Origin of the sequence: Azospirillum sp. A26, assembly GCF_042604635.1 — a bacterium.
Taxonomy (GTDB): Bacteria; Pseudomonadota; Alphaproteobacteria; order Azospirillales; family Azospirillaceae; genus Azospirillum; species Azospirillum palustre.
The window spans coordinates 2,018,726-2,367,500 of sequence record NZ_CP170472.1 but is presented as its reverse complement, the minus strand read 5'-3'; the positions used below and the strand labels follow the sequence as shown (position 1 = coordinate 2,367,500).

Genomic DNA, 348,775 nt, shown 5'->3' with positions numbered 1-348,775 from the left:
AGCCTCCTTGCGGGGTGACGGCGTACCTTTTGTATAATGGGTCAGCGACTTAGAGTATGCAGCGAGCTTAAGCCGGTAGGTGGAGGCGCAGCGAAAGCGAGTCTGAATAGGGCGACCGAGTTGCATGCTTTAGACCCGAAACCTGATGATCTAGCCATGGGCAGGTTGAAGGTGCGGTAACACGCACTGGAGGACCGAACTCACGCCTGTTGAAAAAGTCGGAGATGACCTGTGGCTAGGGGTGAAAGGCCAATCAAATCAGGAAATAGCTGGTTCTCCGCGAAAGCTATTTAGGTAGCGCGTCGGATATCACCTGCGGGGGTAGAGCACTGGATGGGCTAGGGGGGCGCGAGCCTTACCAAACCTAACCAAACTCCGAATACCGCAGAGTGCAGTCCGGCAGACAGACGGTGGGTGCTAAGGTCCATCGTCGAGAGGGAAACAGCCCAGACCGCCAGCTAAGGTCCCCAAATCACGGCTAAGTGGGAAAGGATGTGGGAAGGCCATGACAACCAGGAGGTTGGCTTAGAAGCAGCCATCCTTTAAAGAAAGCGTAATAGCTCACTGGTCTAGTTAAGCCGGCCTGCGCCGAAAATGTATCGGGGCTCAAGCCGTGTACCGAAGCTGCGGATGTGATCTTTCAGATCACGTGGTAGCGGAGCGTTCCGTAAGCCTGCGAAGGGTGTCCGTGAGGCCGCCTGGAGGTATCGGAAGTGAGAATGCTGACATGAGTAGCGACAAACAGTGTGAGAAACACTGTCGCCGAAAGTCCAAGGGTTCCTGCGCAAGGTTAATCCACGCAGGGTGAGCCGGCCCCTAAGGCGAGGCCGAAAGGCGTAGTCGATGGGAACCACGTTAATATTCGTGGGCCTGGCGGAGGTGACGGATTGGAAAGCGTGTACGATCTTATCGGATTGATCGTGCTGTGGACCGGTTCCAGGAAATAGCCCCGCCTTATAGACCGTACCCCAAACCGACACAGGTGGACTGGTAGAGTATACCCAGGCGCTTGAGAGAATGGTGTTGAAGGAACTCGGCAAATTGCCCTCGTAACTTCGGAAGAAGAGGGCCCCGTTTGGACGCAAGTCCAGGCGGGGGGCACAGACCAGGGGGTAGCGACTGTTTACTAAAAACACAGGGCTCTGCGAAGCCACACAAGGCGACGTATAGGGTCTGACGCCTGCCCGGTGCCGGAAGGTTAAGAGGAGGAGTGCAAGCTCTGAATTGAAGCCCCGGTAAACGGCGGCCGTAACTATAACGGTCCTAAGGTAGCGAAATTCCTTGTCGGGTAAGTTCCGACCTGCACGAATGGCGTAACGACTTCCCCGCTGTCTCCAACACCAACTCAGCGAAATTGAACTCTCCGTGAAGATGCGGAGTTCCCGCGGTCAGACGGAAAGACCCCGTGCACCTTTACTACAGCTTTGCAGTGGTGCTAGGGACTTCATGTGTAGGATAGGTGGGAGGCTTGGAAACATGGGCGCCAGCTCGTGTGGAGCCAACCTTGAAATACCACCCTTGAAGTCTCTGGCATCTAACCGTGGCCCGTTATCCGGGTCCGGGACCCTGCATGGCGGGTAGTTTGACTGGGGCGGTCGCCTCCCAAAGTGTAACGGAGGCGCGCGATGGTGGGCTCAGAGCGGTCGGAAATCGCTCGACGAGTGCAATGGCATAAGCCCGCCTGACTGCAAGACTGACAAGTCGAGCAGAGACGAAAGTCGGCCATAGTGATCCGGTGGCTCCACGTGGACGGGCCATCGCTCAACGGATAAAAGGTACGCCGGGGATAACAGGCTGATGACTCCCAAGAGTCCATATCGACGGAGTCGTTTGGCACCTCGATGTCGGCTCATCACATCCTGGGGCTGGAGCAGGTCCCAAGGGTTCGGCTGTTCGCCGATTAAAGTGGTACGTGAGCTGGGTTTAGAACGTCGTGAGACAGTTCGGTCCCTATCTGCCGTGGGTGTCGGAGTTTTGCGAGGATTTGTCCCTAGTACGAGAGGACCGGGATGGACATACCTCTGGTGCACCGGTTGTCACGCCAGTGGCATGGCCGGGTAGCTAAGTATGGACGGGATAACCGCTGAAAGCATCTAAGCGGGAAACCCACCTCTAAACCAGAGCTCCCTTGAGAGCCGTGACAGACCATCACGTCGATAGGAGGCATGTGGACCGGCAGCAATGCCTGAAGCTAAGCCTTACTAATCGCTCGATCGGCTTGATCTCGACACCACAAACCGCGCCATGCGCAGCAGCAAGCCTGCTCCAAAGCAGTGCTTGACCAGCGCACAGCCGTTCGATACATCCTCCTCACTTGCACTGAACAAGCATACAGCGCTTTCGGTAACAGCGTCGGTCTTGTGCCTCGGTGACCTGGTGGTCATGGCGAGGTGTCAAACACCCGATCCCATCCCGAACTCGGCCGTGAAAAGCCTCCGCGCCAATGGTACTGCGTCTTAAGACGTGGGAGAGTAGGTCGCCGCCAGGTCGCTCAGGCACAAGAGACGCTCCTTACACAAAGCGCGCATGCTTGCATCTTCACCAAATCCATCATCCCACATCGAGACATCCGCGGGGTGGAGCAGCCCGGTAGCTCGTCAGGCTCATAACCTGAAGGCCGCAGGTTCAAATCCTGCCCCCGCAACCAAATCAACAAGAAGCTCGCCGCGCTCACGCACGGCGGGCTTCTTGCTGTTTGGATTGAAGTCCCCGCACCCACTTGTCACGACCCGCGTTCCCTGACCCGTGGTCATTGCGGTTGCGCCGTGGGGGCGGCATGTCGTACCCATTTCGCAAGTTGCATCCACGCGGATCCCCCCCGCTGCGCATGCTTTTCCAGTGTGTGCACAAGCTGCGAGCAGATGGCGAGCCCATGGCCAAGCGCAAGGTTTTCGACGATTTCGATCCGGCTCCGTCCGGTCCCTCCGTCTCCGAGACTCTGCGTGCGACGCGGATGGCGCATGGCTATGACCTGCGCGACGTCGCGACGATGCTGCGCATCCGCTATCCTTACCTACTGGCGATCGAGGAAGGGCGGTATCAGGAGCTGCCGGGCAGCACCTATGCCATCGGTTTCCTGCGCTCCTATGCCGAGTGCCTGGGTCTCGACCCGGACATGGTCGTCACCCGCTACAAGGAGGAGGCGGCCGGCAGCGTCCGCCGCCAGGAACTGTATCTGCCGACTCCGGCCGCCGAAGGGCGGGCATCGGGTGGAACGCTGCTACTCGGCACGCTGGTGCTGGCTGGCATCGTTTATGGCGGCTGGTACTATCTGTCGGCGACCGACCGGTCGGTGGCGGACCTCGTTCCGACTTTGCCGGACCGTCTGGTCTCGCTGCTGGACGGCGTGCCGGCCAAGCCGGCCGAACAGGTGGCCGACCAGTCCGCAACGTCCAGCCAGCCCGGTGCCGAACCCGCCGTCCCGGCACCAGCGATCACGACGCCGGCCCAGACCACAGCTCAATCTCCGGCGAACACTGCCCCAGCCAGCCCAACTCAGGCTGGATCTGTACCCACCACTTCGGCACCGGCCGCAACGCCGTCCACCGCCGGCAAGCCGCCGCAGACTGCCGCGTCCACTGCCACGCCAGCGCCGGCGACTCCGCAGGGTGGTACGGCCAAGCCGCAGGCCGGTACCCCCGCCGCCGGGCTGCCGCCGGCCCAGTCGCCGCTTCCCTCGGCCAACGCGCCCGCTGCCAACCAGACGGGTGGGCAGAGTATCGTCAATGTACCGGCGCCGCCGGCCGAGGACGATGACGAGGCGTCGCCGCAGGATCCGACTCCGCTGAACGCCGCGGCGGCCCCTCCGGCTGCGCCCGCGGTTCCGGCCGCGTCGGTTCCGGCCAACGGCAAGGTTTATGGCACGCTGAACACCAATGCGAAGCTGATCCTGAAGGCGACGCAGGAAAGCTGGCTTCAGGTGCGTGATGGGAGCGAGATCGTCTTCACCCGCGTGTTGAAGCCGGGCGATACCTTCCGCGTTCCTGACAAGCCCAACGTGAAGATCCGCACCGGCAACGCCGGTGGTCTGGTGGTGATGGCCGACGGCGGTGAAAGCCCGCCACTGGGCTCCGTCGGGCAGGTGCTGCGCGACGTCGCCATCGACGGTCACGGGGTCGTGCGGCGCTGAAACCGGCCGGTGAAGGGGCCACAGCCATGCGTCGGCGGCGCCCCACCAACCCTGACCCTTGAATCCCGGGCGCCGGAGCGCACTTCTGGCCTGATGCCGGCTGCGCTAGGATGCGGCACCCGGTTCCGTTTTGCTGTCCAGAGGCTGACCTGAGATGACCGTGCGCGCCTACCGCCAGATCCTTCGCCGCAAATCGCGCCAAATTCGCGTCGGCAACGTGCTTGTCGGCGGTGATGCGCCGATCTCGGTCCAGACCATGACCAACACGCCGACCACCGACGTAAAGGCCACGGTGGAGCAGATCCAGGCGGCCGAACGGGTGGGGGCCGACATCGTCCGCGTCTCCTGCCCCGACCGCGACTCGGCTCTGGCGCTCAAGGACATCGTGCGGCAGGTGAAGGTACCAATCGTCGCCGACATCCATTTCCACTACAAGCGCGCCATCGAGGCGGCGGAGAGCGGTGCCGCCTGCCTGCGGATCAACCCCGGCAACATCGGCTCGGCCGAGCGGGTGCGCGAGGTGGTGAAGGCGGCCAAGGATCATGGCTGTTCGATGCGCATCGGCGTCAATGCCGGCTCGCTGGAACAGGACCTGCTGGAGAAATACGGCGAGCCCTGCCCGGAGGCGATGGTCGAAAGCGCGCTGAACCACGCGAAGATCCTGGAAGACAACGATTTCCGCGAGTTCAAGATCTCGGTGAAGGCCTCGGATGCCTTCCTGGCCGTCGCCGCCTATCAGGGCTTGGCGGAGGCCTGCGACTATCCTCTGCACATCGGCATCACCGAGGCGGGCGGCCTGCGCGCCGGAACGGTGAAATCGTCGATCGGGCTGGGCATGCTGCTGTGGTCGGGCATCGGCGACACGCTGCGCGTTTCGCTGTCGGCCGATCCGGCGGAAGAGGTCCTGGTCGGATACGACATCCTGAAGTCGCTGGGGCTGCGCCGGCGCGGCGTGACCGTCATTTCCTGCCCCAGCTGCGCCCGGCAGAACTTCAACGTCATCAAGACGGTGGAACTGCTGGAGCAGAAGCTGGCCCACATCACCACCCCGCTGACCCTGTCGGTGATCGGTTGCGTCGTGAACGGTCCGGGCGAGGCGCGGGAAACCGACATCGGTCTGACCGGCGGCGGCAACAACACCCATCAGGTTTATCTGTCCGGCGTTACCGACCACCGGCTGAAGGATCAGGACATCGTCCAGCATCTGGTCGGGCTGGTCGAGAAGAAGGCGGCGGAGATCGAGGCGGCGAAGGCCGCCGCAGAGGCTGCCGAAGCCGAAACCACCCGAGAAACCAAGCGAGACGTGGCCCCCGCCGCGGAGTAAGCTGCCCGGAATTCGGGCAGGGACAGCGATCCGCGGCGTGACCACCACCTCCTACCTCGTCATCGGTGCCAGCCACCGGACCTGCTCCGGCGTCGTCCGCGACCGCCTGTCCACCGACGAGGCGGAAGTGGCGGGAATGCTGGAGCGGCTGCGTGCCGTGGGGGTGGGGCAGGCGCTGTGGCTGAGCACCTGCGACCGGGTGGAGGTGCAGGCGGTCCATGAACGCCCGAACGAGGCGGCCCTGGCGATTGCCGAGGTCATGGCCGACCGCGCCGGCCTGTCGACATCCGATCTGGCGCCGCAGCTCTACACCCGCACCGGCATCGACGCTGTGCGCCACCTGTTCGCGGTGGCCTGCTCGCTCGACAGCCAGATCGTCGGCGAACCCCATATCCTGGGCCAATTGAAGGCGGCCCACCGCAGCGCTTCCGGTGCGGGGCTGACCGGACCGGAGCTGGAAGCGGTTCTGCAGGCAGCCTATGCAGCTGCCAAGCGGGTGCGGAGCGAGACGCCGATTGCGGAGGGCGCCACCTCGTTGGCCGCGGCAGCCATCCAGGTGGCGCGCGACCTGCACGGCGACATCAGGCGCTGCGGCGCTCTGCTGGTGGGAATGGGCGACATGGGCGCCCTGGTTCTGGAGGGGCTGCGCGAGGCCGGGCTGCCGCGGCTGACCGTCGCAGCGCCGGTGGATCGGCGGGCGGAAGCGGCGGCCCGGCGGCTCGACGGGCATTTCGCTCCCTGGGCCGATCTGGAGACGGCGATGACCGGCGCCGATATCCTGGTGACCGCGGCCGGGCTTGGGCGCTATATCCTGACCGCTCCGATGATGGAGACGGTGTTGAAACGCCGTCGCCGCCGGCCGGTCTTCGTGGTCGATGCCGCCATTCCGGCCGATGTCGATCCGGCGGTGGCGGGTATGGACGGCGCCTTCGTCTATGATCTGGCCGATCTGGAACGGGCGGCGTTGCAGGGCCGGGTTGGACGCGAGGCGACGACCCAGGCGGCCTGGATGATCGTGGACGAGGCGGTTGCCGCTTTCGCCCGAGACCGTGCGGAACGCGCCGCGGTGCCCGCGGTCGCGGCGCTTCGCAGCCATTTCGAAGCGGAGCGGCGGCGCCTGCTGGCCGGGCATGCCGATCTGGATGCGGCGTCGGCGACGCGGCTGCTGGTCAACCGCCTGCTGCACGCTCCATCGGAGGCGCTGCGGGCGCTCGCTGCCGATGGCAGTGGCGAGGGGCTGGCCGAACGGGCGGCGGCTGAACGGCTGATGTTCCGCCTGTTCGGGCTGGATAGGCTGACCGCTGCCGCATTGGAAGAGAACGAACGGGATAAGGACGAGCGACGTGAGCCTGGACGAGAAGTTCGATAAGGTGATGGCCCGGTACGACGAGCTGCGCGACACGCTTGCGGCCGGCCTTGTCGAGTCTGGCGACTTCGCCCGGCTGTCCAAGGAATATGCCGACCTCACCCCGATTGCCGAGGCCATCGCGGAGTTGAAGAAGGGCCGCGCCGAGGCCGCCGATCTGGCGGAAATGATCGCGGCGATGATGGGCGATCCCGGTGCCGATCCCGAGATGAAGACGATGGCGGAGGAGGAGTTCCACGTCCTGACCAAGCGCATCCCGGATTTGGAGCGCAAGGTGCAGATTTCGCTCCTGCCCAAGGACGAGGCGGACGAAAAGAACGCCATCCTGGAGGTGCGGGCCGGGACCGGCGGCGATGAGGCCGCACTGTTCGCCGCCGAGCTGTTCGAGATGTACCGCCGCTATGCCGGCCTGCATGGCTGGCGCTTCGAGGCGATGGACGTCAGCGAGACCGGCATCGGCGGTTACAAGGAGGCCACCGCCAATATCACCGGCCGCGGCGTGTTCGCCCGGCTGAAATTCGAGTCCGGCGTCCACCGCGTCCAGCGCGTGCCGGCGACCGAGGCGCAGGGCCGCATCCACACCTCGGCCGCCACCGTCGCTGTGCTGCCGGAGGCGGAGGAGGTGGACATCCACATCGACGAGAAGGATCTGCGGATCGACGTCTTCCGCTCCTCCGGTCCCGGCGGCCAGTCGGTCAACACCACCGACAGCGCCGTGCGCATCACCCATCTGCCGACCGGGCTGGTGGTGAGCCAGCAGGACGAGAAGTCGCAGCACAAGAACAAGGCCAAGGCGCTGAAGGTGCTGCGTGCCCGGCTGTACGACAGAGAGCGGGCGGAGAAGGACGCTGTCCGCGCCGCCGACCGCAAGAACCAGGTGGGCAGCGGCGACCGCTCGGAACGCATCCGCACCTACAATTTCCCCCAGGGGCGGGTGACCGACCATCGCATCAACCTGACGCTCTACAAGATCGACAAGGTGATGGCCGGGGAGGCACTGGATGAACTGGTCGACGCCCTGATTGCCGAGGACGAGGCCGCCCGGCTGGCGGAGCTGGGGTGATCGCATGAACCTCCGCACCCTGCGTGCCCAGGCCGAGGCGCGGCTGCGCGAGGCCGGCGTCGATACGCCGGAACTCGACGCCCGCTATCTGCTGGAACATACGCTGACCCTTACCCGCACCGACTTCATTACGAAGGCGGAACGGCTTATCCCCGATGCCGATGCTGCCCATGCCCTGGCGTTGGTGGAGCGGCGTGCGGCGCGGGAGCCGGTGGGGCGCATTCTGGGGCACCGGGAGTTCTGGACCATCGATCTCGCCCTCAACCCCGACACGCTGGAACCGCGGCCGGACACCGAGACGGTGGTGGAGGCGGTTCTGGCCGCCATTCCCGACCGGAAGGCTCCGCTGCGCCTGATCGATTTCGGAACCGGAACGGGTTGTATCCTGCTGGCGCTGCTGTCGGAGCTGCCGAATGCCACCGGTGTCGGTGTCGATCTGAGCCCGCTGGCGGTGGAGGCGGCAGCCGGGAACGCCGACCGCAACGGGCTGGCGAAGCGCGCCCGCTTCCAGACCGGCGACTGGGCCAAGGGGATCGAAGAGCGTTTCGACATCGTGGTGTCGAACCCGCCCTACATCCCCAGCGCCGACATTGCCACGCTGGAGCCGGAGGTGCGGGAGCATGACCCGCTTCGCGCGCTGGACGGCGGGCCGGACGGGCTGGAGCCCTACCGCATCCTCGCCGCCGAATTGCCGCGTCTGCTGGTCCCCGGCGGACTGGTCGCGTTCGAAGTCGGGCAGGGCCAGGCGGAAGACGTGGCGACGCTGGCCGGGGCGCAGGGGTTGGGAGACACCGCGATCCTGTGTGACCTTGGTGGGGTAAAGCGCTGTGTCAGGGCTCGGAAGAGCCTGTGAGGCGGCTGCCCATCCAAAAAAACGGTTGGATCGGCAGGCTTTGGCGGGTAGTGTGCGGTACACGACCGCGAACCTAAGGCCTGCGGAGCAAGAATCTCGGATGGTTTTCTGCCGAGCGCTGACCGCCATGGCCTGCCGCACGCGATGCGGACGCGTCGTTTGAACCCCGTGAGCGACCCATGGAAATCGTCCATGGCGGGCTCGGTGGCCGGGCCGCAAGGCCGGATGGCCGCCGGAGCGTTCCGGGGACTGCGCTTCTCTTGCATGGGGCCTTAAGAGCCGAATGAGACAGGGACCGAACTCCAGGCGTTCGCGTGGTCGTGGCAACAGCGGCGGCGGGGGCAGCGGCGGTGGTGGCGGCGGCGGGGGTGGCAGTGCCGGCCGGCGCCAGAACGTTCCGCTGCGCCACCAGACCTTCGACAGCAACGGCCCCGACGTCCGCATCCGCGGCAATGCGTGGCAGGTGCAGGAGAAGTATCAGGCGCTTGCCCGCGACGCGATGTCGTCCGGTGACCGGGTGCAGGCGGAAAATTACCTGCAGCATGCCGAGCATTACCTCCGCATCATCAACCAGATCCAGGAATCGGAAAACCGCCAGCGCGGTGGGCAGCCCGGCAATGGCCACGGCCACCAGCCGCAGATGTCTTCGCATGGTGGCGACGAGGACGAGCAGCCGGCCGAGGATGAGACCGACGGCGAGGAACGGGCGGCCGTGAACGCCTGATATGTGACGCTTACCTGAGGTGACGTTTATTCGGCCGGCGCGACCGGGTTGCCCACTGCGATCCGGCCGCCGCCGGTCACCCGGGCGCGCAGCAGCATTTGGTTGTGGCCATAGCCGCGTTCCATGATGTTCGTCAGGCTGAGGTCGGCGACGCCGGTATCCGGGTTCACATCGTTCCCGGGCGTGCAGTCGAGCGCCTCCACCACCTCCAGCGTTGCCGCACCGACGGTCAGGGTCCTGCCGACCCAGCCGCGCTCCGCCCAGGGATCGATGCCGTCCACCAGCAGGTTGGCGCGCAGGCGGCGGGGATCGACCGGCTGCTTGGCGATCCGCTCCTCCAGGTCGCGCAGGCTGGCGAGGTTCAGCAGCGTGACCGACGGTTCCTCGCTGTTGCCGAAGCCGCCCTGCTGCGCTTCGATCAGGCGGGGCATGCCGGGGACGATCCCGGCCAGATAGGCGGCGAAAAACTGTTCCAGCAAGTTGCGGCCCATCGGCTGGTCCAGCCGGCCGCGCGACACCTGCCGGCCGCCGCGGCGGATGATCAGCGCCTGCGTCGCCTCGTCGAACTCGCTCTGCAAGACCGCCAGCTTTTCCGTCCGGTCCAGCGTGAAGAAATCCGACGGCAGGCGCCAGCCCTCCGTCTCGGTATCCAGCGCGGCCGGGCCGTGCAGCAGCCCGTAGCGGCGGTCGAGCGGAATCGCCCGACCGGCGGTCAGTTCGATGGCGGGAAGGTCCTGGCCGCTCATCCCCTTGACGGGATAGCGGCGGATGACGGTCAGTGTGGCGTTCATTGCACTGCACAATGAAAGGGCTGGAGCGTCCCTGTCAACCGATGCGGTGCCTATTTCTCACGCTGCGGCTGGGGTATGGCAGGCCGGATCGCCCGAACCGCCCGCTCCACCCCGTAATCTGGTGCCGCTACCAGCGTTCGGCGACGGGCCGGCGGCCAAGAAATTCCTCCAGCCGCCGTCCGGTGGCCGGCGACAGGTCGGTCGGCAGCCGGTCGAGCGGGAAGAATCGGGTTTCGACGATCTCAACACCGTCGGCTTTCGGGCTGCCGCTCCAGCTGCGCACGACATAGACCGCCACATGGTCGCTCGCCCCGTTGCGGAAGCGGGCGTAGATGGCGAAAGGCTGAGCAGGGCGGTCGGCGATCAGCCCCACCTCCTCCCGCACCTCGCGCCGCATGGCGTCGACCAGCGTCTCTCCCCGCCCGACACCGCCGCCCGGCAGATGCCAGCCATCGACATAGCTGTGCCGGATCAGCAGGACGCCGGGCGATGCCGGGTCCGCCTCGTCCAGGATGATCGCCCTCACCCCCATGGTCAGCGGCCGAGTCAGCCGATGCCACACTCCGCGCAGGCTCCAGGCGAGACGAAGCAGCCGGCCCGTCATGCTTCTCGGAATCGGCTGGCCGGCGGATGCCGGTGTCGTGCTGGTCGGGGAACCGGAGGCGGCCAGATCGGTCATGATGAAATCCGGAACGGGGGCCCTTGGAAGGCGGAAAGGCGGGATGACGGCAGTCTAGCCGCGGCCGGGAGGGATGGTGTAGGGGGCAATCGGCGGGTCGCGCGCTACCTCTTTTTCCCGGTCCTAGCCGGTCTGGAGGAGGCAGGTGTGGCCGCGTTTCTCCACCGATAACCTTTCCACGCAGATGGTCTTGCATGGCCTTCGGCCTTGCCTACATCTTCGGCAGCATCCTTGCGGATCGCACAGTTGCGTGGATCACGTTGACCGGGCTGCCTCGCGGACGGTCGACAGGAGAAGGGGAGCATCATGGATTTCGAGCAATACACCGAGCGCAGCCGCGGGTTCATTCAGGCCGCGCAGACCCTGGCCGTGCGCCGTGGGCATCAGCGCCTGACCCCGGAACATCTGCTGAAGACGCTGCTGGACGACAAGGAAGGGCTTGCCGCCAACCTGATCCGCGCGGTGGGCGGCGACCCCAAGGCGGCCCTGTCGGCGGTCGATGCCGAACTGGACAAGCTGCCGAAGGTCGAGGGCAGCGGCGCCGGTCAGCTCTACCTGACGCCCGAACTCTCCCGTGTCTTCGAACAGGCCGAGAAGGTCGCCGAGAAGGCCGGCGACAGCTTTGTCACCGCCGAACGCATCCTGCTGGCGCTGGCGATGGCCGATGGCACCCCGTCGGGCAAGGCGTTGAAGTCCGCCGGCGTGACGCCGCAGGCGCTGAACACCGCCATCAACGACATCCGCAAGGGCCGTACCGCCGACAGCGCCAGCGCCGAGCAGGGCTATGACGCACTGAAGAAGTACGCCCGAGACCTGACCGCCGCGGCGCGCGACGGCAAGCTCGATCCCGTCATCGGCCGTGACGAGGAAATCCGCCGCACCATCCAGGTTCTGGCCCGGCGCACCAAGAACAATCCCGTGCTGATCGGCGAGCCCGGCGTCGGTAAGACCGCCATCGTCGAGGGGCTGGCCCAGCGCATCGTCAAGGGTGATGTGCCGGAAGGCCTGAAGAACAAGCAGCTGCTGTCGCTCGACCTCGGCGCGCTGGTGGCGGGCGCCAAGTACCGCGGCGAGTTCGAGGAGCGGCTGAAGGCCGTGCTGTCGGAAATCCAGGCGGCGGCCGGCGAGATCGTCGTCTTCATCGACGAACTGCACACGCTGGTCGGTGCCGGCAAGTCCGACGGCGCGATGGACGCCTCCAACATGCTGAAGCCGGCGCTGGCGCGTGGCGAGCTGCATTGCGTCGGCGCCACCACGCTGGACGAGTTCCGCAAATACATCGAGAAGGACGCGGCGCTGGCCCGGCGCTTCCAGCCGGTCTTCGTGTCGGAGCCGACGGTGGAGGACACCATCTCCATTCTGCGTGGCCTGAAGGAGCGCTACGAGGTCCACCATGGCGTGCGCATCACCGACAGCGCCATCGTGTCGGCGGCGACCCTGTCCAACCGCTACATCACCGACCGTTTCCTGCCCGACAAGGCCATCGACCTGATCGACGAGGCGGCGAGCCGCCTGCGCATGGCGGTGGACAGCAAGCCCGAGGCCATCGACGAGCTGGACCGCCGCATCATCCAGCTGAAGATCGAGCGCGAAGCGCTGAAGCGCGAACAGGACTCCGCGTCGCGCGACCGTCTGGTCAATCTGGAGCGCGAGCTGTCCGATCTGGAGCGGGACTCCGCCGAACTGACCGCCAAGTGGCAGGCCGAGAAGGACCAGTTGCAGGGCGCGCAGAAGATCAAGGAGGAGCTGGAGAAGGCCCGCACCGAACTGGAGACGGCGCAACGCGACGGCAATTGGGGTCGCGCGGGCGAACTGGCCTATGGCGTCATTCCCGGTCTGGAAAAGGCGTTGAAGGATGCCGAGGAGCATGCCAGCAGCCGCATGCTGAACGAGGAGGTGCGCGATAGCGACATCGCCGCGGTGGTCAGCCGCTGGACCGGCGTGCCGGTCGACAAGATGCTGGCCGGCGAGCGCGAGAAGCTGCTGGCGATGGAGGACAAGCTGCGCGGCCGGGTCATCGGCCAGGATGAGGCCATCGTCGCCGTGTCCAACGCGGTGCGCCGGGCGCGGGCCGGGTTGCAGGACCCGAACCGTCCCATCGGCTCATTCCTGTTCCTCGGTCCGACCGGTGTCGGCAAGACCGAACTGACCAAGGCGCTGGCCGAGTTCCTGTTCGACGACGAGACGGCGATGGTTCGCCTCGACATGTCGGAATATATGGAGAAGCACTCCGTCGCCCGCATGATCGGCGCGCCTCCGGGCTATGTCGGCTATGAGGAGGGCGGGGCGCTGACGGAGGCGGTGCGCCGCCGACCCTATCAGGTCGTGCTGTTCGACGAGGTGGAGAAGGCCCACCCCGACGTCTTCAACGTGCTGCTGCAGGTGCTGGACGACGGCCGGTTGACCGACGGGCAGGGCCGCACGGTCGATTTCCGCAACGTGGTCATCATCATGACCTCCAACCTCGGCTCGCAGGCGCTGGCCGAGCAGGCGGAGGGCGAGGACAGCGCTGCCGTGCGCGACGAGGTGATGGAGGCCGTCCGCGCCCATTTCCGGCCGGAGTTCCTGAACCGCCTGGACGAGATCCTGCTGTTCCACCGGCTCGACCGCCGGCATATGGGTGGCATCGTCAAGATCCAGCTCGGCCGCCTGACGAAGATGCTCGCCGACCGCGAGATCACGCTGACGGTGGACGAGGCCGCAACCGAATGGCTGGCCGAGGCCGGCTATGACCCGGTCTATGGTGCCCGTCCCCTGAAGCGGGTGATCCAGCGCGAGTTGCAGAACCCGCTGGCGACCCTGATCCTCGAGGGTCGCATCAAGGACGGCCAGACGGTGGCAGTCGGTGCCGAAGGCGGCTCCCTGACCATCGACGGCCAGCCGGTGAGCGGGCTGGTTCGCAAGGCGTAAGGATGAAGGCCCTCTCCCAACCGTGGGAGAGGGCTTTTTTCGTCAGTAAAACGGCGCCCCTAACCCTTCCGCCTCCAATGCGACCTTCACAGCCGGACGCTCCAGAACGCGGGCGAGGTAAGGTCCCAGATTGTCCAGCGTACGTGCCGGGCGACCCATGAAGCGGGTCCAGCGGCACAGCATGAACAGGTACGGGTCGACGGCGCTGTACGTGTTGTCCAGCAGCCACGTACGTCCTGCAAGCGCGCGGTCAAGCCCGTCGAAATGACCGTTCAGTCGGGTTTCGGTCGCCGCCTTGAAGGCGGCCTGCGCTTGCGCGCCCTCGACGTATCGCTCGGGGTAGAAGTACAGCAGCATCTCGGCCTGGACGCTGTTGGTCAGATAGACCAGCCATTTGTAGAACTCCGCCCGCTCGGGCGTGCCGACCGCCGGGGCCAGTTTTGCCTCCGGATGGCTGTCGGCCAAATGCAGGCAGATGGCGGCGGCCTCGTACAGCACCAGATCGCCGTCGACCAGCGTCGGCACCCGGCCGTGCGGGTTCAGCGCCAGATAGGCGGCGCTTCTGTGCTCCGCCTTGTCGCGGTCGAGCAGCCGCAATTCGAAAGGTTCGCCGATCTCGCGCAGCAGGATGTGCGGTGCCATCGCGGCCGTGCTGACCATACCGTAAAGCGTGCGCAAAGCGGTTCCTCCCTCTCGTCGTTCCGGTCAAGCTGTCCCATCCGATTTCACGTCCCGCCAGCGTCTTGCGCGCATGGCACGGATGACGGCGAAGCGGGTTTGTCGAGTGGCGAAACTGTGCGTATGATCGGCGATAGTGTTTAACAAATCGAACACCTTGCGGTGAGCCATCGCGGCCATCCAGGGGGAACGAACCCGACAAGACCGAACAGGAAGACCCACTCCATGACCGCTCCGGGCAGCACCGCCGGCAACTCTGCCGCCAGCCGCGACAAGGCCTTCGTCCTCCATCCTTACACCAACCTGCATGCCCATGAGACGCAGGGGCCGATGATCATCGAACGTGGCGAAGGCATCCACGTCTTCGACGACGGCGGCAAGGATTACATCGAGGGCATGGCCAGCCTGTGGTGCGTCTCGCTCGGCTGGGGGGAGGAGCGGCTGGTCCAGGCGGCGACCAAGCAGATGCGTCAGCTGTCCACCTATCACATCTTCGGCCACAAGTCGCACGAGCCCGGCATCGATCTGGCCGAAAAGCTGATCGGTCTGGCGCCGGTGCCGATGTCCAAGGTCTTCTTCGCCAATTCAGGCTCGGAGGCCAACGACACCGCGATCAAGCTGATCTGGTACTACAACAACGCGCTCGGCCGGCCGGAGAAGAAGAAGATCCTGTCGCGCCAGCGTGCCTATCACGGCGTGACGGTGGCGACCGCCAGCCTGACCGGGTTGCCCAACAACCACCGCGACTTCGACCTGCCGATCGCCCGCATCATCCACGGCGATTGCCCGCACCATTATCGCAATGGGCTTGAAGGCGAGAGCGAGGAGGCCTTCGCCACCCGTCTGGCCGAACAGCTGGAGGCGCTGATCCTGGCCGAGGGGCCGGACACCATCGCCGCCATGTTCGCCGAGCCGATCATGGGCGCCGGCGGCGTCGTGGTTCCGCCCGCGACCTACTTCGCCAAGATCCAGGCGGTGTTGAAGAAATACGACATCCTGCTGGTCGCCGACGAGGTGATCTGCGGCTTCGGCCGTACCGGCAATTTCTGGGGCAGCCAGACCGTCGGCATGCAGCCGGACATCCTGACCTGCGCCAAGCAGCTGTCGTCGGGCTATCTGCCGATCTCCGCCGTGATGGTGAGCGACGCCATCTATCGCGCCTGTGTCGACGAAAGCCGGAAGATCGGCACCTTCGGCCATGGCTACACCTACTCCGCCCACCCGGTGGCGGCGGCGGTGGCGCTGGAAACGCTGAACATCTACGAGGAACGCGACATCGTCGGCCATGTCCGCTCGGTCGCCCCGGCCTTCCAGTCGCGGTTGAAGGCGCTGGCGGACCATCCGCTGGTCGGCGAGGCCCGCGGCATCGGCCTGATCGGTGCGCTGGAACTGGTGGCCGACAAGGCGACCAAGACGCCTTTCGATCCGCCCGGCCGTGCCGGTGCCCTGGTCAACGGCTTGACCCAGGACAATGGCCTGATCGTTCGCGCCATGGGCGATTCCATCGCGCTCTGCCCGCCGCTGGTGATCTCCGAGGCGGAAATCCACCAGACCTTCGACCGGCTGACCAAGGCGCTCGACGCCGCGGTGCCGGTTCTGCGGGGTTAGGGATCGGCCGGGGATAGGGCCTCCGTCCTATCCCCGCCGCAGATGCATCTTGCCCAGCCCGCCCAGCGCGTCGAACAGTTGGCGGAACTGGGTGAGAAATTGCTCCCAGGTGACCTTGGCGGTCGGTTCGATGGCGGCGTGCAGGGCGCCCAGGCTGGTCCTGCCATCGATCCGCGACAGGATCGGGCCGGCCAGCCGGGGCAGGGGAAGCGACACCACGCTGCCCATCAGGTCGAATTCCAGGCTGCCGCCGGGGGGCACCGCCTTTGCCACGGTCCTGCCGTCGATGTCGCGCAGGACCGGGAACACGTCCGGCCCGTCCGGCTGGATGCGGGCGGCCTCTAGGTCGGCGGGACGCAGCAGATAGGCGATGTGCTTGGTGAAGGCGCCGGTGATGCGCTCGGTCCAGGCGGCGCGCTCCAGCATGGTCAGCCCCGACAGCTGCTTCAGGACGCGGGCGTCCTTAACCCACAGAGAGGGCTCGTAGCGCAGCGGGTCGATCAGCGTCGCGACGGCGAGCCCGGCGCTGTCCGCCAGCTCCACCAACTGCGGCACGCTGTAGGGGCGGTCGCAGCTGTGCAGCAGCAGATCGTAGAGATTGGCGTCGGCCAGCCGGTGGTCGCCGATGTGCGGGTTGTTCAACAGCCAGTTGGCCGGCGGCAGCGCCTGGATCAGCCGGCGGGCCAGCGCCACCTTCTCGGCCGGCGGCAACCCCTCGGTCATGCCGCGCAGAGCCTCCTGCATCGGATAGACGCCGGTGCGGCCGTAGGGTGCGTAGACCATGATGCCGATGCCGCCGCCGGGCGCCAGCGCACCGGCCAGCGAGCGCAGGCCGGCAGACGGGTCGTCCAGATGGTGCAGCACGCCGCAGCAGTCGATGTAGTCGAACGGCCCCGCTTGCGCCGTGACCTCGTCCAGTTCCAGCAGCGACCCACGTTGGAAGTCGATGTTGGTCAGCCCGCGCGCCCTGGCCCGCGCCTCGGCGACCGCGCGACTGGCGTCCGACAGGTCGATGTAGGTGATGCGGCCGGGGTTCCCGGCATCGGCCATCTGCTGTGCCAGCATGATGGTGCCGTCCCCCGTGCCGCCGCCGGCCACCAGAACCCGCAGCGGCTTGCTATGGTCGATCCGGCCGCCGAAGACATGCTGCACCAGCTCGTCCAAATGGCTGGGCGAGCCGGTGATCAGCCGTCCGGCCTCGTCGGACGGATTGCGCGCCGGATAGGGATAGGCTTCATACTGGGCGCGCAGGTCGTCGATGCTCATGGGAACCGCTCAACGGGAAAAATGGGCGCGGCGACCATAGCACCGCACCCGCCTAATGACAGCCGTTCGGTGGTCAGGGTTCAGTCGGCCAGGGGAACGCAGATTTCCGTCAGCCAATCGGCCGGCGGCAAGGCCCGTGGGTTGTTGAGATACTCCTCGTAGCAGGGGGCGTCTCCCGGCGCGTGGCCGCTGTTGGGCAGCCACTCGCCGTAGAGCCAGCGGTAGACCGCGCCCAATTCGGCATAAGGTCCCTGGTGCCGGACCACGGCATGACGCCCGCCGGGAATGTCCACCACGCGGATCACCTCATCCTCGACGACGCCCAGCTCCAGCATCAGCCCGGCGAAGGAGCGCAACTCCTCCGGCCTCACCGATTCCGGATCGTCGTAATAGATGGCGAAGCTGCGGGTGCCGGGGCCGGTCAGCCCCTGCTTGGACGCCCAGGTAAAGAGCCGGTCGAAGCTGGTGCCTATGGTCATGTAGGGGCCGGTGTGCGGCAGCCCGACGATGCGGTGGGCGGGAAGGTCGCGGATTTCGACGTCGTGCATGCTGTCCTCCATCTGGTGGTTGGCTGGGACTGGAGGATTGAGCCGTCCGCGCTTGCGGTAGGCGGCCGGCGTCACGCCATAGCTCTGCCCGAAGGCGCGGGTGAAGGCCTCGACGCTGCCATACCCCGCCCGCCGGGTGATGGCCGGCATGGCGATGCTGTCGCGCACCAGATCGCCCGCTGCCCGGTGCAGTCGCAGCCGGCGCAGGGTCTCCGCCGCCGTCTCGCCGGTGATCGCCCGGTAGATGCGGTGGAAGTGGTAGGGCGAGAAGCAGGCGACCTCCGCCAGCCGGCCGAGGTCGAGTGGTTCGTCCAGATGCGCGGCGATGAATGTCACCACCCGTTCGATCCGGTCGCCGTAATCGAGCCGTGTACCGGGCTTGGCCGCAACCGCGGAACACGGCACGGGGCACACTGCCGTTGCGTCGGCGGAGATGCTGTCGTTGGTCGTGGCGTTGGTCATGGGCATGACATCCTCCAGTCCCGCCGATGCTAGCCGGCAGCCGCTTGATCGCGCTTGCGGAGTTACGCCGCCGGCCAGCCAGCTGCCGGCCGCACCTCGCCCACCCGCGTGCCGGCGCGGTTCAGCAGCGGGGTGGTCAGCAACTGTGGTACGCGCGCCCATTGCGCCTCGGTCAGCGCCTGGGTCGAGCGGATCAGGGCGGCCAGCGCCACCTCGCGGGCACGGGCGGCGCCATCCTCGATCTTCAGGGCGATGCCGATGCCCTGCTCGGGGATCACGACGCAGCCGACCCCTTCCGCCCCGCCCTTGACCAGCACGGCGCCGCCGGCCGCTTCCATCAGCGCCGTGTCGAAGGTGCCGGTGCCGCCGATCAGGAAGGGGTGCTTGCCCCAGGCGGCGGCGATGCGGGTGACCGCCTCGGCCCGTGCGTCGGGCAGGTCGACCGGATCGGCGATGCGGGCCATGGCATAGGCGATAGCCCCCAGCGGGATGCCGATGGTGGGGATGGAGCAGCCGTCCACGCCCCAGGGCGCGCCGAACAGGTCCTGGCCCGTCATCTGCTCCATCACGCCCAGGATGCGCTGCTGCACGGGGTGTTCGTAGCGGACATAGCCCTTCAGCCGCTCGCCCCTGTGCTTGGCGGTCGTCAGGAAGCCGCTGTGCTTGCCGGAACAGTTGTTGTGGAAGGCGGTCGGCGGCTCGCCGCGGCGGACCAGATCCTCGGCGGTGGCGGGATCGTAGGGGATCTGGGCGCCGCATTCGTAATCGTCGAGCGTCAGCCCGACCCGCCCGGCCCAGGACCGCACCAGTTGGGTGTGGCGCGCCTCGCCATTGTGGGAGGAGCAGGCGAGCGCCAACTCCTCATCCCCCAGCCCGAAGGCGTCGAGCGCGCCGCTTTCCACCAGCGGGATCGCCTGCAGCGACTTGATGGCGGAGCGCGGGTAGACCGGTGAGTCGATGTCGCCCCAGCGTGCCAGCACATGGCCGCCGGCATCGACGATGCAGGCGCGGGCGCGGTGGACCGACTCCACCAGGCTGCCGCGCGTCACCTCGACGATGATCGGGCTTTCCGCCGGGCCGGACAGGTCGGCACGGCCTTCGGCGCTCTCGCCATGCTGGTGGCCGTGATGGTGGGAATGGCCGTGGTGGTGATCGCCGCCGCAGCAGGAGGAATGGTCGTGAGGATTGTCTGGGCTCATGCCGGCAAGCTTGCCTCGGGCGGGCTGCGGCGGCAAGCTCCCGCCCGGTCATATCCTTACCAAGATCAGCGGGCTCTTCATGCGTGGCTATTTCGGAATCGGAGTGGAGCGGATCAGCAAGCCGGGCAATGTCGGCAACCTGATGCGCACCGCCCATGCCTTCGGCGCTTCCTTCTTCTTCGCCATCGATCCAGAGCCGGACCTGCGCGAGACGAAGCTGGTCGATACCTCCGGCGCCACGCTGCACCTGCCGCTCTACATCCACGAGCGGGTGGCCGATTTCACCCTGCCCAGGGACTGCATGCTGGTCGGGGTGGAACTGACTGACGACGCGGTGGAACTGCCCAGCTTCCGTCACCCGTCGCGCGCCGCCTATGTGCTGGGGCCGGAGCGCGACAGCCTGTCGCCCGCCCTGCTGGCGCGCTGCGACCATGTGGTGAAGATCCCGATGTCATTCTGCATCAATGTCGGCGTCGCCGGGGCGCTTGTGATGTACGACCGCATGATCTCGCTCGGACGCTTTGCCGAGCGCCCGGTGCGTCCCGGCGGCCCGCTGGAGGGGCCGGCCCAGCACAAGCATGGCAAGCAGATCATGCGCAAGGAGGACCGCCGCCGACGCATCCGCGGCGAGCAGAAGCCGGTCGCCGACGACAGCGACGAGTAAGGATGCGGGATCAGAGCGGCAGCGGATCCTCCCCGGCGACGGCGCAGATCCGCTGCACCACCGCGGGCTTGGGCACTGACAGCTTGCCCTGTTCGAAGGCCACCACCTGAAGCCTGCCATGCACCGCCTCCAGCAACTCGCCCCGCCGCAGCAGGAAGTCGGGAGAGGACGGGCGGCCGAAGCGGGCATTGCCGTCGGCGAAGGTCTCGTAGATCAGCACGCCGCCCGGCTCCAGCGCCGCCAGGATGGCGGGGAAGAGCGGGCGGTGCAGGTAGTTGGTGACCACGATCCCGGCGAAGGTGCCGTCAACCGACAGGGAGTTGGGGGAAATGCCCGAGTCGCCGCTTTCCAGGTCTGCCTGAACGAGGGCGACGTTCGCGCTGCCTTCCAGATCGGCGACGCCGCCGAGGTCGCGGTCCAGCCCCATCACCGGATGGCCAAGGCGATGGAACAGGCGCAGATGCCGTCCGCCGCCGCAGGCGAGGTCGAGCACCGTCCCGCCCGCCCGCACCAGCGGGGCGAATCGCTCTACCCAGGGGGAGGGCGGCGACAGCGGATGGGGTGTGGGCATGGAGAAATTCCCTTATCCGGACTTTTTTCGATGGTGTCGGGAACGATATCACAGCAGGTACGCACGCATGGCCCGTCCGGCGTTTGACGGCGCGGCCCGGCCGTGCTGAATTAGGGCGATTCCCGAGTCGCGCCGCAACCCGGACCGGCGTGCCCGGGCTTGTCTTTCCTGCTGCGGGTCAGTTGGGGCTTGTGGGGATATGATCCTCTTCGCGTTGAGATGCTCGGCCGACCACCAGTTCGAGGCGTGGTTCCGCAACGGTGCCGCCTATGACGAACAGGCGGCGGGCCATCAGATCGCCTGCCCGATCTGCGGCGACACCGTGGTGGGCAAGGCGCCGATGGCCCCGCGCATCGCCAAGGGCGTCGCCAAGGCCGCCGACCGTGCCCGCGAACAGGCCGAGGCCGTCGCGGCGAATGCTCCGTCGCTGACGCCGCCGGCTGCTCCCGCCATTGCGGTGCCGGTCCCCCTTCCGGCGCCGATCCCCGCACCGGTCCCGCTGCCGAACGCCGCCGATGTGGTTGCCGCCCTGCCGCCGAGCCTGAACGACGCCCAGCGCGAGGCGGTGGCGGAGGTGATGCGGCAGCTGACCGAGGTGCGGCGCAGTGTGGAGAAGAACTGCGACTATGTCGGCGACCGTTTCGCCGAGGAGGCGCGACGCATCCATTACGGCGAGACCGACCCGCGTGGCATCTATGGCGAGGCGTCTGACGAGGAAGTTTCCGAACTCCACGAGGAAGGTGTGACATTTCACCGCATCCCCTGGATTCCACGCACCGACTCCTGAAGGGCAGCCGGTCCCTGCAGGGTGGCGCCACTGCGCGGCCCTGCGACTGATTCCCAACGAAACCGTTTGAAAAGCTGACTGTTTGGAAGGCGCGCCCGGCAACGGGGGCGCCTTTGCCGTATGGCGCTACAGCCTTGCCCAGGCTTGCTTTTTCGAGGCCGTCCGCCCCCTCGGAACCCACCCCATCGACCAAGGTAGGGGGTGCGCCCAACAATGATCTGTATCAAACAATTGGGCAGGTCAAGGGCGTACGAATTACGGGAAGAAACCCGGACGCGACCGCCCGGACGGCAAATGCCCGCTGATCCCGAAGACCCTGTCTTGATGGATCGCCGAAGGCTGCCGGCACTCGATGAGGGGACGCACATGAGTCAAAGCGCACAACGGATTGTGAACAATCCAAAGTTCCAGGAACTGGTGGCGAAGCGGTCCGCCTTCGCCTGGACTTTGTCGATTGCCATGCTGGTCATTTATTTCGGTTTCATCCTGCTGGTGGCGTTCGGGAAAGAGTTCCTGGGCACGCCCATCGGTTCGGGCGTTACCACCTGGGGCATGCCCATCGGCGTCTTCACCATTCTGTCCGCCTTCATCCTGACCGGCATCTATGTGCGACGGGCGAACGGCGAATTCGATGAACTGAACCGCCAGATCCTGGAGGAAACCAAGTGAGGCGCGCCGTCATCACCCGCATCGCCAGCACGGCCGCCGCGACGGCCGCCGCGGCCGGCACTTTGGTTCCCGCCTCCGTCTATGCCGCCGGCGCCGTCGACGGCGCGGTGCAGAAGCAGGCGACGAACGTCTCAGCCATTGTGATGTTCCTGGTCTTCGTGCTGTTCACGCTGGGCATCACCTACTGGGCGGCACGGCGCACCAAATCGGCCAAGGACTTCTACGCCGCCGGCGGCGGCATCACCGGCTTCCAGAACGGCCTTGCCATCGCCGGCGACTACATGTCGGCGGCCTCTTTCCTCGGCATTGCCGGCTTGGTGTACGCCAACGGCTTCGATGGCCTGATCTACTCGGTCGGCTTCCTGGTCGGCTGGCCGCTCGTGCTGTTCCTGATCGCGGAGCGGCTGCGCAACCTCGGCAAGTACACCTTCGCCGACGTCGCCTCCTACCGCTTCAAGCAGACGCCGATCCGCACGCTGTCGGCCTGCGGCTCGCTGGCGACGGTCACCTTCTACCTGATCGCTCAGATGGTCGGCGCCGGCAAGCTGATCCAGCTGCTGTTCGGTCTCGACTACATGTTCGCCGTCATCATCGTCGGCGTGCTGATGATCGGTTACGTGACCTTCGGCGGCATGCTGGCGACCACCTGGGTGCAGATCATCAAGGCGGTGCTGCTGCTGTCCGGCGCGTCCTTCATGGCCTTCATGATCCTCGCCAAGTTCGGCTTCAGCCCCGAGGCGATGTTCAAAGCCGCCGTCGACGTTCATCCGAAGGGTCTGGCCATCATGTCGCCGGGCGCCTTCGTCACCGATCCGGTCGACACCATCTCGCTCGGCCTGACCCTGATGTTCGGCACCGCCGGCCTGCCGCACATCCTGATGCGCTTCTTCACCGTCTCCGACGCCAAGGAGGCCCGCAAGTCGGTCTTCTACGCGACCGGTTTCATCGGCTACTTCTACATCCTGACCTTCATCATCGGCTTTGGCGCCATCGTGCTGATCCTGGGCAAGGACGCCAACGGTGCCTATCCATTCCTGACCGCCGCTCCGGTGGAAGGCGTCAAGGCGGCTGTCGCCTCGGTCATCGGCGGCACCAACATGGCGGCCATCCACACCGCCCATGCGGTCGGCGGCGACCTGTTCTTCGGCTTCATCTCGGCGGTCGCCTTCGCCACCATCCTGGCGGTGGTCGCGGGTCTGACGCTGGCCGGCGCCTCGGCGGTCTCCCATGACCTCTACGCCTCGGTCATCGCTCGTGGCCGCGTTAACGAAGCCGACGAGATCCGCGTGTCGAAGATCACCACGGTCGTGATCGGCATCGTCTCTATCGTTCTGGGCATCGCCTTCGAGAACCAGAACGTCGCCTTCATGGTGGGTCTGGCTTTCGCCATCGCCGCCTCGACCAACTTCCCGGTCCTGCTGATGTCGATGTTCTGGGGCAAGATGACCACCCGCGGCGCCGTCATGGGCGGTGCGATCGGCCTAATCTCCGCCTGCGTCATGATCGCGCTCGGACCGACGGTGTGGAAGGCTGTGTTGGGCCACCCGACCGCCATCATCGGCTATGCCAACCCGGGTGTGTTCTCGATCATCCTTGCCTTCGCCGGTATCTGGTTCTTCTCGATCACCGACAACAGCGCGCAGGCTGAGAAGGAGCGCCGCGACTTCGAGGACCAGTATGTCCGGTCGCAGACTGGCCTGGGTGCCGAGGGTGCGTCGGCCCACTAAGCGGTTGTCGATCAAACGATCAGGCGTTCGAACGAACCGGGCGGAGCAATAAGACCAGGGAAGGGACCGCGTCTCGCACCGCGTCCCTTCCCCCCTTCGGGGAAGGCTCAAGCCCGTGCGGTGACCGAACCACGCCGCCAAATGTCGCACCCGCTTCCGGCCTCGGGCTCGGCGGGTGTATCCTGGAAAGCGCCTCCGGATCCGGTCCGGAGGTGCTTTTTTATGCCCGCTCTTCCCGATGCCCCGCCCTCCTGTGACGGAGCCTGCCCGTGCAGCACGCGATGCCGACCGCCTCCCCGGACTTCGATTTCGGCCAGCCCCCCTTCGACCTGCTGACCGACGATCAGCGGGCGGTGCTGGCGGGGGCGCTGGACATCGCGCTCTACCCGCGCGATGCGGTCCTGCTGTCGCGGGAGGAGCCGACCGATGCGATGTTCGTCGTGCTGCGCGGCACCGTGCAGGAACGCCGCGGCGGCGAGGTGGCGGCGGTCCATGGACCCGGCGACCGTTTCGGCTTGCAGGCTCTCTATGGCGCCGCGGGTGCCGGCGCTGGCGGCAGTTCCGCCCGTCGTTTCGTCGCGGCCGAGGAGTGCGCCTGCCGCCTGATCCCGCGCCCCGCTCTGGAGGCGCTGGCGGCGGAAAATCCCGAGTTCGGTGCTGCCATCCTCGGCGATTTCGCCCAGCGCATGCGCGATCTGGCGGCCTTGCGGTCCAACCGCGAGATGGCGGCGCTGACCATGGCGCGCATCCGGCAGGCCTATCTCCACCCGCCACTGTTCCTCGACGCCGCCGCCAGCCTGCGCGATGCGGCCGAGGCAATGCGGCAGAACCGCGCCAGCAGCGTGCTGGTGCGCGGAGCGGACGGAGCGGTGGGCATCCTGACCGGCACCGACCTGCGCGACCTCGTGGTGCTGGACGGCCGGCCGGTGAGCGAGCCGGTCGGGCCGCTCGCCCGCTACGGACTGCTGACGCTGGATCGCGACGACCTGCTGTTCAATGCGCTGGTGCTGATGACCAAGCATGCGGTGCGCCGGGTGGTGGTGACGGAGAAGGGCGCCATCGTCGGGCTGTTGGGGCAAAGCGACCTGCTGGCGGTGCTGTCCAACCATTCCCAGGTCATCGGGTTGCAGGTCGAGCATGCCACCGACCCCGCCGACCTGCGCCGGGCCAGCCGCTCCATCGTCGAGCTGATCCGCACCCTGCATGCCACCGGGGTCAAGGTCTCCTTCATCGCCGATCTGGTGACCGAGCTGAACCGCCGCATCTTCCGCAAGCTGTTCGAACTGCTGGCCCCGCCGGAGCTGCTGGCCAACAGCTGCCTGATCGTGATGGGAAGCGAGGGGCGCGGCGAACAGCTGCTGAAGACCGACCAGGACAATGGACTGATCCTGCGCGACGGCTTCGACTGTCCCGAGCTGCCGAGGATTGCCGCCGATTTCACCCGCCATCTGGTGGAGTTCGGCTATCCGCCCTGTCCCGGCAACATCATGGTGTCAAACCCGGACTGGACGCGGCCGCTCGCCGGCTACAAGGACGCGCTGTTCAACTGGGTCCACCGCCCGGACGAGGCGGCGCAGATGAACCTCGCCATCTTCTACGACGCCGCTCCGGTGGCCGGCGACACCACGCTGCTGGCCGAGGCGAAGGACTATCTGCTGAGCCGGTTGCAGGACAACCAGATGTTCTTCACCCAGTTCGCCCGCCCGGCCCTGTCCTTCGACACGCCGAGCGGCCTGTTCGCCACTCTGTTCGAGCGGCGCCGGGCGGAAGCGGTGGACATCAAGAAGGCCGGCATCTTCCCCATCGTCCATGGCGTGCGGGCGCTGGCGCTGGAAAAGCACCGGGCGGAAACCAATACGGTGGAGCGCATCCAGGTGCTGGCCGAACTGGGGGCGCTGGACCGCAAGATGGCCGCCGATCTGGTGGAGGCCTTCACCATCCTGTCGACCATCCGCCTGAAGGCGCGCGTCGATCTCCCTGAGGAGGAAGGAGCGGAACAGGCGATCGACAACCTCGTCCACCCGGACCGGCTGGGCAAGCTCGACCGCGACCAGTTCAAAGACTGTCTGGGTTTGGTGAAGAGCTTCAAGGAACTGATCGCCCATCATTTCCGCCTGAACCACTGAGGCGGCGACCATGGCGCACTCCGATCACACCGACGCCGACCGCCGGGAGCATGTGGCGGTCCATTGCGAGGCGACCAGCTTCGATCCCGAGTCTGCGAGGCCGCTGACCTTCGCCGCCATCCGCATCCGCGGTCCCCGCATCCTGACTGGCAGCGCTCTGCTGCTCCATCCCGGCAGCGACATCGGAATGGCCGAGGCCGGCGCCCTGCTGCATGCCTTCATCGGCGGCCGGCCACTGGTCGGCTATTACCTGGATTTCTCCGTCGCCATGGCGGAACGCCTGACCGGCCGCCCGCTGCCGGAGGAGCGGACGGAGGTGTCGAGCCTCTATTACGACCGCAAGATCCGCAGCCTGTCGAAGCAGGCGGTCGATCTGCGGCTGGACAGTCTGGTCTATGACCTCGATCTGCCGGTACGGCCCGACGGCGCCTTCGGCATCGCGCTGACCGCAGCGATGGCGTGGCTGCGACTGACACAGGACGGGCGCTGAGGAGACGCGGACGGGTCAGAACCCGATCCGCTCCACCTCGAAGGCACGGTCGTGGGTCAGCGACGGCACCATGCCGCGGGCTTCCGCGATGCGGTCGAGGTCGAGGTCGGCGGTGATGAAACCGACATCGGTGCCGGCATCGGCCAGCACCTCGCCCCACGGCGCGATCAGCAGGGAATGGCCGTAGGTCTGGCGGCCCTGGTCGTGGCTGCCGGTCTGGGCCGGGGCGACGACGAAGCAGCCGGTCTCGATGGCGCGGGTGCGCAGCAGCGTGTGCCAGTGGGCACGGCCGGTCGGCACGGTGAAGGCGGCCGGCACCGTCAGGATCGACGCCCCCGCCTTGGCCAGCGCCCGGTAGAGATAGGCGAAGCGCACGTCGTAGCAGACGGTCATGCCGATACCGCCCCACGGGCTGGAGGCCACGACTGCCCGCTCGCCCGGCCGGAAGGTGGCCGACTCGCGGTAGGATTCGCCGTCTTTCAGCGTGACGTCGAACATGTGGATCTTGTCGTAGGAGGCGACGACCTGACCCCCGGCATCGAACAGATAGCTGCGGTTGGCGGCGCGTCCGTCCTCCAACAGGACATGCAGGGTGCCGCCCAGGATCCAGGCCCCGGTTTCCCGCGCCAGATCGGCGAAGAAGGGAATGCCGGGATGCTCCGCCTCGCTGCGGACGCGCTGCATGGTCTTGTCGCGGCCCTGGACGATCCAGCCGACATTCTCCGGCAGGGCGATGAGGTCCGCCCCGGCGTCGCGGGCGCGGCGGACGAGATCGCCCGCCGCCCGCAGGTTCGGCTCAAGCTCCGTGCCCGCATTTACCTGGATGCAGGCGGCCTTCAGCACGCCAGTGCCGGTGGCGACCCCGCTCACGCGGCGATGCCGAGCAGCGGGTCGAGCTTGCCGGCACGATCCAGCGCGTGGATGTCGTCGCTGCCGCCGTACGGCTTCCCGTCGATGAAGACCTGCGGGACGGTGGTCCGGCCTTCCGACCGCTCGATCATCTCGCTGCGGCGGCCCGGCTGGGCGTAGAGGTCGATTTCCTCGTATGTCACGCCCTTGCCGTCGAGCAGGCTCTTGGCCCGCATGCAGTAGGGACAGAAGGGCGTGGTGTAGATGACGACGTCGGCCATGCCACTGGGCTCCTTTTGGACGTGGAGAAACTATAAGGTCAACCCACGAGGGGCGCCAGACGTTGCAGCCCGCGTGCGACGCCGGTCAGCGTCGCCGGCCGTAGCCCTTTTCAAGCGTCAGCGCTGCACCACACGCGCCAGGGTCAGCACGTCGACCCGCGCCGCCCCGGCGCGCAGCAGGACCCGCGTGCATTCCGCCAGCGTCGCCCCGGTGGTCATCACGTCGTCGATCAGCACCAGCCGCTGTCCGGTCACCTGGTCCTTTGCCGATTGTCCCGGCCGCAGGCGGAAGGCGCCCTTGACGTTGCGGTGGCGCCCCTTGCGGTCCAGCCCGCCCTGGGTCGGGGTGGACCGCTGGCGTTGCAGCAGGTCGGGCGTGGCGGGGATGCCGCTGTGCCGCGACAGTGCCTGCGCCAGCAGGGCCGCCTGGTTGTAGCGGCGGCGGAACAGGCGGCCGCGGTGCAGCGGCACCGGCAGCAGCCGGTCGGCATCCGCCAGCAACTCCTTGCCGGCCCGCGCCAGCCAGATGCCATAGGATTTTGCGGCATGGATGCGGTCGCCATGCTTGAAGCCGAGAACCAGTGGCCGGCTGCCGTCGTCATAGGCCAGCACGGCACGGGCGCGGGCGAAAGGCGGCGGGGCCGCCAGACAGGCGCCGCACAGCGCGCCCTCCTGCGCCTCATACTCGAAGGGAAGGCCGCAGCAGGCGCACAGCGGCGGGGCGATGAAGGTCAGCTTGACCCAGCAGGCCGCACACAGGCCGCCCTGCCGGTCCACCGCTTCGCCGCAACTGAGACAGCGCGGCGGCAGCAGCGCGTCCAGCAGCAGGGTCGCCGCCCCGCTGGCGATGCGGCCAAGTCCGGAAAGGGGCGCTGGCGCCTGCATCGGCCAGACCCGTCACTGCAGCATGGCGATGCGTTCGAAGATCACCGCCGTATAGTCGCGCAGCGCCAGATAGATCGCCGGGCCGGTGGCGAACAGAATCAGCAGGGTGGCGAAGAACTTCATATCCTGCTGCAACGACGACTCGTTGATGTTGGTGGCGCTCTGGAACAGCATCAGCCCGGCCGACAGCAATGCCGTGATGCCCAGCGTCGGCAGCGAGATTTTCAGGATGACCATCAGCGCTTCATGACTGACGGAAATAGCCTCGTCGATGCCCATTCCGATGCCTGTCCGGTTTTCCTCCCATTCGGGAGCGGTGCTGTGGAGAAGGTTGCTGGGCTGCAAGTGTAGCACGGTTGTCGCGCCGTCGGGCTGGGGTATAGTGCGGCCATGACAAGCCCCGACAGCATGACCGTCTTCGACCGTGCGCTCGTCCGCCGCCGCCGCGACCGCGCCGTCGCCGAATTCACCGACCACGCCTTCCTGTTCGAGGAGATTGCCGACCGCCTCGCCGACCGGCTGGAGGACGTGATCCGTCCCTTTCCGCTGGCGCTGGACGTCGGCTGCCACGATGGGGCGATGGGCCGGATCCTGAAAGGCCGCAAGGGGATCGAACGGCTGGTCGCCTGCGACCTGTCGCCGGATTTCGCCCGTGCTGCCCTTGATCCCAGCAACCCCGCCGTCGCTGCCACCGTCGCCGCCGACGAGGAGTTCCTGCCCTTCGCCCCCGGCAGCTTCGATCTGGCCGTCAGCAATCTCAGCCTGCACTGGGTCAACGACCTGCCGGGCGCCCTGGTGCAGATTAGGCAGGCGCTGAAGCCCGACGGCTTCTTCTGCGCCTCCATGCTGGGCGGCCAGACCCTGGCCGAGCTGCGCCGCTGCCTGTACGAGGCGGAGATGGAGGTGTCGGGCGGCGTCTCCCCCCGCGTGTCGCCCTTCGCCGAGATCAAGGATGCCGGCGGGTTGCTGCAACGTGCCGGTTTCGCCCTGCCGGTGGTCGACAGCGACGTGATCACCGTCACCTATTCCGACGCCTTCGCCCTGATGCGCGAACTGCGCGGCATGGGCGAGACCAATGCCGTTCTGGCGCGCCGCAAGGTTCCGGCAACCCGCTCCATGCTGTTCGACGCGGCCCGGCGCTATGCCGAGCTTTATGCCGAGCCGGACGGGCGGATCCCGGTGACCTTCGAAGTGCTCTATCTCGCTGGCTGGTCGCCGCATGAGAGCCAGCAGCAGCCCCTGAAGCCCGGCAGCGGGCAGGTTCCGCTGGGCGACGCGCTGAAGGGCGGCGGTATCCACTGAAACAGGCTGAGGGGCTGGTTTACGCAACCAGCTTCCAGGCCATCCAACCCAGCACCCCGGCGTTCACCAGCATGATCGCCGGGGCGACGCGGGCGACCGCGGTGCGCCAGGTGCGGCCGGCGATGTGGCCGGCCAGCCCGACCGCCAGCAGGCTCGGCACCGTGCCGAGCGCGAAAGCCGCCATGCCGAGCGCACCGGTCAGCGCACTGCCGCTCGCCGCCGCCACCGCGATGGCGCCATAGAGCATGCCGCAGGGAATGAAGCCCAGCGCTACCCCCAGCCCATAGCCGCGCCAGCCCGTCGGGTTGCCGAACAGCGGCCGGGCAAGGCCGGACACCCGTTCGCTCCACCAGCGCTGCACCCGATTGCCGCCGAGTGACGGCGCCTTGGGGAGCCAGGACAAGACCCCGCGCGCGGCATAGCCGAGGAAGAACAGCGCCGCCAGCGCCAGCAGCGCCACCGACAGCCAGCGCAGTCCCGGCAGCGCCCCGACATGGCCGGCGACCGAGGCCGACAGCGCGCCGACCAGCGCATAGGTCGTCGCCCGGCCGGCATGATAGGGCAGCACCGCCGCCCCGGTCAGTCGCCGGAACTCCGACATTGCCGACAGCGGCACCCGCTCCAGCCGCGCCGACACCTGGGCCAGCACGAAGGGGCCGCACATGCCGGCGCAATGGGTGGTGCCGCCGACCAGTCCAGCGGTCAGCAGGGCCAGCAACAGCCCGCCGTCGCGGTCGATGACCACGGCGCACTGGTTCAGTCCGGCATCCAGCAGCGACAGGGCGTCCAAGGCAAAGCCTCTCCGGTTCGGGAACTGGCGGCGATCTTAGGGGGAGGGGAGGGGGGACCCAATGACGTGGGTCAATGGCGGACGGGCTTGCCGGGGTGTGGGGCAAAGCGACCGCGGGCAATTCTGTGCCGGTCGCTTAACCCCACGCTTCTACGCCAGCAGGCGGGCGATGGGCGGGCGGCTGGGGTGAAGGACGACGCCGTCATCGGCCGGCTCGACCTTCGCATCGGGATAGGCGGCCAGCGCATATTGCAGGGCCTGGACGAAGCGCGGCTTGAAATGCTTCATCTGGTCATAGCCGGCACCGAACTGCGCATAGAGCGACGGCCAGGAGATCGGCTGCGGCCGGCTCAGCGAATGCAGCCGGTAGGCGAGCCAGACATAGAGGTCCAGGCTCAACGAACGGTCCTTCAACTGCCGCACCGCTTCCTCCAGCAGGGGAACCGGATGGTCGCGCAGGGCCTGGAAGAAGGTCTCGTCCAACTGGACTACGTCGTTCCACAGCGTGCCCTGGCGGTCGTCGCCGAGAGCGTCGTGGAAGATCAGACCGCGCTTGACGATGCCGCCCTTCTCGAAAACGTCGGCGTCCTCGCCGTCCCAGAAGAACTTCAAGGAGCAGGCGGAGATGCGCAGCGACTGTTCGCGGAAGCCACGGAAGGTCTCGCCGCCGACGCTGATGCCCATCCGGGTCAGCCAGTCGCGCATGGAGCGGCCGAGTTCGACTTCGCGGCGGCCGGTGCGTACGGCCTGGGTTTGCAGATAGATCAGGATCATCCGCGCCCGCGCGCCATAGGGCACGCCGAACAGCTTCATCTTGCCGTTCACCTTCAGCCGGCCCGGTTCGACCAGCAGCGTCACCTGATGGCCGCGCTTTTCCCAGGGCATGTCGTCGGCCAGCTTCTTGTGCGGCAGGCTGGTCAGGCAGAAACCGCTGTAGGTGATGCCGAGATGCTGGTTCTCGTCCGCCAGGATGTCGGCGGCGATGTCCACCAGCGTCCGCTCTTCGGGCCGGACCAGGGCGCGCGCCTTGTCCCGGCCATGCTCGATCACGAGCTTGTGTATGTCGCCCATCGCGCCCTCACCCAGATGTTGTGGCATCCTGGTGAGCGGCGGCCGATGGAGTCAATGTGGGGTTAGGCGACCGTGCTAGTCGACGGTTAGTTGTTAGACTTATTAGTTGAGTCGCCGCTTGTCCCCATGGGGAAACCCCGAGTCGCGCCGCTTTTCCCCACGAATCCGCCGCTTTTCCCCAAGGGGATCAGGGTGGGCAAAGAGGCACGGTCGCTTTTCCCCACGGGCTGCGAGCGGCGACTCGCGATGGTTGCGGCGGGACTCGGGGGACAGGCGGGCGGTCGCTTAACCCCACGGCCGGGAAAGGGGAGCACCCGAAGGCGACCACCCCCTCAATGGCTCATCAGCACCGGAACCGTCATGTGCTGCAACATGAAGCGGGTCATGCCGCCCAGCACCAGTTCGCGGAAGCGCGAACGGCCGTAGGCGCCCATCACCAGCAGGTCGCAGCTTTCGTCGGCGGCCATGTTCAACAGGGTGTCGCCGGGTTCCACCACGTCGGTGGCGACATGGGTGGCCTCCACGTGGCAGCCGTGGCGGGACAGATGGCGGGCGATGTCGGCGCAGGGTTCGTCGCCCAGGCCGTTCGGGCCGGGCTTCGGATTGGCCGCCATCACCACGACGCGCTTGGCGGCGGTCAGCAGCGGCATGGCGTCGCCGATGGCGCGCGCCGCCTCGCGGCTGCCGTTCCAACCGACCAGAACCCGCTCGCCGATGCTGGAGAAACGGCCGGCATAGGGCACGACCAGAAGCGGCCGGCCGCATTCGAACAACAGGTCCGCCGGCTGGGCGACGAGCTGGTCGCGGTCGCGGTCCGGATCGGGCTGGCCGACCACGACCAGATCGGCATAACGGCCGCGCACCGCGGCGGCGATGGTCGGATCGGTTTCCTGCTCCAGCCATTCGGATCGGTCGGTCATGCCGTGGAGGCGCATGACGTCGTCGAAGGCCGCCTGCATCCGGTCCGTCTGGTCCTTGCGGCTCTGGCGGCGGCTTTCACGCAATTCCTGCGGGATTTCGGCTTCGATGTAGCCGGGGAGCACCGTGTCGGTGAAGGCATAGAGCGCGGTCAGGTGCGCATCGCACCGCGCTGCGAGCCGTGCTGCGAGGTCGAGACGCGCTGCGGACGCGGGCGTATCGTCGACGACGACCAGGAAGTCCTTGAGAGCCATGGCGTGGTTCCTGCCCAGAATGGTGATGGCTGCCCGTCATTGGGGCTTTTCATCATGGGATTTGCGGTAAGGCGGCGCCGGGTCGTGCGTCATCCTCACATCGTTATCCCCACTTGTCTTGGCAGTATAAATCCGCGCCTGTCCGCCGATGTCCTTCCATTACAGGGCACAGCCATGCCTTTGCCGCGTTCCTGCACCGCACAAGACTGATCGTTCGCCGAACATTCGACTTGGAATGCAATCGCAGGCCGCAGATACCCCGATAAAAAAACGAAATCCATTCTTCTATTCGCACAGTGAGGAGCAGAAAATCGGGATTGTGCGTTCGGCGATGGTGCAACCCGCACTTGAATGAATACTATGATATGCCCATGGACATGCAGCCGTGTCTCCGATGGATGGGCTATAGAAACGTTCAAGCTCTGTTGCACTAAGGCAGCTTTGGTTTTGACGGGCGGGTGACACTTCGCGTAAGTGTTGGGTATCGATTTCCTGATGAGTACCCCACTCTATCCTCGCCATGAGTCCTGATCCCCGAATCACCGCGCTGGCCGACGCTTTATCGGGTGCCACATCCGGCGCGCCGGGGCTCGATGCCCTGCGTCAGATTCTCGACGCCATGACGGTGAAGGTGGCGTTGATGGACCCGCAGAGGCGGCACATCTACGCCAACCGCGCCTATTTGGAGATGATGGGGACAACTCTGGAGAAGGCGGTCGGCACCACCATCGGCGACCTGCTGGGGCCGGATCTTCTGCGCAACACCGACGGGGCGGCCAAGCGCGCGCTGGCGGGCGAGACGGTGCAGACGGAAGGCTGGATCACCCAGGCCGACGGCCAGCAGCGTTACGTCACGCGGCTTCATGCGCCGCACCGGGCGGAAGACGGCGCCATCGCCGGCTATTTCGTCATCCTGCAGGACATGACCGAACGCCGGCAGGTGCAGGACGACCTGTTCCGCCTCGCCTATTACGACCCGGTGACCGGGCTGGCCAACCGCCTGATGCTGCTGAAGCATATGGCGGACTACCGCAACATGGGCGAGCCCTTCACCCTCGTCATCCTGGACATCGACCGCTTCGCGGAAATCCGCAGCAGCATGGGCCAGGGCTTCGCCAACGAGGTGCTGGACGGTCTGGCCCAGCGGATGGCGGCGCAGGCCGCCGCCTTCGACCTGATCGCCCGCGTCAGCGACCATGCCTTCGCCATGCTGGCCGGCGGCGCCTGCGACCGGCCGGTGCTGGAGGGTGCCATCGAAGAACTGGCGGCGGTGGTGCGCTCCGCCCGCTCCAGTTCGGGCGGCACGGTGTTCCTGTCCGCCAGCATCGGCGTCGCCATCGCGGCCCCGACCCACGAACGTCCCGACGACGTGCTGCGCGATGCCGAGATCGCCACCGCCCGCGCCCGTGAACAGGGCGGCGGGCGGCAGGCCTGGTTCGACCCGGCGATGCACTCCCACGTGGTCGAGCAGGTGCGGCTGGAGCACGACCTGCGCAGTGCCCTGGACAGCGGCAGCGACCTGTGGGTCGCCTATCAGCCGATCGTGGAGATGGTGACCGGCGGGCTGGCGGGGTTCGAGGCGCTGATGCGCTGGAACCACCCGGAACGCGGCAACATCCCGCCCGGCATCTTCATCCCCATCGCCGAGAGCACCGGTCTGGTCGTGTCGCTCGGCACCTGGGTGCTGCGGCAGGCCTGCTTGCAGATCGCGGAGTGGCAGGACCGCCGCGAACCGGGCTCAGCCCCGCTGTTCATGAGCGTCAACCTGTCCACCCACCAGCTGTCCGACCCCAACTTCGTCCAGGTCGTGCGCGAGGTTCTGCGCGAAACCGGGGTGGAACCGTCCTGGATCAAGCTGGAGCTGACGGAAAGTGCCGTGATGGACAAGGCGGAACAGTCGATCCGCCTGCTGCGCGATCTGCGGACGCTGGGCATCAAACTGTCGATCGACGATTTCGGCACCGGCTATTCGTCGCTGTCCTACCTGCACAAGCTGCCCATCGACAGCCTGAAGGTCGACCGCTCTTTCGTCTCCGCCATGCACCAGTCGGAGGAAAACCGCGCCATCGTCCGCATCATCATGGATCTGGCGCGTCTTCTGGGCTTCGACGTCATCGCCGAGGGCATCGAGACCAGCGCCGACGCCAACCTGCTGCGGGCGCTGGCCTGCGATTATGGCCAGGGCTACCACTTCGCCCGCCCGCTGCCGTCGGCGGACGCCGGAAAGCTGGTCGGCGGGGAGTTGCCGTGGCAGATGCCGCGGTGAGGGTGGCGGTCTGACGCCACCGCCTGCCTTCTACTTCCCCCGAACGAACTTCGGCGTCCCCGCCGTGCCGGGCAGCAAGCGGATCGCGTAGGGGCTGGTGCGCATCTGCGCCACCGCCTGGGCGGGGCCGGGCACCATCTCGTGATAGCCGACGATCAGGTCGGCGCCCTTCTGCTGCACGCTGTCGATGGCGACGCCGTAGCCGGCGCTGTCGCGCGGCCCCAGGAACACCGCCACCGCCATCCGCCCGCCGGGCAGGGAGGACGGGGCCGGCTCGCCGACCCGTGCCCACAGTGCCGACCATTCGCCGCTGTCGCGGGCGACGACATAGGCGCGCTCGGCTGCGCTGCTGTGGTCGCCCTGCCAGACGGTGCCGGCCTCCGCCTGCGCCGGCAGCAGGTTGCCGTCGGCGCGGTCGTTGCCGCCCTGGCAGGAGGCCAGCAGAAGGGCAGGGGCGAACAGCAGCGGGATCAGATGTGGGATTGGATGTGGGGTCAGGCGGGGACGGGACGGCAGCTTCATGGGACGGTCAAGCGCTCCGCGGCAGGATCGTCTCGACCAGCGACGCCCAATAGCTGGCACCGGTGGTCAGGATCGCGTCGTTGAAGTCGTAATGCGGGTTGTGCAGACGGCATGAGGACCCAAGATGCCCGCCATGGCCAAGCCAGATGTAGGCGCCTGGCCGCTCCTTCAGCATATAGCCGAAATCCTCCGCCGCCATGGTCGGGTCCGGCGCCCAGACCACATTCTCCTCGCCAACCACCTTGGCGGCGGCGGCGGCGGCGATGCGCGCCTCCGGCTCGCTGTTGACCGTGGCGGGATAGCCGGGGCGGAAGCGCAACTCCGCCGTGGCACCCAGACCTTCGGCGATGCTGGTGACGAGGCGGCCGAACTGCTCCTGGATGCGGCTGTGGTTCTCTTCGGAGAAGGTGCGCATGGTGCCGCGCATCCGCGCGCTGTCGGGGATGACGTTGGCCGCGGTCCCGGCCTCCACCACCGTGATCGACACGACGGCACTCTCGGCCGGGTTGGTGCCGCGGCTGACCAGGCTCTGCGCCGCGGTGACGATGTGGGCCGACACGAGGACCGGATCGATGCCGCGATGGGGCATGGCGGCGTGGGCGCCGTGGCCGGTCACATGGATTTCGAACTGGTTGGCCGCGGCCATCACCGGGCCGGGATGTACGGCGATCCGGCCGGCCGGAAGCTCCGGCCAATTGTGCAGGCCATAGACCTGCTCGCAGTCGAACTGCTGGAACAGCCCGTCGTCGATCATCCGTTTCGCCCCACCCAGGCCTTCCTCGGCCGGCTGGAAGATGAAGTGGACGGTGCCGTCGAAGTTGCGGGTCTCCGCCAGATAGCGGGCGGCACCCAGCAGCATGGCGGTGTGCCCGTCATGGCCGCAGGCGTGCATCTTGCCGGCATGGCGCGAGGCATGGTCGAAGTCGTTGGCCTCCGGCATCGGCAGCGCATCCATGTCGGCGCGCAGCCCGATGGTCCGGCCGCTGCCGGTGCCCAGCCCCGTCAGCGTGCCGACCACGCCGGTCCCGCCCAGGCCGCGATGCACCGCGATGCCGAACTCCGCCAGCTTCGTGGCGACGATGTCGGAGGTCCGCTTTTCCTCGAACCCCAGTTCCGGGTGGGCATGGATGTCGCGCCGCCACGCGGTCATGTCGTCCTGGAAGGCGGCGATGCGGTTGTTGATCGGCATGTCTCTGACGTCTGGTTGGAACGGCCGGAGGACGTTCGGGGAAGACCGGGTGAGGAAGGCTGAGGGTCGGGGACCGTCCGCTCAGCCGGAAGCGGCCAAATCGGGAACCGACATTCCGCGCTGGACCGCCGGCCTTGCGGCGACGGTGTCGTGCCAGCGCTTCAGGTTGGGGAACCGCTCCAGCAGTCCGCCGCCCGCCACCGCCGCGGCGGCGATGAAGGGGAAGCAGGCGATGTCGGCGATGGAGTAGGAGGCGCCGGCCAGATGCTCCGCCGCGCCCAGGCGCTCCTCCAGCGCCGCATAGCAACGCATCAGCTCGCCCTTGTACAGGTCGATGGCATGGGGGATGCGGTCGGGGGAGCGGGCGGCGAAGCGCTGCATGTCGATGGCGGTGGGGCCGAGGTCGCTGATGCCCAGCATGAACCAGCTCATCGCCTCGGCCCGCTCGTCCTCATCCTCGGGCAGCAGCCGGCCGGTGCGCTCGGCGAAATGCAGCAGGATGGCGCCGGAGCCGAACAGGCGCCGCACCCGGCCGCCCGGAAGCTCTTCCGCCAGCGCCGGGATCTTGGTGATCGGGCTGACCGCCAGGAAGTCCGGCCGCTTGTTCTCGCCGGCGGCCAGATCGACACGGTGGACGGTGTAGGGCAGTCCCAACTCCTCCAGCAGGATGGAGGCCTTGCGTCCGTTGGGCGTGGGAAAGCTGTAGAGCGTGAGCATGCTGTGACGGTCCCTGCGCTCCGTCCGGGGGCGGATCCCTGGGAGCGATGGCGCCAGTCTGGCCGATTTGCGCGGCGAACGCCAGCGACAGCACTGCCGATCCGGGCCTTCCATCCGTCAGGACTAGAGTGTGATCGCTTCAAGCGGAATCGCTTGAAGCGTGAATCGCACGGAAAACCAAAAGCCTAGAGTCTGTCTGGTGCTTCAAGTAAGCATCAGACAGACTCTAGAACAGCGGGGCGCAGCCGTCCGGCTTCACGATGCGCGTGGCCGACGGCGGGTTGGCCGCCAGCTTCGCCGCCGGGCGGATCGGCCGTCGCACCAGCTCGCCCCCGCAATTCGGGCAGCGCTCCCCCGGCAGGCGGGCGCGGCAGTCGGCGCAGAAGGTGCATTCGAAGGAACAGATATAGGCGTCCGTCGCCTCGGGCGGCAGGTCGCGGTCGCAGCATTCGCAGTTGGGGCGCAGGTCCAGCATGGCACGGTCTCCGGCTCGGGGGTGTGCCAGGGAGAATAGCGGGCTTCGTGCGCCGGGGTGAGTGGCGCTAATGCCGGTGGGCGTCAAAATCCCGCCAAAGCGACATGCGCTCCCGTGCCCTCCGGGAGGGGAGGCTACATCGCCTCCGCCCGGCGGCCGAACAGGGCACGCAACTTGCGGCCGATGGCGCCGCCCAGCATGCCGTGGCCGCCCCCCGCCTTCGGGAACCAGCCGGGGTCGTCGGTCTGGAAGCGGCGGACGACATGCACGAAGGCATCGACGACGTCGGGGTCGAAGTCGCGGCCCGACCGTTCGACGATCCAGGCCATCGCATCCTCCACCGCCCAGGCGCTGCGGTACTGGCGGCTGCTGATCAGCGCATCGAACACGTCGGCCACCGCCATGATGCGGGCGCCGATGGGGATGGCGCTGCCGCGTAGCCCCTCCTGATAGCCCGATCCGTCGTAGCGCTCATGGTGGTAGCGTGCGATCTCCGCCGCGATGGACAGCAGCGACCGGCCACGCAGCGGCACCGCCGCCTCGGCCAGGATGCGGTGGCCGATCTCGGTGTGGCGCTGGATCATCTGCATGTCGATGCCGGTCAACTCGCCCGGCATGCCCAGCGTCTCGTCCGACACGCTCAGCATGCCGACATCGTGCAGCAGGGCCGCCAGCCCGACCTTCTCGACGAAGTCGGCGTCAAGCTCGTCCCGGAACTTCTCGCGCTGGTGCAGCTCGCGGGCGATGGAGCCCACCAGCTTCTCGATGCGCTGAAGATGGCCGGTGGCGGCGTTGTCCTTGTATTCGGCCAGCGCCCCCATCGCCAGGACGGTCGCCTTCTGCGAGGTGTTCAACTCCTCGATCAGCAGGGCGTTCTCAAAGGCGATGGAGCATTTGTTGCGGAACAGCTCCATCAGCTGCCATTCGCGGGCGGTGCCGTCGTTGCGGCCCTCGACATAGATCATGCCGGTGATGCCGCCGTTGGCGCGCAGGCGCAGCGCGCAGAAATCCAGCTCGATGATCGTCTCGCTGCTGGGCGACAGCCGCTCCAGCGCCGCCTCCACCCGCGGTTCGCCAAGCTCCGCGACCTCCACGTCCTTCCATTTGGCGAAGCGGCCGGTGGAGGCGCGCACGCGGATCTTGCGGTCGCGCGGCAGCGTGTCGCCCTGGATGCACAGGAGCGCATGGTGGCCGATGCCGAGCAGTCCGACGACGCGCGGCAGGATGTTGGGGAACAGCACGTCGGGCGTGCGCATCTCCAAGAGGCCGGTGGTGGCCACCAGCATGCGGGCCAGCCCCTTGCGTCCCGCCGCCAGCGCCTGGAGGCTGGCGAAGGTGCGCAACTGGCCGGCGACGGCGGTGCGCAAGGCGCGCGGCGTCAGGTCCGCCTTGACCCGCCAGTCGCCGACGTCGTTGGCGGCGATGGCCTCATCCTCGCTTCCAGCATTCCCGCCTTCGGTTTCCGCATCCCGCTCGTCGGTGCAGACCAGGATGCGGGTGCGCTGGTTGCCCAGTTCACGCCGCAGATAGGCCACCAGTTCCAACCCCGCCTTCGGGCCTTCCAGTGCGGTCTCCAGCAGGATCAGGGCGGTGTCGGGATGCCGCTGCAGGGCGTCGCGCGCCTCGGCGGCGGAGGTGGCGCCGGTCAGGTCGACCCCGGCGCCGTCGATCGACAATCCTTCCACCGCCGACCGTGCCTTGGCCAGCAGCGACGGATCGGAATCGACGACCAGAACCTTGAACGGTGGTTTGGCGACCGGATCGGCCATCTCCGGCCGTGCATCGTCGTGGAGCATGGCATTCCCAGCAGTTGCGCGCCTGTGGTACGCGTCCGGCAAAGTAATCCCATTGCGTGATTCATTCAACCGACGACAAGTGCCGCCAAGACCTCCGATGCTAGCAGGCTGGGGTTGACCGGCTTGGAGATCACCCGCGACACACCCAGCTTGGCGAAGGCGGCGGAGGTCAGTTCTGCCGGCACCTTGTCGTCGATGGCCGACAGGATGACCACCGGCATCTCCGGGCGCAGCGTCCGTGCGGCCTTGATGACTTCGAACCCGTCATGGTCGGGCATGATGATGTCGGTGAGGACGAGGTCGAACTGTTGGACGTAAAGGATGCCGATGGCTTCCGGGGCGCTGGCGCACAGGGTCAGGTCATGGCCTTCAGGGGTCAGGATCGCGCGGATCAGGTTGCGCGTGACCGGATCGTCTTCCACCACCAGTAGCTTGGCCATGCCAATCCCCGTCGCGTTCATGCCGGGCGCAGGTATAGGGTGAACCCCTGGTTACGCCAGCGGCAAGTTTATGACCCGCCATTGTGCTTGTGCGTGTCAAAATGTCACGCGGCGAGCAGGGCGGCCTGTGAGAAACGAGCCTGCACCGGCCCGGCGGTCTTGGAATGGTCAGTCCGTTTGGGGTAGTGTCCGCCCGCACCCCACGGACCAACAACGAGCAGACGCAAGACCGATGTTGCTTCCCAACGCCGTCCGCCGATTTGCCGGGGCCGTCTTTGCCGGTTCTGTCGTCTCTTCCATTCTCGCCGCCGGCTTTCTGGCTGCCGGCGTGACCGCCGCGCCGGCCGCCGCGGCCGACCCGCGCCATCTCGGCACCTTCAAGGACTGGAACGCGTTCCTGTTCGAGGAGAAGGGCCAGAAGGTGTGCTACATCTCCAGCCAGCCCAAGAAGTCGGAGCCGAAGGCGAAGCGCGGCGACATCTACACGCTGGTCACCCACCGCCCGGCGGAAAAGGCCTTGGATGTCGTCAGCGTCATCGTCGGCTATCCGTTCAAGAAGGGCAGCGAGGCCGAGGTCAGCATCGACGGCAAGGACTTCAAGCTGTTCACCGACGGCGAGACCGCCTGGGCCCGCGATGCCGACGCCGACCGCGCTGTGACCGCGGCGCTGCGCAACGGCAAGCAGATGGTGGTGAAGGGCGTGTCCGGCCGCGGTACCAAGACGACCGACACCTACAGCCTGGCCGGTGTCGGACAGGCCTATGACGCGATCAACGAGGCCTGCGGCGTGAAGCGCTGATCGCCGCAGCGGATTACTTGGTCTTTTTGCCTTCGAGTCTTTTGACTCCGCGCGCTCATGGCCCTATGTAATGGGGCCATGAGCGCCTCCAATCATGCCTCCGCCTTCGTTCTGCCGGCGACCGATGCCGACGGACGCAAGAACCTTGTCGGCCTGTCCCGCGAAGAGCTGGAAGCCGAGATGCTGTCGATCGGCCTGGAAAAGTTCCGGGCACGCCAGCTCTGGCACTGGCTCTACCATCGCGGCTCCACCGATTTCGCCGAGATGACCACACTGGCCAAGCCGGTGCGGGAAAAGCTGGCCGATGCCTACATCGTGGCACGGCCGACGGTGGTGACGGATCTGAAGTCGGCGGACGGCACCCGCAAGTGGCTGCTGCGCATGCCCGACGGGCAGGAGGTGGAGAGCGTCCACATCCCCGAAGAGGACCGCGGCACGCTCTGCGTCTCCTCCCAGGTCGGCTGCACGCTGACCTGCCGCTTCTGCCACACCGGCACGCAGCGTCTGGTGCGCAACCTGGACGCGGCGGAGATCCTGGCGCAGGTGATGCTGGCGCGCGACATGCTGGGCGAATGGCCGGCACCGCCCGACGGGCGCATGCTGTCCAACATCGTCATGATGGGCATGGGCGAACCGCTGTTCAATTACGACAACGTCGCCAAGGCGTTGAAGATCGTGATGGACGGCGACGGCATCTCGATCTCCAAGCGGCGCATCACGCTGTCGACCTCCGGCGTCGTGCCGATGATGGAGCGTTGCGGCCAGGAGTTGAACGTGAACCTCGCGGTCAGCCTGCATGCGGTGACCGACGAGCTGCGCGACATCATCATGCCCATCAACCGCAAATACCCGCTGCGCGAGCTGATGGACGCCTGCCGGAACTATCCGGGCCTGTCGAACGCCCGCCGCATCACCTTCGAATATGTGATGCTGAAGGGAATCAACGACACGCCGGCCGATGCGCGGGCGCTGGTGAAGCTGCTGGAAGGCGTTCCGGCCAAGATCAACCTGATCCCCTTCAACGAATGGCCGGGCGCGCCCTACGAGCGGTCGACCGCGAAGGCGATCCAGGTGTTCGGCGACATCGTCAACAATGCCGGCTATGCCAGCCCGGTGCGCACCCCGCGCGGCGAGGACATCATGGCCGCCTGCGGCCAGTTGAAGAGCGCCAGCCTGCGCCTGACCGCCGCCGAACGCGCCGCCATCGCCAACGTCATCGCGGAGAAGGACGCGGCGCTGGCGTCCTGACGACCGACGGGCGGAATTCCCGCCCCGCCGGCTGCCGGTTGGCGTCAATCCTTGCGCCGGTAGATGCGCATCCAGCCATGTTCGGAGACGCCGGCAAGCTCATAGCCGGCATCCAGCTGGTCCAGTGTCAGCCTGGCGCCGTCCATGCCGGCGCGCTGCGGAGACAGCCCCCAGACCAGGACATAATCGACCCGGATGGTGCTACGCATACCGGCCATCAGGAACTCGTCGGTCGGCGGGGTCTCCGGATTGGCGCCGTTGCCGCGCAGATGGATGTAGGGATCGGCGTCGGGCCGGTAGCGCACCGGGAAGTTCGGCGTCGACGCCTGATAGATGTTCAGATCGACCAGCGGGCGGCTCGCCACGAAGCGTGACTGCGGATGGCCGACGAAGTTCAGGCGGAAGCTGTCCTGCAACCCGTCCGGGCTGGCCTTCCATCCGGTGAAGTCGAGCAGCAGCATGGTCCGCCCCGGCTCCAACTGCTGTGCCACGCTGTCGAACTCCGCCAGATAGCGGCTGTTCTGGTGGTTGTGGACCATGTTGATGACCAGCAGCCCGGCGGTTGCGGTTCCGGCGACTGCCACCGTCGCCCGGCGCAGCGCGCTCCAGTCGGTGGCCACCGCCAGCCACAGCATCAGCAGCAGGTAAGGGAAGATCTGGATGCGCTGCACCGCCAGCCCGCCGCCGGAGGTGCTGTTGGGAATGGCGTAGCTGAACAGCAGGACCAGCAGCGCTCCGGCCAGCATTCCGTTCAGAGCGCCATGCTGCGCAGCCATCCGTCCCTGCCGGCGGCGGAAGAGGAAGAGTGCCGCCGTGGCGAAGGGCAGCAGAGCCACCGGCAGGGCGAACGCCCCTTCCCAGCGCGTGTGCGACAGGATGACGTTGCCGTAGACCAGCATCTTGGTCCGGTACCAGAGGTCCGGCCCGAACTCCACCTTCTGCCCGGTGTTGCGCAGGATGAACAGCAGCGTCAGCGCAACGATGGGCAGTATTGCCGCCGCGAAGGCGGCGAAGGGCACCCACAGCCGGTTCGCCTCCGGCTTGTCCGATGTCCGCAGCCCCGACGATCCCAGGTGGCGACGCTCGCTCCACAGCACCCACATGCCGAACCCGCCCAGGCTCAGGCACAGCACGATCGCGGCGGTGAGGTGGGAGAAATAGGTTACCAGCCCCAGCAGGGTCATCGCCAGCGTCCGGCGCGGCGTCATCGTCGTCCAGTGGTGCAGCGCATAGCCCAGCGCGACGAACAGCCAGACCAGACTGAAGATGAAGTTGTACAGACCGAGATTGAGCGGCCAGGAGAAGACGAAGGGCAGGGCATACCAGGAGAGCGGCGCGTTGCGCGGATTGACCGCCGTCACCGCGTAGCGGAAGGCATAGGGAAGTCCGATCACATAGCCGGTCAGCAGAATCTTCTCGGCGGTATAGGGATCGAAGACCTGAAGCAGTGCCGCCAGGATCGGATAGATGAACCAGTTGGGCTCGCTGTGGAGGTTGAGCATGAAGTATTGGGACAGGATGGGGTCGGCGGTGTCCGCCGCCAGCACCGTCAGCAGGTGCGCCATCGCGACATGGACGCCACCGTCGCCGAAGCTGAGCCGCGGAATGCTCCACAATGCCAGCACCAGCAACGATACCGCACCCGCGAACAGAATCGCCTCGCGCGATTTGCTGGGTGCCGCTCCCAATGCGCCCGGTCCGAGGGCATCGGGTCTGAGACCGAACGCCGCCTCCCTTGAATGCACCATTCCGGTTCCTTATCCCCGCAGCCAGGAATGCGCCGAAAATCAGTGAATGCGGGGAACACTGAACCCTGCCGGAAAAGACTGTCCATTGATCTTCCGAACAGAGACCGGTCTGCGCTGGCCTTTTGGACAGTTGCTGTCGCTCGATTACTTGAAACGATTGACAACTTTTTCTTCCGCGTCCGCGATTTTGGGAGGGCTGCAACCGTCGGCGGCGTCTGCCGCTGGCAGGGGTGGGCGGTATTGCGGGTGGCAGGCAGCGGGGAATTGCGAAGGCCCTTGTGCTGTGACAGGGTGTCGGCACCTTCGCCAACCAGATCCGGCTCCAGCATCGGCATGCCCGCCCCCATCGAGGACATCATCGCCAAGGCGATCAAGGATGCCGACAAATCCTTCTTCAACGAGGATTATGCCAAGCAGGCGAAGGCGGTGACCGCCGCCCTGAAGAAGGCGGGGTACGAGGTGGCGCCGGTGAAGCCGCCGCCTGGGCTTGTCGAATGGGCGAAGGACAACATTCCGTTCGGTCGTCTTCGTCCCGCGGAATTGATTACACAGATGTACTCGATGATGGTCGAGAACGTGCGCCGCTTCGACAAGTAGCGCCGGCGCAAGCGCGGCGGTCCCGGACTGTCCTCATTGGCTGGTATTACCACAGGACCCGAAGGCCGTTTCTTTTCAGCCACTTCCCGCGCTGCGCCAAAATCGTCACACCAGCACTTTCGGCCACCCCCCGCCGTTGACTCGGATGCTGCGTGAGCGTAATTCATTGCGCCAACCAATAGGACGGGACAGCCGTCCCAAAAGGGCACGCACCACCCAGCCGCCGCGGCAATCGTCATGTTGCGCCGCGTCCGGCCGCGAACAGAGGACGACGCAATGGCAAACGGCAGCGGTCGGCCGCTCTCCCCGCACCTTCAAGTCTACAAACTCCCGTTGACCGCAGTCATGTCCATCACGCACCGCATCACGGGCGTCGGGCTGGCTGTGGGCACGCTTCTGCTGGTCTGGTGGCTGGTCGCCGCCGCTGCCGGTCCGGAAGCGTTTGCGCGCGCGCAGGGCTTCATCGGCTCCTTCTTCGGCCTGCTGCTGATGTTCGGCTGGTCGGCGGCGCTGTACTACCACCTGTGCAACGGCATCCGCCATCTGGTCTGGGACGCCGGCAAGTCGTTCGAGCTGACCGATGCCGACCGCAACAACAAGGTCGTCCTCGGCGCGACGGCAGTGCTGACCGTGCTGACCTGGATCGTCGGCCTGGCCGTGTGGTGAGGAGATAAGACATGGCGTCCAATAGCAAGACCCTCCGCTCGCCGTTGCAGGTCGCACGCGGTCTGGGTTCCGCCAAGCATGGCACCGAACATTGGTGGTCGCAGCGTCTGACCGCGATTGCCCTGGTCCCGCTGACCGTCTGGTTCGTCTTCGGCGTCATCCGTCATCTGGGTGCCGATCACGCCGCCTTCATTGCCTGGATGAAGTCGCCCTTCTCGGCCGTGATGATGATCCTCACCGCCGTGGTCACCTTCCACCACGCCCAGTCCGGGCTCCAGGTGGTCATCGAGGACTACGTGCATGCCGAATGGCAGAAGATGGCGCTGATCATCGGCGTCAAGTTCCTGTCCTTCGCCCTGGCGGCGGCCTGCGTGCTGGCCGTCGTGAAGATCTTCATCGGAGCCTAACGACCATGGCGACCGCCTACAACATCATCGACCACACCTATGACGTCGTCGTCGTCGGCGCCGGCGGCGCTGGTCTGCGCGCGACCTTCGGCATGGCCGAAAAGGGCCTGAAGACCGCCTGCATCACCAAGGTGTTCCCGACCCGCTCGCACACCGTGGCGGCGCAGGGCGGCATCTCGGCCGCTCTCGGCAACATGGGCGAGGACGACTGGCGCTACCACATGTACGACACCGTGAAGGGGTCGGACTGGCTGGGCGACCAGGACGCCATCGAGTACATGTGCCGCGAGGCCATCCCGGCGATCATCGAGCTGGAGCACTATGGCGTGCCCTTCTCGCGCACGCCGGAAGGCAAGATCTACCAGCGCGCCTTCGGCGGCATGACCGCGCAGTACGGCAAGACCCAGGCCTACCGCACCTGCGCCGCCGCCGACCGCACCGGCCACGCCATCCTGCACACCCTCTACCAGCAGTCGCTGAAGCACGAGGCGGAGTTCTTCGTCGAATACTTCGCGCTCGACCTCATCATGGAGGACGGCGTCTGCAAGGGCGTGCTGGCCTGGAACCTGGACGACGGCACGCTGCACCGCTTCCGCGGCCAGCTGGTGGTGCTGGCGACCGGCGGCTACGGCCGCGCCTACTTCTCGGCGACCTCGGCCCACACCTGCACCGGCGACGGCGGCGGCATGGTGCTGCGCGCCGGCCTGCCGCTGCAGGACATGGAGTTCGTGCAGTTCCACCCGACCGGCATCTACGGCTCCGGCTGCCTCATCACCGAGGGCGTGCGCGGCGAGGGCGGCTACCTGACCAACTCCAACGGCGAGCGCTTCATGGAGCGCTATGCCCCGTCGGCCAAGGATCTGGCGTCGCGCGACGTCGTGTCCCGCTCGATGACCATCGAGATCCGCGAAGGTCGCGGCGTGGGTGAGCACAAGGATCACATCCACCTGCACCTCGAGCACCTGCCGCCGGAGATCATCCACCAGCGCCTGCCCGGCATCGCCGAGACGGCCAAGATCTTCGCCGGCGTGGACGTCACGAAGGAGCCGATCCCGGTTCTGCCGACCGTCCACTACAACATGGGCGGCATCCCGACCAACGTTCACTGCGAGGTTCTGTCGCCGACCGCTTCGAACCCGGACCAAGTGGTGCCCGGCCTGATGGCGATCGGCGAGGCCGCCTGCGTGTCGGTGCACGGCGCCAACCGCCTGGGCTCCAACTCGCTGCTCGATCTGGTGGTGTTCGGCCGTGCGGCCGCCATCCGCGCCGCCGAGATCGTCCAGCCGGGCAAGGCTCCGTCGGTCAAGCCGGATGCTTGCGACAAGGCGCTGGAGCGGTTCGACCGCATCCGCAACGCCAAGGGCTCGATCAAGTCGGCCGACCTGCGGCTGGACATGCAGCGGACGATGCAGAACAACTGCGCCGTCTTCCGCACCGGCGAGGTCCTGGACGAGGGCGTCAAGAAGATCGACGCGGTCTATGCCAAGAAGGGCGAGATCGCCATCTCCGACCGTTCGCTGGTCTGGAACTCCGATCTGGTCGAGGCGCTGGAACTGGACAACCTGCTGGGTCAGGCGGTCGCCACCCTGCACTCCGCCCAGAACCGTCCGGAAAGCCGCGGCGCCCATGCCCGCGAGGACTATCCGAACCGCGACGACGAAGGCTGGATGAAGCACACCGTCATCTGGGTCGCGGACAATGGCGAGACGAAGATCGATTACCGCCCGGTCCACATGTACACCCTGACCGACGAGGTCGATGTCTTCCCGCCCAAGGCCCGCGTGTACTAAGGCCCGCCGGATAAAGGAAATCAGCCATGGTTGAATTCAACCTGCCAGCCAACTCCAAGGTCGGCGTCGGCAAGACCGTCAACGTCGCGAGCGGCGCCAAGCGGGCCAAGACCTTCAAGATCTACCGCTGGAACCCGGACGACGGCCAGAACCCGCGTGTCGACAGCTATGTGGTCGACCTCGACAAGTTCGGGCCGATGATCCTCGACGCGATCATCTACATCAAGAATCAGGTCGACAGCACGCTGACCTTCCGGCGCTCCTGCCGCGAGGGCATCTGCGGGTCGTGCGCGATGAACATCGACGGCACGAACACGCTGGCCTGCCTGAAGGCGATCGAGGACGTGCCGGGCGACGTCAAGATCTACCCGCTGCCGCACATGCCGGTGGTGAAGGATCTGGTCCCCGACCTGAATCACGTCTATGCCCAGCTCGCCTCGATCAAGCCGTGGCTGCAGTCGCAGTCCCCGGCCCCGAGCCGTGAGCGGCTGCAGTCGCCGGAGGACCGCGCCAAGCTGGACGGCCTCTACGAGTGCATCCTGTGCTTCTGCTGCTCGACCTCGTGCCCCAGCTACTGGTGGAACGGCGACCGGTATCTCGGCCCGTCGATCCTGCTCCAGGCCTATCGCTGGATCGCCGACAGCCGCGACGAGATGACGGGCGAGCGCCTCGACAACCTCGAGGACCCGTTCCGTCTCTATCGCTGCCACACCATCATGAACTGCACCAAGGCGTGCCCGAAGGGTCTCAACCCCGCCAAGGCCATCGCCGAGATCAAGAAGCTGATGGTTGCGCGCCGCTGATCGCGGGTAAGCGTTTGCGACATGGAAAAGGCGCCCCCTCGGGGGCGCCTTTTTCGTTTGTGCAGCTTCAGACGAAGTCCGGGTCGGTCGGTCGCGACGGCGGAAGGTCGTTGCCGGGAGCCGGGCTGTCGGTGGTGCCGGGGCCACCGGGATTGGGCAGGTCGGGGTTGTCGGTGCCCGGCAGATCGACGCCGGGAATGTCCTCGTGCGGGCCCGGGAAGGGGTTGGGCGGGGCGGCGCTGAGGCCGGGATCGGTGGTCGGCATGGGCTGCTCTCCCTCTGTTGGTCAGTCTCGGTTGCTCGCTCTCCCCTATCAACGGCCGAAGCCGCAATCCGCTCCATCGCACGGGACGATTGCGTGCGCACCGGTTGACCGATGGCGGCGAGGGGGTATGCTCTTCGGGAGATCACCAACGACGACGAACCACGAATGGGCGGTGCCGGCCGGCGGCGCCCAGCGTAGGGACACATTTTCTTTCTAGGGAAGGACCAAAATCATGGGCGGCATGGCAGGCCAGGCGTGGAGCTGGATCCAGGGCGAGTGGGTGGAAGGCAATCCGCCGATCGTCGGACCGCTGTCCCACACGCTGTGGCTCTCTTCGACGGTCTTCGACGGCGCGCGCGCCTTCCAGGGCGTGGCCCCCGACCTGGACCTGCACTGCGCCCGTGCCATCCGGTCCGCCCAGGTGATGGGGCTGGAGCCGATGGTCACCGCCGGTGAGATCGAAGAGCTGTGCTGGGACGGCATCCACCGCTTCCCCAAGGAGGCGGAGCTGTACATCCGTCCGATGTTCTACGCCGACGACGGCTTCGTCGCCCCGGCGCCGGAGAGCACGCGCTTCGTCCTGTCGATCTACGAGGACCCGCTGCCGCAGCCGACGGGTTTCGCTGCCTGCATCTCCACCCGCCGCCGGCCGATCCCGACCATGGCCCCGACCGAGGCCAAGGCCGCCTGCCTCTATCCCAACGCCGGCTTGGCGCTGACCGAGGCGCGCAAGCGCGGCTTCCAGAATGCCATCATGCTGGACGTCATCGGCAATGTGGCCGAGTTCGCCACGTCCAACATCTTCATCGCCAAGGACGGGGTGGTGCGCACGCCGGTGCCGAACGGCTGCTTCCTGAACGGCATCACCCGCCAGCGCATCATCGCCCTGCTGCGCAACCACGGCGTGACGGTGGAGGAATGCACCCTGACGCCGCAGGACGTTCTGGAGGCCGACGAGATCTTCTCCACTGGCAACCACGCCAAATGCGTGCCGGTGATCAAGGTGGAGGACCGCAGCCTCGCGGCAGGACCGCTGTTCCAGCGGGCGCGGGCGCTCTATTGGGAATATGCGTTCCGCTGAGCTATAGCGATCGGATTCACGCTTCAAATCGATGCCGATTTTATGCGATCCGATCGAGCAGCGCCACCGCCGCCCGGCGGTGATGGGCCAGCGTGGCGGCCAGCCGGGCCAGCCACGCGTCGGTCCCGCAGCTTGCGGCGGTCAGGGCGCCGCGGCGCCGGGCGGTGGCGAGGCGCGCTTCCGCCGCGAGCGTACTGTGCAGGCGGAGCGTTGCGGCGCGTTTGATCGCGTTGGCGCGGCTTGGCGTCATGGGTGCGGTGAAGGCTGTCCAAGTGGGCGGCACGGTCCATGGAATGGACGGTACCGCCTGTCGGGATGTGCGGTAAAGGGAAATTTTCCTAGGACTGAGCGGTGACCATGGAGGCGTCTACCCCCACGCTCACTGGCTTGCCCAGATGATCCGTGCCATCCAGGCGACGTCCGACATCGGGATGCTGCGGTCGGGGTGGGCCCGGTTGATCGACAGCAGTTCGATCTTGGTCGCCGTCTCGCGGATCAGCTGTTTGGCCATCACCTCGCCGCCCTTGGTGCGGACGACGACGCGGTCGTTGCGGCGGATCTGCGCGGCAGGCGAGACGATGATGGTGTCACCGTCGCGATAGACCGGCTCCATGCTGTCGCCGGAAATCTCCAGCGCATAGGCATGCGGGTCGCCCAGACTGGGGAACAGCAGCTCGTCCCAGCCGCTGCCGGCGGGGAAGCCGGCATCGTCGAAATAGCCGGCCGACCCGGCCTGGGCATAGCCGATCACCGGAACCCGCTGCAGCGGGGTGGTGCCGGTGCCGTCGCCGACCAGCGACACGAATTCCGACAAGGAAGCGCCGGTGGCGTCCAGCACCTTGGAGATGCTTTCCGTCGACGGCCAGCGCAGCTTGCCGTCGTTGGTGGTGCGCTTGCTCTTGTTGAAGGTGGTCGGGTCCAGTCCGGCGCGCCGCGCCAGCCCGGAGGCGGAGAGCCCGTGCTGTGCCGCGAGGCGGTCGATGGCCCGCCAGATGTCCGTATGTTTCAGCATGGGACGATAATCTCATAAAGCGGCGACAGCGTCCCTAGGAACTTTTTCATAAAACCATTGACCGCAGGCAATGGGCGGAACATAACGCAAACAGAAGACGCGGCTGCGACGTAGGTCCGGCGTCTCTCTTCTCAAAAAATCCGAAGCCGCAAGGAGACCAGCATGCTGCGTCCGGCCGCCCCCGTTTTGCCCGCAACCAGCGTTTCCCGGACCGTTCCGCTGAAGCCGGAGCCCTACAGCGTCGAGGGCCAGCCCTTTGCCGACGCGGAGGAGGCGTGGTTCTGGGCAGTGCAGGCGCATGACGCCAAGGCGGCTGGGGCGCGGATTACCGCCGGCTGTGGGCAGGTCGCGCGGCCCTGCGAGCCGCAGGACCTTCTTCAGGTGGTCGACCGCCTGTACCGGGCGCGCAAGCTGATGCGCGATCACCTGCATGTGCTGGTCCATTACGGCCGCCGCCAGAGCGCGCCGGAACTGGACCGGTTCCGCGAACAGCGGGCCCATTCGCTGTGGCAGGAGGCGTTCACCGTGATCGCCCCGGCGCTGCGCAAAAAAGGCATTGCGCGATGAGCGCGCCCCCCTGGACCGCGGCCTGGATCGTCTATCGCGGCGAAGCGCCCCTGTGGTGGCTGCGGTTGCTGAAGCCGGGCTTCCGCCATTGTCTGGCCCTGCTGACCGACGGGCGGCGCTGGGTGGCGGTCGATCCGCTGGCCGGCTTCACCGACATCGCGGTGCTGGACCTGCCCGCCGACTTCGACCTGCCGGGCTGGTACCGCGCCCAGGGGCTGACGGTCGACGCCGCCCCACTGTGCCGCCCGGCCGGCCCTGCCCCCTGGGGGCCCTTCACCTGCGTCGAGGCGGTCAAGCGCCTGATCGGCCTGCGTGCCCGCCGGGTGCTGACCCCCTGGCAACTGCACCGCCACCTGACTGGAGGAGACCGCACATGCCCGCATCCGCAGCCGTGAAACCGTCCGCTCGGCGGAAGGGTGACCTGTCGGAACCGGAAGCCCTGCTGGAGCGCTACCGCGTCGCCCGCGACCGGCGCAGCGTGTGGGAAAGCCATTGGCAGGAATGCTACGACCATGCGCTGCCCAATGGGAGGCCCTTCCGCGGCGGTGGCACGCCGGGCGAACGCCGGGTCGACCGGCTGTTCGACGGCACCGCCCCCGACGCGGTGGAGCAGCTGGCCGCCAGCCTGCTGTCGGAACTGACGCCGCCCTGGTCGCGCTGGTTCGGCTTCCAGCCCGGTCCCACCCTGACCGGAACGGAGCGCGACCGGGTCGCTCCGCTGCTCGACCGTGCCGCCGGTATCGTCCAGGCCCATTTCGACCGCTCCAACTTCGCAGTGGAGATTCATCAGTCCTTCCTCGACCTCGTCGCCGTCGGCACCGCCAGCCTCCTGATGGAGGAGGCGGCCCCCGGCGCCCCGTCCAGCCTGCGCTTCACCGCCGTGCCGCTGGCCGAAGCGGTTCTAGAGGAGGGGCCGGACGGACGGCTCGACGCCACCTTCCGCCGCAGCGAGGCGACGCTGGCCCAGATCCTTCAGCGCTTCCCCGGTGCCGACCTGCCGGACGAGCTGCGGAAGCAGGCGGCCGGGGATCCCGACAGCCGTTTCCCGCTGGTCGAGGCGGTGCTGCCCGACGGTACGGCCTATCGCTGGGGCGTGGTGCTGGACAGCGGGCTGGCCGAGCCGTCCTGGCTGGCACAGGGGCGCTTCGCCCAGTCGCCCTTCGTCAATTTCCGCTGGTTGAAAGCTCCTGGCGAGACTTATGGCCGCTCTCCGGTGATGAAGGCGCTGCCCGACATCAAGACCGCCAACAAGGTGGTGGAGTTGGTTCTGAAGAACGCCTCCATCGCCGTCACCGGCATCTGGCAGGCCGACGACGATGGGGTGCTGAACCCCACCACCATCCGGCTGGTGCCTGGCACCATCATCCCCAAGGCGGTCGGGTCCGCCGGCCTGACGCCGCTGGCCAACCCCGGCCGGTTCGACGTGTCGCAGCTGGTGCTGGACGATCTGCGTGGCCGCATCCGCCATGCGCTGCTGGTCGACCGGCTGGGGCCGGTGGAGTCGGCGCGGATGACCGCGACCGAAGTGCTGGAACGCTCGGTCGAGATGGCGCGGCTGCTGGGCGCCACCTATGGCCGCTTGCAGGCGGAGCTGATGACGCCGCTGGTGCTGCGTGCGGTGTCGATCCTGCGCCGGCGCGGCGAGATCCCCGACATCACGGTGGATGGCCGGCTGGTGGAGTTGCAGCACCGCTCCCCGCTTGCCCAGGCGCAGGCCCAGCGCGACGTGCAGGCGACCCTGCGCTGGCTGGACAGCGTCAAGGCGCTGGGACCGGAGGCGGAGGCCACGGTGGACGCGGCGGCGACCGCCCATTGGCTGGGCGAGGCCTTCGGCGTGCCGGCCAAGCTGATGCGGGCGCAGGTTGCCGGCGCCGGGCTGGACGCCGGAGCGGGTGCGGGTGGCTCCAATGGCTGACCGCCCGATGATCGAGCAGTCTGGCTGGGACTGGCTGGAGGCGACGCTTCCTGCCGATCCAGATACTACCGATCCACAAACCGCTGTGGCAGCGGACGCCGATCCGGCGCCCAGCTTCGCCCGCTGCTTCGCCGGACGTGACGGAGAGCGGGCGCTGGCGGTGCTGCGGGCGATGACGCTCGACCGCGCGCTGGGTCCCGACGCACCGGAAGCGGCGCTGCGTCACCTCGAAGGGCAGCGCCAGCTGGTCGCCACCATCCTCGCGCTGGTCGCGCGGGGACGGACCGGCTGACCGGCGGTATTGCCGACCTTTTTCCCTTCCTTGCAGGAGTTGATGATGGCCGACACTCTGCTGACCGAAACTGCTGCGCCCGTTCTGACCGATGCGGTCCCGGCGCTGCCGATCCCGGAGAAATTCCGCGATCCCAAGACCGGCGCCCTGCGTGTCGAGGCTCTGCTGAAATCCTATCTGGAACTGGAGCGCCGCCTGTCGTCGCAGGGGCAGTCCCGGCAGGCGCCGCCGGACACCGCATCCGAGTCCCCCTCGCAGACTGCTCCTTTCGATCCGACCACTCTTGATTTGGCCGCGCTCGACCCGGCACAGCGCCGTCGGCTGCTGGGCGCGCCCGAGACACCGGACGGTTACAGCATCGCCTGCGACCATGGCCTGTTCCAGCCCGATCCGGAAATCAACGGCCGCCTGCACGAAGCCGGCTACACCGCGGATCAGGCGCAGCTTCTCTACGATCTCGCCGCCGAGCGGATGGTGCCGCTGATCCAGACCATGGCCGCCGAATTCCAGGCGGAGCGTGAGGTCGAGCGGCTGGTCGCCCGGTTCGGCGGAGAGGAGCGCTGGCGCGAGGTGTCGCGGCAGCTGCTGGCCTGGGCCGGCAAGACCCTGCCTCCCGCCGCGGTGGAAGGGCTGGCGACCACCTACGAAGGTGTCATGGCGCTCTACGCGATGATGACCGGCAGCGAGCCCGCGGCGCTCTCGATGGCCGGCAAACGCGCGGGCGGCGGCGAGGGCGAGGCGGAGTTGCGCACCCTGATGCGCGACCCGCGCTATTGGCGGGAGCGCGATCCGGCGGTGATCGCCCGCGTCACCGAAGGCTTCCAGCGCCTTTATCCCGGCCAGGGGTGAGGTGAAGCGGTGCCGGCGGCCGCTCCCCCCGCTATTTCCCATGTGGCGGAGCGAACGGCCTCCGGACCGAAGGGCGGAGCAGAGACAAAGCGTCGCAGCATGCAACCTTCGTATGGGTTGGACAGACATATCTTGCGCGTGCGAAGAAAAATTGCGTTGCACGACTGAAATGAAGTCGTCACCTTCCCTTTCACATCACTAACCGTCCGTTTATCGAACGGACCAGAGAGCGACGCCAGGCCCGATGACGCTGCGCCGCAAGATCCGCTGGCTGACCTGGATCGGCCTGATCGGCTGCCTGACGGCGGCGATCCCCGCGCTCTACCTGCTGCGGCAGGGCATGATTGCCGAGCGGGGCCAGCTTGCCGCCGCCCTGGTGGAGTCCGCCGGGCTGCTTCTGCGGGATCTGGAACAGTCGGCGGCATCCGGTGCGATCTCCGGCGACGAGGCGCGCGACCGGGCGCGGACGGCCCTGCTGGCCCTGTCGGCCAAACCCTTTCATGTCAAACTTTTCACGGACGGCGTGGTCCCGCCGAACTGGCCGGCCATCGACCGCGCGGTGACGGCGGAGGGGCGGTTCGAAGCCTGGGGCTGGGCCATCGCCGCCGCCGGCGACATCGGCGACCTCGATCGCGATTTCCTGATCGAGGCGTCGGGCTTCCTGCTGTTCCTGGCGGCGTTGCTGGTGCTGAGCTGGCCGGGATCGCTGTTCCTGTCGCAGCATGTGGTTGGACCGCTGGAAGCGCTGTCGGACCGCATGCGGCTGCTGACGGAAGGGCGGACCGACATCGACATTCCCGGCCGCGAGCGCCGCGACGAATTCGGTGCGATGGCCCGCGCCATGGAATTCTTCCGCCGCTCCGCCATCGCCCTGATCGAGCGGGACGAGCGGCTGGCCGGCATCATGAACAATGTCGGCGAGGCGATCCTGCTGGTCGATGGCCGCGGCCGCATCGAGGAACACAACCCTGCCGCCGTCGCCCTGTTCGGCGTGTCTGCCGGGGACCTTTGCGGCCGACCGCTGTCCAGGCTGTTCGCTGCTTCCGACCGGGCGCGGATCGATGCGCTGCTGGCCGGTATGGCTGCCGACACCGGCGTGCCCGAGCCGGTGCGGGAGGAGGCGCTGGGGATCGACCGTGCCGGAAGCGGCGAGCGGATCGACGCTTCGCTCAGCGTGTCGCCGCTGGTGGTGCAGGGGCGGCGCGGCTTCGTCTGCGCGCTGGCCGACGTGACCGAGCGGGTGCGCCATGAACGTGAACTGATGCGGCTGGCCACCCGCGACCGGCTGACCGGCCTGCCCAACCGCGCGATGATCGAATCGCTGCTGGAAGCGGCGGTGGAGCGCAGCCGCCGGTACCGGCGCCCCTTTGCAGTGCTGTGCCTGGATCTGTCGCGCTTCAAGCTGATCACCGACACGCTGGGCCATCAGGCCGGCGACGCGCTGTTGCAGGAGGTTGCGCAACGGATCGTCGCCTCGGTGCGCGCCGCCGATCTGGTCGGCCGCATCGGCACCGACGATTTCGCCGTGTTGCTTGAGGAAATCCGCGACGCCGACGAGGCGGCGGCGATTGCCGGGCGCATCCTGGACGCCTTCGACGCGCCGGTCACCCTGCCGGGCTGCGAGCATTATGTCCGGCCGGCGGTCGGCATCGCGGTCTACCCGACCGATCTCGCCGGGGGCGGCGCCGCCGAGGGACACAAGGATGGCGACGACCCGCAGGCACTTCTGCGCGCGGCCGAGACGGCGCTCTACGCCGCCAAGCGGATGGGGGGACGCCGCCATGCCTTCTTCCGCCCGGAACTGGCCGAACAGGCGCGGCGTCAGCTGGCGCTGGACGGCGATCTGCGGGCGGCGCTGGCGCTGAAGCAGTTCCGCCTGCATTACCAGCCCAAGGTGTCGCTGATCGATTTCTCGCTGGAAGGCTTCGAGGCGCTGCTGCGCTGGGAGAAGCCGGGGGAGGGGCAAGCTCAGGGAACCATGATCCCGCCCGGCGAGTTCATCCCGGTGGCCGAGGAGACCGGCTTCATCGTCCCGCTCGGCGACTGGGTGCTGGACGAGGCCTGCCGCCAGATGCGCGAATGGCTCGATGCCGGGATGGAGCCGGTGCCGGTCGCCGTCAACATCTCGCCCAAGCATCTGCGCAACCGCAGCGCCGAGGATTTCCGCCGCATCATCGACCGTCACGGCCTGCCTCCCGGCCTGATCGAGCTGGAGATCACCGAAGGTGCGGTGATGCAGGATCTCGATCACGCGCTGGCGGTGCTGGCGGCATTGAAGGCGATGGGGATCCGGGTCGCGGTGGACGATTTCGGCACCGGCCATTCGTCCTTGAGCTATCTGAAGCGGCTGCCGATCACCACGCTGAAGATCGACCGCTCCTTCATCAACGGTGTGCCGAACGAGCGCGAGGACGCCGGCATCGTCTCCACCATCATCGCCATGGCCGACATGCTGGGCCTGCATGTGGTCGCCGAAGGGGTGGAGAAGACCGAGCAGGCCAACTTCCTGCGCCACCACAACTGCACCCAGGTCCAGGGCTGGCTGACCGGCCGCCCGGTGCCGGCCGACGCCGCCTGCCGTCTGCTGCTGGAGCGTCTGCGGCAGACGGCTGCGTTAGGGGCTGCCTGAAACCGGAACCGCCTTGCGCCGCGGGCGGGGGACCGTCAGTTCGGCCAGGGTGACCGGGCGGAAATTCCAGACATCGACGCCGACGTCGATCTGCCGGGGTTGCGGCTTCAACTGGCCGTGGCTGTGGCCGTGCAGGTTCAGCGCCTTGCGGTGCATGCCGTTCCAGGTGCGGAAGGCATAATGGCACATCACCAGATCGATGCCGTCCAGCGTCAGTTCGGCGTAATGCCCGACGCTGGCCCAGCCGGGCAGCGTCAGCGTTTCCGGGCCGTCGTTGTTGCCGGCGATCAGATGCTTGGTGCCGTTCAGCCGGCCGAGCAGGGCGGCCATGGCGTCTGGCTTCATGTGCAGGGCGAAATCGCCGAGGTGCCAGACCTCGTCGTCGGGGCCGACGGTGGCGTTCCAGTTCGCCTCCATCGCCGCGTCCATCTCGGCGGTGGATTCGAAGGGACGGCGGAAACGGCCGCGGGCGCCGCCATGGCCGAAATGGGTGTCGCTGGTGAAGTATACGGTCATCGATCGGTCAACGCCGGCGCGCCGCCGGCGGTTCCCGCAGTTGGGATCCTCCGTTGGGCGCGCCGCCGGATCCCAACTCAGTGCTTGTGATCGCCTGCTGCCGGGTCGAGGAAGCGGTGCAGGTGGACGATGTAGTAGCGGGTGTGGGCGTCGTCGATGGTCTGGCCGGTGGCGCCGCGCCATGCCTTGTAGGCGTCCTCATAGCTCGGGAAGATGCCGACGATGTGCAGCTTCGACGGATCGACGAACTGGTCCGAGTCCGGACGCACGAGTTCGCCGCCGAACACGAGGTGGAGGAGCTGTTTGTCGGGCATGGCGGGGTCCTTATAACCGGGGTGATTGGGGAGTTATGGCTGTCTTTGCGCCGGCAGGCCGGCTGATGCGTCGCATTCTCATATCCGTCGTCCGGGCGGCGCTTCAAGCCTGTTGACACATCCATCGACCTTTGCCACCACGGGACCGCGGCGTTTTCAGGATCAGGATAAAGAATCCGTCCATTTGCCGCAGATGACGGGGGCCGAAAACATGGCCGAACACTGCGAGGATCGAGCGATGGCAAGTGGTCATACCGCGACTCGGGAGAAACATCGACGGGAGCTGCGGGTCTGGGACCTGCCGACCCGCCTGTTTCATTGGGCGCTTGTCGCCGCGGTGGCGGCTGCGATTCTGTCTGCCGAGCTTGGTGTGCTTGCCGTTCATATGTTAGCGGGTGAAACAGTTCTGATCCTCGTGCTGTTTCGGCTGGTCTGGGGCGTGGTGGGCAGCCAGACCGCCCGCTTCGCCGAGTTCGTGAAGGGACCGGGGGCGATCCGCGACTATCTGAAGCGCTCCCGCGCGGGTGGGGAAGCCGCCTTCACCCTGGGCCACAACCCGCTGGGCGCGCTGATGGTGGTGGCGCTTCTCTTGGTGCTGCTGGTCCAGGCGGGCAGCGGCCTGTTCACCAGCGACGACATCCTGGTCGACGGTCCGCTGGTGCCGCTGGTATCCGGCGCCACGGTGGCGCTGCTCAGTTCGCTGCACCGGCTGCTCGCCAACGGCATCTTCGTGCTGATCGGGCTGCATGTGGCCGCGGTGTTCTTCTATCTGCTGGTCAGGAAGGACAATCTGATCCGTCCCATGCTCACCGGTCGCAAGCCCCTGCCGGCGCGGCTGGCGGCGACGGAGCCGCGCCGTGCCCCGGCGGCGCTGGCGCTGGCGATCCTGGCGGCGTCCGCCGGACTGGTCTTCCTGGTGCTGCGCACCGCCGGCTGAAGCCGCCGGCCGATCCTGCCGGGCTGGCCTGCCAGAACGCCCTCCGCCGCATATGCCATTGGTTGTGTGCGACAATGCGCCGTCTGGGGTTTGACGCCTTCCAGTCTAGAATGACTCTAGATTGATCCGCACAAAACGCCACGAAACCAATGATGCCGGCCCGATTTCCCGGATCGATCGACCTTTGCCTGGATAAAGCTTCAGGTTGTGGTGGGATGTCGGCCGGCCGGGGGACTGCCAGTCATGCACGCACACACCGGACACCGGCCGACCGCTGGACTCAAAAACCTTCTGGTCGCCGCCACCGCCGCCTTGGGCATCCTTGCCGCCAGCGCCGGCACCGCGCCGGCCGCCGATCCGTCAGTCGCCAATCCGCCGGCTGCGGGTGGCGACGCCCTGATGGGCCGGGCGCGCGAGCTGTTCAAGCCGTTGCCCGCCACCCTGCCCGTGGTCCGCAACAACGCGGTCACCCGCGAGAAGATCGAACTGGGCAAGATGCTGTTCTTCGATCCGCGCCTGTCGGCCAGCGGCATCTTCTCCTGCAACAGCTGCCACAATCTGGGGCTCGGTGGCGTCGACGGGCTGGAAACCTCGGTCGGCCATGGCTGGCAGAAAGGGCCGCGCAACGCGCCGACCGTGCTGAACGCCGTGCTGAACATCGCCCAGTTCTGGGACGGCCGCGCCGAAGACCTGAAGGCCCAGGCGAAGGGGCCGATCCAGGCCGGCGTGGAGATGAACAGCACGCCCGACCGCGTGATGGCGGTGCTGAACAGCATTCCCGCCTATCAGGCCAAATTCGCCGACGCCTTCCCGAACGAGAAGACCCCTGTCAGCTTCGACAATGTCGCCATGGCGATCGAGGCGTTCGAAGCGACGCTGACCACCCCCGCCGCTCCGTTCGACCAGTATCTGGATGGCAAGGCCGACGCGCTGACCGACACGCAGAAGGCCGGTCTGGAGCTGTTCATCGACAAAGGCTGTTCCGGTTGCCACAACGGCGTCAACGTCGGCGGCCACGATTACTTCCCCTTCGGTGTCGTGACCAAGCCGGGGGCGGAGATCCTGCCGCCGGGCGACAAGGGCCGCTTCGCTGTCACCAAGACCGCCGACGACGAGTATGTTTTCCGCGCGCCCACCCTGCGCAACGTCGCGCTGACCGCCCCTTACTTCCATTCCGGCAAGGTGTGGGACCTGCGCCAGGCGGTCGCGGTGATGGGGTCGAGCCAACTCGGCGCCACCCTGTCCGACCAGGAGATCGACAAGATCACCGCTTTCCTTATCGCATTGACCGGCCAGCAGCCGCGTGTCGACTACCCGCTGATGCCGGCCAGCACCCCAGCCACGCCGCAACCCGTCTTCAAGTAAGTCCTGTCCCGAAGAAACCCCGGAAAAAGAAAAAGCCCTTCCCACGGCGGGCGGGGAAGGGCTTTTCCGTCGGAAGCGCCGCTTATTCGGAACGGTAGCGTTGGTGGCAGGCCTTGCAGCTGTCGGCCATCGCGCCGAACGCCTTGGCCGTCGCGGCCTTGTCGCCGGAAGCGGCAGCGACCTTCAGGGCCTGGGCGGAGGCCTGGAGGCCCTGCGCCTTGGCGGTGAAATCGGGGAAGTTGGCCCAGATCACTTCCTTGGCCGCCGTTTTGCCCTTGTCGGAGCCGGGCGGGAACAGGCTGGGGATTTTGGCGGCGAAGGCGTCGATGCGATATCGGTGACCGGACCGATGGCGGCGAGGTCGCCCTTGCCCACCGCGTCCTTGATCTCGCCCATCGCCTTCTTGTAGTCCTCGAACCCGGCCTTGCGGGTCTGGATCACGTCCTGGGCCAGAGCAACGCCGCCGTTCAGCATCAGCGCGGCCGATGCCGCAAGCACGATACGGGAAAACACGGTTCTCATCCCTTCGTTGAATTTTGTCCCCAACGCCAGACCTTACACACCGCAACGCCAAAGCTGTCAAGTGAAGCGGCCATGGCGCTGCCGTGCCGTCATGGCGTTCATTTGTGCTGTAAGAAATAATGCTGCGAAGGGTCGGGAGCGGGATTTGCCGGGGCTGCGGGTTCAATCCGCGGACGGTTGGAAATACCCGCGGGCACGGTCCGGTACAGCACAGCCACAGGGCGGAAAAACCGCCGAACCGCACGGCTTTCACCGGCCGACCGGCCTTGCAACCGGGGTAGAGCGGAAGTAAGGTCCGGCCTCGCGCCTTCCACCCGGAGGGGCAGGCGTCTCGACGACGTCTCCGCCACACCGTCTCCATAGCCCTGAGGGGGCCCATCGCCATGTCGATCATCGCGTCCCGCCTGTCCCGCATCAAGCCGTCGCCGACCATCGCCGTGACCAACAAAGCCCGCGAACTGAAAGCGGCCGGTCGCGACGTCATCGGCCTGGGTGCCGGCGAGCCGGACTTCGATACCCCCGACAACATCAAGGCCGCCGCCATCAAGGCGATCGAGTCCGGTGACACCAAATACACCGCGGTGGACGGCACGCCCGCTCTGAAGAAGGCGATCTGCGCCAAGTTCGAGCGCGAGAACGGCCTGAAGTACACGCCGGAGCAGATCACCGTCGGCGTCGGCGGCAAGCAGGTGCTGTACAACGCCCTGATGGCGACGCTGAACCAGGGCGACGAGGTCATCATCCCGGCGCCCTACTGGGTCAGCTATCCGGACATGGTCGAACTGGCGGAAGGCACGCCGGTTGCCGTTTCCTGCCCGGCCGAGCAGGGCTTCAAGCTGCAGCCCGCCGATCTGGAAAAGGCGATCACGCCGAAGACCAAGTGGCTGATCCTGAACTCGCCGTCGAACCCGTCGGGTGCGGCCTACACCCGCGCCGAGATGAAGGCGCTGACCGACGTGCTGGTCAAGCATCCGCATGTCTGGGTGATGACCGACGACATGTACGAGCACCTGCTCTATGACGACCTGGAGTTCGTCACCCCGGCCCAGGTCGAACCGTCGCTGTACGACCGCACCCTGACCGTCAACGGCGTGTCGAAGTCCTACGCGATGACCGGCTGGCGCATCGGCTATGCCGGCGGCCCGAAGGAACTGATCAAGGCCATCGGCGTCATCCAGAGCCAGTCGACCTCCAACCCGACCTCCATCGCCCAGGCCGCCGCCGTCGAGGCGCTGAACGGTCCGCAGGACTTCATCAAGGAGCGTGGCGAGGCCTTCCGCCAGCGCCGCGATCTGGTGGTGTCGATGCTGAACCAGGCCAAGGGCCTGCATTGCCCGAAGCCGGAAGGCGCCTTCTACGTCTATCCGTCCTGCGCCGGCACCATCGGCAAGACGACCCCGGACGGCAAGGTGATCGAGACCGACGAGGATTTCGTGACCTACCTGCTGGAGTCCGAAGGCGTTGCCGTCGTCCAGGGTTCGGCCTTCGGCCTTGCCCCGCACTTCCGCATCTCCTACGCGACCTCGACGGAAGCGCTGGAAGAGGCGTGCAAGCGCATCCAGCGCGCCTGCGGCAACCTGCGCGACTGATCGCGTCCGCAGGACCTGAACAAGGAAAAGGGCCGGCTCCGCAAGGGGCCGGCCCTTTTCCTTTGGGCGCTACTTCGCGGCGATCATCCTGTCGCGATCATCCTGTCGATGGCGCCGAGCGTGAATTTCAGCACCGCTTCGTCGGCCAGCTTGCCGTCCTTGATCTTCTCGCCGACGCCGCCGATCACCACCTGGGGGCCGCCCAGCAGCTTGGCCGGAAGCGCCAGCAGCGTGTCGTTCACCTGCTGGTGCGCCCGCACGCCGCCGGTGAAGGCGGGGGAGTTGGAGATGACCAGCACCGGCTTGCCGATCAGTGCCGACTTGCCATAGGGGCGCGAGGCCCAGTCCAGCGCGTTCTTCAGCACGCCCGGCATGCCGTAATTGTATTCCGGCGTGACGATGACGACGCCGTCGGCGTCGGCAATGGCCTGACGGAAGGCATGCACCTCCGCTGGGGCGTCGGGCGTATCGATGTCCTGATCGTAGAGCGGCAGGCGCAGGTCGCGGATGTCCATGCTGGCGCCGGCCGGCAGGGCGTCCTGCAATCCGCGCAGGATGGCCAGCGAGTTGGAGTTGCTGCGCAGGCTGCCGGGCAGGCCCAGCAGTTTGGCACGCACCGTTGCATCGGTCATGAAGCGGTTGCCTTTCCTGTAGTCTTCGGTCCGTTTTCTTACGGGCAATTGCCGGTCCCGGTCCAGTCGATGGAGTTGCGGGACGGACACAATGGCGCTGAAATGGTCGGTGCAGGCCCGGCTTTCCAACAGGTCCAGCTTTTTCCAAGAGGACATGGCCGCGTTGCCATCGGGGCAAGCCCGGAAGGGCAGTTCGTCCCGGCTGTGACCATCTTGGGCTGCGACTGTTGATTGGCTGGATGACTACCCACTTAGAGGCCACACAAAGGGTAGGACGCGCCACCGTGCGCGGCCATCGGATTCGGGCTTCGGTTCTGACGGACCGGAAAAAAGGGGAGGCGACATGGCGACGCGGCGACTGGATCGGGACGATCACGTCCGGAAACATCTGGCGCTGATGCTGCAGGAATGGCAGGAGATGACCGGCCGCGACATGGCGACCGCCACTGCCGACCAGCGGCTTCAGCAGTGCACCACCCTGCTGATCGATCTGCTGGGCGAGGCGGAACGCGCCGACGAAGCCGCCATGGCGGAAGTCTGAAGACATCGCCTCATCCGAAGGCACCATATCGACGGTTGCAGGAGCGACCCCGACCCCGGCGGGGGGAGCCGCCCCTGACCGATGCGACGGCCTTACTGGGGCGCCATGCGGATGGCGCCGTCCAGACGGATGACGTCGCCGTTCAGCATCTCGTTCTCCAAGATGTGCGGACTGTAACTTTCAAGCACGGCACATAACACGCACCCGTTGAATTTCCTTGGGTTCTCGACTTTCTTCGGCACAATGCGTAACATTGCGTCATGCTACCAAACGCGACGCTTGTTACCCAATTTGTTACCCGCGCCACGCCCAGGAAGTCCGATCATGCCCAAGGTGAAGTTGACCACGAAGACCGTGGAGCACGCCAAGCCCCCAGCACCGGGGGCACGCCTCGAACTCTTCGACGTCTCAATGCCGGGGTTCGGCCTTCGAGTTGGGGATGCGAACAAGTCGTGGTTCGTGTTCTATCGCCATGAGGGGAAACAGAAGCGTCTCACCCTCGGCCATTATCCGGCCCTTGACCTGGGCAAGGCACGGGAGAAGGCGGCTACCGTTCTGGAAGCCGTCGAAGCTGGCATTGATCCTGCGGCGGAGAAGAAGGCCGCCAAGGTGCAGGCGAAGGCGGCCGAGGCGCAGAAGGAGGCAACAGGTTACTTTCCTGGCTCTTTCGGTGGTTTGGCTGATCTCTACTTCCGGCAGGAATGCCCGTCTCTGCGCAGAGGGAAGGAGGTGGAAGCCATCGTCAGGCGGGAGGTGCTCCCTTCATGGAAGGACAGGGCTCTCGTCGATCTGCGTCGCCGCGATCTGGTGTCGCTGCTGGATCCGATCACCTCCGCTGGCCATATCCAGAAGGCGCACAAAGTCCGGGAGATCACCCTCCGCATCGTGAATTGGGGCGTTGACCGCGGCGACTTGGAGGCGAACGCTCTTGCGAGCCCTAGCCGCGGGCGAAAGCGCGGCGGCTCCCTCCAGCGCCAGAGCCGGGACCGTGTGCTTACCTATGAGGAATTGCGGGACATCTGGCTTGCGTGCGACGAGATCTCGGGAACTTTCCCAGACATGGTGAAGGTGCTCATGCTGACCGGTCAGCGGCGCGACGAAGTGAGCGGGATGCAGCGCGCCGAGCTGGACCTGGATGCGGGCGTCTGGACGATCCCCTCTGACCGGTACAAGACCGGGATCGTCCATGTCGTGCCCCTAGTGCCGGCAGCGTGCCAGATCATCAAGCGGCAGGCCCGCGTCTCCGACAAATTCGTGTTTACCACTGTGCCGGAGGCCGGGTTCACCGGCTATAGCTGGGCAAAGGCGGTGCTGGACAAGAAGATTAACGAGCGCCGTCGGGAATCGGGCGTGGAGGACATCCCCCGGTGGACGCTGCACGACCTGCGTCGCACGCTCCGCACCGGGCTGTCCGAATTGCGCATTGGAAGCGATGTCGCTGAACGCGTCATCGGGCACGTTATCGGCGGCGTGCGTGGGGTTTATGATCGGCATTCATATATGGAAGAAAAGAAGGACGCCTTGGAAAAATGGGCGTCCGTAGTGCTTGACGCAGTCAAGTCTAAGGTTCGTGACGCTCCATGAAATCAACAATTTTATCAAGACTTTCGATTAACGAATATCCATACCCCCCTCTCAGCCCGAGTTCTCCAGAGAGAAGCCTTAACTTGACCAGTGCATCGCCGTAAGTTGCAGGGGTGGCTTTGTGGATTGCGCAAGCCAAATCAGACGCCCGATCTGGATCGGCATTTTCTATGGCGCGCTCGGCATCCGCAAATGTCAGCCCGATCCTGGGGAGTTCGGAAGTTACAGGAATCGGAGGCGGTTTCTCGTTTTCCACCAGAGTGGGCTTGCGCTCTGGCGGATCGGGGATATTCTCGGGTTCGATCTTCATGGGCTTGCTGTAGCCTCCGTGTGGATCGCGTCGCGATCTGGTTTCGTATGGATCCGGATCGGACATGGCGCCCAGCTGCTCCAACAGCTGGGCGCTTGTCGTTTCCGGAGTGACGGGAACGTATGCTGAACAAACTTAAGCCGTACCTCGAGCCCCGTCACCCCCTTTCCAAAAACGCGAGTCGGCCGCATCCATCTCAAGCAGCGCCGCCCGCACCTCGCATTGAGCTGCGTCATTGAGCAGCATGGCGACCGACGCGGCCGACAGCTTGCCGGCCAGCGCCAGGGCATCGGCCCGGTCGTTGGCGGCGCGCTGACGGAGCTGACCCGGCGTCAGATGGTCGACGTAGAGACCGACTTGCGGGGCATAGCAGTCCTTGCCACCGCCGATTACGGCGGTATGCTCTTTCGTGATCATCGTTGCTTCCTACGGCTTCGGGTGATCGTCTGGGCTGGGTGACCAGCTTGGACAGGGCGCCCGCCTGTTGACGCAGGCGGGCGCCCATCAGCTGCGGTTAGGCGGCCTGGAGTTCATCGATCAGAGTCGGAGACACAAGGCATGTCGCGGCCGAGCGGAAGCCGCCGCGATCCGAGCGGTAGTCGGCCGGCAGATCGATGCCGCGCTTCGCGAAGGCGGCGCGCGTGTTTTCCCAGGTGGCATCGAACTCCGGCGTGCCATAGGCGCGCGGATCGTGAACCAGAACGCGACCAGCGCCGAGGATCGCAGCGCTCACCCGCAGCAAGCCGGCGGTGTCGCTCACCAGATCGTGGAGCGCCTTATCGGCACCTTCCGTCATCGCATGCGCACGGCCAGTATCTTCGGTGGCGTGCAGCAGCACCAGCAAATCGGCCCAGCAAGCCTCCATCTCGGCCGGGGCCGTACCCTTATCGAGCATTGCCTGCTTGTACGGGGAAAAGTCGATGTTCGCGACCTTGATGCCCATGCTCATGCTCCTCAGTGTTTGCGCCCTTTGGGGGCGCGGGTGATTGCCGCTATCCCGGTCACGAGACTGGCAATGCCAGCCAAGTCGGGGGTGGCAAAGCTGTGCTTCCGAAGCTTTTTCTTGGCGTCGTCGACGCGGCGATAGATTGTGCTTGGCGCAAATCCGTGCCGGTCCGAAAACTCAACTACAGATTCCCCTGCGCCGATGCCGACCAGCGCTTCTGCCTCGGCTGGCGTGGTGCCCAGCGCTTGACGCACTGCGGCGCCGACCTCGGATAGGTCTTCGCCGAACCGAGCGGTCGCAATGATGGCGGTGCCCGGAGACTGGCCCGTGCTGATCGCCATGATCAGAGGATCCTGTCGAACGCGGCGAATGGGGACGTAGGCCGCGGGGACAACGCCGCTCGCAACGCTCTGGATGGCGTGCCTCAGCACGAGATCGTCGCAAGCGTCCGTCGCGCCGATCCCGTTCCCATCGACACTCAGCAGCCCATTCGCGAGGCCCAGCATTTCGAGGAAGCTGGAATTGGCGTGCAGGATGCTGCCTGTCCGGTCAACCAGCGCTACCGCAAGCCCCAGGCTATCAAGCGCCCACTCAAGCCCTCGGATTTCCTGGCGCAGGCGAAGCATGCGCATAACGCCCGTGCAAGTTTCCAATCCATGGAAATAGTGCTCAAGCCCGGCAACTTTCATGTCGAGGCGCGCCTGTACACTGACGCCATTATCTAGGCGAAAGTGGGATACAAGCATCTTGCCCCATTTGTAATTATTTACCCAATCAAGATTTGGGCTGTTCTCTCGAACCTCAATTGCACGACGAAGCCACTTTTCGGGAGTTTCTTTTGCCACCGGATTTCCGGTCATCCCCCTGTCCAACAACCGCCAAAACAGAGATGAGTAAGTGTCGTCATGATTGTAATCGCAGCAAGGCATCAGCTGCCGCTGCGCGTGGTTGGCAAGCAGAATGCGGTCGTCGCTGCTGAATGCCACCACAGCGCCGCCCGCCGCATCCGTGACGCGAACGATTTCGGCTATCGGGGCCGGCAGGTCGTCGATGCGATCGAGGAAGGACATGGCAGTGCTCTTTGGTCGCTCTCAACCCAAGCTAACATTACGGTAATAGAGGGGACACATAATTTTATGGCAATTGAAAGATGATCCCAACCAAACGAGGCGCATACTCGGGTAATCTTCCCTTTTCAACTTTCTACCACTAAAGAAATAGACGTCAATAATTTTAATGATACAGTGATATTTTCTTGATATGCGGGAAAGAAATGACTCATTTTCTACGATACTATTCTCGGGAGCCATCTTTTCATCGAAAAAATGTTATTTCAGGATCATTCGATCCGGAGCGAGGCGGCCGGCTGTGATCTACCCTACGGGAATCACCTAACTGCAACCTGCCGTACGAATTCTCTAAAATTTCAGTCTGGAAACGAGTGTAACAAATTGTGACGACAATCGCCGTTGCCGGTCGGATCCGACGCTGGTAGGGGTTGTTCACCCCCACACACGATACCGACTCGGAGCGAAATGCTTCCCTCGTCCGTTCAAGCCGCTCTTTGGGCGCTCGCCTCCGCCATCACCTTCAGCGCCTCGTCGGCAGCAGCGAAGTTCCTCGGCACCAAGCTGCCCACCGCCGAGCTGGCCTTCTTCCGGGCTGCCGCCGGGGCTGTGGTGCTGGTGATGGTGTGGCGCCTCGTCGCGGACCTGGGCAAGGCGAAGGACCCGGTCGGCTACCTGCTCCGGTGCGGCCTGGGGGTGCTGGCGCTCTACTGCTTCATGTATGCGCTCGGCAATGCGCCGCTCGCCCTGGTGTTCCTGATCTTCTTCACCCGCGCACTCATGTTGCCCATCGCCGCCCAACTGATGCTGAGCGAGCGGTCCGGCCCGGTCGTGTGGGTGGCGGTGGTGATCGGCTTCATTGGCGCAGCCATCCCCCTGGTGCCGGCCCTACAGGAGCCGGAACAGGTCTGGGGCGTGCTGGCGGCCATGGTTGCGGCTGTTGCCACCGCAGGCAGCCAGACAGCCGTCCGCAGGCTGACGGAGGCCGGCAACGCGCCGGCCCTGATCGTGCTGATCTATTCGGCCGCGTCGGTGCTGGGCACCCTGCCCGCCGCTCTGCCGGGCTGGGTGACGCCGCCTGCTGCGGACTGGCCGGTCCTGGCCGCCCTGGGCCTGTTCGGCGTCGCGGCGCAGTACACCGCGGCCAAGGCGTTCAGCCGGGCCACGGTGGGCTTCCTGGCGCCGCTGGACTTCCTGGCGGTGCCGGCCGCCGCCGGCTTAGGCTGGCTGCTGTTCGGCGAGGTGCCGAGCATGCTGACCGGGATCGGCGCGGTGATCGTCCTGCTGGCCGCCTTCGTGGTGGTTTCCTCCGGCAATGCCGGCCGGTCAAGCCATCCGATGAAGCGCCTCGCGGAAGTATGAGACAGCCGCCACCCTCAATGCACTGGTGAGCGGCGCGGTTCCGCGAGTCCTGTCGATCTCAGATATCAGGGCGATGATGCTTATCCCGCGCCGCCGGGCCATGTCGTCCAGTGCCTTCCAGAAGCCCGACTCCAGCTTCACGCTGGCACGTCGGCCATTGATCTTCATTGCCCGGCTGATCATCGGCATATCCCGTAAGTTTTATACATACGATCACATGTATTTCATCGGGACGCCTCTGAAATGATTCGTGTGTGCCGGCCGAACCGATGCGGGGGCCACCCGCTGGGAGCGGCCCCCGCCGCAGTTCAGCGCGCCACCCCCTTCACCTTCTCGAAGGTGCGCCCGAGCGCCAGCCCCATCCCGCCACGCTGCTGGAGCGCATCGTCCTTGGCCTGCGATCCGGCCGAGCTGCCGAACTCGAAATCGAAGGCGGTCCCGATCTTGCCGGCCAACAGCATCCCCACGCCGATGATGAAGCCGCCCACCGCGGTGTTGCCGTCCACCTTTCCCAGCACCAAGGTGAGGACACAGGCAACCACCCCGACGACGGCAATACCGATCAGCACGTCCGGGCGGCTGTTCCGCCTGCCGGTGGTGAGATAGGCGAGATCGTGCGCCCGCGCCGAGGCTCGGTCGTCATTATCCAGGGACAGTCGCTTCGTCACCTCGGCCATTTCCCCAAGCGCCCGCTCGGTCAGTGCCCGCTGGTAATCCGCCAACTTGGTCGGGTCCGCTTGCAGGGCCTGCGCCGCCTGCTGCATCGAGGCTTCATCGGTGATGGTGATGCCGGTGGCCTTGGCCGCGGTGTCGATGGCTGCCTGCGCAACTGCTGTGGTGACCGCCTTCGCCGCCGGCTGGGCGTCGTCGCTGAACAGCGAGCCGACGGCATCGCCAAGCAGCGGAATAAGGTAGGTGGCTGCGAGGCTGAGAAGTCCGAACATGAGATGCCTCCTTTCAGGCATGAAAAAGCCCGCGGCCGGGATGGCGCGCAGGCGGATGGATTGTCAGGTGGATGGAGTGAGGGCATGCTGGGGAGCCACAGGGAGGTCAGCATGCCGAAGCCGCAGTACAGCAACCGATCCGCCGTGCAGAGGCATCTGACGCAGGATCAAGTCCTGTGTCTGCTGGCGGCCAGTCCGGACACAGGAGAAATCTGTGCGCAGAGAGACCCAATCCTGCCCGGCTGGCTTCTGGTTGAGTGCTATGATCTGGGGCTGGTGATGCCCGGCGAGGAGCCGGGCACATGGAAACTCAGCCCGGACGGGTGGGACGCGCGGATTGCGTTGTTGTCCGACTGAGGCGCTCAGCCGGCGTCGAAGTTGGTCAAGAAATGTCTTTCGCTTCAAAGATCGCTCGCAATGCCATGAGCAAGGCGTTAGCGGGCATGGGTTTGTGCAATAGAACGGTCGTACCGGGGGTGTCGCCTGTCAGGTCCCGCACCCCGCCAGCAGGAGGATCGGCCGTCACCACGACGATTGGCAGGCACGGCCATTCGGCGCGCAGTTCTCGGATCATACGTCGGCCATCGCACACAGGCATTTTGAGGTCGGTTACCACCACATCGAACGGTGCTGCGGCAAATGCCCTTAGTCCGTCTTTCCCGTTGTAGGCGCAGGTCACGGAATAGCCGACGGCTTCACATGTTTCGGCAAGTCCCAACAAGACAAGACCATCATCTTCTACAATTAAGATCCGAAAATGTTGCAAAATCATCATGGTATCCGTGATCCATGGTTGAGAACGAGCGCAAGGCCATTGTCATGACCATAGTTTGCGAAATTCAAAATGCGCTCAACTTGCGGTCAACCCGAATATGGTTCCCAATCGGATATCGACGTGGCTGTATACGTTTTCTCTTTAAGTCGCGTTCGCAGCCAGTGGCGAACAGGCTATTCCCCACCCAACCCCGCGGTTCTCTTCGCCTAGCGTCGGGGCGTTGATGGGCGGGATACTGACGCCCATGATGATTGCCCCTCCTTGTGGGCATAAAAAAGCCGCCGGGCGGGAGGCCGGGCGGCTGGTTGATGTCGGAAGAAGAAAGGCCACCCGGTGAGGGGCGGCCTTGATTTGGGAGAAGCTGGGATCGACTCTTTAGCATCCCTTCACTACCATCAGGTGCGTCACAAGCCTGATGGAGTAATCATGCGCTTTTCCAAGCCTCCCCCGCCACCACCAGTTACTAGAGGAAGCCCAGGTGCTGGCCCACCGCGGCCACCCATGCCCCCACCCCCGCCCCCTCAGCCACCCAAGAAATAAGGGCGGCGGCTGGGGCAAAGACTGCCAACCAGATGGCCGTCATCATATGGCGGCCATCTCGGGCGAGGCATTCCTCGTTGAAGTTGATTGAAGTTTGATATGTCTCTGCATCCCAACCGAACGAGCGTTGCGCAGGGCCTGCCATGTATTCGGTATCGCCATAAAGCAATTGAGGATGTTTGCCAGGGGCATGCAGGGGGATGGGGCGCGCCTGAGTTACACACAAGATGCAGCTGAGCCAAAAAAAGAGTGCGGCGGTAAAGGCAGGCGCGGTCAAGCCTGCGAACAATGGAGATCCTGATGCGGAGGCAATTCCCGCACCAACTGTTGCTGTGGTGGCTGTTGCTGTGATGCTGGCAAACGTCATCGCTCTTTGAACGGTAGCCAATGAGATTGTCATAAGGGCTGCGGTTCTAACCTCTCCTTGTCGAGAGATTTCTTTCGCAATTGCTTCGGGAACGCCCGTCCAATCCGGTCCATTTACATCGTGTTCAGACATAGCTCAACCCTCGCTTCGCAAAATAAGTGTATCGCAGTCAGGGAGCTTCGTCCTCAAGTTCATCTAAGTTGGGCGCCGCCCCGTTAAAGTTTACCCCTCCATGAGCCCGGCCAGCCCGCGTTCCCACATGGCGGCCTCGGCATCGCGGCGGGTCAGAAGCCCACCCACGCCCGGCCAGAGCCGCTTCATCGCCCGGAACTGCGCCGGCACCTCGTCCAACCGGCCGGCGGCGATCAGGTCCCGGATGGCCCGCATCTCGCGCCGGCTGTCCCAGGACGCCTTTCCCTGTTCGCCCATGCCGGCGCCGCGGTTGTAGACGAGACTGACCAGCGGGCCAAAGCACAGGGGCGGAAGGTCGACCGAGTCGGGGAAAGCATCGACAGTCATCCGCTCGTACTTCGGCAGGGTCCGATCCCGGAAGCAGGCGTAGGCCGCATCCCAGGGCACGACGACGCTGGACAGCTTGGCAGCAGCGTCCTTAGCCGGCATGCCGGACACGCCGCAAGCCCGCTCCAGCAGGGCGCGCGAGCCCGGCGGCATGGTGGGCCAGTCCAGCACCAAGTCGTCGGGATCGTGGTGGGCAAGGTCGTAGCCGATGCCGATGGTCACGCCGCTCTCTCCGCCCGGCCATGTCGGGTGGACGTAGCGCGCTTCATAGGTGCGGCGACTGGTCACCTCCGCGAAGACGATCAGGTCGACCGCTTCGGGGTGGGTCAGCGGCGTGACGGTGATGGCGCGCGGGATCGCCGCGCCGGTGGGCATGGTGGTCATGGTCGTCTCCATGGTGGGGAATTATGCGTTACAGGGCGTCCGTAACGCTTCTACCGCCGGTCGGCCGGCGGCAACCGCAACAGCCCGGCGGACAGCCCACCGCGGGCTTTGGTCAGAAGAAGGGCGAGCAGCAGGATAGCGGCGTCTTTGTCGCCGCCGCAGTCGGCCAGCGCCTGCTGCTCGGCCGGGGATGAGCCATCGGGCATGGGGAACCTCCGGGCACGAAAAAGGCCGCTCGCGGCGGCCGGGTTGGTCGGGGGTTGGAGTGTTGTCGCGCTACCAAGTGATGGTCTTGGTTTCGCTGTCGGCCCAGGTCAGGCCGCCGGGGAATGCGATAAGCGTCCAGTTTGTGAGGTTCTGGGAGCCGAAGACTTGAAACGACGTGGGTGCCCCCAGCCCCGCGGCGGCAGTCATGACTACGCCGCTGACCCCAACGGAAGCACCTGCGCCGAGGTACAGTTGGAGCCATGGAAAGCCATCTGGCCCGGCAGATGACCAAAGGTTCGCTGTGCCGTCGAAAGCCTGCCAAGGATAGTTCGCATCGGAGTAATCAGAGGCCGATACAACCAGCGGCGCTGGAGAGTTAGCTCCTGTCATATTTACGGCCGGTATCTGAGCGCTGCCAGATAGAAACCTCAACTCTCGAATTTGATAATTATAGTTTCCTCCCCCTTGCTTCGACTGGCAAGAGATCATGAATGCCGACCATCCACGGCGCGTGGGTAGAGTGGCAGACGGACTGAGTGCATTCAGGAGCATGGTCAGGCGTCCGTCTGCGCCGCGATGGTCAGGTAGAGCCTGACGCCCAGCAGACGCGCCGACGAGGTCAGCGTGTCGCCGCCGGCCGCCGCGTCCCGGTAGACTTGGAAAATGACGCTGTCCATGGCGGCGGGGTTGCCCGCGATGGTCATAGCTGCTGTGGCGCCGGTCAGGTGGGCTTGGCTGGCGGTCAGCAGGGTGTCCGTCACCGTGACCGCCGATCCGAAGGCCGCATCCAGCGCGTCACCATCACCCACCGCAAGGCCCTGGATGCCCCAGATGATGGAGCCGCTACCCGTCAGGGCGGTCCACACAAAATGCGCAGTCACCGTTCCAAGGTTCCAACTCTTCGGCATGGCCACCATGAATTGCCCGTACTGCGCTGTGTTCGGGTCGAAGTCATAGCCGGCCATCAACACCTTGTTGGTGGTTGTTTCGGTGCTGTTGTAGATCGGGCCGCTGGTGACGCGGCCGATCATGCCGATAGCGGGCAGCCAGATCGTATGGAGCCCCTGCTGGATAGAGGTCGTCACCCCAGCCTGCGCCGCGGTGACGGCGGCCTGCACGGTCGTCAGGCTGGTTTGCATGCCGGGCACCGCGTCGACGCGCTGCTTGTCTAGCGGTCCCATCATGCCGGCTACCGTGGGAGAGGCGAGTGGAATAGTCACGGCTGGAACCTCCGGCGCGGGTTAGCGATGTCGGTCAGGGTGAAGGGCTCGGCGGCGACGACAATGGCGGCCCAGGCGTCAGGATCGGCGCCGACACGCGGGCCGCGGATGTTGGCATGCCACCGCTCGTCTATGTCGGCGGGTTCCGTCACCTCTCCGGTATCCGGATCGAGCACAGGGGCGGTCAGGGCGAGCGGGCCGATGGGGTCGAAGTCACACAGCGGGCCGGCGGTAAGCCATCCGTCGCCCTGACGCAGCATCGGCAGGGCGTCGATAAGCGCGGCCTCAGTGTCCGCGCGTAGGCGCAGGGTCTTGGGCATATCAGCCTCACGCGGTTAGGAGTTGCAGAGTCGAAGGCAGTGCGCGAGACCACCCCACAAATCGGCGGATATGGCCTCCGAGCGCAGTCGCACCGCCGCTGCCGAGCTTCAATTGGGTGACGCTCGGCACGGAGCCGCTGGTATCGGTAACGACCGCGCCGCCATTGAGGCAGGCGGCGAAGGCGTTCGCTTTCCACGATATGGCAGCGCGGAATGTTGTGCCGGCAGTCATGTTGCCGAGCACAAGCGTGGCCTGCGCTACCCCCCCGACGTACACCTCCGCCCACAGAGCGGTTGAGTTGGGGATACCGATGATCCGGATGAAGTTGTTGAACGTGCCGTCATCGAGCTGGATCACGGCAGGGTATGTCGTGGTGACCTGCATATCGGCCTCCACATAGATCGTTCCTTCAGATGCATTCCACCCGGGGATGTTGGACACTGCCAGCGAGTTGACATCGGCCGCGCGGTTGACAGTGGATGAGGTGGTGACGATCCTCGAAGTGGGGAACGCACCAGCTTCGAGCTGCGCGCCATCGGTGATGATGTACGTGCCGGCCGACGGCGAGCTGCCAATGGAACCTGCTGCCGCGAGGTAGGTGAAGCCGGCCGGTGCAGTGAAGCCGGATGCCGTGGTATCGCTGATCCAGCAGAGGTAGTAGCCCCCGTACAGCGGAACGATCCCGAACCCGGCCGGCGCAGAGGCGTCAGTATTGGCGACCACCGTCCCGCTGGACAGGTCAAATACCTTGCCCACATAGGACGACGAGCCGACTTGCAGGCGAAGACCAGCCTGCGTCAGGGTGCCGGGTTTCAGCACGTCGTAGTAGACGTATCGTGTGGAGCCGGAGCCAGACACTGCCTGCGTCGTGTTGACAAAAGCCCCGGTTCCATCGGCGACAATCCGGTCAGCCGCTGCCGTGCCGTCAATGCCGGTGTCGCTGTTCTCCGAGATCGTGCACCGCGTTTTAGACCACGCTGCATTGCTGCGCGTGCGGCTGTAAGTCAGCAGGTTGGTCCGCGCCTCCTCCACCAGCAGCCCCCGGAGGGCGGCAGTCACAGGGTCGTAGTCGATTGGCGGCGTGCCGGCGGCAACGCTGGTCAGAAGGCCCGCCTTGTCCGTCACCCACTTGGAGGACGATCCGGTGATGACCCCAGCCGGGACCGCATTCGGGCCGGAGAAAGGGAAATCGAGGATGGGCGGGATGCCGGCGATCTCGTATGGCTGCACATGCTGAACGATGCCGGCCACGGTGTTGGCGGCGGCAACAGCGATGCCCGCTTGCGTGGTGGCGGTTGACGCGCTGCCGGCCGCTGCGGTTGCCGACCCGGCGGAAGCGGTCTGGCTGGCGGAGGCGGCGGAGGCTGAGGCAGCCGCCCCCTGTTGTAGCGTGGTGACCGCCGCTACTCGGTCGGACATCTCGGCGATGCCGTCGACGAACAGGTTCTCCCACTGGTCGCGGGTCACCCCATCGGCGCCGGCCTGGGTTTTCTTCTTGTGGCCGAAATTCGTACCGAGGTCGTCGCCGGTGTAACTTTTGCCCTTGAGCATCACCATGGTCAGAGAACTCCTTCAAAGGCGAACGGCACCTGATCGTGACTGCCGGTCACGACGCTGAAGGTGCCGGGATCGGTATTGCGGACGAGCTGGCACATGCGGGTCCAGTCGACGCCGCGGCCAGGGAACGGCAGGAAGAGGAAGGGGACGTCCAGGTCGTACTCTTCCAGGGCGTCGTACATCCACTGGCGGGCTTCATCATTCGGCAGGTAGGCCAGGGAGCCTTTCCACACCTGGGGTGCCGGCAGCCGGTTGAACTCCTTGTGGCCGCACTCCGCCTCCACGCTGGTGGTGCGGAAGCGCAGGCCGTAGGACAGGTCAAGCGCCGGAGCGATAGACACCTGATGCCCGAGCGCGATCTCGAACATGCGGATCCGAAATGGCCCAATGGACGGATTATCGCGTCGCATGGTCACGCGGATCGCCTGAACCATCACCGGGGTCGGCAGCCACACCGGCCGGACCGGTGCGCGCCTCAGCGCCCGCTTTCTGGCCGGCAGCTTGCCGGTCCAGAACGACTCGTGCTCGAACGGCAGGGCCGACCGGTCGTAGACGATGGGCCAGAACTCTTCGCCCAGGATCGAGCCCACCGGCTCGTGCATGTCGTGATCGGCGAACAACTCGATGTCGAAGGTGTCGTCGCCGTCGCCATTGTGCCCGACGAAGGCAAGCAGACCGACCGGCACCGGCGTCAGCGAGCGGGCGATGAAGACGGTGTCGGACAGGTTTCCGGTCGCGGTTTGCCCCAGCCGGTACAGGGGCATGCTGCCGAGGTTCGACACCGGCCGGTCGGGGTCCCAGGGGGCGCCGCCGGCCTCGAACACGAACTGTCCGGTCCAGCGCTCCAGGCCGATGATCGCGGCGAGGTCGCTCATTCAGGTGCCTCCATCAGGTCGAGTTTCATGCTGCGGCCTTCCATTTCGCGTCCGTTGACGCGCAGCGTCTTTCCGTCGGACAGCCCGTAGCGAGTGGACTGGACGGCGATGTCCAACCCCGGCCGCGCGATGCTGGTCTCCGGCGTCAGGTCGGCGGTCAGGGTGAAGCGGTCGCGGAGCTTGGAATGCACAGCGAACAGCCGCTGGGCGAGCGCGAGGGCGTCGGCCCGGTAACGCAGCGCGGTCTTGATCGGCAGCCGGCGCTCCCCCCACAGGGCGATGACGGCCGGGTCTTTGCCGTCGCCCGTGGTGGGCCATGTCGCGGTGAGAGCCTCGCTGGTGATCTGCGTCCGAACATCGGCGCCGCCCACGGGGTCGGTTGCCGAGGTGCTGTCGCCGGCAAGATCGCCGGCATCGAGCCGCCGGTCGCGCGGCGCGAAGGTCACATCAACACCGCAGACCGGTAGGCCGCGGGTGTCGTCACCGCTGACCACCAGCTCCAGCGAGGTGTAGGGGACATGGCCAAGCGGGGCATCCTCGTCGATGCCGGTCAGCCGCCGGAAGGTCAGCGCCGGCTCGCCCGCGGCGGCCCCGTCGTAGGTGATGCGCCACAGGCCGAGGTCGTCGTCGTGATAGCCGGCGACGCCGCCGCACAGATCGTCCAGGACCTCCCGCTTGGTCTTCTCCGAGGTTCCGGCCCAAACTCCCGCCTCCCAAGGGCAGGCAGTGTCCAGCGCCGCCACGTCGGCAGCCGAGATGTCCAGCGAGCCATACCCACAGTCTTCGATCAGGATCCGCCGCCAGACCTGCGCCAGCGTTCGGTCGGCTGCCGTTGCTCCCTCCCACGCCGCCAGGGTGAAGACGCCACCCTGCGAACCGAAGGTGGTCTTGCACCATGCCCCGTCCCCGCCGGACCCGTCGTACCAGTTGAAGGTGCCGGACGCGGGGCTCGCGGCCTGGAGCGCGGCCAGCGTCGAGCACTTCACGCCGACAGCGATGGGGGCGCCTTTGTTGCGGCCATCGGCGACGCCATGGATGAGGCGGTCGCTGATCTGCCGAAGGTCCCCGGCGTTGTTGGTGGGCACCGGCTCGATCTGCGGCCGGTAGCCGCGGAGGCGGGGACGAGGCTGGTCCTTCAGCCCCTCGCCGCCGACCGTGGACATGCCGCCCGCCCCGGTGCCGGGATATGTGGACGACTGCCACCGGCTGTCCAGATCGGACAGCTTGCCGCGCCACCTGAACAGCACGTCTTCCGCATTCGCCACCGGCTGCTCCACCGTGCCGGTTCTCAGCACGGTGGCCGTCGAATAGGCCGCAGTCGGCCCCTCCACCACCAGCTCGCGCGCCAGTCGGCCGAAATAGGCGTAGCGGCGGAGGTGATCGAGGCGGCCGGTGTTGGCGATCTTGACCCACCCCATTTCCCGGTCGGCCGCGCCGAAGGACCGGCCGTCGCCGTGAAGGGTGACGGACCCCATGGCGTAGCCGTCGGCGGCGATGATCGGCTCGAACGGGCCGGGGCCGCTGGAGTGGTCATATTCCTCGTTGGCGAAGCGCAGGGTGCCGGCGGCGAGCTTCCATCCTGCATGCACCCCGCCTCCCCCCGTCGCCTTGACCGACAGGGTGAAGCCGGCGGCGGATGCATCCACCACCAGCCCGTCCATCCATGCCTCGGAGCCGTCGGCCGCCTCCACCCGCAGCGTCATCCATGTGGTGGCCTGCGGGCCGGCGGTCTGGACGAAGCTTTTCAGCCCCGTCCCGACCGCGTGGCTGCTGCCGGACGTGCCGCCGACATAACAGCCGATTTCTACGAGGTGGATCATGGTCATGCTGCCCTCCGCACGTTCTGCTCGCGCTTCAGCGCCGCCTCGGTGCGGGCGTGGCCTGCGGCGTTGATGGCGATGTCCTGTTCGGTCAGCGCCGCGTGACCGCGGGCGTCGCGGCTCCGCTCGGCCCGGAGCATCTGCACCTCACGGGTGAGGGCGTCGATCCGGTCCAAGAACGGGGTGAGGTCGATCTGCTGTGCCGGCGCCGCCTGCCGGGACGGGGTGAAGGCGGCATAGCTGGCCGGCATGCGGTCATTGGCTGCGGACTGCCAGAGGCTGGCGATCCGCACCGAGTCGGCACTCGACGCGACCGCCGCGCCGCCGCCCTGCCACAGCAGCTCCGGCCCCTTTTCTCCGACCCACACCGCACCGGGAGGGGTTGCCATGGTGCCAGTTGCGAAACCGGGGATATGCCGCGTCCCCGCCAGCACCTCATTGATGCCGGCTCGTATGAACCACTCAGCTAAATCAAAGCCTGGATTGGCAGCACGCGCGGCCTGGATATCCGGGAATTGACCGAAATTCGCCTCGATGTCTGCGGCTGTGAAAGCCAGCAAGCGCCGCCGCTTGTCGGCGGTGGAAACCTCAGACTCGAAGCTGCCTTCTTTCCCGGAGGCGGTCGCCAGCCAGATGTTGAAGGACTCGTCAATGTCCCCCTGCCATCCTATTTGCCGGGCAACACCCAGTTGATCACTGGCCGACAGGCCGTCCCATTGCGCCTGCACCGCGGCGGAGGCGGCATAGCGAGAGGTGTTGACCGTGGTCGGCTGAGAGGTGCCGGGCGTCGTGCCCGTCAACCTCTGGAGCGGGGACAGCGCCGCCTGCCACACGGCATAGGATTGATCCATCACCCCTTTCAGGTCGGAGATGGCGCCGTACTGCCGCTCGCCGATCCGGGCAGCATCGGCCCGCTGCCGCTGAAGCTCTTTCAGCGAGGCCTGGGCTGCCTGTAGCTGTTGATCGGCGGTGTCGCCGGCAGAGCCGGTTGGCGCAGTGCCGAGCTGGTCGAACACCGTGCGCACCCGGTCATAATCCTCCCGGTTGCTGTTGGCGAAGTAGGCTTGCGCCAGCGACACCAACGACGGGCCGAGTTGCTGGAGGAGCGATTGCGCCGCCGTCTTCTCGGTGTCGCTGGCCGTGCTGCTGGTAGCAGTGCTGTAAGCTGCCTCGAACTGCCGGCGGGCCTCCAACAGCTTGTCGTAAGCACCGAGCGGGCTGGTGTCGCCGAGCGCCAGGCTGTCGTATGCCTGCCGGAACTGCCTTGCGACGGCGGCGGCAGCGACGGCTCCTTCCTGGAGGTTCGTGATCAGGTCCTGCTGAGAGGTGATCTGCTGGTCGTAGGCAGCCACCACGTCCGCCTGGGCCAACTCGAACGCCTTCAGGCCGCGTTCGGCCAACTGGACCTGTTGAAGCTGGGTGGTGTCCCTCCCGGCTTCCTGGGCGGTCCTCAGTTCCTGGCGCTGCTGCTCGTCCAGGGTGATCAGCCCCGAACCGCGGGCATTCCCGACCGCCGCCTGCATCCGGGCCGAGACGCCGGAGTTGAATGTCCGGGTCGCCTCCGCCGTGGCGTCGTTCAGGGCTTGGAGCGCCGCCCGAGCCGCGTTCACCACCTCGGGCGTGTTGCTGAACGCGGTGATGATCTGTTGCAGGCTGGTGCTGGTGATGCTGCCCGACTTGACCAGCCCCGCCATGTTGTTGGTGAGGGTTCCGGTGACCTTCGCCATCTGGTCGGCGCGGGCGGCGCCTTCCGGCCAGAGCGAGTTCACATCGTCGACCGCGGTCTTGTAGCTGTCGATCAGCGTGACCGCGCTGTCGTATCCCTCCTCTCCCTTCGACTTGCGGAATGCGGTGTCCAGCGTGTCGCTGTAGCTGCCCTGTTCCTGCCGCAGGGCATTCGAGAAACCTTCGTTCAGTTTCGCGGCGAGTTCGTCGCCGACGATGCCGACGCTGTTGAACGCCTTGACCAAATCCGTGGCCGTGTTCGACCACTTTCCCTTGAGCTGCTCGACCTTCTTCTGTTCTGGGCTGGTCTCGACGGTGACGCCGGACACTTCATCCAGCAGGCGCTGCTTGACCGCGCCGAGCGCCTGCATCTGCTTCATCGCGCCATAGAGACCGTCAGGAACGGTCTGGCCGGCGGCAATATAGGCGTCGGCCGCCTTCGCCATGTCCGAGGCGAGCTTGTCGAAGTCCTTGCCAATCGGGCTGAAGGTGTTGTTGCCGAGGCTGACGACGATGTCGTTCAGCTCTGAAACCCGACTCCGGACCAGACCGACCGCGGTGAACTGTTCGTCCAGCTTCTCAGCCTTCTGCCGCTCCGCCGTCTCCTGCACCTGCCGGGCAGCCGTTGCGGTCGGGATGCCGAGAGCAGCCGCCCGCGCGTTGGCCCCATCCAGCGCCCGTTGCAACACCTCCGGGATCGCACCGGTTGTCTTGAGCAGTTGCTGCGCCGCGGTGTCCAGTTGCTGAAGCGCTATCGCCGGATCACCGACTTGGCTCCACAGGATGGCCGCGGGGTTGTCCGCCAGCTCCTTCACGCTGATCCCGCCGCTGCCCGGATCGCCGACGCGCGCCGATCCGACCATCTCCGACGTCAGCTTGCCGGTGGGGTCCGCCTTGATGGCGGCGGTCAGGGCGGCGAGCGTGCTGTCGATCTCCGCGGCCGAGGCGCCCTGCCACGCCCCGAAAGACCCGCGCCCGCCGTTGGCGGCCACGGCCCGCTCTCCGATGGTACCGGCGGTGCCCGATACGGCGCTGGTCTGGTCGCCATAGTCGTGGCTGACCGCCGCGGCGGTGCCCCTTTCGCCGGTGATCGCCTCCAGCATGCCGGTGAGGCCCGGCCCGATGGTCGAGGCGGCAGCCGACAGGGCGGCAGCAACGGCGGTCGGGCCGAGGCCGATCAGCCCGGCCATCGCCTCTGTCTGCGTGGCGGTGTTCTCGGCATTGTCGCTCTGCCAGCCGGCCAGATCCGACACCCAGCCAGCGATGTCGCTGGTCCAGCCGCTGATGTCGTCGGCAAAGCCCGAGATGGCATCTACCAGCCCGCCGAGCCCCCAGCCACCACTGTCGTCGTCGTTGCTGTCTCCGCCGCTGCCGGCTCCGCCCCTCGACCCGCCGGTATCGCTGACGCCACCGGTCTCCCCCTCAAGAAACATCGGCAGGCCGGTGCTGGGATTGGTCTGCATGCCGCCCAGCGTCTGGCGCATCCACGCCAGCTCATCGGGCCGGACGTGGACCAGTTCCGTGTCGGCGCCGATGCCTTGCGCGGCCAGCATCTGAGCGCTTTCGCGAGCGTTCCAAATCCTCTCGCCACCGGCCAGTTGGACGACTTCCGGCCCCTCTTCGCCTACGATGGCCCATCCCGACGGCGCGGAGACCGTGCCGCGAGCGAACCCCGGCAGCTTGGCGCCTTTGCTGACCGCGAAGACGGTCTGAGCATTGTCGACGAATTGGGTCAGGGTCCGACCAAGCGTGTTACCGGCCTCCACCCCGGTCTGAAACTCGCTGAAAAGGTCGGAAATGGTGGATCGGAGCGCCTGGACTTGGGTGTTGAAGCCGTTCGCGAACTCCAGATGGTTGAGCATGTCCTCCAGCGACACCGCGCTCTCGTGCGCGATGGCGTAGGCGATCTCGGGCACGCCCGATTTCATGCCCTTGAGGATATCGAGCGCCGCCTGCTCGGCAGATTTGTTCTTGCTGTCGATGTAGCTGTCGGCCGTTCCGGGCTTCAGGTCCAGCCGGGCCGCAATGTCATTCAGGCCCTTCGCGACCTTCGAGGCATCAGAGTTGAAACGGGTCGCATCGCCGTCATTGTCCTGAGCAGAGGCACCGAGCGCATACTTGCTGTTGCCCTGGAGAGTGATGTGCGAGATCGAGTATTTCTCGCCGCGATCCTTCGCACCCGTCACGGCTGACAGCAGTGCGCCGGCCGCCATCATCACGCCGCCGACGATCTGGCCGCCGGGGATCATCGCCACCACGCCGCCGGCCATCATCAGGCCGCCGCCGATCTTCTGGCCGGCGGTCGCGCCTTTCTGGGTTGCCGTCATGGCGCCGCTTGCGATCCCGCCGACGCCTTGCAGGGACTGCCCCCACGTCAGCCCACCCGACTGACTGGGGTTGACCCATTGACCGTTCTTCCAACTGCCCCCTTGCCCGGCGTCGAACAACGCCTGCGGGCTGGTGTCCTCGAAGATCGGACGGTCCAGCCACGATCCACCGGCCCCCTTCACCGACGGTGCAAAGGACGTGCTTCCGTCAGCGTTCTTGATCACCTTCTGTTGCTGGCCGGTGCCGCTGAATAGCCCGCTGATCCAGTCGCCGGCTCCGCTCAGCATCTTGGAGAGGCCGCCGAGGAAGGTGTCCGCGCCTTCTGTCGCCGCCGCACCGAAGGCGGTTGCGCTGTCGCCCGCCTTGGTCAGCCCATCGGTGGCAGCGGCGGCACCGTCGCCCATCGCAAGGCTGTGGGCCTTGAGGGAGGAGGATGCGCCGTCGGTGGCGCTGGTCAGCCCGAGAGTGCTGTCCACCCACGACTGCTGACTGGCGGCCATCGTCTGGGTGCTGTCGGTGGCGGTGTGCTGGACCTCCACCGCGTCGACCTGGGCTTGGCGGGCGCGCTCCTGCGCCGCGGTGACGCCGCTGGTTGCCCGGCTGGCCGTCTCCATGGCGGAGGTGCCGCGGTCGTAGGCGCCCTTGGTCGACATCACGGAAGCGACATAGGCGTCGCCGCTGGTCTTGATATGGCCGCTGTATGTGGACAGGGCCTTCGACACGTCGCCGCCGGCTCGGTCAAGGTGCTCGCGCAGGATCCGGGCCGATGCCTCCATGTTCTGCTGGGCATCGAGCGGATTGGTGATGCCGTATGCCTTCCAGTTGGCCGGCATCACCTGACCCAGCCCGGCCGCGCCAGACTTGGGATTTACGGCGTTCGGGTTCCACGACGACTCGCGGGTGATGACCGCCTTGAACAGGCTAGCATCCAGCCCGTATTTGCCGGCGATCTGATCGGCCATAACTTCCAGCCCGGCCGCGCTCTTGACCGCCACCGGCAGGGGTTGGGCGTCGGTCGCACCCATCCCACCCATGCCGGCGGCGTTCGTGACCAGCACCGGCACGGGGGCTGTGGACGCCCGGCGGGCCAGCTCCTGGAAGCGTGCGAGGTTGCCGCCTGGATCGGCCGCCTTCACAGGCTGAACCGCACTGTCGCCGACCGGTGTCGGCGACAGCAGCTTGGTCATCGTGCCCTGGACCCACGTCTCCAGAGGCTTCGTGACGAAGCTGCGGAGGAACACCCGCTCGATGTCCTTCACCAGCGACTTCAGGACATCCGAGAACTTTTCCCCGGACAGCAGCGCGTTCTCGAAACCGGTGGCGATGGCAGAGGCAAAATCGCGGCTGGTTGCTGTGGCATCGGCAACGCGCGCCTGATACTCGGCGACGGCGCCGGCCTGGGCGACCCAGGCGTCACGGGCCTCCTTCGGCGCCTGCTGCCAATCGGCCGAGTCCTGCACCTCCAGCGTCGCCTTCATGATGGCGACGCCGCGCTCCCGCTCGGCATTGCTGGAGCCCAGCAGGTCGTATTCGGCTCGGGCGAGCTGGAGATCGCGGTTCTGCGAGCGGATTGTGTTGTTCACCCGCGCGATAGCGTTCTGGGCTTCCAGCGCGCGGGTGCCCACTTCGATGGCGCGGGCGCGGTCGGACTCCAGGCCGACGCCTTCCTTCAGCGCCTGCGCCCTGGCCTTGTTTTGAATGGTCGTTTCTGCGACCGCGGCGGCGGACACTCCCTCGGCATCGGCCAGCCGGCGGGCCGCCTCGATCTGCTCGGCAAGGTCGCGGTTCCATGCCGCCTGCTGACCTGCCAGGGCCGCCATGGACTTCTGCAGGTCGGCCTGCGCCAGGGTGCGGGCGCGGGTCGGATCGATGCCGCGGGCGATGTTCTCCGCATAGACGTTCTGCGCCTGGGCCATCGCCATGGCGATGTCACCGCCCTGCGCCTGCGCGGCGGCCAGCCGGCGGGCGGCATCTACGGCAAGGGAGGACGTCTTGACCGATGCATCGACCTGCGCCGACCACTCGATCATGCCCTTGGTGTAGGCGTCACGTTCGGCTCGATCCGCCTTCTTCCAGTCGTTGCTCTCCCGCAACACCTTGAAGAACACGGCCTCGGCCTGGGCGGCGATGATGGCCGGCTGGGACAGCGACGCGGTGGCGGCGGCAAGCGCGCGGGCGTCGATGATCGCTTCCTGCGCCGTGCGGTGCCGGTCGGCAGCCTCGGCCGCGTATTTGCGGTCAAGGGTGGTGTTGATCGTCGCAGTTTCGCCCTGCGTCAGGCTGTCGCCCGGCTTGGCGCCGCGCTTCGCCAGGGTGGCCTGCCGCTGCTGTTCGAAGTCGCGCATGCGGCCTGCTGCGGCCTCCATGACGCGGGCCTGTCGCTCGGTCTCTTCGGCGAACGCCTGGGTCGGGCTCAGCGTGTCGAGAAGCTGGCGGCGGTAGAGCTCAAGGAGGCGGATAGCCTCCTGTTTGGACACCGCGCCGAGTTCTTCCGCCCGCGCCACCTGCTTCGTCCGGTTCTCCAGCGCCTCCTGCGCGGCGATCACCGGGTCGACCGAGCGGGCGAACTCGTCCATGGAGTGCGAGACGCGGACGAACTCCGCCCGCACACCGTTGGCCCATCCCTGGATCGAGTCGTCCCGCTCCAACTGCTCCAGGCGGGCAAGCTCGTCTTCGTCGGCGCGGCGGCCGGCGGTGGTCAGGTAGCCGCCCGAGCCATTCAGAGACCATTGCAGACGCTGGATTTGTTCCTGCCGACTCGGACCCTGCTCGGCCCTGGCAATCTCATCGACCCCGTCGGAGACGAACTTCTTGAGGTTCTTCCAGCCCTGTTCGAGGGCGCCCAGCTTCTCTGCCGCTCCTGCCGCGCGGTTCTCCAGCCCCTGAAGGAGGAGCTGCTGGGCGCGCTCCAGCTCACCCTGGGCCTGATAGTTCTTGATGACGCGCGCCTGGGCGGCGTCGAACAGCCCGTAACGGCTGGTCAGCTCGTCCACCGCCTTGGACGGATCGGAGAACAGTTTGGCGAGGTCGGAACTCGCCTCGTCCGTGTCCCGGCCGGTGACCAGCGCCCAATCCTTGGTCGCCTTGGTCAGGTCGGACAGCATGCCCGCGCCGATGCGGCCGGTGCCGGCGAAGGCGGTGACCATCTCGCGCGCCGAGGCCTGGGAGACCCCGGCAGTTGCCGCCACCTGATCGGAGAAGTCGGCGAACTGCCCGGACGCGACACCAACGGCGCCGCCGGTCAGTCGGACGGTCCGGTCGAACTCGCGCACGTCGCTGTTGAAGCGGGCGGCGCCATAGGCGACGGCCCCCAGAGCGGCGCCGATGGCGAGCACGGGCGCGGCCAGGAGGGCGAAGCGGGCGGCGGCGACCACCGCCTCCTTGCCGGCGGCCATCAGGCCGTCGAAAATCTGCGGCCCCTGCTGCACCAGGATGGTGAGGGCGCTGGTGCCGCTGTAGGCCTGGACGGCGATGTCGGAGAGCTGCGGCGAGAGGATTTGCAGGGCGCGCGTGTGGGCGGTGGCGCTGCGGGCGGCGCCAGTGAAGGCGGCCTGCTGATCCTGCAACGATTTGGTCAGCCGCGTGTATTGGGCGTCATCGATCTTCTTCGCGGCGAGCGCTTCGTCCAACTGCTTCTGCTGATCGGCGAAGCGACGCTGTGCGGCGGCGGCCGGGTCCAGCTTGTCCAGGAGGCGCTGAAGCGCCTGGGCCTCCTGATCGGCCCCCTCGAACACCGAGGCGGAGCCGGCGGCGGAGGTGCGGCTCGCGGTGTTGACGCCCAACAGCCGGTTGAAATGCTCCTGAGCGTCGGCGGCGCGCTGGGTCGCGCGCTCGCGCTCGATCATCTGCTGGGTGGCCTGTTCGGCCTGCTCCTGGGCACGACGCTCGGCGTCGGCGCGCTCCTTCTCCGCCCTGACCAGCGGATCGTAGGCGGCGGCCACCTCGCCGAGGATGCGGACGCGCTCCTGTTCGGCGACGTTCGCCTGTTCGAGGATGCGCGTAACCCGGTTCATCTCTTCGATGTACCGCCTCACCTCGGCGCTGCTGCCGTTGTAGCGGCTCCGCACCCGGTCGAGTTCGTCGGCAAGCGCCGCCTGGGCCTGGGCTTCCGTCTCGGCCGCGCGGGCGCTTTCCTCCGCGCGCTGCCGTTCGGCCCGCGTGACCGGGTCCAGCGCGTCGGCGATGGCCTTCAGCGTGGCCGCATACTCGTGGCCGGTCACCCCGGCGGCATCCATGACCTTTGAGACGCGGGCCACCTCGTCCCGGTACTTCGCGGCGGCGGCATAGGCCGGGTCGTACTGCCGGCGGACCTGCTCCAGGCCCTGGGCAGTGGCGGCGGTGGCGCGGGCCATCTCCGCTGCCGCCTGGGCTTGGGCATCGGCCGCCGCCTTGGCGGAGCGGGCCGTCTCGTCGTAGCGGAGCTTGGCCTCGCCGATGACGCGGTTCGCCTGCTCCTGGGTGATACGGCCGGCATCGACGGCCCGCTGCGCCCCCTCCTGAACCCGCTTCACCCGCTCCCATGCGTCGGTGTAGACGCCGAGCGACCGGGCGATGGCCGAGAAGTCGCGGCCATAGCTGGCGAGACGGCGGGAATTGGACTCCACAGAGTCCCCCACCTTGTCCATCCGGGCCTCGATCTGGTCGAGCGTGTTCAGCGCGCCCGAACCGTCGACGGTTAGGGAGGCGATCTTTTCTTCGGTCATGGGAGCCTCGTCGGAGGGGCGGCTATCGCGCCTGGATGGCGATGGCGGGGTATGCGGCGGCCTCTTCCAGCCCCTCCAGCCGCAGCCAGAGGAACCGGGAGGTAACGATGGAGCCGTATCGGCGGGAGACGGTGGAGGCGACCAGCCGGAACACGCCGTCGGGCGCCTGGTCAGACAGACCCCGTTCGAGCTTCGCTGCGTAGGGCTGGGCGTTGGTGACGACGAACTCGGCGCGCGGGTCCAACCGATCGATGAAGGTCAGGTCCGCGCCGTTCTTCAGGGTGCCGACCTCCTTCCCGTCGCAGAACAGGAGGTGGCTTTCCTCGAACACCCTGTCGTCCGGGTCGTAGATGTCCACCGGCGACGACTGGCGGAGCTGTTCCGCCGCGAAGCCGAGGATCGTCCGGATATAGCTGAACTCGAAATACGCGATGCCGGCCGGGCCGATGGAGGCGATGGGCGCCCCCAGCTTCCCGTCGATCCATTGCTGGTAGGTGTCGGGCTGCGCCTGGACGAGGACGCGGCCCAACTCCCGCTTGACCGTCTCGGCAAGCGCCCGCTGGACCACGTCCTCGGCACCCTGCCGGAGGACGCGAACCACGCGGTCGATATAAAGGGAACGCGCCATGGGGGCCTCATGCTGCTTTCTGGCCGCGCGACTTCCTCACGGCGTCCAGCAGCGCGCCCGAGGCCTTTCCGTCCGGGTAGATTTCCAGTGCCCGGTCGATGCTGGCCCGGATGTCCGAAACATCGGCCTTGGTGATGCTGCCGGGCCGTTTGCTGCCCTGAAGCTCATTCTCGAAGGCGCTCATGATCGCGAACGCCTCCATCATCTTGACGCTTTGGTCCATGCTGGCCGGACCTTCCGGCAGATGACCCGCTCCCATGCCGCCCTGGAACAGGCGCCACAGGTGCAGCATGGACCAGCACCAGGGTTCGAGGCGGTCGCGGGGGTTGGTGCGGTAGGTCTCCCCACCAACCCGCCACGGCCCTATCGCCTCGCCGTCGTAGCGTTTCGGATCGGTCGCGACGGCAACGGCGATCTTTAGGAGTTTCCCTCCCGGCCCCGCGCGGTTCCCAGATCGTCGAGCTTTTGCAGGATGGCGTCGATGTCCGAGGGCGGGATCAGGGCGATGCTGTCCTCGGTCGCCATCTGGAAGGCGTCACCTTCCGACCGCTCGACGCTGAAGTCCTCGGCGCCGGGCAGACCCGACAGGCCGGCGACATAGAAGCGCAGGCGCAGCATGGTCAGACCGGCGGTGTGGGCCTTGCGCAGCTTCAGGATCTTGCGGACCTCGGGCGAGTCGCTGGTGCGGGCGAACAGGTCTTCGAACAGACCGACCACTGCCTGGGGAACCTTACCGCCGCCGGTCTCGCGGAACGCCTTGTCCAGGGCCTGGAAATCCGGATGGGCGGTGGTGACGCCGTATTCGTCTCCCGCGCGCTGGACGGCTGCCTGGATGGCATGCCACAGCTTGCGGTCGGTCGGAGCCAGCGGGACGTCGTAATAGCACTGGTCGAACTGGCTGTTGATGCGGAAATTCGGCACCCGCAGCAGGTAGACCGGGCGCACCGTCAGCTTGCATTCGTCCTCGTCCACCTTGGCGATGCTGGTGCGCAGGGTGCCGAGCAGGCCCTTGTCTCCCTCCAGCGCCACGGCCTTAGCCTTGGCATCTTCCTCGCGCTTGGCGGCGGTGTCGGCGGCAGTCTGGGCCGCCTCCTTGGCGGCATTGGTGCGGGCTTCGTCCTCGGGCGCGCCAGCGGCCAGACCGGACAGCAAGGCGTCCAATTCGGCCTTGGCTTTGGCGGCGGTCGCAGCGGCTTCGTCGGCCGCGCGACGGGCGGCGGTCGCCTCGGCCTCGGTCTCGGCCAGCTTCTGCTCGGCGACCACCAACATCTCGCGGCGGTTGCGGGACTGGCTGGCGAGCAGATCGAAACGGAAGAGGCCTGCGGAAAGCGGAAGGGTGCTCATGGTGTCGTCTCCGGGATAGACGGTTCGTCGGGAAAGGAAGGGGCGCAGATCAGGAGGCCGTCAGGCCCTTGGCAGTCCAGAAGACAGCGGTTTCCAGGGCTTTCAGGCCCTCGCCGAAGTAGTCCGTGCCGAGGGATGCGCCGCAGAGCAGTTCGCCGGGTTCGAGCGCGACCACCTCTTGCGGCTCGGTGATGAAGTCGACGGTGGCGTCGAGTTGGACGTCGGCGCCGATGGCGGCGATCAGCGGGTAGCGCAGATCGCGGGCGCGCTCGATCAAGGCTTCCAGTTCGGCAGCCTTGGCGTTGATCTCGGTCAGCAGGGCAGCGGCTTCCGGTGGCGGGGCGACCGGCGCAGCAAAGCGGCTGCGCGGCGGTTCGCCGATGGTGCGGAAGAAACCCTTGCTGCCGATGGAAAGGGCGACGGGGCCATTGGCGATGTCTTCGATCTTGGACATGGATCGTCTCCAGGATAGGCGGGATTGATCGCGACAGGGCGGAGGCGCATCCCGGACGCCTCCGCCCCACGCCTCGCGGGGGCGGTCAGCCTTACGGCCAACGGGTTTTCCTGGTCCGGGTCAGGGGGAGGCGTTACGGCGCCGCCATGTAGACCGGCTGACCGCTGGACTTGATGGAGCAGGAGAACTGCTCGGCGTTGCTGTCTTCGCCGCTGCGCTCATACTGTTCGACCACGAAGGTGCCGACGAAGCTGTCACCGTGACCGCTGATGAGCTGGGCCTCGATGTAGCCGCTGGCGCCCTGGGCCATGGCCGCGTCCCAGACTTTGCGGGCGCCGGGGGTGCGGCTGTCGAACACGCCCTGGAGAGAGATGGACAACTCCTTGGCGCCGCCGCCGGGCAGATACTCTTTCCAGCCGTTCGAGGCGACGTTGGTGATGTCGACGGGCGCCGCATTCAAGGTCATGCGGGTGGACTTGGCGCCGCCGATGGTGAGGAAGGTCGGCGGGGACTGCCCATCGCTGATCTTCAGCGTGAAGAGGCGGCCGGTCTCGGCGTCGATGCTCGTGGTAACAGCCATGTGGTGGGCTCCTTAGGAAACGGCGCGCACGGCGATGACTGCCGCGGTGACGCTGGTGGTGGACGAGTAGGTCAGCGAGACGCGACCGGTGGATGCCTCGTTGAAGGCCTTGGCCGGGAAGGGGCCGATCAGGCGGTCGCCGCCGGCCGGAACCGCGACGGTGCGGGCGGGCTTGGACACCGGCCCGTAGCCCGGCACGTCGGGCGCGGTGTTGCGGGACTTCACCGTGACGGTGATGGACGAGCCGCCGCCGTTCTTGACGTGGGCGACCTCGGTTCCCGTGTTGGTGAAGCTGTCGCCGGACACTCCGGCGGCGGCATAGGTGAGAGCGGCGCCCGTCTCGCTCGTCTTCTGGGCGGTCAACTGAGCCATACGGCTTTCTCCAACGAAAAAAGCCGCCGGGCGGTGGGCCGGGCGGCGGGGGAAGGTGTCTGTGGCTGGAGGGGTCAGCCCTCGATGCGCTCCACGCGGAAATCCACCTGCACCGGGATGGCTATCCACTGTGCGGCACTGGCGGCGGTGTCGGCGCCGCGTCCGTCCAGGCTCACGGTGCCCAGCACGGCGACCTGAACGACGCGGACGCCATAGTCGAGTGCGGCGCCGTCGACATGGGGGCCGTACAGGGCCGCCACCTTGGCGACCTCCACCAGCAGAGCCTCCTCTTCGACGCCGAGCGGCGCCTGGACGAGGATTTGCAGCATGCCGGCCCCTTCCCAGAGGGCCGGGCCGGTCTTGCCCTGCCGCTCCCAGGTGATCGAGACGCGGGCATGCACAGTGTCGCCCTTGGGCGGGGTGAAGGGCTGCCCCCTCAACCCGATCCGGTCGGCGGGGATCGGCCCGCCGGCGAGCGGAGCGCGAAGGGCGCGGGACACGGCGGCAACATCGATCATGTGGCCCGCACCTCCCAGGCGATGACGCTGCTGCCCGAGCGGTGCGCGGTGACGCTGGCGATCTCCAGATCGTCACCGTCCACCATCAGGAGGTTTCCGGCCGCCGGTCGGCTGGGCAGCCCGGCGGCGAGGATCAGGTAGCGGCCGTTCGTGTCCACCACGGACCCGACAAAGCCGACGGAAGCAGACAGCGGGAACGCCCGAACCGGGCTGTCGGTGGCCCATGCCGGCGAAACCGCCGTCCCGGCCGCGACAGGGGCCGCCAGCGCGGGGGAAATCGGCACCGCCGCAAAGGTGCCCGCGACGGCGACAACCGCACCAGCGGCCACATACGAGGCGGCGTGGCCCGGCAGGCTGAAGGCGTCGCCCGGCTGCACCTTGCCGGAGGCCAGCGTTCCCGAAATCGACAGTTCCACCGCCCCTGCCACCACATCCTCCGCCACCACCCACTCCGACCCGCGGGGCGGGCTGGTGTCGGCAGAGAGACGGATGGTCGCCGGCAGGCCCCATCCCGACATCAGGCGCCACCGCAGCCCCTGCGGGTCCGTCTCCAGCGGGAACGGCACCGGCGGGGCGTCGATGGCATAGGCCGTACCGTCAACCTCCAGCGTGCCGCCGACGGCCGGCGTCACCTCGGCGCGCAGCAGGTCGAAGCAATGACCGTCGACAGGCAACTCCAGCGCGCCGAACCGCAGCGGCTTGGTGGCGCGCATGACGCGGCAATCCGCAGCCGGCCCTGCCGGAGGCGTGTGGACCGCCGGCAGGCCGAGCTTGCGGAACTGCACCGCCATGTGACGGGCGAAGTCCATTGAGACCTCCAGAAACGCGAAAGGCCGCCCGAAGGCGGGCCGCCGCGAGGTTGCGGAAGGCGCAGATCGGCGCGCTTACTTGGTCAGTTCGAACAGGGCGCCCGGTCGCAGGCAGACGGTCAGCGGGTTGGACTGCGCCTCCATCGTCGCCTGCCGGCTGGTCTGCTTTTCCAGCGGCATGTGGGCAAAGACCGGGGCGCCGGGCATGTTGGTATGGCCCATGATGTCCGGCGGGCCGAAGATCATCTGGAACAGGCCGGGCGCGCCGTAGGGGAACAGGCGCGCCCTTTCCTTGTCGATGCCGACTTTGCCGTCCTTGGTGCCGCGATAGTTGACCCAGGTGATGCCACCATACTCGAACGACGTGTAAGCCTTCGTCTGGGTGAACACATCGCTGTCGCGGCCGGTGTCGCGGTTCTTGCGGGACGCCTTCACCTCCTTGTTGCTGTAGATCTCGTCATAGTAGTTGTCGCCGCAGAGCGCGACCGGCCGCATGGCGGTCACCGGAAGACCTTCCAAGGCGTCGGTCATCAGCCGAACCCAGGCGGTGCAAGTCTTCTCGAAGGTGCCGCCGTCGGCCGTCAGCGTCCCGAAATTCACGTTCAACGGAACGGGCGGCGCGATACCGAAGAAGTCGTACCAGTTGTAAAGCTCCGACCCGTCCTTATCGACCACGATGCCATGGATGCCGCCCATGCGGTGGTACTCGTGGGTCAGCTCGATGCGCGCTCGCAAGCCGAGCGGCCCCTCCATGCGCTCGTAAACGGCGTCGGTGACCGACTGCAACTGCGACTGGCCCATCATGTTGGCGGAGTTGATCGCGTCCTGGACCTCGTCGGCGGTGACGACATCCTGGATCGCGACGTGGGAGACCTCGGCCGGCTTCATGCGCGCCTTGGCGTGCGTGGTCGTCTCGGGCTCGGAACCGCGCGGGCTGGTGCCCACCACCTCCAGGGCACCGCCGCGTTCGCTGATGCCGATGGTCTTGGTGGACACGCCACGGGCGAAGAACAGGCCCGGCAGGGTGCCGAGGAAGTTGGGCGTGTAGGGCACGTTGTTGATGTGCGCCGACAGCGTCATCAATTGGAAAGGGGTTCCCGCGAAGGTGTTCGCGAGGGTCGTGTTCGGGAACGAAATGCCCATTGCGGGGTCTCCTTAGCGGACGATGGTGCCGAGAGCGGCGAGTTGAGCCGCAGCGGCGGCCTTCTGGTTGTCGGTAGCGCCGGAGAAGAAGGTCAGGAGCTGGCCGTTCACCTCGCAATCCCGCGCGAAGATGACCGCGGGGCGGTGGCCGGCGGTCGCATCGACGTTGTCGTACAGCACGGCGACCGCCGTCTCCGAACCGTCGATGTTGGCCGGGTTCCAGAGCTTAAGGCGGTTGGAACCGGCGGCCACGACGATCTTGAACTGGTCACCCGCCGCGAAGTCCGCCGCGCCATCGGCGATGGTGAAGGTCAGGCCGCCGCCGGTGAAGGCCGCGCCGACCGCGCCGGTGCCGGCGTTCACGCCGTCCGGGTCCTCCATCTGGAAGGCGCCGCCGTTGGTGGCCGGCTCGATGAAGGTCACGACGTAGACGCCGGGCTTGGCCGCACCGACGGTGATGGTGCCGACGGTGCCGTTGCCGGCGTTGCCGACCTTGGCGGCGGCAGCGGCGGCGCCCACCGTCACCTTGCCCAGCACAGAGCCGGCCACGTACTTGGAGCCACCCTCCAGCGTGATCGTTTCGCGGGACCGGTATCCCTGGGCTTCGGAAAGAATGAACTCGCCGGTGCCGATGCCCTCATAAACCCAATCGCTCATGGCTTAGCCCTTCCGCTGGATGCCGTTCATGCGGGCAAAAGCGCCCTTGTAGTCGATCATCGAAGCCTGCGGCTGGCCGCCGGCCGGCTTGGTGGTGTCGATATGCGTGTCGGTCGACGCCTTCAGGTCGGTCAGGATGCCGCGGGCGGCGGTCTCCGAGACGCCTTCGCCGATCAGCCGGCGGGCGGCGGCCTCGGACACCTGAAGGTCGGCCGCGGCCTTGACGATGTTCTTGGCCTCCTCCAGCCGGGCGGTGACCGCGGCGTTGGTGACGGGGGAGGTCAGCAGCTTGGCGGTCAGTTCCGGAAAGCCGGCGGTGTGGCAGGCCGTGGCGATCTCCGCGGGGGTGGCGTTGGTCGCCGGGGCGGGCTGGTTGATGGGGGGCGTCGTCATCGAACGATCCTCGGGCTGTTGATGCGGGGGTGCCGGCGGTGCCGGCGGGGTGGGTGTGGCGCTGAACTTGGCGGCCACGGCCTCGGGAACCTTCAGGATCCGGCCCGGCTGGACCGTGGTGAAGTTGGTGGCGTCGACCGAGTCGGTGACGACGTCGCAGAAGCCGAGTTCCTTGGCCTCGGCTGCGGTCATCCAAGTCCCGCCGTCGGTCAGCAGCTCATCGATCTTCGCATCGTCCAGGCCCGTCTTGGTGCGGTAGGCGGCCACCAGGGACTTGCGCATCTGGTCCATGATGCCGGCCACTTCGCGCAGATCGTCGGCCGTACCCGAGGCGTACCAAGAGACGTTGTGGACCATCATCATGGCGTTGCTGGGCATCTCGACCGTGTCGCCGGCCATGGCGATGACGGAAGCGATGGAGCCGGCGAAGGCGTCGATCTTGACGGTCACCTTGGCCGGGTGGGTGCGCAGCAGGTTGTTGATGGCGAGGCCGGCAAAGAACTCGCCGCCGCCCGAGTTGATGCGGACGGTCAGGTTCGGGACGTTACCCAGAGCCTTCAGGTCGTTGGCAAAGTCGGTTGCGCTGGTGCCCCAATAGCCGATCTCGTCATAGAGGAAGATCGTGGGGGGCTGTTGACCGTCGCCATCGGCGGCGGCCTTGATGTCGTACCATTTTGCCATGGTCACGGTTCCTGTTCAGGGTCGGTGGGGTCGAGGGCGGCGGGCTTCTTCTTCGGTGCGCCACGGCCGGGCAACTTCAGGCGCTGCTCGCGCGCCAGGTCATCGGCCGCCGTCTGGTCGACCACCTCGGCATCGTCGCCGCGCGCCGCGATCTCCATACTGCGGGCGGTGAGACCGCCTTCGATCTCCGACAGCACGGCCTCCACATCCTGTTTCGGGTTCAGGTATTCCCAGCGCTCCGGCACAAACATCACGCGGTAGAGTTCCGCGTCGGAGACGGACTTGGGCACCTTGATTGCCCCGCTGCCCACGGCTACGGCGATCCAGCGTTTGACGATCGGTCGAACGAACTGCTGGGCGAGCAGGTGGAATTGCCACTGCCGGGCGCGGCGCTTGAAGGTCGCGAAGGCCGCGCGATAGGTGCGGTCGTTGGCACCCTTCCAGTCGCCGGACAGCTCCTCATAGACCAGATCGGCCGCAGCGGTGACCGATTGGAACGAGGTTCGCATGAACACCTCGTCCTGGCCGGCGGTCTCCTGCCAGTTCGTGAACTGAACTTCTTCGCCGATGTCCAGATACTGCATGGTGCCCGGCTCCAGCGCCACCGCCGGCATATCGCCCAGCTTCTCGCTGATTTCGCCCCATGCCTGCGCCAGCTCCTCGCCGGTGGCGCCGGCTGCGCTCTTGCGGACGAAGCCCACCAGCATCGCCAGGATTTGCTTGCGGGTGATCGAGGCATCCTGCCACAGCCCGACCTGCCGCAGCGTCGTCATCGCCGCCGCGAGCCACGGCAGGCCACGAAGTTGTCCGATCCGGGCGACGTTGAACATGTGCACAGCGTCGCCAGCCGGTACCCGCACGAGGTCGGTAGGGTTCGGCGCCGAAGCCATCAGCGGCACCGCGTCGCCGGGATGGACGCGGTGCATCCAGTAGGCGACCCGCTGGCCGAGCGGGTTCCGCTCGATGCCCTGGACGACGCTGTTCTGGCCGTTGGGCTGGCTGTAGGAGATCGGCACCTGCTCGGTCGGGATCAGCTGCAACTGGAGTGGCACCGGCAGGCCGTCGGACATGCGACGCGAGCGGAAGCGGCCGAACACGTCGCCGGCTTCGCCCATCTCGTTGACCGCCAGAGCCTGCATGCCGTAGGCGCACAGCACACCGTCGGCATCGGCAACCGCCGTCCAGGCGTCCCAGGCCTCATGCAGGGCCTCGCGAAGGGCCGGGTTCTTGGTCAGCCACCGCGGCTTCATTCCCGTGCCGACGATGTGCGTGCCGAACAGCGACAGCGCCTTGCGGGCCTGGGGGTTGTTCCGCGCCAGATCGCGGGAGCGCTCCACCAGTCGCTGCTGGTCGGCCTGGACGATGCTGTTCGGACCGAGCGCCAGGGGCCGCCATCCGGCCATCCGTCGGGAGGTGGAGGCGGCATGGTGGGCCGGCGTCGGCCCGGCTGGGGCGTCAGCGTTGTTCCTCGGCACCGCGGAAGTAGGCAGGTAATCGCCGCCCTTCACCCTCACGCGGATTTCGGCCGTCCGCATGGTCAATACCCCGTCCGCGGGCCGAACCGGAACGCCCGGTAGACCGGGCCGGAGGCGCTCCGGGCAGCCTCACCGGCCATTTCCCGGCGCATCGACCGCAGTTCGGACAGGTTGGCCTGCCCATAGGTGGTCTCGGTCCCGTCGGCGTAACGGACGGTGACGACGCGCTCGCCGGCCACCAGGGCGCGGATCGCATCGTCCACCGCCGCAACGTCATTCTGTGTCCAGGTCATGGGGCACCTCTCGACCGCATCCAGTTGGACCGCCCAACCTTACGGGTTGGGGGCTTCTTCGCTTCCGGCGCGGCGGCCGGCTGTTCAGGCTCGGGGGCGGCCTGCTGCGCCTGCTTGTGGGTGGCGATCCGCTGCCCCTCCGGGGTGTCGGCGCGGATGACTGGCATATCGGCGACGGCGCCCACCCTCAGGGCCTCGCGGTCCAGGTCCAGGCGGTGCTGCATGACCAGCCCCCACAAGGCGGCGTAGGCGTAGACGCGGCAGTCGAGCGCCTCGTGGGCGATGCCGCGCTTCGGCTCCCACACGCGATAGCGCCGGCCGCCCCGCTTCTTCGTCACCAGCCGCTCGCCGGTGAGCTGCTCGAAATAGCCGGCGTCACGCTCGGCCGGAAAATGCATGTAGCCGGGGCCCGGCACCTCGATCTGAAGGCGGGACGAGATGGTGTCCTTCGCCGCGTTGGTGCCGATGATCACCGGCTTGTAGGCGCTGCTGCTGCGCCTGTTCGCCTTGCTGGTCGGCCACACCGGCTGCCGCTGGCCGCTGGTCTCCGACGCACCCTTGATCGCCCAGACCTTCCGCAGCCGGCGCGGCTTGCAGAACGCATAGACCTCCTGGGTCCGATTGCCGTCGCCGGAGTCGACGCATACGGCGGCGGCCACGAAGGGGCGGCCATCGGCCCGGAACATCGGCCGTTGCAGCACCTCGTCCAGATGCTCCCACACCGCCGGCAGCGCCGTGTCGCCCTCCAGCACCAGATAGCCCAGCGACCACGACTCTTCCCGCCGGCCCCAGCCGACGATCTCCAGCTCGATGCGGTCGCCCTGGATATCGACGCCGATGGTGATGACCACCACGCCGTCCGGAACGTCGCCCGCCCACACCTCCCGGCGCTCCATGAGGTGCGACGGCTTGATGTCCCGACCGACCCGCGGCCGGTAGGGCAACGCGAGCTGGGTGTTCCAGAAGGTCTGGAGGGCTTCGTCGTCCCCCTGGGCGTCGATCCACTTCCTGGCGATGGCGCTGGGCTTGTCCTTGCCCCATGCGCTGTAGAGCTTGGAGGCCTGGAACCCCGCATGCTCGTTCGGCACGGCCAAGCCCCCGCAGCACGGGCATTTGGCGCGGTAGATGGCGAACAGGTCCGACTCCTGCCACTCCCAGACCGCGGCGACGGGGTCGGGCGCCTCCGGATCGGCCTTACGCCGGGTGACTGCCCGCGCATAATCGTCCAGCGGGGAGAACGGTCGGTCGCAGCAGGTGAAGGGCCGCGTCTGGTGCCACCGGATCGTCTCCAGCGCCTCCAACCGCTCGCCCTCGGACCAACCGGCACCGCACTCTTCGCAGTAGATGCGGGCCGTGGCCGTCTGATGCTCCACCACCTCGCCGCGGTCGTTCCGGACCTTCTCCCACTGGACGTGCTTGAAGAAAAGTAACCCGTTATAATTCAGTTGCTTACGGAGATTTGTTGCGCTCTTGCTCCGCTCAGCAGTGACGCGGCGCGGTCAACAGCGTGCCGAGCGGCGTCGTCTTCGGGGAACAGGTGTCCATACGTGTCCATCGTCAAGGAGATGGATGCATGCCCGACGATGCGCTTGATGTGGAGCGGTGGCAGACCTTGTTCGATCAACAAGCTGACGGCGGCATGGCGAAGGGCATGGAAATGGTACTTCGCCCCACCGTCCTCACTAACAAGCCCGGCCGCGATGCAGAGGGGCCGCCAATACCAATAGTACATGTCATCGGGCTTCAAGGGCGTCCCGCGGTTTGTCTTCATAACCAGACCAGTCGCACCCTCGCCAAGCTCCACTTGCAGTTGGAGAAGCGCGGCCCGAACTGGCGCGGCCATGGGAATATCCCGAACACCAGCCCGACTCTTCGGAGCCTTCAAACCATCAATCACCGAATAACTGTGACGCACAAGAATAACATTCTTATCAAAGTCAATGTTTTCCCATGTCAATCCGCATATCTCGCCACGCCGCATTCCAGCAAACAGCCCCAGCATCACCATCACTATCCGGCGATAGTGCGCCATGTGATGTTCATTCGCACGCCGCACTGACAAGTATTCAAGGATACTGCGCAATTCTTCTTTGGTCGGGATTTCGATCCTTTCCGGTGTCGCGCCGGGAACGCGAGGCGGTTGATCCGCCATCGGGTTGCGCTTTAACCAGCCGCGCGAAACAGCGAAGGTGAGGACGTTGCGAAGAACCAAAACAATTCGCGTGACTGTCCGGCGGGCGTATTTCAACCCCTTCTCGTTCACGAAATCTTGTATCTCCAAGGAATTAATTTGATTTATCCTTCTCGCGCCGAAACTATGAACGATATGTTTCTCGGCGATGATCTTGTAGCCATAGAGCGTTCCACCGGCCATGCGATCACCTACTTTCCGTCGCCTATCGCAGTCTCTAAGATATTCATCAACCGTATCCTTCATTGTCAGCGTGCATCTGTCAGGAGTGTGAATGCCATCATTGATTTCACGTTCGATCTTGAAGCGGTATGCGTCCGCTTCTTTCTTTTTCTCGAATGTTTTCATGCGGCGTTTGCCCGATTGATCCACATAGCGAACCACCCACGCCTCTTTTTCTTCTTGGTTGTGTTTCCATTTGCGCTTGGACACAGAAGCCATGATCGACACTCCAGGGGGAAAGGGTGCGGCGCCGGGTGCCCAGCGCCGCGAAGGTGGGTTTCAGAAGCCGCCGCTTACTTGGGTGCGGTCGGCGGTAAGGAAGGCATTCCGGCGACGATGCCGGCCGATTGAAGGCCACGCCGCGCCGGCTCGGCCAGCGCATCGGCGATCATCGACACCACGGAGGCGCGGGCGCCGTAGAGCGGCCAGCAGTCCGGGTTGCAGGCTTCCTCCGTCACCTCGTGCAGCAGGGCAGCCAGCGCCAGGGCATCGTCCATGCTGGTGAGGGGGCCGGCGGCAGCCAGGGCCAGCCGGAACCGCTCCGCGAGGATGGCGAGATCCGCCTCCAGACGGTCGTCGTTGGCGTGTTCGGTCCAGGCCTCTAAGGAGGCTCCCCAGCGGCCGGCATTGAACACCTTGACGGCTCCGCCGATTGTGGCGGGCGCCTCGGTCTCTGGACCGGCCGGGGAAGGCTCACATGGCTCCGCGGCCATTGCCACCCTTGCCGCTTCCTCTGCGGCAGCCTTGGCCTTGGCGAGCGTCGGTTCATCGCCCCGGATGATGAACTCGTTCCCCAGCAGCCGGCAGAGCGACCACAGGAACGGGGCCTCGGGCGTGTCCGGTTCGTCCTGCAGGATCACGTCCAAGAAGAAGGGACCGACGATGGTGCAGTCCATGACGGTGTACCGGGAGGCGAGGGACCGCGCTCCGGGCTGTTCCCGCCAGAGGATGGGCGCCCCGGCGTCGAGCCACCCCCGCAAGTTTCTTTGGGGGGTAAATCCCTTTAGGGGGTAAGGAGGTTGAGGGGGTAACGTCGTTGAGGGGGTGCCCGGAGGGAGCGGAACAGCACCCCCCTTCTCGACCAGCTCCGCCATGAAGTCGCGCAACAGATCGACGGCTGCGAGCGTTTGCTCTCCGGGGATCGCACAGGACAGGCCGGTTTCCTCGCAGGCCAGTCGGTTCAACATCGCCAGCGCATCGGCCAGGGTCCGGGGCGGGGTGGTCAGGATGGCGTCGATCAGCTCGCGTGCCACGGCGCAGTTGAATTCGGCCTCCCGTTCAGCCTCATCCCCCTTGTTCCACTTCCTGTTCGCAGCGGCGAGCAAGGCGACCACCTCGGCGTCAGCATCGGCGAAGGTCATGGCCTCGACAGAGGGAAGGCGGGTCGATTGCATCAGGTGGTTCATTGGGCACCCCCGGCCTTCTTGGCATTCTGGATCATCGCCCACAGCGTCCGGCCGATGCAGTCCCCCTCCAGCTTGGCGGCCAGCGCCTCCGACACGTCCTCATCGTGGACGGCGGAGTTCCAGGCGTCTTTCGTGTCCATGTGGCAGGCGAAGACGTAGCGGAGTTGAACCTCCACGCCCTCCATGGTCCGGGCCTTGATCCTCTCGATGCGGTCGGCCAGCGTGTCCATGATTGTCTCGTAGGGCTTGCCATCCTCATCCGACGCGACTTCGAAGGCGGTCGCGGCGGCGGTGTAGCTGTCCCACGCGAACAGCAGCTCGGAGTCCGGGTGGGGCCGGCTGAGCATGACCGGCTCGGTTGGCGGGCTGGCGGGCTGGCGGGCGAAGCTATAGTCACGCATAGGCCACCTCCCGGATTTCGGCGTTACGACGGGCCGGCATGGGGGCGGGAGCGGCGTCTTCCCGCTCGGCAAGGCCGGCCTCCCACAGCCGGCCAAACTCCACCAGCGAGCCGCATTCGGTCTTGTCCATGATCCGCTCGCGGTGAACCTCGACCGTCTTCTGTGCGATCCCCAGCTTGAAGGCGATCACCTTGGATGCGTCGCCGCAGCAGACCAGCCGGGCCACGTCGAGTTCACGCGGGGACAGGGCGGCAAGGCGGCGGGTGGCGTTCTGGACGCGGGTGTTCGGGTCAAGCATGGGGCACCTCCAGCTTGATGCCCTCAAGGGTGTCGATGGCTTCACGAGCCTTCGCCATGTGCTCCTTCAAGGCGTAGAGCAGATAGCCGAGATGCTCGGTCAGGTCCTCGTGCGGGCCGATGGCGGTAGCCAGCCGGGCCTCGTAAAGCAGGAACATGAGGTTCACTGCGCAATCTCCGGAGCGGATCGCGTCGGAGAGGTGCAGGAGCGGCCCGTAAGTCTCAGGCACAGCCGCCTCGAGCAGCATCTTCTTGGGGGCGGGCTTCTTACCCATGGTTCACCCCCCGGCGGGCGATCTGGCGTTGACGGTAGCTCGGCAGACGGCCGAAGGCGGACACAGCGTCCAAGGCCTCGGCCAGCGCAACGGACGGCGCCGGGGCGCGGTCGAGCACACGGGGGGATTTCGGGAGGGGAGACTTGCAACGGCGAACGGCTCTTGCGTTCGGCGATTGCGTTGCTAAAATCAGGGCGTGAGAAGGCATTTGCCGACAGCTCCCTTAAGCTGGGCGGTGAATTCAAGGGCCGATTGGGTGTTCCCGCACCTAATCGGCCCATCTCGTTTGCGGGAAGCGAGTCCCGCGACTCAGTGGTTAGCGTCCGGTCTGGATCGTCATGGGCAATTCTCCCCTTTGGATAGTTGTTGTGATTTCATCCCAACGGATTGGGATGACGTAACATTAGACGCACATGCACCTTGCTGGCAATGGGCCCCATACACCACTGTCCCAAAGGATCTGGACAATGCTGGGCGTTTCGACGGTGACAGGGACACAACTCCGCATGGCCCGAGCTGGCCTGGAATTAACCGTTCGTCAGGTTGCGGAAATCGCAGGCGTCAATCTGAACACTGTGCATCGGATTGAGCGAGGTCACTCCGCCATGCACGACACCATTTTGAAAATTCAATCCGCGCTTGAGGCGCAAGGCGTTGAATTTATTGCTGATGGTGTGCGCATCCCCCCACGTCAGCCCTAGCAGCCGAGGGGCGAAGGGGTACAAACATGGCGAGGCAAGTCCCTGGCCTATTGCGCCGTACGGGATACGGGGTATGTTCGGTGTTGGTCTTCATGGCTTTCCAAGGGCTCGTGTGGATCGGTCACAGTTTGAGAAATCGGGCTGTTGACAGGACGCCCGGCTGTTAGCGCAGCCGGGCGTTCGTCGTTTCAAGTCGTCCGTCAAGCGATCAGGCGTTCAACTGCACCCCAGCAACCGGTCGCGCCAGGACGAAGCAGGTTGCAGCGGATCGCGCGTGCCCGGTATCGCTCCGGTAGTCGGCGGAAAGTTCGATACCGCTCGCCGCGAACGCCTCGCGCGTAGCCATCCAGGCCACGTCGAATTCCGGCGTTCCATAGACGCCCGGCACATGACACAGTTCGACGCCTTCGCCAAACGGGTACAGATCGCGACCGCCCAACAAATGATGAAGCTCCCGATCCGCATCTTCCGTCATGGCGACCGTCTTTCCGCCTGCAATGGCTCGCAGAATGATGCCGAGGTCGGTGGGCTCGTTCATTTTTCCAAGTAAGATTTCCAAGGAACTACTCCATCAGCGTTGTTGCCCCGGAGGGCGTGAGATTGCCGAAATTTTCGTGACAAGTCGGGCAATGCCGACCAAGTCATCTACGGCAAACTTTGAGCGTCTGAGGCTTTCTCGGACGCGGTGAATTTGGTTATACACGGTCTTTTCTGCGCCATTTCGCTGATTGGCGATCTGAGACACAGATCGCCCCAAGCCAATGCCGACCATCGTTTCTGCTTCTGCCGGCGAAATCCCGAACGCCTGCCTAATTGAATTACAAAGGGAGGCGGCGTCTTCTCCGAACCGAGATATAGCCACAACGGCGGTGCCTGGAATGCTGCCCGCGCTGACGGCGGCAAGTACTGGGGCCGTGCGCGAGCGAAGCGGGAGGATCATTGAGTCCACCGCCCCAACGGCTGCATTCTCAATTACTTGTCGCAAGACCATGTCGTCGTATGGATCCGCGGCATAAATGCATCCGATCTCATCGATCCGGACGTGATCTCCTACATCCAACAGATCGGAAAAACTTGAGTTCTTATAAATGACTTGCGCTGATTTTCCCACAAGGGCCAGTGATATGCTGAGGCTGTTAAGAACAGATTGATATTTTTCACGATCATTAATTATATTCAGTGCAAGAGAGACGCCAAATCCGGCCCCATCATGGCCTATAATGCTATCAATTCCGGATTTTGTTATATCAAGCCTTGCTTGAATGCTAATTCCATTGTCCAGAATAATCTGAGAAATTAGCATTCTTCCCCAACTGTATGTATTAATGAAATCCAGATTGGGACTGTTCTTTCTTGTCTTGATGGCAGCTTCAAGCCACCCGCTCGGATCATTGAAAGCTAATTTGTTTCCAACCATACCCGCATCAAGAACCTTCCAGAACAAGCTTGAATATGTTTCGGAAACGTAGTCCGAGCAGGGCATCAGCTTTCGCTGTCCATCACTCGCCCAAATCACCTCATCATTGCGACCATAAACCAGCACAGCGCCTCCAGCCGCGTCAGCCGCGCTCACAAGGTTTATGGCTGGTATGGTTAGGTCGCTAAGGGATTGAGTTTGCATATTAATCAATGCCTGAGGTTGATATATGATGTTAGCTTAACACGTCATTATGCTTTGTCATGGGTAAATTTCCCCTCAATCGAAGAATAGGCGTGCATAGGCATAAAGAAGAACAACCTGTCCCCTTCGGCCAATCGGAACCCGTCTTGCCCGCCTCGGTCTCGTAGATGCTGGGGCCGATTTCACCGGCAAGGATGCGCCCCGCGGCTAGCACCACCTCATGTCGCCCCTTTCCCTTCCGTCCTGAACCGCCCCATGCCCAGCGCAGACAGGCAACGATCCGACGCGGCCACATCCACCTTGTCGCCGGCCATCGTCAGATGCCCCGCCTCGCTCCATTTCCCCACGGCAGGCCGGGAGACGCCATGCCAGCGGGCATAGTCGGCTTTCGACATGATGCCGGTGCCCAAGGCGGGGGCCGGTGCAGCCGTAGCCTTCGGCTTGGTCGGGGTCTTCGTGCTCGATGCCTTCGGGGACGGCGGAACCCCTCCCCCCTCCAATGCGGCCACCCGCTGGCGCAGTTCGCCCACGGCGGCCTCCAGCGCCACCACCCGATCCTCTGAAGGCTTCGGGGATGGGGCCGGGACGGCGGCGGACAGAAGGTTCTCCAGCGCGCCCGCGAACCCGTCCTCCGCCTTCAGCCGGGCAGCCACGCGCCGCACGAGATCCGCATGATCCGGCCGGAGCCGGACATTCACCTGTTGTGTGTCGGCGGCCATAGCTTTCCTCTCGGTTGATGCAGCTAGCAGGACGCTAGCATGGCTCCTAGCATTTGGACACAGACTGCTAGGATTTGCTAGCGTCTCTGCTACATGATTGAAAATACTACTTGCATTGCAGGTCCCAGGCGAAGGGCGCGGCCCCTTGATAGAGCGCGGTCGCAGCGCCCACAGCGAAGGGTTGCCCCTCGAACGTCACCACATCCCCCAGCTTCGGCGCATCGGTGCAGCCGGCGGCGGTCAAGCGATCCTGCATGACGATGATGCGCCGGGTTCCCGTGGCGATGGCGCCCGCGAACGTGTCGTCATAGCCCGCCATCCCGGCCAACAGGGAATAGTCGCGGGCGAAGGTCAGTGTCACAGGCGCCCCGACAGCAGCAGGCGCAGCCAGCGCTGGGGCGATGCCCACTCCATCGAAGCGCCCGGATGCAGCCTTCGTGGTGGTGGTGATGGTGCAGACCATGCTCCCGATGGTCACGCGGTCGCCCGGCCGAAGCTGGCCGCTCGCCAGGGAGCCGGCAATAGCGATCGACACCGCGCCGGCCCCCGCTGCTGCCGCCAGCTCCCATTCGCTGCCCCTTGGCGGGTTCTGTGTGTCGCCGTCCCCGGCGTAGCTGCGATACCGGATCGGGGCGCCCCACAGCACGCCACAGCTCCACACCAGCCCGTGCGGGTCATCCTCGGGGTGATAGGGCGTGCCGGTGATGGTGTAGGTCATGGCGCCCACCTGGAACACGCCCCCGGTGGTGGGAGCGGGCACGTCCGATGCCCGCACGTCGAAGGTCAAGCTGGAGAGGTAGACCGTCACCGGGCCGAACTTCACCGGCTTGCCGCCCCCCTCCCGGATGATGCGGCAAGGGGTGGGCGATCCGGCCGGCGGGGTGTAGGTCGCGGCCTCCCCGAAGGCGAGGAAGGCCGGCGCAACGGCGAAGCGGTCGAAGTCGATCATGGAGCACCGGAGGGGAAGAGGAAGGGGTGCGGCCTTCCCCGGCCGGGGATCGGGCGGGCCGCACGCCCGTCACATGTGGCGGATCAGGACGCGGCGACGGTGGACACGCCGTCCAGGCGCACCTTGACCGTCCCGGCGGCGTTGCCGGCGGCCTCGATGGCGGCCCCGATGGGATAGCGGCCAGCGCCGGGCGCATCGCACCGATGGTTGGTCGCATCCCAGGACACCAAGCCCCCGGCGGCAATCACCGCCGTGCCGAGCTTGGGCAGCTCGTAGACGCCCACCGTGGCGATGGTCAGGGCCTCGCCCTCGGCTGCCGTGGTCGCAGCCACGCCGAACAGCGCGCCGACGATGACACCGCCCCCGCTGGTGACGCCGCCGGCCGGGGCGGCGACGGTGAGCGAGGCGCCGTTCTGAATGAAGGTCTTCATGGGTCAGATCCCCTTGCTGGATGAAACGCGGATGAGGGAGACGCGCGGCACGGTGCCGGCGGCGTCGATCTGGCGGTTAAGCGCGGCCAGGGCGGCGGCCATCTCAGAGTCGCTCTTGAACTCCGTCTCCTTGCCGCCGTAGACCACGCGCCGGGCGCCGCTGTAGCGGGCCGCCTGGAGAGCGTCCCGCCACGCGATGAGGTCGGCCAGCGCCGCCACGGTCAGGCGTTCCCGGCGTTCTGGTGAGCGCCCCGGAAGTCGATAACGCCATAGCCGAAGTCGAGACCGGCCCGGACCTTGACGGACTGGCTATCGAAGTCGGTTTCCGTCTTGATCTGCGGTCCCTCGGAACCTGCGACGTAGCCATAGACCACGGTCGGGCACAGGGCGGGGTCGGCCATCACATACCAGCCGTTGCCGGTGATGTTGGCGTCCACCACCAGTTCCATCAGCCCGGCCCACGGGTTCGTGTCGCCCGCCTTGGTCGGGGTGATGCTGGCCAGGACTTGCCGGCCCTCCAGCTCCTTGTCCGGCCCGACCACGAGGAAGCGCGGCGCCAGATTGAGCGGGATGCCGTCCAAGGACTTCATCTTGCGCAGCGCCGCCACCGCCGCCCCGACGCTGGCAACGGTGATGGCGGACCCGGCGGCGGCCTTGTTGGCGTGGTCGGCGTGGAACAGGGCCTTGCCGTCCGACAGGACCGGGTTGGCGGTCAGCAGCCCGTAGACGAGACGGTTCTCGTCGGCCGCCGTGCGGATGGCGATCATGCTGGAGAAGTCCGAGAGCGCCGACAGGTCGTCGTTCACCAGGGCGCGGCGGCCCAGAATGATCCCGGTGGCGAACTCGGCGGCGGACACCTGTTCACGGTTCTCCGACATGGTGCCGTAGTTCACCTCCCCCGACTCGGCCAAGTTCTTGAAGGCGGGAAAGTCACCCACCCGGAGGAACTTGTGGGGCTTGAAGTCGGTGAAGCCGCGCCGGGCCGCCCACTGGCGATAGGTCGGGTTGGCGGCGGCGTAGCGCGCCAGCAGGATCTTGTTGCCGGCGTCGGCCAGCAGCAGCGGGAAGTCGCCCGTGGTGTGCGCCCCGATAGCGCGTTCCATCAATGCGTTCTGGTCGAAGCGGTTGAAGCGCTGGCCGCGCGCCACCGCCAGTTCGCCCACCATGTCGAGCGCCCGGTGTCCCATGAACTCGCGCGCCCGGCCCTCGGGCTTGACCAGGCCGGGGCACAGCCGGGCGGCCAGCGCGTCGGACATGCTGCGGCGGACGGCGCTGGGGTCGGTGTGGTCGGTGCCGACCGTGATCGGCGCCGCGGTGGTGATGGTGACGCCGCCGCGCCGGGTCAGCTCGGCAAACGCCGCGGTGCGGGCGGCGTCCACCGTGGCGCCGCCATCAATCTGCCCGTCGATCCAGGCTTGATCCAGCCCAGCCACACGGGCCATGGAGCGGATCTCCGCGTTCACCGCCGCGCGGGTGTTGGGGTCGCCGGCCGGGGCCGGGGTGGTGATGGTAATGGTCTGCGCCGGGGTGTCGGCCGTCGCCGCCGTCGGGGTCGTGGTCATGGTGTCCTCGTGTGAACGAACGATGGCGCCCGCATCGACGGGCACCGGGGTGAAACTCAGCTCGTAGGGTTCCCAGGCGACGGCGCGGAAGACGCGCAGGCCATCGCGGCGCCCGGCCAGTTGCCACTTCGTGACGCGGTAGCCGAGCGAGACGCCGCGCACGATCCCGTCGCCAACGTCGGCCATCAGCTCATCGGCAGCCGGCTTGCGGGAGAAGCGCACGGTGGCGACGATGCGCCCGCCGGCCGCCAGCGCCGCAGCATCGACCACACCAACGGCGTTATCGGTCGTGGCGCGATGATCCTTCAGCGCCGGCCCGCCGATGAAGCGCGCGAGGTCCGCGCCGGCCGCGTCCAGTTCCTCAATCCAGGCTTCCGCCGTGCCATCCGGTGCCGGGGCCTTGCGAACGGCCGGGGCCAGCCCGGACAGGGCCACCACATCGACTGTGCGGGCCTCGCGGTTGAGCGTGGCCGGGGTGGCGCCGCCAAGGGCGCGGGTCAGGGTGTCAGTCATCGGAAGCGCTCTCTGGATCGGTGGGGGCGTTGTCGGTCGGGGATGGGAGCGCGGGTGCCGGTGCGGTGCCGATGCTCAATCCCAGGCGCTTGGCGCGGGCAGCGTCGGCGGCAATCTCCGCATCCACCTGTTCGGGGTCGTAGCCCAACCCCGTCACCACCTGCGCCCGGCTCTTGAAGCCGGCGTTGACCATCAGGATCTCGGCTTCGGCGTCCTTCTTCGGGTCCACCCACACGGGTTTCGGCGGCAGCCACTCGACTCGGTGGAACGCCGCCGGGTTGGCCTCGTAGGCGCGGAAGTCGATCAGCCCGGACAGAACCGCCGTGCGGATGAAGCGGTCCCACACCGGCCGGCAGAGCCGGTAGACGACGACGTTGTGCTGCCAGTGCTCCAGCCGCTTGCGGAACTCCACCAGCCCGGCCCGGATCGAGCTGTAGTTCACCCCGGACAGGTCGCCGGTCAGCAGCTCGTAGGGCACGCCCAAGCCGGCGGCGATGGCTTGCAGGTGGCTCTTGATGAATGCGCCGTAGTGCTCGCTCTCCTTCGGGTCGAAGAACTCCAGCGAGGTTCCGGGCTTCAGCGGAATGATCGTTCCCGGCTCCAGGCCGAAGTCCAGAACCCCGCCGGCCGTGTCGCCCGGCAGCCCGCCCGCGCTGCCGTCCGGGTCCACCAGCGCCGCGCACAGCAGGTTTGCCAGCTTGGCGCGCACCAGGGCGGCGTCCTGAAGCTGGTCAACCTCATGCACCGCCAGCAGTACCGGAGCCAGCCAGGACAGGCCGCGAAGCTGCCCCGGCTCCACCGCGTGGAACAGGTGGGCCATGTCCCGTGCCGGGATCGCCACCGGGTTCCACAGCTCCGCCAGCGGCGCCAGCGGATCGTCCGGCCGGGCCGGCAGCACATGGAAGGCGACGCGCCGGCCGGCGGCGTCGAACTCGATCCCGCCCCGGATGCGGTTGTCCACCAGCGCCGACAGGGTTTCGACCGGAACTTGCGCCGGGTGGATCGCCTGGAGCTGGAACGGCACCTCCAGCCCATCGCCGGGGCCGAAGGTGACGAAGCGGGCGAAGCTCTCCCCCGCCTCCACCATCTGGCGGACCATGAGCGCCTGCATGGCGTAGAAGTCGCCGAAGCCGTCCACGTCACATTGGTCGGTCCAACGTGCCCACAGGGCGTGCAGGAACTCGCGCGTCTGCGGATCGGGATGCTGTGAAGACGGCTTGATGCCAGCGCCGACGATGTTCGTCACCAGGGCGTTCACTGCCGCCGTGATGTGGGCATTGTTCCGGGCGAAATAGGCGGCCCGGCGCTGGATCGTTGCGGTGGTTGCCAGAATGTCGGCATTCAAATTGCGGACGGTGCGGGCGTTGCCCAGGCGCCCACCACCGGCCGCGTCGAGGGAGCGGCGCCCGGTTGTCATGGTGGAGAAAAGGCGGCGGACGGTCCCAAGCATCGGCGGTCCCCGGTGAAGTCGAGACCAGCAGAATACAGGACAGCATGCCGATGTTGAAGAAATTGATCCTAAATAGGATTATCAACCTCTTTGCAGATAGCTTGACCGGATGGGGCCGCGTGGGCGCACCGATGGCGCCGCGGTTGTCTGCGGCGACGCGGTTTGCGACGGCCCGGCCGGCGCCTCTGCCTTCAATGGAGCATCCATCAGCCGCGTCATTTCCCGCCCCAGGTCCAGGCCCATGGCATACAGCCCATGCAGCGCCGCCAGCGCATAGACGAAGCAATCCAGCGCTTCGTTGCGCGCCTTGTCGGGCAGCACCCATTCCCGCACCGGATGCCCCTTGTTGTAGCGCGTCACCACCCGTTCGGCCGTAAGCTGGGTGAACCACGGATCCGACAGCGAGGCGTCGAAGCCGATGTAGCCGGGCGCCCCCGCTTCGCCGTTGCGCAGACGCCCGTAGAGGATGCTCTTGCACTGGTCCACACCCACGGTGAAGACGTTCGCGCCGCCCTTGCCCTTGCCGGCCCGCTTCGGCCAGATCGGCACACCGGGGCCGCCGCGCCCCTTCACCGCCCAATAGCGCTCGCGGGCATGGGCGCGGCAGTAGGCGTAGACGGCGCTGGTGTGGTGCCCGCCGGAGTCGACACAGACGGCGCGCGGCACCAGATCGGGCACGGCGCGGCCATGCGGGATCGGCGTGTGCAGCAGATCGTCCAGATCGGCCCAGACCTGTTTCCCGCTGGGGTCGCCGTACAGGATGACATGGCGGAAGACGGTGGCGCGCTCCTCCGCGTGCCACGCGATGAACTGCGCCTCCAGCCGGTCGTCCTGAACGTCCACGCCCACCGTCACCAGCAACGTGTCCGCCGGCAAAACGCCGCCGTGGTCGATCCGCCGGCCGGGCAAGCCATCGTCCTTCAGGCCCTCGCCATCCTCCACCCGCCATGTTTCGGCCAGGACGGTGTTGACGAACACCCGCAGCCGGGGCGGGTCCTTGCGCGCCTTGGCATGCCAAGCGGCGATGGCGCCGTAGCGCAGCCAGGGCGAATAGAGACCGGAAATCCAGTAGCCGGCCATGGTCGAGTCTCCACCTTCAGCCGTTCCCCGCCACTCGCCGTTGCGAAGCTGTTCGGGCTTGTCGAAATCGTCATGGGGCCGCCCGCAGCTCGGGCAGACCAGCACGGCCTTTTCCGGCTGCCCCTTGGGCCATTGGATGTCCGCGAAGGAGATGACGAAGGCGTGCCCGCACTGAAGGCAGGGAACGAAATACTTCTGTTGGGAGGTCTCCAGATAGGCGCGGGTGATGCGACAGGTGCCCTCATCCAAGGGCGTGCTGGTCAACAGCGTCTTGGCCGTGAACGGGTAGGTGAATTGCCGGGCGGCCACGAGGTCGAGGACGTCGCCCTCGTTGGTCGATCCGGGGAAGGCGGACACCTCGTCCAGCAGGGCGAAGTTGATCGGGCTGGATCTCAGCGGGGCCGGGGCGTTCGCTCCGGTGATGATCAGATCCCCGCCCCCGATCAGGCGCTTATGGAATGTGGTGTTGCCGCGTTCGCGGCTGCGTTCCGGGATCAGGCGGGCTTTCACCTCGGGCACCAGGGCCAAGGCCGGATCGAGGCGGGACATGACGACGCGCTTTGCCACGTCGACCGTGGGCCACACGCACATGATTGGCTTGGGATCGTTGGCGATCCAGTAGCACACCGCCGACAGCAGCAACTCCGTCTTGCCGAGCTGGGCGCCAGCGCAGACCACAACCGTCTTGATGCCGCTGGTGGTGGACAGATCGTCCAGCGGCTTGCGGAAATAGGGCGTGGCATCGAAGGAGAACTTCCCCGGCATCGAGGTTCCGGCATCCAGCTTGCGGCGCGCTTCGGTCCATTCGGATGGCGACAGGTCCGGGGGTGGGGCCAGCCCGGCCGCGATACTCGATAGGGCGCGGGCTTCGATGTCAGCGCTCAACATGGGCGGCCTCCGACAGCTCGCGAAGATGGGCGGTCACGAACTTGCGCAGCACAGCCGTCAGCGTACCGCCGTCCACCTTGAGTTCCGCCGCCATGTTGGGAACCACGCGCTGCGCCCACGCCATCCAGGCATCCCGGTTGCGCCGGCCATGCTCGAACAGGACGCGGTTGATCTCAGCCCAGGGCGCCACATCGCCGCGGGCGAGTTCCAGCGCCAGCCGGGCGCGCTCCACCTTGAGCCATTCGTGTTCGGTGCGGGCGGCGATCAGGTTGCCGTCGTCCTCTCCCTCCGAGTCGTTGTCCCCCTCCACGGGGACGGGCACCGGGGGGACCAGGGCGGGGCGGGCCTTGGCCTTGGATTGGGCGACGCGCTGGGTGGGGTCGAGTTCGCGGCTCATCCACTCCAGCGCCGCGCCCACATCCACCTTGCCGTCAGGCGTGACGGGCAATCCCTTGGCGGCATATTGGGTGACGCGCGCTCGGCTCAGTCCGACGCGACGGGCGAAGGCAGCTTTCGTTTCAATGACGGGGTCGGCCATGAGGCACCTCAGGGGCGTTAAGAGGGGTGCGGCTTAGGGTTGTGCCCGTTAAGCCTTAACAGCGGTGACACGCTAGGAACGTGATGGGGCCGTCAGCCCCGACTGCCCTTGTCCGGCCGGGAAGGACCCATCCGACCCCACCCACCCCCGGCCCTGCGGCGGGCCTGCAAGCCCGCCAGGACGCCGTCCAGTTCGCTGTCACGGGCCGGAGGCTCTCCGATGGCCTTCAATGCTGCGTCGATGTGGGAGCGCCGCACAGGCCGGCTGTCGAAGATCGCGGGCGCGAGCGCTTGCTCGATCAGCTCAAGACGTGACAATGGGGCGCCGGTTGGGCTGCTGCCGGCCGAAGTCGGGGCGCAGCAAGGGGTTCGGGCTTTGCAGTCCGTCATGGGGATGTCTCCAGATTTTCAGGGATGGAACGAAATGGGAGCGCGGATGCGGCGCCCCGGATCAGGGCATGCGCTTGATGCGCCCCCGGTTCGGACCCAGCGCGCCGTCCAGATATCGCGAAACTTCGGCGGCCTCTTCCTCGGTCGGCGGGCGCCACTCGTCAGCCGGCCGGGTGCGCCCGTCAGCCTTGGCGATCAGGACGCAGCGGCGCTCTTCCTCCTGGATGGTCGCAACCCTCTCGTCAAAGAAGGCGCACAGCTCGGCCAGCGCCGGGAAGAACTTGAAGCGGTGGCAGCCCGCCTCCCGTAACGCATCGTCGCTGTAGACGAAGGCGGGATATCGCAGCATGGCCGCATAGGCGCGGGCCTGCGCCTCGATCTCCGACAGGGGCTTACTGCCGGCGGTCAGGGCGGCCAGCTTCACCAGCCACGCGAGCGGCACCCAATCCGCAGGCTGCGCTGCCAACGCGGCAGACAGGGCGCTGGCCCGGCTATTCGCCTCCCGGCGGATCGTCGGGGGCAGGTGTTGCGGACAGGTCCAAGTCCCAGGCAGGACGGTATAACCCTGGTCCGTCGTCCGCCCCACGTTGGGCGTCTCCAAGACCTTCGCCAAGGCGGGCGAGCAGTTGCTCAACTGCGGCAGCGCCGCGGGGTTCTTGTGCAGGGGAGCGGGTGTGTTGGCCATCGTGAAAACCTCCTTCCGTCAGCTCGGGCGGGTTGGTCCATGCTTCGGCGTTTAACCAGGTCGTGGGGTGCTTGGTGAACTTCGGGTCGCGGCCGGTGCGGTGGCAGTCGTCGGCATAGGCACGGGCCGCCATCAGCAGCACGGCAGGCGACGTCTTCCGCAGGGCGGCGCGATACGCCTTGCGGGCCTGCCCCGGATCGCGCTTGCGGGGATAGGCGGCGTACCAGTCCGCGAAGCCCTCGGGTTCGTCGTCGGGCGCGGTGTGGGTCCGCTTCGGTACGGCGGGCGCGGGAGAGTCTGTTTTCTCTCTTGGTGGATCTAATGGTGGGTTGGGTGCGGCTGCCGCACCGGTGGGGTGCGGCTCCTGCACCGGTGCGCTTTCTGCGCCGGTGTGGCTCCCGCACCGGTGCGCGTCCTGCGCCGGTGCGGTTCCTGCACCGGTTCGGCGCCCTGTCCGACGTTCGTCGTGAGGCTCGGCCATCTGCCCAAGCACGGTGACGTCGATCCGATATTCACGCGGACGGCGCCGGGAGAAATCGGCCTCACGGACCATCACCAACAGGCCGTCCGCCTCCAGGCGACGCAACGCCTCCTGAACGGTTCTTTCGCCAAGGTCGCAATCCCGCGCGACCGTGGGCACTGCCGGAAAGACGTTCGCGCCGTTATCGTCGGCGAAGTCACACAGCCTCACGAGAACGGCCTTGGCGGCCGCGTTCTTGAGGCGCACGCGCCATGCCGCCGCCATCAGGAAAATGCTCATTCATCGCCTTCCCCCTGGTCAGCCCGGCCGGCGGTCGGCTCCCATTCGGCATGCAGCCCGCCAAACATCTTGTAGGCCGCTCGCGCCGCCTCCATCAGCTGGTGCCGCATGGCGTTGTCCGTGATGAACACCGCGCGCCGCTGCGCCTCGGGGCCGGGGATCGTCGGCGGGTTCGCCACCAGCCCGCGCCTTCCGGTGCGGACCAGCGTGCAGCCCAGCAACGCCAGCCCGCCCATGGTGCAGTCGAAATAGGCCAGGATGCTCGAACCACGGTCCCCGACTTCACGGGGGCGGTGCAGGACGCGGATGCCCGTTATCTTCACCTCAGTCATTGGAGACGCCCTCCCTGCCAGCGTTGGCGACCGCGGCGAGCCAGCTATTCAGCTTCGACCGCAGGGCGCAGACGGTGCGCCCGTCCTCCATGGTGAAGGTCGGCAGCCGGCCGGACTCATGCAGGTACTTCGCATGGCGCCGGTCCACCCCCAGGTGGGCGGCAATGGCTTTCAGGCCGTAGCAGAGATCTCCCGCCGCGCTCTGTGGCGAGTTCGCCTTGTCCGTCATCTTGTTAGCTCCGTTTTCATGTCGCATCGTTGTCGCGTGGCCGTGCCTCGCGTCTTCCTAACCCATTGATTTTCTTCGGCCGTATCTGCCATGTCGGCTTCGGGACCGAGCAAGAAAAAAGCCCCCAAAATGGGGGCTATGGTACTGATAAGATTTGAATTTTCCTGGCTTTCAGCCTTCTCCCACTGGACGTGCTTGAAGAAATCCAGGAACTGGCGATGCCCGCAGCAAGGGCACGCAACCGTCGCCCGGCGCTGGTCCGACTTGGCGTAGCTGGCCGCGATGCGGCTCTCATCCTCCACCGAAGGGGAGCACACCCGAAGGGACAGGCTGTTCGTTTCGAATTTCGCCTGCCGCTCCTCGGCAAGGGCGATGCTGTCGCCTTCCTTGGTCGCCTCGTACTTGTCGATCTCGTCCGCCAGCACCACCCGGATCGGGCGAGATGCGAGGTTGGTCGGGGAGCCTGCGCCGACGATGGCGAGGAACCCGCCGGGGAAGCTCTTGAAGCCGATGGTCTCGTCCGAACTTCGCGTCTTCCGCGTTCCCACCAGCCGGCGCAGCACCGGGGTGGCGGCGATCATCGGCGTGATGCGCTCCTTCGAGAAGGCGTCGGCCGCGTCGTCCTTCGGCTGCACCAGCAGCATGGGGCACGGGTCCAGGTGGGCGAAGTAGCCGAACACCGACAGGAGCAGCGACGACTTCAGGATCTGCGTCGCGCACATCGCAGTGATCGTCCGAACGCCCGGCTCGGTCACCGCCAGCATCGGGCCGCGCGCCACCTCCTGCTTGGCCGTCTTCCACTTGCCGCCACCTTCCGTCTGGCTGTGCCGACGGAACCGGTCCGACCACTCGGGAACCGAGATCCGCGGCGGCGGGGCGAGACCGCGGCGCCACGCCAGCCGCAGAGCGTCGGCCTTACTCGCTTGGCTTGGCGAACTCGGGGTCCGGTTCGCCGATGTCGGTGAGGAGCGTGTGGACATAGCGCGTCAGTGCCCCCGTCACCTTGTCGGCCGGCTGCCCCAGCTCGGCGGCCAGCCGGGGTCCGATGTCGGTCGGCCAAGTCATGAGGGCCTCGCGGAAGCTGCGCGCCTGCTCGAACAGCACGTCCTTCGCCACCTCCATCTCAACGAGGCGGTCGGCAGTCTTCAGGAACTCCAGCACGCGCACGCCAGCCAGGGCGTTCTCCTTGACCTGACCGGCCACGGCGATGCTGGCGAACTGGCCGTTGAGCAAGCGTTGGAGGAAGTCTTCGGCCGCGCTGTAATCCATCGGCGCGCTGCCGACGGGCGGGTGTGTGTAAACCGGCTCGGCGGGTGGTGGCTGTAAACCCGGCTGTAAACCGTCGTCGCCGGTTAACACCGGCGCATCGGCACCGGCAGCCTTCCCGAACCGGCCGAGACCAGCGTCGCGCATCTTCGCATCGCTGGCCCGCACATCGACCTTATCGCCTTGAAACACAAGGTAACCCTGGGTCTTCCATTTCCCCACGGCGGGGCGCGAAACCCCGTGCCGACGGGCGAAATCGGCCTGGGTTTCGTACGTTTCCTCCTCCGGGGAGGTGTAAACCGGATTTTGACCCCCATGGCTGGGGTTAGGCTGCGGTCGTCTACCCCAGACCCCGGTACTCCCCCCTCCAGGGGCCCCCGGCTTGCCGTCTGCCGTGCCGTCTGTGGCCCCGCCTGTGCGTCCTGTGGCTTTGCCCGCAATCCCCCTACCCGAGCCGCGAGCGCCGCTGCTGCCCGGCTTAGCGGCCCGCGGTGCCGGCTTCTTCGCCACAGCTCAAGTCCCCCTCGTTTCGCTCCGTCCGGGGAGGCTGACGGCCCCATCTGCGGACCTGGATTTCGATGCGGTCGCGTGCCACGTCGACGCCAGCGGTCAGAACGATGTCAGCGGCGGGCGCCCTCACCAGGGCCGTGAAGCCGTCCATGGCGCCCACAGCGATGCGCCCGTCAGGCAGGTCCTGCATCAGGGGGCGGACGAACCGGGAGGCGTCGGCGTAGCCCTCGGCGACAGCCTGCCGCTCCACGGCGTCGGCCAAGTCGGCGATGCTCTGGGACAGCGGCTTGCGATCCATGGTCAGCCCACCCGCTCCACCACGCCGACCGGCAGGCGGGCGATGATGACGGAGTTCTGTTCCACGATCCGCTCGACCTGCTCGGCGAGAGCATTGGTGGCCTTCGCCTGCTCGGTCAACGAGGCGATGACGAGCTGAAAGGTCTCCATCCCCGGCCCCTGTGCCGGGCGACGCGTCCAAATCCAGGCGATGGCGATGCAGGCAATGCCGACGACGGCGGCGACCTGGGCAGCCGGGGACAGGACGGAGATACGGGTCAGCGTTTCCCCGACATCGGGGATCGGTAGGTTTTCCATGTTCGGCGATCCCCAAATGACAAAACCCGCCGCGGAAGACCGGGCGGGTTGAATACGACATCGCGTCAGGGTGGCTTGCCCCACTGCGTCGGGACTATCAAAAAATACACGATGTCGTATCCGCGTCAACCCGAAAGTGTTAACTGCGCTCCTTCAGGCGTTTCTTGGCTACCTCGTACAGGTCCGGCATAGTCTCGCCCGTGGCAACCCATGGCTTCCCGTCGAGCGTGATGGAGCGCCACACACGCCGCAGCTCCTCCTGCCGGTCCTTCCCGTCCAGGTCTTCTGTCACCGTCATGGGCACCGGTATCCCGTCGCGCAGGACGTTCGTGCGAGTGACCGCCGCGGGCAGCCCGTAGGCATCCCCGACCGCATCCAGCCCGATCCGGAGGGCAACCTTGCCCCGCCGCACCACGGACTGCGCTTTGCTGCCAACGGCATCGGTGAGCGCCTGATCCTGGAGAACCACGCGCTCGACAAGCACCCATGGTGAAACCCCCTCGTACCACGCCATGGACTGGCACACCTCGCGAGCGAGGTTGAGGCGGCGGCTCGCTGCGATGGCGAAGTCCTCCCAATCGCGGGTGCCGCCACCATCGCACGCGACGTCGTCTTTCGCCTCCCTCGCCCCGGCGATGATCTTGGCATCTTGGGCCAGCCGGTCGCCGGCCTCCCACTGCCGCGTGGTCAGCAGGTCGCGCTGTCGGATCGTGCCGAGGGCCGTGAGGGCGCGGGAGCGCGTCCGGCCACCGGCCATGGTCTCCTCGTCCACCAGACCGCCATGGGCCTCGCGATGGTGGCGGGGCGTCTTGCTGGCCGAAGCGAGCGCCGCCTCGGCCTGGGCCATCTGGCTGGCGGACGTGGCGGCGCGCTTCCGGCTGAGCAGCACCTCCGTCACCAGCTCGGTCACGTCCTCCATCCCGCCGCCGTCCGCCTGCCGGAAGTGGCGGCGGGCAAGCACACGCCCCCGTTGCTCCACCTCGGCGGTGAAGACATCCGGAAGGTCCGCCCGCCTGTGGGCTGGAACGGTCAACGTGAGCACGACGGGCAAGGTGGCGGGGCCATCGTCGGCGGCAGGCGCGGCGGGTTTCGAAGCGGGTTTCATGGGAGCACCTTGGTCATCTGGGCTGTTGGCGGGGCGGGGCCACCGGCTCAAAGCAGCTCGCGTTGAGGCAGGATTTCGGCGATCAGGTCGGACGGCGCCTCGCATCGCCGTTCGTTGGGCTTGGCGCCCCAGGCGGGCAGCCAGACGGCCTTGTCGCGCCAGTCGGTCAGGCGCATCCGCCAGACGGTGCGGGTTGCCGGCGACGAGCGGCCGAACTTCGGCTCCTGCTGGACGGGCGCCGAAGGATCGGACAGGGAGAAGCCGCTGCGATCTGCGGACACGTCGGGGAAGGGCGCCGTGCGGGCCTGGATTTGCGCAGTCATCCGGTTGTCGAACCACGACAGCGAGCCAATCGGGTCCTGTTCGAGCTTGGCGCGGCGATCTTGGGCGGCGAGGAACACCCGCTCGCACAGGGCCAAGTCAGCCCCCCGGTCGATCCAGGCGGCGGCCACCTCCTCGTCGCCCTCCGCCGGACGACGGCGCGCATGCTGCGGTCCGAATGTCGCCACCAATGCGGCATCGAAAGCCGCGATGATGGCGCTCGGGCTGATGACGGAAGTTTCTAAATCCTCATTCGCGCCCGTGTTAGCAGCAGCAGAAGCAATAGCAGCAGATAGATCTGCCGCAAGATTTTTGCGGGGATGGGGCAAATCCTTTGCGGGGATGGGGCAAGAATTTTGGGGGGATGGGTCAAAATTCTTGGGGGGATGGGGCAAGTTTTTTGAGGGGGAGGGGGGCAAATCCTTTGAGGGGGAGGGGAAAGAATTTTGAGGGGGGAACTCAAGAATTTTGCCCCCTCCCCCCAAGGAATTTGAGGGGGGGTGGGGCAAATCCTTTGAGGGGATGGGGAAAGAATTTTGAGGGGGGGTATCGGCGCCCCGCATGCCGACGAGGCGCTCCAGAACGATGCGGTACTCGCGCGGCCGATGGGTGATTGGGTCCTCTTTCGCCACCAGCGCGAGGACACCGATATCCTGAAGCTCCGCCAGCGCGGCCCGCACGGTCGGGGGGGTAAGGGCCATCGCATCGCATAGGGAGGAGATGGAGGGGAAAATGCTCCCCCCCGCCCCATTCGCATACCGCACCATCCTCAACAGGACGAGCCTGGGCGTGGCTCGGATGCCCACGGCGTCCCACACCATGTCGGTCAGGTCTTTGGTCATCCGGGAAGCTCCAGCACGCTTGTGCAAGACGGGAAGGTCATCAGTCCTTTGCCAGCGCAGTTACGCGACCCTCCCTGCCAGCGCCTTGACGCGCGGATCGTGGATGTCTTCCGGGTACATCAGGCCCGAACTCCGCTCGTTGCGGATCAGGCGGTGCCGCATGCTGGGGTTGTTGATACGGTTGCCGGGCAGGCCTTCGTCCAGCTTCACCCAGGAGCGGGGGATGGCGACTTCGCCGAAATCGGTGCCGTAATAGCCGTTCCCGATGATGACGTTGTCGCCCTCCAGTCTCCGGACCCGGCCCGTGAGCACGTAGACGCCCAAGGCCTTCCAGGCGCCTAGGCGGACGTCGATGGTGTCCCCGACCATGAAGGGAGGCGGGATGATGATCGTCTGCACCGGCATGATGACCGAGGCGCGGACAATGGCCGGCGCGGCGAAGAGGCCGGCCAGGAAAGAGCGGCGGGTCAGCATGCGTCTTCCTCCATGAGCGCGGGATCACCCTTGGCCGCGTCGTGCATGTCCTCCAGCATCTCGCTGATTTCGGCGCGGGTAATCGGAGTGACGCGTGTGATGCGTAGCGCCAACGCCCATTCGGCGTTCGTCATGGTGTCGGGTTTGCCGGACCACCTGACGCAGTCCATCAACTCCTCCAGCGCGGTATGCTCGTTCCACTCGGGCTCTTCTCCAGCCGACATCTGCCCAACCATGGGCGTGCCCTTCAGGGTGGTATTGGGCGGTCGCATGCAGACCCAGCCGTTTCCGTCTCGGGCTGGGCGCTTGACCTCGTGACCCCATATCTCGCCGTGGGCGGACCGACCGCGCATCCAGCACGTCCGATCCCGGATCAGAAGGCCCGTGTAGCCTTCCCACCTTTCGGACAGGAACAGTTCGACGTGGCCAACGCCGAAATGGGCCAGCAGCGGGGCGGCACGCTTGGACAGCTTCTTCAGGATGCGGAGGTTCATGACTGCACACCCCCATGGGCGATGTCTTCCACCGGCCGGACGTACCAGTTGACGATCCCGTCTTCGTCCATCGTTCGACCCACGAGCAGACATCCCGGCGGAACGTCGCTGGACGGCGCGACCTGCGCCAGGATCGTGGCCGGGGACGCATCGGCCAGCTCGTCGGGCACCTCCTGGCGCACCCAGGCGGCACGGTAGCCGTGACTGGCCGCAACCATCTTGAGAGTGATGGCTGTGGCGTTTGCCTCGCTGTCGGTCGCACCGAGGGCAAGGTCCCACATGCGAGGAAGCCACTCTCCATCCGGGGAAACAACTCGCCCCAGCGGGTCTGGAGGGCTCGGCATAGCCGGCATGAGCGGCTGCTGACGCAGGCTGTCCAGCATCATGCGGAATTGGTGCGCGGCCTCCCGGTCATCGAACCGCCACCCCACCCACGGCAGCTCCGTGTCCGGGCTATAGGCGAATGAGAACCTGCCGCCTTCCGGGCGAAGGTGCGAATAGTCGGGGCGGGGGATCGGGGGCTTGATGGTCCCCGTCGACGCCTGCATCGTGGCGGAACCGGCCGCCACACTGATCTCCTCCAGTGCGGAACGGCGAAGTGCCGGCCAGTCCTTGTTGTTGTCAGCGAGCTTCTTGATCGTCACGAGCGTACCGGTCAGCGCCTCCGTGCTGGCCTTCAGCACGGGCAGATCGGTCTCCCGCCGGTTCCAGGCCTCGGCGGCAGCCTCCGGCGTCTTGAAGCCGACGATGCCCGACATTTTGAGACCACAGACGGCGCAACTGACGGAGTGGAAGCTGTCTTGCGACCAGCCGTTTTCCCGCACCGTGGCCGCATCATAGCGGACGATGCCGGGATAGGCCGGGCCAGCGCAGCAGGGGCATTCCCGAAGCGGGGGGGCCGTGTTGACGATGCTTTCCATGGGGTCAGCCCTCCCCGCCAGCGCTGGAGAGCGAGGGAGGCCATGCGATGCCCTCCACGCGCTTGCGCGCATCCCGCGTCGTCCAGAGGGGCGGCTGTTGGGTGTCGGAATGCGGCTTGACGGAGGCCAGCACGCGAGCGAAGACGCCCGACGCGGTCAGGTCCATCGGCTGCTTGGGAGACGACAGCTTCGGGCTGATGACCATGTCCCGCTTGATGCCCTCCATGAGCTGGCGCAGCAGCGCCGGGGATGCGCCAGCCGTGGCGATGCACAGCTCCTTCAGCCCTTCCAGCGCCAGGGTGTACGGCTGGAGGTATCGGACGATGATCGCCGTCCGGCATTCGTCGTCCGGCTCCACGATGTCGAGATGGAGGCCGAAGCGGCGCCAGATGGCCGGATCCACATCGTCGGAGCGGTTGGTCGCCGCCAGCATGGTGCCGGGGAACTGATCGATCTTCTGGAGGAGCGAGACGACGATGGCGTTGCGTTCCTGCCCCCCGCTGCTTTCGGCCGCCCGGCGCTTGGAGCAGAGCGAGTCGAACTCGTCCAGGAACAGCACGCAGCTGTCGGCCTGCTCAATGACGGCATCGAACAGGGCGTTGATGTTCCGCCCCGTCTCACCGAGGTAGCAGCTCGTCAGCGAGGCCATGTTGACCACCACGAGGGGCAGGCCCAGGCGGGCAGCGAGATGGTGCGCCAGCGTGGTCTTGCCGCATCCGGGCGGGCCGAACAGCAGGGCGGAGCGGCGGGGCTTGATGCCGACGGCTTCCAACTCCTTCACGGACCCCAGCTCGACGCGCCACTGGTGGACGGCGGCCCGGATCGGCCGGCTGAGAATGGGCGCCTCGGCGTCCTGCGGCATCAGCACTTCCGCAAACCGGCGGATGGTGGTGTTCGGAACAAAGGACTCGGCCATGGTCAACCCCGCTTCGAGAAATCGTCGTCTAAGTGCTGCCAGTCCTCTTCGGACGGCTCGGTATCGGCCGGCGGCTCCGGCGGCTTGCGCGATCCGCCACCCTTCCGGCCACCCTTGCCCTTACGGCCGGGAGCGGGAGCCGGGGCCGGCGCGGGCGGCGGCTGAAGCTCGGGCGGAATGTCCATCCCGTCGGACCCCGTCGCTTCGCACCACCCCAGCTCCCAATGGCCGCGGTTCGGGTCGGAGGCACCGAAGGGGTTGGCCGTGATCGGCACACCGGCCAAGCCGTCCTCGTGGCCCTTCGCTTTCGCCTCCTCCGGGGTCAACGCCACCGGCTGGCCAGCGCCGTCCCCAGCGCCTTCCGCGCCCGATCCGGCAGCGTCGCCGGCATCGCCCTCATCCGGCTTCTTCTGGTCGAGATGACGCTCCAGGTCCGTCTGGTCATCGTCGTCGTCATCGTCCGGCACCTCCTTCTTCCCCTTGGGTTTCTTGGGGTTCAGGGGGATATCGCGGTTGGTGGCGGGGCCTTCGCCGAGACCGAGGGCGTCCTTGTAAAGCTCGAAGATCGCTTCCTGTTCGTCCTGACCGGCCTTGTCCTTTTCGCGGGCGTCCATCCACGAGATGATCTTCCTGATCACCTTCGTGTCGAAGCCGACCGCCTTGGCCTCGGCGAAGATCGCCCTGATATCCTCTTGAATGGCCTTGATCTCGGCTCGCAGATTTCGAATGCGAGTGACGAAGGCCTTCAGCCGTTCGGCGGCTGTTCCGCCTACACCTGACATGACTTCACCTCGGTAATTCTAAGGTTGGGGTGCAGCGCCTCCAAAAGGCGCTTCTTCAATTTGTAGACGTCCGTCAGGTAGCCTTTGGCATCTTCAAGGACGAACGTGCCTTGACTTGTGCGATAGCTGAAATCGCCGATGTAGGTGCAGACCAGGACATCGTTTACGCGCAGCGGGAACTTCGGCTGCCGCACCAGTTCCCGGATCAGCCCCAGACGCTCCCGCTGGCGCAGGACGGTCCAGCGCTTGGCTTCCAGCGCACTCGCGAAGCTGATCCCGTCGACCACCGTCCGGCGGGCGCGGTACTTGCTCTTCGGTTGATCCGGCTGCGGAACGAGTGCGGGGTTGCGCAGGAGCTTCAGTTCGCGCTGTGCGATCAGGAAGGCCTCGATCTGACGCTGGGCCGATGGACCGAGCGACGGCACATGCACGCCCTGGCGCTTGCTGCTACCGCGACGGGCCATCACCACCTCCAGACGTAGGTCGGGAGGGTTGGCGCATGCAGGGCGACCAGCTTCGCGGCCAGCCGGTAGTCCGGCCGCGCCTTGATCCAGTCGCGCCACCAGGATTGCCGGCAGTCGCGGATCCAATGCAGGGCGGTCATCCGCCATGCGGGATGGTCCGACAGCGCGTAGAAGGCGGCCACCTCGATCCGATCCACGGCAGGATCGTTCAGGTGCTCCAACACCGCGGTCAGCGAGCGCGAGATGCGGGCGCCCATCTCCGACGGCTCCTCGCAATAGCCCGGTCCCGGCCGGCTACCAGCGCGAATAACCCCGTCGATCATGGACAGCAGCGCGGGCGTCCGCTGCCGCCAGCCCGGCAGATCGGCCACGCGTGCGCACCAGCTATCCAGCGCCCGAACGGCCGGCTTCGGCAGCCGGGAGACCAGTGCCGGATACACCGGCGGGAGGGCGGCCGGCAGCGGCTGGGGGGTGTTCGGTATCCAGTGGTAGCGCACCAGCAGCTCGCCGATGGACGGCTCGCCACCGGCCCGCTCCGCGTCTTCAGCGTCCAGGACGAAGGCGGCGCGCTTCTCCGGCCCGTGGATGCCGTGGTGGAGGGCGGTCGCGGCATGGCTCCACACCAGCCGCTCGCCGCCGGCACCATCGGAGACGACACCCACCTCCACGTCCGTTCCCCACGGCGTCTCAATGATGCGGCGGCCGGTCATCGCTCGCCCTCCGCTCCAACCGTCAGCCGGCGGCACAGCAGGGACGAACCGTCCACCTCGTCGATGACGCGGAAGCCGAGCCGAACCCACGAATGCGGACGCCTGCTGGAGACATGGACCAGGGCGGCGGGCAGGCCGGAGGCGATGACAGCCGCTTGGATGGCGTCCAGCCGGGTCTGGATCAGTTCGGACCCGACACCCTTGCCACGGTGGGTGGGCAGCGTCGCAGCCGGTCCCAGGGCCCAGGCGTGCCGGGAATAGCCCGACGGCCCATAGGCAGCGATGGCGACCGCCTCACCGCCCTGTTCAGCCACGAAGAACCGGCGGCGCTCGTACTGCATCATGGCGTAGAGCGCGCCCTGCGGCAGCCAGGGCATGAATGGGGCGAACAGCGGCGCCAGCGCGAGGGCCTCGCCCTCATGTATCGGGCGGATCATTGTGTCGACTCCGGGGTTTCGGTCGGGTGACCGGGGCCGAAAAGGGGGGTTGCACTGATGTCGGCGTTGCGCCGCCAGTCATCGTCCCGGTCGAAGCGCCGCTTGCTGCCCGGCGGAATGCGGACGAGACGAGTTTCGTTGGCGCCGCGGACCCAGACGAACCATGCGTAGGCCGTGGCGCTCGACGCCTTGCGCTCCAGTCTGCCCTCGACCATGGCAAGTCGCTCAATGAACGGGGCGTAGATGCTCAGTGGATGGGTTCTAAACAGAGCGTCTCGCTCAATACCCTCCATCCATGCTGAGCGAAGGAGAAGCGCTACGCCGGCCCGAGCGATGGACAGCGAGCGTCGAGCGAAGGCCTCACCGGCATGGAATGGTGGGTTAGTGATAATCCAGTCGACCGGTTCCGGCGGCTGCCAAAAGGTGCCAAGTCCTTCGTCAAGAAAATCGCCGGACTCACCATAACCGTGCGGGTAGACATCAGAGGCGTGGACTACGCCGAAGAACTCGCCGAGCGGTCGAGCCATGTGCCCCTCGCCGCAGGCCGGTTCCCAGCAGGTTAAACCGGACAGCGCGGAGCGACCGCCCAGCACCACTTCACATAGTGCTCGGGTGCCCCAAGGGGGGGTCGGAAAGTAATCCAAGCTGTCGGCCGCGACTGAGCGGCGCGCCATGACAGCCGTCGAGCGGTTCTGTGTCATGGCCCTACCTCACCAGCAGGGGCTGAACCAGCCCGTCGCGATAGACGAGGTCGAGAGGCACGTCGCCGGTCGGCTCGTCACCGTCCCATCCCTGCGGCCACGTCTCGGCGGCGATCAACTCGCGGATGCGGGCCTCCTCCTCCCGGTCGATCAGGTCGACGAGCGGCCGGTCCAGGCGGGCAGCGGCCTCGTTGCACTGCCCCTGGATGCCGAGCACCCGCTCCAGCCCCATCCGTCGGCCGTCCAGCGTGATCGGCCCCATGCGCTGTTTGTTCTTGCCGGCAGCGACATTGCCCTCGGCATCCACCCCAGGCTTCCGCAGGCGCCACTGCGGGAGGCGCAGTTCGCGGAACAGGGGCTTCAGGCCGGCGAGCGGCGCGAGGTAAGCCCAAGCCGGGTTCTTGAGCACCGTCTCCAGGGCAACGTCCCGGCTCGCCAGCGGACAGCCGGTGCAGCCGGTGCGCGCGTTGATCTCGGCCGCCTCGTCCCCTCCGTAGGCCACGGCAATGTCCGTGGTCGGCCAGCCCAGCGCCGGGGCCTCGAACATCAGCCAGTCCCAGACCTGACAGACCCGCCAGTGCAGGATCGGCGCAAGGGTGGCAATCCGGCCCCGGATGCCGGCGGCTTCGGGCAGCACCTCCTGATACCAGCCCTGGCCGCACTCGGCGCCGTCCTTGCCGCAGGAGAGCGCGATCCGGGCATCACGCACCGCAGACTCTCCGATGCGGACCCCGGTCAGCATCAGGATGGTGCCGGGCGTGCTGAACAGCATCTCGGCCAGCACCGCCTGCATCGGCTCGACCTTGATCTGGCGCGTACACCAGCGGAAGGAGTTCGAGGGCGGCGGAACGCCCCGGCCGAGCATGTAGACCAGCAGGCGCAGGTCCATCGGCGCCACGGCAATGCGGACGTCGATCCCGCGGTCGCGGAGCCGCGCCATCATCTGCTGGGCGGCATGCGCCAGGGGGATCAGCTCCATGCGCGTGTCGGCGTAGCAGACGGTGAGGGACTTCGGGGGCGACACCCGGCCGGTCTCGATCAGGTGCATGATGACGGTCAGCGTCGCCGAGCTGTCCTTGCCCCCGCTGTACGCGATGGCCCAGTGATCATGCTGGGGGCCGTAGGCCTGGAGGCTCTGCGCCGTCATGTCGATGGCGTCGGGCAGCGTGGTCCGCTGATCGTCCCAGAGGGTCGGTTGTGCGCGGCTCATGCCGTGAGTTCCTTCTTCCCCATGGGCCGGCCGCCCTTCCACAGGACGGGCACCAGCGCGGCCGGGAGGTAGAGGGGGTGCCAGGGCTGGCCGGTCTTCTCGCTCTGGCGCAGGGCGTGGGGGCGAACAGCGGCCCGACGCAGCAGCGCCAGCACGGTCTCGACACGCTGGGTGACCAGTTGCCGGGTTGCCAGCGAACCCTGTCCCGAACCGCCCCAGGCGCAGACGAACGTCCCGCCCAGCCGGCGGCAGGTGTTGGCGGCGGTATAGATCACGTCGTCGTTGCCGGGGCCGATGACGTCGCCGCCGGCCGCGTGCCGCTCGAACAGCTCGTCCGGCTCGGTGGCGCGGTAGGCGAACAGGTTGACGACACCGAACCAGGGGGCACGCCAGCGCGTGGCGAAGTCGATGCAGCGCCGAATGGTCGGATCGTCCTCGCTGGCATCGGCCGTGCTGGGGTTCAGCATGCAGAAGATCGCCGGAGCGCCGAGGTCGGCGAACAGGTCCACCTCCAGGTCCCGGCGGAGCCAGTAGCGGAAGCTGGTGCTGGGGGAGAGCACGGCGCGGGCGGCGATGCTCCAGTCCGCCGGCAGGGCATCACCCAACGGGGTGCCACGGGGCGGAATGGCGGTGCGGGTAGCCTCCATCATGACCGCGCCTCCATGGCAGGCAGAGTGGCGGCCAGCCGATCGATGTTGCAGCAGTGGACCGAGAACGTCAGCGCGACGACGAACGGGTTGGCATCCCAGGCAGAAGGGCCGTTGATGCTGTTCCAGAGGCTTTCGTACAGGGTGACGAACGCCTTGTCGGACTCTTCACACTGCTCGCCCAGCCCTTCGTCGCCGGGGAAGAGAGCCGGCTTTCCGTAGCCTCGCGGATGCCCGCCCGGCAGGAAGATGCCCTCCCACACCGCGTCATAGCCGCTGATGTCGTGGAGCCGCTGGACCCGCACATCTTCGACCACCAGCGTCAGGCGGCTTGCCCACCTGGGCATGTGGATGGATGGACGCCAACGGGTCTCAGCAACTTCCTCCGGTAACAGGCCATCATCGTGCGCGGACGCCCGGTACATGGCCTCGCCTTCGCAGCAGTCCTGATCTGACCAGCATTCCCGCACCCACAGCCGGTCACCGACCGCGTAGCGGATCAGGTCGACGTTGCCCGGCTTGAGAAGGAACGACGAACCGAAGACGCCCAAGGCGTCCAGCGCCGCGGGCTTGGTAATGATCCTCCTCGTCTGCGTCTTGCGGCCAGCGAGCAGCGCCTGGATCATCGGCGCGCTGAAGATGATGGGAATGTCTCGGGGCACGGGGTCAACCCTCTTGGGTTTCGGCCTGGACCTGACGGCGCGCGGCATTGACGGCGCGCTGCGTCCTGATCCGGGCAGCGTTGTTCTGGTAGGTGCGCCACAGGCGCGGCATGGTGCGGAGTTCGTCGCCGAACTTCCGCATGAGGCGGGCGTTCTCGGCCTCCAGTTGCTGAATGGAGGCCATCACGCGCGCCCCTTCAGAACCGGCACCCCGTCCCAAAGCTGGCCGTCCAGCAGCCGCCCGGCCGCCTTCTTGCCGAGGCGATCCATCACCCAAGCATCGGAGCCGTAGGCCATAAGGCCAGACGTGATCCCGCCATCCGGTTTCACGATGACTGACCGGCGCGCATCAAGCAGATCATCCCGCTCGGCGTGCCGGCGCGGCGCCCACTCGCCCCACTGCTTGAACATGTACGGGATGCCATGGGCGGCGCTGAAATCGCGGGCGGCCCGGTGCCAATCTGGATGGCTCGGCCGCGTACCGTGGCCGCTCTCACCGCCGGAAATGAGCCACTTCAGGAACTGCCACCCGGTCCAGTCCACCGCGCCCAAGGCGGGTTCGTAGCTGACGAAGGTGTGCCAGCCGGCGGCGGCGATCCGCAGCATGTGGGGGTGGCGCTCGTTCGCGCGTGCCTGGTCCTCGGCGGTGCAGCCGATCAGCACGTTCGGCAACGGCCACGGGAAGGGCGTCTCGTCGTCCTCCCAGCGCGATCCCTCGCGGTATTCGTCGTCAATGTGCTTGCGGACGGCGCCGAACAGCTTCCACACGCGGTCGGGCGTGTTCAGGTACTGCGCCGCCCTCTCCGGCCGCTTGGTCAGAACCTGGAAGGTGTGCCGCCCGGCCAGCGCCATCACCGAAAACAGGCGGTCCAAGAACTCGTCGGGGACAGCCTCGTGGAAGACGTCGCCCATGCTGGTCAGGAACCAGCGCGCCGGGCGCCGCTTGTTGAGCGGAGCCAGGATGTCGGCCTCCGACAGGTTCACCTTGCCGGTCCATTTGCCTCGGGCGCCCGAGCGGGTGGCGAGGCCGGCATACTTCGCCTGTCCCATGGCCTCCAGGCGGGCAGCCATGGGCGCGGCGTAGCAGTTGGCGCACGCGGGGGACAGCGCCGTACACCCGACGATGGGCGTCCAGGTGTGATCGGTCCATTCAATGGCGGAGCGTTCAGCCATGGGCCACCTCCTGGAACTGCTCGGGGATGAACGGGATGACGCCGGGCGCATAGTCGTAGATGTCGCGGTAGCCATGCCGGGGCATGCGGCGGTCGAACATGGCGGCGTGCATTCGGTGTTCGGCCAGCGCTTCGGCGCGAGCCTTGGCGACACGGTGTTCGTCGCCAGCCACCACCAGAGCCGCCCAGCGGTGGAGCGCGGCGATCATGTTGATCGCGTGATGCGACCAGCCATAGCTGCCGTAGAAGTCGCCTCCGCCGAGGTTGACGCAGAGGTCAACGGCCCCATCACGGTCATCCAGGCGACCGCGGAGGGTGTCCAGCAGGGAGCGACGGCCCTTCGCGGTGAAGATCTCGTCCGGCTTGTTCCAGCATTCTCCTACGGCGTTGTAGAGGCGGAGCCAGCCTTCCCAGCCTTCCGGCGCTTCAACTTTCACTGTGTCACGGCCCGGCCAATGGGTTTTGGCTTCCCGATCCTGATCGAGGGCCGACATCCAGCCATATTCAGGGGAGAAGACGCAGCGCAGCGGCTCCGGCCTGTCGATCCAGAACGGCCCACATTCGTCGGGGTCCTCCCAGGCTTCCGGGGTGCGCGGCTCGTTCTCGGCCCGCATGTCTTCCCGCCACTCACGCAGCGCATCCCGACGATCGATCAGCGAGGACTTGGCCTCACGGACAAGATCTTCGACCAGGGCGTCATAGGTCGCATCGGGATCGAACTCAGGTCTCAGGCTCGACTTGCCGAGAAGGTAATCGTAATCGCCCCGATGCACCCAGGAGGCCGCGTTCACCCATGTGTTCATGGCGTTGTAATGGGTGAGGGTGATTTCTCCGATATCACCGCCGACGTTGAGAATGCCCGGATAGCTCCAGGTCACCGTGAACCAGTAATTCCCACCCTTCTTTCCTTCGTGCGAAACGAGCCAGGACTTGGTATCCGCGGGGGCCAATTCATGTTTGCCGTACCGCTCGGTAGCGAGCCGTTTCAGGGCGGCGCTTATCTTCCGGTGATCCATGATCAGCCCTCCACCATTTGGGACGAGGTATCGACGGCCAGCGCCACGGTGACGGGCTGGACCCAGATCGGATCGGAACTGAGCAGGAAGCTCTCGCCGGACCAGGCAAGCAGCAGGGTCCGGGCGATCACGCCCATCATCGCGGCGGCGGCGTCGGGCGGGACCATGTTGCCGATGTGCTCGCGCCACAGGCTGTCCGAGGCGCCGGCCAACTCCAGGCCGGGGCTGTCGAAGTCGACCAGCGACTGAAGCGCCGCAAGTTCCAGGGTGGTGAAGGGGCGATGCCACGTCCCGTCCATGGCGCGGATGACGGCGACCAGCTGCTGGTTGGGAGCGGGGAGCGCCTCCGCCTCGTCTCCCATGGCCGGCCGGGGGTCGGCCACAGACCAGCGTCCGTTGTCGTGCTGGCCGGAGCCGGTGACTGCACCGCTGGTTTCGCCCATGCCCAGCACGCCGAAGTGGCCGCCGGTGACGTAGGCCTCGCGGCCATCCCGGAAGGCGTCGGGGCGCGGGTCGGCGACGGACAAGGCGCCGCTCCCCACGCGGTCGGAACCGGTGATCGTCTTGGCGGGGCCATCCCAGCCGGTGACGGCCATCTTGTTGGTATGGGTACCGTACCCGTTCTGATAGCGCGGGTCCGCCAGGGCGAAGGCCCCTTGGCCGGTGGTGGAGGCGCCGATCACCGTGCCGGCGGCCTCGCCGTACCCGGTGACGCGATACTTGCTCGCGTGGGAGCCAGCCGGCGGACGCGGATCGGCAACGCACCCGGCTCCGGCGGCGGGGTGGGTTGCCCCCGTGATCGTGCCGGCGCTATCGCTGTACCGCACCACGCGATAGACGTTGTGGTGTGTGCCGGGGCCGAAGCCCGGCCGGGGATCGGCAACCGAGAACGCTCCACCGCCAGGACCGCCGTTCGCCGTCACTGCGCCAGAGGTCTCATCCCACGCCTTGACGTCGTACTGCTGGTAGCAGGCGTGCCCTTCCCGCATGCGGGGATCGGCAATGGAGAATGCACCGGAGCCCGGCCGGCCGTTGGCCGTGACGGTCCCGGCGGGGCGCTCCCATTCGTTGACACCGAGGTAGCCGGTGCCTTCCCGCGTGCTGGTCACGCGCGGGTCCGCTACGCTGAACTTGCCGTTGGAGGGTAGAGACTCGCCGGCTACCGTTCCCGTCGCCTCACCCCACCGGCAGACGCCAAGAGCGCCGCCGCGCAAGGGGTATTCCGGCACGATCCCGTAATCGGTCAGCACGCCATTGGCGACGTTCAGCCGATTGAGGCTGCGCCAGTCCGATCCGGCTTCCACGAACGCCAGCCTCACCCAGGTCTTGAACTGGAGGCGCGGGACGCGGTGCATTGGGCCCCCGAGCGGATCACCCGGCAGGGGCAACCGCTCCAGCACCTCACCCACGCTGCGCAGCTTCCGCTTCGGCGGTTCGTAGAGGAAGGGCGGCACCTTTGCCGTGTGCCGGGCGACCATGAGGAAGCGCTTGCGGCTCTGCGCCAGCCCGCCGATCTCGCCGCAGTCGTGGGCGGTCTCGGCAATGGCATAGCCATAGTGCCGAAGCATCCCGGTGATGCGATCCAGCAGCCGGCGGGACCGTTGAGCGATGCGCGGCACGTTCTCGAACAGCAGGATCTCGGTCGGATCGTCTGCCCATGCCTCCATGGTCAAGAAGACGGCCCGCAGAGCCAGTTCGTTGAGCGCCACATACTTGGGCGCCTCGCTGGTCTTCGTGCTGATGAGGCCCGAGTTCCCTTTGCAGGGGGTGCTCATGAAGACGACATGCGGACGCTCGCCGCCGGCAGCCCGGCGGAAGTCCTCGCCGGTCGCTTCGCGCCAGCCGGCCGGCGGCTCATGTCCATGGAAGGCGGTGTACTGCTGACGGTCGAAGAGGTCGAGCAGCGTGCCCTTGGTGCCGGTCACCTTCTCCAGGCTGGCGAGCGCGAGCGGATCGACATCGACGCCGCCGATGCAGCGGGGCGCAGCCACCATGTTGCCCACGCGGGCGCCGCCCCGGTTGAAACCTTTGATGCCGCCGCCGATGCCGCAGCAGACATGGAAGTGTCGGATTTCTCTGACGTCCACGATCAGCCCTCCCGCGAGGCGGCCAGCGCCATGGACAGGGCGGGGGTGGTGACCGCCAGCTCGGCGAGCATCACCGAGGCCGACGCCTCGTCCGCCTCGCGGTCCTGGCAGTCGTCACAGACGCCGATCCGCGGGTCCAGCAGGGCGGCCTCGCCGCAGCAGGAGCAGTTGCCTTCAACGATCATCGGATCAGCCCTCCGCCTTCTCGCCGGCCCGAAGGCGGCGAGAGATTTCGGCGGCGCCCAGCGCGGTGCCGCGGACGGCGTCACGGATGGGGTCCTTCGGCTTCCACCAGCCGATTTCCCAGGGCCACAGGTCGCAAGGGGCGCCGGTGGGGTAGAGGTCGCGCACCTGCTTGGTGGCGCCGGCATTGAGCAGATAGACCCCACCGGCGGCGGCCAGAGAGCCGTCGGTGTGATGGTCGTCATGCTTGGTGCCGAACTGCTCGCGGTTCCGCTGGCCGGCCAACTCGGCGGCAACGAATTTCAGCGCGATGACGTCTTCGGGTGTCAGCCCCTCGGGGAGGGTCAGCATCATGGTCGACATGGAGTCGGTCTCCGGGATCAGCGGCGCCCGTGGGTGGCGGCACGCAGGGGAGCGGCCAGCGCGACGGGCGCGGTGTCTTCGATGGGGGAGGCGGCCTGTTCAGCGGCGGCTACAGCGCGGCGCAGGGCGGCGGCATAGGTGGGAGACTCGGCAGCGAGGGTTGCCACCAGCTCGAACACGTCGGACCAGATCAGGCCCACCGCGCACTTCCGGGGCTTGTGCCCGAGCAGCCGCATCACCTCGGCCGACACGTCACCGACAGTGCGGGGCGTGACGGTCATGAAGCGAGCGGCCAGCGTGCGGGCCTCTGCGGCGTCCAGCGCCGCCATGATCTGGGCCGGCAGGGTCATGCTGTGCCGCCTCCAAGGTTGCGGGAGGCAGCCCGGTTGAGTTCGGCCAGCACCTTGCCCATTCCGTCGGCGATCCGCTGCGTCACCTGGAGCGTCTCCAGGGGATGGGCGCCTTCGAGAGCGGCCATGCCCAGCACGTAGGCCGTCAGCAGCACCACGTTGATGACCCGCTCGGGCTCGATGTCGCCGCAACGCTCGGTCGCGTCCATCAAGGCGACCACCGGGCCGGCAATGTCCGGGGTGACCTTGCCAGCGCCCATAATGCGGGAGGCGGCGGCGTCGATCTCCGTCAGGTCGAACGGGGCAACGTCATTGAGGGGGGAACGTCGTTGAGGGGCCATTTCACCGCCCCTTCCGATCCAGGGCGGCGCGGATCGCACCCACCACCTTGACGGCCAGCCAATGCTTCGTGGAGGCGTAGTCCTTTCCCTCCACCTCCAGCTTCTCGCCCTCCACCTCCACGGTCACACCATAGAAGCGCATGGCGGTGTTGAAGCCGCGCTTGCGGGTCTGCCCGATCTCCATGGAGACCGTGCCGATGGGCTGACCGTCGAGCCGGACCGCGTCGTTCCAGATGTCCAAGTCCAGGCGGCTCTTGACCGACCGCAGGTGCAGCCCGTGTTGCAGGGGCTTCATGCCGTCTATCGGCTTGCCCTCGGCAACCTGCTGGGCTTGGCCCAGCAGCTTCGTCACCTCGTAGCCGGCGCGCTTCGGCACGCACTCCCACATGATGATCGGCTCGCCGGCCGCGCAGGAGATGCAGTGGAGCGCCGCCTGCTGGCCGTAGGCCGCCAGCGGCAGAGCGTCGGCGCCGTGCAGCTCACGCAAGGCCAGCTCGTAGGCGCCGTGGATGCTGACCGGCACCACAGACCCAGGCGCCCACCAGGGCGCGCATCCGGGTTCGTATTCCGTCGTCGATGGCGCGATCCAGCCGCGTTCGGTCAGGATGCGGGCCATCGTGGCGAGCGTGGCCGCGGTGTTGATCCGCGGCGATACGGTCAGGGCGGGCTGGTCGCAGTGCATCTGCGAACCATGGCCGTCGTCCTGATCCGGCGGGTGATGGGTGGTGAGGGCCATGGCGGCAGTCTCTGGTGAAGCGCCGCGCTCCCTCGGGTGGCGGCATCCCGGCGGGCTACCTCGGTTGCGCCGGGTATCCGCAACGGTCTGTGGCCCCACCCGGCGGTCAGGCGCGGGTAAGGGGCTGGAAAGGTGGCCGGCAGCCGCCGGGTTGCCGGCCATAAGTCTGGAGGAAACGCCACGCACCCGGATGGATGGAGGGTGCGGGCCTCGGACGCGGACGAGCCGCGAAACTGGTCAGGCCGGGGTCAGGTCACCTATCCGACCTGCCGCCCATACCCAGGCGGTGACAGGGGTCTTGAAATGCTGGCCAGGAGCTTCGAGGGCGAGCGTGCCGGCGACATCCTCCGTCACGCTGTCGATGCCGTGGCAGTGACCGGCCGAGCATTCGACGGAGATCGTCAGCCGGCCCGGCTGGGTGTCCCGCTCGATCCGGAGCGTTGCGGCGCCCATGGGGCGGAGGATGTGATCGCCCATCTGGTCAGGCATCCGCCGGCACGGCGCTGTCGATGCGCTTCACCAGATCGTCGACGGTGATGATCTCGTCGAATTCGCCGTCGTCGATCTCGACGCCGAACTCCTCCTCGATGGCGAACTGGATCTCGACAGCATCCAGGCTGTCGGCCCCGAGGTCGTCGAGAAAGCGGGCATGACGCTCGATAGGCGTGGGCTCGATCTCGGTGCCGATCACATCGGCCAGGAGCTTTTGCAGGCGTTCGAAGGTGGTCATTCGGGCAGGCCTTTCCTGTTCGCGCCGATAGGCGGCGCGGTGTGATGGATCGAATTGTGCAGTGGGGGAGAGGCTCAGTGCGCCGGCTGATGCGCAGGGCCGGGCGGGCGTCCGCGCTTGCGGGGCACCTTGGGCGGGTCGGGGGTGTCGTCGGGGATTTCGGCGGCGTCGGTCACGTCAGCAATGATGGGGGCGTGTAAGCCTCGAGTGCGAGACGCGACCCAGGCCACGATATCGCTTTCCATCCAGCCAACGGCATTCGCGCCGATCTGGACGCGCTTCGGAAACTTCTCAGCCTTTTCCAGCCGGTCGACATGCATTCGGCTGTAGCCGCCAATGCGGCTCTGCACCTCTTTGAAGCGCAGGATACGGTCGGGGGTGGTGCTCATGTGCCTGCCCGCTGGGTGATTGCGGAGGCGTGACGCTGTGTGCGATCACGTTATGCAGGGCATTATTTCCATCTGATAGATTTTCTGTCAACGAGAAAAATCTATCAGATGGAAATTGATGACGGCTCAAGCGTGAGCCTGAAACGGAATATCGAGAAACAGTGGACCTGTTACTGCTGATCTCTTCTAAGTTTTTCAAGTCTTGCCCGAGCGTCTTCCATATTGCTATTAATTTTCTCTACCAAAATCTGATCCATATGATCGGTAATTCCAAATAAAATAAAGTCGCTTGTTAGTCCTTTTTCAATGAGTTTTCGCAATCTATGTGGAGGTGGAGCATAACCATGCTTTAAATTAGTGGAATAAGTGTTTTGCGCTATTCCGAGTAAAGATGCCATATCTCCGTTTTTCATGCCAAGGTGTAATCTTATTGCCTCAAGTCTTGTAACATACTCGTCGTCAAACTTTTTTTGCTCCTCATCTTTTTTGGATGCCATCTTATTCCCCGTTCATTAATTTGAAAAATGCAAGACGCTTACTGGTCGTTACATCATTTCTGTCAGATAGATATAACATGGCATAACGCCGCCCAACAAGAACGGGATGGTTACACGTCGCGTAATGGTTGTTACCCGTTTGTTACCCAATAAATGTGAGGCGACCCACGCTAAGGGTCGCCCCTGGGTAACTGTCATGCGGTAAGTTATTGAGATGACATGCGAATGGCGCCGTCCAGGCGGATGACGTCGCCGTTCAGCATCTCGTTCTCCAGGATGTGCTGCACGAGGCGGGCATACTCCTCCGGCTTGCCGAAGCGCTTGGGGAAGGGGACGGTGGCGGCGAGGCTGTCCTGGACCTCCTGGGGCATGTTCAGCAGCATCGGCGTGCCGATCAGGCCGGGGGCCACCGTCATCACGCGGATTCCGTGGCGGGCGAGATCGCGGGCGGCGCAGATGGTCAGGGCGACGATGCCTCCCTTCGACGCGGCATAGGCGGCCTGCCCGATCTGCCCCTCATAGGCAGCGACTGAAGCGGTGTTGACGATCACGCCGCGCTCGCCGCTGTCCAGCGGGTCCAGCTTGGCCATGTCGGCTGCAGCCAGCCGCAGGATGTTGAAGCTGCCGATCAGGTTGACCTCGATCACCGACCGGAAATTCTCCAGCGGCATCGGGCCATCGCGGCCGACGATGCGCTGGGCGGGCGCAATGCCGGCGCAGTTCACCGCGATGCGGGCCGGCCCATGGGCCGAGCGCGCCTGATCGAGCGCCCGCTCGGCCGACGCGCCGTCGGTGACGTCGCAAACCAGACCCAGCCCGCCGATCTCATGCGCGGTCTTCAGCACCGCGTCCTCGTTGACGTCCAGCACGGTCACCTTGGCGCCGAGCCCGGCCAGATGGCGCGCCGTCGCCGCCCCCATGCCCGAGGCGCCGCCGGTGACGATTGCGGACAGTCCCTGGATGTTCATGGCATCTCCTCCTTAATTGCGACCGGTCCGCGCATGGCGCCGGCCTTGTGTCCAACAGGATGCGATCGCACTTGTTGTTTACCGGATGGCCACCAAACCATACCACACCGTATGGTGAGAGACATCATGCCGACGACGATGCCCTCTGCCATCTGCGAACGGGCCAATTCCAACAGGGATTCTCGCGTCCATGACCGCATCGTCCGTCTCCCCCTCCCTTGGCCGCTCTCTGGGCACCGGCACCGCGCTGACGGTTTCCGATCCCGACCGGGTCGAGCGGGACGAACGGCTGGTCCGCCGCCGCTTCTGGCAGAAGCTGCGCGCCAATCTGCATCGCGTTCCCTTTCTGGAGGAACTGCTGGCCGCCTATTTCTGCGCGACCGATCCGGCGACCCCATACCGGGCCAAGGCGATCCTGCTGGGGGCGCTGGCCTATTTCGTGCTGCCGGTGGATGCGGTGCCGGATTGGCTGCTGATCGCCGGCTTCACCGATGACGCCGCGGTGCTGGCCGCCGCCGTGCAGACCGTGCGCACCAACCTGACCCCGGGCCATTGGCTGCGGGCGAAAGAGGCCCTGCGCGCCGAAAAGGGCGAAGGGACGGAAAGCGCCGGCTAATTGGGCTTCGACCGAGCCATCTTGCGGCCGTCCGCCGCGTCGCAGTGCATGGTGTAGAGGGCGGAGCCGGCGATCACCAGGGCACCCACCCAGCCCCACAGGTCCATGGTCTGGCCGAAGACGATCCATGCGACGATGGCGGTGAAGGGCAGCCGGGCATAATCGTAGGGCATCATCGCCGAGGATTCGGCCAGCGACAGCGCCTTCGTCATCGCCAACTGCCCCAGTGTCAGAATGCCGCCCAGCAGCGCCAGCCAGCCCAGCGTGCCCAAGCTCGGCCAGGTCCAGCAGACGAACAGCGCCGGCACCAGGGCCATCGGGGTGACCAGCAGGCCGAGGAAGGTGACGATCACCGGAGAGCTGTCCTTCCGGCTGAGCAGCCGCATCTGCAGGACGGTGCCGGCCGCGGCGACGCAATGGATGACCAATGCCAGAAAGGCCAGATTGATCGGCGCCGCTCCCGGTCTCAGCACGATGATCACGCCGATCAGGCCGGCGCAGACCGCGGCCCAGCGCCGCAGCCGCACCCGCTCACCCAGGAGCACTGCCGCTCCTGCCGCCACGAACAGCGGGATGGCGAAGCTGACCGCCGTCGCGGTGGGCAGCGGGATTTGGGAGATGGCGTAGAACCAGGCGCTCATGGCGCAGAGCGAGGTCAGCGCCCGCGTCACATAGGGGCCGAGCCGCCGCTCCGCCAGCACCGCCCGGCAGGCGGGGGCGCCGGCCGTCAACGCCCAGGGCAGCATCCACAGCAGGCTGAACAGGTTGCGGAAGAACACGACCTCCAGCGGATCCATCACCGTCGAGGCCCACCGCACTGCCGTGTTGCCGATTCCGAACAGCAGTGCCGACAGCAGCATGAAGCCGGCGCCAAGCAGAAGCCGGTTGGAAGGCCTCCGCAGGCGGGGGGCGGCGTCCATGGAAGAGGCGGAGACGGTCACGGTCATCGTCCCTGGCAAGCCATTGGCGGATGGTCCGGTCCGGCTCGCAGGAGGCCGTTAGCGCAAACATGGATCCGTCAGGACCATCTGCGGTCGGACCACCTACGGCCAGCGCCGCGACAACGATCCTCCGAAGGAAACCTCGCCAGCGCAAGCAAAATACGAGAATGAGACGTTATTATACTCCCGTATGACGGGTAGCGATTCGGACGTTGTGAAATCCGGACTCTTCCTCGGTAGGACAGCCTATTCCGGGCTGCCGCCAACGGCGAAACGGTGCGGCAGGCTGATCGTGAAGCGCACGCCGGGATCGGTGTTCTCTATCGACAGGATGGCGTCCAGCTGTTTGGACAGGGTGTGGATCAGCCGCATGCCCAGGCTGCGGCTGCGGCGCCAGTCGAAATCGGGCGGCAGGCCGACACCGCGGTCGCCGACGATCATCTGCACGGTCTCACCGTCCCGCCGCAGCCCGACGACGATGACGTTCGTGTCTTCCGGGGTTCGGTCAGGAGCGCCGGCCTGCGATCCGGCTGTTACGCCGACCATGGTAGAGGCAAGCGGCCGGTAGGCGTGCTTGATGGCGTTCATCACCAGTTCGTTGGCAAGCAGGCCCAATTGCACCGCATGGTCGGTCGGCACTTCGACCGGCTCCACCACCAGTTCCAGCCGCCAGTTGCCGCCTTCGGAGCGGGCGGAGCGTTCCAACTCCCGGCACAGCTCGGTCAGATAGTCGTGGAAGGGGATGAAATGGACGTCGTCCACGCGGTAGAGCAGACGGTGGATGTCGGCGATGGCCTGGACACGGCGTCCGGCTTCCAGCAGATGCTCGCTCAACTGCGCATCGCCGACCGCCTGCCCCTGAAGGCTCAGCAGGCTGGAGACCACCTGCAGGCTGTTCTTGATGCGGTGGTTGGCTTCGCGCATCAGCAGATCCTTCTGCGCCAGCACCGCGTCGCGCTCGCCGATGGTCCGCTCCAGCGAGGCGGTGCGGTCTCGCACCCGCCGCTCCAGCTCGCGCTGGACCTGCCGGGCGGCGCCGGCCTGCCGGAAGCCGAAGACCGACAGGGCGGCCAGCGCCATGGCCGCCGCCGCTGCCAATCCGGCATAGGGGGCGATCAACCGCTGCCAGGACGCCAGAATCGGTGCCAGATCCAGCCGGACGACCACATGGACGGGCCAACTGTCGACCCGGCGGTGGGCGACGATGGTGGAAGCGTCGCGGGCGACGCCGCCGTTCGGCTCGATCTCGATGGCCCGGCGGGCGGTGTCGGACAGCGGGGTGGGCTCGGTAGAGCTGTCGGGCTCGCGCACCAGCACGTCAAGGCTGCCGGCCCGCACCAGGATCGTCACCGGCTCGTGCGGGAGGTCCAACTCCTTGTAGAAGCCGGACAGGTAGGACGGATCGATGGTGACCGAGGCGATGCCGCGGAAACCGCCATCCGGTTCGGACAGCCGGCGGCTGAGCAGGAAGGTGGCCTTGTTGGTCACCCGGCCGATGATGCGGGGGCCGACATGGGGCTGGTCGACCAAACGGCCTTGCTGCGCGTTGCGCTGATGAAACAGGAAGATCTCGCGGTCGGATGCATCGGAGTAGGGAGCTGGAAAGGCTGCCGTCGTCAGCCGCAGCAGTCCCGTCGCATCGTTCAGCCAGATGGCGTCCAGAAAGGGCAGCCGGGCGCGCTGGGCGTTCAGCTTGTCCCACAGGGCGCGCGACCCGGCAACCTCGGTCCAGGGTCGGCCGGCGCTTTCCTGGGCGGCGTATTCCACCAGCAGGTCGGCGGCATCGAACAGGCGGGCGGCATGTTCCGCCAGGACGCGGACGGCCGCCCGTGCGCGTTCCTGCGCCCCATCGATTGCCCGTTCGCGCGACTGCACCCCGACGACCACGGTGACCACGGCGAGGAACAGGAAGCCGCAGGCGGCCAGCCAGCCGATGGCGGCCTCCAGCCTTGGCTTGCGGAAAGGCAGCGTGCCGTCCGCAGCAATGCGTTCGGAACCGGCGGACTCGTCGGAAAACGGGGGGAGGGCGGGGCCATTCAATCGGCCGTTCCTTTCCCTTCGGTGCGGATCGCCATACAGGTTGTCGGGCGGGTGGGAGGAATCGTGGAATAGTAGCGCAGGGTTGGCTGCCAGTAACCTTATCTTTCGTAGACTCAAGGTTACGCTTGGCTCCGACAAGGCCGGCTCGGCGGCCGAAGCGGTTCAAAGGCCGAACGGCTTCAGCGGATCGAATCGTTGTGCAGCACCATCTCTGTCGCCAGCCGGGCGGCGCACAGGTCGGCCAAGGCGGTGCCGACCGACTTGAACAGGGTGATCTGGTCGTAGAAACGCCGGCCGGCCCGTTCGCCGCGGCCAAGTTCGAACAGGTCGCCGGCGATGTCGTCGGCGGTCAGCACGCCGGAGGCCAGCGGTTGCGCGATGTCACCGGCCTCAGCCGGCGTGCGGTCGCGGCTATCGACGAAGACGCGCGCGCGGCGGATGCACTCGTCATCGACCTCCCGCATCTCCGGCGTCACGCCGCCCAGCAGGTCCAGATGCTGGCCTGGCTGCAGCCAGTCGCCACGGATCAGCGGGCTGTGCGACGCGGTGGCGCAGACGACGATGTCGGCGCCACGCACCGCCCCTTCGAGGTCGGCGGTCGCCTCGATGCGGAATTTCGGTCGGTGGAAACGGGCGGCAAGCTTGCGGGCCTTCTGGGGATCGCGTCCCCAGACCAGCACATGGCGGAGAGGCCTCACCGCGGTGTGCGCCTCCACCAGCTCAAGGGCCAGCGGACCGGTGCCGACCACCAGCATCCGGTCGGCATCCGGCCGCGCCAGATAGGAGGCGGCGAGTGCAGAGGATGCGGCGCCGCTGCGACGGCCGAGCGTGGCGGAGGAGTCCATCAGAACCTGGGGCACACCGGTCTTGCCGTCGACCAGCAGATAGACGCCCTGGGTCAGGGGCAGGTCACTGCCGGCATTGTCGGGAAAGACGGTGTCGATGCGCAGCCCGATTGCCTGATTGACCTGCCAGGCGGGGGCGAGCAGCAGCGCGCCGTCACTGGCGCCATAGGTCTCGACCCGATGGCGGTGGGCCGGCGGGGCTTCCACGCCGGCGCGGAAGGTCTGCCGCAGGCGTTCGACCAGCATGCGGTGGTGCAGAACGGATCGAAGCTCGGCGCCGCTGACGGTGCGCATGGAACCCCCTCCCGCCGGCCGGCATGGCGTTCCGCCCCGATGAAAAGGGGCGGAACGCCTCAACTGACAAGGTTAATCGATGGCCCTGGCCCCGACGACGCTCAGTGAACGGTCGGCGCGCTGCCCTGGGTGGCCGCGACCGGCAGGGTGGAACCGGGCAGCGTGCCCGAAACCGGGCCGGAAACCGGGCGAGTGCTTTCGGCCAGACGCTTTTCGGCAGCGGCGGCGCGGGCCTGCGCCTCCTTCAGCTCACGCTCCAGATACAGCACGCGATTGCCCTCGCGGCGGGCGCGGCGGCGATGGCGGCGCTGGCTGTTCCAGACGATGAAGCCGCCGGCGACGAAGCCCACCACCAGCGCGATCAGCGTGGCCAGATACACCGGCGTTTCGAGCGTGAAGGGCAGCGGCCACAGCGACAGGGTCACGATACCGCGGTTGGAGATCGCGAACAGGATCGCGACGAGGGCCACGGGAATGGTGACGATCCAGGAAAGATGGCGCAAGGCTAAGGTTCCTTGAGAGTGATACGGCCGGAATACGGCGCGGGGACATGGCCGGACCGGCGCTCACTCCGTGTTCAGACGCTCGCGAAGCTGCTTGCCGGTCTTGAAGAAAGGAATGCATTTCTCGCCGACGTCAACCGATTCCCCGGTCCGGGGGTTGCGACCCGTGCGCGCGTCCCGCTTCTTGATGGAGAAGGCGCCGAAGCCGCGCAACTCCACCCGGTCGCCCCGCGCCAGTGCCTCGGTGATCTCGTCGAAGATGGTGCCGACGATCTTTTCGATGTCGCGCTGGTACAGGTGCGGGTTCCGCTCCGCCAGCCGTTGGATCAGTTCCGACTTGGTCATGACCGTTGACGTTCCCCCATTCGATGCGGGCACATTATGGTCGGATTGCGCCGCGCTTGGGACAGCAGCGTGCCACCGGGCGAATAAGGCGTCAAGCCCCACCCGCGGTGCTAAGCCGTTACGACACAATCGTTTTTCCGAACGGTGGAAGGTGTTTTGCCACCAAAGAGCCTGTCCCGATCAGGGCGCCCGGCGGCAATCTCCGGCATGGATCGTGACGGAAATTTGAAAGCAATCAACGGCTTCGCGAAAGAAAACCCGGCACCGGCTCAGGCTCCGCTCAGCCGCGTCCCTTCCAGGATGGCGCCCTCCAGCACCGCCGACGAGCGGTCGCAACCGGTCAGGTCGGCCAGGGTCAGGTCGCTGCCCTTCAGGTTGGTCTCGGTCAGCGAGGCGCCGGCCAGCCGTGCCCGCACCAGCGATGCGCGCATCACCTTGGCCCCGGCGCTGACCAGCAGCATGCCCAGGTTGGCGCCGTCCAGCCGGCTGTCGATCAGGATGGCGCGGTCCAGCTTCACCCCGCGCAGGTCGGCGCGGCTGAGATCGGCGGACCGCAGGTCGGCACCGTCGAATTGGGCGGCCTGCAACTGGGCGCCGTTCAGCCGGGCGTGGCGCAGCCGGGCGCCGCTGCCCTTGGCCAGCGTCAGGATCTTGCCCGTCAGGTCCGCCCCTTCCAGGTTCAGCCCGGTCAGGTCGAGCTGGCAGCCCTGCTTGCCGCTGGTGCCCAGCCAAATCATGTGCTGGCGCAGCATGCTGTCCAGCTGGTCCACCGGGAGGGCCGGCAGCTCGTCTGCGACGGATTCCTCCGGTTCGGGCTCCGCCGCCGCGGCCTGGAGCGGCGCCTGCCGGGCAGCAACGGCCTGCTCGTCGGTGCGGATCGCCTGCTCCAGACCTTCGGCGTCCAGGCTCGCCCCCTCCAGGATGGCGCCGCGCAGGTCGGAGCCGTTGAGGTCGGCCCCGCGCAGATCGGCACCGGAGAAGTTGGCCCCGCGCAGGTCGGTGCGGTCCAGCCGGGCGCCGGACAGCCGGGTGTTGGTGAAGTCCGCCGCCTGGGCGAAGCTGCCCGACAGCTTGGCCCGCGCCATGTCGGCGTTGGTCAGCCGGGCCGACGCCATGTCGGCGGGACCGGGGTCGAAGCCCACCACCTTCAGTTCGCCGGCGCTGTTGCGGTTGACCATGCTGCCATCGCGCAGGTCGACCTCCACCATGGTGGCGCCGTCGAGCTTGGCGCCGCGCACGTTGGCGCCGCGCATGTCGGTGCGGAACAGCCGCGCCTCCGACAGATCGGCCCCACGCAGGTCGGCGCCATACAGGTCGGCATGGTCCAGCACGGTGCCGCGCAGGTCGGCGTCGCGCAGGATGGCGCCGGCCAGATGGGCGCCCGTCAGGTTACGGCCAGCCAGCGACAGGCCGGACAGGTCGAAGAAGGGCAGATTGGCGCGGGCGCCGTTCGGACGCCCTTCGGCGAATCTAACATGACGCTCGCACACGCGGTCGAGCTGGTCCTGGGTCAGGCGGATGCGGGATTTGCCGTCTTGCGCCATGGCCGGTCACGCGAACAGGGCGTCGATGTCGGCCTGGGAGATCCCGCCGCCACCCGAATCGGCAGCCGGAGGGGGCGGCGGAGCCGGCTTCGCGACAGGAGGCGGAGGCGGGGATGGCGGGGGTGGTGGCGGGGGTGGGGAAGGCTCCACATCGGCCGGCAACGGCTCGGCCCGCTCCGCAACCCCCGGCACGCTGTCGAACAGCGCGTCGATGGCGTCCTGGGTGACTTCCGGCCCGCCCAGCTGCGGTCCGTTCAGCAGATGCGCGTCCGGCCGGGTGTCGCCCAGCTTGCGGTGGGAGGACACCTCGCCCGACGCATGCTGCTGGGGGTCGACGGCCAGCCGCTCGACGCCCCAGATCTCGATCATCGTGTTCACGCGCTCTTCGATGTAGCGCAGCGTGTTGACGACCTTGGTGGTGCGCTGGCCGGTGATGTCCTGGAAGGAGCAGGCGGTCATGATCTCGATGCACCACGCCTCGACCGCGTCGATCCGTTCGGCCAGATCGGCATCGTCGCGCGGGATCGACATGGTGATTTCCTGGATCTTCTCCGTGGCGTTCAGGATGTCGGTGGTGGCGCGTTCGGTGGCGGCGACGATCTCGTCCAACTCGCCGGTCGCCGCCTCGATGCGGTTGGACCCGGTGTCGGTCGCCTTCAGGGCCGCGATGTCGCTGCGCGCCTCGCGCACCACCTGGGTGATGGCGGTCAGTTCCTGCTGGATGCGCGGATCCTCGCCGGGGGCGAAGGCGGTGAAGGCGCTGGGCGAGGCGCCGCTCAGCCGGTCGACCTGGGTGCCCAGCTTGTCCACCAGCCGGTGGAACTCGTCGGAGGCGACGACGCGGCTGCGCCGGTCGCGCATGCGCAGGAAGGCCCGTCCCCGCGCGGTCTGCGACAGGGCCTCTTCCATCTGCAGATACTCTTGCTCGGTCAGTTCGAGCAGTGACCCGCCGCTCATAGCGCTCAACCCGTTCCTCGACAGCCGCGCCTTCCCGGCATCTCCGGGGCCGCGCCGACCGTCGTCCTATACCACCGTATTTCTTTACCGGGAGTTTCCGACGCCACCACGTTATCATCGATGCAGCGGATTTGGCGGGCAGGGGACATCCACGGAGGCCGGCTTGGCTCTGAAGGCCGTCGGACGGCCGACAGGCTTGAACAAACTTCGTTTTTATCCCAAATCAGCCCGGTCGACAGTCTTCTCGCCTTAGAAATTCCCGGTAGGAAAGGAACAGTCCATGAAGACGGCGGTGCGTCCGGTGGTGTTTGCGGCGGCGGTCGGGATTGCGGCGCTGACCGGCGGCGCGCTGGTGGCATCGGCCGACTCGGCGCTGGGCCGGATCGGCTCCACCATCGGCCTCGGCGCCTCGCCGGCCGAAGCGGCGCTGCCCCTGGGTGCGGTCGGCGGCGGCACCATCGCCCCGATGCTGGAGCAGGTGACGCCGGCCGTGGTGAACATCTCGGTGCTGAGCCAAGCGCCCCAGGCGGAAAACCCGCTGCTGCGCGACCCGTTCTTCCGCCGCTTCTTCAACCTGCCCGACCAGATGCCGCAGTCCAAGCCGCAGGTCAGCGCCGGGTCGGGCGTGATCATCGATGCCCGCAACGGTTATGTCGTCACCAACAACCATGTGGTGGAGAACGCGCAGGAGATCGCGGTCACCCTGAAGGACCGCCGCCGTCTGCGCGCCAAGCTGATCGGCCGCGACGCCGCCACCGACATCGCGCTTTTGCAGATCAAGGCCGACGGGCTGGCCGCGCTGTCCATCGGCGACTCGGACCGTACCAAGGTCGGCGATTTCGTCGTCGCCATCGGCAACCCGTTCGGACTCGGGCAGACGGTGACCTCCGGCATCGTCTCGGCAATGGGCCGCAGCGGGCTGAAGATCGAAGGCTACGAGGACTTCATCCAGACCGACGCCTCGATCAACCCCGGCAATTCCGGTGGTGCCCTGGTCAATTTCCAGGGAGAGCTGATCGGCATCAACACCGCCATCATCGGTCCGGCCGGCGGCTCGGTCGGCATCGGCTTCGCGGTGCCGGTCAGCATCGTCCGGTCGGTGGTGGAACAGCTGCGCGAATATGGCGAGGTGCGGCGCGGCCGGCTGGGCGTCGCCATCCAGGACCTGACGCCCGACCTTGCGGAAAGCATGAGCCTGAAGGGCGACGAGGGCGCGCTGATCGCCAAGATCGAGCGTGGATCGCCGGCCGACAACGGCGGCCTGCGCAGCGGCGACGTGGTGATCGCGGTCGATGGCCGGCCGGTGCGCAGCGCCACCGATTTCCGCAACCGCATCGGCCTTCTGCGCGTCGGCACGCCGGTGCAGTTGACGGTGATGCGCGAGGGCGGGCAAAAGTCGGTCACCGTCCGAACCCAGCGTTGACTCCACCCCAGCGTTGCCCCCCAACGTTGGCCAAAGTGAATGGACCGTCGAGGAGCCACCCCGTACCGGCATGATGCGTTCGAACCCTCCCCGCCGCCCGGCCGCTCCGCCGGCGCCCACGCCTGGCCGCAGCGCGGCCCAGCGGCAGCGCGAGATCGCGACGCTGCTGATGCGGCTCGACGCCATGCTGAAGCAGTCGGCCGAACTGGCCCAGACGGCGCGCGAGCGGGTGTCGGTCGGTGGGCTGGCCCGCTATCGCCGCTTCAGCCGGCGGGTGCGCGACTTCTTCGCTCTGGCCGCCCTGACCCAGGAGCGGCTGGACGCGGCGCCGGAGGAGATGGAGGATCTGATCGACCCCATGACCACCGCGCTGGAGCGTCTGCACGCCCGCATGGTGGTCCAGTTCGTGGAGGGCAGCGCCGCTTTCTTCGCCAGCTTCGCGCGGGTGAAGGCCCTGCCCATCGGCACCCATGAGATGTGCGGGGTGGAACTGCGCGGCGTCCTGGAAATCCGCAAGTTCCTGGACGACCCGCTCTACGAGGGGGAGCGTGGGCAGGCCCTGCGCGGCGAGGCCGACCGCATCGCCGCCCTGATCCGGCGGGTGATGGACCGCATCCCGCCGCTGCCCGATTTCGGCGACGAACCCAGCATCGGCCCGCGCGGCACGCTGAACAGTCCGCTGAAGGGCCCCAACGCCCATCTGCCGCCCGGCCGCGCCGCCGCCCGCCCGTCTGCCGACCGCTTGGCCGCCGCCCGTCCGAGCGGCATGCCGCCGGCCGCCCCGCCGGCCCCGAACCCGAGCACCGAGGTCCGCTCGCTCAGCCTCGACCAGTTCGAGGATGACGAGGAGGAGTAGGGAAGAGAGGGGCCGGACCGGCCGTCCCGCCCCCTCGGCGCCCTCTCTGCGTTCCCTGGGCGCTCAGCGTCGGTGCCTGCCCTCGTCCGCCGTCAAGGCGCCGACCGCCGCGCCGGCGGCACCGCCCAGCAATCCGCCATAGACGGCACTGCCACCGGTGACGGCACCGATGGCCGCACCGCCGGCCGCACCGATGGCGCCGCCGGTCAGCGCGCGGTTCTCGCGATGGTTCAGGTTCGAACAGCCGCCGAGCAGGGTCGCGCCGATCAGCAGCGCCATCGCCCCGGTGGTGAATGTCCGCGTGGTGGTCTTCATCGGTCTCTTCCTTCGAACACAGGCACGTCGATAAGTCGACCGCCACCCTGCCGTCAGGGCGGGAACAGGCGGTCAAGCTTATGTTTGGTGAGCGGCGCCGGTCCTTGCTGTGACCATTTCGGGGTATCGGCTCTATCCGGTCGGGGTGACCCACTCCTTTTGAATTGCAAGCGGCACGGAAGGTTGGGCGGATGTGCGGCATGGACCATGCGGTGCAGCGTGTACGTCAATTCCGGTGTCGAGCATCAAAAATAACATTATGATTATTATGGTTACCAAATGGTGTGGTAATACCAAATGAATTGTGTATGGGGTTTTACAAATAGTTCGAAATTTTTTGATGGAAATTTCTTGTGAGTTGGCTGGGAAATCCTTTAGGACCTCGTCCACTATCCCTTGGGGAAGACAGAGATCGGCTCCGGCTGCGGGCGTGCAGACGCGCAATGCTGAAAGGCCGACACGGGGAAGACCAGAGATGACAATCGACGACAGCGACTTAGACAGGAACCGGCCGCTCCGCTCGCCATCCGACTCTCCGATGGGGAGGATCATCGAGATGGCGTTCAGCGGCCTGTGGGTGATCCGGCGGCGGGGCGTCTTGGCGGAGATTGGTGGACGGCTCTACTGGTCCGACCGCGCTTCGCTGGAGCAGGCTGCCGCGCGGGCCGGAATTCCGCTGTCCGCCGATGTCGTGCACACCGGCCGTCTCGACACCGACTGCTTCGACCCCGGTCGCCGCTAGCCGGCCACGGATGGGGACGGTCCATTCACCTTCCGGGGGATGGAACAACGACGAACGGACAGTTGCACGGGCGGCAGGCTGCTCCCAATATCCGGAGGATCGGCAAAGGTCAGAACCGGCCGTCCCGCAATCTCCGTTTCATTGGGGCCTATGGAAGACATCGACCGCCAAAGAGCGCTTGCCTATTTCGAAAGGCTGGGAAAAGAGCGGGTTCGACTCTATACCGCCATCGACTGTGACCGTTATCTCGGTGACTGGCAGGTCCGTGAATTGGCCGATCAGTGGCTTGATGCCAAGAATGCCGAAGACAGGCCGCGCCAGTTGGGGTGGCCGCTGCTGCGGCGGCTGCTGTCCAACCGCCGCTCCTGACCCATTCCCATCTCACCCCCGCTCCGGAAACAAACCCAGCAGCCCTTCGCGCGAGGCGGCGCAGACGCCGCGTTCGGTGATCAGGCCGGTTACCAGCCTTGCCGGCGTGACGTCGAAGGCGTAATTCGCCACCGGGCTGCCGTCGGGGGTGAGGCGAACCGTCTCGATCCGGCCGTCGGCGGTGCGTCCGGTCAGCTCGCTCACCTCGCGGCCGTCGCGCTCCTCGATGGGAATCTCCCGAACGCCGTCGGCGATGGTCCAGTCGATGGTCGGCGAGGGCAGCCCGACATAGAAGGGCACGCTGTTGTCGTGGGCGGCCAGCGCCTTCAGATAGGTGCCGATCTTGTTGCAGACGTCGCCGGTCGCGGTGGTGCGGTCGGTGCCGACGATGCACAGATCGACCTTGCCGTGCTGCATCAGATGGCCGCCGACATTGTCGGCGATCACGGTGTGGGGAACGCCATGCTGCTTCAGTTCCCAGGCGGTCAGGCTGGCGCCCTGGTTGCGCGGCCGCGTCTCGTCCACCCAGACATGCAGCGGGATGCCCTGTTCGAAGGCGGCATAGACCGGGGCGAGCGCCGTTCCCCAATCGACGGTGGCAAGCCAGCCGGCGTTGCAGTGGGTCAGCACGTTGACCGGCTCCCCTGGTGCCTTGCGTGCCGCCGCGGCGCGGATCAATGCCGCGCCGTGCAGGCCGATGGAGCGGTTGATCTCCACATCCTCGTCGGCGATGGCCGCAGCCTCCGCCTCGGCGGCGCCGACGCGTTGCGACTCGGGCAGGGGGGCCAGCCGGCCGCGCATGCGCTCCAGTGCCCAGCGCAGGTTGACGGCGGTCGGGCGGGTCGCCAGCAGGGTGGCGCAGGCCTGTTCCAGACCATGGTCGCTGGCGTCGGTCCGCAGGGCCAGCGCCACGCCATAGGCCGCCGCCGCACCGATCAGCGGGGCGCCGCGCACCAGCATGGCGCGGATGGCGTGGGCGGCCTCCTCCAGGCTGGTCAGGCGGACGACGGCGAAATCGTGCGGCAGCCTGGTCTGGTCGATGATGGCGACGACACCCTCGCCGTCCGGCCAGATGGTGCGATAGGCCGTCCCGTCGATCCGCATAAAACTATCCTCCCCATGCCCGCCGGAGTCCTGCCAGGTCCTTACCAACGCGGGATGACTTTGTCGGCACCCCACAATAGGTGGTGGCCGCTGCCGCTTCAACACGGGTAGCGTTCGGCGGAACCGTCACCTGCCGGGCGGTGTTACCGTTTCCGGCTAAGAATGAAGTGGCCGTATCTCCAGATGGTTTCCGACACAATGCCGTTGCGCGCGCTGCGTTCCCAATCCTCTCCGCTTTACCGGCTGCCCGGTTCGGCGCTGGTCCTGATCGCCTGCACCGCCGCGGTTCTGCTGACCATCGGGCTGTCGGCCGTCTTCGCCTGGCGCGACCGCAACGAGGCGGTTCAGCAGGCGACCGGTGTCGCCGGCAACATCGGACTGCTGGCGGCGGAGCATGCCGCCCGCCTGATCGAGTCGGGCGACCTGCTGCTGACCCAGACGGCGACCTTGGCCGGTCAGGCCGGCACGCCGCTGCCCGACGATGCGGCGACCCGCGACCGCATGGCCCTGCTGGCGGCCAGCGCTCCCCATGTGGTCGGGCTGGAAATCCGCGACGCCACGGGCGCCCTGCGGCTGTCGAGCCTGCCGGACGCAGCGCCCGGCGCCGGCATGCCGGCGCTGAAGCCGAATGGCATGACCATCGGCAGCGGCCGGATGGGCAGGCGCGCGGTGGTTGTCCTGGCGCAGCCTCTGCCGGGCGGCACGGCCGTCGGCGCTGCCGGTGCCACGCCGCGCGGCTGGGCGGTGGCGGGGCTAGACGCGCGGGCCTTCCGCGATGTCTACCGCTCGCTCGACGTCGGCTACGGCCACAGCATCTCCATCATGCTGCCGGATGGAACGCCGCTGCTGCGCGAACCGGAGGGCGGCGGCACCACGGGCGGCAATCCCGGGGATGAAGCCGCCAGCCACGCCGACGACATCACCGTGACCCGTCCGATCGGCGACACCGGCTTGTCGGCCGCGGTGACCATCACCACCGAAAGCGTCCTGCGGCGCTGGAGCGAGCGGCTGTGGATTTACGCCGCCTTCGCCGCCGCGGCCTGCGCGACGGTGGCGGTGATCGGCGCGCTCGCCATCCAGCGCGCCCGGAAGGAGCGCGAGGCCGAGGACGCCCTGCAACACGCCTACGACACGCTGGAGGAAAACGTCCATCAGCGCACCGCCCAGCTGGAGCGGGCCAACGCCCAGCTGGAAGCGGCGGTGACCGACAAGGAGGTGCTGCTGAAGGAGGTTCAGCACCGGGTGAAGAACAACCTTCAGGTCATTTGCAGCCTGCTGCGCCTGCAAGCCGCCCGCATCGACGAGAGGGCGCGGCGCGGCTTCGACGAGAGCCTGCGCCGCATCCAGACCATGAGCCTGCTGCACGAGCTGCTCCACCGTTCGGCCGAGCCGGCGCACATCAACTTTGCCGACGCGCTGCGCCAGATGTGCGACGGGCTGGTCCGTTCCGACAACCCGACGGCCGCCCGGCTGGAGCTGGAGGCGCAGGACTGGATCGTCGATGCCGACCGCGCCACGCCGCTGGCCATCGCCACCAGCGAACTGGTGTCCAACGCCTTGCTGCACGCCTTCCCGCATGGTCATCCTGGAACGGTGCGCGTGCTGCTGGAGCGCGAGGAAAACGGCATGCGGCTGATCGTGCGCGACAACGGCGTCGGGCTGCCCGCCGGCATGCCGAGCCAGCACAAGCGCCCAAGCCGCGGCGGCGCCAGCAGCGGGCTCGGCCTTAATCTGGTGCAGGCGCTGTCGCACCAGGCCGGCGCCACGCTGAAGATCGAGCGCGACGGCGGCACCATCTTCACCCTGACCATTCCCAACCTGCCGGTCCGCCAGCACGCCAAGTCAGCGGCGTAAGGAAAGGGGGCGGACTGAAAACGGAAAGGGCCTCCCCATCCTGCCGGAGGGGGAGGCCCTGACCCTGTGCGGCCGACCGCCTTGCGGCCGGTGCGGTGACTACTCCAGCATGCTGCGCAGCATCCAGGCGGTCTTGTCGTGGATTTGCAGGCGCTGGGTCAGCAGGTCGGCGGTCGGCTCGTCGCTGCCCTGCTCGGCCAGCGGGAAGACGCCGCGGATGGTGCGGGCGGCGGCCTCGTGGCCTTCGACCAGCTGGCGGATCATGTCGTTCGCCTTGGGAACGCCCGCCTCTTCCTTGATCGAGGCCAACTGAGCGAACTGCGAGAAGCTGCCCGGCGCCGGATAGCCCAGGGCGCGGATACGCTCGGCGATCTCGTCCAGCGCGGTCCACAGCTCCGTATACTGGGTCATGAACATGGTGTGGAGCGTGTTGAACATCGGACCGGTGACGTTCCAGTGGAACGAATGGGTCTTGATGTAGAGCGCGAAGGTGTCGGCCAGAACCTTGTTCAGCCCTTCGGCGATGGATTTGCGGTCTGCGTCCGAGATCCCGATGTCGATCTTCATAATTCGATCCTGGTTGTTGGGTTCTGCATCATACCCCGGCTCTAGCGCGGCCGTAACCGGCCTCCGCCCCCGCGGCCCCGGGACAAGAGCTTGGGCGCAGGCGGATCGTTTCAAGTCCGATGCGACCAAACTTCGCGGGCATGCGATGAACCCCAGGACCCATACCGTCCTCTGCGTCCGCTCCCGTCAGCCCGCCCGAAGCCGGCCGATGAAGTTCGTCACCTCGCGGTTCAGCGTCACCGCCTGACCGTCCAGCAGTTCCGCGGCGCGCAGCACCTCGCCGGCGGCGGTGCCGGTTTCCCCGGCGCTGGCGGAGACGGTCGCGATGGTGTGCGAGACCTCGGTGGTGCCGGCGGCGGCCTCCTGCACGTTGCGGGTGATCTCCTGGGTGGCAGCGGCCTGCTGTTCCATGGCCCCGGCGATGGAGCCGACGATCTCGTCGATGCCGACCACCGTTTCGCCCACCCCCTTGATCGCGGTGACGGCGGCTCCGGTCACGCCCTGCATGGTGGCGATCTGGGCGCCGATCTCCTCTGTGGCCTTGGCGGTCTGGGTGGCGAGGTTCTTCACCTCGCTGGCGACAACGGCGAAGCCCTTGCCGGCCTCGCCCGCCCGCGCCGCCTCGATGGTCGCATTCAGCGCCAGCAGGTTGGTCTGGGCAGCGATGGAGTTGATCAGGCCGACGATCTCGCCGATGCGGTGGGCGGCGTCGGACAGCCCGACGACATGGGCGTTCGTCTCCTCAACCGCCCGCACCGCGCCGCGCACCATGTCGAAGGACCGGCGGACCTGATCGCCGATCTCGGCAATGGAGGCCGACATCTCCTCCGTCGCGGCGGCGGCGGTCTGGACACTGGCACCGGCCTGGGCGCTGGCGGCGGCGACGGTGGCGGCCTGCCGGTTGGCGCTGTTGGCGCGCTCCAGCATGCCGGCGGCGTTGCTGCGCACCTGATGGGCGCCGGAACCGACAAGCTGAACCACCTCCGCCACGCGGACTTCGAACAGGTCGGCCAGCTCCTGGATGGCGCGGCGCTTCTCCGCCTCGGCTTCCGCCTTCTGGCGCTGCTGGTCGGCGGTCAGCCGCTCCACCTCGCGGGCGTTGGTCTGGAACACCTCCAGCGCGCGGGCCATGGCGCCGATCTCGTTGCGCATCCAGCCGCCTTCGACCACGGTGTCGAGCTGTCCGGCGGCCAGATCGGCCGTGTTGCTCGACAGCCGCTGCAAGGGCCGGGTGATGGAGCGGGCGAGCAGCAGCCCGGCCGCCATCATCGCCAGCAGCAGCCCGCCCATCACCAGTGCGAAGTCGCGGCGGGCCGATGCGGCGGCATCGCGGGTGGCCTGGGTGGCGGCGGCGGTGGAGCGGCCGATCGCCGCCTGCGTCTCCATCACCTTGGCGGTCAGGGCGGCGAACTGGTCGTCGGTGTGGGCCATCATCGGGATGCCGATCAGGCGGTCGATGGCCGCCATCTGGTTCATCTCGTCCACCGCCTTGGCATAGGCGCCGATCCGCACCGACACCTCGTCCAGCATCGCCCGCTCCGCCTCGATCAGCGGCATGGCCCGCAGCTCGGCAATTGCGGCGCGCGCCTTGCCCAGGTTGGCGGCGATGGCGTCGCGCATGGCCTGGAGCTTCTTCTCTTCGATCCCGGACCCCGACAGGGCCAGATGCCGGGACACGTCGCTGTGGATGACGTAGGCGATGGCGACCAACCGGTCGATGCGGCCCAACTGTTCCGCCGCCTCGCGGTGGATGGCGTCCACGGCGCCCAGGGCCTGTTCCGACTGGCGGTCGGCCAGCGCCAGTGCCGCCACCGTCAGGACGATCCCCATCAGGGGGGCTGCGAACACACGGCCTGCCACCGGCAGGCCGGACAGACGCGCAAAGACACCGCCGCTCATGCTCACCCCCAACAGTTCCGCCCGCAACGGCCCCACCCGCTGCTCACCGCCTTACGCGAGAGCCGTCACTTGTAGATGCCGACATAGGCGACCAGTTCCTGGCCCGGCACGCGCTTCACGTAGGTGATCTTCGGTTCGATCCTGTTGCTGGCGGGGTTCAGCCAGCGATACTCGACCCAGCCCTCGCCCTTGTCCTTGGCGACGGCCAGCACGTCCTGGACGATGAAGCGGCCGTCCGGGTCCTTGACGTTGATGACGCTCTGGCCGACGCCGGCCGGACGCGGCGGGTAGACCTTCCACACACCGGCGAAATCGATGACGTTGACGTAGATCTCACCGTTCTTGTACGGACCTTCGGCGTTGAACGCCTTGGCGGCCTCGTCCAGGCCCTGGGCGGCGATCAGCTCCGCCGCCTTCAGGGTGATGGACTTCGCGTCCTCCTGCGTCGGCTTGGCCTGCTCGGCGACGGCCGGGCTGGATAGCGGAGCGGAAACGGCAGTCCCGACGGCGATCAGGGCGACCGCCAGGAAACGAAACCACAGGCGCATGTGCATTTTCCCCAAGGATTGCGGGGCGGACGGCAGATGCCGCACGCCCCGGACATGTTTTATCCGGCCGTTATCGCCTTCGCGTGCGGCCATTTTCCCGTAAGGCTACTAGCAGAAGGTTTCATGCGTTTGTCCGTTGCATTTCCATGCGATCATATTGCATTGCAGCATAGCAATATTGCGAATAAGTGGTCGGCGGATGCGCTCTCCGGCGGTGTCGCCTTGCATTTGAACGTATTAGCTGTGCAGCGAGAACGGCTGGACGGGGTTGGACAAGCCATCCGCGCACCGATGCGGCTTATCGACGCATCGGTTGCTCCCGCAGTCCGCGCGTGACTGTTTGCCGCCCCTTTTTTCCATCGACAGCCGCGCCGTTCGGGTGGAGCATCGAAAGTCCGATGCGGGCGCCCCGCCGGCTCCGGGCCAGATGCGCTTTCCAGCGCCCGTCCGCCGCCGCCCGATCCGGACGCAATCTTCTGGAAGTGCCAAGTCTTTAAAGTGCCAGTCTGAAGTGCCACACGCGAACGGGCCGCCCTGGCGGCCGGCGCCGGCGGCCCCATTCCCGCCCTGGCCCCGTCCCCCCGGTCACGACAGCCCGAAGCTTCGACGGGAGGTGTGAATGCCGCATACGCAAATCCGGACGGCGCGCTGCGCGGCGCTGGTCGGCCCTTATCTCGCCGGCAAAACGACACTGCTGGAAAGCCTGCTGTTCGCCGCCGGGGCCGTCACCCGCAAGGGCAGCGTGCGCGACGGCAATGCCGTGGGCGACAACTCGCCGGAGGCGAAGGCCCGGTCGATGAGCACCGAGCTGAACGTCGCCTCCTTCGATTACCTGGGGGAACGCTGGTCGATCCTCGACTGCCCCGGTTCGGTGGAACTGGCGGGGGAGGCACAGGCGGCGCTGATGGCCGCCGACATCGCCATCGTGGTGGCGGAGGCCGCACCGGAAAAGGCGGTGCTGCTGGCCCCGCTGCTCAAGGTGCTGGACGATCACCGCATCCCGCATCTGCTGTTCATCAACAAGATCGACACGCTGGGCGATATCAGGGTGCGCGACGTCGTCGCCGCCTATCAGGAGGTCTCGACCCGCAAGCTGGTGCTGCGCGAGGTGCCGTTGCGCGAGAACGGCCAGATCACCGGGCTCGTCGATCTGGTCAGCGAGCGTGCCTGGCGCTTCAACCCGCACAAGCCGTCCGATCTGGTCGCCCTGCCTGACGGCGCCCGCGACTGGGAGACGGAGGCGCGGCAGGCGATGCTGGAATCGGCGGCCGATTTCGACGACGGCCTGCTGGAAAAGCTGCTGGAGGACATGGCTCCCGACAGTGCCGAGCTTTACGAGACGCTGGCGCACGAGTTGGCCGACGACCTGATCGTGCCGGTCTTCTTCGGGTCGGCGGAGAACGACAACGGCATCCGCCGCCTGTTGAAGGCCTTGCGGCACGAGGGGCCGGAGGTTGCCACCACCGCGGCCCGCATCGATATCCCGGCCGACGCGGCGGTGGCGGCGCAGGTGGTGAAGACGATGATGGGGTCCCATGCCGGGAAGCTCAGCCTCGCCCGCATCTGGCGCGGCACCGTCACCGACGGCATGACGCTGGGGGCTGAGCGGGTGTCCGGCATCTTCCAGCAGTTCGGCCGCGACCAGACCAAGGTGCCGCAGGCCGTGGCCGGCGATCTCGTGGCCCTCGGCCGGCTGGAGAAAGCGGCGACCGGCGACCGTCTGACCGAGAAGGCCAATCTTGGCCCGCCCGCCGACTGGCCGGCCGCCGCCCCGCCGGTGCATGGGCTGGCGCTCCGCGCCGAGAACCGCAATGACGAGGTGAAGCTGTCCGCAGCCTTGCAGAAGCTGCGGGAGGAGGATCCGTCCCTGACGCTCGACCAGTCGGCCGAGACCGGCGAACTGGTGCTGTGGGGCCAGGGCGACGTGCATTTGAAGCTGGCGATGGACCGGCTGCGCAGCCGCTTCAACGTCGCGGTGAGAGGCCAGCCGCCGCAGGTGCCCTACAAGGAGACGATCCGCAAAGGCACCGGCCACCATGCCCGCTTCAAGCGCCAGACCGGCGGCCATGGCCAGTTCGCCGACATCCATGTCGAGATCCGGCCGCTGCCGCGCGGGTCGGGCATCCAGTTCGAGGATGCGGTGGTCGGCGGCGCCGTGCCGCGCCAGTACATTCCCGCGGTGGAGGCCGGCGTGCGCGACGCGGCGGTGCGCGGGCCGCTGGGATTTCCGGTCGTGGATTTTGCGGTGGCGTTGACCGGCGGCCAGTTTCACGCCGTCGACAGTTCTGACATGGCCTTCAAGACGGTGGCGCGGCAGGCGATGGCCGATGCCCTGCCGACCTGCGAACCGGTGCTGCTGGAACCGATCCTGACCGTCACCATCGCGGTGCCCAGCGCCTTCACGCCGAAGGTTCAGCGTCTGGTCAGCGGACGGCGCGGCCAGTTGCTGGGCTTCGATGCGCGGCCGGGCTGGCCCGGCTGGGACGAGGTGAAGGCGTGCATGCCCCAGGCCGACATGCAGGATCTGATCGTGGAACTGCGGTCGCTGACCTTCGGCGTCGGCAGTTACAGCGCCGAGTTCGACCGGCTTCAGGAGGTGGTCGGCAAGGCGGCCGACCGGGCCGTGGAAATCCGCCGTGACATGCTGGCGGCACAATAGACAAGGGAACGCTCCACCACCCGGCTGGCGGGCGGTGGAGCGGTTCCAGCCTTACTTACCCGATCTTCTGCTTGGCCATCGCGCCCAGACGCAGGCGGAGCGCGTTCAGCTTGATGAAGCCTTCCGCGTCCTTCTGGTTGTAGACGCTGTCCTGCTCGAAGGTCACATAGTCCATCCGGTACAGCGAGTTGGGCGACTGGCGGCCGACGACCGTGACGTTGCCCTTGAATAGCTTCAGACGGACGGTGCCGTTGACCAGCGACTGGGTCTGGTCGATCAGCGCCTGGATGGCCAGACGCTCCGGGCTCCACCAATAGCCGCAATAGATCAGCTCGGCGTAGCGCGGCATCAGCTCGTCCTTCAGGTGGCCGGCGCCACGGTCGAGCGTGATGCTCTCCATCGCGCGGTGCGCCACCAGCAGGATGCTGCCGCCCGGGGTCTCGTAGACGCCGCGCGACTTCATGCCGACATAGCGGTTCTCGACCAGATCGAGGCGGCCGATGCCGTTCTCGCCGCCCAGGCGGTTCAGCTCGGTCAGCAGGGCCGCCGGCGACAGCGCCTTGCCGTCGATGGCGACCGCGTCACCGTTCTTGAACTCGACCTCGATGTAGGTCGGGGTGTCCGGCGCCTTTTCCGGGGCGACGGAGCGGGTGTACATGTCCTCGTCCGGCTCGACCCACGGATCCTCCAGCGCCTTGCCCTCGTACGAGATGTGCAGGAGGTTGGCGTCGGTGGAATAGGGGGCCTCGCCGCGCTTGTCCTTCGCGATCGGGATCTGGTTCTTCTCGGCGTAGTCCAGCAGCGTGGTGCGGCTGTTCAGGGTCCATTCGCGCCACGGCGCGATGACCGTGATGTCCGGGCGCAGGGCGTAATAGCCCAGCTCGAAGCGGACCTGGTCGTTGCCCTTGCCGGTGGCGCCATGGGCGACGGCATCGGCGCCGACCATGTTGGCGATCTCGATCTGGCGCTTGGCGATCAGCGGCCGGGCGATCGAGGTGCCGAGCAGGTAGGTGCCCTCGTAGAGCGTGTTGGCGCGGAACATCGGGAAGACGAAATCGCGCACGAACTCTTCGCGCAGATCGTCGATGAAGATGTTTTCCGGCTTGATGCCCAGAAGCTCGGCCTTCTTGCGGGCAGGCTCCAACTCCTCGCCCTGGCCGAGGTCGGCGGTGAAGGTCACCACCTCGCAGGAATAGGTTTCCTGCAGCCACTTCAGGATGACCGAGGTGTCGAGGCCGCCCGAATAGGCGAGCACCACTTTCTTGATCTGTTTGCCGGACGCGCCGCTCATGGGACTGCTCTTGCAGTAGAGAAAGGTAAGGCCGCGACCGTACGGCCTTTCCCGCCCGCCTTCAAGCCCTGCCGGCGCCGATCTGCCCCCGCGAATGACCGGAAACGGCTACTCGATCTTTTCGCCGGGGTAGGTGCCCCAGAAATCGGCGCGCTTCATCCAGCCGCGATAGCCCTTCACATCGACCTCGCACCACTCGTCGCGGCACTTCTTCAGCGATCCGATGACACCGGGCTCGGCCCGCGCCACCACGCCGCTGTCCCCGCGCGGTGAATCGTAGATCGCGCGGGTCTGGCCGACGATCAGCACACCACGGCGTCCGGACAGCGCGCTTTGATGCACCCAGCCTTCCGCCCCCTCCCAATCGCGGATGCGGCGCCAAGTGTCGAACTCCTGGATGATCTCCACCGGCATGTCCTTGCGCTTGAACACCCATTCGATGGGGTAGCTGCCGTTGGGGCCGGAGCGCAGGTTCACCTCGCCGACGCGCACGGTGACGAAGCGGGGGATTGGCAGGCCCGACGCATGGGTCGGGTCCTTCCCCTCCGCGGCGAGCGCCGCGCTCCCGCCGCCCGCGAAAAGCCCCGCCCCCAACCCCGCGATCAGGACCAGAGCGGCGAGGACGGAGCGGCGGCGGACAGGCATGACGGCACCGGAACAGGAATAGGGGAGGGCAAACCGGGCCGCACTATAGAGACCACCCGTTCGATAGGGCAAGCGCTGCCACCCCCTGCCGTCACCCCCGATGCCATGCCCCCGGACGGTGCGGCCGGCTTGCCGCAGGGTGGCCTTTCGCGACGGACTTCTGGACAGTCCAACGACCGCTTGGTATGGCAACCATGGACCGGAGCAGCCCGTGCCGAGACCTTCAGATGCGGGCAGCCGGGGCAAGGGAGGACCAGCACCGATGACCGACAAGAAGAAGCCGCTCGTTGTCGTCACCCGCAAGCTGCCGGACGTCATCGAGACGCGCATGATGGAGCTGTTCGACACCCGGCTCAATCCGGACGACGTGCCGCTCACCCCGGCCCAGATGCAGGACGCGATGAACATCGCCGAGGTTCTGGTGCCCACCGTCACCGACCGCATCGACCGCGCGCTGATCGAGGCCGCCGGGCCGCAGCTGCGGCTGATCGCCTCGTTCGGCACCGGCGTCGACCACATCGACCTGAAGGCGGCGCGCGAGCGCGGCATCGTCGTCACCAACACCCCGGGCGTCCTGACCGAGGACACCGCCGACATGACCATGGCGCTGCTGCTGGCCACCGCGCGCCGCGTGGCGGAGGGCGAGCGGCTGGTCCGCTCCGGCCAGTGGACCGGCTGGGGTCCGACCACCATGCTGGGCCACCGCATCAGCGGCAAGCGGCTGGGCATCCTGGGCATGGGCCGCATCGGCTCGGCGCTGGCCAAGCGGGCGCGCGCCTTCGGCATGTCGATCCACTACCACAACCGCCGCCGCGTCCATCCGGAGCTGGAGCAGGAGCTGGAGGCGACCTACTGGTCCAGCCTGGACCAGATGCTGGCGCGCATGGACATCGTGTCGATCAACTGCCCGCACACGCCGGCCACCTACCATCTGCTGTCGGAACGCCGGCTGAAGCTGCTGCGCCCGCACTGCTACATCGTCAACACCTCGCGCGGCGAGGTGATCGACGAGGTGGCGCTGACCCGCATGCTGTCGAAGGGCGAAATCGCCGGCGCCGGTCTGGACGTGTTCGAGCATGAGCCGGCAGTCAACCCGAAGCTGCTGCGGCTGGATAACGTCGTCCTGCTGCCGCACATGGGCTCCGCCACCATCGAGGGCCGCATCGACATGGGCGAGAAGGTGGTGATCAACATCAAGACCTTCACCGACGGCCACGCCCCGCCCGACCGCGTTCTGGAAGCGCTGCTGTAAGACGGGGTTGCCTTCCCCTTCGGACAGGGGAGGGGACCGGTCAGGACGCGGAGGCTTCCAGCGGGGCGGCTTCCCGTGCCGGCACCTCCTGCAGCTCCGCCTCCAGCCTTGCCTTCGCGGCGGCGGCCAGCTGCTCGTCGGCCTGGATGCGGGCCATGTCCTCCGGTGCGACGGCGCCGGCGGCGATCACCAGCTCGGCGAAATCGGACAGATAGACGCTGCCCTTGACGGTACGCTGGACCAGCACGTTGCGCTTATCCTCGGCATCGCGCTTGCGCTTGACGAAGCCCAGGACCGACAGACGGTCGAGCGCACGGGTCACCGCCGGCTTGGAAATGTTCAGCAGGGACGCCAGACCGCGCACGGTGTGCGGCGGGTCGGTCAGATAAACCTGGAGAAGGATCGCCAATTGCCGCGCCGACAGGTCCGGCGCGTCCTTGCGGACGCTGGCGACCAGCGCGGTGCGCCACAACCCGAGCGCCTTGAGGTTCCGTGCCATGCCTCCCCCCGGAAAGCCGCGTGCGGTTCCGCAACCGCAGCACGCGCCGCGAAGTGTCGCTTACCCGAACGATGCAGGCAAGACTTTCGCGTTCCCGGGAGAAGGACGGCGTCGGTGCCTGCCTACTTTCCGTCCCGCTTCAGCACCACCGGCTTGGCCGTGCCGGTGACCAGCAGGTTTCCGCCGGCGAGCGGAACGACGGTCAGGCTGCCACCGGCCGACACCGGGGCGAGGCTGACCGCCTGCTTGGCGGCGTCAGCGGCAAGTTTCACCCCGCCGGGGACCTGCTTGGGGTCGAAGAAGGCGTCCTCTCCCTGGCCGGCGACATCGTAACCCGTGCATTCGCTGCCTACGCAGATGCCGGTCTCGTCGATGCGCGCCTTGCCGGCGGGGGTGTTGAGGGGCGCGTCGTCCGCCCCGCCGCCGCTCCAACTCCAGCTGCCGCGCAGCCAGTCCGGCAGGCGGGTGTCCTTCTGGACCTCCAGATTATCGGTGATCAGGCCGATGCTGCCATTCAGCCCCTGGGCGGCCACCGCCTCGGCAATCCTGCGGGCTTCGGCGGCCGGGATGCCGTAGCGGGTGGCGATCTGCGGCGTCCAGGCCGTCACCGCACCGTCCACAGCCTTGCGCAGGCGGTCGCCCCAGCCGGGCGCGATCCAGCGCGGGTTGGACCAGCCGGAAGCATCCTTGATCAACTGGGCCAGTTGCGGGGCGTCGGCGCCCTGATCGGTGACGAACAGGCGCGGATCGACCGCCGACTTCATGCGGTCGATGCCCATCTGCCGGTAGGTGGCGAAGCGGATGGTGCCGGTGCGGTTGGAAGCCGCCTCCAGCATCGGTGCGAGCAGGTCGTCAACCGCCTTCCAGGCGGGGGTGGCGAGCAGGGCCTTGTCGTCGGGGCAGGCGGGATAGGCGCCGAAATTGTCGCGGTTGCTGCCATAGAGCGGCTCCATCGCCTTCCAGGCCGCCGCTCCCCGCTTTTCCATCACCGAACAGGGCCACGCCATCTCCACCTCGTCGGTGACGACGCGCAGCGCGGTGAGGAAGCCGTCGTCGGTGGCGAGATCGACCCCGGATGCCGTCTCGCGGGCATAGGAATCCTCGATGCCGGCGATGGCCTCGCGCAGCAGAGCCTCCGCCTTCACGCGGTCGAGCGAGGGGCCGAAGCGCAGCAAATAGGCATTCCATCCCTTGCCCAGCCCGCCGCGGATTTCGCCAAGCCGTTTGGCGGCGCCGGCCGGGTCGCCGGCGATGCCGTCGACGATGGCGGACATCGCGGCGACCGCCTTCGGCATCGAGTCGGACAGCGCGGTGCGCCGGGCGTCCAGCACCGGGCCGAGGCAAGAGCCGGGAGCGGCGGCGGTCGCACACTGGTTGCGCTGCGTCAGCCAAGCCCGCTGTTCCGTTCGCAGCCGGTCGCGGTCGGCGGTGGCGGATAGGTCCTGCAGCGTCTTGTAGAGGTCGGCGATCTCCCGGTCGGCATCGGCCAGCTTGGGATCGGCGCAGATCGCCTTTTCCACCTGCGTGGAGGCCGCCTTGCAATCGAAGGACGGCTCCGCCCTTGCGGCCCCGCCGACGACCATGATCGAGAATGCGGCCGCCCCCCCCGCGAGCATTGCGCCGCCGATGGACGGCGTCCCGCTTTTGCGCTTGTCCATAACCGCTCGGTTTTTCTCTGCCCGGCCCATCATGCCTTCCTGGGACTGTGATCCGCGGAAGATACGGAATCCGTTGCGGCTTGTCCTCTGCCTCCCTGGCAATTCCGAGGAGCGGCAATCAAAGAAAAGCACTCAAAGAAAAGCGACTGCGATTGCAGCGAAATGGCAGCTGGCCGCAGCCAGCACGAACAGGTGCCAGACGGCGTTGTTGTAGGGCATGCGATCCATCAGGTGGAAGACGACGCCGACGGTGTAGACCAGCCCGCCGGCGACCAGCAGCCACAGGGCGGGCGCCGACAATGCCGATCCAAGCGGTTCCAGCGCCGTGACCACTGCCCAGCCCAGCCCGAGATAGAGCGCCAGTCCCAGCCGGTTGAAGCGACCCGGAAAGCGCAGCTTGAGCGCGGCGCCGAAGGCGGCCCCGCCCCAGACGGCACCGCCCAGCCCGATCCCTTGGCCCAGCCCCAGCGTGAAGGGCGTGTAGGTGCCGGCGATCATCACGAAGATCATGGCATGGTCGATCCGCCGCAGCACCGCCTTGCCGAAGCCGGGCGGGGCGAGGTTGTAGGCGGCCGAGGCCGTCAGCATCCCCACCAGCCCCAGGCCGTAGACGGTCAGCGCCAGCGCCGTGTTGACCGGCACGGCGCCGGAAAACACACCTTCATTCAGCAGCCAGACGAAGCCGGCGAGGCCGGCGGTGACGCCGATGGCATGAACGACCGCATCGGCCCGCCGCTCACCGACGCTGTAGACGGGAAACTGGTGGGCATCCGGCATTGGCACACCGCTTCGGTCGACGCAAAGAGAGAAGTCGGCCGCCGGAATGGGGCCTGCGTCGAACATGGTGTGCCGGCAGCGGCCACGCCACCGGTCCTGTCCGATGGAAAGAACCCGGCGGGCGCTGCTTCGGCGAACCGCTTATGCCGGACGGAACGGCCGCGTTACGCCGTTATTCCGCTGCGAAGGCGACGGGCGCGGTGTGGCGGTGGCGCGGCATCGGCTCCGACAGGTTGGCGGCCTTGCGGAAGTAGCACAGGGCATAGACACGGACGCAGCCCGTGAGATTGTCGCAGTCCTGACGTTCTGCATCGATCTTCGACACCAGCTCGCTCATTGTCATGAACTCGCGGGCGCAGATTTCCTCAAGCGACTCCCACTCCACCGGCATCAGCTTCATGCTGGTCCGCTTGCCGTTCACTCTGATGTTGCGCATGTGCATGGGAGAGCCCTCCGTTGCTGATGCATAAATGGGTATGCGAAACGGTGGGGTGCATGCTGTGAAGTTTTTCACAGGGAAAACGACCTGGGGGGCCGTCGGCGAGCCAACCGGGCATTGTGGCGTCATCATGGGATCGGAGGTCGGCCATGACACGGAACGAAGCCTTGCGTGCGATCATGAACGAGGCGGCAGCGGCACGCTCCGCCCTGTGCGAGAACGAACTGGTCATCCGCTTGGACAACATCCTCGCCATTGCCCGTGCAGCGTTGGAGGAGCGAGACGGGGACGAAATGCCGCGGCCGCCGCACAACGAAAACGGCGGCCGGCCGGAGGGGCAGGGGTGAAGACACCGTAACGTTGGCAGACTGAGACAATTTGTCACTGTCGGTCGTAAATCCGTACAACTTCGCACACCTACGAATTGCATATGGGAGTAACCTTCCGGGCCTACCGCCGTCGTCCCCGGTCCAGGAAAATCCCGGAAGGCAGGCGGAGGGCTTCTCAAATCGAAATGGGACTTCCCAGGCAATGGCTCCGATCCCGACTCCGACCTGCATCCTGCGCGGCACTTACGTTCGTTCCATGTTCGGCGATGTACCCGTCGAAAGCCTGAAGATCGGCGATATGATCAAGTCGTCGGTGAGCGGCGAGTTCCGTTCGATCCGCTGGATCGGCCGGCGTCTGCTGGCAGGCTCGTCCTTCGATACCGAGCATCTGCGCAACGTCCATCTGCCGGTGCGGATCGCCCGTGACGCCATCGCCCAGAACTTGCCGGCTCGTGACCTCTACATCTCTCCCGGCCACGCGCTGCTGATCGGCGAGTACGGTGTTTCGGCCCGTCTGCTGATCAACGGCTCGTCGATCAGGCAGCTCGATGCGATGGAGGAGATCGAGTATTTCCACATCGAACTCGACAGCCATGACGGCATGTTTGCCGAGGGGCTGCCGGTTGAGACCTATCTCGAAGCCGACAACCGTCAGGCCTACGACAATGCCGCCGAGTATGAGGCACTGTATCCGGGAGACGATCCGCGCATTCAGGAGCCCTGTGTGAAGATCGACATCCCGCTGGCTGCCCTGGAGCGAATCCGCAAGAACGTGAACAAGCGCGCCGAGCAGCTCGAAACGGCCGAACTGGCCTGAAGCCGAGCTTGGCCCGCCTGTGGGCCGGAGTATCGAATGTAAGAGAGGGGCCGTCCTGTGGGGCGGCCCTTTTGCATTGGCGGAGGCCGGGGACGTCTACGAGCTTCACCCGCTTTGTTACGACTGCTGCCGAAAGCAGCCGGGTCTCATCTGCGGGATTATAGTGCCAGGTCTGCTAACAGTTTGCGCTATTGCGCCTACCTCCCCGATCACGCCGAAAGCCATGTCTAGCGCACCTTGAGTGCGGTCGACCCACTACGGCCCTGCGGCGGTTTCGTGGTGGCGGCGCGTGTTTTTCCATCCCTTCGATGCGCGCGACGCGGGCCGACCCGGCACTTTTGCCGCCTGTATGGCAAGAAGACACAACTCAAGAGATTTGAGTAAATTAGTTTTCAGTCCAACAACGATAGAAACATCATCGCGAAACAATCCACGTCCATAAGGGAGCCGCGGCGATCACCCACGGGTACGCGAGACGTCTTCGACCCCCGAAACGGATTTGTGGAAGGAACGACACGGCCATGACCACCATCCCGACGATCCCCAACGTCAACGCCGGCGGCAGCCTCGACATCATCCAGACCACCTTCAAGCTGTCGGCGATCTCCAACGCCGCCACTTGGAACAACGGCAACGCGACGCAGCTCCAGTCCGACCTGCTGACGCTGGTCGAGGACAATCTCGGCGCGAACTCGCCGCTGAAGCCCTACATCGGTTCCTGGGATCTCGTCTGGGGGCCCTGCGTCTTCCAGAACGTCGGCTCGACGGATGCCGACAACGCCATGTACGTCGCCTACAACGCCGACATCGACTATTACGTCGTCGCCATCGCCGCCACCAACATACAGTCGCTGTACGATTGGGAGACCGAGGACTTCAACGTCGGGCTGACCAACCGCGTCGCGTTCCCGAACGGCATCTCGGCGCCGAACTGCGTCAATCCCAGCAGCGTGACCGACGTCGGACTCGTGTCGCTGGGCACCGCCACCGGCGTGACCCATCTGCTGAGCATGAGCCCGCCGAGCGAGAACGTCCCCGGCTACGGCCAGAATCTCCAGCAGTTCCTGAAGAGCAAGGAGTCTACCGGCGCGACGCTGGTCTTCACCGGCCACAGCCTGGGCGGCGCGCTGTCCCCCACCCTGGCCTTCTGGCTCTACCCGCAGGGCAGCAACGACGGGCAGTTTTGGGCCAACGTGTTCGTCCTGCCGACCGCCGGGGCGACGCCGGGCGACCTCGACTTCGCCACCGCCTTCAACACGGCCTTCCCGCAGACCGCCGTCACCGGCACCAACGCGACCACCTACGACTACGCTTATTGGAACACGGTGATCTGGAACCAGTACGACACCGTGCCCCACGCCTGGTGCAACCTGAGCTGGGCCTCGCCGGGCCAGGCGCCGGGGAATGTGATCTGGGATCTGGTGCTCGGGACGACGACCCTGCACACGACCTACGTCAAGAGCTGCACCTGCCTGTACGGCCCGCTGTCCGGGCTGGCGCTCCAGGAAATCCCCTTCCTGATCGGCAAGGCGAACCAAGCCGCCGGCAACGTCGTCACCAACGACGTGGTGAGCAGCTCCTACACCCATCTGCAGAATCAGATGCTCCCGGCCCCCCAGCCCTCCCCGCCTCCCGGCGGAGTGAGCACGATCAAACAGTTCCTCAACTATCTGGGCCAGCAGCACATGACGGAATACGCCACGCTGTTCGACGTGCCGCCGGACCCGTTCAACGCCAACGTCAATTGGGGCGAGGCGCTGTGGAACGTGTTGGGCACGCTGATCGAGGATTTGTTGAAAGACCTGACGGTCACCATCGATACGGTGCCCACCGCCGGGGCTCCGGCCCCGACCGACGCCTGATCGACGGGCGCTCTCCGGTGCGGGCAATCGATCCGGGGCGTTGGCCGGCATCGTCACGGTCAGCGTGGTGGACGAGCACTTGCTCGCGCCGGGCCTGCCGGTGGCGCCAGGGGCGGGTGGCGAACCAGCCAAGTCAGGAAGCTTGGTTCCCCCTGAGTTCCCCCAGACCCTGCCCACATAAAAAAACCGCCGCTAACCCGATGGATTAGCGGCGAGTTGAACAGGGAGGCTTCACGTCTGGGAGACGCTGGGTCCGAGGACCCAACCCCGGAGGGGAGACCTCCGGGACGAAACATCAGATGCTGCGTCGCAACATCCAACGATCAAAATTTGACCATTCTGCTGCCAACTTTCCAGGCATAAATGTATAAATCTACCATGCAAGACACGCATGGCTTCTGAAGTCCCTTAGGAAGCTAATAAAAATGCCAAAAACGACGGCGGCGCTCCGGTAAGTTGGAGCACCGCCGTCGTTTTTGGCAATTCTCTTACGGGATCACTGAAAATGTTCGTGGTCAGAACGGAGTTTCTGCCACTTTTTTAACCAGGAAGTCGCGGAAGACGGCGATGCGCTTGGAATGGCGCAATTCTTCGGCATAAACGAAGTAGGCGTCGACCTTCGGCCCGTCGACATCCGGCAGGATCCGCGTCACGTCCTTGGAGAAGCTGTCGACCAGGAAGTCGGGCAGCGCACCGATGCCAAGCCCGCTCTCCACCGCGCGGTAGATGGCGTAGACGCTGTTGACCTGCAGGATCGGTTTCCGGTTGGGCGACGGATCGCCCATTTCCATGATCCAGTTGACGTTGGGGATCGGCGCCCGCACGTCGGGCGGGTAGGTGATCAGATCGTGGTTGTCCAACTCCGCCAGCGTCTTGGGCGAGCCCTTCTTCTTCAGGTAGCTCTGGCTGGCATAGAGGTGGAAGCGGATCGACATCAGGTGCCGCTGGATCAGGTCCGGCTGGCGCGGCGTGTTCATGCGGATGGCGATGTCCGCCTCGCGCATCGCCAGATCCAGCTCGTCGTCGTCGATCAGCAACGTCAGCTGGATGTCGGGGTAAATCGACATGAACTCGTTGATGCGCGGCGTCAGCCAAGTCGATCCGAAGGCGACGGTTGTCGTCACCCGCAGCGGACCCTTGGGATGCTCCCGGCTTTCGGTCAGCATCGCCTCGGTCATCGACAGTTTGGCGAAGACGTCGCGGGCGGTGCGGTGAAGCAGCTCGCCCTGTTCGGTCAGGATCAACCCACGGGCGTGGCGGTGAAACAGTGGAACGCCCAGGCTTTCCTCAAGCGCGCTGATCTGGCGGCTGACCGCCGACTGGCTGAGGTTCAACGTCTCACCGGCGTGCGTGAAGCTGCCGGCTTCGGCCACCGCGTGGAAGACCCGAAGCTTGTCCCAATCCATCATGCTGTCCCGCCCCGATGCGCAACCGCCCGGAGCCTCCCGTTTATCTTGAGGACGGCGCATGGCCGCCATGCATGTTTATAGCGGGAACGCGCCCGGAACGCACGCGCTAGTAAAAGCGATTCGCACGAAAATTAATCATGATCACAGGAGTTATTCTCATCCGAAGTCACAGCGATCCGGGCATATCCGTATAATGGATAGGGATGTTTGCCATGCTCGGAAACGGGGCAGCGGTCGTTCGCCCCCGTTTTGCTAATCCGCAGCGTCGGTCAGCGCGGCGGCCTTGACCGTCGCGCTGCGGGCATCGCCCGCCGGCTTGTCCGGACCGCGGCGGCCGATATGGCCGCTGATCTCGTCGCCGGCATCGGCGGGCAGGCGCCAGAAGGGCAGGCTGGAGGCGCAGGCCATCAGCCCCACCGTCAGGAAGGCGGGAACGAAAGAGGCCGGGGTCAGCGTGCCGCTCCACTGCACGGTCAGGTGAAGCGTGGTGGCGCCGACGGCGACGCCGAGGCTCATCGACAACTGCTGCATGACGCTGGCCAGCGTGTTGGCGCGGCTTGTCATCGGCTGCGGCACCTCGGCGTAGCTCAGCGTGTTCATGCCGGTGAATTGCAGCGACCGGAAGAAGCCGCCCAGCAGCAGCGCGCCCAGGATCACCAGATGCGGCGTGTCGGGGCGGAAAGCGCCGTAGCTGGCCAGGATCACGCCGCTGACGATGGAGTTCAGCGTCAGCACCGGACGGAAGCCGAAGCGGCGCAGGATCGGGCCGGCCAGCGCCTTCATGGTCAGGGCGCCCGCCGCTCCGGCGAAGGTGAGGGCGCCCGACTCGAAGGCGGTCAGGCCGAAGCCGATCTGCAGCATCACCGGCATCAGGAAGGGCACCGCGCCGATGCCGATGCGGAACAGGGTGCCGCCCAGCACCGATGCCCGGTAGGTTTGCAGCCGGAACAGCGACGGGTCCAGCACCGGCCGTGCCACCCGCCTGGCATGGCGCAGATAGGCCAGCGTCGCCAGCAGCGCCACCGCCAGCAGGATCGCCACCGCAGTGGCCGGCAGCAGGTCGCGTCCGACATTCTCGAAGCCGAACATGAAGGCGGCCAGCGCGACGGAACTCCACAGGAAGCCGCGGGCGTCGAACGGGTCGCGCTGCTCCTCCTTCAGGTTGGGGATCAGTGCCAGCACCAGGGCGATACCCACCAGCCCGATCGGCACGTTGATGAAGAAGATCCAGCGCCAGGAGGCATAGGTGGTGATCGCTCCGCCGACCAGCGGTCCCAGCGCCGGCCCGATCAGCGCCGGCAGGGTCATCCGCGCCATCGCCGTCACCAGCTGGTCCTTGGGCACGGTGCGCAGCAGGATCAGCCGGCCGACCGGCACCATCATCGCCCCGCCCATGCCTTGGAGGATGCGGGCGGCCACCAGCTCCGCCAGCCCGTTGGACAGGCCGCAGGCGATGGAGCCCGCCATGAAGACGCCGATGGCGCTGGCGAAGACGGTGCGGGCGCCGTACCGGTCCGCCGCCCAGCCGCTGACCGGCAGGAACACCGCCAGCGCCAGCATGTAGGAGGTCATCGCCAGACTGAGCCGCAGCGGATCCTCGCCCATCGACTGCGCAATCCCCGGCAGGGCGGTGGCGATCACCGTCGAGTCGAGATTCTCCATGAACAGGGCACAGGCGATGATCAGCGGGGTGACGCGCGACATGACGGACCGTCAGGCAGGGAGCGGAACCCTACGAATGTGAGGCGTCCCGCCGCATTGACCATCGCCCATGCGAAAGCCCTGCCATGCGTAAGCGCGGTCGGAGACGGATCACCCGGCCGCGGAGACGAAGTCCACCGCCGCCTGCGTATGCAGCCGCGTGGTGTCGAACACCGGGAAGCCCGGCAGGTCGGGCTGGTCGATCAGCAGGAAGATCTCGGTGCAGCCCAGGATCACGCCCCCGGCGCCGCGGCGGCGCAGATCCTCGACGATGCGCAGATACTCGGCCTTGGAGTCGGGGCGCAGATCGCGCCGCACCAGCTCGTCGAAGATGATGCGGTCGACAAGGGTCTGGTCGGCCTCGTCGGGCACCAGAAGCTCGATGCCGAAACGGTCGCGGAACCGCTCCGCCAGCAGGTCGGACCGCATGGTCGCCGCGGTGCCGAGCAGGCCGACCCGCTGCAGTCCGGCCTTCGCGATCGCTTCGCCCGTCGGGTCGGCGATGTGGATGAAGGGGATGCTGCGGCCGGCCATGATCGGCTCGACCACCCGGTGCATGGTGTTGGACACGCAGATGACCAGATCGGCGCCGGCCCGCTCCAGCGCATCGACCTTGCCGGAGAGATAGCGTTCGGCGCCGCTCCAGTCGCCGGTGCGGACGAAATGCTCGATGTTGCCGAAATTCACGCTGACGATGACGATCTCGCCGTTGTCCCAGCCGCCCAGCCGGGCATTCAGCCCGTCGTTGAGAAGGCGGTAATATTCACCGGTGGCCTGATTGCTCATGCCGCCGAGCACGCCGATGGTCTTCTGCGGCAGGGGGCGAACGGTTGGTTGGATCGTCATCGCGGTCAAGGCTCCTTATTGGCTCGTCCTGAACAGGCCGCCAGCCTTACCACGTCATCGCCCGGTGAACACCGGCTTCCTCTTTTCCAGGAACGCGCGGTAGCCCTCGCGGAAATCCCCGGTGCCGAAGCAGCGGTAGCATTCGGCGATCTCCGCCTCGGTCAGCGGCGCCGGATCGGACAGGCGGCGGACATAACGCTTGTGCAGGGTCGCGGCCAGCGGCGCGCCGGCGGCGATGCGCTGGATCGTGGCGGCGATCTCCGCCTCGAAGCCTTCATCCGGGACGGTGCGGTGGACGAGGTTCTTGTCCTTGGCCTCCGCCGCACCGAAGACGCGGCCTTCCAGCAGGATTTCCAGGGCCGCCGGACCGCCGGCGACGTCGGCCACCAGCTTCAGCTCCGTCGGTCCCATGGAGATGCCGAGCCGGCTGACCGGCACGCCGAAGCGGCTGCTCTCCGAACAGACCCGCAGGTCGCAGGCCAGCGCCACCGCAAGGCCGATGCCGCAGCAGGGGCCGTCGATGGCGGCCAGCACCGGCTGGCGCAAGGCACGCAGGCCATCCAGCCCCTCGTCCATCAGATCGCCGTAGCTCGCCCCCTGTTCGGGGCTGTTGCGCTCGCTTTCGAACTCCGAGATGTCGGCGCCGGGGGAGAAGGTGCGGGCGCCGTTGACGCCGGGACCGCCGCGCATGACGACGACGCGGGTTCCCTCATCGGCTTCCAGAGCGCTCCGGTGGCCGATCAGGGCGTGCCACATCGGCTTGTCGAAGGCGTTTAGCTTGTCCGGGTTGGACAGGGTCAGGGTCGCGACCGCTCCATCGCGGGTCAGGGTGATGGTGCCGGCCATGCCGCAGTCTCCATCCGTTGCCGTATGGCCGCGTACCATAGCGCCCCGCCGCCGGGACGCAAGCTGTCCGGTGCCGCGGTGCGGAACGGGTGGGCCGCAAGGGTGGAAGGGGAGGTCGCGAAAAAAGTGAGGGGAGGGTGAATTTTCCTCTTGCGGCGGAGGCCGTGTTTCCGTAGAAAGCGGCTCCCGGACGACGGGAGCGCGGGCGTAGCTCAGGGGTAGAGCACAACCTTGCCAAGGTTGGGGTCGAGGGTTCGAATCCCTTCGCCCGCTCCAGTTCTCCGGTAAAAGCGAAGATCAAAGGGCCGGGCGGCAACGCACCGGCCCTTCGCTTTTCCGGCCTCCGCGGCCCGGCAACGGGCTTTTGAAATCGCTGGGTATCCCGTATCGACACTGGCCGTCCGGCGCGCTAGATCCATACACATGACCGACACTTCCCTCGCCGCCCGCGGCGTTGCGCTCGACTTGCTGCGCGACGTGCTGCGCAAGTCCGTCCCCTTCGACGACGCGTTCGACGCGCATCCCGAACTGGCGGCGTTGCAGCCGCGCGACCGCGGCTTCGTCCGCCTGCTGGTCGCCACCGTCCTGCGCCGTCTGGGCCAGATCGACGAGATGATCCAGGCCAGCCTCGCCAAGCCGGGCCTGCCCAAGGCGGCCATCCACGACATGCTGCGGCTGGGCACGGCGCAGCTGGTGTTCCTGAACACCCCCGCCCACGCCGCCGTCGACACCGCGGTGGAACTGGCGGCAGCGCGCAACGCCGCCCCCTACAAGGGGCTGATCAACGCCGTGCTGCGCCGCATCGGGCGCGAGGGGGCGGAGATGGCGGCGCGGCAGGATGCCGGGCGGCTGAACACGCCGGACTGGCTGTGGCTGTCCTGGCGCTCCGCCTACGGCACCGCCCGCACCCGCGGCATCGTCGAGGCGCACCTGCACGAGGCGCCGCTCGACATCACGGTGAAGTCCGATCCGGAGGGCTGGGCGGAGCGGCTGGGCGCCACCCTGCTGCCGACCGGATCGCTGCGCCGTCCGACCGGCGGGTCGGTGACCGAGCTTCCGGGCTTCGAGGATGGGGAATGGTGGATCCAGGATCTCGCCGCCTCGCTGCCGGCCAAGCTGTTCGGCGATCTGGCGGGCAAACGGGTGTTCGACCTGTGCGCCGCCCCCGGCGGCAAGACGGCGCAGCTGGTGGTGCGGGGCGCGCAGGTCACCGCCATCGACCGCTCGGCCCGCCGGCTGGAGCGGGTGACGGAGAATCTGAAGCGCCTGCGCCTTGAGGCCGATGTGCTGGCCGCCGACGCCACCAGCTGGGAGCCGGAGGAGCCGGCCGACGCCGTGCTGCTCGACGCGCCCTGCTCGGCCACGGGTGCGATCCGGCGCCATCCCGACATCCTGCGGGTCAAGACGCCCGACGACATCGCCAAGCTGGCCCGCGCCCAGTCGCGGCTGCTCGCCCGCTCGGTCGAGCTGGTGAAGCCCGGCGGCACGCTGATCTACTGCACCTGCTCGATCCAGCCGGAAGAGGGGGAGGCGCAGGTCGCCCGTCTGCTGGAACAGGACAAGCGGGTGGAGCGTTGGCCTGTGACCGCCGACGAGCTCGGCGGCCTGTCGGAGCTGATCAACGAGGCGGGGGAGGTCCGCAGCCTGCCGGGCATGCTGGCCGATCTCGGCGGGATCGACGGCTTTTTCGTGGCGCGCCTGCGCCGGCGCCCGGACTGAAGCCTTGTGCGGTCCGCACCGCGGGATAAATCCCAGCCCCGTCTTGCGGTGCGGGCGGCGAATTGATACGACACGAGCCATGCTTCCGTCCGCGTTCTCCCGCACCGCATCATCACCCTCCGCCGGCTGCCGACGCCGCTTGCGGTCCTGAAGGAGTCGGCGCAGATGGGCGACGGGAACGGACGGTTTCGCAGCGGCATGGCGCGCCTTGCCTATGGGAACCCCCTCTACGCCCTGATGCTGGGCGGCAAGGCGCCGGGCGCGCTGGCGGTGATCCCGCCCGATCCCTGGCCGGGCGATACCGACAACGGCAATGCCATGCTGGCCGGCCGGATGAGCTTCGCCGGCCAGCCGGTCATGGTCGACCCCAACGGCGTGCCCAACTGGCGGCCCCAGGGCGTCAGCCCCGGCTGGCTGCGCGCCGCCCACGGCTTCGAATGGCTGCGCGACCTGCGCGCGGTCGGCGGCGACACCGCGCGGCGCCGGGCGCGGGTGCTGGTGTGGTCCTGGCTGGACCAGAACGGCGGCTGGCATTCGCAGAGCTGGGCGCCCGACGTGCTGGGCATGCGGCTGTCCAGTTGGATCGGCCTGCATGATTTCTACTGCGCATCCGCCGACGACGAGTTCCGCGCCCGGGTGTTCGAGAGCATGGCCCGCCAGCTGCGCCATCTGCTGCGGGTGGCGCCGGCCAAGCTGGACGGCGAGCGGCTGATCGGTGCGATCAAGGGTCTGCTCTATGGCGGCTATTGCCTGCCCGACCAGGACAAGGCGGCACGGGAGGCGTTGCGCCTGCTCGACAAGGAACTACCGCGCCAGATCCTGCCCGATGGCGGCCATGTCGAGCGCAACCCGTCGATCCAGATGCGGGTGCTGCGCGATCTGATCGACATGCGCGCCGTCCTGCGCGTCGCGAAGGAGGAGGTGCCGGAAACCCTCCAGCATGCCATCGACCGCATGACGCCGGCCCTGCGCTTCTTCCGCCATGTCGATGGCAGTCTCGCCCTGTTCAACGGTGGGCGGGAGGAGGAGCCGGCGCTGATCGACACGGTGCTGGCCCAGGCCGATGCCCGCGGCCGTCCGCTGAAGAGCGCGCCGCACACCGGCTTCGAGCGTCTGCTCGCCGGGCGCACGCTGGTGCTGCTCGACACCGGCGCGCCGCCGCCGGTTGGGCTGGACCGCACCGCCCATGCCGGCACCCTGTCGATGGAGGTTTCCGTCAACAAGGAGCGGCTGATCGTCAATTGCGGCAGCCACCCGTCCCAGCGCGGCCCCTGGCGCGCAGCGCTGGCCGGCACCTCCGCCCACTCGACGATGGCGGTCGCCGACACCAACTCGTCGGAGGTGCTGGAGAAGGGCGGGCTCGGCCGCCGGCCGACGCATGTCAGCTGCGAACGCCAGGAATCGGACGGGGCCATGCTGGTGGTGGCCACCCACAACGGCTACAGCAAGGGCTTCGGCCTGCTGCACCGCCGTCGCGTCTATCTGGCCGACAATGGCGAGGATCTGCGCGGCGAGGACACGCTGGAACCGGTGATCGGCGCTACCCCGCAGCCGCAGCCCTACGCCATCCGCTTCCACCTGCACCCCAACGTCCAGGTCGTTCCCGTCCAGGCGCAGGGCAATGGCGGCAACGATCAGGTGTTGCTGCGCCTTCCCAGCGGCAATGCTTGGCGCATGCGGGTGACCGGCGCCGTGCTGGAGGTGGCGGAGAGCGTCTATCTCGGCAGCGGGGAGGAGCCCCGCCGCACCCGGCAGATCATGATGCAGGGACAATGCGGACCCGAAGGGCTGACGGTGAAATGGGCCTTGCGCCGCGAGCGCAAGGCGGCGTAAATCGCGCCCATCCGCGGTGGCCGGGCCTATTCCCTTCGGGAGGGGTGTGGAAACACGGATGAACACGGGATTTTGGGGCACGGACGACCACGGGACTCTTCACGCCGTGCTTATCCATGTCCGTCCGGGCCAGCATTGGCCGGGTGGGCGGGGATAAGCGCAGCTGAGCGGCATTTCCGTGGTCGTCCGTGCTTTTCTTCTTCCGTGCTTGTCCGGGTCTCCCCGGTTGCCTGCGGCCTTATGCAATTCCCGCAGCGATCAGGATGACGCCATGAGCCCGCCCAAAGCCAACCATGCCCCCGCTCCCGACAAGGTCCGCATCGCCCGCGCCCTGATTTCCGTGTCCGACAAGGCCGGTCTGGTGGAACTGGGCAAGGCACTCGCCGCCCGCGGCGTCGAGATCCTGTCGACCGGCGGTTCGGCCCAGCGTCTGGCCGAGGCCGGCGTGCCGGTCAAGGAGGTCTCCGACCACACCGGCTTCCCGGAGATCATGGACGGCCGCGTCAAGACCCTGCACCCGCGCGTCCATGGCGGCATCCTGGCCCGCCGCGACATCCATGCCGACGCGATGGCGCAGCACGACATCCCCGGCATCGATCTGGTGGTGGTGAACCTCTACCCGTTCGAGGCGACGGTCGCCAAGGGTGCCGCCTACGCCGACTGCGTCGAGAACATCGACATCGGCGGGCCGGCGATGATCCGCGCCGCCGCCAAGAACCACGACTTCGTCGCCATCGTCACCGAGCCGTCCGACTATGAGGCGGTGATGGACGAGCTGGCGACCCATGACGGCTGCGTCACGCTGGCCCTGCGCCGCAAGCTGGCCCAGCGCGCCTATGCCCGCACCGCCGCCTACGATGCCGCCATCTCCACCTGGCTGGCCGGCCAGTTGGGCGAGACCTTCCCGCCGCGCACCACCCTGTCGGGCTCGCTGGCGCAGACCCTGCGCTATGGCGAGAACCCGCACCAGCAGGCGGCCTTCTACGTCACCGGCGAGAAGCGTCCGGGCGTCGCCACCGCCGTGCAGTTGCAGGGCAAGGAGCTGTCCTACAACAACCTGAACGACACCGACGCCGCTTTCGAGCTGGTGGCGGAGTTCGAGCAGCCGGCCGTCGCCATCATCAAGCACGCCAACCCCTGCGGCGTGGCGCAAGGGTCGAACCTGCTGGAGGCCTACAAGTCGGCCCTGCTGTGCGATCCGGTCAGCGCCTTCGGCGGCATCATCGCCGTCAACCGCAGCCTGGACGCCGGGACGGCCGAGGAGATCTCCAAGCTGTTCGCCGAGGTGGTGATCGCCCCCGACGCCGACGAGGCCGCCCGCGCGCTGCTGGCGACCAAGAAGAACCTGCGCGTGCTGCTGACCAAGGACGTGCCGAACCCGGCCGAGCCCGGCATGATGATCAAGCAGCTGTCGGGCGGCTTCCTGCTGCAGAACCGCGACAGCGGCCGCGTTAACCCGGCCGAGTTGAAGGTCGTCACCAAGCGCGCGCCGACCGAACAGGAGCTGGCCGACCTGCTGTTCGCCTTCCGCGTCGCCAAGCACGTCAAGTCCAACGCCATCGTCTATGCCAAGAACGGCGCCACGGTGGGCGTCGGTGCCGGCCAGATGAGCCGGGTCGATAGCGCCCGCATTGCCGCCATCAAGTCGGCCGAAGCTGCCAAGGCCGCCGGCCTGTCGGAGCCGCTGACCAAGGGCTCGGTGGTTGCGTCGGACGCCTTCTTCCCCTTCGCCGACGGCCTGCTGGCCGCGGCGGAAGCGGGGGTGACGGCGGTGATCCAGCCGGGCGGCTCGATCCGCGACAACGACGTGATCGCCGCCGCGGACGAGAAGGGGCTGGCGATGGTGCTGACCGGAATGCGGCATTTCCGGCATTGATGATGTGAAACGGGCCCTCTCCTTTCAGGGGGGAGGGCTCTTTCTCACGCCTCCGCCAGCAGGTCGTCAGAATCCTCGACCCGCTTCAGCATCGACTGCCGCAGTTTCAGCAGCGCCCGGTGCTCCAACTGGCGCACGCGCTCCTTGCTGACGCCCAGCTCCCGGCCGAGTTCCTCCAGCGTGGCGCCTTCCTCGCGCAGGCGGCGTTCGCGGATGATGGTGCGTTCGCGCGGGCTCAGTTCGCCCAGAGCCTCCGCCAGCCATTGCGACCGCGTGCTGGCGTCGCGCATGCCGATCACCACATCCTCGGGCGAGGGGCGCTGGTCGGCCAGGAAATCCTGCCAGTCGTCGTCGGAGCCGTCGGCCACCGGGGTGTTGAGCGACTGGTCGGAACCGGACAGGCGCATCTCCATCGCCTCGACCTCGGACACCTCGACCTTCAGTTCGCCGGCTATCCACTCGCGGCCTTCCCTGGTCAGGGGGGCGCCGCTGCCGTTCTGGGTGGCGCTGTCGATCTTGGCGCGCAGCCGGCGCAGGTTGAAGAACAGGGATTTCTGCGCGGCGGTGGTGCCGGTCCGCACGATCGACCAGTTGCGCAGGATGTAGTCCTGCATGGCCGAACGGATCCACCAGGCGGCGTAGGTGGAGAAACGCACCTCGCGGTCGGGTTCGAAGCGGCTGGCTGCCTGCATCAGGCCGACATTGCCTTCTTGGACGAGATCGCCCATCGGCAGGCCGTAATTGCGGAAACGCGATGCGGTGGCCACCACCAGACGGGTGTATGCCCGGACCAGCTGATGCAGGGCGCGTTCGTCGTTGCCCTCGCGCCATTTTCGGGCAAGGTCGAATTCGTGGTCGCGCGACAGCAACGGCTCGCGCATGGATGCCTTGATGAAGCTCAGATTTGCACGCTGAGTCTCCGGATCGTCGATGTATGCCATCCGTCCCTTCCTTCCCGTCTGGGCGGCATCGTGTTCCTTCGCATATCCCCGTACTATCGGGTCTTCACCGCTTTGCCGCCTGCCGCCGGTAGATGCCGTCGGGTTAAGACAACAAGCATGAGCGCGCCCTGTTGCGGAATCATACGCAGGTGTAGGGGGAGCGGATCACCGGAGAGCCAAAGGAATTCTTCCGGCGACCCGTTCACGGGTGGCCGGCGAGGGGCGGAAAGCGGAAACTCTTCACTGGTATTGCGCGAACTTACAGTCGGGCGGAGCGATTCGGCAGAACCTGAGGTTGGGTCACGCCTGGAAAAGGTCCAGCATCTCACCGAAAGAATCGAAGCAGGCGCAGACGAGGTAGCCACCGCGACCGCAGCCGCCGTCGAGCGTCACCGTCGCCGGTCCGACACCGACGCCGGGGCTTTCCGGCATCCAGTTGGGGTCGTAGCCGCGCACCAGACGGCTGAAACCACCATAGGGCTGCTCCAGCCGGGCGAAACCGGCGCTGCCCCACCAGAAGGCGTCGCCCTGGCCGGTCAGCGGGCGGCGGGGGTCGATGCCGGAATTGACCAGCAGCAGGCTTCCGCCGCCGCGGCTGCTGCCGGTCCAGCCCTCGCCGTCCCCAGCATCCTCCGAAAGCCCGTCAGAGGATCCGTCATCCGCGGCCCCGCCCTGCGATGCCGGGCCACCGGTATAGGCGGCGCGGCGCAGCGCATTGAACAGCTGCTCATGACCGGGCCTCGCGGCCACCGCCTGCCGCAGTTCACGCGTCCAGCGGCCCAGCATCACCGCCCCGCCGCGTGCCGCCGCCCTGCCGGCATCGAGATGACCGCCATAGGCCGCCAGCGTCGGCGCGACGCCCTGGCGCAGCATCCAGTCCAGCACGGTGCGCGGATCGGGAGCGAAATGGAGTTGCAGCAACTTCTGCCACATCTCTTCCTGCTGGCCACGCAGATAGACGATGTCGGACGCGATCATGCCCGGCATTGCCAGCAGGGCGATGCGGAAGGCAAGCAGCCGGTCGATGGTTTCCACCACCTGCTCGCCGAAGCCGATCATGTTGCCGAGATAGACCAGCCGGTCGCCGGGGCGGAAGCGCTGGCCGATGGCCTGATGGATCAGATCCAGCCGGTCCGGCTGTGCGTGGATGGCGCCGATGGCCCAGACCCGGCGCGGCCGGCCGAGCGACGCGAAACGGCTGTCATCCTCCAGGGCACCGACAATGGCGCCGGCGCTGGGGCCGGCAGGTCGGTTGGTCCGGCGGTTGGGAGGACCAAGGCGCGGCGGCAGACCCAAACTCGATTCCCTTCGACGTCGTTCGCGAAGTCGCTCCGACGCTGTCCGCCGGAAGGCGGCCGGAGTTTAGGCGTGTCATGCCGTGGAAACAAAGGCGAAAAACGAGACGGGCGCGCGGCGTGACGTAGCAGCCGCGCGCCCGTTCGTGTCACGGACGTATATGAGGAGCCCGGAAACCGGGACCTGGAATCAGGCGGCCTTGGACAGCACCGATTCCAGACGCTCCGTCGCCTTGGTCTCGTCAATCTTCTCGACGGCCGCCAGCTCGCGGGCCAGACGCTCCAGGGCGGCCTGGTAGATCTGGCGCTCGCTGTAGGACTGGTCGGACTGGTCGGCACCGCGGTACAGGTCGCGCACCACCTCGGCGATGGACACCGGATCGCCGGAGTTGATCTTGGCCTCATACTCCTGGGCGCGGCGGCTCCACATGGTGCGCCGGACGCGCGAACGGCCCTGCAGAGTCTCCAGCGCGACCTTGATCCTGTCCTTGGAGGACAGGCGGCGCAGGCCGGCGTTGCGGGCCTTGGTAACCGGAACCTTGAGCGTCATGCGCTCTTTCTCGAACGTGATCGCGTAGAGTTGAACCTCGAGTCCGGCAATGCTGTGGGTCTCGATCCCTTCGACCCGACCGACGCCATGAGCCGGATAAACGACGAAGTCACCGGCTTCGAAGTCAAGCTTGTTCGACATGTGGATTGGCTCTCACTTCTCGCGATCACGCCATTTTGCCGCCCCGGTGGAAGGGACGAAAAAGGACCCCGGACGATTATGGCGCCGTGGGGATGGGACCCATCCACGACGATCACAAAAGCCACAGGTCCTGGAACGATGGGAAAACCGGCAATGGCGCGGAGGCCGGCTCCGGGCGCGCATTATAGCGATGTTACGCCCGAGTTACAAAGGGAACGCGCAATCAACCGGGCGGAAATCGTCCATCGCCCGGCCATGGCCGCCCCGTCGATTTTGCATAGCAACATCGATGGGTGCAATCGGTTGATGCGGCCCGACTCGAAAAATCCTACTCGGATCGGGGGGCGGGCCGCATCGTCAGTCGGTCTCAGCCCGCCTTCGGGGAGAAATACTTCTCGAACTTGCCGTCCACACCCTTGAACTCGTCGGCGTCGGCCGGCGCGTCCTTCTTGCGGGTGATGTTCGGCCACTGGCCGGAATAGTCGCGGTTCATCTCCAGCCACTTGGTCGCGCGGTCGTCGGTGTCGGGGACGATCGCCTCGGCCGGGCATTCCGGCTCGCACACGCCGCAGTCGATGCACTCGTCCGGATGGATGACCAGCATGTTCTCACCCTCGTAGAAGCAATCCACGGGGCAGACTTCGACGCAGTCGGTGTACTTGCACTTGATGCAGCCGTCGGTGACGACGTAGGGCATGATCTCTTCTCCGCTGTTCCGGCCCGCGGTGCCAGCCGCGCGTCCGTGGTCCCGCTATCGCCCTTCGGGGCCGGTCGGAGCCGTTTCCCAGGAATAGGGCACGCGCATGGCACAGGGCCGGATGGCCAACCCGCGCCTGCCTAGCACGCCGCAGACGAGCCGTTCAACCCTGCGCGTGATGTGGGCGACCCTGTCGCACCCTGCATGGCACCATTCACGGCGATGGCCGGGTCGGGAGCTTGCGAGAACGCCTCCAGGAAGGCGCGCAGGCTGGCGGTTTCGATGGCGTCGGCACGCCGCACGAACTGGGTCGGCATGCGGGCCAGCGCGTCGGGCAGCGGCCGGGCCGCCAGCAGGTCGCGCCAGGGGGTGCGCTCGACGACGGCGCGCGGGATGACCGTCACCCCCATGCCGGCGCCGACGCAGCCCAGGATGGCGTCCAGCGCCCCGAACTCCATGACCCGGAAGGGCACGCGCCCGGCCTCGCGCATCGCCATCTCCGCCCGGCCGCGATAGGCGCAGGCCCGGCCGAAGGCGATCAGGGTGCGGCGCGCGGACTCGGTGGTCAGCCCGGCGGCCGGCTCGGCCAGCACCAGCTCCTCGTCGAAGATGCGCCGGGCGATCAGGTCGGGGTGGGCCACCTCGCCGCCGACGAAGGCGCCGTCCAGCCGTCCGGCCAGCACGTCTGCCAGCAGCGTCTCGGTCGGGCCGGGGGTGATGGTCAGCTCCACGTCGGGATGGTCGCGGTGGAAGCGGGCCAGGACCGGCGGCAGCCGCACCGCGGCAGTCGATTCCATGCTGCCCACCGCCAGCCGGCCGCCGCGCCCGGCCGCTTCCGCCACCGCGTCGCGGGCCTGGGCGACCAGCCGCAGCACCCGGTCGGCATAGCCGCTGAGCACCCGTCCGGCCGGCGTCGGCTCCATCCCGCGGCTGAGGCGGAGGAACAGGTCGACGCCCAAATCTTCCTCGAGCCGCTTGATCCGCGCGGTGACGTTGGACTGCACGCAGTTCAGCGCCTCCGCCGCCCGGCTGACGCTTCCGGTGTCGGCGACCGCCTTCACCACCCGCAAACCGGCCAGATCCATCGCGAGGCCTCCTTCCACTTCCCGTGCATGGCACCCATCACTGAAAGTGGAGCTTATCATCAGAACAATTCATTGGAAATGAGGGCGGGGCCGCGGCCATGATGGAAGCCAAATCAATCGGTCCGCCGGACGGTTCGTTCTGTCGAACAGTTCCCGGTCAAAGGAGCCGGCCGAAAAAACGAGAGGGCGTGGATCATGGTGCGGGTGCTGGTTGGCGGCCTGATCGGGCTTGCTATCGCAATGGGTGTCGCGCGGTTTGCCTTCACCCCGATCCTGCCGGCGATGCAGGAGGCCACCGGGCTGCGGGCCGACGGGGCGGGGCTGCTCGCCTCTCTGAACTATCTGGGCTATTTCGTCGGCGCGCTGGGCGCCGGGCTTGTGCCGCACGGCGCCACGCGGACGGCGGTATACCGGCTGTCGCTGCTGGTCAGCGTCGCCACCACCGCGGCGATGGGGCTGGAGTTGGGCAATGCCGGGCAGGCGATGCCGGTCTGGCTGGTCCTGCGCTTCCTGTCGGGAGTGTCGAGCGCCGGCATCTTCATCCTGGGCATCGCCATGGTGCTGGACACGCTGACGCGGCGGGGCGGCGAACGCTTCGCCGGCTGGCTCTACACCGGGGTGGGGCTCGGCATCGCGTCGTCGGGCCTGTTCGTCGCGCTGTTCGGCGACCGGCTGGGCTGGGCCGGCGACTGGCTGGCCCTGGGGGCGATCTGCGCGGTGCTTGGGCTGATGCCCGGCCTTTGGGTGCGCGACCCGCCGCCGCAGCCGCATACCGCCACGGCCGGGACGGCGGGGGATGCCGGTCCGGCGCGGCGGGGAGGACTGTCGGCGCCGCTCCTGCTGCTGACGCTCGCCTATTTCCTGGAAGGCGGTGGTTACATCGTGTCGGCCACCTTCCTGGTGTCGATCCTGAAGACCGATCCCGGCACCGCCGCGGTCGGCGAGGCCGCCTGGATGGTGGCCGGGCTGGGGGCGATGGGCGCCGGGGTGTTCTGGGCCGCGGTCGCCCGCCGGTCGAACAACTGGTGGTCGCTGATCCTGGCGCACCTGACCCAGGCCGTCGCCATCCTGCTGCCGATGACCGGATCGCCGACGGTGGCGGTCATTTCCGCGCTGCTGTTCGGCGGTACCTTCGTCGGCATCGTCTCCCAGGCTTTCGCGCTGGGGCGGCAGCTGTCGGCCGGCGCATCGGCCCGGGTGGTCGGGGCGCTGACCGCCGCCTATGGGCTGGGGCAGATCATCGGGCCGTTGCCGGCCGGGCTGGCGGTGACCCGCACCGGCAGCTTCAATGCCGTGCTGCTGGGGGCTGCGGCCGTGGTGGTGCTGGGCGCGCTGCTGCTGGCGCTGGGCATGGTGATCGCCGGACGACAGTCGTCGGCTGGGGCGGCATTCGCCTCGCCCAAAGCGTCATGAGGGGCAAAAGTTCGTAAGTATTCGAAAGGTCTGCCTGCGACAATCGGCGCCGGACTTGCTGCGATGCCGTTGTTCTCCCCGATCGTTTGCTTTGGCTACAGTCTGGTCCACAACAACCAGATCCCGGGGGAGTCGATGAAACGCAAGCTGGTTCCGGACGTCGTGAAGTCACAGGAACTGATCCTGGTGCCGGAGGATACCTCCGTCGCCACGGTGTCGAAGATGATGGCCGACAAGAACATCGGCGCGGTGCTGGTGGTGGACCACGGTGCCCTGATCGGCATCGTCACCGAGCGCGACCTGAACAACAAGGTGCTGTCCAAGGACCTCGACCCGTCGTCGGTGGAGGTCGGTGCGGTGATGACCCGCAACCCCGACAGCCTGCCGCCCGACGCCGACGCGGTCGACGCGCTGAAGCTGATGCATGACAAGCATTACCGGCACCTGCCCATCACCCAGGGCAAGCGCGCGGTCGGCATCGTGTCGATCCGCGACCTGTTCAAGGTCGCCTACGAGCATCTGATGGCCGAACGCGCCGAGGCGTGACGGGGGAAGGGGGCGTCGCGGACGGCGCCCCCCTTCTCTCCGTCAGTGCGCCACGCTGCGCTTGCGCCGGGCCAGCAGGTTCAGCGCCTCCACCAGGGTGGAGAAGGCGATGGCGAAGTACAGGTAGCCCTTGGGGATGTGGAAGCCGAACCCGTCCGCCACCAGCGCCACGCCGACCAGCAGCAGGAAGGACAGCGCCAGCATCTTCACCGTGACGTGACGGTTGACGAAATCGCCGACCGGGCCGGAGGCGAACAGCATCACCGCCATGGCGATGACGACGGCGGCGACCATCACCGGCAGATGGTCGGACATGCCGACCGCGGTGATGACGCTGTCGAGCGAGAAGACGATGTCCAGGAACATGATCTGGATGACCACCGAGGTGAAGGTGGCGTGCTTGGGCGCCGATCCGCCCTCCTCATGGCCTTCGACGGTGTGGTGGATCTCCAGCGTGCCCTTGGCCAGCAGGAACAGGCCGCCCAGGATCAGGATCAGGTCGCGGCCCGACACATCCCAGCCGGCGACGGTAAACAGCGGCTGAGTCAGCTGCGCCACCCAGGCGATGGAGGCCAGCAGCGCCAGGCGGGTCAGCAGCGCCAGCGCCAGGCCGACGCGTCGCGCGCTGTGCTGCCGCTCGGGGGGCAGCTTCGACGCCATGATCGAGATGAAGATGATGTTGTCGATGCCCAGCACGATCTCCAACGCGGTCAACGTCAGAAGGCTGGCCCAGACATTCGGGTCGGAGAGGAGTTCGAGCATGTAGGGGCGGGGCTCCGGCAGTCAGATGGCGGCAATCGGGTGGCGGTGGCCAGATGGGTGCAACCGACAGGTTTCACGCCGGCACCGCGGGGCGCCAGCGTGACCGCGACGACATGAGGTTGGCTTCGGCCCGCTGCAAGGGGCCAGTTCCATTTTCCCGCCTGCCTGCTCCCCTAACTTGCCGTTCTTTTACCGGCGTCTTACCGCCCTTTTGCCGCCGATCCCGCGACCGTGCGTTTCATCTCCAGAAGGCTGCCGTCCGCTGTCCCGCCGCCGTGCCGGGGATGCGGCCGAAAGGGGCCGGGTCGGCGTGCTCCACCTCGTGCCGCTCGACGGTCCGTCGGGTGGCTGTGATGCTGTCGGTCCGCTCGCTCCAGGCGCGCCGGCGGATCGCCATCTGAAGCCGGCAATCCTGGGAGCAGTAGAAGGGTGCCGGGCCGCGGGCGGACGTGCGGACGAATGGCCTGCCGCAGCAGGCGCAGTAAAGCGTGGTCATGGTCGTTTCCTCCGGAACGGGCGGCCGTTTGCCGGCCTTGCCCAGAGCCTAGCGGCTGATCGTCCAAGGGATGACCGGCCTTCGGCTCTGCTGATGCTGTTGGACGAATTGTGTCGGCTGGCCTCAGGCATCGCCAGCGATCAAAAGACATAAGCCCGGCTTACCTCAAGTATTCGAGACCGGAATTCGGAGCGGCAGCAGCAACTTAGATGCACAGGCGCGTCAATTCGCCGCGATGATCTGCCGCTCGTCCAGGCAGGGATTTTTCGACATTCGTGCCTTCCAACGGAAGCTCGGCGGTGCCATTTACTCCTTTCGGCCAACTGTGCGGAAAGACGAGACGCGATGACGCTGAGACGCCTCGCCACCTTCCTGAAAACCGAAAGCGCCAGCGGCGTGGTCCTGATGATTGCGGCGGTGCTTGCCCTGATCTGGGCGAACTCGCCGGCAGCCCCGCTCTACGATGCGATCCTGGCGATGAAGGTGGCGGTGACGGCCGGCGGCGTCGGGTTGGACAAGCCGCTGATCCTGTGGATCAACGACGGACTGATGGCGATCTTCTTCCTGCTGGTCGGGCTGGAGATCAAGCGCGAGGTGCTGGAGGGCGAGCTGTCGAGCCCGGCCAAGGCGATGCTGCCCGGCATTGCGGCTTTGGGCGGCATGGCGGTGCCGGCGCTGGTCTATTGCCTGTTCGCCCAGGCCGAACCGGGTGCTCTGCAGGGCTGGGCGATCCCGGCCGCCACCGACATCGCCTTCGCGCTTGGCGTGCTGGCCCTGCTGGGCAACCGGGTCCCCAGCAGCCTGCGCGTCTTCCTGCTGGCGCTGGCGATCATGGACGATCTGGGCGCCATCGTGATCATCGCCATCTTCTACAGCCACGGTCTGGTCCCGCTGGCGCTGGGGCTGGCGGCGGCATCGGCGGTCGGTCTGTGGCTGCTGAACCGGGCAGGGGTGCGGTCGCTGACGCCCTATCTGGTGCTGGGGCTGGTCCTGTGGGTGTGCGTGCTGAAATCGGGCATCCACGCGACGCTGGCCGGCGTGGTGCTGGCCTTCGCCATTCCCCTGCGGGTCAAAAACCGTGCCGGCAAGCGGGCACCGGACGCGCCGCTCTATCGTCTTGAGCATGCGCTGCACCCGTGGGTGGCCTTCCTGATCATGCCGGTCTTCGCGCTCGCCAATGCTGGCGTGCCGCTCGACGGCATCACCCCTGCCAGCCTGCTGGAACCGGTGCCGCTGGGCATCGCGCTCGGCCTGTTCCTGGGCAAGCAGGCAGGCGTCTTCCTGGCGGTGTGGATCGCCGTGCGGACCGGCGTGGTCGAGCGGCCGGCCCGCGCCAGCTGGGGCCAGATCTACGGCGTCGCCGTGCTGACCGGCATCGGCTTCACCATGAGCCTGTTCATCGGGACGCTGGCCTTCGCCGATCCGCATCATGCGGTGGCGGTGCGGCTGGGCGTGCTGACCGGCTCGCTCGCCTCGGCGCTGGCCGGCTATGCGCTGCTCCATGCCGCCGGCAGTGCGCGGGCACGGGAAGTTGCCCGGGCAAGCTGAGATCCGCCGGACCGGGATGGCCCCATAGGATCGCCGCAGGCGGCAGGCCGGCATGGTGTCTGCTGGGTGTGCGAACTTTGTGGCCGGAGGGTGGAACCGCAGGGGGGATCGGTGGGTTCTTCCCTTGCGGGGAGTCGCGCTGCGGGCGCGGGACCGCCTGATCGGGGGGACATGCGATGATCGACGCCATCCGCACACGCCGGCACGCCGTTGCCGAAGCGCCGCCGCCGGGCGCCACAGGCGGTTCGGTCCCCATCGATTTCCAGCGGCTGGAGCGGCTTCGCCGCCTGACCCGGCTGATGGACACCCGCTGGCGGATTCCCTTCACCCGCATCCCCATCGGGCTGGACGGCATCGCCAGCGTGGTTCCGGTGGCCGGCGACACGGTGACGGCGTTCGTTTCCGCCTACATCATCATGGAGGCCGCCCGCTTCGACCTGCCGAAGACGCTGGTGGCCCGCATGGTCTTCAACGTGCTGCTGGACTGGGCGGGCGGCTCGGTCCCGGTGCTGGGCACCGTGTTCGACATCGCCTTCAAGGCCAACCGGATGAACCTGAACCTGCTGCACGAGCATCTGGAACAGCGTCTGGCCGCCGCCGCCGCGAAGCGCTGAAGCGGCAGCCGCCAAAAAGGCGGCTCTTTCCGATCTTGACGTGGATCAAGGCAGGGGTGGGGTGGCTGCGGCACTCTGTCGCTCATGAACGCCATCACCGCCCTGGCCGTTTCGCCGGCCCCCGCCAACCCGTCCCATTCCCATGGTGTCGCCCACGGTGTCGACGCCGCGCTGCTCGCCAAGTATGACGGGCTGCGGGTGCCGCGTTACACCAGCTACCCGACCGCGCCGCACTTCACGCCAGAGGTGAACGGCGACGTCTATGGTGGCTGGCTGGAGGCGATCGAGCCGTCCCGCTCGGGATCGCTCTACCTGCATGTCCCCTTCTGCCAGAAGATGTGCTGGTACTGCGGCTGCCACACCAAGATCGTCGCCCGCTACGAGCCGATTGCGGAGTATCTCGACCATATGCGGCGCGAGATCGCCATGGTGGCCGACCGCATTCCCGGCCGGCTGGCGGTGCGCCACATCCATTTCGGCGGCGGCACCCCGACCATGATGGCGCCCGACGATTTCGAGGCGATGATCGCGCTGCTGCTCAAACGCTTCGACGTCGCCGACGATGCCGAACTGGCGGTGGAGATCGATCCCCGCACCCTGACGGCGGAGATGGCGGCTGCGATGGGCCGCGCCGGGGTCAACCGCGCCTCGCTGGGCGTGCAGGATTTCGACGAAACGGTGCAGCAGGCGATCAACCGCGTCCAGCCGCGCGCCGTGACCGAACAGGCGCTGGCCTGGCTGAAGGATGCCGGCATCACCAGCGTCAACCTTGACCTGATGTATGGCCTGCCGCACCAGTCGGTCGAGAGCGTCGCCCGCTCCGCCGAGATCGCGCTGGAGATGGCGCCCGACCGGCTGTCGGTCTTCGGCTACGCCCATGTGCCGTGGATGAAGACCCACCAGAAGAAGATCGACGAGTCGGTTCTGGCCGGTTCGCTCGGCCGCTGGGAGCAGTTCGCCGCCATTGCCGACACGCTGTCGGCCGCCGGCTACAGCGCCATCGGTCTCGACCATTTCGCCCGCCCCGGCGACGAGCTGGCGGTGCAGCAGGAGGAAGGGCGGCTGGGCCGCAACTTCCAGGGCTACACCACCGACGATGCCGAGACTCTGCTGGGCTTCGGCTCCTCCTCCATCGGCGCCCTGCCGCAGGGCTATGTGCAGAACGCGGTGCCCTTCGACCATTACGCCACCGCCATCGAGGAGGGCCGCCTGCCCACCGGCAAAGGCATCGCGCTGACTCAGGACGACAAGGTGCGGCGCGACCTGATCATGCGGCTGATGTGCGACCTGTCGGTCGACACCGCCGCCATCGCCCGTGCCCACGGCTTGCCCGAGTCCGCCTTCGATGCGGAGCTGGAGGGCATGGCCGATCTGGTCGCCGACGGCGTCGCGGTGGTGGACGGCCGGCACATCGATGTGCCGGAGAGCGCCCGTCCGCTGATGCGCATCGTTGCAGCCCGCTTCGACACCCACCTGTCCAAGGGGGCCGGACGGCACAGCCGGGCGGTTTGACGGCGTTCGGAGAAAGTCGGGCGGAGAAAGCTAGGCAAAAGAAAAGGCGGCCGGCGCCACCCGCCGACCGCCTTTCCCCGTGCCGCGCATCCGAACCCACAAGGCTACGCGGCAACCTCGTTGATGCCTTGCATCAATGTCCGCAGCATGTCGCCGCTGAGGCGGTTGGACGTGACGCCGCCCGTCTGCTGCTGCATGCCGCCATAGGCGGCCATGCGTTCCTGTTCCGACACATAGCCGTCCTTGTTGGTGTCCAGCGGGTCGTAGCCGGTCGTGCCGCCGGCTGCCGAGCTTGAAGCCGCGGAACTGGAGGATGCCGAACTGGAGGACGGGATCGAGGACGTGCTGCCGCTGTCCGAAGCGACGGAAGGGCCTGTGTCATTGGCGGGTGGCGGCGGGGGTGGCGGGCGGTTGGCGTCGGTCTGTTTCAGCGCGCTGCTCAACTCGTCCTGGGAAATCGACCAGTCCTCGTCGCTGTCGAGGCTGCTGAACAGCGACGCGGCATCGGTGCTCGACTGGCCGGCGGAGGTCAAAACGGACGTCAGTTCGTCGGTGCTGATGCCGCCGCTGCTGTCGCTGTCCAGGCTGGAATAGAGGTTCTGGGCGAACTGTTGCTGCATCGCGCTCGCCTGCTCCTGCGCCGCCAGCAGGGCGCTGCCGCTGCCATAGTCGAACTGGCTGGCGAAGGAACTGAATTCGGTCGTGCTGAGCGAGCCGTTGCTGTCGCTGTCCAGGCTGCCGATCAGGCCGTCGACGGCCGACGACAGTTTCCCGCTGTCGGAAGCGGCCGAGGTGCCGCCGAGCGCGCCCAGCAACTCGTCCTTGGACAGCGACGAGTCGCTGTCGGCGTCCGCCTTGGAGAAGAATTTCTGAAGCGTCGCCGTGCTGTTGGAACTGCCGAGGGAGGAGATCATGGCCGGATGCTCCCGTAAGGTGCCGTCGTGATGGTCAAGATACGCGGGGCGGCCTGGGACTCCTGCGCGGAACGGCGCCGAAAAAGATCGGATTTGAGATAATACTTCAAGATCGGGAGGTGCGCCTCAAAAAGCGCATAGCGAATCCGGCTGCGCTGCGGTGGCGAAAAGGGGGTTGCCTCCTGTATGGTCGCGCCGAAGGTCCACAACCCACCAGTTTACCCTCTCCGTTCGTCCCGTTCCTGCAAAGCACCGTTCCATCTCAAGGTGAGCGATGATCCGCCGTCTGCGTACCCTTCCCTTGATGGTGGCCCTGGCCACGCTGATGGTTCCCGGCTGTATGCCGTACCAGCGGACCCCCAATCCGCCGACCGTGCGGACCGCGCCCGATACCGGAACCGGGCTTGAGCCGATCTATGGAGAGTGGCAGGTGGACAAGCCGACGCCGGCCTATGCCCAGCCGGCGGGCGGCTCGGGCGTCATCGCCACGCTTGGGGCGGGTCAGGCGGTGACCACGCTGGGCCGGGTGCGCAACAGCGACTGGGTGGCGGTGAAGGTCGGCGGCTCCACCGCCTACGTCCGGCTGCATCTGCTGAGCCTGAAGGGCAACACGCCGCGCGGCACCCGTGGCACCTCCACCACCCTGGCGAAGCCCGTCGACAATGCCGGCCCGACCATCAAGGCCGCCCCGCGCGGCAAGATCGGCGCGGCGCCAATCGCCAACTGATCCCAGCGACGGCTGATTTCAGGACAGACGGCCCGAAAACAAGACTGGAGTCGCAGACTCCCGCTCGACACGCGTTCATGATAGAACATATCAGGAACATATACCTGTCGAGCGGAGCTGAGTCATGTCTGTCCCGTTGTCCCCCTCCCCATCTGTGGACGCGGCGCGGCGTAACCGTGCCGGACTGCTGGCCGACCTGCGTGCACGCATCCGGCGGCTCGAGGGAGCGGGCGGGGAAGGGGGGCGGACCCTGGCGTTCGGCATCGACTCGGTCGATGGCCATCTGCCCGACGGTGGGCTGCCGCTGGGCTGCCTGCATGCGGTGGTGGCGGACGACCCGGGGGCGGGCACCGGATTCGCCGCGGCGCTGCTGGCCCGGCTGGCGACTCCGAAAAGGCCGGCGCTGTGGATCCTGCGCGGGCGCGACCTGTATGCCCCGGGGTTGGCGGCCTATGGGCTGACGTCCGACCGGCTGGTCGCGGTGCGGGCGGTGCGGCCGGTCGATGCGCTGTGGGCGATGGAGGAGGCGTTGCGCTGCTCCACCCTGTCGGCGGTGCTGGGCGAGTTGGAGGGGCTGGACCTGACCGCAAGCCGGCGGCTGCAGCTTGCCGCCGAGTCGTCGGGGGTGACCGGATTCCTGCTGGACGCGAGCGCCGGCGCATCGGGCGGGCGCAACCCGTGGATGGCAGGCGGACGGATGGCAGGCCGGCGGGCGGAAGGGCTCAGCGCCGCAGTGACGCGCTGGCGGTTGAATGCCGTCCCCAGTCTGGATGAGGAGGGGGATGCGGCACCACGCCCGGCCGGAGGTCCGCCTGGGCTGGGGATGCCGCGCTGGTCGGTCATGCTGGAGCGTTGCCGGGGCGGGCGCCCAGGCAACTGGACCCTCGCCTGGGACGGGCAGGGCTGGCAAGACGTGGAGAAAGAAGATCGGGGCGGCCTTGGGCAGACCGCAGGACGCGAGTCGGGGCTATGGCCGGCCGGACAGCCGATGTCCGACAACCGACAGAATCGTTTGTCGGATCACCGCAAACCGGCCGTCGCCAAGCTGACTGCCGGTCAGTAGTCGGTCGCCCAGTCGGGCTCGTGGCGGCCAGGCTGCTCCGACCCGTCCGGCTCGGTCATCCAGCGCGGGTCATCCGCGTCCATCGGGGCGTAGAGCGGGAGCTGGCGGGCGAATTCCGCGCTGTCGGCATCGCGGCGCTGCTTCAGCAGGCGGTCGGCAAGGTGGGCGGGCAGCATGGCAGGTCTCCTTCTGAGCGCCGGATGGCACCGTGGATCAGCCTGACTAAGGCCGGTCCTGGCCCACCCGTCGTCCTGTTTGCCTGGATAATAACTACGCAAGTTCCAGGCCAGCTGTTAAGCGCGTCACACGAGTTCCATGACACACGACTAAGTCTCTACAAACGGTTTATACGAAGCCACTTGAACCCACATGAACAGGTATGACACGAGGGAGTCTTGAGAGGGGATCTGTCGTACGCGCCGTGGCGGCCATCGCTCTTTGGGGAGCAGCGCCGTCCTTGGTGTGAGATGTGTTCCCTTCCGCGTCATTCCAACCCATATTCGCGGCCAATCCCCTTCAAGGAATGCGTACCTCCCATGCACAGCGCCACCGCCCCCGATTCCTGCCCCACCTGCCTAAAGCCTAATCACCTGTGCATTTGTGAGGCAGTGCAGCCGATCGACAACGGCGTCTTCCTGCTGATCCTGCAACATCCGCAGGAGAAGCGGGAAAATCTGGGCACCGCCCAGATCGCCCATCTGCAATTCGCCAATTCGATGGTGAAGGTCGGGCTGAGCTGGCCGGGCCTGAAGCGCATCCTGGGGCGGGAGGTCGATCCCAAGCGCTGGGGCGTGCTGTATCTCGGCCCGGTGAAGGATGGCGGCGCTCCGCGGCCGGAGGTGGGGGTGGTCGACAGGAACGGCGAGCCGCTGCGCGACAGTGCGGAGATCCTGGAGGATCTGGAGGGCGTCATCGTCCTGGACGGCACCTGGAGCCAGGCCAAGACCCTGTGGTGGCGCAATGCCTGGCTGCTGAAATGCCGCCGCGTCGTGCTGAACCCGCAGTTCCGCTCGCTCTATGGGCAGGCGCGCAAGGAGCCGCGGCGCGACAGCGTCTCCACCCTCGAAGCCGGCGCCTTCCTGCTGTCGCGGCTGGAGGGTGACCAGACCATCATGGACACGGCACTGAAGCCCTTCTCGCTGCTGCTGAAGAAGCTGCGTGCGCCCCGCCCGCGTCCGGCGCTGCCGACCGACGCCGATGCTCCGGCGGCTGCTTCCGATGACGAGGGGGATGAGGAGGCCTGACGCCCGTTCGCGCGGCTGCAACCAACCGGCGGCTGCGCCGTTGATGAGGGGTGAGAGGGCCGGCGACGTCCGGCCGCATCGCCCGTCATCAACGGAAGAAGGAGAGGGTTCGTGCGAGGCATCCTGCTGTGGCTGGTCGGCATTCCAATCCCCGTCATCCTCCTGCTCTACCTGTTCAACATTCTTTGATCGGCCGGGTTGACGGGGCCGCGGCGCCCGGTGCCAAATGCTGGCCGCACATCCCTTCGATTTTCTTCCCCCGCAATCGAACGAGAGAATGATGGCCAGCGATTTCGTGCCTTTCGGCCTGACGGTCTGCGGTCTCAGCGAGCTTTGCAATTTCGGCGGCGGCAAGGTCAGCCATGTGCTATCGATCCTCGACCCCGACATGACGGAGCCGAGCGAGTTCGGCGACTATGGCGAGCATGAACGGCTGGAACTGCGTTTCCACGACGTCATCGAGCCGACCAAGGGCCAGATCGCGCCGGAACGGTCGGACGTGGAGCGCATCCTGGCCTTCGGCCGCGACCTGCTGGCCGAACCGGTGGACTGCCGCCATCTGCTGGTCCATTGCCATGCCGGCGTATCGCGGTCCACCGCAGCGCTGACCATGATCCTGGCCCAGGCGCGCCCGGAACTGCCGGCGGCCGATGCGGTGGGGGCTGTGGTCGCCATCCGGGCCCAGACCTGGCCGAACCTGCGGATGACCGAATTCGCCGACGAACTGCTCGGCCGCAAGGGCGAACTGGTCGCTGCCGTGCGCCAGCGTCACCGCACGCTCGGCAAGCAGCGCCCGGAACTGGTTCAGTTCATGATCGACAACGGCCGCATCCGCGAGGTCGAGGATCTGATCGACTGAGGGGACGGAGACGGCCCCTCAGCCCGTTCCTGCAACAGTCGGTCCTCAATACCCTGCCGGCTGACCGCCGAAGACGCCCTTCGCCCAGGCGCCGATGCGGTGGCGCCACTGTTCGTGCCAGATATAGACGCCGCCCTTGACCCAGTTCATCTGGATTGCGCGGCGCTGTCCTTCGAAGGGATAATGGCCGTGCCAGGAGGTGTCGCTGCGGCGGAAGCACATCAGCGTGCCTTCCTCCGGCGGGACCTCGGCGGCGTAATCCTCCAGGTTCTGGGAGCGCAGGATCCGCAGGCGGCCGCCGGTCGCCTCCCAGGGTGGGTTCATGTAGATCAGCACGGTGATGACCTTGCTGGCCGAATCCGGATGGATCTTGCCGTCGGTCGGCCGGCACATGCCGCGCGCCGTGAACATGGTCGGGTACTTCGACAGATCCACATCGAACTTGTCGGAGAAGGCCCTGCAGACCTCCGGTCCCTTCAGTTCGGCGATCATCCGGTCGAAGCTCGGCCCCTGGGGGAAGACGCCCAGCGGGATCGAGCCGGGCTTGTCCACCTTGGGATAGTCGCGGTGCAGCTCTTCAAGATACTCCCGCTTCACGAAACCCGGAACGCACAGGAAATCATAGGGATCGTGCTGCAAGGGGGTAGCGCGGAACTTGTCCAGATCAAGCATGGACATGGGTACGAGACTCCCAAAGAGCGTGCCGACGGTGGCTTTGCCCCCCAAAACCGGCGTCACTTAAACACGGCGGAAGTTTTATGCAACAGGTTTGTCGGGGAAGCACAATTCTTGCCGAGCCCGCCATTCGGGGCCGACATAGTTCACGATGATCGATTTGCGCACCCCGTCGATCGAACGTTTCTCGAAGCCATGCCAAGTGTTGCTTCCGGGGATGAAGATCAGCCCCTCGTTGAAGGCGTAGGGCGCGCGGGCGACGACCGTCCGGCTCTCATCCAGCACGTCGGTGCCCCAGTGCGAGCAGTTCGGCCCCTTCGAAAGATAGATCAGCATCGTGTATTTCTTGACGCCGATGTCGGTGTGCGGCTCCAGCCAGAAGCCGTCGGTGTCCTGGCAATATTCGATGCGCAGGCTGGTGCCGGTCAGGTCGACGTTGCAGGTCTTCTGGATCGCGTCCACCACCGGGCGGCTCTGGAAGGCCTGGGCCATCGTCTCGCACACCGCGTATCTGCCGCGGTTCTCCTCGCCGAAATAGGTGCGCGACGCGTTGTTGGTCTCGCGCTTGCCATAGGTGTCGGACACCGGGGGCGGTCCCCAGGGCAGATCGGCGATGGCATCGGCGGACTCTTCCGGCAGCGCCTCGGACAGCAGCCAGTGATTATAGGGCTGTTCGAACAGCCGGCTGTTTTCCAGGCAACGCAGGAAAGAGGCGGAAACGGCGTCGGGAGTGGTCATGGCGGCGGAAGTTCCGGATGGAAGGACGGCCCCGGACCGTGTTCGGTGAAACGGCCGGTTTGCCAGCGCTTATGGCATGGCCGGCGACCGAACTCCGCAGCAAACCGGTCGTACCAGCGGGGTGCGCGCATTGGTCGCGTCGCACCCCGCTCTCCCGTCACGACAGGCCGAATCGCCTGCGGTGGGCGGACAGGCGGCGGCGCACCTCTTCGGCCACCACCTCCGTCTCGTTCAGCGGCGCATAGTCCCAATGGTCCAGGGAGCCGTCGAAGGGCCGTGCGATGCCGTCCTGGTACAGACCGTCATGGAAGGCGCGGAACTTGGGCGATCCGCCCTCCAGCTCGATCACATAGACCGGCTTGCCGGTCGAGCAGGCCTCCGAAATCATCGACACGCTGTCGCAGGTCACCACTACGGCTTCGGCGAGGCCGAGATAGGCGAAGTAAGGATTCTCGCCGGTGCCGTCCCATACCTCCGCCGGCAGGCCGGACAGGCGGGCGCGCAGGATCGCCTCGTTGTCGGCACCGGTGCGGCGCGACGGGGTGACCATCAGCCCGGCACCATGGGTGCGGGTCAGGTTGGCCAGCCGTTCGGCCACATCGCCCATGATGGTGGGCGTCAGGCGGTAGACGCCGTTGTCGCCGCCGATCAGCACGGCGATGCGCGGGTGCGGCAGGTGCGCCAAGCGCGGGGCGAAGCGTTCGGCCGCGCCGGCCAGGATGGCGGGGGTCACCCGGTGCAGGGCGCCGCGGGTCACCAGCACGTTATCAGCGCGCAGCTTGTCGTGGCGCGGCACGACGATCAGGTCGAAGTGACGCGGGTTCATCACCGGATCCTGGATCTGGACGGTGAAGGTCCGGCCGCGCGACTGCTGGCGCACCGCCAGCGAGACGGCGATGGACTGCCGCCCGGTGCCGATCAGCAGGTCGGGCCAGGGCGGTTCCACCGGATCGCCGTTGGGGCCGGCGGCGAATCGGTTGCCGATGCGCCAGTAGGGAGTCAGCTGGCGCCAGGGCGTGCGCAGATGCACGCGCTTGACGACCGGCGTCAGGCCAAGCGACTCCGCCAGACCGATGCACTGGTTTTCCATGCCGGCCTTGCCGTCCGACACGACCCAGCAGGTCAGAGGCGCGCTGGTCAGAGGTTGCATGAGAACTCGGATCGTTGAAGCTTCGAAGGGAGGGAACGCCCCCGGGTGGGAGGGCTGCGGCGAAAAGACCGTTATCGGGGTTGCTCACCCTTGCGGGGGTTTCCGTCTTGGCGTAGACACCATGCCCGTGTAATATCCTTTCTCCAAATCATCCCCGGAGCGACCGAGTAAACCATGCGGCGGGTCAAACTCGACCGAATTGACCGTCGGATTCTGCGCGATCTGCAGAACGACGGCCGGATGACCAACGTGGAGCTTGCCCGACGTGCCGGCATCTCCGCTCCGCCCTGCCTGCGCCGCGTCCGCGCGCTGGAGGAGGCGGGATTCATCCGTGGCTACCACGCCGACGTCAACCCCGATGCACTGGGGTTCGGCGTCACGGTGTTCGCCCAGGTCGGCCTCAGCAGCCAGGCCGAAGCGGACCTAAAGAAATTCGAGGAGCTCGTCAACAGCTGGCCGCTCGTGCGTGAGTGCAACATGCTGGCCGGCGAATATGATTTCGTCCTGAAGATCGTGGCGGAGGACTGGGACGACTACCAGCGCTTCCTGACGACCAAGCTGACGGCGGCGCCCAACGTCGCCCATGTGAAGTCGGCCCTGTCGATCCGCACCAGCAAGCACACCCCCGGCGTTCCCATCGACGTCGATTCGCCCGACATCCCGGAAGGGAACGAGGACGACGAGGACGAGGAATACGCCGAGGACGAGGCCCAGACGCCCGCCCGCGCCACCCGGCGCTGAACGGGCGCTCGCTCGACCCTGTCCAAATCTACAAGGAAGATGCGGCGAGCGCCTGGATAAGGCCCGCCGCCGCTCCCCCCGCCACCACCCAGTGGATGGCCACCCCCCGGCGGGTCAGCGCGTAAAGCGCGCACAGCATGATGGCCCAGGCCCAGATCAGGCTGCCTGCCGTATGCTGCCCGTCCGGCAGCAGCACCGCCACTCCCAGATAGACGCCCAGGTTCAGGATCATCCCCACCACCGCCGCTGCGATGGCGGCGAGAGCCCCTGCGGCCAGGCGGTTGTGGATCAGCCGCTCCAGATAGGGAGCGCCGGCGAAGATGAACAGGAAGCAGGGCAGGAAGGTGACGTAGGTCGTCAGCGCCGCCCCCAGCGTTCCCGCCAGCGCCGGAGACAGCGCGCCCGGCCGGTTCCAGCCGGCGAAGAAGCCGACATACTGCGTGACCAGGATCAGCGGCCCCGGCGTCGTCTCGGCCAGTGCCAGCCCGTCGATCATCTCCCGTGGGCTGAGCCAGCCATAGCTGTCCACCGCCTGTCCGGCGATGTAGGGCAGCACGGCATAGGCGCCGCCGAAGGTGATGAAGGCGGCCTTGGTGAACAGCGCGGCGATGCCGCGCCAGGGATCGGCGCCGAAAGCCAGCAGGACCGCCCCCACCGGCACCACCCACAGAACCAAGCCCAGCACCAGCAGGGTCAGCAGCCGGCCGACCTTCGGAGCAGGCTCCACCGTCAGGTCGGTGGTGGAACCGCCGCCGGAGCCATTGTCGGAGCCATCGTCGCCCGCCGGATGCGGGTGGGCGAACCAGTGGCGGCCCGTGCGCGCCGCCACCCCGCCGACCACAGCGGCGACGCCGATCACCAGCGGGAAGGGCAGGTGCAGCAGCGCCAGCGCCAGGAAGGCGGCACCGGCCAGGGCGACGGCGGCCGGTCCCTTCAGCGTGCGGCGGCCCAGGCGCCAGACCGCGGCGGCGATGATCGCCACCACCGCCGGCTTGATACCGTCGAACAGCGCGCCGACCAGCCCGGTGTCGCCATGGGCGGCGGCGATCCAGGACAGGGCCAGCAGCACCAGCGCACCCGGCAGCACGAACAGCCCGCCCGCCACCAGCCCGCCGCGCCCGCCATACATCCGCCAGCCGATATAGGTGGCGAGCTGCTGCGCCTCTGGCCCCGGCAGCAGCATGCAGAAATTCAGCGCGTGCAGGAACCGGGTCTGGTCGATCCAGCGGCGGCGGTCGACCAGTTCGCTCTGCATCATCGCGATCTGCCCGGCCGGGCCGCCGAAGCTGGTCAGCCCCAGCCGCAGCCAGTAGAGGCAGAAGGCACGGAAGGACGGGAGGGGGGAGGGAGAATCGCTCATCGTCCCGCAGCCTAACTCAAACGCGGCGGCAGGGCAGCTTTCGCCATCGGGTTGGAGGGCTGACGGATGGGCGGACGACGCGTCCGCGGGGACAAATGCCGGGCGCCCATGGCCTTCCGCATCGCGGAGGTTTAATATTGCAACCGCGAGCGCCGCCGTCGGGGCAGGCGCCGGAGGTCGGGGACGCTGCAGAATGAAGGCTTCCACCCGCGGTCTTGCGGCTGTGTTGGGGGCGGTGCTGTATGCCGGTGCCGGGGGGATCGCGGCGGGCGTGATCGCGGTTGGGGGGCTGACCCTGTCGGCGGCGCCTGCGCAGGCCGCGGTCGGTGTCCATGCCGAGGAGATCGTGCGCTTTCCGTCCGTCGACGGCGATTTGACCGGCGGCAGGCCGACGATGCTGAGCGGCCGGCTGCTGCGCCCGGCCGGCAACGGCCCGCACCCGGCGGTGGTGATGCTGCATGGTTGCGGCGGCCTCTATGCCCGCAACGGCCGGGTGTCGCCGCGCCATGTCTGGTGGGCCACCCACCTGCAGCGGCAGGGCTACGAGGTGCTGATGGTCGACAGCTTCGGTCCGCGCGATGTGGAGGAGGTCTGCACCACCGCCCTGAAGGACCGTACCGTCCGCGCCACGGTGGAGCGCAAGCGCGACGCCTGGGCGGCGCTGGCTTTCCTGCGCAAGCGGCCGGAGGTGGACCATGACCGCATCGGTCTGATCGGCTGGTCGCAGGGAGCGAGCACCGTGATGGTCGCTTATGGCGCCGGCGAGGATGGACCGGCCGGGACCGAGGAGGGCGGCTTCCGCGCCGCCGTCGCCTTCTACCCCGGCTGCAAGGCGGCGTTGAGCAAGGAGGACTGGCAGCCGGATGGCCCGCTGCTGCTGCTGGTCGGCGGCAAGGACGACTGGACGCCGCCGGAGAGCTGCGTCGAGCTGTCCGGGCGCGACGGGGTCAAGGGCAAGGTGGATCTGGTGGTCTATCCCGATGCCTATCACGGCTTCGACGCGCCGGACGCGCCGGTGCGCAAGCGCAAGGACCTCGCCACTGCTCCCGGCGGCACCGCCCATGTCGGCACGGACGAAGACGCCCGCTCGGACGCGATCCGGCGGGTGAGCGACTTCTTCAGGGAAAAGCTTGGGGGATAAGGGGGGCAACCGCCCTCTCCCGGGGTGGGAGAGGGCGGTTGAAACGTCAACGGAACTCGACCGAAACGATCTCGTACAGCTTGGAACCGCCGGGGGTCGACACCTCGACACTGTCGCCGACGGACTTGTTGATCAGGGCGCGGGCCAGCGGCGCCTGGATCGACAGGAGGCGGTTCTTGATGTCGCTCTCGTCCTGGCCGACGATCTGATAGGTCGTCTCCTCGTCCGTGTCCTGGTCGGCCAGGGTCACGGTCGCGCCGAACTTCACGGTGTTGCCGGTCAGCTTGGCCGGGTCGATGACCTCGGCACGGCTGATCTTGTCCTCCAGCTCCAGCACGCGGCCTTCGATGAAGCTCTGACGTTCGCGCGCCGCGTGATACTCGGCGTTTTCCGAAAGGTCGCCATGTTCGCGGGCTTCCGCGATGGCTTTGATGACCGCCGGGCGTTCGGTGATCTTAAGGTGCTTCAATTCCTCCTGGAGGCGGTTGAAGCCCGCCGCTGTCATCGGAACTTTTTCCATGTTCGGTCCATCACCGCTTGCAGTCGTTCGACCTGTCCAAAGCGACATCAAGGACGAAGACGGCGCGGAGGAGGTCCGCCGCGCCGTCGTCCGTCCTTAATACGATCCGCTAAGGTACGACTGCAACGGGGCGACTTCAAGGCTGCCGTTCCGGAGTGCGGCAATCGCTTCCACCGCTGCGCGTGCTCCTGCCACCGTCGTATAGTACGGAATGTTGTAGGTCAGTGCGGTGCGACGCAGGCTGAAGCTGTCGGACAGGGCCTGGGCGCCTTCCGTGGTGTTGATGACCAGATGCACGTTGCCGTTGATCATGGCGTCGACGATGTGCGGCTGGCCTTCGACCACCTTGTTGATGGTTTCCGCCGGCACGCCGGCATCGCTCAGCACCTTGGCGGTGCCGGACGTGGCGAGGATGCGGAAGCCCATCTCGTGCAGCTTCTTGGAGATCACCGCCAGCGCCGGCTTGTCGTGGTCCTTGACCGAGACGAAGACGCTGCCCTTGACCGGCAGGGTGACACCGGCGCCGAGCTGCGCCTTGGCGAAGGCCAGCGCGAAGTTGTGGTCGAGGCCCATGACCTCGCCCGTCGACTTCATCTCCGGACCCAGCACGATGTCGACGCCGGGGAAGCGGGCGAAGGGGAAGACCGCTTCCTTGACCGCGGTGTGCGGCGGGGTCGGGCCGTTCAGCGTGAAGGCGGACAGCTTCTCGCCGGCCATGATGCGGGCCGCGATCTTGGCGATGGCGGTGCCGGTGGCCTTGGCGACGAAGGGCACCGTGCGGCTGGCGCGCGGGTTGACCTCCAGGATGTAGACGGTGCCGGCCTTGACCGCGAACTGTACGTTCATCAGGCCGACCACCTTCAGCGCATGGGCGAGCGCGTCCGACTGGCGGTTGATCTCGGCGATGGTGTCGGCCGGCAGCGTGTAGGGCGGCAGGGCGCAGGCGCTGTCGCCGGAATGGATGCCGGCCTCTTCGATATGCTCCATCACGCCGGCGACATAGACGTCGGTGCCGTCGCAGACGACGTCGACGTCGACCTCGATGGCGTCCTGGAGGTAGCTGTCGATCAGCACCGGGTTCTTGCCCGACACCTGCACGGCGGTGCCCATGTAGCGCTGGAGCCCGGCCATGTCGTGGACGATCTCCATCGCCCGGCCGCCCAGCACGTAGGACGGACGGATAACGACCGGGAAGCCGATGCGGCTGGCGACGGCCTCGGCCTCCTCCAGCGAGCGGGCCAGCCCGTTGGCCGGCTGCTTCAGGTTCAGCTCGTGCAGCAGCTTCTGGAAGCGCTCGCGGTCCTCGGCCAGATCGATGGCGTCGGGCGAGGTGCCCAGGATCGGGATGCCGGCGGCCTCCAAGGCGGCGGCGAGCTTCAGCGGGGTCTGGCCGCCGAACTGCACGATGCAGCCCAGCACGGTGCCGTTGCGCTGCTCGACCCGCACCAGCTCAACCACGTCCTCGGCCGTCAGCGGCTCGAAATACAGGCGGTCGGCGGTGTCGTAGTCAGTGGAGACGGTCTCCGGGTTGCAGTTGACCATGATGGTCTCGATGCCGGCCTCCTGCAGGGCGTAGACGGCATGGACGCAGCAGTAGTCGAACTCGATGCCCTGGCCGATGCGGTTCGGACCGCCGCCGAGGATGACAACCTTGCGCTTGTCGGTCGGCTCCGATTCGCACTCCGCCTCGCCGGTCCCGTCGGTCTCGTAGGTCGAGTACATGTAGGGGGTGGCGGAGGCGAATTCGGCGGCGCAGGTGTCGATGCGCTTGTAGACCGGGGTGACGCCGGCCATGCGGCGGGCGGCGGCGACGGCGGCTTCGGTGGTCTTGGCCAGTTCGGCCAGACGGGCGTCGGAGAAGCCCATCTGCTTCAGCTTGAGCCAGCCGGCCTTGTCGGTCGGCAGCCCGTCGGCGCGGATCGCCGCCTCGCGGTCGGTGATCGCCTTGATCTGCTCGAGGAACCACGGGTCGTATTTGGAGACGGCCTGGACCTCGTCCACGGTGAAGCCGTGGCGGAAGGCCTGGGCGATCACCAGCAGGCGGTCGGGGGTCGGGGTGGCGAGCGCGCCGCGGATGGCGGTGCGGTCAGGGTTTTCGTCCCCGCCGATCTTCACCTCGTTGAAGCCGGTCAGGCCGGTCTCCATCGAGCGCAGAGCCTTCTGCACCGACTCCTGGAAGGTGCGGCCGATGGACATCGCCTCGCCCACCGACTTCATCGAGGTGGTCAGCAGCGGCTCCGAGCCCTTGAACTTCTCGAAGGTGAAGCGGGGCATCTTGGTGACGACGTAATCGATCGTCGGCTCGAAGCTCGCGGGCGTGGTGCCGGTGATGTCGTTGGTCAGCTCGTCCAGCCGGTAGCCGACGGCCAGCTTGGCGGCGATCTTGGCGATGGGGAAGCCGGTGGCCTTCGACGCCAGCGCCGAGGAACGCGACACGCGCGGGTTCATCTCGATGACGATCAGGCGGCCGTTGGCCGGGTTGACCGCGAACTGGACGTTCGAGCCGCCGGTGTCGACGCCGATCTCGCGCAGCACGGCGATCGAGGCGTCGCGCATGATCTGGTATTCTTTGTCGGTCAGCGTCAGCGATGGCGCCACGGTGATCGAGTCGCCGGTGTGGACGCCCATCGGGTCGATGTTCTCGATGGCGCAGACGATGATGCAGTTGTCGGCGCCGTCGCGCACGACCTCCATCTCGTATTCCTTCCAGCCCAGCACCGATTCCTCGATCAGCACTTCGCCGACCGGGCTGGCGCGCAGGCCGCCGCGCACGATGTCCTCGAACTCCGCCCGATTGTAGGCGATGCCGCCGCCGGTGCCGGCCAGCGTGAAGCTGGGACGGATGATGGCGGGCAGGCCGACGAGCTCCAGCGCGTCCATCGCCTCGTCCAGCGTGCGGACCATGCGCGACTTCGGCGACTCCAGCCCCAGCTTGTCCATGGCGTCGCGGAACAGGATGCGGTCCTCGGCCTTGGCGATGACGTCGCGCTTGGCGCCGATCATCTCCACGCCGAGCCGCTCCAGCGTGCCGTCGTCGGACAGCGCCATCGCCGTGTTCAGCGCGGTCTGGCCGCCCATGGTCGGCAGCAGGGCGTCGGGACGCTCCTTCTCCAGGATCTTGGCGACGACCGCCGGGGTGATCGGCTCGATGTAGGTGGCGTCGGCCAGACCGGGGTCGGTCATGATGGTGGCCGGGTTGGAGTTGACGAGGATGACCCGGTAGCCTTCCTCGCGCAGCGCCTTGCACGCCTGAACGCCGGAATAGTCGAACTCGCAAGCCTGTCCGATGACGATCGGACCCGCGCCGATGATGCAGATGGATTTGATGTCGGTGCGTTTGGGCATGGGTCCGCTTCTCTGAAATGTGGTCAGCCGAAAACCCCCCGGCACCGGGGGACCGGAGACGGAGAGCGGGATGGGCATGTCGTGCAAGGCCCCCTTATAGGGGGTTCCGGGCCGGGGGGGAAGGGGTGGCATGGATGTCACCCTCGCATGACTGAATCTCGGGCACGGCACCGCCGCCCCATGCGGGTCTTGAACCGCGGGGGAAAGGGACGCATCAATTCCCCTTCTCCCATTTCGCATACCCATTGGAGATACGCCCCGATGAGCCACGCATTCGCCAAGGACAGCCGCGCCTGCGCCGCCTGCGTCTCGTGGGGCGGCGAGCGCGCGCTGTCGGAGGACAACACGCTGGTGCATGTCGCCCGCCACGGGGTGGAGGGGGAGTGCCGCACCGCCAGCAGCCAGGACTACCGCCGCATCACCAAGGGCTATCACACCTGCACCGCCTGGGCGCCGCTGCCGATGCTGAAGAAGCATGGCGGCCGGATCGGCCATACGCCGGCGGGGCAGGCGCACACGCTGGTCACCGCCGCGGCCTCGCGGCCCATTCCGCAGCCGGTTTCCCAGCCGGTGCCGGCGGCAGCGGCCTTCGCGTCGGCGCCGGTGGCGACTCCGGTGCTGGACCTGCCGCCGCCGCCCTGCCGGGCCGACGTGATCGATGCGGAGCAGACGCCGCAGGTCCGCATCCTCTACACCCATTGGGTGAGGCTGAAGCGCAAGCGCCGCATGCCCCTGGCGAGGGAAATCGACACCGCCCAGGTCCGGGAAAGCGTGCCGCGCACCGCCCTGATGGAGCCGACCGCCGACGGCAGCGATTTCGTCTACAAGTCCTGCGGCCGTGCCCTGCAACGCCGGCTGGCCGAGCGGCCGACGACACGGCGGGTGACCGACTGCCACCCGGAGCAGGCGGCGCGGCGCTGGCTGTCCGACCTGCGCGCCTGTCTGGAGAGCGGCGAGCCGCGCTGCCTGCTGGTGCGCGACGACCCGATGCTGCCGGGGGCAAAGTTCGTCGAGCTGCTGCTGCCGCTGGCCGACGTCGAGGGCGGGCCGGCGACGCGCGTGCTGGCTTACCGCCATGTGCCGGGTGGCTGAGGGGGCGGCGATGGGCGACATGCAAAGCAGAGAAGGGCCGAAGGGAGAAGGGCCCGGCCCGGAGATCGTCGGCGTCTGGCCGGCGGCGGTGTGGATCGTCGTTGGCGCCGGGCATTACCTGAACGACCCCGATCATTTTGTCGGCTGGAAGGGGGCCCTGTATTTCGTGCTGGGCACGGGGTTGGTGGCGCTGGTCGGCGGCATCGCCAGCCTGTCGGCCCGCCGCACCGTCGCCGGCATCCAGGAACGCCTGCTGAAGGAGGTCCGCCACCGCCGCGACTGGGCGAGCTGGTGGGTGGCTCTGGGCTTGCGCGGGCTGGTCGGGCTGGGCGAGGCGGTGCTGGTGACGCTGCTGGCGTTGTCGGTGGTGGCGATGCTGGGATGAGGCATTGCCGGTGGTTTCCCGTGAAACGCAAAGAGCCCCGCTCCTCTCGGAAGCGGGGCTCTTTGTTTGGCTGGATGCTTACTTCTGGCTGGTCTTCATGCTCCAGCCGGGCTCGATCCCCTGCATGTCGGGCAGGTGGTGGGCGATGCCCTTGTGGCAATCGATGCAGGTGTTCTGGCCGGTGAACAGATAGGTCTCGTGCATCTTCGCGGCGCGCGGATTCTGCTTGGTGATGTCCATCGAGTCCGCGCTGTGGCAGTTGCGGCACTCAAGCGAGTTGTTGGACTTCAGCCGTGCCCATTCGTGCTCGGCCAGTTCGCGGCGCTTGTCGAGGAACTTCTCGCGGGTGTCGATGGTGCCGAAGATCTTGCCCCAGACTTCCTTCGACGCCTGCATCTTGCGGGCGATCTTGTCGGTCCACTGGTGGGGGACGTGGCAGTCCGGGCAGCTGGCGCGCACGCCGGACCGGTTGGTGAAGTGGATGGTCTGCTTCAACTCCTCATAGGGATTGTCGCGCATCTCGTGGCAGCTGATGCAGAAGGCTTCCTTGTTGGTGGCCTCCAGTGCGGTGTTGAAGCCGCCCCAGAAGACGACGCCGGCGATGAAGCCGCCCAGCGTCAGGAAACCCAGGCTGAAATGGACGCTGGGGCGGGCGAACAGCCGCCACAGGCCCAGCAGGGCGGATCGGATCGTCATTTCTGGCCGCCTTGGGCATGGCCCAGGACCGAGTCGAAGTCTTGGAAGCTGTTGGGAACGATCGGCTGGGCGTCGGTCTGCGGCACATGGCACTGGGTGCAGAAGTAGCGGCGGGCCGCCACCGTGCCCAGCGTCTGGCCGTCACGGTCCTGGAAATGGGTGACCGACAGCATCGGCGCCTGCGAGCCGGCCGTGTTGCGGCGATCATGACAGGTCAGGCATTTGTTGATGTTCAGGTCGATCTGATAGTCGCGGATGGCATGCGGGATCAACGGCGGCTGATCGGCGTAGTTGCGCACGCGCTTCTGGTCGTCGGTGATCTCGCGGTGGGTCGCCTCGGCCGGGACATCCGTGGTGATCGGATGGTTGGTGGAGGGAACCTTGATTCCTCCCACCGTGCCGGTGGCGTCCGCCATCACGACGGGCTTGTCGGCGGCGACGACACCGGAGGTGACGCCGATGGTCAAAGCCGGGATGCCGGCCAGCAGGGCCAGCGCGGCGATCAGGAAACGGGTCTTCATGATGCCGGCACTCCTCAGGCGTTCACGACTGGCGTGATCTTGACCGCGCACTTCTTGTAGTCGGTCTGCTTGCTGATGGGATCGGTGGCGTCGAGCGTCACCTTGTTGATGAGGACCGTGTGGTCGAAGAAGGGGACGAAGACCAGGCCGCGCGGCGGCTTGTTGCGCCCGCGCGTCTCGACCCGCACCCGAACCTCGCCGCGCCGGGAGGTGACGCGCACCTCCTGCCCGCGCCGGACATTGAGTTCCTTGGCGTCGTCGGGATGCATGAACACCACGGCGTTCGGGAAGGCCTTGCGCAGCTCCGGCACGCGGAGCGTCATCGACCCGCTGTGCCAGTGCTCGATCACGCGGCCCGTCGACAGCCAGAAGGGATAGTCGGAGTCGGGCGCTTCGGCCGGCGGCTCGTAAGGCAGGGCGAAGACGTTGGCCTTGCCGTCCTTGTTGCCGTAGAAGCGCATGCCCTCGCCGGCCTTCACATACGGATCGGAGCCCTCGCGGTAGCGCCACTTGGTCTCCTTGCCGTCCACCACCGGCCAGCGCAGGCCGCGCTCCTGGTGGTATTGCTCGAAGGGCGCCAGATCGTGGCCGTGGCCGCGCCCGAAGGAGGCGTATTCCTCGAAAAGGCCCTTCTGGACGTAGAAGCCGGCGTCCTTGGCCTCTTGGTTGTTGTAGGTCGGGTCGAGGTCGGACAGTGGGAAGCGGTCGACCTGACCGTTGCGGAACAGCACCTCGTACAGGGTCTTGCCGCGCAGTTCCGGCTTCTTGTTCAGCAGGTCGTCCGGCCACACCTCCTCGATGCGGAAGCGCTTGGAGAACTCCATGATCTGCCACAGGTCGGACCGTGCGCCGTCGGGCGCATCGACCAGCTGGCGCCACAGCTGGGTGCGGCGCTCGGCATTGCCGTAGCCGCCCTCCTTCTCCACCCACATGGCGGTGGGCAGGATCAGGTCGGCGGCGAGAGCCGTCACGGTGGGGTAGGGATCGGAGACGACGATGAAGTTTTCCGGATTGCGGTAGCCGGGGAAGGTCTCCTTCGCCGTGTTCGGGGCCGTCTGCATGTTGTTGTTGCACATGACCCAGTAGGCGTTGAGCTTGCCGTCCTTCAGCATGCGGTCCTGCTGGACGGCGTGGTAGCCGACCTTGTCGGGGATGGTCCCCTCCGGCAGCTTCCAGATCTCCTCGGCGTGTTTGCGGTGCTCGGGATTGGTCACCACCATGTCGGCGGGCAGCCGGTGCGAGAAGGTGCCGACCTCGCGCGCCGTACCGCAGGCCGACGGCTGGCCGGTCAGCGAGAAGGGGCCGCAGCCGGGCTGGGAGATTTTGCCGGTCAGCAGGTGGATGTTGTAGACGAGGTTGTTGGCCCAGACGCCGCGGACATGCTGGTTGAAGCCCATGGTCCAGAAGGACACGACCTTCACCTTCGGGTCGGCATACAGCTCGGCCAGCGCCTCCAGCCGGTTCTTCGGCACGCCCGACAGCTCATGCGCCTTGTCCAGCGTGTAGGGTTCGACGAACTTGGCGAACTCGTCGAAGCTGATCGGGTCGGAGTCGTTGGCCTTGTCGGCGTTCTTCGCCTTCTTCTCCAAGGGGTTGTCGGGACGCAGGCCATAGCCGATGTCGTCGCGGCCGCGCTTGAAGTTGCAGTGCTTCTCGACGAACTCCTTGTTCACCCGGCCGGTCTTGATGATGTGGTTGGCGATGTAGTTCAGGATCGCCAGGTCGGAACCGGGGGTGAAGACCAGGCCGATGTCGGCGAGGTCGAAGCTGCGGTGCTCGTAGGTCGACAGCACGGCGACCTTGCAGCCGGGATGGCTGAGGCGGCGGTCGGTGACGCGCGTCCACAGGATGGGGTGCATCTCCGCCATGTTGGAGCCCCACAGCACGAAGGCGTCGGCCTGCTCCATGTCGTCGTAGCAGCCCATCGGCTCGTCCATGCCGAAGGTGCGCATGAAGCCGGCCACCGCCGACGCCATGCAATGGCGGGCGTTCGGATCCAGGTTGTTGGAGCGCAGGCCGGCCTTCATCAGCTTGGAGGCGGCATAACCCTCATAGATGGTCCACTGGCCGGAGCCGAACATGCCGACGGCGGTCGGACCCTTCTTCTTCAGGGTCTCCTTCCACTTGGCGGCCATGATGTCGAAGGCGGCGTCCCAGCTGATCGGTTCGAACTCGCCGTCCTTGTCGAACTTCCCGTCCTTCATGCGCAGCAGCGGCTGGTTCAGCCGATCCTCGCCATACATGATCTTGGACAGGAAATAGCCCTTCACGCAGTTCAGGCCGCGGTTCACCTCGGCCTTCACGTCGCCATGGGTGGCGACGACGCGACCGTCCTTGACGCCGACCATCACGCCGCAGCCGGTGCCGCAGAACCGGCAGGGGGCCTTCGACCAGGTCAGCTTGGCGCCTTCGCCGGTCAGGATATTGGCGGCGGACGCGGGCAGCGAGATTCCGGCCGCCGCGGCGGCGGCAGCGGCGGCTTGCGCCTTCAAGTAATCGCGGCGGGACAGAAACATGAGGAGGACTCCAGGTTCGGAGGAAATTCGGTCGGGAAAAGGCGGAAACGGCGCGCCTGGATGGGGATCCGGGTGACGGCCCAGGGGAGGGGCGTCAGGCTGCGTCGATCGCGTCCGCGGGTTCGTAGTGGTGGTAAACCATGGTGGTGGTGTGAACGCCGGGAATGGCGTTTAGCAGGGCGATGCGGTCGACGACCTCGGCCGCGCTGGCGGTGACCAGCGTCACCACCGCCTTGCCGTTCTCCGCGGCACACCAGTCCAGCCCGGCGACGGAGGCCGCCGCCTCGCGCACCGCGTCGGTGCGGTCGGGACTGTGCTGGATGACGAGGCTGGAGATGTGGACTTCGGGGGCGCGGGGCATGTCGGTCCTGGCGGAGCGCTGGGCTCAGTGGGTGAGGAGCTGGTACATCCAGATCGAGAAGCCGTAGGCGGAGACGGTGCCGACGGCGATCACCGGCCAGACCAGCACTGCCAGCGACAGGAACATCAGCCCTTCGGCCCGGCGGGTCGGGGCCGGTGCGGAGTCGGTCGCCTTCCGGTCGGACGGATGGGACAGGACGGGGGAGGTGATGGGCCTCATGGCGGCACTCTCGGTCGGAGCGGGAACAGGTCGAACCGGTCCCGGTGCCAACCCTCGCGGCTGGTCCTTAGGTACTGGTTTTCGGCCCTTAGTATCGATACTTTCTGGCGGGCGGGAATTGACTCAGGTCAACTCGGGCCATTTGCGGCCTGTGACGGAATGGCGCCTTCCGCCAAGCGGGCGCCACGGGCCGGGCTGCGCTAGACTGCGGTGGAGGTCTTCATCGAAAGCCTCGATCAGGAATGGAATGGGCCATGGATTTGCTGCGCTCCTACTGGTCGCCGGCCGAATTGGCGACCAACGGGTTGATCCTGCTGCATCTTTTGGGAGCCTTGGCGGTCGGGCTGCTGCTGGGGTACGAGCGCAGCTATCACGGGCGGGCGGCCGGGATGCGGACCTACGGGCTGGTCTGCCTGGCCTCGGCCGCGCTGACGGTGGTCAACGCCTACCCCTCCATGTGGTATGGCGGCATCGGGACGCAGGGGGCGCCACATGCGGCCGCCCTGGCCGGCGATCCGACGCGGGTGATCCAGGGCATCGTCACCGGCATCGGCTTCCTCGGCGCCGGGGTCATCATGCGCGAGGGGCTGTCGATCCGCGGCCTGTCCACCGCCGCATCGATCTGGGCGACCTCGGCCATCGGCATCGTCATCGGTCTCGGTTTCTATGCGGTCGCCATTGCCGCGGCGCTGTTGACCATTCTGGTGATGAGTTTGCTGCGGCCGGTCGAACGGCTGCTGCCCCACCAGTCGGTGCTTCACCTGACACTGGTCTTTCCGCGCGACAAGGCCCCGCCGCCGGAGGAGTTGCGGACACAGGCCAGGAAACATGGGTTCGAGGTGGTCGACTGGGCCTTCCACCTCGCCAACGGCAGCGGCCAGTTCGAATGCCAACTGGTGTTACAAGGGAGGGGCGATCCCGATCCGATGGCGCTCGTCAGCGCCCTTGCCTCCACCGACACGGTGGTGGAGTTCAAGCTGTCCCCTTCACGCATCTGACGACGGCCGGGAACCAGAAGAGTTGGAAAGACGAGATGCATATAAGCTTAATGTTTTCCTAAAACTTTATCTATATCGATAGCCCGCGATGATGAAGGACGCGAACAACGGCGGGAAATGGCGGGGCTGGAATCGCCGCCCTTCTGCCCGGCAGAACGGCCGTGACGGGCGCAATGCCGGTTCCCCGACCTCATCCGCTTCCTGTCGCCGGATGGCGGGGCCGATCGCCCTGCTGACGGCGCTTCTCCTGTGGTTTTCCGGCACGGCCGCCGCCACGGTCTCCGGCGTGGAGCCGCTTCGGCTCGGGCCAGCCACCGCCAGCGCCACCCTGGCCGGCCATTTCGCTCGGCTGGTCGATCCCGACCGCAAGCTTGATTTCGCCGCCATCCTGAAGGCCGACGCCGATGGGCAGATGGAACCGCGGGAGGATTTCCGCGGTGTCGGCCAGACCCGCGACATCCATTGGTACCGTTTCGACCTGATGCGCGAACCCGGTGCGCCGGCGGACTGGCTTCTGGAGATGGGCGAAGCCTATATCGACCATCTCGACCTCTTCATCCCGAAGGCAGGCGGAGCCGCGGGCCGGCCGCAGGACCCTGCCGCCTACCGGCTGGTCCGTTTGGGAGACTTCGTTCCATTCAGCCAGCGGCCGATGAAGACCCGGCTGCACAGCCTGCCGCTGACCCTTCCGGAGGGAAAGCCGGTCTCGCTTTACCTGCGTATCGATTCGGTCAGCGCTATCCGCCTGTCGGCACGGCTGTGGTCTCCCGCCGCCTATGTCAGCCACCAGACCAAGGATCTGCTGTTCCAGGGGGTTTTCCTGGGGGTGCTGGGTATTCTGGTCTTGGGTTATGTCGCGCTGGGCCTGCTTCTGCGTGACGGGGCGCTGCTGTCCTACACCGCCTATGTCGCCACGGTCTTCTGCTATTACTTGTTCGCCAACGGTATCGGCGCAACGCTGCTGCCGGATCTGCCGGGCTGGCTGATGAACCTGCTGGTGGGCAGCAGCGGCTTCCTCGGCTTTGCCACGGCACTGATCATGTGGGTCTATATCCTCGATTTGCAGACCCGGGCGCCGAAGCTGGCGCGTTGCTATCAGGGGTTGGCCCTGCTGGTGCTGCTGGCATTGCCGACGACGGTTTCACCGCTTTACGCCCTGACCAACCCGGTGGTGACCCTGTCGGCGCTGGTCGTGGTGGTGATCGCACTGGTGCTGACCGCACGCATGGCCTGGCTGAACCCGAGCGATCTCAGCCCGCGCTTCTATCTGGCCAGCACCCTGGTGTCGCTGAGCGGGCTGATCCTGGCCCAACTGATCCTGCGGGGCGCGCTGCCTGCCGATTTCTTCATCGCCGATCCCTATCAGGTCGCCTCGATGGTGGCGGTGCTGGTGCTGGGCACCGGTCTGGCCCTGCGCATCGGCAGGCTTCAGACGGAGCGGCTGCGCGCCCGGGAGGAGTCGGCCTTCGCCACCAAGCGGGCGGAGGAGCAGCGCAGCTTCGTCGCGATGCTGTCGCACGAATTCCGTACCCCGCTGGCCGCCATCGACAGCGCGGCACAGATGATCGAACTGTCGGGCGTGGTGGAGTCGCCGTCGGCGCTGACCCGCCTGCAACGCATCCGCAGCACCACCCACAAGATGGCGGAACTGGTGGATCTTTTCCTGTCTTCCGATGCGCTCGACCAGGGGGCGCTGGCGCTGAAGCCGGAACCGGTGGTGCTGGGCCAGTTGATGGACGAGGTTCTAGGCGGCCTGATGGAGACGGAAGCGGAGGAGCGGCTGGACCTGTCGATCGATGCTCCCCACCGCCCGATGCTGGTCGATGCGCCCTTCCTGGGGGTGGCCATCGGCAATCTGGTGCAGAACGCGCTGCGCTACTCGCCGGCGGACACGGCCGTCCGGGTGAGCGCCTTCGATGACGGAGGCGGCATCGTCATCCGCGTCGCCGACCGGGGCCTCGGCATGACCCCGGAGGAGGTGGAGCGGATCGGCTCGATCTATTTCCGCGCCTCGTCGTCGCGCGGAACCAAGGGATCGGGGCTGGGGCTCTACATGACGCAGAAGATCGTCGCCGCCCATGGCGGAACCCTGTCGGTGCAGAGCGAGCACAATGAGGGCTCGGTCTTCACCATCAGGCTGCCGGCCACCGACAGGCTCGCTGCGCAGTAGGGATGCCGGGTCAGTACAGGGTTTTCGGGATCCGCTCGGCCAGCGACCGGTCATAGGCGTCGCCGCCTTCGCGCCCGGCGCTGGCCTCGGCCATCAGGGCCCCCGCCGACGGCAGGCTGCGCCGCTCGATCTGCACCGCCGGGTCCCACAGGCGGGAGCGCAGCAGGGCGCGGGCGCACTGGAAGAACACCGCCTCGATGGTGACGACCAGCACCGACTTCGGCGCCTTGCCGTCGACGGCGAAGCTCTCGCACAAGGCCGGGTCGGTGTCGATCACGGCGCGGCCGTTGACCCGCAACGTCTCGTTCAGTCCCGGCACCAGGAACAGCAGACCGACCCGCGGATCGGCCAGGATGTTGCGCAGGCTGTCGATGCGGTTGTTGCCGCGGCGGTCGGGGATCAGCAGGGTACGGTCGTCCGCTACCCGGACGAAGCCGGCTTCGTCGCCGCGCGGCGAGGCATCCAGCCCATCCGGTCCGCTGGTTGCAAGAACGAAGAAGGGCGACGCCTCGATGAGCGCGCGGTAGCCGGGGGTCAGCGCCGGCACCTCCTTGGCGATGGAGGGAGCGGCCGGCTCACCATAGAGGGTTTCCAGAGCCGCGAGGTCGGCGATGGGGCGGCTCATTTCGCCTCCAGCAGGAAATAGACGAAGTCGATCGACGGCGCGTCCAGCCCGAACTGGCTCAGCAGCGTGTGGGCCTGCCCGCGATGGTGGGTCTGGTGGTTGAAGATATGGGTGACGATCTGGGCGAAGGGCAGCTCATGCGGCGTGCCGGCCATGCTGCGGTAGGAGAGGACCGACTCGAACCGCTCCGCCGGGGTGGCTGCCAGGACGCGCAGGAGCCGCTCGTCCTCCGCCTCGCGGGCGGTGCGCAGGCCGGCGAAATCGTCATGGAGGATTTCATCGAGCGACGACGGCTTCGGCCCCTCTCCCTCGATCCTTTCCAGCCACACCCGGTCGGCGACCAGGATATGGTTCAGCGTGCCGCGGACAGAGCCGAAAAAGGCGCCGCGGTCCTCGCGGAACTGAGCATCGGAAAGCTGCGCCGCGATCTGGTAAAGGCGGCGGTTGGCCCAGCGGTTGTAGCGGGCGAGGGTCTCGAAATGGGGCTTCGGGTCCATGGGGAGCCTTTTGCTTGCTTACTGTCGTCCCCCAACCGGAGGAGCCCTCTTCTCGACAGGGGAAGAGGTTCCTTCGGATGATCGATCACACGCCGGCGCGCTTGGCCGACAGGCCGGCGTGGGACAGCAGGACTTCGCGCTTGCCCTGGTGGTTGGCGGGGCCGACGACGCGCTCGGTCTCCATCCGCTCGACCAGACGGGCGGCGCGGTTGTAGCCGATCTGGAGCTGGCGCTGGATGAAGCTGACCGACACCTTGCCCTCGCGGACCACGAGGTTGACGGCCTGCATGTAGAGGTCGTCGCCGGTCGCAACCGAACCGCCGTCCTCGTCCTCCACCGCGGCGGCTTCCTCCTCTTCCTCGGTGATGGCGGTGACGTAGTTGGGGGCGCCCTGGGCCTTCACATACTGGACGATCTCCTCGACCTCCGAATCGGAGACGAAGGGACCGTGGACGCGGGTGATGCGGCCGCCGCCCTGCATGTACAGCATGTCGCCCTGGCCCAGCAGCTGCTCTGCCCCGGCTTCGCCGAGGATGGTGCGGCTGTCGATCTTGCTGGTGACCTGGAAGCTGATGCGGGTCGGGAAGTTGGCCTTGATGGTGCCGGTGATGACGTCGACCGACGGACGTTGCGTCGCCATGATCAGGTGGATGCCGGCGGCGCGCGCCATCTGGGCGAGACGCTGGATCGCCGCCTCGATCTCCTTGCCGGCGACCAGCATCAGGTCGGCCATCTCGTCGACGATCACGACGATGTAGGGCAGCGGCGTCGGCTCCGACGGCGTCAGGTCGAAGACGTTCTCCGCCTCGCCCGGCGCCGGGGCGCGGCGGGGCATCTTCTCGCCATTGGCGATCATCTCCGCCATGCGGGCGTTGTAGCCCTCGATGTTGCGGACGCCGAGCTTGGACATCGCCTCGTAGCGGCTTTCCATCTCGCGCACGGCCCAGCGCAGGGCGACGACCGCCTTTTTGGGATCGGTGACGACCGGCGTCAGCAGGTGCGGGATGCCGTCATAGACCGACAGCTCCAGCATTTTGGGATCGACCATGATGAAGCGGCAGCGCTCCGGCGGCAGCCGGTAGAGCAGCGACAGGATCATGGTGTTGATCGCCACCGACTTGCCCGAGCCGGTGGTGCCGGCGACCAGCAGATGCGGCATGCGGGCGAGGTCGGCCACCACCGGTTCGCCGCTGATGTCCTTGCCGAGGGCGATGGCGAGCTGGGCCGTGGTGTTGCGGAAGGCGTCGTGGTCGAAGCTTTCGCGCAGGTAGACCATCTCGCGCACCGGATTCGGCAGCTCGACGCCGATGACGCTGCGGCCGGGGACGATGGCGATGCGGGCGGTGACCACGCTCATCGAGCGGGCGATGTCGTCGGTCAGGTTGATGACGGTGGCCGACTTGGTGCCGGGCGCCGGCTCGAACTCGTAGAGGGTGACGACCGGGCCGGGGCGGACATCCATGATCTCGCCGCGGACACGGAAGTTCTTCAGAACGGTTTCCAGCATCCGCGCGTTGCGGGCCAGCACCGACTCGTCATGCTGCTGCACCGGGCGCGGCGGCGGGGTTTGCAGCAGGGAAACGGTGGGCAGCGAATAGACCGCGGGATAATCCGCCGGGGCGGCGGGCGCGCAGGGCACGGCGACTGTGGAAATGGAGGGAGCGGGCGCAGCCGGAGCGGGCGCGCAGGGGCTCGCCGACTCCGCCGCCGGGGCGGCTTCGCACGGGGCCGCGGGGGCCTCTGCCTCCGCCGGGTCGCGCGCCTCATAGGCCCATTCGACGCCCGACAGGAAGGCGAAGCCGGCGACCACCGCCAGCGCCTCGTCCGACAGGTTGGTGGAATAGACGGTCCCGGCGCGCGGCGTGCCGGGCAGAACCTCGACATCCCACAGCACGCGGCCGTCGGGGCGCGGGTTGGGGACGAGATTGAACGGGCGGCCGTTCAGCGCGCACCACAGATTGAACTCGTCGGCGGTCACCACCCCCGCCTGGGTCGGCGGGGCGGCGAGATGCGGCATACGCGGGCTCATGCCGAGGCTCCGGGCTTCTGAACGGTGAGGGGGACGGGACCGGAGGAGGAGCCGCCCGGCCCCAGGGACTGCAGGGGAGGACGTGCCGCCAGCTCGCGCGGCGTCATCTCGTAGGCGGCGACCAGCAGCTTGTCGATGCTGACGCCATCGCTGGACATCGGCAGCACCAGCCGTTCGAAGCTGCGGGTGCGCCCGCCGAAGACCGCGGTGTGGACTCGGGCGACAGGCAGCCGTTCGCGGCGCACCGTCTCATATTCCGGCTGAAGCAATGCCCGCTGTTCCGGCGGCAGGTCGTCCAGCGTGGCGCCCAGGCGCGACTGGCCGAAGGCGGTGGCCAGCGCCTTGCCGTAATAGGAATAGACGAAGGTGCCGGCTTCCTCCCCGATCACCTCGAAGACGGCGATGTTGTCCTTCCACGGCCGCAGGTCGGCCGGGGCGATGCTGCTGGGGACCGGCGGCCGGCCGGCGACGGATTTGGTGAGCCAGAATTCGAGCAGGCCGCTGAGATACGGCGTCGCCAGCTCGGTTCTTTCCTTGGTCATGACAATCGCAGCTGGACGGGCGGCGCTCCCGCGGGATGATGCCGCCGGAGCTTTCAAGAGCCGCCCGAACCATACCCGCAAGGGCCGGTGTGGCGCAACCGCAAGGGCTAAGCCCGTCAGGGACACCGCACCCCGGCGTTTACCCGTGTTTCATCAGGCCGCACAGGTGACGCCGGTGCCGCCAAGCCCGCAATAGCCGTTGGGATTCTTGGCGAGATACTGCTGGTGGTAGCCTTCCGCGAAGTAGAAGGGCGGAGCCTCGCGGATCTCCGTGGTGATCGGGCCGTAGCCGGCCTGGGCCAGCCGCTCCTGATAGGCCGCCAGAGTCGCTTCCGCCGCCGCCTGCTGGGCGGGGCTGTGGGTGTAGACGGCAGACCGGTACTGGGTGCCGACGTCGTTGCCCTGGCGCATGCCCTGTGTCGGATCGTGCGACTCCCAGAAGACGCGCAGCAGATCCTCCGCCTTCACCATCGCCGGGTCGTAGACGACGCGCACCGCCTCGGTATGGCCGGTGCGGCCGGAGCAGACCTCTTCATAGGTCGGGTTCGGGGTATGGCCGCCCTGATAGCCGACGGCGGTCACCCAGACGCCGGGAACCTGCCAGAACTTGCGCTCCGCTCCCCAGAAGCAGCCGAGTCCGAGGTCGATGACCTCCAGCCCCGGCGGATAGGGGCCGGTCAGGCGATGGCCGTTGACATGGTGCTGTTCGGGAACCGGAACGGGTTGGCTGCGGCCGGGCAGCGCCTCCTCCGGCGTCGGCAGCGTCGCCGGCTTGCGCAGAAAATGCCCCAGCATGGTCGGGTCTCCCATCATGACGATCCGTTGGAGGGACCTCTTATGTCGTGTGGCGGCCGGGCTGCGGCAAGGTGGCGCCAGGGGGAGTCGGCCCGCCGGTGAACCTTCGGGCTGTTTCGCGCGTTTGAGCTTGTGACCTGCTGGGAACTTGAAAAAAGGAGAGCCATCATGGCCAGCACCACCGACGAACGCCTGATCCAATCCCTCATCGACCATGGCCGCCGCAACGGCAACCGGCTGAGTGCCGAGGCGTTGGGCGGCATCCTGCCCGTCGACACGATGACGCCGGAGGAAACCGCCGCGGTGATCGAGCGGGTCGAGGCGGCCGGGGTCGAGGTTGAGCTGGACGATTCCCGCCTGATGCAGGGCCGGCCCAATCCGGCGCTGGCCCGGCAGGCCGGCGACTATCACCGTGGTGACGGCGTTGTCGACATGGCGAACCCGGCCGCCCCGGCGGTGTCGGCCCCCGGTGCGGTGCCGTCGCGCCATGGCTGGGCCGACGACATCGCGAACGGCCACGCCGGCGGCCATCATGCCGCCGTCCCCAGCTGGACGCGCAACGGCGTGGAACTGCTGCCGCTGGCGTCCGTCGCCCTGGTGGCGGTTGTGCTGATCGCGGCGCTCGGCTGAAGGCAGCCCTTACCCGGCGGTCAGGGCATGGATGAGGATGGCGGCGGTGGCGGCGACGTTCAACGATTGGACGCGGCCGCTGCCGGGGATGGTCAGCACCGCCTCGCAGGCTGCCAGCGTGGCCGGCGGAATGCCGTCCTCCTCATTGCCCAGCACGACCGCCGGCGGCTTTGCCCCCTGCTTGCCGCGCCATCCCGTCAGCGCGCCGGCATCGACCGTCGGCCGGGTCTGGTCCAGCGCCGTCCCGAACACCCGGTGGCTGGCGCGCAGCCGCTTCAGCACGGCCGGCAGGGCGGGGGCGCGCTCCAGCACCACCCATTCGAACCCGCCCTCCGCCACGCGATAGGCGGCTTCGGACGGCAATGCTTGGCCGGAATGGTCGGAGACCAGGACGCGGGGCAGGCCGAAGAAGGCGGCGGTGCGCAGGATGGCGCCCAGATTGTGCGGGTTGCCGACCCCATCCAGGATGAGCAGCGGCTCCGTCGCCCGGCGCGCGGCCTCGGTGTCGAACAGCGGCAGTGTCCGCGGCGCCATCAGCGCCACCACGCCGCCGTGCAGAACCGTGCCGGCGACTTTCGCCAGTTCCTCCGCCTCCACCATGCGGTAGGGCTTGCGGGCCGCCGCCATCGCCTTGCAGAAGGCACCGACCGCCGGTTTCAGCCGCTCGTCGAAGAACAGGCGCTCCACCCGCTCCGGCTCATGGGTGAACAGCGCGGACACGGCGGCCAGCCCGGCCACGCGGAACAGCTTGCGCGATTCGGTGGGTTCCGGGGCTGACGGTGCGGACGAGATGGCGGGGGCGGCGGTCCGGGAACGGGCGCGGCTGGGATGGGGCGGGCGCCCGCGCGGAGGCATGAAGGTCCTGTCTGTCTGGAAAGAGGCGGCCTGGAAGAAGGTGGCGGCTTACAGCAGCTTCACCACCAGGAAGCCGCCGATCAGCGCCACCGCGAACACGCTGGTGACGAGGGTGAGCCGCTTTTCGATGAAGGCACGGATCGGCGGGCCGAAGAAATACAGCAGCGCCGCCACCAGATAGAAGCGGATCGACCGCGAGATGATCGAGGCGCCGATGAACACCCACAGCGGCAGATGGGCCACGCCGGCTGTGATGGTCAGCAGCTTGTAGGGGATGGGCGTCATGCCCTTGATGATCAGGATCTCCGCCCCGTACTCGACGAAGGTGTGGCGCAGCTGCTCGAACTTGTCGGTCAGATGATAGAACTCGATCACCCAGCGGCCGATCGTCTCGTAGAGGAAATAGCCGATCATGTAGCCGGCGATGCCGCCGACCACCGAGGCCAGCGTGCAGATCGTCGCCAGCTTCCACGCCGCCTTGCGGTTGGCGATGACCATCGGCACCAGCAGCAGGTCCGGCGGCAGCGGGAAGAAGGAGCTTTCGGCAAAGGACACCCCGGCCAGCCAGGCGGTTGAATCCTTCGACGCGGCCTTGGCCATGGTCCAGTCGTAAAGACGCTTCAGCATGAATGGGCCGTCCTTCGTCGCTGCCGTTGCGGTGCACGAGGCCTCTTTTAGGCGCGACGGTGCCGGTGCGCCAGTGCCCAATTCGACCGCCCCCGGACAGGGAGAACCCGTCCGGAGGCGTTAGCCCGTTCCAGTGAAGCCGGTTCAGGCGGCGGCAGCGCCGGAGGGCAGCGCATTGGCATTTGCGGCGGGCGCCGCCGCCGGAGCCTCGTCCTTGCGCAGCGCGCCGCGCAGGCGCAGCAGGTTGGCGGCGGCACAGAAGGCGTCCGACGCCATGGCGAAGGGCGACATCACCAGCGCGTTGTGGCTGACCCAGAACCCACCGGCGACCAGTAGGAGAATGCGCATGCGCACGGCGTCCGACTGCCAGCGGGCCAGCGTGGAGAAGGTGATGCCCAGGCTGGACAGCGCCGACGGCAGGCCGGACCAGGTGAACAGCGCGATGGCGGCGACGCCCGGCACCGTCGCCGCGAAAATCGCGGTCTGCCATCGGCTGCGCCCTTCCGGCAGCGCCGCCAGCGCCTGCGCCACCACCAGGAGGCAAAGCGCCGCGGCGGTGTGCGCGCCCAGCAACATATAGTGGGTGATGAACATCAGGTTGGTGGCGGCCTGCCCGGCCAGCAGGGCACGGCGCTTCTTCATCAGCGGCCACAGGCACGAACCGGCGAAAGCGGCGGCACCGAAGGCGTCGGCAGCCGTGACGGGCAGGGGGAGGGACAGCATGGCGGGGGATCGGCTCGGGCAAAGGCACGGCGGTGCGGCGCCGCGGCTGCGGCCCGTCCGGATGCCGGATGAGGTCGGGGAAACGGGTTGTTGCCGTACGGTCACGCTGGCGCCGAGCTGCAACAGAGCCATATGTACGGTGCACCGTCCCGCCGCACCATCGGGCTTCCGGTTGCCCAGGGCTGCACTGCGCGCATGGAAGAAAAAACGGACGTCAGTGCTTTGGCAGGTTTCGGCCGTGACTTGCCGTGGCCACGACGATGACTTGACCGGCAACCAGGGCGGGTCAGCCGGCCGGCGGCTTCGTCCCGGGCGCGGTCCCATCCGCAGCGTCCTCTTTCAGCACCTCGTCCAGCCAGCGCAGATGCGGCTCGGCGGCCTTGCGCGCCTCCTCCTGGGTCTGGCGATAGCGGGCGACCACCTCCTGGCCCAGCGGGGTCAGGCCGGCGCCGCCGCCCTCACGCCCGCCGACGCTGGTGCGGATCACCGGTTCGCGGAAGGCGGTGTTCATCGTCTCCACCAGGAACCAGGCGCGGCGGAAGGTCATGTCCAGCGACCGCGCGGCGGCGGAGATCGAGCCGGTGCGGTCGATGGCTTCCAGCAGGGCGATCTTGCCGGGGCCGATGGCGCCCGACGGATGCAGGAAACGGACACGAAGGTCGGCAGGCATGGTGTTCCGATGCAAATCCGAAAGAGAGGGGAACAACCATGTGGAGGGTGACCCGCCTGTTCAAGCGACAAGTCGGGCAATAGGGGGAACCACCGATGGGATGCGCAATCGGCCGCACCCCCGGATGGCTTTCCAGTGCAGCTCCCCCGCCGTCGCGGAGTTACTCGGCCCCGGCTGCCTCGGCGAGGCCCAGGAAGGCGGGAAGCTCGTGGGTGATGACGTAGGTGGGAATGGGCGCCAGGAAGTCGCGCATCCGGCCCTTTTCCATGAAGCGCTTGCGGAAGCGGGAGTGGGTGAACAGCGTGCCCAGCTTCGGCACGATGCCGCCGGCGATGTAGATGCCGCCGCGTGCCCCCAGCGTCAAAGCGAGGTTGCCGGCGACGGTGCCCAGCATGGCGCAGAACATCTCCACCGCCTCGACGCAATGGGTCTCGCTGCCGTTCAGGGCGTTGTCGGCCACCTGCGCAGGGGTGAGGGCGGCCGGCTCCCGCCCGTCCAGGATCGACAGCGCGCCGTAGAGGTTGACGAGGCCGGGGCCGGACAGCACCCGCTCGGCCGAGACATGCTCGAAGCTCTTGCGCAGTTGGCCGAGCACGGCGCTCTCGCGGTCGCTGATCGGCGCCATGGTGACATGGCCACCCTCGCCCGACAGGGCGGTCCAACGGTTGTTGGCGCCCGGCACCAGGCCGGACACGCCCAGCCCGCTGCCCGGTCCCAGCACGCCGACGACTGCACCCGCCTGCGGCGCGCCCTCGCCGATCTGGCGGCGGTCCTCTTCGGCCAGACGCGGCACCGACAGGGCGACGGCGGTGAAATCGTTGATGACGACCAGCCCGTCCAGCCCCAGCGCGTCCCGCACCCGGTTGACGGAGAACTGCCAGACCAGGTTGGTCATGGCGATGCGGTCGCCGGTGACCGGCCCGGCCACCGCAAAGGCCCCGCGCCGCGGCCGGCCGGGGGTACCGACTGCCGCCAGCCCGACCGCCGTCAGATAGGCGGTGGCCGCATCCTCGATCGAGGCGTAATCGGCACAGCGCAGCACGCGGGTGTCGCGGACGATGCGGCCGTCGATCAGGCCGAAGCGGGCATTGGTGCCGCCGATGTCAGCGACCAGGATGGGAGCGGCGTTACCGGCGGTGCCGGGAATGGCGGGGGAGAGGTCGGCGGCCATGGATCCGGATCTGCGCTGTTGGTGGGCCGAGCGGATGCTCAGGTGACCGGAAAGTCATACGGTGCCCGCGTCAATGCGTCTACATAGCTTTCGCGCCACCAGTTGATGTCCTGCCGCCGCAGGGTCTGCATCAGGGCGGCGTGGCGCTCCTTGCGCTCGCCCAGCGGCATGGTCAGCGCCCGTTGCAGCGCGTCGCCGACGCCCTCGATGTCGAACGGGTTGACGATCAGCGCCTCGCCCATCTCATGGGCGGCACCGGCGAACTGGGACAGCACCAGCACGCCCGGATTGTCGGCGTCCTGGCAGGCGACATACTCCTTAGCGACGAGGTTCATGCCGTCGCGCAATGGCGTGACTAGCCCGACATTGGCCAGCCGGTAGAAACCCGCCAGGACACGCTGGCCGAAGCTGCGGTTCAGATAGCGGATCGGCTGCCAATCGAACTCGGCGAATCGGCCGTTGATGCGGCCGGCCATCTCCGACAATTCGCGTCGGATGGCGATATATTCCGGCACATCCTCGCGGCTTGGCGGGGCGACCTGGAGGAAGGAGACGCGGTTGCAATGCTCCGGGTAGCTTTCCAGAAGCTGTTCGAAGGCGGCGAAGCGCTGCGGCAGGCCTTTGGAATAGTCGAGCCGGTCGACGCCGATGATCAGCCGGCGCCCCACCAGGCTTTCGCGCAGCCGTTCGGCTTGGCGCGAGCGACCGGCGGTGCGGGCCAGGCTTTCCAGTGCCGGTGTGTCGATGCTGATGGGGAACACCTTCGCCATCAGGGTGCGGCCGAAGGCGCGGATCATCGCCGTCCCGTAGGCGCCGCGCTGCTCCACCGTGCCGTCGGTCTCGGTGCGGATGTAATCGCAGAAGCCGCGCAGGTCGGTGGCAGTGTGAAAGCCGACCAGATCGTAAGCGCACAGCTCGCGGATCAGGTCGCGGTGGTTGGGCAGGGCGGTCAGCAGCTCCGGCGGCGGAAAGGGCGTGTGCAGGAAGAAGCCCATGCGTTGCGAACAGCCGCGACGGCGCAACTCGTCGCCGAAGGGGATCAGGTGGTAGTCGTGGACCCAGACCATGTCGTCCGGGCGCAGCAGCGGCTCCAGCTTGTCGGCGAAATAGGCGTTGACCCTGGAATAGCCCTCGCGCGTGCGACGGTTCACCGAGATCAGGCCCAGGCGGTAGTGGAACAGCGGCCATAAGGTCTGGTTGGCGAAACCGTTGTAATATTCCTCATGATCGCGGCGCCCCAGATCCAGCGTGGCATAGGTCAGCTTGCCGGCTTCGGTCTTGGTCGGCTCCGCCTGGGACTCGCCGTCGACGACCGTTCCGCTCCACCCGAACCAGATGCCCCCGGTTTTCTTCAAGGCTGCCAGGATGGCGACAGCGAGACCGCCTGCGGCCTGCTTGCCCTCTTCCATAAGGGCGACCCGGTTGGATACGACGACGAGCCTGCTCACGATCTTCTTCTCCTTATTGGCCGCCGGCAGGGCGTTCCGCAGTCCGCAACTTCAGGGCCGCCCTGGCGGACACCCGGTATTGGACCACTGCGAAACGACAAAGGGCGGCCTTGGTTCCGAACCCCCGCCGTCACGCTCACGATAGCGGTCCGAAGGTACGGCACCCTTTGTCCTTTAGGGCAGTCAGTTTCACGAAAGGTCATGCTGCAGTGCAGCAAATTCGGCTGGGCCCTATCCGGTTCGCGGTATCTCCTGTCTCGATTAACGTGATGTAATGAATGAGAAATTCTTTTTGGTCTTGAAGCCGGGACGCCACGCGCTCATATTGTGCAGTGCGGCAACGGTCGCGCCTCGGCGTGGACGTTGGCGTAACGCACTTCTTGGGCGTTTCCTCCCTAGACTGAAGGCCGCGGGTTCGCCCGCGGCCCTTTTTTTGGCCTGACGGCCGGTTGGATGAGGCGGGAGGGTCAGCGCGGACCAAGCCCGTCGGGCGGCAGCAGGCCCAGCGTGTCGACCAGTTCGGTCATGTGGCGGGCCAGGGTGCCCAGATAGGGCAGGCGGGTCAGCGCCGCCTCGTCCATGTAGAGGTCGCGGGCGATTTCGATCTGAAGCGTGTGGATGCCCTGGCGCGGCCGGCCGTAATGGCGGGTGGTGTAGCCGCCGGCATAGGGGTTGTTGCGGTTGACCGCATAGCCTAGCCCGCGCAGGTAATCCTCCGCTGCGTCGATCACCGCCGGGGCGCAGGCATTGCCGAAACAGTCGCCCAACACGATGTCGGGGTGGGTGCCGCCGCGCCCGCCTCCCCGCCCACCTGTGGTGACGCTGCCCGACGGCATGGAATGGCAGTCGATCAGCAGGACATGGCCGAAGGCGTCGCGGGTGCCGTCCACCAGTTGGCGCAGCGCGTTGTGGTAAGGGGTGTAGCAGCGGCTGACGCGGTCCAGCGCCTCGGCGAAGCGCAGCTTGCCCTTGTAGATGTCCTCGCCGTTGGCGACCACACGGGCGATGGTGCCCAGCCCCGCAGCCACCCGGGGGGAGCGGGTGTTGACATAGGCCGGCAGCGGATCGGCGAACATCTCCGGGTCCAGCTCGTAGGCCTCGCGGTTGACGTCCAGATAGGCGCGCGGGAACAGGGCGCGGATCAGTGGCACGCCGAAGCCTGGAGCGAAGGCGAAGATCTCGTCGACGAAGCAATCCTCCGACTTGCGCAGCGCCCGGGCATCCAGGCGGGACGAGGCGAGGAACTCTGCGGAATACGCGTTGCCGCTGTGCGGCGACGCCAGCACGAGCGGCAGCCTCTGGCTTTGCGGGGCCAGAATTTCGAAGGCCGGGGCGTTGGGCAGCGGAGCGCTGGCGGCCGGGTCGGCACCGGCACCAGCGCCGCGTTGCGCGTCGAAGGAGGCGTCCATGATCGAATGATGTAATGGACGCCGGCCCCGGTGTCACGGAACCTCTGTTACGGAACCATCTGTGATGGGGCTGGGCGCCGTCCTGCCGCCGGCGGATAAAAAAAGCGGATGGGCGGTACGAAAGGGCTTGCGTGTCGGCAAGGAGGTCGGTATACACCCGCCCACGCCGGACGGACGACGCCAAGCGCTTCTCCGCCGGTCGCTACAGTGGGCGGTTAGCTCAGCGGGAGAGCACTACGTTGACATCGTAGGGGTCACTGGTTCAATCCCAGTACCGCCCACCATTCTGAAGGCCGCGAACCGGAACGGGTTCGCGGCCTTCGCCGTTTTGGGGCTGCTATTGGCGCTGCCGCACCTCTTCGGCGGCTGCATATCTGAACTCTGTCCGTCCGGACCGCAGCCCCTCGCCACAATCCTCCCTGCGCCGTACCATCCGGTCGGCAAACAAAGCATCGGGAGGATCTTTATGCCTGTCCATACCCTGCGCCGCAGCGGCCGGAGCCTTGCCGCAGCCGTCGGCGCGGTGCTGGTCTGTGCCGTCACCGCCCTGTCGTCCGCCGGTGCGTTGGCGCAAACCGCTCCGTCGGCATCGGCCGCGTCACAGCCGGCTGAAAGCTCGCGTCTGGATGCCGTTCTGTCGGCCGGTACGCTGCGCGTCGGCACCACCGGCGACTACAAGCCCTTCACCTACCTGAACCCGCAGACCCAGAAGTTCGAGGGCATGGACATCGACCTCGCCGATGCGATGGGCAAGGCGCTGGGCGTGAAGGTGGAGTTCGTGAAGACCAGCTGGAGCACTCTGCTGCCCGACCTGCTGGCGGACAAGTACGACATCGCCGTCGGCGGCGTCTCCGTTACGATGGAGCGGCAGAAGAAGGCGCTGTTCTCCGATCCGCTGATGCGCGACGGCAAGACGCCGATCACCCGCTGCGAGAACAAGGACCGCTTCCAGACCGTCGCCGACATCGACAAGCCCGGCGTCCGCCTGATCGTCAACCCCGGCGGCACCAACGAGAAGTTCGCCCGCGCCAACATCCGCACGGCGCAGATCGAGGTCCATCCGGACAACGTCACCATCTTCGACCAGATCGTCGCCGGCAAGGCCGACCTGATGATCACCGATGCGGTGGAGACGCGGCTTCAGCAGAAGCTGCATCCCGAACTGTGCGCCGTCCATCCGGACCAGCCCTTCGACTTCTCCGAAAAGGCCTTCCTGCTGCCGCGCGACATCGTGCTGAAGCTGTGGGTCGACCAGTGGCTGCACCAAGCGGTCGCCACCGGCCAGTATCAGGCGGTGTTCGATCGCTGGCTGAAGTAGCTGGTCCCGGCAACTGGAGATGCCGTTGTGCCATCCGCAGCGCGGCGGCATCTCCATGCGGCCGGATGGAGTTCCGCAACCATGCACCGAACCGGCATTTTATCCGACGCCCGGTGCAAATGCACCAAGGGCCCGGCGATTGCTCGCCGGGCCCTTGATCGATTTGGTGGAGCCAAGGAGGATCGAACTCCTGACCTCTACAATGCCATTGTAGCGCTCTCCCAGCTGAGCTATGGCCCCTTAACTCTGGGGGCCGGTCGTTTCCGTCCGGCCTTTGTGGAGCGGGATAATAGTCAGGCAGCGGAGTGATGCAAGCGGAAAATTCGTCCTTTCGCGCTTTTTTTCCATCACCCCGCCGGCCCTCCCGTCGCCACCGGGAAGGGCGCCGGTCAGCGCTCCTCCTCGTCCTCGCCCTCGACGTCGACGACCTCGTCCATGTCGTCCTCGCCGAGTTCGGACGTGTCCTCGATCAGGACATCGTCCTCGTCCTCGGCGGTGTCGTCGGCTTCTTCGATGTCGTCGACCGACATTTCGTCCTCGGCGTCCTCCAGTTCCGGAGTCTCGGCCTCAGTCTCGACCTCTTCCTCGTCCTCGGCCACGACAGCCACCTTCTTGGTGTCGTCGACCGGGGCCGGACGGGCCTTGCGGGACTTCAGCAGAGCCTCGGGATCGAACTGCGCGCCACAGCTCGGGCAGACCGGCGGGTCCTTGCGCATGTCATAGTAACGAGCGCCACAGCTCGGGCAGATGCGCTTGACGCCCCATTCGGGTTTGGCCACGCCACGTCCTCCGTCACAAAAATCAGGGGGGTTCTCAAGAGGCGCCCTTTGCCACGCCCTGCGGCGCTTGTCAAAAAAAAGATGAGACGAGCCGGCCGCCGCGGCGTCGCAGCGCCGGCGGGAAAGTGGTATCCCGCCCGGGCAGGGGTTGCCTTTACGTAGCGTTAACCATAACTCGCTAGAACGGACCTGCACACCGTGCAACTCCTCCATTTGGTTTCCTCCTTGAACTCGGGGCCGCTTTCGGGCGGCCTCTTTTCATTTGTGCAAGCTGGAGGCTGCCGGGTGGGCGGCCGCGGGACGCTTGGGCGGATGGCACCGGTACAGGTGGCGATTTGGCCCCTCTCGCATCGGGGCGGGGGCTGTGATAGGAACGGCGGCCACAACCGCTTCCCGTTCCGATCCGAAGGACCCGTCCCATGACGCACGCAAGGCCGCTGCGCTCCACCACCACCGGCGCGATCCGGGGCAGCATCCGCGTGCCCGGCGACAAGTCGATTTCGCACCGGTCGCTGATGCTGGGCGCCATCGCCGTGGGCGAGACGGTGATCCACGGCCTGCTGGAGGGCGAGGATGTGCTGCACACCGCAGCTGCCATGCGTCTGCTGGGGGCAGAGGCGGAGCGGAGCGACGACGGCCAGGGGGGCGGTGTCTGGCGCGTGCGCGGCGTCGGGTTGGGTGCGTTGCAGGAGCCGGCTCAGGTTCTCGACATGGGCAACAGCGGCACTGCCGCCCGCCTGTTGATGGGGCTGGTCGCCGGCCATCCGATCACCTGCGTCTTCACCGGCGACGCCTCGCTGAACAAGCGGCCGATGGCCCGCGTCACCAAGCCGCTGGAGGAGATGGGCGCCCGCTTCGTTGGCCGCTCCGGCGGACGCCTGCCGCTGACCGTGGTCGGCAGCGGCGACCTGATTCCGATCACCTACCGCCTGCCGGTGGCCTCCGCCCAGGTGAAGTCGGCGATCCTGCTGGCCGGCCTCAACACCGCCGGCGCCACCACGGTGATCGAGGCGGAGCCGACCCGCGACCACACCGAACTGATGCTGCGCCATTTCGGCGCCACCGTGACCACCGAGCGGCTGGAGGACGGCGCGCTGGCCGTCACCGTCACCGGCCAGCCGGAGCTGACCGGCCGCAGTATCCATGTGCCGGCCGATCCCAGCAGCGCCGCCTTCCCGGCGGTCGCCGCCCTGCTGCGGCCGGGCTCCGAACTGCTGCTGAACGACGTCGGCATGAACCCGCGCCGCACCGGCCTCTACGACACGCTGGTGGAGATGGGGGCCGACATCGCCTTCGAGAACCGTCGCGACCAGGCGGGCGAGCCGGTGGCCGACCTGCGGGTGAAGCACAGCGCCTTGAAGGGAATCGTGGTGCCGGCGGATCGCGCGCCGAGCATGATCGACGAATACCCGGTCCTGGCCGCCGCCGCCGCCTGTGCCGAGGGCACCACGGTGATGCTCGGGCTGAAGGAACTGCGGGTGAAGGAGAGCGACCGCCTCGCCATGGTGGCGGAGGGGCTGACCCGTTGCGGCGTGTCGGTCGAGGTCGGCGCCGACGACAGCCTGACGGTCCATGGCACCGGCAAGCCGCCGAAGGGTGGCGCCACCGTCCTCACCGCCATGGACCACCGCATCGCCATGAGCTTCCTGGTTCTGGGCATGGCGACCGAACAGCCGGTGTCGGTCGACGACGGCGCCTTCATCGACACCAGCTTCCCCGATTTCGTCGGGCTGATGAACGGGCTCGGCGCCGCGATCGTGGAGGCGTGAGGCCATGACGCAGCCGCTTTCCAACCAGGGCGCTCCGGCCGGGACCGTGGTCGTCGCCATCGACGGCCCGGCCGCCAGCGGCAAGGGCACCCTGTCGCAGCGCATCGCCGATGCCTTCGGCTTCGCCCACCTCGACACCGGCGTGCTGTACCGCGCGGTCGGCGTGTCGGTGCTGCGGGCCGGCGGCGATCCCGCCGACAATGCGGCGGCGGCGCATGCGGCCTATGACCTGCACCCCGAACACCCGATCCTGCGGGAGGTGGCCCTGCGCACCGACGAGGCGGCGCAGGCGGCCAGCAAGGTGGCGGCGGTGCCGGAGGTGCGGGCGGCGCTGCTCGACTTCCAGCGGCGCTTCGCGGCCCACCCGCCGGGCGGCGCGCCGGGGGCGGTTCTGGACGGGCGCGACATCGGCACGGTGGTCTGCCCCGATGCCCAGGCCAAACTGTTCATTACCGCTTCGGTGGAGGTCCGGGCCGAACGGCGACTCAAGGAGTTGCAGAGACGGGGGATTCCGGCTATATCCTCCGATGTCCTGGAGGACATGAAGACTCGTGATGCGCGCGACAGCCAGAGAGCGGTGGCCCCGCTCCGTCCGGCTGCCGACGCTTTTGTGCTTGATACGTCCGCTCTCGATGCCGATCAGGTGTTCTCGATGGCGGTCGCCCACATCGGTTCGAAAACCGGTCTGAAGCCCACGGCGTAACGCCGCCGCTTCCGACTTCCGTTGACGGGCCGCCGGTGGCGGCGCGAACGGGTCCGACTCCCTCCAAGGAAAACCATCAACCAAGTCGCCGGGCGTGGTGCCCGGCGCGGCGGTTCGGTCGAGGTCCCACCCGTTTTGCCGCGGGCGGGACCGGAACGGGGCTGCTTTCGCGCCACCTTTAGGAGTTTCAATGGCACAGTCACTGGCCCGCACGGTCGAAAAGGAAAGCTTCGCGTCTCTGCTTGAAGAGTCGCTGGGCGCGGCCGAGTCGCTCGAAGGTACGGTCGTCAAGGGACGCGTCGTCGCCGTCGAGAACGACATGGTCACCATCGACGTCGGTCTGAAGTCGGAAGGCCGCGTCGCGCTGAAGGAATTCGCCGTTGCCGGCCAGCCGCCCGAGCTGAAGGCGGGCGACACCGTCGAGGTCTACCTCGAGCGGATGGAAGACAAGAACGGCGAGGCGATGCTGAGCCGTGAGAAGGCGAAGCGCGAAGAAGCCTGGGCCCTGCTGGAGAAGTCGTTCAACGACCAGACCCGCGTCACCGGCGTCATCTTCGGCCGCGTCAAGGGTGGCTTCACGGTCGACCTGTCGGGCGCCGTTGCCTTCCTGCCGGGCAGCCAGGTCGACATCCGTCCGGTCCGCGACATCTCCCCGCTGCTGGGCACCCCGCAGCCGTTCCAGATCCTGAAGATGGACCGCTCGCGCGGCAACATCGTCGTGTCGCGCCGCGCCGTGCTCGAAGAGAGCCGCGCCGAGGCCCGTTCGGAACTGGTGGCCAACCTCAAGGAAGGCCAGATCCTCCAGGGCGTCGTCAAGAACATCACCGACTACGGTGCGTTCGTCGACCTGGGCGGCGTCGACGGCCTGCTGCACGTCACCGACATCGCGTGGCGCCGCATCAACCATCCGTCGGAAGCCCTGCAGATCGGCCAGACCGTCACGGTCCAGGTCATCCGCTTCAACCCGGAAACCCAGCGCATCAGCCTGGGTATGAAGCAGCTCGAAGCCGACCCGTGGGAAGGCGTCGAGGCCAAGTATCCGGTCGGCGCGAAGTTCAAGGGCCGCGTCACCAACATCACCGACTACGGCGCCTTCGTGGAGCTGGAGCCGGGGATCGAGGGCCTGGTCCACGTTTCGGAAATGTCCTGGACCAAGAAGAACGTCCATCCGGGCAAGATCGTGTCGACTTCGCAGGAAGTCGAGGTCATGGTCCTGGACGTCGATCCGCAGAAGCGCCGCATCAGCCTCGGCCTGAAGCAGTGCCTGGACAACCCGTGGGAGACCTTCACCGACAAGTTCGGTCCCGGCACCGAGCTGGAAGGCGAAGTCAAGAACATCACCGAGTTCGGTCTGTTCGTCGGCCTCCCGGGCGACATCGACGGCATGGTTCACATGTCCGATCTCGACTGGGCCAAGTCGGGTGAAGAGGCGATCGCCGAGTACAAGAAGGGCGACCGCGTCAAGGTCAAGGTTCTCGACGTCGACGTCGAGAAGGAGCGCATCAGCCTCGGCATCAAGCAGCTGGCCAGCGACCCGTTCGAGTCGGCCACCGCCGGCCTGAAGAAGAACGAAGTCGTGACCTGCACCGTGACGCAGGTGACGGACGGCGGCATCGAAGTGACCGTCGGCGAGGGCTACACCGGCTTCATCCGCAAGTCGGATCTGTCCCGCGACCGTTCGGAACAGCGTCCGGACCGTTTCGCCGTCGGCGAGAAGGTCGATGCCAAGGTTACCCAGATCGACCGCGCTTCCCGCCGCATCTCGCTGTCCATCAAGGCCCGCGAGATGGAGGAAGAGAAGCAGGCGATGGCCGAGTTCGGTTCGTCCGACTCGGGCGCCTCGCTGGGCGACATCCTGGGCGCCGCTCTGAAGCGCAAGCAGCAGAACGACGAGTGATCGCCTGACGCCATTCTCTTCGGCGGCAACGTCGGAGAGGGGGCTTAGCGATCTCCCGGTAGGGTAAGAAAAAGGCCGCGTCCCGTTTGGGGCGCGGCCTTTTTCGTTGCTCCATTTTGCTAATGCCGCCGCGGTTCCGGGCTGCGGGTCAGCGATGTGATGCTGTCGTCGTAGCGGAATTCGGGCATGTCGCGGACGCTGGCGGCCGTTACCTCGCGCAGATGGATCGCCTCGGTGCCGGTGCGCAGGTCGGCCAGGGTCAGGTCGGCCGCGATGTTCTTGCCGCCGAAGCCCAGAATGCCGCCGGAATGGATGACGATGTATTGGGCCTCGCCCTTGTCGTTGAGGATCACGTCGGTGACGGTGCCGATCTTCGAACCGTCGGCACCGAGGACACTGCGGTCCATCAACTGGTCGACGCTGGGACCGGTCTTGCGCTCCACCGCCGCACCAACGGCCGGAGTCGAGCCGTTGATGATGACGCTCTGGGCAGCCGCACCCGGCGGAGTCGCCATGCCGACAAGCAGTGTCAGTGCCGGCAATGCGAACCACATCTTGTGGGCGATCTTCAGCATGGGCGCTTCTCCTCCCCCCAAGGATCAATGGGATCGCGCGGGATCCATCTTGGCTCCACCCGCCTTAACCGGCGACGCTTGAAATAGTTGCGGGAAGGCCGCCCTCACCCCTCTTCCGTGTCGATCCACGGGCCGACCGGCGGCGACTCGAGGCCTGCTCCAGTCCGCGCTTTCGAGTCGTCCCTTGGATTCCGCCAATTTGCCGCGAGTCGAAGCGGAGAGAATCGGTGGTGTGTGCAATGGGGCACAGGTAACAAGATGTTGATTTCCATCGCGACGAAGCACTGGTGATTGGCCGCGCTTTGCGCTCTAATCAGGGCGTGGCGCCGTCCGATCCGGCATCGGCGGTGATTTGAGTGCCTACAGTTTGTGCCTCACGACCGCGATGCGGTCCGCCACCGCCCCTGAAAAAATTGCTTGGCAGGCGGGAACAGGATCCCTGGTGACGGGTTGAACACCACAAGATCAAGGTTTTGAGGGGTTCGGTGATGTCAACCACAATATCTAGCAGAGTGGGGCTTGCTTGCCCCGGTCGCGCTGGCTAGGATGCCGCTCACGTGACCCGGCCGGCCTCCAGCGGCGGCCCCGGTCGGCAGCACAGCGGCGACGACGGACAGCCGGGCATAGAGCCCCCTGTTTGTACGGCGCCATCTGCGTTGCCGGTCCGGACGGCGGATGAAGACCGCCGGCCGCTTCGACGGGACGGGTCGCACCATATTTCCATTTGAGCGCGCCGCGGCGGGCTCCAAGCAAGGGACAGTCTCATCATGCGGATTGAGCGTCGTTTCACGCACGAAGGCCAGGACGCCTACGCCAGCCTCGGTTTCCGCCAGGCGACCAGCGAGATCCGCAACCCGGATGGGACGATCGTCTTCCAGCAGACCGGCATCGAGGTGCCGGACAACTTCTCGCAGGTCGCCAGCGACATCCTGGCCCAGAAGTATTTCCGCAAGGCCGGCGTCCCCGCAGCGCTCCGCGCTGTGGAGGAGAACACCGTCCCGTCCTGGCTGTGGCGCAAGGAGGCGGACCAGGAGAAGCTCGCCGCCCTGCCGAAGGAAAAGCGTTTCGTCGGCGAGCATTCGGCCAAGCAGGTCTTCGACCGTCTGGCCGGCACCTGGACCTATTGGGGCTGGAAGGGCGGCTATTTCGACACCGAGGCCGACGCGCACACCTTCTTCGACGAGATGCGCTTCATGCTGGCCGCCCAGATGGCGGCCCCGAACAGCCCGCAGTGGTTCAACACCGGCCTGCATTGGGCCTACGGCATCGACGGCCCGAGCCAGGGCCACTTCTACGTCGATTTCAAGACCGGCCTGCTGACCTCGTCCGCCTCCGCCTACGAGCATCCGCAGCCGCACGCCTGCTTCATCCAGTCCGTCGCCGACGATCTGGTGAACGAGGGCGGCATCATGGACCTGTGGGTGCGTGAGGCCCGCCTGTTCAAGTACGGCTCGGGCACCGGCTCCAACTTCTCCCGCCTGCGCGGCGAAGGTGAGAAGCTGGCCGGCGGTGGCAAGTCGTCGGGCCTGATGAGCTTCCTGAAGATCGGCGACCGCGCGGCGGGCGCCATCAAGTCGGGCGGCACCACCCGCCGTGCGGCCAAGATGGTCACGGTGGACATGGACCATCCGGACATCGAAGGCTACATCGACTGGAAGGTGAATGAGGAGCAGAAGGTCGCAGCACTCGTGACCGGCTCCAGGATCTGCCAGAAGCACCTGACCTCGGTGATGGCCGCCGCCCAGTCGGGCCTGGACCCGAAGGAGAACAAGGAGCTCAAGAAGGCGATCCTCGCCGCCCGCAAGGATCAGGTGTCTGAGAACTACATCCAGCGCGTGATCCAGTTCGCCGGCCAGGGCTTCACCTCGATCGAGTTCAAGACCTACAACACCGATTGGGATTCGGAAGCCTACCTGACGGTCTCCGGCCAGAACTCCAATAACTCCGTGCGCATCTCCAACGAGTTCGTGCAGGCGGTGCTGGACGATGCCGACTGGAACCTGATCGGCCGCACCAACGGCAAGGTGGTGAAGACCGTCCGTGCCCGCGACCTGTGGGACAAGGTCGGCTACGCCGCCTGGGCCTGCGCCGATCCGGGCGTGCAGTTCGACAGCACCATCAACGAGTGGCACACCTGCCCGGCCTCGGGGCGCATCAACGCCTCGAACCCGTGCTCGGAATACATGTTCCTCGACGACACCGCCTGCAATCTGGCGTCGCTGAACCTGATGTCGTTCCGTCTGAAGGACGGCTCCTTCGACGTCGAGGCATTCGAGCATGCCTGCCGGCTGTGGACCATCGTGCTGGAAATCTCCGTGCTGATGGCGCAGTTCCCGTCGAAGGAAATCGCCCAGCTCTCCTACGAGTTCCGCACGCTGGGCCTCGGCTTCGCCAACCTCGGCGGCCTGCTGATGGCGTCCGGCCTGTCCTACGACTCGGACGAGGGCCGCGCCTACTGCGCCGGCATCTCCGCCGTTATGACCGGCGTCGCCTATGCCACCTCGGCCGAGATGGCGCAGGAGCTGGGCACCTTCCCGGGCTTCGAGGCCAACCGCGACCACATGCTGCGGGTCATCCGCAACCATCGCCGTGCCGCCAACGGCGAGATGAACGGCTATGAGGGGCTGGCGGTCGAGCCGGTGCCCTTCGTCGCCGACCTCTGCCCGGACCAGGAGCTGGCGCTCGCCGCCGTCCGCGTGTGGGACGAGGCGCTGGAACTGGGCGAGGCCCACGGCTATCGCAACGCCCAGGCCACCGTGGTCGCCCCGACCGGCACCATCGGTCTGGTGATGGACTGCGATACCACCGGCATCGAGCCCGACTTCGCCCTGGTGAAGTTCAAGAAGCTGGCCGGCGGCGGCTACTTCAAGATCGTCAACCGTCTGGTGCCGGAGGCGCTGAAGACGCTCGGCTACACCCCGGACCAGATCGAAGAGATCGCGCTCTACGCCGTCGGCCATGGCACGCTGAAGAACGCCCCGGGCGTGAACCACGAGGCGCTGAAGGCCAAGGGCTTCACCGCCGAGCTGCTGGAGCGGCTCGAGGGCAACCTCGCCACCGCCTTCGACATCAAGTTCGTCTTCAACCGCTGGACCATCGGCGCCGACTTCTGCACCCAGACGCTGGGTATCCCGGCCGAGACGCTGGACGCCCCGGGCTTCGACCTGCTGAGCCACATCGGCTTCAGCAAGTCGCAGATCGAGCTGGCCAACACCTTCTGCTGCGGCGCCATGACCCTGGAGGGTGCACCCTTCCTGAAGGACGAGCATCTGTCGGTGTTCGACTGCGCCAACCCCTGCGGCCGCATCGGCAAGCGCTTCCTGTCCTGGGAATCGCACATCACGATGATGGCGGCGGCGCAGCCCTTCATCTCCGGCGCCATCTCCAAGACCATCAACATGCCGAACACGGCGACGGTCGACGAGTGCAAGGACGCCTACCTGATGTCCTGGCGCCTGGGCCTGAAGGCGAACGCGCTCTACCGCGACGGCTCCAAGCTGAGCCAGCCGCTGCAGGCCGCCCTGCTCGACGACGAGGAGGATGGCGAGGCGGTCGAGGCGATGATCGAGGCGCCGGCAGCCGTCCGCGCCCAGATGGTCACCGAGCGCATCGTCGAGAAGGTGATCGAGCGGGTGATCGAGCGGAAGAGCAGCTCGCGCGAGCGTCTGCCGCACCGCCGCAAGGGCTACACCCAGAAGGCCAATGTCGGCGGCCACAAAGTGTATCTGCGCACCGGCGAATATGAGGATGGCCGCCTGGGCGAGATCTTCATCGACATGCACAAGGAAGGCGCCGCCTTCCGGTCGCTGATGAACAACTTCGCCATCGCGGTGTCGATCGGTCTGCAGTATGGCGTGCCGCTCGAGGAGTTCGTGGAAGCCTTCACCTTCACGCGCTTCGAACCGTCGGGCATGGTGACCGGCAACGACACCATCAAGATGGCGACGTCGATCATCGACTACATCTTCCGCGAGATCGCCATCTCCTACCTGAACCGCACCGATCTGGCGCACGCCACGCCGGAGGATCTGGTGCCGTCGACGGTCGGCAGCGGCGACAAGCAGGGCGACCTGCCGGACACCCAGGTACAGCCGTCCGACATCGTCCGCCGCATCGCGTCGACCGGCTATGTCCGCAACAACCTGCGCGTCCTGCATGGCGGCCAGACGGGCGGTCAGGTCCAGCGGGCCAGCGCCGCAGCGGCCTTCGCCGCCACCGGCACCGACACGGCGGCGGTCAGCGTCACCGCCTCGGCCGGCACCCAGGCGTCCGCCCAGGCGGCCATGTCGGCCAGCCCGGCGGTCGCCGCCGCCACTGTGCAGGGCCATGTTGCCGCCACCGCGGCCACCGGCACGGCCTATGGCGGCAGCACCAGCGACCAGCGCTTCGACCGCATCCGTGAGGCCCGCGCCCGCGGCTATGAGGGCGATCCCTGCGGCGAGTGCGGCAACATGACCCTGGTCCGCAACGGCACCTGCCTGAAGTGCGACAGCTGCGGGTCGACCACCGGCTGCAGCTGATCGAAGGACGGCGCTCCCGCCGGGGGCGCCATCCGAAGGCCAATGACGATGGGGAGGAAGTGGGAAACCACTTCCTCCCTTTTTGTTGTGCACGAACGGTTTCAGCGATGGCGGATTAGAACCGTTCTTGTGTGGCTGCAACGGCTTGGTCGAAGCGTGAGGAGCCTTGACCGTGCCGCGTGTGTTCATGTTAGCTGACTCTCCCGGGGGCGCCGACGCGGCGTTCCCGAAGTATGTCCGGAGGGATCAGGGGTCATGGATTCGGCCGCGACCGCGCTGGACGACCGTCTGCCGTCCGATCGCCTGTTGCGGGCAACCGCCGCGCAATGGAGCGCTGCCTTGGTCTGGACATCGGCCGACGGCACTATCGTCGGTGCCAACCCCGGCTTTGCCCGGCTGACCGGCCTTCCTCTGGAGACGCTGGTCGGCCGCTCGCTGCCCAACTTGCTCGATCTCGGTGGACGTGACTGGCAGGCGTTGTGGGACGGTGCGCGGGGGGATCATCCGCCGCCCGGTGCCGGCGCCTTGCGGATCCTGCGCCATGATCCGGTCCCGGTCGATCTGTTTTGGCAGCATCTGACCGACGGGGACGATGAGCTGCTGCTGTGCGAGATGCGCAACTATGACGAACGCGAACGGGCGGAGGCGGTTGCCCGCCTGCAGCAGAATGTTCTGGAACTGGTGGCGACCGGCCGGTCGCTGAAGCAGGTCCTGGATTTTCTCTGTCGGCAGGTGGAGGCCTGTGCGCCGGATGTCGCCTGTTCGGTGATGCTGTGCGATGACGAGAAGCGCTTGCGGGTGGCGGCGGCGCCGTCTCTGCCCGCCGCTTACATCGCCATCATCGACGGCTTTCAGATCGGGCCGGATGTCGGGGCCTGCGGCAGTGCGATGAGCCGGGGCTTGGCGGTCATGTCCGCGAACATCGCCGACGATCCGCATTGGGCGCCGTTCCAGGCGCAGACGCTGGCCCATGGGCTGGCGGCCTGCTGGTCCAATCCGATCAAGGGGCGGGATGCCCGCATGCTGGGCAGCTTCGCGCTCTATTACCGCGAGCCGCGCCCGGCCCCTCCCTTTCATCGCCGGCTGGTGGAAGCCTGCGTGCATCTGTGCGCGCTCGCCATCGAGCATGACCGGGCGCGGGCGGAGATCAACCGGCTGGCCTACTTCGACACGCTGACCGGGCTGCCCAACCGCCAGCTTCTGGCCGACCGCGCCACCGCGGCGCTGGCGCTGGCCGGGCGCACCCGGCAGCCGGTGACGCTGATGTTCCTGGACATCGACCGCTTCAAGACAATCAACGACTCGCTGGGGCATGCGGTCGGCGACCGTCTGCTGGTGGAGGTGGCGACCCGGCTGAAGCCGCTGTTCATCGAAGGCGACACGCTGGCCCGGCTGGGCGGCGACGAGTTCGTGGCGTTGCTGCCGGGCTGCGACGCGGCCCATGCCTCGCTGCTGGCCGAGCGGGTGCTCGCCGCCCTGGCGGTGCCGGTGACGGTGGCCGATCTGACGCTGACCCCGACCGCCAGCATCGGCATCGCCGTGCATCCCGACGACGGCATGGATTTCGACACGCTGCTGCGCCAAGCCGACGCGGCGATGTACCGGGCCAAGCAGGCGGGCCGCAATCGCTGCCACTTCTTCCGCCGCGACATGAACGAGCAGGCGGTGCGCCGGCTGGAGATGGAGGCGGCGCTGCGCGAGGCGCTCGACCGGCAGGAGGCGGGCTGTCCGGAGGAGGAGGCGCCGTTCGAGCTGTATTACCAGCCCCAGTTGCGGTTGAAGCCGAACTGCCTGCATCGGGTGGAGGCGCTGATCCGCTGGACCCACCCGCGCTGGGGAGCGGTGTCGCCGGTGGAGTTCGTGCCGCTGGCCGAGGAATGCGGGCTGATCGACCGGCTGGACAGCTGGGTGTTGCAGACTTCGGTGGCGCAGCTCGGCCGCTGGCGCGCGGCGGGGGTGCCGGTGCCCGGGCTGGCGGTGAACGTCTCCGCCGTCCGCTTCGCCCGTGGCGACCTGCCGGATCAGGTCCGCGCCGCGCTGGCCACCAACGGCATCCCGGCCAACGATCTGACGCTGGAGATCACCGAACGGCTGATGATGACGGAGGAGATCGGCGTCCATGACGCGCTGGATGCCCTGCACGCGCTGGGCGTCACCCTGTCCATCGACGATTTCGGCACCGGCTATTCGTCCCTGAGCTATCTGAAGCGTTTCCCGGTCGGTGAGCTGAAGATCGACCGCAGCTTCGTCAAGGAACTGGACATCGACGCCGCCAACCGGCCGCTGGTCCGCGCCATCATCCAGATCGGCGAGGCGCTGGGCCTGACGGTCGTCGCGGAGGGGGTTGAGCGCGAGGCCCAGCACCGCATGCTGGAAGCGGAAGGCTGCGCCATCGGCCAGGGTTATCTGTTCGCCCGGCCGATGGCGTCGGCGGCGCTCGTCAGATGGCTGGCGGGAGAGGGCAAGCACTGGGTCGAATGTCCAGCCGCCGCCTGCTTCAGCATCTGAAACATTTGCAGGGGAAATGGTCCCGTTTTTATTTGGATTTACGGGGTACTTCGGGCGCAATTCACCATTCGAATCGGTATTATGCGGATCCGCCGGAGTAATGGGGATGCGGGCAAGGATCTGGGCAATACGATATAGCCGCAACGCTCCTTTGCCGGCGAAGCGCAGGTCATCCTGTTCTAGACCACGCGACTGTCTTGTGTCCCAACGTTTGGGGCGATAGAAGGTCCATTCAGCGGCATGTGCGGTCAAGCAAACTGACCACGGTGTTCCGCCTTGCGGATTTCCGCCGGGTGGAATGTCCAGGGGACACAAGGGGAGCACCCGCACGCCGGACGACCATGGGGCGAGAGGAAATCCGCAATGGCGAGCCAGGGTGAATCCAAGTGGGTCTACAGCTTCGGGGCCGGTGCCACCGAAGGACGGGCCGATATGAAGAACCTGCTGGGCGGCAAGGGCGCCAATCTGGCCGAAATGGCCAATCTTGGCCTGCCCGTTCCGCCGGGCTTCACGATCACCACCGAGCTGTGCACCTATTTCTACGCCAACGGACGCTCCTATCCGGCGGAGCTGACGGCGCAGGTGAACGCCGCCATCACGCGGCTGGAACAGGCGATGGACGCCAAGTTCGGCGATCCGGCCAACCCGCTGCTGGTGTCGGTCCGGTCCGGCGCCCGCGCGTCGATGCCGGGCATGATGGACACCGTCCTCAACCTGGGCCTGAACGACGCGACCGCCGCCGGACTCGCCAAGCGGTCGGGTGACGGCCGCTTCGCCTACGACAGCTACCGCCGCTTCATCCAGATGTACTCCAACGTCGTGCTCGACGTTGAGCATCACCATTTCGAGGACATCCTCGACAACCACAAGCGCGACAAGTCCTACAACCTCGACACCGACCTGTCGGCCGAGGATTGGCAGGCGGTGATCGAGGACTACAAGAAGGCGGTTGAGCGCGAGCTGGGCCGGCCCTTCCCGCAGGACGTGCAGGAGCAGCTGTGGGGCGCCATCGGCGCCGTCTTCGATTCGTGGATGAACGCCCGCGCCATCACCTACCGCAAGCTGCACGACATCCCGGCCGCCTGGGGCACCGCGGTCAACGTGCAGTGCATGGTCTTCGGCAACATGGGCAACGACTGCGCCACCGGCGTGGCATTCACCCGCAACCCGTCGACCGGCGAGAACGCTTTCTACGGCGAGTATCTGGTCAACGCCCAGGGTGAGGACGTCGTCGCCGGCATCCGCACCCCGCAGCACCTGACCGTCGCCGGCAAGATCGCCAACAAGTCCGACCTCCCCGCCATGGAGGAGGTGATGCCGGAGGTGTTCAACCAGCTGAACGAGGTCCGCCTCAAGCTGGAAAAGCACTACCGCGACATGCAGGACATCGAGTTCACGGTCCAGCAGAACAAGCTGTTCATGCTGCAGACCCGCAACGGCAAGCGCACGGCGCCTGCGGCGCTGAAGATCGCCGTCGATCTGGCGAACGAGGGCGTCATCGACCAGAACGAGGCGGTCCGCCGCATCGATCCGGCCTCGCTCGACCAGTTGCTGCACCCGACGCTGGACCCCAAGGCCGACCGCAAGATCATCGCCAAGGGCCTGCCGGCCTCCCCCGGTGCGGCATCGGGCAAGGTGGTCTTCACCGCCGACGAGGCCGAGCAGATGGCCGGCAAGGGCGAGGCGGTGATCCTCTGCCGCATCGAGACCTCGCCTGAGGACATCCACGGCATGCACGCCGCCCGCGGCATCCTGACCAGCCGCGGCGGCATGACCAGCCACGCGGCGGTGGTGGCCCGCGGCATGGGCCGTGCCTGCGTGTCGGGTGCAGGCGACCTGCGCATCGACTACAAGACCAAGCAGATGTCGGTCCGCGGCGTCGCCGTCAAGGAAGGCGACATCCTGACCATCGACGGCTCCACCGGCGAGGTGATGCTGGGCGAGGTGCCGACGATCCAGCCGGAGCTGTCCGGCGACTTCGCCACCCTGATGGGCTGGGCCGACAAGATCCGGCGGATGAAGGTCCGCGCCAACGCCGAGACCCCGCTGGACGCCCGCACCGCGCGGAAGTTCGGCGCCGAGGGCATCGGCCTGTCGCGCACCGAGCACATGTTCTTCGACCCGGAGCGCATCCTGGCCGTCCGCGAGATGATCCTGGCGGAGGACGAGGCCGGCCGCCGCAAGGCGCTCGCCAAGCTGGAGCCCTTCCAGAAGAAGGACTTCGTCGATCTGTTCACGATTATGGCCGGCCTGCCGGTGACGATCCGCCTGCTCGACCCGCCGCTGCACGAGTTCCTGCCGAACACCGAAGAGGACATGGCGGAGGTCGCCCAGGCCACCGGCACCGATCCGCTGCGGGTGCGCCACCGCACCATCCAGCTGCATGAAGCGAACCCGATGCTGGGCCATCGCGGCTGCCGTCTGGGCATCTCGTACCCCGAGATCTACGAGATGCAGGCCCGCGCCATCTTCGCCGCCGCCGCCGAGGTCGCCAAGACCACCGGCGAGGCCGTCATTCCCGAAGTGATGATCCCGCTGATCATCACCCGCAAGGAGTTCGACATCCTCAAGGCGGTGATCGACCGCGCCGCCGAGCAGGTGAAGGCCGAGACCGGCGTGACGGTGGAGTATCTGACCGGCACGATGATCGAGATCCCGCGCGCGGCCCTGAAGGCCGGCGAGATCGCCGAGTCGGCCGAGTTCTTCAGCTACGGCACCAACGACCTGACCCAGACCACGCTGGGCCTGTCGCGCGACGACGCCGGCAGCTTCCTGCCGGAGTACCAGCGCCAGGGCATCCTGGAGCAGGACCCGTTCCAGTCGCTCGACGTCACCGGCGTCGGCGAGCTGGTGGAGATCGCCACCGAGCGCGGCCGCAAGGTCCGTCCGGACATCAAGCTCGGCATCTGCGGCGAGCATGGCGGCGACCCGGCCTCGATCTCCTTCTGCGAGAAGATCGGTCTGACCTATGTCTCCTGCTCGCCCTACCGCGTGCCGATCGCCCGGCTGGCGGCGGCGCAGGCGGCGCTGAACAGCGACACGGTCAAGCGCGACTGAGCCTGTTCGGGTAGCTGAAACGACGACGGCCCTCTTCCCGCAAGGGAAGGGGGCCGTTTCGTTTTGGGGGCGGAGTGGGGCGGGTGGAACAGCGTGGAACGGTTTTCGGGGGACTGTTCACTGTTCCACCCGGCGCCGCCGGGCATGGGTGGCGGCGGTGGGATGGAACGTTTGGAACAGGTTGGAACGGTTTTCCGGGGGGCTGTTCACTGTTCCATCCGGCGGGGCGGGTGCGCAGGAGGACGGGCGCAAGGGGGCGTGGCGCCATGGGCGCTGCATGCAGGACACTCCTCGGGCTGTGGCGGCTTTTAGTCCTATCATGGGGAGGGCCCTGTGGTAAGAGCGCTCGGAAAAACACCTTGGCCTGCCGCCCCTTGCCACCGCCGGATACCGGCTCAACTCTGTCCCCATACGCCTCAGCTTGCATCGTATCGGACGCGAGCGTCACGGATGTTTCCCTGATTGCTGTTCGCCCAGGTCACGAGAGTCATGACTGGCGCAAGAAGCGTCCGCCCGACATCCGTCAACTCATACTCCACGCGCGGCGGAACGGTTGGGAACAACGTCCGCTTCACCAACCCGTCACGTTCCAGTCCGCGCAAGTTGATCGTCAGCATTCGTTGTGAGATGCCGTCGATCCGGCGCCGCAGTTCATTGAACCGGATTGGGCCATCCTTGAGCGTCGCGATGATGTACAGGGTCCATTTGTCGCCGATGAGATCAAGGATTTCCCGAACCATCCGGCAGTCGTCACCTTTGCCGGGGGTGGGAAAATCAATGTTACCAAGTGTCATGAGAGTGCCTTCTTGCGAGAGACAGGGCAGTCATCTTAATAGCGTTGGTAACAAGAATTAACTGCCCTGTTCATCTCGGAGCAACCATGACAAACATCCTCCTCGTCACATCGAGCCCTCGTGGCGCCGAGAGCCTGTCCAGCCGCTTCGCGACCGAGATCGCCGAAGGCCTCAAGCTTCGCTTGGGCGGCACCCTTTTGACCCGCGATCTCGCGGCCAACCCACCGCCGTATATCGCGCAGGCCTATATCGCCGGCCGCGCCGCGGCCCCGGAGGCGCGCACGCCCGAGCAGGTCGAGGCGGTCGGCCTTGCCCAGCAGCTCGTCGACGAGGTGAAGGCGGCCAATGTGATCGTCCTGGGTTCGGGCATGATCAATTTCGGCCCGTCGTCTCAGCTCAAGAGCTGGTTCGATCATATCACCTGGCCGGGCGTGACCTTCGGTTATAGCGAAGCCGGCGGCCCGCAGGGATTGCTGACCGGCAAGAAGGTCTATCTCGTCACTGCCGCAGGCGGCGTCTTCTCGGAAGGCGACTACGCCCCCTTCGATTTCCAGACAGGCTATCTTCGCCACCTCTTGGGCTTCATCGGCCTGACCGACATCGAAATCGTCCGCGTGGAAGGTACCGTCTTCGGGTCTGAGGCGGCCAAGGCCGCCATCGCCGCCACCGAAGCCCAGGTTCGCTCGGTCTTGGAAAAGGCCGCCTGAAGCGGGCCGGCCGACTGCTCGGGCTGCGAGCGCGACCATGCATGTCTTCACCGACATCCCAACCAGCCCGGTAGGCGGCCGCTGACTTTGATGGGGGTGCTCAGATCAATCCAAGACTTTCCAAGACTTGCCGGCTCAACGGTCAGAAGGATGACATGATGCTGCAAATCGATCTTTACACCGAGATCACCTGTCCCTGGTGCATCATCGGGCATCACCGTCTCGATAAGGTCCTGGCGGAACGATTCTCCGGGCTGGACGTGGATATCCGTCACCATCCGGTCCTTCTGCTTCCCGATGCGCCAGCGGAAGGCCTCTATATTCCCGATCTTCTCCTCTCGCGCTACGGCGTGACCGATCCGAAGGCGGCGTTCGCCCGGCCCGAGGCGGAAGCACGGGCGTCCGGCCTTGACCTTGACCTGAGCCGCCAGCCCTGGACTTACAGGACGCAGCCGGCGCACGGGCTGATCCTTGCGGCGCGGGCACGAGGGACGCAGCATCGGCTCGCGGTCGCGATCACCGATGCCCATTTTCTGAAGGCAAAGAACATTTCGGACGCCGATGTCCTCGCGGATATCGCCGTGGCCTATGGGTTCGAACGCGAAGAAGCCCGAGCGATGGCGCTCGATCCCGAGCAGCACAGACGTGTCGAGCTTGAGGCGGCCCAATCGATGGCGGCCGGGGTCAGGTCGGTTCCTCACTTCGTCTTCGGTGGGCGCATCGCCATCAATGGAGGACGCAGCGAAGACGAGATCGCATCGGCCATCCGTCAGGCTGCCAGTGTCGCCGCGTCCGGTTAGCTGACCCGGCCCCCGCCTACCGCTCCCCAAGTCCCCGATACAGCTCCATATACTCCTCCGCCGGCCCGTGCCAGCCGAAGTCCCGCGTCATGGCGCGGCGCTGCATCGCCTGCCAGCGGTCGGGCTTGCGGTAGACGCTCATCGCCCGGCGCAGCGCCCACACCAGTTCCTGGCCGGTCGCGTTGACGAACTGGAACCCCGTCGCGCTGCCGTCGGCGCTCGCCGCCGGGTTGGCGTCGATCACCGTGTCGGCGAGGCCGCCGGTGCGGCGGACCAGCGGCAGGGTGCCGTATTTCAGGGCGTAGAGCTGGGTCAGGCCGCAGGGCTCCGAGCGGGACGGCACCAGGAACAGGTCGGCACCGGCCTGAATGCGGTGGGACAGCGGCTCGTCATAGCCGATGCGGACGCCGATGGACTGCGGATGCCACTGGGCAAGCTGGCGGAAACCGGCCTCGCTGGAGGCGTCGCCGCTGCCCAGAACCACCAGCTGGCCGCCCCACGACACCCATTGGCTGGCGGACTCCAGCACCAGATCGAGGCCCTTGTGCCAGGTCAGGCGGCTGACCACGGCGGCCAGCGGGGCGTCGGGGCGGCGGTCCAGGCCGAAGGCGGATTGCAGGTCGGCCTTGCAGGCGTCCTTTCCGCCCAGATCGTCGGGGGTGTAGCGGGCGGGCAGATGCGGGTCGGTCACCGGATCCCACACCGCGTAATCGACGCCGTTCAGGATGCCGGTCAGCACGTCGGAGCGGGTGGCGAGCAGGCCCTGCAAGCCGGTGCCGTGCTCCGCCGTCTGGATTTCGTTGGCGTAGGTCGGGCTGACCGTGGTCAGGCGGTCGGCGTAGAAGCAACCGGCTTTCAGGAAGCTGATGTTGCCGTAATACTCGACGCCGTCGACGCGGAAGCTGGAGGAGGGCAGACCGAGGTCGCCCATCATCCAGGGACCGAAGAGGCCCTGATAGGCGATGTTGTGGATGGTCAGCACCGTGCCCGGCCGGAAGGGCCCGGCAAAACGGTCGGGGCGCAGGGCCAGATAGGCGGGGATCAGCGCCGCCTGCCAGTCATGGCCGTGCAGGATGTCGGGCCGCCACCAGGGATCGTAGGAGGTCTCCGCCGCGAAGCTGGCGGCGACCCAGGCGAGGGCTGCGAAGCGCAGGGCGTTGTCGGCCCAGTCCTTGCCGTCCGGTCCCAGATAGGGGTTGCCGGGACGGTCGTACAGCGACGGCGCCTTCAGCGCATAGGCGAGAACCCCGTCGGCGGTGCGGCCGATGCACAACTGGGCGCGGTCGCAGCCGGGCAGGTCGGTGATCAGGTCGCCGACCTCGTGCAGGTTCTGCAGGCTGTTCAGAACGGCGGGATAGCCCGGCAGCAGCAGGCGGACATCGGCGCCGGCGGCGTTCAGGGCCGGCGGCAGGGCGGCGGACACGTCCGCCAGCCCCCCCGTCTTGACCATCGGGTAGCATTCGGACGTGACGTAGAGGACGCGCATCGGGAAGGCACTCGGATGAAAGGCGGGAGGGTGTGGACATGGTATAGCGCCGATGCGGGGCCGGTGGGGAGCCGGACCGCATCGGCGTGGGCCATGGGGCAGGGGAGGGCGGCGAAATGCCGCCTTATTCCTTCGGCAGCTTCTCGATCATCTCGCGGGTGATCAGGACGACGCCGCCCTCGCTGCGGTGGAAGCGCTTGGCGTCCAGCTCCGCGTCCTCGCCGACGACGAGGCCGTTGGGGATACTAACTCCGCGGTCGATCACCACCTTCTTCAGGCGGCAATGGCGGCCGATGTCGCATTCCGGCAGCACCACCGCCTCGTACAGCTCGCTGTAGGAGTTGACGCGGACCGAGCTGAACAGCAGCGAGCGGCGCACGGTAGAGCCGGAGATGATGCAGCCGCCGGACACCAGGCTGTCGATCGCCGTGCCGCGGCGGTTCTCGTCGTCGAAGACGAACTTGGCGGGGGGGAGCTGTTCCTGATAGGTAAAGATCGGCCAGTCGCGGTTGTACATGTTCAACTGCGGCGTGACGTGGCAGAGGTCGAGGTTGGCCTCCCAATAGGCGTCGATGGTGCCGACGTCGCGCCAGTAGGGGGCGTCGTCCGGCGCGTCGATGATGGCGCTGTCGGCATAGTCGTGGGCGATGATCCGCGCCCCGGTCTTCACCAGATGCGGGATGATGTCCTTGCCGAAATCGCGGCTGGAGCCGGGGGTGGCGACGTCGCGCTCCAGCTGTTCGTAAAGGAACTGGGCGTTGAAGACGTAGATGCCCATGCTGGCCAGCGCCATGTCGGGGCGGCCGGGCATCGGCGGCGGGTCGGCCGGCTTCTCGACGAAGTCGATGATGCGGCGCTCATTGTCGATGTGCATCACGCCGAAGCCGCTCGCCTGTTCGCGCGGGACCGCGATGCAGGGGACGGTGACGTCGGCCTTGCGGTCGATGTGGTCGAGCAGCAGCGCGCCGTAATCCATCTTGTAGATGTGGTCGCCGGCCAGGATCAGGACATATTCCGGCTCGTGGTCGCGCAGGATGTCGAGGTTCTGGTACACGGCGTCGGCGGTGCCCTGGTACCACTCGGTCTCGCTGACGCGCTGCTGGGCCGGCAGCAGGTCGCAGAACTCGTTCATCTCGCCGCGGAAGACGTTCCAGCCGCGTTGGAGATGGCGCAGAAGGCTGTGCGATTTGTACTGCGTCAGCACGCCGATGCGGCGGAAGCCGGAGTTGACACAGTTGGACAGCGCGAAGTCGATGATGCGGTACTTGCCGCCGAAATAAGTGGCCGGCTTGGCCCGCCGGTCGGTCAGCTGCTTCAGACGGCTTCCGCGTCCCCCGGCCAGCACCAGCGCCACCGCACGTCGCGGTGCGAGGCGCAGATCCCGTTTGTCGAGCATGGCCGTTACCCCCTTTGCCTTATTCTTGCGGCCGCTCGGCTGCGGCCAATCCATATGGAGGCGTTGACGGTGCCACATCTCGCCGCCATGTCCAATAGGCGCGGCGGACGGTTGGCATCGGCTTACCCGCCGCCAGAGCGCTTCCAAGTCCTAGGAGGAAAGGGGGAGCTATGCGCCACCCCTCCGAACGGACTGGGCGGAAGGAATAGAGCGCCGGACCGGCGCCGCTGCGATGCCGCCGCAATGAGCGGCTTGCAGGCCATTCTGTGCCCAAATTTTCATCATCTGCCGGAATGACAGCCAGAGTGCCGGGCAGAGGCGGGCCGAAATCGGGCTGCCGACCCTGACGTCCGGTCGAAAGCCCGGAATTTGCGGCGAAATGTCGGTTCCGAAATCTGCCCATTTCCTGTGCAAGCACCCGGTGCGACTCGTAGGAGGGTGCCCGTTCGGGGGTCCCGGCCCGAGACAACCCTGACGATTCCAAGCCGTTTTCGACTGGCACGCTTCTTGTAACGGTGGAGGCGTCCTTGGTCCCGTCCGCCGCCCCGTCTTTGCCGGGGACGGGGCGACCGGGACGGGGTCGCCCCAGTGCGGTGGCTTGAGCGCGGAACACCTCCGGTGCCGCGCCGGCCGTAAGGGGGTGGGAGCGATTTTGGAGAAAGAGGAGCCTCGATGAACCGTCTGTTCCTTATGGCCGCACCGATGATGGCGGTTGCTCTGGGCGCGGTCGGCATGCCGGCCGCAGCCCTTGCCCAGGATCCGGCGGCTGCCGCCGCTGCCGCGGCTGCGGCTGCCGCCGCTGCTGCCGCACCGGCGGCTCCGGCGCTGAATGGCGGCGACACCGCCTGGATGCTCATCTCCACCGCGCTGGTGCTGATGATGACCATCCCCGGCCTGGCGCTGTTCTACGGCGGCATGGTCCGCAAGATGAACGTGCTGTCGACGGTGATGCAGAGCTTCGCCATCACCTGCCTGATCAGCGTCCTGTGGTACGTCATCGGCTACAGCCTGGCCTTCACCGGCACCGGTGCCTATGTCGGCGGTCTCGACCGGCTGTTCCTCAACGGGCTCGACTTCACGAAGGCCTTCGTGCTGGGCGAGGCGACGGGTTCGGGCGTCCCGACGACGATCCCCGAGCCGGTCTTCATGATGTTCCAGATGACCTTCGCGATCATCACCCCGGCCCTGATCACCGGCGCCTTCGCCGACCGCATGAAGTTCTCCTCCCTGCTGGTCTTCACCGCGCTGTGGTCGATCGTGGTCTATGCGCCGATCGCCCACTGGGTCTGGTACCCGTCGGGCTTCCTGTTCGGCCTGGGCGTGCTGGACTTCGCCGGCGGCACGGTCGTGCACATCAACGCCGGCGTCGCCGGTCTGGTCGCCGCGCTGGTGATCGGCAAGCGCAAGGGCTATCCGAAGGAAGCCTTCATGCCGCACAACCTGGTGCTGTCGCTGATCGGCGCCTCGCTGCTGTGGGTTGGCTGGTTCGGCTTCAACGCCGGTTCGGCCCTGACCGCCGGTCCGCGCGCCGGCATGGCGCTGGCCGCCACGCACATCGCCACCGCCGGTGCCGCCATGGGCTGGCTGTTCGCGGAGTGGATCGTCAAGGGCAAGCCGTCGATCCTCGGCATCATCTCCGGTGCCGTCGCCGGCCTGGTCGCGGTGACCCCGGCCGCCGGCTTCGTCGACCCGACGGGCGCCATCGTCATCGGCATCGTCGCCGGCGTGGTCTGCTTCTGGTCGGCCACCAGCCTCAAGCACATGCTGGGCTATGACGACAGCCTGGACGCCTTCGGCGTGCACGGTGTCGGCGGCCTGATCGGCGCCATCCTGACCGGTGTCTTCGCCAAGATGTCGGTGTCCAACAGCGAAGGCGGCTTCGCCTCCGTCCTCCAGGCCGACCCGAAGGCCACGCTGGGCCTGCTGGAAGGCAACGCCGCCGCCGTCTGGATCCAGGTCCAGGGCGTCGCCTACACCGTCGCCTGGTGCGCCATCGCCACCTTCGTCCTGCTGAAGGTCGTCGATGTGGTCATGGGCCTGCGCGTCGAGGAAGATGTGGAGCGCGACGGTCTCGACCTCGCCCTGCATGGCGAGAGCATCCACTAACAACATCCCTTTCCCACGGGTCTCTCGCGAAAGGCCGCCGGTTCTCCGGCGGCCTTTTTCGTGTCCGATTGTTGCGCGGGGAGGAACGCTGTGGCGCGGGCGGGCCGGCTTCACGTCGGGGCCGCGAGGGACTACCTGTGGTGCATCGTCATTGTGTCCGCTTTAGGAGTTGCCGCCATGTCCGCCAAGCCAGCCGCCCCCGGTGTCCGTCCGGTGCTCGCCGCCGTGGAGGGCATGGCCACCTCCGACGGCGCCGGGGTCAGCATGACCCGCATGCTGGGCTCGCCGCGCCTGCGCACGCTCGACCCCTTCCTGATGCTGGACCTGTTCGGGTCCGACCGGCCGACCGACTATCTGGCGGGATTCCCCGACCATCCCCACCGCGGGTTCGAAACGGTGACCTACATGCTGGCCGGCCGCATGCGCCATGCCGACAACCATGGGCATGAGGGCGTGATCGAGACCGGCGGCGTGCAGTGGATGACCGCCGGGCGCGGCCTGATCCATTCGGAGATGCCGGAGCAGACCGAAGGGCTGATGCGCGGCTTCCAGCTGTGGATCAACCTGCCGGCCAGGCTGAAGATGACCGAGCCGCGCTATCAGGAGTTCCCGGCCGCCTCCATCCCGGTGGAGCGGCGCGAGGACGGGGCGACCGTCACCGTCATCGCCGGCGACACAGCCCGCGGCACGGCGGGCCCGGTGCGGGCCGAGGCGACCGATGCCCGCTATTTCGACGTGGCGCTGCCGCCGTCGGCGGCCTTCGCCGAGCCGCTGCCGGCCGGCCACACCGCCTTCCTGGTGCTGTTCGAAGGCACGCTGGATGTCGGCGGGGAGGGGCTGCTTTCCGGGCCGAGGGTGATCGTGCTGGGAGACGGCGAGCGGGTGGAAGCGGTCGCCGGACCGGAGGGCGCGCGCTTCCTGCTGCTGGCCGGCGAGCCCATCGGCGAGCCCATCGCCTGGGGCGGTCCCTTTGTCATGAACACGCGGGAAGAGGTGATGCAGGCCTTCCGCGACTTCGAGGAAGGCCGCATCTGATCCCTGGTGCGCGGCATCTCGTTCCTTGCACCCCCGCCACCGCCGGTTATCATGGCGCATTCCGTGTTAACACGAACGATGGCGGGGACGGGGCGATGCGTGCAAAGGGTCTGTGGGTCGGGTTCAGGGCGGTTGCGGCTGCTGGAGCATTGGCCCTGGGGCTGGCCGGAACCCTGGTCGCCGCCAAGCCCGCCGCCGCGGTGGACGTCTCCAAGGCCGCGGCGGATTTCGGGCCGGAGGGCGCCTGGACCAACCAGTGCGACATCGACCGGATGACCGACAGCAAGACCTGCCGGCTGATGATCTACCGCCTGTTCGACGACGGGAAGGATGTCGGCTTCGTCGCGCTGAGCATCATTCCGACCGGCAACGACTTCCACCTGTTCCTGACCACCAGCCAGGGTCTGATCGACCGCTGCGCCATCCGCGTCGACCGCCAGCCGCGCATCGAATCGCATGTGGCGACGCTGAACATGTGCATGTTCCCGAACTTCGTGTCCGGCCGCGTCGCCGACCAGTTCCGCAACGGCTCGACCATCCTGGTCCGCGTCAGCTCCCGCGTCGGCAAGCGCGACATCGATTTCCCGCTGAACGGCTTCTCCCGCACCTTCGAGGAGATGCAGCGCAGCCTGCAATGATGGTGAGGGGCCGGTCCCGGCCCCAACTCCGTCCTCACCCCCCTGGCCTTACCCCGGCAGCCGGTAGCCGGCCGCCGGCTCGTGCATCGGGCAACCGTTCCGTTCCATGCGGAATTCGGCGGAGCGGTCGTAGGCGAGGCGCCGGGCGCGCATGATCGAGCCCAGCGGCCGGTGCGCCGCCAGCCCATGCCAGGGGCTGAAGGACAGCCGGTCGTCGCCGGCGCGTGACCGTTCCTCGCTCCAGGCCGTCTGCGGCGGCACGGTGATGCGCGCGATGGTTCGGTAGGGGCTCAGATCCTCCGGCCACACCACGCTGGCATCCTCCACCGGCATGCGCTCCTCGTCGGTGCGCAGTTGGGCGCGCAGTTCCCAGACGGCCTCGTGGTCGCGGAAGAACTCCGTCACCGCCTCGCGGATGCCGTTCGGCTTGCCGTTGAGGTCCAGCGGCGCGTCGGCCAGCGCGGTCAGGTTCGGCGAGACCGGGACGATCGACAGCTTGGCGATGTGGGCGCCATGGCGCAATGCCGCCTGGCTGTAGAAGGTTTCGCCCAGGATGTGGGTTTCCGGGTGGCCGCCCAGCGTCTTCAGCGTCGCGCTTTCGCCGCCGAAGGCCTCCACCACCCGTTCCGCCACGCGCAGGCCGGCCGACAGCACCTTCTTCGCGGTTTCCGCCCGGTCGGTGGTGGCGGCCAGCAGCTTCAGCGTCGACAGGAACTGCCTGGCGTCGGGAGCCGAGAAGGCGGGGGCGTTGGCCATGACGAAATCCTGCGTGGCCTCGCCCTCCGACCCCGGCAACCGCTCGCCGGACACGCCCAGAACCTTCACCGCCAGACCGCGCGGGGTCGAGACGCTGTCGGGCAGGATGTCGCCCGGCGTCGTCGACAGCCGCAGGATCGCTGGATAGCTCTCCGCCTTCGCGAACAGTCCCTGGGCCAGTTCGGCCGGCAAATCGTCCAGCACATCCAGCCGGCCGATCAGCAGCCCGTGGCTCTTGGCATGGACGCTGCGGCTGGCATGGCCGCTGTCCTCGAAGGTCTTGGCGCTGATCGACAGCATCGTCTCGGCCAGATCGTTGAAGACCTGCGCTTCATCGGGACCCGGATTCTCGACCGACGGCGTAAAGGCCAGGGGGCTGGCAGTGCGCCGGGGGGTGGGCTGGGTGGAGGCAGCGGACACGGGCGGGGCTCCCGAAGAGGAGGAAAGGGCGGGGTGCAGCCCGGACAACAGCCGCGCACTGTCCTCTGTTCCGCAACGATGCGGCCGCGCTCTCCTGCGGTGACGGCGCGCAGGGCCGCCGGCAAGGATCCGCGATATCCTGGGCGGTTATTGTGCAGGTGCGAGAAGAGCCGGCGGCTGTTGCGGTTTACGCTGCAAAGCGAGAGAGCGGCCTGCGAAAATAATCGGCCGCGCCTCATGCGCGAGTATTTTGCAACTTCTCCAATTTCCTATGGAAAATTAACCATGAATTCCGGGGAAGTCCTTAGCAAAAGACTCTGGCGCCGAAATGACTGCGCTGCTTATCCTTTTGTCAGGAAAGGCCAAACCTCTTTACGCCTCCCGCGGCTGCCCGACACGCGGCCATCGGGGGGTGGCCGGACAAGCGAGCGAAGGGTGTCCCATGACCGGACGGAGCGTCATCTGGTCCTCCATATGGATGCGCGGCAATGTCCTGCTGCTGGGGCTGCTTGTGCTGGCGACCCTGTCGGTGCCGGCGGGCGGGCGGGCGACGCCGCCCAACAGGACGGTGCTGGTCCTGCACTCCTACCACCAGGGCTATGAGTGGACCGACGGACAGGCGGACGGCATCTCCGACATGCTGGCCTCGGCGGCGCCCAATGCGCTGGCAATCCCCTATTACCTGGATTGGAAACGCTTTCCCGACACCGCCGGGATCGAGCGGCTGCGGGCGCTGATCGCCTACCGCCACCCCAAGGGCACCGTCGACGCCATCGTCTCCACCGACGATGCCGCGCTGTCCTTCGCCCTGGATTTGCGGCACGAGATCTACGGGCCGGTGCCGCTGGTGCATGGCGGCGTGCTGCCGATCTCGGCGCGGCGGCTGACCGAGCATGAGGCCAACGTCGCCGGCATCGACGAGGCCAAGGACATCGAGGGCACCGTGCGCATGGCGATGGCCGCGAATCCGCGGCTGCAACGCCTGTTCATCCTGCGCGACGACACCGAGACGGGCCTGGGGCTGGACGCCGAGATCGAGGCGCTGGTCGCCGCCGGCCGTTTCCCCTCCGGGCTGGAGCGGCAGACCCTGCCGGCACTGCCCTTCGCCCGGCTGGAGGAGCGGCTGGCCGCCCTGCCGCCGGACAGCGCGGTGCTGCTGGGCACCTATGCCACCGACCCCGAAGGCCTGGTCCTGCCGCCCGAGCGGTTCCTGGAACTGATGAGCGAGAAGAGCAGCGTGCCGATCTACGGCTTGCAGGAATTCCTGCTGGGCCACGGCATCGCCGGCGGCAGCCTGCTGAGCGGGCAGGAGCATGGCCGCGCGGTCGGTCGGCTGGCCGCCGCCCTGGTGAACGGCGCGTCCATCGCCGGCCTGCCGGCGGAGCAACGCCAGTCGGTCGTCCGGGCCGCCGATTACGGCCGGATTCAGCGCTACGGGATCGATCCCGCGCGGCTGATGCCGCTCGACCGGCTGGTCGACAAGCCCTTCTCCTTCATGGAGACCTACCGCTGGCTGGTGGTGACGGTCGGCGGCGTGCTTCTGCTGCTGTTCGGCATGGTTCTGGTGCTGTCCCTCACGCTGCGCAGCCGGCGGAAGACTGAGGCGGCACTGCAGCGGAGCAACGAGGCGCTGACCGAGTCGCGCCGGCAGTTGCAGGCCAAGGTCGTCGAGCTGACCGCCAGCAAGGATGCGCTGCGCGAACGCGGGCGGTGGATGCGGCTGGTGGCGGAGGCTTCGCGCGACATCATCTGGACCTGGGACATCGTCAACGACGTCCGCGTCCTGTCCGGCCGGGTCGAGGAGCTGCTGGGCGTCGATGCCGCCAGCATCGATTCACGCGCGGCCTGGTTCGACCGCATCCATCCCGAAGACCGGCCGCTGGCGGAGGAGGCGTTGCAGCGCCACCTGTCGGGCGAACTGCCGGAATACCGGGTGGAATACCGGGTCCGCCACCGCGACGGCAATTACCTGTGGCTCTACGCCACCGGCAAGGTCCTGTTCGATGGGGACGGGCAGGGCGGGACAGCAGGGCGGGGGAAGCCGGTGATGATGGGCGGCTCCTACACCGACATCACCGGGCACAAGCGGCAGCAGGCATGGCTGGACCATCTGGCCCATTACGATTCCCTGACCGGCCTGCCCAACCGGCTGACGCTGGAACAGCATGTCGACCGGCTGATCGCCGAGACCAAGGCATCCGGCAAAGCCGGGCCGCTGGCGCTGCTGTTCCTCGACATGGACAATTTCAAGTTCATCAACGACGGCTTCGGCCACAAGACCGGCGACGAGCTGCTGATGATGCTGGGGCTGCGCATCCGCAAGGGTGCGGGCGACGGGCTGTTCATCGCGCGGCTGGGCGGCGACGAGTTCGTGGTGGTCGTCCAGGGGGACGAGGCCGGCGATCCGGCAGAGGTGGCGCAGCGGCTGGAACAGGCGTTCGCCACCCCCTTCCTGGTCGAGGGACAGCATTTCTTCGTCACATGCAGCGTCGGCATCGCCCGCTATCCCTGGGACGGACGCTGCTTCGACGATCTGTTGCAGAACGCCGACACCGCCATGTACCGGGCCAAGGACAGCGGGCGCGGGCGCATCTGCACCTTCACCGCCGACATGAACCTGAAGGTGGTGGAGCGCATGCGGCTGCTCAGCCGGGCCCGGCTGGCCTTCGACCGCCAGGCATTCACCGTCCATTACCAGCCGCAGGTGGCGACGCGCGACGGCCGGGTCCGCGGTTTCGAGGCGCTGGTCCGCTGGACCGACCAGGAGCTGGGGCCGGTGTCGCCCGACCGCTTCATTCCGGTCTGCGAGGATTCCGGCCTGATCGTCCCGCTCGGCCTGTGGGTGCTGGAGACCGCCTGCGTCGAGGCGGCGGGGCTGGCCTGCCGCGGGGCGGGCGAGGTGACGATGAGTGTCAACATGTCGGCGGTCCAGCTGGCCCAGCATGATTTCGTGCCGCGGGTCCTGGAGATCCTGGCCCGCACCGGCCTGCCGGCGAACCGGCTGGAACTGGAAATCACCGAGTCGCAGATGATCGGCTCGCTCGAAGCCGCCATCGGCAAGCTGAACGCGCTGCGGAAGGCCGGCATCCACATCGCACTGGACGATTTCGGCACCGGCTACTCGTCGCTGACCTATCTGCGGACGCTGCCGATCAACACGCTGAAGCTGGACAAGGCCTTCATCGACGACGTCCACCGCCGGCCCGATGCGCGCAGCATGGTGTCGTCCATCTCGCGCATCGCCCACGACCTGAGCCGCAGCGTGGTGGCGGAAGGAGTGGAGGAGGCGGCCCAGTGGGAGGTGCTGTCGCTGATGGGCTGCGACCTGATCCAGGGCTATTTCGTCAGCCGCCCGCTGCCGGCCGACCGCATCGACGCCTTCCTGGCCGCCTGGGAGGACCGGCGGGCCGGCCTGCCGGTGATCCGCGACGATGTGGTGGTCGGCATGCCCACCTCCGGGGCGAGCCGGCCGTCCCTGCCGATTTCGTAGGGGCCGATTTCGTAGGGTTGGAAAAGGAGCGATAAGCTTGCAGGATTCTTATCGGCCGTCATCCCCGCGAAGGCGGGGATCCAGGAGACTCTGCGGCAGGGCGGCTGAAACGGCTGAATTCCCGCTTTCGCGGGAATGACGGCCGAGAGAAGATCACGTTCGGAACCGGCGCGACGCGGCCGGCCTGACGCTCATCCGGCAGGGCATCCGGCGGTTCGCAAATCCTGAACGGGCAAACGCGAAACGCCCCGCAGGCTGGCTGCGGGGCGTTTTTGAACGCGGGGCTTTTGGGGCCGGAAGCGCCGGGCTCAGTGCCGCGTGCGGGCCGGGGTGATGTAGACGCCGTCCCAATCGACGCCGAACAGAGCGTCGTCGCCGGCCTCTTCGACCAGATCGTCATATTCGTGGGCTTCGATCAGCCCGAAGATGGAGGCGGTGCCGGAGGCGTCCAGGTCGCAGGTCACCACATGGCCGCCCACCTCGACGGAGGTGAAGAACACTTCCGGCAGCTCCATGCTGTCCAGGTCGGCGGAGACGGCGGCTTCGATCTCGTGGATGGAGCGGGCCGACAGCGACACGCGCAGCTTGGCCGCCTGGGAGGCCCAGACAATGCGCTTGACGTGTGCGGGCTCCTTCATCTCCGCGACGCCCGCCGCCTCGTCGCCTTGGCCGGCCATCGCAATCATCCGGGAAACCAGGGTCGAGGTGCTGCTGGGTGCGCGCATGAAAGCCTCCGCTCGTTCGATGACGATAGATTTGCGCGCAGGCGGTTAACGGGGTCTTAAGCCGGTACCGGGGCTAAAGCCTTACCACCGGGGGAGTAGTCCTATCCTATCGGTTTTAACGGCCGGCGAGTGCGGCGGCCACCCCTGCCGCAACCCGTGCGTTGTCGCGGATCAGCGCGATGTTGGCGGTCAGGCTGCGCCCGCCGGTGATGGCCTCCAGCGCCGCCAGCAGGTGCGGGGTGATGTCCTTGCCCTTGATTCGCCTGGCATCCGCGTCGGCCAGCGCCTGGGCGACCGCCGCCTCCATCGCGTCGGCGTCGAGTTCGTCGGCGGCCGGAATCGGGTTGGCGAGCAGCACGCCGCCCTCCAGACCGAGCTGCCATTTCGTCCGCAGGATTTCCGCCACCTCCTGCACGTTGTCACAGCGATGATCGACGGAGAGGCCGCTGCGGCGGCTGTAGAAGGCGGGAAATTCATCGGTGCCGAAGCCCAGGACCGGCACGCCGCGGGTTTCCAGCAGCTCCAGCGTCTTGGGCAGGTCGAGAATCGACTTTGCCCCGGCACAGACCACGCAGACCGAGGTGCGGGCCAGTTCGTCGAGGTCGGCGGAAATGTCGAAGCTGGTCTCCGCCCCGCGATGAACGCCGCCGATGCCGCCGGTGGCGAAGACCGGGATCCCGGCCAGCCGCGCCCCGATCATCGTCGCCGCCACCGTGGTTGCGCCGAGGGCTTTGGTCGCCAGGGCGACGGGCAGGTCGCGGCGGCTCAGCTTGCGCGCGGCATGGCCGGCGGTCGCCAGCCGTTCCAGCGCCTCGTCGTCCAGCCCGATTCGGATGCGGCCGTCCATCACCGCGATGGTGGCGGGGAGGGCGCCGGCGGCCCGCACCTCCGCCTCCAGCGCGCGGGCGGTCTCCAGATTGCGCGGATAGGGCATGCCGTGGGAGATCACGGTCGATTCCAGCGCCACCACCGGGCGCCCGGTGGCGAGCGCGTCGGCGATTTCCGGTGTCGGCAGCAGGATCGGGTGCATGCGCTGGGTCTCCGCTTGGAACGCCCTATATTAGGACGCATGTCCGCTGCACACCAATCCAAAGCAAGCCGTCCCCATCCCGACACCTGGATCAAGGTCCTGCCCGAGGGGCTGTATGTCGAGCCGGGGGGCTTCCACATCGACCCTGTGCGCCCGGTGGAGCGCGCGGTCGTCACCCACGGCCATTCCGACCATGCAAGGCCCGGCAACCGCAGCGTGCTGGCGACGTCGGGCACGCTCGCCATCATGCGCCAGCGGATGGGCGAAGGGGTGGGCGGCAGCCTGCAGGCGCTGGACTATGGCGAGACCCTGCGCATCGGTGACGTGACGGTGCGGATGGTGCCGGCCGGCCATGTGCTGGGCAGCGCCCAGGTGGTGATGGAGCATGCCGGGTCGCGCGTCGTGGTGTCGGGCGACTACAAGCGGCGGCTCGACCGCACCTGCGCGCCGTTCGAGCCGGTGCCCTGCGACGTCTTCGTGACCGAGGCGACCTTTGGACTGCCGGTGTTCCGCCATCCGCCCGATCTGGGCGAGGTGGGGAAGCTGCTGCATTCGATGGCGCTGTTCCCGGAGCGCAGCCATGTGGTCGGCGTCTATGCGCTCGGCAAATGCCAGCGGCTGATCACGCTGCTGCGGGCGGCGGGTTACGACCGGCCGATCTGGCTGCATGGCGCGCTGGAACCGCTGTGCCGGCTCTACAGCAGTCTGGGGGTGGAGCTGGGGGAGCTGCGGCCGGCGACGGTGGCGGCGAAGGAGGAGTTGAAGGGCGCGCTGGTGCTGGCCCCGCCGGCGGCGGTGGCCGACCGCTGGGCCCGGCGGCTGGCCGACCCGGTGGTGGCGGTGGCGTCGGGCTGGATGCGGGTGCGCCAGCGCGCCCGCCAGCGCGGGGTGGAGCTGCCGCTGGTCATCTCCGACCATGCCGACTGGGACGAGCTGTGCCAGACGCTGGAGGATGTCGGCGCGCCGGAGGTCTGGGTGACCCATGGCCGGGAGGAGGCGCTGGTCCATTACGCCACCGGCCGCGGCATCCGTGCCCGCGCGCTGGCGCTGATCGGCTTCGAGGACGAGGACTCGGAGGGAATGCCGGAGAAGGCCGGCGAAGGAGAGGCGTCGTGAACCGCTTTGCCGCGCTGATCGACGCGCTGGTCTTCATGCCGTCGCGCAACGGCAAGATCCGCCTGCTGGTCGAGCATTTCGCCACCGCGCCCGATCCCGAGCGCGGCTGGGCGCTGGCGGCGCTGACCGGGGCGCTCAGCTTCCGCGAGGCCAAGCCGGCGGCGATCCGCGAGCTGGCGGCGACCAGGGTCGATCCGGAGCTGCTGGCGCTGTCCTACGACTATGTCGGCGATCTGGCGGAGACGGTGGCGCTGATCTGGCCGGAGCGGCCCGAGCGGGCCAACAGCCTGCCGCCCAGCCTGGACGAGGTGGTGGAGGCGCTGCGGGCCGCCAAGCGCGGGCAGGTGATCGGGCTGGTGGAGGGCTGGCTCGACACGCTCGACTCGTCGGGGCGCTTCGCCCTCTTGAAGCTGATCACTGGGGCGCTGCGCATCGGCGTCTCGGCCCGGCTCGCCAAGACGGCGCTGGCGGAATGGGGCAAGGCGGCGCGGCCGGAGGTCAGCGTCGACGATGTGGAGGAGGTCTGGCACGGGCTGACCGCCCCCTATGCCGAGTTGTTCGCCTGGCTGGAGGGGCGGGCGGAGCAGCCGGCGACCGGGGCCGGCGCCGGTTTCCGCCCAATGATGCTGTCCCACCCGCTGGAGGAGGAGGACCGCGCCGCGCTCGATCCCGCCGCCTATGCCGCGGAATGGAAATGGGACGGCATCCGCGTACAGATGGTGGCGCGCGGGGGAGAGCGGCGGCTCTACAGCCGCACCGGCGACGACGTGTCCGGCGCCTTCCCCGACATCGTCGATCACATGAGCTTCGACGCCGTGCTGGACGGCGAACTGCTGGTGGCGCGTGACGGGGTGGTGGCGCCCTTCAACGATCTGCAGCAGCGCCTCAACCGCAAGACGGTGACGGCGCAGATGCTGCGCGACGGGCCGGCCTGGGTGCGGCTCTACGACATCCTGTTCGACGGCGAGGAGGATCTGCGCGGCCTTTCCTTCGTCGAGCGGCGCGCCCGGCTGGAGCGCTGGTACGAGGCGGTGCAGCCGCGCCGGATGGATCTGTCGCCGCTTGTGCCGTTCGACCGGTGGGACGAGCTGGTGGAACTGCGCGAAGGCGCGCGGGAGAACGGCATCGAGGGGCTGATGCTGAAGCGGCGCGACAGCGCCTATCTCGCCGGACGGCCGAAGGGGCCGTGGTTCAAATGGAAGCGCGGGGCGCTGACGCTCGACACCGTGATGATGTACGCCCAGCGCGGCCATGGGAAGCGGTCGAGCTATTATTCGGACTACACGTTCGGCGTCTGGCGCGGTGAGGAGCTGGTGCCGGTCGGCAAGGCCTATTCCGGCTTCACCGACGCCGAGCTGGTCGAGCTGGACCGCTGGGTGCGCAACCACACCACCCGCCGCTACGGCCCGGTGCGCGAGGTGGAGGCCGGGCTGGTGCTGGAGGTCGCCTTCGACAGCGTTCACCCCTCGAACCGGCACAAGAGCGGGCTCGCCATGCGCTTCCCCCGCATCCACCGCATCCGCTGGGACAAGCCGGCGCATGAGGCCGACCGGCTGGAGACGCTGGCGGCGATGGTGGCGGGGTAGGGCGGGACGCCCTACCGCAGCGGCGCGGTCACCACGTCGACGGAGGTTTCCGCCACGGTGCCAACCACGTCGACGGCGGTGCCGGCGATGCTGGCGGCACCGCTGGCCACGCCGGTGACGGCGCCGCAGCCGGTCAGCGAACCGCCGAGCAGCAGCAGGGCGGCGAGCGGAAGACGGCGGCGCGGGGCGGGGCGGCGGGACGTGGAGTGGCTGGACGTGGAGTGGCGGGACATGGCGTCCTCCAAAAAACCGGAAACGGATATGGGGGCGATTGCAGCACGCAATTCCGACCGAAAGGTTAATCCCGGCATTTGGCGCAAGAGCGGTGAATTCCGTCGTCCTGCGCTGTGGCGTCTTTTCAGGTCCGTGCCGAGTATTACAAGTAATTCACCGCGGTGTAATACCTTGATGTAGGTTCTCGCAAGGACGCGGATGGGTTAAAGGAAATCGGCATGGCTGTCATGAAGAATTCTCCGTCATCTGTGGATGTTTCTGCGTAGCCGTATTCAACTCCGGCCCCATATCTGGCTTGCCGACCGAGGAAAGATGTCTGCAATCGATTGACTGGTTGAGAAGGACACAGATGCGCGACGGATCCTTTGCCGATCTCATTGCCCCCTATGACCGGGTGGCGCTCGTTCTTCAGGGTGGTGGCGCCCTCGGTGCCTATCAGGCGGGCGTTGTCGAGGGGCTGTTCAAGCACGACATCCATCCGACCTGGGTGGCCGGCGTGTCGATCGGCGCCATCAACGCGGCGCTGATCGCCGGCAACCCGCCGGAGCGGCGCTGCGCCGCGCTGTCGGAGTTCTGGGGCCGCATCGCTCCGCCCTCGCCCTGGGAAGGGGCGGAGGCGCTGTGGCGGCGGCTCGATCCCGACGGCCCGTCGATCTCGGTCCTCAACCAGTGGAGCGCGTGGCGGACGGCGCTGTCCGGGCAGCCCGGCTTCTTCCGGCCGCGGCCGGCGGTGGAATGGGCGGCGGCCAGCCCCTTCGCCGGGCCGACCAGCTTCTACGACACAGCACCGCTGAAGAAGACGCTGGAGGAGCTGATCGACTTCGACCGGATCAACCGGGGCGACATCCGGCTGTCGCTGGGGGCGGTCGATGTGCTGACCGGAAACTCGATCTATTTCGACACCGAGACCCACCGGATCGGGCCGGAGCATGTGATGGCGAGCGGCGCCCTGCCGCCCGGCTTCGCCCCCGTCGAGATCGACGGCGGCTTCTACTGGGACGGCGGGCTGGTCTCCAACACGCCGCTCGACCATGTGCTGGAGGACCGGCCGCGCCGCGACACGCTGGTCTTCCAGGTCGATCTGTGGAGCGCCATCGGCCAGGTGCCGCGCGGCATGTCGGAGGTGCTGGAGCGGCAGAAGGACATCACCTATTCCAGCCGCACCCGCTTCAACACCGACAAGGTCACCTACGAGCAGACCCTGCGCAACCAGCTGGTGACGCTGCTCGACCGGCTGCCGGAGGATCTGCGGGACACGCCGGAGGCGAAAGCGCTGCGGAGCGCCGCCTGCGAGGCGGCGGTCAACATCATCCATCTGATCTACCGCCGCAAAAGCTACGAACGCGACAGCAAGGATTACGAGTTCTCCAACGCCGGCATGCGGGAACATTGGGAAAGCGGCCTTGCCGACACCCTCGCCACGCTTGCCCACCCGGACTGGCTGGCGATGCCGCCTCGGCTTAGCGGACCCGTCACGCACGACCTGCTGCGCGACGACGGAAAGCCGGAATAACCAGCCATCGTTGCCAGGAACCAACCGTTACCGACCTTTCGACCGAACAGGAGCGGACCCATGCGCTTGCAGGACAAAGTTGCCGTCATCACCGGGGCGGCGAGCGGAATCGGGCTGGAGATCGCCCGCACCTTCGCCCGCGAGGGTGCCAAAATCGTCATCGCCGACCTGAACCAGGCCGGTGCCGATGCCGCCGCGGCCAGTCTGGACCCCACGGGCAAACGGGCTCTCGGCGTCGCCATGGACGTGACCGACGAGGCCCAGGTCGATGCCGGCATGGCCCGCGCCGCCGACGCCTTCGGCCGCATCGACATCCTGGTCAGCAATGCCGGTATCCAGACCGTGGCGCCGGTCGAGCAGTTCGAGTTCGCCAAGTGGAAGCAGCTTCTGTCCATCCATCTGGACGGCGCCTTCCTGACCACGCGCGCCGCCTTGCACACGATGTACAAGCAGGGAAGCGGCAGCATCATCTATATGGGGTCGGTCCATTCCAAGGAGGCGTCGGCGCTGAAGGCACCCTATGTCACCGCCAAGCATGGGCTGATCGGCCTTGCCAAGGTGGTCGCCAAGGAAGGGGCGGCGCATGGCGTGCGCGCCAACGTGATCTGCCCCGGCTTCGTCCGCACCCCGCTGGTCGAAAAGCAGATCCCCGAACAGGCCAAGGAGCTTGGCATCTCCGAAGAGGACGTGGTGAAGACGGTGATGCTGAAGGAGACCGTCGACGGCGAGTTCACCACGGTCGAGGACGTCGCCCAGGCCGCCCTGTTCTTCGCATCCTTCGAGTCCAACGCGCTGACCGGCCAGTCGCTGGTCGTCAGCCACGGCTGGTTCATGCAATAAGCGTCGGGCAAGCCCGCCGGAACGGAAAAAGGCGTCGGGTCATCGGCCCGACGCCTTTTTCTTTTCAAGATGCACCGATCTGTTCAGGGGCGGTTTGCGCCCCCTCTCAGAACTCCTTCCAGTCGTCGTCGTCGCTGGTGCTGTGCTTCAGGACCGGGACCGCGGCGGCGGTGCGGGTGGAGGAGTCGCCGCGGGCGGGCGGCTTGGCCGTCGCGTGGACCGTCGCATGGGCCGTGCCGGTGCCGCGGGCGGCGGGCTTCGCCGCCGGCTTGGCGGTGGCGCGGGTGGGAGCCGGAGCGCGGCGGGTGGTGACCGCCGGTGCGGCCTGGACCGCCGCCATCGCGCGCGGCGCCTGGGCATAACCGAAGCCAGCCGCGCCGAAACCGGTTGAACCGAAGCCGGCCGCCTGATCGAACTTGAAGAAGCCGACCAGCGACTTGAGGTCGGTGGCCTGTCCGCTCATCGCCTGGGCGGCGGCGGTGGTCTCCTCCACCAGGGCGGCGTTCTTCTGGGTCATCTCGTCCATGTTGGCGACGGTCGAGTTGATCTCGTCCAGCGCCGTCGCCTGTTCGGCCGAGGCCGAGGCCATCTCGGCGATCAGCGTCGCCACCTGCTGCACGCCGGACACGATGCCCTGCAATGCATCGCCGGCCTTGCTGACCAGATCGACGCCGTCCTTCACCTGGGCGTCACTGTCCAGGATCAGGCCCTTGATCTCCTTCGACGCCTGGGCGGAGCGCTGGGCGAGTTGCCGCACCTCCTGCGCCACCACGGCGAAGCCGCGCCCGGCATCGCCGGCCCGCGCCGCCTCCACCGCCGCGTTCAGCGCCAGCAGGTTGGTCTGGAAGGCGATCTCGTCGATCACCCCGATGATGTCGGTGATCTTGCGGCTGGATTCCTCGATCCGGCGCATCGCCTCGATGGCCGAGCCGGCGACGCCGCCGCCCGATTCGGCGGACCCGCGGGCCTGGGCCGCCATCACGTTGGCGCGCTGGGCGTTCTCGGCGTTGGAGCGCACGGTCGCCCCCAGCTCCTCCATGCTGGCCGCGGTCTCCTCGAGCGAGGAGGCCTGCTGTTCGGTGCGGTCGGCGAGGTCGGAGGAGCCGAGTGACACTTCCGCGGCGGCGGCGGCGATGGTCTCGGCAGCCTGGGTGATCTGGCCGACGATCTCCGCCAGCCGGGTGGAGGTGGTGTTGACGTCGGTCTTCACCCGCTCGAAGGCGCCCTGGTAATCGCGGGTGACGCGGCGGTTCAGGTCGCCCTGGGCCAGGGCCGACAGCACCTCGCCCAGGTCGGCGATCACCGCCTCCACCGTGTCGGTCAGGCGGTTGATGCCCTCCGACATGGTCCTGTAGAAGCCGTCCTTGCCGCCCAGATCGATGCGGCGTTCCAGGTCGCCCTTCGACACCGCGTCGATCAGGGTGGCGATCTCCTCGCCGATGGCCTGCTCGCGGGCGCGCTGGGCCTCGGCGGCACGGCGTTCGGCCTCCAGCCTTTCGCGCTCTGCCTCGTCCATCCGCTTCTTCTCGATGGCGTTCTCCTTGAACACCAGCACGGCCTTGGCCATGCTGCCGATCTCGTCGCGGTTGGCGAGCGCCGGCACGTCCACCGTGAGGTTGCCGGCGGCCAGTTCCGTCATCGTGCCGGTCATCTGCACCACCGGGCGGACGATGGACCGCGCGGTGACCAGCGCCACCAGGATGCCGATCGCGAAGGCGCCAACCGCCATGCCGATCAGCAGGGTAGAGGTGCTCTCCATATCGTTCTGCGCGCCGATCAGCATCGCCTTGCGGGCTTCGGTCTGCGCGAGGATGATCTTGTCCACCAGCTTGGCGAATTCCTCCGCCTCCTGGACCATGGTGGTGAAGGCGAGCGCCTGGGCGTCGTTCACGGCAGTGACGACGCGGTTGAAGCTGTCCAGGTAGCGCCCGCCGATCTGCACCGCCTCCTCGGCGGCGCGCTTCTGCAGCGGGTCGGCCAGCCGAGGGGCGAGGGCCGAGGCGGCCTTGATGAAGCCGTCCATCCGGTCGCGCACCTCGTCCGCAGCCTTCGCCGACGGGTCGGTCAGGAAGCGCTGCGCGCTGAGACGGGCAAGAATCAGCGATTCCTGCGCTTGGCCGGCATAGGCGGCGGCTTCGAAGTCGCCGGCGGCGATGCCGCTGGTGACGACCCGGCTCAGCCCCTCGCGTGCCTTCTGGCCCAGCGGCATCAGCTCTTCCGACACCAGCCGGTCGCGCTGTTCGCGCAGTTTGACCAGCTGGTTGAAATGGGAGCCGTAGCTGTCGAACTGCTGGATCATCCGCTCAATGAGGGCGCGGCGTCCGGGATCCTGCGAGACGTCGCGGGCGGTGTTCAGCATCTCGCCCAGCTTCGTCTGTTGCGTCTGGATCGGCGCGATCAGCGCGTTGCTGCCCGAGAAGGAATAGTTGAGTACGTTGCGGCGCATATCCGAGACCGAGCCGTCGATGTCGGAGATCCTGAGCGAGTTGTCGGAGACCGACGCATAGCGAGTGAATCCGGTCTCCACCGTAGACAGGGACCGGACGCCTAGCGCTGCCACCAGGACGAGGAGGGCGAGGATCAGAAGGAAACCCACCTGGATGCGGGTGCCCACCTTGAAACGGCCGGCGAAGCTGGCGTTCTGCATGGTCAAATGCCTTGGTCTGCGGATCGGGTCGAACGCGATACGCCCGGCAGAGTAGAGGAAAGTGGTTTCCAGTCCGTTGCCATGGTGCAAGGAAATGCACGGAAAGCGCCCCTGGGGCGCGGCAAAATCGTGTCAAAGCCGTGACCCGGGGCTTTGACGATGCGGCAGCGGTCCCTAGGTTACGTCGCCTGCACAGCATTCGGGTGACGGTCCTTCGTGGGCCGGTCTCCCCGGGGCCGGCAGACATCACCGTAAAGGCTACTGAAAAATCCGATGCGCCGCAGCTTCCCGCCGACCTCCGACACCAGCGCCTTCACCCGCCCGTCCGGCGACCTGCGGGCCGCGATCCGCTCGCTCGGCCCCTACATCTGGCCGCGGGATTCCGTGGAAACGCGGGTGCGGGTGGTGCTGGCGATGCTGCTGCTGATCGGCGCCAAGGTCGCCAACGTCTATGTGCCGATCTTCTACAAGCATGCGGTGGACGCGCTGACCCCCGCCAGCGCCGGCGGCAGTGTCGGGCCGGTGGAGGGGGCGGGGGCGGCGGTGACCATCCCGCTGGGGCTGATCGTCGCATACGGCCTTGCCCGCGTGACCTCGCTGGTCTTCGCTGAGCTGCGCGACGCCGTCTTCGCCACGGTGGCGCAGCGGACCATCCGCCGGGTGGCGCTGTCGGTGTTCCGGCACCTGCACGCGCTGTCGCTGCGCTTCCATCTGGAGCGCCAGACCGGCGGCCTGACCCGTTCGCTGGAGCGCGGAACCCGCGCCATCGAATCGCTGCTGCGCTACACGCTGTTCTCCATCGTGCCGACGCTGGTGGAGATCGCGCTGGTTTGCGCCATCCTGTGGAAGCTGTTCAGCGTCTGGTTCGCGCTGGCGACCTTCGTCACGGTGATGGGCTATATCCTCTATACCTTCTTCGTGTCGGAATGGCGCATCAAGTTCCGCCGCCTGATGAACGACACCGACAGCAAGGCCAACACCAAGGCCATCGACAGCCTGCTGAACTACGAGACGGTCAAGTATTTCGGCAACGAGGAGCATGAGGCCCGCCGTTATGACGGCGCGCTGCAAAGCTACGAGAAGGCGGCGGTGCGCAGCCAGCAGAGCCTGTCGCTGCTGAATGTCGGGCAGTCGGCGATCATCTCGCTTGGGCTGGCGGCGGTGATGGGCATGGCCGCCAAGGGCATCGTCGACGGCAGCATGTCGCTGGGCGATTTCGTTCTGGTGAACACCTATCTGTTGCAGCTCTACCAGCCGCTGAACTTCTTCGGCGTCGTCTATCGCGAGATCAAGCAGTCGCTGATCGACATCGAATCGATGGTGACCCTGCTGGCGGTCGACCGCGAGGTGGCCGACGGCCCCGACGCCCGGCCGCTGGCGGTCGATGGGGCGGAACTGCGCTTCGAGGGGGTGGAGTTCGGCTATGACCCGCGCCGGCCGATCCTGAAGGATGTCAGCTTCACCGTGCCGGCCGGCAGGACCGTCGCCATCGTCGGCCCGTCGGGGGCCGGCAAGTCCACCATCAGCCGGCTGCTGTTCCGCTTTTACGACGTCAATGGCGGGCGGGTGCTGATCGACGGGCAGGACATCCGCGGGGTGACCCAGGCGTCGCTGCGCGCCTCCATCGGCATCGTCCCGCAGGACACGGTGCTGTTCAACGACACCGTCTTCTACAACATCGCCTATGGCCGCCCCGGCGCCAGCCCGGCGGAGGTGGAGCGGGCGGCGCGGCTGGCCCACATCCACGACTTCATCATGGCGCTGCCCGACGGCTACCAGACCACGGTGGGCGAGCGCGGGCTGAAGCTGTCCGGCGGCGAGAAGCAGCGCGTCGCCATCGCCCGCACCATCCTGAAGGACCCGGCGATCCTGCTGTTCGACGAGGCGACCAGCGCGCTCGACACCCACACCGAGCGGGAAATCCAGGCCAACCTGCGCGAGGTCAGCCGCGGCCGCACCACGCTGGTGATCGCCCACCGGCTGTCCACGGTGATCGACGCCGACGAGATCCTGGTGCTGGAGGCCGGCCGGGTGATCGAGCGCGGCCACCACACCGACCTGCTGGCCGCCCGCGGCGCCTATGCCGCCCTGTGGGCGCGGCAGCAGGAGGCCAGCCAGACGGCGACCGGCGGTGCATCTGCCGGGGGCCCGGCGCCGCTGCCCGGCGTGCTGGCGCCGACCTGAGCCGGAAGCGGGGAGCAGAGATCATGGGACCGGCAAGGCAGGCGCTGCGCGCCGCGACGCGGGAGAGCCACGACCGTCTGGACAAGGCGGAGCTGTTGCAGCCTCTGGTCCGGCCGGACATCACGCAGCCGCAATATGTCCGCGCGCTGGCCGTTCTCCACGGCTTCAACGCGCCGGTGGAGCGGAGGCTGGGGGAGGCCGGGGGAGACGGCGCGGCGCGGCTGGCGTTGCTGCGCGAGGATCTCCGGGTGCTGGGCGCTGATCCGGACGCGCTGCCGGAGATGGCGGGACTGCCGCCGCTGGACAGCGCGCCGGCCCGGCTGGCGGCGCGCTACGTGCTGGACGGCTCGGCCCATGGCGGACGGGCGATGCTGCCGGGGATCACGCGCGCGCTGGGCTACGACGCCCGGCGCGGCGCCCGTTTCCTGGCGTCGGACGGGCTGGACATGGCGGGTGCCTGGAAGGCGCTGATGGTCCGGCTGGAGGAGGAGCTTGCCGATCCGGTGGCCCTCGCCGCCGCCTGCGCCACCGCCGCCGGCCTGTTCGCGGCGCTGGAGACGTGGACGGCGGAGCAGTGGGTGGCGGATCAGAGGGCTTGAAACTGGCGTATGGCCCCATCCCTTGCTAGGGTGCCGGACCATTCTCATCCGGGTTCTGGAGACCGCCTTCCCATGACCGCGCCCGCCTCGCGCATCTATTGCTCCGTCGACACCACCGAGATCGACGCCGCCCGCCGCATCGCCGGGCAGGTGGCCGGGGCCGTCGGCGGCATCAAGCTGGGGCTGGAGTTCTTCATCGCCCAGGGGCCGGCCGGCGTCCGCGCCGTGGTCGGCGAGGACGGCCCGCCGCTGTTCCTCGACCTGAAACTGCACGACATCCCCAACACGGTGGCCGGCGGCGTGCGCGCGGCGCTGCCGCTGAAGCCGGCCTTCATGACCATCCACAGCGCTGGCGGGCCGGCGATGATGCGGGCGGCGGCGGAGACGGCGGCGACCGCCGGCGCCGACCGGCCGAAGATCCTGGCCGTCACCGTGCTGACCAGCCTGGACGAGGACGATCTGGGGGCGGTCGGGCAGTCGGTGCCGGTGGCCGATCAGGTGGTGCGGCTCGCCAGGCTGGCCAAGGCGTCGGGGGTGGACGGCGTCGTCTGCTCGCCGGCCGAGGTGGCGCTGGTGCGCGCGGCCTGCGGTCCCGACTTCATCCTGATGGTGCCCGGCATCCGCCCGGCCTGGGCCGCCACCAACGACCAGAAACGCTTCATGACCCCGGCGGAGGCGCTGGCCGCCGGCGCCGACCATCTGGTGATCGGCCGGCCGATCACCGCCGATGCCGACCCGGCCGCCGCCGCCCGCCGCATCGTCGCCGAAATCGAGGCCAGTTCGGGAGGGGCCGCATGACCGTCGCCGCCAAGATCTGCGGGCTGAGCGAGCCCGAAAGCCTGCGCGCCGCCGTCGCCGGCGGGGCGCGCTATGTCGGCTTCGTCTTCTATCCGCGCAGCCCGCGCGCCATCGCCCCGGCGATGGCGGCGGAGCTGGCGCGGCTGCTGCCGACCGGCGTGCGCTCCGTCGGGCTGTTCGTCGATCCCGACGACGAGTTCCTGGAGCATGTCACCGGGCAGGTGCCGCTCGACCTGATCCAGCTGCACGGTGCCGAGACGCCGCGCCGCATCGTCGAGATCAAGAGCCGCTACGCCCTGCCGGTGATGAAGGCAATCAAGATCGGCGGGCCGGAAGACCTGACCCTGGCGCTGGAGGCGGCGGAGGTCGCCGACCGGCTGCTGTTCGACGCCAAGCCGCCGGCCAAGGTGTCGGCGCTGCCCGGCGGCAACGGCATCGCCTTCGACTGGACGATCCTGGCCGGGCGCCGCTGGCCGCGGCCCTGGATGCTGTCGGGCGGGCTGACGGTGGAGAATGTCGCGGAGGCGGTGCGGGTCACCGGCGCCACCGAGGTCGACGTGTCGTCCGGCGTCGAGGACCGCCCCGGCCACAAGGACCCGGCGCTGGTCCGCGCCTTCCTTTCGGCGGTGACCGGGCTTTGAGGCGGGCTTTGAGGATAGTCCGCCGGAATAGCGTCCTGTTTTAGACGAATGCTTCGGCTTATCTTGATCGCATGGCGAGACCCTGCGCCGTCGGCTAGGATGCGCCCATGAGCGATTCCACCACCTTGTCCACAACCGAGGCGCTTGGCGCCGTGCTCGATGAGCATCTGCGCTGGATCGGCCAGTGGCAGCGCGCCGTTTTCTACCGCGACGGCCGCGGCGGGGAACGGTCGTCGGCCCCGGCCTCCTTCCAGACCTGGTGCCAGGCCGCCAGTCGCGAAGACCTCTTGCAGCAGCCGGCGGTGCAGAAGCTGGCGAACCTGCACGAACAGATGCACCGGCAGGCCCGGCTGATCCTGCTGAAGGCGTCGAGCGGCGAACTGCCGACCGAGTCCGAGTATGAGGGGGTGATCGGCCGTTTCGAGGAGTTCATGCTGCATCTGCGGCGGATGGAGCGCGCCTTCGGTGCCGCCGCCTCCGGCCTGGACCCGCTGACCGGCCTGCGCACCCGCCGCGGCATGGGCGAGGCGCTGGAGCGCGAGCACAACCGCTACCGCCGCACCGGCCAGCCCTTCTGCGTCGCGCTGGCCGACATCGACAAGTTCAAGGGCATCAACGACAGCTACGGCCACGACATCGGCGACCGCGTGCTGGCCGCCACCGCCGCCGTCATCAGCCGCGGCGTCCGCAGCTTCGACGAGGCCTTCCGCATGGGCGGCGAGGAGTTCCTGGTCTGCCTGAAGGAAACCGGGCTGGACGAGGGCTATGCGGTGATCGAGCGGCTGCGCGTCGACCTGATGCGCTCGCCGGTGGTGCTGCCCGACGGCCGGGTGATCCCGGTCACCGCCTCCTTCGGGCTGGTGGAGGCGGTGGCCGATCTGACCGTCGACGATCTGGTGGTCTGCGCCGACCGCGCGCTCTACCAGGCCAAGAATTCCGGCCGCAACCGGGTGATCCGCTACGGCATCGACCGTCCGGAACCGAAGGCGGCGGTGGCGACGGTGGGGCGGGGATAGGGACAAAGCGACGCTCCTCAGGAGCAGCCTCCGGTCAGCCCCCTTGGCCCCGGACCCCCAGGCGCGCTAGGATCGGGGCAACCTTACCGTCAGCCGCGATCCGGATTCCATGCGCACCCTGCCCGAATTTCCCAACCTGTTCGTCCTCGACCATCCGCTGATCCAGCACAAGCTGACCCATATGCGGAACAAGGAGCGGTCGACCGGCGGGTTCCGCACCCTTCTGCGCGAGATCTCGCTGCTGATGGGCTATGAACTGACGCGCGACATTCCGCTGACCACCGAGCGGATCGAGACGCCGCTCCAGCCGATGGACGCCCCGGTGATCCTGGGCAAGAAGCTGGCGGTGGTGCCGGTGCTGCGCGCCGGGCTCGGCATGTCGGCCGGCCTGCTGGAGCTGGTGCCGTCGGCGCGCGAGGGGCATATCGGCCTCTACCGCGACCACGACACCAAGCAGCCGCACGAATATCTGGTGAAGCTGCCGCCGGCCGACGGGCGGCTGTTCATCGTCGTCGACCCGATGCTGGCGACCGGCAACTCCGCCGCCCATGCCTGCGACGTGCTGAACCGCCACGGCGTGGACGACCAGAACATCCGCTTCATGGCGCTGGTCGCAGCACCCGAGGGCGTGCGCCGCTTCCACGAGGCGCACCCGGACGTGAAGGTCTTCACCGCCGCGCTGGACAGCCATCTGGACGAGAACGCCTACATCGTTCCCGGCCTGGGCGATGCCGGCGACCGCATGTTCGGCACCAAGTAAGGACCGCCGGGCAAGCATTGCCGACGCGACGGCAAGAACGGGGCGGGTGCCGGACGACGGCCCCGCCCCGTTTTTTTGCCTTTTCCCGCCGGGTCTCCGCAATCAGCCTGCGCCGTCAGCCGGCCGCAGTCGATGCTGGTGCCGGGGCCGGGGCCGGCTGCTGCACAGGCGGAAGGCCGAACTGCGCCAGCGCCTTGTGGTAGCCGATGTTGGGCGGTGCGTAGCCCATATCGCTGGCGGCGCGCTGCGGCACCGACTCGTGCAGGTTCTCCTCGCTGAAGGGCAGGACGCAGACCGGACGGTAATGGCGCGGCTGCACCAGTTCGCCGACCCCGTCCAGGAAACGGGCATAGGAATCGACGATGACGCCCAGGGCATTGTCGGGCGACACCTCCGGCACCCAGATGGGGTCGATGGCGAGGCCGCAGCCCTCGGCGTGCTCCATCATCCATTTCAGCGTGATGTCCGACAGCCTGTCGTCGTCATAGCCGCCGCCGACATTCGAATGGCAGCCGGCGAACCAGCGCTGCTCCATCCGCTGCGCCGGCTTCGCCTTCGGATCCCAGAGGTTGGCGGCGAAGGTCTTGCGATGCTCGTCAATCGCCAGCGCCTGGAAGGCATTGCGGACAAGGCTGCTGAGTTCGGTGTCGTGGAAGCCGTACAGATCCTGATCCAGCTGCTTGCAGATGCCGAGCGGCACGCCGAGCGCGCCCACCGTGTCCCAGACGCCGAGGAAATGGATCGGGATCAGCGTCGAACCGTTGGTGTCGCGGAACCGCTTTGCCTCCCCCACGTCCGGACCGTCGTCCCGCTTGCGGTAGAGCGCGTAGGCCTCGTCCGTCTCGCCCAGCCTGTCGGCCGGCAACAGCCCGGCATTGCGGATCAGCCCGACGAGGCTGCGGGCGGTGTAGGCGCCGCGTGAGAAGCCCAGGATGAAGACATGGTCGCCGTCGTTATAGTGCGAGGCAAGGAACCGGTAGCCGTCCTTGATCTTCTTGTCGAGGCCGAGGCCGAAGGCACCGCCGAGGATTTTGTCGAACCAGTCGTGGAGAAAGCCGCCCTTTTCATCGGTGCCGACGCCGGAATCGTAATAGGAAACCTGTTCGGTATTGTCGGGTGCGGCGCCGAGGACCGACTTGTAGAACTTCCAGACGTTGGTCGATGCCTCGTTGTCCGTGTCGGGCTGGCTACCGCTGCCCGGCTTGTTCCATGTTCCATCGAAACACAGGACGATCCGCTTGCCCATCTTCCTCTCCCCGTCGAACGAGTGCGCGCAGGAGATGATGGCAATGATATTTTTTCAACTTCAATAGATTTATCAAAATCGCCCGCAACCCCGAAGCGGAGGGCTGTGGGTGCCGCAACCGTATCCAGTCTGTGGAACAGGCCGATGGGTCGCGGCAGATATGCGCACGTATTCCCGGACCCCCACCATGGTTATCCGGGACGTTCGGACCATATTGCTGCCGATGAATCAAAGTCATCGCCAAGCCGATGCCCTGTCCGCGGGACGCCGACATGCGGCATCCGCAGGGCATGGGAGCCCGGCACTTGTGCGAAGGTCTCATGCGTCGGCGGCTTGATTTCGATCAATGCCGGGTGGCATGCCAGGAAGGATCATGCCATCCTCTTCGACGCGCCGGACGAATGGCCTAGCCCCTAAGTCTGAAACCGGTGCAGCCGACCGTGTGAATGAACGCGAACGGGAACGCGCGATGGATTACGAAACTTTCTTCCGCAACCAGATTGCGACCCTGAAGCAGGACGGCCGCTACCGCGTGTTCGCCAACCTGGAGCGCCACGCGGGCAATTTCCCAACGGCGACCTTCCGCGATTCCCATGGGCGCGAGCGTCCGGTCACGGTGTGGTGCTCCAACGACTATCTCGGCATGGGCCAGCACGCCAGCGTGCTGAAGGCGATGCACGACGCGCTGGACCAGGTCGGCGCCGGTGCCGGCGGCACGCGCAACATCTCCGGCAACAACGTCTACCATGTGCTGCTGGAACGCGAGCTGGCCGATCTGCACCACAAGGAAGCGGCGCTGCTCTTCACCTCGGGCTATGTGTCGAACGACGCGACGCTGACCACGCTTGGCAAGATCCTGCCCAACTGCGTGATCCTGTCGGACGCGCTGAACCACAACTCGATGATCACCGGCATCCGCAACTCGGGCGCCGAAAAGCACATCTTCCGCCACAACGACCCCAAGCATCTGGACGAGCTGCTGTCGGGCATCGCCCCCGGCCGTCCCAAGGTGGTGGCGTTCGAGAGCGTCTATTCGATGGATGGCGACATCGCTCCCATCCATGACCTGTGCGACGTGGCCGACAAGCACGGCGCCATGACCTATCTGGACGAGGTGCACGCTGTCGGCATGTACGGTGCCCGCGGCGCCGGCGTGGCCGAGCGCGACGGCGTCATGGACCGGCTGACCATCATCGAAGGCACGCTGGGCAAGGCCTTCGGCGTCCAGGGCGGCTACATCACCGGCTCCACCGCGCTGATCGACTGCGTCCGCAGCTTCGCCGCCGGCTTCATCTTCTCCACCTCGCTGTCGCCGGTGCTGGCGGCGGGGGCGCTGGCCTCCATCCGCCACCTGAAGCACAGCCAGACCGAGCGGGCGCATCACCAGGAACGCGCCGCCACGCTGAAGCGGATGTTCGCCGACGCCGGCCTGCCGGTGATGCCGTCGATGAGCCACATCGTGCCGCTGATGGTCGGCGATGCCCACCGCTGCAAGCGTGCCTCGGACGAGTTGCTGGAGCGGCACAACATCTACGTCCAGCCGATCAACTACCCCACCGTTCCGCGCGGGACGGAGCGGCTGCGCTTCACCCCGACCCCGCTGCACACCGATGCGCAGATGGGCATGCTGGTCGATGCGCTGCTGGATGTGTGGAGCCGGCTGGACCTGCGCCTCGCCGCCTGAGCGGGGCTGCTGGAAACAGGCCCTGAAAAACCCTTTTGGCGATAAGGACGTTTTGCCCCCTGGACAGACGGCACGCGCGACCCTACTTTGTGGGATAGCGTTGCGACCGGTTCGCAGCTTCAATGCTGCGGACCGGCCGTTGCCGCGCCGTCCTTTCCGTTTTTCCGGGGCTTCGCATCCAGCGGCTCGCCTAGGGGGTTCGCCATGTACCGTGACAACTCGCTGATGCCGAAGGAGGCCGTGCGCCTCGTCGTCCTGGGCACGCTGATCCAGGGCGGGCCGCTGCGCTACGCCGATCTGGCCGGCTCCGTCCGTCATTTCCTCGATCGCATGATGGGTCCGTCGCTGGACCTGATGGGCACCTCGCTGGAGATGCTGCGCTACGAGGGGCTGATCGAGGCGCTGGACGGCAGCGGCATGGAAGACAATGCGCTGCTCGGTCCGACCGAAACCGGCCGGGCGGAGTTCGACACGCTGATGCGCGCCAATGTCCGCGCGCCGTCGGCCGACGGGTTGAACAAGCTGGTCATCGCGCTGAAGCTGCGCTTCCTGCATCTGCTGGACGTCGAGTCGCAGCGTGACCAGATCGACAATCTGGTGGCGCTCTCCGAGACCGAACTGGCCCGGCTGGGCGACCTGAAGCGGGCGGATGTCGGCAGCGACGGCCATTTCGCCTCCTGGCTGGACCGCGACATCGCCCAGACGGAAGAGCGTCTGGCCTGGTTCCAGGCGCTGCTCGCGCGGCTCTGAGCTCCCTGTAGAACCAATGGTTTTGTTGCGCGCGGCGCGTCCTTTCGAATAGGGGCGCGCCGTGTCTGTTTCGGCGCAGGGATTTGGTGTACCTTCGGGTTACCCCTTTCCCTCCCCAGCCGGAATCCGCTCCATGGCCTCGCACATGTCGACCGACGACCTCGAAGACCGCTTGCGCATGGAGTTCGTGGACGACGCGCGCGATCGGCTGGAGCTGATGAACGCGTCGCTGGCGGACCGCGTGAAGGGCCAGCGCAGCGATGTGGAAACCATCGGCGTCCTGCGGCTGGAAGCCCACAATTTCAAGGGCATGGGCACCAGCTTCGGCTATCCCACCGTCAGCCTCGTCGCCCACCGGCTGGAGGATTATCTCAGCGGCCTGAAGCGGCTGGACGAGAAGCAGTTGGTCGATGCCCAGATCTTCATCGACCGCATTTCCGAACTGGTCGACCGCGCCGAACAGCCGCTGCTGGCCGAGACCAACCGGATCATCCGCGCCCTGCCGGTGCGCTATGAATTCCAGGTCACCGACGTCGATGTCCGCAACGTCGAGATCATGCTGGTCACCCCGTCCAAGGTCGTCGCCAAGAAGCTGGGGACGGAGCTGGCCGCCTGCGGCTTCCGCACCATGACGGTGACCGATCCCATCGAATCGATCAGCCTTGCCGTGCGCGTGCCGCCGGACATGGTCATCGCCTCGATGGTGATGGACGGCCTGTCCGGCCTGGACCTGATCCGTGGCCTGCGGGCGATGAGCGTGACCCAGCATGTGCCGATGGCGCTGTTGACCTCGCTGAACCTCGACCACCCGTCGTTGAAGGAAATCCCCTACGGCGTCTCCGTCATCCGCGTCGGCGAGCATTTCGGCGACGACTTCGCCGCCGTGGTGGCCAAGCACAATCTCGGCTGAGACCCCCTCTGCTGAACGTCATCGTCATATAGCGGCGCTTGCGTCGGCGGGAATCCCCATGTTAGGCGTCAAACCGGTCTCACAGGCTGGAGCAGCGCCCGAATGACGGAGGTTCTTCGCCGGTACGGCCCGGTTCTGACCGGGGTGATCCTGCTGGCCGTGGCGGTCTGGCTGGCTCTGCTGGTGCTGCTGCCGCAGTTGATGATGATCGGCTTCTCCTTCCGGCCGTCGCTGCCGCCATCCAAGATCGGCGGGCCGGAGGATGTGTTCACGATCAGGAACTACCTGACCCTGTGGACCAACCAGATCCATCTGTCGATCTTCCTGAAGACGATCTGGGCCAGCGCGCTGGTCACCGCGACCACTTTGGCCGTCTGCTATCCGGTTGCCTATTATCTGGCGCAGGTGGCGCCGAAGCGGCGGCTGCCGCTGCTGATCCTGATGCTGGTCGTGCCCTTCTGGATCAACGAGCTGCTGCGCACCTTCTCCTGGTACATCATCCTGGCCTTCAACGGGCCGCTGAACGCGATCCTGCTGTGGCTTGGCATCATCGACGAGCCGCAGCGCTTCCTGGGCGGCGACGCCGGGGTGATCGTCGGCATGGTCTATGTCTACATCCTGTTCATGGTCTTCCCGCTGTACAACGCCATCGAGTCGCTGGACCGCAACCAGATCGAGGCGGCGCGGGATCTCGGCGCCGGCTGGCTGCGCATCCATCGCAGCATCGTGCTGCCGCACGCCAAGCCGGGCGTCGCCGTCGGCTGCATCATGACCTTCATGCTGGCTGCCGGCAGCTATGCCGTGCCGGCCCTGCTGGGCGGGCCGAACAGCCGCTGGTTCACCGAGATCATCTACAACTGGTTCTTCGAAGGCGGGAACTGGAACCAGGGGGCGGCCTACGCCTTCATCCTGCTGGTGCTGTGCATCGGCTTCATCCTCGGCGCGATGCGGCTGTTCCGCGTCGGGCTGGCGGATATCGCGAAGTGAGCCTCAAGCCATGAGACGGCCCCAATGACCGCTGCCCGCTTCCGCCGCCTGCTGACCGGCGCCTATCTGGTCCTGTTCTTCGGCTATCTGTTCCTGCCGCTGGGCATCATGGCGGCGGCGACCTTCAACAGCAGCCGCTTTCCCACCGTGACGCCCTGGATGGGCTTTACGCTCGGCTGGTTCCAGGCGCTGTGGGACGACCAGCGCATGTGGGCGGCGCTGGGCACCAGCCTGCTGGTGGGGGCGGGGGTGATCGCGCTGGCCGTGCCGCTCGGGCTGGCGGCGGCCCTGCTGCTCGACCGGCTGCACAGCCGGGCCAAGACCGTTCTTTACGCGCTGATGGTGTCGCCGCTGCTGACGCCGGGGGTGATCGTCGGCATCTCGACGCTGGTGTTCTGGCGGGAGTGGTTCGGGGTCAGCGGCGGGCTGTTCCTGACCGTGGTGGCGCAATCCAGCTTCATCGCCGCCTATGCCATGCTGCTGTTCTCGGCAAGGCTGGAGCGGTTCGATCCGGCGCTGGAGGAGGCGGCACTCGACCTCGGCGCCACGCATGGGCAGGTGTTCCGGCGCATCACGCTGCCGTATCTGATGCCGGCGATCCTGTCGGCGGCCCTGCTGGCCTTCCTGCAGAGCTTCGAAAACTACAACACCACGCTGTTCGTGCGCGGGCTGGACACCACACTGACCGTCTACATCGCGACCAAGGTGCGCACCGGCCTGACGCCGGCGGTCAACGCGCTGTCGCTGGTGCTGATCGCGCTGACCGTCCTGGGTGCCGTCGTCTACGAGATCCTGCGCCGGCGCGAGGCGCGCCGGCAGGCAGGGTCCGCAGCGGCCTTGGAGCCGGCGTAAGCGTCAGTCCTCTTCCGCCTCGTCGGCGTCCGCCTCGATCTGGGCGGCGAGATCGCGCAGCATGTCGATGACGTCCTCGTGGCTGGTCTCGTCCACGGCGGCGTTCACCGCAGCCTCGATCATGGCGACGGCGATGTAGGGGCCGAGCGGGCCACCTTCCTTGATCGCCTCGTCCAGGTGCTTTTCGGCGATCGACAGCGCCTTTTCGAACAGCGCCTCGGCCGTCTGGTTGGTGGTGTCCTTGCTCATCGTCCGGTCCGTTGCGGAGGGTTGGTCCGACTCCAATAACACGGCCAATCGGGGATTGGCGCGGGAATTCGCGGGCCACCCTGGAAATATGGATGCGAACCGGGGCCGCAGGGCGCGAAGCCGGGCTTGCGCCGCTCCGGACCATACGCCACAGTCCGGAGATGCATTGACCTATACGGCAAGGAAGACGGCATGACCGGCACGCCCGACCTGAGCAAATCCGACCTGACCAGCCCCGGCATCTACCGCTTCTGGTGGGAGGAGCGCGTGCGCTTCAACGACCTGGATGCCGTCGGGCACGTCAACAACAACGCTCTCGGCGTCTATTTCGAACAGGCGCGCGTCGCCATGATCCACCAGGTCGGCGGCTTCACCGACGAGGTTCCGTGGACCGTCGTGCTGGCGCGCAGCCTGATCGAATACAAGGCGGAGCTGCTCTATCCCAACACGGTGCGCATCGGCGCGCGGACGCTGCGGCTGGGCACCAGCTCGATCACGCTGGGCTGCGCCATTTTCCTAGGCGACCGCTGCATCGCCACCCAGGAGGCGGTGGCGGTGATCGTCGACAAGGTTGCCCATCGCCCGACGCCGATCCCGGAACCGTTGCGCGCCAAGCTGCTGGAGGCGTAAAGGGAGGGCGCTCCAGACCCGCATCCAACGGACCCCCGACATGACGCGTCCCGCCAAGCGCCCCTTCGCCAAGGGGCGCCAGCCGACCCGCAAGACCGCCCCGCCGCCCCGTGACGCGCAGGAGATGGAGGTGTCCATCGCCGATGTCGGTGCGCGTGGCGATGGGATCGCCTTTGCCGAGGGGCTGCGCCTGTTCGTGCCCTACACGGTGACGGGTGACCGCGTGCGTGTACGTGCCGCCGACGGTGATGGGAAGGGGGAGGGCGTACGGGCCGAACTGCTTGAGGTGCTTGAGCCCGGCCCCGGCCGCCGGACTCCGCCCTGCCGCCATTTCGGTCGCTGCGGCGGCTGTACGCTTCAGCAGATGGACGATCCGACCTACGCCGCCTGGACCGTCGGGATGGTGCGCGATGCGCTGGAGCGGGTCGGGCTCGGCGATGTCTGGATGGAGCCGCTGGCGCGAACGCCGGCCGGTGCGCGCCGCCGCGCCCGCTTCGCGGCGCTGAAGCGCGGCAAGCGGGTCTGGTTGGGCTTCAACGAGCGGCAGAGCCACCGGTTGGTCGATCTGGAGGAATGCCCGGTCCTGTCGCCCCGCCTGTTCGCGCTGGTGGAGCCTTTGCGGACCCTGCTGAACGGTTTGCTGCCGGATGGCGGCGACGCCGATGTGGTGCTGACCGATCTGGAGGGCGGGGTCGATCTGCTGCTCGTCGGGCCGCGCAGCCTGGACCGTGCGGCGCGCGAGGTGCTGGTCGGCTTCGAGCCGGAACGCATCGCCCGCATCGCCTGGCAACCGACCGACCGCGCAGCAGCGGAGCCGGTGGCGAATCGCCGGCCGGCTTTCATCCGTTTCGCAGGCATTCCGATCCAGCCGCCGCCCGGCGCTTTCCTCCAGGCGAGTGCGGAGGGCGAGGCCGCCCTGGTCGCCGCGGTGCGTGAGGGAGTTGGGCAGGCAGGCCGCATCGCCGATCTGTTCGCCGGCATCGGCACCTTTTCCATTCCGCTTGCGCAACAGGCCGCGGTCCATGCGGTCGAGGGCGATGAGGCGGCGGTGGCGGCGCTCGGCCGTTCGGTGCAGGGGCTGCGGCTGACGGCGGAGCGGCGCGACCTGTTCGAGAACCCGCTGAACGCCAAGGATCTCAATCGTTACGATGCCGTCGTCTTCGACCCGCCGCGCGCCGGCGCCGCGGCCCAGGCGGCGGCGCTCGCCGGCAGCAAAGTGCCCCGGGTGGTGGGCGTATCCTGCAATCCCGCCAGCTTCGCCCGCGACGCGCGGGTGCTGGTGGATGGCGGCTATCGTCTGGTGAAAATCTGGCCGGTCGACCAGTTCCTGTGGTCGGCCCATGTGGAACTGGTCGGGCTGTTCGAGCGCTGAGGGAGCCCCGGATTACAGCGGGCGCCGTGCCTTCAGCGCCGCGGTCAGCGTGCCGTCGTCGAGATAGTCCAACTCGCCGCCGACCGGGACGCCGTGGGCCAGACGGGAGACCGACACGTCGGACTCGGTCAGGCGGTCGGTCACCACATGGGCGGTGGTCTGGCCGTCGACGGTGGCATTCAGCGCCAGGATGATCTCGCGGACCGCCGGGTCCTTAGCGCGCTCGGCGAGGCCGGCGAGGTTAAGATCGTCGGGGCCGACGCCCTGAAGCGCCGACAGCAGGCCGCCCAGCACATGATAGGTGCCGCGGAAGGCGCGGGTGCGTTCCAGTGCCCACAGGTCGCCGGCATCCTCCACCACGCAGATGACCGAGCGGTCGCGGGTGGGGTCGGAGCAGACGGTGCAGGGGTCGCGGCTGTCGAGGTTGCCGCAGACGGAGCAGGCGCGGATCGATTCGCCGGCCGCCGCCATCGTTTCCGACAGCGGAATCAGCAGGCTGTCCCGCCGCTTCATCAGATGCAGCGCCGCCCGCCGCGCCGACCGGGGGCCTAGTCCCGGCAGCTTGGACAGCAGCTGGATCAGGCGTTCGATTTCAGGTCCGATCATCGATGTGCAAATCCGCCTCTCCCCTCCGGGGAGAGGGGATTTTCACAAAAGACTGTCAGGATCAGAACGGCAGCTTGATGCCCGGCGGCAGCTTCAGGCCGCCCATCATCTTCGAGGTTTCCTCGGCGACGTGCTGCTCGACCTTCTTCTTGGCGTCGTTGAAGGCGGCGACGATCAGGTCCTCCAGAACCTCGACGTCCTCGGGATCGACGACGGACTTGTCGAGCTTGACCTTCTTCATCTCGCTCTTGCCGTTGACGGTCACGACGACCATGCCGGCGGCGCTCTGGCCGGTCACTTCGACCTGCTCCAGGCTCGCCTGCATTTCCTGCATCTTGGCCTGCATCTGCTGGGCCTGCTTCATCATGTTGCCGATATTTTTCATCGGTCAGTACTCTCCTTCGTCGTCGAGGGGGTAATAGACCCCGTCGTCCTGCTGCTGAACCATGAAATCGGGTGTCTCGCCGTCATCCGCAACCGCTGCACTCTCCGCCGCGGCAACTTCCGCAAGATCGCGGATGTCGATGATCTTCGCCCCGCTGAAAGCGTCGAGCACGGCGCGCACCACCGGGTTGGCTTCCGCCTCCGCCCAGGCGCGGTTCTTTTCGGCCTTGTCCTGTTCGGCCAGAGTCGGCTGGGCCGGTCCTTCCGACAGCGCGACGATCCAGCGCTGGCCGGTCCATTCGGTCAGGAACTGCCCGACCTTGGCCGGCAGGGTCGGCGGGGCGGCTGGGCGGAGCTTCAGCTCCAGCGTGCCCGGCTCCATGCGGACCAGCTGGACCGTCTCCATCATGTAGCCATAGAGTGCGCCTTCGCGCCGGTCGGAGAACAGCTGCACCAGCGCACGGAAGTCGTGCGGCATCGGCGACAGTTCCTCGCCCTCCGGGATGGCGGCAGGGGCGGCCATGGGGGCTGGGGCCGCCTGCGCCACGGGGGCGCTCTGCGGCTGGGCGGAGCCCATGGAGCGGGCGACGGCATGAGTGGACTGTGTGGCCACCGCGACCGGGCCGCCGCCGCCGCCGGGACCGCGGCCCATCGGCGCGCCGGCTCCGCCGCCATTGGCCTGCTGGGCCTGGAACTGGCGGATCAGCTCGCCCGGAGTCGGCAGGTCGGCGGCGTAGGACAGGCGGACGATCACCATCTCCAGCGCCTGCTGCGGCACCGGGGCGGCCTGTACCTCGTTCAGCCCCTTCAGCAGAAGCTGCCAGGCGCGCGTCAGCGCCGGCATGCCGAGCTTGGAGGACAGGCTGGCGCCCCGCGTGCGCTCGGCCTCCGGCAGGGAGGGATCGTTGGCGCTGTCGGGCACCACCTTCAGGCGGGTCAGATTGTGGACGAGATCGAGCAGGTCCTGGAGGATCACCACCGGATCGGCGCCGACGCGGTGCAGGTCGGCCAGGATGTCCATCGCCTCGGCCGGCTTGGCGGAGACGGCGGCCTCGAACAGGTCGATGACGCGGGTGCGGTCGGCCAGACCCAGCATGTCGCGCACCTGCTGCGCGGTCACGGTGCCGGCGGCCAGCGCAATCGCCTGATCGAGCAGCGACAGCCCGTCGCGCACCGACCCGTCGGCGGCGCGCGCGATCAGCGAGGCGGCGTCGCCTTCGATGCCGGCGCCTTCCATGGCGGTGACGCGGGTGAAATGCTCCTTCAGCACCTGGGCGTCGACGCGGCGCAGGTCGAAACGCTGGCAGCGCGACAGCACCGTTACCGGCACCTTGCGGATCTCGGTGGTGGCGAAGACGAACTTCACATGGCTCGGCGGTTCCTCAAGCGTCTTCAGGAGCGCGTTGAACGCGCTCTTGGACAGCATGTGGACCTCGTCGATGATGTAGAGCTTGTAGCGGGCCGAGACAGGCGAGTAGCGCACGCCGTCGATGATCTCGCGGATGTCGTCGACGCCGGTGTGGCTGGCGGCGTCCATCTCCATCACGTCGACGTGGCGGTCCTCGGCGATGGCGCGGCAATTGTCGCAGACGCCGCAGGGGCTGACCGTCGGCCCGCCGGTGCCGTCCGGCCCGGTGCAGTTCAGCGCACGGGCGATGATGCGGGCGGTGGTGGTCTTGCCGACGCCGCGCACGCCGGTCAGCATGAAGGCCTGGGCGATGCGGCCGGACTGGATGGCATTGGTCAGGGTGCGGACCAGCGCGTCCTGGCCGATCAGCTCGTCGAAGGTCTTCGGCCGGTATTTGCGCGCCAGCACCCGGTAAGCCTGCCCGGTGGCGGGAGCGGAAGCGGCGGTGATTTCGGCGGTGGTATCGGTCACGCGGCTGGCCTGTCGAAACGACGGGAGGGGAATTGCGGGCCGCAGGATAGCGTCCCGGCACCGCGCTGTCGCCGTCTGTTTCGTGCTGGCAATTTTTGAAGAGGGTGGGAGACTGGACGAACGACCCGAGCCGTAACTCGTTGCGGCTGCTTCCTTCCGGACCTGACCGGGTTGGCGAGGGACTCGTCCGACGCCAGTCTCCCGCCGCTGTTATGGGCATTTGCGCCGGCGGATGCAAGCGAAATGACAAGCTGCCCGATCGGCGACCAGTCCGATCAGGAGACAGAGAATTGGCACGCTCATCATTCGGCTGCCCGGTAAGTGAGGGAGCCGCTTTACATCCGCCTCCACGAAGTATGGCTCACCTGTCCAGCCAATCATTCAGCAGTATGGTTTTGCCATGTGATTGCTGGAATTGATCCGGAGGCTCCGCATTGGCGCTTACCCTGTGTCTTAGGAACTCCTCATGGCTGACCAGCATGGAGGGCTTGCGTGTGGGGGTGGGTTGTCTGGAGGAGGGGGTTGCTTCCAGTCTCTCGGTATCACCGATTTGTTGGGTATTTTTCAACATCTCTCGAAGTGCCTGTATTTTCTGCATGGTCTTTTTCTGATCGCTCTCGATGTTTTTCAGATATACTTTCACGAGATCGGTCGATCTCAGTTCTTTCCCAGACCAAGACGTTTCAAAATTGACCGGTTGCATCGGGCTTGGTTCCTGCAGATGTCCATTCCTGTCATAAACCCGGAGTGAGTCGTCAGTGCCGGATATTGAGAATCCTTGCGCGATCAATAGTCTGTCACTGGCCGCGGGTGGGAAGAGACCATCGGTCCCGGCCAGGGTAGGTTGCTGCAGCTGGCCATGACTTAAAAAGGCGAGCGGTCTTATCCTGGAGATTTCATCCAGATTTCCGGTAATCCTGTAGACTTCCTGTTCGATCCGGAACAGGCGCATCTGTTCCGTTTCAAGCACCGCCTGACTCGCCCGCACGTCTTGCAAAATGAAGATCAGGGCAAATGCGATCAAGCCGTGAGCGGCGGTTTGCCACCAAGTCATCGACATGATGAAAGCCTGCAGGCGCCTATGAAGAGGCATTGTCTCGCAAGCCTTGGCTTTCTCGTCAGCCTGGGGCGCCGGTAGGGAGTTGATGACTGACTTGATGCGGTTCAGCACGGTCTGGTGATCGATGCCCTGCTCATCCAGGCTGGTGCGCATCTCCTCCGATGTCGCCTGCAAGATCCGGTCGATGGCATCGCGACCGGTCGTACCCACCGATTCAAGGAGCTGGCTTGCGGGCGTCATTGACTCTGCATGAGCCCGGCAGCGGATTGCCGTAATCAGGTTGGCTGCGTTGATGCGGTTTGCCCGTGCAATGCGAAGAATTGCATCGCTGCTGAGAGTCTGTGCCTCCTCCTCCGTCAACTGGCTGCGCTTCTCTCCTTCGGTCTGGAGAATCGTTTGAAGCCGGTGTGCCGGCCCCAGCTTGTCGAACTCATCCTGCATGGATGCTACTCCTGCATGCTAGAGGCGCGCGAACCGGGTTTCTGCAAGATATTGCTCGACCGCGCGCTTCAAGCGTTTCTTGAGATTCTCAACATCCTTGACCGTGAAGCCCATCTGGTGGGCCAGATCAATGTTGCCGATTGCCTGTTCCTCAAGAAGAAGCTCTGCTGCAGACCGTAGGACTGGGTCGATTTTTTCAAGATATGAGAGAAGAGATTTCTTTTCGCTGTTGTATATGAATATCTGCTCTGGATTTGGTTCTTCGCCATTTGTGATATTGATGACGTTATCGTCATCAGTCGGCACTGTGGAAATATTTTCCGCCGATATGGCGGCGTGACTGATCTCGCTTGACACCACGCCAATGATATGTTGCAGAAGATCGCATTTGTTCGGATCCCAGCACCGTTGACCGGATATCGTCTTGATGATCGCGTCGCTGACGAAATCCTCCGGTGTCTTTCCTCCTGGGGGGGAGCCGTCACGTGCGCCACGCCACCGCATGCGGTTGTCCCGGTGTGTCGCATAGACGAGTGCCCGCAGGGTAATGTTCTCCCAGTTGAAGCAATTCCAGTCGATTGGCAGCATGAAAGCCCCTCCAGTTGAGGTTGCTCTGATGAATACTGCCTATGAGAGTCTAGGCTTTGCCGTCATGCGCGAAAAATACGCGAAAATTTTCACGAGGACTCGGATCGGGCGGCGTGGCGGAATCGGATACTCGTGTCGGCACACATGATGGAAGGGCGATCAAGCGGCGCTCGATTGCCTCCCTTGAACCGGAAGGAGTGCGCGGTCATGCTGCCTGGAATTTTCTACATCATTCTGTGCATCGGCTATGCATTCGGCTCTGTCGGTGCGCTTGGCTTGGCCACCTACTATCTGGCCCGCGTCGGAGCCGGCCACTGAGCCGGTGGCGAAAAGAAAAACGGCCACGGCATCCTCTGGGCTGCCGTGGCCATTCGACTTCAATCTCGGAGCCGGATCGGCGAAGCTTACTTCTTCAGCGCCGCCACACCCGGCAGTTCCTTGCCTTCCAGCCATTCCAGGAAGGCGCCGCCAGCGGCGGACACGTAGGTAAACTTGTCCTCGACCCCGGCATGGGCCATCGCCGCGACGGTGTCGCCGCCGCCGGCCACCGACAGCAGGCCGCCGGCCTCGGTGCGGGCCGCCACCAGACCGGCCACCGCGTTGGTGCCGGCGTCGAAGGGCTGAATTTCAAAAGCGCCGAGCGGGCCGTTCCAGACGACGGTCTTGGCGCCCTGCAGTTTCACGCCGAGGAACTCGACGGTGGCCGGGCCGATGTCCAGCGCCATCTCGTCGGAACCGATGGCGTCGAAGGCGACGACGCGGTTGGCCGCACCGGCCTTGAACTCCTTGGCGACGACGAAGTCCTTCGGCAGCAGGATCTCGCAGTTGGCCTCCTTCGCGGTCGCCATGATGGCGCGGGCCTGGTCGGCCATGTCCTTCTCGCAAAGCGAGGCGCCGACATCGGTGCCCTGGGCGAACAGGAAGGTGTTGGCCATGCCGCCGCCCAGCACCAGCAGGTCGACCTTGCGGACCATGTTGCCGAGCAGTTCCAGCTTGGTGGAGATCTTCGCACCGCCGACGACGGCGGCCACCGGGCGCTCCGGCTTCTCCAGCGCCAGCGTCAGGGCCTTCAGCTCGGCTTCCATCAGGCGGCCGGCGGCGTTCGGCAGCAGGCGGGCAACCCCCTCGGTCGAGGCATGGGCGCGGTGCGCGGCGGAGAAGGCGTCGTTGACGTAGATGTCGCCCAGCGCGGCCATTTCCTTGGCGAAAGCCGGGTCGTTCTTTTCCTCTTCGGCGTGGAAGCGGGTGTTCTCCAGCAGCACGATGGCGCCGTCATGGACCTTGGCGATGGCCTCCTTGGCCTTCTCGCCGACGCAATCCTCGGCGAAGGCCACCTTCTGGCCGACGGCGGCGCTGAGAGCGTCCAGCACGTTGCGCAAGGAGTTCTTGGCGTCCGGACCGTTCTTCGGGCGACCGAAATGCGACAGGACCACGACCTTGGCACCCTTGGAGGACAGCTCCTTCAGGGTGGGGGCGAGGCGGTCGATGCGGGTGGTGTCGGACACCTTGCCGTCCTGCATCGGAACGTTCAGGTCGGCGCGCACCAGCACCGTCTTGCCGCTCACCTCAAGATCGTCGATCGTGTTGAAATCGGTCATCGTCACACTTCCCCAATTATGGCCGGTCCCAACAGGACAGGCCGTTTCAGTTTGCGGGAACCCAACCACAGGCCTGCACGCTTTGCAACGCCCCAAGGGTGGGGCGAAATGGGGCATAATGACCCTGCAACGTCCTGGTTAAAGCCCTGACCGAACGCCAGGAACCGGCGGCGGAGTACAGCCGCCGCGCGCTGCAACCGCAGGCTTCTGCAACATTTCCGTAACTTGACCCTGTCCATTGGCTGTGCAAACACCCAACTGTAGGCCAATGGGCCGCAAAACGGGGGTTGAAGCGCAGGCGATGGCTGAGGCCGAGATCAACCGCGAGACGGAACTGAAGCTGGCGGCGAAGCCGGAAGACTTCGACAGGCTGCGCGCCGCTTCCGCCATCGCAGACCGGGCGTCCGGCCCGGCGGCGACACGGACCCTGGAAAGCACCTATTACGACACCGAGGAGCGCCGGCTCGCCGGGCGCAAGGTGACGCTGCGGGTGCGCAAGACCGGCGACGGCTTCGTCCAGACGGTCAAGTCCGCCCCGGACGAGGACGGGCTGGGGCGCGGCGAGTGGGAATGCGCGGTGACCTCCGCCGCACCCGACCTGACGCTGATCGCCGATGCCGACGCCATCGAGCTGCTGGGATCGCTCAGCGACTCGGAACTGCGGCCGGTCTTCACCTCCATCGTCGAACGCACCACGCAGGACGTGACGCTGGGCGAGGGCGACGGTGCCGCCGTGATCGAGGTCGCTTTCGACCGTGGCCGGATCGAGCTTCCCGACGGCCGGTCCACCGACCTTTGCGAGGTGGAGCTGGAGCTGAAGAGCGGCACGCCCGCGGCGCTCTACGATCTGGCGCAGGAACTGACGCAGGCCGCCCCGCTGCGGCTGGAGATGCGGACCAAGGCGGAGCGTGGCCATGCGCTGGCCAACGGCACGGCCGAGAAGGCGCTGAAAGCCGAAAAGCTGGTGCTCGATCCCGAGACGACGGTCGAGGGGGCAGTGGCGCGCATCGTGCGCGCCTGCATCGCCCACATGGTGGCGAACGAGGCGGTGACGCTGGCCGGCGAGGATCCGGAGGGCGTGCACCAGATGCGCGTCGCGCTGCGCCGGCTGCGCTCGGCCACCGCGCTGTTCCGGCCCTTCATTCCGGCCGCGCAATATCTGTGGCTGGTCGGCGAGATCAAGTGGCTGGCCGGCAGCCTGGGGCCGGCGCGCGACTGGGACGTGTTCGGCGAGGAGCTGCTGGCGCCGGTGCGCGACGCCTTCCACAAGGCCGACGGGCATGGCCGCTCGGCGGTCGAGGATCTCGACGCGCTGGCGGCGGCGGCCGAGGCCAAGCGGCTGCGCGCCTATGAGGGCGTGCGCGAGGCGATCCGCTCCGACCGCTACACCGCCTTCCTGCTGGGCGTCGGCAGTTGGGTGGAGAAGCGCGGCTGGCGCGACCAGCCGGTCAGCGAGGAGTCGGTGCGGCTGTTCCAGCCGGTGATCGGGCTGGCCGACCATCTGCTGAACAAGCGCCACAAGAAGGCCAAGCGGGCCGGGCACGGCTTCGCCCATCTGCCGGTGGCTCAGCGCCACCAGCTGCGCATCGCCTTGAAGAAGCTGCGCTATGCCGTGGAGTTCTTCCGCAGCCTGTATGACGACAAGCCGGTGCGCCGCTACATCCAGCAGATGGCCGCCTTCCAGGACGCGCTGGGCCATCTGAACGACGTGGCGACGGCGACGCGGCTTCTGCACGAGCTGCACGACGACGGCAGCCGCTCGGCTCCCGGCGAGCCGCGTGCCGCCGGCATCGTCATCGGCTGGCATGCCCGCGGCGTGGCCGACACCGAGGCGGCGCTGGTCGCCCTGTGGCATGATTTCATCGACACCAAGCATTTCTGGTCGAAGCCGGACGCCGGGGTGTAGAGTCCACGGCCATGCTCACGATCCTCGTCGCCAACATCAAGGGCGGCTGCGGCAAGACGACCGTCGCCACCCACCTCGCCGCCGCGTCCGCCGCGGCGGGCCTGCCCACCGTACTGGCCGACGTGGACCGTCAGCGCTCCTCGCTCGGCTGGCTGGAGCGCCGGCCGGAGAAGGCGCCGGCCCTGGTCGGGCTCGACTGGGCCAAGGACTTCACCGACACGCCGCGCGGCATCAAGCGGCTGGTGATCGATGCGCCCGCCGCGCTGAAGACCAAGCAGATCGAGGATCTGGTGAAGATGGCCGACATCGTCGTGCTGCCGGTGCTGCCCGGCGCCTTCGACGAGCAGGCGACCCAGCGCTTTCTGGTCAAGCTCGACGAGCTGAAGCGAATCGCGAAGAAGAAGACCACGGTGGCGGTGGTCGGCAACCGCATGCGCGCCCGCACCAAGGCCGCCGACCGGCTGGACCGGTTCCTGGGCGGCATCGGCCATCAGGTGGTGACGCGGCTGCGCGACAGCCAGATCTATGCCGACGCGGCGGAAAGCGGCCTCAGCCTGTTCGACATGCCGGGCAAGCGCGCCGCCGAGCATCGCGGCGACTGGCAGCCGCTGCTGGCCTACATCGACGGGGTTTGAGGGGAGCTCACCCCTGCTGGCAGCCCTCCCGGCGCCAGAGGGCGAGATAATCGTCCAGGCCGCGGCCGGGGATCTCGTCGAACCGGCGCTCCAGCGGCAGCAAGGTTTCCATGCGGTCGATGCGGAAGCTGCGGAACTCCCCGCGCAGCTCGCACCAGGCGCCGAGCGTCCATACCCGGCCCCAGAAGAACAGGCCCAGCGGCTGGACCGCGCGGGCGGAATGGGTGCCGTCCTGGCGCCGGTAGTCGAACATCACCACGCGCCGGGCGTTGATGGCGCAGCGCAGCACGTCCATCCGGTCGCGCAGGGCAGCGGGGAAGGAGAAGTCGGGGACGAAGACGCGGCTGTCGGCCAGTTCGCGCCGCCGCGCCTCCGGCACCACCGCCTCCACCTTGTCGAGCGCGCGGGCGGCGGCATCGGCGAGCGCGCCGCCGACCCAGGCGCGGGCGAGGCGGGCGCCGACGACCAGCGCCTCCACCTCGTCCTGGGTGAACATCAGCGGCGGCAGGTCGTAGCCATCGCGCAGCAGATAGCCGACGCCGGCCTCGCCCTCCACCGGCACGCCGGAGGAGGCGAGGTCGCGCATGTCGCGGTAGACGGTGCGTTCCGACACCTCCAGGCACCGCGCCAGTTCGGCAGCCGTCACCAGCCGCCCCTTGCGGAGATGCTGGACGATCTGGAACAGGCGGTCGGCGCGGCGCATGGCGGCGGCTCCGGTCGGGCAGGGTGCCGGTTGGATCAGTGCATCGAATAGAGGCCGACGCGGTTGCCCTCGCTGTCGATGAACTGGGCGAAATAGCCGATCTCGGGGGTGATCAGCGTCTTCGGCACGACGATGCGGGCACCGGCCTGCTCGGCACGGGCCAGCGGGGCGGACAGGTCGTCGCCGCCGTTCAGGTAGACGGTGGTGCCGTCGGCGCTCGGCTTGCAGGCCTCATGCTGGATCAGGCAGCCCTTGACGGCGTTGCCTTCGGCCGGGAAGACGGCCATGATCATGCCGCTGGGGCAGGGTTCCTGGACCATCTTGGCGGCGAAGACGGTCTCGTAGAAGCCGACCGCGCGGGCGAGGTCGGTGACCGGAATCTCGAACCAGGTGACGACGTGCGGGATGTTCATCGGAGTGGCTCCTGACAGCGAGTGGGGTGGATGTTCGTGGTTCGTGCCGGCACACCCTCTTGATAGCACGCCCCTCCTGACAGCGTGATGTCAGGAGCGATCGGCTCCCTCAATGAAAATTGCGGCCCTTGGGGAAGGGGCCTGCCGACGGGCTGTTCTCACCGGTCAGGTCGGCCAGCCGGTGGGTCAGGTCGATCAGTGTTTCCACGCGCAGATGCACCACACCCTCATGGTTCTGCACCCGGCCGGTGGCGGCCATCAGCCGGGCGGTCATGATCGGGCGGCGGAAGGTCTCGAAGGCGTCGGGCATGACGACGAGGTTGGCGATCCCGGTCTCGTCCTCCAGCGTGATGAAGACGACGCCCTCGGCGCTGCCCGGCCGCTGGCGGACCAGGACGAGGCCGGCGGTGGTCAGGCGGCGGCCGTCGCGCGTCTGCGCCAGCCGCTCCGCCGGGGTGATGCCGGGCAGGCCGTCGCGCAGCAGCGACAGCGGGTGGGCCTTCAGCGACAGGGAGAGGCTGCCGTAATCCATCACCACATGCTCGCCGAGCGCCATGGCGGGCAGGGGGGCTTCCAACTCCTCGGCCATCGGACCGTCGAGCCTCGCGAACAGCGGCAGCGGCTGGTCGCCCAGCGCCCGCACCGCCCACAGCGCCGCCCGGCGGTCGAGCCCGACGGAACGGAAGGCGTCTGCCTTGGCGAGCTTTTCGAGCGCCGCGACCGGCAGGCGGGCGCGGCGCCACAGGTCGTAAGGGTCGCTGTAGCCGCCGGCACGGGAGAGGACGACCGAGTCGGCGTGCTGCGGAGTGAAGCCCTTGATGAGGCGGAGACCCAGGCGGAGCGAGGACGGATTTTCCACCGCACAATCCCAGCCCGACAGGTTCACGTCCGGCGGCAGCACCGTCACGCCATGCTCCCGCGCGTCGCGGACGATCTGGGCGGGGGCGTAGAAGCCCATCGGCTGGCTGTTCAGCAGGGCGGCGGCGAAGATGGCGGGGTGGTGGTGCTTGATCCAGGCGGAGACATAGACCAGCAGGGCGAAGCTGGCGGCGTGGCTCTCGGGGAAGCCGTATTCGCCGAACCCCTCGATCTGCTTGAAACAGCGCTCGGCGAAAGCGCGGTCGCAGCCTTTGGCGATCATGCCGGCGACGAACTTGTCGTGGAACCGCTCGACCTGTCCGCTCTTGCGGAAGGCTGCCATGGCGCGGCGCAACTGGTCGGCCTCCTCGGCGGTGAAGCCGGCACCGACCATGGCGACCTTCATCGCCTGTTCCTGGAATAGCGGCACGCCCAGCGTTCTGCTGAGGACCGGTTCCAGCACCGGCATCGGGTAGGTCACAGGCTCCACTTTGCTGCGGCGGCGCAGGTAAGGATGGACCATGCCGCCCTGGATCGGGCCGGGGCGGACGATGGCGACCTCGATCACCAGATCGTAGAATTTCTCCGGTCTCAGCCGCGGCAGCATGCTCATCTGCGCGCGGCTTTCGACCTGGAAGACGCCCAGGCTGTCGGCCCGCCCCAGCATATCGTAGACCGCGGGATCGTCCTGGGGCAGGGTGGCGAGCGCCCAGCGTTGCCCATGCACCTGCTCGATCAGGTCGAAGGCGCGATGGATGCAGGTCAGCATGCCCAGTGCCAGCACGTCGACCTTCAGGATGCCGAGAGCGTCGATGTCGTCCTTGTCCCATTCGATGGTGCTGCGGTCCTCCATCGCCGCGTTGGCGACCGGGCAGAGATCCGACAGCGGGCCGCGGGTGATGACGAAGCCGCCGACATGCTGCGACAGGTGGCGGGGGAACCCCATCAGCTCGTTGGCAAGCTCCAGCGTGCGCTTGAGCCTCGGGTCGTCGGGATCGACACCGAGTGATCGGGCGCGCTCCTCGTCCACCCCCTGGCCGCTCCAGCCCCAGATCGAGCCGGTCAGCCGCGCCACCAGATCGGCCGACAGCCCCATCGCCTTGCCGACCTCGCGCAGGGCGCTGCGGGCGCGGTAGCGGATGACGGTGGCGGTCAGCCCGGCGCGGGCGCGGCCGTATTTCCCGTAGATGTACTGGATCACCTCCTCGCGCCGTTCATGTTCGAAATCGACGTCGATGTCCGGCGGCTCGCCGCGGGCGGAGGAGATGAAGCGCTCGAACAGCAGGTCGACTTCGGTCGGATCGACCGAGGTGATGCCGAGGCAATAGCAGACGGCGGAGTTGGCGGCGCTGCCGCGGCCCTGGCAGAGGATGTCCTTTTCCCTGGCGAATCGGACGATGTCGTGGACGGTCAGGAAGTAAGGGGCGAAGCGCTGCTCGGCGATCAGGGCCAGTTCGCGCTCCACCGTCTGCCGCACCGCATCGGGGATGCCGCCGGGGAAGCGGTCGGGCGGATAGCGCTTGGCCGCCCCGTCCCAGGTCAGGGCGATCAGCGTCTCCTGCGGGTCGCGGCCCTCCGCCACCTCGTCGGGATAGTCGTATCGCAGATCCTCCAGCGAGAAGCGGCAGGCCTCGGCGATCTCCAGGGTGCGGGCGACGGCGTCGGGATGGTCGCGGAACAGCCGCATCATCTCGACGGCCGGTTTCAGGTGGCGCTCGGCATTGGCGGACAGCCGCCAGCCGGCCTCGTCGATGGTGGTGTGGTGGCGGATGCAGGTCATCACGTCGGCCAGCGCCCGCCGCCCGGCGCCGTGATAGAGCACGTCGTTGGTGGCGACCAGCGGCACCCCCTCCGCCTCCGCCAGACCGGCCAGCCAGCGCAGCCGGCGGGCATCGTCGCCCTGGTAGCGGTGGCTCGCCGCCAGATAGAGCTGTCCGCGCGCCAGCCCGCTGCGCCAGGCGCGCAGTTCGCGCAGGAACGCCTCGTCGCGGCGGTCGGGGCCGAGCAGCAGCAACAGCATGCCCTCGGCATGGGCCAGCACATCGGTGCGGGCGATGAAGCACTCGCCCTTCGGCGCCCGCATCTTGCCCAGCGTCAGCAACCGCGACAGCCGCGCATAGGCGGCGCGGTCGGTCGGGTAGGCCAGCAGGCTGTCGGCATCGGTCAGGTCCAGCCGGCAGCCGATCAGCGGCCGGATGCCGGCCTTCTTCGCCGCCACATGCATCTGCACCACGCCGGCCAGCGAATTGCGGTCCGTCACCCCCACCGCCGCCAGCCCCAGCGCCGCCGCCGTCATCGCCAGCTCGTCAGGGTGCGACGCCCCCTCCAAAAAGCTGAAGTTGGTGGCGAGCTGCAACTCGGCGTAACGGATCATGACAAGGCTCCCCGGCGCGGGCACATGGGTGCGCACGGGGATGATAATCTGAAAATGGGACTTATGTCATCATTAAGGCAGGTTGTGGCTCTGCCGCCATATTGTCACCCAGTATAGGATTCAACGCCCATGACGGTGAAGCCCTTGTTCTCCGGGAAGCGGGCGTTGACCTTTTCGCGGGCCTTCTTCTCGTCGAGCGCCCAAACGAGGAAACGCCGACCGCGCTTCCAGCTGTCGAGCGCGGTGGGGATCAGGGTTGGGTTGACGCGGGTGCCGTATTCGATGTTGACCACCCGCAGGAGCCAGCCCTGGTCTTTCTGGGTGCGGCGGTCGTCCAGCACATAGATGCGGCGGTCGTTGGCGCCGGCGGCCTTCAGGCGCTGCTCCAAATCCTCACAGCCCAGCTCGACCATCGCCTTGCGGCGGCGAGCGTCGCGCAGGTCGCGGGCCTGCTGGAGCGTGACGCGGGCGATCTTCTTGATCCGCTCGACCTGCGCCTGCTTGCGCGACACCGCGGTGGCGATCCGCTCCTCCGACGTCTTCAGGCGGCGCAACGCCAGCAGCAGCGACACCGCCAGGGAGGCGAGGCCGACCAGACCGGAGAAAATGTAGGGCATGCTGTCCATGGCGGGTCCGGCTTTCGATGGGGGCTCAGCTGGCCTTGGCGACGGGGGTGTCGGCGGACAGGAATTCCTGCATCCGCGTCACGGCATAGCCGAAGGCGGGCGGGTAGCGCCGCTCGATCTCCGTCCGCGCCTCCGCCATCGAGCGGGCCCAAACCTCGATCATCTGCGGCTGTGCCCAGCTGGGATCGACCAGCGCATGCTGGCTCTGCTGGACGGCGCTGGTGCCGACATATTTGTTCACCACCATGGCGACGTAGCAGGGGCTGCCCCGGACCTCCTCGCCGACCAGACGGACCAGCCGCTCGCCGGACTGGCGAGCCTCCTCGATCTGGCGTTCCATCACCTTGCGGCGGCGCAGCACATCCTCGGCCGCACCGTCCAGATCCTTCAGTTCGCGGATGCGGTCACCGCGGCGGGCCTCCAGCTTCGTCTCCAGCTTGGCGCGGCGGGCGATGATGTCGCGCACCCCCTCCGACCCGTGGCGGCGTTCGATCGCGTGTTCGCCCAGCACGATGACGAGCTTGCCGATGCCGAACCCCAGCCCGGCCAGCCCGAAGGCGGTCATCAGCGCGTTGGTGTAGTCCTGCCACATGTGCGAACTCCCGATCGGAAATGGCATACGCCAGGATGTTTCCAACGATAGGAGTAACCCCTGGCCTGCCGCCGTTCAATCGCGCCGCTGAAACGATATTACACAGTCGGCAGGACGGAAGGCCGGGTGTGGCACCCTATGGCCCCGGCGCGCGCTCGACCCGGTTGCGGCCGGCTTGCTTGGCTGCATGCAAAGCGTGTTCGGCGCGGTGCAGGGTCTGTTCGACGCCGGGCTCGGCGGGAAGCCAGTTGGCGACACCGATGCTGGCGGTGACGGGGATCGTCCGCTCCTCCACCAGGATCGGGCTGTCGGCCAGGGCGGCGCGCACCCGTTCCGCCACCACCGCGGCGCCGGCATCATCGGTTTCCGGCAGAAGCACGACGAACTCCTCCCCGCCCGACCGCGCGATGTGATCGGAGATGCGGAGCGCCGCCCGGATCCGCTTCACCACCGCGCGCAGCACCGCGTCGCCGACGGCATCGCCATGGGCGTCGTTGACCGCCTTGAAGCCGTCGAGGTCGAGCAGGAAGACGCCGAGATGCCGGCCATAGCGCCGTGCCCGCGCCAGCTCCGCCGCCGCCAGTTCCAGGAAGCGGCGGCGGGTCCACACGCCGGTCAGCGGGTCCAGCGTCGCCATGCGGTTGAGGCGGACGGTCGCCTCCTCCAGCGCGCGGCTGCGTTCGGCAAGTTTTTGTTCCAGGGCTGCCAGATCGGCATAGGCGCGCAATGCCGTCACCACGCTGGTGAACAGCCGGCGCGCCGTCAGTTCGGTCTTGGCGGTGTAGCCGTCGATCTCATAGGCGAGGACCAGCTCCTCCTCCGGCACGCGGGCCGGCTGGCCGGTGCGCAGGACGATGCGGATGGCGCGGTTGCCCAGATCCTCGCGGATGCGGCGGGCCAGCCGCAGGCCGGCATCCTCGGTCTCCATCACCACGTCGAGCAGGATGACGGCGATGTCCGGGGTGTCGCGCAGGATGCGTTCCGCCTCGGCCGCACTGGTGCAGTCGAGCAGGCGGACGGGACGGTTGCGAAAGCGCAGCCGGGCGAGCGCCAGCCGGGTGACGGCATGCACCTCCGGCTCGTCGTCGGCGACCAGCACCAGCCAGGGCGGAGCGGCGGGGTCGGTGTCGCCGGTCCCGCCGGCCCCGCCGGAAAGATCCTGCGGGGTGGGAGACTCGTCCGAGGCGAACAGGAAATCGTTGGACATGGCTGCCGGCTCGGAACTGTCCACGGTGCACGCAGGAATGGAAGCACGGCCCCGGCCGCGATGCAACGGTGCCGAGTGCCGCGCCGGCGCTATGGCGTTCCGAACCCGTCGGGATGAAAATCACCGGGGATCGGTCGTGCCGGTGGCGCGTTTCGCCATTCGGTGCTTGCGCGGCCACGCCAAGCCACCTTAGGCATGGCTGTGCATCGAAATGATCGGAGCGGACCGGGTATGGAAGCAAGCATGGATGGGCGGGAGCATGCGGCCAAGCTGCGCGCGCTCGCGCTGGGGGCGCTGGGTGTCGTCTATGGCGACATCGGCACCAGCCCGCTCTACACGCTGCGTGAATGCCTGACCGAGGGCGGCGGCTTCCCGCTGACGCCCGAAGTCATCCTGGGCGTGCTGTCGCTGATCTTCTGGGCGCTGATCATCACGGTGACGGTGAAGTACGTCATCTTCATCATGCGCGCCGACAACCAGGGCGAAGGCGGCATCCTGGCGCTGACCGCGCTGGCGTTGCGCGGCATGCGGCCGGGGCACCGGCGGACCGGGGTCGTCATGGCGATCGGCGTGATGGGCGCCTCGCTGTTCTACGGCGACAGCCTGATCACTCCCGCCATCTCGGTGCTGAGCGCGGTGGAGGGCCTGCATGTCGTCGCCCCGGCCCTGGACAGCTATGTCATCCCGATCACGTTGACCATCCTGGTCGGGCTGTTCGTGCTGCAGCGATTCGGCACCGAGAAGGTCGGCAAGCTGTTCGGGCCGGTGATGCTGGTGTGGTTCCTGACGCTGGCGGTGCTGGGTCTGGGGCAGATCATCCGCTATCCCGGCGTACTGGGCGCGGTGTGGCCCGGCCATGCGGTGGAGATGCTGTTCAACCATGGCTGGCACGGCTTCCTGCTGCTGGGTGCCGTGGTGCTGGCGGTGACGGGGGCGGAGGCGCTCTATGCCGACATGGGGCATTTCGGCCGCAAGCCGATCCGCGGCGCCTGGTACAGCATCGTGCTGCCGTCGCTGCTGCTGTGCTATTTCGGCCAGGGCGCCCTGCTGCTGCACGAGCCGGAAGCCATCGAGAACCCCTTCTTCCATCTGGCGCCGGACTGGGCGCAGGTGCCGCTGCTGCTGCTGGCCACCGCCGCCACCATCATCGCCGGGCAGGCGGTGATCTCCGGCGCCTATTCGGTGACCCTGCAGGCCATGCATCTGCGCTATCTGCCGCGGATGGAGGTGATGCACACCTCGGAGCACGAGAAGGGCCAGATCTACATGCCGCAGCTGACCTGGCTGCTGCTGGCCGGCGTCATCCTGCTGGTTCTGAGCTTCCAGACCTCCAGCAACCTCGCCGCCGCCTACGGCATCGCGGTGACCGGCACGATGGTGGCGACCACGCTGCTGGCCTACAAGGTGGCGCGCTCGCTCGGCCGCTGGAAGCTGTGGCAGGCGGTGCTGGCGCTGGCGGTGTTCCTGACCGTCGACATGGCGCTGTTCCTCGCCAATCTGGTGAAGGTGGAGGAGGGCGGCTGGTTCCCGCTGGTGGTGGGGGCGGCGGTCTTCCTGCTGATGGCGACGTGGCGGCGCGGCCGCGAGGTGGTGCGCAAGCGGCTGGCCGAGGATGCGCTGCCCTTCGACATATTGCTGGAGCGGCTGAAGAGCGGGTCGGTGCAGCGGGTGCCGGGCACCGCGGTGTTCCTGACCGGCAACCCGCGCGGCCTGCCGCCGGGGCTGCTGCACAGCATGAAGCACTACAAGGTGCTGCATCAGCGCGTCGTGCTGCTGACCGTCGACATCGAGGACGTGCCGCATGTGCCGGACGAGCAGCGCTTCGAGCTGAAGGCGCTGTCGGCCGGGTTCTTCCGGCTGATCGTCCATTTCGGCTTCAAGGACGAGCCGGACATCCCGGTGGCGCTGGAAAGCAAGCGCATCCCCGGACTGCCGTTCGAGCCGATGGAGACGACCTATTTCGTCAGCCGCGAGACGCTGATCCGCAGCCATGGCAAGTCCGGCCTGCCGCGCTGGCAGGAGCCGCTGTTCATCTTCCTGTCGAAGCTGTCGTCCAGCGCGTCGGAGTATTTCTGCATTCCGCCCAACCGGGTGGTCGAGCTGGGCATGCAGCTGGAAATCTAGAGTCCGTCTGATGCTTATTGAAGCACCAGACGGACTCTAGTCTTTTGGTTTTTCGTGTGATTCACGCTTCAAGCGATTCCGCTTGAACCGATCACACTCTAGGGCAGGGTTTGCCGATACGGGCGGCGGGCGGGGGCAGTTTCTGCCGCCCCCGCCGGAAGGACACTCGCCTCATGCCGCTACCGGATGGTCAACACCGGACGGCCACTACCAGACAATGGACACCGGCGGTTTGTAGGCGGAGGCGGCGAACATCTGCCGCACCGCCAGTTCCAGCTTGATCTGCGCCTCCGACTTCTTGACGAAGGACAGGTCTATGTCGCCCAGGGACTTCACCATGCAGCCGGAGCGGCTGAGATTGCGGAGCGCCGCCTGAGACGACTGCTGTTTTTCCTCGGGAATGGCTGTGATCGTGGCCGATCCCTCCGGCGGGCGGACGACGTAGAGGTCGAATTTCGGCATGGGCACCTTCCGTTCTGACGAAACGTCGGGTGCACCACCGCAAAGGGCGGGCCAACTCTTGCGCCCGGCCAACTCTTACAAAAAGGTCAGCGGCGGACCATCGGCGCCAGATCCTTGCGGATGCCGGCATCGAGGCGGGCGTTCAGGTCCTCCATCATCCGGCGGGTGATGTCGAGGAAAGTGGCCTCGCGGTCGGCCAGCGAGATGTTCTCCGCCACGGTGGTGGAGTGGGTGACGGTGGAGCGGGTCACGCCGCGGAAGCCGCCATTGCCGGTGTCCGGCACCTCGCCGGAGATCTCCACCTCGATCCGGCCGTCGTAGCGCTGGGCCTGGTCGTTGGTGAAATAGCCGGTAATGCCCTTCTTGGTGGGCAGCGCCACCTCGACGATGCTGGCGTCGCGGATGGTGACGCGCACACGGCCCGTCCCGCCGGCCGCCTGCAAGCGCTCCGCCGCCCAGCGCCGCACCGCCTCGGCCGGCGGAACCGCGGAGCGGTCCTCCACATGCTTGCCGCCGACCGGGCGGTAGGCGTCGACCACGTCGATGGTGCCGGCATTCAGAACGATCGGCCCGAAATTGGCGAAGTCGACTGGACGGGGCGCCGGCCGCGGCGGCGCGCTCTGGCAGGCGGCGAGCAGGAGGGTGGCCATTCCGGCGGCAAGGGTGAAGCGGCGCGACAGCATGGGGGCTCCGGGTGAGGGAGGGTGGGTGGGCAAGTGCGGCGGCACTATAGCCGCCAAGGCGGAGGGGTGCATCCCGCCTATTCCGGTGAGCGCTTTTGGGAGTGCTTCAACCGTCCACGGCATCGCGCGGCAGGTCGCCGAGCAGGACCGGCAGGTCGCGGGCGCCATGAAGGATGCGCACGATCAGCGGCGGCCGGCGTTCGGAATTGTAGACGACGATATAGGGAAAGCCGGTCAGGCTGACGAAGCGATAGGGCGGGTCGGCCAGTTCCAGGCGCTGCGTTCCGGCCAGGGGATGAGCGCCGATGCGGTGGGCGGCGCGGGCCATGGTATCGCGCAACGCACGGGCGGCGCCGGGATTGTCCTGGGCGATCCAGCGGATTGCCGCCAGCAGGTCGCGGCGGGCCGCCGGCGACAGAGCCACGGCGGTCATTGGCTGCGGGAGTCGCTGCCGGGGTCGATGATCCGGTCGATCTCCGCCAGCATGTCGTCCATGGCGACGCTGCCGTCGCGGTCGGCCTCGGCCTCGGCCTGGAGCAGCATGGCGTTGAAATTTCGCCGCCGCTCCTCGGCATCCTGCAGCAACCGCAGCCCGGAGCGCACGACTTCGCTCACATTGTTGTATCGCCCGCCTTCGACACAGTCGCGGGCGAAGCGCTCCAACTCCGGTGTGAGATGCACATTGGTCGCCATCGCCGTCCTCCCTATGAAGGGTTCATGTCAAAGATTGACATAGAGTATGGGCGAGGGGAGCGCAAGCGGCCGGCCGGCGCCTTTCGGCAGCGGCCGGTCCTGCTCTGGTTACGCGCCATACACGCGGTCGAGATCCGCGTCGGTGAAGTGGTAGTCGGTCGAGCAGAATTGGCAGGTCACCTCGACCCGGCCGTCGTCGATCTTCAGCTCCTGCACCTCTTCGCGGGGCAGGCTGCGCAGCATGGTCTCCACCCGCTCGCGCGAGCAGCGGCAGCCGAAGCGCAGCGCGTTGCCCTCATAGACCCGCACGCCGTCCTCGTGGAACAGGCGGTAGAGCAGGTCGGCGGCCGGCAGGTCGGTCGACAGCAGCTCGTCGCCGGACACGCTGGCCATCAGCGCCATGGCGCGGCGCCAATCGTCCTCGTCGTCCGACGCGGTCAGGCCCTGTTCCTGCGGCAGGCGCTGGACCATGATGCCGCCGGTCCGCCAGGGGCCGAAGGAGCCGTCCGGCAGCGCCGCCCGGTCGACCGAGACGGTCAGGCCGGTGTCGATCTGCTCCGACTGGCGGAAGTAATGCTGGACGCAGTCGGTCAGCGTCTTGCCATACAGCTCGACGATGCCCTGGTAGCGGTCGGTGTCGGGACCCTGGTCCACCGTGAAGGCGATGTAGCCCTTGCCCAGCAGGGCAGCGGCCGGGGCGATGTCGACGTCCCGCTCGGCCTTGGCCAGCGCTTCCGGATCGAACTGGGCATAGGCGCGCACGTCGCCGACCGAGGTGACGTCGGCCACCATCAGGCTGATCGGCCCGTCGCCCTTGGTCTGGAGCGTGAAGATACCCTCGTACTTCAGCATGCTGGCGAGCAGCACGGCGAGCGTCGCCGTCTCCGCCAGGAAGCGGGCGACGGTGGGCGGATAGTCGTGGCGGGTCAGGATCTCGTCGATCGCCGGTCCCATCTTGATGATGCGGCCGCGCAGGCGCGACGCCTCGATCTGGAACGGCAGGACGAAATCATCGGTGAGCGGGCGGACGGACGGATCGTCCATAGGGCAGATTCCTTAAGACAGAGACCGGTTATGCAGGCGTAGGGCCGAAGATCGGGGTGCGGGGGGGCCGAATCAAGATCGGTAGAGCACCCATGCGAATTTGGCCCTCTCCCGCGGTGGGGAGAGGGCCAATCGAAGCGTCGACTGCAGGGATCGGGCGTGGACGGTCAGTCCAGAACGCCCATGCACCAGCCGAGGATGGCCTTCTGGGCGTGCAGGCGGTTTTCCGCCTCGTCCCAGACCACCGAATGGCGGCCGTCGATCACGCCGTCGGTCACTTCCTCGTTCCGGTGGGCCGGCAGGCAGTGCATGAACAGCGCCTCGGGGTGCGCGTGCGCCATCAGCGCCTCGTTCACCTGATAGGGGGCGAGGATCGCGGCGCGCTCGTCCACGTCGGTGTTGTGCATCGAGGCCCAGGCGTCGGTGATGACGCATTCGGCCCCGCGCACCGCCTCTTCCGGGCTGTCGGTGACGACCAGACGGCCGCTGCCCTCACGCTCGGCCCAGGCCAGCAGCTCCGGCGACGGGCCGTAGACGGTCGGGCAGGCCAGACGCAGCTCGAAGCCGAAGCGGACGGCGGCATGCGCCCAGCTGACCGCGACGTTGTTGCAGTCGCCGATCCAGGCGATGGTCCGGCCGTTGATCGGACCGCGATGCTCCTCGAAGGTCATCAGGTCGGCCATGATCTGGCAGGGGTGGGTCTGGTCGGTCAGGCCGTTGATGATGGGCACGCTGGCGTGGGCCGCCAGCTCATGCACCCGCTCCTCGCCGGTGGTGCGGACCATCACCGCATCGACGAAGCGCGACAGCACTCGGGCGGTGTCGCCGATGGTCTCGCCGCGGCCGAGCTGCATGTCGTCGGGCTTCAGCACCACGACATTGCCGCCGAACTGCTGCATGCCGACCTCGAACGACACGCGGGTGCGGGTCGAGGGCTTCTCGAAGATCAGGGCCAGCGAGCGGCCGGCCAGCAGGGTGGAATGGGCCAGCCGGTCCTTCTTCAGGTCGGCCTTGATGCGGACGGCATGGTCGAGCAGGCGGCGCAGGGTGGCGCCGTCCATCCGGTCGATGTCGAGGAAATGCCGAACCGTGCCGTTGGCGGTGTTGTTGTCGCCGTTCATCCCACGCACTCCTGCGCCGTCCGGTCGAGGATCCCGACGGCTTCGTTCACTTCGGCTTCGCCGATGTTCAGGGGCGGCAGCAGCCGCACCACATTGTCGCCGGCCGGAACCGACAGCAGGCCGTTGGCGCGCAGCTTCGCCACCACCTCGCCGACCGGCTGGCCCAGCTTGAGGCCCAGCATCAGGCCCTGGCCGCGCAGCTCCAGGAACATCGACGGATGCCTGGCGATCAGCTCCTCCAGACGGCCGCGCAGCAGGGCCGAGGTCTTCTGCACGTCGTCCAGGAAGCCCGGCGCCAGAACGACGTCCAGCACGGCGTTGCCGACGGCGGTCGCCAGCGGGTTGCCGCCATAGGTCGAGCCGTGGGTGCCCGCGGTCATGCCGGACGCCGCACGCTCGGTCGCAAGGCAGGCGCCGAGCGGGAAGCCGCCGCCGATGCCCTTGGCGACGCACATGACGTCCGGCGCGATGCCGGCCCATTCATGGGCGAACAGCTTGCCGGTGCGGCCCATGCCGCACTGGATCTCGTCCAGGAACAGCAGCAGGCCATGCTCGTCGCACAGCGCACGCAGGCCGCGCAGGAACTCCACCGAGCCGGCACGGATGCCGCCCTCGCCCTGGATCGGCTCGACGCAGATGCCGCCGGTGGCCGGCGTGATCGCGGCGCGCACGGCGTCCAGATCGCCGAACGGCACCTGATCGAAGCCGTCCAGCAGCGGGTCGAAGCCATGCACCAGCTTCTCCTGCTTGGCGGCCGAGATGGCGCCCAGCGTGCGGCCATGGAAGGCCTGCTCGAAGGTGATGATGCGGTTCTTCTGCGGGTTGCCGCTGTCATAATGGTACTTGCGGACGGCCTTGGCGCCGCATTCCCACGCTTCCGCACCGGAGTTGGTGAAGAACACCGTGTCGGCGAAGGTCACCTCGGTCAGGCGCTTGCCCAGGCTCTCCTGCCCGGCGACCCGGAACAGGTTGGAGGTGTGCCACAGCTTCTGCGCCTGCTCGGTCAGCTTCTCAACCAGATAGGGATGCGCGTGACCCAGGGCGTTCACCGCGACGCCTGCGGCGAAGTCGAGGAATCGTCGCCCGTCGGTCGCGTAGAGATACGGACCTTCACCGCGCTCGAAAACAACATCGGCGCGGGCGTATGTGGGCATAACGACGGGGATCACGGCTTTGGTCTCCCAAAAAAGGAAAATCCGGCGGCCAATGCCTGACCGCCGGGAACGGCAAATATCCGGGGATTGATGGGTTCTGTCAACGGACAGGGGTGAAAAAGCGCTGTTTTCGCAGCGTCTTCACGCCTTAAGCTTGTAGCCGGTCTTGAACATGCGCCAGGCGAGCCACCACAGACCGATATTCACGCCCAGCATCACCGCCACGCCCAGCCAGCGCGCCCCGTCGGACACCCCGATGAAGCCGTAGCGGAAACCGTCGATCATGTAGAAGAACGGATCGAAATGGGCGACCCACCAGAAGACCGGCGGCAGGGTGTCGACCGAATAGAAGGTGCCGGACAGGAAGGACAGCGGCGTCACCACGAAGTTGGTCACCGCGGCGATGTTGTCGAACTTCTCCGACCAGACGCCGCCGACCAGACCCAGCAGCGCCAGCAGCATCGACGCCATCACCGCATGGAAGATGACGAAGCCCGGATGCGGCATGTGCATCGGGATCACCGCCCAGATGGCGAGACCCGTCACCAGACCGACCACGACGCCGCGGGTGACGCCGCCCAGCACGAAGCCGCTGACCAGTTCCATCGGCGACAGCGGCGGCATCAGGATGTCGACGATGTTGCCCTGGACCTTGGCGATCACGACGGAGGAGGAGGTGTTGGCGAAGGCGTTCTGCACCATCGCCATCATGATCAGGCCGGGGGCCAGGAACTCCAGGTAAGGCGTCGGGCCGACCATCCGCACCGCCGCCCCCAGCGACAGGGCGAACACCGCGTAATAGAGCAGCGTCGTCACCACCGGCGCCCAGACGGTCTGCTGGTGCACCTTGATGAAGCGCCGCACCTCGCGTGCATAAAGCGTCCACAGGCCGATCCAGTTGACGGAACCGACATTGCGCGGCATGGGAGGAAGGGGAAGGGTCATCGCGTCACGATCTGCCTTTTGGGAACCGGCACCCGCGGTTTCGGCCCCCCTGGGGGAGCCGGGTGAGGGCCGGAACTGTTTCGCCAGGAAAGGGCGCCGGGTAGGTCACGGACCGCCAGTAAGGCCACGGACTGTACGTGCGGCCCGCCCATCCGGCAACCGCCGCCGCCGAAGGGACTGCCATGAACACCGACGATAAGCGTTCCGTTCCCCCCGCCCGGTCGCCGGCGAGAAAGCCGCCGAAGCGGGTCACGCCGCAGTATCTGGAGAACGCGGCGCTGTATTATCTGGAGCGCTTCGCCAGTTCGACATCCAATCTGCGCCGGGTGCTGATGCGCAAGGTCGACCTGTCGGCCAAGGCCCACGGCACCGACCGCGAGGAGGGGGCCCGCTGGATCGACGAGTTGGTGGCGCGCTATGTCCGCAGCGGCCTGCTGAACGACGAGACCTATGCCCGGATGCGCACCGAAAGCCTGCACCGCCGCGGCGCCTCCACCCGGCTGATCGCCCAGAAGCTGGCCGGCAAGGGCATCGGCCGCGACGAGGCCGACAAGGCGCTGGACAGCCTGCGCGAGGATGTCGGGCCGGACTTGGATTTGACGGCGGCGCTGGCGCTGGCGAAGCGGCGCCGTCTGGGACCCTACCGGCGGCCGGACCAGCGCGCGGCGCAGCGGGAGAAGGACATGGCGGCGCTGGGGCGCGCCGGCTTCGGCTATGAGATCGCCCGGCGGGTGGTGGATGCCGAGGATCCGGACGGGCTGCTGGAAGAGTAGGGCGCCAGCCGATGAAATGTTGAAGATGGAACGGCGTGGAACATCTTTCCGGAGATGTTCCATGGTTCACATCGCAAGAAATGAGAGGCCCGGAAACAGCAGGCCCTGAAATGACGAAACGCGCGGCACCCTTTCGGATGTCGCGCGCCGCTCTCTTACCGGGAGTCGGAATCGTCCTGTACGCGTCCTAACTTCTTCAGCGGAGCGGCAAGCGCCCCGCGTCAGCACACCAAACGCGCCCCAGAATCGGGGAAGCGATCAGGCCGCGGCCTGCTGCTTCTCCTGCGCCTTGGAGATCCGGCGCTTGATGCGACGGGCATCCAGGCTCAGCACCGCGTCCTTCGCATCGAGCAGGAAGGCGTCGAGGCCGCCCTTGTGCTCGATCGAGCGGATCGCGTTCACCGAGAGGCGCAGACGCACCAGCTGACCCAGGCTGTCGCTGAGCAGCGACGTTTCCTGGAGGTTCGGCTGGAAGCGGCGACGATTCTTGTTGTTGGCGTGGCTGACGTTGTTGCCAAACTGCGTGCCCTTGCCGGTCACGGAGCACCGACGTGCCATCGGACTGTTCCTTTATTTTAGCAAATGAAACCCGGTAACGGACGGCCCGCCGCCCGAAGGAGGCCGCTATATAGTCGAACAAAAGCGCCGTCGTCAAGCCTGTCTTCAAACCGGGAACCGCGATGAAACCGTTAAAGCCCGAGTCGTCGCGGTATTGTGGAGAGTCGAAGCGCGGCGGCCTCTTCGATCCGACGAAGAGACGAGCCGCGCCAATCTTGTGCCGACGGGTGTCAGTTCACGGTCGGCGAGGTCTTCGACGCCGGCTTGGCGGCCAGCGGCTTGCCGGGGCGGCGCTGCGCCGGCTTGGCCACCGCCTTCGCCTCGGCGGCGATTGCCGCGGCGGGGGCGGCCGTCTCGGCCTTCACCGTTTCGACCAGTTCCTTCACCGGAACCTCGACCGAGTCGGCGGCCGGAGCGGCAACGGTGGCGGCGACCGGAGCGGTCTCCGCGGCAACAGCCGGAACAGGGGCCGGAACCGGGGCGGCCTGCGGAGACTCGACGGCCGGAGCCGGGGCGGCGATTTCGACCTTCGGAGCCTCGACCTTCGGGGCGGCAATCACCGGGGCCGCCACCGGTGCCTCGACCTTCGGGGCCGGGGCGGCGACGGGGGCCAGGGTGGGGGCCGCCACGGGAGCGGCCAACGGGGCAGTCTCCGCGGCCGGGGCCGGCAGGGCGGTGATCTCGGCGGCGATCTTGGTGGAGACGTCCAGGAAGCCCTGCACGCTCTCGGTCACGCGGGCCTGGGTGGTGGACAGCCAATCGCGCTGCAAGGCCGCCAGATCGGCGGCGTTGCGGGCCTTGCCCAGCCCGGCGGCCAAGCGGCTGGCGTCGTTGACCGAGGCGGTGACGCCGTCGAACCAGCGGCGGTAGCCGTCCTGCACCAGCGTGGCGACGCGGGCGGACTTGGCGGCAGTGGTTTGGGCGTTGGTCTTGAACAGGGTCAGGACGTTGGCGGGGGTCGGCTGAGCGGTCATGGCGTTGTCTCCCGTAGAGCAAGGCATATTGGCGGAAACGGAAAGGCCGCTCCGGCGTAACCCCAGGAGACCGCGGGCACCCCGGCCCAAGCGACGAAGGCGAACCGACAAAGTCGAATCGGCGCACGTCGCCCCTTTCCCGCCCGGTGCAGAATAGCCCTACGGTTGGTGCGGTGCAACGGATTTGTTGCGGTGCAACATAAGCTGAACGGGTTATGCCCCGTTGGATCAGGCGGTTTCCGTCCGGTCGAGGAAGCGCCCGAGAAGGGTGTGGGCTGCCGCCGCCGGGATGGTGGTTCCGGCGGTCACCTCGGCCTCGAGTCGCGCCAGATCGGCCCGCACCGCCGGATGGGCGCGGAAACGGTCGATCAGCGTCTCACGGATCTCGCTCCACAGCCAGGCGCGGGCCTGTTCCGCCCGGCGGGTGGCGCGGGCGCCGTTGGCCTCGGTCAGCGCCTTGTGCTCGCCGATGGTGTCCCAGATCGTGTCGATGCCGATCTTTTTGAAGGCCGAGCAGCTGAGAACCGGGACCCGCCAGTCGCCATGGCGCAGCAGGGTCAGCGCATGGCGGTAATCGGCGACGGTGTGGCGGGCGGTGGCGGCGAGATCGCCGTCGGCCTTGTTGACGACCACGAGGTCGGCCAGCTCGACGATGCCCTTCTTGATGCCCTGCAACTCGTCGCCGCCGGCCGGCAGCAGCAGCAGCATGAACAGGTCGACCATGTCGGCGACCGCGGTCTCCGACTGGCCGACGCCGACCGTCTCCACCACGATCACGTCGAAGCCGGCGGCCTCGCAGACCAGCATCGCCTCGCGGGTGCGGCGCGCCACGCCGCCCAGCGTCGCACCGGCGGGGGAAGGGCGGATGAAGGCGTCGGGATCGCGCGACAGGTCGACCATCCGGGTCTTGTCGCCCAGGATCGAGCCGCCGGTGCGCTGCGACGACGGATCGACCGCCAGCACCGCGACCTTGTGCCCCAGCCCGATGACATGCAGCCCGAACGCCTCGATGAAGGTCGATTTGCCGACCCCCGGCACGCCGGAGATGCCGAGTCGCACCGAGTTGCCGGTATGGGGCAGCAGCGCCGCCAGCAGCGCCTCGGCGGTGACGCGATGGTCGGCGCGCGTCGATTCGATCAGCGTGATCGCCCGTGCCAGCGCGCGGCGGTCGCCAGAGCGGACGGCTTCGGCGAGGCGGGCGGCGTCTTGCGGGGCGGAGTCGGTCATGGCGGCGGCGCGTCGGTCTTGTGCGAGGGGAGCGGTACCCTACCCGAGGGAGCGGTTCGGGATAAAGCCCTTGGCACGGTGGCGGGTTGTCCCGGACGCTGTGGTTCCGGTGCGTGGCTTTTCCACGGATTTCACGGATTTAGACACGGATTTCACGGATTTTTTTGAACTTAGCGGCGCTTCGGCCCTTCACGAAGGGGGGCGGCCTTGGGCCGCGACATCCGTGAAATCCGTGTCCCAATCCGTGAAATCCGTGGAAATCTTGTCCGCACCTCCCGCGCCCAAGGAATCGCACGCACCCTACGTCCGCACCGCCGGCGACTCCACCGCCTCCAGGTTCAACGCGGCGGCGAGCAGGGCGCGGGTGTACTCCTCGCGCGGCTCCTCGAAGATGCGCTGGGTCGGTCCCTGTTCGACCACCTTGCCGTCCTTCATCACCATGACGTGGCTGGACAGCGCCCGCACCACCCGCAGATCGTGGCTGATGAACAGGTAGGCGAGGTTGTGGCGGGCCTGGATGTCGCGCAGCAGGTCGACGATCTGCGCCTGCACCGACATGTCGAGCGCCGAGGTCGGCTCGTCCAGCACGACGAATTTCGGCTTCAGCACCAGGGCGCGGGCGATGGCGATGCGCTGGCGCTGGCCGCCGGAGAACTCGTGCGGGTAGCGGTTGCGCGCCTCGGGCGGCAGGCCGACCTCCTCCAGCGCGCGGGCGACCATCGCCTCGCGTTCCTTGGCGTCGCCGATGCCGTGGATGCCGAGCCCCTCGCCGATGATCTGGCCGACCGACAGGCGGGGCGACAGGCTGCCGTAGGGGTCCTGGAAGACGATCTGCATCTCGCGCCGCAAGCCCCGCAGGCGCTTCGGCTGCCAGCCCTGGATGTCGGTGCCGTCGAAGCGGATGGCGCCCTCGCTGGCGTGTAGCCGCAGCAGGGCGAGGCCCAGCGTCGTCTTGCCCGAGCCCGATTCGCCGACGACGCCGACGGTGTGGCCGCGGCGGACCGCGACATCGACGCCGTCCACCGCCTTGATATGGCCGACGGTGCGGCGCAGCAGTCCCTTCTTGATCGGGAAATGGACCTTCAGCCGGTCGGCGGCCATCACCTCCGCCGCATCCTCGGGGGGCGACAGCGGGTTGCCGCGCGGCTCGGCCGACAGCAGCTTCTTGGTGTAGGCGTGGCGCGGGCGGATGAACAGGTCGTCGACCTTGGCCTGCTCGACGATCTCACCCTGGTTCATCACGCAGACGCGGTCCGCCATCTTGCGCACCACACCGAGATCGTGGGTGATCAGCAGCAGCGCCATGCCGAAGCGGCTTTGCAGATCCTTCAGCAGCGCCAGGATCTGCGCCTGGATGGTGACGTCGAGCGCGGTGGTCGGCTCGTCGGCGATCAGCAGGTCGGGCTCGTTGGCGAGCGCCATGGCGATCATCACGCGCTGGCGCTGGCCGCCCGACAGCTCGTGCGGGTAGGCGGTCAGCCGCTTTTCCGGGTCGGGCAAGCCGACGAGGCGCAGCAGCTCCAGCGTGCGGGCGCGGGCGGCGCTGGTCGACAGGCGCTTGTGCAGGAACAGGGTCTCGTTGATCTGCCGCTCGATGCTGTGCAGCGGGTTCAGCGAGGTCATCGGCTCCTGGAAGATCATGGCGATGCGGTTGCCGCGCACCTGCCGCAGGGTCCGCTCCTCCGCGCCCAGCAGTTCGGTGTCGCGGAAGCGGATCGAGCCGGCGGGGTGGTGCGCCATCGGGTAGGGCAGCAGCTGCAGGATCGACAGCGCCGTCACCGACTTGCCGGAGCCCGATTCGCCGACGAGCGCCAGCGTCTCGCCCTTCTGGATGTCGAAGGACACGCCCTTGACCGCCTGGGTCGCGCCGGCGCCCGAGCGGAAATCGACGCGCAGGCCCCGCACGGACAGCAGGTCGGGGTTGGGGGGCATCAGGCTCATGTCGGGCTCTTCACGGTCGTCATCGTCATTCCGCCGCTTCCTTGCGCGCCGCGGTGGCCGCGGCGGCCTCGCCGGGCAGCGCGGTCGACATCTGGGCGATGGTCTTGCGCGGGTCGAAGGCGTCGCGCACCGCCTCGCCGATGAAGATCAGCAGGCTCAGCATGATCGCCAGCACGAAGAAGGCGGTCAGGCCCAGCCACGGCGCCTGGAGATTGGCCTTGCCCTGGGCCAGCAGCTCGCCCAGCGACGGCGAGCCGGGCGGCAGGCCGAAGCCGAGGAAATCCAGCGCGGTCAGGGTGGTGATCGAGCCGTTGAGGATGAAGGGCATGAAGGTCAGCGTCGCCACCATGGCGTTGGGCAGCACATGGCGCACCATGATGGTCACGTCGCCGGCCCCCAGCGCCTTGGCCGCGCGCACGTAATCGAGGTTGCGCGCCCGCAGGAACTCCGCCCGCACCACATGGACCAGGGCGGTCCAGGAGAACAGCAGCAGCAGGCCGAGCAGCCACCAGAAGGTCGGCGTCACCACGCTGGCCAGGATGATCAGCAGGAACAGGGTGGGCAGCCCCTGCCAGATCTCGATGAAGCGCTGGAACAGCAGGTCGGTCAGGCCGCCGAAATAGCCCTGGACCGCGCCGGCCGCGACGCCGATGACCGACGAGAAGAGGGTCAGCACCAGACCGAACAGCACCGAGATGCGGAAGCCGTAGATCAGCCGCGCCACCACGTCGCGCCCCTGGTCGTCGGTGCCGAGCCAGTTGTCGGCCGACGGCGGGGCAGGCGCCGGGACCGGCAGGTTGTAGTTGATGGTGCGGTAGCTGTAGGGGATCGGCGGCCAGACCATCCAGCCCTTGGCGGCGATCAGGTCGCGGACATAGGGGTCGCGGTAATCGGTCTCCGTCTCGAACTCGCCGCCGAAGGTGGTCTCGGGGTAGGTGTGGAAGACCGGCCAGTAATAGTGGTTCTCGTATTCGATCAGCAGCGGCTTGTCGTTGGCGATGAACTCCGCCCCCAGCGAGACGGTGAACAGCACCAGGAAGATCCAGAAGGACCAGAAGCCGCGGCGGTTCGCCTTGAAATTGGCCAGCCGGCGCCGGGTCAGCGGAGTCATCACACCCTCCGCGAGTCGAAGTCGATGCGGGGATCGACCATCACATAGGTGATGTCGCCGACCAGATTCATGATCAGCCCCAGCAGCGTGAAGAAATAGAGCGTGCCGAACATCACCGGATAGTCGCGGTTGATTGCCGCCTCGAAACCCAGCAGCCCCAGCCCGTCGAGCGAGAAGATCACCTCGATCAGCATGGCGCCGGTGAACAGGATGCCTATGAAGGCGCCGGGGAAGCCGGCGATGACGATCAGCATGGCGTTGCGGAAGACATGGCCGTACAGCACGCGGTTCTCGGTCAGGCCCTTGGCGCGCGCGGTGGTGACGTACTGCTTGCCGATCTCCTCCATGAAGGAGTTCTTGGTCAGCATGGTCAGGCCGGCGAAGCCGCCGATCACCATGGAGAACACCGGCAGCGCCATGTGCCAGAAATAGTCGAGCACCTGTTTGTACCAGGGCAGGCTGGCCCAATTGTCCGAGACCAGCCCGCGCAGGGGGAACCAGTCGAAATAGCGCCCGCCGGCGAACACCACGATCAGCAGCACCGCGAACAGGAAGCTGGGGATGGCGTAGCCGACGATGACGACGCCCGACGTCCAGACGTCGAAGGGCTGGCCGTCGCGCACCGCCTTGGCGATGCCCAAGGGGATGGAGACCAGATAGACGATCAGCGTCGTCCAGATGCCGAGCGAGATCGACACCGGCATCTTTTCCAGCACCAGATCGACCACGCGGCGGTCGCGGAAGTAGCTGGTCCCGAAATCGAACACGATGTAGTTCGACATCATGTGGATGAAGCGTTCGTGCAGCGGCTTGTCGAAGCCGAACTCCTTCTCCAGCTGCTTGATGAAGGCGGGGTCCAGACCCTGGGCGCCGCGATACTTGCCGCCGCTGTCGCCGCCGGTCTGGTTCTGGCGCTGGGCGGCGTTGGCGTCGCCGCCGGCGCTGCCGCCGATGCGCGAGGTCGCTTCCACCGCGGTGCCCTGGACGCGGGCGATCATCTGCTCGATCGGGCCGCCGGGGGCGATCTGCACGATCAGGAAATTGATCACCATGATCCCGAACAGGGTGGGGATGATCAGCAACAGGCGGCGGATGATGTAGGCCAGCATCGCGGGTGTCCCGACCCTCCCCAGTCTTCTAAGGAAACGACAGCTTAGACCAGACTACAGGTCACGGTCCCGTGCGGCGTGCGCTGTTGGCCAGCTTGGCGTTCTTGTCGGCATCGATCCACCAGCTGTCCGGGAAGCCCAGGCCGTACTTTGGGGCAACCGTGGGATGGGAGAAACGGTTCCAATAGGCGACGCGGTACACCGTGTCGTGCCAGTGCGGGATGACGTACCAGTTCCACAGCAGCACGCGGTCCAGCGCCCGCGTCGCGGCGATCAGCGCCGGGCGGTCGGGGGCGGCGATCAGCGTCTCCACCAGCTTGTCGATGGCTGGGTTCTTGATGCCGATCGAGTTGCGGCTGCCGGGCTGGTCGGCGCGCGAGGATTCCCAGTAATCGCGCTGCTCGTTGCCGGGCGACAACGACTGCGGGAAGCGCTCGATGATCATATCGTAATCGAAATTATCGGTGCGGTTCTGGTACTGCGCGCTGTCGACCACACGGATCTGCGCCTCGATGCCAGCGCGCTCCAGATTGCGGACGAAGGGCTGGACGATGCGTTCCATGTCGGCCTGGACCAGCAGGAACTCGAAGCGGAAGGGCTGGCCCTGCGCATTCACCAGCTTGCCGTTCTTCAACTCCCAGCCGGCGTCTTTCAGCAGGCCCAGCGCGGTGCGCAGGTTGCCGCGGATGTTGCCGCTGGCGTCTGTCTTCGGCGGCTCGTAGGGCTTGGTGAAGACCTCGTCCGGGATCTGGCCGCGGAAGGGTTCCAGCAGCTTCAGTTCCTCAGGGGACGGCAGGCCGGTAGAGGCCAGTTCGGTGTTGGCGAAATAGCTCTTGGTGCGCTGGTACAGGCCATAGGACAGGTTGGCCCGCGTCCATTCATAATCGAACAGGTAGTTCAGCGCCTCGCGCACGCGGCGGTCCTGGAAGACCGGGCGGCGGATGTTGAAGACGAAGGCCTGCATGCCCTGCGGGTCCTCGTGCTTGATTTCCTCCTTGATGATCTGGCCGTTCTGCACCGCCGGAACATTGTAGCCGGTGGTCCAGTTCTTCGACGAATTCTCCAGCCGGAAATCATAGGCGCCGGCCTTGAACGCTTCGAACGCCACGTCGAGGTCGCGGTAATAGTCGTAGCGGATGCGGTCGAAATTGTAGCGGCCGCGGTTGATCGGCAGATCCTTCGCCCACCAGTCCTTGACCCGCTCATAGGTGATGGCGCGGCCGGCCTGCACGTCCACCACCTTGTAGGGGCCGCTGCCGATCAGCGGGTCGAGGGTGGTGGTGGCGAAGTCGCGGCTGGCGAAGGCATGCTTGGGCAGCACCGGCAGCTGGCCCATGATCACCGGAAGCTCGGGGTTGTTGCCATCCCGGAACGAGAATTTGACCGTCCGCTCGCCGGTCTTCTCCGCCTTCGTCACGTCGGCGTAATAGGTGCGGTAGAGCGGGTGGCCCTTTTCCTTGAGCGTGTCGAAGCTCCAGATCACGTCGTCCGCCGTGACCGGCTGGCCGTCGTGGAAGCGGGCCTCCGGCCGCAGGGTGAAGGCGACCCAGGTGCGGTCGGGAGCGACCTCGATGCTTTCGGCCAGCAGGCCGTATTCGGTGATCGCCTCGTCGCCGTTGCTGGTGGTCAGGGTCTGGAACACCAGCCCGGCCCCGGCGGCGGCCTGCCCGCGCAGGATGAAGGGGTTCAAATTGTCGAAGCCGCCGAAGGCCATCAGCTTGACCTCGCCGCCCTTCGGGGCGTCGGGATTGGCATAGTCGAGATGCTGGAAGTCCGGCCCGTATTTCGGCTTGCCGTGCAGGGCCAGGGCGTGGCTGCCCCCCGTCTTGCCCTGGTCCTGAGCCGAGGCAGGGGATGCCGGCAGAAGTGCTGCCGCCATCATCAACGCTGCCGCCGCCATACCGGTGCCCAGCCACCGCATCCGACCCGTCATGCCCGATCCCCTCCCTCGCTTGTTTTCCCGAAAAGCGTTCAGACCGATGGAGTTAGCGCCGCAATGGGGCGTCATCAAGGCTGCGCCGCCTTGCCGGCCGGATCGACCCACCAGGTCGCCGGGAAATTGGTGCTGCGATAGTCCTGATCGTATTTCGGCCAGACCGCGGGATGGGCCAGCCACGCCTTGTGGGCGACCCAGCTTTCCGGGTTGTGCCATTGCGGCACCATGTAGAACCCCCACAGCAGCACGCGGTCGAGCGCGCGGGTGGCGGCCTGCACCGAGTCGAGATCCCTGGCGGTCAGCGCCTTCTCGATCAGCGCGTCGGCCACCGGGTCATGGATGCCGGAATAGTTGGCCGATCCCTTGAGGCCAGCGGCGGCCGAGCCGAAATAGCCGCGCAGTTCGGTGCCCGGCGGGGTGAAGAAGGCGAGGTTGACGATGATCGAGTCGAAATCGAACTCGTCCAGCCGCGCCTGATACTGCGCGGTGTCGACCAGACGCAGGGACGCGTCGATGCCGACGCGGCGCAGGCTCTCGACATAGGGCTGGATGACGCGGGTCAGCGCGCCGGTGCCGTCGAGGAACTCGATGGCCATCGCCTCGCCGGTCTTGCCGTTGGTCAGCTTGCCGTTGCGGACCTCCCAGCCGGCCTCCTTGAACAGGCGGGTCGCCTCGCGCACCTGGGCGCGGTTGTTGCCGCTGCCGTCGGTGGTCGGCAGGGTGAAGGGCTGGGTCAGCAACCGTTCGGACAGCTGCGGCTTGAACGGCTCCAGCAGGGCCAGTTCCGCCGGGCCGGGCGGGCCCTTGGCGCCGAAGTCGGAGTTGGGGAAGTTGCTGAGCGTCCGCTTGTACTGGCCGTACAGGATGTTCTTCTGGATCCAGTCGAAATCGAACAGCAGGGCCAGCGCCTCGCGCACGCGCGGGTCGGCGAACTTGTCGCGGCGGGTGTTCAGGCGAAAGCCCTGGGCGCCCAGCGGCAGTTCGCTCGGCACCTCCAGCTTCCGGACGCGGCCGTCCTTCATGGCCGGGAAGTCGTAGCCGGTGGTCCAGCGCTGCGCCCGGTATTCGCCGCGGAAATCATAGGCGCCGGCCTTGAACGCCTCGAACATCACGTCGTCGTCGCGGTAGAAGTCGTCCTTCACGATGTCGAAATTGTAGAAGCCGCGCGCGGTCGGCAGATCCTTCGCCCACCAGTCGGCGACCCGCTCGTAGGTGATGGAGCGGCCGGCATCGACCGTCTTGATCCGGTAGGGGCCGCTGCCCAGCACCGGCTCCAGCGTCGTCTTGGAGATGTCGCGACCGTTCGACGTCCACCAATGCTTGGGCTGCGGCGAGAAGGTGGTGGCGAAGTCGATGATCGGCTTGATCTCCCCGGTGCCGGTCAGGGTGATCTTGAAGCGGCGGTCGTCCAGCGCTTCCACCTTGGCGGTGCGGTCGAGGAAGGACTTGATGAAGGGCGCGCCATGGGCCTGGATCGCGTCCCAGGTGAAGACCACGTCGGCGCTGGTGATCGGCGTGCCGTCATGCCAACGGGCGCTCTGGCGCAGCGTGAAGACCGCCCAGCCGTAATCGTCCGGCACCTCGACGCTTTCCGCCATGTGGGCGTAGGCGGCGTCCAGTTCCCAGCCGGACCCGACCATCAGCGTGTCGGAGATCAGCCCCAGCGTGCGCGGCCGCACCCCGCGCAGGATCAGCGTGTTCAGGCTGTCGTAGGTGCCCGGTTGCGATTCGGCCAGCCCGACCGACCCGCCTTTCGGCGCATCGGGATTGACATGGGGGAAATGGGTGAAGCCGGGCTGGAACTGCGGCTCGCCGAACTGCTTCAGCGCGGTGACGGTCCGGGTGGCGGCCTGCGCTGGCGTCAGGATCGCCGGCGCGGACAGGGTCAGGATCGTGGCGGCAATGGCGAGAAGGCGGCGCATCGGCGGTCCTGTGTGGGGAGCGGACGTTCTGGTTAGATTGCCACGCCCGCTTCCCGGTCAAGCGCAATTCCGGTTCTCAGGTCAGTTGCTTCGCGCCGTGCGCCAATGGTCGGCCATGCGGTCCATCAACTGGCGATAGCGGCGGTCGGTCCGCATCAGCCTGCGCACCGACTTTCCGTTGCGCGGGTCGGCCAGCATCCAGGCCTCCGCCGCCGCCTGATGCTCGGGATGGATCGACAGCAGATAGATCGCCGCCTGTTCCGGGGACGTAATGACCGTCTCCCGCATCCCCTCCAGGATGGCGCCGACATAGAGCGGCAGGACCTTGCGGAAATCCTCCGGTCCGCCGTCGGCCTTGCCCTCGGCCTCGGCGAGGTCGGGGGAAGCACCGCCGTCGGCCATCAGGGCGCTGCGTTCGGCCGCCGGCAGGGCGAAGAAGGCGTCGAGCCCGAGCAGCAGGTCGCAGACGGTTTTCTTGCGCACCATCCAGTTCGACCCGCCCGACACCCGTGCCGCCAGCCCCTCCAGAAAGGGCCGCAGCTTTTCAGGGGACGTTTCGAAAACGGAACGGGCGGGAGGGGCGATGGCGGTCATGTCTGGTCCCTCAGCCGGCCAACGTCGCCATGGCGTCCCGGTGGGTCTGGGCATCGCCGGCGGCGATCACCCGGCCGGTGGAGTTGGCGTCGAGCGGCTTGCCCTCCCAATCCGTCATCAGCCCGCCGGCCCCGGTCACCACCGGCACCAGCGCCGCGAAATCGTACAGCTTCAGCCCCGACTCGACGACGAGGTCGTAATAGCCCGACGCCAGCAGGCCGTAGCTGTAGCAGTCGCCGCCGTAGGACGCCGTCTTCACCTTGGCGGCGACGCGGCGGTAGGCCTCGTAGTCGCTGCCGGGGAACAGGTCGGGCGAAGTGGTGCCGAACATGGCGGCAGGCAGCCCGCCGGGGCAGGGGCGCACGCGCACCGGCTGGCCGTTGTGGGTGGTCGGGCGGCCTTCGACGCCGATCCAGCGGTCGCCGACGATGGGCTGGTCGATGATGCCCAGCACCGGGCGGCCCCGGTGCAGCAGGGCGATCAGCGTGCCGAAGATCGGCCGGCCGGTGATGAAGGACTTGGTGCCGTCGATGGGGTCGATCACCCACACCCATTCGGCGTCCAGGTTCTTGGTGCCGTGCTCCTCGCCATAGATGCCGTCGTCGGGGCGCTGGCTTTCGATGATGGTGCGGATGACGTGCTCGGCCTCGCGGTCGGCGATGGTGACCGGCGAGGCGTCGGCCTTGTCGTCGATGGCGACGGGGGTGCGGAAATAGCGGCGGACCACGCTGCCGCTGGAGTCGGCCAACCGCTGGGCGAGCGCCACCATCGGGGCGGGGCAGGGTTCGGTCATGGTCGCTCCTTGAGACTTTTGTCGATAGGGTTGCCGCATCCTAACGGCGCGGGTCCGCTGCGAAAACCCGAAAGGCTCCCGCTGCCGCTTGAGGGGAGGTCGCGGTTTCCGCCGGGCAGACCCTTCGCCGCTGGGGCTTTGCGCCCGGCCCGGCTTGTGGCAGCCTCGACGGGCCATGACGAACCGACCCAACATCTATGCCGCCGCGCCCATCGACCGCGCCTCCCTTCGCCGCAAGGACGAGGATTGGCTGACGGAGGCCTGGCTCGCTCCCGCCTCCCGCGTCCTGCCGATCTGGCAGACCAAAAGCTTTGTCGCCGGTCCGGAGGACGCGCCCCGCGCCGTCCTGCTGCCGGCGGAAGGGCTGGACGCGGTGCCGATCTTTCTCGGTCTGATGGATGGCACGCCGGTGTTCACCGTCGACCTGTCGATGGTCGAGGACCCGGACGCGCTGCCGGCCCTGCGCGGCCATGGCCGGTTCGAGGATCTGCGCGTCACCGGCCCGCTGATGCCGGAAGGGGAGGCGGCGCTGTGCGCCTACGCCCGCGGCATGGTGTGGTGGAACGCCCGCCACCGTTTCTGCGGGGTCTGCGGCTCCCCGGCAGCGACGGCGGAGGGCGGGCATGTGCGGCTTTGCACCAACCCCGACTGCGCCACCCACCATTTCCCGCGCACCGACCCGGCGGTGATCATGCTGGTCCATGACGGCGGCGACCGGGCGGTCCTGGGCCGGCAGAGCCGGTTCCCGCCCGGCATGCATTCGGTGCTGGCCGGTTTCCTCGAACCGGGCGAAAGCCTGGAGGACACCGTCGCCCGCGAGGTGTTCGAGGAGGTCGGGCTGACGGTGACGGACATCCAGTACCGCTCGTCGCAGCCCTGGCCCTTCCCGTCCTCGCTGATGCTGGGCTTCACCGCGCGGGCGACCAGCTTCGACATCGACACCGGCAACGACGAGCTGGAAAGCGCCCGCTGGTTCGACCGCGACTTCCTGCGCACCCACACCCCGGACGAGAATTTCCGCCTCGCCCGGCCCGACTCGATCGCCCACCGCCTGATCCGGGAATGGATGGCGGAGGGGTGAGGAATCAGTGGATGAACAGCTTCACGAAGATGCCGATCTGAAAGGCAAGGACGAAGCCGAGCATCCACTTCATCAGGTTCATGTCGGACTTTAGCGTTCCGACATCGTCATCCCGTTTGCTTAAGGCCTCAGTCCTCGCCGACGCGCTGGCTTTCCTGATAGCGGAAGGGGTTGGCCGGATAGACGCCCAGGATCTTCACCTCGCGGGCGAAGAAATCCAGCTCCTCCAGGGCGAGGCGCAACGGGCGTTCGTCGGGATGGCCCTCGACGTCGGCGTAGAACTGGGTCTGGGTGAAGTGGCCGCCGACCATGTAGCTTTCCAGCTTGGTCATGTTGATGCCGTTGGTGGCGAAGCCGCCCAGCGCCTTGTAGAGCGCGGCCGGCACGCTGCGCACACGGAAGACGAAGGTGGTGATCGTCTTGCAGGAGCCCTGCGCCGGCAGTTTCGGCTCGCGCGCCAGGATCAGGAAGCGGGTGGTGTTGTGGGTGGCGTCCTCGATCCCGCTCTTCAGGATATCCAGGCCGTAGATCTCGGCGGCGAGAGAGGAGGCGATGGCGGCATGGCGCGGGTCGTTCATCGCCGCGATCTCCTTCGCGGCGCCGGCCGTGTCGGCATGGTTGATCGCCTGCAGGCCCAGGCCGCGGATAGCGGTCTGGCACTGCGACAATGCCTGGATGTGGCTGCGCACGGTCTGGATGCTGTCCAGCGTGGCCCCCTTCGGCGCCAGCAGCTGGTGGTTCACCCGCTGGAAATGCTCGCCGATGATGTGCAGGCCGCCTTCGGGCAGCAGATAGTGGTTGTCGGCGACGCGGCCGGCGATGGAGTTCTCCACCGGGATCATCGCCAGCGACGCCCGTCCGTCGCGCACCGCGGAGAAGGCGTCCTCGAAGGTGGCGCAGGGCATCGTCGTCATGGTCGGCCGCGCGTTGCGGCAGGCCAGATCGGAATAGGCGCCGGGGAAGCCCTGGAAGGCGATGATGTTGGACGTGCCCATGAGCGGAATTCCCCCGGCGGATCTTAAATATGAGATCGATATATCAGGTGTGGCCCAGCCTTACGGCCGGATGTCATCGAGTTTCAGCCGGCCTGACGGCCGGTGAGGAGGGCGCAGGCGCGCTCCAGATCGGCGGGAGTATCGACACCCAGCGGAACCGCGTCAACGACCGCCGCGTCGATGCGCATGCCGTTCGACAGGGCGCGCAGCTGCTCCAGCCGCTCGCGCTGCTCCAGCACCGAGGGCGGCAGCGACACGAATCGCTCCAGCGCCGCCCGGCGGTAGGCATAGAGGCCGATGTGGTGGTAGAGCGGCCCGTCGCCGGTCGGCGCGGTGGCGCGGGTGAAATAGAGCGCGCGGCCCTGGCGGGTTCCGGCCGGCAGTTCCAGCACCGCCTTCACCACATTGGGGTTGGTCCGCTCCTCCTCCCGCGTGATCTCGGCGACCAGGGTGGCGATGTCGACCTCCGGGTCGGCCAGCGGGGCGAAGGCGGCGCGCACGCTCTCCGGCTCGATGGTCGGCAGGTCGCCCTGCACATTCACCACCGCATCGTGCCGCCCTTCCGGGTCGATCAGTTGCAGCGCCTCGAAGATGCGGTCGGAGCCCGAGGGATGGTCGGGGCGCGTCAGCACCGCGGTGCCGCCGGCGGCCTCGACCGCGCGGGCGATCTCCGGCTCGGCGCAGGCGACCACCACCGGGCCGATCTCCGCCTCCATGGCGCGGCGCAGCACATGGACGATCATCGGCGCGCCGAGGATGTCGGCCAGCGGCTTGCCGGGCAACCTGACGGAGGCCATGCGTGCCGGGATCACCACGACCGGGTTGGCCGGGCGGGCGACGGAGTTGCTGGCGGGGGCGTTGGTCGGCATGGCGCGGAAACTCCGGTGGGAAGGTCCGGTCAGATCACGGATCCGTGACATAACTGGCGCGGGTGAACCACGGACGCCGGGGCGGCGTCAAGGCCCGCAGAGCCTGCCTTCCCGCTGTTTTGCGATGCAGCGTAATGCGCAAGCAAATTAAGTGGTTGGTGACTGCGACAAATTTGTATGCGACCTTTTTTCGCGGTCCGCCGGGCTATGACAAGCTTCGGACCGCGGGCTATGGTAGCCGCGGCGCGTTCAGCCGCGGGCGGGAGAAACGCCGAGTGTACTGAAATCAGGGAACAAAGGGGCTCATCAATGAGCATGGAGTGGAACAAGGTTTTCGGTGCCGTGCTGCTGGCCGGGCTGATCGCGATGCTGGCCGGATTCGCGTCCAAGGTGCTGGTTCATTCGAAGCCGCTCGAAAAGAGCGTCTATGTCGTCGCGACGCCCGAGGGGGCCAGCGCGCCCGCCGACAAGGGTGCCGCTCCCACCGGTCCGGCGCCGATCGCGCCGCTGCTCGCCGCCGCCAGCCCGGAGGCCGGTCAGAAGGTCGCCAAGGCTTGCGCCGCCTGCCACAGCTTCGACAAGGGCGGCGCCGCCAAGGTCGGTCCGAACCTGTTTGGCGTCGTCGGCGGTCCGAAGGGCCACATGCAGGGCTTCGGTTACTCCGACGCGCTGGTCAAGACCGGCGGCACCTGGACCTATGACGAGCTGAACAAGTTCCTCTATGACCCGAAGGCCTACGCCCCGGGCACCAAGATGACCTTCGCCGGCCTCAAGAAGGACGACGACCGCGCGGCCGTCGTCGCCTACCTGCGCTCGCTGGCCGACAGCCCGCAGCCGCTGCCCCAGTAACCGGTTCCAGCATCAGGGTACCGGGCGCCGCCGCGGCCGGAAGAAAACGGCCCCGCTCTCGCAAGAGGGCGGGGCCTTTTGTTTGTCCGGAGTCGTGCTCGACCGGGCGCGCCGGGCCTACCGCCGCAGGCTGCGGGCGATCTCCAGATAATCGGGGTCGTTTTCCGGCGTCAGCCAGCCGTGGCGGATCAGGAAATCGGCCACCACCAGGGTCACGTTGAACTTCCAGTCGCCGGTGCTGCGCACCGACTCCGCCACCTTGTCGAGCGGCCAGAGGTCGAAGCTCTCCACCTCGCCGTCGGTGTTGACGGGGGTGAGGCCGGGCGGAAGCTCCAGATCGTAGACGAACAGGCGGTCGCGCTTCAGCCCGGCCGGCGTCTCCATGGTGTAGCTGATGGCGCCGACCGGCACGGCGCGCCGCGCGGTCCCGGCGTCGAGCCCGGCCTCCTCGGCCGCCTCCTTTTCCAGATTCTCCGCCAGGGTCAGGCCGATGGGCTGGCCGCCGGCGATCAGGTTGTCGAGCTGGCCCGGTGCCACCTCGCGGTCGCTGGCGCGACGGCCGACCCACAGAAGCAGGCCGCCGGCCCCATTGCCGGCGGCTTCGTCGCGGACGAAGCCGTTGATGTGCAGGCCATAGGCCTCGATCCCGAAGGCGCCGACGGCGGCACGGTCCAGCCGGGCCAGCGGCTCCGCCCCCCAGCGCGGCAGGACCGGGTAATATTCGCCGCGCAGCGCCTTGACCGTTCCCTGTTCCACCAGATAGGCGGCGGCATGGTCGAGCAGGGTGGAGCGCGCCTCGAAATCCCGGATCTCGGGCGCGATGGTCAGCCGGTCGGCGGTGACGACGAAGCCGGGATCGACCTCTGGCAGCGCCTCGGCCAGGGCATGGCGCACCCAGCCCACGGTGTGGCCGTCCAGCTCGAACGGGCGGAAGCCGGACAGGTCGTGCGCGTTGCACGCGCGGATGTGATCGAGGAAGCTCATACCGTCCATCTAAGCGGGGCGGACGGGCCGGTGCAACCGCTCATCAAGGGCATGGGCCAGAGCAGTGCGCACCCTCGTATTTTTGGACATCTTGCGCGTCTCCGGTTGCCATCGTACACAGGCCGGGTCACGAAATGACCGTCGGCGGCATTCCGCCGGCCGGTCGCTCAAGCGAAAGGGCGGGGCGTGGTGACTGACCGGTCGGCTGAGGGCGCTGCGGCAGGCAAGACGTCAGGCGAGACGGGGACGCCGTTCGGCGCCCTGTCGGTCCTGGTGGTCGAGGACGAATCCTTCACCCGCATGGTGCTGGCGAAGATGCTGGGCACACTGGGCGTCAAGGCGGTCCATCAGGCCGCCGACGGCGAATCGGGGCTGGCCGTGGTCGCTGCCCACGCGCCCGATCTGGTGCTGTGCGATGTGGAAATGCAACCGATGGACGGATTCGGCTTCGTCCGCGCCCTGCGCACCAGCGGCGAGTCGCGCCACAGCAGCCTGCCGGTCGTCTTCATGAGCGGCCGGGTCGATGACGACCGCAAAGCCCAGGCGCGCGACAGCGGCGCCCACGCGGTGCTGGCCAAGCCTGTCACCCCTGCGAGCCTGCGCGAGGCGCTGAGCATCGGGGTGAAGGCCTGGCAGCCGGTCTGAGGGGCGATGCTGACGGGCCATCCGGCGGAACGGCAGTCGGCATTGTCTGAAAGTCCGGTCTACCGCCGGAGATTGCTGCCGCCACTGGCGGCAAGCGGGGGGCGCCGGCCTGCCCTTAAAATTTCCCACCCCGTGGCAAGCGTGCCAAGCCATTGAAACAATTCGGTAATCCAGCGGTAGCCCCCCACCGTGCCGCGTTGGCGCCCCATCCTCACCCAATTTCCGCCTTGTTGATGAGCACGATTGGGACGCAACATGACCTCAAGGAAGTGTTGGGGGAGGTGTTGCGAGGCCGTGGCCGACACTGCGGCAGACCGCAAGCCCCCTTACCGGATATTGTTAAGGTTTGGAGTTCAGTATCGACGGTAAATCCCTGCGCCGTGCTTGGTCGAGGCGGTGCGTCTGCTTGAGGAGGCCGATGGCGTGACAAGGAGCGCCCGATGGAACCCGTATGGGTCGCATCGCACTGGGCAGTTCTTCCCGATCGGACGGGCAACGACGATTGCCGCCGGTTCCACGCCGTCACCGTCCGACACCGTCACACGTCTTTCCCCGAACCTTCCGACGCATGCGCGGCCGATACGCGCGTGGGTTGAGCAGGTGCGCTCGGCGCACCCACACCGGCCGCAGGACCTAGGTCCTATGGCTGAGGCCAGCTTCACCGCGGGCTTTCCGGCTATGGAGCCTGAGTGCCTGGAAAGCTCCAGGTGGAGCATTACATTCAAAAATGACTCGTTCGGGGGTCGCCGCGTCACGAGACGGACCTCTCCCGGCCTTCACAGGACCGTTCCTTACACCAGACCGCTGGCTTCTATCGCTGAGCGGGGAGGCTGCGGACCCTGCGCGGTCCGCGTCTTCCCTGGAGTGCCCCTTGGATCGCGGCATGCGCCGCGCCCTGCCGCCGCAGCCACCGGCGGCCCCCCGGCGCATCGGACCAGATAAGACGGAGCGACGAATGTTCCCGGCCGACGAACTGTTCACGCGCTACACGCAGAATTACGAGACCCGCCGCGAGACCGAGATGTCCCTGATGGACTATCTCCAGCTGTGCCGCGACGACCCGATGTCCTACGCCTCGGCCTCCGAACGCATCCTGGCCGCCATCGGCGAACCGGAGGTGGTCGACACGGCCCGCGACCCGCGCCTGGGCCGCATCTTCATGAACCGGACCATCAAGGTCTATCCCGCCTTCTCCGAGTTCTACGGCATGGAAGAGACGATCGAACGGATCGTCGGCTTCTTCCGGCACGCAGCGCAGGGGCTGGAGGAGCGCAAGCAGATCCTCTACCTGCTGGGCCCGGTCGGCGGCGGCAAGTCGTCGCTGGCGGAACGGCTGAAGTCGCTGGTGGAGAAATGCCCGATCTATGTGCTGAAGGCCGGCAAGGAGATCAGCCCGACCTTCGAAAGCCCGCTCGGCCTGTTCAACCCGGACGAGATCGGCGACGAGCTTGAGGAGCGCTTCGGCATTCCCAAGCGCCGCCTGACCGGGCTGATGAGCCCGTGGGCGGTCAAGCGCCTCGACGAGTTCGGCGGCGACATCAACCGCTTCAAGGTGGTGAAGCTCCACCCCAGCAAGCTGCGCCAGATCGGCGTCACCAAGACCGAGCCGGGCGACGAGAACAACCAGGACATCTCGTCCCTGGTCGGCAAGGTCGACATCCGCAAGCTGGAGATCTACAGCCAGAACGATCCCGACGCCTACAGCTTCTCCGGCGGCCTGAACCGGGCGACCCAGGGCATGCTCGAATTCGTCGAGATGTTCAAGGCCCCGATCAAGATGCTGCACCCGCTGCTGACCGCGACGCAGGAGGGCAACTATGTCGGCTCGGAGAACATCGGCGCCATTCCCTTCCAGGGCGTGATCCTGGCCCACTCCAACGAGGCGGAGTGGCAGACCTTCAAGAACAACAAGAACAACGAAGCCTTCATCGACCGCATCTGCGTGATCAAGGTTCCCTACTGCCTGCGGGTGGCGGAGGAGCAGAAGATCTACGAGAAGCTGGTCAACGGCTCCGATCTGTCGACTGCGCCCTGCGCGCCGGCGACGCTGGAGATGCTGGCGCGCTTCTCGGTGCTGTCGCGCCTGCGCGAGCATCCGAACAGCAGCGTTTACAGCAAGATGCGGGTCTATGACGGCGAGAGCGTCAAGGAGACCGATCCCAAGGCCAAGTCGATGCAGGAGTACAAGGACCAAGGCGGCGTCGACGAGGGCATGGGCGGCATCTCCACCCGCTTCGCCTTCAAGGTGCTCGCCTCGACCTTCAACTACGACTCGACCGAGATCTCGGCCGATCCGGTGCATCTGATGTATGTGCTGGAACAGGCGATCCGCCGCGAACAGTTCCCGGAGGAGACCGAGAAGAAATACGTCGAGTTCATCAAGGCCGAACTCGCCCCGCGCTACGCCGAGTTCATCGGCAACGAGATCCAGAAGGCCTATCTGGAATCCTACTCCGACTACGGCCAGAACCTGTTCGACCGTTATGTCGATTATGCCGATGCCTGGATCGAGGATCAGGACTTCAAGGATCCCGACACCGGCCAGTTGATGAACCGCGAGCTGCTGAACCAGGAGTTGACCAAGATCGAGAAGCCGGCGGGCATCGCCAACCCGAAGGACTTCCGCAACGAGGTGGTGAAGTTCGCCCTGCGCGCTCGGGCGGCCAATTCCGGCCGCAACCCGTCCTGGACCTCTTACGAGAAGATCCGCGAGGTGATCGAGAAGCGGATGTTCAGCCAGGTCGAGGATCTGCTGCCGGTCATCAGCTTCGGCTCGAAGAAGGACGGCGACACCGAGAAGAAGCACACCGAGTTCGTCTCGCGCATGATGACCCGCGGCTACACCGAGCGGCAGGTCCGCCGGCTGGTCGAGTGGTACATGCGGGTGAAGCAGGCGGGCTGAGGCCGGCGGGTTTGGACAGGTGGACCGAGGGGACGCTTAATTGCCGCGGGGCGGGGTGTTGCAACGCCCCGCGGCAACCCCACTGTCATAGAAAGCTGTCAGAATCCTAAGGCCGCGTGACGAAACGGGTGGGAGGGCCAGCCCCTTGATGAACATCATCGACCGTCGCCTGAACCCGCAGGGCAAGAGCCTGGCCAACCGCCAGCGGTTCCTGCGCCGTGCCAAGGAACAGGTGGTCAAGGCGGTCCGCGACGCCTCCGGAAAACGGGGCATCCAGGATATCGAGAACGGCGAGAAGGTGACGATCGCCGCCGGCGGCGTGCGCGAACCGTCCTTCCACCGCGCTGCCCAAGGCGGGGTGCGCGACTATGTCGTGCCCGGCAACAAGGAATATGTGGAAGGCGACACCATCCAGCGCCCGGACGGCGGCGGCGGTGGCCGCGGCAGCGAGGGCAGCGCCGACGGCGAGGGCGAGGACGAATTTCGCTTTGTCCTGTCGCGCGACGAGTTCCTCGACATCTTCCTGGAGGATCTGGAGCTTCCCGATCTGGTGAAGCAGAAGGTCAAGCAGTCTGAATCGCACACGCTGACGCGGGCCGGCTATTCGGTGTCGGGGTCGCCCGCCAACCTGAACCTTGTCCGCACCATGCGGAACAGCCTGTCGCGCCGCATCGCGCTGAAACGCCCGAAGCGCGACGAGATCCGCGAGCTGGAGGAGATGCTGCGCGAGGCCGAGGAGTCCGGCGAGGACGCCACGCAGATCCAGGCGTTGCGCGAACAGCTGGAACACATCGTCCTGCGTTCCCGCCGGATTCCTTTCATCGACCCGATCGACGTCCGCTACAACCGGTTCGAATCGGTGCCGAAGCCGATCGCCCAGGCGGTGATGTTCTGCCTGATGGACGTGTCCGGCTCGATGACCGAGCACATGAAGGATCTGGCCAAGCGCTTCTTCATGCTGCTGTACCTGTTCCTGCGGCGGCGCTACCGGTCGGTCGACATCGTCTTCATCCGCCACACCCACGAGGCCAAGGAGGTGGACGAGGAAACCTTCTTCTATTCCACCGAGACCGGCGGCACCGTGGTGTCGACGGCGCTGGAGGAGATGCAGAAGGTGGTGCAGGATCGCTACCCGCACAATGAATGGAACATCTACGCCGCCCAGGCGTCGGACGGCGACAACATGTCGTCGGACAACGCCAAGTCGGCGACCCTGCTGCGCGATGTCATCCTGCCGATGTGCCAGTATTTCGCCTACATCGAGGTGGCGGCGGAACACAATATGGGCCTGTCGGCGCTGGGCCGCGAAACCGAGCTGTGGCGTACCTACAAGCAGGTGCAGAGCCCGGAACGCCCGCTGGCGATGCGCCGCGTCCGCTCCCGCCGGGAGATCTTCCCGGTCTTCCGCGAGCTGTTCGCCCGCGAGAAGGCGGGAGCGTAAGGGGCGCCTGAGGGGATAAAGGGAAATCACCGCCCTCATCCCCCACAGGGGGCAGAGGGGCGGCAGGGGGAGATCGAGAATGACCGCTGTGATCACCAGACCCGAGGCGCTGCTGTATGACGGCGTCGAGTGGGATTACGACAAGATCAAGCGCGTCTATGACGCCATCGAGCACATCGCGCTGAAGGAGATGGGCCTCGACGTCTATCCCAACCAGATCGAGGTCATCACCGCCGAGCAGATGCTCGACGCCTATTCGTCCATCGGCATGCCGCTGATGTACAAGCACTGGTCCTTCGGCAAGCATTTCGCCCGCGACGAGATGATGTACCGCAAGGGCTATCGCGGCTTGGCCTACGAGATCGTCATCAACTCCAGCCCCTGCATCAGCTACATCATGGAAGAGAACACCATGACGATGCAGACGCTGGTGATCGCCCACGCCGCCTTCGGCCACAACCATTTCTTCAAGAACAACCAGCTGTTCCAGCAATGGACCGATGCCCAGGGCATCCTCGACTATCTGGAATTCGCCAAGACCTACATCGCCCATTGCGAGGAACGCTACGGCCATGCCACGGTGGAGCGGGTTCTGGACGCCGCCCATGCGCTGATGAGCCAGGGCGTGCACAAATACCCGAAGAAGCGCTCCGACCTGCGGACCGAGCAGCGGCGCGAGCGCGAGCGGCAGGAATATCAGGACCAGACCTTCAACGATTTGTGGCGCACGGTGCCCAAGACCGCCGCCGGCCCGCGCCCGGCCAAGTCGGTGTCGGAGCGCAAGAAGCTGCTGGGCCTGCCGGAGGAGAACATCCTCTATTTCCTGGAGAAGAAGGCGCCGCGGCTTGAGCACTGGCAGCGCGAGCTTCTGCGCATCGTCCGCCACATCTCGCAGTATTTCTATCCGCAGAAACAGACCAAGGTGATGAATGAGGGCTGCGCCACCTACGTCCATTACCAGATCATGAGCCGCCTGCACGAGACCGGCCAGATCAGCGAGGGCGCCTTCCTGGAGTTCCTGCATTCGCACACGTCCGTCGTGTTCCAGCCGGAATTCGACGACAAGCGCTTCTCCGGCCTGAACCCCTACGCGCTGGGCTTCGCGATGATGCAGGACATCGCCCGCATCGCCGAAAAGCCGACCGACGAGGACCGCCAGTGGTTCCCCGAGCTTGCCGGCCGCGGCGACGGCATGGCGGCGGTGCGCGAGGCCTGGGCCAATTTCCGCGACGAGAGCTTCGTCCTGCAATATCTCAGCCCGCATCTGATGCGGAAGCTGAAGCTGTTCAGCGTGCGCGACGACGCCGAAGACCCCTATCTGCTGGTCGATCACATCCACAACGAGCGCGGATACCGCGACATCCGCAAGAAGCTGGCCCGCCAGTACGACCTGGGCTATCTGGAGCCGGACATCCAGATCGTCGACGTCGATCTCGCCGGCGACCGCAAGCTGATCCTGCAGCACCGCGTCACCAACGGCGTGTTGCTGGACGAGAGCGACGCCAAGGCTGTGCTGCGCCACATCGCCAATCTGTGGGGCTACGAGGTGCAGTTGATCGAGGTGTCGGCGATCTCTGAGGCGATCCTGAAGGAGCACGCCGTCACCGCGCCCAGCGGGGTCGGCGTGGGTTAACGCCTTGCCCTCTCCCCCGGCCGCCGTACCGACGGGCCGGGGAAGGGGCGTCTCCCGGCTCCGGCGGACGCGACCTTTGCATCGGGCTCCGCTACACTTCCGGCCGATGGAGCGGCGGGAGGGGACGATGGCGGACGATCTGCTGGGCGGAGAGGGACCGGTCGGGCTGGTGAAGGCGCGGCACGGTTTGATGATGTACCGGCGGACCGACAGCGTCGTTGGCCGTTCGCTCGGCTATTACGGTGAATATTTCGAGCAGGAGGTCGCGCTGTTCCGCCAGTGCGTCCGGGCCGGCGACCGGGTGATCGACGTCGGCGCCAACATCGGCGCCCACACGGTGGCGCTGGCGCGGCTGGTCGGCCCCGCCGGCCGGGTGCTGGCGCTGGAGCCGGTCGACGCCAACCACCGGCTGCTCTGCGGAAATCTGGCGCTGAACGGGCTGGACTGGGCCGACGGCCTGCTGGCCGCCGCCGGGGCTGCCGACGGCATGCTGCATCTTGCCGCGGTGGCGATGGAGCAGGACGGCAATTACGGGGCGCTGTCGCTCGACGAACTGGCCGGCGACCGGCCGGTGCAGGTGCATCGCCTGGACGGGCTGGTCGGGGACAGATTGGCGGGGATCGGCCGCATCCGCCTGATCAAGATCGATGTCGAAGGGATGGAATCGGAGGTTCTGGAAGGCGCCCGTGGCCTGATCGCCCGCGACCGCCCGGTCCTGTATGTGGAAAACGACCGCCCCGACAAGTCGGCCTCCCTGATCCGCCTGCTCGGCGAGCTGGGCTATGCCTGCTACTGGTATCTGCCGGCCTTCCACAATCCCGCCAACTTCGCCGGCAGGTCGGACCCGATCTTCGGCTATGGGCTGGTCGACAACGGAACCGAGATCCACGGGCTGGGCATGGGGATCAACCTGTTCTGCCTGCCGGCGGAAGCGGGCGCGCGGATCAACGGCCTGCTGCCGGTCGCCGGTCCGGACGAGCATCCGCTGGTGCGCGGCCACAACGGGCGCTTCATCGGTGGCTGACGGCGCGGTGCCGTCCTGAGGACGGCCGAATCAGCGCTCCGGTTCGGGCTTGATGCCGGCTTCCTTCATGGCGTGCATCAGGTCCAGCATCACGGTGCTGATGTCGGGGAAGGACAGGGCCACCGCGTGGCGGTCGGGGTCGAGGCGCACCACATGGGCGATCTGCCGGCCGCCGACCCGATGGCCGGCCTTGTCCGGACGGCTTGTTTCCGGACCGGCTGCCTCCGGAATGTCCGGGCAATGCAGGTCCAGCCGCAGCTTGCCGCCGACGGCATGGGCGAACTCCTCCGGCGGCAGATCGACCAGCAGGCCGCGGGTCGACCAGTTGATCGTGGTGCAGCGCCGGCCCTCCGCCTCCACCGTCAGGACCGGATCGGCATAGCGGATGGCACGGCGGCGTTCGATCCCGTTCGGCGGCTTGGCGCCGACATCGTGCTGGTCGAGCCTGCGTTTGGCCGCCTGCTTGGTGCGGTCGTCCACCCCGTCCTTGCTGGTCATCAGCGTCGCCTGCACACGCCGTTCGACGCCGTGGCGGAACTCGTCGTCGGCACCCAAGCGCAGGGCCTTGGCGAAATGGTCCTTGGCCTGGGTCAGCAGCGCGTTGCGCCCCTTTTCGTCGCCGCGATGGCCGCAGCGTTCGGCCTGGACCAGCAGCGAATCGACGCTGCGCTGGTAGGCGCCGCGCTGGTAGATGCGGGACAGCTCGCGGAACTCGGCGGCGCGCAGGCTGGGGAATTCCCGGGTCTTCAGCAGCCCGGCCAGCGCCTCCGCCAGCGAGTTGACATGGGCGGGATCGCCGGTCTCCGCCTCCCGGCGCAGGATCCGGGCCGCCTCCTCCGCTTTGCGAAGCAGCTGATCTTCCAGTTTGCGGCGCTGGTCGGCGTCCATCACGGGCATGGCGCGGCCCTCCACACGGGCGGTCTCATCAGAATAGCCCAATTCGTGGGGTGCGTCAGCGGCCGGCTATGGTTAAGGGGACAGTTGAGGGGCGCCCCACTAGGATCGGACCGGATTTTCATTTGCCGGCCGACGGCCTTCTTATCTGCAAGGACAAACGGAACCGGCGGCGGGGAGCGGACAGGCGATGGGTAAGGACAGGAACGGGGCGGCCGGGGCGGATCCCGAATTGGCGGTGATGACCGTGGCGCTCGCCGGCCTGCTGGCAGAGGACAGCGCAAGCCCGGCCCCGGCTTCCACGGCGCTCGTCGCCATCGCCCGCGGCCGGGGCGCCGATGCGGAACCGGTGCGGACGCTGGTGCTGCGGCGGAAAGGGACGCATAGCGGGGCGACGGGCAGCGGAGCGGCGGGCGAAGATTTGGCCGACCGGCGGGCCCTGGTCTACAGCCTGACCAAGACCATTCTCGCCGCCGCCGTGCTGCGGCTGGTCGCCCGCGGCGTGGTCGAACTGGATGGGCCGGCGGAGCGCTGGCTGCCGGAACTGGCCGGCCGGCCGGGATCGGTCACCGTGGCGCAGATCCTGACCCATCGCGCCGGACTGCCGGATTATGGCGGACAGGCCGACTATCACACCGCCGTCGCCGCGGGTGCGGCGCCTTGGAGCGGCGACGAGTTCCTGGCCCGCTGCGGCCTGGAGGGGCCGCCGGTCGGCAGCTTCGCTTATTCCAACATCGGCTATCTGCTGATCGGCCGGCTGCTGGAGCGGGCGGGCGGCGCTCCGCTGGCGGAGGTTCTGGGACGCGAGGTCTTCGCGCCGCTCGGCCTCGCCAGCGCGTCGCTGCTGCGTGACCGCGCCGACCTCGACGGGCTGTTCTTCGGGGCGAGCCCGACCTTCGGCGGGGCTGCGGTGGCGGAGGCCTATCATCCCGGCTGGGTGTCGCATGGGGTGGTGGCGATGACGGCGGCGGATGCATGCCGCCTCATTCATGGATTGACCGAGGAGTATCTGCCGGGCCCGTTGCTGCGGCGGATGCGCGATGGGCTGCCGGTCGGCGGGCCGATGGGCGGGCGTCCCTGGGTCGAGCCGTCCTATGGGCTGGGGATGATGGTGGAACTGGACCCGGCGGCCGGTCCCTATTGGGGCCACACCGGCGGCGGTCCGGGGGTGACGCCGGCGGCTTACCACGCGCCGGGGCCGGTCCCGGTCTCCGTCGCCGTTTTCCTGGATGGCGAGGACGGGGGCCTTGCCGAATGGATGGCGGTGGAGGTGCTGCACCGGCTGCGCAGTCGGTAAGGGAGCGGGGCACCACATCCTCCGCTTGTTCATGGCCTGCTTGTTCATGCCGTTCTTGTTCAAGGGTGTCGCGATCCCATCTCCTCTCCAGGGGACAATTCCCCGCTTCCCGGCGTAGGCTTGGGAGAGAAGACGGTGCCGGGCGAAACCGGCAACCGGGAGCAGGAACCACTGGGGGAGGAACCGCGCGATGGGAGATGCCGCCCGCAAGCTGCCCGATTATCCATGGCTGGCCTCGTACCCGCCGACGGTCGACTGGGCCATGCCAGTTCCGGTCCGGCCGCTGACAGACCTTCTGGAGGGGGCGGTCGCCCGCCATGGCGACAAGCCCTGCCTGAATTTCCTCGGCAAGCGCACCAGCTACCGCGAGTTGGGCCGGATGGTCGACCGCGCCGCCCGCGGCTTCCAGGCCATCGGGGTGGGCAAGGGGACGCGGGTCGGGCTGTTCCTGCCCAACACGCCCTATTACGTCATCGCCTTCTTCGCCATCCTGAAGGCCGGCGGCACGGTGGTGAACTTCAACCCGCTCTATGCCGAGCGCGAACTGGTCCATCAGATCGGCGACAGCGACATCGACCTGATGGTCACGCTGGACCTGAAGCTGCTCTACGACAAGATGGCGCGGATGCTGGCCGAGACCGGATTAAAGCGGCTGGTGATCTGCCGCATGGCCGACATTTTGCCCTTCCCGAAGAACTGGCTGTTCCCCATCGCCAAGAAGGCGGAGATCGCGGCGATCCCGCGCGACGACCGCCACATCCCCTTTGCCACGCTGATCGCCAACGACGGCCGGCCGAGCCCGGTTGTCCTCGATGCGCGCGAGGATGTCGCGGTTCTGCAATACACCGGCGGCACCACCGGCGTGCCGAAGGGTGCGATGCTGACCCACGCCAACCTCTACGCCAACACCATCCAGTGCGCGACCTGGTACGCGGCGAAGGAGCGCAAGCCGGGCGAGGGCGGTGCGGAAGACGGGCAGGAGCGCATGCTGGGCGTGCTGCCGCTGTTCCATGTCTTCGCCATGACCGCGGTGATGAATTTCGGCCTGCATCTGGGGGCGGAGATCATCCTGCTGCCGCGCTTCGAACTGGAGCAGGTGATGCGCACCCTGCAGAAGGAGCGGATCACCCTGTTCCCGGCGGTGCCGACCATCTACACGGCGATCAACCATCACAAGCACCTGACGGACTACGACCTGTCCTCCATCCGCTTCTGCATGTCGGGGGGCGCGCCGCTGCCGCTGGAGGTGAAGGAGGCGTTCGAGCGCACCACCGGCTGCACGCTGGTGGAGGGCTATGGACTGTCGGAATGCTCGCCCGTCGCGACGGTGAACCCGGCGGTGCTGCACAGCGATAAGAAGGGCTCCATCGGCTTGCCGCTGCCCGGCACGATCATCGAGATCGTCAGCCTGGAGGAGCCGCGCCGCGTCCTGCCCCCCGGCGAGAAGGGCGAGGTCTGCATCCGCGGGCCGCAGGTGATGAAGGGCTATTGGCGCCGCCCGGCCGAAACGGCGCAGACGCTGATCGACGGGCGGCTGCACACCGGCGATGTCGGGATCATGGACGAGGACGGCTACACCACCATCGTCGACCGCATCAAGGACATGATCCTGTGCAGCGGCTTCAACGTCTATCCCCGCAATGTGGAGGAGGCGATCTACCTGCACCCCGCCGTTGCCGAATGCGTGGTGGCCGGCGTGCCGGACGAGTATCGCGGCCAGACGGTCAAGGCCTATGTCCGGCTGGACGACGGCCAGAGCCTGACCGCCGAGGCGCTGATCGCCTTCCTGAAGGACAAGCTGTCGCCCATCGAGATGCCGAAAGTCGTGGAATTCCGCCAGGAGCTGCCCAAGACCATGATCGGAAAGCTGTCGCGCAAGGCCCTGCTGGACGAGGAGCAGGGCAGGCGCAACGCCGGGAAGGGTGGCGCCGCATGAGCGCTGTTGAGCGGAAGGCGGTGCGTGTCCGCATCCAGGGCAAGGTGCAGGGGGTGTGGTATCGCGGCTGGACCGTCGACCGGGCCGGCACGCTCGGCCTGACCGGCTGGGTGCGCAACCGCAGCGAAGGCACGGTGGAGGCCCTGTTCGCCGGTCCCGCCGACGCCGTCGACCGCATGCTGGAGGACTGCCGCCGCGGCCCGCCCTCGGCAATCGTCCGCGACGTGGTGTCCGAACCGGAGCAGGATCCGGGCATGGCCGGATTCGAGCAGCGGCCGACGGCGTGAGCCCTGCGTTAGCCTTCCGCTAACCATGATGGCGGCATGCTGGCGGTGGACGCGGGTTTTGGGCCTTGTGGTTGAGGGGCGACGGCCGGGATGACCGCCAGCAAATCGGATGTGGCCGGGATGAAGGCCATGCTCACTGGTGTCTTCGCCAAGGCGGCGAAGGCGAAGGACAAGGCTGGGGACAAGGCTGGCCGCAAGCCGGGGGCCGCCCCGGCTCCGCAATCCTCCACTGTGGCGGGGCACGACCCCGCCGTCCGTCTCAGCCTGGGGCCGGGGGCGGTGGAGGGGGCGATGGAGGATGCGGCGGCACGCCCGTTCCAAGCCCCGGCGGGTGACGATGACCTTGCCGACCGGCTGGACCCCGCGATCCGGGCGCTGGCGCGCGATCTGGGGCGGCTGCTGACCGCCTTCGGGATGGGCGGGAGCGAGGGCGCAGTGGCGGAGACGGCGCTGGCTGCCCGCTTCGGCGATGCGGAGCGCCGGGCCGCTGTCGCGGCGCTGGACGGTCCGGCCGGTGCGTTGCAGCCCTTGGCAGACGATGCCCGGCAGGATGTGGCGGTCGAGCTGAGCGGGATCGGCCTTGTCCTGTCCGATGGGACGGCGGGCTTGCGGTTGGACAATGCGGCCCTTGCGCTGGCGCGGGTGCCGGCGGAGGAGAAGGGGGAGGGGCTGGCGGCCATGCTCGGCGCCCTCCGCTCCGCTATCAGGCCGGGCAAGGGGTTGACGGTCGAGACCGACCGGGTCGCCATCGACGATCTGGGCCGGGTGATGGAGATTCTGACCGCGGCGATAATCACGCCGCCGCAAGGTCTGGAAGGCACGGTGACGCTGTCGCCCTTGGGTGCGCCTGCCGATGGCGGGGCGATGGAGCTGGCGCTGACGCTTTCGGGCCGGCTGGGAGAGGCGGCGACCGCCGCACCGCCCGAATGCAAGCCGGCAAAGGAGCGACCGCCCAGCAATGCGGTGGTCAATGCAGTGGGCGAGGGGAAGGAGCGTGGGTTCGATGTCCGGATTTGATGTGCGCTTCCTGGCGGTCCTTTCCTTGTGCGCACTGGCGCTGCCTGGGGCCGCCCCGGTGCTGGCCGGTGCGCTGGAGCGGACGGAGCCCGGCCATCAGGCGCCGCCGCAGCCGGGGGGCAACCTGCCCATCGCGCCGCCCATCGTGCAATATGCGCTGCCGTCGCAATGGATGACGATCCGCTCCAAGGAGGACTGGCGCAAGGCCGGCACCTTCGAGAAGGAGCTGAGCAAGGACTGCGCCGCCCTGCGCTTCGGCGAAATCGAGCCGATGCGCTTCCGCGCCTATTACAAGGGCGAGGTGCTGGGCGTCGCCTTCGGCCATGGGCTGAACCTGCGCGACCCCGGCAAGAAGGCCGACCGCAAGAAGATCTACCTGTTCCGCAACGGCGATTCGACCAACTGCACCGTTCAGTCGATGGACAACAAGGACCCGCGGGTGAACCCCGCCGGCAACCAGGCCGCCACCCCGGCCGCCGGCGGGTTCAAGAAGTATTAGACTTCCGACTCTTCCCGCAGCGGGCCGCCGAACACCTCCGGCCATGCCGCGATCAGGGCGGAGTCGACATCTTCCATCGTCACCAGCTGGCCCAGCGCCACGATGGAGGTGACGCCATGGTCGGCGATGCCGCAGGGGACGATGCCGCCGAAATGGGACAGGTCCGGCTCGACGTTCAGGGAGATGCCGTGGAAGCTGACCCAGCGGCGCACCCGCACGCCGATGGCGGCGATCTTGTCCTCCTGCCCCTTCAGCCCGCCATAGGGCTGCTTGTCGACCCAGATGCCGACGCGCCCCTCGCGCCGCTCCCCCTTGATGTTGAAGGAGGCGAGCGTGCGGATGATCCACTCCTCCAAGTCGCGGACGAAGCCGCGGATGTCGGCGCCACGTGCCTTCAGGTCCAGCATGACATAGGCAACCCGCTGTCCCGGCCCGTGATAGGTGTACTGGCCGCCGCGGCCGCTGCGGTAGACGGGGAAGCGGTCGGCCTCCAGCAGATCCTCGTCGCGCGCGCTGGTGCCGGCGGTGTAGAGCGGCGGATGTTCCAGCAGCCAGACCAGTTCCGGTGCCGTGCCGGCGCGGATCGCCTCGACGCGCGCCTCCATCTCGGCGATGGCGTCGGGGTAGGGCACCGGCTCGTCGGAGATGCGCCACTCGATCGGCTGCCGGGCGGTGGAAGTCTCGGCGGGCTGACTGGCGGAAAGGCTGGCAGGCTGGCTGATCAGGGAGGTCATTCGATGGGGTCTCTGGCGCTATGGGCGGCGGTGCCGGCAAGGGTCCGTTGGACCGGCCGGAGGGCCGTTCCGAATTTTTCTTCGCAGAAGATGATTGTAGCGCTTGATCGACCGTCGGGAAGCTGATATCTACCCGCTCCACCCGATGAGGCGCGCAAGCGAGCGTCGGGGACTACCAGCCTGATGCGGTCGTGGCGGAATTGGTAGACGCGCAGCGTTGAGGTCGCTGTGGGGCAACCCGTGGAAGTTCGAGTCTTCTCGACCGCACCACTCTCCCATGCAGATGGGACCATCCCGGGGATACGGGAAAGACGAAAGGCCCGCAGGTCGCAAGACCGAGCGGGCTTTTTCGTGTCCGGGCTCCGGGGCTATCCGGGCTCCGGGCTGCGCCATCACCCCGCCAGCGCGTGCAGCAGCTTCGATGCTCCGCCCGCGGCGCGGCGGACATCCTCGAACAGCACCATCATCTCGTAGATCGCCAGGAAGGCGCCGCTGTAGAACCAGGGGCGCCAGCGTTCCTCGATCCAGGCGACCAGCCGGTGGACGCCGTCCATCGGCAGCAGGCGGGCGACCGCCACGGCGCTGAGGATGCCCAGCAGCGCACCGCCGGTGACGTCGCCGGGGTAATGCAGGCCGAGATAGACCCGCGGCAGGGAGATCACCAGCGCCGCCCACAGGCAGGCCAGCAGTCCCCATGGGCGGGAGGCGCGGACGAAGGTGGCGGCCAGTGCGAAGCCCAGGGCGGCATTGTCGCTGGGGAAGGAACTCCAGTTCTTCAGCGCCTCGCGGCTCTGGCCGATGGGCGGGACGAAGGGCAGGCCGGCGTCGTGCAGCGGCCGGGGCCGGGCCGGCATCACCGCCTGGATCAGGATGGATGCCGCCACCGCCAGCACCACGGCGGCGATGGCATCCACCACCAGCCGGCGTCCGCCCTGCGTGTCTTCCCGGCGGAACCACAGCCACCATAGCGCCGCACTGAACAGGCCGAGCTTGACCAGATAGATGTTGGCGATCCCGCGCACCGCCATGTCCAAGGCCGCGCTGTGCCCGGCAAACTGGTTCAGCCAGAGCAGCAGCGTCTGGTCGAGGCGATGCAGTGGCTCCACACGGCGTCTCCTCTGCTGGACGGGGGAGGGGAAAGTGTTGCGGTTATATGACAGGGGCGGTCAATGGAGCATCGGAAGGCGCCATCCGGGTCAGGGGCGGCGGCTTCGGGGTGCCTCTCCCGCCGGTGCGTCGTGCTGGTACCGGGCCATACACTCCCGATTGCAGACAGCGGGCGGCTTCATGAGATGAAGAAGCATTTGGTATCGACATCGATAACATGAAGAAAATATAATCGGCTGAATGATGCTGACAGAGAACAATTGGCCCGCTGTTTGTCTGCCCTACTCTTGCCGCCTATCGAAAGTGGTAATATCCTGCACTGCGAAAGCCGGAATGAATGGCGCTGCGCCAGACCATTCCAGACGCGGATTGCACGGGGGATTTTATGGCGACTGTCGTGATGATGAAGCACCCGCAGACGGGGCTTACCAAGAAGGGTCTGGTCGGATTCAGCTGGACCACCCTGTTCTTCGGCGGCTTTCCCGCCCTGTTCCGCGGCGACTGGGGAATGGGGCTTCTCCTGACGCTGCTGGCCTTCTTCACCGGTAACATTTCCAGCATCATTGCCGCGTTTCTCTACAACAAGAGCTACACGTCCAAGCTGATCGAGAAGGGCTATGTCTTCGCTGACACCGAGGCGCTGAACAGCCTGGCCCGCGCCAAGCTCGGCGTCGATACGGCCGCTGCGGTGCCGAACCCGACCTGATCGGTCGTGACCGTTCGATCTCGAGGCGGAAAAGACGAAGGGCGGGGCACGGCGCGGCACCGCCCTTCGTCTTTTCCGGCCCCTTGTCCTTTTCAGCGGAACTCGATGTAGCGGTCCAGCGTGGCGCGGCGTAGCGCGCGGACGATGTGAGGGGGCGCGCCGCTGGCGACGATGTGGCCGCCGGCCTCCCGGCAGCGGTTGGCCAGGATGAACATCATCCCGATGGCGGCGGAATCGATGAAGGTGACGAAACGCAGGTCGATCCGGGCCACCGGTTTGGCTGCGAAATCCCAGTCGCGCAGCATGTCATGGAAGCGGTTGCCATCCTCATAGGTGCAGCGGCCGGACAACAGGATGCCGTCGCAACCATCGACGTTGGTGAAGGCATACTCCATCGGCCCGTCCAGTCCCTCTCCCCATGATGCGGTGCCTGCAATGCGCCGCCGGCCCATGGGAGCATGAAGGGTTGCTGCGGTGCAAGGGTATGGTGGCAAAAGCGGCCGGGCCGGCCGGCCGGTGCCGAAGCAGGCTGGACAAACCGGGGCGGCGCCTCTATGTCGGGGTCGCTTCCGCCGACGCCGGTCCCGCTCCTGTGCAGCGGGCCTCCGGGAACCGGCCGGAAGGCTTCCACAACCCGCAAACCCCGAACGCCGCCGGCCACCGTCCGAGGTCGCGGAGGTGCCAGCCTTTCCCTTGCCGCCGTTCCCTCGCCGCGGGACCTCCGGCATTCCGGCTTGGCATCCGGGGATTGCATCGTCGAAGGGAGGGTGCCGGCATGCACACCGATCCCCATGCACCGGTTCCGCGGGCGGACAGTGCCGCCAGCCCCCATGGCCACGGCCTGGAGGCGGAGGACGAGCGTCGTTACGGCGTCGAGCCGGAGTTCGTCGGGGAGATCGCCGGCCTGCTGCGCGCCCGCGAGCGCGATGCCGTGCTGGCGCGGCTGGATGGGCTGCATGCCGCCGACATCGCCGACCTGATCGAACAGGCGGAGCCGGCCGAGCGTGCCGACCTGATCGACCTGCTGCCCACCGAGCTGGACGGCGAGGTGCTGTCCTATCTGAACCCGAACCTGCGCGAATCGCTGATCGGGCGGTTCGAGCCGCAGGAACTGGCCGACGCCGTCGCCGACCTCGACACCGACGATGCGGTCGAACTGATCGAGGATCTGGACGCGGAGACGCGGGCGCAGATCCTGGCGAAGCTGCCCGACGCCGAGCGCGCGCTGGTTCAGGAGAACCTGACCTACGACGAGGACAGCGCCGGCCGCATGATGCAGCGCGAGCTGGTCGCGGTGCCGGAATTCTGGACGGTCGGCAAGACCATCGACTTCGTCCGGGCGGCGACCGACACGCTGCCGGAGGATTTCTACGACATCTTCATCGTCGACCCGATGCACCGGGTGGTCGGGGCCGTGCCGCTGTCGCGCCTGCTGCGCCAGCGCCGGGCCGTGCGCATCGCCGATCTGGTAACCGGCGAGGTCGACGCCATCCCCGCCACCATGGAGCGGGAGGAGGTGGCGAACCTGTTCCGGCAATATGCCCTGGTCTCCGCTCCCGTGGTCGATGCCGCCGGCCGGCTGATCGGCGTCATCACCGTCGACGACGTCGTGCGCGTCATCGACGAGGAAGCGGACGACGATCTGCGCAAGCTGAGCGGGTCGGGCGACAGCGGTGTGTTCAGCGGCATCGGCGACATCGCCCGCAGCCGTGTCGGCTGGCTGACCATCAACCTCGGCACCGCCTTCCTGGCCTCGGGCGTCATCTCGCTGTTCGAGGGCACCATCGAGCAGATCGTGGCGCTGGCGGTGCTGATGCCCATCGTCGCCTCGATGGGCGGCAATGCCGGCACCCAGACGCTGGCCGTCGTCGTCCGCGCGCTGGCGACGCACGACCTGTCGTCGGCCAATGCGATGCGCGTGGTGGGGAAGGAGCTGCTGGTCGGGCTGATCAACGGCGGCATCTTCGCCGTGATGGTCGGGCTGATCGCGCTGGTCTGGTACGGCCCGCTGATCGGCGTCGTCATCGGGCTCGCCATGATCATCAATCTGGTTGTGGCGGGCTTGAGCGGAGCGCTGATCCCGCTGGGGCTCGAAAAGCTGGGGGTCGACCCGGCGGTGTCGAGTGCGGTGTTCCTGACGACGGTGACGGATGTCGTCGGGTTCCTGGCGTTCCTCGGGCTGGCGTCGGTGTTCCTGCTGTAAGGAGCAGGATGGAGGGCGATTGCGCCCCCTGCCTTATCCATTCCCCGCCCCGTTCGACCGAGGAGCGGGCCGAACGGGGGGAGGGGTGGAAAAGGGTAAAGGAATGGAGAGGCGGGAAGGAGCCGGGCCTCAGCCCAGCCCCTTCTGACCCATCTCCAGGAACTTCTCGCGGCGCTTGGCGCGCAGGGTGACGCCGTCCAGCCCGTCCAGTTCGCCCAGCGACTCCTCGATGCAGTCGCCCAGCTTCCTGATCGTCTCGGCCGGGTCGCGGTGGGCGCCGCCGATGGGCTCGCTCACCACATGGTCGATGACGCCCAGCTCCTTCAGGTCCTGGCTGATCAGGCGCAGCGCGATGGCCGCCTCGCCCGCCATGTCGGAGCTGCGCCACAGGATCGACGCGCAGCCTTCCGGCGAGATCACCGAATAGATGGCGTGTTCCAGCATCAGCACGCGGTCGGCGGTGGCGATGGCGATGGCGCCGCCCGAGCCGCCCTCGCCGATGACCGAGGCGACCATCGGCACGTTCAGCCGCAGGCAGCGCTCGATGCTCTTGGCGATGGCCTCGGCCTGGCCGCGCTCCTCCGCCTGGACGCCGGGGAAGGCGCCGGCGGTGTCGACCAGCGAGACCACCGGCAGCTTGAAGCGGTCGGCCAGATCCATCAGGCGCTGGGCCTTGCGGTAGCCTTCCGGCTTCGCCATGCCGAAATTGTGGCGGACGCGGGTTTCGGTGTCGTTGCCCTTTTCCTGACCGATCACCACCACGGACCGGCCGCGGAAGCGACCCAGACCGCCGATGACCGCGCGGTCCTCGGCGAAATGGCGGTCGCCGGCGAGCGGCGTGAAGTCCTCGATCAGACCATGCACATAGTCCAGGCAGTGCGGCCGGTTGGGGTGGCGGGCCACCTGTACCTTCTGCGCGGGCGTGAGCTTGGCGTAGGTCTGCCGCAGGAGCTTGTCGACCTTGGCCTGCAGCTTGGCGACCTCGTCGGCGATGTTGATGTCGCCGGCGTTGGTCAGATGCCGCAACTCCTCGATCTTGCCTTCGAGCTCGGCGATGGGCTTTTCGAATTCCAGGAAGGTCTGCATGCCGGACACAGGTGGTTGGCGAGGCGCACGAAAAATCGCGCGCTTGGTAGCACGCCCGGCGCGCCTGCGCCACAGCGGAAAGGTGCGGGTCACCCTGGGAAGGGTTCCGCGACGAACCCACAGGGTTTATCCTCATCGGCCGGGAAATTCCAAGCCTAATCGTTGTCCCGGTTGATCGAGGCGATCCCATCCCATGCACTCCTTCCCCCCACCTTCCTTCCCCCCGCCTTCCTTCAAGGACCATTTCTCCGGCCATGCCGGCGATTACCGCGCGTTCCGGCCGACCTATCCGCCCGGATTGGCCGCCGCCCTGGCCGATGCGGCACCGGCGCGCGGGCTGGCCTGGGACGTCGGCTGCGGCAACGGGCAATTCTCCGTGGCACTGGCCGGCCACTTCGCGGCGGTCCAGGCCACCGACGCCAGCGCCGAGCAGATCGCGCAAGGCCAAGCGCACGATCGCGTCCGCTATGCCGTCGCCCCGGCGGAGGAGAGCGGCCTGCCCGACGGCTGCTGCGACCTGATCGTCGCGGCGCAGGCGGCGCACTGGTTCGACCTCGGGCGCTTCTATGCCGAGGTGCGGCGGGTGGCGAAGCCGGGGGCGGCGGTGGCGCTGGTCTGCTACGGCCGGCAGTGGCTGGACGATCCCGTGCTGGACCCGGTGGTGGAGCGGTTCCACAACGGCACGCTGGGACCTTACTGGCCGGCCGACCGCTGGAAGGTGATCGAGGGCTATCGCGGCATGGACTTCCCGTTTTCGGAGCTGCCGGTGCCGCCGCTGGCGATGGAGGCGGTGTGGCCGCTGCCGCGCCTGCTCGGCTACATGAACACTTGGTCGGGGGTGAAGGCAGCGACCAAGGCGCTGGGCAGCAACCCGCTGGAGGGTTTTACCGAAGAGATCGCGCCGCTGTGGGGCGATCCGGAGACGGAGCGGCGGATCCGCTGGCCGCTGACGGTCAGGCTGGGACGGGTGGGGTAGGGGGCGCTGCACCCCCTACGGCGTTTCCCCTTTACGCCCCCTCCGCGACCACGCGCTCATAGGCCGGCAGGGTCAGGAAGTCGGTGAAATCCTCCCGCGCCACCAGATCGCGGAACAGGGACGCGGCATCGGCGTAGCGGCCCTTGGCATAAGCATCAACGCCGACGCGGGTTTCCCAGGCCGACAGCTCCTCGGCGACGATGCGGTCGACGAGGTCCAGCGTCACGGCCTGACCGTCGTCCAGCGCGGTGCCGGTGTGGACCCACTGCCAGACCTGGGTACGGCTGATCTCCGCCGTGGCGGCGTCCTCCATCAGGTTGAACAGCGGGACGCAGCCCTGGCCGCGCAGCCACGCCTCGATATAGCCGATGCCGACCGCCACGTTGTTGCGCAGGCCCGCCTCGGTCTTCGGCCCGGCAGGCACCGCCAGCAGGTCGGCGGCGGTGACGGTCACGTCGGTGCGCTTGCGGGCGATCTGGTTCGGCGTCGGCATGTAGGCGTCGAACACCTCGCGCGCCACCGGCACCAGTCCGGGATGGGCGACCCAGGTGCCGTCATGGCCGTTGGACGCCTCGCGCTCCTTGTCGGCGCGCACGCGGGAGAAGGCGACCTCGTTGGCCTCATGGTTGTCCTTCACCGGGATGAAGGCGGCCATGCCGCCGATGGCCGGCGCGCCGCGGCGGTGGCAGGTCCGGATCGCCAGCTGGCTGTAGGCCGACAGGAAAGGTGTGGCCATCGTCACCTCCGCCCGGTCGGGCATGACGGCGGCGGGGTCCTTGCGGAACTTCTTGATGAAGCTGAAGATATAGTCCCAGCGGCCGCAATTCAGGCCGGCGGAATGCTCGCGCAGTTCATACAGGATCTCGTCCATCTCGAAGGCGGCGAGGATGGTCTCGATCAGCACCGTCGCCTTGATCGAGCCGTGCGGCAGGTGGAGATACTCCTCCGCCACCAGGAAGACCTCGCGCCACAGCCGCGCCTCGAAATGGCTTTCCAGCTTGGGCAGGTAGAAATAGGGGCCGCTGCCGCGGGCCAGCAGTTCCTGCGCGTTGTGGAAGACATGCAGGCCGAAATCGAACAGCGCGCCCGACATCGGCTCGCCGTCCATCAACACATGGCGCTCCTCCAGATGCCAGCCGCGCGGCCGGACCTTGAGCACCGCGGTCTTGTCGCTGAGGCGGTATTTCTTCCCGCTGGCGGGTTCCTCGTGGGTGATGGTCCGGCGCACCGCGTCGCGGATGTTGATCTGCCCCTCGACCAGATTGGTCCAGGTCGGGCAGGTGGCATCCTCGTAATCGGCCATGAAGACTTTGGCGCCGCTGTTCAGCGCGTTGATGACCATCTTGCGGTCGACCGGGCCGGTGATCTCCACCCGGCGGTCGAGCAGGTCGACGGGCAGCGGGCTGATGGTCCAGTCGGCCTCGCGGATCGCGCGGGTTTCCGGCGGGAAGTCGGGCTTGTGGCCCTGGTCGAGCAAAGCCTGCCGCTTGGTCCGCACATCCAGCAGCCGCAGCCGTTCGCCGCCGAAGCGCCCCTCCAGCTCCGCCAGGAAGGCCATCGCCTCCGGCGTCAGGATCTCCTCGAAACCGGGGTTGATCGGACCGCGGACCTCAAGACCTGAAATAATCGGGCCGGACATGCTGGTGGCCATCGTGCTGCTCCCCATCCCATAGCGTGGCGAACCGCTCTCCCGGCGGTTGGGCGACTGGTATAACACGGGAAACGGGCGGTCCGGGGACGGCCTAAGGTCGCAGATGGGCGGGCGGGATCAGCCCGTGCTTCTTCAGCATGCCGCGCAGCTGGTGATAGCCCAGCCCGAGAGCCTCGGCGGTCTGGCGCTGGTTGAAGCGGTTGCGCTCCAGCGCGTCGCGCAGGATCGACGCCTCGAAGGCGCGGACCTGATCGAGGATGCCGCCGTCGAAGGTGGAGACAGGAGCGGGGGCTTTCGCCTGGGGAGAAGCCGCTTCCGGACGGGCCGCCTCCATGCGTGCCGTTGGGGCGGCGGCCGGACGCCAGGGCGATTCGAAGGGATCGAGGACGATGTGGTCGAGCGGCTCGTCGGGGTCGGCGGCGGCGACGGAGCGCTCCACCGCGTTGCGCAGCTCGCGCACGTTGCCGGGCCAGTCATGGGCGCGCAGCCGGTCCAGCGCGTCGTCGGTGAAGCCGGGGAACAGCGGGCGCTGCAGCTCGCGCACCATGCCATGCGCGAAATGCTCGGCCAGCGGCGGGATGTCGTCGGGGCGGGCGCGCAGCGGCGGCAGGGTCACCACGTCGAAGGCCAGCCGGTCCAGCAGGTCGGCGCGGAAGCGACCGGCGGCGGCCAGTGCCGGCAAATCGGCGTTGGTGGCGCCGACCACCCGGACATCGACGGTGGCGGTGCGGCCGCCGACCCGCTCGATCTCGCCATACTCGACGGCGCGCAGCAGCTTTTCCTGAACGGCCGGGGAGGCGGTTGCGATCTCGTCGAGGAACAGGGTGCCGCCGTCCGCCTGCTCGATCCGGCCGATCTGGCGGCGGGTGGCGCCGGTGAAGGCCCCGGCCTCATGCCCGAACAGCTCCGAATCCAGCAGCGACTCCGGCAGGGCCGCGCAGTTCACCTTGACGAAGGGGCGGTCCCATCGCTGCGACAGGTAGTGCAGGCGGGCGGCGATCAGCTCCTTGCCGGTCCCGCGCTCCCCGATCACCAGCACAGGGCGCTCCAGCGGTGCCACCCGCGACACATGGGTCAGCGTGGCGAGGAAGGCCGGCGATTCGCCGAGGAGGGAAGGCGGAGTAACCGTCATCGTTGATTTCGCCATCAGTTCGCCGATATGGCGATGATATCGCTTGAATGGCGATACGGCAATGCACGGGTCCTGCTGGTCCGGCGCGCCGAATGTCCAGGCGCTTCAACGGGTTGGTTGCCATTCGGCGGAATTGGCACGGCGGTTGCGATAGCTCTGTCATGGCAAGGAGGTCATCCATGAGCGACTTCAGCGATTTCCGCCGCCGCTACGGCGGTGACCGCTTCAACGCTTCGCAGGGGCGCCCGCTGGCGCGCCGCGTGCGCAACTATCTCGCCACCCGGCCGGCCGAAAGCTGGCTGTTCTTCTTCGCCGGCATCGTCGCCGGCGCCATCCTCGGCTGATTGACGGGACACGTATCATGAGCATCTTTTCGCGCCTGACCGACATCGTGCAGTCGAACCTCAACTCCCTGCTCGACCGCGCCGAGGAGCCGGAGAAGCTGATCCGCCTGATCATCCAGGAGATGGAGGACACGCTGGTCGAGGTGCGCTCCTCCACCGTCAAGATCATCGCGGAGAAGAAGGAGATCGAACGCCGCGTCGCCGATCTCCGCCGCGAGCGCGACGAATGGGACCGCAAGGCCGAAGTGGCGCTGACCGCCGGCCGCGAGGACCTCGCCAAGGGCGCCCTGATCGCCAAGTCGAAGGTCGCCGAGCAGGCCGACACGCTGACCGAACAGCTGGTGCAGGTCGAAGCGGCCCTGACCAAGGCCAACGAGGACATCGGCCGCCTGCAGGCCAAGCTGACCGACGCCAAGGCCCGCGAGAAGGCGCTGGTCGCCCGCACCCAGACCGCGGCCAACCGCGTCAAGGTGCGCGGTGCCCTGCATGACGAGCGCATCAACGAGGCGCTGTCGCGCTTCGAGCAGGTCGAACGCAACCTGGACGAGCTGGAGGGCCGCGTCGAGTCCTACGACATCGGCCGCACCAAGAGCCTGACCGAGGAGATCGCCGAGCTTGAGGCGAGCCAGAAGGTCGAAGAGGATCTGGCCGCGCTGAAGGCCCGCATCGCCGGCCGCCGCAACGGCTGACGGTGGATCGGACCCGGCTGGGGTGGGGCGGTGACGCCCCGCCCATTCCCCTCACGACAATAAGAAGGCCCGACGACCATGGGGTTCCTGGGTTTCGTCCTTGCGGTGCTGTTCCTGGTGGTGGTGGCGCCGGTCTGGATCGTCTTCCACTACATCACCAAATGGCGCTCCCAGCGCGGGCTGTCCGCGCAGGACGAACGGCTTCTGGCCGAACTGTGGGAAATCTCCAACCGGCTGGAGACCCGCGTCCATGCGCTGGAACGCGTGCTGGACGCCGAGGCGCCGAACTGGCGCAACAAGCTGTGACGGTGTCTCGCCGGCTGTAGCGCGCCTTTTCAGGCTGTGTCATTCAATTCTTGGGAGGAGTCATGGACCGCGCGTCCCCTTACGACTCGCCGAATCCGCACCGGCTCTACCGCGACCCGCAGCGCGGGGTGCTGGGTGGGGTGTGCACGGGCATCGCCGATTACTTCGGGATGCAGCCGGGCGTCGTCCGGCTGGCGATGCTGGTCGCCCTGTTCTTCTTTTCGGTTCCGCTGGTGATCGCCTACGTGATCGCGCTGATGGTGCTGCCGGTGCGTCCGCCGCAGCTGTACCGCGATGCCGAGGAAGAGGCGTTCTGGCGCACGGTGTCGACCAAGCCCGACCGCACGCTTGCCGGTCTGACCCAGCGCTTCCGCGACATGGAGAAGCGGATCGTCGGCATGGAAGCCTACGTCGCCTCGAAGGAATTCGAGTTGAACCGCGCGATCCGCGATCTGGATCGCTGATTGCCCCGGGATTACCCTTGGATTTCCCTGTGTCAGTCCGGTCCGCCGATCCCCGACCGGGGTCGGGGGGCCGGTGACGTCAGCGCCGCTGGCGGCGCCGGTCGCGGACGCGGATCGGAATCGGTTTGGGTGTCGGCATCGTGGCGATCAGACCGGCCAACGCCGCAGCCGTCGCCACCGCACCACCCAGCAGAACGAGATCCATCATAGGCCCTCCACCATCGAGATCCCCGCGTTCACCCACATGGTGAAGCAGATGGTTACAACATGGTAGCGAAAAGAGTGGCTGACAACATCTCCGACACTGCGGTCGCCCCCAGGTCATAACGATATGTCACACCGGTAGGGGACACCCGCGCCGGCGTCCAAGCCTTGATCCAAATCACGGACTGGGCCGTTATTGGTCGAAAGGACAGAGCGCCGTCTTTTCCAGATGGGAAGGGATGGCGCCTTTGTCGAATCCCCGCCTTGTGACGGAGCCCGCCCCGATGTCCGACAGCAGCCTTCCGCAACGCGCCTCCCGTCGGCGCAAATCCCTGCTCCGCGGTGCTTTGATGCTGAACGGGGCGTCGGTGGTGGTGACGGCGCTGCTGTTCGTCCTGCTGCTGTCGCTGGTGGCGGCGCCGATGGGGCTGAACGCGCCCGGTGCGCGGATGGCGCTGTGGGCCCGGCTGGCGCTGTGGCCGGCGCTGCTGCTGTTCGGCATGGTCGTCGGCGTGATGGCGATGCGTGGCCGCACCCAGGCCTTCAACCCGATCGAGGATCCCGAGTCGCGCGGCCAGCGTGTCTGCCAGCGGGTGCTGGCCAACAGCGTGGAGCAGTCCGCCATCTTCATCCCGGCTCTGGCCGCCCTGGTCGCCACCCTGCCGCAGCCCTCGCTGGGGGCTGCGGTGGTGGCGACCGGGCTGTTCGTGCTGGGGCGGCTGCTGTTCTGGGCGGGGTATCTGGTGCATCCCTTCGCGCGGGCACCGGGCATGGCGATGACGCTGACCGTCAATCTGATCGTGCTGGGCTGGGCCGTTCTGCTGCAACTGGGCGGGATGCAGCCCGGCTGACGGGCTTGTCCGCCGCCCTCTTTTCGGTTGGTGGAGCGCTGGCCGGAGCCGCGGTCTTCGCCAGATGCAGCCAGCGGTTATAGGCCTCCACACTGACCGGCGCCCGGTGCTTCCGCCCGATGCGGACGATCTCCGGCAGGGCCAGCAGCACCTTCAGGTCGGTCAGGCGCGGGCCGTTGCGCAGATTCTTCCAGCTGTTGCCGGCCCAGGTGCGGGCCAGCCGCCACGCCATCAGCGCGGAGGGGCAGCGCGCCACCTCGCGGATCAGGTCGTTGCGGTGGTTGTAGAAGCGCTCCATCCCCGGCTTGCGGCCCTTCTCGCTCTTGTCGTGGTAGACCATGATGTCGGGCAGGGCCACGACGCGGTAGCCGGCGCCGACCAGCCGCAGGCAGCGGTCCTTCTCCTCGCCCTGGCGGTAGAGTTCGGGCATGTAGAGGCCGACCTGTTCCACGGCGCTGCGACGCAGCAGATGGCCGCAGCCGACATACCAGGGCACATCGAACGGAGCGGCGCCCTTGGGGAAATAGACCAGCCCGTCGCGCGTCTCGATGTTGCAGGCGACGGCGGCGACCTCCGGATTGTCCTCCAGATAGGCGACGCAGCGGGCCAGCCCGTCGGGATCCTCGAACCAGCTGTCGTCGTCGACCGACAGGATGCAGTCGCCGGTGGTGTTCACGAAACCGAAGTTGCGGGCCAGGATCAGCCCGCCATTGTGCGGCTGGCGGACGTAGCGGACGGTGGGGAACTCCGCCCGCATCATCGCACCGGTGCCGTCGCTGGAGCCGTCGTCGATGACGATGATCTCCATCGGCGGGGTGGTCTGGGTCATCAGCCGGGTCAGCGCGATGCGCAGCTCCGGCCCGCGGTTGTAGGTGGCGATGACGGCGCTGACGCTCAGCGTCATGACGGCCTCCTTCCGACGTAGTTGGGCGGTGCCACCACCGGGCGAAGCGGGTCGTCATCCAGGATTCCCCAGGCGCGCAGCGCCCGTGTCAGCCCGATCCACAGCAGGATCGGCAGCAGCGAGAAGAAGCCGAACTTCACGATGGTGATGTTGCCGTCGCGGAACCATTGCAGGCACAGCGGCAGGAAGGCGCAATAGAACAGCACGGCATAGCGGTTGCGGAATCCGCTGGTCCAGAACCAGCGGTGCAGGCGGCCGAGGATCAGGCCGACCACCACCATGGTGACGACCATGCCGATCCAGCCGGCGCTCATCCAGCCGTCGCCGGGCAGCGAGGTGGTCAGGTTGTAGAAGACGCCGTAGTCGTTCAGGTCCACCCATTTCACCGGCGCGCCCACCGGCTTGCCCGGCCACAGCAGGCGCGGGATCGGCTCGGTGAACAGCTGCAGATACTGGGTGAACCAGGTGTAGGTCGCCGACTGCTTCGGCACCACCCACAGGATGTAGGCGAGGAAGTCGAAGTTGGCGAGATCCTGGCCGGCCAGCGCGTCGAGCGCCCGGCCGCTGCCGCTGCCGCCGTTGAACTTCAGCAGGACGGAGGCGGGCGCGTCGCCGGCCAGCACGTCGCGGAAGGCGTCGCGGTTGTTGCCCAGCACGGTGAACAGCCCCATCACCGGGATGGCCGCCAGCACATGCCACAGCCGGAACCATTTGGTGCGGCTGCGGTACAGCATCAGCAGCACCAACCCGAGGATGCCCATGATGATGGCCCAGCGGCCCCAGCCCAGATAGGCGCGGTAGGCGACGAAGCCGGCGAAGGGGATGAAGGACAGCGGGTGGAAGCGGCAGACCCAGATCAGCCCCAGCGTCAGCGGCAGGCCCATCGAATGGGCTTCCGCGATGTAGCCGGTGGTGTTGGTGTAGATCGGCTGGCCGGTCAGCGGGTCGCGTTCCATCTGCACGTCGCCGGTGCCGTCGAAGCTGGCGCCGCCCTGGCGCTGGACCGCCGAATAGATGGCGAGCGGACCCAGCAGCGCCGCGGTGGTCAGGAAGGCGACGATGTCGACGCGGTCGAAGGTGAAGACCGGCGCCGGCTCGCCGTTCGGGGTCCAGTCGGGCCGGACCAGACCGGCCCAGATGCAGGCGGCGGCGAAGGCGATCAACGCCACCGAACTGACCACCAGCGTCATGACGAACTGCTGCTCGCTCGGCCAGAATCCCATGAACAGCCAGACATCGTCGAAATGCTGGGTGTGGACCAGGACCGGCCGCATGACGAAGACCAGGGTGTGGAAGATCAGGTACAGCGTCAGCGGATGGAACATCGACGCGCTGCCGGAGCTGAGGTACACCGCGGTCACCAGCACCAGCACCAGGACCTGCGCGATCAGCGCCATTTCGATCATCGGCAAACCGTCCCCGGTTGTAGGCTCCGCCTGAACAGACGGGCACTCCGCAGGCAAACGGGTACGACCGGCCGGTCAGGCTAGGATGAAAAGCCAGCCTATACGTCCCGTCCCGGTCGGGCAGGTGTGCAGAGGGCGTGGCCCCTTCGCACCCGCACACCCCCTTCGCGCTTTTGCCGGTGCGGTTGGCCTGGGTCAGTCTCCCCCCTTCGGCGGCATCTGCCGCTGTCTTGGAGGAGGTTCTCCCATGTTCCGTTCCCAACCTCGTCTTCTGAGTGGAGCGGCCCAAATCCTGCCTCGGGTTCTGCTGACGTCTGCGTTTCTGC

General features: G+C 67.1%; 342 protein-coding genes, 5 tRNA genes, 2 rRNA genes and 1 other RNA gene (1 of these 350 only partly in view). 129 read left to right on the top strand and 221 right to left on the bottom strand.

The genetic code is table 11. The features are described from left to right. The 9 genes from ABNQ39_RS11905 to ABNQ39_RS11865 form a co-directional block, all read left to right on the top strand. Positions 1-2,226: ribosomal RNA gene (locus tag ABNQ39_RS11905) — 23S ribosomal RNA — on the top strand (it extends 521 nt beyond the left edge of the window). Positions 2,227-2,372: 146 nt separating this feature from the next. After that, positions 2,373-2,488: ribosomal RNA gene (gene rrf / locus ABNQ39_RS11900) — 5S ribosomal RNA — on the top strand. An 82-nt stretch (positions 2,489-2,570) separates the two neighbouring features. Next, a tRNA-Met gene (locus ABNQ39_RS11895) sits at positions 2,571-2,647 on the top strand. 225 nt (positions 2,648-2,872) lie between these two features. Then, positions 2,873-4,129, top strand: coding sequence for a helix-turn-helix domain-containing protein (locus ABNQ39_RS11890; RefSeq protein ID WP_376957803.1), 1,257 nt, complete (start codon positions 2,873-2,875; stop codon positions 4,127-4,129). A gap of 154 nt (positions 4,130-4,283) precedes the next feature. Continuing rightward, entirely contained in the window at positions 4,284-5,453 is a 1,170-nt protein-coding gene (gene ispG, locus ABNQ39_RS11885; protein ID WP_098738799.1) for a flavodoxin-dependent (E)-4-hydroxy-3-methylbut-2-enyl-diphosphate synthase, read from the top strand. 37 nt (positions 5,454-5,490) lie between these two features. After that, the gene (gene hemA, locus ABNQ39_RS11880; RefSeq protein ID WP_376957802.1) at positions 5,491-6,822 is read left to right on the top strand and encodes a glutamyl-tRNA reductase; all 1,332 of its coding nucleotides are present in this window, start codon (positions 5,491-5,493) and stop codon (positions 6,820-6,822) included. Continuing rightward, positions 6,797-7,882: a peptide chain release factor 1 gene (prfA, locus tag ABNQ39_RS11875; protein ID WP_376957801.1), complete on the top strand. Its 1,086-nt coding sequence runs from the start codon at positions 6,797-6,799 to the stop codon at positions 7,880-7,882. Before hemA (ABNQ39_RS11880) ends, prfA begins: the two co-directional genes overlap by 26 nt. A 4-nt stretch (positions 7,883-7,886) precedes the next feature. Continuing rightward, positions 7,887-8,735 carry a peptide chain release factor N(5)-glutamine methyltransferase gene (prmC, locus tag ABNQ39_RS11870; protein ID WP_376957800.1) on the top strand — a complete coding sequence of 283 codons (849 nt, stop codon included), beginning with the start codon at positions 7,887-7,889 and terminating at the stop codon, positions 8,733-8,735. A 283-nt stretch (positions 8,736-9,018) separates the two neighbouring features. Continuing rightward, positions 9,019-9,459 carry a DUF4167 domain-containing protein gene (locus ABNQ39_RS11865; protein WP_098738803.1) on the top strand — a complete coding sequence of 147 codons (441 nt, stop codon included), beginning with the start codon at positions 9,019-9,021 and terminating at the stop codon, positions 9,457-9,459. Positions 9,460-9,485: 26 nt separating this feature from the next. Here ABNQ39_RS11865 and ABNQ39_RS11860 read toward each other — a convergent pair whose 3' ends face one another. Together ABNQ39_RS11860 and ABNQ39_RS11855 are read right to left on the bottom strand one after the other, a co-directional pair. Continuing rightward, complete coding sequence (locus ABNQ39_RS11860; RefSeq protein ID WP_376957799.1) at positions 9,486-10,250, bottom strand: MOSC domain-containing protein; 765 nt, start codon at positions 10,248-10,250, stop codon at positions 9,486-9,488. Between the two features lie 127 nt (positions 10,251-10,377). Next, positions 10,378-10,929, bottom strand: a complete 552-nt coding sequence (locus ABNQ39_RS11855) for an NUDIX domain-containing protein (RefSeq protein WP_376957798.1) — start codon at positions 10,927-10,929, stop codon at positions 10,378-10,380. A 306-nt stretch (positions 10,930-11,235) separates the two neighbouring features. On the opposite strand from ABNQ39_RS11855, the gene clpB reads away from it, so the two are divergent. Next, on the top strand, positions 11,236-13,839 hold the full coding sequence (gene clpB, locus ABNQ39_RS11850; RefSeq protein ID WP_376957797.1) for an ATP-dependent chaperone ClpB: 2,604 nt from the start codon (positions 11,236-11,238) through the stop codon (positions 13,837-13,839). Positions 13,840-13,881: 42 nt separating this feature from the next. On the opposite strand, the gene ABNQ39_RS11845 is transcribed toward clpB, so the two are convergent. Next, the gene (locus ABNQ39_RS11845) at positions 13,882-14,517 is read right to left on the bottom strand and encodes a glutathione S-transferase family protein (protein WP_376957796.1); all 636 of its coding nucleotides are present in this window, start codon (positions 14,515-14,517) and stop codon (positions 13,882-13,884) included. A gap of 225 nt (positions 14,518-14,742) precedes the next feature. Here ABNQ39_RS11845 and ABNQ39_RS11840 point away from each other — a divergent pair, with 225 nt between their 5' ends. Beyond that, entirely contained in the window at positions 14,743-16,125 is a 1,383-nt protein-coding gene (locus tag ABNQ39_RS11840) for an aspartate aminotransferase family protein (RefSeq protein ID WP_376957795.1), read from the top strand. 27 nt (positions 16,126-16,152) lie between these two features. Here the strand turns inward: ABNQ39_RS11840 and ABNQ39_RS11835 are convergent, their stop codons facing one another. From ABNQ39_RS11835 to ABNQ39_RS11825, 3 genes are all read right to left on the bottom strand, one after another. Next, positions 16,153-17,391 carry a class I SAM-dependent methyltransferase gene (locus ABNQ39_RS11835; RefSeq protein ID WP_376957794.1) on the bottom strand — a complete coding sequence of 413 codons (1,239 nt, stop codon included), beginning with the start codon at positions 17,389-17,391 and terminating at the stop codon, positions 16,153-16,155. 80 nt (positions 17,392-17,471) lie between these two features. Next, on the bottom strand, positions 17,472-18,401 hold the full coding sequence (locus ABNQ39_RS11830; protein ID WP_376957793.1) for an AraC family transcriptional regulator: 930 nt from the start codon (positions 18,399-18,401) through the stop codon (positions 17,472-17,474). Between the two features lie 62 nt (positions 18,402-18,463). Further along, the gene (locus ABNQ39_RS11825) at positions 18,464-19,600 is read right to left on the bottom strand and encodes an asparaginase (RefSeq protein WP_376957792.1); all 1,137 of its coding nucleotides are present in this window, start codon (positions 19,598-19,600) and stop codon (positions 18,464-18,466) included. Positions 19,601-19,679: 79 nt separating this feature from the next. Between ABNQ39_RS11825 and ABNQ39_RS11820 the strand changes: the two genes are divergently transcribed. Continuing rightward, positions 19,680-20,264 (top strand): RNA methyltransferase, encoded by a 585-nt coding sequence (locus ABNQ39_RS11820; RefSeq protein WP_098740977.1) that lies wholly within the window; start codon positions 19,680-19,682, stop codon positions 20,262-20,264. A 10-nt stretch (positions 20,265-20,274) separates the two neighbouring features. Here ABNQ39_RS11820 and ABNQ39_RS11815 read toward each other — a convergent pair whose 3' ends face one another. Continuing rightward, the gene (locus ABNQ39_RS11815; protein WP_376957791.1) at positions 20,275-20,835 is read right to left on the bottom strand and encodes a class I SAM-dependent methyltransferase; all 561 of its coding nucleotides are present in this window, start codon (positions 20,833-20,835) and stop codon (positions 20,275-20,277) included. A 199-nt stretch (positions 20,836-21,034) separates the two neighbouring features. Here ABNQ39_RS11815 and ABNQ39_RS11810 point away from each other — a divergent pair, with 199 nt between their 5' ends. The 5 genes from ABNQ39_RS11810 to ABNQ39_RS11790 all read left to right on the top strand — a co-directional run bounded on the left by ABNQ39_RS11810 (position 21,035) and on the right by ABNQ39_RS11790 (position 26,634). Continuing rightward, complete coding sequence (locus ABNQ39_RS11810; protein WP_376957790.1) at positions 21,035-21,622, top strand: DUF1178 family protein; 588 nt, start codon at positions 21,035-21,037, stop codon at positions 21,620-21,622. Between the two features lie 366 nt (positions 21,623-21,988). Next, positions 21,989-22,291: a DUF485 domain-containing protein gene (locus ABNQ39_RS11805; protein WP_376959781.1), complete on the top strand. Its 303-nt coding sequence runs from the start codon at positions 21,989-21,991 to the stop codon at positions 22,289-22,291. Next, a complete protein-coding gene (locus ABNQ39_RS11800) occupies positions 22,288-24,018 on the top strand; it encodes a cation acetate symporter (RefSeq protein ID WP_376957789.1) in 1,731 nt (576 codons plus the stop codon). The genes ABNQ39_RS11805 and ABNQ39_RS11800 overlap by 4 nt, the downstream gene beginning before the upstream one ends. A gap of 269 nt (positions 24,019-24,287) precedes the next feature. Next, positions 24,288-26,144, top strand: a complete 1,857-nt coding sequence (locus tag ABNQ39_RS11795) for a DUF294 nucleotidyltransferase-like domain-containing protein (protein ID WP_376957788.1) — start codon at positions 24,288-24,290, stop codon at positions 26,142-26,144. 10 nt (positions 26,145-26,154) lie between these two features. After that, positions 26,155-26,634, top strand: coding sequence for a DNA polymerase III (locus ABNQ39_RS11790; RefSeq protein ID WP_376957787.1), 480 nt, complete (start codon positions 26,155-26,157; stop codon positions 26,632-26,634). A gap of 15 nt (positions 26,635-26,649) precedes the next feature. Here ABNQ39_RS11790 and ABNQ39_RS11785 read toward each other — a convergent pair whose 3' ends face one another. The 4 genes from ABNQ39_RS11785 to ABNQ39_RS11770 form a co-directional block, all read right to left on the bottom strand. Then, positions 26,650-27,504 (bottom strand): carbon-nitrogen hydrolase family protein, encoded by an 855-nt coding sequence (locus ABNQ39_RS11785; RefSeq protein ID WP_376957786.1) that lies wholly within the window; start codon positions 27,502-27,504, stop codon positions 26,650-26,652. Next, complete coding sequence (grxC, locus tag ABNQ39_RS11780) at positions 27,501-27,764, bottom strand: glutaredoxin 3 (protein WP_098738817.1); 264 nt, start codon at positions 27,762-27,764, stop codon at positions 27,501-27,503. The genes ABNQ39_RS11785 and grxC overlap by 4 nt, the downstream gene beginning before the upstream one ends. A 117-nt stretch (positions 27,765-27,881) precedes the next feature. Beyond that, the gene (locus tag ABNQ39_RS11775) at positions 27,882-28,649 is read right to left on the bottom strand and encodes a ComF family protein (RefSeq protein WP_376957785.1); all 768 of its coding nucleotides are present in this window, start codon (positions 28,647-28,649) and stop codon (positions 27,882-27,884) included. Positions 28,650-28,661: 12 nt separating this feature from the next. Further along, positions 28,662-28,928, bottom strand: coding sequence for a flagellar biosynthetic protein FliQ (locus tag ABNQ39_RS11770; protein WP_174473587.1), 267 nt, complete (start codon positions 28,926-28,928; stop codon positions 28,662-28,664). Between the two features lie 111 nt (positions 28,929-29,039). Here ABNQ39_RS11770 and ABNQ39_RS11765 point away from each other — a divergent pair, with 111 nt between their 5' ends. Continuing rightward, entirely contained in the window at positions 29,040-29,951 is a 912-nt protein-coding gene (locus ABNQ39_RS11765) for a methyltransferase domain-containing protein (RefSeq protein WP_376957784.1), read from the top strand. A gap of 19 nt (positions 29,952-29,970) precedes the next feature. On the opposite strand, the gene ABNQ39_RS11760 is transcribed toward ABNQ39_RS11765, so the two are convergent. From ABNQ39_RS11760 to ABNQ39_RS11750, 3 genes are all read right to left on the bottom strand, one after another. Beyond that, positions 29,971-30,741 (bottom strand): sulfite exporter TauE/SafE family protein, encoded by a 771-nt coding sequence (locus tag ABNQ39_RS11760; protein WP_098738821.1) that lies wholly within the window; start codon positions 30,739-30,741, stop codon positions 29,971-29,973. A 150-nt stretch (positions 30,742-30,891) separates the two neighbouring features. Next, positions 30,892-31,812: a replication protein RepA gene (locus tag ABNQ39_RS11755; protein WP_376957783.1), complete on the bottom strand. Its 921-nt coding sequence runs from the start codon at positions 31,810-31,812 to the stop codon at positions 30,892-30,894. 332 nt (positions 31,813-32,144) lie between these two features. Continuing rightward, on the bottom strand, positions 32,145-32,984 hold the full coding sequence (locus tag ABNQ39_RS11750) for a universal stress protein (RefSeq protein WP_376957782.1): 840 nt from the start codon (positions 32,982-32,984) through the stop codon (positions 32,145-32,147). A gap of 520 nt (positions 32,985-33,504) precedes the next feature. Between ABNQ39_RS11750 and ABNQ39_RS11745 the strand changes: the two genes are divergently transcribed. Next, positions 33,505-35,250: a putative bifunctional diguanylate cyclase/phosphodiesterase gene (locus ABNQ39_RS11745; RefSeq protein WP_376957781.1), complete on the top strand. Its 1,746-nt coding sequence runs from the start codon at positions 33,505-33,507 to the stop codon at positions 35,248-35,250. Positions 35,251-35,280: 30 nt separating this feature from the next. Here ABNQ39_RS11745 and ABNQ39_RS11740 read toward each other — a convergent pair whose 3' ends face one another. From ABNQ39_RS11740 to ABNQ39_RS11715, 6 genes are all read right to left on the bottom strand, one after another. Beyond that, positions 35,281-35,772: a protease complex subunit PrcB family protein gene (locus tag ABNQ39_RS11740; RefSeq protein WP_376957780.1), complete on the bottom strand. Its 492-nt coding sequence runs from the start codon at positions 35,770-35,772 to the stop codon at positions 35,281-35,283. Between the two features lie 7 nt (positions 35,773-35,779). Next, on the bottom strand, positions 35,780-36,961 hold the full coding sequence (locus tag ABNQ39_RS11735; protein ID WP_376957779.1) for a M20 aminoacylase family protein: 1,182 nt from the start codon (positions 36,959-36,961) through the stop codon (positions 35,780-35,782). An 81-nt stretch (positions 36,962-37,042) separates the two neighbouring features. Then, the gene (locus ABNQ39_RS11730) at positions 37,043-37,678 is read right to left on the bottom strand and encodes a glutathione S-transferase family protein (protein WP_098738827.1); all 636 of its coding nucleotides are present in this window, start codon (positions 37,676-37,678) and stop codon (positions 37,043-37,045) included. A 226-nt stretch (positions 37,679-37,904) separates the two neighbouring features. Further along, the gene (locus ABNQ39_RS11725) at positions 37,905-38,153 is read right to left on the bottom strand and encodes a DUF1272 domain-containing protein (RefSeq protein WP_376957778.1); all 249 of its coding nucleotides are present in this window, start codon (positions 38,151-38,153) and stop codon (positions 37,905-37,907) included. Between the two features lie 134 nt (positions 38,154-38,287). After that, a complete protein-coding gene (locus ABNQ39_RS11720) occupies positions 38,288-39,949 on the bottom strand; it encodes an HD domain-containing phosphohydrolase (RefSeq protein ID WP_376957777.1) in 1,662 nt (553 codons plus the stop codon). A gap of 65 nt (positions 39,950-40,014) precedes the next feature. Beyond that, a complete protein-coding gene (locus ABNQ39_RS11715; protein WP_376957776.1) occupies positions 40,015-40,389 on the bottom strand; it encodes a response regulator in 375 nt (124 codons plus the stop codon). 232 nt (positions 40,390-40,621) lie between these two features. Between ABNQ39_RS11715 and ABNQ39_RS11710 the strand changes: the two genes are divergently transcribed. Beyond that, positions 40,622-41,188, top strand: a complete 567-nt coding sequence (locus ABNQ39_RS11710; RefSeq protein WP_098738831.1) for an invasion associated locus B family protein — start codon at positions 40,622-40,624, stop codon at positions 41,186-41,188. 78 nt (positions 41,189-41,266) lie between these two features. Continuing rightward, entirely contained in the window at positions 41,267-42,436 is a 1,170-nt protein-coding gene (gene rlmN / locus ABNQ39_RS11705) for a 23S rRNA (adenine(2503)-C(2))-methyltransferase RlmN (protein ID WP_376957775.1), read from the top strand. A gap of 44 nt (positions 42,437-42,480) precedes the next feature. Here rlmN and ABNQ39_RS11700 read toward each other — a convergent pair whose 3' ends face one another. Continuing rightward, entirely contained in the window at positions 42,481-44,184 is a 1,704-nt protein-coding gene (locus ABNQ39_RS11700) for a hypothetical protein (protein WP_376957774.1), read from the bottom strand. Positions 44,185-44,517: 333 nt separating this feature from the next. Between ABNQ39_RS11700 and ABNQ39_RS11695 the strand changes: the two genes are divergently transcribed. The 5 genes from ABNQ39_RS11695 to ABNQ39_RS11675 all read left to right on the top strand — a co-directional run bounded on the left by ABNQ39_RS11695 (position 44,518) and on the right by ABNQ39_RS11675 (position 48,447). Continuing rightward, positions 44,518-44,781 (top strand): hypothetical protein, encoded by a 264-nt coding sequence (locus ABNQ39_RS11695; RefSeq protein WP_014248979.1) that lies wholly within the window; start codon positions 44,518-44,520, stop codon positions 44,779-44,781. A gap of 276 nt (positions 44,782-45,057) precedes the next feature. Then, positions 45,058-45,447 (top strand): succinate dehydrogenase, cytochrome b556 subunit, encoded by a 390-nt coding sequence (sdhC, locus tag ABNQ39_RS11690; protein ID WP_098738833.1) that lies wholly within the window; start codon positions 45,058-45,060, stop codon positions 45,445-45,447. Positions 45,448-45,458: 11 nt separating this feature from the next. Next, positions 45,459-45,854, top strand: a complete 396-nt coding sequence (gene sdhD, locus ABNQ39_RS11685; RefSeq protein WP_098738834.1) for a succinate dehydrogenase, hydrophobic membrane anchor protein — start codon at positions 45,459-45,461, stop codon at positions 45,852-45,854. A gap of 5 nt (positions 45,855-45,859) precedes the next feature. Continuing rightward, positions 45,860-47,644 carry a succinate dehydrogenase flavoprotein subunit gene (gene sdhA / locus ABNQ39_RS11680; protein WP_376957773.1) on the top strand — a complete coding sequence of 595 codons (1,785 nt, stop codon included), beginning with the start codon at positions 45,860-45,862 and terminating at the stop codon, positions 47,642-47,644. Between the two features lie 26 nt (positions 47,645-47,670). Then, the gene (locus ABNQ39_RS11675) at positions 47,671-48,447 is read left to right on the top strand and encodes a succinate dehydrogenase iron-sulfur subunit (protein WP_376957772.1); all 777 of its coding nucleotides are present in this window, start codon (positions 47,671-47,673) and stop codon (positions 48,445-48,447) included. 67 nt (positions 48,448-48,514) lie between these two features. Here the strand turns inward: ABNQ39_RS11675 and ABNQ39_RS11670 are convergent, their stop codons facing one another. Beyond that, positions 48,515-48,712 carry a hypothetical protein gene (locus ABNQ39_RS11670; RefSeq protein ID WP_376957771.1) on the bottom strand — a complete coding sequence of 66 codons (198 nt, stop codon included), beginning with the start codon at positions 48,710-48,712 and terminating at the stop codon, positions 48,515-48,517. Between the two features lie 232 nt (positions 48,713-48,944). On the opposite strand from ABNQ39_RS11670, the gene ABNQ39_RS11665 reads away from it, so the two are divergent. Continuing rightward, the gene (locus ABNQ39_RS11665; RefSeq protein WP_376957770.1) at positions 48,945-49,793 is read left to right on the top strand and encodes a branched-chain amino acid aminotransferase; all 849 of its coding nucleotides are present in this window, start codon (positions 48,945-48,947) and stop codon (positions 49,791-49,793) included. A gap of 40 nt (positions 49,794-49,833) precedes the next feature. Here ABNQ39_RS11665 and ABNQ39_RS11660 read toward each other — a convergent pair whose 3' ends face one another. Together ABNQ39_RS11660 and ABNQ39_RS11655 are read right to left on the bottom strand one after the other, a co-directional pair. Continuing rightward, positions 49,834-50,043, bottom strand: coding sequence for a hypothetical protein (locus ABNQ39_RS11660; RefSeq protein ID WP_376957769.1), 210 nt, complete (start codon positions 50,041-50,043; stop codon positions 49,834-49,836). A gap of 129 nt (positions 50,044-50,172) precedes the next feature. Continuing rightward, complete coding sequence (locus ABNQ39_RS11655) at positions 50,173-50,805, bottom strand: S24 family peptidase (RefSeq protein ID WP_376957768.1); 633 nt, start codon at positions 50,803-50,805, stop codon at positions 50,173-50,175. Positions 50,806-50,967: 162 nt separating this feature from the next. Between ABNQ39_RS11655 and ABNQ39_RS11650 the strand changes: the two genes are divergently transcribed. The 6 genes from ABNQ39_RS11650 to ABNQ39_RS11625 all read left to right on the top strand — a co-directional run bounded on the left by ABNQ39_RS11650 (position 50,968) and on the right by ABNQ39_RS11625 (position 57,057). Next, on the top strand, positions 50,968-51,372 hold the full coding sequence (locus ABNQ39_RS11650; RefSeq protein WP_376957767.1) for a hypothetical protein: 405 nt from the start codon (positions 50,968-50,970) through the stop codon (positions 51,370-51,372). Continuing rightward, entirely contained in the window at positions 51,369-51,767 is a 399-nt protein-coding gene (locus ABNQ39_RS11645; protein ID WP_376957766.1) for a hypothetical protein, read from the top strand. Before ABNQ39_RS11650 ends, ABNQ39_RS11645 begins: the two co-directional genes overlap by 4 nt. Further along, complete coding sequence (locus ABNQ39_RS11640) at positions 51,746-53,287, top strand: portal protein (protein ID WP_376957765.1); 1,542 nt, start codon at positions 51,746-51,748, stop codon at positions 53,285-53,287. Before ABNQ39_RS11645 ends, ABNQ39_RS11640 begins: the two co-directional genes overlap by 22 nt. Beyond that, complete coding sequence (locus tag ABNQ39_RS11635) at positions 53,280-53,579, top strand: hypothetical protein (RefSeq protein WP_376957764.1); 300 nt, start codon at positions 53,280-53,282, stop codon at positions 53,577-53,579. The genes ABNQ39_RS11640 and ABNQ39_RS11635 overlap by 8 nt, the downstream gene beginning before the upstream one ends. Before the next feature lie 45 nt (positions 53,580-53,624). Continuing rightward, complete coding sequence (locus ABNQ39_RS11630) at positions 53,625-54,428, top strand: capsid assembly protein (protein ID WP_376959780.1); 804 nt, start codon at positions 53,625-53,627, stop codon at positions 54,426-54,428. 244 nt (positions 54,429-54,672) lie between these two features. Then, positions 54,673-57,057, top strand: coding sequence for an EAL domain-containing protein (locus ABNQ39_RS11625; RefSeq protein ID WP_376957763.1), 2,385 nt, complete (start codon positions 54,673-54,675; stop codon positions 57,055-57,057). Here ABNQ39_RS11625 and ABNQ39_RS11620 read toward each other — a convergent pair. Together ABNQ39_RS11620 and ABNQ39_RS11615 are read right to left on the bottom strand one after the other, a co-directional pair. Further along, positions 57,043-57,573 carry a metallophosphoesterase family protein gene (locus ABNQ39_RS11620; RefSeq protein WP_376957762.1) on the bottom strand — a complete coding sequence of 177 codons (531 nt, stop codon included), beginning with the start codon at positions 57,571-57,573 and terminating at the stop codon, positions 57,043-57,045. The two genes, ABNQ39_RS11625 and ABNQ39_RS11620, sit on opposite strands and share 15 nt — an antisense overlap. Positions 57,574-57,650: 77 nt before the next feature. Next, the gene (locus ABNQ39_RS11615) at positions 57,651-57,887 is read right to left on the bottom strand and encodes a DUF4170 domain-containing protein (protein ID WP_098738845.1); all 237 of its coding nucleotides are present in this window, start codon (positions 57,885-57,887) and stop codon (positions 57,651-57,653) included. 193 nt (positions 57,888-58,080) lie between these two features. On the opposite strand from ABNQ39_RS11615, the gene ABNQ39_RS11610 reads away from it, so the two are divergent. After that, positions 58,081-58,824 (top strand): cytochrome b/b6 domain-containing protein, encoded by a 744-nt coding sequence (locus tag ABNQ39_RS11610; protein ID WP_376959779.1) that lies wholly within the window; start codon positions 58,081-58,083, stop codon positions 58,822-58,824. A 243-nt stretch (positions 58,825-59,067) separates the two neighbouring features. Continuing rightward, on the top strand, positions 59,068-60,189 hold the full coding sequence (locus tag ABNQ39_RS11605; RefSeq protein ID WP_376957761.1) for a cytochrome-c peroxidase: 1,122 nt from the start codon (positions 59,068-59,070) through the stop codon (positions 60,187-60,189). An 82-nt stretch (positions 60,190-60,271) separates the two neighbouring features. On the opposite strand, the gene ABNQ39_RS11600 is transcribed toward ABNQ39_RS11605, so the two are convergent. Continuing rightward, entirely contained in the window at positions 60,272-60,487 is a 216-nt protein-coding gene (locus ABNQ39_RS11600; protein WP_376959778.1) for a c-type cytochrome, read from the bottom strand. Next, positions 60,439-60,735, bottom strand: a complete 297-nt coding sequence (locus ABNQ39_RS11595; RefSeq protein WP_376959794.1) for a hypothetical protein — start codon at positions 60,733-60,735, stop codon at positions 60,439-60,441. The genes ABNQ39_RS11600 and ABNQ39_RS11595 overlap by 49 nt, the downstream gene beginning before the upstream one ends. A gap of 359 nt (positions 60,736-61,094) precedes the next feature. Between ABNQ39_RS11595 and ABNQ39_RS11590 the strand changes: the two genes are divergently transcribed. Next, positions 61,095-62,300, top strand: coding sequence for an aspartate transaminase (locus ABNQ39_RS11590; protein ID WP_098738848.1), 1,206 nt, complete (start codon positions 61,095-61,097; stop codon positions 62,298-62,300). An 83-nt stretch (positions 62,301-62,383) separates the two neighbouring features. On the opposite strand, the gene ABNQ39_RS11585 is transcribed toward ABNQ39_RS11590, so the two are convergent. Next, positions 62,384-62,932, bottom strand: coding sequence for an NADPH-dependent FMN reductase (locus ABNQ39_RS11585; RefSeq protein ID WP_109051872.1), 549 nt, complete (start codon positions 62,930-62,932; stop codon positions 62,384-62,386). A gap of 343 nt (positions 62,933-63,275) precedes the next feature. On the opposite strand from ABNQ39_RS11585, the gene ABNQ39_RS11580 reads away from it, so the two are divergent. Continuing rightward, a complete protein-coding gene (locus ABNQ39_RS11580; protein ID WP_174473558.1) occupies positions 63,276-63,473 on the top strand; it encodes a hypothetical protein in 198 nt (65 codons plus the stop codon). Positions 63,474-63,797: 324 nt separating this feature from the next. Next, entirely contained in the window at positions 63,798-65,057 is a 1,260-nt protein-coding gene (locus ABNQ39_RS11575) for a tyrosine-type recombinase/integrase (RefSeq protein ID WP_376957760.1), read from the top strand. Here ABNQ39_RS11575 and ABNQ39_RS11570 read toward each other — a convergent pair. The 4 genes from ABNQ39_RS11570 to ABNQ39_RS11555 all read right to left on the bottom strand — a co-directional run bounded on the left by ABNQ39_RS11570 (position 65,035) and on the right by ABNQ39_RS11555 (position 67,383). Next, on the bottom strand, positions 65,035-65,367 hold the full coding sequence (locus ABNQ39_RS11570) for a hypothetical protein (RefSeq protein ID WP_376957759.1): 333 nt from the start codon (positions 65,365-65,367) through the stop codon (positions 65,035-65,037). The two genes, ABNQ39_RS11575 and ABNQ39_RS11570, sit on opposite strands and share 23 nt — an antisense overlap. 135 nt (positions 65,368-65,502) lie before the next feature. Further along, a complete protein-coding gene (locus tag ABNQ39_RS11565; protein ID WP_376957758.1) occupies positions 65,503-65,784 on the bottom strand; it encodes a hypothetical protein in 282 nt (93 codons plus the stop codon). 97 nt (positions 65,785-65,881) lie between these two features. After that, positions 65,882-66,310 (bottom strand): hypothetical protein, encoded by a 429-nt coding sequence (locus tag ABNQ39_RS11560; protein WP_376957757.1) that lies wholly within the window; start codon positions 66,308-66,310, stop codon positions 65,882-65,884. A gap of 11 nt (positions 66,311-66,321) precedes the next feature. After that, positions 66,322-67,383, bottom strand: a complete 1,062-nt coding sequence (locus tag ABNQ39_RS11555) for a PAS domain-containing protein (RefSeq protein ID WP_376957756.1) — start codon at positions 67,381-67,383, stop codon at positions 66,322-66,324. Between the two features lie 465 nt (positions 67,384-67,848). On the opposite strand from ABNQ39_RS11555, the gene ABNQ39_RS11550 reads away from it, so the two are divergent. Then, complete coding sequence (locus ABNQ39_RS11550; protein WP_376957755.1) at positions 67,849-68,742, top strand: DMT family transporter; 894 nt, start codon at positions 67,849-67,851, stop codon at positions 68,740-68,742. On the opposite strand, the gene ABNQ39_RS11545 is transcribed toward ABNQ39_RS11550, so the two are convergent. Together ABNQ39_RS11545 and ABNQ39_RS11540 are read right to left on the bottom strand one after the other, a co-directional pair. Next, positions 68,707-68,925 (bottom strand): ribbon-helix-helix domain-containing protein, encoded by a 219-nt coding sequence (locus ABNQ39_RS11545; RefSeq protein WP_376957754.1) that lies wholly within the window; start codon positions 68,923-68,925, stop codon positions 68,707-68,709. The genes ABNQ39_RS11550 and ABNQ39_RS11545 overlap by 36 nt on opposite strands. Before the next feature lie 125 nt (positions 68,926-69,050). Continuing rightward, a complete protein-coding gene (locus tag ABNQ39_RS11540; RefSeq protein ID WP_376957753.1) occupies positions 69,051-69,686 on the bottom strand; it encodes a hypothetical protein in 636 nt (211 codons plus the stop codon). A 111-nt stretch (positions 69,687-69,797) separates the two neighbouring features. Here ABNQ39_RS11540 and ABNQ39_RS11535 point away from each other — a divergent pair, with 111 nt between their 5' ends. Continuing rightward, positions 69,798-70,043: a hypothetical protein gene (locus tag ABNQ39_RS11535; RefSeq protein ID WP_376957752.1), complete on the top strand. Its 246-nt coding sequence runs from the start codon at positions 69,798-69,800 to the stop codon at positions 70,041-70,043. 25 nt (positions 70,044-70,068) lie between these two features. On the opposite strand, the gene ABNQ39_RS11530 is transcribed toward ABNQ39_RS11535, so the two are convergent. The 29 genes from ABNQ39_RS11530 to ABNQ39_RS11390 all read right to left on the bottom strand — a co-directional run bounded on the left by ABNQ39_RS11530 (position 70,069) and on the right by ABNQ39_RS11390 (position 101,058). Then, positions 70,069-70,461 carry a response regulator gene (locus ABNQ39_RS11530; RefSeq protein WP_376957751.1) on the bottom strand — a complete coding sequence of 131 codons (393 nt, stop codon included), beginning with the start codon at positions 70,459-70,461 and terminating at the stop codon, positions 70,069-70,071. A gap of 463 nt (positions 70,462-70,924) precedes the next feature. Then, positions 70,925-71,500 carry a hypothetical protein gene (locus tag ABNQ39_RS11525; protein ID WP_376957750.1) on the bottom strand — a complete coding sequence of 192 codons (576 nt, stop codon included), beginning with the start codon at positions 71,498-71,500 and terminating at the stop codon, positions 70,925-70,927. A 90-nt stretch (positions 71,501-71,590) separates the two neighbouring features. Next, a complete protein-coding gene (locus tag ABNQ39_RS11520) occupies positions 71,591-72,271 on the bottom strand; it encodes a hypothetical protein (RefSeq protein ID WP_376957749.1) in 681 nt (226 codons plus the stop codon). A gap of 50 nt (positions 72,272-72,321) precedes the next feature. Then, positions 72,322-72,477 carry a hypothetical protein gene (locus ABNQ39_RS11515; RefSeq protein ID WP_376957748.1) on the bottom strand — a complete coding sequence of 52 codons (156 nt, stop codon included), beginning with the start codon at positions 72,475-72,477 and terminating at the stop codon, positions 72,322-72,324. A 555-nt stretch (positions 72,478-73,032) separates the two neighbouring features. After that, a complete protein-coding gene (locus tag ABNQ39_RS11510) occupies positions 73,033-73,698 on the bottom strand; it encodes a hypothetical protein (protein WP_376957747.1) in 666 nt (221 codons plus the stop codon). Then, positions 73,695-74,018, bottom strand: a complete 324-nt coding sequence (locus ABNQ39_RS11505) for a hypothetical protein (RefSeq protein ID WP_376957746.1) — start codon at positions 74,016-74,018, stop codon at positions 73,695-73,697. Before ABNQ39_RS11505 ends, ABNQ39_RS11510 begins: the two co-directional genes overlap by 4 nt. A gap of 7 nt (positions 74,019-74,025) precedes the next feature. Next, on the bottom strand, positions 74,026-75,576 hold the full coding sequence (locus tag ABNQ39_RS11500; protein WP_376957745.1) for a phage head spike fiber domain-containing protein: 1,551 nt from the start codon (positions 75,574-75,576) through the stop codon (positions 74,026-74,028). A gap of 2 nt (positions 75,577-75,578) precedes the next feature. After that, positions 75,579-76,451: a hypothetical protein gene (locus tag ABNQ39_RS11495; RefSeq protein ID WP_376957744.1), complete on the bottom strand. Its 873-nt coding sequence runs from the start codon at positions 76,449-76,451 to the stop codon at positions 75,579-75,581. After that, positions 76,448-78,277 carry a hypothetical protein gene (locus ABNQ39_RS11490; protein WP_376957743.1) on the bottom strand — a complete coding sequence of 610 codons (1,830 nt, stop codon included), beginning with the start codon at positions 78,275-78,277 and terminating at the stop codon, positions 76,448-76,450. Before ABNQ39_RS11490 ends, ABNQ39_RS11495 begins: the two co-directional genes overlap by 4 nt. Continuing rightward, the gene (locus ABNQ39_RS11485; RefSeq protein ID WP_376957742.1) at positions 78,274-87,027 is read right to left on the bottom strand and encodes a phage tail length tape measure family protein; all 8,754 of its coding nucleotides are present in this window, start codon (positions 87,025-87,027) and stop codon (positions 78,274-78,276) included. Before ABNQ39_RS11485 ends, ABNQ39_RS11490 begins: the two co-directional genes overlap by 4 nt. Before the next feature lie 22 nt (positions 87,028-87,049). Continuing rightward, positions 87,050-87,655 carry a hypothetical protein gene (locus tag ABNQ39_RS11480; RefSeq protein WP_376957741.1) on the bottom strand — a complete coding sequence of 202 codons (606 nt, stop codon included), beginning with the start codon at positions 87,653-87,655 and terminating at the stop codon, positions 87,050-87,052. 7 nt (positions 87,656-87,662) lie between these two features. Continuing rightward, complete coding sequence (locus tag ABNQ39_RS11475; RefSeq protein WP_376957740.1) at positions 87,663-87,947, bottom strand: hypothetical protein; 285 nt, start codon at positions 87,945-87,947, stop codon at positions 87,663-87,665. Between the two features lie 125 nt (positions 87,948-88,072). Continuing rightward, positions 88,073-88,999, bottom strand: a complete 927-nt coding sequence (locus ABNQ39_RS11470; RefSeq protein WP_376957739.1) for a hypothetical protein — start codon at positions 88,997-88,999, stop codon at positions 88,073-88,075. A gap of 49 nt (positions 89,000-89,048) precedes the next feature. Continuing rightward, complete coding sequence (locus tag ABNQ39_RS11465) at positions 89,049-89,453, bottom strand: hypothetical protein (protein ID WP_376957738.1); 405 nt, start codon at positions 89,451-89,453, stop codon at positions 89,049-89,051. Between the two features lie 133 nt (positions 89,454-89,586). After that, on the bottom strand, positions 89,587-90,033 hold the full coding sequence (locus tag ABNQ39_RS11460) for a phage tail tube protein (RefSeq protein WP_376957737.1): 447 nt from the start codon (positions 90,031-90,033) through the stop codon (positions 89,587-89,589). A gap of 12 nt (positions 90,034-90,045) precedes the next feature. Beyond that, positions 90,046-90,405 (bottom strand): hypothetical protein, encoded by a 360-nt coding sequence (locus ABNQ39_RS11455; protein WP_376957736.1) that lies wholly within the window; start codon positions 90,403-90,405, stop codon positions 90,046-90,048. Between the two features lie 74 nt (positions 90,406-90,479). Then, entirely contained in the window at positions 90,480-90,923 is a 444-nt protein-coding gene (locus ABNQ39_RS11450) for a hypothetical protein (protein ID WP_376957735.1), read from the bottom strand. Beyond that, positions 90,920-91,732, bottom strand: coding sequence for a head-tail joining protein (locus ABNQ39_RS11445; RefSeq protein ID WP_376957734.1), 813 nt, complete (start codon positions 91,730-91,732; stop codon positions 90,920-90,922). The genes ABNQ39_RS11450 and ABNQ39_RS11445 overlap by 4 nt, the downstream gene beginning before the upstream one ends. A gap of 75 nt (positions 91,733-91,807) precedes the next feature. Then, positions 91,808-92,875 carry a major capsid protein gene (locus ABNQ39_RS11440; protein ID WP_376957733.1) on the bottom strand — a complete coding sequence of 356 codons (1,068 nt, stop codon included), beginning with the start codon at positions 92,873-92,875 and terminating at the stop codon, positions 91,808-91,810. Between the two features lie 12 nt (positions 92,876-92,887). Beyond that, positions 92,888-93,532, bottom strand: a complete 645-nt coding sequence (locus ABNQ39_RS11435) for a head decoration protein (protein WP_376957732.1) — start codon at positions 93,530-93,532, stop codon at positions 92,888-92,890. Between the two features lie 3 nt (positions 93,533-93,535). Continuing rightward, positions 93,536-94,606, bottom strand: coding sequence for a head maturation protease, ClpP-related (locus tag ABNQ39_RS11430; protein WP_376957731.1), 1,071 nt, complete (start codon positions 94,604-94,606; stop codon positions 93,536-93,538). Positions 94,607-94,608: 2 nt separating this feature from the next. Beyond that, on the bottom strand, positions 94,609-96,141 hold the full coding sequence (locus ABNQ39_RS11425; RefSeq protein WP_376957730.1) for a phage portal protein: 1,533 nt from the start codon (positions 96,139-96,141) through the stop codon (positions 94,609-94,611). Between the two features lie 2 nt (positions 96,142-96,143). Then, positions 96,144-96,374 carry a gpW family head-tail joining protein gene (gene gpW / locus ABNQ39_RS11420; protein WP_376957729.1) on the bottom strand — a complete coding sequence of 77 codons (231 nt, stop codon included), beginning with the start codon at positions 96,372-96,374 and terminating at the stop codon, positions 96,144-96,146. Continuing rightward, a complete protein-coding gene (locus tag ABNQ39_RS11415) occupies positions 96,371-97,747 on the bottom strand; it encodes a terminase gpA endonuclease subunit (protein ID WP_376957728.1) in 1,377 nt (458 codons plus the stop codon). Before ABNQ39_RS11415 ends, gpW begins: the two co-directional genes overlap by 4 nt. 68 nt (positions 97,748-97,815) lie before the next feature. After that, positions 97,816-99,006, bottom strand: a complete 1,191-nt coding sequence (locus ABNQ39_RS11410) for a tyrosine-type recombinase/integrase (protein WP_376957727.1) — start codon at positions 99,004-99,006, stop codon at positions 97,816-97,818. A 74-nt stretch (positions 99,007-99,080) separates the two neighbouring features. Then, the gene (locus tag ABNQ39_RS11405; protein WP_376957726.1) at positions 99,081-100,193 is read right to left on the bottom strand and encodes a hypothetical protein; all 1,113 of its coding nucleotides are present in this window, start codon (positions 100,191-100,193) and stop codon (positions 99,081-99,083) included. Then, a complete protein-coding gene (locus ABNQ39_RS11400) occupies positions 100,190-100,594 on the bottom strand; it encodes a hypothetical protein (protein ID WP_376957725.1) in 405 nt (134 codons plus the stop codon). The genes ABNQ39_RS11405 and ABNQ39_RS11400 overlap by 4 nt, the downstream gene beginning before the upstream one ends. Beyond that, positions 100,587-100,892: a LuxR C-terminal-related transcriptional regulator gene (locus ABNQ39_RS11395; protein WP_376957724.1), complete on the bottom strand. Its 306-nt coding sequence runs from the start codon at positions 100,890-100,892 to the stop codon at positions 100,587-100,589. The genes ABNQ39_RS11400 and ABNQ39_RS11395 overlap by 8 nt, the downstream gene beginning before the upstream one ends. Continuing rightward, on the bottom strand, positions 100,885-101,058 hold the full coding sequence (locus ABNQ39_RS11390; RefSeq protein WP_376957723.1) for a hypothetical protein: 174 nt from the start codon (positions 101,056-101,058) through the stop codon (positions 100,885-100,887). The genes ABNQ39_RS11395 and ABNQ39_RS11390 overlap by 8 nt, the downstream gene beginning before the upstream one ends. A 575-nt stretch (positions 101,059-101,633) precedes the next feature. Here ABNQ39_RS11390 and ABNQ39_RS11385 point away from each other — a divergent pair. Next, positions 101,634-101,867, top strand: a complete 234-nt coding sequence (locus ABNQ39_RS11385) for a helix-turn-helix domain-containing protein (RefSeq protein WP_376957722.1) — start codon at positions 101,634-101,636, stop codon at positions 101,865-101,867. A gap of 208 nt (positions 101,868-102,075) precedes the next feature. Here the strand turns inward: ABNQ39_RS11385 and ABNQ39_RS11380 are convergent, their stop codons facing one another. The 46 genes from ABNQ39_RS11380 to ABNQ39_RS11155 all read right to left on the bottom strand — a co-directional run bounded on the left by ABNQ39_RS11380 (position 102,076) and on the right by ABNQ39_RS11155 (position 135,900). Then, positions 102,076-102,405, bottom strand: coding sequence for a hypothetical protein (locus ABNQ39_RS11380; protein ID WP_376957721.1), 330 nt, complete (start codon positions 102,403-102,405; stop codon positions 102,076-102,078). Positions 102,406-102,438: 33 nt separating this feature from the next. Then, positions 102,439-103,410, bottom strand: a complete 972-nt coding sequence (locus tag ABNQ39_RS11375) for a helix-turn-helix transcriptional regulator (RefSeq protein WP_376957720.1) — start codon at positions 103,408-103,410, stop codon at positions 102,439-102,441. A gap of 296 nt (positions 103,411-103,706) precedes the next feature. Beyond that, the gene (locus tag ABNQ39_RS11370) at positions 103,707-104,207 is read right to left on the bottom strand and encodes a hypothetical protein (RefSeq protein WP_376957719.1); all 501 of its coding nucleotides are present in this window, start codon (positions 104,205-104,207) and stop codon (positions 103,707-103,709) included. A 106-nt stretch (positions 104,208-104,313) separates the two neighbouring features. Further along, positions 104,314-105,156, bottom strand: coding sequence for a head-tail joining protein (locus tag ABNQ39_RS11365; RefSeq protein ID WP_376957718.1), 843 nt, complete (start codon positions 105,154-105,156; stop codon positions 104,314-104,316). 83 nt (positions 105,157-105,239) lie between these two features. After that, entirely contained in the window at positions 105,240-105,587 is a 348-nt protein-coding gene (locus ABNQ39_RS11360; RefSeq protein ID WP_376957717.1) for a capsid cement protein, read from the bottom strand. Positions 105,588-105,590: 3 nt separating this feature from the next. Beyond that, positions 105,591-105,806: a phage head-tail joining protein gene (locus ABNQ39_RS11355; RefSeq protein WP_376957716.1), complete on the bottom strand. Its 216-nt coding sequence runs from the start codon at positions 105,804-105,806 to the stop codon at positions 105,591-105,593. A 2-nt stretch (positions 105,807-105,808) separates the two neighbouring features. Beyond that, positions 105,809-107,662: a prohead protease/major capsid protein fusion protein gene (locus ABNQ39_RS11350; protein WP_376957715.1), complete on the bottom strand. Its 1,854-nt coding sequence runs from the start codon at positions 107,660-107,662 to the stop codon at positions 105,809-105,811. Further along, the gene (locus tag ABNQ39_RS11345) at positions 107,655-109,112 is read right to left on the bottom strand and encodes a phage portal protein (RefSeq protein WP_376957714.1); all 1,458 of its coding nucleotides are present in this window, start codon (positions 109,110-109,112) and stop codon (positions 107,655-107,657) included. Before ABNQ39_RS11345 ends, ABNQ39_RS11350 begins: the two co-directional genes overlap by 8 nt. Before the next feature lie 81 nt (positions 109,113-109,193). Continuing rightward, entirely contained in the window at positions 109,194-111,080 is a 1,887-nt protein-coding gene (locus tag ABNQ39_RS11340; protein ID WP_376957713.1) for a phage terminase large subunit family protein, read from the bottom strand. Further along, positions 111,067-111,618, bottom strand: a complete 552-nt coding sequence (locus ABNQ39_RS11335) for a hypothetical protein (protein ID WP_376957712.1) — start codon at positions 111,616-111,618, stop codon at positions 111,067-111,069. The genes ABNQ39_RS11340 and ABNQ39_RS11335 overlap by 14 nt, the downstream gene beginning before the upstream one ends. 450 nt (positions 111,619-112,068) lie before the next feature. Next, positions 112,069-112,449: a hypothetical protein gene (locus ABNQ39_RS11330; protein WP_376957711.1), complete on the bottom strand. Its 381-nt coding sequence runs from the start codon at positions 112,447-112,449 to the stop codon at positions 112,069-112,071. A 49-nt stretch (positions 112,450-112,498) separates the two neighbouring features. Next, on the bottom strand, positions 112,499-113,452 hold the full coding sequence (locus tag ABNQ39_RS11325) for a helix-turn-helix domain-containing protein (protein WP_376957710.1): 954 nt from the start codon (positions 113,450-113,452) through the stop codon (positions 112,499-112,501). After that, on the bottom strand, positions 113,449-113,784 hold the full coding sequence (locus ABNQ39_RS11320) for a hypothetical protein (RefSeq protein WP_376957709.1): 336 nt from the start codon (positions 113,782-113,784) through the stop codon (positions 113,449-113,451). Before ABNQ39_RS11320 ends, ABNQ39_RS11325 begins: the two co-directional genes overlap by 4 nt. Further along, complete coding sequence (locus ABNQ39_RS11315) at positions 113,777-114,013, bottom strand: hypothetical protein (RefSeq protein WP_376957708.1); 237 nt, start codon at positions 114,011-114,013, stop codon at positions 113,777-113,779. The genes ABNQ39_RS11320 and ABNQ39_RS11315 overlap by 8 nt, the downstream gene beginning before the upstream one ends. Then, positions 114,010-114,993 carry a phage terminase large subunit family protein gene (locus tag ABNQ39_RS11310; RefSeq protein WP_376957707.1) on the bottom strand — a complete coding sequence of 328 codons (984 nt, stop codon included), beginning with the start codon at positions 114,991-114,993 and terminating at the stop codon, positions 114,010-114,012. The genes ABNQ39_RS11315 and ABNQ39_RS11310 overlap by 4 nt, the downstream gene beginning before the upstream one ends. Next, on the bottom strand, positions 114,929-115,426 hold the full coding sequence (locus ABNQ39_RS11305; protein WP_376957706.1) for a hypothetical protein: 498 nt from the start codon (positions 115,424-115,426) through the stop codon (positions 114,929-114,931). Before ABNQ39_RS11305 ends, ABNQ39_RS11310 begins: the two co-directional genes overlap by 65 nt. Before the next feature lie 331 nt (positions 115,427-115,757). After that, positions 115,758-116,087, bottom strand: coding sequence for a terminase gpA endonuclease subunit (locus ABNQ39_RS11300; protein WP_376957705.1), 330 nt, complete (start codon positions 116,085-116,087; stop codon positions 115,758-115,760). A gap of 2 nt (positions 116,088-116,089) precedes the next feature. Further along, positions 116,090-116,383, bottom strand: coding sequence for a hypothetical protein (locus tag ABNQ39_RS11295; protein WP_376957704.1), 294 nt, complete (start codon positions 116,381-116,383; stop codon positions 116,090-116,092). Between the two features lie 139 nt (positions 116,384-116,522). After that, positions 116,523-117,488, bottom strand: coding sequence for a hypothetical protein (locus tag ABNQ39_RS11290; protein ID WP_376957703.1), 966 nt, complete (start codon positions 117,486-117,488; stop codon positions 116,523-116,525). A 47-nt stretch (positions 117,489-117,535) separates the two neighbouring features. Beyond that, positions 117,536-118,651, bottom strand: coding sequence for a helix-turn-helix domain-containing protein (locus ABNQ39_RS11285; protein WP_376957702.1), 1,116 nt, complete (start codon positions 118,649-118,651; stop codon positions 117,536-117,538). Positions 118,652-118,711: 60 nt separating this feature from the next. Beyond that, positions 118,712-119,125 carry a hypothetical protein gene (locus ABNQ39_RS11280; protein ID WP_376957701.1) on the bottom strand — a complete coding sequence of 138 codons (414 nt, stop codon included), beginning with the start codon at positions 119,123-119,125 and terminating at the stop codon, positions 118,712-118,714. Further along, positions 119,119-119,619, bottom strand: a complete 501-nt coding sequence (locus ABNQ39_RS11275; RefSeq protein WP_376957700.1) for a hypothetical protein — start codon at positions 119,617-119,619, stop codon at positions 119,119-119,121. Before ABNQ39_RS11275 ends, ABNQ39_RS11280 begins: the two co-directional genes overlap by 7 nt. Beyond that, the gene (locus ABNQ39_RS11270) at positions 119,616-120,539 is read right to left on the bottom strand and encodes a hypothetical protein (protein WP_376957699.1); all 924 of its coding nucleotides are present in this window, start codon (positions 120,537-120,539) and stop codon (positions 119,616-119,618) included. Before ABNQ39_RS11270 ends, ABNQ39_RS11275 begins: the two co-directional genes overlap by 4 nt. A 4-nt stretch (positions 120,540-120,543) precedes the next feature. Continuing rightward, the gene (locus ABNQ39_RS11265; protein ID WP_376957698.1) at positions 120,544-121,455 is read right to left on the bottom strand and encodes an AAA family ATPase; all 912 of its coding nucleotides are present in this window, start codon (positions 121,453-121,455) and stop codon (positions 120,544-120,546) included. A gap of 2 nt (positions 121,456-121,457) precedes the next feature. Then, on the bottom strand, positions 121,458-122,237 hold the full coding sequence (locus ABNQ39_RS11260; RefSeq protein WP_376957697.1) for a DUF2312 domain-containing protein: 780 nt from the start codon (positions 122,235-122,237) through the stop codon (positions 121,458-121,460). After that, a complete protein-coding gene (locus tag ABNQ39_RS11255) occupies positions 122,225-122,701 on the bottom strand; it encodes a DUF1064 domain-containing protein (protein WP_376957696.1) in 477 nt (158 codons plus the stop codon). The genes ABNQ39_RS11260 and ABNQ39_RS11255 overlap by 13 nt, the downstream gene beginning before the upstream one ends. Beyond that, positions 122,701-123,411: a hypothetical protein gene (locus tag ABNQ39_RS11250; RefSeq protein ID WP_376957695.1), complete on the bottom strand. Its 711-nt coding sequence runs from the start codon at positions 123,409-123,411 to the stop codon at positions 122,701-122,703. The genes ABNQ39_RS11255 and ABNQ39_RS11250 overlap by 1 nt, the downstream gene beginning before the upstream one ends. Beyond that, positions 123,408-123,848: a GNAT family N-acetyltransferase gene (locus ABNQ39_RS11245; RefSeq protein ID WP_376957694.1), complete on the bottom strand. Its 441-nt coding sequence runs from the start codon at positions 123,846-123,848 to the stop codon at positions 123,408-123,410. The genes ABNQ39_RS11250 and ABNQ39_RS11245 overlap by 4 nt, the downstream gene beginning before the upstream one ends. Further along, complete coding sequence (locus ABNQ39_RS11240) at positions 123,845-124,549, bottom strand: SAM-dependent DNA methyltransferase (protein WP_376957693.1); 705 nt, start codon at positions 124,547-124,549, stop codon at positions 123,845-123,847. Before ABNQ39_RS11240 ends, ABNQ39_RS11245 begins: the two co-directional genes overlap by 4 nt. A 4-nt stretch (positions 124,550-124,553) precedes the next feature. After that, positions 124,554-125,759: a phosphoadenosine phosphosulfate reductase domain-containing protein gene (locus ABNQ39_RS11235; protein WP_376957692.1), complete on the bottom strand. Its 1,206-nt coding sequence runs from the start codon at positions 125,757-125,759 to the stop codon at positions 124,554-124,556. After that, a complete protein-coding gene (locus ABNQ39_RS11230) occupies positions 125,756-126,409 on the bottom strand; it encodes a DUF1643 domain-containing protein (protein ID WP_376957691.1) in 654 nt (217 codons plus the stop codon). Before ABNQ39_RS11230 ends, ABNQ39_RS11235 begins: the two co-directional genes overlap by 4 nt. Then, entirely contained in the window at positions 126,406-127,068 is a 663-nt protein-coding gene (locus tag ABNQ39_RS11225) for a hypothetical protein (protein ID WP_376957690.1), read from the bottom strand. Before ABNQ39_RS11225 ends, ABNQ39_RS11230 begins: the two co-directional genes overlap by 4 nt. Positions 127,069-127,072: 4 nt before the next feature. Continuing rightward, on the bottom strand, positions 127,073-127,252 hold the full coding sequence (locus ABNQ39_RS11220) for a hypothetical protein (RefSeq protein WP_376957689.1): 180 nt from the start codon (positions 127,250-127,252) through the stop codon (positions 127,073-127,075). Beyond that, positions 127,252-128,241, bottom strand: a complete 990-nt coding sequence (locus ABNQ39_RS11215) for a phage Gp37/Gp68 family protein (protein ID WP_376957688.1) — start codon at positions 128,239-128,241, stop codon at positions 127,252-127,254. Before ABNQ39_RS11215 ends, ABNQ39_RS11220 begins: the two co-directional genes overlap by 1 nt. Beyond that, positions 128,234-129,256: a hypothetical protein gene (locus tag ABNQ39_RS11210; protein ID WP_376957687.1), complete on the bottom strand. Its 1,023-nt coding sequence runs from the start codon at positions 129,254-129,256 to the stop codon at positions 128,234-128,236. The genes ABNQ39_RS11215 and ABNQ39_RS11210 overlap by 8 nt, the downstream gene beginning before the upstream one ends. Before the next feature lie 2 nt (positions 129,257-129,258). After that, positions 129,259-131,343, bottom strand: a complete 2,085-nt coding sequence (locus tag ABNQ39_RS11205) for a DNA cytosine methyltransferase (protein ID WP_376957686.1) — start codon at positions 131,341-131,343, stop codon at positions 129,259-129,261. 2 nt (positions 131,344-131,345) lie between these two features. After that, positions 131,346-131,528: a hypothetical protein gene (locus ABNQ39_RS11200; protein ID WP_376957685.1), complete on the bottom strand. Its 183-nt coding sequence runs from the start codon at positions 131,526-131,528 to the stop codon at positions 131,346-131,348. Between the two features lie 4 nt (positions 131,529-131,532). After that, on the bottom strand, positions 131,533-131,889 hold the full coding sequence (locus ABNQ39_RS11195; protein WP_376957684.1) for a hypothetical protein: 357 nt from the start codon (positions 131,887-131,889) through the stop codon (positions 131,533-131,535). Positions 131,890-131,906: 17 nt separating this feature from the next. Further along, entirely contained in the window at positions 131,907-132,239 is a 333-nt protein-coding gene (locus tag ABNQ39_RS11190; protein ID WP_376957683.1) for a hypothetical protein, read from the bottom strand. Further along, complete coding sequence (locus tag ABNQ39_RS11185) at positions 132,236-132,580, bottom strand: hypothetical protein (protein WP_376957682.1); 345 nt, start codon at positions 132,578-132,580, stop codon at positions 132,236-132,238. The genes ABNQ39_RS11190 and ABNQ39_RS11185 overlap by 4 nt, the downstream gene beginning before the upstream one ends. 1 nt (position 132,581) lies before the next feature. Next, positions 132,582-133,316, bottom strand: a complete 735-nt coding sequence (locus ABNQ39_RS11180) for a hypothetical protein (protein WP_376957681.1) — start codon at positions 133,314-133,316, stop codon at positions 132,582-132,584. 237 nt (positions 133,317-133,553) lie between these two features. Beyond that, positions 133,554-133,793, bottom strand: coding sequence for a hypothetical protein (locus ABNQ39_RS11175; RefSeq protein ID WP_376957680.1), 240 nt, complete (start codon positions 133,791-133,793; stop codon positions 133,554-133,556). 4 nt (positions 133,794-133,797) lie between these two features. Continuing rightward, complete coding sequence (locus tag ABNQ39_RS11170) at positions 133,798-134,046, bottom strand: acyl carrier protein (RefSeq protein ID WP_376957679.1); 249 nt, start codon at positions 134,044-134,046, stop codon at positions 133,798-133,800. 74 nt (positions 134,047-134,120) lie between these two features. Beyond that, the gene (locus ABNQ39_RS11165) at positions 134,121-134,435 is read right to left on the bottom strand and encodes a helix-turn-helix transcriptional regulator (RefSeq protein WP_376957678.1); all 315 of its coding nucleotides are present in this window, start codon (positions 134,433-134,435) and stop codon (positions 134,121-134,123) included. 170 nt (positions 134,436-134,605) lie between these two features. Next, entirely contained in the window at positions 134,606-134,932 is a 327-nt protein-coding gene (locus ABNQ39_RS11160; RefSeq protein WP_376957677.1) for a hypothetical protein, read from the bottom strand. Between the two features lie 206 nt (positions 134,933-135,138). Further along, on the bottom strand, positions 135,139-135,900 hold the full coding sequence (locus ABNQ39_RS11155; protein WP_376957676.1) for an SDR family NAD(P)-dependent oxidoreductase: 762 nt from the start codon (positions 135,898-135,900) through the stop codon (positions 135,139-135,141). 190 nt (positions 135,901-136,090) lie between these two features. Here ABNQ39_RS11155 and ABNQ39_RS11150 point away from each other — a divergent pair, with 190 nt between their 5' ends. Then, a complete protein-coding gene (locus ABNQ39_RS11150) occupies positions 136,091-136,516 on the top strand; it encodes a YkvA family protein (protein WP_376957675.1) in 426 nt (141 codons plus the stop codon). Here ABNQ39_RS11150 and ABNQ39_RS11145 read toward each other — a convergent pair. The 7 genes from ABNQ39_RS11145 to ABNQ39_RS11115 all read right to left on the bottom strand — a co-directional run bounded on the left by ABNQ39_RS11145 (position 136,513) and on the right by ABNQ39_RS11115 (position 143,985). Next, a complete protein-coding gene (locus ABNQ39_RS11145; RefSeq protein WP_376957674.1) occupies positions 136,513-137,457 on the bottom strand; it encodes a DMT family transporter in 945 nt (314 codons plus the stop codon). The genes ABNQ39_RS11150 and ABNQ39_RS11145 overlap by 4 nt on opposite strands. 246 nt (positions 137,458-137,703) lie before the next feature. Continuing rightward, positions 137,704-139,497 carry a sensor histidine kinase gene (locus tag ABNQ39_RS11140; RefSeq protein ID WP_376957673.1) on the bottom strand — a complete coding sequence of 598 codons (1,794 nt, stop codon included), beginning with the start codon at positions 139,495-139,497 and terminating at the stop codon, positions 137,704-137,706. A gap of 179 nt (positions 139,498-139,676) precedes the next feature. Then, positions 139,677-140,636 (bottom strand): ornithine cyclodeaminase family protein, encoded by a 960-nt coding sequence (locus tag ABNQ39_RS11135; RefSeq protein ID WP_376957672.1) that lies wholly within the window; start codon positions 140,634-140,636, stop codon positions 139,677-139,679. A gap of 101 nt (positions 140,637-140,737) precedes the next feature. Beyond that, on the bottom strand, positions 140,738-141,139 hold the full coding sequence (locus tag ABNQ39_RS11130; protein ID WP_376957671.1) for a lipopolysaccharide assembly protein LapA domain-containing protein: 402 nt from the start codon (positions 141,137-141,139) through the stop codon (positions 140,738-140,740). Between the two features lie 63 nt (positions 141,140-141,202). Further along, complete coding sequence (gene ihfB / locus ABNQ39_RS11125; RefSeq protein WP_085090428.1) at positions 141,203-141,484, bottom strand: integration host factor subunit beta; 282 nt, start codon at positions 141,482-141,484, stop codon at positions 141,203-141,205. 269 nt (positions 141,485-141,753) lie between these two features. After that, the gene (locus tag ABNQ39_RS11120) at positions 141,754-143,028 is read right to left on the bottom strand and encodes a pentapeptide repeat-containing protein (protein ID WP_376957670.1); all 1,275 of its coding nucleotides are present in this window, start codon (positions 143,026-143,028) and stop codon (positions 141,754-141,756) included. A 6-nt stretch (positions 143,029-143,034) separates the two neighbouring features. Further along, on the bottom strand, positions 143,035-143,985 hold the full coding sequence (locus ABNQ39_RS11115) for a hypothetical protein (protein ID WP_376957669.1): 951 nt from the start codon (positions 143,983-143,985) through the stop codon (positions 143,035-143,037). A gap of 280 nt (positions 143,986-144,265) precedes the next feature. On the opposite strand from ABNQ39_RS11115, the gene ABNQ39_RS11110 reads away from it, so the two are divergent. Both ABNQ39_RS11110 and ABNQ39_RS11105 read left to right on the top strand, forming a co-directional pair. Next, on the top strand, positions 144,266-145,408 hold the full coding sequence (locus ABNQ39_RS11110) for a Do family serine endopeptidase (RefSeq protein ID WP_376957668.1): 1,143 nt from the start codon (positions 144,266-144,268) through the stop codon (positions 145,406-145,408). Positions 145,409-145,478: 70 nt separating this feature from the next. Further along, positions 145,479-146,264: a hypothetical protein gene (locus tag ABNQ39_RS11105; RefSeq protein ID WP_376957667.1), complete on the top strand. Its 786-nt coding sequence runs from the start codon at positions 145,479-145,481 to the stop codon at positions 146,262-146,264. Between the two features lie 63 nt (positions 146,265-146,327). Here the strand turns inward: ABNQ39_RS11105 and ABNQ39_RS11100 are convergent, their stop codons facing one another. After that, positions 146,328-146,579: a hypothetical protein gene (locus ABNQ39_RS11100; RefSeq protein WP_376957666.1), complete on the bottom strand. Its 252-nt coding sequence runs from the start codon at positions 146,577-146,579 to the stop codon at positions 146,328-146,330. A gap of 556 nt (positions 146,580-147,135) precedes the next feature. Here ABNQ39_RS11100 and ABNQ39_RS11095 point away from each other — a divergent pair. Next, positions 147,136-147,321, top strand: coding sequence for a hypothetical protein (locus ABNQ39_RS11095; RefSeq protein ID WP_376957665.1), 186 nt, complete (start codon positions 147,136-147,138; stop codon positions 147,319-147,321). A 150-nt stretch (positions 147,322-147,471) separates the two neighbouring features. Continuing rightward, the gene (locus tag ABNQ39_RS11090; RefSeq protein WP_098738876.1) at positions 147,472-147,690 is read left to right on the top strand and encodes a hypothetical protein; all 219 of its coding nucleotides are present in this window, start codon (positions 147,472-147,474) and stop codon (positions 147,688-147,690) included. Positions 147,691-147,702: 12 nt separating this feature from the next. On the opposite strand, the gene mtnA is transcribed toward ABNQ39_RS11090, so the two are convergent. Then, positions 147,703-148,794, bottom strand: coding sequence for an S-methyl-5-thioribose-1-phosphate isomerase (gene mtnA, locus ABNQ39_RS11085; protein ID WP_376957664.1), 1,092 nt, complete (start codon positions 148,792-148,794; stop codon positions 147,703-147,705). A 183-nt stretch (positions 148,795-148,977) separates the two neighbouring features. On the opposite strand from mtnA, the gene ABNQ39_RS11080 reads away from it, so the two are divergent. Next, positions 148,978-150,648: a sensor histidine kinase gene (locus ABNQ39_RS11080; RefSeq protein WP_376957663.1), complete on the top strand. Its 1,671-nt coding sequence runs from the start codon at positions 148,978-148,980 to the stop codon at positions 150,646-150,648. Between the two features lie 99 nt (positions 150,649-150,747). On the opposite strand, the gene ABNQ39_RS11075 is transcribed toward ABNQ39_RS11080, so the two are convergent. From ABNQ39_RS11075 to ABNQ39_RS11065, 3 genes are all read right to left on the bottom strand, one after another. Then, the gene (locus ABNQ39_RS11075; RefSeq protein ID WP_098738879.1) at positions 150,748-151,215 is read right to left on the bottom strand and encodes a Dps family protein; all 468 of its coding nucleotides are present in this window, start codon (positions 151,213-151,215) and stop codon (positions 150,748-150,750) included. Between the two features lie 186 nt (positions 151,216-151,401). Further along, on the bottom strand, positions 151,402-153,114 hold the full coding sequence (locus ABNQ39_RS11070) for a methyl-accepting chemotaxis protein (protein ID WP_376957662.1): 1,713 nt from the start codon (positions 153,112-153,114) through the stop codon (positions 151,402-151,404). Between the two features lie 65 nt (positions 153,115-153,179). Beyond that, a complete protein-coding gene (locus ABNQ39_RS11065) occupies positions 153,180-153,662 on the bottom strand; it encodes a cache domain-containing protein (RefSeq protein ID WP_376957661.1) in 483 nt (160 codons plus the stop codon). Positions 153,663-153,698: 36 nt separating this feature from the next. Here ABNQ39_RS11065 and ABNQ39_RS11060 point away from each other — a divergent pair, with 36 nt between their 5' ends. Then, entirely contained in the window at positions 153,699-153,998 is a 300-nt protein-coding gene (locus ABNQ39_RS11060; RefSeq protein ID WP_376957660.1) for a hypothetical protein, read from the top strand. 283 nt (positions 153,999-154,281) lie between these two features. Next, positions 154,282-156,321, top strand: a complete 2,040-nt coding sequence (locus ABNQ39_RS11055) for an elongation factor G (RefSeq protein WP_376957659.1) — start codon at positions 154,282-154,284, stop codon at positions 156,319-156,321. A gap of 55 nt (positions 156,322-156,376) precedes the next feature. Here ABNQ39_RS11055 and ABNQ39_RS11050 read toward each other — a convergent pair whose 3' ends face one another. Together ABNQ39_RS11050 and ABNQ39_RS11045 are read right to left on the bottom strand one after the other, a co-directional pair. After that, positions 156,377-157,612, bottom strand: coding sequence for an argininosuccinate synthase (locus ABNQ39_RS11050; protein ID WP_098738883.1), 1,236 nt, complete (start codon positions 157,610-157,612; stop codon positions 156,377-156,379). Positions 157,613-157,720: 108 nt separating this feature from the next. Next, positions 157,721-158,257, bottom strand: a complete 537-nt coding sequence (locus ABNQ39_RS11045) for an SH3 domain-containing protein (RefSeq protein WP_376957658.1) — start codon at positions 158,255-158,257, stop codon at positions 157,721-157,723. Between the two features lie 262 nt (positions 158,258-158,519). Between ABNQ39_RS11045 and ABNQ39_RS11040 the strand changes: the two genes are divergently transcribed. Continuing rightward, the gene (locus ABNQ39_RS11040) at positions 158,520-159,509 is read left to right on the top strand and encodes a 2-hydroxyacid dehydrogenase (protein WP_109051890.1); all 990 of its coding nucleotides are present in this window, start codon (positions 158,520-158,522) and stop codon (positions 159,507-159,509) included. A gap of 40 nt (positions 159,510-159,549) precedes the next feature. Here ABNQ39_RS11040 and ABNQ39_RS11035 read toward each other — a convergent pair whose 3' ends face one another. From ABNQ39_RS11035 to ABNQ39_RS11020, 4 genes are all read right to left on the bottom strand, one after another. Then, entirely contained in the window at positions 159,550-160,008 is a 459-nt protein-coding gene (locus tag ABNQ39_RS11035) for a MarR family transcriptional regulator (RefSeq protein WP_174474227.1), read from the bottom strand. A gap of 122 nt (positions 160,009-160,130) precedes the next feature. After that, positions 160,131-161,666 (bottom strand): lysozyme inhibitor LprI family protein, encoded by a 1,536-nt coding sequence (locus tag ABNQ39_RS11030; RefSeq protein WP_376957657.1) that lies wholly within the window; start codon positions 161,664-161,666, stop codon positions 160,131-160,133. A 132-nt stretch (positions 161,667-161,798) separates the two neighbouring features. Beyond that, entirely contained in the window at positions 161,799-162,443 is a 645-nt protein-coding gene (gene trhA / locus ABNQ39_RS11025; RefSeq protein WP_376957656.1) for a PAQR family membrane homeostasis protein TrhA, read from the bottom strand. 172 nt (positions 162,444-162,615) lie between these two features. Continuing rightward, on the bottom strand, positions 162,616-162,885 hold the full coding sequence (locus tag ABNQ39_RS11020) for a ribbon-helix-helix domain-containing protein (protein WP_376957655.1): 270 nt from the start codon (positions 162,883-162,885) through the stop codon (positions 162,616-162,618). A 146-nt stretch (positions 162,886-163,031) separates the two neighbouring features. Here ABNQ39_RS11020 and ABNQ39_RS11015 point away from each other — a divergent pair, with 146 nt between their 5' ends. The 3 genes from ABNQ39_RS11015 to ABNQ39_RS11005 all read left to right on the top strand — a co-directional run bounded on the left by ABNQ39_RS11015 (position 163,032) and on the right by ABNQ39_RS11005 (position 165,890). Then, positions 163,032-163,229, top strand: a complete 198-nt coding sequence (locus ABNQ39_RS11015; RefSeq protein WP_376957654.1) for a hypothetical protein — start codon at positions 163,032-163,034, stop codon at positions 163,227-163,229. A gap of 184 nt (positions 163,230-163,413) precedes the next feature. Further along, on the top strand, positions 163,414-164,028 hold the full coding sequence (locus ABNQ39_RS11010; RefSeq protein ID WP_376957653.1) for a Hint domain-containing protein: 615 nt from the start codon (positions 163,414-163,416) through the stop codon (positions 164,026-164,028). A gap of 521 nt (positions 164,029-164,549) precedes the next feature. After that, a complete protein-coding gene (locus tag ABNQ39_RS11005) occupies positions 164,550-165,890 on the top strand; it encodes a lipase family protein (RefSeq protein WP_376957652.1) in 1,341 nt (446 codons plus the stop codon). A gap of 515 nt (positions 165,891-166,405) precedes the next feature. On the opposite strand, the gene ABNQ39_RS11000 is transcribed toward ABNQ39_RS11005, so the two are convergent. From ABNQ39_RS11000 to ABNQ39_RS10985, 4 genes are all read right to left on the bottom strand, one after another. Continuing rightward, on the bottom strand, positions 166,406-167,296 hold the full coding sequence (locus ABNQ39_RS11000) for a LysR family transcriptional regulator (protein WP_098738890.1): 891 nt from the start codon (positions 167,294-167,296) through the stop codon (positions 166,406-166,408). A gap of 255 nt (positions 167,297-167,551) precedes the next feature. After that, on the bottom strand, positions 167,552-169,003 hold the full coding sequence (locus tag ABNQ39_RS10995; protein ID WP_376957651.1) for a DHA2 family efflux MFS transporter permease subunit: 1,452 nt from the start codon (positions 169,001-169,003) through the stop codon (positions 167,552-167,554). A gap of 108 nt (positions 169,004-169,111) precedes the next feature. After that, positions 169,112-169,846, bottom strand: a complete 735-nt coding sequence (locus tag ABNQ39_RS10990) for an aspartate/glutamate racemase family protein (protein WP_376957650.1) — start codon at positions 169,844-169,846, stop codon at positions 169,112-169,114. 54 nt (positions 169,847-169,900) lie between these two features. Continuing rightward, the gene (locus tag ABNQ39_RS10985; protein WP_376957649.1) at positions 169,901-170,692 is read right to left on the bottom strand and encodes an enoyl-CoA hydratase/isomerase family protein; all 792 of its coding nucleotides are present in this window, start codon (positions 170,690-170,692) and stop codon (positions 169,901-169,903) included. Positions 170,693-170,893: 201 nt separating this feature from the next. On the opposite strand from ABNQ39_RS10985, the gene ABNQ39_RS10980 reads away from it, so the two are divergent. The 4 genes from ABNQ39_RS10980 (at position 170,894) to purH (ending at position 176,120) form a co-directional block, all read left to right on the top strand. Beyond that, a tRNA-Gly gene (locus ABNQ39_RS10980) sits at positions 170,894-170,968 on the top strand. Between the two features lie 147 nt (positions 170,969-171,115). Beyond that, positions 171,116-172,411, top strand: coding sequence for an RsmB/NOP family class I SAM-dependent RNA methyltransferase (locus tag ABNQ39_RS10975; RefSeq protein WP_376957648.1), 1,296 nt, complete (start codon positions 171,116-171,118; stop codon positions 172,409-172,411). A gap of 165 nt (positions 172,412-172,576) precedes the next feature. After that, positions 172,577-174,244 carry a heparinase II/III family protein gene (locus ABNQ39_RS10970; protein WP_376957647.1) on the top strand — a complete coding sequence of 556 codons (1,668 nt, stop codon included), beginning with the start codon at positions 172,577-172,579 and terminating at the stop codon, positions 174,242-174,244. Between the two features lie 271 nt (positions 174,245-174,515). Further along, positions 174,516-176,120, top strand: a complete 1,605-nt coding sequence (purH, locus tag ABNQ39_RS10965; RefSeq protein ID WP_376957646.1) for a bifunctional phosphoribosylaminoimidazolecarboxamide formyltransferase/IMP cyclohydrolase — start codon at positions 174,516-174,518, stop codon at positions 176,118-176,120. A gap of 44 nt (positions 176,121-176,164) precedes the next feature. Here the strand turns inward: purH and ABNQ39_RS10960 are convergent, their stop codons facing one another. The 5 genes from ABNQ39_RS10960 to ABNQ39_RS10940 form a co-directional block, all read right to left on the bottom strand. After that, on the bottom strand, positions 176,165-177,061 hold the full coding sequence (locus ABNQ39_RS10960) for an RNA polymerase factor sigma-32 (protein WP_109048123.1): 897 nt from the start codon (positions 177,059-177,061) through the stop codon (positions 176,165-176,167). 300 nt (positions 177,062-177,361) lie between these two features. Then, entirely contained in the window at positions 177,362-178,357 is a 996-nt protein-coding gene (locus ABNQ39_RS10955) for a hypothetical protein (RefSeq protein WP_376957645.1), read from the bottom strand. 189 nt (positions 178,358-178,546) lie between these two features. Further along, positions 178,547-179,047, bottom strand: coding sequence for a CarD family transcriptional regulator (locus ABNQ39_RS10950; protein ID WP_014248912.1), 501 nt, complete (start codon positions 179,045-179,047; stop codon positions 178,547-178,549). Positions 179,048-179,414: 367 nt separating this feature from the next. Beyond that, positions 179,415-179,744, bottom strand: a complete 330-nt coding sequence (fdxA, locus tag ABNQ39_RS10945; RefSeq protein WP_098738899.1) for a ferredoxin FdxA — start codon at positions 179,742-179,744, stop codon at positions 179,415-179,417. A 140-nt stretch (positions 179,745-179,884) separates the two neighbouring features. Further along, positions 179,885-180,829 (bottom strand): LysR family transcriptional regulator, encoded by a 945-nt coding sequence (locus ABNQ39_RS10940; RefSeq protein WP_376957644.1) that lies wholly within the window; start codon positions 180,827-180,829, stop codon positions 179,885-179,887. Between the two features lie 195 nt (positions 180,830-181,024). Here ABNQ39_RS10940 and ABNQ39_RS10935 point away from each other — a divergent pair, with 195 nt between their 5' ends. After that, positions 181,025-182,242, top strand: coding sequence for a YbfB/YjiJ family MFS transporter (locus ABNQ39_RS10935; protein WP_376957643.1), 1,218 nt, complete (start codon positions 181,025-181,027; stop codon positions 182,240-182,242). Positions 182,243-182,377: 135 nt separating this feature from the next. After that, on the top strand, positions 182,378-182,788 hold the full coding sequence (locus ABNQ39_RS10930; protein ID WP_109048118.1) for a CBS domain-containing protein: 411 nt from the start codon (positions 182,378-182,380) through the stop codon (positions 182,786-182,788). Positions 182,789-182,830: 42 nt separating this feature from the next. Here the strand turns inward: ABNQ39_RS10930 and ABNQ39_RS10925 are convergent, their stop codons facing one another. After that, positions 182,831-183,550: a TerC family protein gene (locus ABNQ39_RS10925; protein ID WP_376957642.1), complete on the bottom strand. Its 720-nt coding sequence runs from the start codon at positions 183,548-183,550 to the stop codon at positions 182,831-182,833. Positions 183,551-183,788: 238 nt separating this feature from the next. Continuing rightward, positions 183,789-184,046, bottom strand: coding sequence for a hypothetical protein (locus tag ABNQ39_RS10920; protein ID WP_109448486.1), 258 nt, complete (start codon positions 184,044-184,046; stop codon positions 183,789-183,791). Positions 184,047-184,391: 345 nt separating this feature from the next. Between ABNQ39_RS10920 and nhaA the strand changes: the two genes are divergently transcribed. The 3 genes from nhaA (at position 184,392) to hemN (ending at position 187,720) form a co-directional block, all read left to right on the top strand. After that, a complete protein-coding gene (gene nhaA, locus ABNQ39_RS10915; protein ID WP_376957641.1) occupies positions 184,392-185,594 on the top strand; it encodes a Na+/H+ antiporter NhaA in 1,203 nt (400 codons plus the stop codon). Between the two features lie 176 nt (positions 185,595-185,770). Next, the gene (locus ABNQ39_RS10910) at positions 185,771-186,208 is read left to right on the top strand and encodes a DUF4112 domain-containing protein (protein ID WP_376957640.1); all 438 of its coding nucleotides are present in this window, start codon (positions 185,771-185,773) and stop codon (positions 186,206-186,208) included. 84 nt (positions 186,209-186,292) lie between these two features. After that, a complete protein-coding gene (hemN, locus tag ABNQ39_RS10905) occupies positions 186,293-187,720 on the top strand; it encodes an oxygen-independent coproporphyrinogen III oxidase (protein ID WP_376957639.1) in 1,428 nt (475 codons plus the stop codon). Between the two features lie 104 nt (positions 187,721-187,824). Here the strand turns inward: hemN and ABNQ39_RS10900 are convergent, their stop codons facing one another. Next, the gene (locus tag ABNQ39_RS10900) at positions 187,825-188,634 is read right to left on the bottom strand and encodes an EF-hand domain-containing protein (protein ID WP_376957638.1); all 810 of its coding nucleotides are present in this window, start codon (positions 188,632-188,634) and stop codon (positions 187,825-187,827) included. A 274-nt stretch (positions 188,635-188,908) separates the two neighbouring features. Here ABNQ39_RS10900 and ABNQ39_RS10895 point away from each other — a divergent pair, with 274 nt between their 5' ends. Then, positions 188,909-189,361, top strand: coding sequence for an SH3 domain-containing protein (locus ABNQ39_RS10895; protein WP_098738909.1), 453 nt, complete (start codon positions 188,909-188,911; stop codon positions 189,359-189,361). Positions 189,362-189,485: 124 nt separating this feature from the next. Beyond that, positions 189,486-190,424 carry an ImuA family protein gene (locus ABNQ39_RS10890; RefSeq protein ID WP_376957637.1) on the top strand — a complete coding sequence of 313 codons (939 nt, stop codon included), beginning with the start codon at positions 189,486-189,488 and terminating at the stop codon, positions 190,422-190,424. On the opposite strand, the gene ABNQ39_RS10885 is transcribed toward ABNQ39_RS10890, so the two are convergent. Beyond that, positions 190,418-190,600: a hypothetical protein gene (locus ABNQ39_RS10885; RefSeq protein WP_376957636.1), complete on the bottom strand. Its 183-nt coding sequence runs from the start codon at positions 190,598-190,600 to the stop codon at positions 190,418-190,420. The two genes, ABNQ39_RS10890 and ABNQ39_RS10885, sit on opposite strands and share 7 nt — an antisense overlap. Positions 190,601-190,960: 360 nt before the next feature. Between ABNQ39_RS10885 and ABNQ39_RS10880 the strand changes: the two genes are divergently transcribed. Together ABNQ39_RS10880 and ABNQ39_RS10875 are read left to right on the top strand one after the other, a co-directional pair. Next, positions 190,961-191,668: a tRNA-uridine aminocarboxypropyltransferase gene (locus tag ABNQ39_RS10880; RefSeq protein ID WP_376957635.1), complete on the top strand. Its 708-nt coding sequence runs from the start codon at positions 190,961-190,963 to the stop codon at positions 191,666-191,668. A 277-nt stretch (positions 191,669-191,945) separates the two neighbouring features. Next, entirely contained in the window at positions 191,946-192,527 is a 582-nt protein-coding gene (locus ABNQ39_RS10875; protein ID WP_376957634.1) for a tyrosine phosphatase family protein, read from the top strand. 45 nt (positions 192,528-192,572) lie between these two features. Here ABNQ39_RS10875 and ABNQ39_RS10870 read toward each other — a convergent pair whose 3' ends face one another. The 3 genes from ABNQ39_RS10870 to ABNQ39_RS10860 all read right to left on the bottom strand — a co-directional run bounded on the left by ABNQ39_RS10870 (position 192,573) and on the right by ABNQ39_RS10860 (position 195,090). Beyond that, the gene (locus ABNQ39_RS10870) at positions 192,573-193,205 is read right to left on the bottom strand and encodes a 2OG-Fe(II) oxygenase (protein WP_376957633.1); all 633 of its coding nucleotides are present in this window, start codon (positions 193,203-193,205) and stop codon (positions 192,573-192,575) included. A gap of 78 nt (positions 193,206-193,283) precedes the next feature. Further along, on the bottom strand, positions 193,284-193,940 hold the full coding sequence (locus ABNQ39_RS10865; RefSeq protein ID WP_376957632.1) for a 2OG-Fe(II) oxygenase: 657 nt from the start codon (positions 193,938-193,940) through the stop codon (positions 193,284-193,286). Between the two features lie 157 nt (positions 193,941-194,097). Beyond that, complete coding sequence (locus ABNQ39_RS10860) at positions 194,098-195,090, bottom strand: mitochondrial fission ELM1 family protein (RefSeq protein ID WP_376957631.1); 993 nt, start codon at positions 195,088-195,090, stop codon at positions 194,098-194,100. A 174-nt stretch (positions 195,091-195,264) separates the two neighbouring features. On the opposite strand from ABNQ39_RS10860, the gene ABNQ39_RS10855 reads away from it, so the two are divergent. After that, complete coding sequence (locus ABNQ39_RS10855; protein WP_376957630.1) at positions 195,265-195,831, top strand: Lrp/AsnC family transcriptional regulator; 567 nt, start codon at positions 195,265-195,267, stop codon at positions 195,829-195,831. A gap of 28 nt (positions 195,832-195,859) precedes the next feature. Here the strand turns inward: ABNQ39_RS10855 and chrA are convergent, their stop codons facing one another. Beyond that, positions 195,860-197,191 carry a chromate efflux transporter gene (gene chrA / locus ABNQ39_RS10850; RefSeq protein WP_376957629.1) on the bottom strand — a complete coding sequence of 444 codons (1,332 nt, stop codon included), beginning with the start codon at positions 197,189-197,191 and terminating at the stop codon, positions 195,860-195,862. Between the two features lie 193 nt (positions 197,192-197,384). On the opposite strand from chrA, the gene ABNQ39_RS10845 reads away from it, so the two are divergent. Further along, a complete protein-coding gene (locus ABNQ39_RS10845; protein ID WP_376957628.1) occupies positions 197,385-198,332 on the top strand; it encodes a dienelactone hydrolase family protein in 948 nt (315 codons plus the stop codon). A 46-nt stretch (positions 198,333-198,378) separates the two neighbouring features. On the opposite strand, the gene greA is transcribed toward ABNQ39_RS10845, so the two are convergent. Further along, positions 198,379-198,852, bottom strand: coding sequence for a transcription elongation factor GreA (greA, locus tag ABNQ39_RS10840; RefSeq protein ID WP_063633617.1), 474 nt, complete (start codon positions 198,850-198,852; stop codon positions 198,379-198,381). Positions 198,853-198,948: 96 nt separating this feature from the next. Further along, positions 198,949-202,197: a carbamoyl-phosphate synthase large subunit gene (gene carB / locus ABNQ39_RS10835; RefSeq protein ID WP_376957627.1), complete on the bottom strand. Its 3,249-nt coding sequence runs from the start codon at positions 202,195-202,197 to the stop codon at positions 198,949-198,951. A 261-nt stretch (positions 202,198-202,458) separates the two neighbouring features. On the opposite strand from carB, the gene ABNQ39_RS10830 reads away from it, so the two are divergent. Continuing rightward, the gene (locus ABNQ39_RS10830; protein WP_376957626.1) at positions 202,459-203,289 is read left to right on the top strand and encodes a hypothetical protein; all 831 of its coding nucleotides are present in this window, start codon (positions 202,459-202,461) and stop codon (positions 203,287-203,289) included. Between the two features lie 19 nt (positions 203,290-203,308). Then, a complete protein-coding gene (locus tag ABNQ39_RS10825; protein ID WP_376957625.1) occupies positions 203,309-203,674 on the top strand; it encodes a hypothetical protein in 366 nt (121 codons plus the stop codon). A gap of 78 nt (positions 203,675-203,752) precedes the next feature. Here ABNQ39_RS10825 and ABNQ39_RS10820 read toward each other — a convergent pair whose 3' ends face one another. The 5 genes from ABNQ39_RS10820 to ABNQ39_RS10800 all read right to left on the bottom strand — a co-directional run bounded on the left by ABNQ39_RS10820 (position 203,753) and on the right by ABNQ39_RS10800 (position 207,987). After that, on the bottom strand, positions 203,753-204,370 hold the full coding sequence (locus tag ABNQ39_RS10820; protein WP_376957624.1) for a cytochrome c3 family protein: 618 nt from the start codon (positions 204,368-204,370) through the stop codon (positions 203,753-203,755). Then, positions 204,367-204,891 carry a nitrate reductase cytochrome c-type subunit gene (locus ABNQ39_RS10815; RefSeq protein WP_167421804.1) on the bottom strand — a complete coding sequence of 175 codons (525 nt, stop codon included), beginning with the start codon at positions 204,889-204,891 and terminating at the stop codon, positions 204,367-204,369. Before ABNQ39_RS10815 ends, ABNQ39_RS10820 begins: the two co-directional genes overlap by 4 nt. Before the next feature lie 14 nt (positions 204,892-204,905). Further along, positions 204,906-207,407: a nitrate reductase catalytic subunit NapA gene (napA, locus tag ABNQ39_RS10810; RefSeq protein ID WP_376957623.1), complete on the bottom strand. Its 2,502-nt coding sequence runs from the start codon at positions 207,405-207,407 to the stop codon at positions 204,906-204,908. Between the two features lie 94 nt (positions 207,408-207,501). After that, positions 207,502-207,768: a chaperone NapD gene (locus tag ABNQ39_RS10805; RefSeq protein ID WP_174474127.1), complete on the bottom strand. Its 267-nt coding sequence runs from the start codon at positions 207,766-207,768 to the stop codon at positions 207,502-207,504. 24 nt (positions 207,769-207,792) lie between these two features. Beyond that, positions 207,793-207,987: a periplasmic nitrate reductase, NapE protein gene (locus ABNQ39_RS10800; protein ID WP_098738926.1), complete on the bottom strand. Its 195-nt coding sequence runs from the start codon at positions 207,985-207,987 to the stop codon at positions 207,793-207,795. A 254-nt stretch (positions 207,988-208,241) separates the two neighbouring features. Here ABNQ39_RS10800 and ABNQ39_RS10795 point away from each other — a divergent pair, with 254 nt between their 5' ends. Both ABNQ39_RS10795 and ABNQ39_RS10790 read left to right on the top strand, forming a co-directional pair. Further along, on the top strand, positions 208,242-208,985 hold the full coding sequence (locus ABNQ39_RS10795; RefSeq protein ID WP_376957622.1) for an MgtC/SapB family protein: 744 nt from the start codon (positions 208,242-208,244) through the stop codon (positions 208,983-208,985). 211 nt (positions 208,986-209,196) lie between these two features. Then, on the top strand, positions 209,197-211,155 hold the full coding sequence (locus ABNQ39_RS10790) for a sensor histidine kinase (protein ID WP_376957621.1): 1,959 nt from the start codon (positions 209,197-209,199) through the stop codon (positions 211,153-211,155). A gap of 10 nt (positions 211,156-211,165) precedes the next feature. Here ABNQ39_RS10790 and ABNQ39_RS10785 read toward each other — a convergent pair whose 3' ends face one another. The 5 genes from ABNQ39_RS10785 to msrA all read right to left on the bottom strand — a co-directional run bounded on the left by ABNQ39_RS10785 (position 211,166) and on the right by msrA (position 215,643). Continuing rightward, positions 211,166-211,780, bottom strand: coding sequence for a pyridoxamine 5'-phosphate oxidase family protein (locus ABNQ39_RS10785; RefSeq protein ID WP_376957620.1), 615 nt, complete (start codon positions 211,778-211,780; stop codon positions 211,166-211,168). After that, a complete protein-coding gene (locus tag ABNQ39_RS10780) occupies positions 211,777-212,277 on the bottom strand; it encodes a DinB family protein (protein ID WP_376957618.1) in 501 nt (166 codons plus the stop codon). The genes ABNQ39_RS10785 and ABNQ39_RS10780 overlap by 4 nt, the downstream gene beginning before the upstream one ends. An 85-nt stretch (positions 212,278-212,362) precedes the next feature. Further along, positions 212,363-214,306, bottom strand: a complete 1,944-nt coding sequence (locus ABNQ39_RS10775; protein ID WP_376957616.1) for a DNA translocase FtsK — start codon at positions 214,304-214,306, stop codon at positions 212,363-212,365. After that, a complete protein-coding gene (locus ABNQ39_RS10770; RefSeq protein WP_109050413.1) occupies positions 214,303-214,848 on the bottom strand; it encodes a PAS domain-containing protein in 546 nt (181 codons plus the stop codon). Before ABNQ39_RS10770 ends, ABNQ39_RS10775 begins: the two co-directional genes overlap by 4 nt. Before the next feature lie 153 nt (positions 214,849-215,001). Continuing rightward, positions 215,002-215,643 (bottom strand): peptide-methionine (S)-S-oxide reductase MsrA, encoded by a 642-nt coding sequence (msrA, locus tag ABNQ39_RS10765; protein WP_109448555.1) that lies wholly within the window; start codon positions 215,641-215,643, stop codon positions 215,002-215,004. A gap of 168 nt (positions 215,644-215,811) precedes the next feature. On the opposite strand from msrA, the gene ABNQ39_RS10760 reads away from it, so the two are divergent. Further along, positions 215,812-216,273, top strand: a complete 462-nt coding sequence (locus ABNQ39_RS10760) for a hypothetical protein (protein WP_376957614.1) — start codon at positions 215,812-215,814, stop codon at positions 216,271-216,273. Positions 216,274-216,282: 9 nt separating this feature from the next. Here ABNQ39_RS10760 and ABNQ39_RS10755 read toward each other — a convergent pair whose 3' ends face one another. The 7 genes from ABNQ39_RS10755 to ABNQ39_RS10725 form a co-directional block, all read right to left on the bottom strand. Further along, positions 216,283-217,128 carry a TrmH family RNA methyltransferase gene (locus ABNQ39_RS10755; RefSeq protein WP_376957612.1) on the bottom strand — a complete coding sequence of 282 codons (846 nt, stop codon included), beginning with the start codon at positions 217,126-217,128 and terminating at the stop codon, positions 216,283-216,285. A gap of 48 nt (positions 217,129-217,176) precedes the next feature. Further along, a complete protein-coding gene (locus tag ABNQ39_RS10750; RefSeq protein ID WP_085090362.1) occupies positions 217,177-217,755 on the bottom strand; it encodes a YqaA family protein in 579 nt (192 codons plus the stop codon). Between the two features lie 144 nt (positions 217,756-217,899). Next, the gene (locus ABNQ39_RS10745; protein ID WP_376957609.1) at positions 217,900-218,478 is read right to left on the bottom strand and encodes a YgjV family protein; all 579 of its coding nucleotides are present in this window, start codon (positions 218,476-218,478) and stop codon (positions 217,900-217,902) included. A gap of 286 nt (positions 218,479-218,764) precedes the next feature. Further along, positions 218,765-219,148: a winged helix-turn-helix domain-containing protein gene (locus tag ABNQ39_RS10740; RefSeq protein WP_376957607.1), complete on the bottom strand. Its 384-nt coding sequence runs from the start codon at positions 219,146-219,148 to the stop codon at positions 218,765-218,767. 160 nt (positions 219,149-219,308) lie between these two features. Next, entirely contained in the window at positions 219,309-220,319 is a 1,011-nt protein-coding gene (locus ABNQ39_RS10735; protein WP_376957605.1) for a glucokinase, read from the bottom strand. A 38-nt stretch (positions 220,320-220,357) separates the two neighbouring features. Further along, positions 220,358-221,767, bottom strand: a complete 1,410-nt coding sequence (otsA, locus tag ABNQ39_RS10730) for an alpha,alpha-trehalose-phosphate synthase (UDP-forming) (RefSeq protein ID WP_098738939.1) — start codon at positions 221,765-221,767, stop codon at positions 220,358-220,360. A gap of 467 nt (positions 221,768-222,234) precedes the next feature. Further along, positions 222,235-223,176, bottom strand: a complete 942-nt coding sequence (locus ABNQ39_RS10725) for an N-formylglutamate amidohydrolase (RefSeq protein ID WP_376957603.1) — start codon at positions 223,174-223,176, stop codon at positions 222,235-222,237. 209 nt (positions 223,177-223,385) lie between these two features. On the opposite strand from ABNQ39_RS10725, the gene ABNQ39_RS10720 reads away from it, so the two are divergent. Both ABNQ39_RS10720 and ABNQ39_RS10715 read left to right on the top strand, forming a co-directional pair. Then, a tRNA-Val gene (locus ABNQ39_RS10720) sits at positions 223,386-223,460 on the top strand. Between the two features lie 182 nt (positions 223,461-223,642). Beyond that, entirely contained in the window at positions 223,643-224,494 is an 852-nt protein-coding gene (locus ABNQ39_RS10715) for a transporter substrate-binding domain-containing protein (protein ID WP_376957601.1), read from the top strand. A gap of 164 nt (positions 224,495-224,658) precedes the next feature. Here the strand turns inward: ABNQ39_RS10715 and ABNQ39_RS10710 are convergent. Beyond that, positions 224,659-224,734 (bottom strand) — tRNA-Ala (locus ABNQ39_RS10710). 149 nt (positions 224,735-224,883) lie between these two features. Continuing rightward, complete coding sequence (locus tag ABNQ39_RS10705; protein ID WP_098738942.1) at positions 224,884-225,273, bottom strand: TIGR02300 family protein; 390 nt, start codon at positions 225,271-225,273, stop codon at positions 224,884-224,886. A 419-nt stretch (positions 225,274-225,692) separates the two neighbouring features. Here ABNQ39_RS10705 and aroA point away from each other — a divergent pair, with 419 nt between their 5' ends. The 3 genes from aroA (at position 225,693) to rpsA (ending at position 229,642) form a co-directional block, all read left to right on the top strand. Further along, entirely contained in the window at positions 225,693-227,042 is a 1,350-nt protein-coding gene (gene aroA, locus ABNQ39_RS10700; RefSeq protein WP_376957599.1) for a 3-phosphoshikimate 1-carboxyvinyltransferase, read from the top strand. A gap of 46 nt (positions 227,043-227,088) precedes the next feature. Further along, a complete protein-coding gene (gene cmk, locus ABNQ39_RS10695) occupies positions 227,089-227,745 on the top strand; it encodes a (d)CMP kinase (RefSeq protein ID WP_376959777.1) in 657 nt (218 codons plus the stop codon). A gap of 190 nt (positions 227,746-227,935) precedes the next feature. Further along, positions 227,936-229,642 carry a 30S ribosomal protein S1 gene (gene rpsA, locus ABNQ39_RS10690; protein ID WP_376957597.1) on the top strand — a complete coding sequence of 569 codons (1,707 nt, stop codon included), beginning with the start codon at positions 227,936-227,938 and terminating at the stop codon, positions 229,640-229,642. A gap of 119 nt (positions 229,643-229,761) precedes the next feature. On the opposite strand, the gene ABNQ39_RS10685 is transcribed toward rpsA, so the two are convergent. After that, complete coding sequence (locus tag ABNQ39_RS10685) at positions 229,762-230,217, bottom strand: PRC-barrel domain-containing protein (protein WP_376957595.1); 456 nt, start codon at positions 230,215-230,217, stop codon at positions 229,762-229,764. A 767-nt stretch (positions 230,218-230,984) separates the two neighbouring features. Between ABNQ39_RS10685 and ABNQ39_RS10680 the strand changes: the two genes are divergently transcribed. The 3 genes from ABNQ39_RS10680 (at position 230,985) to ppdK (ending at position 240,302) form a co-directional block, all read left to right on the top strand. Continuing rightward, positions 230,985-234,737 carry a vitamin B12-dependent ribonucleotide reductase gene (locus tag ABNQ39_RS10680; RefSeq protein WP_376957593.1) on the top strand — a complete coding sequence of 1,251 codons (3,753 nt, stop codon included), beginning with the start codon at positions 230,985-230,987 and terminating at the stop codon, positions 234,735-234,737. 255 nt (positions 234,738-234,992) lie between these two features. Beyond that, positions 234,993-237,245, top strand: a complete 2,253-nt coding sequence (locus tag ABNQ39_RS10675) for a sensor domain-containing protein (RefSeq protein WP_376957591.1) — start codon at positions 234,993-234,995, stop codon at positions 237,243-237,245. 363 nt (positions 237,246-237,608) lie between these two features. Further along, positions 237,609-240,302, top strand: coding sequence for a pyruvate, phosphate dikinase (gene ppdK, locus ABNQ39_RS10670; RefSeq protein ID WP_376957589.1), 2,694 nt, complete (start codon positions 237,609-237,611; stop codon positions 240,300-240,302). A gap of 416 nt (positions 240,303-240,718) precedes the next feature. Here ppdK and ABNQ39_RS10665 read toward each other — a convergent pair whose 3' ends face one another. Next, complete coding sequence (locus tag ABNQ39_RS10665; RefSeq protein ID WP_376957587.1) at positions 240,719-241,096, bottom strand: winged helix-turn-helix transcriptional regulator; 378 nt, start codon at positions 241,094-241,096, stop codon at positions 240,719-240,721. Positions 241,097-241,182: 86 nt separating this feature from the next. On the opposite strand from ABNQ39_RS10665, the gene ABNQ39_RS10660 reads away from it, so the two are divergent. Beyond that, a complete protein-coding gene (locus ABNQ39_RS10660) occupies positions 241,183-241,803 on the top strand; it encodes an FMN-dependent NADH-azoreductase (protein WP_376957585.1) in 621 nt (206 codons plus the stop codon). A gap of 155 nt (positions 241,804-241,958) precedes the next feature. Then, the gene (locus tag ABNQ39_RS10655; RefSeq protein WP_376957583.1) at positions 241,959-242,603 is read left to right on the top strand and encodes a DsbA family oxidoreductase; all 645 of its coding nucleotides are present in this window, start codon (positions 241,959-241,961) and stop codon (positions 242,601-242,603) included. 16 nt (positions 242,604-242,619) lie between these two features. Here the strand turns inward: ABNQ39_RS10655 and glgA are convergent, their stop codons facing one another. Beyond that, positions 242,620-244,089: a glycogen synthase GlgA gene (glgA, locus tag ABNQ39_RS10650; RefSeq protein ID WP_376957581.1), complete on the bottom strand. Its 1,470-nt coding sequence runs from the start codon at positions 244,087-244,089 to the stop codon at positions 242,620-242,622. Positions 244,090-244,213: 124 nt separating this feature from the next. Continuing rightward, complete coding sequence (glgC, locus tag ABNQ39_RS10645; protein WP_376957579.1) at positions 244,214-245,485, bottom strand: glucose-1-phosphate adenylyltransferase; 1,272 nt, start codon at positions 245,483-245,485, stop codon at positions 244,214-244,216. A 672-nt stretch (positions 245,486-246,157) separates the two neighbouring features. Here glgC and ABNQ39_RS10640 point away from each other — a divergent pair. From ABNQ39_RS10640 to ABNQ39_RS10630, 3 genes are all read left to right on the top strand, one after another. Next, positions 246,158-247,591 (top strand): ammonium transporter, encoded by a 1,434-nt coding sequence (locus tag ABNQ39_RS10640; protein ID WP_376957577.1) that lies wholly within the window; start codon positions 246,158-246,160, stop codon positions 247,589-247,591. 177 nt (positions 247,592-247,768) lie between these two features. Continuing rightward, positions 247,769-248,626 (top strand): pirin family protein, encoded by an 858-nt coding sequence (locus tag ABNQ39_RS10635; protein WP_376957575.1) that lies wholly within the window; start codon positions 247,769-247,771, stop codon positions 248,624-248,626. A 95-nt stretch (positions 248,627-248,721) separates the two neighbouring features. Then, the gene (locus ABNQ39_RS10630) at positions 248,722-249,264 is read left to right on the top strand and encodes a hypothetical protein (RefSeq protein ID WP_376957573.1); all 543 of its coding nucleotides are present in this window, start codon (positions 248,722-248,724) and stop codon (positions 249,262-249,264) included. A 48-nt stretch (positions 249,265-249,312) separates the two neighbouring features. Here ABNQ39_RS10630 and ABNQ39_RS10625 read toward each other — a convergent pair whose 3' ends face one another. Next, positions 249,313-250,440, bottom strand: a complete 1,128-nt coding sequence (locus ABNQ39_RS10625) for a catalase family protein (protein WP_376957571.1) — start codon at positions 250,438-250,440, stop codon at positions 249,313-249,315. Between the two features lie 442 nt (positions 250,441-250,882). Between ABNQ39_RS10625 and ABNQ39_RS10620 the strand changes: the two genes are divergently transcribed. Beyond that, complete coding sequence (locus ABNQ39_RS10620) at positions 250,883-253,930, top strand: EAL domain-containing protein (protein ID WP_376957569.1); 3,048 nt, start codon at positions 250,883-250,885, stop codon at positions 253,928-253,930. A 308-nt stretch (positions 253,931-254,238) separates the two neighbouring features. Here ABNQ39_RS10620 and ABNQ39_RS10615 read toward each other — a convergent pair whose 3' ends face one another. Beyond that, complete coding sequence (locus ABNQ39_RS10615; protein ID WP_376957567.1) at positions 254,239-254,655, bottom strand: hypothetical protein; 417 nt, start codon at positions 254,653-254,655, stop codon at positions 254,239-254,241. A 115-nt stretch (positions 254,656-254,770) separates the two neighbouring features. Continuing rightward, the gene (locus ABNQ39_RS10610; protein WP_376957565.1) at positions 254,771-255,685 is read right to left on the bottom strand and encodes a pseudouridine-5'-phosphate glycosidase; all 915 of its coding nucleotides are present in this window, start codon (positions 255,683-255,685) and stop codon (positions 254,771-254,773) included. 39 nt (positions 255,686-255,724) lie between these two features. Between ABNQ39_RS10610 and ABNQ39_RS10605 the strand changes: the two genes are divergently transcribed. Beyond that, the gene (locus ABNQ39_RS10605) at positions 255,725-256,801 is read left to right on the top strand and encodes a ligase-associated DNA damage response exonuclease (RefSeq protein ID WP_376957563.1); all 1,077 of its coding nucleotides are present in this window, start codon (positions 255,725-255,727) and stop codon (positions 256,799-256,801) included. Continuing rightward, positions 256,798-258,387, top strand: coding sequence for a cisplatin damage response ATP-dependent DNA ligase (locus ABNQ39_RS10600; protein WP_376957561.1), 1,590 nt, complete (start codon positions 256,798-256,800; stop codon positions 258,385-258,387). The genes ABNQ39_RS10605 and ABNQ39_RS10600 overlap by 4 nt, the downstream gene beginning before the upstream one ends. Positions 258,388-258,398: 11 nt before the next feature. Here ABNQ39_RS10600 and ABNQ39_RS10595 read toward each other — a convergent pair whose 3' ends face one another. Next, positions 258,399-258,620 carry a hypothetical protein gene (locus ABNQ39_RS10595; RefSeq protein ID WP_376957559.1) on the bottom strand — a complete coding sequence of 74 codons (222 nt, stop codon included), beginning with the start codon at positions 258,618-258,620 and terminating at the stop codon, positions 258,399-258,401. A 350-nt stretch (positions 258,621-258,970) separates the two neighbouring features. Here ABNQ39_RS10595 and ABNQ39_RS10590 point away from each other — a divergent pair, with 350 nt between their 5' ends. Both ABNQ39_RS10590 and ABNQ39_RS10585 read left to right on the top strand, forming a co-directional pair. Next, positions 258,971-260,134, top strand: coding sequence for a DUF3734 domain-containing protein (locus ABNQ39_RS10590; protein WP_376957557.1), 1,164 nt, complete (start codon positions 258,971-258,973; stop codon positions 260,132-260,134). Positions 260,135-260,194: 60 nt separating this feature from the next. Further along, positions 260,195-260,974, top strand: coding sequence for a 3-hydroxybutyrate dehydrogenase (locus ABNQ39_RS10585; RefSeq protein ID WP_376957555.1), 780 nt, complete (start codon positions 260,195-260,197; stop codon positions 260,972-260,974). A gap of 106 nt (positions 260,975-261,080) precedes the next feature. On the opposite strand, the gene ABNQ39_RS10580 is transcribed toward ABNQ39_RS10585, so the two are convergent. Beyond that, positions 261,081-263,621 carry a methyl-accepting chemotaxis protein gene (locus ABNQ39_RS10580; protein ID WP_376957554.1) on the bottom strand — a complete coding sequence of 847 codons (2,541 nt, stop codon included), beginning with the start codon at positions 263,619-263,621 and terminating at the stop codon, positions 261,081-261,083. 273 nt (positions 263,622-263,894) lie between these two features. Between ABNQ39_RS10580 and ABNQ39_RS10575 the strand changes: the two genes are divergently transcribed. The 6 genes from ABNQ39_RS10575 (at position 263,895) to upp (ending at position 269,619) form a co-directional block, all read left to right on the top strand. Further along, positions 263,895-265,805 carry an ABCB family ABC transporter ATP-binding protein/permease gene (locus ABNQ39_RS10575; protein ID WP_376957552.1) on the top strand — a complete coding sequence of 637 codons (1,911 nt, stop codon included), beginning with the start codon at positions 263,895-263,897 and terminating at the stop codon, positions 265,803-265,805. A gap of 23 nt (positions 265,806-265,828) precedes the next feature. Beyond that, positions 265,829-266,404, top strand: coding sequence for a biliverdin-producing heme oxygenase (locus ABNQ39_RS10570; RefSeq protein WP_376957550.1), 576 nt, complete (start codon positions 265,829-265,831; stop codon positions 266,402-266,404). 72 nt (positions 266,405-266,476) lie between these two features. Continuing rightward, on the top strand, positions 266,477-267,202 hold the full coding sequence (pyrF, locus tag ABNQ39_RS10565; protein WP_376957548.1) for an orotidine-5'-phosphate decarboxylase: 726 nt from the start codon (positions 266,477-266,479) through the stop codon (positions 267,200-267,202). Then, positions 267,199-267,843: a phosphoribosylanthranilate isomerase gene (locus ABNQ39_RS10560; protein WP_376957546.1), complete on the top strand. Its 645-nt coding sequence runs from the start codon at positions 267,199-267,201 to the stop codon at positions 267,841-267,843. The genes pyrF and ABNQ39_RS10560 overlap by 4 nt, the downstream gene beginning before the upstream one ends. A gap of 107 nt (positions 267,844-267,950) precedes the next feature. Further along, positions 267,951-268,859: a diguanylate cyclase gene (locus ABNQ39_RS10555; RefSeq protein ID WP_376957542.1), complete on the top strand. Its 909-nt coding sequence runs from the start codon at positions 267,951-267,953 to the stop codon at positions 268,857-268,859. A 109-nt stretch (positions 268,860-268,968) separates the two neighbouring features. Further along, positions 268,969-269,619, top strand: a complete 651-nt coding sequence (upp, locus tag ABNQ39_RS10550; protein ID WP_109051928.1) for a uracil phosphoribosyltransferase — start codon at positions 268,969-268,971, stop codon at positions 269,617-269,619. Positions 269,620-269,734: 115 nt separating this feature from the next. Here the strand turns inward: upp and ABNQ39_RS10545 are convergent, their stop codons facing one another. Further along, positions 269,735-270,865 carry a DUF2235 domain-containing protein gene (locus tag ABNQ39_RS10545; RefSeq protein ID WP_376957539.1) on the bottom strand — a complete coding sequence of 377 codons (1,131 nt, stop codon included), beginning with the start codon at positions 270,863-270,865 and terminating at the stop codon, positions 269,735-269,737. A 469-nt stretch (positions 270,866-271,334) separates the two neighbouring features. Between ABNQ39_RS10545 and hemA (ABNQ39_RS10540) the strand changes: the two genes are divergently transcribed. From hemA (ABNQ39_RS10540) to ABNQ39_RS10520, 5 genes are all read left to right on the top strand, one after another. Continuing rightward, a complete protein-coding gene (gene hemA, locus ABNQ39_RS10540; RefSeq protein WP_376957537.1) occupies positions 271,335-272,549 on the top strand; it encodes a 5-aminolevulinate synthase in 1,215 nt (404 codons plus the stop codon). A 204-nt stretch (positions 272,550-272,753) separates the two neighbouring features. After that, complete coding sequence (locus ABNQ39_RS10535; RefSeq protein WP_376957535.1) at positions 272,754-273,299, top strand: hypothetical protein; 546 nt, start codon at positions 272,754-272,756, stop codon at positions 273,297-273,299. A 133-nt stretch (positions 273,300-273,432) separates the two neighbouring features. Beyond that, complete coding sequence (locus ABNQ39_RS10530) at positions 273,433-274,209, top strand: Hpt domain-containing protein (protein ID WP_376957533.1); 777 nt, start codon at positions 273,433-273,435, stop codon at positions 274,207-274,209. A gap of 102 nt (positions 274,210-274,311) precedes the next feature. After that, entirely contained in the window at positions 274,312-275,196 is an 885-nt protein-coding gene (locus ABNQ39_RS10525; RefSeq protein ID WP_376957531.1) for an ABC transporter permease, read from the top strand. Positions 275,197-275,220: 24 nt separating this feature from the next. Beyond that, entirely contained in the window at positions 275,221-276,048 is an 828-nt protein-coding gene (locus ABNQ39_RS10520; RefSeq protein WP_376957529.1) for an ABC transporter permease, read from the top strand. Positions 276,049-276,051: 3 nt separating this feature from the next. Here ABNQ39_RS10520 and ABNQ39_RS10515 read toward each other — a convergent pair whose 3' ends face one another. Beyond that, positions 276,052-276,297: a hypothetical protein gene (locus tag ABNQ39_RS10515; RefSeq protein WP_014248877.1), complete on the bottom strand. Its 246-nt coding sequence runs from the start codon at positions 276,295-276,297 to the stop codon at positions 276,052-276,054. A 192-nt stretch (positions 276,298-276,489) separates the two neighbouring features. Here ABNQ39_RS10515 and ABNQ39_RS10510 point away from each other — a divergent pair, with 192 nt between their 5' ends. Further along, positions 276,490-276,927, top strand: a complete 438-nt coding sequence (locus ABNQ39_RS10510) for an acyl-CoA thioesterase (protein ID WP_376957527.1) — start codon at positions 276,490-276,492, stop codon at positions 276,925-276,927. Positions 276,928-276,967: 40 nt separating this feature from the next. After that, positions 276,968-278,299 carry a class I SAM-dependent RNA methyltransferase gene (locus tag ABNQ39_RS10505; protein ID WP_376957525.1) on the top strand — a complete coding sequence of 444 codons (1,332 nt, stop codon included), beginning with the start codon at positions 276,968-276,970 and terminating at the stop codon, positions 278,297-278,299. A 12-nt stretch (positions 278,300-278,311) separates the two neighbouring features. On the opposite strand, the gene recR is transcribed toward ABNQ39_RS10505, so the two are convergent. From recR to ABNQ39_RS10470, 7 genes are all read right to left on the bottom strand, one after another. Next, a complete protein-coding gene (recR, locus tag ABNQ39_RS10500) occupies positions 278,312-278,905 on the bottom strand; it encodes a recombination mediator RecR (protein WP_376957523.1) in 594 nt (197 codons plus the stop codon). A gap of 61 nt (positions 278,906-278,966) precedes the next feature. After that, entirely contained in the window at positions 278,967-279,290 is a 324-nt protein-coding gene (locus ABNQ39_RS10495) for a YbaB/EbfC family nucleoid-associated protein (RefSeq protein ID WP_063635355.1), read from the bottom strand. A gap of 3 nt (positions 279,291-279,293) precedes the next feature. Next, positions 279,294-281,168, bottom strand: a complete 1,875-nt coding sequence (locus ABNQ39_RS10490; protein ID WP_376957521.1) for a DNA polymerase III subunit gamma/tau — start codon at positions 281,166-281,168, stop codon at positions 279,294-279,296. Positions 281,169-281,272: 104 nt separating this feature from the next. After that, positions 281,273-281,370, bottom strand: an RNA gene (gene ffs / locus ABNQ39_RS10485) — signal recognition particle sRNA small type. Positions 281,371-281,529: 159 nt separating this feature from the next. After that, a complete protein-coding gene (locus ABNQ39_RS10480) occupies positions 281,530-282,669 on the bottom strand; it encodes a hypothetical protein (RefSeq protein WP_376957519.1) in 1,140 nt (379 codons plus the stop codon). Between the two features lie 18 nt (positions 282,670-282,687). Then, positions 282,688-283,257 carry a hypothetical protein gene (locus ABNQ39_RS10475; RefSeq protein ID WP_376957517.1) on the bottom strand — a complete coding sequence of 190 codons (570 nt, stop codon included), beginning with the start codon at positions 283,255-283,257 and terminating at the stop codon, positions 282,688-282,690. A 404-nt stretch (positions 283,258-283,661) separates the two neighbouring features. Further along, positions 283,662-284,855 carry a phosphoglycerate kinase gene (locus ABNQ39_RS10470; protein ID WP_376957515.1) on the bottom strand — a complete coding sequence of 398 codons (1,194 nt, stop codon included), beginning with the start codon at positions 284,853-284,855 and terminating at the stop codon, positions 283,662-283,664. 301 nt (positions 284,856-285,156) lie between these two features. Here ABNQ39_RS10470 and ABNQ39_RS10465 point away from each other — a divergent pair, with 301 nt between their 5' ends. Both ABNQ39_RS10465 and ABNQ39_RS10460 read left to right on the top strand, forming a co-directional pair. Then, positions 285,157-286,761, top strand: a complete 1,605-nt coding sequence (locus tag ABNQ39_RS10465; RefSeq protein ID WP_376957513.1) for a CYTH and CHAD domain-containing protein — start codon at positions 285,157-285,159, stop codon at positions 286,759-286,761. A gap of 11 nt (positions 286,762-286,772) precedes the next feature. After that, positions 286,773-287,396, top strand: a complete 624-nt coding sequence (locus ABNQ39_RS10460; RefSeq protein ID WP_109051942.1) for a ParA family protein — start codon at positions 286,773-286,775, stop codon at positions 287,394-287,396. Positions 287,397-287,403: 7 nt separating this feature from the next. On the opposite strand, the gene ABNQ39_RS10455 is transcribed toward ABNQ39_RS10460, so the two are convergent. The 6 genes from ABNQ39_RS10455 to ABNQ39_RS10430 all read right to left on the bottom strand — a co-directional run bounded on the left by ABNQ39_RS10455 (position 287,404) and on the right by ABNQ39_RS10430 (position 294,169). Beyond that, positions 287,404-288,099 carry a helix-turn-helix transcriptional regulator gene (locus tag ABNQ39_RS10455; protein WP_376957510.1) on the bottom strand — a complete coding sequence of 232 codons (696 nt, stop codon included), beginning with the start codon at positions 288,097-288,099 and terminating at the stop codon, positions 287,404-287,406. 35 nt (positions 288,100-288,134) lie between these two features. Then, a complete protein-coding gene (locus ABNQ39_RS10450; protein WP_376957508.1) occupies positions 288,135-288,512 on the bottom strand; it encodes a VOC family protein in 378 nt (125 codons plus the stop codon). A gap of 109 nt (positions 288,513-288,621) precedes the next feature. Beyond that, on the bottom strand, positions 288,622-291,744 hold the full coding sequence (locus ABNQ39_RS10445) for an error-prone DNA polymerase (protein ID WP_376957506.1): 3,123 nt from the start codon (positions 291,742-291,744) through the stop codon (positions 288,622-288,624). A 104-nt stretch (positions 291,745-291,848) separates the two neighbouring features. Next, positions 291,849-292,370 (bottom strand): hypothetical protein, encoded by a 522-nt coding sequence (locus ABNQ39_RS10440; protein ID WP_376957504.1) that lies wholly within the window; start codon positions 292,368-292,370, stop codon positions 291,849-291,851. Between the two features lie 25 nt (positions 292,371-292,395). Beyond that, positions 292,396-292,962, bottom strand: coding sequence for a hypothetical protein (locus ABNQ39_RS10435; RefSeq protein ID WP_376957502.1), 567 nt, complete (start codon positions 292,960-292,962; stop codon positions 292,396-292,398). Positions 292,963-293,098: 136 nt separating this feature from the next. Further along, positions 293,099-294,169, bottom strand: coding sequence for a GGDEF domain-containing response regulator (locus tag ABNQ39_RS10430; protein ID WP_376957500.1), 1,071 nt, complete (start codon positions 294,167-294,169; stop codon positions 293,099-293,101). 231 nt (positions 294,170-294,400) lie between these two features. Here ABNQ39_RS10430 and ABNQ39_RS10425 point away from each other — a divergent pair, with 231 nt between their 5' ends. Beyond that, entirely contained in the window at positions 294,401-296,293 is a 1,893-nt protein-coding gene (locus tag ABNQ39_RS10425; RefSeq protein WP_376957498.1) for a potassium transporter Kup, read from the top strand. 207 nt (positions 296,294-296,500) lie between these two features. On the opposite strand, the gene ABNQ39_RS10420 is transcribed toward ABNQ39_RS10425, so the two are convergent. From ABNQ39_RS10420 to ABNQ39_RS10385, 8 genes are all read right to left on the bottom strand, one after another. Next, a complete protein-coding gene (locus tag ABNQ39_RS10420) occupies positions 296,501-296,755 on the bottom strand; it encodes a hypothetical protein (RefSeq protein ID WP_109448658.1) in 255 nt (84 codons plus the stop codon). A gap of 86 nt (positions 296,756-296,841) precedes the next feature. Then, on the bottom strand, positions 296,842-297,438 hold the full coding sequence (locus ABNQ39_RS10415; protein ID WP_376957496.1) for a hypothetical protein: 597 nt from the start codon (positions 297,436-297,438) through the stop codon (positions 296,842-296,844). A gap of 106 nt (positions 297,439-297,544) precedes the next feature. After that, entirely contained in the window at positions 297,545-297,871 is a 327-nt protein-coding gene (locus ABNQ39_RS10410) for a type II toxin-antitoxin system RelE/ParE family toxin (RefSeq protein ID WP_376957494.1), read from the bottom strand. After that, positions 297,868-298,131, bottom strand: coding sequence for a type II toxin-antitoxin system ParD family antitoxin (locus tag ABNQ39_RS10405; protein ID WP_376957492.1), 264 nt, complete (start codon positions 298,129-298,131; stop codon positions 297,868-297,870). The genes ABNQ39_RS10410 and ABNQ39_RS10405 overlap by 4 nt, the downstream gene beginning before the upstream one ends. Before the next feature lie 108 nt (positions 298,132-298,239). Beyond that, entirely contained in the window at positions 298,240-299,175 is a 936-nt protein-coding gene (locus ABNQ39_RS10400) for an Hsp33 family molecular chaperone (protein ID WP_376957490.1), read from the bottom strand. Between the two features lie 167 nt (positions 299,176-299,342). Then, complete coding sequence (gene argF / locus ABNQ39_RS10395) at positions 299,343-300,296, bottom strand: ornithine carbamoyltransferase (protein WP_376957488.1); 954 nt, start codon at positions 300,294-300,296, stop codon at positions 299,343-299,345. Then, the gene (locus tag ABNQ39_RS10390; RefSeq protein ID WP_376959776.1) at positions 300,293-301,450 is read right to left on the bottom strand and encodes an aspartate aminotransferase family protein; all 1,158 of its coding nucleotides are present in this window, start codon (positions 301,448-301,450) and stop codon (positions 300,293-300,295) included. The genes argF and ABNQ39_RS10390 overlap by 4 nt, the downstream gene beginning before the upstream one ends. A gap of 141 nt (positions 301,451-301,591) precedes the next feature. Further along, positions 301,592-302,395, bottom strand: coding sequence for an ABC transporter permease (locus tag ABNQ39_RS10385; protein WP_376957486.1), 804 nt, complete (start codon positions 302,393-302,395; stop codon positions 301,592-301,594). Between the two features lie 182 nt (positions 302,396-302,577). Here ABNQ39_RS10385 and ABNQ39_RS10380 point away from each other — a divergent pair, with 182 nt between their 5' ends. Next, the gene (locus tag ABNQ39_RS10380; protein ID WP_376957484.1) at positions 302,578-303,168 is read left to right on the top strand and encodes a regulatory protein RecX; all 591 of its coding nucleotides are present in this window, start codon (positions 302,578-302,580) and stop codon (positions 303,166-303,168) included. A gap of 258 nt (positions 303,169-303,426) precedes the next feature. On the opposite strand, the gene rpmB is transcribed toward ABNQ39_RS10380, so the two are convergent. From rpmB to hisN, 10 genes are all read right to left on the bottom strand, one after another. Continuing rightward, positions 303,427-303,726, bottom strand: coding sequence for a 50S ribosomal protein L28 (gene rpmB / locus ABNQ39_RS10375; protein WP_012973047.1), 300 nt, complete (start codon positions 303,724-303,726; stop codon positions 303,427-303,429). Between the two features lie 230 nt (positions 303,727-303,956). Further along, complete coding sequence (locus ABNQ39_RS10370; protein WP_376957481.1) at positions 303,957-304,700, bottom strand: hypothetical protein; 744 nt, start codon at positions 304,698-304,700, stop codon at positions 303,957-303,959. A gap of 228 nt (positions 304,701-304,928) precedes the next feature. After that, on the bottom strand, positions 304,929-305,927 hold the full coding sequence (gene meaB / locus ABNQ39_RS10365; RefSeq protein WP_376957479.1) for a methylmalonyl Co-A mutase-associated GTPase MeaB: 999 nt from the start codon (positions 305,925-305,927) through the stop codon (positions 304,929-304,931). Positions 305,928-306,227: 300 nt separating this feature from the next. After that, positions 306,228-307,868 carry an ABC transporter ATP-binding protein gene (locus tag ABNQ39_RS10360; protein WP_376957477.1) on the bottom strand — a complete coding sequence of 547 codons (1,641 nt, stop codon included), beginning with the start codon at positions 307,866-307,868 and terminating at the stop codon, positions 306,228-306,230. A 25-nt stretch (positions 307,869-307,893) separates the two neighbouring features. Further along, positions 307,894-308,979, bottom strand: a complete 1,086-nt coding sequence (locus ABNQ39_RS10355; RefSeq protein WP_376957475.1) for an ABC transporter permease — start codon at positions 308,977-308,979, stop codon at positions 307,894-307,896. Further along, positions 308,979-310,088, bottom strand: a complete 1,110-nt coding sequence (locus ABNQ39_RS10350) for a microcin C ABC transporter permease YejB (RefSeq protein ID WP_376957473.1) — start codon at positions 310,086-310,088, stop codon at positions 308,979-308,981. Before ABNQ39_RS10350 ends, ABNQ39_RS10355 begins: the two co-directional genes overlap by 1 nt. Positions 310,089-310,149: 61 nt before the next feature. Then, positions 310,150-312,021, bottom strand: coding sequence for an extracellular solute-binding protein (locus ABNQ39_RS10345; RefSeq protein ID WP_376957471.1), 1,872 nt, complete (start codon positions 312,019-312,021; stop codon positions 310,150-310,152). A gap of 74 nt (positions 312,022-312,095) precedes the next feature. Continuing rightward, positions 312,096-313,946 (bottom strand): extracellular solute-binding protein, encoded by a 1,851-nt coding sequence (locus ABNQ39_RS10340; protein WP_376957469.1) that lies wholly within the window; start codon positions 313,944-313,946, stop codon positions 312,096-312,098. Positions 313,947-314,027: 81 nt separating this feature from the next. Then, entirely contained in the window at positions 314,028-314,540 is a 513-nt protein-coding gene (locus ABNQ39_RS10335) for a hypothetical protein (RefSeq protein ID WP_376957467.1), read from the bottom strand. 10 nt (positions 314,541-314,550) lie between these two features. Beyond that, on the bottom strand, positions 314,551-315,333 hold the full coding sequence (gene hisN, locus ABNQ39_RS10330; RefSeq protein WP_376957465.1) for a histidinol-phosphatase: 783 nt from the start codon (positions 315,331-315,333) through the stop codon (positions 314,551-314,553). A gap of 175 nt (positions 315,334-315,508) precedes the next feature. Here hisN and nudC point away from each other — a divergent pair, with 175 nt between their 5' ends. Continuing rightward, complete coding sequence (gene nudC / locus ABNQ39_RS10325; protein WP_376957463.1) at positions 315,509-316,414, top strand: NAD(+) diphosphatase; 906 nt, start codon at positions 315,509-315,511, stop codon at positions 316,412-316,414. A gap of 128 nt (positions 316,415-316,542) precedes the next feature. Here nudC and ABNQ39_RS10320 read toward each other — a convergent pair whose 3' ends face one another. Further along, positions 316,543-317,409, bottom strand: coding sequence for a prephenate dehydratase (locus tag ABNQ39_RS10320; protein ID WP_109051966.1), 867 nt, complete (start codon positions 317,407-317,409; stop codon positions 316,543-316,545). An 83-nt stretch (positions 317,410-317,492) separates the two neighbouring features. After that, positions 317,493-318,278 carry a 3-deoxy-manno-octulosonate cytidylyltransferase gene (locus ABNQ39_RS10315; protein ID WP_376957461.1) on the bottom strand — a complete coding sequence of 262 codons (786 nt, stop codon included), beginning with the start codon at positions 318,276-318,278 and terminating at the stop codon, positions 317,493-317,495. A 309-nt stretch (positions 318,279-318,587) separates the two neighbouring features. Here ABNQ39_RS10315 and ABNQ39_RS10310 point away from each other — a divergent pair, with 309 nt between their 5' ends. Beyond that, positions 318,588-319,127, top strand: a complete 540-nt coding sequence (locus ABNQ39_RS10310; protein WP_376957459.1) for a c-type cytochrome — start codon at positions 318,588-318,590, stop codon at positions 319,125-319,127. A gap of 117 nt (positions 319,128-319,244) precedes the next feature. Here ABNQ39_RS10310 and ABNQ39_RS10305 read toward each other — a convergent pair whose 3' ends face one another. Continuing rightward, positions 319,245-320,111 (bottom strand): DUF4743 domain-containing protein, encoded by an 867-nt coding sequence (locus ABNQ39_RS10305; protein ID WP_376957457.1) that lies wholly within the window; start codon positions 320,109-320,111, stop codon positions 319,245-319,247. A gap of 189 nt (positions 320,112-320,300) precedes the next feature. Between ABNQ39_RS10305 and ABNQ39_RS10300 the strand changes: the two genes are divergently transcribed. The 5 genes from ABNQ39_RS10300 to ABNQ39_RS10280 all read left to right on the top strand — a co-directional run bounded on the left by ABNQ39_RS10300 (position 320,301) and on the right by ABNQ39_RS10280 (position 327,756). After that, complete coding sequence (locus ABNQ39_RS10300) at positions 320,301-320,756, top strand: response regulator (RefSeq protein WP_376957455.1); 456 nt, start codon at positions 320,301-320,303, stop codon at positions 320,754-320,756. Positions 320,757-321,711: 955 nt separating this feature from the next. Continuing rightward, positions 321,712-323,658: a PrkA family serine protein kinase gene (locus ABNQ39_RS10295; RefSeq protein ID WP_098739016.1), complete on the top strand. Its 1,947-nt coding sequence runs from the start codon at positions 321,712-321,714 to the stop codon at positions 323,656-323,658. 148 nt (positions 323,659-323,806) lie between these two features. Then, positions 323,807-325,099 carry a YeaH/YhbH family protein gene (locus ABNQ39_RS10290; protein WP_376957453.1) on the top strand — a complete coding sequence of 431 codons (1,293 nt, stop codon included), beginning with the start codon at positions 323,807-323,809 and terminating at the stop codon, positions 325,097-325,099. A 79-nt stretch (positions 325,100-325,178) separates the two neighbouring features. Continuing rightward, positions 325,179-326,732 carry a SpoVR family protein gene (locus ABNQ39_RS10285; protein ID WP_376957451.1) on the top strand — a complete coding sequence of 518 codons (1,554 nt, stop codon included), beginning with the start codon at positions 325,179-325,181 and terminating at the stop codon, positions 326,730-326,732. A 127-nt stretch (positions 326,733-326,859) separates the two neighbouring features. Next, a complete protein-coding gene (locus ABNQ39_RS10280; RefSeq protein ID WP_376957449.1) occupies positions 326,860-327,756 on the top strand; it encodes an FkbM family methyltransferase in 897 nt (298 codons plus the stop codon). A 30-nt stretch (positions 327,757-327,786) separates the two neighbouring features. Here ABNQ39_RS10280 and ABNQ39_RS10275 read toward each other — a convergent pair whose 3' ends face one another. After that, on the bottom strand, positions 327,787-328,653 hold the full coding sequence (locus ABNQ39_RS10275) for a hypothetical protein (protein WP_376957447.1): 867 nt from the start codon (positions 328,651-328,653) through the stop codon (positions 327,787-327,789). Between the two features lie 187 nt (positions 328,654-328,840). Here ABNQ39_RS10275 and ABNQ39_RS10270 point away from each other — a divergent pair, with 187 nt between their 5' ends. From ABNQ39_RS10270 to ABNQ39_RS10250, 5 genes are all read left to right on the top strand, one after another. Then, entirely contained in the window at positions 328,841-329,947 is a 1,107-nt protein-coding gene (locus ABNQ39_RS10270) for a serine hydrolase domain-containing protein (protein ID WP_376957445.1), read from the top strand. Between the two features lie 190 nt (positions 329,948-330,137). After that, positions 330,138-331,883 carry a long-chain-fatty-acid--CoA ligase gene (locus ABNQ39_RS10265; RefSeq protein ID WP_376957443.1) on the top strand — a complete coding sequence of 582 codons (1,746 nt, stop codon included), beginning with the start codon at positions 330,138-330,140 and terminating at the stop codon, positions 331,881-331,883. Next, complete coding sequence (locus ABNQ39_RS10260) at positions 331,880-332,170, top strand: acylphosphatase (protein ID WP_376957441.1); 291 nt, start codon at positions 331,880-331,882, stop codon at positions 332,168-332,170. The genes ABNQ39_RS10265 and ABNQ39_RS10260 overlap by 4 nt, the downstream gene beginning before the upstream one ends. A 129-nt stretch (positions 332,171-332,299) precedes the next feature. Beyond that, a complete protein-coding gene (locus ABNQ39_RS10255) occupies positions 332,300-333,187 on the top strand; it encodes a hypothetical protein (RefSeq protein WP_376957439.1) in 888 nt (295 codons plus the stop codon). Continuing rightward, on the top strand, positions 333,174-333,686 hold the full coding sequence (locus ABNQ39_RS10250) for a hypothetical protein (protein ID WP_376957437.1): 513 nt from the start codon (positions 333,174-333,176) through the stop codon (positions 333,684-333,686). The genes ABNQ39_RS10255 and ABNQ39_RS10250 overlap by 14 nt, the downstream gene beginning before the upstream one ends. Here the strand turns inward: ABNQ39_RS10250 and lipB are convergent. Further along, positions 333,683-334,420 (bottom strand): lipoyl(octanoyl) transferase LipB, encoded by a 738-nt coding sequence (gene lipB, locus ABNQ39_RS10245; RefSeq protein WP_376957435.1) that lies wholly within the window; start codon positions 334,418-334,420, stop codon positions 333,683-333,685. The two genes, ABNQ39_RS10250 and lipB, sit on opposite strands and share 4 nt — an antisense overlap. Before the next feature lie 185 nt (positions 334,421-334,605). On the opposite strand from lipB, the gene ABNQ39_RS10240 reads away from it, so the two are divergent. Then, positions 334,606-334,690, top strand: a tRNA-Leu gene (locus ABNQ39_RS10240). Positions 334,691-334,812: 122 nt separating this feature from the next. Here the strand turns inward: ABNQ39_RS10240 and ABNQ39_RS10235 are convergent. Further along, positions 334,813-335,526: a phosphatase PAP2 family protein gene (locus ABNQ39_RS10235; protein WP_376957433.1), complete on the bottom strand. Its 714-nt coding sequence runs from the start codon at positions 335,524-335,526 to the stop codon at positions 334,813-334,815. A 386-nt stretch (positions 335,527-335,912) separates the two neighbouring features. On the opposite strand from ABNQ39_RS10235, the gene ABNQ39_RS10230 reads away from it, so the two are divergent. After that, positions 335,913-336,233 carry a hypothetical protein gene (locus tag ABNQ39_RS10230; RefSeq protein ID WP_174471078.1) on the top strand — a complete coding sequence of 107 codons (321 nt, stop codon included), beginning with the start codon at positions 335,913-335,915 and terminating at the stop codon, positions 336,231-336,233. A 92-nt stretch (positions 336,234-336,325) separates the two neighbouring features. Here the strand turns inward: ABNQ39_RS10230 and ABNQ39_RS10225 are convergent, their stop codons facing one another. Further along, positions 336,326-336,628 carry an STAS domain-containing protein gene (locus ABNQ39_RS10225; RefSeq protein ID WP_376957431.1) on the bottom strand — a complete coding sequence of 101 codons (303 nt, stop codon included), beginning with the start codon at positions 336,626-336,628 and terminating at the stop codon, positions 336,326-336,328. A gap of 380 nt (positions 336,629-337,008) precedes the next feature. Here ABNQ39_RS10225 and mgtE point away from each other — a divergent pair, with 380 nt between their 5' ends. Continuing rightward, a complete protein-coding gene (gene mgtE / locus ABNQ39_RS10220) occupies positions 337,009-338,436 on the top strand; it encodes a magnesium transporter (protein ID WP_376957429.1) in 1,428 nt (475 codons plus the stop codon). 129 nt (positions 338,437-338,565) lie between these two features. Here mgtE and ABNQ39_RS10215 read toward each other — a convergent pair whose 3' ends face one another. Further along, positions 338,566-339,522 carry an acetyl-CoA carboxylase carboxyltransferase subunit alpha gene (locus ABNQ39_RS10215; protein ID WP_098739029.1) on the bottom strand — a complete coding sequence of 319 codons (957 nt, stop codon included), beginning with the start codon at positions 339,520-339,522 and terminating at the stop codon, positions 338,566-338,568. 193 nt (positions 339,523-339,715) lie between these two features. Here ABNQ39_RS10215 and ABNQ39_RS10210 point away from each other — a divergent pair, with 193 nt between their 5' ends. Then, entirely contained in the window at positions 339,716-340,498 is a 783-nt protein-coding gene (locus ABNQ39_RS10210; protein ID WP_376957426.1) for a class I SAM-dependent methyltransferase, read from the top strand. A 31-nt stretch (positions 340,499-340,529) separates the two neighbouring features. On the opposite strand, the gene aceB is transcribed toward ABNQ39_RS10210, so the two are convergent. Together aceB and pspF are read right to left on the bottom strand one after the other, a co-directional pair. Continuing rightward, positions 340,530-342,149, bottom strand: a complete 1,620-nt coding sequence (aceB, locus tag ABNQ39_RS10205; protein WP_376957424.1) for a malate synthase A — start codon at positions 342,147-342,149, stop codon at positions 340,530-340,532. Positions 342,150-342,240: 91 nt separating this feature from the next. Continuing rightward, positions 342,241-343,281, bottom strand: a complete 1,041-nt coding sequence (pspF, locus tag ABNQ39_RS10200) for a phage shock protein operon transcriptional activator (protein WP_376957422.1) — start codon at positions 343,279-343,281, stop codon at positions 342,241-342,243. A 179-nt stretch (positions 343,282-343,460) separates the two neighbouring features. Here pspF and ABNQ39_RS10195 point away from each other — a divergent pair, with 179 nt between their 5' ends. The 4 genes from ABNQ39_RS10195 (at position 343,461) to pspC (ending at position 345,084) form a co-directional block, all read left to right on the top strand. Further along, positions 343,461-343,625 (top strand): hypothetical protein, encoded by a 165-nt coding sequence (locus ABNQ39_RS10195; protein WP_199235430.1) that lies wholly within the window; start codon positions 343,461-343,463, stop codon positions 343,623-343,625. A gap of 17 nt (positions 343,626-343,642) precedes the next feature. Then, on the top strand, positions 343,643-344,314 hold the full coding sequence (gene pspA, locus ABNQ39_RS10190) for a phage shock protein PspA (protein WP_376957420.1): 672 nt from the start codon (positions 343,643-343,645) through the stop codon (positions 344,312-344,314). A gap of 78 nt (positions 344,315-344,392) precedes the next feature. Beyond that, positions 344,393-344,620, top strand: a complete 228-nt coding sequence (pspB, locus tag ABNQ39_RS10185) for an envelope stress response membrane protein PspB (protein ID WP_109051986.1) — start codon at positions 344,393-344,395, stop codon at positions 344,618-344,620. 62 nt (positions 344,621-344,682) lie between these two features. Beyond that, the gene (pspC, locus tag ABNQ39_RS10180; RefSeq protein ID WP_098739034.1) at positions 344,683-345,084 is read left to right on the top strand and encodes an envelope stress response membrane protein PspC; all 402 of its coding nucleotides are present in this window, start codon (positions 344,683-344,685) and stop codon (positions 345,082-345,084) included. 79 nt (positions 345,085-345,163) lie between these two features. On the opposite strand, the gene ABNQ39_RS10175 is transcribed toward pspC, so the two are convergent. Further along, positions 345,164-345,292 (bottom strand): hypothetical protein, encoded by a 129-nt coding sequence (locus tag ABNQ39_RS10175; protein ID WP_256379242.1) that lies wholly within the window; start codon positions 345,290-345,292, stop codon positions 345,164-345,166. A 280-nt stretch (positions 345,293-345,572) separates the two neighbouring features. Here ABNQ39_RS10175 and ABNQ39_RS10170 point away from each other — a divergent pair, with 280 nt between their 5' ends. After that, positions 345,573-346,139 (top strand): MAPEG family protein, encoded by a 567-nt coding sequence (locus ABNQ39_RS10170; protein WP_376957417.1) that lies wholly within the window; start codon positions 345,573-345,575, stop codon positions 346,137-346,139. Here ABNQ39_RS10170 and ABNQ39_RS10165 read toward each other — a convergent pair. After that, entirely contained in the window at positions 346,078-347,043 is a 966-nt protein-coding gene (locus tag ABNQ39_RS10165; protein WP_376957415.1) for a glycosyltransferase family 2 protein, read from the bottom strand. The two genes, ABNQ39_RS10170 and ABNQ39_RS10165, sit on opposite strands and share 62 nt — an antisense overlap. Beyond that, positions 347,040-348,449: a hypothetical protein gene (locus ABNQ39_RS10160; protein ID WP_376957413.1), complete on the bottom strand. Its 1,410-nt coding sequence runs from the start codon at positions 348,447-348,449 to the stop codon at positions 347,040-347,042. Before ABNQ39_RS10160 ends, ABNQ39_RS10165 begins: the two co-directional genes overlap by 4 nt. Positions 348,450-348,775: the final 326 nt, after the last annotated feature.

Coding starts and splice junctions, on each gene's coding strand:
- ABNQ39_RS11890 (WP_376957803.1), top strand. CDS start 2,873: ATGGCCAAGCGCAAGGTTTTCGACGATTTCGATCCGGCTCCGTCCGGT.
- ispG (WP_098738799.1), top strand. CDS start 4,284: ATGACCGTGCGCGCCTACCGCCAGATCCTTCGCCGCAAATCGCGCCAA.
- prmC (WP_376957800.1), top strand. CDS start 7,887: ATGAACCTCCGCACCCTGCGTGCCCAGGCCGAGGCGCGGCTGCGCGAG.
- ABNQ39_RS11865 (WP_098738803.1), top strand. CDS start 9,019: ATGAGACAGGGACCGAACTCCAGGCGTTCGCGTGGTCGTGGCAACAGC.
- ABNQ39_RS11860 (WP_376957799.1), bottom strand. CDS start 10,250: ATGAACGCCACACTGACCGTCATCCGCCGCTATCCCGTCAAGGGGATG.
- ABNQ39_RS11855 (WP_376957798.1), bottom strand. CDS start 10,929: ATGACCGATCTGGCCGCCTCCGGTTCCCCGACCAGCACGACACCGGCA.
- clpB (WP_376957797.1), top strand. CDS start 11,236: ATGGATTTCGAGCAATACACCGAGCGCAGCCGCGGGTTCATTCAGGCC.
- ABNQ39_RS11840 (WP_376957795.1), top strand. CDS start 14,743: ATGACCGCTCCGGGCAGCACCGCCGGCAACTCTGCCGCCAGCCGCGAC.
- ABNQ39_RS11835 (WP_376957794.1), bottom strand. CDS start 17,391: ATGAGCATCGACGACCTGCGCGCCCAGTATGAAGCCTATCCCTATCCG.
- ABNQ39_RS11830 (WP_376957793.1), bottom strand. CDS start 18,401: ATGACCAACGCCACGACCAACGACAGCATCTCCGCCGACGCAACGGCA.
- ABNQ39_RS11825 (WP_376957792.1), bottom strand. CDS start 19,600: ATGAGCCCAGACAATCCTCACGACCATTCCTCCTGCTGCGGCGGCGAT.
- ABNQ39_RS11820 (WP_098740977.1), top strand. CDS start 19,680: ATGCGTGGCTATTTCGGAATCGGAGTGGAGCGGATCAGCAAGCCGGGC.
- ABNQ39_RS11815 (WP_376957791.1), bottom strand. CDS start 20,835: ATGCCCACACCCCATCCGCTGTCGCCGCCCTCCCCCTGGGTAGAGCGA.
- ABNQ39_RS11810 (WP_376957790.1), top strand. CDS start 21,035: ATGATCCTCTTCGCGTTGAGATGCTCGGCCGACCACCAGTTCGAGGCG.
- ABNQ39_RS11805 (WP_376959781.1), top strand. CDS start 21,989: ATGAGTCAAAGCGCACAACGGATTGTGAACAATCCAAAGTTCCAGGAA.
- ABNQ39_RS11790 (WP_376957787.1), top strand. CDS start 26,155: ATGGCGCACTCCGATCACACCGACGCCGACCGCCGGGAGCATGTGGCG.
- grxC (WP_098738817.1), bottom strand. CDS start 27,764: ATGGCCGACGTCGTCATCTACACCACGCCCTTCTGTCCCTACTGCATG.
- ABNQ39_RS11775 (WP_376957785.1), bottom strand. CDS start 28,649: ATGCAGGCGCCAGCGCCCCTTTCCGGACTTGGCCGCATCGCCAGCGGG.
- ABNQ39_RS11770 (WP_174473587.1), bottom strand. CDS start 28,928: ATGGGCATCGACGAGGCTATTTCCGTCAGTCATGAAGCGCTGATGGTC.
- ABNQ39_RS11765 (WP_376957784.1), top strand. CDS start 29,040: ATGACAAGCCCCGACAGCATGACCGTCTTCGACCGTGCGCTCGTCCGC.
- ABNQ39_RS11755 (WP_376957783.1), bottom strand. CDS start 31,812: ATGGGCGACATACACAAGCTCGTGATCGAGCATGGCCGGGACAAGGCG.
- ABNQ39_RS11750 (WP_376957782.1), bottom strand. CDS start 32,984: ATGGCTCTCAAGGACTTCCTGGTCGTCGTCGACGATACGCCCGCGTCC.
- ABNQ39_RS11745 (WP_376957781.1), top strand. CDS start 33,505: ATGAGTCCTGATCCCCGAATCACCGCGCTGGCCGACGCTTTATCGGGT.
- ABNQ39_RS11740 (WP_376957780.1), bottom strand. CDS start 35,772: ATGAAGCTGCCGTCCCGTCCCCGCCTGACCCCACATCCAATCCCACAT.
- ABNQ39_RS11735 (WP_376957779.1), bottom strand. CDS start 36,961: ATGCCGATCAACAACCGCATCGCCGCCTTCCAGGACGACATGACCGCG.
- ABNQ39_RS11730 (WP_098738827.1), bottom strand. CDS start 37,678: ATGCTCACGCTCTACAGCTTTCCCACGCCCAACGGACGCAAGGCCTCC.
- ABNQ39_RS11725 (WP_376957778.1), bottom strand. CDS start 38,153: ATGCTGGACCTGCGCCCCAACTGCGAATGCTGCGACCGCGACCTGCCG.
- ABNQ39_RS11720 (WP_376957777.1), bottom strand. CDS start 39,949: ATGCTCCACGACGATGCACGGCCGGAGATGGCCGATCCGGTCGCCAAA.
- ABNQ39_RS11715 (WP_376957776.1), bottom strand. CDS start 40,389: ATGGCCAAGCTACTGGTGGTGGAAGACGATCCGGTCACGCGCAACCTG.
- ABNQ39_RS11710 (WP_098738831.1), top strand. CDS start 40,622: ATGTTGCTTCCCAACGCCGTCCGCCGATTTGCCGGGGCCGTCTTTGCC.
- rlmN (WP_376957775.1), top strand. CDS start 41,267: ATGAGCGCCTCCAATCATGCCTCCGCCTTCGTTCTGCCGGCGACCGAT.
- ABNQ39_RS11700 (WP_376957774.1), bottom strand. CDS start 44,184: ATGGTGCATTCAAGGGAGGCGGCGTTCGGTCTCAGACCCGATGCCCTC.
- ABNQ39_RS11695 (WP_014248979.1), top strand. CDS start 44,518: ATGCCCGCCCCCATCGAGGACATCATCGCCAAGGCGATCAAGGATGCC.
- sdhC (WP_098738833.1), top strand. CDS start 45,058: ATGGCAAACGGCAGCGGTCGGCCGCTCTCCCCGCACCTTCAAGTCTAC.
- sdhD (WP_098738834.1), top strand. CDS start 45,459: ATGGCGTCCAATAGCAAGACCCTCCGCTCGCCGTTGCAGGTCGCACGC.
- sdhA (WP_376957773.1), top strand. CDS start 45,860: ATGGCGACCGCCTACAACATCATCGACCACACCTATGACGTCGTCGTC.
- ABNQ39_RS11675 (WP_376957772.1), top strand. CDS start 47,671: ATGGTTGAATTCAACCTGCCAGCCAACTCCAAGGTCGGCGTCGGCAAG.
- ABNQ39_RS11670 (WP_376957771.1), bottom strand. CDS start 48,712: ATGCCGACCACCGATCCCGGCCTCAGCGCCGCCCCGCCCAACCCCTTC.
- ABNQ39_RS11665 (WP_376957770.1), top strand. CDS start 48,945: ATGGGCGGCATGGCAGGCCAGGCGTGGAGCTGGATCCAGGGCGAGTGG.
- ABNQ39_RS11660 (WP_376957769.1), bottom strand. CDS start 50,043: ATGACGCCAAGCCGCGCCAACGCGATCAAACGCGCCGCAACGCTCCGC.
- ABNQ39_RS11655 (WP_376957768.1), bottom strand. CDS start 50,805: ATGCTGAAACATACGGACATCTGGCGGGCCATCGACCGCCTCGCGGCA.
- ABNQ39_RS11650 (WP_376957767.1), top strand. CDS start 50,968: ATGCTGCGTCCGGCCGCCCCCGTTTTGCCCGCAACCAGCGTTTCCCGG.
- ABNQ39_RS11645 (WP_376957766.1), top strand. CDS start 51,369: ATGAGCGCGCCCCCCTGGACCGCGGCCTGGATCGTCTATCGCGGCGAA.
- ABNQ39_RS11640 (WP_376957765.1), top strand. CDS start 51,746: ATGCCCGCATCCGCAGCCGTGAAACCGTCCGCTCGGCGGAAGGGTGAC.
- ABNQ39_RS11635 (WP_376957764.1), top strand. CDS start 53,280: ATGGCTGACCGCCCGATGATCGAGCAGTCTGGCTGGGACTGGCTGGAG.
- ABNQ39_RS11630 (WP_376959780.1), top strand. CDS start 53,625: ATGGCCGACACTCTGCTGACCGAAACTGCTGCGCCCGTTCTGACCGAT.
- ABNQ39_RS11625 (WP_376957763.1), top strand. CDS start 54,673: ATGACGCTGCGCCGCAAGATCCGCTGGCTGACCTGGATCGGCCTGATC.
- ABNQ39_RS11620 (WP_376957762.1), bottom strand. CDS start 57,573: ATGACCGTATACTTCACCAGCGACACCCATTTCGGCCATGGCGGCGCC.
- ABNQ39_RS11615 (WP_098738845.1), bottom strand. CDS start 57,887: ATGCCCGACAAACAGCTCCTCCACCTCGTGTTCGGCGGCGAACTCGTG.
- ABNQ39_RS11610 (WP_376959779.1), top strand. CDS start 58,081: ATGACGGGGGCCGAAAACATGGCCGAACACTGCGAGGATCGAGCGATG.
- ABNQ39_RS11605 (WP_376957761.1), top strand. CDS start 59,068: ATGCACGCACACACCGGACACCGGCCGACCGCTGGACTCAAAAACCTT.
- ABNQ39_RS11590 (WP_098738848.1), top strand. CDS start 61,095: ATGTCGATCATCGCGTCCCGCCTGTCCCGCATCAAGCCGTCGCCGACC.
- ABNQ39_RS11585 (WP_109051872.1), bottom strand. CDS start 62,932: ATGACCGATGCAACGGTGCGTGCCAAACTGCTGGGCCTGCCCGGCAGC.
- ABNQ39_RS11580 (WP_174473558.1), top strand. CDS start 63,276: ATGGCGACGCGGCGACTGGATCGGGACGATCACGTCCGGAAACATCTG.
- ABNQ39_RS11575 (WP_376957760.1), top strand. CDS start 63,798: ATGCCCAAGGTGAAGTTGACCACGAAGACCGTGGAGCACGCCAAGCCC.
- ABNQ39_RS11570 (WP_376957759.1), bottom strand. CDS start 65,367: ATGAAGATCGAACCCGAGAATATCCCCGATCCGCCAGAGCGCAAGCCC.
- ABNQ39_RS11565 (WP_376957758.1), bottom strand. CDS start 65,784: ATGATCACGAAAGAGCATACCGCCGTAATCGGCGGTGGCAAGGACTGC.
- ABNQ39_RS11560 (WP_376957757.1), bottom strand. CDS start 66,310: ATGGGCATCAAGGTCGCGAACATCGACTTTTCCCCGTACAAGCAGGCA.
- ABNQ39_RS11555 (WP_376957756.1), bottom strand. CDS start 67,383: ATGTCCTTCCTCGATCGCATCGACGACCTGCCGGCCCCGATAGCCGAA.
- ABNQ39_RS11550 (WP_376957755.1), top strand. CDS start 67,849: ATGCTTCCCTCGTCCGTTCAAGCCGCTCTTTGGGCGCTCGCCTCCGCC.
- ABNQ39_RS11545 (WP_376957754.1), bottom strand. CDS start 68,925: ATGATCAGCCGGGCAATGAAGATCAATGGCCGACGTGCCAGCGTGAAG.
- ABNQ39_RS11540 (WP_376957753.1), bottom strand. CDS start 69,686: ATGTTCGGACTTCTCAGCCTCGCAGCCACCTACCTTATTCCGCTGCTT.
- ABNQ39_RS11535 (WP_376957752.1), top strand. CDS start 69,798: ATGCCGAAGCCGCAGTACAGCAACCGATCCGCCGTGCAGAGGCATCTG.
- ABNQ39_RS11530 (WP_376957751.1), bottom strand. CDS start 70,461: ATGATGATTTTGCAACATTTTCGGATCTTAATTGTAGAAGATGATGGT.
- ABNQ39_RS11525 (WP_376957750.1), bottom strand. CDS start 71,500: ATGTCTGAACACGATGTAAATGGACCGGATTGGACGGGCGTTCCCGAA.
- ABNQ39_RS11520 (WP_376957749.1), bottom strand. CDS start 72,271: ATGACCACCATGCCCACCGGCGCGGCGATCCCGCGCGCCATCACCGTC.
- ABNQ39_RS11515 (WP_376957748.1), bottom strand. CDS start 72,477: ATGCCCGATGGCTCATCCCCGGCCGAGCAGCAGGCGCTGGCCGACTGC.
- ABNQ39_RS11505 (WP_376957746.1), bottom strand. CDS start 74,018: ATGCCCAAGACCCTGCGCCTACGCGCGGACACTGAGGCCGCGCTTATC.
- ABNQ39_RS11500 (WP_376957745.1), bottom strand. CDS start 75,576: ATGGTGATGCTCAAGGGCAAAAGTTACACCGGCGACGACCTCGGTACG.
- ABNQ39_RS11495 (WP_376957744.1), bottom strand. CDS start 76,451: ATGAGCGACCTCGCCGCGATCATCGGCCTGGAGCGCTGGACCGGACAG.
- ABNQ39_RS11490 (WP_376957743.1), bottom strand. CDS start 78,277: ATGACCATGATCCACCTCGTAGAAATCGGCTGTTATGTCGGCGGCACG.
- ABNQ39_RS11485 (WP_376957742.1), bottom strand. CDS start 87,027: ATGACCGAAGAAAAGATCGCCTCCCTAACCGTCGACGGTTCGGGCGCG.
- ABNQ39_RS11480 (WP_376957741.1), bottom strand. CDS start 87,655: ATGGCGCGTTCCCTTTATATCGACCGCGTGGTTCGCGTCCTCCGGCAG.
- ABNQ39_RS11475 (WP_376957740.1), bottom strand. CDS start 87,947: ATGCTGCACCTGTGGCGCCTGTTCCAGGGCGGCATGGGAGCGGGTCAT.
- ABNQ39_RS11470 (WP_376957739.1), bottom strand. CDS start 88,999: ATGAGCACCCTTCCGCTTTCCGCAGGCCTCTTCCGTTTCGATCTGCTC.
- ABNQ39_RS11465 (WP_376957738.1), bottom strand. CDS start 89,453: ATGTCCAAGATCGAAGACATCGCCAATGGCCCCGTCGCCCTTTCCATC.
- ABNQ39_RS11460 (WP_376957737.1), bottom strand. CDS start 90,033: ATGGCTGTTACCACGAGCATCGACGCCGAGACCGGCCGCCTCTTCACG.
- ABNQ39_RS11455 (WP_376957736.1), bottom strand. CDS start 90,405: ATGGCTCAGTTGACCGCCCAGAAGACGAGCGAGACGGGCGCCGCTCTC.
- ABNQ39_RS11450 (WP_376957735.1), bottom strand. CDS start 90,923: ATGATCGATGTTGCCGCCGTGTCCCGCGCCCTTCGCGCTCCGCTCGCC.
- ABNQ39_RS11445 (WP_376957734.1), bottom strand. CDS start 91,732: ATGGACTTCGCCCGTCACATGGCGGTGCAGTTCCGCAAGCTCGGCCTG.
- ABNQ39_RS11440 (WP_376957733.1), bottom strand. CDS start 92,875: ATGGGCATTTCGTTCCCGAACACGACCCTCGCGAACACCTTCGCGGGA.
- ABNQ39_RS11435 (WP_376957732.1), bottom strand. CDS start 93,532: ATGAGCGATTGGGTTTATGAGGGCATCGGCACCGGCGAGTTCATTCTT.
- ABNQ39_RS11430 (WP_376957731.1), bottom strand. CDS start 94,606: ATGGCAAAATGGTACGACATCAAGGCCGCCGCCGATGGCGACGGTCAA.
- ABNQ39_RS11425 (WP_376957730.1), bottom strand. CDS start 96,141: ATGCGGACGGCCGAAATCCGCGTGAGGGTGAAGGGCGGCGATTACCTG.
- gpW (WP_376957729.1), bottom strand. CDS start 96,374: ATGACCTGGACACAGAATGACGTTGCGGCGGTGGACGATGCGATCCGC.
- ABNQ39_RS11410 (WP_376957727.1), bottom strand. CDS start 99,006: ATGGCTTCTGTGTCCAAGCGCAAATGGAAACACAACCAAGAAGAAAAA.
- ABNQ39_RS11405 (WP_376957726.1), bottom strand. CDS start 100,193: ATGAACCACCTGATGCAATCGACCCGCCTTCCCTCTGTCGAGGCCATG.
- ABNQ39_RS11400 (WP_376957725.1), bottom strand. CDS start 100,594: ATGCGTGACTATAGCTTCGCCCGCCAGCCCGCCAGCCCGCCAACCGAG.
- ABNQ39_RS11395 (WP_376957724.1), bottom strand. CDS start 100,892: ATGCTTGACCCGAACACCCGCGTCCAGAACGCCACCCGCCGCCTTGCC.
- ABNQ39_RS11385 (WP_376957722.1), top strand. CDS start 101,634: ATGCTGGGCGTTTCGACGGTGACAGGGACACAACTCCGCATGGCCCGA.
- ABNQ39_RS11380 (WP_376957721.1), bottom strand. CDS start 102,405: ATGAACGAGCCCACCGACCTCGGCATCATTCTGCGAGCCATTGCAGGC.
- ABNQ39_RS11370 (WP_376957719.1), bottom strand. CDS start 104,207: ATGGCCGCCGACACACAACAGGTGAATGTCCGGCTCCGGCCGGATCAT.
- ABNQ39_RS11365 (WP_376957718.1), bottom strand. CDS start 105,156: ATGATCGACTTCGACCGCTTCGCCGTTGCGCCGGCCTTCCTCGCCTTC.
- ABNQ39_RS11360 (WP_376957717.1), bottom strand. CDS start 105,587: ATGAAGACCTTCATTCAGAACGGCGCCTCGCTCACCGTCGCCGCCCCG.
- ABNQ39_RS11350 (WP_376957715.1), bottom strand. CDS start 107,662: ATGACTGACACCCTGACCCGCGCCCTTGGCGGCGCCACCCCGGCCACG.
- ABNQ39_RS11345 (WP_376957714.1), bottom strand. CDS start 109,112: ATGCTTGGGACCGTCCGCCGCCTTTTCTCCACCATGACAACCGGGCGC.
- ABNQ39_RS11340 (WP_376957713.1), bottom strand. CDS start 111,080: ATGTTGAGCGCTGACATCGAAGCCCGCGCCCTATCGAGTATCGCGGCC.
- ABNQ39_RS11335 (WP_376957712.1), bottom strand. CDS start 111,618: ATGGCCGACCCCGTCATTGAAACGAAAGCTGCCTTCGCCCGTCGCGTC.
- ABNQ39_RS11325 (WP_376957710.1), bottom strand. CDS start 113,452: ATGAGCATTTTCCTGATGGCGGCGGCATGGCGCGTGCGCCTCAAGAAC.
- ABNQ39_RS11320 (WP_376957709.1), bottom strand. CDS start 113,784: ATGACTGAGGTGAAGATAACGGGCATCCGCGTCCTGCACCGCCCCCGT.
- ABNQ39_RS11315 (WP_376957708.1), bottom strand. CDS start 114,013: ATGACGGACAAGGCGAACTCGCCACAGAGCGCGGCGGGAGATCTCTGC.
- ABNQ39_RS11310 (WP_376957707.1), bottom strand. CDS start 114,993: ATGTCCACACGCTCCTCACCGACATCGGCGAACCGGACCCCGAGTTCG.
- ABNQ39_RS11305 (WP_376957706.1), bottom strand. CDS start 115,426: ATGCGCGACGCTGGTCTCGGCCGGTTCGGGAAGGCTGCCGGTGCCGAT.
- ABNQ39_RS11300 (WP_376957705.1), bottom strand. CDS start 116,087: ATGGATCGCAAGCCGCTGTCCCAGAGCATCGCCGACTTGGCCGACGCC.
- ABNQ39_RS11295 (WP_376957704.1), bottom strand. CDS start 116,383: ATGGAAAACCTACCGATCCCCGATGTCGGGGAAACGCTGACCCGTATC.
- ABNQ39_RS11290 (WP_376957703.1), bottom strand. CDS start 117,488: ATGAAACCCGCTTCGAAACCCGCCGCGCCTGCCGCCGACGATGGCCCC.
- ABNQ39_RS11285 (WP_376957702.1), bottom strand. CDS start 118,651: ATGACCAAAGACCTGACCGACATGGTGTGGGACGCCGTGGGCATCCGA.
- ABNQ39_RS11280 (WP_376957701.1), bottom strand. CDS start 119,125: ATGCTGACCCGCCGCTCTTTCCTGGCCGGCCTCTTCGCCGCGCCGGCC.
- ABNQ39_RS11275 (WP_376957700.1), bottom strand. CDS start 119,619: ATGAACCTCCGCATCCTGAAGAAGCTGTCCAAGCGTGCCGCCCCGCTG.
- ABNQ39_RS11270 (WP_376957699.1), bottom strand. CDS start 120,539: ATGGAAAGCATCGTCAACACGGCCCCCCCGCTTCGGGAATGCCCCTGC.
- ABNQ39_RS11265 (WP_376957698.1), bottom strand. CDS start 121,455: ATGGCCGAGTCCTTTGTTCCGAACACCACCATCCGCCGGTTTGCGGAA.
- ABNQ39_RS11260 (WP_376957697.1), bottom strand. CDS start 122,237: ATGTCAGGTGTAGGCGGAACAGCCGCCGAACGGCTGAAGGCCTTCGTC.
- ABNQ39_RS11255 (WP_376957696.1), bottom strand. CDS start 122,701: ATGGCCCGTCGCGGTAGCAGCAAGCGCCAGGGCGTGCATGTGCCGTCG.
- ABNQ39_RS11250 (WP_376957695.1), bottom strand. CDS start 123,411: ATGACCGGCCGCCGCATCATTGAGACGCCGTGGGGAACGGACGTGGAG.
- ABNQ39_RS11245 (WP_376957694.1), bottom strand. CDS start 123,848: ATGATCCGCCCGATACATGAGGGCGAGGCCCTCGCGCTGGCGCCGCTG.
- ABNQ39_RS11240 (WP_376957693.1), bottom strand. CDS start 124,549: ATGACACAGAACCGCTCGACGGCTGTCATGGCGCGCCGCTCAGTCGCG.
- ABNQ39_RS11235 (WP_376957692.1), bottom strand. CDS start 125,759: ATGAGCCGCGCACAACCGACCCTCTGGGACGATCAGCGGACCACGCTG.
- ABNQ39_RS11230 (WP_376957691.1), bottom strand. CDS start 126,409: ATGATGGAGGCTACCCGCACCGCCATTCCGCCCCGTGGCACCCCGTTG.
- ABNQ39_RS11220 (WP_376957689.1), bottom strand. CDS start 127,252: ATGGCCTCCATTCAGCAACTGGAGGCCGAGAACGCCCGCCTCATGCGG.
- ABNQ39_RS11215 (WP_376957688.1), bottom strand. CDS start 128,241: ATGGCTGAACGCTCCGCCATTGAATGGACCGATCACACCTGGACGCCC.
- ABNQ39_RS11210 (WP_376957687.1), bottom strand. CDS start 129,256: ATGGATCACCGGAAGATAAGCGCCGCCCTGAAACGGCTCGCTACCGAG.
- ABNQ39_RS11200 (WP_376957685.1), bottom strand. CDS start 131,528: ATGATCGTTGAAGGCAACTGCTCCTGCTGCGGCGAGGCCGCCCTGCTG.
- ABNQ39_RS11195 (WP_376957684.1), bottom strand. CDS start 131,889: ATGTCGACCATGATGCTGACCCTCCCCGAGGGGCTGACACCCGAAGAC.
- ABNQ39_RS11190 (WP_376957683.1), bottom strand. CDS start 132,239: ATGACCCTGCCGGCCCAGATCATGGCGGCGCTGGACGCCGCAGAGGCC.
- ABNQ39_RS11185 (WP_376957682.1), bottom strand. CDS start 132,580: ATGGCCCCTCAACGACGTTCCCCCCTCAATGACGTTGCCCCGTTCGAC.
- ABNQ39_RS11180 (WP_376957681.1), bottom strand. CDS start 133,316: ATGGCCCTCACCACCCATCACCCGCCGGATCAGGACGACGGCCATGGT.
- ABNQ39_RS11175 (WP_376957680.1), bottom strand. CDS start 133,793: ATGGGCGATCACATCCTCCGCCCCATGGGCGCCGCAACGCTCCGGATC.
- ABNQ39_RS11170 (WP_376957679.1), bottom strand. CDS start 134,046: ATGACCACCTTCGAACGCCTGCAAAAGCTCCTGGCCGATGTGATCGGC.
- ABNQ39_RS11165 (WP_376957678.1), bottom strand. CDS start 134,435: ATGAGCACCACCCCCGACCGTATCCTGCGCTTCAAAGAGGTGCAGAGC.
- ABNQ39_RS11160 (WP_376957677.1), bottom strand. CDS start 134,932: ATGGCATCCAAAAAAGATGAGGAGCAAAAAAAGTTTGACGACGAGTAT.
- ABNQ39_RS11155 (WP_376957676.1), bottom strand. CDS start 135,900: ATGAACATCCAGGGACTGTCCGCAATCGTCACCGGCGGCGCCTCGGGC.
- ABNQ39_RS11150 (WP_376957675.1), top strand. CDS start 136,091: ATGACCGCATCGTCCGTCTCCCCCTCCCTTGGCCGCTCTCTGGGCACC.
- ABNQ39_RS11135 (WP_376957672.1), bottom strand. CDS start 140,636: ATGCGCACCGTCAGCGGCGCCGAGCTTCGATCCGTTCTGCACCACCGC.
- ihfB (WP_085090428.1), bottom strand. CDS start 141,484: ATGACCAAGTCGGAACTGATCCAACGGCTGGCGGAGCGGAACCCGCAC.
- ABNQ39_RS11120 (WP_376957670.1), bottom strand. CDS start 143,028: ATGGCGCAAGACGGCAAATCCCGCATCCGCCTGACCCAGGACCAGCTC.
- ABNQ39_RS11115 (WP_376957669.1), bottom strand. CDS start 143,985: ATGAGCGGCGGGTCACTGCTCGAACTGACCGAGCAAGAGTATCTGCAG.
- ABNQ39_RS11110 (WP_376957668.1), top strand. CDS start 144,266: ATGAAGACGGCGGTGCGTCCGGTGGTGTTTGCGGCGGCGGTCGGGATT.
- ABNQ39_RS11105 (WP_376957667.1), top strand. CDS start 145,479: ATGATGCGTTCGAACCCTCCCCGCCGCCCGGCCGCTCCGCCGGCGCCC.
- ABNQ39_RS11100 (WP_376957666.1), bottom strand. CDS start 146,579: ATGAAGACCACCACGCGGACATTCACCACCGGGGCGATGGCGCTGCTG.
- ABNQ39_RS11095 (WP_376957665.1), top strand. CDS start 147,136: ATGGCGTTCAGCGGCCTGTGGGTGATCCGGCGGCGGGGCGTCTTGGCG.
- ABNQ39_RS11090 (WP_098738876.1), top strand. CDS start 147,472: ATGGAAGACATCGACCGCCAAAGAGCGCTTGCCTATTTCGAAAGGCTG.
- mtnA (WP_376957664.1), bottom strand. CDS start 148,794: ATGCGGATCGACGGGACGGCCTATCGCACCATCTGGCCGGACGGCGAG.
- ABNQ39_RS11080 (WP_376957663.1), top strand. CDS start 148,978: ATGGTTTCCGACACAATGCCGTTGCGCGCGCTGCGTTCCCAATCCTCT.
- ABNQ39_RS11075 (WP_098738879.1), bottom strand. CDS start 151,215: ATGAAGATCGACATCGGGATCTCGGACGCAGACCGCAAATCCATCGCC.
- ABNQ39_RS11070 (WP_376957662.1), bottom strand. CDS start 153,114: ATGAGCGGCGGTGTCTTTGCGCGTCTGTCCGGCCTGCCGGTGGCAGGC.
- ABNQ39_RS11065 (WP_376957661.1), bottom strand. CDS start 153,662: ATGCGCCTGTGGTTTCGTTTCCTGGCGGTCGCCCTGATCGCCGTCGGG.
- ABNQ39_RS11060 (WP_376957660.1), top strand. CDS start 153,699: ATGCCGCACGCCCCGGACATGTTTTATCCGGCCGTTATCGCCTTCGCG.
- ABNQ39_RS11055 (WP_376957659.1), top strand. CDS start 154,282: ATGCCGCATACGCAAATCCGGACGGCGCGCTGCGCGGCGCTGGTCGGC.
- ABNQ39_RS11050 (WP_098738883.1), bottom strand. CDS start 157,612: ATGAGCGGCGCGTCCGGCAAACAGATCAAGAAAGTGGTGCTCGCCTAT.
- ABNQ39_RS11045 (WP_376957658.1), bottom strand. CDS start 158,257: ATGCCTGTCCGCCGCCGCTCCGTCCTCGCCGCTCTGGTCCTGATCGCG.
- ABNQ39_RS11040 (WP_109051890.1), top strand. CDS start 158,520: ATGACCGACAAGAAGAAGCCGCTCGTTGTCGTCACCCGCAAGCTGCCG.
- ABNQ39_RS11035 (WP_174474227.1), bottom strand. CDS start 160,008: ATGGCACGGAACCTCAAGGCGCTCGGGTTGTGGCGCACCGCGCTGGTC.
- ABNQ39_RS11030 (WP_376957657.1), bottom strand. CDS start 161,666: ATGGACAAGCGCAAAAGCGGGACGCCGTCCATCGGCGGCGCAATGCTC.
- trhA (WP_376957656.1), bottom strand. CDS start 162,443: ATGCCGGATGCCCACCAGTTTCCCGTCTACAGCGTCGGTGAGCGGCGG.
- ABNQ39_RS11020 (WP_376957655.1), bottom strand. CDS start 162,885: ATGCACATGCGCAACATCAGAGTGAACGGCAAGCGGACCAGCATGAAG.
- ABNQ39_RS11015 (WP_376957654.1), top strand. CDS start 163,032: ATGACACGGAACGAAGCCTTGCGTGCGATCATGAACGAGGCGGCAGCG.
- ABNQ39_RS11010 (WP_376957653.1), top strand. CDS start 163,414: ATGGCTCCGATCCCGACTCCGACCTGCATCCTGCGCGGCACTTACGTT.
- ABNQ39_RS11005 (WP_376957652.1), top strand. CDS start 164,550: ATGACCACCATCCCGACGATCCCCAACGTCAACGCCGGCGGCAGCCTC.
- ABNQ39_RS11000 (WP_098738890.1), bottom strand. CDS start 167,296: ATGGATTGGGACAAGCTTCGGGTCTTCCACGCGGTGGCCGAAGCCGGC.
- ABNQ39_RS10995 (WP_376957651.1), bottom strand. CDS start 169,003: ATGTCGCGCGTCACCCCGCTGATCATCGCCTGTGCCCTGTTCATGGAG.
- ABNQ39_RS10990 (WP_376957650.1), bottom strand. CDS start 169,846: ATGACGATCCAACCAACCGTTCGCCCCCTGCCGCAGAAGACCATCGGC.
- ABNQ39_RS10985 (WP_376957649.1), bottom strand. CDS start 170,692: ATGGCCGGCACCATCACCCTGACCCGCGATGGAGCGGTCGCGACCCTG.
- ABNQ39_RS10975 (WP_376957648.1), top strand. CDS start 171,116: ATGACCGACACTTCCCTCGCCGCCCGCGGCGTTGCGCTCGACTTGCTG.
- ABNQ39_RS10970 (WP_376957647.1), top strand. CDS start 172,577: ATGGGCGACGGGAACGGACGGTTTCGCAGCGGCATGGCGCGCCTTGCC.
- purH (WP_376957646.1), top strand. CDS start 174,516: ATGAGCCCGCCCAAAGCCAACCATGCCCCCGCTCCCGACAAGGTCCGC.
- ABNQ39_RS10960 (WP_109048123.1), bottom strand. CDS start 177,061: ATGGCATACATCGACGATCCGGAGACTCAGCGTGCAAATCTGAGCTTC.
- ABNQ39_RS10950 (WP_014248912.1), bottom strand. CDS start 179,047: ATGTCGAACAAGCTTGACTTCGAAGCCGGTGACTTCGTCGTTTATCCG.
- fdxA (WP_098738899.1), bottom strand. CDS start 179,744: ATGCCCTACGTCGTCACCGACGGCTGCATCAAGTGCAAGTACACCGAC.
- ABNQ39_RS10940 (WP_376957644.1), bottom strand. CDS start 180,829: ATGGATCTGGCCGGTTTGCGGGTGGTGAAGGCGGTCGCCGACACCGGA.
- ABNQ39_RS10935 (WP_376957643.1), top strand. CDS start 181,025: ATGGTGCGGGTGCTGGTTGGCGGCCTGATCGGGCTTGCTATCGCAATG.
- ABNQ39_RS10930 (WP_109048118.1), top strand. CDS start 182,378: ATGAAACGCAAGCTGGTTCCGGACGTCGTGAAGTCACAGGAACTGATC.
- ABNQ39_RS10925 (WP_376957642.1), bottom strand. CDS start 183,550: ATGCTCGAACTCCTCTCCGACCCGAATGTCTGGGCCAGCCTTCTGACG.
- ABNQ39_RS10920 (WP_109448486.1), bottom strand. CDS start 184,046: ATGACCACGCTTTACTGCGCCTGCTGCGGCAGGCCATTCGTCCGCACG.
- nhaA (WP_376957641.1), top strand. CDS start 184,392: ATGACGCTGAGACGCCTCGCCACCTTCCTGAAAACCGAAAGCGCCAGC.
- ABNQ39_RS10910 (WP_376957640.1), top strand. CDS start 185,771: ATGATCGACGCCATCCGCACACGCCGGCACGCCGTTGCCGAAGCGCCG.
- hemN (WP_376957639.1), top strand. CDS start 186,293: ATGAACGCCATCACCGCCCTGGCCGTTTCGCCGGCCCCCGCCAACCCG.
- ABNQ39_RS10900 (WP_376957638.1), bottom strand. CDS start 188,634: ATGATCTCCTCCCTCGGCAGTTCCAACAGCACGGCGACGCTTCAGAAA.
- ABNQ39_RS10895 (WP_098738909.1), top strand. CDS start 188,909: ATGATCCGCCGTCTGCGTACCCTTCCCTTGATGGTGGCCCTGGCCACG.
- ABNQ39_RS10890 (WP_376957637.1), top strand. CDS start 189,486: ATGTCTGTCCCGTTGTCCCCCTCCCCATCTGTGGACGCGGCGCGGCGT.
- ABNQ39_RS10885 (WP_376957636.1), bottom strand. CDS start 190,600: ATGCTGCCCGCCCACCTTGCCGACCGCCTGCTGAAGCAGCGCCGCGAT.
- ABNQ39_RS10880 (WP_376957635.1), top strand. CDS start 190,961: ATGCACAGCGCCACCGCCCCCGATTCCTGCCCCACCTGCCTAAAGCCT.
- ABNQ39_RS10875 (WP_376957634.1), top strand. CDS start 191,946: ATGATGGCCAGCGATTTCGTGCCTTTCGGCCTGACGGTCTGCGGTCTC.
- ABNQ39_RS10870 (WP_376957633.1), bottom strand. CDS start 193,205: ATGTCCATGCTTGATCTGGACAAGTTCCGCGCTACCCCCTTGCAGCAC.
- ABNQ39_RS10865 (WP_376957632.1), bottom strand. CDS start 193,940: ATGACCACTCCCGACGCCGTTTCCGCCTCTTTCCTGCGTTGCCTGGAA.
- ABNQ39_RS10860 (WP_376957631.1), bottom strand. CDS start 195,090: ATGCAACCTCTGACCAGCGCGCCTCTGACCTGCTGGGTCGTGTCGGAC.
- ABNQ39_RS10855 (WP_376957630.1), top strand. CDS start 195,265: ATGCGGCGGGTCAAACTCGACCGAATTGACCGTCGGATTCTGCGCGAT.
- chrA (WP_376957629.1), bottom strand. CDS start 197,191: ATGAGCGATTCTCCCTCCCCCCTCCCGTCCTTCCGTGCCTTCTGCCTC.
- ABNQ39_RS10845 (WP_376957628.1), top strand. CDS start 197,385: ATGAAGGCTTCCACCCGCGGTCTTGCGGCTGTGTTGGGGGCGGTGCTG.
- greA (WP_063633617.1), bottom strand. CDS start 198,852: ATGGAAAAAGTTCCGATGACAGCGGCGGGCTTCAACCGCCTCCAGGAG.
- carB (WP_376957627.1), bottom strand. CDS start 202,197: ATGCCCAAACGCACCGACATCAAATCCATCTGCATCATCGGCGCGGGT.
- ABNQ39_RS10830 (WP_376957626.1), top strand. CDS start 202,459: ATGAGCCACGCATTCGCCAAGGACAGCCGCGCCTGCGCCGCCTGCGTC.
- ABNQ39_RS10825 (WP_376957625.1), top strand. CDS start 203,309: ATGCAAAGCAGAGAAGGGCCGAAGGGAGAAGGGCCCGGCCCGGAGATC.
- ABNQ39_RS10820 (WP_376957624.1), bottom strand. CDS start 204,370: ATGACGATCCGATCCGCCCTGCTGGGCCTGTGGCGGCTGTTCGCCCGC.
- ABNQ39_RS10815 (WP_167421804.1), bottom strand. CDS start 204,891: ATGAAGACCCGTTTCCTGATCGCCGCGCTGGCCCTGCTGGCCGGCATC.
- napA (WP_376957623.1), bottom strand. CDS start 207,407: ATGTTTCTGTCCCGCCGCGATTACTTGAAGGCGCAAGCCGCCGCTGCC.
- ABNQ39_RS10805 (WP_174474127.1), bottom strand. CDS start 207,768: ATGCCCCGCGCCCCCGAAGTCCACATCTCCAGCCTCGTCATCCAGCAC.
- ABNQ39_RS10800 (WP_098738926.1), bottom strand. CDS start 207,987: ATGAGGCCCATCACCTCCCCCGTCCTGTCCCATCCGTCCGACCGGAAG.
- ABNQ39_RS10795 (WP_376957622.1), top strand. CDS start 208,242: ATGGATTTGCTGCGCTCCTACTGGTCGCCGGCCGAATTGGCGACCAAC.
- ABNQ39_RS10790 (WP_376957621.1), top strand. CDS start 209,197: ATGGCGGGGCCGATCGCCCTGCTGACGGCGCTTCTCCTGTGGTTTTCC.
- ABNQ39_RS10785 (WP_376957620.1), bottom strand. CDS start 211,780: ATGAGCCGCCCCATCGCCGACCTCGCGGCTCTGGAAACCCTCTATGGT.
- ABNQ39_RS10780 (WP_376957618.1), bottom strand. CDS start 212,277: ATGGACCCGAAGCCCCATTTCGAGACCCTCGCCCGCTACAACCGCTGG.
- ABNQ39_RS10775 (WP_376957616.1), bottom strand. CDS start 214,306: ATGAGCCCGCGTATGCCGCATCTCGCCGCCCCGCCGACCCAGGCGGGG.
- ABNQ39_RS10770 (WP_109050413.1), bottom strand. CDS start 214,848: ATGACCAAGGAAAGAACCGAGCTGGCGACGCCGTATCTCAGCGGCCTG.
- msrA (WP_109448555.1), bottom strand. CDS start 215,643: ATGCTGGGGCATTTTCTGCGCAAGCCGGCGACGCTGCCGACGCCGGAG.
- ABNQ39_RS10760 (WP_376957614.1), top strand. CDS start 215,812: ATGGCCAGCACCACCGACGAACGCCTGATCCAATCCCTCATCGACCAT.
- ABNQ39_RS10755 (WP_376957612.1), bottom strand. CDS start 217,128: ATGCCTCCGCGCGGGCGCCCGCCCCATCCCAGCCGCGCCCGTTCCCGG.
- ABNQ39_RS10750 (WP_085090362.1), bottom strand. CDS start 217,755: ATGCTGAAGCGTCTTTACGACTGGACCATGGCCAAGGCCGCGTCGAAG.
- ABNQ39_RS10745 (WP_376957609.1), bottom strand. CDS start 218,478: ATGCTGTCCCTCCCCCTGCCCGTCACGGCTGCCGACGCCTTCGGTGCC.
- ABNQ39_RS10740 (WP_376957607.1), bottom strand. CDS start 219,148: ATGCCTGCCGACCTTCGTGTCCGTTTCCTGCATCCGTCGGGCGCCATC.
- ABNQ39_RS10735 (WP_376957605.1), bottom strand. CDS start 220,319: ATGGCCGCCGACCTCTCCCCCGCCATTCCCGGCACCGCCGGTAACGCC.
- ABNQ39_RS10725 (WP_376957603.1), bottom strand. CDS start 223,176: ATGGACGCCTCCTTCGACGCGCAACGCGGCGCTGGTGCCGGTGCCGAC.
- ABNQ39_RS10715 (WP_376957601.1), top strand. CDS start 223,643: ATGCCTGTCCATACCCTGCGCCGCAGCGGCCGGAGCCTTGCCGCAGCC.
- aroA (WP_376957599.1), top strand. CDS start 225,693: ATGACGCACGCAAGGCCGCTGCGCTCCACCACCACCGGCGCGATCCGG.
- rpsA (WP_376957597.1), top strand. CDS start 227,936: ATGGCACAGTCACTGGCCCGCACGGTCGAAAAGGAAAGCTTCGCGTCT.
- ABNQ39_RS10685 (WP_376957595.1), bottom strand. CDS start 230,217: ATGCTGAAGATCGCCCACAAGATGTGGTTCGCATTGCCGGCACTGACA.
- ABNQ39_RS10680 (WP_376957593.1), top strand. CDS start 230,985: ATGCGGATTGAGCGTCGTTTCACGCACGAAGGCCAGGACGCCTACGCC.
- ABNQ39_RS10675 (WP_376957591.1), top strand. CDS start 234,993: ATGGATTCGGCCGCGACCGCGCTGGACGACCGTCTGCCGTCCGATCGC.
- ppdK (WP_376957589.1), top strand. CDS start 237,609: ATGGCGAGCCAGGGTGAATCCAAGTGGGTCTACAGCTTCGGGGCCGGT.
- ABNQ39_RS10665 (WP_376957587.1), bottom strand. CDS start 241,096: ATGACACTTGGTAACATTGATTTTCCCACCCCCGGCAAAGGTGACGAC.
- ABNQ39_RS10660 (WP_376957585.1), top strand. CDS start 241,183: ATGACAAACATCCTCCTCGTCACATCGAGCCCTCGTGGCGCCGAGAGC.
- ABNQ39_RS10655 (WP_376957583.1), top strand. CDS start 241,959: ATGATGCTGCAAATCGATCTTTACACCGAGATCACCTGTCCCTGGTGC.
- glgA (WP_376957581.1), bottom strand. CDS start 244,089: ATGCGCGTCCTCTACGTCACGTCCGAATGCTACCCGATGGTCAAGACG.
- glgC (WP_376957579.1), bottom strand. CDS start 245,485: ATGCTCGACAAACGGGATCTGCGCCTCGCACCGCGACGTGCGGTGGCG.
- ABNQ39_RS10640 (WP_376957577.1), top strand. CDS start 246,158: ATGAACCGTCTGTTCCTTATGGCCGCACCGATGATGGCGGTTGCTCTG.
- ABNQ39_RS10635 (WP_376957575.1), top strand. CDS start 247,769: ATGTCCGCCAAGCCAGCCGCCCCCGGTGTCCGTCCGGTGCTCGCCGCC.
- ABNQ39_RS10630 (WP_376957573.1), top strand. CDS start 248,722: ATGCGTGCAAAGGGTCTGTGGGTCGGGTTCAGGGCGGTTGCGGCTGCT.
- ABNQ39_RS10620 (WP_376957569.1), top strand. CDS start 250,883: ATGACCGGACGGAGCGTCATCTGGTCCTCCATATGGATGCGCGGCAAT.
- ABNQ39_RS10615 (WP_376957567.1), bottom strand. CDS start 254,655: ATGCGCGCACCCAGCAGCACCTCGACCCTGGTTTCCCGGATGATTGCG.
- ABNQ39_RS10610 (WP_376957565.1), bottom strand. CDS start 255,685: ATGCACCCGATCCTGCTGCCGACACCGGAAATCGCCGACGCGCTCGCC.
- ABNQ39_RS10605 (WP_376957563.1), top strand. CDS start 255,725: ATGTCCGCTGCACACCAATCCAAAGCAAGCCGTCCCCATCCCGACACC.
- ABNQ39_RS10595 (WP_376957559.1), bottom strand. CDS start 258,620: ATGTCCCGCCACTCCACGTCCAGCCACTCCACGTCCCGCCGCCCCGCC.
- ABNQ39_RS10590 (WP_376957557.1), top strand. CDS start 258,971: ATGCGCGACGGATCCTTTGCCGATCTCATTGCCCCCTATGACCGGGTG.
- ABNQ39_RS10585 (WP_376957555.1), top strand. CDS start 260,195: ATGCGCTTGCAGGACAAAGTTGCCGTCATCACCGGGGCGGCGAGCGGA.
- ABNQ39_RS10580 (WP_376957554.1), bottom strand. CDS start 263,621: ATGCAGAACGCCAGCTTCGCCGGCCGTTTCAAGGTGGGCACCCGCATC.
- ABNQ39_RS10575 (WP_376957552.1), top strand. CDS start 263,895: ATGCGCCGCAGCTTCCCGCCGACCTCCGACACCAGCGCCTTCACCCGC.
- ABNQ39_RS10570 (WP_376957550.1), top strand. CDS start 265,829: ATGGGACCGGCAAGGCAGGCGCTGCGCGCCGCGACGCGGGAGAGCCAC.
- pyrF (WP_376957548.1), top strand. CDS start 266,477: ATGACCGCGCCCGCCTCGCGCATCTATTGCTCCGTCGACACCACCGAG.
- ABNQ39_RS10560 (WP_376957546.1), top strand. CDS start 267,199: ATGACCGTCGCCGCCAAGATCTGCGGGCTGAGCGAGCCCGAAAGCCTG.
- ABNQ39_RS10555 (WP_376957542.1), top strand. CDS start 267,951: ATGAGCGATTCCACCACCTTGTCCACAACCGAGGCGCTTGGCGCCGTG.
- upp (WP_109051928.1), top strand. CDS start 268,969: ATGCGCACCCTGCCCGAATTTCCCAACCTGTTCGTCCTCGACCATCCG.
- ABNQ39_RS10545 (WP_376957539.1), bottom strand. CDS start 270,865: ATGGGCAAGCGGATCGTCCTGTGTTTCGATGGAACATGGAACAAGCCG.
- hemA (WP_376957537.1), top strand. CDS start 271,335: ATGGATTACGAAACTTTCTTCCGCAACCAGATTGCGACCCTGAAGCAG.
- ABNQ39_RS10535 (WP_376957535.1), top strand. CDS start 272,754: ATGTACCGTGACAACTCGCTGATGCCGAAGGAGGCCGTGCGCCTCGTC.
- ABNQ39_RS10530 (WP_376957533.1), top strand. CDS start 273,433: ATGGCCTCGCACATGTCGACCGACGACCTCGAAGACCGCTTGCGCATG.
- ABNQ39_RS10525 (WP_376957531.1), top strand. CDS start 274,312: ATGACGGAGGTTCTTCGCCGGTACGGCCCGGTTCTGACCGGGGTGATC.
- ABNQ39_RS10520 (WP_376957529.1), top strand. CDS start 275,221: ATGACCGCTGCCCGCTTCCGCCGCCTGCTGACCGGCGCCTATCTGGTC.
- ABNQ39_RS10515 (WP_014248877.1), bottom strand. CDS start 276,297: ATGAGCAAGGACACCACCAACCAGACGGCCGAGGCGCTGTTCGAAAAG.
- ABNQ39_RS10510 (WP_376957527.1), top strand. CDS start 276,490: ATGACCGGCACGCCCGACCTGAGCAAATCCGACCTGACCAGCCCCGGC.
- ABNQ39_RS10505 (WP_376957525.1), top strand. CDS start 276,968: ATGACGCGTCCCGCCAAGCGCCCCTTCGCCAAGGGGCGCCAGCCGACC.
- recR (WP_376957523.1), bottom strand. CDS start 278,905: ATGATCGGACCTGAAATCGAACGCCTGATCCAGCTGCTGTCCAAGCTG.
- ABNQ39_RS10495 (WP_063635355.1), bottom strand. CDS start 279,290: ATGAAAAATATCGGCAACATGATGAAGCAGGCCCAGCAGATGCAGGCC.
- ABNQ39_RS10480 (WP_376957519.1), bottom strand. CDS start 282,669: ATGCAGGATGAGTTCGACAAGCTGGGGCCGGCACACCGGCTTCAAACG.
- ABNQ39_RS10475 (WP_376957517.1), bottom strand. CDS start 283,257: ATGCTGCCAATCGACTGGAATTGCTTCAACTGGGAGAACATTACCCTG.
- ABNQ39_RS10470 (WP_376957515.1), bottom strand. CDS start 284,855: ATGACCGATTTCAACACGATCGACGATCTTGAGGTGAGCGGCAAGACG.
- ABNQ39_RS10465 (WP_376957513.1), top strand. CDS start 285,157: ATGGCTGAGGCCGAGATCAACCGCGAGACGGAACTGAAGCTGGCGGCG.
- ABNQ39_RS10460 (WP_109051942.1), top strand. CDS start 286,773: ATGCTCACGATCCTCGTCGCCAACATCAAGGGCGGCTGCGGCAAGACG.
- ABNQ39_RS10455 (WP_376957510.1), bottom strand. CDS start 288,099: ATGCGCCGCGCCGACCGCCTGTTCCAGATCGTCCAGCATCTCCGCAAG.
- ABNQ39_RS10450 (WP_376957508.1), bottom strand. CDS start 288,512: ATGAACATCCCGCACGTCGTCACCTGGTTCGAGATTCCGGTCACCGAC.
- ABNQ39_RS10445 (WP_376957506.1), bottom strand. CDS start 291,744: ATGATCCGTTACGCCGAGTTGCAGCTCGCCACCAACTTCAGCTTTTTG.
- ABNQ39_RS10440 (WP_376957504.1), bottom strand. CDS start 292,370: ATGGACAGCATGCCCTACATTTTCTCCGGTCTGGTCGGCCTCGCCTCC.
- ABNQ39_RS10435 (WP_376957502.1), bottom strand. CDS start 292,962: ATGTGGCAGGACTACACCAACGCGCTGATGACCGCCTTCGGGCTGGCC.
- ABNQ39_RS10430 (WP_376957500.1), bottom strand. CDS start 294,169: ATGTCCAACGATTTCCTGTTCGCCTCGGACGAGTCTCCCACCCCGCAG.
- ABNQ39_RS10425 (WP_376957498.1), top strand. CDS start 294,401: ATGGAAGCAAGCATGGATGGGCGGGAGCATGCGGCCAAGCTGCGCGCG.
- ABNQ39_RS10420 (WP_109448658.1), bottom strand. CDS start 296,755: ATGCCGAAATTCGACCTCTACGTCGTCCGCCCGCCGGAGGGATCGGCC.
- ABNQ39_RS10415 (WP_376957496.1), bottom strand. CDS start 297,438: ATGCTGTCGCGCCGCTTCACCCTTGCCGCCGGAATGGCCACCCTCCTG.
- ABNQ39_RS10410 (WP_376957494.1), bottom strand. CDS start 297,871: ATGACCGCCGTGGCTCTGTCGCCGGCGGCCCGCCGCGACCTGCTGGCG.
- ABNQ39_RS10405 (WP_376957492.1), bottom strand. CDS start 298,131: ATGGCGACCAATGTGCATCTCACACCGGAGTTGGAGCGCTTCGCCCGC.
- ABNQ39_RS10400 (WP_376957490.1), bottom strand. CDS start 299,175: ATGGACGATCCGTCCGTCCGCCCGCTCACCGATGATTTCGTCCTGCCG.
- argF (WP_376957488.1), bottom strand. CDS start 300,296: ATGAACGGCGACAACAACACCGCCAACGGCACGGTTCGGCATTTCCTC.
- ABNQ39_RS10390 (WP_376959776.1), bottom strand. CDS start 301,450: ATGCCCACATACGCCCGCGCCGATGTTGTTTTCGAGCGCGGTGAAGGT.
- ABNQ39_RS10385 (WP_376957486.1), bottom strand. CDS start 302,395: ATGACCCTTCCCCTTCCTCCCATGCCGCGCAATGTCGGTTCCGTCAAC.
- ABNQ39_RS10380 (WP_376957484.1), top strand. CDS start 302,578: ATGAACACCGACGATAAGCGTTCCGTTCCCCCCGCCCGGTCGCCGGCG.
- rpmB (WP_012973047.1), bottom strand. CDS start 303,726: ATGGCACGTCGGTGCTCCGTGACCGGCAAGGGCACGCAGTTTGGCAAC.
- ABNQ39_RS10370 (WP_376957481.1), bottom strand. CDS start 304,700: ATGACCGCTCAGCCGACCCCCGCCAACGTCCTGACCCTGTTCAAGACC.
- meaB (WP_376957479.1), bottom strand. CDS start 305,927: ATGACCGACTCCGCCCCGCAAGACGCCGCCCGCCTCGCCGAAGCCGTC.
- ABNQ39_RS10360 (WP_376957477.1), bottom strand. CDS start 307,868: ATGAGCCTGATGCCCCCCAACCCCGACCTGCTGTCCGTGCGGGGCCTG.
- ABNQ39_RS10355 (WP_376957475.1), bottom strand. CDS start 308,979: ATGACTCCGCTGACCCGGCGCCGGCTGGCCAATTTCAAGGCGAACCGC.
- ABNQ39_RS10350 (WP_376957473.1), bottom strand. CDS start 310,088: ATGCTGGCCTACATCATCCGCCGCCTGTTGCTGATCATCCCCACCCTG.
- ABNQ39_RS10345 (WP_376957471.1), bottom strand. CDS start 312,021: ATGACGGGTCGGATGCGGTGGCTGGGCACCGGTATGGCGGCGGCAGCG.
- ABNQ39_RS10340 (WP_376957469.1), bottom strand. CDS start 313,946: ATGCGCCGCCTTCTCGCCATTGCCGCCACGATCCTGACCCTGTCCGCG.
- ABNQ39_RS10335 (WP_376957467.1), bottom strand. CDS start 314,540: ATGACCGCCATCGCCCCTCCCGCCCGTTCCGTTTTCGAAACGTCCCCT.
- hisN (WP_376957465.1), bottom strand. CDS start 315,333: ATGACCGAACCCTGCCCCGCCCCGATGGTGGCGCTCGCCCAGCGGTTG.
- nudC (WP_376957463.1), top strand. CDS start 315,509: ATGACGAACCGACCCAACATCTATGCCGCCGCGCCCATCGACCGCGCC.
- ABNQ39_RS10320 (WP_109051966.1), bottom strand. CDS start 317,409: ATGGGCACGTCCAACATCATCGCCTTCCAGGGCTTCCCCGGCGCCTAT.
- ABNQ39_RS10315 (WP_376957461.1), bottom strand. CDS start 318,278: ATGCCGACCAACGCCCCCGCCAGCAACTCCGTCGCCCGCCCGGCCAAC.
- ABNQ39_RS10310 (WP_376957459.1), top strand. CDS start 318,588: ATGAGCATGGAGTGGAACAAGGTTTTCGGTGCCGTGCTGCTGGCCGGG.
- ABNQ39_RS10305 (WP_376957457.1), bottom strand. CDS start 320,111: ATGAGCTTCCTCGATCACATCCGCGCGTGCAACGCGCACGACCTGTCC.
- ABNQ39_RS10295 (WP_098739016.1), top strand. CDS start 321,712: ATGTTCCCGGCCGACGAACTGTTCACGCGCTACACGCAGAATTACGAG.
- ABNQ39_RS10290 (WP_376957453.1), top strand. CDS start 323,807: ATGAACATCATCGACCGTCGCCTGAACCCGCAGGGCAAGAGCCTGGCC.
- ABNQ39_RS10285 (WP_376957451.1), top strand. CDS start 325,179: ATGACCGCTGTGATCACCAGACCCGAGGCGCTGCTGTATGACGGCGTC.
- ABNQ39_RS10280 (WP_376957449.1), top strand. CDS start 326,860: ATGGCGGACGATCTGCTGGGCGGAGAGGGACCGGTCGGGCTGGTGAAG.
- ABNQ39_RS10275 (WP_376957447.1), bottom strand. CDS start 328,653: ATGCCCGTGATGGACGCCGACCAGCGCCGCAAACTGGAAGATCAGCTG.
- ABNQ39_RS10270 (WP_376957445.1), top strand. CDS start 328,841: ATGGGTAAGGACAGGAACGGGGCGGCCGGGGCGGATCCCGAATTGGCG.
- ABNQ39_RS10265 (WP_376957443.1), top strand. CDS start 330,138: ATGGGAGATGCCGCCCGCAAGCTGCCCGATTATCCATGGCTGGCCTCG.
- ABNQ39_RS10260 (WP_376957441.1), top strand. CDS start 331,880: ATGAGCGCTGTTGAGCGGAAGGCGGTGCGTGTCCGCATCCAGGGCAAG.
- ABNQ39_RS10255 (WP_376957439.1), top strand. CDS start 332,300: ATGCTCACTGGTGTCTTCGCCAAGGCGGCGAAGGCGAAGGACAAGGCT.
- ABNQ39_RS10250 (WP_376957437.1), top strand. CDS start 333,174: ATGTCCGGATTTGATGTGCGCTTCCTGGCGGTCCTTTCCTTGTGCGCA.
- lipB (WP_376957435.1), bottom strand. CDS start 334,420: ATGACCTCCCTGATCAGCCAGCCTGCCAGCCTTTCCGCCAGTCAGCCC.
- ABNQ39_RS10230 (WP_174471078.1), top strand. CDS start 335,913: ATGGCGACTGTCGTGATGATGAAGCACCCGCAGACGGGGCTTACCAAG.
- ABNQ39_RS10225 (WP_376957431.1), bottom strand. CDS start 336,628: ATGGAGTATGCCTTCACCAACGTCGATGGTTGCGACGGCATCCTGTTG.
- mgtE (WP_376957429.1), top strand. CDS start 337,009: ATGCACACCGATCCCCATGCACCGGTTCCGCGGGCGGACAGTGCCGCC.
- ABNQ39_RS10215 (WP_098739029.1), bottom strand. CDS start 339,522: ATGCAGACCTTCCTGGAATTCGAAAAGCCCATCGCCGAGCTCGAAGGC.
- ABNQ39_RS10210 (WP_376957426.1), top strand. CDS start 339,716: ATGCACTCCTTCCCCCCACCTTCCTTCCCCCCGCCTTCCTTCAAGGAC.
- aceB (WP_376957424.1), bottom strand. CDS start 342,149: ATGGCCACCAGCATGTCCGGCCCGATTATTTCAGGTCTTGAGGTCCGC.
- pspF (WP_376957422.1), bottom strand. CDS start 343,281: ATGACGGTTACTCCGCCTTCCCTCCTCGGCGAATCGCCGGCCTTCCTC.
- ABNQ39_RS10195 (WP_199235430.1), top strand. CDS start 343,461: ATGAGCGACTTCAGCGATTTCCGCCGCCGCTACGGCGGTGACCGCTTC.
- pspA (WP_376957420.1), top strand. CDS start 343,643: ATGAGCATCTTTTCGCGCCTGACCGACATCGTGCAGTCGAACCTCAAC.
- pspB (WP_109051986.1), top strand. CDS start 344,393: ATGGGGTTCCTGGGTTTCGTCCTTGCGGTGCTGTTCCTGGTGGTGGTG.
- pspC (WP_098739034.1), top strand. CDS start 344,683: ATGGACCGCGCGTCCCCTTACGACTCGCCGAATCCGCACCGGCTCTAC.
- ABNQ39_RS10175 (WP_256379242.1), bottom strand. CDS start 345,292: ATGATGGATCTCGTTCTGCTGGGTGGTGCGGTGGCGACGGCTGCGGCG.
- ABNQ39_RS10170 (WP_376957417.1), top strand. CDS start 345,573: ATGTCCGACAGCAGCCTTCCGCAACGCGCCTCCCGTCGGCGCAAATCC.
- ABNQ39_RS10165 (WP_376957415.1), bottom strand. CDS start 347,043: ATGACGCTGAGCGTCAGCGCCGTCATCGCCACCTACAACCGCGGGCCG.
- ABNQ39_RS10160 (WP_376957413.1), bottom strand. CDS start 348,449: ATGATCGAAATGGCGCTGATCGCGCAGGTCCTGGTGCTGGTGCTGGTG.